General features: G+C 65.4%; 406 protein-coding genes, 6 tRNA genes and 2 pseudogenes (2 of these 414 cut by a window edge). 207 read left to right on the top strand and 207 right to left on the bottom strand.

Annotated elements, in window-relative coordinates; genetic code table 11:
- A protein-coding gene (locus tag Q4S45_RS06965; protein WP_305510397.1) for a metallophosphoesterase crosses the window boundary here: on the top strand, positions 1-1412 show its 3' portion. 1 nt of this gene lie to the left of the window's left edge; only the last 1412 of its 1413 coding nucleotides appear in the window; the start codon is cut by the window's left edge — 2 of its three bases fall inside, at positions 1-2; the stop codon is at positions 1410-1412.
- Between the two features lie 64 nt (positions 1413-1476).
- Here Q4S45_RS06965 and Q4S45_RS06960 read toward each other — a convergent pair whose 3' ends face one another.
- From Q4S45_RS06960 to Q4S45_RS06950, 3 genes are read right to left on the bottom strand one after another with little or no spacing between them, the layout of a single operon-like run.
- A complete protein-coding gene (locus Q4S45_RS06960; RefSeq protein WP_374046082.1) occupies positions 1477-3603 on the bottom strand; it encodes a heavy metal translocating P-type ATPase in 2127 nt (708 codons plus the stop codon).
- A 60-nt stretch (positions 3604-3663) separates the two neighbouring features.
- Positions 3664-5043: an ATP-binding protein gene (locus tag Q4S45_RS06955; protein WP_305510395.1), complete on the bottom strand. Its 1380-nt coding sequence runs from the start codon at positions 5041-5043 to the stop codon at positions 3664-3666.
- Between the two features lie 3 nt (positions 5044-5046).
- Positions 5047-5730: a response regulator transcription factor gene (locus tag Q4S45_RS06950; RefSeq protein ID WP_305510394.1), complete on the bottom strand. Its 684-nt coding sequence runs from the start codon at positions 5728-5730 to the stop codon at positions 5047-5049.
- A gap of 195 nt (positions 5731-5925) precedes the next feature.
- Here Q4S45_RS06950 and Q4S45_RS06945 point away from each other — a divergent pair, with 195 nt between their 5' ends.
- Positions 5926-7131 (top strand): pyridoxal phosphate-dependent aminotransferase, encoded by a 1206-nt coding sequence (locus tag Q4S45_RS06945; protein WP_305510393.1) that lies wholly within the window; start codon positions 5926-5928, stop codon positions 7129-7131.
- Here Q4S45_RS06945 and Q4S45_RS06940 read toward each other — a convergent pair.
- Positions 7128-7598 (bottom strand): Rrf2 family transcriptional regulator, encoded by a 471-nt coding sequence (locus Q4S45_RS06940; RefSeq protein WP_305510391.1) that lies wholly within the window; start codon positions 7596-7598, stop codon positions 7128-7130. The genes Q4S45_RS06945 and Q4S45_RS06940 overlap by 4 nt on opposite strands.
- 58 nt (positions 7599-7656) lie before the next feature.
- On the opposite strand from Q4S45_RS06940, the gene Q4S45_RS06935 reads away from it, so the two are divergent.
- Entirely contained in the window at positions 7657-8040 is a 384-nt protein-coding gene (locus Q4S45_RS06935; RefSeq protein WP_308633170.1) for a SirB2 family protein, read from the top strand.
- A gap of 1 nt (position 8041) precedes the next feature.
- Here Q4S45_RS06935 and Q4S45_RS06930 read toward each other — a convergent pair whose 3' ends face one another.
- Entirely contained in the window at positions 8042-8629 is a 588-nt protein-coding gene (locus Q4S45_RS06930; protein ID WP_305510390.1) for an NAD(P)H-dependent oxidoreductase, read from the bottom strand.
- Positions 8630-8753: 124 nt separating this feature from the next.
- On the opposite strand from Q4S45_RS06930, the gene Q4S45_RS06925 reads away from it, so the two are divergent.
- From Q4S45_RS06925 to Q4S45_RS06910, 4 genes are all read left to right on the top strand, one after another.
- Positions 8754-9191, top strand: a complete 438-nt coding sequence (locus tag Q4S45_RS06925) for a universal stress protein (RefSeq protein WP_305510388.1) — start codon at positions 8754-8756, stop codon at positions 9189-9191.
- A gap of 10 nt (positions 9192-9201) precedes the next feature.
- Positions 9202-9648, top strand: coding sequence for a universal stress protein (locus Q4S45_RS06920; protein ID WP_305510386.1), 447 nt, complete (start codon positions 9202-9204; stop codon positions 9646-9648).
- A 122-nt stretch (positions 9649-9770) separates the two neighbouring features.
- Positions 9771-10235 (top strand): hypothetical protein, encoded by a 465-nt coding sequence (locus Q4S45_RS06915; RefSeq protein WP_305510384.1) that lies wholly within the window; start codon positions 9771-9773, stop codon positions 10233-10235.
- On the top strand, positions 10228-10707 hold the full coding sequence (locus Q4S45_RS06910; protein WP_305510382.1) for a universal stress protein: 480 nt from the start codon (positions 10228-10230) through the stop codon (positions 10705-10707). The genes Q4S45_RS06915 and Q4S45_RS06910 overlap by 8 nt, the downstream gene beginning before the upstream one ends.
- Here Q4S45_RS06910 and Q4S45_RS06905 read toward each other — a convergent pair.
- Positions 10704-11153 (bottom strand): pyridoxamine 5'-phosphate oxidase family protein, encoded by a 450-nt coding sequence (locus Q4S45_RS06905; RefSeq protein WP_305510380.1) that lies wholly within the window; start codon positions 11151-11153, stop codon positions 10704-10706. The two genes, Q4S45_RS06910 and Q4S45_RS06905, sit on opposite strands and share 4 nt — an antisense overlap.
- A gap of 125 nt (positions 11154-11278) precedes the next feature.
- Between Q4S45_RS06905 and Q4S45_RS06900 the strand changes: the two genes are divergently transcribed.
- The gene (locus Q4S45_RS06900; RefSeq protein WP_305510378.1) at positions 11279-12481 is read left to right on the top strand and encodes an acetate/propionate family kinase; all 1203 of its coding nucleotides are present in this window, start codon (positions 11279-11281) and stop codon (positions 12479-12481) included.
- 377 nt (positions 12482-12858) lie between these two features.
- On the opposite strand, the gene Q4S45_RS06895 is transcribed toward Q4S45_RS06900, so the two are convergent.
- Positions 12859-13251 (bottom strand): TraR/DksA family transcriptional regulator, encoded by a 393-nt coding sequence (locus Q4S45_RS06895; protein WP_305510376.1) that lies wholly within the window; start codon positions 13249-13251, stop codon positions 12859-12861.
- 66 nt (positions 13252-13317) lie between these two features.
- Here Q4S45_RS06895 and Q4S45_RS06890 point away from each other — a divergent pair, with 66 nt between their 5' ends.
- Positions 13318-14049, top strand: a complete 732-nt coding sequence (locus tag Q4S45_RS06890) for an SOS response-associated peptidase (RefSeq protein WP_305510374.1) — start codon at positions 13318-13320, stop codon at positions 14047-14049.
- A gap of 170 nt (positions 14050-14219) precedes the next feature.
- Here the strand turns inward: Q4S45_RS06890 and Q4S45_RS06885 are convergent, their stop codons facing one another.
- Positions 14220-14630 carry a hypothetical protein gene (locus tag Q4S45_RS06885; protein ID WP_305510372.1) on the bottom strand — a complete coding sequence of 137 codons (411 nt, stop codon included), beginning with the start codon at positions 14628-14630 and terminating at the stop codon, positions 14220-14222.
- Between the two features lie 977 nt (positions 14631-15607).
- Between Q4S45_RS06885 and Q4S45_RS06880 the strand changes: the two genes are divergently transcribed.
- Positions 15608-17155, top strand: a complete 1548-nt coding sequence (locus Q4S45_RS06880) for a sensor domain-containing diguanylate cyclase (RefSeq protein ID WP_305510370.1) — start codon at positions 15608-15610, stop codon at positions 17153-17155.
- Here the strand turns inward: Q4S45_RS06880 and Q4S45_RS06875 are convergent, their stop codons facing one another.
- The 3 genes from Q4S45_RS06875 to Q4S45_RS06865 form a co-directional block, all read right to left on the bottom strand.
- The gene (locus Q4S45_RS06875; protein WP_305510368.1) at positions 17156-19837 is read right to left on the bottom strand and encodes an EAL domain-containing protein; all 2682 of its coding nucleotides are present in this window, start codon (positions 19835-19837) and stop codon (positions 17156-17158) included. It lies immediately after the preceding gene.
- 115 nt (positions 19838-19952) lie between these two features.
- Positions 19953-22649, bottom strand: a complete 2697-nt coding sequence (locus tag Q4S45_RS06870; RefSeq protein WP_305510367.1) for an EAL domain-containing protein — start codon at positions 22647-22649, stop codon at positions 19953-19955.
- A gap of 113 nt (positions 22650-22762) precedes the next feature.
- Complete coding sequence (locus Q4S45_RS06865) at positions 22763-24061, bottom strand: NRAMP family divalent metal transporter (RefSeq protein WP_305510365.1); 1299 nt, start codon at positions 24059-24061, stop codon at positions 22763-22765.
- A 262-nt stretch (positions 24062-24323) separates the two neighbouring features.
- Between Q4S45_RS06865 and Q4S45_RS06860 the strand changes: the two genes are divergently transcribed.
- The 4 genes from Q4S45_RS06860 (at position 24324) to Q4S45_RS06845 (ending at position 29455) form a co-directional block, all read left to right on the top strand.
- Positions 24324-25517 carry an aminotransferase class V-fold PLP-dependent enzyme gene (locus Q4S45_RS06860; RefSeq protein ID WP_305510363.1) on the top strand — a complete coding sequence of 398 codons (1194 nt, stop codon included), beginning with the start codon at positions 24324-24326 and terminating at the stop codon, positions 25515-25517.
- 3 nt (positions 25518-25520) lie between these two features.
- Positions 25521-26078 (top strand): NAD(P)H-dependent oxidoreductase, encoded by a 558-nt coding sequence (locus tag Q4S45_RS06855; RefSeq protein ID WP_305510361.1) that lies wholly within the window; start codon positions 25521-25523, stop codon positions 26076-26078.
- Positions 26068-27885, top strand: coding sequence for a glutathione-regulated potassium-efflux system protein KefC (gene kefC, locus Q4S45_RS06850; RefSeq protein WP_305510359.1), 1818 nt, complete (start codon positions 26068-26070; stop codon positions 27883-27885). Before Q4S45_RS06855 ends, kefC begins: the two co-directional genes overlap by 11 nt.
- A gap of 178 nt (positions 27886-28063) precedes the next feature.
- Complete coding sequence (locus Q4S45_RS06845; protein ID WP_305510358.1) at positions 28064-29455, top strand: FAD-binding oxidoreductase; 1392 nt, start codon at positions 28064-28066, stop codon at positions 29453-29455.
- Between the two features lie 112 nt (positions 29456-29567).
- Here Q4S45_RS06845 and Q4S45_RS06840 read toward each other — a convergent pair whose 3' ends face one another.
- From Q4S45_RS06840 to Q4S45_RS06830, 3 genes are all read right to left on the bottom strand, one after another.
- The gene (locus Q4S45_RS06840) at positions 29568-30692 is read right to left on the bottom strand and encodes an aminotransferase class V-fold PLP-dependent enzyme (protein WP_305510356.1); all 1125 of its coding nucleotides are present in this window, start codon (positions 30690-30692) and stop codon (positions 29568-29570) included.
- Between the two features lie 17 nt (positions 30693-30709).
- Positions 30710-31876 carry a formyltransferase family protein gene (locus Q4S45_RS06835; protein ID WP_305510354.1) on the bottom strand — a complete coding sequence of 389 codons (1167 nt, stop codon included), beginning with the start codon at positions 31874-31876 and terminating at the stop codon, positions 30710-30712.
- A 294-nt stretch (positions 31877-32170) separates the two neighbouring features.
- Positions 32171-34381: an ATP-binding protein gene (locus Q4S45_RS06830; protein ID WP_305510352.1), complete on the bottom strand. Its 2211-nt coding sequence runs from the start codon at positions 34379-34381 to the stop codon at positions 32171-32173.
- A 127-nt stretch (positions 34382-34508) separates the two neighbouring features.
- On the opposite strand from Q4S45_RS06830, the gene Q4S45_RS06825 reads away from it, so the two are divergent.
- From Q4S45_RS06825 to Q4S45_RS06760, 14 genes are all read left to right on the top strand, one after another.
- Positions 34509-35528, top strand: coding sequence for a LacI family DNA-binding transcriptional regulator (locus Q4S45_RS06825; protein WP_374046100.1), 1020 nt, complete (start codon positions 34509-34511; stop codon positions 35526-35528).
- A gap of 375 nt (positions 35529-35903) precedes the next feature.
- Positions 35904-36452 (top strand): gluconokinase, encoded by a 549-nt coding sequence (locus Q4S45_RS06820; RefSeq protein WP_305510349.1) that lies wholly within the window; start codon positions 35904-35906, stop codon positions 36450-36452.
- 13 nt (positions 36453-36465) lie between these two features.
- The gene (locus tag Q4S45_RS06815) at positions 36466-37782 is read left to right on the top strand and encodes an MFS transporter (protein ID WP_305510347.1); all 1317 of its coding nucleotides are present in this window, start codon (positions 36466-36468) and stop codon (positions 37780-37782) included.
- Between the two features lie 26 nt (positions 37783-37808).
- Complete coding sequence (locus Q4S45_RS06810; RefSeq protein WP_305510345.1) at positions 37809-38861, top strand: porin; 1053 nt, start codon at positions 37809-37811, stop codon at positions 38859-38861.
- Positions 38862-39040: 179 nt separating this feature from the next.
- Positions 39041-39475 (top strand): RidA family protein, encoded by a 435-nt coding sequence (locus Q4S45_RS06805; protein ID WP_305510343.1) that lies wholly within the window; start codon positions 39041-39043, stop codon positions 39473-39475.
- A 175-nt stretch (positions 39476-39650) separates the two neighbouring features.
- Positions 39651-40346 (top strand): response regulator transcription factor, encoded by a 696-nt coding sequence (locus tag Q4S45_RS06800; protein WP_305510342.1) that lies wholly within the window; start codon positions 39651-39653, stop codon positions 40344-40346.
- A complete protein-coding gene (locus Q4S45_RS06795) occupies positions 40339-41700 on the top strand; it encodes a sensor histidine kinase (protein WP_305510340.1) in 1362 nt (453 codons plus the stop codon). Before Q4S45_RS06800 ends, Q4S45_RS06795 begins: the two co-directional genes overlap by 8 nt.
- A 53-nt stretch (positions 41701-41753) precedes the next feature.
- Complete coding sequence (locus Q4S45_RS06790) at positions 41754-42524, top strand: hypothetical protein (protein ID WP_305510338.1); 771 nt, start codon at positions 41754-41756, stop codon at positions 42522-42524.
- 64 nt (positions 42525-42588) lie between these two features.
- Positions 42589-43689 carry a branched-chain amino acid aminotransferase gene (locus tag Q4S45_RS06785; RefSeq protein ID WP_305510336.1) on the top strand — a complete coding sequence of 367 codons (1101 nt, stop codon included), beginning with the start codon at positions 42589-42591 and terminating at the stop codon, positions 43687-43689.
- 608 nt (positions 43690-44297) lie between these two features.
- Positions 44298-45230 carry a hypothetical protein gene (locus tag Q4S45_RS06780; protein WP_305510334.1) on the top strand — a complete coding sequence of 311 codons (933 nt, stop codon included), beginning with the start codon at positions 44298-44300 and terminating at the stop codon, positions 45228-45230.
- 66 nt (positions 45231-45296) lie between these two features.
- Entirely contained in the window at positions 45297-45818 is a 522-nt protein-coding gene (locus Q4S45_RS06775; protein WP_305510333.1) for a nuclear transport factor 2 family protein, read from the top strand.
- A 38-nt stretch (positions 45819-45856) separates the two neighbouring features.
- Entirely contained in the window at positions 45857-46576 is a 720-nt protein-coding gene (locus Q4S45_RS06770) for a hypothetical protein (RefSeq protein ID WP_305510331.1), read from the top strand.
- A complete protein-coding gene (locus Q4S45_RS06765) occupies positions 46573-47289 on the top strand; it encodes a DsbC family protein (protein WP_305510329.1) in 717 nt (238 codons plus the stop codon). Before Q4S45_RS06770 ends, Q4S45_RS06765 begins: the two co-directional genes overlap by 4 nt.
- Before the next feature lie 139 nt (positions 47290-47428).
- Positions 47429-49894, top strand: a complete 2466-nt coding sequence (locus tag Q4S45_RS06760) for a PAS domain S-box protein (protein ID WP_305510328.1) — start codon at positions 47429-47431, stop codon at positions 49892-49894.
- Position 49895: 1 nt separating this feature from the next.
- Here the strand turns inward: Q4S45_RS06760 and Q4S45_RS06755 are convergent, their stop codons facing one another.
- The 9 genes from Q4S45_RS06755 to Q4S45_RS06715 all read right to left on the bottom strand — a co-directional run bounded on the left by Q4S45_RS06755 (position 49896) and on the right by Q4S45_RS06715 (position 61419).
- Complete coding sequence (locus tag Q4S45_RS06755; RefSeq protein WP_305510327.1) at positions 49896-51914, bottom strand: bifunctional diguanylate cyclase/phosphodiesterase; 2019 nt, start codon at positions 51912-51914, stop codon at positions 49896-49898.
- 346 nt (positions 51915-52260) lie between these two features.
- Positions 52261-54162 carry a family 2A encapsulin nanocompartment cargo protein cysteine desulfurase gene (locus Q4S45_RS06750; RefSeq protein WP_305510325.1) on the bottom strand — a complete coding sequence of 634 codons (1902 nt, stop codon included), beginning with the start codon at positions 54160-54162 and terminating at the stop codon, positions 52261-52263.
- An 8-nt stretch (positions 54163-54170) separates the two neighbouring features.
- Entirely contained in the window at positions 54171-55124 is a 954-nt protein-coding gene (locus Q4S45_RS06745; protein WP_305510323.1) for a family 2A encapsulin nanocompartment shell protein, read from the bottom strand.
- A 131-nt stretch (positions 55125-55255) separates the two neighbouring features.
- A complete protein-coding gene (locus Q4S45_RS06740) occupies positions 55256-55498 on the bottom strand; it encodes a helix-turn-helix domain-containing protein (protein WP_305510321.1) in 243 nt (80 codons plus the stop codon).
- Complete coding sequence (epsC, locus tag Q4S45_RS06735) at positions 55495-56418, bottom strand: serine O-acetyltransferase EpsC (RefSeq protein WP_305510320.1); 924 nt, start codon at positions 56416-56418, stop codon at positions 55495-55497. The genes Q4S45_RS06740 and epsC overlap by 4 nt, the downstream gene beginning before the upstream one ends.
- A complete protein-coding gene (locus Q4S45_RS06730) occupies positions 56418-56888 on the bottom strand; it encodes a rhodanese-like domain-containing protein (protein ID WP_305512065.1) in 471 nt (156 codons plus the stop codon). The genes epsC and Q4S45_RS06730 overlap by 1 nt, the downstream gene beginning before the upstream one ends.
- Before the next feature lie 712 nt (positions 56889-57600).
- Positions 57601-58092, bottom strand: coding sequence for a hypothetical protein (locus Q4S45_RS06725; RefSeq protein WP_305510319.1), 492 nt, complete (start codon positions 58090-58092; stop codon positions 57601-57603).
- A gap of 348 nt (positions 58093-58440) precedes the next feature.
- On the bottom strand, positions 58441-60003 hold the full coding sequence (gene garD, locus Q4S45_RS06720) for a galactarate dehydratase (RefSeq protein ID WP_305510317.1): 1563 nt from the start codon (positions 60001-60003) through the stop codon (positions 58441-58443).
- 12 nt (positions 60004-60015) lie between these two features.
- Entirely contained in the window at positions 60016-61419 is a 1404-nt protein-coding gene (locus Q4S45_RS06715) for an MFS transporter (protein ID WP_305510316.1), read from the bottom strand.
- Positions 61420-61606: 187 nt separating this feature from the next.
- Between Q4S45_RS06715 and Q4S45_RS06710 the strand changes: the two genes are divergently transcribed.
- From Q4S45_RS06710 to Q4S45_RS06695, 4 genes are all read left to right on the top strand, one after another.
- Positions 61607-62356: a FadR/GntR family transcriptional regulator gene (locus tag Q4S45_RS06710; protein WP_305510315.1), complete on the top strand. Its 750-nt coding sequence runs from the start codon at positions 61607-61609 to the stop codon at positions 62354-62356.
- Between the two features lie 268 nt (positions 62357-62624).
- Positions 62625-63539: a 5-dehydro-4-deoxyglucarate dehydratase gene (gene kdgD, locus Q4S45_RS06705; RefSeq protein ID WP_305510313.1), complete on the top strand. Its 915-nt coding sequence runs from the start codon at positions 62625-62627 to the stop codon at positions 63537-63539.
- A gap of 17 nt (positions 63540-63556) precedes the next feature.
- Positions 63557-65134: an aldehyde dehydrogenase (NADP(+)) gene (locus Q4S45_RS06700; protein ID WP_305512064.1), complete on the top strand. Its 1578-nt coding sequence runs from the start codon at positions 63557-63559 to the stop codon at positions 65132-65134.
- Positions 65135-65166: 32 nt separating this feature from the next.
- Complete coding sequence (locus Q4S45_RS06695) at positions 65167-66243, top strand: porin (protein WP_305510311.1); 1077 nt, start codon at positions 65167-65169, stop codon at positions 66241-66243.
- 86 nt (positions 66244-66329) lie between these two features.
- Here Q4S45_RS06695 and Q4S45_RS06690 read toward each other — a convergent pair whose 3' ends face one another.
- The 5 genes from Q4S45_RS06690 to Q4S45_RS06670 all read right to left on the bottom strand — a co-directional run bounded on the left by Q4S45_RS06690 (position 66330) and on the right by Q4S45_RS06670 (position 74443).
- Positions 66330-67589: a glycerate kinase gene (locus Q4S45_RS06690; protein WP_305510310.1), complete on the bottom strand. Its 1260-nt coding sequence runs from the start codon at positions 67587-67589 to the stop codon at positions 66330-66332.
- Between the two features lie 16 nt (positions 67590-67605).
- Complete coding sequence (glxR, locus tag Q4S45_RS06685; protein WP_305510308.1) at positions 67606-68502, bottom strand: 2-hydroxy-3-oxopropionate reductase; 897 nt, start codon at positions 68500-68502, stop codon at positions 67606-67608.
- Complete coding sequence (locus tag Q4S45_RS06680) at positions 68499-69278, bottom strand: aldolase/citrate lyase family protein (protein ID WP_305510306.1); 780 nt, start codon at positions 69276-69278, stop codon at positions 68499-68501. The genes glxR and Q4S45_RS06680 overlap by 4 nt, the downstream gene beginning before the upstream one ends.
- Before the next feature lie 71 nt (positions 69279-69349).
- Positions 69350-70684 (bottom strand): glucarate dehydratase, encoded by a 1335-nt coding sequence (gene gudD / locus Q4S45_RS06675; protein ID WP_305510304.1) that lies wholly within the window; start codon positions 70682-70684, stop codon positions 69350-69352.
- A 252-nt stretch (positions 70685-70936) separates the two neighbouring features.
- Positions 70937-74443 carry an indolepyruvate ferredoxin oxidoreductase family protein gene (locus tag Q4S45_RS06670; protein ID WP_305510302.1) on the bottom strand — a complete coding sequence of 1169 codons (3507 nt, stop codon included), beginning with the start codon at positions 74441-74443 and terminating at the stop codon, positions 70937-70939.
- Positions 74444-74584: 141 nt separating this feature from the next.
- Between Q4S45_RS06670 and Q4S45_RS06665 the strand changes: the two genes are divergently transcribed.
- The gene (locus Q4S45_RS06665; RefSeq protein WP_305510300.1) at positions 74585-75052 is read left to right on the top strand and encodes an Lrp/AsnC family transcriptional regulator; all 468 of its coding nucleotides are present in this window, start codon (positions 74585-74587) and stop codon (positions 75050-75052) included.
- 94 nt (positions 75053-75146) lie between these two features.
- On the opposite strand, the gene paoC is transcribed toward Q4S45_RS06665, so the two are convergent.
- The 6 genes from paoC to Q4S45_RS06635 all read right to left on the bottom strand — a co-directional run bounded on the left by paoC (position 75147) and on the right by Q4S45_RS06635 (position 81391).
- Positions 75147-77336: an aldehyde oxidoreductase molybdenum-binding subunit PaoC gene (gene paoC, locus Q4S45_RS06660; RefSeq protein ID WP_305510299.1), complete on the bottom strand. Its 2190-nt coding sequence runs from the start codon at positions 77334-77336 to the stop codon at positions 75147-75149.
- A 4-nt stretch (positions 77337-77340) separates the two neighbouring features.
- Positions 77341-78282 (bottom strand): xanthine dehydrogenase family protein subunit M, encoded by a 942-nt coding sequence (locus tag Q4S45_RS06655; RefSeq protein WP_305510297.1) that lies wholly within the window; start codon positions 78280-78282, stop codon positions 77341-77343.
- A complete protein-coding gene (gene paoA / locus Q4S45_RS06650) occupies positions 78279-78935 on the bottom strand; it encodes an aldehyde dehydrogenase iron-sulfur subunit PaoA (RefSeq protein ID WP_305510295.1) in 657 nt (218 codons plus the stop codon). Before paoA ends, Q4S45_RS06655 begins: the two co-directional genes overlap by 4 nt.
- A gap of 205 nt (positions 78936-79140) precedes the next feature.
- On the bottom strand, positions 79141-79398 hold the full coding sequence (locus tag Q4S45_RS06645; protein ID WP_305510293.1) for a hypothetical protein: 258 nt from the start codon (positions 79396-79398) through the stop codon (positions 79141-79143).
- A 107-nt stretch (positions 79399-79505) separates the two neighbouring features.
- Positions 79506-80918, bottom strand: a complete 1413-nt coding sequence (locus Q4S45_RS06640; protein WP_305510291.1) for an MFS transporter — start codon at positions 80916-80918, stop codon at positions 79506-79508.
- Positions 80915-81391, bottom strand: coding sequence for a cupin domain-containing protein (locus tag Q4S45_RS06635; RefSeq protein WP_305510289.1), 477 nt, complete (start codon positions 81389-81391; stop codon positions 80915-80917). The genes Q4S45_RS06640 and Q4S45_RS06635 overlap by 4 nt, the downstream gene beginning before the upstream one ends.
- Before the next feature lie 135 nt (positions 81392-81526).
- On the opposite strand from Q4S45_RS06635, the gene Q4S45_RS06630 reads away from it, so the two are divergent.
- Positions 81527-82420, top strand: coding sequence for a LysR family transcriptional regulator (locus tag Q4S45_RS06630; RefSeq protein WP_305510287.1), 894 nt, complete (start codon positions 81527-81529; stop codon positions 82418-82420).
- Here Q4S45_RS06630 and Q4S45_RS06625 read toward each other — a convergent pair.
- A complete protein-coding gene (locus Q4S45_RS06625) occupies positions 82408-85341 on the bottom strand; it encodes an EAL domain-containing protein (protein WP_305510285.1) in 2934 nt (977 codons plus the stop codon). The two genes, Q4S45_RS06630 and Q4S45_RS06625, sit on opposite strands and share 13 nt — an antisense overlap.
- Before the next feature lie 277 nt (positions 85342-85618).
- Between Q4S45_RS06625 and Q4S45_RS06620 the strand changes: the two genes are divergently transcribed.
- From Q4S45_RS06620 to Q4S45_RS06595, 6 genes are all read left to right on the top strand, one after another.
- Positions 85619-87919 (top strand): diguanylate cyclase domain-containing protein, encoded by a 2301-nt coding sequence (locus Q4S45_RS06620; protein WP_305510283.1) that lies wholly within the window; start codon positions 85619-85621, stop codon positions 87917-87919.
- A 42-nt stretch (positions 87920-87961) separates the two neighbouring features.
- Positions 87962-88690 (top strand): ABC transporter substrate-binding protein, encoded by a 729-nt coding sequence (locus tag Q4S45_RS06615; RefSeq protein WP_305510282.1) that lies wholly within the window; start codon positions 87962-87964, stop codon positions 88688-88690.
- A gap of 182 nt (positions 88691-88872) precedes the next feature.
- Positions 88873-91203 (top strand): diguanylate cyclase domain-containing protein, encoded by a 2331-nt coding sequence (locus Q4S45_RS06610; RefSeq protein ID WP_305510280.1) that lies wholly within the window; start codon positions 88873-88875, stop codon positions 91201-91203.
- 302 nt (positions 91204-91505) lie between these two features.
- On the top strand, positions 91506-92348 hold the full coding sequence (locus Q4S45_RS06605; RefSeq protein WP_305510278.1) for a DUF1906 domain-containing protein: 843 nt from the start codon (positions 91506-91508) through the stop codon (positions 92346-92348).
- A gap of 52 nt (positions 92349-92400) precedes the next feature.
- Entirely contained in the window at positions 92401-93324 is a 924-nt protein-coding gene (locus Q4S45_RS06600) for a DUF4232 domain-containing protein (RefSeq protein ID WP_305510276.1), read from the top strand.
- Positions 93325-93451: 127 nt separating this feature from the next.
- On the top strand, positions 93452-97801 hold the full coding sequence (locus Q4S45_RS06595; protein WP_305510275.1) for a DEAD/DEAH box helicase: 4350 nt from the start codon (positions 93452-93454) through the stop codon (positions 97799-97801).
- Here the strand turns inward: Q4S45_RS06595 and Q4S45_RS06590 are convergent.
- Positions 97798-97974, bottom strand: coding sequence for a hypothetical protein (locus tag Q4S45_RS06590; protein WP_305510273.1), 177 nt, complete (start codon positions 97972-97974; stop codon positions 97798-97800). The genes Q4S45_RS06595 and Q4S45_RS06590 overlap by 4 nt on opposite strands.
- A 122-nt stretch (positions 97975-98096) precedes the next feature.
- On the opposite strand from Q4S45_RS06590, the gene Q4S45_RS06585 reads away from it, so the two are divergent.
- The 9 genes from Q4S45_RS06585 (at position 98097) to Q4S45_RS06545 (ending at position 106450) form a co-directional block, all read left to right on the top strand.
- Positions 98097-99011 (top strand): cupin-like domain-containing protein, encoded by a 915-nt coding sequence (locus Q4S45_RS06585; RefSeq protein WP_305510271.1) that lies wholly within the window; start codon positions 98097-98099, stop codon positions 99009-99011.
- Between the two features lie 142 nt (positions 99012-99153).
- Positions 99154-99624: a pyridoxamine 5'-phosphate oxidase family protein gene (locus Q4S45_RS06580; protein ID WP_305510270.1), complete on the top strand. Its 471-nt coding sequence runs from the start codon at positions 99154-99156 to the stop codon at positions 99622-99624.
- Between the two features lie 10 nt (positions 99625-99634).
- Positions 99635-100408, top strand: a complete 774-nt coding sequence (locus tag Q4S45_RS06575; protein ID WP_305510269.1) for a YoaK family protein — start codon at positions 99635-99637, stop codon at positions 100406-100408.
- A gap of 52 nt (positions 100409-100460) precedes the next feature.
- Positions 100461-101279, top strand: coding sequence for a formate/nitrite transporter family protein (locus tag Q4S45_RS06570; RefSeq protein WP_305510267.1), 819 nt, complete (start codon positions 100461-100463; stop codon positions 101277-101279).
- A 16-nt stretch (positions 101280-101295) separates the two neighbouring features.
- Positions 101296-102024, top strand: coding sequence for an ABC transporter ATP-binding protein (locus Q4S45_RS06565; protein WP_305510265.1), 729 nt, complete (start codon positions 101296-101298; stop codon positions 102022-102024).
- Complete coding sequence (locus Q4S45_RS06560) at positions 102021-104381, top strand: ABC transporter permease (protein ID WP_305510263.1); 2361 nt, start codon at positions 102021-102023, stop codon at positions 104379-104381. Before Q4S45_RS06565 ends, Q4S45_RS06560 begins: the two co-directional genes overlap by 4 nt.
- Before the next feature lie 2 nt (positions 104382-104383).
- Positions 104384-105583, top strand: coding sequence for an efflux RND transporter periplasmic adaptor subunit (locus tag Q4S45_RS06555; RefSeq protein WP_305510261.1), 1200 nt, complete (start codon positions 104384-104386; stop codon positions 105581-105583).
- Between the two features lie 194 nt (positions 105584-105777).
- A complete protein-coding gene (locus tag Q4S45_RS06550) occupies positions 105778-106002 on the top strand; it encodes a hypothetical protein (protein WP_305510259.1) in 225 nt (74 codons plus the stop codon).
- Position 106003: 1 nt separating this feature from the next.
- Positions 106004-106450: a hypothetical protein gene (locus Q4S45_RS06545; protein ID WP_305510257.1), complete on the top strand. Its 447-nt coding sequence runs from the start codon at positions 106004-106006 to the stop codon at positions 106448-106450.
- Positions 106451-106520: 70 nt separating this feature from the next.
- Here the strand turns inward: Q4S45_RS06545 and Q4S45_RS06540 are convergent, their stop codons facing one another.
- The 4 genes from Q4S45_RS06540 to Q4S45_RS06525 form a co-directional block, all read right to left on the bottom strand.
- Positions 106521-106868, bottom strand: a complete 348-nt coding sequence (locus Q4S45_RS06540) for a hypothetical protein (RefSeq protein WP_305510255.1) — start codon at positions 106866-106868, stop codon at positions 106521-106523.
- Between the two features lie 248 nt (positions 106869-107116).
- Positions 107117-108244, bottom strand: coding sequence for a porin (locus Q4S45_RS06535; RefSeq protein ID WP_305510253.1), 1128 nt, complete (start codon positions 108242-108244; stop codon positions 107117-107119).
- A gap of 42 nt (positions 108245-108286) precedes the next feature.
- On the bottom strand, positions 108287-109177 hold the full coding sequence (locus Q4S45_RS06530) for a shikimate dehydrogenase (protein WP_305510252.1): 891 nt from the start codon (positions 109175-109177) through the stop codon (positions 108287-108289).
- Positions 109178-109269: 92 nt separating this feature from the next.
- Positions 109270-110676: an MFS transporter gene (locus Q4S45_RS06525; protein ID WP_305510251.1), complete on the bottom strand. Its 1407-nt coding sequence runs from the start codon at positions 110674-110676 to the stop codon at positions 109270-109272.
- A gap of 774 nt (positions 110677-111450) precedes the next feature.
- Between Q4S45_RS06525 and pcaH the strand changes: the two genes are divergently transcribed.
- From pcaH to Q4S45_RS06485, 8 genes are all read left to right on the top strand, one after another.
- The gene (gene pcaH / locus Q4S45_RS06520; protein WP_305510249.1) at positions 111451-112143 is read left to right on the top strand and encodes a protocatechuate 3,4-dioxygenase subunit beta; all 693 of its coding nucleotides are present in this window, start codon (positions 111451-111453) and stop codon (positions 112141-112143) included.
- A gap of 13 nt (positions 112144-112156) precedes the next feature.
- Positions 112157-112687 carry a protocatechuate 3,4-dioxygenase gene (locus tag Q4S45_RS06515; protein WP_305510247.1) on the top strand — a complete coding sequence of 177 codons (531 nt, stop codon included), beginning with the start codon at positions 112157-112159 and terminating at the stop codon, positions 112685-112687.
- Positions 112684-114060, top strand: coding sequence for a 3-carboxy-cis,cis-muconate cycloisomerase (pcaB, locus tag Q4S45_RS06510; RefSeq protein WP_305510245.1), 1377 nt, complete (start codon positions 112684-112686; stop codon positions 114058-114060). Before Q4S45_RS06515 ends, pcaB begins: the two co-directional genes overlap by 4 nt.
- A complete protein-coding gene (pcaD, locus tag Q4S45_RS06505) occupies positions 114057-115307 on the top strand; it encodes a 3-oxoadipate enol-lactonase (protein WP_305510244.1) in 1251 nt (416 codons plus the stop codon). Before pcaB ends, pcaD begins: the two co-directional genes overlap by 4 nt.
- A 31-nt stretch (positions 115308-115338) precedes the next feature.
- A complete protein-coding gene (locus Q4S45_RS06500) occupies positions 115339-116037 on the top strand; it encodes a 3-oxoacid CoA-transferase subunit A (RefSeq protein WP_305510242.1) in 699 nt (232 codons plus the stop codon).
- A 22-nt stretch (positions 116038-116059) separates the two neighbouring features.
- Positions 116060-116722 (top strand): 3-oxoacid CoA-transferase subunit B, encoded by a 663-nt coding sequence (locus tag Q4S45_RS06495; protein ID WP_305510240.1) that lies wholly within the window; start codon positions 116060-116062, stop codon positions 116720-116722.
- 13 nt (positions 116723-116735) lie between these two features.
- The gene (gene pcaF / locus Q4S45_RS06490) at positions 116736-117938 is read left to right on the top strand and encodes a 3-oxoadipyl-CoA thiolase (RefSeq protein ID WP_305510238.1); all 1203 of its coding nucleotides are present in this window, start codon (positions 116736-116738) and stop codon (positions 117936-117938) included.
- 88 nt (positions 117939-118026) lie between these two features.
- Positions 118027-119358 carry an MFS transporter gene (locus Q4S45_RS06485; protein WP_305510236.1) on the top strand — a complete coding sequence of 444 codons (1332 nt, stop codon included), beginning with the start codon at positions 118027-118029 and terminating at the stop codon, positions 119356-119358.
- A 67-nt stretch (positions 119359-119425) separates the two neighbouring features.
- Here the strand turns inward: Q4S45_RS06485 and Q4S45_RS06480 are convergent, their stop codons facing one another.
- From Q4S45_RS06480 to Q4S45_RS06455, 6 genes and pseudogenes are all read right to left on the bottom strand, one after another.
- Positions 119426-120382 carry an AEC family transporter gene (locus Q4S45_RS06480; protein WP_305510234.1) on the bottom strand — a complete coding sequence of 319 codons (957 nt, stop codon included), beginning with the start codon at positions 120380-120382 and terminating at the stop codon, positions 119426-119428.
- Between the two features lie 42 nt (positions 120383-120424).
- Positions 120425-121690 (bottom strand): annotated as a pseudogene (locus Q4S45_RS06475) (malic enzyme-like NAD(P)-binding protein); the annotation flags it as partial.
- A gap of 19 nt (positions 121691-121709) precedes the next feature.
- Positions 121710-123635, bottom strand: a complete 1926-nt coding sequence (locus Q4S45_RS06470) for a bifunctional sugar phosphate isomerase/epimerase/4-hydroxyphenylpyruvate dioxygenase family protein (protein ID WP_305510233.1) — start codon at positions 123633-123635, stop codon at positions 121710-121712.
- Between the two features lie 10 nt (positions 123636-123645).
- On the bottom strand, positions 123646-124086 hold the full coding sequence (aroQ, locus tag Q4S45_RS06465; RefSeq protein ID WP_305510232.1) for a type II 3-dehydroquinate dehydratase: 441 nt from the start codon (positions 124084-124086) through the stop codon (positions 123646-123648).
- A 64-nt stretch (positions 124087-124150) separates the two neighbouring features.
- Complete coding sequence (locus Q4S45_RS06460; protein WP_305510231.1) at positions 124151-125038, bottom strand: sugar phosphate isomerase/epimerase; 888 nt, start codon at positions 125036-125038, stop codon at positions 124151-124153.
- Positions 125035-125919: a 4-hydroxyphenylpyruvate dioxygenase gene (locus Q4S45_RS06455; protein ID WP_305510229.1), complete on the bottom strand. Its 885-nt coding sequence runs from the start codon at positions 125917-125919 to the stop codon at positions 125035-125037. The genes Q4S45_RS06460 and Q4S45_RS06455 overlap by 4 nt, the downstream gene beginning before the upstream one ends.
- 131 nt (positions 125920-126050) lie before the next feature.
- Between Q4S45_RS06455 and Q4S45_RS06450 the strand changes: the two genes are divergently transcribed.
- From Q4S45_RS06450 to Q4S45_RS06440, 3 genes are all read left to right on the top strand, one after another.
- Positions 126051-126833 carry an IclR family transcriptional regulator C-terminal domain-containing protein gene (locus Q4S45_RS06450; protein ID WP_305510228.1) on the top strand — a complete coding sequence of 261 codons (783 nt, stop codon included), beginning with the start codon at positions 126051-126053 and terminating at the stop codon, positions 126831-126833.
- Between the two features lie 32 nt (positions 126834-126865).
- Positions 126866-128017, top strand: a complete 1152-nt coding sequence (locus Q4S45_RS06445; RefSeq protein ID WP_305510226.1) for a PLP-dependent aspartate aminotransferase family protein — start codon at positions 126866-126868, stop codon at positions 128015-128017.
- Between the two features lie 302 nt (positions 128018-128319).
- Positions 128320-128862, top strand: a complete 543-nt coding sequence (locus Q4S45_RS06440) for a M23 family metallopeptidase (RefSeq protein WP_305510224.1) — start codon at positions 128320-128322, stop codon at positions 128860-128862.
- Positions 128863-129014: 152 nt separating this feature from the next.
- On the opposite strand, the gene Q4S45_RS06435 is transcribed toward Q4S45_RS06440, so the two are convergent.
- Genes Q4S45_RS06435 through Q4S45_RS06425 form a run of 3 tightly spaced genes read right to left on the bottom strand, consistent with a single transcriptional unit; the run spans position 129015 to position 130939 of the window.
- Entirely contained in the window at positions 129015-129440 is a 426-nt protein-coding gene (locus tag Q4S45_RS06435) for a DoxX family protein (RefSeq protein WP_305510222.1), read from the bottom strand.
- Between the two features lie 13 nt (positions 129441-129453).
- The gene (locus tag Q4S45_RS06430) at positions 129454-130143 is read right to left on the bottom strand and encodes an alpha/beta hydrolase (RefSeq protein WP_305510220.1); all 690 of its coding nucleotides are present in this window, start codon (positions 130141-130143) and stop codon (positions 129454-129456) included.
- 10 nt (positions 130144-130153) lie between these two features.
- Positions 130154-130939: a dioxygenase gene (locus tag Q4S45_RS06425; protein WP_305510219.1), complete on the bottom strand. Its 786-nt coding sequence runs from the start codon at positions 130937-130939 to the stop codon at positions 130154-130156.
- A 123-nt stretch (positions 130940-131062) separates the two neighbouring features.
- Here Q4S45_RS06425 and Q4S45_RS06420 point away from each other — a divergent pair, with 123 nt between their 5' ends.
- The 3 genes from Q4S45_RS06420 (at position 131063) to Q4S45_RS06410 (ending at position 133210) form a co-directional block, all read left to right on the top strand.
- Positions 131063-131929 carry a LysR family transcriptional regulator gene (locus tag Q4S45_RS06420; RefSeq protein ID WP_305510217.1) on the top strand — a complete coding sequence of 289 codons (867 nt, stop codon included), beginning with the start codon at positions 131063-131065 and terminating at the stop codon, positions 131927-131929.
- 124 nt (positions 131930-132053) lie between these two features.
- Entirely contained in the window at positions 132054-132533 is a 480-nt protein-coding gene (locus tag Q4S45_RS06415) for a helix-turn-helix domain-containing protein (RefSeq protein ID WP_305510215.1), read from the top strand.
- A complete protein-coding gene (locus Q4S45_RS06410) occupies positions 132530-133210 on the top strand; it encodes a nucleotidyl transferase AbiEii/AbiGii toxin family protein (RefSeq protein WP_305510213.1) in 681 nt (226 codons plus the stop codon). The genes Q4S45_RS06415 and Q4S45_RS06410 overlap by 4 nt, the downstream gene beginning before the upstream one ends.
- A gap of 42 nt (positions 133211-133252) precedes the next feature.
- On the opposite strand, the gene fahA is transcribed toward Q4S45_RS06410, so the two are convergent.
- The 6 genes from fahA to Q4S45_RS06380 form a co-directional block, all read right to left on the bottom strand.
- Positions 133253-134575, bottom strand: coding sequence for a fumarylacetoacetase (gene fahA / locus Q4S45_RS06405; RefSeq protein WP_374046081.1), 1323 nt, complete (start codon positions 134573-134575; stop codon positions 133253-133255).
- A gap of 19 nt (positions 134576-134594) precedes the next feature.
- Complete coding sequence (hmgA, locus tag Q4S45_RS06400) at positions 134595-135887, bottom strand: homogentisate 1,2-dioxygenase (RefSeq protein WP_305510211.1); 1293 nt, start codon at positions 135885-135887, stop codon at positions 134595-134597.
- An 11-nt stretch (positions 135888-135898) separates the two neighbouring features.
- Positions 135899-136078, bottom strand: a complete 180-nt coding sequence (locus Q4S45_RS06395) for a hypothetical protein (protein WP_305510209.1) — start codon at positions 136076-136078, stop codon at positions 135899-135901.
- 17 nt (positions 136079-136095) lie between these two features.
- Positions 136096-137775: an FAD-dependent oxidoreductase gene (locus Q4S45_RS06390; protein WP_305510207.1), complete on the bottom strand. Its 1680-nt coding sequence runs from the start codon at positions 137773-137775 to the stop codon at positions 136096-136098.
- A 24-nt stretch (positions 137776-137799) separates the two neighbouring features.
- Positions 137800-139140: an MFS transporter gene (locus tag Q4S45_RS06385; protein WP_305510205.1), complete on the bottom strand. Its 1341-nt coding sequence runs from the start codon at positions 139138-139140 to the stop codon at positions 137800-137802.
- A gap of 252 nt (positions 139141-139392) precedes the next feature.
- Positions 139393-140211 (bottom strand): LuxR C-terminal-related transcriptional regulator, encoded by an 819-nt coding sequence (locus tag Q4S45_RS06380; protein ID WP_305510204.1) that lies wholly within the window; start codon positions 140209-140211, stop codon positions 139393-139395.
- A 245-nt stretch (positions 140212-140456) separates the two neighbouring features.
- Between Q4S45_RS06380 and Q4S45_RS06375 the strand changes: the two genes are divergently transcribed.
- A complete protein-coding gene (locus Q4S45_RS06375) occupies positions 140457-141017 on the top strand; it encodes a cytochrome b (RefSeq protein ID WP_305510202.1) in 561 nt (186 codons plus the stop codon).
- A gap of 20 nt (positions 141018-141037) precedes the next feature.
- On the opposite strand, the gene Q4S45_RS06370 is transcribed toward Q4S45_RS06375, so the two are convergent.
- Entirely contained in the window at positions 141038-143158 is a 2121-nt protein-coding gene (locus Q4S45_RS06370; RefSeq protein ID WP_305510200.1) for a copper-translocating P-type ATPase, read from the bottom strand.
- Between the two features lie 297 nt (positions 143159-143455).
- Between Q4S45_RS06370 and Q4S45_RS06365 the strand changes: the two genes are divergently transcribed.
- Positions 143456-143671, top strand: a complete 216-nt coding sequence (locus tag Q4S45_RS06365; RefSeq protein ID WP_305510198.1) for a hypothetical protein — start codon at positions 143456-143458, stop codon at positions 143669-143671.
- Between the two features lie 26 nt (positions 143672-143697).
- Here Q4S45_RS06365 and Q4S45_RS06360 read toward each other — a convergent pair whose 3' ends face one another.
- Both Q4S45_RS06360 and Q4S45_RS06355 read right to left on the bottom strand, forming a co-directional pair.
- Positions 143698-144387 (bottom strand): pentapeptide repeat-containing protein, encoded by a 690-nt coding sequence (locus Q4S45_RS06360; RefSeq protein ID WP_305510197.1) that lies wholly within the window; start codon positions 144385-144387, stop codon positions 143698-143700.
- Positions 144388-144463: 76 nt separating this feature from the next.
- Entirely contained in the window at positions 144464-145006 is a 543-nt protein-coding gene (locus Q4S45_RS06355; protein WP_305510196.1) for a lipocalin family protein, read from the bottom strand.
- Positions 145007-145167: 161 nt separating this feature from the next.
- Between Q4S45_RS06355 and Q4S45_RS06350 the strand changes: the two genes are divergently transcribed.
- Positions 145168-145632: an SRPBCC family protein gene (locus Q4S45_RS06350; protein WP_305510194.1), complete on the top strand. Its 465-nt coding sequence runs from the start codon at positions 145168-145170 to the stop codon at positions 145630-145632.
- A gap of 18 nt (positions 145633-145650) precedes the next feature.
- Here the strand turns inward: Q4S45_RS06350 and Q4S45_RS06345 are convergent, their stop codons facing one another.
- The gene (locus tag Q4S45_RS06345) at positions 145651-146574 is read right to left on the bottom strand and encodes a LysR family transcriptional regulator (protein WP_305510192.1); all 924 of its coding nucleotides are present in this window, start codon (positions 146572-146574) and stop codon (positions 145651-145653) included.
- Between the two features lie 105 nt (positions 146575-146679).
- Here Q4S45_RS06345 and Q4S45_RS06340 point away from each other — a divergent pair, with 105 nt between their 5' ends.
- Positions 146680-147210, top strand: a complete 531-nt coding sequence (locus Q4S45_RS06340; protein ID WP_305510191.1) for an NAD(P)H-dependent oxidoreductase — start codon at positions 146680-146682, stop codon at positions 147208-147210.
- Between the two features lie 43 nt (positions 147211-147253).
- Here the strand turns inward: Q4S45_RS06340 and Q4S45_RS06335 are convergent, their stop codons facing one another.
- The 3 genes from Q4S45_RS06335 to ppsA all read right to left on the bottom strand — a co-directional run bounded on the left by Q4S45_RS06335 (position 147254) and on the right by ppsA (position 151499).
- Positions 147254-148573, bottom strand: a complete 1320-nt coding sequence (locus Q4S45_RS06335) for an MFS family transporter (protein ID WP_305510189.1) — start codon at positions 148571-148573, stop codon at positions 147254-147256.
- Positions 148574-148665: 92 nt separating this feature from the next.
- A complete protein-coding gene (locus Q4S45_RS06330) occupies positions 148666-149049 on the bottom strand; it encodes a cyclic nucleotide-binding/CBS domain-containing protein (RefSeq protein WP_305510187.1) in 384 nt (127 codons plus the stop codon).
- Complete coding sequence (ppsA, locus tag Q4S45_RS06325) at positions 149046-151499, bottom strand: phosphoenolpyruvate synthase (protein WP_305512062.1); 2454 nt, start codon at positions 151497-151499, stop codon at positions 149046-149048. The genes Q4S45_RS06330 and ppsA overlap by 4 nt, the downstream gene beginning before the upstream one ends.
- A 201-nt stretch (positions 151500-151700) precedes the next feature.
- On the opposite strand from ppsA, the gene Q4S45_RS06320 reads away from it, so the two are divergent.
- The 9 genes from Q4S45_RS06320 (at position 151701) to Q4S45_RS06280 (ending at position 163132) form a co-directional block, all read left to right on the top strand.
- Positions 151701-152564 carry a mechanosensitive ion channel family protein gene (locus Q4S45_RS06320; protein ID WP_305510185.1) on the top strand — a complete coding sequence of 288 codons (864 nt, stop codon included), beginning with the start codon at positions 151701-151703 and terminating at the stop codon, positions 152562-152564.
- Positions 152561-153583, top strand: coding sequence for a class I fructose-bisphosphate aldolase (locus Q4S45_RS06315; protein ID WP_305510183.1), 1023 nt, complete (start codon positions 152561-152563; stop codon positions 153581-153583). Before Q4S45_RS06320 ends, Q4S45_RS06315 begins: the two co-directional genes overlap by 4 nt.
- Before the next feature lie 100 nt (positions 153584-153683).
- Entirely contained in the window at positions 153684-155330 is a 1647-nt protein-coding gene (locus Q4S45_RS06310; protein WP_305510181.1) for a GMC family oxidoreductase, read from the top strand.
- Between the two features lie 16 nt (positions 155331-155346).
- Positions 155347-157326: an SDR family oxidoreductase gene (locus tag Q4S45_RS06305; protein WP_305510179.1), complete on the top strand. Its 1980-nt coding sequence runs from the start codon at positions 155347-155349 to the stop codon at positions 157324-157326.
- Complete coding sequence (locus tag Q4S45_RS06300) at positions 157326-158732, top strand: wax ester/triacylglycerol synthase family O-acyltransferase (protein WP_305510178.1); 1407 nt, start codon at positions 157326-157328, stop codon at positions 158730-158732. The genes Q4S45_RS06305 and Q4S45_RS06300 overlap by 1 nt, the downstream gene beginning before the upstream one ends.
- A 115-nt stretch (positions 158733-158847) precedes the next feature.
- A complete protein-coding gene (locus Q4S45_RS06295; protein ID WP_305510177.1) occupies positions 158848-160545 on the top strand; it encodes an AMP-binding protein in 1698 nt (565 codons plus the stop codon).
- A 40-nt stretch (positions 160546-160585) separates the two neighbouring features.
- Entirely contained in the window at positions 160586-161131 is a 546-nt protein-coding gene (locus tag Q4S45_RS06290; RefSeq protein WP_305510176.1) for a phasin family protein, read from the top strand.
- A gap of 32 nt (positions 161132-161163) precedes the next feature.
- Positions 161164-161931, top strand: a complete 768-nt coding sequence (locus Q4S45_RS06285) for a hypothetical protein (RefSeq protein WP_305510175.1) — start codon at positions 161164-161166, stop codon at positions 161929-161931.
- On the top strand, positions 161879-163132 hold the full coding sequence (locus Q4S45_RS06280) for a triacylglycerol lipase (RefSeq protein WP_305510173.1): 1254 nt from the start codon (positions 161879-161881) through the stop codon (positions 163130-163132). The genes Q4S45_RS06285 and Q4S45_RS06280 overlap by 53 nt, the downstream gene beginning before the upstream one ends.
- A gap of 2 nt (positions 163133-163134) precedes the next feature.
- On the opposite strand, the gene Q4S45_RS06275 is transcribed toward Q4S45_RS06280, so the two are convergent.
- Entirely contained in the window at positions 163135-164553 is a 1419-nt protein-coding gene (locus Q4S45_RS06275; protein WP_305510171.1) for a coniferyl aldehyde dehydrogenase, read from the bottom strand.
- Positions 164554-164733: 180 nt separating this feature from the next.
- Between Q4S45_RS06275 and Q4S45_RS06270 the strand changes: the two genes are divergently transcribed.
- From Q4S45_RS06270 to Q4S45_RS06260, 3 genes are read left to right on the top strand one after another with little or no spacing between them, the layout of a single operon-like run.
- On the top strand, positions 164734-166026 hold the full coding sequence (locus Q4S45_RS06270) for an efflux RND transporter periplasmic adaptor subunit (RefSeq protein WP_305510169.1): 1293 nt from the start codon (positions 164734-164736) through the stop codon (positions 166024-166026).
- Entirely contained in the window at positions 166023-168167 is a 2145-nt protein-coding gene (locus tag Q4S45_RS06265) for an ABC transporter permease (RefSeq protein ID WP_305510167.1), read from the top strand. Before Q4S45_RS06270 ends, Q4S45_RS06265 begins: the two co-directional genes overlap by 4 nt.
- A complete protein-coding gene (locus Q4S45_RS06260) occupies positions 168160-169560 on the top strand; it encodes an efflux transporter outer membrane subunit (RefSeq protein WP_305510165.1) in 1401 nt (466 codons plus the stop codon). Before Q4S45_RS06265 ends, Q4S45_RS06260 begins: the two co-directional genes overlap by 8 nt.
- Here the strand turns inward: Q4S45_RS06260 and mgtA are convergent.
- The 10 genes from mgtA to cysS (Q4S45_RS06210) form a co-directional block, all read right to left on the bottom strand.
- The gene (gene mgtA, locus Q4S45_RS06255) at positions 169557-172109 is read right to left on the bottom strand and encodes a magnesium-translocating P-type ATPase (RefSeq protein WP_305510163.1); all 2553 of its coding nucleotides are present in this window, start codon (positions 172107-172109) and stop codon (positions 169557-169559) included. The two genes, Q4S45_RS06260 and mgtA, sit on opposite strands and share 4 nt — an antisense overlap.
- A gap of 147 nt (positions 172110-172256) precedes the next feature.
- Positions 172257-172904: a dihydrofolate reductase family protein gene (locus tag Q4S45_RS06250; protein ID WP_305510161.1), complete on the bottom strand. Its 648-nt coding sequence runs from the start codon at positions 172902-172904 to the stop codon at positions 172257-172259.
- Positions 172905-173013: 109 nt separating this feature from the next.
- Positions 173014-174549 (bottom strand): thymidine phosphorylase family protein, encoded by a 1536-nt coding sequence (locus Q4S45_RS06245; protein WP_305510159.1) that lies wholly within the window; start codon positions 174547-174549, stop codon positions 173014-173016.
- Complete coding sequence (locus tag Q4S45_RS06240; RefSeq protein ID WP_305510157.1) at positions 174546-175907, bottom strand: MBL fold metallo-hydrolase RNA specificity domain-containing protein; 1362 nt, start codon at positions 175905-175907, stop codon at positions 174546-174548. The genes Q4S45_RS06245 and Q4S45_RS06240 overlap by 4 nt, the downstream gene beginning before the upstream one ends.
- Before the next feature lie 236 nt (positions 175908-176143).
- A tRNA-Ser gene (locus tag Q4S45_RS06235) sits at positions 176144-176236 on the bottom strand.
- 99 nt (positions 176237-176335) lie between these two features.
- Positions 176336-177583, bottom strand: a complete 1248-nt coding sequence (locus tag Q4S45_RS06230) for an aspartate kinase (RefSeq protein ID WP_305510156.1) — start codon at positions 177581-177583, stop codon at positions 176336-176338.
- Between the two features lie 120 nt (positions 177584-177703).
- Positions 177704-179050: a tRNA lysidine(34) synthetase TilS gene (gene tilS / locus Q4S45_RS06225; protein ID WP_374046099.1), complete on the bottom strand. Its 1347-nt coding sequence runs from the start codon at positions 179048-179050 to the stop codon at positions 177704-177706.
- 239 nt (positions 179051-179289) lie between these two features.
- Positions 179290-180267, bottom strand: coding sequence for an acetyl-CoA carboxylase carboxyltransferase subunit alpha (locus Q4S45_RS06220; protein ID WP_305510154.1), 978 nt, complete (start codon positions 180265-180267; stop codon positions 179290-179292).
- Positions 180268-180326: 59 nt separating this feature from the next.
- A complete protein-coding gene (locus tag Q4S45_RS06215) occupies positions 180327-180986 on the bottom strand; it encodes a DNA-3-methyladenine glycosylase (protein ID WP_305512060.1) in 660 nt (219 codons plus the stop codon).
- Positions 180986-182371: a cysteine--tRNA ligase gene (gene cysS, locus Q4S45_RS06210; RefSeq protein WP_305510152.1), complete on the bottom strand. Its 1386-nt coding sequence runs from the start codon at positions 182369-182371 to the stop codon at positions 180986-180988. Before cysS (Q4S45_RS06210) ends, Q4S45_RS06215 begins: the two co-directional genes overlap by 1 nt.
- A gap of 262 nt (positions 182372-182633) precedes the next feature.
- On the opposite strand from cysS (Q4S45_RS06210), the gene Q4S45_RS06205 reads away from it, so the two are divergent.
- Genes Q4S45_RS06205 through Q4S45_RS06195 form a run of 3 tightly spaced genes read left to right on the top strand, consistent with a single transcriptional unit; the run spans position 182634 to position 184574 of the window.
- On the top strand, positions 182634-183227 hold the full coding sequence (locus Q4S45_RS06205) for a peptidylprolyl isomerase (protein WP_305510150.1): 594 nt from the start codon (positions 182634-182636) through the stop codon (positions 183225-183227).
- Positions 183228-183278: 51 nt separating this feature from the next.
- A complete protein-coding gene (locus Q4S45_RS06200) occupies positions 183279-183773 on the top strand; it encodes a peptidylprolyl isomerase (RefSeq protein WP_305510148.1) in 495 nt (164 codons plus the stop codon).
- Positions 183774-183812: 39 nt separating this feature from the next.
- Positions 183813-184574 carry a UDP-2,3-diacylglucosamine diphosphatase gene (locus Q4S45_RS06195; RefSeq protein ID WP_305512059.1) on the top strand — a complete coding sequence of 254 codons (762 nt, stop codon included), beginning with the start codon at positions 183813-183815 and terminating at the stop codon, positions 184572-184574.
- A gap of 37 nt (positions 184575-184611) precedes the next feature.
- Here Q4S45_RS06195 and Q4S45_RS06190 read toward each other — a convergent pair whose 3' ends face one another.
- Positions 184612-186852, bottom strand: a complete 2241-nt coding sequence (locus Q4S45_RS06190; protein WP_305510147.1) for a hypothetical protein — start codon at positions 186850-186852, stop codon at positions 184612-184614.
- Positions 186853-187060: 208 nt separating this feature from the next.
- Positions 187061-187618 (bottom strand): DUF488 family protein, encoded by a 558-nt coding sequence (locus Q4S45_RS06185; RefSeq protein WP_305510145.1) that lies wholly within the window; start codon positions 187616-187618, stop codon positions 187061-187063.
- A 95-nt stretch (positions 187619-187713) separates the two neighbouring features.
- Here Q4S45_RS06185 and Q4S45_RS06180 point away from each other — a divergent pair, with 95 nt between their 5' ends.
- From Q4S45_RS06180 to Q4S45_RS06170, 3 genes are read left to right on the top strand one after another with little or no spacing between them, the layout of a single operon-like run.
- A complete protein-coding gene (locus Q4S45_RS06180) occupies positions 187714-188082 on the top strand; it encodes a GntR family transcriptional regulator (protein ID WP_305510143.1) in 369 nt (122 codons plus the stop codon).
- Positions 188079-188936 carry an ABC transporter ATP-binding protein gene (locus Q4S45_RS06175; protein ID WP_305510141.1) on the top strand — a complete coding sequence of 286 codons (858 nt, stop codon included), beginning with the start codon at positions 188079-188081 and terminating at the stop codon, positions 188934-188936. The genes Q4S45_RS06180 and Q4S45_RS06175 overlap by 4 nt, the downstream gene beginning before the upstream one ends.
- Positions 188933-189925 (top strand): ABC-2 transporter permease, encoded by a 993-nt coding sequence (locus Q4S45_RS06170; RefSeq protein WP_305510139.1) that lies wholly within the window; start codon positions 188933-188935, stop codon positions 189923-189925. The genes Q4S45_RS06175 and Q4S45_RS06170 overlap by 4 nt, the downstream gene beginning before the upstream one ends.
- Positions 189926-189984: 59 nt before the next feature.
- Here the strand turns inward: Q4S45_RS06170 and Q4S45_RS06165 are convergent, their stop codons facing one another.
- From Q4S45_RS06165 to rnr, 4 genes are all read right to left on the bottom strand, one after another.
- Positions 189985-190659 carry a YceH family protein gene (locus Q4S45_RS06165; RefSeq protein WP_305510138.1) on the bottom strand — a complete coding sequence of 225 codons (675 nt, stop codon included), beginning with the start codon at positions 190657-190659 and terminating at the stop codon, positions 189985-189987.
- Between the two features lie 10 nt (positions 190660-190669).
- Positions 190670-191407 (bottom strand): serine O-acetyltransferase, encoded by a 738-nt coding sequence (gene cysE, locus Q4S45_RS06160; RefSeq protein ID WP_305510136.1) that lies wholly within the window; start codon positions 191405-191407, stop codon positions 190670-190672.
- Between the two features lie 236 nt (positions 191408-191643).
- Positions 191644-192387 carry a 23S rRNA (guanosine(2251)-2'-O)-methyltransferase RlmB gene (gene rlmB, locus Q4S45_RS06155; protein ID WP_305510134.1) on the bottom strand — a complete coding sequence of 248 codons (744 nt, stop codon included), beginning with the start codon at positions 192385-192387 and terminating at the stop codon, positions 191644-191646.
- A gap of 3 nt (positions 192388-192390) precedes the next feature.
- Positions 192391-194826 carry a ribonuclease R gene (gene rnr, locus Q4S45_RS06150; protein ID WP_305510132.1) on the bottom strand — a complete coding sequence of 812 codons (2436 nt, stop codon included), beginning with the start codon at positions 194824-194826 and terminating at the stop codon, positions 192391-192393.
- Positions 194827-195164: 338 nt separating this feature from the next.
- Here rnr and Q4S45_RS06145 point away from each other — a divergent pair.
- The 6 genes from Q4S45_RS06145 to phaP (Q4S45_RS06120) all read left to right on the top strand — a co-directional run bounded on the left by Q4S45_RS06145 (position 195165) and on the right by phaP (Q4S45_RS06120) (position 198415).
- Positions 195165-195249 (top strand) — tRNA-Leu (locus Q4S45_RS06145).
- A 110-nt stretch (positions 195250-195359) separates the two neighbouring features.
- A tRNA-Leu gene (locus tag Q4S45_RS06140) sits at positions 195360-195444 on the top strand.
- Between the two features lie 122 nt (positions 195445-195566).
- Complete coding sequence (locus Q4S45_RS06135) at positions 195567-195764, top strand: heavy-metal-associated domain-containing protein (RefSeq protein WP_305510130.1); 198 nt, start codon at positions 195567-195569, stop codon at positions 195762-195764.
- A gap of 24 nt (positions 195765-195788) precedes the next feature.
- On the top strand, positions 195789-197588 hold the full coding sequence (locus Q4S45_RS06130) for an ATP-binding protein (RefSeq protein WP_305510128.1): 1800 nt from the start codon (positions 195789-195791) through the stop codon (positions 197586-197588).
- 31 nt (positions 197589-197619) lie between these two features.
- Positions 197620-197814 (top strand): hypothetical protein, encoded by a 195-nt coding sequence (locus Q4S45_RS06125; protein WP_305510127.1) that lies wholly within the window; start codon positions 197620-197622, stop codon positions 197812-197814.
- 61 nt (positions 197815-197875) lie between these two features.
- A complete protein-coding gene (gene phaP, locus Q4S45_RS06120) occupies positions 197876-198415 on the top strand; it encodes a phasin family protein (RefSeq protein ID WP_305510126.1) in 540 nt (179 codons plus the stop codon).
- 188 nt (positions 198416-198603) lie between these two features.
- On the opposite strand, the gene Q4S45_RS06115 is transcribed toward phaP (Q4S45_RS06120), so the two are convergent.
- On the bottom strand, positions 198604-199155 hold the full coding sequence (locus tag Q4S45_RS06115; protein WP_305510124.1) for a M48 family metallopeptidase: 552 nt from the start codon (positions 199153-199155) through the stop codon (positions 198604-198606).
- Positions 199156-199346: 191 nt separating this feature from the next.
- Between Q4S45_RS06115 and icmH the strand changes: the two genes are divergently transcribed.
- A complete protein-coding gene (icmH, locus tag Q4S45_RS06110; protein WP_305510122.1) occupies positions 199347-200072 on the top strand; it encodes a type IVB secretion system protein IcmH/DotU in 726 nt (241 codons plus the stop codon).
- On the opposite strand, the gene tagF is transcribed toward icmH, so the two are convergent.
- The 3 genes from tagF to Q4S45_RS06095 are packed head-to-tail and all read right to left on the bottom strand — an operon-like array spanning position 200053 to position 202416.
- On the bottom strand, positions 200053-201024 hold the full coding sequence (tagF, locus tag Q4S45_RS06105) for a type VI secretion system-associated protein TagF (RefSeq protein ID WP_305510121.1): 972 nt from the start codon (positions 201022-201024) through the stop codon (positions 200053-200055). The genes icmH and tagF overlap by 20 nt on opposite strands.
- Positions 201021-202250 carry a type VI secretion protein IcmF/TssM N-terminal domain-containing protein gene (locus Q4S45_RS06100; protein ID WP_308633169.1) on the bottom strand — a complete coding sequence of 410 codons (1230 nt, stop codon included), beginning with the start codon at positions 202248-202250 and terminating at the stop codon, positions 201021-201023. The genes tagF and Q4S45_RS06100 overlap by 4 nt, the downstream gene beginning before the upstream one ends.
- A gap of 28 nt (positions 202251-202278) precedes the next feature.
- Complete coding sequence (locus Q4S45_RS06095) at positions 202279-202416, bottom strand: hypothetical protein (protein WP_305510119.1); 138 nt, start codon at positions 202414-202416, stop codon at positions 202279-202281.
- Between the two features lie 105 nt (positions 202417-202521).
- On the opposite strand from Q4S45_RS06095, the gene Q4S45_RS06090 reads away from it, so the two are divergent.
- The 3 genes from Q4S45_RS06090 to Q4S45_RS06080 all read left to right on the top strand — a co-directional run bounded on the left by Q4S45_RS06090 (position 202522) and on the right by Q4S45_RS06080 (position 207221).
- Complete coding sequence (locus tag Q4S45_RS06090) at positions 202522-203232, top strand: hypothetical protein (protein ID WP_305510118.1); 711 nt, start codon at positions 202522-202524, stop codon at positions 203230-203232.
- Positions 203233-203325: 93 nt separating this feature from the next.
- A complete protein-coding gene (locus tag Q4S45_RS06085) occupies positions 203326-204975 on the top strand; it encodes a VRR-NUC domain-containing protein (RefSeq protein ID WP_305510117.1) in 1650 nt (549 codons plus the stop codon).
- Positions 204972-207221 carry an ATP-dependent DNA helicase gene (locus tag Q4S45_RS06080; protein WP_305510115.1) on the top strand — a complete coding sequence of 750 codons (2250 nt, stop codon included), beginning with the start codon at positions 204972-204974 and terminating at the stop codon, positions 207219-207221. The genes Q4S45_RS06085 and Q4S45_RS06080 overlap by 4 nt, the downstream gene beginning before the upstream one ends.
- 99 nt (positions 207222-207320) lie before the next feature.
- Here the strand turns inward: Q4S45_RS06080 and Q4S45_RS06075 are convergent, their stop codons facing one another.
- The 7 genes from Q4S45_RS06075 to Q4S45_RS06045 form a co-directional block, all read right to left on the bottom strand.
- Positions 207321-208049 (bottom strand): LytTR family DNA-binding domain-containing protein, encoded by a 729-nt coding sequence (locus Q4S45_RS06075; RefSeq protein WP_305510113.1) that lies wholly within the window; start codon positions 208047-208049, stop codon positions 207321-207323.
- Positions 208050-209117 carry a sensor histidine kinase gene (locus Q4S45_RS06070; RefSeq protein WP_305510111.1) on the bottom strand — a complete coding sequence of 356 codons (1068 nt, stop codon included), beginning with the start codon at positions 209115-209117 and terminating at the stop codon, positions 208050-208052. It abuts the gene before it with no gap.
- Positions 209117-209821 carry a LiaI-LiaF-like domain-containing protein gene (locus tag Q4S45_RS06065; protein ID WP_305510109.1) on the bottom strand — a complete coding sequence of 235 codons (705 nt, stop codon included), beginning with the start codon at positions 209819-209821 and terminating at the stop codon, positions 209117-209119. Before Q4S45_RS06065 ends, Q4S45_RS06070 begins: the two co-directional genes overlap by 1 nt.
- Positions 209811-210194 (bottom strand): LiaI-LiaF-like domain-containing protein, encoded by a 384-nt coding sequence (locus Q4S45_RS06060; protein ID WP_305510107.1) that lies wholly within the window; start codon positions 210192-210194, stop codon positions 209811-209813. The genes Q4S45_RS06065 and Q4S45_RS06060 overlap by 11 nt, the downstream gene beginning before the upstream one ends.
- A 188-nt stretch (positions 210195-210382) precedes the next feature.
- The gene (locus tag Q4S45_RS06055; RefSeq protein ID WP_305510106.1) at positions 210383-210556 is read right to left on the bottom strand and encodes a hypothetical protein; all 174 of its coding nucleotides are present in this window, start codon (positions 210554-210556) and stop codon (positions 210383-210385) included.
- Positions 210557-210652: 96 nt separating this feature from the next.
- Positions 210653-210811 carry a hypothetical protein gene (locus Q4S45_RS06050; RefSeq protein WP_305510104.1) on the bottom strand — a complete coding sequence of 53 codons (159 nt, stop codon included), beginning with the start codon at positions 210809-210811 and terminating at the stop codon, positions 210653-210655.
- Between the two features lie 222 nt (positions 210812-211033).
- Positions 211034-214015: a TonB-dependent receptor gene (locus tag Q4S45_RS06045; RefSeq protein ID WP_305510102.1), complete on the bottom strand. Its 2982-nt coding sequence runs from the start codon at positions 214013-214015 to the stop codon at positions 211034-211036.
- A 228-nt stretch (positions 214016-214243) separates the two neighbouring features.
- On the opposite strand from Q4S45_RS06045, the gene Q4S45_RS06040 reads away from it, so the two are divergent.
- The 9 genes from Q4S45_RS06040 (at position 214244) to wecB (ending at position 224505) form a co-directional block, all read left to right on the top strand.
- The gene (locus Q4S45_RS06040; RefSeq protein ID WP_305510100.1) at positions 214244-215185 is read left to right on the top strand and encodes an N-acetylmuramoyl-L-alanine amidase-like domain-containing protein; all 942 of its coding nucleotides are present in this window, start codon (positions 214244-214246) and stop codon (positions 215183-215185) included.
- Between the two features lie 530 nt (positions 215186-215715).
- A complete protein-coding gene (locus Q4S45_RS06035) occupies positions 215716-217629 on the top strand; it encodes a nucleoside-diphosphate sugar epimerase/dehydratase (protein WP_305510098.1) in 1914 nt (637 codons plus the stop codon).
- A 46-nt stretch (positions 217630-217675) separates the two neighbouring features.
- A complete protein-coding gene (locus Q4S45_RS06030; RefSeq protein ID WP_305510096.1) occupies positions 217676-219004 on the top strand; it encodes a nucleotide sugar dehydrogenase in 1329 nt (442 codons plus the stop codon).
- 9 nt (positions 219005-219013) lie between these two features.
- Positions 219014-220075: a Gfo/Idh/MocA family protein gene (locus Q4S45_RS06025; protein ID WP_305510094.1), complete on the top strand. Its 1062-nt coding sequence runs from the start codon at positions 219014-219016 to the stop codon at positions 220073-220075.
- Positions 220076-220077: 2 nt separating this feature from the next.
- Positions 220078-220677 (top strand): acyltransferase, encoded by a 600-nt coding sequence (locus tag Q4S45_RS06020; protein ID WP_305510092.1) that lies wholly within the window; start codon positions 220078-220080, stop codon positions 220675-220677.
- Positions 220678-220690: 13 nt separating this feature from the next.
- Complete coding sequence (locus tag Q4S45_RS06015) at positions 220691-221821, top strand: DegT/DnrJ/EryC1/StrS aminotransferase family protein (protein WP_305510090.1); 1131 nt, start codon at positions 220691-220693, stop codon at positions 221819-221821.
- 65 nt (positions 221822-221886) lie between these two features.
- Complete coding sequence (locus tag Q4S45_RS06010; RefSeq protein WP_305510088.1) at positions 221887-222582, top strand: hypothetical protein; 696 nt, start codon at positions 221887-221889, stop codon at positions 222580-222582.
- The gene (locus Q4S45_RS06005) at positions 222579-223358 is read left to right on the top strand and encodes a hypothetical protein (protein WP_305510086.1); all 780 of its coding nucleotides are present in this window, start codon (positions 222579-222581) and stop codon (positions 223356-223358) included. The genes Q4S45_RS06010 and Q4S45_RS06005 overlap by 4 nt, the downstream gene beginning before the upstream one ends.
- Positions 223359-223395: 37 nt before the next feature.
- Entirely contained in the window at positions 223396-224505 is a 1110-nt protein-coding gene (gene wecB / locus Q4S45_RS06000; protein WP_305510084.1) for a non-hydrolyzing UDP-N-acetylglucosamine 2-epimerase, read from the top strand.
- A gap of 12 nt (positions 224506-224517) precedes the next feature.
- Here the strand turns inward: wecB and Q4S45_RS05995 are convergent, their stop codons facing one another.
- Genes Q4S45_RS05995 through Q4S45_RS05965 form a run of 7 tightly spaced genes read right to left on the bottom strand, consistent with a single transcriptional unit; the run spans position 224518 to position 230373 of the window.
- Positions 224518-224862: a hypothetical protein gene (locus tag Q4S45_RS05995; protein ID WP_305510082.1), complete on the bottom strand. Its 345-nt coding sequence runs from the start codon at positions 224860-224862 to the stop codon at positions 224518-224520.
- A complete protein-coding gene (locus Q4S45_RS05990; protein ID WP_305510080.1) occupies positions 224859-225125 on the bottom strand; it encodes a hypothetical protein in 267 nt (88 codons plus the stop codon). Before Q4S45_RS05990 ends, Q4S45_RS05995 begins: the two co-directional genes overlap by 4 nt.
- Positions 225113-226324 (bottom strand): DegT/DnrJ/EryC1/StrS aminotransferase family protein, encoded by a 1212-nt coding sequence (locus Q4S45_RS05985; RefSeq protein WP_305510079.1) that lies wholly within the window; start codon positions 226322-226324, stop codon positions 225113-225115. Before Q4S45_RS05985 ends, Q4S45_RS05990 begins: the two co-directional genes overlap by 13 nt.
- Positions 226325-226331: 7 nt before the next feature.
- Positions 226332-226949 (bottom strand): sugar transferase, encoded by a 618-nt coding sequence (locus Q4S45_RS05980; protein WP_305510077.1) that lies wholly within the window; start codon positions 226947-226949, stop codon positions 226332-226334.
- A complete protein-coding gene (locus Q4S45_RS05975) occupies positions 226949-228178 on the bottom strand; it encodes a glycosyltransferase family 4 protein (protein WP_305510076.1) in 1230 nt (409 codons plus the stop codon). The genes Q4S45_RS05980 and Q4S45_RS05975 overlap by 1 nt, the downstream gene beginning before the upstream one ends.
- 44 nt (positions 228179-228222) lie before the next feature.
- On the bottom strand, positions 228223-229332 hold the full coding sequence (locus Q4S45_RS05970; protein ID WP_305510075.1) for a glycosyltransferase family 4 protein: 1110 nt from the start codon (positions 229330-229332) through the stop codon (positions 228223-228225).
- A 45-nt stretch (positions 229333-229377) separates the two neighbouring features.
- Positions 229378-230373, bottom strand: a complete 996-nt coding sequence (locus tag Q4S45_RS05965; RefSeq protein ID WP_305510074.1) for an SGNH/GDSL hydrolase family protein — start codon at positions 230371-230373, stop codon at positions 229378-229380.
- Positions 230374-230595: 222 nt separating this feature from the next.
- Between Q4S45_RS05965 and Q4S45_RS05960 the strand changes: the two genes are divergently transcribed.
- Positions 230596-231792 (top strand): acyltransferase, encoded by a 1197-nt coding sequence (locus Q4S45_RS05960; RefSeq protein WP_305510072.1) that lies wholly within the window; start codon positions 230596-230598, stop codon positions 231790-231792.
- A gap of 110 nt (positions 231793-231902) precedes the next feature.
- On the opposite strand, the gene Q4S45_RS05955 is transcribed toward Q4S45_RS05960, so the two are convergent.
- The 8 genes from Q4S45_RS05955 to Q4S45_RS05920 all read right to left on the bottom strand — a co-directional run bounded on the left by Q4S45_RS05955 (position 231903) and on the right by Q4S45_RS05920 (position 245500).
- The gene (locus tag Q4S45_RS05955; RefSeq protein ID WP_305510070.1) at positions 231903-233480 is read right to left on the bottom strand and encodes a choice-of-anchor Q domain-containing protein; all 1578 of its coding nucleotides are present in this window, start codon (positions 233478-233480) and stop codon (positions 231903-231905) included.
- Positions 233481-233752: 272 nt separating this feature from the next.
- A complete protein-coding gene (locus Q4S45_RS05950) occupies positions 233753-236443 on the bottom strand; it encodes a choice-of-anchor Q domain-containing protein (RefSeq protein WP_305510068.1) in 2691 nt (896 codons plus the stop codon).
- Between the two features lie 286 nt (positions 236444-236729).
- Positions 236730-238124 (bottom strand): choice-of-anchor Q domain-containing protein, encoded by a 1395-nt coding sequence (locus tag Q4S45_RS05945; protein ID WP_305510066.1) that lies wholly within the window; start codon positions 238122-238124, stop codon positions 236730-236732.
- 240 nt (positions 238125-238364) lie between these two features.
- The gene (locus Q4S45_RS05940; RefSeq protein ID WP_305510064.1) at positions 238365-239756 is read right to left on the bottom strand and encodes a right-handed parallel beta-helix repeat-containing protein; all 1392 of its coding nucleotides are present in this window, start codon (positions 239754-239756) and stop codon (positions 238365-238367) included.
- Between the two features lie 307 nt (positions 239757-240063).
- Positions 240064-241461 carry a choice-of-anchor Q domain-containing protein gene (locus tag Q4S45_RS05935; RefSeq protein WP_305510062.1) on the bottom strand — a complete coding sequence of 466 codons (1398 nt, stop codon included), beginning with the start codon at positions 241459-241461 and terminating at the stop codon, positions 240064-240066.
- A gap of 239 nt (positions 241462-241700) precedes the next feature.
- Positions 241701-242909: a hypothetical protein gene (locus Q4S45_RS05930; RefSeq protein WP_305510060.1), complete on the bottom strand. Its 1209-nt coding sequence runs from the start codon at positions 242907-242909 to the stop codon at positions 241701-241703.
- Position 242910: 1 nt separating this feature from the next.
- Complete coding sequence (locus tag Q4S45_RS05925; RefSeq protein ID WP_305510058.1) at positions 242911-244170, bottom strand: glycosyltransferase; 1260 nt, start codon at positions 244168-244170, stop codon at positions 242911-242913.
- 13 nt (positions 244171-244183) lie between these two features.
- Positions 244184-245500: an oligosaccharide flippase family protein gene (locus tag Q4S45_RS05920; RefSeq protein ID WP_305510056.1), complete on the bottom strand. Its 1317-nt coding sequence runs from the start codon at positions 245498-245500 to the stop codon at positions 244184-244186.
- Positions 245501-245726: 226 nt separating this feature from the next.
- Between Q4S45_RS05920 and Q4S45_RS05915 the strand changes: the two genes are divergently transcribed.
- On the top strand, positions 245727-246914 hold the full coding sequence (locus Q4S45_RS05915) for a right-handed parallel beta-helix repeat-containing protein (protein ID WP_305510054.1): 1188 nt from the start codon (positions 245727-245729) through the stop codon (positions 246912-246914).
- A gap of 81 nt (positions 246915-246995) precedes the next feature.
- On the opposite strand, the gene Q4S45_RS05910 is transcribed toward Q4S45_RS05915, so the two are convergent.
- The 7 genes from Q4S45_RS05910 to Q4S45_RS05880 all read right to left on the bottom strand — a co-directional run bounded on the left by Q4S45_RS05910 (position 246996) and on the right by Q4S45_RS05880 (position 257541).
- Positions 246996-249272 (bottom strand): polysaccharide biosynthesis tyrosine autokinase, encoded by a 2277-nt coding sequence (locus Q4S45_RS05910; protein ID WP_305510052.1) that lies wholly within the window; start codon positions 249270-249272, stop codon positions 246996-246998.
- Positions 249273-249290: 18 nt separating this feature from the next.
- Positions 249291-250409, bottom strand: coding sequence for a polysaccharide biosynthesis/export family protein (locus Q4S45_RS05905; RefSeq protein ID WP_305510050.1), 1119 nt, complete (start codon positions 250407-250409; stop codon positions 249291-249293).
- 185 nt (positions 250410-250594) lie between these two features.
- Entirely contained in the window at positions 250595-252517 is a 1923-nt protein-coding gene (locus Q4S45_RS05900; protein ID WP_305510048.1) for a TonB C-terminal domain-containing protein, read from the bottom strand.
- 126 nt (positions 252518-252643) lie between these two features.
- Complete coding sequence (locus Q4S45_RS05895; protein WP_305510046.1) at positions 252644-252988, bottom strand: hypothetical protein; 345 nt, start codon at positions 252986-252988, stop codon at positions 252644-252646.
- The gene (locus Q4S45_RS05890) at positions 252985-254586 is read right to left on the bottom strand and encodes a hypothetical protein (RefSeq protein ID WP_305510044.1); all 1602 of its coding nucleotides are present in this window, start codon (positions 254584-254586) and stop codon (positions 252985-252987) included. Before Q4S45_RS05890 ends, Q4S45_RS05895 begins: the two co-directional genes overlap by 4 nt.
- An 84-nt stretch (positions 254587-254670) precedes the next feature.
- Positions 254671-256914, bottom strand: coding sequence for a bifunctional diguanylate cyclase/phosphodiesterase (locus Q4S45_RS05885; protein WP_305510042.1), 2244 nt, complete (start codon positions 256912-256914; stop codon positions 254671-254673).
- Positions 256915-257160: 246 nt separating this feature from the next.
- The gene (locus tag Q4S45_RS05880) at positions 257161-257541 is read right to left on the bottom strand and encodes a CHAP domain-containing protein (protein WP_305510040.1); all 381 of its coding nucleotides are present in this window, start codon (positions 257539-257541) and stop codon (positions 257161-257163) included.
- Positions 257542-257968: 427 nt separating this feature from the next.
- On the opposite strand from Q4S45_RS05880, the gene Q4S45_RS05875 reads away from it, so the two are divergent.
- Together Q4S45_RS05875 and Q4S45_RS05870 are read left to right on the top strand one after the other, a co-directional pair.
- On the top strand, positions 257969-259003 hold the full coding sequence (locus Q4S45_RS05875; protein ID WP_305510038.1) for a hypothetical protein: 1035 nt from the start codon (positions 257969-257971) through the stop codon (positions 259001-259003).
- Entirely contained in the window at positions 259000-259803 is an 804-nt protein-coding gene (locus Q4S45_RS05870) for a hypothetical protein (protein WP_305510037.1), read from the top strand. The genes Q4S45_RS05875 and Q4S45_RS05870 overlap by 4 nt, the downstream gene beginning before the upstream one ends.
- Positions 259804-259893: 90 nt before the next feature.
- Here the strand turns inward: Q4S45_RS05870 and Q4S45_RS05865 are convergent, their stop codons facing one another.
- Positions 259894-260229, bottom strand: coding sequence for a type II toxin-antitoxin system ParD family antitoxin (locus Q4S45_RS05865; RefSeq protein WP_305510035.1), 336 nt, complete (start codon positions 260227-260229; stop codon positions 259894-259896).
- 193 nt (positions 260230-260422) lie between these two features.
- Between Q4S45_RS05865 and Q4S45_RS05860 the strand changes: the two genes are divergently transcribed.
- Positions 260423-260770 carry a hypothetical protein gene (locus Q4S45_RS05860; RefSeq protein WP_305510033.1) on the top strand — a complete coding sequence of 116 codons (348 nt, stop codon included), beginning with the start codon at positions 260423-260425 and terminating at the stop codon, positions 260768-260770.
- A 3-nt stretch (positions 260771-260773) separates the two neighbouring features.
- A complete protein-coding gene (locus tag Q4S45_RS05855; RefSeq protein ID WP_305510032.1) occupies positions 260774-261133 on the top strand; it encodes a hypothetical protein in 360 nt (119 codons plus the stop codon).
- A gap of 258 nt (positions 261134-261391) precedes the next feature.
- Here Q4S45_RS05855 and Q4S45_RS05850 read toward each other — a convergent pair whose 3' ends face one another.
- The 7 genes from Q4S45_RS05850 to Q4S45_RS05820 form a co-directional block, all read right to left on the bottom strand.
- Complete coding sequence (locus Q4S45_RS05850; protein ID WP_305510030.1) at positions 261392-261901, bottom strand: hypothetical protein; 510 nt, start codon at positions 261899-261901, stop codon at positions 261392-261394.
- A 127-nt stretch (positions 261902-262028) separates the two neighbouring features.
- Positions 262029-262105: transfer RNA gene (locus Q4S45_RS05845), tRNA-Arg, on the bottom strand.
- Between the two features lie 82 nt (positions 262106-262187).
- A tRNA-Pro gene (locus Q4S45_RS05840) sits at positions 262188-262264 on the bottom strand.
- Between the two features lie 55 nt (positions 262265-262319).
- Positions 262320-263657, bottom strand: a complete 1338-nt coding sequence (gene glmM, locus Q4S45_RS05835; RefSeq protein WP_305510028.1) for a phosphoglucosamine mutase — start codon at positions 263655-263657, stop codon at positions 262320-262322.
- Positions 263658-263676: 19 nt separating this feature from the next.
- A complete protein-coding gene (gene folP / locus Q4S45_RS05830) occupies positions 263677-264513 on the bottom strand; it encodes a dihydropteroate synthase (RefSeq protein ID WP_305510027.1) in 837 nt (278 codons plus the stop codon).
- A gap of 150 nt (positions 264514-264663) precedes the next feature.
- Positions 264664-266550, bottom strand: a complete 1887-nt coding sequence (gene ftsH, locus Q4S45_RS05825; protein ID WP_305510025.1) for an ATP-dependent zinc metalloprotease FtsH — start codon at positions 266548-266550, stop codon at positions 264664-264666.
- A 190-nt stretch (positions 266551-266740) separates the two neighbouring features.
- A complete protein-coding gene (locus tag Q4S45_RS05820; RefSeq protein WP_305510022.1) occupies positions 266741-267427 on the bottom strand; it encodes an RlmE family RNA methyltransferase in 687 nt (228 codons plus the stop codon).
- Positions 267428-267468: 41 nt separating this feature from the next.
- Here Q4S45_RS05820 and yhbY point away from each other — a divergent pair, with 41 nt between their 5' ends.
- Positions 267469-267939: a ribosome assembly RNA-binding protein YhbY gene (gene yhbY, locus Q4S45_RS05815; protein WP_305510020.1), complete on the top strand. Its 471-nt coding sequence runs from the start codon at positions 267469-267471 to the stop codon at positions 267937-267939.
- 172 nt (positions 267940-268111) lie between these two features.
- On the opposite strand, the gene Q4S45_RS05810 is transcribed toward yhbY, so the two are convergent.
- The 4 genes from Q4S45_RS05810 to carA all read right to left on the bottom strand — a co-directional run bounded on the left by Q4S45_RS05810 (position 268112) and on the right by carA (position 273515).
- Positions 268112-268537: a DUF4149 domain-containing protein gene (locus Q4S45_RS05810; RefSeq protein WP_305510018.1), complete on the bottom strand. Its 426-nt coding sequence runs from the start codon at positions 268535-268537 to the stop codon at positions 268112-268114.
- A complete protein-coding gene (greA, locus tag Q4S45_RS05805; protein WP_305510016.1) occupies positions 268537-269016 on the bottom strand; it encodes a transcription elongation factor GreA in 480 nt (159 codons plus the stop codon). The genes Q4S45_RS05810 and greA overlap by 1 nt, the downstream gene beginning before the upstream one ends.
- Positions 269017-269119: 103 nt before the next feature.
- Complete coding sequence (gene carB, locus Q4S45_RS05800; RefSeq protein ID WP_305510014.1) at positions 269120-272350, bottom strand: carbamoyl-phosphate synthase large subunit; 3231 nt, start codon at positions 272348-272350, stop codon at positions 269120-269122.
- Position 272351: 1 nt separating this feature from the next.
- Entirely contained in the window at positions 272352-273515 is a 1164-nt protein-coding gene (gene carA, locus Q4S45_RS05795; RefSeq protein ID WP_305510012.1) for a glutamine-hydrolyzing carbamoyl-phosphate synthase small subunit, read from the bottom strand.
- 242 nt (positions 273516-273757) lie between these two features.
- Here carA and Q4S45_RS05790 point away from each other — a divergent pair, with 242 nt between their 5' ends.
- Positions 273758-274201 (top strand): hypothetical protein, encoded by a 444-nt coding sequence (locus Q4S45_RS05790; protein ID WP_305510008.1) that lies wholly within the window; start codon positions 273758-273760, stop codon positions 274199-274201.
- A gap of 96 nt (positions 274202-274297) precedes the next feature.
- Here the strand turns inward: Q4S45_RS05790 and Q4S45_RS05785 are convergent, their stop codons facing one another.
- From Q4S45_RS05785 to pstS (Q4S45_RS05745), 9 genes are all read right to left on the bottom strand, one after another.
- Entirely contained in the window at positions 274298-274705 is a 408-nt protein-coding gene (locus tag Q4S45_RS05785; RefSeq protein WP_305510006.1) for a heme-binding protein, read from the bottom strand.
- A 24-nt stretch (positions 274706-274729) separates the two neighbouring features.
- A complete protein-coding gene (locus tag Q4S45_RS05780; RefSeq protein WP_305510004.1) occupies positions 274730-275650 on the bottom strand; it encodes a patatin-like phospholipase family protein in 921 nt (306 codons plus the stop codon).
- Positions 275651-275789: 139 nt separating this feature from the next.
- Positions 275790-277070, bottom strand: coding sequence for a phosphate regulon sensor histidine kinase PhoR (gene phoR / locus Q4S45_RS05775; RefSeq protein WP_305510002.1), 1281 nt, complete (start codon positions 277068-277070; stop codon positions 275790-275792).
- Between the two features lie 4 nt (positions 277071-277074).
- Positions 277075-277764, bottom strand: a complete 690-nt coding sequence (locus Q4S45_RS05770; protein ID WP_305510000.1) for a response regulator — start codon at positions 277762-277764, stop codon at positions 277075-277077.
- Between the two features lie 6 nt (positions 277765-277770).
- A complete protein-coding gene (phoU, locus tag Q4S45_RS05765; protein WP_305509998.1) occupies positions 277771-278469 on the bottom strand; it encodes a phosphate signaling complex protein PhoU in 699 nt (232 codons plus the stop codon).
- A gap of 27 nt (positions 278470-278496) precedes the next feature.
- Entirely contained in the window at positions 278497-279258 is a 762-nt protein-coding gene (gene pstB / locus Q4S45_RS05760) for a phosphate ABC transporter ATP-binding protein PstB (protein WP_305509996.1), read from the bottom strand.
- 10 nt (positions 279259-279268) lie between these two features.
- Positions 279269-280129, bottom strand: coding sequence for a phosphate ABC transporter permease PstA (gene pstA / locus Q4S45_RS05755; RefSeq protein WP_305509994.1), 861 nt, complete (start codon positions 280127-280129; stop codon positions 279269-279271).
- Positions 280126-281070 (bottom strand): phosphate ABC transporter permease subunit PstC, encoded by a 945-nt coding sequence (gene pstC / locus Q4S45_RS05750; protein ID WP_305512058.1) that lies wholly within the window; start codon positions 281068-281070, stop codon positions 280126-280128. The genes pstA and pstC overlap by 4 nt, the downstream gene beginning before the upstream one ends.
- Positions 281071-281270: 200 nt before the next feature.
- Positions 281271-282305 (bottom strand): phosphate ABC transporter substrate-binding protein PstS, encoded by a 1035-nt coding sequence (gene pstS / locus Q4S45_RS05745; RefSeq protein WP_374046098.1) that lies wholly within the window; start codon positions 282303-282305, stop codon positions 281271-281273.
- Positions 282306-282541: 236 nt separating this feature from the next.
- Here pstS (Q4S45_RS05745) and ppk1 point away from each other — a divergent pair, with 236 nt between their 5' ends.
- Positions 282542-284632 carry a polyphosphate kinase 1 gene (ppk1, locus tag Q4S45_RS05740; RefSeq protein ID WP_305509990.1) on the top strand — a complete coding sequence of 697 codons (2091 nt, stop codon included), beginning with the start codon at positions 282542-282544 and terminating at the stop codon, positions 284630-284632.
- A 22-nt stretch (positions 284633-284654) separates the two neighbouring features.
- A complete protein-coding gene (gene sixA, locus Q4S45_RS05735) occupies positions 284655-285113 on the top strand; it encodes a phosphohistidine phosphatase SixA (protein WP_305509974.1) in 459 nt (152 codons plus the stop codon).
- 617 nt (positions 285114-285730) lie between these two features.
- On the opposite strand, the gene Q4S45_RS05730 is transcribed toward sixA, so the two are convergent.
- From Q4S45_RS05730 to alr, 4 genes are all read right to left on the bottom strand, one after another.
- A complete protein-coding gene (locus tag Q4S45_RS05730) occupies positions 285731-286024 on the bottom strand; it encodes a GIY-YIG nuclease family protein (protein ID WP_305509973.1) in 294 nt (97 codons plus the stop codon).
- Between the two features lie 39 nt (positions 286025-286063).
- Positions 286064-286384 carry a PilZ domain-containing protein gene (locus Q4S45_RS05725; protein WP_305509972.1) on the bottom strand — a complete coding sequence of 107 codons (321 nt, stop codon included), beginning with the start codon at positions 286382-286384 and terminating at the stop codon, positions 286064-286066.
- Positions 286385-286444: 60 nt separating this feature from the next.
- Positions 286445-287821, bottom strand: a complete 1377-nt coding sequence (gene radA, locus Q4S45_RS05720) for a DNA repair protein RadA (RefSeq protein ID WP_305509970.1) — start codon at positions 287819-287821, stop codon at positions 286445-286447.
- Positions 287822-287925: 104 nt separating this feature from the next.
- Positions 287926-289032, bottom strand: coding sequence for an alanine racemase (gene alr / locus Q4S45_RS05715; RefSeq protein ID WP_305509968.1), 1107 nt, complete (start codon positions 289030-289032; stop codon positions 287926-287928).
- 129 nt (positions 289033-289161) lie between these two features.
- Between alr and lplT the strand changes: the two genes are divergently transcribed.
- Complete coding sequence (gene lplT / locus Q4S45_RS05710) at positions 289162-290424, top strand: lysophospholipid transporter LplT (protein WP_305509967.1); 1263 nt, start codon at positions 289162-289164, stop codon at positions 290422-290424.
- Here lplT and Q4S45_RS05705 read toward each other — a convergent pair.
- From Q4S45_RS05705 to tsaB, 4 genes are read right to left on the bottom strand one after another with little or no spacing between them, the layout of a single operon-like run.
- Positions 290421-291365 (bottom strand): DUF1853 family protein, encoded by a 945-nt coding sequence (locus Q4S45_RS05705; RefSeq protein ID WP_305509965.1) that lies wholly within the window; start codon positions 291363-291365, stop codon positions 290421-290423. The two genes, lplT and Q4S45_RS05705, sit on opposite strands and share 4 nt — an antisense overlap.
- The gene (locus Q4S45_RS05700) at positions 291349-292173 is read right to left on the bottom strand and encodes a uracil-DNA glycosylase (protein WP_305509963.1); all 825 of its coding nucleotides are present in this window, start codon (positions 292171-292173) and stop codon (positions 291349-291351) included. The genes Q4S45_RS05705 and Q4S45_RS05700 overlap by 17 nt, the downstream gene beginning before the upstream one ends.
- A complete protein-coding gene (rimI, locus tag Q4S45_RS05695) occupies positions 292170-292625 on the bottom strand; it encodes a ribosomal protein S18-alanine N-acetyltransferase (RefSeq protein ID WP_305509961.1) in 456 nt (151 codons plus the stop codon). Before rimI ends, Q4S45_RS05700 begins: the two co-directional genes overlap by 4 nt.
- Entirely contained in the window at positions 292622-293308 is a 687-nt protein-coding gene (tsaB, locus tag Q4S45_RS05690; RefSeq protein WP_305509959.1) for a tRNA (adenosine(37)-N6)-threonylcarbamoyltransferase complex dimerization subunit type 1 TsaB, read from the bottom strand. Before tsaB ends, rimI begins: the two co-directional genes overlap by 4 nt.
- Before the next feature lie 168 nt (positions 293309-293476).
- Here tsaB and Q4S45_RS05685 point away from each other — a divergent pair, with 168 nt between their 5' ends.
- The gene (locus Q4S45_RS05685; RefSeq protein WP_305509957.1) at positions 293477-293905 is read left to right on the top strand and encodes a thioredoxin family protein; all 429 of its coding nucleotides are present in this window, start codon (positions 293477-293479) and stop codon (positions 293903-293905) included.
- A 1-nt stretch (position 293906) separates the two neighbouring features.
- On the opposite strand, the gene Q4S45_RS05680 is transcribed toward Q4S45_RS05685, so the two are convergent.
- A complete protein-coding gene (locus Q4S45_RS05680; protein ID WP_305509955.1) occupies positions 293907-297041 on the bottom strand; it encodes an EAL domain-containing protein in 3135 nt (1044 codons plus the stop codon).
- A gap of 232 nt (positions 297042-297273) precedes the next feature.
- Here Q4S45_RS05680 and Q4S45_RS05675 point away from each other — a divergent pair, with 232 nt between their 5' ends.
- Positions 297274-297780 carry a DUF1993 family protein gene (locus Q4S45_RS05675; protein WP_305509953.1) on the top strand — a complete coding sequence of 169 codons (507 nt, stop codon included), beginning with the start codon at positions 297274-297276 and terminating at the stop codon, positions 297778-297780.
- 94 nt (positions 297781-297874) lie between these two features.
- Here Q4S45_RS05675 and Q4S45_RS05670 read toward each other — a convergent pair whose 3' ends face one another.
- Both Q4S45_RS05670 and Q4S45_RS05665 read right to left on the bottom strand, forming a co-directional pair.
- Positions 297875-298093, bottom strand: a complete 219-nt coding sequence (locus Q4S45_RS05670) for a DUF1289 domain-containing protein (protein WP_305509951.1) — start codon at positions 298091-298093, stop codon at positions 297875-297877.
- The gene (locus tag Q4S45_RS05665; RefSeq protein WP_305509949.1) at positions 298074-298643 is read right to left on the bottom strand and encodes a DUF1415 domain-containing protein; all 570 of its coding nucleotides are present in this window, start codon (positions 298641-298643) and stop codon (positions 298074-298076) included. Before Q4S45_RS05665 ends, Q4S45_RS05670 begins: the two co-directional genes overlap by 20 nt.
- A 478-nt stretch (positions 298644-299121) precedes the next feature.
- Between Q4S45_RS05665 and Q4S45_RS05660 the strand changes: the two genes are divergently transcribed.
- The 5 genes from Q4S45_RS05660 (at position 299122) to Q4S45_RS05640 (ending at position 303565) form a co-directional block, all read left to right on the top strand.
- On the top strand, positions 299122-300504 hold the full coding sequence (locus Q4S45_RS05660; protein WP_305509947.1) for a transglycosylase SLT domain-containing protein: 1383 nt from the start codon (positions 299122-299124) through the stop codon (positions 300502-300504).
- Positions 300505-300891: 387 nt separating this feature from the next.
- Positions 300892-302286: a DEAD/DEAH box helicase gene (locus tag Q4S45_RS05655; RefSeq protein WP_305509946.1), complete on the top strand. Its 1395-nt coding sequence runs from the start codon at positions 300892-300894 to the stop codon at positions 302284-302286.
- A 158-nt stretch (positions 302287-302444) separates the two neighbouring features.
- Positions 302445-302858 carry a nuclear transport factor 2 family protein gene (locus Q4S45_RS05650; RefSeq protein WP_305509945.1) on the top strand — a complete coding sequence of 138 codons (414 nt, stop codon included), beginning with the start codon at positions 302445-302447 and terminating at the stop codon, positions 302856-302858.
- A gap of 18 nt (positions 302859-302876) precedes the next feature.
- Positions 302877-303290 carry a GFA family protein gene (locus Q4S45_RS05645; protein ID WP_305509943.1) on the top strand — a complete coding sequence of 138 codons (414 nt, stop codon included), beginning with the start codon at positions 302877-302879 and terminating at the stop codon, positions 303288-303290.
- Positions 303291-303316: 26 nt separating this feature from the next.
- Complete coding sequence (locus Q4S45_RS05640; protein ID WP_305509942.1) at positions 303317-303565, top strand: DUF3297 family protein; 249 nt, start codon at positions 303317-303319, stop codon at positions 303563-303565.
- A 47-nt stretch (positions 303566-303612) separates the two neighbouring features.
- Here the strand turns inward: Q4S45_RS05640 and Q4S45_RS05635 are convergent, their stop codons facing one another.
- A complete protein-coding gene (locus Q4S45_RS05635; RefSeq protein ID WP_305509941.1) occupies positions 303613-303786 on the bottom strand; it encodes a hypothetical protein in 174 nt (57 codons plus the stop codon).
- 218 nt (positions 303787-304004) lie between these two features.
- Between Q4S45_RS05635 and Q4S45_RS05630 the strand changes: the two genes are divergently transcribed.
- From Q4S45_RS05630 to Q4S45_RS05610, 5 genes are all read left to right on the top strand, one after another.
- Entirely contained in the window at positions 304005-304565 is a 561-nt protein-coding gene (locus Q4S45_RS05630) for an RNA polymerase sigma factor (protein ID WP_305509939.1), read from the top strand.
- Positions 304562-305170 carry a zf-HC2 domain-containing protein gene (locus Q4S45_RS05625; RefSeq protein WP_305509937.1) on the top strand — a complete coding sequence of 203 codons (609 nt, stop codon included), beginning with the start codon at positions 304562-304564 and terminating at the stop codon, positions 305168-305170. Before Q4S45_RS05630 ends, Q4S45_RS05625 begins: the two co-directional genes overlap by 4 nt.
- A 185-nt stretch (positions 305171-305355) precedes the next feature.
- Positions 305356-306573 (top strand): S8 family serine peptidase, encoded by a 1218-nt coding sequence (locus Q4S45_RS05620; RefSeq protein WP_305509936.1) that lies wholly within the window; start codon positions 305356-305358, stop codon positions 306571-306573.
- On the top strand, positions 306534-307202 hold the full coding sequence (locus Q4S45_RS05615) for a TorF family putative porin (protein ID WP_305509934.1): 669 nt from the start codon (positions 306534-306536) through the stop codon (positions 307200-307202). The genes Q4S45_RS05620 and Q4S45_RS05615 overlap by 40 nt, the downstream gene beginning before the upstream one ends.
- Before the next feature lie 159 nt (positions 307203-307361).
- A complete protein-coding gene (locus tag Q4S45_RS05610) occupies positions 307362-308474 on the top strand; it encodes a TIGR03118 family protein (RefSeq protein WP_305509932.1) in 1113 nt (370 codons plus the stop codon).
- A gap of 13 nt (positions 308475-308487) precedes the next feature.
- Here the strand turns inward: Q4S45_RS05610 and Q4S45_RS05605 are convergent, their stop codons facing one another.
- Both Q4S45_RS05605 and Q4S45_RS05600 read right to left on the bottom strand, forming a co-directional pair.
- Complete coding sequence (locus Q4S45_RS05605) at positions 308488-308715, bottom strand: hypothetical protein (RefSeq protein WP_305509930.1); 228 nt, start codon at positions 308713-308715, stop codon at positions 308488-308490.
- 39 nt (positions 308716-308754) lie between these two features.
- Entirely contained in the window at positions 308755-309063 is a 309-nt protein-coding gene (locus Q4S45_RS05600) for a hypothetical protein (RefSeq protein ID WP_305509929.1), read from the bottom strand.
- A 185-nt stretch (positions 309064-309248) separates the two neighbouring features.
- Between Q4S45_RS05600 and Q4S45_RS05595 the strand changes: the two genes are divergently transcribed.
- Positions 309249-310379, top strand: coding sequence for an SLC13 family permease (locus Q4S45_RS05595; RefSeq protein WP_305509927.1), 1131 nt, complete (start codon positions 309249-309251; stop codon positions 310377-310379).
- On the opposite strand, the gene Q4S45_RS05590 is transcribed toward Q4S45_RS05595, so the two are convergent.
- Together Q4S45_RS05590 and senA are read right to left on the bottom strand one after the other, a co-directional pair.
- Positions 310376-310522 (bottom strand): hypothetical protein, encoded by a 147-nt coding sequence (locus Q4S45_RS05590; RefSeq protein WP_305509925.1) that lies wholly within the window; start codon positions 310520-310522, stop codon positions 310376-310378. The two genes, Q4S45_RS05595 and Q4S45_RS05590, sit on opposite strands and share 4 nt — an antisense overlap.
- An 81-nt stretch (positions 310523-310603) precedes the next feature.
- Positions 310604-311800, bottom strand: coding sequence for a selenoneine synthase SenA (senA, locus tag Q4S45_RS05585; protein ID WP_305509923.1), 1197 nt, complete (start codon positions 311798-311800; stop codon positions 310604-310606).
- 89 nt (positions 311801-311889) lie between these two features.
- Here senA and senB point away from each other — a divergent pair, with 89 nt between their 5' ends.
- The 3 genes from senB to trpS all read left to right on the top strand — a co-directional run bounded on the left by senB (position 311890) and on the right by trpS (position 315145).
- Positions 311890-312864, top strand: coding sequence for a selenoneine biosynthesis selenosugar synthase SenB (gene senB / locus Q4S45_RS05580; protein WP_305509921.1), 975 nt, complete (start codon positions 311890-311892; stop codon positions 312862-312864).
- A 16-nt stretch (positions 312865-312880) separates the two neighbouring features.
- Positions 312881-313933, top strand: a complete 1053-nt coding sequence (gene selD / locus Q4S45_RS05575; RefSeq protein ID WP_305509919.1) for a selenide, water dikinase SelD — start codon at positions 312881-312883, stop codon at positions 313931-313933.
- A gap of 204 nt (positions 313934-314137) precedes the next feature.
- A complete protein-coding gene (trpS, locus tag Q4S45_RS05570) occupies positions 314138-315145 on the top strand; it encodes a tryptophan--tRNA ligase (RefSeq protein ID WP_305509917.1) in 1008 nt (335 codons plus the stop codon).
- A gap of 100 nt (positions 315146-315245) precedes the next feature.
- On the opposite strand, the gene ybaL is transcribed toward trpS, so the two are convergent.
- The gene (ybaL, locus tag Q4S45_RS05565; protein ID WP_305509915.1) at positions 315246-316943 is read right to left on the bottom strand and encodes a YbaL family putative K(+) efflux transporter; all 1698 of its coding nucleotides are present in this window, start codon (positions 316941-316943) and stop codon (positions 315246-315248) included.
- Positions 316944-317090: 147 nt separating this feature from the next.
- Here ybaL and Q4S45_RS05560 point away from each other — a divergent pair, with 147 nt between their 5' ends.
- Together Q4S45_RS05560 and leuA are read left to right on the top strand one after the other, a co-directional pair.
- Positions 317091-317819: a hypothetical protein gene (locus Q4S45_RS05560; RefSeq protein ID WP_305509913.1), complete on the top strand. Its 729-nt coding sequence runs from the start codon at positions 317091-317093 to the stop codon at positions 317817-317819.
- A 400-nt stretch (positions 317820-318219) separates the two neighbouring features.
- Complete coding sequence (leuA, locus tag Q4S45_RS05555) at positions 318220-319899, top strand: 2-isopropylmalate synthase (RefSeq protein ID WP_305509911.1); 1680 nt, start codon at positions 318220-318222, stop codon at positions 319897-319899.
- Positions 319900-320001: 102 nt separating this feature from the next.
- Here leuA and Q4S45_RS05550 read toward each other — a convergent pair whose 3' ends face one another.
- The gene (locus Q4S45_RS05550; protein ID WP_305509904.1) at positions 320002-320994 is read right to left on the bottom strand and encodes a PEP-CTERM sorting domain-containing protein; all 993 of its coding nucleotides are present in this window, start codon (positions 320992-320994) and stop codon (positions 320002-320004) included.
- 46 nt (positions 320995-321040) lie between these two features.
- Positions 321041-321895, bottom strand: a complete 855-nt coding sequence (locus Q4S45_RS05545) for a hypothetical protein (protein WP_305509902.1) — start codon at positions 321893-321895, stop codon at positions 321041-321043.
- 196 nt (positions 321896-322091) lie between these two features.
- On the opposite strand from Q4S45_RS05545, the gene Q4S45_RS05540 reads away from it, so the two are divergent.
- The 3 genes and pseudogenes from Q4S45_RS05540 to Q4S45_RS05530 all read left to right on the top strand — a co-directional run bounded on the left by Q4S45_RS05540 (position 322092) and on the right by Q4S45_RS05530 (position 324362).
- Positions 322092-323018: an ABC transporter ATP-binding protein gene (locus Q4S45_RS05540; RefSeq protein WP_305509901.1), complete on the top strand. Its 927-nt coding sequence runs from the start codon at positions 322092-322094 to the stop codon at positions 323016-323018.
- On the top strand, positions 323015-323776 hold the full coding sequence (locus tag Q4S45_RS05535; RefSeq protein ID WP_305509900.1) for an ABC transporter permease: 762 nt from the start codon (positions 323015-323017) through the stop codon (positions 323774-323776). The genes Q4S45_RS05540 and Q4S45_RS05535 overlap by 4 nt, the downstream gene beginning before the upstream one ends.
- A gap of 359 nt (positions 323777-324135) precedes the next feature.
- Positions 324136-324362 (top strand): annotated as a pseudogene (locus Q4S45_RS05530) (GDCCVxC domain-containing (seleno)protein).
- A 271-nt stretch (positions 324363-324633) separates the two neighbouring features.
- Here Q4S45_RS05530 and Q4S45_RS05525 read toward each other — a convergent pair.
- Genes Q4S45_RS05525 through egtD form a run of 3 tightly spaced genes read right to left on the bottom strand, consistent with a single transcriptional unit; the run spans position 324634 to position 327728 of the window.
- Positions 324634-325572, bottom strand: a complete 939-nt coding sequence (locus tag Q4S45_RS05525; protein ID WP_305509898.1) for a YihY/virulence factor BrkB family protein — start codon at positions 325570-325572, stop codon at positions 324634-324636.
- A 2-nt stretch (positions 325573-325574) separates the two neighbouring features.
- Positions 325575-326759 carry an ergothioneine biosynthesis protein EgtB gene (gene egtB, locus Q4S45_RS05520; RefSeq protein WP_305509896.1) on the bottom strand — a complete coding sequence of 395 codons (1185 nt, stop codon included), beginning with the start codon at positions 326757-326759 and terminating at the stop codon, positions 325575-325577.
- 3 nt (positions 326760-326762) lie between these two features.
- Positions 326763-327728, bottom strand: coding sequence for an L-histidine N(alpha)-methyltransferase (gene egtD, locus Q4S45_RS05515; RefSeq protein ID WP_305509895.1), 966 nt, complete (start codon positions 327726-327728; stop codon positions 326763-326765).
- Between the two features lie 165 nt (positions 327729-327893).
- On the opposite strand from egtD, the gene Q4S45_RS05510 reads away from it, so the two are divergent.
- From Q4S45_RS05510 to Q4S45_RS05485, 6 genes are all read left to right on the top strand, one after another.
- Entirely contained in the window at positions 327894-328781 is an 888-nt protein-coding gene (locus Q4S45_RS05510; protein ID WP_305509893.1) for a putative selenate ABC transporter substrate-binding protein, read from the top strand.
- A gap of 5 nt (positions 328782-328786) precedes the next feature.
- Entirely contained in the window at positions 328787-329602 is an 816-nt protein-coding gene (locus tag Q4S45_RS05505) for a phosphonate ABC transporter ATP-binding protein (RefSeq protein WP_305509891.1), read from the top strand.
- A 4-nt stretch (positions 329603-329606) separates the two neighbouring features.
- Entirely contained in the window at positions 329607-330437 is an 831-nt protein-coding gene (locus Q4S45_RS05500) for an ABC transporter permease (protein ID WP_305509890.1), read from the top strand.
- A complete protein-coding gene (gene phnE / locus Q4S45_RS05495; protein ID WP_374046080.1) occupies positions 330434-331216 on the top strand; it encodes a phosphonate ABC transporter, permease protein PhnE in 783 nt (260 codons plus the stop codon). The genes Q4S45_RS05500 and phnE overlap by 4 nt, the downstream gene beginning before the upstream one ends.
- Before the next feature lie 5 nt (positions 331217-331221).
- Entirely contained in the window at positions 331222-331881 is a 660-nt protein-coding gene (locus tag Q4S45_RS05490) for an ABC transporter ATP-binding protein (RefSeq protein ID WP_305509888.1), read from the top strand.
- Between the two features lie 167 nt (positions 331882-332048).
- Positions 332049-332333 (top strand): hypothetical protein, encoded by a 285-nt coding sequence (locus Q4S45_RS05485; protein ID WP_305509886.1) that lies wholly within the window; start codon positions 332049-332051, stop codon positions 332331-332333.
- Positions 332334-332373: 40 nt separating this feature from the next.
- Here Q4S45_RS05485 and Q4S45_RS05480 read toward each other — a convergent pair whose 3' ends face one another.
- The 4 genes from Q4S45_RS05480 to Q4S45_RS05465 all read right to left on the bottom strand — a co-directional run bounded on the left by Q4S45_RS05480 (position 332374) and on the right by Q4S45_RS05465 (position 336181).
- Positions 332374-332844 carry a hypothetical protein gene (locus tag Q4S45_RS05480; RefSeq protein WP_305509884.1) on the bottom strand — a complete coding sequence of 157 codons (471 nt, stop codon included), beginning with the start codon at positions 332842-332844 and terminating at the stop codon, positions 332374-332376.
- Between the two features lie 71 nt (positions 332845-332915).
- Positions 332916-334373, bottom strand: coding sequence for a Ppx/GppA phosphatase family protein (locus Q4S45_RS05475; protein WP_305512056.1), 1458 nt, complete (start codon positions 334371-334373; stop codon positions 332916-332918).
- 360 nt (positions 334374-334733) lie between these two features.
- A complete protein-coding gene (locus Q4S45_RS05470; protein ID WP_305509882.1) occupies positions 334734-335894 on the bottom strand; it encodes a GGDEF domain-containing protein in 1161 nt (386 codons plus the stop codon).
- 11 nt (positions 335895-335905) lie between these two features.
- A complete protein-coding gene (locus Q4S45_RS05465) occupies positions 335906-336181 on the bottom strand; it encodes a hypothetical protein (RefSeq protein ID WP_305509880.1) in 276 nt (91 codons plus the stop codon).
- Positions 336182-336224: 43 nt separating this feature from the next.
- On the opposite strand from Q4S45_RS05465, the gene Q4S45_RS05460 reads away from it, so the two are divergent.
- From Q4S45_RS05460 to Q4S45_RS05450, 3 genes are all read left to right on the top strand, one after another.
- Complete coding sequence (locus tag Q4S45_RS05460) at positions 336225-337037, top strand: fused MFS/spermidine synthase (protein WP_374046079.1); 813 nt, start codon at positions 336225-336227, stop codon at positions 337035-337037.
- 144 nt (positions 337038-337181) lie between these two features.
- Positions 337182-340040, top strand: a complete 2859-nt coding sequence (locus Q4S45_RS05455; RefSeq protein WP_305509878.1) for an EAL domain-containing protein — start codon at positions 337182-337184, stop codon at positions 340038-340040.
- 123 nt (positions 340041-340163) lie between these two features.
- Positions 340164-340367, top strand: coding sequence for a hypothetical protein (locus Q4S45_RS05450; protein WP_305509877.1), 204 nt, complete (start codon positions 340164-340166; stop codon positions 340365-340367).
- A gap of 181 nt (positions 340368-340548) precedes the next feature.
- On the opposite strand, the gene Q4S45_RS05445 is transcribed toward Q4S45_RS05450, so the two are convergent.
- A complete protein-coding gene (locus tag Q4S45_RS05445) occupies positions 340549-340920 on the bottom strand; it encodes a hypothetical protein (RefSeq protein WP_305509875.1) in 372 nt (123 codons plus the stop codon).
- Between the two features lie 59 nt (positions 340921-340979).
- Positions 340980-341117 (bottom strand): hypothetical protein, encoded by a 138-nt coding sequence (locus Q4S45_RS05440; RefSeq protein ID WP_305509873.1) that lies wholly within the window; start codon positions 341115-341117, stop codon positions 340980-340982.
- Between the two features lie 184 nt (positions 341118-341301).
- Here Q4S45_RS05440 and Q4S45_RS05435 point away from each other — a divergent pair, with 184 nt between their 5' ends.
- Positions 341302-341469: a hypothetical protein gene (locus tag Q4S45_RS05435; RefSeq protein WP_305509871.1), complete on the top strand. Its 168-nt coding sequence runs from the start codon at positions 341302-341304 to the stop codon at positions 341467-341469.
- A gap of 4 nt (positions 341470-341473) precedes the next feature.
- Here Q4S45_RS05435 and Q4S45_RS05430 read toward each other — a convergent pair whose 3' ends face one another.
- On the bottom strand, positions 341474-341668 hold the full coding sequence (locus Q4S45_RS05430; protein ID WP_305509869.1) for a hypothetical protein: 195 nt from the start codon (positions 341666-341668) through the stop codon (positions 341474-341476).
- Positions 341669-341761: 93 nt separating this feature from the next.
- Entirely contained in the window at positions 341762-342004 is a 243-nt protein-coding gene (locus Q4S45_RS05425; RefSeq protein ID WP_305509867.1) for a hypothetical protein, read from the bottom strand.
- A gap of 140 nt (positions 342005-342144) precedes the next feature.
- Here Q4S45_RS05425 and Q4S45_RS05420 point away from each other — a divergent pair, with 140 nt between their 5' ends.
- From Q4S45_RS05420 to Q4S45_RS05405, 4 genes are all read left to right on the top strand, one after another.
- Positions 342145-343041: a S9 family peptidase gene (locus Q4S45_RS05420; RefSeq protein ID WP_305509866.1), complete on the top strand. Its 897-nt coding sequence runs from the start codon at positions 342145-342147 to the stop codon at positions 343039-343041.
- A gap of 212 nt (positions 343042-343253) precedes the next feature.
- The gene (locus Q4S45_RS05415; RefSeq protein WP_305509865.1) at positions 343254-343772 is read left to right on the top strand and encodes a chemotaxis protein CheW; all 519 of its coding nucleotides are present in this window, start codon (positions 343254-343256) and stop codon (positions 343770-343772) included.
- A gap of 98 nt (positions 343773-343870) precedes the next feature.
- Positions 343871-344830: a L,D-transpeptidase gene (locus tag Q4S45_RS05410; RefSeq protein ID WP_305509863.1), complete on the top strand. Its 960-nt coding sequence runs from the start codon at positions 343871-343873 to the stop codon at positions 344828-344830.
- Positions 344831-344865: 35 nt separating this feature from the next.
- Complete coding sequence (locus Q4S45_RS05405; protein WP_305509861.1) at positions 344866-345579, top strand: M23 family metallopeptidase; 714 nt, start codon at positions 344866-344868, stop codon at positions 345577-345579.
- A 133-nt stretch (positions 345580-345712) separates the two neighbouring features.
- On the opposite strand, the gene Q4S45_RS05400 is transcribed toward Q4S45_RS05405, so the two are convergent.
- From Q4S45_RS05400 to pstS (Q4S45_RS05380), 5 genes are all read right to left on the bottom strand, one after another.
- Complete coding sequence (locus Q4S45_RS05400) at positions 345713-347110, bottom strand: M20/M25/M40 family metallo-hydrolase (RefSeq protein ID WP_305509859.1); 1398 nt, start codon at positions 347108-347110, stop codon at positions 345713-345715.
- Positions 347111-347264: 154 nt separating this feature from the next.
- A complete protein-coding gene (locus Q4S45_RS05395) occupies positions 347265-348992 on the bottom strand; it encodes a M4 family metallopeptidase (RefSeq protein ID WP_305509857.1) in 1728 nt (575 codons plus the stop codon).
- 168 nt (positions 348993-349160) lie between these two features.
- Complete coding sequence (locus tag Q4S45_RS05390; RefSeq protein WP_305509855.1) at positions 349161-350822, bottom strand: methyl-accepting chemotaxis protein; 1662 nt, start codon at positions 350820-350822, stop codon at positions 349161-349163.
- A 95-nt stretch (positions 350823-350917) separates the two neighbouring features.
- Positions 350918-351598 (bottom strand): response regulator transcription factor, encoded by a 681-nt coding sequence (locus Q4S45_RS05385; RefSeq protein ID WP_305509853.1) that lies wholly within the window; start codon positions 351596-351598, stop codon positions 350918-350920.
- Between the two features lie 181 nt (positions 351599-351779).
- The gene (pstS, locus tag Q4S45_RS05380) at positions 351780-352823 is read right to left on the bottom strand and encodes a phosphate ABC transporter substrate-binding protein PstS (protein WP_305509851.1); all 1044 of its coding nucleotides are present in this window, start codon (positions 352821-352823) and stop codon (positions 351780-351782) included.
- Between the two features lie 127 nt (positions 352824-352950).
- On the opposite strand from pstS (Q4S45_RS05380), the gene Q4S45_RS05375 reads away from it, so the two are divergent.
- On the top strand, positions 352951-354483 hold the full coding sequence (locus tag Q4S45_RS05375) for a CYTH and CHAD domain-containing protein (RefSeq protein WP_305509849.1): 1533 nt from the start codon (positions 352951-352953) through the stop codon (positions 354481-354483).
- Between the two features lie 61 nt (positions 354484-354544).
- On the opposite strand, the gene Q4S45_RS05370 is transcribed toward Q4S45_RS05375, so the two are convergent.
- Positions 354545-354871: a hypothetical protein gene (locus Q4S45_RS05370; RefSeq protein ID WP_305509847.1), complete on the bottom strand. Its 327-nt coding sequence runs from the start codon at positions 354869-354871 to the stop codon at positions 354545-354547.
- Between the two features lie 187 nt (positions 354872-355058).
- Between Q4S45_RS05370 and Q4S45_RS05365 the strand changes: the two genes are divergently transcribed.
- Positions 355059-355334, top strand: coding sequence for a hypothetical protein (locus Q4S45_RS05365; protein ID WP_305509845.1), 276 nt, complete (start codon positions 355059-355061; stop codon positions 355332-355334).
- A 455-nt stretch (positions 355335-355789) separates the two neighbouring features.
- Here the strand turns inward: Q4S45_RS05365 and Q4S45_RS05360 are convergent, their stop codons facing one another.
- A complete protein-coding gene (locus Q4S45_RS05360; RefSeq protein ID WP_305512054.1) occupies positions 355790-358135 on the bottom strand; it encodes a DNA polymerase II in 2346 nt (781 codons plus the stop codon).
- Positions 358136-358212: 77 nt separating this feature from the next.
- Positions 358213-358554, bottom strand: a complete 342-nt coding sequence (locus tag Q4S45_RS05355) for a YciI family protein (protein WP_305509843.1) — start codon at positions 358552-358554, stop codon at positions 358213-358215.
- 341 nt (positions 358555-358895) lie between these two features.
- On the opposite strand from Q4S45_RS05355, the gene Q4S45_RS05350 reads away from it, so the two are divergent.
- Positions 358896-360038: an acyltransferase gene (locus Q4S45_RS05350; protein WP_305509841.1), complete on the top strand. Its 1143-nt coding sequence runs from the start codon at positions 358896-358898 to the stop codon at positions 360036-360038.
- Positions 360039-360175: 137 nt separating this feature from the next.
- On the opposite strand, the gene Q4S45_RS05345 is transcribed toward Q4S45_RS05350, so the two are convergent.
- On the bottom strand, positions 360176-361954 hold the full coding sequence (locus Q4S45_RS05345) for a DUF885 domain-containing protein (RefSeq protein WP_305509839.1): 1779 nt from the start codon (positions 361952-361954) through the stop codon (positions 360176-360178).
- A gap of 166 nt (positions 361955-362120) precedes the next feature.
- Between Q4S45_RS05345 and Q4S45_RS05340 the strand changes: the two genes are divergently transcribed.
- Both Q4S45_RS05340 and Q4S45_RS05335 read left to right on the top strand, forming a co-directional pair.
- Positions 362121-362510 (top strand): hypothetical protein, encoded by a 390-nt coding sequence (locus Q4S45_RS05340; RefSeq protein ID WP_305509837.1) that lies wholly within the window; start codon positions 362121-362123, stop codon positions 362508-362510.
- A 79-nt stretch (positions 362511-362589) separates the two neighbouring features.
- The gene (locus Q4S45_RS05335) at positions 362590-363915 is read left to right on the top strand and encodes an amidohydrolase (protein ID WP_305509836.1); all 1326 of its coding nucleotides are present in this window, start codon (positions 362590-362592) and stop codon (positions 363913-363915) included.
- Positions 363916-364041: 126 nt separating this feature from the next.
- Here the strand turns inward: Q4S45_RS05335 and Q4S45_RS05330 are convergent, their stop codons facing one another.
- On the bottom strand, positions 364042-364953 hold the full coding sequence (locus tag Q4S45_RS05330; protein ID WP_305509834.1) for a CAP domain-containing protein: 912 nt from the start codon (positions 364951-364953) through the stop codon (positions 364042-364044).
- 285 nt (positions 364954-365238) lie between these two features.
- Between Q4S45_RS05330 and Q4S45_RS05325 the strand changes: the two genes are divergently transcribed.
- Entirely contained in the window at positions 365239-366144 is a 906-nt protein-coding gene (locus Q4S45_RS05325) for a PaaX family transcriptional regulator C-terminal domain-containing protein (RefSeq protein WP_305509832.1), read from the top strand.
- On the opposite strand, the gene Q4S45_RS05320 is transcribed toward Q4S45_RS05325, so the two are convergent.
- The gene (locus Q4S45_RS05320; RefSeq protein ID WP_305509830.1) at positions 366141-366902 is read right to left on the bottom strand and encodes an NnrS family protein; all 762 of its coding nucleotides are present in this window, start codon (positions 366900-366902) and stop codon (positions 366141-366143) included. The two genes, Q4S45_RS05325 and Q4S45_RS05320, sit on opposite strands and share 4 nt — an antisense overlap.
- Before the next feature lie 21 nt (positions 366903-366923).
- Between Q4S45_RS05320 and Q4S45_RS05315 the strand changes: the two genes are divergently transcribed.
- The 4 genes from Q4S45_RS05315 to Q4S45_RS05300 all read left to right on the top strand — a co-directional run bounded on the left by Q4S45_RS05315 (position 366924) and on the right by Q4S45_RS05300 (position 372862).
- On the top strand, positions 366924-367412 hold the full coding sequence (locus Q4S45_RS05315) for a TlpA disulfide reductase family protein (protein WP_305509829.1): 489 nt from the start codon (positions 366924-366926) through the stop codon (positions 367410-367412).
- Between the two features lie 106 nt (positions 367413-367518).
- Entirely contained in the window at positions 367519-368844 is a 1326-nt protein-coding gene (locus Q4S45_RS05310) for a GAF domain-containing sensor histidine kinase (RefSeq protein ID WP_305509828.1), read from the top strand.
- A gap of 876 nt (positions 368845-369720) precedes the next feature.
- Complete coding sequence (locus Q4S45_RS05305; RefSeq protein WP_305509826.1) at positions 369721-371820, top strand: bifunctional diguanylate cyclase/phosphodiesterase; 2100 nt, start codon at positions 369721-369723, stop codon at positions 371818-371820.
- 217 nt (positions 371821-372037) lie between these two features.
- Entirely contained in the window at positions 372038-372862 is an 825-nt protein-coding gene (locus Q4S45_RS05300; RefSeq protein ID WP_305509824.1) for a Crp/Fnr family transcriptional regulator, read from the top strand.
- Positions 372863-373109: 247 nt separating this feature from the next.
- On the opposite strand, the gene Q4S45_RS05295 is transcribed toward Q4S45_RS05300, so the two are convergent.
- From Q4S45_RS05295 to Q4S45_RS05265, 7 genes are all read right to left on the bottom strand, one after another.
- Positions 373110-375044, bottom strand: coding sequence for a hypothetical protein (locus Q4S45_RS05295; RefSeq protein WP_305509822.1), 1935 nt, complete (start codon positions 375042-375044; stop codon positions 373110-373112).
- Positions 375045-375487: 443 nt separating this feature from the next.
- Positions 375488-375578, bottom strand: a tRNA-Ser gene (locus tag Q4S45_RS05290).
- Between the two features lie 161 nt (positions 375579-375739).
- On the bottom strand, positions 375740-377035 hold the full coding sequence (gene serS, locus Q4S45_RS05285) for a serine--tRNA ligase (protein WP_305509821.1): 1296 nt from the start codon (positions 377033-377035) through the stop codon (positions 375740-375742).
- Positions 377036-377140: 105 nt separating this feature from the next.
- Positions 377141-377335, bottom strand: a complete 195-nt coding sequence (locus tag Q4S45_RS05280; RefSeq protein ID WP_305509819.1) for a hypothetical protein — start codon at positions 377333-377335, stop codon at positions 377141-377143.
- Positions 377336-377765: 430 nt separating this feature from the next.
- Complete coding sequence (locus Q4S45_RS05275; RefSeq protein WP_305509817.1) at positions 377766-379067, bottom strand: replication-associated recombination protein A; 1302 nt, start codon at positions 379065-379067, stop codon at positions 377766-377768.
- Between the two features lie 219 nt (positions 379068-379286).
- Positions 379287-379928: an outer membrane lipoprotein chaperone LolA gene (lolA, locus tag Q4S45_RS05270; protein WP_305509815.1), complete on the bottom strand. Its 642-nt coding sequence runs from the start codon at positions 379926-379928 to the stop codon at positions 379287-379289.
- Positions 379929-380025: 97 nt separating this feature from the next.
- Positions 380026-382380, bottom strand: coding sequence for a DNA translocase FtsK (locus tag Q4S45_RS05265; protein WP_305509813.1), 2355 nt, complete (start codon positions 382378-382380; stop codon positions 380026-380028).
- A gap of 311 nt (positions 382381-382691) precedes the next feature.
- On the opposite strand from Q4S45_RS05265, the gene trxB reads away from it, so the two are divergent.
- From trxB to Q4S45_RS05245, 4 genes are all read left to right on the top strand, one after another.
- Complete coding sequence (gene trxB / locus Q4S45_RS05260; protein ID WP_305509811.1) at positions 382692-383648, top strand: thioredoxin-disulfide reductase; 957 nt, start codon at positions 382692-382694, stop codon at positions 383646-383648.
- An 8-nt stretch (positions 383649-383656) separates the two neighbouring features.
- Positions 383657-384316 (top strand): Smr/MutS family protein, encoded by a 660-nt coding sequence (locus Q4S45_RS05255; protein WP_305509809.1) that lies wholly within the window; start codon positions 383657-383659, stop codon positions 384314-384316.
- A 257-nt stretch (positions 384317-384573) separates the two neighbouring features.
- Complete coding sequence (locus tag Q4S45_RS05250; RefSeq protein ID WP_305509807.1) at positions 384574-385311, top strand: nidogen-like domain-containing protein; 738 nt, start codon at positions 384574-384576, stop codon at positions 385309-385311.
- Between the two features lie 199 nt (positions 385312-385510).
- Positions 385511-386116 (top strand): trimeric intracellular cation channel family protein, encoded by a 606-nt coding sequence (locus Q4S45_RS05245; protein WP_305509805.1) that lies wholly within the window; start codon positions 385511-385513, stop codon positions 386114-386116.
- A gap of 60 nt (positions 386117-386176) precedes the next feature.
- Here the strand turns inward: Q4S45_RS05245 and Q4S45_RS05240 are convergent, their stop codons facing one another.
- Both Q4S45_RS05240 and Q4S45_RS05235 read right to left on the bottom strand, forming a co-directional pair.
- Positions 386177-386515 (bottom strand): P-II family nitrogen regulator, encoded by a 339-nt coding sequence (locus Q4S45_RS05240; protein ID WP_305509803.1) that lies wholly within the window; start codon positions 386513-386515, stop codon positions 386177-386179.
- Positions 386516-386547: 32 nt separating this feature from the next.
- Positions 386548-388560: an NAD(+) synthase gene (locus Q4S45_RS05235; RefSeq protein WP_305509801.1), complete on the bottom strand. Its 2013-nt coding sequence runs from the start codon at positions 388558-388560 to the stop codon at positions 386548-386550.
- Between the two features lie 74 nt (positions 388561-388634).
- On the opposite strand from Q4S45_RS05235, the gene Q4S45_RS05230 reads away from it, so the two are divergent.
- A complete protein-coding gene (locus tag Q4S45_RS05230) occupies positions 388635-389765 on the top strand; it encodes a GNAT family N-acetyltransferase (RefSeq protein ID WP_305509799.1) in 1131 nt (376 codons plus the stop codon).
- 210 nt (positions 389766-389975) lie between these two features.
- Complete coding sequence (locus Q4S45_RS05225) at positions 389976-392312, top strand: TonB-dependent receptor (protein ID WP_305509797.1); 2337 nt, start codon at positions 389976-389978, stop codon at positions 392310-392312.
- Between the two features lie 42 nt (positions 392313-392354).
- Here Q4S45_RS05225 and Q4S45_RS05220 read toward each other — a convergent pair whose 3' ends face one another.
- A complete protein-coding gene (locus Q4S45_RS05220; RefSeq protein ID WP_305509795.1) occupies positions 392355-393302 on the bottom strand; it encodes a LysR family transcriptional regulator in 948 nt (315 codons plus the stop codon).
- Between the two features lie 201 nt (positions 393303-393503).
- Here Q4S45_RS05220 and Q4S45_RS05215 point away from each other — a divergent pair, with 201 nt between their 5' ends.
- The 11 genes from Q4S45_RS05215 (at position 393504) to Q4S45_RS05165 (ending at position 404079) form a co-directional block, all read left to right on the top strand.
- The gene (locus tag Q4S45_RS05215) at positions 393504-394376 is read left to right on the top strand and encodes an alpha/beta fold hydrolase (protein WP_305509794.1); all 873 of its coding nucleotides are present in this window, start codon (positions 393504-393506) and stop codon (positions 394374-394376) included.
- A 17-nt stretch (positions 394377-394393) separates the two neighbouring features.
- Positions 394394-395137 (top strand): 3-oxoacyl-ACP reductase FabG, encoded by a 744-nt coding sequence (gene fabG / locus Q4S45_RS05210; RefSeq protein WP_305509792.1) that lies wholly within the window; start codon positions 394394-394396, stop codon positions 395135-395137.
- Between the two features lie 10 nt (positions 395138-395147).
- Entirely contained in the window at positions 395148-396323 is a 1176-nt protein-coding gene (locus Q4S45_RS05205; RefSeq protein ID WP_305509790.1) for a substrate-binding domain-containing protein, read from the top strand.
- A gap of 1 nt (position 396324) precedes the next feature.
- Positions 396325-397092, top strand: coding sequence for an ABC transporter ATP-binding protein (locus Q4S45_RS05200; protein WP_305509788.1), 768 nt, complete (start codon positions 396325-396327; stop codon positions 397090-397092).
- The gene (locus Q4S45_RS05195; protein ID WP_305509786.1) at positions 397085-397813 is read left to right on the top strand and encodes an ABC transporter ATP-binding protein; all 729 of its coding nucleotides are present in this window, start codon (positions 397085-397087) and stop codon (positions 397811-397813) included. The genes Q4S45_RS05200 and Q4S45_RS05195 overlap by 8 nt, the downstream gene beginning before the upstream one ends.
- A gap of 10 nt (positions 397814-397823) precedes the next feature.
- The gene (locus Q4S45_RS05190) at positions 397824-398870 is read left to right on the top strand and encodes a branched-chain amino acid ABC transporter permease (protein WP_305509784.1); all 1047 of its coding nucleotides are present in this window, start codon (positions 397824-397826) and stop codon (positions 398868-398870) included.
- 8 nt (positions 398871-398878) lie between these two features.
- Positions 398879-399946: a branched-chain amino acid ABC transporter permease gene (locus Q4S45_RS05185; RefSeq protein WP_305509782.1), complete on the top strand. Its 1068-nt coding sequence runs from the start codon at positions 398879-398881 to the stop codon at positions 399944-399946.
- Between the two features lie 132 nt (positions 399947-400078).
- Complete coding sequence (locus tag Q4S45_RS05180) at positions 400079-400360, top strand: hypothetical protein (RefSeq protein WP_305509780.1); 282 nt, start codon at positions 400079-400081, stop codon at positions 400358-400360.
- Positions 400361-400719: 359 nt separating this feature from the next.
- Positions 400720-402093, top strand: a complete 1374-nt coding sequence (gene cysS, locus Q4S45_RS05175) for a cysteine--tRNA ligase (RefSeq protein WP_305509778.1) — start codon at positions 400720-400722, stop codon at positions 402091-402093.
- 158 nt (positions 402094-402251) lie between these two features.
- Positions 402252-402671, top strand: a complete 420-nt coding sequence (locus Q4S45_RS05170; RefSeq protein WP_305509777.1) for a post-PEP-CTERM-1 domain-containing protein — start codon at positions 402252-402254, stop codon at positions 402669-402671.
- Positions 402658-404079, top strand: a complete 1422-nt coding sequence (locus Q4S45_RS05165; protein WP_305509775.1) for a PA domain-containing protein — start codon at positions 402658-402660, stop codon at positions 404077-404079. Before Q4S45_RS05170 ends, Q4S45_RS05165 begins: the two co-directional genes overlap by 14 nt.
- An 82-nt stretch (positions 404080-404161) precedes the next feature.
- Here the strand turns inward: Q4S45_RS05165 and ppa are convergent, their stop codons facing one another.
- The 5 genes from ppa to hemC all read right to left on the bottom strand — a co-directional run bounded on the left by ppa (position 404162) and on the right by hemC (position 408858).
- Positions 404162-404701, bottom strand: coding sequence for an inorganic diphosphatase (gene ppa, locus Q4S45_RS05160; protein WP_305509773.1), 540 nt, complete (start codon positions 404699-404701; stop codon positions 404162-404164).
- 182 nt (positions 404702-404883) lie between these two features.
- Positions 404884-406050 (bottom strand): heme biosynthesis protein HemY, encoded by a 1167-nt coding sequence (locus Q4S45_RS05155; RefSeq protein ID WP_305512053.1) that lies wholly within the window; start codon positions 406048-406050, stop codon positions 404884-404886.
- 33 nt (positions 406051-406083) lie between these two features.
- Entirely contained in the window at positions 406084-407196 is a 1113-nt protein-coding gene (locus tag Q4S45_RS05150) for a uroporphyrinogen-III C-methyltransferase (protein WP_305509771.1), read from the bottom strand.
- Positions 407193-407960 (bottom strand): uroporphyrinogen-III synthase, encoded by a 768-nt coding sequence (locus Q4S45_RS05145; protein ID WP_305509770.1) that lies wholly within the window; start codon positions 407958-407960, stop codon positions 407193-407195. Before Q4S45_RS05145 ends, Q4S45_RS05150 begins: the two co-directional genes overlap by 4 nt.
- Entirely contained in the window at positions 407953-408858 is a 906-nt protein-coding gene (gene hemC, locus Q4S45_RS05140) for a hydroxymethylbilane synthase (RefSeq protein WP_305512052.1), read from the bottom strand. Before hemC ends, Q4S45_RS05145 begins: the two co-directional genes overlap by 8 nt.
- Positions 408859-409082: 224 nt before the next feature.
- On the opposite strand from hemC, the gene ppc reads away from it, so the two are divergent.
- Positions 409083-411878, top strand: a complete 2796-nt coding sequence (gene ppc, locus Q4S45_RS05135) for a phosphoenolpyruvate carboxylase (protein WP_305509768.1) — start codon at positions 409083-409085, stop codon at positions 411876-411878.
- Between the two features lie 111 nt (positions 411879-411989).
- Here the strand turns inward: ppc and Q4S45_RS05130 are convergent, their stop codons facing one another.
- Positions 411990-413963: a methyl-accepting chemotaxis protein gene (locus Q4S45_RS05130; protein WP_305509766.1), complete on the bottom strand. Its 1974-nt coding sequence runs from the start codon at positions 413961-413963 to the stop codon at positions 411990-411992.
- 343 nt (positions 413964-414306) lie between these two features.
- Here Q4S45_RS05130 and Q4S45_RS05125 point away from each other — a divergent pair, with 343 nt between their 5' ends.
- On the top strand, positions 414307-415704 hold the full coding sequence (locus Q4S45_RS05125; RefSeq protein ID WP_305509765.1) for a diguanylate cyclase domain-containing protein: 1398 nt from the start codon (positions 414307-414309) through the stop codon (positions 415702-415704).
- On the opposite strand, the gene Q4S45_RS05120 is transcribed toward Q4S45_RS05125, so the two are convergent.
- A complete protein-coding gene (locus tag Q4S45_RS05120) occupies positions 415693-416589 on the bottom strand; it encodes an alpha/beta fold hydrolase (RefSeq protein WP_305509764.1) in 897 nt (298 codons plus the stop codon). The two genes, Q4S45_RS05125 and Q4S45_RS05120, sit on opposite strands and share 12 nt — an antisense overlap.
- Before the next feature lie 378 nt (positions 416590-416967).
- On the opposite strand from Q4S45_RS05120, the gene Q4S45_RS05115 reads away from it, so the two are divergent.
- Both Q4S45_RS05115 and Q4S45_RS05110 read left to right on the top strand, forming a co-directional pair.
- Positions 416968-417453, top strand: coding sequence for a C40 family peptidase (locus tag Q4S45_RS05115; protein WP_305509763.1), 486 nt, complete (start codon positions 416968-416970; stop codon positions 417451-417453).
- Between the two features lie 179 nt (positions 417454-417632).
- Positions 417633-417935, top strand: coding sequence for a hypothetical protein (locus tag Q4S45_RS05110; protein ID WP_305509761.1), 303 nt, complete (start codon positions 417633-417635; stop codon positions 417933-417935).
- Positions 417936-418064: 129 nt separating this feature from the next.
- Here Q4S45_RS05110 and rpoD read toward each other — a convergent pair whose 3' ends face one another.
- On the bottom strand, positions 418065-420605 hold the full coding sequence (gene rpoD, locus Q4S45_RS05105; protein ID WP_305509759.1) for an RNA polymerase sigma factor RpoD: 2541 nt from the start codon (positions 420603-420605) through the stop codon (positions 418065-418067).
- Positions 420606-421162: 557 nt separating this feature from the next.
- Between rpoD and Q4S45_RS05100 the strand changes: the two genes are divergently transcribed.
- From Q4S45_RS05100 to Q4S45_RS05065, 8 genes are all read left to right on the top strand, one after another.
- A complete protein-coding gene (locus Q4S45_RS05100; RefSeq protein WP_374046078.1) occupies positions 421163-421630 on the top strand; it encodes a ProQ/FINO family protein in 468 nt (155 codons plus the stop codon).
- A 10-nt stretch (positions 421631-421640) separates the two neighbouring features.
- The gene (locus Q4S45_RS05095) at positions 421641-422228 is read left to right on the top strand and encodes a 3'-5' exonuclease (protein WP_305509755.1); all 588 of its coding nucleotides are present in this window, start codon (positions 421641-421643) and stop codon (positions 422226-422228) included.
- 121 nt (positions 422229-422349) lie between these two features.
- Positions 422350-422799, top strand: a complete 450-nt coding sequence (locus Q4S45_RS05090) for a type II toxin-antitoxin system Phd/YefM family antitoxin (protein WP_305509753.1) — start codon at positions 422350-422352, stop codon at positions 422797-422799.
- Positions 422780-423082 (top strand): hypothetical protein, encoded by a 303-nt coding sequence (locus Q4S45_RS05085; protein ID WP_305509751.1) that lies wholly within the window; start codon positions 422780-422782, stop codon positions 423080-423082. Before Q4S45_RS05090 ends, Q4S45_RS05085 begins: the two co-directional genes overlap by 20 nt.
- The gene (locus Q4S45_RS05080) at positions 423079-423333 is read left to right on the top strand and encodes a DUF6036 family nucleotidyltransferase (protein ID WP_305509749.1); all 255 of its coding nucleotides are present in this window, start codon (positions 423079-423081) and stop codon (positions 423331-423333) included. The genes Q4S45_RS05085 and Q4S45_RS05080 overlap by 4 nt, the downstream gene beginning before the upstream one ends.
- 149 nt (positions 423334-423482) lie before the next feature.
- Positions 423483-424109, top strand: a complete 627-nt coding sequence (locus tag Q4S45_RS05075; protein WP_305509747.1) for a hypothetical protein — start codon at positions 423483-423485, stop codon at positions 424107-424109.
- Positions 424110-424149: 40 nt separating this feature from the next.
- Positions 424150-424857: a c-type cytochrome gene (locus tag Q4S45_RS05070; RefSeq protein WP_305509745.1), complete on the top strand. Its 708-nt coding sequence runs from the start codon at positions 424150-424152 to the stop codon at positions 424855-424857.
- Positions 424854-426128 (top strand): cytochrome c, encoded by a 1275-nt coding sequence (locus Q4S45_RS05065; protein ID WP_305509743.1) that lies wholly within the window; start codon positions 424854-424856, stop codon positions 426126-426128. Before Q4S45_RS05070 ends, Q4S45_RS05065 begins: the two co-directional genes overlap by 4 nt.
- Before the next feature lie 53 nt (positions 426129-426181).
- Here the strand turns inward: Q4S45_RS05065 and Q4S45_RS05060 are convergent, their stop codons facing one another.
- The gene (locus Q4S45_RS05060) at positions 426182-426583 is read right to left on the bottom strand and encodes a DUF6632 domain-containing protein (RefSeq protein WP_305509741.1); all 402 of its coding nucleotides are present in this window, start codon (positions 426581-426583) and stop codon (positions 426182-426184) included.
- A gap of 395 nt (positions 426584-426978) precedes the next feature.
- The gene (locus Q4S45_RS05055; protein WP_305509739.1) at positions 426979-428100 is read right to left on the bottom strand and encodes a type IV pilus twitching motility protein PilT; all 1122 of its coding nucleotides are present in this window, start codon (positions 428098-428100) and stop codon (positions 426979-426981) included.
- Positions 428101-428263: 163 nt separating this feature from the next.
- Here Q4S45_RS05055 and Q4S45_RS05050 point away from each other — a divergent pair, with 163 nt between their 5' ends.
- On the top strand, positions 428264-428977 hold the full coding sequence (locus Q4S45_RS05050; protein ID WP_305509736.1) for a hypothetical protein: 714 nt from the start codon (positions 428264-428266) through the stop codon (positions 428975-428977).
- Here Q4S45_RS05050 and Q4S45_RS05045 read toward each other — a convergent pair whose 3' ends face one another.
- Positions 428978-429616 carry an SAM-dependent methyltransferase gene (locus tag Q4S45_RS05045; RefSeq protein ID WP_305509734.1) on the bottom strand — a complete coding sequence of 213 codons (639 nt, stop codon included), beginning with the start codon at positions 429614-429616 and terminating at the stop codon, positions 428978-428980. It lies immediately after the preceding gene.
- A gap of 177 nt (positions 429617-429793) precedes the next feature.
- On the opposite strand from Q4S45_RS05045, the gene Q4S45_RS05040 reads away from it, so the two are divergent.
- On the top strand, positions 429794-430549 hold the full coding sequence (locus Q4S45_RS05040; RefSeq protein ID WP_305509733.1) for a head GIN domain-containing protein: 756 nt from the start codon (positions 429794-429796) through the stop codon (positions 430547-430549).
- Positions 430550-430611: 62 nt separating this feature from the next.
- On the opposite strand, the gene Q4S45_RS05035 is transcribed toward Q4S45_RS05040, so the two are convergent.
- From Q4S45_RS05035 to purU, 6 genes are all read right to left on the bottom strand, one after another.
- On the bottom strand, positions 430612-432867 hold the full coding sequence (locus Q4S45_RS05035; RefSeq protein WP_305509731.1) for a TonB-dependent receptor: 2256 nt from the start codon (positions 432865-432867) through the stop codon (positions 430612-430614).
- 10 nt (positions 432868-432877) lie between these two features.
- Positions 432878-433279, bottom strand: coding sequence for a YcnI family protein (locus tag Q4S45_RS05030; protein ID WP_305509729.1), 402 nt, complete (start codon positions 433277-433279; stop codon positions 432878-432880).
- Positions 433280-433292: 13 nt separating this feature from the next.
- Positions 433293-433727 carry a copper chaperone PCu(A)C gene (locus tag Q4S45_RS05025; protein WP_305509727.1) on the bottom strand — a complete coding sequence of 145 codons (435 nt, stop codon included), beginning with the start codon at positions 433725-433727 and terminating at the stop codon, positions 433293-433295.
- Positions 433728-433775: 48 nt separating this feature from the next.
- Complete coding sequence (locus Q4S45_RS05020) at positions 433776-434084, bottom strand: DUF2946 family protein (RefSeq protein ID WP_305509725.1); 309 nt, start codon at positions 434082-434084, stop codon at positions 433776-433778.
- A gap of 121 nt (positions 434085-434205) precedes the next feature.
- Positions 434206-434748: a YaeQ family protein gene (locus tag Q4S45_RS05015; protein WP_305509723.1), complete on the bottom strand. Its 543-nt coding sequence runs from the start codon at positions 434746-434748 to the stop codon at positions 434206-434208.
- A 16-nt stretch (positions 434749-434764) separates the two neighbouring features.
- Entirely contained in the window at positions 434765-435634 is an 870-nt protein-coding gene (gene purU, locus Q4S45_RS05010) for a formyltetrahydrofolate deformylase (protein WP_305509721.1), read from the bottom strand.
- Positions 435635-435775: 141 nt separating this feature from the next.
- On the opposite strand from purU, the gene Q4S45_RS05005 reads away from it, so the two are divergent.
- The 9 genes from Q4S45_RS05005 to Q4S45_RS04965 all read left to right on the top strand — a co-directional run bounded on the left by Q4S45_RS05005 (position 435776) and on the right by Q4S45_RS04965 (position 445155).
- Positions 435776-436807 (top strand): NADP-dependent oxidoreductase, encoded by a 1032-nt coding sequence (locus Q4S45_RS05005; RefSeq protein ID WP_305509720.1) that lies wholly within the window; start codon positions 435776-435778, stop codon positions 436805-436807.
- A 160-nt stretch (positions 436808-436967) separates the two neighbouring features.
- On the top strand, positions 436968-437405 hold the full coding sequence (gene phaP, locus Q4S45_RS05000; protein WP_305509718.1) for a TIGR01841 family phasin: 438 nt from the start codon (positions 436968-436970) through the stop codon (positions 437403-437405).
- Positions 437406-437434: 29 nt separating this feature from the next.
- The gene (locus Q4S45_RS04995) at positions 437435-437989 is read left to right on the top strand and encodes a hemerythrin domain-containing protein (protein WP_305509716.1); all 555 of its coding nucleotides are present in this window, start codon (positions 437435-437437) and stop codon (positions 437987-437989) included.
- A 109-nt stretch (positions 437990-438098) separates the two neighbouring features.
- Positions 438099-438464 carry a KGG domain-containing protein gene (locus Q4S45_RS04990; protein WP_305509715.1) on the top strand — a complete coding sequence of 122 codons (366 nt, stop codon included), beginning with the start codon at positions 438099-438101 and terminating at the stop codon, positions 438462-438464.
- A gap of 371 nt (positions 438465-438835) precedes the next feature.
- Positions 438836-439345, top strand: a complete 510-nt coding sequence (locus Q4S45_RS04985; RefSeq protein WP_305509713.1) for a YgjP-like metallopeptidase domain-containing protein — start codon at positions 438836-438838, stop codon at positions 439343-439345.
- Positions 439346-439644: 299 nt separating this feature from the next.
- Complete coding sequence (locus Q4S45_RS04980; protein WP_305509706.1) at positions 439645-440871, top strand: hypothetical protein; 1227 nt, start codon at positions 439645-439647, stop codon at positions 440869-440871.
- 10 nt (positions 440872-440881) lie between these two features.
- A complete protein-coding gene (locus Q4S45_RS04975; RefSeq protein WP_305509704.1) occupies positions 440882-441316 on the top strand; it encodes a phosphate ABC transporter substrate-binding protein in 435 nt (144 codons plus the stop codon).
- Positions 441317-441323: 7 nt separating this feature from the next.
- Positions 441324-444056, top strand: coding sequence for an EAL domain-containing protein (locus Q4S45_RS04970; RefSeq protein WP_308633168.1), 2733 nt, complete (start codon positions 441324-441326; stop codon positions 444054-444056).
- A complete protein-coding gene (locus tag Q4S45_RS04965; RefSeq protein ID WP_305509703.1) occupies positions 444040-445155 on the top strand; it encodes a diguanylate cyclase in 1116 nt (371 codons plus the stop codon). Before Q4S45_RS04970 ends, Q4S45_RS04965 begins: the two co-directional genes overlap by 17 nt.
- A 119-nt stretch (positions 445156-445274) precedes the next feature.
- Here the strand turns inward: Q4S45_RS04965 and Q4S45_RS04960 are convergent, their stop codons facing one another.
- From Q4S45_RS04960 to Q4S45_RS04935, 6 genes are all read right to left on the bottom strand, one after another.
- On the bottom strand, positions 445275-445832 hold the full coding sequence (locus Q4S45_RS04960) for a TIGR00730 family Rossman fold protein (RefSeq protein WP_305509701.1): 558 nt from the start codon (positions 445830-445832) through the stop codon (positions 445275-445277).
- Between the two features lie 160 nt (positions 445833-445992).
- On the bottom strand, positions 445993-446769 hold the full coding sequence (locus Q4S45_RS04955) for a tetratricopeptide repeat protein (RefSeq protein WP_305509700.1): 777 nt from the start codon (positions 446767-446769) through the stop codon (positions 445993-445995).
- Between the two features lie 14 nt (positions 446770-446783).
- Positions 446784-447449: a TetR/AcrR family transcriptional regulator gene (locus Q4S45_RS04950; protein WP_305509698.1), complete on the bottom strand. Its 666-nt coding sequence runs from the start codon at positions 447447-447449 to the stop codon at positions 446784-446786.
- A gap of 41 nt (positions 447450-447490) precedes the next feature.
- Positions 447491-447859, bottom strand: coding sequence for a response regulator (locus Q4S45_RS04945; RefSeq protein WP_305509696.1), 369 nt, complete (start codon positions 447857-447859; stop codon positions 447491-447493).
- Between the two features lie 40 nt (positions 447860-447899).
- Positions 447900-448838: a triacylglycerol lipase gene (locus tag Q4S45_RS04940; protein WP_305509694.1), complete on the bottom strand. Its 939-nt coding sequence runs from the start codon at positions 448836-448838 to the stop codon at positions 447900-447902.
- Positions 448839-448933: 95 nt separating this feature from the next.
- Complete coding sequence (locus Q4S45_RS04935; RefSeq protein ID WP_305509693.1) at positions 448934-449692, bottom strand: RNA methyltransferase; 759 nt, start codon at positions 449690-449692, stop codon at positions 448934-448936.
- A gap of 177 nt (positions 449693-449869) precedes the next feature.
- Between Q4S45_RS04935 and Q4S45_RS04930 the strand changes: the two genes are divergently transcribed.
- The 7 genes from Q4S45_RS04930 to Q4S45_RS04900 form a co-directional block, all read left to right on the top strand.
- Complete coding sequence (locus tag Q4S45_RS04930) at positions 449870-450649, top strand: inositol monophosphatase family protein (protein ID WP_305512050.1); 780 nt, start codon at positions 449870-449872, stop codon at positions 450647-450649.
- Positions 450650-450809: 160 nt separating this feature from the next.
- Positions 450810-452177 carry a DEAD/DEAH box helicase gene (locus tag Q4S45_RS04925; protein ID WP_305509692.1) on the top strand — a complete coding sequence of 456 codons (1368 nt, stop codon included), beginning with the start codon at positions 450810-450812 and terminating at the stop codon, positions 452175-452177.
- A gap of 222 nt (positions 452178-452399) precedes the next feature.
- Complete coding sequence (locus Q4S45_RS04920) at positions 452400-452855, top strand: MarR family winged helix-turn-helix transcriptional regulator (RefSeq protein WP_305509691.1); 456 nt, start codon at positions 452400-452402, stop codon at positions 452853-452855.
- The gene (locus Q4S45_RS04915) at positions 452852-454156 is read left to right on the top strand and encodes an MFS transporter (protein ID WP_305509690.1); all 1305 of its coding nucleotides are present in this window, start codon (positions 452852-452854) and stop codon (positions 454154-454156) included. The genes Q4S45_RS04920 and Q4S45_RS04915 overlap by 4 nt, the downstream gene beginning before the upstream one ends.
- A complete protein-coding gene (locus Q4S45_RS04910) occupies positions 454153-454518 on the top strand; it encodes a VOC family protein (RefSeq protein ID WP_305509688.1) in 366 nt (121 codons plus the stop codon). Before Q4S45_RS04915 ends, Q4S45_RS04910 begins: the two co-directional genes overlap by 4 nt.
- A gap of 84 nt (positions 454519-454602) precedes the next feature.
- The gene (locus Q4S45_RS04905) at positions 454603-455463 is read left to right on the top strand and encodes a hypothetical protein (protein WP_305509686.1); all 861 of its coding nucleotides are present in this window, start codon (positions 454603-454605) and stop codon (positions 455461-455463) included.
- A gap of 13 nt (positions 455464-455476) precedes the next feature.
- Positions 455477-455562, top strand: the 5' end (the start) of a protein-coding gene (locus tag Q4S45_RS04900) for a hypothetical protein (RefSeq protein WP_305509684.1). 400 nt of this gene lie beyond the right edge of the window; only the first 86 of its 486 coding nucleotides appear in the window; the start codon lies at positions 455477-455479; the stop codon falls past the right edge of the window.

Below are 455562 nucleotides of genomic sequence, written 5' to 3'. Positions count from 1 at the left end.
TGTCCCTGTTCATACTTACGCCCTTGCGCGGCGCCCTGCTCGCCGTCTCCCTCGCACTGGCCGGATGCGCCGCGCCGGTCCGCCCTCCCGCGATGGCGTCCTTCGTGGTGCTGGGCGAGGATGGCGCCGCCGTCGCTCGCGTCGTCACGCAAGGCGCGGCGTGCCCGTCGATCCGCTTCGACCAGCGCGACGCCGCCATGGCCGTGCGCGCGCCGGCAGCGACGATCGCGCAGCGCCCCACCGAATCGGCGCCGGCGGATTCGAAACCGGGCGCCTTCCCCGTGCTCACCTGCGAGGCGCCCATCCCGGCCGGCACCGCGCAGGCAACGGTCAATGGCCACGCGCTGCCGCTGCCGCGCGCGCAGGTCAACCGCATCGTCGTCATCGGCGACACCGGCTGCCGGTTGAAGAAGAACAGCAGCGGCCCCGAATACCAGGACTGCAATCTCCCGGCGGCCTTCCCGTTCGCGCGCGTCGCCGCGCTGGCCGCCGACTGGCGCCCGGACCTGGTGGTGCACGTCGGCGACTACCACTACCGCGAGAGCGCCTGCCCGGCCGACCGTCCCGGCTGCGCCGGCAGCCCGTGGGGTTACGGCTGGGACGCGTGGGACGCCGACTTTTTCACGCCTGCCCGCAAGCTGCTCGACGCCGCGCCGTGGGTGGTCGCACGCGGCAACCACGAGTCCTGCACCCGCGCCGGCCAGGGCTGGTGGCGCTTCCTCGATCCGCGTCTGCTGCTGGCGGGCCGCGACTGCAACGATGCGGCCAACGACATGAAGGGCAACTTCAGCGATCCGTACGCGGTGCCGCTCGGCGCCGGCGCGCAGCTGATCGTGCTCGACACCTCGGCCACCTCTTACAAGGGCCTGGCCGCGGGCGACCCGCGCATGGCCAGGTACGGCGCGGACTACCGCAAGATGGACGAACTGACGCGCCGGGCGCCGTACAGCATCGCCGTCGATCACCATCCGCTGTTGGGGTTCGGCGCCGTCCGCAACAAGGCCGGCGAGGTCAGGCTGTTCGGCGGCGACAAGGGCCTGCAGGACGCGTATGGCGCGGTCGATCCGGGCATGATGCCGAAGGGCGTGAAGGCGCTGCTGTCGGGCCACGTCCACTTGTGGGAGCAGGTCAGCTTCTCGAGCGAGCATCCGACCCAGTTCGTCAGCGGCTTCTCCGGCACGGCGGAAGACATCGTGCCGCTGCCGGAGACCCTGGCGCCGCAGGACTCGCCGGCGCCCGGCGCGGTGGTGGCCAGCATCAGCTCCTGGATCGACGGCTTCGGCTACATGACGATGGAGCGCGCCGGCGCCGACGCGTGGACCGTCAGGGTGTGGGACCTCGACGGCAAGCTGCGCAACACCTGCGCGGTCACCGGCAGCAAGTCGTTATGCGAGATTGCGCATATCCGATAAGGAAATGGGGTCCGGTCCGCAGGAGCGACGGGGACGCCGAGTCCCCGGCTTCCTGACGCGGCGCCTACTGCATCGGCTTCCAGCGCCGCAGCAGCAAGGCGTTGGTCACCACGCTCACTGAGCTGAACGCCATCGCCGCGCCGGCGAACACCGGGTTCAGCATCCCCATCGCGGCCAGCGGCAGGCCGACCACGTTGTAGGCAAACGCCCAGCCCAGGTTCTGGCGGATCTTGCGCCAGGTCCGGTTCGAGATCGAGATGGCATCGGCCACCAGCGCGGGATCGCCGCGCATCAGCGTGATGCCGGCGGTGTGCATCGCCACGTCGGTGCCGCTGGCCATGGCGATGCCGATGTCGGCCGCGGCCAGCGCCGGCGCGTCGTTGATGCCGTCGCCGACCATCGCCACCTTGCGGCCGGCGCGCTGCAATTCTCCGATCACCCGGCTCTTGTCGGCCGGCAGAAGCCCGGCGCGGAAATCGTCGATGCCGGTCGCCGCCGCCACCGCAGCGGCGCTGCCGGCGTTGTCCCCGGTGAGCATCACGCACTTGACGCCCATGCGCTCCAGCCGCACCACCGCCTCCCGCGCCGACGGCTTGACCGCGTCACCGAAGGCCAGCACGCCGGACAGCCGGATATCGCCCGGCACGCCGGCCGCCAGCCACGACACGGTGCGTCCCGCTTCCTCGTCGCCCACGGCCACACCCAGTTCGTCCATCAGGCGCCGGTTGCCCAGATAGACCACGCGCTCGCCGACCATGGCTTTGACGCCGCGCCCCGGCAGCGCCTCGGCGCCGCGCGCGGCCGGCAGCGCCAGCCTGGCCGCCTGCGCCGCATCGGCCACCGCCTTGGCCAGCGGATGGTCGCTGAACTGCTGCACCGCCCACGCCAGCGCCAGCGTCTCGTCGGCGCCATCGACCGAAACGAGCGCGGGCTTGCCCTCGGTGAGCGTGCCGGTCTTGTCGAACACCACCACATCGACCGCATGCGCCGTTTCGAGCGCCGCCGCGTCCTTGATCAGGATGCCGTGACGCGCGGCCACTCCGGTGCCGGCCATGATCGACACTGGCGTGGCCAGCCCCAGCGCGCACGGGCAGGCGATTACCAGCACCGAAATCGCGTTGAGCAGCGCCTGCTGCCAGTCGCCGCCCGCCAGCCCCCAGCCGAACAGGGTAATGGCGGCAATGACCAGCACCACCGGCACGAACACCGCGCTGACCTTGTCCACCAGCCGCTGGATCGGCGCCTTGACCGCCTGCGCATCCTCGACCATCTTGATGATCCGCGCCAGCATGGTGTCGGCGCCGACCGCGCTGGCCTCGACCACCAGCAGGCCGTCGGCGTTGACCGCGCCGCCGGTGACGCGGCTGCCGGGATGCTTAGCCACCGGCATGCTTTCGCCGGTGAGCAGCGATTCGTCGACCTGGCTCGATCCTTCCACCACCACCCCGTCGGTGGGCACGCGCGCGCCGGGACGCACGACGACCGTGTCGCCCACCAGCACCGCGCCGATCGGCACCACCACGTCCTGGCCGCCGCGCCGCACCACCGCTTCCGGCGCGCGCAGCGACTCGAGCGCGCGGATCGCCGCGATCGCCTGGAATTTGGCGCGCGCCTCCAGCCATTTGCCGAGCAGGACAAGCGTGATCACCACGGCGGAAGATTCGAAATAGAAGTGGCCGGCGCGGTTCGCCAGCAGCAGATACAGCGACAAGCCGTAGGCCGCGCTGGTGCCGATCGCCACCAGCAGGTCCATGTTGCCGCTCCATGCGCGCGCGGCGTGCCAGCCGGCCCGGTAGAAGCGCGCGCCCAGCCAGAACTGCACCGGCGTCGCCAGCGCCAGCTGGACCCATCCCGGCAGCATCCAGTGGATGCCGGCCAGTTGCAGCAGCATCGGCGCGGCCAGCGGCAGCGACAGCAGCGCCGATGCCGCCACCGGCCACCAGGCCGGCAATTCGCGCGCGGGCGGCGCCGCTTCCGGCAGCACCTCGGCGGCCGCGTAGCCGGCACGCTCGATCGCCTCGACCAGCGTCGCCGGGCTGACCTGGTTCGCCAGCGCGACGGTTGCCTGCTCGGTGGCCAGGTTGACGCTGGCCGCGCCCACGCCCGGCACCTTCAGCAGCGCGCGCTCGACCCGCGCCGAACACGACGCACAGGTCATCCCGTCGATCTTGAATGTCAGCGAATTGTCCAAGTCTCCTCCCGGTCGAAAGGAAAGAAGGATAAACCTTTCGCGGCCGCCGCGCTTGCGGCCCTACACGGCGCCGGCCAGCGGCAGCGTGATGTCCACCCGCAGTCCGCCGCCTTCGCGGTTGCTGGCGCTGATGGCGCCGCCGTGCGCGCCGATCACGCGCCGCGCGATCGCCAGCCCGAGCCCGTGGCCATCGACGCCGCCATCGTCCTGGGCGCGGTAGAACGGCTCAAAGATCGACGCAAGCTGCTCCGGCGCGACGCCGGGCCCGCGATCGAGCACGGAGATGCGCGCCTGGCCGATGTCCGCGCCCAGCTCGATGCACACCGTGCCGCCTTCGGGACTGTGCTTGATCGCGTTGCGCACCACGTTCTCGATCGCGCGCGACAGCAGGTCAGGCGCGCACCGCACGCCGACGAGAGCCATGCCCTTCACCTCGATGCTGCGCCCTTGCTGCCCGGCCTCGAAGCGGGCGTCCGCCACGATGTCCTCGACCAGCTCCATCAATCCCACTTCTTCCATCGGCGGCATGGCGGCCGACACTTCGAGGCGCGACAGCGTCAGCAGCTCGCCCACCAGTTTGTCCATGCGCACGCTTTCGCGCTCGATGCGCTCGAGCGACGCACAGATCTTGTCGGGCTGCTGCTGCGCCAGGCCGATGGCCGCCTGCAGCCGCGCCAGCGGCGAGCGCAACTCGTGCGACACGTCGTGCAGCAGGCGCCGCTGCCCTTCCATCAGCGAACGCAGGCGCCCAGCCATGCTGTCGAAGTCGCGGCCAAGGTCGTCGAGTTCGTCGTCGCGCACCCGCCGCGGCGCATCGAAGCGCGGCGACAGGTCGCCGGCCGACGCGGCCTCGAACGCGCTGCGCAGCGCGCGAATCGGCCGCGAGAAGTACCACGCCAGCAGCCCCGCGAACAGCAGCGACGCCACCGTGGCCCCGGCGATGGACATGAACGGAAAACCCTTCCCCGGAGGGCCGCCAGGTCCGCCCGGACCATGCGGTCCGCCATGGCCGCCAGGGCCGCGGCCGCGCATCGAGCGCACGAACACCAGGTAGCGCGCGCCGTCGGGGGCGGTCAGCGTGCGCACCACCCGGTGCCGCGGCGTGCCGTCTTCCAGCACCTTTTCGGCCTGCGCGCGCGCTTCGGGCGGCACGTCCCTGCCCAGCATGTCGCGGCCCTCCGCATCGATCACGAAGATACTGTTGCGCGCTTCCGAGGCGACCAGGTCGCGCAGCGCGGCGGAGCCGCCGTGCGCCAGCGTGGCGGCGGCCGCGTCGATCATGAATTCGGCCGACGGCCCCATGTCGATCGCGCGCGGCATGGCGGCGGCCTGCTGCATGCGCGCCTGGTCGCGCAGCCAGAACACGGTGCCCACGCCAATCGTCGTGGCCAGCTGGGCGAGCAGGATGCAGGCGAAGAACTTCCAGAAAAGGCGGCCCATGCGCTACTCGCGAATCAGCTGGTAGCCGACCCGGTACACGGTCTGCAGGCAGGAGCGCCCGTCCGGCAGCGTGCCGAGCTTGTGGCGCAGGCTGGAGAGGTGGACGTCGATGTTGCGGTCGAAGCGCGCCAGCGGCCGGCCCAGTCCCTGCTCCGACAGGTCGTTCTTGCTGACCGGGCGCCCGGCGTTGCGCGCCAGGACTTCGAGCAGGTTGTATTCGGTGCTGGTCAGCTCCAGCGCTTCGCCGTCCCAGCTGGCGCGGCGCTGCTCGGGCTGCATCGTCAGCCTGCCGACGGTGAGCGTGATCGCCCCTTCGCCGCGCGCGCCCTGGGTGCGGCGCAGGATCGCTCGGATGCGCGCGGTCAGTTCGCGCGGCGTGCACGGCTTGGTGACGTAATCGTCGGCGCCCAGCTCGAGGCCGACGATGCGGTCGGTGTCGTCGCCGCGGCCGGTCAGCATCAGCACCGGCAGATGGCTGGAGGCGCGGATGCGGCGCAAGGTTTCCAGTCCGTTCATGTGCGGCATCATCACGTCGAGCACGGCGATGGCGTGCTGGCCCGACAGCGCCTCGCGCGCGCCGGCCACGCCGTCATGCGCGCTGGCGACCACGAAGCCTTCCTGCTCCAGGTATTCCTGGAACATGGCGACCAGTTCGACGTCGTCGTCGATGAGGAGAACGTTGTTCATCGGTCCATCATAACAAAGGGCGCCGCCATGGCCATTGCGCCGGGTGCGATCTTTACCTGTCTTTACAACTGCTGGCCGCGTTTTAAGATGGGGTCAGGTCCGCAGGACCAGACCCCGATGGGCGGCCGTCGCGGGCGGGGGCGCGTGCGCTTCGTATAAGATAGCGCTTTTCCCCAGCAGCGGATGAGGAGTAGCATGTCGGACAGAGTCGAAGCGAAAGCGGCGCACGCCTTGCAGGTAGCGCAGCGCGTCCACGCCATCGCGCCGTTCCACGTGATGGAAGTAGTGAAGGCGGCGGGCGAACTGGCCCGCTCCGGCGTGGACGTGATCAGCATGAGCGTCGGCGAACCCGATTTCACCGCGACCGAGCGCGTCGCCCACGCCGCCGTCGAAGCGATCCGCGCCGGCTCCACCCAGTACACCGACGCGCTTGGCCTCACGCCGCTGCGCGAGGCCATCGCCGCCCACTACGCCAGCGCCTTCGGCCTGGCGGTCGATCCGCGCCGCGTTGTCGTCACGGCGGGCGCCTCGGCCGGCCTGCTGCTGGCCTGCGCAGCGCTGGTCGGCGAAGGCGACGAAGTGCTGATGCCCGACCCCTGCTATCCGTGCAACCGCCATTTCGTCTCGGCCTTCGGCGGCAAGCCCGTGCTCGTGCCGTCGGACGCCGCCCAGCGCTACCAGCTGACCGCGCGCGACGTCGAACAGCGCTGGGGCGAACGCACGCGCGGCGTCATCGTCGCCTCGCCGTCGAACCCCACCGGCACCTCGATGACCGGCCCGCAAATGCAGCAGATGCTGGCGAGCGTTCGCGCGCGCGGCGGCTTTGCCATCGTCGATGAAATCTACCAGGGCCTGTCGTTCGACCACGCGCCGCAGAGCGCCCTGCACTTCGACCCGGATGTCGTCACCGTCAACAGCTTCTCGAAGTACTTCAACATGACCGGCTGGCGCTTGGGCTGGCTGGTGGTGCCCGAAGCGCTGGTGCCGGTATTCGAGAAACTGGCGCAGAACCTGTTCATCTGCCCTTCGGCGATCGCGCAGCACGCGGCGCTGGCGTGCTTCCATCCCGAGTCGATCGCCACCTACGAGGAGCGCCGCCTCGAATTCAAGCGGCGCCGCGACTTCCTCGTGCCGGCGCTGCGCGAACTGGGCTTCCAGGTGCCGGTCATGCCGGACGGGGCGTTCTATGTGTATGCCGACATCAGCCAGGTCGCGCACCAGGATGCGGGCGACAGCGCGGCGTTCTGCATGGCGGTGCTGCGCGATACCGGCGTGGCGATCGTGCCGGGCGCCGACTTCGGTTTCGCGGCGCCGCAGAAGCACGTGCGGTTTTCGTACGCGACGAAGTATTCTCGCATCGAGGAAGCGGTGGAACGCCTCGGACGCCTGCTCGGCCGCTAGAGCGTCACCGGCTCGCGCGGATGGAAGATCACCGGGCTGACCGCGCCCGGCCGTTCGGCGGTCTTGACGTTGACCAGCATGTCGGCCAGCGTGACGCCATCGAGCACCTTGAGGTAGGCCGCGGTGGCCGCGCCCAGCACGCCCTTCAGCGTGCACGATGCGGAATACGCGCAGCCCACGTTGTTCGGATCGAAGCACTCGGCCATGTAGAAATCGGTCTCGGTGTTGCGCACCACCTGGCCGATGTTGATGTCGGCCGGCTCGCGCTTGAGGCGCAGGCCGCCGTTGCGGCCGCGAACGGTCTCGACCATCCCGCTCACGCCGAGCTGATGCACCACTTTCATCAAGTGGTTCTTCGAGATGCCGTGCAGGTCCGCGATGTCCTGGATCGTGACCAGGCGGTCGCGGTTCAGGCCCAGGAAGATCAGGCTGCGCAAGGCGTAGTCGGTGTAGGAAGTCAGTCTCATCGTAGGCTGGCCGTTAGTAAGAGCAAACAGTATACATGTATCAGCGAATGGACGACCAATGATCGATTATCTCACCCTCAAGCATTTCCACATGAGTTGCGCCGCCGCCAGCGGCAGCCTGTTCCTGGTGCGCGGCGCCTGGATGCTGCGCGAATCGCCGCGCCTGCACGCGCGCTGGGTGCGCGTCGCCCCGCACATCATCGACACCTTGCTGCTGGCCAGCGCCATCACGCTGGCGGTGTGGAGCGGCCAGTATCCCGGCGCGCAGGGCTGGCTCACCGCCAAGGTCGCGGCGCTGATCGCCTACATCGTGCTGGGCACCATCGCCCTCAAGCGTGGACGCACCAAAATGGTGCGTTTTTCCGCCTTTCTCGCCGCGCTGGCCGTGTTCGGCTACATCGTCGCCGTGGCCGTGACCAAGCAGCCCAATCCGTTCGGCTGACTCACACCGCGCCGCGCCCGAGCGCCTGCATCCGGTCGAGCCAGCGCGCCGCCACGCGCGGTTTGAGGTTACCGGTCATGCCGATCAGGGTGTCGCCGACCGGCGCGATGCCGACGAACCCAAGCACGTTGCGGCGCAAGGACTTGACGCTGTGGGCGCGAAAATACACCCGGTAGACGATGGCGGGCATCCCCATCGTCACCACCAGCCGCCCCGACCGTCCCTTCAGGCCTTTCCTGGCGAACGGATTCTTGCCCTCGGCCGAAAACGCGAAGCCGGGACGGGCGACCTGCTCGAGGAAGCCTTTCAGGATGGCCGGCATGTCGCCCAGCCACAGCGGAAAGAAGAACACGATGTGCTGCGACCACAGGATGTCGTCCTGGGCCTGCTGCAGGCCGGCGGGCAAGGCGCCGTGCTCCCAGTCGTGCTGGCTGCGCAGCAGCGGAAAGTCGAGCGCGCCGACGTCGATCCGGCGCAGCGCGTGCCCACCTTCGCGCACGCCGCGCGCATAGGCTTCCTCCAGCGACCGGCACAGATGGCCGGGCGCCTGGTCGGGGTGCCCCTGTATCAACAAGACCCGTTTGCCCATCGCCGATCCCCATGCGGCGCGCCGCCGCCGCATGTCCAGTGTACCCCCACATGACGCTTTGATGTGCATCAAGGACGGCCCCGCGCTGGACAGTGAGACTGTCAGTTCACGTTGGGAGCACGCCATGTTCAAACGAATCCTCCTGCCCACGGATGGCTCCGAGCCGTCCCAGCGCGCGATCCTGGCCGGCATCCGCTTCGCCAAGGATCTTGGCGCCGAGGTGGTCGGCCTGACGGTCATCCCGAAGTTCCATACCTTCACCTACAAGACCGAAATGCTCGAGGACACTCAGAGCGAATACGCGGTCGAGAGCCGAAAGCACGCCGACGAATACCTCAAGTTCATCAGCGGCGCCGCGCAGGAAGCCGGGGTGCCGTGCAGCACCGAGCAGGTGGTGTCGGATGATCCGTACGCGATGATCCTGTCCACCGCGCGAGACCGCCATTGCGACCTGATCGTCATGGGCTCGCACGGGCGCCGCGGCGTCAAGGGCGTGCTGCTGGGCAGCGAAACGCAAAAGGTGCTGGTGCACGGCAGCATCCCCGTGCTGGTGTACCGCTGAGGAGACTGCCATGTACAAGCGCATCCTGGTTCCCACCGACGGCTCGGCGCTGTCGCTGCAGGCCGCCGAGGCCGCGGTGGCGTTCGCGCGCGGCGTCGGCGCCGAGCTTGTCGCCGTGTCGATCGCCCAGCCTTTTCCGATGATGGCGGCCGAAGCGGTGGCGATCTCCGGCTCGGCGATGGGTACCGAGGAACTGATGAACCAGGCGGCCGACAACGTCGCCAAGGTGGCCGCGCTGGCGGCCGCGGCCGGCGTGCCCTGCCACGGCATGACCTCGCTGGCTTTCTTTCCGCACGAGGAAATCATCAACGCCGCGCGCGACCAGCAGTGCGACCTGATCATGATGGCCTCGCACGGCCGCCACGGCCTGTCCAAGCTGATCGCCGGCAGCGTCACGCAAAAGGTGCTGGCCGACTCGGCCATCCCGGTGCTGGTGCTGCGTCCCGGGGCGAGCTGAGGTACGAAATCCTTCGAAGGCGCCGGCATCTTTGATGTGCATCAAGGATGCCGGCGCCGCCGCGCGCCCACACTGGGAGTGGAGGCCACGCTCCACGCCCCCGTTTTGCGAAGGAAGTCATCATGAATTTCAGTTCAACGCCGTGGCGGGCGCGCAACGTCGCCGGGAGGATGCGCGAAGCCCGGGCCTGCCTGTCCGAGCGCATGGAGCGCCTCGCGCACACGCCGGACGAGCGGTTCGCCGACGGCTTCACCGAGCTGATCGCCGAGCTCGAAGCGAACTTCCGCGACGAGGAAGCGGCGATGGAAGCGCTCAACTACCCGGCGCTGCGCGGCCACCGCGAGCAGCACGCGCGCGCTCTCTCGGCCCTGCATCACGCGCAGCCGCAGGTCGAAGGCGGCGACGTCGGGCTCGGGCGCGAGGCGCTCGGGCTGCTGCCGGCATGGCTGCTGCTGCACCGCTCGACGATGGACCTGGCGCTGGCCGGCGCGGGCCTGCAGCGCAGCGCGCGCCTGCGCCGCCACGACGACTACCTGGCGCCGGCCGCCCGCCCTGGCCGCCACCACAAGGGGCGCGCCCATGTTTAGCCACATCCTGCTGCCGACCGACGGCTCGCCGGCGTCCGAATCGGCGGTGCACGCCTGCATCCAGATGGCGCGCGAACTGGGCGCCAGCATCACCGCCATGCACGTGATGCCGGTGCTGCACATCTTCACCTACGAGCCGGGCGTGACCGAGTCGGTGCACGAGCAGGTCAAGCGCGAACGCGAGCGCCACTCGCAGAAGTACCTCGAACTGGTAGAGCAGCGCGCCGCGGCGGCCGGCGTGGCCTGCCACACGGTGCTGGTGACGTCGGATTATCCGTACGAGGCTATCATCGACACGGCGCGCACGCGCCATTGCGACCTGATCGCGATGGCCTCGCACGGCCGGCGCGGCGTCAAGGGGATGCTGATCGGCAGCGAGACCCAGCGCGTGCTGACCCACAGCGCCATTCCCGTGTTGGTGTACCGAAACGGCGCCAGCCCGGCCGGCATCCACGCCACCTTCCTCAGCTAGGCGGCGACCTGCTCGGTGTGGCCGAAGCCTTTCGAGTAGTCGAGCATGGAGATGACCTGCGGCGTGATTTTCAGGAACGCCATCTCGCCGGCCATGGGCGCATCGCTCCACTCGGCGATTTGCGGGAAGCGCTTTAGCAGGCAGGCCTTGGCGGCGGCGATGCCGGCGTCGTCCTCGACGATCTGCGCCAGCGCGCTCATCGACAAGCCCTTGATGTCGCGCCAGTCCTGGTACGGCAGGTTGATGGTCAGCGACACCTTGTTGTTGGCGCGCACGTTGCTGGCTTTCTGGCTGTGCTTGCCGATGCCCACGTACAGGTTCAGCCCGTCGTGCGCATAGCTGACCGTGGTCGCTTGCGGATAGCCGTCCGGCCGCACCGTCGCCAGCGTCAGGTCGGTGGCGCCGTCGATCACCTGCAACACGAAATCCTTGAAAATCTGGTCCATGTTTCCTCCCGGTTCGTTGAAGTCGAGCACGATGATAGGAGCCGCACAGCCCGGGCGACTTTGATCCATATCAAGGTAATTTCACGGCCCCGTCAATACACTGGTCAATCTAGCAGGAGTCTGCCATGTCCACTTCCCAGTCCCGCACGATCCTGGCGGTCAACGCAGGCTCATCGACGATCAAGTTCGCGCTGTTCGATGCGGCGCCCGAGCCGCAGCGCGCGCTGGAAGGCTGCGTGGACGGCATCGGCTCCGGGCGCGGCTCGTTCAGCTGCCAAGGCGTCAATCCGATCGACACCTTCGCCCGCCATTTCGCCATTCCCGAACGCTTCAACGCGGCCCACGTCCTGATGGACTGGCTGGGCGAGCGCCTCGACCCGGCCTCGCTGGCGGCGATCGGCCACCGCGTCGTGCACGGCGGTCCCGGCTACTCGCAAACCCAGGCGCTGACGGTGGCCATGCGCGACGACCTGCACCGCCTGAGCGCGCTCGATCCCGAGCACCTGCCGCTCGAGCTTCTGATGATCGACACCCTGCACTTGCGCTTTCCCAGCGTGCTGCAGGTGGCCTGCTTCGACACCGCCTTCCACCACGCCATGCCGCGGGTGGCGCGCATCGTGCCCATCCCGCGCCGCTACGAGGCGCACGGCGTGCGCCGCTACGGCTTTCACGGCCTGTCGTGCGCCTACCTGGTCGACGAACTGGCGCGGCTGGCCGGCCCGGGCGTGGCCGCGGGGCGCGTGATCCTGACCCACCTGGGCAATGGCTCGAGCGTTACCGCTGTCCGCGACGGCAAGAGCGTCGATACCAGCATGGGCCTGACCCCGGCCGGCGGCCTGCCGATGGCGACCCGCTCGGGCGACGTCGATCCGGGCCTGGCCTGGTACCTGTCGCGCACCGAGCAGATGACGCCGGCCAAGTTCAACCACATGACCAACCACGAGTCCGGCCTGCTCGGCATATCGGAGACCAGCTGCGACATGCGCGTGCTGCTCGCCGCCCAGGAAGAGGACGAGCGCGCGGCCGAAGCGGTGGCGGTGTTCTGCTACCAGGCGCGCAAGACGATCTGCGCGATGGCCGCCGCGCTGGAAGGGGTGGACACGCTGGTGTTTTCCGGCGGCACCGGCGAGCATTCGGCCGAAGTGCGCGCGCGCATCTGCGACGGCCTGGCGTTCATGGGCATCCGGCTCGATCCGGCGCGCAACGCGCAAAACGCGCCGGTCATCTCCGCCGACGGCAGCACCGTGAGCGTGCGCGTGATCCATACCGACGAGCAGCGCATGATCGCCCAGGAAGTGCGCAGGGTGCTCGAGCACAGCGCTCCATGACGGGCGGCCCGGCGCGTCCGATGCACGCCTGGTAGCGCGCGGCGAAATTCATCCGCATGTCGTTCCTGCGCAGGCAGGAACCCATGCCGACTTCGCCTGGCCCGCCACGCTGACCGCTCGTATCCGGCCCGTCATTCCTGCGCAGGCAGGAACCCATGCCGACTTCGCCTGGCCCCCCACGCCGACCACTCCTATCCAGCCCGTCGTTCCTGCGCAGGCAGGAACCCATGCCGACTTCGCCTGGCCCCCCACGCTGACCGCTCGTATCCAGCCCGTCGTTCCTGCGCAGGCAGGAACCCATGCCGAGTTCGCTTGCCCCGCCACGCTGACCACAAGTTCAAAGTCAGCATCGGTTCCTGCCTGCGCAGGAACGACCCTCAACCGGGCCGCGGCGCGGCGATATCCCCCGCCTCGATCTTCTGCTGGCACTCCAGGCAGGTCTGCGATGCCGGCGCGGCGCGCAGGCGGGGCAAGGGAATCGGCGCCCCGCAGACCGCGCACAGGCCGCCGACGCCGAAGTCGATGCGCTTGAGCGCCGCGTCGATCGCTTCGAGCTCGTCCATCGAATGGCGCAGCAGCGCCAGCTCAGTCTCGCTCAGCTGTTCGGCGGCGGCGCGGCTGTCGCCGTCGGCAAAATAATTGATCAGCTCGCGCTGCTGGTCCTCGTCGCGGCCGGCCAGGTGCGCGCGGATCGCCTCGAGCACGGTGGCGCGCTCGCGCCGCAACTCGTTCTCGAGTTCCTCCACGTCGGAAGGCGTCAACTGTCTCATGGCTGTCCTTTGAAATCGGCGCCGAGCGCCACCATCCAGTGTCGCGCCGCCCGCGGCCGGAGGTCTTTGACGCATATCAAACATGCGCCGGCTGGCGCGCCGGAAACGCGCTACCATACGCCCATGTGCGCCAACTACACTCCCACCCGCCTCGACGCGATCAGCCAGCACCACGGGCTCGAGCACGCCCTGTTCAATTTTCCCGCCGAAGCCTTTCCGGGCTACCTTGCCCCGATCATCCGCGAGTCGCGCGAGGTGACCGGCGCCATCGAGTGCGTGCCGGCGATGTTCGGCATGGTGCCGCACTGGGCCGACACCAAGCTGGCGCGCCAGACCTACAATGCGCGCACCGAAACCGTGGCGACCAAGCCCTCGTTTCGCAACGCGTGGAAGCGCAACCAGTTCTGCATCGTCCCGGCCGACAATTTCTTCGAGCCCTGTTACGAGACCGGCAAGCCGGTGCGCTGGCGCATTTCCGCGGCCGAGGGAACGCCGCTGGGCATCGCCGGGATCTGGGAATGGCGGGCCGCCGGTCCGGACGGGCTGCCGCTGCTGTCGTTCTCGATGCTGACGATCAATGCCGACGGCCATCCGCTGATGGACCGCTTCCACAAGCCTGGCGACGAAAAGCGCATGCTGGTGTTGCTCGAACCGCAACAGTACCAGGGCTGGCTCGAAGGCGCACTGGTCAATGAAGAAGAAGTCTATCGGCCGTGGGACGCCGAAAAGCTGGTTGCGGTGGCAGATCCGATGCCGCCGCGCGGCAAGGCAAAAGAAGCGGCGCCGGCACTGTTCTGAGACGTGGCATCCCGGGTCTGGATCTGCGGACGCGACCCTGGTTCCCGTTCAGAGGCCAGCATCTGGCTATGCCCGGGTGGCGCGCACTCACCGGCAACGGGAAAAGCACACGGTGAAGTTGGAATTTAGATGGTAGAGCCCGGCACCATGGTGCCCCTGGCTGCTCGCACTCATTCGTCCGGCGGTCCAAGCGGATACATCACTGGCGTCCCGCAATTCGGGCAACGCACATCGAAGCGCTGGCCGAATTTCGCCAAATATGGCTTAAAATCATTTCTGCATTTGAAGCAAAAGTGGGTTTGAAAATCGTGGTCTATCGGATTTTCATCGCGTAGTTCACCTTTTCGAAAAATTGCATACCACCCTGCGGAGCGTTCACTAATTCGCCGTCCGTCGAACTCCACAGCCGCAGTCACCGTTAAGCCGTCAGAATCAGCGAAAGTTAGCCGCATCCCTCGCCGTAATTTGACACCGTGACGACTCAAGCTTGCCAGCGTACCAAAACCCGTCAAATTTAAACAAAGCTTGTCATCGTCTGAGGAACAGGGCTCCGTACCGTTGAAGTCAGCAAATATTTTCATAGTTCAATCGTCACCTGTATGGATTAGGCTCCACTTTTTGGGCAACTTAGTCAGCACGATTCACTTCGATCCTTCCCCTACGAGCTTACTGACTCTTCGTAATGTGAGCGGTTCAGTGAAGAGAGGGTTGGCAAGCTCAAAAACTGCGTTCGCGACCCATTTTTCGCGACCGTTTTCGAAATTGATGTCCTCTCTGCTTTCAATCAAATTTGCCCAGAGCTCGATCGCCGAAGCATCCACCTCCCGTCAAGTGTCGGCGGAGCACATTCAAAATGTGTTCTCAGTTCAATACAACCGGCGCACCTTGATAATCCCAATCCAATTCACCCATAGCTCGCTGCAGCTCGCCCAGTGGCCGTGATAAATTAAGTAATTCGCTAATAAGGGCAACTCTGTCATTTTTCATTGGGCCTCACGTCTTTGCCAGTTATCTCGTCCTTCACGTGCACCACCGTCTCGTCTGGTGCGCCCGTAGGGGTCCCGGGGTCAAGTCTGCCATTCAGACAAGCCGATCCGTTCTTGCTCAGAGTATTCTGTTCGGTCCACCGGACATCCACACGCTTGATTTCGTCAATGCCAGTTGGATTCTTGGAATTTGGAGTATAGGTTGCCGTGTTTGCAATTATGCCACCAGGTCCCTGCTTTATTGCCGAATAGGGTAAAGCGCTTATTTCCTGGAATTCGCTGACCAGCAACGCTTGCGCGTGCCGCAGTGCGTTTCGCTCTGTCCTCGCGTCAGCGCCAGCGCGCTCACTGACACAAGCAACCCGGTACCGCGTTGATCAAGCGCCAACGTCGCGCAATTACGTCAAGAAAACTTCGATTTCCTGTTGGAATTTGTTTCCTGCGTGAACGAACTGGGGTAACATGTCAAGCCACGCCCAATCCTCGCGTGCCTTTTGACCCATTTGCCACGCGAGGAAATAATGAACGTCCAACCCTTCCCCCGTCCGTTTTTTGAGCTTCAGCCGTTCGCCATGAAACCGGCCCTTACGTCCCCGTCGACCGCCACTCCGCCCCAGCGGAAACGCAGCTCGGCCGCGCGCATCGCGACCATGTTCCTGGCGCTGGTCTGCGTCTCGCTGCTGGCCGTATTGGGCGCGAGCATCTGGTCGGCCCGCCAGACCTCGCTCAGCGAAGGCAAAGTCGATACCGTCAACATGGCGCGCGCGCTGGCCAACCACGCCGACAGTTCGTTCGACCTGGTCGATACCATCCTGGCCGGCGTGCTGGAACAGGTCGGGCACGACGGCCTGGCGCGCGAGCCGGAACGCCTGCAGGCCTACCTCGCCGACATGGCGCGCCGCACCCCAGCGCTGCAGGGCCTGTTCCTGTACGACGCCAACGGCGAATGGCTGCTTAATTCGCTCGCCACCCCGCCGCGCGGCGTCAACAACGCCGACCGCGAATATTTCATCTACCACCGCACCCACGCCGACCTGGCGCTGCACGTCGGCAGCCCGGTCCGCAGCCGTTCCAGCGGCGCCTGGGTCATCCCGGTGTCGCGCCGCTTCAACCACGCGGACGGCTCGTTCGCCGGCGTCGCGCTGGCCACGGTGCGGGTCGATTTCTTCCAGCAGTTCTACGACAGTTTCGATATCGGCGCGCAGGGCGCGATCTTCCTGTCGAACGACGCCGGCCGCTTGCTGACGCGGCGCCCCTTCAACGAGGCCGACCTGGGCCGCGACATGCGTAACGGCCCAGTATTCCGGCTGTGGCAGCAGAACGGCGCAAGCGGCAGCGCGATCCTGGTGTCGGCCGTGGACGGCGTCGAGCGCCTCTACACCTACCACCACCTGCGCGGCTATCCGCTGATGGTGGCGGTGGCGCTGTCGAAACACGAGGTGCTGGCGCACTGGCGCAGCACGGCCATTGCCGGCACCGCCGGCACGCTGCTGCTGCTTGCGATGCTGGTCGCCCTCGGTTTGCGCCTGATCCGCCAGCTGATCGTGCGCGACCGCCTGCAGGCCGAACTGCGCCAGGCGCAGACGGCGCTCGAAGCGACCAACGCCTCGCTGGAAAAGCTGGCCCTGTCCGACGGCCTGACGGGCCTGGCGAACCGGCGCCATTTCGACCATCGCCTCGGCGTCGAGTTCAAGCGCGCGCTGCGCGACCAGTCGCCGATCGCGATGGTGATGATCGATGTGGACTACTTCAAGAAGTTCAACGATCTGCACGGCCACGTCGAAGGCGACGCCTGCCTGCAGATGGTGGCCCACGCGGTGCAGTCGGGCCCGCGCCGGCCGGGCGACCTGGCGGCGCGCTTCGGCGGCGAGGAATTTGCGATCCTGCTGCCCGGGACTTCGCTCGAAGGGGCGCTGGCGGTAGCCGAATCGGTGCGTGCGGCGATCGCGGCGCTGAAGTTCGCGCACGGCGCCAGCCCGTTCGGCGTGGTCTCGATCAGCGCCGGCGTGGCCATGCTGACGCCGGCGCGCGGCCAGCATCCGCGCGCGCTGGTCGAAGCGGCCGACCGCGGCCTCTACCGCGCCAAGGCCGAAGGCCGCAACCGGGTCGCGGCGGCCTGATTACACCGCCGCCAGGCGGTTCTGGCCGAGCAGCGCCAGCGCTTCCCCGGCGTCGATCGGGCGGCTGAACAGGAAGCCCTGGTATTCGTCGCACGCCATCGCGCGCAGGATCGCCAGCTGTTCTGACGTTTCGACGCCTTCGGCCACCACGCCCAGTTTCAGGCCGTGCGCCAGGTTGACGATCGAGCGCACGATGGCGGCGCTGTCGGCGTCCTTGCCGAGGTCGCGGATGAAGGCGCGGTCGACCTTCAGGCGCTGCACCGGGAAGCGCTTGAGGTAGGACAGGCTGGAATAGCCGGTGCCGAAATCGTCGATCGACAGTTCGACGCCCAGCGCGCGGATCTCGTGCATCAGCCGGTCGACTTCGTGCTCGCGGCTCATCAGCGCGTTTTCCGTGATCTCCAGTTCCAGGCTGGCCGGACGCACCGCGCAGCGCTCGACGCACTGGCGAATCATCGACAGCAGGTCCTTCTGCGAGAACTGGCGCGGCGACAGGTTCACCGCCACCTTGACGTCCACCCCGGCCAGGTTCCACGCCTGCAGCTGGCGGCACGCCTCCTGCAGCGCCCAGGCGCCGATCGGGATGATCAGGCCGGTGCGCTCGGCGATCGCGATGAAGCGCGCCGGCGGCACTTCGCCCAGCACCGGGTTGGTCCAGCGCAGCAGCGCCTCGAAGCCGCCGATTCGCCCGGTGACGGCGTGCACCTTCGGCTGGTACAGCAGGTGGAACTCGTGGCGTTCGAGCGCGCGGCGCAGCTGGGCCTCGACCATCAGGCGCTCGTCCAGGTCGGTCTGGGCGCGTTCGGAATAGAAGTGGATGGTGTCGTCGATGTCCACGCCGGTGCGGTTCAGGGCGCTGTCGGCGCGCCGGAACAATTCGTCCGCGTTGTCGCCGTCTTCGGGGAAGATCGACACGCCGATCACCGGCCCCAGGTAGAACTCGCGCCCGCCCACCTTCAGCGCACCCGACAGCTTTCGGTGCAGCTCGATGGCGTAGCGCTCGAGGAAGTCGCGCCCCTTCTCCGCCTCGATCACGACCGCAAATTCATTGCTCTTGGTGCGCGCCACGGCAGCGGCGCCCGGCAGCAGCGCCTGGAACACCTGGCCAATCTGCTTGAGCGCCTCGTCGCCGGCCGCATGGCCAAGCAGGTCGCTCACTTCCTGCACCCGTTCGAGCGACACCACCAGCACGCCGACGCAGGCGTGGCGCTGCGCCGCCTCGGCCAGGTTCTGCTCGAGCATCCGGCCGAACTGGCCGCGGTTCGGCAAGCCGGTCAGCAGGTCGTAGTTGGCCACGTAGGCGAGCCGCCGCTCGGCCTTCTGGCGCTCGGTGATGTCGGTGAGCACGCTGACGATCTGCTCCTGGCCGGCCGCATCCACCAGCTTCGAACTGAGCTGGATCACCGTGCGCTCCTGGCCGCTGCCGTCGCGGATCTCGGCGATCGCCTCGCTGGTATGGGCGCCGCGCAGCACCTCGCGATAGCGGCCTTCGCGCTCGCGCGCCGTGGCCGGATCGAGCGCCGCGCTTTCGTCGCTGCCGACCAGCTGGGATGCGGGCCGTCCGACAAAGCGGCTGAACGCCTCGTTGAGCGTGACGATCTTCTGCCGGCTGTCGAGCACCCAGATCGGCGTCCCGACCGAATTCAAAATCGCCGCCAGGTAGTCGGCGCTCTTCTTTTCGCGCGCTTCGCTCGCGGCCAGCTGGCCGATCAGGATGGATTTGCGGGCGGCGTCCCGCGCCACGCGCCAGCTGAGGAAGATCACCATCGCCGATACCAGCAGCAGGGACACCACCGCCGTCCACACCCGCCCGTACCACGACGCCAGCGCGTCGGACTGGTCCATGCCGGTGATGATCACCAGCGGGTAGTTGCTCACCGCGTCGTAGCCGTACAGCCGGGGCTTGCCGTCGATCGGGCTGATCGCGGCGAAGGCGCCGCGGTCGCTGGCCGGCAGGTGGCGCGCGAACAGCGGCGTGTCGGTGAAGTACTGGCCGATCCCCTTGGGGAAGTTCGGGCCGCGCACCAGCATTCGGCCGTCGCGGTTGAACAGGGTTACCGAGCCGCCCTTGCCCAGTTCGACCAGGCTGTAGATCCGCTCGAAGCGCTCCGAATCGGCTTGGGCGACGATGATGCCGGTGCGAACGCCCGCCGCATCGACCATTGGCCGCGTGAAGTTGACGATGCCGCGCCCGGTGACCGGATCGATGTTGGTGATGGTGATGCGCAGCGCGTCCTTGCTCGATCCGATGTCCTTGAGCACCTGCTCCGGCGCGGGCGCCGGCACCAGCGTCGGCTTGCTCGTCACCGCGTCGGCCACCAGTTTGCCGTCCGTGCCGTACAGGTAGATGCCCAGCAGGTATTCCTGGGCCATCGGATTGTCGGCGAAGTTCAGCAGCACGTTCGGCGCCGCATGGCCGCCCGCCTTGGCCAGCGCGCGCTCGGCCTGCAGCATCACGTTGTCCACGCCCTGCGCCACGCTGAAGGTCTGGGCCGCGAACGCGATCGACAGGTTGCGCAGGTTGGTCTGCTCCTGGCGCAAGGTGTCGCGATAGCTCACCAGCAGCACGGCCGCCGTGGCCCCGATCAGGATGACGATCAGCCCGGCGGTAGCGAGCACGAGCCGGGCCAGCGGATAGGGCCGGATCGTCGGACTCGGTGGGCGGACGCTGGACAAGGGCATGGCTGATATCGGGCTGACATGGTTGGCAAGAGATGATGTGTATATTACACGCTTGTAACCCGCACCCCGGCACGGCTGCGCCCAGCTTCGGGCCGCCCCCGGGCGCCGTGCCGACCTACACCGCCGGCGAAAGCAGCAGGCTCTGGGCCGAGGCCGCCGCCTGCGGGAAGGAGATGAAATAGCCCTGCACCTCGTCGCAGGCCAGCGTGCGCAGGATCGCCAGCTGGCTGCTGGTCTCGACGCCCTCGGCCACCACCCGCATGCCCAGCGCGTGCGCCATCGTGATGATGGCGGTAAACAGGATCTTGCCCTGCTCGGTCTGCTCGATGCGGCTGGTGAAGGCCTTGTCCACCTTGAGGATGTCGAAGTCGAGCAGCTGCAGTTGGGCCAGCGAAGAATAGCCGGTGCCGAAATCGTCGACCAGCAGCTTGATGCCCAAGTCGCGGATCTTCGACAGCGATTCGAGCACGTGGCTGCCGCCGCCCATCATCGACGACTCGGTTAGCTCGATTTCGAGCAGGTGCGAGGGGATGTTGTGGCGCGCCATCGCGGAGGAGAAGATGCGCGCGATGTCGGTCTCGTTGAACTGGCGCGAGGAAATATTGACCGACACCGGCACCACGCCCTCCTCCTTGGCCACCCACTGCGCCAGCTGTTCGCACACCTTGACCAGCACCAGCTCGCCCAGGCGCACGATCATGCCGGTCTTTTCGGCCAGCGGGATGAAGTCCTTCGGCTCGAGCAGGCCGCGGGCCGGATGCTGCCAGCGCACCAGCGCCTCCATGCTGGTGGTGCGGTTGCTGGCCAGGTCCATGCGCGGCTGGTAATGGATGACGAACTCGTCGCTCTCGATCGCCATGCGCAATTCCTGCTCATACTCCAGCTCGCGCCGCAGCGCCTCGTAGAACTCGGGATCGAAGAAGCGGAAACTGCCCTTGCCGCTGGTCTTGACCGAGTACATCGCCACGTCGGCGTTCTGCAGCAGGCTGGCCGCGTCGTCGCCGTCGCTGGGAAAACTGCTGATGCCGATCGACGTGCCGAGCACGGCGGTGCCGCCGATCAGCTTGAACTTCGGCTTGAAGGCCTGGATCACGCGCTTGGCGACGATCGCCGTGTCCTCGATGCGCAGGTTGTTCTCGAGGATGACGACGAACTCGTCGCCGCCGATGCGGATCACGTTGTCGTGCGGGCGCACCGCTTCCTTCAGGCGGTGCGCCGCGTGGCGCAGCAGTTCGTCGCCGGCGGCGTGGCCCATGGTGTCGTTGGCGGCCTTGAAGCCGTCGAGGTCGATGAACAGCAGCGCCAGCGTCTGGCGGCTGTCGCGCGCGCGCACGATCGCCTGCGGCAGATACCACTGCAGCCAGTGCCGGTTCGGCAGGCCGGTCAGCGCGTCGTGGTTGCTGCGGTGCTCGAGCGCGGCCACGTGCGCCTTCGATTCGGATATGTCGCGCAGGGTGATCGCCAGCTTCTGATCGGAGCGCACCGCCTTGAAATGCATCCAGCGCGAGCGGTCCGAGCCCTCCGGATGGAATTCGAGCTCGCCGTCAAAGGAGCCGGTCTCGACGGCGATTCGCAGCACTTCCATCACGCGCGAGAAGGTGTCGTCGCGGTACAGGCCGGAGAAGCGCCGCCCGATCAGCGTTTCGCGGCGCTGATGGACGATCGCGGCTCCGTGCTGGTTGCAGTCGATCACCTCGAAATCGTCCACCGAGCCGGCGCCGTTGTACAGCGTGGCCAGGATGAAGAAGCCGTCGCTGCTGCCCTCGGTGGCCATGCGGTAGGTCTCGCCGGTGCGCTGGCTTTCGCGCTTGCGCCAGGTCAGCCGCAGCAGGAAGCCGGCCAGCACGGCGCCAAGGCCGAACAGGACCACCGTCGCCGCGCTGGCCTGGGCGATCGCCTGCTTGCGCTCCGCCGCGAACGGCGCCATCGCGCGCTCCTGGTCGAGGCCGATGAAGGCCACCATCGGATACGGCCCGGCACGGTGCCAGCCCAGGTAGCGCGGCCGTCCGTCGGCGAACCAGCCGGCGGCGGCCAGCATCGCGCCTTCGTTGCCGGCCAAAAAATCGCCGTTGTTGCCGGACAGCGCGGGCAGCTTGACCGGCGTTGGGCCGCGCGGTTCGGCGGCGGCGACCAGCAGCGGCCCGCCGACGGCCGACAGGCCCAGCACCCCGCCCGGCGTGAAGCGGTGCAGGAAGAAATTGACGGTCAGGTCGTCGGCGTCCACCTGCAGCAGCGCCACGCCGTCGAAGCGGCCGTCGCGGTCGAGCAAGGGGCGCGAAAATTGCAGACCGTTGCCCTGGCTGGAGCCGTTGGCGGAGCGGCTGATCACCAGCCGGTCGGCCGGCGCCTCGGCGTTCGCGCGGAAAAAAGCGCTGCCGGCAATGCTGGCGCGCAGCCGTTCGGGCTTCATGGCGGTGACGAGCTTGCCGTCGCGGTCGAAAATGGCGAGGTTGGAGAAGGCGGCGTCGCGATACAGGGTGGCCGCGTCGGTCGAGTCGAGCTTGAGCGAATAGCCGGACAGGCGCCAGCCGTAGCGCAGCTGGCGCAGCACCAGGTCGTGCGAGTTGATGGCGCGGGCGGCCTGCTCGGAGTAGGCGCGCGCCATGGTCAACGCTTGCTGCATGGAATCGCGGATGCCCGCTTCGCGCTCGGCCCTGACGGTGCCGAGCAGAAAACCCCAGCTCAGCAGGCTGAAGAACAGGGCCGCCAGCATGCAGGCGGCCACGATGCCGGAGTTCGCAACGATGCTCTCGACCAGGCCCGGAAAAGCCTGGAAGGCGCCCTGCTTGACCACGCCACGCTGGGATCGCATGCGATATACCTGACAAAAATGGAACAGTAATTCACCGGTCGAAGGCAAACAATGACAGCCATATAATTATCAGTATAAAAACCTTATCGGAATCGCGTCGCACGCCGCGGGCGCTAGGCCAGATTGGTCACCAGCATCGCCGTCACCGCGGCGGCCATCACCGCGGTGCACATCCAGCCGATCACCTTCAGGCGCCGGGCGATCACCAGGCGGCCCATGACGTCCACGCGCGACGCCATCAGCATCATCACCGCCATGATCGGGATCGAAATGACGCCGTTGATCACCGCGCTCCAGTACAGCGCCTTGATGGGATCGATCGGCGCGAACACCAGGCCGACGCCGGCCAGCGTCGCCACCACGATGATGCCGTAGAACTTGGGCGCCATCTGCGGCTCGTGCTCCAGGCTGTTCTTCCACTTGAAGGCGCCCGCTATCGCGTACGCGGCCGAGCCGGCCAGCACCGGAATGGCCAGCATGCCGGTGCCGATGATTCCCAGCGCGAACAGCATGAAGGCGAAATCGCCGGCGATCGGGCGCAGCGCGGTGGCCGCCTGGGCCGAGGTCTCGATCTCTGTCATGCCGTGCAGGTGCAGCGTCACCGCGGTGGTCAGCATGATGAAGAACGCGACCAGGTTGGAAAATCCCATGCCGATGTAGGTGTCGAGCCGGATCCGGTTGAAGCCGGCGCGCGCTTCGCGGGGCGCCTTTTTCAGCGGATGCGCGCTGTCGTCGGCGCGCAGCTCCTCCACTTCCTGCGAGGCCTGCCAGAAAAAGAGGTAGGGGCTGATGGTCGTGCCGAACACCGCGACAATTGTGGTGATGAAAGCCGGCTTCCAGGGCAAGGCGGGCAGCGTCACGGCTTCTTTCGCCACCCGTTCCCACGGGATGTGCACGACGAACACGGTAGCGACGTAGGCCAGCAGGGCCAGCGTCAGCCACTTGAGCACGCTGACGTAGCGAGTGTACGGGATGAACACCTGCAGCAGCACCGACACCAGGCCGAAGCCGACCGCGTACAGCTGCGCCGGGCCGCCGGCGACCAGCTTCATGGCGTCGCCCATCGCCGCCACGTCGGCCGCGATGTTGATCGTGTTGGCCAGCAGCAGCAGGCCGACAATCGGATACAGCAGCCATGCCGGATAGTGGCGCCGGATATTGGTGGCCAGGCCGTGGCCGGTGACCCGGCCGATACGCGCGCTGACGATCTGGATGCCCACCATCAGCGGGTAGGTGATGACCAGGGTCCACAGCATGCCGAAGCCGAACTGGGCGCCGGCCTGTGAATAGGTGGCGATGCCGCTGGGGTCATCGTCGGCGGCGCCGGCGATGAGTCCGGGGCCCAGCTTGCTGAGCCAGTTCGGCTCCTGCTCCTGCGACTGCTCGGGTTCGATGATCTTTTCGGCGTGCATGGCGCTCCAACTCAAAAATGGCTATCACGCAACACCTTAACTCCTTGCGGAGCGCTCGACTGTGCGCTTGCTAACCAAGTTTTAATAGCCGCGGCCCAAGGGCTGGGGGTCAGGTCCGCCGGACCTGACCCCGGCTTCGTGACGCGGCGCCGGCACCAGCGGGGTCTGGTCCTGCGGACCTGACCCCATTTCATATTGGACGGCGGGCGCGGCTTGGTAGGATATTATTTGCTATCCCATCTCTTCGTTACAGGAGTTGAACTTGCCGCTGCCGCCCGCCCCGATTGCGCCCGACGACGAAACCCACTGGGCCGCGGTGCGCGCCCGGTACGCGGTGTCGCCCGATTTCATCAACCTCGAAAACGGCTTCTTCGGCGTGCAGGCGACGCCCGTGCACGAGGCCTTCCAGCGCTACCAGGCCGAGCTCAATCGCGAAAATTCCTACTTCCTGCGCGTGCGCTTCCCCGAGCGACTCGCCAACGTCATGCGCCTTCTGGCCGAGTTCACCGGCGCGGCGCCGGACGAACTGCACATCACGCGCAACCTGATGGAGTCGCTCAACATCCTGATCCAGGGCTATCCGTTCGCCGCGGGCGACGCCGTGCTGATGGCGGACCACGACTACGACAGCGTCATCGACACCCTCGAGATGGTCGCGGCGCGCAAGCAGCTTGAACTCATTCGCGTGCGCCTGCCCCTCGATCCCGACAGCGACGAGCAGATCGTGGACATCTACGAGCAGGCGATCACGCCGCGCACGCAGGTGCTGCTGGTGACGCACCTGTGGCATCGCACCGGCCAGATCATGCCGGTGCAGAAGATCGCCGCGATGGCGCGCCGCCACGGCATCGACGTGATGGTCGATGCGGCCCACTCGTTCGCCCACCTCGATTACCGGCTGGCCGAGCTGGGCGCGGACTTCGTCGGGGTCAACCTGCACAAGTGGCTCGGCGCCCCGCTCGGGGTCGGGTTGCTGTACATCCGCCGCGAGCGGATCGTCGATATCGCGCCCCTGTTCGGCGACGTGCGGCCCGATGCGGGCGACATCCGCAAGCTTGGCCACGTCGGCACCGTGCCGCCGGCGCCGATCCTGGCCGTCGAAGACGCCCTCGCCTTTCACCACGCCATCGGTGCGCGCAACAAGGAAGCGCGCCTGCGCTACCTGACCCAGTACTGGCTCGACCGCGTGCGCGGCCTGCCCGGCGTGCGCATCCTGACGCCGCGCGCGTCCGAGCGCTCGTGCGCGATCGCCGCCTTCGCCATCGACGGCATCCCGGCGGCGCAGGTCGTGGCACACCTGATGGCGCGCCACCGCATCTTCACCGTGGTGCGCGACATCGCCGACAGCGGACAGGCGGTGCGCGTCACGCCGCACCTGTACATCGGCACCGGCGAGCTCGATGCGCTAGTGGCGGCGATTGCAGAACTGGCCGCATCGAACCGGCGCGCGGCCTGACACATGGATCCGAACCGCGTCCTGGTCCTGTTCGCCCACGCGGCGCCGCACCTGTCGCGCGTGAACCGCCGGCTGGCCGATGCCGCGCGGCTGGTGGAGGGCGTCTACCTGCATGATCTGTACGAAAGCTACCCCGACTTCTACATCGACCCGGCGCGCGAGCACGCGCTGCTGGCGAAGGCCGGCGCGCTGGTGTTCCTGTTCCCGCTGCAGTGGTACAGCATGCCGGCGCTGCTGAAGGAGTGGCTTGACGTGGTGCTGCGCGACGCCTGGTCCGCCGCGCCGCGGGCGCAGGGCCGGCGCTTCTGGGTGGTGACCAGCACCGGCGCCGGCGCCGCCGACTTTGCGCCGGGCGCGCGCCAGGGACGTCCGTTTGCCGACTTCCTTGCGCCCTTCGAGCAGATCGCCGCGGCCTGCGGCATGCAGTGGCTGGAGCCGCTCGTGCTGCACGGCGCGCACGATGTCGATGGCGCCGCGGTCGAGGCCCATATCGGACGCCTCGGCGCGCGCCTGCGGCAGCTGGCCGGGCATCCTCTCACCTTGGGCGACGATGGAACATAGCCTGCTGATCAACGCGCTGGTGTACCTGGCCGCCGCGGTGATCGCGGTGCCGGTCGCCAAGCGCTTCGGCCTGGGCGCCGTGCTGGGCTACCTGCTGGCCGGCATCGCCATCGGCCCGTGGGGCCTGAAACTGGTGGTCGAAGTCGAGGACATCCTGCACTTCTCCGAATTCGGCGTCGTGCTGCTGCTGTTCATGATCGGGCTGGAACTCGAGCCGAAGCGACTGTGGTCGCTGCGCCGCCCGATCTTCGGCTGGGGCGGCGCCCAGGTGGCCGGCGTTGCCGCCGCGCTGGCCGGCGCCGCGATGCTGCTTGGCGTGGACTGGAAAGTGGCGCTGATCGCCGCGCTGGGGCTGTCGCTGTCGTCCACCGCCATCGCGCTGGCCACGCTGGACGAACGCAACCTGCGCAACACACCCACCGGATCGGCGGCCTTCTCGATCCTGCTGTTCCAGGACATCGCCGCCATCCCGATGATCGCCATCGTCCCGGTGCTCGGCGTGGCGGCGGCCGAGGGCAGCGAGAAAGGCTGGCTGGGCGGCGCGCGCATCGCCGTCACGCTGGTCGCGCTGGTGCTGGGCGGGCGCTACCTGCTGCGGCCTATCCTGCGCGCCATCGCCAAGACCGGCATGCGCGAAATCTTCACCTCGTTCGCGCTGCTGCTGGTGATCTCCATCGCGCTGCTGATGCAGTGGATCGGCATGTCGATGGCGCTCGGCTCCTTCATGGCCGGCGTGCTGCTGGCCGACTCCGAATACCGCCACGCGCTGGAATCGGATCTCGAACCGTTCAAGGGCCTGCTGCTTGGCCTGTTCTTCATCGCCGTCGGCATGTCGGTCGATTTCGGCGTGTTCTTCGCGCGGCCCGGCCTGATCCTGATGCTGGTCGCGGGCTTTTTGGCGATCAAGATCGCGGTGCTGTACGGATTGAGCAAGCGGTTCGCGGTGCCGCGCAGCCAGCAGGCGCTGTTCGCGTTCCTGCTGTCGCAGGGCGGCGAGTTCGCCTTCGTCGTGTTCGGCGCGGCGGAGACGGCGAAGGTATTCACGGCGGAGGTGGCGTCGATCCTGGTGGTGGTCGTCGCGCTGTCGATGGTGGCCACGCCGCTGCTCCTGCTGCTGCACGACCGCGTGCTGGCGCCGCGCTGGCGCGAAGCGAAGAAGCGGCCGGCCGACATCATCGAAACCCAGGAAGACCACGTGATCATCGCCGGCTTCGGACGCTTCGGCCAGATCGTCGGGCGCCTGCTGCGCGCCAACCAGATTGCGCTGACGGTGCTCGACCACGACCCGGACCAGATCGAGCTGCTGCGCAAATTCGGCCTGAAGGTCTTCTACGGCGACGCGACGCGGGTCGACCTGCTGACCGCGGCCGGCGCAGGCAAGGCGCGCGCACTAGTGGTGGCGGTCGACAGCGTGGAGGACAGCCTGGCGCTGGTGGACGCGGTGCGGCGCAACTTCCCCGACCTGAAGATCATGGCGCGGGCGCGCAACGTGTCGCATCTGTACGACCTGATGGACCGCGGCGTGACTATCATCGAGCGCGAGACGTTCGAGTCGGCGCTGCAGCTAGGCCAGAGCGTGCTGCGCCACCTCGGTTTCGGCGCCTATCGCGCGCGCCAGGCAGCGCAGAAGTTCAGGCTGCACAACATCCAGAGCCTGCACTCGGTCTATCCCTACTACAAGGACCAGGAGCAATTCATTTCGATGGCGCGGCAGTCGCGCGACGAGCTCAACGAAATGTTCGCGCGCGACCTTGCCGCGCTGGAGGAAGAAAAAAACAACTGGAACGACGGCGACAAGCTGCAATAGCAGTTAGCCTGTCGTACCTGCGGAGGCAGGTACCTATACTGAACAAGCGTCTACCTGATCCCGCTCAGCATGGGTACCTGCCTGCGCAGGTACGACAGGCTCGAAGTTCCGTCTCCCTTGCATCCACGCCTTCGCTCACTATGATGAAAACAGTGATCCAAAAATGGGGAGGTGCGAGATGGACACCGTGACGTCCGACCAGGTCAACGACTTTCGAACCAAACTGCGCGGCAGCATCCTGTCGCCGGGCGATGCCGGCTACGATTCGGCGCGGCAAATCTGGAATGCAATGATCGACAAGCGCCCCGCGATGATCGTGCGCTGCGCCGGCCCCGCCGATGTGCTGGCCGCAGTCAATTTTGCCCGCGACAGCAAGTTGCCGCTGGCGGTGCGCGGCGGCGGCCACAATATCGCCGGCAGCGCACTGTGCGACGACGGCCTGGTCATCGACCTGTCCGCGATGCGCTCGGTGCAGATCGATCCCACCAAGCGCCGCGCCTACGTCGAAGGCGGCGCCACGCTGCGCGATTTCGACCACGAGGCGCAGGCATACGGCCTGGCCACGCCGCTGGGGATCAATTCCACCACCGGCGTCGCCGGCCTGACCCTCGGCGGCGGCTTTGGCTGGCTGAGCCGCAAGTACGGGCTGGCGGTCGATAATCTGATTTCAGCCGACATCGTCACCGCCGACGGCCGGCGCCTTCACATCAGCGAAACCCACGAACCGGACCTGTTCTGGGCGATCCGCGGCGGCGGCGGCAATTTCGGCGTGGTGACCAACTTCGAGTTCGCGCTGCATCCGGTGGGGCCGGAAGTGACGGCCGGGCTGATCGTGTTCCCGCTGGCGCAGGCAAAGTCGATACTGAAGCAGTACCGCGAACTGGTCGACACGATGGGCGACGATGTGTCGGTCTGGGTCGTGCTGCGCAAGGCGCCGCCGCTGCCCTTCCTGCCGGGCGAATGGCACGGCAAGGAGATCCTCGCGCTCGCGCTGTTCTCGCCAAAGAAAACCGATGAATTGCAGGGTGTGATCGACAAGGTGCGCGGCTTCGGCCAGCCGGTGGGCGAACATGTCGGCGCCGTGCCCTACGCCGCCTGGCAACAGGCCTTCGATCCCCTGCTGGCGCCGGGGGCGCGCAACTACTGGAAATCGCACAACTTCGAGCGGCTGACCGACGATGCGATCGACGTCATTGTCGATTACGCCGGCAAGCTGCCGTCGCCGAATTGCGAAATCTTCCTCGGGCTGATCGGCGGGCAGGCCAGCGTGCCGTCGGCGACCGCGACGGCGTATCCGCACCGCAGCGCGCTGTGGGCGATGAACGTGCACACGCGCTGGGAGGATCCAGCGGAAGACTCCACCTGCATCACCTGGGCGCGCGAATTCTTCAAGATGTCGGCGCCGTATGCGTCGGGCAGCGTGTACATCAACTTCCTGACCGCGGACGAATCGGACCGCATCGCCGATGCGTACGGGCCGAACTACGCGCGGCTGGAAGCGATCAAGGCCAAGTACGATCCGCAGAACCTGTTCCGCGCTAACCAGAATATCCGCCCTGCGGCGCCTTGATGTCGTTCCTGCGAAGGCAGGAACCCATACTGAGCTGGAGGCCTCGCGGAAGAAATCCTGCCCACACTGATCGCAGAGGGTATGGGTTCCTGCCTTCGCAGGAACGACAAACCTAAACCCGTCCGAGCGCCTCGGCAAACATCGCCACCGTGCGTTCCACGTTGTGCAGCTTGTCCAGCCCGAACAGCCCGATGCGGAAGGTCTTGAAGTCGGCCGGCTCGTCGCACTGCAGCGGCACGCCGGCGCCGATCTGCACGCCCGCCTGCACGAACTTCTTCGCCGACTGGATGCCGTCGTCGTCGGTGTAGCTGACCACCACGCCCGGCGCCTCGAATCCCTTGGCGGCGACGCTGCGGTAGCCTTTTTGCGCCAGCAGCGCGCGAATCCGGTCGCCCAGTTCCTGCTGCTCCGCGCGCACCTTGTCGAAGCCGTAGTCCTCGGTCTCCTTCATCACGTCGCGCAGCGTGGCCAGCGCATCGGTCGGCATGGTCGCGTGATAGGCGAAGCCGCCGCCCTCGTACGCTTCCATGATCTGCAGCCATTTGCGCAGGTCGCAGGCGAAACTGGTGCTGGTGGTGCTGTCGATGCGATCGCGCGCCAGGGTGCTGAGCATGACCAGCGCGCAGCATGGTGAGCCGCTCCAGCCCTTCTGCGGTGCGCTGATCAGCACATCGACGCCGGTCGCCGCCATGTCCACCCAGATCGTGCCGGAAGCGATGCAGTCGAGGACGAACAGCCCGCCCGCCGCGTGCGTTGCATCGGCCACCTTGCGCAGGTAGTCGTCCGGCAGGATGATGCCCGACGATGTTTCGACGTGCGGCGCGAACACCACCGCCGGCCGATGCTTGGCAATCGACGCCACCACTTCATCGATCGGCGGCGGAGCGAATGCCGCCTGGCGCCCCTCTTCCACCGGCCGCGCCTTGAGCACCGTGGCGCCGGACGGGATGGTGCCCATGTCGAAAATCTGGCTCCAGCGGTAGCTGAACCAGCCGTTGCGGATCACCAGGCATTCCTTGCCGGTGGCGAACTGGCGCGCCACCGCTTCCATGCCGAAGGTGCCGCTGCCGGGCACCACGATGGCCGAATGCGCTTTGTAGACATGCTTGAGCGTGCGCGAAATATCGCGCATCACGCCCTGGAACGACTGCGACATGTGGTTGACCGCACGGTCGGAATAGACCACGGAATATTCGAGCAATCCATCCGGATCGACGTTGGGAAGGAGTCCTGGCATTGTTCGCCTCTTGTAAGTTAGGGTTGGCGGACGCCGGCGGCGCGCCGTTCGTCCAGTGCGATATCGACCATCATTTCGCTGGCCAGCGCGCCCAGTTCGGCGCGCAGGCCGTCCACCGGCAGTCCGGCCGGCACCAGCAGGTGCGCGCCGATTTTGAATGTCTGCTTGCCCGAGACGCCGCTGCGCAGGATCTCGGTATGCAGGTTCTCGATGCTGATGCCGCGCTCGGCGAGCATCCGGGTCAGGCGGCTGACGATGCCGACGCGGTCCTCGCCGACCAGTTCCAGCTCGAAGCCGCGCAGCGCGTCGGGCACGATGGCGCCGGCGCTGCTGGCGACCACCACTTTCAGCCCGCTCGACTCGAGCTGGCGCAGCGAATCGGCCAGCGCGTCGGCGTGTTCGTGGGGGACTTCGAAATGCACGGTGCCGGCGAATTCGCCCGCGAGGCGAGTCATGCGGCTGGACGCCCAGTTGGCGTTGTAGCGCTGGGCGCGGTCGGCCAGCAGGTTGACGATGCCGTGCCGGTCAGGGCCCATCACGGTCACCACCAGCGACGCGTGCGCCGGCGTTTCTTCCTCGGTCAGCACCAGCGAACGCTTGATCATCATGGCCTTGGTGGCGAAGCGCGGATCCTGCGGGAAGGACGGAACGGCGCCCTCGTCGCGGGCCTGGCGCACCACTTTCGACAGCAGCGCGATGCCCATCGGCGCCAGCGCGCGTTCCCATAGTTCGCGCGCGGTCTCGCCCTTGAGTACGAAGCACCAGTCCTGGGCGGCGATGGCGCCGGCGTCCCAGCCGTCGGCCAGGTGGTAGACCGAACCGCCGGCGACCGGGTCGCCTTCGAGGATGGTCCATTCGACGGCGGCGATGCCGCGGTGGCGCGGCAGCAGCGAGGGGTGATAGCCGACGCCGCCGAGGCGCGCGCGCGCCAGCGCGCCGTCGCTCACGCGCGCGTGCGTGTGGGCGGCGATGATCAGGTCGGTGCCTTCGGCGATGGCTTCCGCGGGGACGATGCGGGGATTGGCGAGAACATGGACGGGGATTCCGGCGGCGCGCGCGGCGACGGCCAGGCGGTCATCCTCGGCGGGTGCGACGATGCTGGTGAATTCGATGCCCTCTTCCTTGCGCAGCGCCTCGAACACCGAAGCGGCAAAGAAACGGGAGCCTACCAAAGCGCATTTCATTCCTGGTGATCCTTGAACTGGTCGATTGTCAAGGATACCAGAACGAAGGGTTGATGGCGGCTGCGGCCGACTTCAGTCACGTCTGGGGTCTGACCCTTATGCCGTTGAGTTAAGCCGTCGTACCTGCGCAGGCAGGTACCCATACTGAGCGAGCTTTACTTCAGCGGCATGCTCAGCATGGGGGAAACGCATGCGTTTCCCCTGCGCGGGTACGACGGTTTTTAGGCTGACGCGGCCCCGTGCAGCGCTGGGTTATTCCTTAACTTAACGGCATTAGCGTCTGACCCGGCGGGGTCAGAGCCTGTCACCTCGCGTGAGATCCAATCCAGCGTCAATTGCCAGCTGCAGCTGCTCGATATCCACCGGCTTGGTCAGGTGCCGGTCGAAGCCCGCGTCCTTTGCGCGCTGCTTGTCGCGCTCCTGCCCATACCCTGTTAGCGCCAGCAGCGTGCCATCGAACCCGAGCCGCCGCACCGCACGTCCCAGTTCGAAACCGTCCATGTCGGGCAGGCCGATATCGAGGATAGCGACGTCCGGCTGCATCCGCCCCAGCAGCGCCAGCGCCGATTTGCCGTCATGCGCCACGCCGACCTCGTGCCCAAGCACCTCCAGCAGTTCCGCGGTGGTCTGCGCCGCGTCGAGGCTGTCGTCGACGATCATGATCTTGCGCGCGCCGGCGTCGGCGCCCGGCGCCGCCGAGGGCAGCGCCACGGCCGGACCGTCGATCGCCGGCAGCGTCACGTCAAAGCGGCTGCCCTGCCCCAGCCCCGGGCTCGATGCGCGCACCGTCCCGCCAAGCAGTTCGACGATGCTGTACACGATCGTCAGGCCCAGCCCCAGTCCGCCGGACGAGCGCGCGAGCGGTTGCGGCGCCTGCCAGAACGGCTGGAAAATGCGCGCCGCGGTGGCCGGCTCCATGCCCACACCCAGGTCGCTCACCGACAGCACGGCGCTGGCGCCAATGCGCCGCACCGATACGCTCACGTCGCCGGCGCCGCCGTAGCGCAGCGCATTGGACAGCAGGTTGGTCGCCACCTGCACCAGGCGCGTCTCGTCGCCCATCACCCATACGTCGTCCACCGATTCGATGAAGCGGCGCCGCGCGGCGGCCATCGCCGGGCGCACCGTGTCGGCCGCCTGCAGCACCGCGGCCGACAGGCACACCGGCTCGCACGCCATCGCCAGCTTGCCCTGGGTGATGCGCGAAACGTCTAACAGGTCGTCGACCAGGCGCCGCATGTGGTTCACCTGGCGCCGCATCGTTTCGCGCTCGCGAAGGTGCTCGCCGGCGCCGCGCATGTCCATCAGGTCGAGCGCCATGACGATCGGCGCCAGCGGATTGCGCAATTCGTGCCCGAGCACCGCGAGGAAGTTGTCCTTGGTGGCGGCGGCCTGCTCGGCGCGCGCCAGCGCTTCCTGCAGCGAGACCACCAGCGCTTCCCGTTCGCGCTCGCCCTGCACCAGTTCGGCCGATGCCGCGGCCAGGCTGTCGCCGATCTCGTTGATCTCGCGGATGCGACTGCGCAGCAGGCGCACCGGATGCTTGTGGCCCAGCCGCGCCGTCTGCTCCTTCACGTGCTCGATCGACAGCATCAGGCGCTTGGACAGGAACATCGCCAGCACGACGTACAGCGCCAGCGAGGCGACGATCGCCACCGCGTAGGCGGCCAGGGTGCGCCGCAGCACATCTGAGAAGCGCGCGGTGGGCGCGCCGATGGCCACCAACCATTTGTGCCGCGGCAGCATGCTGAAACTGGTCATCACCTCGACGCCTTCGGACGTGGTGCTGACGCCGCTGCCTTCCGGCCGTCCCTGCGCAAGCAGCTGGCCGAGCGTGGCCGACGTCGGCGTGGCGACGGTGTTTTCCTGGTCCTTCGAGCGCGCCACGCGCAGCCCGCGCGCATCGGCCACCGCGACCACCCACTCCGGCGGCACCTTCTGGTTATTCAGGATGCGCAGCATGCGGTCCGGCGCCAGCGCGATGGTGACGATGTAGCGCAGGCGGCCGTCGTCCACCACCGGCACGCGGATCGGTACGGCGGCCAGCCCACGCGGCCCCTTGGCCACCGAGCCGACCACCGGCCGCAGCGTGCGCGCCGCTTCGTCCAGGCTGGCGCGGTCGATCACCTTGTGCGTGTTCCCGCCAAACGGCTCGGAGGTCTTGAACAGCACCGCGCCGCCGGCATCGGTGAGAATCACGCTGCGCCAGTCGGCCTGCGCCTGCACGCCCCGTTTGGCGACGGCGTAGAACGTCGCGATGTCGCCGCGCGCCAAGGCCGGATCCACCGACAGCGCGCGCGCATTCTCGAGCGTGGCGTCCAGTTCGGAATCGACCGCGCTGGCCAGCGCGCGCGACAGCGCCTGCATCGACCGTTCGAGTTCGGCCTGCTGCTCGTTGACCGAAGTGTTGATGCCCCAGGCGCCGATCAGCGCGATCGGCAACAAGCCAAGGCCGGTGAGCAGGATCAGCAACTGCCGCAGGGTCAGGGAGGTATTTCGAAACATCGGGCATAAATTTGAAGAAGTGCCGCCACTATACTCCCGTCCGCCACAAAATTTCCAATCTACAACGCATCAAATTGTTACCGCGCTGGGCTATGATAACGTTATCAAATTCATGCATTGGGTAATGATGAAAGTTCAGAAAACCCGCGCCAGCGGCCGGGTCACGCTGGCCCAGGTGGCGGCGCTGGCCGGCGTGGCCACGATGACGGCCTCGCGCGCGATCAGCCATCCGGACATGGTGTCGGCGGTCCTGCGCGAACGTGTCGAGCGCGCCGTCGCCGAACTGGGCTACGTGCCCAATGCGGCCGCGCGCGCGCTCGCCTCGGCGCAGTCGAACGTCATCGTGGTGCTGGTGCCGTCGCTGTCGAACCTGGTGTTCACCGCGGTGCTGGCCGGGATCCAGGACGCGCTCGACGCCTACGACTACCAGATCCTGATCGGCAACACGCGCTATTCGGACGCCGAGGAGGAAAAGCTGCTCGCCACTTACATGCAGTCGCACCCCGACGGCATCTTGCTGTCGGGCCTCACGCACAGCCCGAAAGTGCAGCACATGCTCGACACCTCGCAGGTGCCGGTGGTGTCGATGATGGACCTGGCGACCGAGCCGAACCAGCTGTCGGTGGGCTTTTCGCAGCTGGAGGCCGGCTACACGATGACGCGCTACCTGATCGACAAGGGCCACAAGCGCATCGGCTTCATGGGCGCCCAGCTCGACGAGCGCACGCTCAAGCGCGCCGAGGGCTACCGCAAGGCGATGCGCGAGGCCGGCCTGTTCGACGAGTCGCTCGAGACGATGGTGAACGATCCGTCCACGCTGGCGCTGGGCGCGGAGCTGCTGGGACGGATGCTGGCGGCGACGCCGGGACTGGACGCCATCTTCTGCTGCAACGACGACCTGGCGCATGGCGCGATCTACCAGTGCCAGCGGCGCGGGATTGCGGTTCCGGGTCAGCTGGCGATCTGCGGCTTCAACGACCTGCCGGCGTCGGCGTGGATGAATCCGTCGCTGACGACGATCGCCACGCCGCGCTACCGGGTCGGCTTCGAAGCGGCGTCGCTGCTGCGCGCGATGATCAAGGGCGAGCGGCCGGCGAAGAACCGCATCGACCTTGGCTTTACGCTGATGGCGCGCGAAAGCGCCTAGCGCCGCCGGCACATCGGGGTCTGGTCCTGCGGACCTGACCCCATTTGCTGTTCGGGCGCCGGCCCTGCCGCTATTCATTTCACGCCGCGGCCCAAAACCTGGGGTCAGGTCCGCCGGACCTGACCCCGAATTTGTCGCAGGCCGCAGCGCAGTCGAGGGGCTGATGCGGCCGCGGCTCGGGATGGGGACTCGGCGTCCCCGTCGCCCCGCCGGACCAGACCCCGGTATGCTTTGCCGGCCCGACACACTTCGTGGTTTTTGCGCCGCACCCCAAAAATCTCCTTTACAAAACGCCGGACCGGTGTAGACTTCATCTCAAATGTTAGCGCTATCAAACGAAGCGCACCGAGACAAAACCTGACCGGTATCCCACACATGAACCAACCAGATGATCACCGCGCCGCACCCATCCGCTGGGTCGTGATGGGCGTATGCGGCTGCGGCAAGAGCGAAATCGGCCGCCGCCTGGCCGCCTCCCTGCACGCCCCCTTCCTCGAAGGCGATGCTTTCCACTCCGCCGCCAACGTCGCCAAGATGGCCGCCGGCACCCCGCTCGACGACGCCGACCGCGCCGACTGGCTGGCGCGCCTGCAGGCCGAAATCGCCGCGGCGCACGAACGCGGCGCCGGCCTGGTGCTGTCCTGCTCCGCCCTCAAGCGCCGCTACCGAGACCTGCTGCGCCAGGCCGACCCCGCCCTGCGCTTCGCCCACCTGCACGGCGACCGCGCCCTGATCGAACAGCGCATGCGGGCGCGCACCGCGCACTACATGCCCACCTCGCTGCTCGACAGCCAGCTGCGCGACCTCGAGCCGCTGGCGCCGGACGAAGCTGGCGTGCGCCTCGACATCGCCGCAGCGCCGGACGCCATCATCGACCAGATTTTGCAAGCCCAGGGCCAACAGAGCCCATTCATACCAACCTGAAGGAGACAGCAACATGGCCATCCCATCGAACACCGCCGCCGGCAAGCGGCGCTGGGGCATCGGCGCCCTGCTCGGCATCGGCGTCCTGATCAACTACATCGACCGCATCGGCCTGTCCGTCGCGGCGCCGCAAATCAAGGACATGTTCCAGTTGACGCCAGTCGAACTGGGCCTGCTGTTCTCCGCCTTCGCCTGGTCCTATTCGCTGCTGCAGATCCCGGTGGGCATGGTGATCGACCGCTTCGGTCCGACCAAAGTGGGCCGCTGGGGCGCCTTCCTGTGGGGCGTGGCGTCGGTAATCACCGCGTTCTCCAGCGGCTTCGCGGGCATCTTCTTCGCGCGCATCCTGCTCGGCGTGGCCGAAGCGCCGGCCTTCCCGGTCAGCTCGAAAGCCACCGGCTACTGGTTCCCGCGCCACGAGCGCGGCCTGGCCACGGCCATCTTCGACGCCGCCGCCAAGTTCTCCAACGTGATCGGCGTGCCGCTGGTGGCAATCACCATCGTGACCTTCGGCTGGCGCTGGGGTTTCGGCCTGACCGCGTTCCTGAGCTTCAGCTACTTCATCGCGTTCTACTTTCTGTACCGCGACCCGAGCGCCCACGAAAAGCTGTCGAAGGAAGAGCTGAACTACATCCAGCAAAACGGCGGCGCGCCAGAAGGCAAGTCGGAAGCGGGCGCGATGAACATGCTGGGCTACCTGCTGACCAAGTCCAAGGTATGGGGCCTGACCATCGGCTTCGCCGCCTACGGCTACACCTTCTACCTGTTCCTGACCTGGCTGCCCGGCTACCTGGTCCAGACCATGCACATGAGTATCCTGAAGTCGGCCGGCTACGCCGCCATTCCCTGGGCCTTCGCCACCTTGACCGACCTGTTCGTCGGCGGCTGGCTGATCGACCACCTGATCAAGCGCGGCTGGGACGAGTCGAAGGTGCGCAAGGGCGTGCTGGTGACTGGCATGCTATTCGGCCTGGCCGTGTTCGGCGCCACCCAGACCACCGACCCGGCCTGGGCCATCTTCTGGATTTCGATTGCGCTCGGCGGCCTGGCGTCGGCGGCGCCGGTCGGCTGGTCGCTGCCGTCGCTGATCGCGCCAAAAGGCGGCGCCGGCACCATCGGCGGCATCATGAACTTCGCGAATAACCTGATGGGCGCGGCCGCGCCGATCGTCACCGGCTTCATCGTCGGCGCCACCAATTCGTTCGCCAACGCCTTCATGGTGGCCGGCGTGATCCTGGTGATCGGCATCGTGTCGTTCGTGTTCGTGCTCGGCCGGATCGAGCCGATTCCCGACCCGCACCCGGCCGGCGCGCCGGTGCCCGCCGTCTGAAATTGCAGAACCTGGAGTCCATCACAATGAAAAAATCGATCCTTACTCTCGCGCTGCTGGCCAGCGGCGCCGCGGCGGCGCAAACCAACGTCAACTTCTACGGTGTGCTCGACCTGGGCGTGTCGCAGGACCGCGGCGGCGTGGCCGGCACATCGACCCGCGTCACCAGCGGCATGGCGACCCAGAGCCGCTGGGGCTTCAAGGGCAGCGAAGAGCTGGGCGGCGGCATGCAGGCGTTCTTCGTCATCGAAGGCGGCATCCACGCCGACACCGGCACCTCGACCCAGAACAACACCCTGTTCGGCCGCAACGCCGCGGTCGGCCTGCGCGGCGACTACGGCGCGGTCTCGCTCGGCCTGCAGGACACGCCGCTGTTCACCACGCTCAACACCGTGGTCGATCCGCTGCGCAACGGAATCATCCGCTCGAACAACCTGATGGCGCCGACCGGCTTCCGGGCCAGCAATTCGGTACTGTTCAAGTCGAAGGACTACAGCGGCTTCAGCGGCGACCTGATGTACGTGGCAGGCGAAGTGGCCGGCGACGCGCAGGCGTCGCACGCCGTGGGCGGCTCGCTCGGCTACAGCCGCGGCCCGCTCAACGCGCGCCTGGCTTACCACCGCAAGAACAACGACACCGCGCTGGTCAAGAACACCGACGATGCGCGCAACACCCTGTTCGGCGCCAACTACGACTTCGGCCCGGCCAAGGGCTACTTCGGCTACGAGATCAACAAGGGACTGAACAGTTCGCCGCTGAACAACACCGCAGCCACGTTCGGCGGCGCGGCGCCGATCGCCTCGACCGACAGCGCCGACCTGCTGCTGGGCGTGGCGGTGCCGTTCGGCCCGAGCACCGTGGTGGGCAGCTACGTGCGCAAGAACGACAAGACTGTCAACAACCAGGATGCGCAGCAGTTCGGCGTGGCCTACATGTACGCGTTCTCCAAGCGCACCGACCTGTACACCTCGTACGCGGTGATCCGCAACCGCAACGGCGCCGCCTACACCGAAGGCAACAGCGAAGAACCGGGTACCGGCAACAAGCAGTTCACCGTCGGCCTGCGCCACCGGTTCTAGCAGGCCAGGGGTCTGGTCCCGCGGACCTGACCCCATTTTGCTTTATTGCCGGGTTCTGTATTGACATCCTCCTTCCTCGAACTAGACTGAACCATTGCGGCGCTCGGACGGGCCTGCAACCACGGGGGAGCTTGTCGTTCGTTTTCTCACAATAAGGGCAAAAAATCATGAAAACCATCATGTTGGCAGTCGCAATGTTGGCGGGTACGGCAGCGCTTCCGGCCTCAGCCGGTGCATCCAAGGAAATCATCGCCACCAAGGACGCGCCCGCCGCGATTGGCCCCTACTCGCAGGCGGTGCGCGCCGGCGGCATGCTGTTCATCGCCGGCCAGATTCCGATCGATCCGAAAACCGGCCAGCTCCATACCGGCACCGATGAGGAACAGGTCGCGCAGGTGCTCGAGAACATCAAGGCTATCCTCGCGGCCGACGGCATGACCATGGATAACGTGGTCTCGACCACGGTGTTCGTGCGCGACCTCAACAATTTCTCCAAGCTCAACACGGTGTACGGCACTTACTTCAAGGACAAGCCGCCCGCCCGCGCCACGGTCCAGGCCGCGCGCCTGCCGCGCGACGTCGCGGTCGAGATCTCCGCCATCGCAGTCAAATAGCATGCCGGCGCCAGCCGGCGCCTCCCATTGGCGCCGACATTACACATTTGTAATCTACGATCCACGTTAGCGCCATTGCGCACTGCTACCATCCGATCCAGCAGCGATACCGGCTGTGCGCGCCCATATGCGCTATGCTCTCATCGCCGCCCCCTGGAAACACTCGGAGAACCTCTTGCGCTGCCTGGTAATTGAAGACTCGGTCGAAACTTCCCGCTACATCTGCAAGGGCCTGAAGGAAGCAGGTTATCGCGCCACGGCGTGCTTCACTGGCGACGACGGCCTGGTCCACGCCATGAACGAGCGCTGGGACGTCATCATCGTCGACCGCATGTTGGCCGGCAATCTCGACGGCCTGGCGCTGATCGGCAAACTGCGCTCCCTCGGCTCGGCCACGCCGGTGATCATCGTCAGCGCGCTGACCAGCATCGACGAGCGCGTCATCGGCCTGCGCGGCGGCGCCGACGATTACCTGGCCAAGCCGTTCGCCTTCTCCGAACTACTGGCGCGCATCGAAGCCGTGCTACGCCGCGCCGGCCAGGGCCAGCAATCGCTGCACCTGCAGGTGGCGGACCTCACGCTCGACGTGCGCACCATGCGCGTCACGCGCGGCGGCCAGTCCATCACGCTGCAGCTGCGCGAGTTCCGCCTGCTCGAATACCTGATGCGCCATGAAGGCCAGGTGGTCACCCGCACCATGCTGCTCGAAGGCGTGTGGGACTACCAGTTCGACCCGCAGACCAACGTCATCGACGTGCAGATCAGCCGCCTGCGCAACAAGATCGACAAGGACTTCTCCCCGGCCCTGATCCAGACCGTGCGCGGCGTGGGCTACCGTCTCGCCGCCACGTCCGATACCGCCGATGTTTAGCCTGCGCGGCTCGATCGCCGCGCGCCTGGTCCTCAGCTACGGCCTGCTCGGCATCGCGTCGATGGTGGTGGTGTCGGGCGTCTTCTATTACGGCACCATCGGGGTGCTCGACCAGAACATCGACACCAAGATGCGCATGCAGTGGCAGCGCCTGGCAGAGCGCGTGCACTCCGGCTCGGCCGAACAGGTGGCCGAGGACGTGCGGCGCCAGCTCGGCGACGGCATCGACAGCGACCGCGAAATCTACCTGGTGACGAACCGCGACGGCGCCGTCCTGGCCGGCAACCTGGCCGCATGGCCGCGCGAGTATGCGGGCGCGGACGGCGTGCTGGCGCGCGAAGTGATCCGCAACGGCCGCACCACACGCGCGCGCCTGCTGGTGCACCAGTTGCCGCAAGGCGGCGCGCTGGTGATCGGCTACGACCTGTCCGAACGCGAATCGATCCGCCAGCTGGTGTGGCGCTCGCTGGCCGAAGGCGCGACGCTGTCGCTGATCCTCACCGTGCTGGGCGCCGTGCTGTTCCGGCGCCAGATCGAGCGCCGTATCGGCGACATCCGGCGCGCCGCCAGCGATATCGGCGCGGGAAACCTGAGCCGGCGCATCGCCGCCGACAGCCGCGACGAATTCGGCCTGCTGAACCGCGACATCAACACCATGCTCGACCGGATCGAGCAGCTGATGGACGGCATCCGCAGCGTCTCGAACGCCATCGCCCACGACCTGCGCACGCCGCTCACGCGCATCCGCGCCAAGCTGGACGACGCGGTGCGCCACGAGCTCTCCGTCGATGTGCTGGCCAGCGCCGCGCATGGGGCGATCGACGACATCGACGACCTCATTCGCCTGTTCGAGCGCCTGCTGCAGATCGCCCAGGCCGAGTCGGGAGTGGGCGCGCGCGCCTTCGAAACCATCGACCTGCAACGCATCGCCGCCGACATGGCCGAGATGTACGACGCCTCCGCCGAAGACCAGCGGGTGCGCCTGACCGCGCACGCGGGGCCGGCGCTGCCCGTGCAGGCCGACCGCAACCTGATCGCCACCGCCGTGGCCAGCCTGATCGACAACGCGATCAAGCACGCCGGCGCCGGCGCCGCGGTGGAAGTGAGCACCGCGATCGAGGGTGGCGTGGCGTCGATCACGGTGCGCGACAACGGTCCGGGCATCCCGGCCGGCGAACGGGCCAAGGTGACGCAGCGCTTCTACCGCCTCGACAAGAGCCGCGGCATCCCCGGCAACGGGCTGGGACTGTCGATCGTCAAGGCCATCGCCACCCTGCACGGCGGCGACCTGGAGCTGGCCGACGCGGCGCCGGGCCTGATTGCGCGCCTGCGCTTCCCATCCGGAACGCATTAAGGCCCGATTAATTCTCGCGGCGCACACTTGCCGGCTGGCGACAGGGAGAACGCATGAACAACAATGACAAAACCACGCTCGGCAAAGTACCCGAGGTCACCCTGATCTTCTGGATCATCAAGGTCGCGGCGACCACCCTGGGCGAGACGGCGGGCGACGCCGTGACGATGTCGATGAACCTCGGCTACCTGGTCGGCACCGTCATTTTCGCCGCCATCTTTCTGGTCGCCGTCAGCGCGCAGATCGCCGCCAGGCGCTTCCACCCCTATCTGTTCTGGGGCGTGGTCGTCGCCACCACCACGGCCGGCACCACCCTCGCCGATTTCTTCGACCGCTCGCTGGGCATTGGCTACATTGGCGGCGCAACGATGCTGTCGGCGTTGCTGTTGGCCTGCCTTGGCCTCTGGTACTGGACGCTCGGTTCGGTGGCGGTCAACCGGCTCGATTCGCGCAGGGCCGAGATGTTCTATTGGGCGACGATCATGTTCTCGCAAACCCTGGGCACCGCCCTGGGCGACTGGGTCGCCGATCCCGCGACGGGGCTGGGACTGGGCTACGAAGGCGGCGCCATCGTGTTCGGCATCGGGCTTCTGGTCGTCGCCGCGGCGTGGTTCTGGACCCGCATCTCGCACACCCTGCTGTTCTGGGCCGCCTTCATTCTGAGCCGCCCGCTTGGCGCCACGCTCGGCGACCTGCTCGACAAGCCGCATGCCAGCGGCGGCCTGGAACTGAGCCGCTACACCGCCTCCGCCGTGTTCGCCGCGTTCATCATCGGGTGTATCGTTCTGGTGCCGCAGCGCCCTGAGAAGGTCCTGGCGAAGTAGCCTGCGGCAGCGCCACCGTCGCGCTACAATTGAGGCCTGAACCACTGAACTCCCGGGAATCCTCATGAGCACTCCACAGCCTCGCCTGACCGTCACGCCCTCCGCCACCGCCCTGTCCGACGCCGCGCGCGCCGAACGCATGGCCGGCCTCGCTTTCGGCCGCACCTTCACCGACCACATGGTGCTGATCCCCTACAAAGACGGCGCGTGGCAGCACGGCGAGATCAAGGCCTACGGCCCGCTCGAACTCGATCCCTCGTGCTCGTCGCTGCACTACGGCCAGGCGATCTTCGAAGGCTTCAAGGCTTTCGCGCAGCCCGACGGCGGCGTCAAGACCTTCCGCCCGCAGGCCAACGCCGAGCGCTTCAACCGCAGCGCGCGCCGCCTGGCGATGCCGGACCTGCCGCCAGACCTGTTCATGGAAGCGGCCGACGCCTTCATCGCGCTCGACCGCAAGTGGGTGCCTAAGAATGTCGGCGAGAGCCTGTACCTGCGCCCGCTGATGATCGCCACCGACCCGTTCCTCGGCGTGCGTCCGTCGCGCGAATACCTGTTCGTGCTGTTCGGCTCCCCGGCCGGCGCCTACTTCCCGAAAGGCGTCAAGCCGGTCACGGTGTGGATCAGCGAAGACTACGTGCGCGCCGCGCCCGGCGGCACCGGCGAAGCGAAATGCGCCGGCAACTACGCCGCCAGCCTGGTCGCCCAGGCGCAGGCCGAGCAAAAGGGCTGCGACCAGGTGGTCTGGCTCGACGCGGTCGAGCGCCAGTATGTCGAAGAGATGGGCGGCATGAACCTGTTCTTCGTCTACAAGGAAAACGGCAAGACCACGATCGTCACGCCGCAGCTTACCGGCACGCTCCTGCCAGGCATCACGCGCGACAGCCTGCTGCAGCTCGCGCGCGACCTGGGGTACGAATCGGAAGAGCGCAAGCTCTCGGTGCAGCAATGGCGCGACGACATCGCCGCCGGCCGCATGACCGAGGTGTTCGCCTGCGGCACCGCCGCCGTCATCACGCCGGTCGGCTACGTCAAGGCCAACGGCTTCGAGATGACCATCAACCACGGCGAAAACGGCCCGGTGACGATGGCCCTGCGCGACGCGCTGCTGGCGATCCAGCACGGCACCGCGCCCGACACGCACGGCTGGATGCACACGGTCTGCTAACCAGTAGTGGGGTGCCCGCCTGCGCGAGGACTCGTTCTCGCGCAAGCGGGCATGCCGTATCGCGCTTGCCCGGCAATCGGGCAATGTTGTCGAAAAGTGACACCTATCCCATCTGTAATGAAGTTTTTCGGTGACGTCCCGCTCACCCGTTTTCACTCTGCGCAACGCCAAATCCACCATGGGAAATGTTCAATTCTGAACAGAAAAAACCCATTTGTATAAATACTCACTTGTTTTTCCTTGTGCGCAATTTGCGTGCTCCTGGGATGCTCCGTACACTCGATTTCAATGAACGGCGTCAGCACAGCGCCCCAATCAACGTACTGCGCGACGCCTAGCGCAACAGGAGAACCTCGCATGAGCTTGCATCTCGCCGCTGACCGTCCGCGCCGCCCCGCCGCCCGCACGCCCTAGCGCTTTTCCCTCACCCGAAGATCGACAGCACGGTCCCGCCGCCTTAGTGGCGCCGGCCCGCAAGGAATTCTTTTGCCCGAAAAAAGCGTTACGGGCGAACGGATCCATCGTTGAGGCGGCGCCGCGACGATGGCCAAGGCAAATCCCGCACCGGGATTGCAAATTTGAAGTAGTGACACAACGGAGACAAAAAAATGAAATTTGGCTATAGCACCTCTTTGCTGGCAGCAGCCCTCATGGTCGCATTTGCAGCTCACGCCGGCCCGGTCAAGGAAGACAAAGACTCGCTCTACAAACCGACCGGCAAAAGCTGGGGCGAACTCGACATCGCTTCGATGAGCCACAAGGAGCGTGCCGCCACGCTCAAGGCGCAGCGCTCGGCCAACCTGACCTACCAGGGCGGCCCTGTGATGGTCGCGCCGACCAAGATCTACTACATCTGGTACGGCTCGCAATGGGATGCGGCGTCGAAAAACACGCTCACCAACCTGGGCAACAGCATCGGCGGCTCGCCTTACTTCAACATCAACACGACCTACTACAACGGCGCGGGCACCCACGTCGTCAACAGCGTTTCGCTGGCCGGCAGCATCATCAACACCGGCACGCTCGGCACCCAGCTGAGCGACGCGAACATCCAGTCGATCGTGTCGTCGGCGATCACTTCGGGCGCCCTGCCGTCGGACACCAACGCCATCTACTTCGTCCTGACCGACAAGACCGTCACCGCCACCTCGGGCTTCTGCACCCAGTACTGCGGCTGGCATGACCACGCCACCATCGGCGGCAAGGACATCAAGTACTCCTTCGTCGGCAACCCTGAAACCCAGTGCCCTGCCGGCTGCGGCGTGAACAACCCGACCCTGAACGGCACGCCTGGCGCGGACGCGATGGCCTCCATCCTGGCGCACGAGCTGGAAGAGGCAGTGACCGATCCGGACCTGAACGCCTGGTACTCGCTGTCGAACGGCATGGAGAACGGCGACAAGTGCGCGTGGAACTTCGGCACCGTGTCGACCGCCGCCAACGGCGCCAAGTACAACCAGACCATGGGTTCGATGAAGTACCTGATCCAGCAGAACTGGACCCTGCTGCCTACCCAGGCGTGCGCACAGCACTATCCTTAAGCTGATGTAGACTGACCCGGCGGCCGCGGAATAGTCCGTGGCCGCCTTTGCGAATAACAGGACGTGATGAAAACTTCGATCATTCTTCTCCTTCTCGCGGTCGCCGCAGGCCCGGCGCTCGCCCAGCCCACCGGCGGCCGGCCCAACCGCATCGTGCCGACCGTGACGCGCACCGTGCACATGTTCAGCGAACTTGAAAACCAGTGGCTCGACGCGGTCCAGTCGCGCGACCAGGCAGCCCTCGACAAGATCGTCGCCCCCAATTTCGAATTGCGCAGCGCCCTGCAGGCCGGCACGCCGACCCCGCGCGCCGAATCGCTGAAGCAGGCCATGTCGCTGCCCCCATTCGATTCGTCGATCGGCAAGATGGCCGCGCACGAATACGGCGACACCATCATCGTCAGCTTCGAATGGAAGCTCAAACCCTCCAAGGCCGCGCTGCCCGAGCGGATGTTCGTGGTCGACACATGGCGCCAGGCCGAAGCCGGCTGGCAGGTCGTCACGCGCTACATTGCGCCGATCGGCGACAACGCGAAAAGCCCGCCCGGCTCCGTGATGGAACCGAACCCGAGCCAGAAAAAAATGTAGGGCACGCCATGCAATCGAACTCGCAAAACAAGCTTCTGATGGCCGCAGGCCTGTGCATCAGCGCCGCGACGATGGCGGCCACCTGGTACTGGCAGGGCGCCCACACGGCCGCCCCCACCGAAACGCCGGCGCCGCGCGCGGCAGGCTGGGACGGCCCGATCGGCCCCGGCCAGGTGCGCGCCGAGGCGCCGGCGGCCACGGTAGCCGCCGACAACGGCTCCGGCCTGACGGTGGACGCCAGCGGCCACCTGGTGCCCGACCAGGCGCTGCACGCGCTGATCGACAACGCGCTGGCGCATGCCGACGCGGCCAGCGTCGCCGCGCGCGTCGAGGAATTGCGCGGCTACTTCCAGACGCGCCTGCCGGCGACGGCGGCGCAGGACGGCCAGCGCATCCTCAACGACTACCTGCAGTACCTGCGGGTGCGCCAGGCCGCCCGTTCGCGCCTGACGCCGCTCGAAGGCCCGGGCCTCACCGATACCGATATCGCCTTCCTGCTCGCCTGGCAGGCGCAGCAGGCGCAGCTGCGCGAGCGCATGCTCGGCGCGACGCTGGCCAAGGCCTGGTTCGCGCAGTCCGACAGCCGCTGCGACGCCGTGCTGCGCGACCTGAGCGCGCAGCGTTCCGGCGACCAGTCCGACCCGATGGCGATCCGCGAACGGCGCCTGCATGGCGCGGCCCAGGAGGCGATCCGCGGCGCCGACGCGCAGTCCTGCGCGGATCAATTGATGGCGAATTTCTCACAAGGTGGTCAATGAAGATTGCAGCGATAGTGGTAGCGGCCGGCCTCGCGGCCATGTCCGCCGCGCAGGCGGAAACGCCCAAGGAAGCGCAAGTGAAGGCAATGGTGGCGCCGCGCATGGGCGTCGGCGTCAAGGTCGATTCGGTGACCAAGACACCGTATGGCGAGCTGTATGAGGTGCGCGTGAACGGCGACATTTTCTACACCGACGAAACTGCACGCTATATGTTCGTCGGCAAAGTGGTGGACCTGACCACGCTGAAAGACCTGACGCGCGAGCGCCAGGACGAACTGGCGGCGATCCGCTTTTCCGACCTGCCGCTGGACGCGGCGATCAAGACGGTCAAAGGCAACGGCAAGCGCGTGATGGCGGTGTTCGAGGATCCCAACTGCCCGTACTGCAAGAAGCTGCACGAGACGCTGCAGCAGGTCGACAACGTGACGATCTATACCTTCCTGCTCAACATCCTGTCCCCCGAATCGGCCGAGAAGTCGAAGAACATCTGGTGCGCCAGCGACCGCTCGGCGGCCTGGCACCGCTGGATCGTCGATGGCAAGCCGGCGCCGGCCGCGCCGGCCGCGTGTCCGACACCGAACGACAAGGTACTCGCGCTGGGCAAGCAGCTGCACGTGATCGGCACGCCGACGATCTATTTTGCCGACGGATCGCGCAGCGGCGCCGCCTTCACCGCTGCGTCGCTGGACGCCAAACTGAACGCAGTCCGGTGATCATCAGGAATGTCGTACCTGCGGAGGCAGGTACCCATACTGAGCACGCGTCACGATCGCGCCGCGCACGGCTGCATGCTCAGTATGTCTGCGAGGAAATCATAGTAAGCTAGCGACTCGCACCAACCGCCAGCCGACCATGACCCAAGCGCACACCAGTTCCGACAATTTCCTCAAAGGCGGCGGCCAGATGGGCGCGCTGATGCGGGCCTACGACTGGGCCGCCTCGCCGCTGGGGCCGTGCGACGGCTGGTCTCCCACCCTCAAGACGGTGCTGCGCCTCCTGTTGACCACTAACCACCCGATCATCGTGTTCTGGGGTCCGCAGCTGATCCAGTTCTACAACGACGCCTACAGCGCCACGCTGGGTCCCGAACGCCATCCCGCCATCCTGGGTCGTCCCGGCAAGGAGAGCTGGCAAGAGGTCTGGCACATCATCGGCCCCGACGTCGAACAGGTGATGTCCGGCGGCGAGTCGACCTGGCACGAGGACAAGCTGGTGCCTCTGACCCGGCATGGCAGGAAGCAGGACGTCTGGTGGAACTACGGTTACAGCCCGATCGAGGACGCGGAGGGCGTGCAAGGCGCGCTGGTGATCTGCAACGACGTCACCGCGCAGCACCACCACACCGCCGCCCTGAATGAGCTGAACCGCACTCTCGAGGAGCGCGTGCGCGCGCGCACGGCCGAACTGGAAGAAGCCAGCCGCGAACACGAGAAGCGGCGCCGCCTGTACGAGACCATCCTGTCGACCACCCCCGACCTGGTCTACGTGTTCGACCTCGAGCACCGCTTCTCGTACGCCAACGCCATGCTGCTCCAGATGTGGGGCCAGGACTGGGACAACGCGATCGGCAAGACCTGCCTCGAACTGGGCTACGAACCGTGGCACGCCGAAATGCATGACCGCGAGATCGAGCATGTGAAGCGCACCAGGCAGTCAATCCGCGGCGAGGTGCCGTTCGACGGGGCATTCGGCCGGCGCATCTACGACTACATTTTCGTCCCCGTGCTGGGGCCAGATGGCGAAGTCGAAGCGGTCGCCGGCAGCACGCGCGACGTCACCGAATACAAGCAGATCGAGAACGAACTCAAACGCAACCAGGCGCACCTGACATCTCTGTTCGCGCAAAGTGCAGCCGGCATCACCGAGGGCGGCGTCGATGGCGTGATCCGCAACGTCAACCAGCGCTTTTGCGAAATGATGGCGTGCGAGCCGTCCTTCGTGATGGGCAAGTCGATGCGCGCACTGACCCACCCCGACGACCTGGCCGCCAGCGTGGCGCTGTTCGAACGGCTGGTCGCCACCGGCGCGCCGTTCGAAATCGAAAAGCGCTACGTGCGCCCGGACGGCTCGGCCATCTGGGCCAATACCGCGGTCAGCCTGATTCGCGATGAGACAGGGCAATCGGCGCCGACGGTGCTGGCGGTGGTGCTCGACATCTCGGAGCGCAAGAAGGCCGAGGAAGCGCTGCTCGACGCGGCGCGCCGCAAGGACGAATTCCTGGCCATGCTGGCGCACGAACTGCGCAACCCGCTGGCGCCGATCAGCTCCGCCGCCGAACTGCTCGCGCTTGGGCGGCTCGACGGCGCCGGCATCGAGCGCACCAGCGCGATCATCTCGCGCCAAGTGCGGCACATGACCGGCCTTGTCGACGACCTGATGGACGTCTCGCGCGTCACGCGCGGGCTGGCGTCGCTGGACAAGCGCCCGCTCGACCCGAAGCAGGTGATGCTCGACGCGGTGGAACAGGTGCGCCCCCTGATCGACGCGCGCGGCCACCGCCTGACCTTGACGATCCACGACACGCCGGCCCGCGTGATGGGCGACCGCAAGCGCCTGGTGCAGGTGCTGTCGAACCTGCTCAACAACGCGGCCAAATACACGCCGGACGGCGGCAATATCGCCCTGACGCTGGAGGTCGGCCAGGATGCGCTGCGCATCGCCGTGGCCGACGACGGCATCGGCATGGATGCGCAGCTCACGGAGCGCGCGTTCGAGCCGTTCGTCCAGGCCGAGCGCACCTCGGACCGCTCGCAAGGCGGCCTGGGAATCGGACTGGCGCTGGTGCGCAGCCTGGTCGCGCTGCACGGCGGCGAGGCCGGCGCCCGCAGCGACGGCTTAGGCCGCGGCAGTACATTTACCATCACCCTTCCGGTGGCCGAGCCCGACGTCCCGGCGGCGGCGGCCGCGGGCGCCGCCGGCGCGCGCACCGGCGCCTCGCCCTTGAAAATCCTGGTGGTCGACGACAATCAGGACGCGGCTGAAATGCTGGCCTTTACCCTGCGCGCCGATGGCCACGAGGCGATCGTCGAAAACGACCCGCTGCGCGCGCTGGCGACCGCCCGCGAAATCGCCCCGCAGGTTTGCCTGCTCGATATCGGCTTGCCCGTCATCGACGGCAATGAACTGGCGCGCAGGCTGCGCGCCGACCCGGCCACCGCCGGCGCCGTGCTGGTCGCGGTCACAGGCTACAGCCACGAGCAGGACCGCGATGAAGCCGCAAGGGCCGGCTTCGACCATTACTTTGTCAAGCCGGTCGATTCGGCCAGGCTTGCGCCGCTGCTCGACGCCATCGGGCGCAGCCGGGCCGCGCGCGCTTGAACTACATCGTGAACAGCGGCTGGTCGGCCAGCAGCGCCGGCACCGCGTCCGCAGGCACAGGCCGCGAAATATAGAATCCCTGCAGCTCGTCGCAATTGAGCGACTGCAGGATCTCCAGCTGCTCGCGCGTCTCGACGCCCTCGGCGATCACGCGCATCGACAGGCCGTGCGCCATCGAGACGATCGCGCCGAACAGCACCGCGCTTTCCGGAGTGATTCCCAGCTTGCTGGTGAACGCGCGGTCCACCTTCAGCACATCGAGGCGAAGCCGCTGCAGCAGCGCCAGCGAGGAATAGCCGGTGCCGAAATCGTCCACGTGCAGCTTCACACCCATCGCGCCGATCCGTTCCAGTTCGCCCAGGATTTCCTCGCTCTCGTCCATCATCGCCGACTCGGTCAGCTCCACCTCGACCAGGCCGGGAGACAGGTTCCACCGCGCGAGGCATCTCGACAGCGCCGCGTGCACTTCGCTATGGTTGATCTGGCGCGCCGAGACGTTGATCGCAACCGGGACCAGGTCCAGGCCCTCCTGCTGCCACGCGTGCAGCTGCGCGCACACCTTCTGGATCACCAGCAGTCCCAGTTTCGAAATCAGGTCGGACGATTCGGCCACCGCGATGAATTCGCACGGCTGCACCAGTCCGCGCTGCGGATGCTGCCAGCGCACCAGCGCTTCAAGGCCGGCCAGCCGGCCGCTGCGCGCGTCAACGCGCGGCTGAAAATGCATCAGCAGCTCGTCGTGCTCGATCGCCCGGCGCAGTTCGCGTTCGGTCTCGAGCCGGTTCTGGCGCGACTCGTGCAGCACCTTGTTGTAGAAGCAGTAGCGGCTCTTTTCCACCTTGGCGGAATACATCGCCAGGTCGGCGTTGAGCAGCAGCGTCTCGCCGCTGTCCGCGTCGTCGGGAAACAGCGCCACGCCGATCGAGGTGCCGACGTAGTTGTTGTGGGTCCTGAGGCAGAATGGCGCCTTGAATGCGTCCACAATCCGCTGCGCCAGTTCGTCGACGTGGGCCGCGTCGACGATCGGGTTGACCAGCACGGTGAACTCGTCGCCGCCCAGGCGCACCACCGAGTCGCACGGGCGCACCAGCGCCATCAGGCGCTCGGCGGCGCCGCGCAGCAGATCGTCGCCGGTGGCGTGGCCGTGAGTGTCGTTGACCTTCTTGAAGTCGTCCAGGTCGATGAACAGCAGCCCCACGCGCCGGCCTTCGGCGGCCGACCTGGCGAGGATCGCCGGCAGGTTGACGGTGAGCCAGTGGCGGTTCAGGAGCCCGGTCAGCATGTCCTGGTTGGCCATGCGCGCCATCGCCAGCGCGTGTTCGCGCAGCTCGCTCATGTCGCGCAGCGTGACGGCGACGCAGTCGCGCGTGCGCACCATCTTGCGGTGGAACCAGCTGCCCTTGAGGACACTGTTCGACGGCGGCTCGAAGTCGTCCTCGTACAGGTTTTCGTCGAAAGCCTGGCGCTGCATGCTGATCATCTTGTCGCCGTAAGCGCCGGGATACAGGTCGGTGTAGCGGCGCCCGACCAATTCGTCTTTCGTCATGCCGCAAAAGGCGGCGCCGCGCAGGTTGCAGTCGACCAGTTCGAAGTCGGCGATCTCGCCGTTGGCGTCCCACACGCTCTTCCACAGGTAGAAGCCTTCGCGGCCGCCTTCCGTGGCCACGCGGTAGGCCTGGCGCAGCTCGTCTTCCTCGCCTTCGCGCACGGCCAGGCGCGCGGCAAGGCCGGTGGCGGTGAGCGTCAGCAGCACCAGGATGAAGGTGCCGCCCCACGCCAGCTGGGTGTAGGCGTCCTCGATCTTCGCGACCACGCGGATCGATTCGAGCGCGGCGAATTCGGCCATCTGGCGCTGGCCGGCGCCGGCCAGCCCTTGCGACGCCTGCACCAGTTCGTTGTGCGCCGAGCGCTGCTCGTTGCGCATCATGCCCAGCACGCCGGCCCACAGGACCACGGCGAGCACGCAGCCGCCCAGCGGCCAGACCACGACCTGGCCGGCGCGGCGCCGGATCAGCGCCATTGCGCGCTGCTCCTGCCGGCACAATCTGCGGATCGCCCTGCAGAGGTTCGTTGGCAAAATGCCAAGCAGGGCCGGTGAGGTGGTCAGTTTCATCATTGGGGAGGATTCATGCAAGCGCGCCCGCCAGATAATAAACGATGCGGGTCGAAATTGCATTTAGGAAAACATCGCGGTGAGGCGTAATTTCCACGCTTTTCGGGTGCGTGGGATGGGGACAACGCAAGCCTCGGCTACCGTCCGGGAGCTAGCTTATCAGGGTTGGCGCCATTGGTGGCCGTGCCCGTAAAAATGAAAATGGGGCCAGGTCCGCCGGACCTGACCCCGATGCTGCGAACATCCCCTTTGTCTACAGCGATCGCCCGCGTCCGGCCAAGCCGCGCACCACCTTCACCAGCAGGTCGATCTCATCGAAGGTGTTGTAGAACGCCAGCGATGGCCGCACCGTGGTCTCCGTCCCGAAACGGCGCAGGATAGGCTGGGCGCAATGGTGCCCGGTGCGCACCGCGATGCCCTGCTCGTTGAGCGCGTCCCCGACCTCGGCGGTGCTGTACCCGGCCAGCAGGAACGACATCACGCTGGCCTTGCCGGCGGCAGTGCCGATCAGGCGCACGCCCCTGATCGCGCCCAGCTCGCGCATGCCGTACTCCAGCAGCTCGTGCTCGTGGCGGGCGATGTTTTCGATGCCCACCCGGCTCACGTAATCGAGCGCCGCGGCCAGACCGGCCGCATCGGCGATGTTGCCGGTGCCCGCTTCGAACTTGTTGGGAATCGGCTGGAACACGGTCTTCTCGAAGGTGACGTCGGCGATCATGTTGCCGCCGCCCTGCCACGGCGGCATGTCCTCGAGCACTTCGCGCTTGCCCCACAACGCGCCGATCCCGGTCGGGCCGAACACCTTGTGGCCAGAGAAGACGAAGAAGTCGGCGCCGAGGTCCTGCACGTCGGTGCGCATGTGCGAGACCGACTGGGCGCCATCGACCAGCACGCGGGCGCCGGCGCGCCGCGCCATCGCGGCGATTTCCTTCACCGGCGTGACCGTTCCCAGCGCGTTCGACACCTGCGTGATGGCGACCAGTTTGGTGCGATCGTTCAGCAGCTTCTGGTATTCGTCGAGCAGCACCTGGCCGCTGTCGTCCACCGGAATCACGCGCAGGCGCGCCCCCTTGGACCTGGCCAGTTGCTGCCACGGCACGATGTTCGCGTGGTGCTCCAGGTGCGAAACGATAATCTCGTCGCCCTCCCCGATGTGCTGCGCCCCCCAGGTCTTGGCGACCAGGTTGATCGCCTCGGTGGCGCCGCGCACGAAGATGACTTCGCTGACCTCGGGCGCATTGATGAAGCGGCGCACAGTTTCGCGCGCGTTCTCGTAGGCGTCGGTGGCGCGCGCGGCCATCGTATGGGCGGCGCGGTGGATGTTCGAGTTCTCATGCGCGTAATACTGCGCGAGCCGGTCGATCACCGCTTGCGGCTTGTGGGTAGTGGCGGCGTTGTCGAACCATACCAGCTGGTGGCCGTTGATGCGCTCCTGCAGGGTCGGGAAATCGCGCCGCACGGCGTGGACATCGAAGCCCGCATGACGCCCGCCGCCTGCCAGCGGCGCGCCGGCGTGCGGGGCCGGGGTGACGTAATCGTTGGGCAGCACCACCGCATCGACGAAGTAGTACTCGGGCGCGCCAGTCGCCGGCAGTGCCGGGGCCGGCGCGGGCGACATAACCGGCGCCTGCGGCACGGCCGGCGCGACCAGCGCGTCGAGCGGGTCTGGCGTCGCCGAAGCGGGATGGCCATTGCCGTGCTCGAGGAAGTAGTAGCTCGCAATCGGGTCCGCCGACAGCGCCGGTGACGACGGCGGCGCCACACCGAGCAATGCCCCGCCGAGGCGCGGCTCGTAGCCCGGCACGGCGCTGTGCACCTTGTCGGGCACGCCATTGCCGGCGACCGCATCCGGCAACAGCGACGGCGCCCGGTTGCCCATGGACAGAACCGGTGTCGGCGAAGCCGGCAGCAAATTGGCGCCCGGCACCTGACCCTGCGGCATCGGCGTTCCCGGCACGCCGGGGCCGAAGCCTGCCGGACTGGCGAGGGGCGAGCCCGGCGGGGCAATATTGGCCGGCGCCTGCACCCCGGGCGGACCCGAGGGCAAGGCGCCGTACAGGGCGCTGGCCATCTGCGCCAGCAATGCCGGGTCGAACGGCGCCACGGGCGCCACCAGATCCGGCGCCGACGCGCGCGAGGGACTAGGAAGGCTCATGGCGCGCCTTACTTGTAAGTATCGGGATAGTCGTGATACTTGCCGATCTCCACATCGTCAAGCACCGCCAGGGCGTCGCTGGCGAGCACGGCAAGCGAGCAGTACAGCGAGATCAGATAGGACGAGATCGCGTGATGGTTGATGCCCATGAAGCGCACCGACAGCCCCGGCCCCTGCTCGCCCGCCAAGCCCGGCTGGAACAGGCCCAACACCCCCTGGCGCTTTTCACCGACGCGCAGCAGCAGGATCTTGCTCTTGCCATCGGCCACAGGCACCTTGTTCGATGGAATCAGGGGAATCCCGCGCCAGGTGACGAATTGCGAACCGAACAGGCTGACGGTGGGCGGAGGCGTGCCGCGCCGGGTGGCCTCGCGGCCAAACGCGGCAATGGCCAGCGGATGGGTCAGGAAAAATGCCGGCTCCTTCCACACCTTGGTGAGCAGCTCATCCATGTCGTCCGGTGTCGGCGCGCCGCCCGCGGTCAGCGGAAAGATGCGCTGCGAATCGGTCACCTGGGCCAGCAGGCCGTAGTCCGGATTATTGATCAGCTCGCTTTCCTGGTTCTCCTTGATCGTCTCGATCGTCAGGCGCAGCTGTTCCTTGATCTGGTCGTGCGGGCTGCTGTACAGGTCGGACACGCGGGTATGCACGTCGAGGATCGTCGACACCGCGTTGAGCACATACTCGCGCGGCCGCTCCTCGTAGTCCACATAGGTGCGCGGCAACTGATTTTCGTGCTCGCGCGCGGTGCAGCGGACCTTGATCGCCTCCGGGTTGCGCACCTTGTTGAGGCGATACACGCCCGCCTCCACCGGCGCCCACTGCAGCAGGTGGGTCAGCCAGCGCGGGCTGATGGTCTCGAGCTGGGGAACGCTTTTGGTGGCGTTGGCAAGTTGCCGCGCCGCGAAATCGCCAAGAACGGCCGTGCCGTCGATTGTGCCTGTAACTTCACCCTCTGCCATGTGATACCCCCGGTAAAAAAGGAAAGAAAAGAAGCGCGAGAAAGAATTCTGATCAGGAAACTCAGACTTAGTTTCTCGGAATGCACTTTCCTCTTCAACCGTCTATCGCCACCAAGCAGTGTGTGTGTAAATTAAGCGACAGCGATGCTTTCACCGCGGCCCACCAGCGCCGACGGCGCCAGTCCGAAGGCGTCGGCCAGCTTGGCCACGGTGCATAGCGACACGGAGACGTCGCCGCGTTCGATTTCGCCGACATAGGAGCGGTTCAGGCCGGCCTGCTCGGCCAGTTGCTCCTGCGACCAGCAGCGCTCCTCGCGCAGGCGGCGCACCCCGATGCCGAAGCTGCGGCCCAGCGTCGCGGCGGACGCGCTCATGCCGCGCGGCCCTGGGCGCTGACCACTTCCTCGCGCGAGGCGGCCTGGGAAATCCGCGCGCCCGGCGCCACGTCGTGGGTCAGCCAGACGTTGCCGCCGATGACCGCACCCTTGCCCACCGTGATACGTCCCAGCAGCGTGGCGCCGGCGTAGATGACCACCTCGTCTTCCAGCACCGGGTGGCGCGGCAAGCCTTTTTGCGGGTTGCCGTCGGCGTCGGTGGGAAAGCGCTTGGCGCCCAGCGTGACGGCCTGGTACAGGCGCACGCGCTGGCCGATGACAGCCGTTTCGCCGATCACGACCCCGGTGCCGTGGTCGATGAAGAAGCCGGCGCCGATCTGCGCGCCCGGATGGATGTCGATGCCGGTGGCCGCATGCGCCAGTTCGCCGACGATGCGCGCCAGCATGGGCAGCTTGAGCTGGTACAGACAGTGCGCCAGGCGGTAGTGGATCATCGCCAGCACGCCCGGGTAGCACAGCAGCACTTCGTCCACGCTGCGCGCGGCCGGGTCGCCCTGGTAGGAGGCGAGCACGTCGCTGTCGAGCAAGGAGCGAATGCCTGGCAGGGCGGCGCCGAAAGTGCGCGTGGCCTCCAGCGCTTCGGCGGCGGCGTCCACGCCGGTCAGCCGGTGCAGCGCCGCGTTGTAGGTCAGCTCAAGGCAAGCCTGGCGCAGCAGCGAGTGCAGGGCCGAGTCGAGCGCATGGGCAACGTGATAGTCCTCGCTTTCCTGGCGCAGGTCGGGCGGCCCCAGCCGCATCGGAAACAGCACGCCCTTGAGCTGGCCGATGAGCGCCGCCATCGCGTCGCGCGAGGGAAACTCGATGCCACGCATTTCGCCTTCGCGACGGTGGGCCTGGCGCCAGTGACGGCGCGCGTCGTGCAGCTCGTGCACGATGGAGTCGATGTCGAAGAGCGCCATCAGCTTTGCACCCAGGGAAGGCCATGCGCGCGCCAGCCGTTGCGGTGTCCGCGCTGCTCACTGGCGTCGAGGTCGCCCTCGAAGCCTTCCAGCACGCTGTACACCAGCGCCGCGCCGGCCTTGGCCGCCGCCTCCGCCGCGAGCGCCGAGCGTTTGCCGCTGCGGCACAACAGCAGCGCGATCTTGTCCTTGCTGCCGAGCCTGGCCAGCAGCTCGCGGACAAACCGCGGGTTCCGAATCAAGGCCGTGCCGGTGGCCCAGGGCACATGCACGCTGCCGGGGACATACCCGACGAAGACGCGCTCCTCGTTGCTGCGGACATCGACCAGCAAGGCCTGGCCGCGGGACGCGAGCTCCCAGGCCGCCGGAGGGCTGATGCGGCCCGCATAGGGCAAGCCGTGGCTGATGGCATCGACGCGGGCGTCGGCCAACGCTGCAGGCAAATTAATTTCCGGTAATTCGAACGGCATGGCGGTTCCCTTCCGGTACAAGGTTGCAGACAGGACGCGCCCAAAGTTGGCGCGATAATGCCTCAACTGTACGGAGAACACCGCCGGTTTCAAACGAACATATTGGCACAAGCTCATGAGTAAAATGTCAAAGCCTGAGGAAATCTTCGCAGCTGGAATCATGAAGGTCGCGCCTATGAAGTCCACGTCGTAATCCCCTGCAAAATCAGTGCGTGCAGAGGTAGGTCAAACTGAGAGCGGATTCGTGCAATCGCAACAGGAGAGCGATCACCTTCACCAATTCCAGCGAACAACATGTTCTTCGCCCTGGGGCAAGCGCAACGTCTTTCGACCAAACACTTTATGCCGGTCTGGCGAACCAACGAGAGCGCCGGAGAACGGGTCAGCCCCATCCTTCCGTCGCGCGAACCCGGGCTGATTCTCGGGCGATTCCATGTGCCAGCACACCTCCCCCGTCGCCGTGGGAATACGTCAACGTTAACATAAACTCACGATATCGCCGCTGTAAATAGTCCCTATTAGAAGGAACAGGTAGCCCACTTGGTGGGTCCGCCAATGTCGAACGTATCGGTTGCGTTTTTCGATTTGAGCGTTACATGAACAATGAGTGCACGTCGCGCCGCACGAAGAATCCGATGCGCCTCCGCTGGCCACGGCGCCGGAGTTATGCCTACGATCATTTTGTCAGCCGCTTCCCTAGCTGCTCAGGCCCTTAAGTGGGCGCGTCGGCCCTCCCGACTTCCCACCCACGCTCCAAAGAGTAACTTACGAACAGATTCTCCGGTCCGAACAGATGGAACAACTCGTCATCATCTGAAAAGATTCCAAGAAAATCTATATGTGTGTCGTCGGATAGTCTCACGCAAACGTCGTGCGGGGAGTTTAGTTCAATACCCGACACGCTACCAATTTGCAGAGCCGCCACTTTGTCGTTAAGCTCCTGCAGATTGTCCACTAAGTCATGACTTCCACAGACGACCCTGCCCTTTTGAACAATTCGCCAGGCGCCCCGGTATGAACCGAGTCTCCATTCTCCCGGAATAGGAATTGACAGGTCAGAACCTATCTGCAAAGCATTATTTCCAAATTCGAGTGCTAAACTCCGCATCCGACCGACCGCCTTGCGGCGACAGGGCTCTCTACTAAGACGTTCAATTATGGGTTTGATGAATTCCACAAAATCGCCGGCGTTTACTTCAACCATGTGGACACTTCCTCTCCCGCAGCTTCGTGCATCTTGTTTAAATTTTGCCTTTGTCCAGTCGACCAGGTGGTCCAAATCGTGTTAACCGGACGACAAAGCCGCTACCGTAATCCCATAAACGAGCCGTGTGCCAAGCGAACTGCCCAATTTGGATTGGGCCATCTCCCACTCCGGCATGCACCACGATTTTCGTCCCGCATTCGAATACTACTCAACTTTGCGTACCAAATGGAAATATACAATGGAGCGATGGGCCGGTTTCTCGCGGTGTGAGCATAAAAAAACCCGCTTGAACCAAGCGGGTTGAACTATTTTACGAGCAAAAATAGCAGGGAGAAATAGTGTGCGTCAGGTGATCGGCGCCGGGTTGAACAGCGTGAGCGCATTGTGCAGCTTCCAGTGCTCGGCCCAGGTCTTCTTGCCGCTGGCGACATCGAGCATCAGCCGGAACAGCTCCCATCCCACCTGCTCGATGGTCGCCTCGCCGGTGGCGATGCGGCCGGCATTCACATCCATCAAGTCGTGCCAGCGCCGCGCCAGGTCGTCGCGCGTGGCCACCTTGATCACGGGGACCGCCGCCAGGCCGTACGGCGTGCCGCGCCCGGTGGTGAAGATGTGCAGGTTCATGCCCGCGGCCAGCTGCAAGGTGCCGCAGACGAAGTCGCTGGCCGGCGTGGCCGCGTAGATCAGCCCCTTCTGCTTCACCTTTTCGCCCGGCGACAGCACGCCGGAGATCGGGCTGCTGCCCGACTTGACGATCGAGCCCATGGCCTTTTCGGTGATGTTCGCCAGCCCGCCCTTCTTGTTGCCGGGCGTGGTATTGGCGCTGCGGTCGACGCCGCCCTTTTGCAGATACTCGTCGTACCAGGCCATTTCGCGGATCATCGCATCGGCCACTTCCTGGCTGACCGCGCGCGACGTCAGCTGGTCGATGCCGTCGCGGACTTCGGTCGTCTCGGAGAACATCACGGTGGCGCCGGCGCGCACCAGCAGGTCGGTCGCGAAACCCACCGCCGGATTGGCCGTCACGCCCGAAAACGCATCGCTGCCGCCGCACTGAACGCCCACCACCAGGTCGGCCGCGCTGCAGGTCTCGCGCCTGCGCTGGTTCAGCGCCGCAAGCCGCAGCCGCGCCATCGCCATGATCGACTGGATCATCGACTCGAATCCCACGTGCGCCTCGTCCTGCAGCGTGACGATGTACGGCCCGTTCTGGATGGGGATCGCTCCCTCCGGCAGCAGCCGCGAAGGCTGCAGCTTCTCGCAACCGAGGCTGACCACCATCGCCTGCCCGCCGAAGTTCGGGTTCAGGCTGATGTTGCGCAGCGTGCGGATCGGGATGATCGCGTCGGGCGCATCGATGGCGACGCCGCAGCCGTAGGTATGCTCGAGCCCCACCACGTCGTCCACGTTCGGATAATCCGGCAGCAGTGCGTCCTTGATGCGTTTGACCGCATGTTCGACCACGCCGGCCACGCACTGCACGGTGGTGGTGATCGCCAGGATATTGCGGGTGGCGACGCTGCCGTCGGCATTGCGGTAGCCCTCGAACGTGAAGCCTTCGAGCGGCTCGGCCGGCGCCGGCAGGCGGGTCGATACCGGCAGGCCGTGCAGCTCGCGCGGCGGCGCCATGCGCACCACGGACTCTTCGATCCAGCTGCCCTGTTCGATGTCACGCACCGCGTAGCCGATGACGACGTTGTAGCGCAGGATGGCGGCGCCTTCGGCGATGTCCACCAGCGCCACCTTGTGCCCCTGCGGCACCCGCGTCTTCAACACGAATTCGCCAGGGAACTCGGCTCCGGCGGGCAGGCCACCGTCGTTGACCACGATCGCCACATTGTCGTTGGCGTGCATGCGGATGTAGAGCGGCTTGCTGGCCGCCGGCATGAAGACAGGTGCGTTACCCATGATGTGATTTCCTTACTTGCTGGCTGCGGTGTTGAACGCAACCGGCGCATCGGCCTTGCGCGCTGCGGGGCCATGTTTGAATTCGACGCGCTTGATCTCGCCGACGATAACCAGGTAGCAGAAGATCGCCACCGCGGCGTTGGCGCCGACGAATACCAGGGCGCCGGCAAACGAACCAGTGGCCTGCAGGATGTAGCCGATGGCGATCGGGGTCGTGATGCCGGCGGTGTTGCCGAAGGTGTTGAACAAGCCGCCGCTCAAGCCGCCCGCCTCTTTCGGCGAGGTGTCCGACACCACCGCCCAGCCCAAAGCGCCAATGCCCTTGCCGAAGAACGCCAGCGACATCATCGCCACGACCAGCCAGTCGGCGGTCACGTAGTTACAGACGATCATGGTCATCGCCAGCAGCATGCCGCAGACGATCGGGGTCTTGCGCGCCGCCGACAGCGAGTAGCCGGCCTTGAGCATGCGGTCGGAGACGAACCCGCCCAGGATCCCGCCCAGGAAGCCGGCCACCGCCGGCAGCGCGGCGATGAAGCCGGCCTTCAGAATCGTCATGTGACGCTCGGTGACCAGGTACACCGGGAACCAGGTCAGGAAGAAGTAGGTCAGCGTGGTGATGCAGTACTGGCCGATGTACACGCCCAGCAGCATGCGGTTGCCCAGCAACTGCTTGATGATCGGCCAGGTGTCCAGCTTCGGCGCCGCGGCGACCGGCTGGCGGCTTTCGAGGTCGACCAGCGCGCCGCCCTTTTCGATGTAGTCCATCTCGGCGGCGTTGATGCGCGGGTGGTCTTTCGGGCCGTAGATGGTCTTCTGCCACACGAACGCCATGACGATGCCCAGGCCGCCCATCACGTAGAAAACGCTCTGCCAGCCGTAGGTGTGCACCAGCCATCCCATCAGCGGCGCAAACAGCACGGTGGCGAAGTACTGCGCCGAGTTGAAGATCGCCGCGGCGGTGCCCCGCTCCTGCGTGGGGAACCAGGCCGACGTGATGCGGCTGTTGCCGGGGAACGAAGGCGCCTCGGCCGCGCCCACCAGCAATCGCAGCGTGAACAGCAGCGCGACGGCGGCGGCTCCGGTGAAGAAGCCCACGGTGCCCATCAACATGGTGAACACCGACCACAGGAAGATGCTGAAGAAGTAGGTGATTTTCGAGCCGAACTTGTCGAGCAGCCAGCCGCCTGGCAGCTGGGCCAGCACGTACGACCAGGCGAAGGCGGAAAAGACAAAGCCCATCTGCACCGGCGAGAGGCCAAGCAGCTTCTTGATTTCCGGGCCGGCGATGGAAATGGTCGCGCGGTCGGCGTAGTTGATCGTGGTGATGAGGAACAGCATCGCCAGGATGCCCCAGCGAACGCGGGATGCCTTGGCGGAGTTCGGTCCGGCCGTGTTGGTATGCAGGGTCTTCATTGTGTCTCCTAATATACTGCTTTCGGCTCTGCGTGCACTTGGGCGCCTTGTCGGCGTCGTTGCTTTTGTTGCAGCGGCTTGAGGTGGGTGTCATCAGTCGTCTGACAACCGATGTCGTAGTATAATCAGCAAAAATCGAAAACGCAATCAGCTTTTTTCCACTATTTTTTTGTCCTGGCCACCGTCAATGAATACATCCTCGCTGCCTTCGGCGCCACCCAAGAAGCACCGCAACCTGGCCCAGGGCGTCGTCGCGCACATCACCGAGAGCATCCGCGACGGCTCGCTCGATCCGGGCGACAAGCTGCCCACCGAATCGGAAATCATGCGCCTGCTGGGCGTGAGCCGCACCGTCGTGCGCGAGGCGATCTCGCACATGCAGGCGGCCGGCCTGGTCGAGACGCGCCACGGCATCGGCACCTTCGTGCTGGAGCCACCGCCCGCCCACACGCTGGGCATCGACCCGAACACCGTCATCACCATGCGCGACGTGCTGGCGATCCTCGAGCTGCGCATCAGTCTCGAAGTGGAAGCGGCGGGCCTGGCCGCCAGCCGGCGCAGCGACGCCCAGCTGCAGCAGCTGCGCACTGCCCTCGACACCTTCCATGAAAGCGTGCGCGCCGGCGCGGACACCGTGCCGTCCGATGTGCAGTTCCACCTGCTGATCGCGCAGTCGTCGGGCAACCGCTACTTCCACGATATCCTCAGCCACCTTGGCACCAATATCATTCCGCGCTCGCGCCTGAATTCGGCCAAGCTGGCGCAGGACGATCCGGCTGTCTATATGGAGCGCGTGATCCACGAGCACGAAGACATCTTCAATGCGATCAAGCGCCAGGACCCCGAGTCCGCGCGCGCCGCGATGCGCATCCACCTGTCGAACAGCCGCGAACGGCTGCGCCGCGCGCAGGAAATGATCGAAGGCGCCAGCCAGTAATATCGAGTCCGCGCCAATCGAAGGGAGGGGTCAGGTCCTGCGCGACCTGACCCCATTTTTATTCGCAGCGATCAGAGTAACCGCGCTGCGTTTTCACCGCGGACCAACAAATGGGGTCAGGTCCGCAGGACCAGACCCCTCCCTCCTCAAACTCCAACAAATAATCGACATCCCGGCTTGCGATCCGATTTTTTATGTTGTACGATGACTGATAACAGCGATGGACATCCAGTCGCTTCCTTCCACATCACTCAATGGCGCACCCGACATGTTTACTCCACAAGACCTGAAACAGATCCTCTCCTCCGGCCTGCTGTCGTTCCCGATCACCGACTTCAACGCGCAGGGCGACTTCGTTCCTTCGACCTATGCCGACCGCCTCGAGTGGCTGGCCCCGTACGGCGCGACCGCCCTCTTCGTCGCCGGCGGCACCGGCGAGTTCTTCTCGCTCACGCCCGAGGACTACACCCAGGTGGTCAAGGTCGCCGTCGAAACCTGCCGCGGCAAGGTGCCGATCCTGGCCGGCGCCGGCGGCCCCACCCGCACCGCGATCGCCTACGCGCAGGAAGCCGAGCGCCTCGGCGCCCACGGCATCCTGCTGATGCCGCACTACCTGACCGAAGCGAGCCAGGACGGCCTGGTCGAACACGTCGCCGCCGTCTGCGCCTCGGTCAAGTTCGGCGTGGTGATCTACAACCGCAACGTCTGCAAGCTCAATGCCGACTCGCTGCTGCAACTGGCCGACCGCTGCCCCAACCTGATCGGCTTCAAGGACGGCGTCGGAGAAATCGAAACCATGGTCAGCATCCGCCGCAAGCTCGGCAACCGCTTCACCTACCTGGGCGGCCTGCCGACCGCCGAAGTGTATGCGGAAGCCTACAAGGCGCTGGGCGTGCCGGTGTATTCGTCGGCCGTCTTCAATTTCATCCCAAAGACCGCGATCGAATTCTACGAAGCCGTGCGCACCGGCGACAGCGACACCACCTCGCGCCTGATCGACGACTTCTTCCTGCCGTATCTGGCGATCCGCAACAAGAAGGCCGGCTATGCAGTAAGCATCGTCAAGGCCGGCGCCACGCTGGTCGGCCATACCGCAGGCCCGGTGCGCACGCCGCTGATCGACCTCAATCCGCAGGAATGCGAACAGCTCGGCGCGCTGATCGCGACGCTCGGCCCCCAATAAAAGGAAACTTCATGTCCATCACCCTCAACGGCGAATCGCTGGTCGGCGCCTCCGCATTCAAAGGCGGCGCGGCTTTGTTCCGTGCCATCGATCCGTCCACCGGCCGCGAAATCGAGCCGGCCTTCGGCGCCGCCACGCTAACGGACGCCGAGCGCGCGTGCGTATTGGCCGAACAGGCGTTCGACAGCTATCGCGACACCACGCCTGAACAGCGCGCCGCTTTCCTGGAACAGGTCGCGCAGAACATTCTGGACCTGGGCCCGGCGCTGATCGAGCGCGCGATGCAGGAATCCGGCTTGCCGCAAGCGCGCCTCGAGGGCGAGCGCGGACGCACCGTCGGCCAGCTGCGCCTGTTCGCCAAGGTAGTGCGCGACGGCCGCTGGCTGGGCGCAGCGCTCGATTCGGCCCTGCCCCAGCGCACGCCGCCGCGCCCCGACCTGCGCCTGCGCAAAATCGGCCTCGGCCCGGTCGTCGTCTTCGGCGCATCCAACTTTCCGCTGGCGTTTTCCGTCGCCGGCGGCGACACCGCATCGGCGCTGGCCGCCGGCTGCCCGGTGATCGTGAAGGCGCACGGCGCCCATCCTGGCACCTCGGAGCTGGTCGGCAAGGCCCTGCAGGCGGCGGTCGCGAGTTGCGGCATGCACGAGGGCGTGTTCTCGATGCTGCATGGCGACGGCCGCACCATCGGCCAGGCGCTGGCGGCGCATCCGGCTGTCAAGGCGGTCGGCTTCACCGGCTCGCGCGCGGGCGGCATGGCGCTGGTGCGCGCCGCGGCCCAGCGCCCGGAGCCGATTCCCGTGTACGCGGAAATGAGCAGCATCAATCCGATGTTCATGCTGCCGGAAGCGCTGTCGCAAGGCGCCGCCAAGATCGGCGCCGACTTCGTCGATTCGCTGACGCTCGGCTCGGGCCAGTTCTGCACCAATCCCGGCCTGGTCATCGCATTGGAAGGCCCCGCGCTCGAAACCTTCATCGACGCCGCCGCTACCGCCCTGCAGGGAAAGACCGGCGCGACGATGCTCACGCCAGGCATCCATGCTGCGTTCAACGGCGGCGTGGACAAGCTGTCGAAAGAAGCCGGCGTGAAGCTGGTCGCGCGCGGCCAGTACGGCGCCACCGTCTGCGCCGGCCAGCCGGCGCTGTTCGTTACCGACGCCGCCACCTTCCTCGCCAACCCTGCGCTGGAGGACGAAATCTTCGGCGCCGCTTCGCTGGTGGTTCGTTGCGCCGATGTCGCGCAGTTTCGCGAAATCGCCGAGCACCTCGACGGCCAGCTGACCGCGACGATGTTCGTGTCCGAAGGCGACCGTGACCTGGCGCGCTCGCTGCTGCCGGCGCTCGAGCGCAAGGCCGGCCGCGTGCTGGTGAACGGTTTCCCGACCGGCGTCGAAGTGTCGCATGCGATGGTGCACGGCGGCCCGTTCCCCGCTACCTCCGACAGCCGCGGCACGTCCGTCGGCGCCTCGGCGATCGACCGCTTCCTGCGTCCGGTCAGCTACCAGGACATGCCCGCGTGGCTTCTGCCGCAGGCGCTGCAGGACGACAACCCGCTCAACTTGTGGCGGGTGCGCGACGGCGAACTTTCGCAAGCCTGAACACTCTTACTACTACAACGACTGGAGACACAATGAACAAAACCATCATCGCCGCCCTCCTCGCCGCCGGCGCGGGAGCCGCATCGGCACAGACCAACGTCACCATCTACGGCATCGTCGATGCTGGCCTGGTGCGCGAAAGCGGCGGCGTCGCCAACTACACCAAGATCACCAGCGGTGTGGGATCGGCGTCGCGCATCGGCTTTCGCGGCACCGAGGACCTGGGCGGTGGCATGTCGGCCCTGTTCACGCTTGAAACCGGCGTCAAGATCGACACCGGCGAAGTGGACACGGCAGGCACCATCTTCAATCGCCAGGCCTTCGTCGGACTGAAGACCAATGTCGGCACCGTTACGCTGGGCCGCCAATACACGCCGTGGCACCAGGCGCTGGCGCAGGTGGCAGATCCCTTCGGCACCGGCTATGCGGGCACGTCGAAGAACCAGTTTCCCGATTCCGGCACCAACGTCCGCACCAGCAATACCATCATCTATTCCGCGCCGGTGACCATGGGCGTCAGCGCCGACGTGGCGTACAGCGTCGGCGAGCAGGCGGGCAGCAGTTCGGCCGGCCGCCAGTTCGGCGGATCGATCGGCTACTCGAATGGTCCGCTGAACGTGCGGCTGGCCTACAACAACAAAAATTCCGATGTGGCCGCGGCGCCTGGCGTCACGGCGGTCAACCGCGACATCGGCACCAACACGCTGCTGGCGGCGAACTACGACTTCAAGGTGGTCAAGGCCTACATCGCGTATGGCGTCGACAAGGGCTTCAACAGCGCGCCGCTGGGCAATGCCAACAACCCGTTCGGCGGCGTCAAGCCAACGCCGTCGACCGACGGCAACGAGATCCTGCTGGGATTGTCCGCGCCGGTCGGAACCGGCACCCTGCTGGCGTCGGTGATGCGCAAGGACGACAAGACCAGCTTCAACCAGGACTCGCGCGCGTGGGGCGTGGGTTATTTGTATCCGCTGTCGAAGCGCACCAATCTGTATACGGCGTACGGCCGGATCCACAACAAGAACGGTGCGGGCTATACGGTGGCGAACAACACCGAAGCCGGTACGGGCGACAAGGCCTTCAACCTGGGCGTGCGTCACACGTTCTGATTTTGATTGTCGTACCTGCGCAGGCAGGTACCCATGCTGAATATGCTGTGTATGGGTACCTGCCTTCGCAGGTACGACACTCTGTTTCACTCGATGTAGATCGCCCGGAAGTCGTTGACGTTGGTGAGCGTCGGCCCGCAAATCACCGAATCCCCCAGCGCCTGAAAGAAGCCATGCCCGTCATTGTTGGCCAGGCTGTCGCGCGGCTTGATGCCCCGCTCCCACGCGCGCGCCAGCGTGTCCGGCCCCAGCAAGGCGCCCGCAATCTCTTCTTGCCCATCCACGCCATCGGTATCGCAAGCAATCGCGTGCACGCCAGCCAGACCATTCAGGGTAACCCCCAGCGACAGCAAAAACTCGACATTGCGCCCGCCACGTCCATTGCCGCGTACCGTGACAGTGGTCTCGCCACCCGACAGAAGGATGCACGGCCGCGCAAACGGCTGCCCATGCGTCACCACCTGGCGCGCAATGCCCGCCATGACGATGCCCACATCGCGCGCTTCCCCCTCGATGCTGTCGCCCAGGATGTGCACCGGCACGCCGGCGCAGCGCGCCACTTCGGCGGCCGCCTCCAGCGCCATCTGCGGCGTGGTGATCATGCGCGTTTCACTGTTGGCCAGGCGCGGATCGCCCGGCTTGACCGATTCGCCGGCCCCGCCCTCCAGCAGCGTTCTCACCTTGTCCGGCATCGAAATGCCGTAGCGGCGCAGGATCGCCAGCGCGTCCGCGCAGGTGGTGCGGTCGGCCGTGGTCGGGCCGCTGGCGATATCGGCCGGGTCGTCGCCAGGCACGTCGGAAATCAGCAACGTCACCACTTTCGCCGGATGGCAGGCCGCCGCCAGCCGTCCGCCCTTGATGGCCGACAGGTGGCGCCGCACGCAGTTCATTTCGCCGATGGTGGCGCCGCTCCTGAGCAGCGCCTTGTTGATCTCCTGCTTGTCGGCCAGCTCAAGGTCGTCGCCCGGCAGCACCAGCAGCGACGAGCCGCCGCCCGAGATCAGGCAGATCACCAGATCGTCCGCGGTCAGGCCTTGAACTAAGCCGAGGATGCGGCGCGCCGCGTCCATGCCCGCCTGGTCGGGCACCGGATGCGCGGCCTCGACGATCTCGATGCGCTCGCACGGCACCGAGTAGCCATAGCGCGTGACCACCAGGCCAGTCAGTTCACCGGGCCAGTGCTGCTCCACCACGCGGGCCATCTCGGCGGACGCCTTGCCGGCGCCGATCACCAGGGTGCGTCCGCGCGGCGGCGCCGGCAGGTGCGGCGGCAGGCAGTGCGACGATTGCGCCGCTTCGACAGCGGCGTCGAACATCTGCCGCAACAGCTTACGTGGTTCGGTCATGCGCAACTCCCGTGCGTTATTGAGGGACAGGCGCGCCGATCTCGTAATTGGCCATCAGTTCGAGCGCGCGCACCAATGCTGAATGATCCCACGCTTTGCCGCCGTGCGCAGCGCAGCTGTTGAACAATTCCTGCGCCGTCGCGGTATTCGGCAGCGACACGCCCAGCGCGCGCGCGCTCGACAGCGCCAGGTTCAGGTCCTTCTGGTGCAGCTCGATGCGGAAGCCCGGGTCGAAGGTCCGCTTGATCATGCGCTCGCCGTGCACCTCCAGGATGCGCGACGCGGCGAACCCGCCCATCAGCGCCTGCCGCACCTTGGCCGCATCGGCGCCCATGCGCGAGGCGAACAGCAGCGCCTCGCCGACCGCCTCGATATTGAGCGCGACGATGATCTGGTTGGCCACCTTGGTGGTCTGTCCGTCGCCGTTGCCGCCGACGAGGGTGATGTTTTTGCCCATCAGCTCGAACAGCGGCCTGACGGTGTCGAACGCTTCCTGCGGCCCGCCCACCATGATGGTCAGGCTGCCGGCGCGCGCGCCGACTTCACCGCCTGACACCGGCGCGTCCAGGTAGGCGCAATCGAGCGCGTTGATGCGCAGCGCGAACTGCTTGGTCTCGATCGGCGAGATCGAACTCATGTCCACCACGATCTTGCCGGGCGAGAGGCCCTCCGCCACGCCGCCCTCGTCGAACAGTACCGACGCCACGTTCGGCGTATCCGGCACCATGATGATGACGATGTCGGCCTGTTGCGCCACTTCGCGGCCGGAGGCGCACTCGATGGCGCCGAGGTCCTTCAGTTCCGCGCTCACCGGCTTGTGGCTGTGCGCGAACAGCTGGTGGCCGCCCTTTAGAATATTTGCCGCCATCGGCACGCCCATGATGCCGAGGCCGATAAATCCTACTTTGCTCATGTCGCTGCTCCCTGTTTGTTGAATTTGGCGGCCAGCGCTTCCGCGCCGCGCGCCAGCACGCCGATGTCGCTGCCCACGGCGACGAACGTGAAACCGATTTCTATATAGTGGCGCGCCAGCTTCTCGTCGCCGACCAGGATGCCGGCTGCCTTGCCGCAGGCGCGGATGCGGCGCAATGCGTCTTCGATCGCTGTCACCACCTCGGGATGCATCGGCTGGCCGATGTAGCCCATCGACGCCGACAGGTCGCCCGGTCCGATGAAGATGCCGTCCACGCCATCGACCGCGGCGATCGCCTCGATATTGGCCAGCGCGTGCGGCGTTTCGACCTGCAGCAGCACGCACAACTGCTCCTCGCAGCGCAGCGCGTAATCCTTGACGCGGCCGTAGTCCGACGCCCGCGCCGCGGCGGAGTAGCCGCGCACGCCCAGCGGCGGATAGCGCGTCGCCGCCACGGCATTGCGCGCTTCCTCCTCGTCCTGCACGTACGGGATCAGGAGGGTCTGCACGCCGACGTCGAGGTAGCGCTTGATGGTGACGGTGTCGTTCCAGGGCGGGCGCACGATCGGATGCGCGGTGCCCTGCGAGATGGCCTGCAGCTGCGAGTGCACCATCGGCAGCTCGTTGGGCGAATGCTCGGTGTCGAGCAGCAGCCAGTCGAAGCCGGCGTTGGCCAGCACTTCGACGGTGATGTTGTTCGACAGGCCGGACCACAGGCCCAGTTGCAGCTGGCCGTCCCTGATGGCGGCTTTGAAGCGGTTAATCGGCAGATCCATGACGCGTATCCTTCATCGTGATCGTTCAAGACCGGGGTCAGGTCCGGCGGACCTGACCCCATTTTTTCGCATCAGCGGTCGAAGCTCGGACGCTTGTTATCGTACTTCCAGCCCGGGAAGAAGTACTGCATCGCGATCGAATCGTTGCGCACGCCCAGGCCCTTTTCCAGGTACAGCTGGTGCGCCTTTTCGATTGCTTCCATGTCGATCTCGACGCCCAGGCCAGGCTTTGCCGGCACATCGATCATGCCGTCGACGATCCTGAACGGCTCCTTCGTGAGGCGCTGGCCGTCCTGCCAGATCCAGTGGGTGTCGAGCGCGGTGATCTTGCCCGGCGCGGCGGCGCCGACCTGCGTGAACATCGCCAGCGAAATGTCGAAGTGGTTGTTCGAATGCGATCCCCAGGTCAGGCCCCACTCGTGGCACATCTGCGCCACCCGCACCGAACCCTGCATGGTCCAGAAATGCGGGTCGGCCAGCGGAATGTCGACCGATTGCAGCTGGATCGCATGGCCCATCTCGCGCCAGTCGGTGGCGATCATGTTGGTGGCGGTCGGCAGGCCGGTGGCGCGGCGGAATTCCGCCATCACCTCGCGGCCCGAGTAGCCGTTCTCGGCGCCGCACGGATCTTCGGCGTAGGCGAGCACGTGATCCTGGCCGCGGCACAGGCGGATCGCTTCCTTCAGCGACCAGGCGCCGTTCGGGTCAAGCGTGACGCGCGCATCCGGAAAACGCTCGGCCAGCGCGGTCACGGCCTCGATTTCTTCGTCGCCGCGCAGCACGCCGCCCTTCAGCTTGAAGTCCTTGAAACCATAGCGCTCGTACGACGCTTCGGCCAGCCGCACGATCGCTTCCGGCGACATTGCCTTTTCGTGGCGCAGGCGCAGCCAGTCGTCGGCTTCGTTCGGGTCGGTGACGTATTCGAGGTCGGTGGCCGTGCGGTCGCCCACGTAGAACAGGTAGCCGAGCATTTCGACCTTGTCGCGCTGCTGGCCTTCGCCGAGCAGCGCGCATACCGGCACGCCGAGGAATTTGCCGAGCAGGTCGAGCAGCGCCGATTCGATCGCGGTGACGGCGTGGATGGTCACGCGCAGGTCGAAGGTCTGCAGGCCGCGCCCGCCCGCGTCGCGGTCGCGGAAGGTCTCGCGCACCTTGTTCAGCAGGCCTTGGTAATTGCCGATCGACTGCCCGACGATCAGCTGGCGCGCGTCTTCCAGCGTCTTGCGGATCGGCTCCCCGCCCGGCACCTCGCCCACGCCGGTATTGCCCGCGCTGTCCGTCAGGATCACGATATTGCGGGTGAAGTAAGGGCCGTGGGCGCCGCTCAGGTTCAGCAGCATGCTGTCGCGGCCGGCCACGGGCACGACGCGCATCTCGGTGACGGTCGGGGCGCTGGATTGGGTCATTCGTCTCTCCACTTGGTTAGTTATCAGTCGTCATACAACATGATCTAAAGTATAGAGAGCAGAGGGAGGGAATGCAATCGCTTCGGTGAGATCTGTCGAAAAAATGATAGTTGTCTGACGACCCATACGGACGGTGAATGATGCTTATGAGATTATGGCGCGGGAATGAAAATGGGGTCAGGTTCGCGGAACCTGACCCCACCGGGGAGGACATCGGGGCCGGATCCTGAGGACCCGTCCCATTTTTGCCAATTAGGCGCGCATGCTCGCCGGCTGCTGCGACGACTGATCCAGCTGGCGGCGCAGCCCTTCCGCTTCTGCCTGCGCCTTGCGTACGTTGGCGAGCTTGATGTGGCCGTAGCCGCGAATCTGCTCCGGTACTTGCGCCAGTTTCAGCATCACGCCCTTGTTCTCGGCCGTGAGTTCGCGCGAAATCTGCGCGGCCAGTGCGAAATACTCGTCGCGCAGACTACGCTCCACGCGGCGTTCGGCGGTGTAGCCGAAGATGTCGAACGGCGTGCCGCGCAGGCCCTTGAGCGGCGCCAGCACGCGGAACGCAGTCTGCATCCAGCTGCCCAAGCGCATCTTGGCCGGCACATCGGAACCCGGACGCTTGCGCGCCAGCAGCGGCGGCGCAAGGTGGTATTCCAGCTTGAAGTCGCCGTCGAACTGCTCGCCGATCTTCTTCAGGAACTCCGGATCGGCGTGCATCCGCGCCACTTCGTATTCGTCTTTGTACGCCATCAGCTTGTACAGGCTGCGCGCAACGGCCTTCGTCACCGGCGTCTTCGGATCGATCGCCACCTCGCGCTGGCGCACCTGTTCCACCGCATCGCGGTAGCGCGCCGCATAGGCCTCGTCCTGGTACTTCACCAGCAGGCCGCTGCGCAGCGCGACGCTCTCGTCCAGCGAGGCCGGCATCGCAAACTGGATCACCTGCGCCTGCGGATTGGCCAGGCGCGCAATGGCGCCCTTGTCGGCGGCCGCGAGGCGCCCGAGGCTGAAGGCGCGCTTGTTCATGTCCACGGCCACCTTGTTCAATTCGATCGCACGCATCAGGGCCGGCAGGCCCACCGGCACCAGGCCGCGCTGCCAGGCAAAACCCATCAGCAGGATGTTCGCGCCGATCGGGTCCCCCAGCAGCTGCGCGGCGACTTGGTGGGCGTTGAGCGTGGCGACGTTGTCCGCGCCGGCGGACGCGGCCAGCTTGGCCAGCAGGTCGTCCTTGCGGATCGACGCATCCGGATTGCGCGTGAACTCCGCGGTCTGGATCTCCTGTTCGTTGGCGACGACCTTGGTGTGCTCGCGCTGCATCACCGCCAGCGCATCCGGCATCGCCGCCACCACCATGTCGCAGGCCAGCAAGGCGTCGGCCTGCTGCAGGTCGATGCGCACCTGGTTCAGCTGGTCCGGCGAGGCGCCGATGCGCACGTGCGACATCACCGCCCCGCCCTTCTGCGCGAAGCCCATGAAGTCGAGCGTCGATGCGCCCTTGCCTTCCAGGTGCGCCGCCATCGTGATCAGCGCGCCGACCGTCACCACGCCGGTGCCGCCCACGCCGGCCACCAGCATCTCGAACGGCTTGTCGAAGCGGTAGGGGCGCGGTTTCGGGAAGGCGGCGAGCATCGCGTCGAGGCGCGCCAGCTCGATCTGCTTGGCTTCGGGCTTCTTCAAGCCGCCGCCCACCACCGATACGAAGCTCGGGCAGAAGCCTTCGACGCAGGAGTAGTCCTTGTTGCAGGACGATTGCTCGATCTGGCGCTTGCGGCCCAATGGCGTTTCGAGCGGCAGGATCGACAGGCAGTTCGACTGGACGCCGCAATCGCCGCAGCCTTCGCAGACCGCCGGGTTGATCACCATGCGGCGCTGCGGATCGGGGAACGCGCCCTTCTTGCGGCGGCGGCGCTTTTCAGCCGCGCAGGTCTGGTCGTACACCAGCACCGTGACGCCGGCGATTTCGCGCAGTTCGCGCTGGATCACATCGAGCTCCTGGCGGTGGTGCACCGTGACGCCTTCGGCCAGCTTCACGCCATCATAGTTTTCCGGCTGGTCGGTCACGACGACCACCTTGACGGCGCCTTCGGACAGCACCTGCTGCACGATCTGCGGCACGCTCAATTTGCCGTCCACGGGCTGGCCGCCGGTCATCGCGACCGCGTCGTTGTACAGGATCTTGTAGGTGATGTTGGTGCGCGCGGCGATGGCCTGGCGGATCGCCAACAGGCCCGAGTGGTAGTAGGTGCCGTCACCCAGGTTTTGGAAGACGTGCTTCTCGTTGGTGAAGCGCGAGGCGCCTACCCAGGGCACGCCTTCGCCGCCCATCTGGGTCAGGTTGAACGTGCTGCGGTCCATCCAGGTAGCCATGAAGTGGCAGCCGATGCCGGCCAGCGCGCGGCTGCCCTCGGGCACCTTGGTCGAGGTGTTGTGCGGGCAGCCGGAGCAGAAGTACGGCGTGCGCTTGACCGCGTCGGCGCCGTTCGACAGCAGGTCCGCGGCGCAGAACGCGGGCCGATACTGTTCCAGCCCCAGCTCCGGAAAGTGCGGCGCGAGCCAGCGGATCACGGACGGCGCGATGCGCGACGGGCGCAGCTCGCCCAGCGCCGACAGCAAGGCGCGGCCATCGGCGTCGGTCTTGCCCAAGAGGCGCGGACGCGAGCCTTCCGGCTGGTTGTAGAGCAGCGTTTTCAGCTGGTCTTCGATGACCGGGCCTTTTTCTTCGACCACCAGCACTTCCTGCAAGCCGGATGCGAATTCAGCGATGCGGGTTTTCTCGAGCGGGAAAGTCAGGCCCGGCTTGTACAGGCGCACGCCAAGTTCTTCGAGGCGCGCGATGCCGATGCCCATGCGGCCCAGCGCTTCGAGCAGGTCGAGGTAGGCCTTGCCGGCACTGATGATGCCCAGCTTCGCGCCAGGCGCGGCGACCACCATGCGGTCGATCGAATTATGTTTTGCGAAGGCCTGCACCGCATCGAGCTTGGCGGCCACGCGCACTTCGAGGCCAAGGCCAGGCAGATCGGGCCAGCGGATATGCAGGCCGCCGGCCGGCGCCGCGTAATCGGCCGGCGCCTCGTAGGTGCGCGGCGCGGGGATATCGATGACGGCGCCGCCTTCGACGGTTTCCGAGATCGCCTTGAAGCCGACCCAGGTTCCCGAGAAGCGCGACAGCGCCCAGCCGTAAGGACCAAATTCGAGATACTCCTGGATGTTCGACGGATTCACCACCGGCATGCTCCAGGCCATCAGCGCCTGCTCGCTCTGGTGCGGCATCGACGACGACACGCAGCCGTGGTCGTCGCCCAGCACCACCAGCACGCCGCCGTGCGGGGACGAACCGTAGGCGTTGCCGTGCTTGAGCGCGTCGCCGGAGCGGTCCACGCCCGGGCCCTTCCCGTACCACATGGCGAACACGCCGTCGACCTTGCGGTTGGCGGCGTCGTTCTCGACCTGCTGCGTACCCAGCACCGCGCTGGCGGCCAGGTCTTCGTTGATCGCGGGGAGGAACTCGATGCCGTTCGCCTCGAGCAGCTTGGTGGCGCGCCAGACTTCCTGGTCCACGGCGCCCAGCGGCGAGCCGCGGTAGCCGCTGATGAAGCCCGCCGTGTTCAGGCCGCGCGCGGCGTCGGCGTCCTTCTGGTCGATCAGCAGGCGCACCAGCGCCTGGGTGCCGGTGATGAAAATCCGGCCGGACTTGCGCTGCAAATTATCCTGCAGCTGGTAGTCGGGATCGACCAATGCGCCTTGCTGAACTTCCTGATCCACAGTGTCTCCTCATGGGCGTCCCTGCGTGGGAACGCGTGTTGTCCGAATGAGGAAATTTTATAGGCTGGATGAGGAAATTTATTCTTGTTTTGTTCTAGAATGAAACCATTACGGTAGAAAATACCCTAGAACGGCCAAAATATGAAAAAACATACCCTTGACGCGACGGACCGCAAGATCCTCTCCCTGCTGCAGGAGAACAGCCGCATGTCGAACGCGGAACTGGCCGAGGCGATCGGCATGTCGGCCACGCCGTGCTGGCGGCGCCACAAGGAGTTGGAGGACTCGGGCTACATCGACGGCTATGTGGCGATGGTGAACCGGCGCGCGGCCGGCCTGCCGCTGTGCTGCATGCTGCACGTGTCGCTGACGCGGCACACTGAGGGCGCGGTCGAGACGTTCGAGAACGCGATGCTGGTGCGGCCGGAAGTGATGGAGTGCTACGAGGTGACGGGGGCGTTCGACTACATCGTCAAGCTGCTGGTGGCGGACATGGACGCGTACCACGACTTCCTGCATAACGTGATGGTCAAGCTGCCGGGCGTGTCGCAGGTGAACACCAGCGTGGCGCTGCGCGAGGTGAAGTACGAGACGGCCTTGCCGCTCTGATGTCGTACCAGCGGAGGCTGGAACCCATGCTGAACCAACACTTATGGTAAAGCGTGCTCAGTATGGGTACCTGCCTGCGCAGGTACGACAACCCTTAGATATACGCCGGCATTTTGGCCAGCAGCTTGTCGAGCGTGACCGGATACTCGCGCACGCGCACGCCGGTGGCGTTGTAGACCGCGTTCGCCACCGCCGCACCCACGCCGCAAATCCCTAGCTCGCCCACGCCCTTGGCCTTCATCGGCGACGAAATCGGATCGGTCTCGTCGAGGAAAATCACTTCCTGGTGCGCGATGTCGGCATGCACCGGCACCTCGTAGCTCGCCAGGTCGTGGTTGACGAAGTAACCGGTGCGATGGTCCACCACCAGCTCCTCCATCAGCGCTGCGCCCACGCCCATCGTCATGGCGCCGATCACCTGGCTGCGCGCCGACTTCGGATTGAGGATGCGGCCCGCCGCGCACACGGCCAGCATGCGCCGCACGCGCACTTCTCCGGTCGCCGCATCCACCGCCACTTCGACGAAGTGACCACCGAAGGTCGACTGCTGGTACTTCTTATCCAGGTCGCCGTATTCCATCATGTCTTCGGCCACGATCTCGCCGCTCGCCGCCGCCTGCTTCAGCGGCACCGAGCGCCCGCCGGCAGTCACCATGCCGTCGGCGAACTGCGCGTCGGTCATGCCGAGCTTCTGGCCGACCGCCTCGCGCAGCTTGACGCAGGCCGCGTACACGCCGGCCGTCGAACTGTTGCCTCCCCACTGGCCGCCCGAGCCCGACGACACCGGAAAAGTCGAGTCGCCCAGCTTGACCATCACCCGGTCCAGCCCCACGCCCATCATCTCCGCCGCGGTCTGGGCGATGATGGTGTAGCTGCCGGTGCCGATGTCGGTCATGTCGGTTTCCACCGTCACCAGGCCATTGCCGTCAAGGCGCACGCGCGCCGCCGACTTGGTCACCAGGTTGTTGCGGAAGGCCGCAGCCATGCCCATGCCGATCAGCCAGCGGCCCTCGCGCGTCTTGCCCGGCGTGGCATTGCGCTTGCTCCAGCCGAAGCGCTCGGCCCCCAGCCTCAGGGTCTCGACCAGCTGGCGCTGCGAGAACTGGCGCTGGCGCTTGGCCGGATCGACCTTGATGTCGTTGATGATGCGGAATTCGACCGGGTCGATCTTCAGCTTTTCCGCCATTTCGTCCATCGCGATTTCCAGCGCCATCAGTCCCGGCGCCTCGCCCGGCGCGCGCATCGCGTTGCCTTCGGGGAGATCGAGTTCGGCCAGCCGCATCGCGGTCAGGCGATTGACGCCGGCGTACAGCAACTGGGTCTGCTCGACCGCCGTTTCCGGCTTCCCGCCGGGCAGGTCGCCGGACCAGCTTTCGTGGCCGATGGCGCTGATGCGGCAGTCGCGCGTGCAGCCGATGCGGATGCGCTGGATCGTCGCCGGCCGATGCGTGGTGTTGTTCGCCATGAGCGGCCGGTGCAGCGCCACCTTGACGGGCCGCTTCGCCGCGCGCGCACCGAGCGCGGCCAGGATCGCCTCCGCGCGCACGAACAGCTTGCCGCCGAAGCCGCCGCCGATGAAAGGCGAAATCAGCCGCACATTGTCCTTTGGGATGCCGAGCGTTTTCGCGACGTCGCCGCGGCTCCAGTCCACCATCTGGTTCGAGGTCCACAAGGTCAGCTTGTCGCCCTCCCACGATGCGATCGAGGCGTGCGGCTCCATCATCATGTGCGACTGGTCCGGCGTGGTGTAGGTCGCGTCCAGCTTGACCGGCGCGGCCGCGAAAGCGCCGGCGAAGTCGCCCACCTTGTGGTCCGGCTTGTCCTTGGCCGGCTTGGCCCCGGCCTTGGCGGCGGCCAGGCTGTAGCGCCCTTTCTCGGCCGCGTACTTCACCCGCACCAGTTGCGCCGCCGCGCGTGCCTGCTCGAACGTGTCGGCCACCACCAGCGCCACGGCCTGGTGATAGTGTTCGATTTCCGGCCCGCCCAGCAGCTTCGCGGTATTGAACTTGCCCTTGCCCAGCTTGCCCGCGCTGTCGGCGGTGACGATCGCGATCACGCCCGGCGCGCGCTTCGCTTCGGCCAGGTCGATCGACGCGATGCGCCCCTTGGCAATCGCGGCGCCGACCACGTGGCCGTAGGCGGCGTTTGGCGCGGCCTGGTGCTGCTCGTAAGCGTACGGCGCCGTGCCGGTGGTCTTGAGCGGGCCGTCGATGCGGTCGGTCGGGCGTCCGACGACCTTGAGCTGGTCGATCGGATTGGTGGTGGCGGGAGTGTCGAATTTCATGAGGTCAGCCTTTCTTCGCTTCGGCCATCACCGCGGCAAGCGTGCGTTTCACCAGGGTTACCTTGAATGCGTTGTCGGGGGTCGTTCTGGCGCCGGCCAGCAGCCGGTCGGCGATGGACTTCATGTCGCGCTCCCCCGCTTCCACCCGCCACGGTTTGTGCGCGACGCCGCCAAGCGCCACCCGTCCCGTCCCGTCGGGTCCGACGATGGCCGCCACCGAGACCAGCGCAAACGCGTACGACGAACGGTCGCGCACCTTGCGGTAGATGTGGACGCCGCCGACCGGCTTGGGCAGGGTCACCGCGGTTATCAGCTCGCCTGGCGCCAGCGCGTGCTCGATGTGCGGCGTGTTGCCGGGAAGCCGGTGGAAATCGGCGATCGGGATCACCCGCGCCGAGCCGTCCGCGCGCACGGTCTCGACCTTCGCATCGAGCACGCGCATGGCCACCGCCATGTCGCTCGGGTGGGTCGCGATGCAGGCGTCGCTGACGCCGAGGATGGCGTGGTGGCGCGTGAAGCCGCCGATCGCGGAGCAGCCGCTGCCCGGGCTGCGCTTGTTGCAGGGCTGGTTGGTGTCGTAAAAATACGGGCAGCGGGTGCGCTGCAGCAGGTTGCCGGACGTCGTCGCCTTGTTGCGCAGCTGCGCCGAGGCCCCGGCCAGCAGGGCACGCGACAGCAGGCCGTAGTCGCGGCGCACGCGCGCGTCCGCGGCCAGGTCGGTGTTGCGCACCAGCGCGCCGATGCGCAGGCCGCCGTCCTGCAGCGGCTCGATCTTGTCGAGCTTGAGGCCATTCACGTCGATCAGGTGCGACGGCGTCTCGATGTCGAGCTTCATCAGGTCCAGCAGGTTGGTGCCGCCGGCGATGAATTTGGCGCCCGGATTGCGCATGGCCGCGGCCGCGGCTTCGGCCGGCGTGGCGGCGCGCTGATAGGTGAAGGCCCTCATGCTTTGCCTCCCGCGACTTCGGTGATCGCGTCGATGATGTTCGAGTAGGCGCCGCAGCGGCAGATGTTGCCGCTCATGCGCTCGCGGATCTCTTCGGCCGACAGCAGCGGTTTCTCGGTCAGGCTGGCCGTGACGTGGCTCGGTATGCCCTGGCGGATCTCGTCGAGCACGGCGACAGCCGAACAGATTTGCCCCGGAGTGCAATAGCCGCACTGGTAGCCGTCATGCTTGACGAAGGCCGCCTGCATCGGATGCATTTTTCCCGGGTTGCCGAGGCCCTCGATGGTGGTCACGCTGGCGCCATCGTGCATCACGGCCAGCGTGAGGCAGGAGTTGATGCGGCGACCATCCACGATGACGGTGCAGGCGCCGCACTGGCCGTGGTCGCAGCCCTTCTTGGTGCCGGTCAGCTGCAGGTGCTCGCGCAGCGCGTCGAGCAAGGTGGTGCGGGTGTCGAGTTCGAGCGAGCGGACCTGGCCGTTCACGCGCAGCGATGTCTTCGCCATCACCGGCGCCATGGCCGGCGCGGGCGATGCGGACTGCGGCACGGGCTGCGCGCCCGCCAGCGACGGCACCGCCGACGCCGTGGCGGAAATCGCGCCGGCAATCAGCAGGTCGCGCCGGGATATTTTAATGTCGCTGAAATCGTCCATGTGTTTGCATCCTTTTGGCGGGAGTAGTTACGGCGCGGCTGGGCGGCGGCGCGTTGTGTAAATTAATATACAAACGGCCTTGACGGCGCATGATTCGCGGCGTTTGCCGCATGGGCCTGTGCAAACGATGCATGAGTTGCAGGGCAACAAAAAGGGCGACCAATGTCGCCCCATGTCACCGCTTGCAACGGTGGGTCAAGACTACTTAGCGCGATTTGTCGTCAGGCCCTTTCGAAGACTCCCGCGAAGGGCTCTGGCCGGAGCCCGAGCCAGGCATTCCCGACTGGCGCGATGCGTCGTCCTTCTGGCCCTGGCGGCCGATCTCGGTTTCCTGGTCGCGGGTGCCGCTCTGCTGGCCGGAACCCATGCCGCCCGAGCCCTGCGATCCGGACTGGCGCGACTGGTCGGTGCCTTGGGTACCGCCCTTGTTGCCTTGATTACCTTGATTTCCTTGGCTTGCCATGATGTGTCTCCTGTTAATTATTTCATCGGTATCGCCACCGAATTGGCATTTCGCTACCGGACCTTCATCGTAGGCCGCGCTCAGGCATTGTTTAATCGGACTCTATCCTAGCTCCGTGTAGGACAAGGTAGCGCCTGGGATTTTCTTCGCAGCATGAAAGTGAACACCAGCAACAATGCCAGCGCCAGCATGGCGGCCGCGCACGTAAGCGCCGCGGTCACCCGATGCGCCAGCAGCGGCGCACCGGACAGACCGCCCGTGCCGAAGGCGGCCAGCGCGACCAGCACGGCCAGGCCCAGCGAGTTGCCCAGCTGGTGGGCGACGTTGACCACGCCCGATGCGGCTCCGGCATCGTGCGCCGCGACGCCTGCGATGCCGGCCGTGGTGAGCGGGCTTAGCGCCAGGCCCTGGCCGGCGCCGATCAATACCATCGGCAGTGCGATGCCGGTGAGGTAGGCGGTATCGGCCGACACCTGGCTCAGCCAGGCGAAACCGGCGAGGCTGGTTGCCAGTCCTGCCGCCAGCAAAGGCGCGTTGCCGAACCGGCGTGTGAGCCGCGGCACCGCCATGGCAACGGCAAAATTTACCAGCGTCATCGGAAGGAACGCCAGGCCGGTCGTAGCCGGCGGAAAATGGACCACCTCCTGCAGGAACTGCGTGGTGAAGAAGAAAAATCCGATCATCGCGCCGAGGAACAGCGCCCGGGCGGCGTAGGCCGCGCAGCGCTCACGGCTGGCGAACAGGCGCAAGGGCATGATCGGCTGCTTCGCTTTGCGTTCCATGCGGACGAACGCGGCCAGCAAGGCCAGCGCGCCGGCCAGCGCCACGGCGGTGACGGGATCGCTCCACCCCGCGCCGGCCGAGCGGATGAACGCATACACCAGCGCGCTCATGCCGATGGTGGACGCGACGGCGCCGCTCACATCGAAGCGGCCCGCGCCGCGTGCATTTTCGGCGATGTGGCGCCGCGCGCCGACAATCATCGCCACGCCGATCGGCAGGTTGATGAAGAAACCGGCGCGCCAGGACAGGTATTCGGTCAGCACGCCGCCCAGCACCAGGCCGACGCTGGCGGCGATGCCTGCGACGGCGCTGTACAGGGACACGGCGCGCGTGCGCTCGGCGCCTTCCGCGAATGTCGTCTGCAGCAGCGCCAGCGTCGATGGCGCGAGGATCGCGGCGCCGACGCCCTGCACTGCCCGCGCGGCGATCATCCAGCCGGCCGATTGCGCCATGCCGATCGCCATAGAGGCCGCGGTAAACAGCGCCAGGCCGGCGACCAGCATGCGCCGGCGTCCCAGGATGTCGCCGGCGCGCGCGGCCAGCAGCAGGAAGCCGCCGAAGGTCAGCGTGTACGCGCTTTGCACCCACGCCAGCTCGTTGTCGCTGAAGCCGAGTTGCTGGTGGATCTTCGGCAGGCCGGTGAGCACCACCGACGTGTCCAGCACGATCATCACGTAGCTGACCAGGATGATCGCGAGGATCGCTGCCTTGTTCGTGGTGCCTGAAGTCGCGCTCATGGCAGCTTGCCGTATTGTCCGTCGCCGACCTTTTCCATCCACTCCACCACCTTGCCGTCGAGGTTCTCGGCAATCGCAATGTGCGCCATCGCGGTGGCTGGCGCGGCGCCATGCCAGTGCTTGACGCCCGGCGGAATCCATACGGTGTCGCCGGCGCTGATGTCCTGTACCGGGCCGTTCCATTGCTGCACCCGGCCGGCGCCGGAGGTGACGATCAGGGTCTGGCCGAGCGGGTGGGTGTGCCATGCGGTGCGCGCGCCGGGCTCGAAGGTGACGGTGGCGCCGCCCACGCGCGCGGGCGCCGAACCCTGGAACGGCGCATCGACACGCACCGACCCGGTGAAATTGGCCGCCGGGCCGGCCACTGACGCCTGCGTCTCGACGCGGGTGACCTTGACTGCCGGCGTCTCGTCGGCGGCGACCGCCGACGCGAGCGTGCACATTAACAGTGCGGCTGCTGGAGTATTTTGCATGAATGATCCTATCGTTGTTTGGGTATACGCCGGCGACAACCCCGGGGTCCGCGGCTCGACCAAAACAGTGTAGGTCCAGCGCGACCCGGTGATAAGACGCTAAAATCGGCATGTCCTTATGAAAGCAGCTCTTGAATGGCGCGCGAAAACTTTAACGACCTGCTCGCTTTCATCGCCGTGGCGCGCGCCGGCAGCTTCACCCGCGCCGCGGCGCAGCTGGGGATATCGCAGTCGGCGCTGAGCCACACGATTCGCAACTTCGAGGCCCGCATCGGCATCCGGCTGCTGACCCGCACAACCCGCAGCGTCTCCCCCACCGAAGCCGGCGAGCGCCTGATGCTCACCGTCGCGCCGCGCTTCGACGAGATCGAAACCGAAATGGCGTCGCTGACCGCCCTGCGCGACAAGCCCGCCGGCACAATCCGCATCACCACCGCGGAACACGCCGCCGTCAGCGTGATCTGGCCGAAGCTCGAACAATTCCTGCCCAACTACCCGGACATCAAGGTGGAAGTGACGGTCGATTACGGCCTGACCGACATCGTCGCCGACCGCTACGACCTGGGCGTGCGCCTGGGCGACCAGGTGGCCAGGGACATGATCGCCGTGCGCATCGGCCCGGAGCTGCGCATGGCGGTGGTCGGCGCGCCCTCGTATTTCGCCAGGAAGCCGCCGCCGGCCACGCCGCACGAACTGACGCAGCACGACTGCATCAACCTGCGCCTGCCCACTTACGGCGGGATCTACGCGTGGGAATTCGAAAAGGATGGGCACCCGCTGAAAGTGCGCGTGGACGGCCAGCTGGTGTTCAACAGCAGCACCCCGCGGGTGCGCGCGGCGCTGGCCGGCTTCGGCCTGGCGTTCGTGCCGGAGGATATGGCGACCGACCATATCGCCGCCGGCCGCCTGCAGCGCGTGCTCGAGGACTGGTGCCCCGCCTTCCCCGGTTATCACGTGTATTTTCCCAGCAGGCGGCAATCGTCGCCGGCACTGGCGCTGCTCGTTGCCGCGCTGCGCTACCGGGAATGAGCGGCCACGCGCGCCGGGCCGCCAGCCTGCGCGCCGGCGCGCTTGCGCGAGTAGGCCCGGAATGCCTCGTCGACTACCTGCTTCAACTCGGACGGATCGTCCGACTTTTCGATGAACTTGTAGACCGCGCCGATATTGATCGCCTTGCGCGTGACGCGCGAGTCGTCGTACGCGCTGAGCATGATGCGCATGGTGTCGGGATACATGCGGCGCACGCGCCCGACGAATTCGATGCCGTCCATCGCCGGCATGCGCTGGTCGCACAGGACCACCGCCACCTCCCGGCTGGCCAGCAGGTCCATCGCCTGGTCCGGATCGACCGTGCCGTGCACCACGTAGCCTTCCTGTCCGAGCACCAGCGACAGGTACTCGACCATGTTCGGGTCGTCGTCGAGCACCAGCACCGCGGGCGACTGCGGGGCGCGCGCAATCAGCCCGGCGGGCAGGCGCCGGTCCTGGCGCAGCAGCGCCTCGAGCTGCGGCGCCGCCAGCGGCTTGCTGAAGTAGTAGCCCTGGACGATGTCGCAGTGGCGGCTCGCCAGCAGTGCCAGCTGGGCCTCGGTCTCCACGCCTTCGGCCACCACTTCCATGTGCAGGCTGTGCGACATCGCGATGATGGCGTCGGCGATCGCCAGGCTGCCGGCATCGGTGGTGATCTCGCGCACGAACGACAGGTCGAGCTTGAGCCGGTCGATCGGAAAGCGCCGCAGGTAGCTCATGTTGGAATAGCCGGTGCCGAAGTCGTCGATCGACAGCTCCACGCCGATCCGCTTCATGTTCTCCATCATCGGCACGCTCTGCTCGGGGTCGGCCATCGATATGCTCTCGGTCAGTTCGAGCTCGAGGCAGTGCGGCGCCAGGCCGCTGCGCGCCAGCGCGCGCCGCACCACTTCGGCCAGGTCGGACTGGGCGCACTGCTTGGCCGAGATGTTCACCGCCACCGGCAGCTCCGGCAGTCCCGCATCCTGCCATGCCTTGTTCTGCGCGCAGGCGCGGTTCAGGACCCATTCGCCGATCGGGAGGATCAGGCCGGTCTCCTCGGCGAAGGCGATGAAGTGTCCCGGCCCGACCAGGCCAAGCTGCGGATGGCGCCAGCGCAGCAGGGCTTCGACGCCGACCACCTTGCCGCTGCGAAGGCTCACCTGCGGCTGGTAGTGCAGCTCGAATTCATCGCGTTCGAGCGCCTGGCGCAGGCTTGCGCCAAGCTGCAGCTGCTCGCTGGCGCGCTGTTGCAGCGCCGCGGTGAAAAACTGGAAGCCGTTGCGGCCCAGTTCCTTGGCCCGGTACATCGCGGTGTCAGCGTGCTTGATCAGCGTATCGGCGTCGTGCCCATCCTGTGGGTAGAACGCGATGCCGATGCTGCAGCCGACGGTGATGCTGCGACCGCCCAGCTCGACCGGCGCGGCGATCAGGTCGATCAGCTTGCGCATCTGCTCGGCCGCCTGCGATTCGGCGCACAGCTTGGCCAGATTGCCCTGGTTCATCAGCAGCACGAATTCGTCGCCGCCGAAGCGCGCCACGGTGTCGCTGGCGCGCACGCCGGCGCTGAGCCGCTGCGCGACTTCCCTGAGCAATTGATCGCCGATTTCGTGCCCCAGGCTGTCGTTGACCAGCTTGAAGCCGTCCAGGTCGAGGAAGGCGACCAGGATGGTGTCGCCGCTGCGCGCGGCGCCCGCGACGGCCTGGGTCAGGCGGTCGGTCAGCACGTTGCGGTTGGCCAGCCCGGTGAGCGCGTCGAACTGGGCCTGGTGCGCCAGCTGCTCGGCGTCATTGCGCGCATCGGTGATGTCGTTGAAGACGCCGACGAAGTGCTCGGCGTCGCCCTGTTCGGTGCGCACCGGGGCGACGTAGACTTCGTTCCAGAAGGGCGTGCCGTCCTTGCGGTAGCTGCGCACCACGGCGCGCGCCTCGCGCCGTTCGCGCAGCGCGGCGCGCAGCTGCAGCAGCGCCGGCTGATCGACCTCGGCGCCGACCAGGAAGTCGGCGCTCATCCCGATCGCCTCGGCGGCGCTGTAGCCGGTGATGCGCTCGAAGGCGCGGTTGACGTATTCAACCGCCAGGTCGGGCGGCGTCAGCCTGGCGATGATGATGGCGTTGAAGCTCGATTCAATCGCGCGCTCGCGCAGGTGCAAGGCCTGGTTGGCCAGCTGCAGCTGGTCCGCGCGGTGCGCAAGGTTTGCCTCGGAGGCGCGCAGCGCGGCGCTCATGGTGTTGAATACCGATGCCAGCTCGCCGATCTCGTCGCGCGAATTGGCGGCCACGGTCACATCACGCCGGCCATGCGCCAGCTGCAGCGCCGCGTCGGTCAGCTGCCCCAGCGGCGCGACCACGCGGCGCGACAGCCAGGCCGCGCAACCCAGCGCCAGCACCAGCAACACCAGCGCTGTCGAACCCATCGCCATCAGCGACCGCTCGGCCTGCGTGACCAGTTCCGTGTACAGGGGCGTGTATTCGTACACCAGCGCGCCGGCAATGCCGCGCCGCTCGTCGTAGACCGGCACGGCCACCTGGCGGATCCCGGCGCCGGCGCCGGCGGGCATTTCGATCATCAGGCGCGGCCGGCCGTCGCGCAGCGTGTCCGCGAGCACCGCGCGCCGCGCCGGATCGACCAGCCGCCCGATGTCTTCATGGTCGACGTCGGCGGCGATGACCAGGCTGCGGTCGACGATTTCGAGGTCGCGCTTCTCGAGCGCGGCCATCGCCGTGACGAACTCCTGGAACCGCGCGGGACGTTCGGCAACGGCGGCGCCGGCGATTTCGTGCGACGCCATCGCCGCCATCGTCCCGGCCAGGGTGCGCGCCTCGTTCTCCACCGCATCCTGGGCGATCTGGCGCAGGCCGTTCAGGGACAGCGCACCGACCGCGCCAAGCGGGAGGAACACCGCCAGCACGACCGACGTCAGCTTCGTTGAAATACGCACAACACTCCTTATCGCCATCTCTTGGTTGCCCGATGGTATCTGAAGCGTCGCCGCCATGCAGCGTGGATAGCAACCGGATCGCGCGGCGCAGCGGCCTGCCGCAGGGCGCCAAGCCGCGGCGGCGCGCACCTTGCTGTCGTAAATTTCACTACAACGATTTTGGCGCTAGTTGCGCAGGAGATACACGCAAACGAACGGTATTTACCGGCCGGTAATTACAATGGTGATAAGCTGTTCCGGGCCTCGCCACCACGGCCCGGCGAACCACGATCAACCGATGGACATGCAAAAACCCGAGAAGGTCCGCCACCTCAATCCCTCGATCATCGTCGTGCTCATTTGCGCGTTGCTGACCCTGGCCGCGTTTGGGCTGCAGCAGCGGCTGATGCATGAAAGGGTCGCGCTGCACGCCGCCGCCGACGCGGTGCAATACCAGCGCACCCTCGAACAGGGCATCCGCTCGTACGTCCAGCTAAGCCGCGACCTGGCCGGCTTCATCGTGGCGTCCGAGCACCTGACCCCGAAGACCTTCGACACCTACATGCGCAGCACCGACGTGCTGCGCGAGCATCCGGGCCTGCGCTACATCGGCTACGTGCCGCGCACCGCGCGCGCGATGCAGCCCGAAGCCGGCGCGGGCCGGCTGGCCGGACCGGCGGTGGCCGGCCAGCAGCCTGGCGCCGCCGATCCCGGCCACGTGTATCCCTATCTGTATGCTTTTCCGCAGGACGCCCGCGCGCTGGCCGCCCAGGGGCTCGACTTCTCCGCCATCCCCGAGCGCTGGGTGGCGATGCAGCACGCGCGCGACACCGGCGCCTCCGCGGTCACCGCGAAGCATTCCTATGTCGCCCCCCTGGCCGGCGCCGCGTCCCCGGTGCCGATCATCGTCGTGTTCACGCCGATCTACGACCTGGCGATGCCGGCGGCGACGCTCGACGAGCGCCGCGCGGCGCTGCGCGGCTACGTGTTCTCCATTTACGAAGTCGCGGAAATCATCGAACGCGTGATGGGGCCGCAGTTCGAAGAACTGTTCGACCTGGAGATTTACGACGGCAAGCCGTCCCCGCAAAATATCCTGTACGACCGCGACAAGCGTCCGCACGTGCTCCTGCACGATCGCGACGAGCCGGGAGTCCACCGCGCAAGCGTCCAGGTCTGCGACCATGACTGGACCATGTATTTTTTCCCGACGCCCGCGTATGAGGTGCGCTACCAGACCGGGATGGGAACGACGATTCTCTTGCTCGGCCTGTTCGTCACGGGCGCAATGGGCTACGGCACCCGCACGGCGCTCGGCAACCTGCGCGAACGCAGCCGCCAGAGCGCCGACGCCCACCGCTTCGACGAGGTGTTCCAGAACCATCCGTCGCCGGTGTATGCGCTGGACCTGCAACGCCGATTCATCAACGCCAACGCGCACGCGCTCAAGGAATTCAAGCTCGCCAAGACCGATTTGATGGGGACATCGGTCGAGGACCTGATCGTGCCGGAAAACCGCGAACGGGCGCGCGCGCAGTTCCAGCAAGTGCTGCGGGGCGACACGGTTTCCTACGATTCGGCGATCGTCGACGGCGACGGCAGGCGCGTGGACCTGTGCGTCATCATGATCCCCGTGAAGCAGGACGGCCACGTCGCCAGCGTGCTGGGGATCGCCGAGAACATCACCGAACGCAAGCAGGCGCAATGGCGCCTGAGCGAGTCGAAGCGGATGCTGCAGCTGGTGATCGACCACATTCCGCAGCGGGTGTTCTGGAAGGACACCGACTCGAAATTCCTGGGCTGTAACGAGGCGTTCTGCCGCGACGCCGGGCTGGCGCACCCGGACCAAATCGTCGGCAAGACCGATTTCGACCTGCCCTGGAAGGACAGCGCCGAGGCCTACCGGCGCGACGACCAGGCGACGATCGCCAGCAACCAGGCGAAGATCAATTACGAGGAATCGCAGCAGCGCGACGACGGCAGCGAATCCTGGCTCCGCACCAGCAAGATTCCGCTCACCGATATCGATGGGCGCACGGTCGCCGTGCTGGGCCTGTACGAAGACATCACCGACCGCAAGCTGATGGAGCGCCAGCTCAAGGAAATGGCCCACTTCGACAGCCTGACGGGCCTTGCCAACCGCGCGTTCTTCTACCATCACCTCGAACACGCCACGGCCAGGGCCAGGCGCAGCGCGGCGCTGCTTGCGCTGATGTACCTCGACCTCGACCGCTTCAAGGCGGTCAACGATTCGTACGGCCATGAACTGGGAGACCGCTTGCTGAAGGCCTTCGCGCAGCGGATCAGGAGCGTGCTGCGCGAGATGGACGTGGTCGCGCGCCTGGGCGGCGACGAGTTCGCGCTGACGCTCGAAGACCTGCACGACCGCCACGCGGCCGAATCGGTGGCCGCCAAGCTGGTCGCCGCCATGCAGCAGCCCTTCGTGTTCGACGGCGTGGAACTGACCGTCGGCACCTCCATCGGCGTGGCGTTTTCGGCGCCGGAGCTCAGCGCCCAGGAGCTGGTGCGGCGCGCCGACCAGGCCATGTACCGGGCCAAGCACGGCGGACGCAATCGCTACGAAATCGACGAACATTGAAAGCGCCGTTAGAATGTGCGCATATCACGACGAGGACTGCCTTTGCGCTTTGTTGACCTGACCCGCCTGTTGCTGCTCGCCGCCTGCGCGGCGTCGTGTGCCAATGCGTCCGCGACCCTGAAGATCCTGGTCGACAGCAGCACTGCGATGCCGATGGCGAGGATCGAAGACGCCCAGGTGGTGGGCGGGATTCATCGCGACCTTGGCATCGAACTGGCGCGCGAACTAGGCGAACCGGCGCAGTTCCTCGTCATGCCAAGAAAGCGCATTCCGGTCGCGCTCGAGCGCGGCGACGGCGACCTGGCCTGTCATTTCCTGCCGGAGTGGCTGCCGGGCGATTTCGGCTGGACCGAGCCGTTCATGCCCAACGCCCTAGTGCTCCTGAGCGATGCGCGCACGGCGCCGGTCGAACAGCTGCAAGACCTGCGCGGCCAGCCGATCGGCACCGTGCTGGGGTTCGCCTATCCGGACGTGGAGCGCGAACTGGGCGCCGACTTCGTGCGCGACGACGCCGGCGACGCGTCGCAGAACCTCTTGAAGTTCGGCGTCGGCCGTTCGCGCCACGTCCTGACCGGTGAGGTCTTCTGGTCCTACCAGCAGCGCATCGGCGGCATCGCGCTGCGCGCGCACGAGCCGCTGGTGGTGCGGCGCTACAAGGCCGCCTGCGCCGTGTCGCGCAAGGGCCGCTTCCAAGTCGCGGCGATCAACCGGGCCATCCGGCAGATCCAGAAAGACCACCGGCTGGCCGCGATGTACGATAAATACCGTTAAGCGAAGCAAGGCCGGGCCAGGCCGTTCCGGCGCCCGGAACGGAGTCCGTTGCAATTTATATTGCGCTACGGCAATAAAGCGCGTACACTGACCGGTGCGCCCCAATTTTGCGCACCGCGTTCCTTCGCCTCCCGCGTCCGGCCCCGCCGTACGCCCTCCCTCGGCCCCCTCCCCGCCGAATCATGGCCGCCGAACGCCCTTGCACGTCCGTCATGCCCTTTTTCCAACGTCAGATTACGCCACACGAATGGCGCACTTTCTCAATGGCGATCCAGTTGAACCACTCAATCCGTAAATTTGCGCCCTCCATCCTTCTCGTGCTCGTTGGCGCGCTGCTGACGCTGGGCGCCTACAGCATGCACCAGCGGCTGACGCGCGAAAAAGTCTCGCTGCATGCCGCCGCCGACGCGGCCCAATACCAGCGGGCGCTTGACCAGGGCATCCGATCTTACGTGCAGCTGAGCCGCGACCTGGCGGGATTCATCGTCGCCTCGCAGCACCTCGAGGCCGGCAATTTCGACGCTTACATGCGCAGCACCGACGTGCTGCGCGAACATCCTGGCCTTCACTACATTGGCTACGTGCCGCGCATCAGGCGCACCGCCCAGGCGGGCAGCGCAGATCCCGACTACGCCTATCCTTACCTGTACGCGTATCCGCGCGATGCGCGCACGGTCGCGGCGCAGGGGATGGATTTTTCCGCCATTCCCGCACGCTGGAATGCGATGCAACAGGCGCGCGATTCCGGCACATCGGCCGTCACGTCGATGCACTTTTACAACCGGCCGTTGCCGTCCGACCGGGGCCAGGTGCCGATCATCGCCGTGTTCACCCCGATCTATGACCTGGCAATGCCCACTTCGACCGTTGGCGAGCGCCGCGCGGCATTGCGCGGGTACGTGTTTTCGATTTACGAAATCGAGCAAATGATCGAACGCGTGATGGGCCCGAGGTTCGAGGAACTGTTCGACCTCGAGATCTACGACGGCGATGCGCGCCAGCGGACAGTTCTCTACGATGGCGACAAACGGCCGCACGTGGTGATGCAGGATGAGGACTTTCCGATCGCCCATCGGGCCGACCTCAAGATCGGCGAGCATACCTGGCAGATGTATTTCTTCCCGAAGCCGTTTTACACCCTGCGCTACAGCAACGGCTTTGGTACGACGATTGTGCTGCTTGGCCTGTTCCTCACGGCCGCGATGGGCTACGGCGCCCCCGCGGCGATCCGGCGTTTTCGCTCGCGTTCCCAGCAGCTCGCCGATGCGCACCGGTTCGACGAGGTGTTCCAGAACCATCCCTCGCCCGTCTACGCGCTCGACCTGCAGCGCCGCTTCATCAACGTCAATGCGCACGCGCTCAAGGAATTCAAGGTTTCCAGGGCGGACCTGATGGACAAGTCCGTCGAGAACCTGATCGCACCTGAGAATACCGAAAGCGCACGGGAACACTTTCAACAGGTCCTCCGGGGCAACACGGTCTCGTACGATTCCGCGGTCATCGGCGGCGACGGCGTGCGTGTCGAAGTATGCGTGATCATGATCCCCGTGAAGGTGGCGGGACGCGTGGTCAGCGTGCTGGGCATCGCCGAAAATATCACCGAAAGGAAGCTCGCGGAATGGCGCCTGAACGAATCGAAGCGGATGCTGCAACTGGTCATCGACCACCTTCCGCAGCGGGTGTTCTGGAAGGACACCGACTCGAAATTCCTGGGCTGTAACGAGGCGGCTTGCCGCGACGCCGGGCTCACGCATCCGGACCAGATCGTCGGCAAGACCGACTTCGACCTAGCGTGGCGCGCCAACGCCGAGGCCTATCGCAGCGACGACCGGGCCACCCTCGCCAGCGGCCAGGCCAAGATCAATTACGAAGAACCACAGCAGCGCGACGACGGCAGCGAATCCTGGCTGCGCACCAGCAAGATCCCGCTCACCGACATCAACGGACGCGCCGTCGCGGTTCTCGGCATGTACGAGGACATCACCGATCGCAAGCTCATTGAGCGGCAACTGGAGGAAATGGCCCACTTCGACAGCCTGACCGGCCTGGCCAATCGTGCGTATTTCCACCACCAGCTGGAGCACGCCAGGGTGAGGGCGAAGCGCAACGGCGCGACGTTCGCTCTCATGTATCTGGACCTCGATAAGTTCAAGGCGGTCAACGACACGTATGGACACGAGGTCGGCGACCGGTTGCTGAAGGCATTCGCCCATCGGGTCAAGGGCGTCCTGCGCGAAGCAGACACCGTCGCGCGGCTCGGCGGCGACGAATTTGCGCTCACCCTGGAAGACCTGCCCGACCGCGAGGCGGCCAAAGCGGTTGCGGCCAAACTGGTGGCGACGATGCAAGCGCCGTTCGTGCTGGACGGCGTCGAGCTGTGCGTCGGGACCAGCATCGGAGTGGCGTTTTCGTCACCGGACATCAGCGTCAGCTCGCTGGTACGCCGCGCCGACGAAGCGATGTACCGGGCCAAGCGCGGTGGGCGCAATCGCTACGAAGTCGACGAAAATTGACAAGCAGCGCTGCAATCCGCGCATCTTTGGGCTGACCCGAGCCGCCCGTCGCTGCGCGCCGGCGGGCCGCGATTTACGACAAATATCGCTGACGCCGCGGCCGTCCCGCAGGCGCCTTCCGCGAGTGTGAATTTGTGTGAATTTTGTGTGTCTTTTGTAAATTTCCTGTGTTAAATTGTTGCCGCAACACAAAAGATGCGGGAGTTGAATTTGCACACGGACGGCCGTGAGGCGGGTCTGACGTTGATTTTCGATGGTGCATGTGCGGCTCCCGAAAAAAACTACAAAAGGAGACGTTCACAATGCAAGCCCTGTTTCGTTCACCGTTAGCGACCCTGCTACCGTCCGTCATACTCGCTTCCTCCGCCCTGCTCGCCGCCCTGCCGGCCCACGCCTACCCCAGCGGCGGCGCCGCATTCAACGGCAAGGGCTTCGATACCTGCGCCGCCCCTTCGACCTCGCAGATGCAGTCATGGTGGACCAGCACCCCGTGGAGCTTCGTCGGCATCTACGTCGGCGGCAACACGCGCGCCTGCTCGCAGCCCAACCTGACCGCGGCGTGGATGAACACCACGAACACCATGGGATGGCGCCACCAGATGATCTGGGTCGGCCCGCAGGCTCCCTGCTCGACCTTCGCCAACCGCATCAGCCTCGACCCCGCCACCGCCTACCAGCAGGGCAAGACCGAGGCCGACAGCGCCTACAACGCCCTGATCGCACTGGGCATCACCAACAGCGCGGCCGGCACGCCGATCGTCTATGACATGGAAGGCTATACCAACGACGCGGCCTGCCGCGCGGCCGTCAAGTCGTTCATGCTCGGCTGGACCGACGAACTGGCCGTGGCGCCGGCCCAGGTGGCGGGCGTGTATGGCTCGGCGTGCAATTCCTACCTGAGCGACCTGGCCACCATCGCGCGGCCGCCTGCCTACATCTGGGCGGCCAACTGGGACCTCAATCCATCGACGGCGACCATGTCCTGCGTGGGCGCCACGAACTTCGCGAACCACCAGCGCCTGAAGCAGTACCAGGGCGACCATAATGAAACCTGGGGCGGCGTGACGCTCAATATCGACAGCAACTGCGCCAATGGACCAATGGCGCCGACCGGCGGCCTGAATGGCACCAGCGTGTGCAACTAGCCCAGTCCAACCACGATATCCCGTCATGATCCAATTATTCGGAGCTTCAGCAATGTCAACTCGTTCGAAATTCACCGGCGGCCTGTCCGCCATGTCCGTCCTCATGTTATCGCTGGCTGGCCAGGCGCACGGCGCCCAGCCGGTGCCCTTCCTGAACCAGCCCGCGGCGGCAAAGGCCGCGGCGACGCCGGCCGCCGCCGGCTTCACCCATCCTTGCTCGGGCGCCGACCTCGCGGTCGCGGCCGGGCCGGCGGGCGCCTATCGCGGCCACGCCACGCAGGAGATCCGCCTCACCAATAACGGCGCCGCCACGTGCCACCTGCCCGGCTTCCCGAGCGCGCAATTGCAGCCGGTGGGCGAAGCGCCGCAGACGGTTGGCGCCAGCGACCTCGCGCCGCAACTGGCAAACGAGCGCATCGAGCTTGCGCCGGGCGAATCGGCGCTGATGCTGATGGGGACTCCCGGTTCGTGCGACGCGGCGGCCAAGCCGCAGCGCAAGGTCAGCCGGCAACTGCAGCTGGCCCTGCCGGGCGGCGGCGTGAAAGTGCTGAACGGCGTGCACGTCGATACCCTGTGCGGCCGCGCCTCGGTGATCCGCTTCCACCGCGTGCAAAATGACGGCGCGGCCAAAGCGGTGTCGCCGCTCGAGCAGCTCGCCGGCAGCGTGAGCGTGGCCGATGACGCGAGCCGCGGCGCCATGCTGGCCTACACGGTGACATTGTCGAATCCGACCGCCGCGCCGATTTCGCTGGCGTCCTGCCCGGCCTACACGCAGTCGCTGTATGCCGATGGCAAGTCGGCGGCCACCACGCTGCGCCTCAATTGCGGCGCGGCGGGCGGCCAGATCCCGGCCAATTCCAGCGTCAGCTTCGCCATGCAGGCGCAGGTGCCGGCCGACTTCGCGCCAGGCAGCTTGAAACTGAGCTGGAAGCTGGAAGACGGTCCCGGCGCCGGCAAGATGATCAACTTGCGCTAACCCCTCCGCGGTAACCCGGGGTCTGGTCCTGCGGACCTGACCCCGTCTTGCGCGCCGCGCTATCTCCTTCGCAGTTGCGAGATAATGGTGGCCTTGCCATCCGTTCGGCTGCCCCCATCTGCATCAAATGAACAAGCGCGTTCCCGTCGACAGCGTCTGGCGGAACTTCCATCCTGCCGTCGCAGCATGGTTCGGTGCGGCCTTCCCGGCCGCGACCGAGGCCCAGCTGCGCGCCTGGCCCCTGATCCAGGCCGGCCGCACCACCCTGGTGGCCGCGCCCACGGGCTCCGGCAAGACCCTGACCGCCTTCCTGGCCGCGATCGACGCGCTGGTGCGCGAAAGCCGCGACGCGCCGCTGCCCGACGAAACCCAGGTGCTGTACGTGTCGCCGCTGAAGGCGCTGTCGAACGACATCCGCGTCAACCTGCAAGGCCCGCTGGAAGGCATCGGCCGCAAGCTGACGGAAATGGGCCTGCGGGAGCACGGCATCCGCACCGCAGTGCGCACCGGCGACACCACCACCGCCGAACGCAACGCCATGCGCAAGCGCGCCCCGCACATCCTGGTCTCGACGCCAGAATCGCTATACGTGCTGCTGGGCTCCGACAGCGGCCGCGCCATGCTCTCGACCGTGCGCACCGTGATCGTCGACGAAATCCACGCCGTCGCCGGCAGCAAGCGTGGCAGCCACCTCGCGCTCAGCCTCGAGCGGTTAGCCGCGCTGTGCCCGCGCCCGCCGGTGCGGATCGGCCTGTCGGCCACCCAGAAACCCCTGTCCCTGGTGGCCGACTTCCTTCGTGGCGGCGGCGCCGATTGCGACGTGGTGGACGTCGGACACGTGCGCGCGCGCGACCTGGCGCTGGAACTGCCGCCGGTGCCGCTCGAAGCGATCATGCCCAACGAGGTGTGGGAGCGCGTCTACGACCGCATGGCCGAACTGGTGGTGCTGCACCGGACCTCCCTCATTTTCGTCAATACGCGGCGCATGGCCGAACGGCTGGCGCGCCACCTCGGCGACCGGCTGGGATCGGAACACGTGGCCGCGCACCACGGCAGCCTGGCCAAGGAATACCGCCTGGTGGCCGAACAGCGCCTGAAGGCCGGCGACCTGCAGGTGCTGATCGCCACCGCGTCGCTGGAGCTGGGCATCGACATCGGCGACGTGGACCTGGTGTGCCAGGTCGGCTCGCCGCGCAACATCGCCTCGCTGCTGCAGCGCGTGGGCCGGTCGGGCCACCAGGTCGGCGGCATGCCGAAAGGCCGCCTGTTCCCGACCTCGCGCGACGACCTGATCGAATGCGCGGCGTTGCTCGACTGCGTGCGCCGCGGCGAACTGGACGCCCTGCGCATCCCGCGCACGCCGCTGGACGTGCTGGCGCAGCAGATCGTGGCCGAAGTGGCCAACCGCGAATGGGGCGAGGACGAACTGTTCGAGCTGGTGCGCCGCGCGCAACCGTACGCGCAGCTCGAACGCGCGAACTACGACGCCGTGCTGCGCATGCTCGCCGAAGGCTACACCACCCGCAACGGCGTGCGCGGCGCCTACCTGCACCGCGACGCCGCCACCCGCTCGCTGCGCGGCCGGCGCGGCGGCAAGCTGGCCGCGGTCACTTCGGGCGGCACCATCCCCGACAATGCCGACTACACCGTGCTGCTCGAGCCGCAGGGCCAGTCGGTCGGCACGGTCAACGAAGACTTTGCGGTCGAAAGCCTCGCCGGCGACGTTTTCCAGCTCGGGAACACCTCTTACCGCATCATGCGGGTCGAAGCGGGCAAGGTGCGCGTGGAAGATGCCCACGGCGCGGCGCCCAACATTCCGTTCTGGCTGGGCGAAGCGCCGGGCCGCAGCGACGAACTTTCGGCCGGCGTTGCGCGCCTGCGCGGCGAGATCGATCGCGAGCTGTCCGAGGCCGAAGGCGAAGCGGCGCTGGACCGCGCGGTCGCCTGGCTGGACGAGCACCTGGGCCTGAACGAAGACGCCGCGCGCCAGATCGTCGAGTACCTGGCGCGTTCCCGCGCCGCGCTGGGCGCCCTGCCGACCCAGGACACGCTGGTCATGGAACGCTTCTTCGACGAGTCGGGCGGCATGCAACTGGTGCTGCACACGCCGTTCGGCAGCCGCATCAACCGCGCCTGGGGCCTGGCGCTGCGCAAGCGCTTCTGCCGCAGCTTCAACTTCGAACTGCAGGCCGCAGCGACCGAAGACGCGATCATCCTGTCGCTCTCGACCTCCCACAGCTTTCCGCTCGACGAGGTCTGGCGCTACCTGAAATCGGCCAGCGCCGAACATATCCTGGTGCAGGCCCTGCTCGACGCGCCGCTGTTCAACGTGCGATGGCGCTGGAACGCCACCACCGCCCTTGCCCTGCCGCGCTTCACCGGCGGACGCAAGGTGGCGCCCCAGCTGCAGCGCATGAAGAGCGACGACCTGCTGGCCGCCGTGTTCCCCGACCAGGCGGCGTGCCTGGAGAATGTCGTCGGCGAGCGCGAACTGCCAAGCCATCCGCTGGTCGACCAGACGCTCGACGACTGCCTGCACGAGGCGATGGACAGCGAAGGCTGGCTGGCCCTGCTGCGCCGCATCGAAGCGGGCGAAGTGCGCCTGCTGTCGCGCGACCTGCCGGCGCCGTCGCCGCTGGCGATGGAAATCCTGAACGCGCGTCCTTACGCCTTCCTGGACGACGCGCCGCTGGAAGAGCGCCGCACGCAGGCGGTCATGAGCCGGCGCTGGAGCGATCCGGCGTCCACCGACGACATGGGCGCGCTCGATGCGGAAGCCATCGCGGGCGTGGCGGAAGAAGCGTGGCCGCAGCCGCGCGGCGCCGACGAGATGCAGGAGGCTCTGGTCGCGCTGTCGTGTGTAACGCAGGAGGAAGCTGCGCGCAAAGAAGGCTGGGCGGCGTGGCTCGACTCGCTTGCCAAAGGCGGCCGTGCTACTCGGCTGCGCGGCGACGGCGCCGACTTGTGGGTGCCGCTCGAACGGCTCGACTGCCTGCAGGCCGCCTATCCGGAAGCGATCGCTGCGCCGGCGCTGGACATCCCCGACAGCCATCGCGGCAACGGCGACGAAGCGTGGACGCGCGACGCCGCTCTGGTCGAAATCCTGCGCGCGCGCCTGACCGGCTTCGGGCCGCAACCGCTTGCGGCGATCGCAGCCAGCCTGGCGCTGCCGGAACCGACCGCCGCCATCGCGCTGACCCAGCTCGAAAGCGAAGGCTACGTCATGCGCGGGCGCTTCACGCCGGGTGCGCCGGACGAGGGATGGTGCGAGCGCCACCTGCTGGCGCGCATCCACCGCTACACGATCAAGCGGCTGCGGCGCGAGATCGAGCCGGTCGAGCGGCAGGATTTCATGCGCTTCCTGTTCGACTGGCAGCACCTGTCCGATGGCACGCAATGGCATGGCGACGACGCCTTGCCGCAGGTGCTGGCGCAGCTCGAAGGCTATGAAGCGGCGGCCGGCGCGTGGGAAAGCGACCTGCTCGCCCTGCGCCTGCGCGACTACTCCATTCTCGGGCTGGACGATCTGTGCCGCGCCGGCAAGCTGGTTTGGACGCGCGTCGGCGCGCCGCGTTCGGCGGCCGGCGGCCCGGTGCGCAGCACGCCCATCGTGCTGCTGCCGCGCCGCCAGACTGCCCTGTGGCATTCGCTCCCCGGCCCAAATGGCCCGCCGGAGATCTCGCCGCGCGCCACCTTCGTGCTGGAAGCGCTGCGGCGCGACGGCGCCATGTTCTTCGACGAGCTGCAGCAGGACACGCGCCTGTTGCCAGTGGAGCTGGAGAACGCGCTGGGCGAACTGGTATCGACCGGGGTGGTCAACGCCGACAGTTTCGCAGGCATGCGCGCCATGCTGCTGCCCGCATCCAAACGCGCCAGCAACGACAAGCGCAGGCGCCGCGGCGCAGGCCCGACGATGGAGGAAGCGGGACGCTGGGCCCTGGTGCGGCGCGGCGACGTGGAAGCGCTGCCTGAACCTGCGACCGGCAAGCCCGCGCGCAAGCCGCGCACCGCACCGGAAACGCTGGAATACATCGCCATGACGCTGTTGCGCCGCTACGGCGTGATGTTCTGGCGGCTTCTGGAGCGCGAAGCGGCGTGGCTGCCGTCGTGGCGCGAGCTGCTGCCGGTGTACCATCGGCTCGAAGCGCGCGGCGAGATCCGCGGCGGCCGCTTTGTCGCGGGCTTTTCGGGCGAACAGTTCGCGCTGCCCGAAGCCATTCCGCTGCTGCGCGAAGTGCGCCGGCGCGCGCACGACGGCAGCCTGGTGTGCATCTCCGGCGTCGATCCGCTCAACCTGTGCGGCACGCTGCTACCGGGCGATAAAGTCCCTGCCATCGCGGGCAATCGCGTGCTGTTCCGCGATGGCGTGCCGGTGGCGACCATCGTCGCCGGCAAGATCAACTATCTCGAGGAGCCCGGCGCGGAGCGCGAGAAGCTGCATGCGCATTTGGTGGGGCGCGGCGTCCACCCGCACTAGTACACAATGCGATCGGTCCGCTTCTTCTTCTTCACGGTCACGGACTCCTCCTGCTTTGGCTTGGTCGCCGGCGGCGGCGCCATCGGCAACGGGAATCCTAGGAAGATCATGATCAGGAATATCGGCAAGAGGCAAAAAAACAGCGGCGTCTTCCAATTGAGCTTCTGTTTCATTATTTGCAACAAGTGGTGATACGCCGTCGATATTCAAGGGCCGAACCTGTGGCCAGTTGCGGTATTTGATAAGATCCTGCCGGTTCGCGATGAACCGAACCAGACAAGAAATAAAAGGACTAATGTCAGAACAAAGAAAACCGCTCTCCCCGCAGCGGCTGCCGCCTTTGGAGGCATCGCGGTCCACGTCGCATGCCGATGCAGCCGCAAAGAAGCAGGCGCGCGAACAAAGGGATGCGCTGGTGCGCGGCGTCACGTCGATCCACGAGATGCGCGAGGCGATCAAGGATGCCGCGCGCGCCCTGCCGTCGATTTCCGAAGTGCCGCGCCTCGGCAAGCTCGATGCCGCGGCGTTTCGCGCGCGCGCCGCCGAGGGCCGGCCCTTCCTGATCACCGGCGTGGTGGATCGCTGGCCGCTCACCGCCCTCACGCCGGAATCGCTGCGCGAGCGCTTCAGCCACCTGCCGGTGCGCGCGCGGGTGGGCGACTACATCAATACCGCGTTCGCGCCGGACCGCGCGATGCAGGACATGTCGATGCTGGAGTATCTCGATCTTGTCGCTGCCGGCACGCAGCATCTGCCGCCCTACCTGGGCAACCTGGAACTGCGCGAATTGAACCGCCTGTGCCACTGGCCCACCTACTTCGATAAAATGGGCCCGCCGCGCTTCTGGGTCGGCCCCGCCGGCACGGTGACGCCGCTGCACTGCGACTACGACGACAATATCTTCGCGCAGGTCTGGGGCAGCAAGCGCATCTTCCTGTCGCCGCCGCACCACGATCAATTCCTGTATCCGAGCGAGGCCAACGCGATCCTGTTCGGATCCCCGGTCAATCCCGAAGCGCCGGATTTCGACAAATTCCCGCTGGCGCGCCAGGCCTCGCTGATCGAGGTCATCGTCAATCCCGGCGACATGCTGTACGTGCCGGCGGGCTGGTACCACTACGTTCGCGCGCTGACGTTTTCGCTTTCCTCCAACCGCTGGGCGCGCGCCATGCCGTTTGCGCTGAACGGCGCGCCGTTGCTGCGGCGATAAAGCACGGATGGGGGCAGGTCGGGCGCGCGCATTTGATGCAAGTCAAATACGGCCCAATGGCAATTTGAGATAAACGCTTTTCTCTGGACGGAATGCCTGCTGAAGCATAGGCTTGACACATGCCCGCGCGCCCGGAGAAATCATGAAGCCGATCAACCAAGCCGACCTGACCGCTATCCTGAAGGTGCTCGACGAGTCGACCGAGATGAGCCTGGCCACCTGCCGTCCGGATGGTTTTCCCCAGTCGACGACGGTGAACTTCGTCCACGAGGACCTGACCCTGTACTGCGCGGTCGGGCTGGACAGCCAGAAGGCGCACAACATCCGCGCTAACGGCAAGGTGTCGGCCACCATCAACCGGACCAGGCGCGAGTGGCGCGACCTGCAGGGCATCTCCATCGGCGGGATCGCCACCGTGCTGGCCGACGCGGCGCAAATGCGCACCACGGCGGACCGCCTGCTGGGCCGCTATCCGCATCTGTCCCAATACATCAAGGGCACCGGCGCGCTTCCCTGGTCGGGCATGCTGTTCATCAGGATCGTGCCGCAGGTCATTTCCATCCTCGACTACCGCGAGCGCTTCGGGCATACCACGCTGGTGGAACTGACATGATTGCGCGCCTATGCCCATCAATTACGCGCGCAGGCTGATCGGCCGGGACCGCACCGCCCCGGCCAACCGCCAGCTCGGCATCGTGCTGGCCTTCGTCGCCGGCGCCGTCAACGCCGGCGGCTTCCTCGCGGTCCATCAGTACACCTCGCACATGACGGGCATCGTCTCGGCGATCGCCGACCACCTCGCGGTGGGGCGTTACGACATCATCGCGTCCGGGCTCGGCGCGCTGCTTTCCTTCGTGGCCGGCGCCGCCAGCTGCGCCCTCATGGTCAACTATTCGCGCCGGCGCCGCATGCACAGCGTGTACGCCTTGCCGCTGCTGGTGGAGGCGACGCTGCTACTGGGATTCGGCCTGCTCGGCTCGCAACTAGCCGCGATGGATGGCGTGTTCGTGCCGATCACCGTCATGCTGCTGTGTTTCATCATGGGCCTGCAAAACGCCATCGTCACCAAGCTGTCCAATGCCGAAATCCGCACCACCCACATCACCGGCATCGTGACCGACATCGGCATCGAGCTGGGCCGGCTGCTCTACTGGAACCGGACCGAGCGCCCCGGCCAGTTGCCGGTCGCCGCCGACCGCGAACGCCTGACACTGCTGTCGCTGCTCGCGCTGTCGTTTTTCGTCGGCGGCGCGACCGGCGCCTTCAGCTTCCACCGCTTCGGCTACATCGCCACGCTGCCGCTGGCGATCGCGCTGATCGCCCTGGCCATGGCGCCGATCCTCGACGACATGAAAGTGTTCGCGGGCGCCAGGAAGAACAGCCGGCGTTCGCCCTAGCACGGGCGCCCGCCTTCGGCGCAATGATGTTCTGGTTTCCAGAAGGACGCACATGGAAATTTACGGATTCGACGCATTTTCCCCCGCGGAGATCATCGCCAAGGTCGAAACGGTGGGGGTGAGCAAGGCGCGCCTGCCCTTCCGGTCGATGCTGATGCTGTCGGTCCTCGCGGGCGCCTTCATCGGCATGGGCGCCCTGTACAACGTGCTGGTGCGCTCCGATCCCACGCTGGGCTTCGCGACGCGCCAGGTGCTTGGCGGCGCCGTGTTCTCGCTCGGCCTGCTGATGGTAGTGGTGGCCGGCGCGGAACTTTTTACCGGCAATAACCTGCTGGTGATGGCCTGGGCCGCCGGCAAGATCAGCACGCGCGAACTGCTGCGCAACTGGTCGATCGTGTTTCTCGGTAATTTTGTCGGCGCGGTCGGCCTGGCCTGCCTGGTGGTGCTGTCGAACCATCCCGCGCTGAACCAGGGCGCCGTGGCGGCCCAGTACCGCCAGATTGCCGCGGCCAAGACGGCGCTGCCCTTCATCGACGCCTTCTTCAGCGGGGTGCTGTGCAATGCGCTGGTGTGCGTGGCGATCTGGATGGCGATCGCGGGGCGTAGCGTGCTCGACAAGGCGGTCGCGATCCTGTTTCCGATCTCCGCCTTTGTCGCCGCCGGCTTCGAGCACAGCGTCGCGAACATGTACCTGATCCCGATGGCGATGCTGCTTCAATGGACCGGCCAGGCCGGCGCGCCGGCGCCTGTCGTGTGGAGCGGCTTCGCGGCGAACATGATTCCCGTGGTATTGGGGAACATCGTCGGCGGCTCGGTCTTCGTCGGTGTGGTGTTCCACGTCATCTACCGGCGCCCTGGCGCGCACACCTGAGCGGCGGCGCGACGCCATGCCCTCCCCTTCCGGCAATCAGGCGCGCATATTGTTCGAGGCGCGCGCACTCACCAAGACCTACCAGATGGGCGAAGTGCTGGTACAGGCGCTGCGCGGCGTCGATCTCGAACTGTACGACGGCGAATTCGTGGTGCTGCTCGGGCCTTCGGGCAGCGGCAAGTCCACGCTGCTGAACATCCTCGGCGGCCTCGATGCGCCGTCGGCCGGCACGGTGCGATTCGACGGCAGCGCCATGCAGCTCGACGACGACGCGGCGATGACCCAGTACCGGCGCCGCACGGTGGGCTTCGTGTTCCAGTTCTATAACCTGATTCCCAGCCTCACCGCGCGCGAAAACGTCGCGCTGGTCACCGACATCGCCGCCGATCCGATGACGCCGGAGGCGGCCCTGGCGCTGGTCGGCCTTGCCGAACGGGTCGACCACTTTCCGGCCCAGCTGTCGGGCGGCGAGCAGCAGCGCGTGTCGATCGCGCGCGCCGTCGCCAAGCGCCCGCGAGTGCTGCTGTGCGACGAGCCGACCGGCGCGCTCGATGCGCAGACCGGCGCGCTGGTGCTCGACGTCATCTCACAGGTCAACCGCGACCTGCGCACCACCACCGTGGTCATCACCCACAACGTCGTGATCGCCGGCCTGGCCGATCGCGTCATCCATTTTCGCGACGGCCTGGTGGCGCGCACCGAGCGCAACCCGCACAAGCTGCCGGCGAGCGAGCTGCGCTGGTGAAGGCGCTCGACCGCAAACTGCTGCGCGACCTGTGGCACATGCGCGCCCAGGCGGTCGCCATCGCGCTGGTGCTGATGTGCGGCGTGGCCACCTTCGTCATGTTCCTCGCCACCCTGCACGCGCTGCGCGAGACGCAGCAGGACTACTACCGCAAGTATCGCTTCGCCGACATGTTCGTCTCGCTCAAGCGGGCGCCAGACGCATTGGCGGCGCGGGTGCGCATGGTCGAGGGCGTGGCGCGCGCCGACTTCCGGGTGGTGGCCCAGGTGCGCCTCGAGATGCCGGGGTTTTCCGAGCCCGTGACGGGCCTGATGGTGTCGGCGCCGGAGGCCGGCGCCAGCCTGAACGCGCTGTTCCTGGCGTCGGGCCGCCTGCCCGATCCGCTGCGCGCCGACGAAGTGGTCGCCAGCAAGCCGTTCGCCGAGGCGCACGGCCTGCACGCGGGCGCCACATTCACCGCCCTGCTCAATGGCCGGCGCCAGGCCCTGCGCCTGGTCGGCACCGCGCTGTCGCCGGAATTCATCGAGCAGATGCGCCCCGGCGCCGCAACGCCCGATTTCAAGCGCTTCGGCGTGCTGTGGATGGCGCGGCGCGCGCTCGGGCAGGCTTACGACATGCACGGCGCCTTCAACGACATCGCCATCGCGCTGGCCCCGCACGCCGACAGCGCGGCGGCGATCGCCCGCATCGACCAGCTGATGGCGCCGTACGGCGGGCTGGGCGCCTATGCCCGCAAGAATCAGCATTCGCACCGCTACCTGACCCAGGAACTCTCCCAGCTCGGCACGCTGGCAACCCTGTTCCCGGTGATTTTCCTCGGCGTCGCCGCGTTCCTGCTGCACGTGGTGATCGGGCGGCTGGTCGCCACGCAGCGCGAACAGGTCGCCGCGCTCAAGGCGTTCGGCTATTCGAACGGTGCGCTGATGTGGCACTACCTGCAGCTGGTGGCGTTGATCGCTGCCCTCGGAATCGCCGGCGGCACCGCGCTGGGCGCCTGGCTCGGCGCCGGCCTGTCCCATGTTTACCGCGAGTTCTATCACTTCCCCTATCTCGATTTCACGCTGCCGCCGCTGATCGCGCTCGAAGCAGCCGCCATCAGCCTGCTCGCGGCGGCCGGCGGGACGGCGCTGGCGATCCGGCGCACCATCGCGCTCAAGCCGGCCGAAGCGATGCACCCGCCCGCGCCGGCGCGCTACCGCATCTCGTGGGTCGAGCGAGTCGGCGGCGGGCGCTGGCTGTCGCAGCCGGCACGGATGATTGTGCGCCACATCCAGCGCGAACGCTGGCGCTCGCTGCTGACCGTGCTCGGCGTCTCGCTCGGAGGCGGCATCATCCTCACCAGCCTGTTTCAGCGCGACACCGTCACCTACATGCTCGACGTGCAGTTCCGGCGCGCCCAGCGTGACGACCTGTCCGTCCTGTTCACCGAGCCTGCCGCGGCGCGCGCGCGATCCGAACTGGCCGCCCTGCCCGGCGTGCGTCACGTGGAGGTATTTCGCAGCGTGCCGGTGCGGCTGCGCTTCGGCGCGCGCAGCTACCGCACCGCCATCCGCGGCATGGAAAACGGCGGCGACCTGCAACGGCTGCTCGACACCGGCCTGCGCCCGGTGCCGCTGCCGCCGGGCGGCATCATGCTCACCGACTTCCTGGCCGACATGCTCGGCGTGCGCGCGGGCGACCGCCTGCAGGTGGACGTGCTGGAAGGACGGCGCCCGCTGCGCGAGGTGGTCGTCGCCGGCGTGGTCAGGGAATACATCGGCGTGTCGGCCTACATGGAACTGCACGCGCTCAACGCCCTGATGCGCGAAGGCCCGGTGCTGTCCGGCGCCTGGCTGGCTGTGGACCGCCCCGCCCTGCCCGAGCTGTACCGGCGGCTCGCGCGCATGCCGCGGGTGGCCGGGATGGCCCAGCGCGAGCAGGAGATCCGAAACTTCAACCGCATGATGGAGCAGACCATGCTGTTCTTCAGTACGATCGCCACCGCATTCGCCATCGTCATCGCGTTCGGCGTCATCTACAACAGCGCGCGCATCGCGCTGACCGAGCGTGGCCACGAGCTGGCGAGCCTGCGCGTGCTGGGCTTCACGCGCGCCGAAATTGCCTACATCCTGCTGGGCGAGCTTGGCCTGCTGACGCTGGTGGCGCTGCCAACCGGGCTGCTGCTCGGCCGCGCCATGTGCCACTACATCGCGCACGCCCTGCAGACCGACTTGTTCCGCGTGCCGGTCGTGCTCGAGGCGCGCACTTACGCCTTCGCCGTGACGGTGGTAGTCGCCTCGGCGATCCTGTCAGGACTGGCCGTGCGGCGCCGGCTCGACCGGCTAAACCTGGTCGCCGTGCTGAAGACCGCGGAGTAAGCATGGAAAAGACATTCCAGTGGCGCAGGCGCATCGTGGTGGGCGCCGTGGTGGCCGCGCTGGCGGCGGGCCTCGCGTATGGCTTCTACCCGGCGCCGCTTGACCTCGACGTGGCGGCGGCGGCGCGCGGCGCGCTGCGGGTGACGATCGAACAGGAGGGCCGCACCCGCGTGGTGGACCGCTATGTGGTGGCGGCGCCGGTGGCGGGCTACGCGCGCCGCATCGGGTTCGACGTGGGGAGCGCGATCGCGGCCGGCGCAGCGCTGGCCGAACTCGAACCGCTGCGCGCGCCGGCGCCGGACGCGCGCAGCCGCGCCGAAGCCGAAGCGCGGGTGCGGGCCGCGGCCAGCAACACCGGCGCGGCGCGCCAGCGCCAGGCGGCCGCGCGCGCCGACGCGGAGCTGGCCAGGCAGGAGCTGGCGCGCGTGAAGGCGCTGCGCGCCAGCGGCTACGCCACCATCGCAGATGTCGACCGCGCGGCCGGCAACTCGGCGCGCGGCGACGCCCTGCTGCAGACCGCGGAATTCGGCGCCGCCACCGCCGCGCACGAACTGGCGGCGGCGCGCACGGCCCTGATGTATGCCGCGGCGCCGGGCACCGGCGGCATGGTCACGCTGCGATCTCCGGTGGCGGGACGGGTGCTGAAGATTCCCCACAAGAGCGAAGGCCCGGTGGGCGCCGGAGAAGCCCTGATCGAGATCGGCGACCCGCGCGCGCTCGAAGTCGAAGTGGACCTGCTGTCGGCCGACGCGGTGCGCGTGCATCCGGGAACGCCCGTCATGTTCGAGCGCTGGGGCGGCGACCAGGCGCTGCGCGGCGAAGTGAAGCGGATCGAGCCGGCCGGCTTCACCAAGGTGTCGGCGCTGGGCGTCGAGGAGCAGCGGGTATGGGTCATCGTCGCATTCACGTCCCCCCGGCCGCTGTGGGAGCGGCTCGGCGACGGCTACCGGGTTCAAGCGAGCTTTGTTGTGTGGGAGGGCCAGGACATTCTGCAGGTGCCGGCCAGCGCCCTGTTTCGCGATGGCGCGCAGTGGGCCGCCTACGTGGTCGAGTCCGGCCGCGCGCGCAAGCGCCACCTTGCCACGGGCGCCAGCAATGGGCTGCAGACGCAGGTGCTGTCCGGCGTCGCGGCGGGCGAGCGCGTCATAGCGCATCCGGATGAACGCGTGCGCGACGGCGTGCGGGTGGCAAGCCCCCGTTGAGCGCCGGCGCGAAGCGAAATCGAGGTTTCGCCGAACTGCATCGCGCCCGCCTGGCCCCCGCCGGGGCATGCAGCGTTAACGGCAGCGGCAACCCTGTCGCGCGGTAAAATTTTTTGCAATTTTGAGCGATCTTGCGGCGCGCGCTGTTGTCTAACCGTTCGTACGGAGCGACGGCTATCCTGACAGGAGCAATCATGAGCACAATGAACATCCTCGACGAATCCGGTCACCGCCAGGTGACATGGAATGCGTCCAATGCCAAAGAGATTGCGGCGGCCCAAAAAACATTTGACCGGTTGCTCAGGCATGGCTACGCGGCGTTCGGCGCCGCCGCGGGCGCGGGGCCAAAGCAATTGATGAGGACGTTCGATCCGGCCATGGACGACGTCGTCCTGGTTCCGCGCATCGTCGGAGGGTGACTTGCCCGGCGCAGGTGCGGCGCGCGGTCTGTGGATCCGCTGGTGGCGATGGGTCCGGGCCGTCCAGGACGCGCGCGCACATCGTAGCCGCGAGGCAATCCAACGGGTCCGCGCCGCGGAACGGGCCCGCACGCTCCTGCTCACCCTGTTGAGCGAGGAGCAGCGTGGCGACTTCCAGTCCAAGGGCTACATTCACGTCACCGGCGGCAGCAGCGGCGATCGTTACCGCATCCGGTTCGACTCCACCGTCAATATCGATGTGCTCGGCGCGGATGGCAACGTGCGCTACCGCCTGTGCGCCCGCCCCGTCGGCGACATCCCGATGTACGACGTGATGGCCGGGCAAATACTGCATCTGCAGGATGGCGGCGCAGAGTTGCGCTTCCTCGAGCGAGCGAAACGCCATGACGCGATTCCCGTTCCGGTTTGCACGGATGGGCCGCCTTAGCGGACAGGCGCCGGCCACGGTACTCTCAGGTAACGAATCTACGCCCCGGCGCTGCGCCGCGTCAGCTTGCCTAGCGGCTGCCGTCCGATACCGGCAGCGACGTGCCCGGCGTCGTGCCCTGGGTCTCGCCGGTGTTGTTCCTGACCGCAGGGCGGGCGTTCTTGTCGCCGTCGCCACTGCCGGCGCCGGTCATGCCGGTGTGGCTCGAACCGATCGCGGTGTCGCCGGCGGTCGAATGGTTGCCGTTCATTGCGCCCTTGTGTTTAGGCTTGGCGGCGGTGTCCGCCGTCGTCGTTACCGGCGTCGTCGCTGCGGTGTCGACCGGCGCCGTGGCAGTGGTTTGCTTGCATCCGGCCGCTGCGGCGGCAATGGCGCCGAGCACGATGACGGTTCTGGCTGCGGAGATCAGGTTTTTCATATTTTTTGCCCCTCAATGGTTTGAATTGGTCGGATTGAGCCGTCGAAACATTCCACGGTGTAATCGCAGTGTGCAGACCATTGGCGCACTCGTCTGTTAGTTCGCTCTCAGAACGCGAGGAAATGATGGCGCGCGCAGCGCCGGCGGCCTGGATGAGGAGGCGGAATCCGCCGATCATTTCGACACCCAAGAAAAAACCCGCGTCCTGCATCACAGGCGCGGGTTCGGTGCAAGGCTTCGGCCGGCAATCAGAAGCGGTGCAGGATACCCGCCTGCAGGCCGGTCAGCCCGCGCCCGTTGATGTCGTCGCCCACCAGGTTGGCGGACGGCGCGGCCGAGCCGCTGAAGCGGAAGCCGGCGTTCGCCTGGTTCTTCATGTAGCTGGCAAATCCATACAGGGTCGTGCGCTTGGACATTTCGTAGAACGCGCCGACATTGCCGCCACGCGCGCCCGCGTCGCCACCACTGGTGTCGCGCATCACGCCATACAGCGCGCCGATCTTCAATTGCGGGGCGATCTTGTAGTCGGCCGACAGCTGCCAGATATTGTAGTAGCGGCCGGCATTGAGGTCGGTGCCCGGGAAGAAATTGTTCGGATTGCCGACGTTGGACAGGATGGTGGCGGCGTTGCGCCCGTTGGCGTTGGCGGTCGAGTTGTTGCTGCGCACGAAGGCCGCGTACACCGTGCCGTTGCCGTACTTGTAGTCGGCATAGACGTTGTGGTAGCGGATTTTCTCGCTGATGGTCGCGGTCACCTCGTTCGGGCTGGCCTGCAGGCCGGCGTAGCCGACCCGGTACGGGCCGTTCTGATAGTCGAGCGCCAGCTGCCAGAGTGCCTTGTTGCCGCGCGTGGCGCCGCCGTTTTCAGGCAGCGCGTAATGCACTGCGGCCTGCACACCGCCCTTGCGCGGCGTCCTGTAGGAGAGATCGTTGTCGTAGCGCGACGGCACGCCGAAGGTGTTGATGATCGAGCCGAACGTGGTGCGTTCGGTGTAGTCGATGGCGCCGCCGATCAGGAAGATCTCGGTATTCTGGCGGCCGATGCGAAACTCGCCGTATGGCGCGCTGATGCCCACCCAGGCCTGGCGGTCGAAGATGCGGCTGGTGTCGGCGGCGGTGCCGGTGTCTTCGTTCAGTCCCAGTTCCAGGTTGAACTTGGCCGTGTACCCCGAGCCCAGGTCTTCGGCGCCGCGAAAGCCGAGCCGGCTGCGCAGGATCGAGCCGTCGTTCACACCGGTGACATGGGCGCCGCTGCTGCTGCGGATATAGCCGATGTAGGCGTCGATGTCGCCATAAATCGTCAGCGCCGTCGATTGGGCCAGGGCCGAGGCGGAACACGCCGCCAGGGCGCACGCGAGTGCAATGTTCTTCTTCATTCTTATCTCCAGGTGTGGGTTTTGTTTGAGGAATGCGTCAAATCACGCCGTGGCCCCTTTGGCCGCGACCATGCTGCGAAAATGGGTGTCGATGCGCGCCGCATCGGCCTTGTGTCCGGTGAACAGCTCGAACGCCCCGACCGCCTGCCCCACCGCCATGCCGCCGCCGTCGGAGGTGGGACAGCCGCGTGCGCGCGCCGCCTTCAGCAACGCCGTCTCGAGCGGGAAATACACGATCTCCGACACCCAGAACGAGGGGCGCAGCAGCTCCTCCGGCAAGGGCAGGCCCGGCGACTTGTCCATGCCGGTCGGGGTCGCGTGGATCAGCCCGGTCGCGCCATCGAGCGCGGCGGCAATGTCGGTGCTGGCCGATACGCGCCCGTCGCCATGCTGTTCGTTGAGCTTGTCGGCCAGCGCCTGGGTGCGCACGGCGTCGAGATCGACCAGCGTCAGGCGCTGGACGCCGATGCGCAGGGCGGCGTCGGCGATGGCGGAACCCGCCCCGCCGGCGCCCAGCAGCACCACGTTCGACAGGTCCGCCTGCGGCAGCGCGCGCTGGAAGCCCCAGGCCCAGCCCGAGCCGTCGGTGTTGTGGCCGACCAGCTTGCCGTCGCGGTTGACCACCGTGTTCACCGCCCCCATCGCCCGCGCCTCGACCGACAGGTCGTCGAGCAGCGGGATGATCGCCTGCTTGCACGGGTAGGTGACGTTGAAGCCGGCGAAGCCGATGATGCGCATGGCCTTGAGCAGCACCGGCAAGTCATCGACGCCGGCGCCGGTGGCGTCCAGGTCGATCAGCTGGTAGTGCAGGCGCAGGCCCTGCTCGCGCGCCTCCTGTTCCTGCATCGCCGGCGTCATCGATTTCTGGATGCCGCGTCCGATCAGGCCGAGCAGCAGCTTGCGGGGCGCGTCCGCGCCAGGTACGGTACTCATCTGAAGGCACTCCTTGAATGGATTGGATGATCGGGAGCCGCGGGCCGCGGGACACGCTCGCGCGTCCCGCGGCAGCAGGCGCTGGCCGACGCTCAGGCCGCGACCCTGGCTTCCCGCGAGTTGGCGACGCTTTGCTGGCGCAGCCGTTCGTACTCGGCCTTTTCGACCGGCACCGCGTTCGCGGTTCCCAGGTCGGTCATGCGGATGCGCGAGGTTTCCCGGGCGCTCAGCGCGGCCAGCGCGGCGATGATGGTCACGCCGAAGGCGATGGCGCCGACGGTGAGCGGGATGTTGGCCGCACCCGGTGGGGCGACCCAGGCAAACAGCGCCGGCAGCATCGCGGTCACCAGGGTGCCGAGGTTTTGCGAGATGGCCATCGCCGAGACCCGGGTGCGGGTCGGGAACAGTTCAGGGTAGAAGCTCGGGAAGACCGCGTTGTAGCCCTGATAGACCACGCCCCACATCAGCAGCGACATGACGATTGCCAGCGGCACGTTATGGATGCTGATGGCGTACAGGTAGCCGAACGACAGCAGCCCCGAGCCCAGCGCGCCGACGATGATCGGCGGGCGGCGGCCAATCTTGTCGGTCAGGTTGCCGACGTAGGGAATGACCAGGATGGCGAGGCAATTGCCCAGCACCGGAATCCACAGGTAGATGTCTTTCGAGAAGCCGATGCCGTAGGCGGGCTGCACCGCGTAGGCGGCGCCGAAAATGGTGGCGACCACCGGGATCACGTTCATCAGCGCCATGCAGACCACGCGCAGCATGTCGCGCCAGTTTTCCTGCACCGCCTCGATGACGGGCGCCTTGGGACGTGCGCCTTCGGTGCTCTCTTGGGCAAAGGCCGGCGTCTCGTCCACCTCGCGCCGGATGATGTAGCCGGCGATGATCACCACGAAGCTGAGCAGGAAAGGAATGCGCCAGCCCCACGAGTTGAAACTGTCTTCATTCATGTAGTGCGCCAGCGGCAGGAACACGGCGGCGGCGAGGATCTGGCCGGCCTGCACTCCCTGCAGCGTGAAGCTGGCGTAGAAGCCGCGTCGCCCGAATGGGGCGTGCTCGAGGATCATCGAACTGGCGCCGGAAATTTCGCCGGCCACCGCGAAGCCCTGGATCAGGCGGAAGGCCACCAGCAGGATCGGGGCAAGGATGCCCACTTGCTGGTAGGTCGGTAGCAGTCCCACCGCCATGGTGGATATGCCCATCAGGAACATGCAGACAATCAGGACGTGCTTGCGGCCGCGAGTGTCGCCCCAGTGGCCCAGGACGAAGGCGCCGATCGGACGGGCGACGTAGCCGACGCCGTAGGTGGCCAGCGACGCGATCAGCGCCATCTTTGGATTCCCCTTGGGGAAGAAAATCTGAGGGAAGATCAGCGATGCGGCGGTCGCGTAGATGAAGAAATCGTAGTATTCCAGTACCGAGCCGATCCAGCCGCTGAGGGTGGCTTTCTTGGTCTGGGCGCCGTGTGCTGTGTTTTTTGTCAGGCTGGCCATGCTTGTCTCCTAAAGGTCCTAATAACTTATTGTCGAATCACTGCGTTCATCCTGATGGTTGTTTCTTGCGGGCCCGGGGTGATCCCGGAGCTGCGCGTTGTTTGTGTAACCAACTTTAGAAGAATCCAGACGCGAAATATAGCTAGCAAAACCACGGTTCCTTCGCCATTCGCTCCGTTTGCGCGATTGGCGCACAAAAGCGCGTTTTTCTGCGGAGGTGCGGGAGCCGTTGGTTCTTAGACCACTAAAGCAGAGAAAAGATTGGGCTGTTTGGCTGAATCGCCGGCGCCGGCAAAAGATGGGGTCAGGTCGCGCAGGACCTGACCCCGGCCTTGCACGCGCCGCATGATCATTCGGGGGTCTGGTCCTGCGGACCACGTCCTTGCCCGCGCCGCATGATCATTCGGGGGTCTGGTCCTGCGGGCCACGTCCTTGCCCGCGCCGCATGATCATTCGGGGTCTGGTCCTGCGGACCTGACCCCATTTTCGATCGCCGCAACAGCAGCGCGCCCAGTTCAACCTGAACCTTCACCAGGCCGCGCCGCTGGCGTTAATGTCGCGCGTGAAAGGGCCGAGCCGCTCCTTTCAAATTAATTCAGCTTTTGTGCGATAAGCGCACAGCGCGAGCGAATGGCGCTCATTGCGCGTTCGCATGGCCTTGTTGAGGTGCTTTTCGCGGCCTACTATTAGTCATCCGACGACGAATTCGGCCAGTTCGAGCGATGGTCGCACGAAGATAAATTCTCTTCCAAAACCGCCACCAGGAGACGCACCGTGGAATTCGATACCGTACCGCCGGGTACGCACCCTACCCTGATCTACCCTCCTTACAAGTCGACCGTGAAACGCGGTCCTGCCCAGCCGCCGCTGCGGATCCATGCCCGCGCGCCGGCGTCGACCAACCTGGCCGCCCACTCCGGCCTGATCCTGCCGAACGACACCGACCTCACCGCCCATGGCCGCGGCGAGCCGCTCGGCGAGAAGATCGTCGTCACCGGTCGCGTGGTGGACGAAGACGGCAAGCCGGTGCGCAACTCGCTGGTCGAGGTCTGGCAGGCCAATTCGGCCGGCCGCTACTGGCACAAGCGCGACCAGCACGCCGCGCCGCTCGACCCCAACTTCTACGGCCTGGGCAAGATGCTGACCGACGACGACGGCCGCTACCGCTTTGTCACCATCAAGCCCGGCCCTTACCCGTGGGGTAATCACGACAAGGCATGGCGTCCCGCGCACATCCACTTTTCGATGTTCGGCAACGTGTATGCGCAGCGGCTGGTCACCCAGATGTATTTTCCAAGCGATCCGCTGTTCGAGTTCGACCCGATCTTCCAGAGCATCCCGGATGTGGCCGCGCGCCAGCGCCTGATCTCGCGCTTCAGCATCGAAGAAACCGTGGGCAGCGAAATGCTCGGCTACGTGTTCGACATCGTCCTGCGCGGCCGCAACGCCACGCCGATGAACCTTTAATCAGGAGGCCGCCATGACACTGCCAATCTCACCATCCCAGACCATCGGCCCGTTCTCGCACGAGGCGTGGCGCTGGGCGTGCGCGGCCAGCGACGCCGTCGCCGCCGGCCCGAACAGCATCACCATCCGCGGCACGCTGCGCGATGGGAACGGCGAACCGATCGACGACGCCATGATCGAGGCGTGGTCGCCCGCCAGCGTCGAAGCCGACGCAGGCACGGCGCTGCCCGGATTCCGGCGCACGCCAAGCGACATGCAGGGCGGCTTCCAGTTCACGCTGCCCCGCCCTCCCGTGGCGAACGCCGGCGACCCGGTCATGTTCATCACCATCTTCGCCCGCGGCATATTGCTGCACCAGTTCAGCGCCGTGTTCCTCGAGGAAGATGCGGGACTGGCGCGCTCCGAGATCCTGCAGCAGGTGCCGGAAGCACGGCGCGCGACCCTGATCGCCCGCAAGACCGGCCCCGCCGCCTATCAGTGGGACATCAATATGCAAGGCGAGCACGAGACGGTGTTCTTCGACTACGCCGGAGCGCGGGCATGAGCGTCTCGCTGTTCGACAGCTTCCTCACCACGCCGGACATGATCGCCGTGTTCGACGACGGCGCGGTGGTGCAAGCCATGTTCAGCTTCGAGGAAGCGCTGGCGCGCGCACAGGCGGCCGAGGGCATGCTGCCCGACAGCGCGGCGCGCGCCATTGCCGCCGCCTGCAAGGCGCCACTGTACGACATCCCGGCGCTGGTGCACGCGAGCCGCCGCGCCGGCAGCCTGGCGATCCCTCTGGTGAAGGAGCTGACCAAAACGGTCGCGCTGCACGACAAGGACGCGTCCACCTTCGTGCATTTCGGCTCCACCAGCCAGGACGTGATCGACACCGCGATGGTGCTCGTTACGCGCGAGGCCGTCGCCTTGCTCGACGCCGGCCTGCGGCAGCTGGCCGCCACCCTGTTTGAGCTGGCCGAGCGCCATTTGGACACGCCGGTGATGGCGCGCACGCTGATGCAGCCGGCACAGGTGACCAGCTTCGGCTTCAAGCTGGCCGCCTGGGCCGCGCCGCTGGTGCGGGCGCGCGAGCGCCTGCAATCGGCCGCGGCGCGCGCGCTTCAGCTGCAGATGGGAGGCGCGGTCGGCACGCTGGCCGCGATGGGGGGCAAGGGTCCGGCGGTGGCGCAGCGGATGGCCGCCGACCTGGGCCTGGCCTGCCCCGATAGCGCATGGCACACCCAGCGCGACGAGTGGGTCCGGCTGGGGCTCGAAGTGGCGGTGCTGACCGGCAGCCTGGGCAAGATCGCCACCGACCTGGCGCTGATGGCGCAGGGCGAGATCGGCGAACTGGCCGAGCCTTCGGGCGCCGGCCGCGGCGGCTCGTCGGCGATGCCGCACAAGCGCAATCCGGTGGCGGCCATGATCGCGCTGGCGGCCGCCAACCGCACGCCGTTCGGCGCGGCCGCGCTGCTCGGCGCGATGGGCCAGCAGCACGAACGGGGCCTGGGCAACTGGCAGGCCGAACTCGCGGAGTGGCCTGGCCTGTTCCTCAGCGCCCACGGCGCGCTGTCGGCGCTGAACGAGGCGATGGCCGGCCTGCAGGTCGATGCCGCCCGCATGCGCGCCAACATCGACGCGCAGCGCGGCATGGTGTTCGGCGAAGCAGTGTCCGGCTACCTGGGCAGCTTCATCGGCCGCCCCGCCGCGCACGCAATGCTCGAGGAACTGTCGCGCGCCGCCTTCGCCACCGGCCGCGATCTGTCGGAGGTGGCTTCCGAGGCCGTCGACGCCGACGAGCGCCTGCGCGGCAAGGTGGACATCGGACACTGGCGATCGCTGTTCGACCCGGTGACGGCCGCTGCGCCAGCCGCCGCGATGGCGCGCGCCCACCTGCTCGCGCTGCGCCGGACATATGCTAAGGACGAATCATGAGCCACGATCCAATCGACCACGACTTCGAACGCGGCCTGCAGAACCGGCGTCGCATCCTCGGCGACGCCTGGGTAGAGCGCTCGCTGGAAAAGTCGAACAGCTTCAACGCGGAGTTCCAGAACCTGATCACGCGCTTCGCCTGGCACGAAATCTGGGGACGCCCGGGACTGGAACCCAAGATGCGCCGCGTGATCGTGCTCGCCTCGACCATGGCGCTGGCGCGCTGGGAAGAATTCGAGCTGCATGTGCGCGCCGCCCTGCTCGAACCCGGTGACGGCGGCCTGACGCCCGACGAACTGAAGGAGGTGCTGATGCAGGCCTCGATCTATTCGGGCGTCCCGGCTGCCAACACCGGCTTTTCGCTGGCCCAGCACATCATGGCCGGCATTGGCCTAGCGGGCGAACCGGCCGCCCCCGGCGACGCCGTGCATCCCGGTGTGGGCCGCGAAGGCATGACGCGCAGCGCGCCGGCCCTCCACTACAGCGTGCGCGCGCCCCGCAACGGCAAGGCGCCGCGCAACACGGTGGTGCTGAGCCACGCCCTTGGCTGCGACCTGACCATGTGGGACCAGCTGGCCAATGAACTGTCGGCCGACTGCCGCGTGATCTGCTACGACCACCGCGGCCACGGCAGCTCGGACGCGCCGGCCGGCCCGTATTCGATGGCGGACCTGGCCGACGACGCCGCGCGCCTGCTGCGCGAACTCGATTCCGGCCCCGTCGTGTGGGTCGGCATTTCGATGGGCGGCATGGTGGGGCAGGAGCTGGCCTTGCGCCACCCTTCCCTGGTGGCCGCGCTGGTGATCGCCAATTCCACATCCGGGTATCCGGACGAGGCGCAGGCGATGTGGCGCCAGCGCATCGAGGCTGTGCAGGCTGGCGGCCTCGAAGCGATCGCGGATGCCGTCATGGGCCGCTACTTCAGCGAGGCCTTTCGCGCGGCACATCCGGCGACGGTGGCGCGCTTCCGGCGTCGCCTTGTCACCACCGGCGCCGACGGCTACATCGCCTGCTGCGCCGCGGTGGCCGCAGTCGACACCACCGACCGCCTGCCGCGCATCGCCGCGCCCACGCTGGTGATCGCCGGCGAACTCGATGCCGGCACGCCTCTGCCGATGTCGGAAACGCTTGCTCAGCGCATTCCCGGCGCGCGGCTGGTAGTGCTGAAGAACGCGTCGCATTTGAGCGCCGTGGAAGAACCCGAACAGTTTGCACACGCTGTCCAGCAGTTCATGCTCGGCCTGTAAGCCGATCGACTAACCTAACCAGAAGACGGTCATGATTAATAAAATTTCTGCCTCCATCGAGGAAGCGCTCGCTCCGATCCAGGACGGCGCCACGGTAATGATCGGCGGCTTCGGCGGCGCCGGCCAGCCGGCCGAACTGATCGACGGTTTGATCGCGCACGGCGCGAAAGACCTCGTCATCGTCAACAACAACGCCGGCAATGGCGACACCGGCCTGGCCGCGCTGCTCAAGAGCGGCAACGTGCGCAAGATCATCTGCTCATTCCCGCGCCAGGCCGACTCGCACGTGTTCGACTCGCTGTACCGCGCCGGCAAGATCGAACTCGAACTGGTCCCGCAGGGGAACCTGGCCGAGCGCATCCGCGCCGCGGGCGCCGGCATCGGCGCCTTCTTCACGCCGACCGGCGCCGGCACCCTGCTGGCCGAAGGCAAGGAGACGCGCCAGATCGACGGCCGCGCCTACGTGCTGGAATATCCGATCCGCGCCGACGTCGCGCTCATCAAGGCCGAGCGCGGCGACCGCTGGGGCAACCTCACCTACCGCAAGACCGCGCGCAATTTCGGCCCGATCATGGCCAGCGCCGCTGCGCTGACGGTGGCGTCGGTGCACGAAATCGTCGAACTGGGTGAGCTCGATCCCGAAGCGGTCGTCACGCCCGGCCTGTTCGTGCAGCGCGTCGTCAAGGTCGCGCGTACGGTCACGGGGCCGGCCGGCTTCCGGGAAGCATAACCATTCACGCGGAGACAAGATCATGAGCGATGCGAACACGAACAAATGGAGCCGCGACCAGATGGCGGCGATGGTGGCGAACGACATCCCGGACGGTGCGGTGGTCAACCTGGGCATCGGCCTGCCGACCATGGTGGCGAACCACCTGCCGGCCGACCGCGAGATCGTCCTGCACAGCGAGAACGGGGTAATCGGCATCGGTCCCGCGCCAGCCAAGGGCGAGGAAGACTATGACCTGATCAACGCCGGCAAGCAGCCGGTGACGCTGCTGCCGGGCGGCTGCTACTTCCATCACGCCGACAGCTTCGGCATGATGCGCGGCGGGCACCTCGACGTCTGCGTGCTGGGCGCATTCCAGGTGGCGGCGAACGGCGACCTGGCCAACTGGCATACCGGCGCGCCGGACGCGATTCCCGCCGTCGGCGGCGCGATGGACCTGGCGATCGGCGCCAAGAAGACCTACGTGATGATGGAGTACCTGACCAAGGGCGGCCAGGCCAAGCTGGTCGAGGCCTGCACCTATCCGCTGACCGGCGTGGGCTGTGTCGCGCGCATCTACTCGGACATCGCGGTGATCGACCTGGCCGGTGGACGCGCCACCGTGACCAACATCGTGGACGGCATGACCTTCGACGCGCTGCAGGCGCTGAGCCAGGTCCCGCTGATCAACGGCTTACAACGATAACCAGGAGACCACCATGCAAGACGCCTTTATCTGCGACGAACAGCGCACACCATTCGGCCGCTACGGCGGCGCCCTTTCCACCGTGCGCGCCGACGACTTGGGCGCCGTGCCGCTGCGCGCGCTGATGGCCCGCAATCCGCAAGTGGACTGGAAGGCCGTCGACGACGTGCTGTACGGCTGCGCCAACCAGGCCGGCGAAGACAACCGCAACGTCGCGCGCATGTCATTGCTGCTGGCCGGGCTGCCGGTCGAAGTCCCCGGCAGCACCATCAACCGCCTGTGCGGATCCGGCATGGACGCCATCGGCACGGCGGCGCGCGCCATCAAGAGCGGCGAGACATCGCTGATGATCGCCGGCGGCGTCGAGAGCATGAGCCGCGCGCCTTTTGTCGTCGGCAAGGCAGACAGCGCCTTCTCGCGCGCGATGAAGATGGAGGACACGACGATGGGCTGGCGCTTCGTCAACCCGGCGCTGAAGGCTGCATATGGCGTCGACACGATGCCGCAGACGGCGGAAAACGTAGCGGCCGAATACAACATCAGCCGCGCCGACCAGGACCGCTTCGCGCTGGCCAGCCAGCAGAAGGCCGTGGCGGCGCAGCAGGCCGGCGTGTTCGACAGCGAGATCGCGCAGGTAACGATCCCGCAAAAGAAAGGCGATGCGCTGGTGGTGTCGCGCGACGAGCATCCGCGCGAGACCTCGCTCGAAACGCTCGCCAAACTCAAGCCGGTGGTCAATCCGGACGGATCGGTCACCGCGGGGAATGCGTCCGGCATCAACGACGGCGCCTGCGCGCTGCTGCTGGCGAACGCCGAGAGCGCTGGCCGCTTCGGCCTCACGCCGCGCGCCCGCGTGGTGGCGATGGCTACTGCCGGCCTGGCGCCGCGAGTGATGGGCATGGGTCCCTACCCGGCCACGCTGAAGGTGCTGGCGATGACCGGCATGACGCTCGACCAGTTCGACGTGATCGAATTGAACGAAGCGTTTGCGGCGCAGGGCCTGGCGGTGATGCGCGCGCTCGGCTTGCAGGACGACGATCCGCGCGTGAACCCCAACGGCGGCGCGATCGCGCTCGGGCATCCGCTGGGCGCTTCGGGCGCGCGGCTTGTGACCACCGCCGTGAACCAGCTGCACCGCAGCGGCGGGCGCTATGCGCTGTGCACCATGTGCATCGGTGTCGGCCAGGGGATCGCAGTGATCCTCGAGCGAGTGTGAAGGCTGAGGCGGGCCCGGGGTCTGGTCCTGCGGACCTGACCCCATCTTGAAACGGTACAGCGCCTAATAATTAGGAGGAGACAGCATCATGCTCGACCGCGCTCGCAGCAACGACGTCATCAACGTCCAGGATTTCCTGAACGCGCAGCCATTTTCACCCTTCCAATGGCTGATCTTCGCCCTGTGCTTCGTGATCGTCCTGCTTGACGGCTTCGACACGGCAGCTATCGGTTTCATCGCCCCCTCTCTGATCAAGGAATGGGGTATTTCGCGGCCCGCGCTCGGTCCTGTGCTGAGCGCGGCGCTTTTCGGCCTGGCCGCCGGCGCCATCATCGCCGGCCCCACGGCCGACCGCATCGGCCGCAAAGTGGTGCTGACCGCATCGGTGATCTTGTTCGGTATCGCCTGCGTATGGTCGTCGTTTTCCGCCAGCCTGGCCGAACTGACGGTGCTGCGCTTCGTGACCGGCGTCGGTCTCGGCGCCGCCATGCCGAACGCGGTCACGCTCATGAGCGAATACTGCCCCGACAAGCGGCGCGCCACGCTCACCAACGCGATGTTCTGCGGCTTTCCCCTCGGCGCCGCACTGGGCGGCTTCCTGGCCGCGTGGATGATCCCGCAATGGGGCTGGCGCAGCGTGCTGCTCGCCGGCGGCACGGTGCCGGTGGTGCTGGCCGTCCTGATCGTGCTGCTGTTGCCGGAGTCGGTTCGATTTCTCGTGGCCAGGCGCGCCGCGCCGGAACGTATCCGCGCATCATTGGGCCGGATTTCTCCCGTCGCGCTGGATGCAAGCAGTTTTGTCATGACCGAGTCCGCCGCACGCACGGAAGCAAAGAGCGGCATCGGTCTGGTCCTCTCGCGCCCCTACCTGGCCGGCACGGTGATGCTGTGGCTGACGTACTTCATGGGGCTGGTGATCTTCTACGCCCTGATCAACTGGATGCCGCTGCTGCTCAAGGATGCCGGCTTCCCGCCGCAGACCGCAGCGCGCGTATCGGCGCTGTTCCCGTTGGGCGGCGTCGGCGCGGTGCTGTTCGGCTGGCTGATGGACCGCTACAACGCGAACCTGGTGATCGCCGCAGGCTTCGCGGCGACGGCGGCCAGCGTGTTCGCCATCGGCCAGGTGTCGGGCAACCTGGCGCTGCTCGGGGCCGTCGTGTTCGTCGCGGGGATCATGATGAACACCGCGCAGTCCTCCCTGCCTGCGCTGGCCGCGGCGTTCTACCCGACCCAGGGGCGCGCCACCGGTGTCGCCTGGATGCTGGGAATCGGCCGTTTTGGCGGCATCGCGGGATCGTTCCTGGTCGCCGAGCTGGCGCGGCGGCAGTTCGGTTTCGCTGGCACCTTCACGGTGATCGCGGCGGCCGGCCTGGTGGCGATGGCGGCGCTATTGGTGAAGCAGCGCGCCCAAAACCATTGATGGGCCGCGGCCCAGGGGCTGGGGTCAGGTCCGACGGACCTGACCCCGTTTTTGTCGGCGCCGCTGGCTACATCGAAACGCGGTGCATGATCCACAGCAGGCCGCTGAGCGTGAAAAATGACGCGATGATCGTGATGACCAGGGCCGTGGCGCTGAAGTCTTCCTGGCCGTAGGCCTGCGCCAGGATCGGGTAGATCGACGCCATCGGCACCGCCGCCAGCAGCACCGCCGCCATCCCCAGCATCGGTTCAAGGCGCGGCAGACCGAGAAACGGCACCGCCAGCACCCCGGCCAGCACCGCCAGCGGGTGCCCGACCAGCTTGAAGAAGCTGACGGGCGCGGCGCGCTTCGCCAGCCGTCCGATCGGCAGCCCCACCAGCGTGCCGCCGATGACGAACAGCGACAGCGCGGCGCTGGACACGGCAAACATCGACACCGTGCGGTCGGCCGGCGCCGGCAAAGTCCAGCCGAACAGCGACACGACCAGGCCGGCCGCGGTGCCGATGACGATGGGATTGCGCGCCAGTTGCGCCAGCGATTTGCCGGCCAGCTTGTACCAAGGCCCGCTGTCGCCGCCGCCGCGTTCGGCCATCGCCAGCAGCAAGGGCAGCACCAGCACGTTTTCGATGATGACGTTGAGCGCCAGCGCGACGCCGGCCACGGGCGCAAACGTCAGCAGCAGGATTGGATAGCCGATGAAGCCGCTGTTCGAGCACGACATGCCCATCGCGTAGATTGCGCTGGTGGAGCGGCCCAGCCTCGCGAAGCGCCGGCAGCAGAAATAGGCTACCCCGATGACCGCCAGCGATCCGCCCGCATAGGCAGCCAGGTAGCTGACGTTGAGGATCTCGCCGATCTGGCGCTGCCCAACGGCCCGAAACAGCAGCGCCGGCAGCGCGAGCTTGATGACGAAGGCGCCGAAGTTGCGCATCGCCGGCTTGTCGAACCATCCGTAGCGAGTCGCCAGGAATCCGGTCAGGATCGTGATGTAGATCGGACTGGTGATCGCCAGGATATCAAGCATCGGTCATCGTCATCCGTGGGGATGGGCGCTGCCCGCCATCATCGCGGCCAACCGCGCGCGATACGCGTCCATGTCGGCAATCGGCAATGACGCCACGCCCGAATCCATCGCCGCCTGCGCGACCGCCGGCGCGATCCGCAGAATCAGGCGCGGATCGAAGGGGCTCGGGATCAGGTAATCCGGGCCGAACGGATGCAGGTCGGCGCCGCACGCAAGCGCGACTTCCTCGTTGCCCGGCTCCTGCGCGAGCGCCGCGATGGCGCGCACCGTCGCCAGCTTCATCTCTTCGTTGATGGTGTTCGCGCCCACGTCGAGCGCACCGCGGAAGATGAAGGGGAAACACAGCACGTTGTTGACCTGGTTCGGGTAGTCGGAGCGGCCGGTGGCGATGATCGCATCGGGCCGCACGGCGCTGGCGATCTCGGGACGGATTTCGGGCTCGGGATTGGCCAGCGCCAGGATCAAGGGCCGCGCCGCCATACCCGCAACCATCTCCGGCTTGAGCACGCCGGCCGCGGAGCAACCGAGAAAGATATCGGCGCCCGGCATCACGTCGGCAAGGCTGCGCAGGCCCGAAGGCGCTTGCGCGTAGCGCGCCTTGTTGGGTTCCATCTGCGCGTCCCGCCCCGCGTAGATCAAGCCCCTTGAATCGCAGACGTAGATATTGGCGGGCCTGATTCCCAGATCCACCAGCAAGTTCAGGCAGGCGATCGACGCCGCGCCCGCTCCCGACACCACCAGCTTCACGTCGGCGATGCGCTTGCCGACGATCTGAAGTCCGTTCAGGATGGCGGCGGCGGAAATGATCGCCGTTCCATGCTGGTCGTCGTGAAAGACAGGAATCTTCAGGCGTTCGCGCAGCTTCTTCTCGATGTAGAAGCACTCCGGCGCCTTGATGTCTTCCAGGTTGACGCCGCCAAGCGTCGGCTGCAGCGCGGCGATGATGTCGACCAGCTTGTCGGGATCGGTTTCGTCCAGCTCGATATCGAAGACGTCGATGCCGGCAAACGCCTTGAACAGACAGGCCTTGCCTTCCATGACCGGCTTGGCGGCCAGCGGTCCGATATCGCCCAGTCCAAGCACTGCGCTGCCGTTGGTGATTACCCCGACCAGGTTGCTGCGCGACGTGTAGCGCGCCGCCATCAGCGGATCCTTGTGAATCGCCATGCAGGGCGCGGCAACGCCGGGCGAATACGCCAGCGACAGGTCGCGCTTGGTGGCCAGCGCCTTGGTCGGCGTGACTTCGATTTTCCCGCGTCGTGGAGTTTCGTGATATTCCAGCGCCGCGTCGTGTAATGTCTGATCCATTTTCAATTCCTTGTGAAGATTAGAAAGCTGCGCCGCCCTGTTCGCGCTGCCATTGCGCCTGCGCCGCAAGCCTGACCGGCGCGTCGCCGGCGCCGTAGCCCAGGTAGCCATTGCGCCGCTCGATGATCTCGAAGAAGAAGCGGTTATCGAACGGTACCGTGTAGGCGTGCAGCAGTTCGGCGTTGCCGACCCGGTCCATCATGATGCCGAGCGAACGCCACAGGTCGAGCGTGGCTTGCGGGGTGCCGTACTTGGCGCCCAGGTCGTCGTAGTAGTTGGCCGAAATGGCCAGCATGGTGGCGCCGCGCGCGATGGCCTGCCGCACCGTGGCGACGACGTCCTGCACGGCCACCGCGATGTGCTGGATGCCGGCGCCGCCGAACTGGCCAACCGTGCGGCCGACAGTGGTGCCGGGCCGCTCGGACACGTTCAGCACGTAGCGCACCGCTTCGTTGGACGACTCCAGCGCACGGCTCTTGATCACGCCGTACGGGTCGCTCAGGACCGTGTTGGCTTTCGGTGCGAGGCCGAGCAGCGCGCGGTAGAACAGCACCCAGCTATCGAGCTGGCCAACCGGCAGCACGTGCGAGATGTGGTCGATACGCGCGCCAGCACCGAACGGACCGTCATCGTGTTGGGCTGATTCGAGTTCGAAGTCGGCCTCGAAGCCATGGCTGCCGCCGCGCTGCGTGTCGAAGAAGTACACCAGGCCGCCGTCCGGCGCGCGCACGGCAGGGATGGTCAGCTCGTTGGGGCCCACCCGGCCGGCGACGCGAGTGGCGCCAAGGGCTTCGGCGCGCGCCAGCGCGGCCGCCGCGTCGTCGGTGGCCAGCGCGACCGCGCAGGCCGAGGTGCCGTGCAGTTCGAAATAGCTGCGCGCCAGCGAATCTTCTTCGAGGTTCAACACGATGCTGACGTCGCCCTGTCCCAGCAGCTCGACCTGCTTCGAGCGGTGGCGCCCGACCAGGCCGAAGCCGAGCGTGGCGAGGAAGGCGCGCAGCCGCACCGCGGTCGGCGCGTCGACAGCGAACTCGATGAAGGACCAGCCGTGCAGCACCGGCTCGGGCGGCGGATCGAGAAGCGCGATGCGGCGCAACTCGCCATGCGTGAAGTTCGGCGTGTGGAGCGACGGCAGGCGCCGCACCTGCTCTTCGAGCCACAGCAGCGAGCGCATCGCGTCGGCCGCGTTGGCGCGCGCCGGCGCCGCCTTGCCTTCGTCGTTGAAGATTTCGAGCGAGATCGGGCCGGTGTAGCCGGCGTCGAGCACGGCGCCCACAAAGCCCGGCACGTCCATCTCGCCCTGGCCGGGGAAGCATCGGTAGTGGCGGCTGTGGGTCAGCGGGTCGGTGTTGATCCAGGGCGCGTCGGCCAGCTGGACGAAGAAAATGCGCTCACCGGGGATGTCCTTGATCGGGTGGAAGTCGTCCTTGATCGCCAGCGTATGGAAGCTGTCGAGCGCCACACCAAGGTGCGGATGGTCGGCGCGCTGGACGATGTCCCACACCTGCGAGAAGCGATTGACGGTAGTGCCCCAGGCCAGCGCTTCGAGGGCGATGCGCACGCCGCGCCGCGCGGCGCGTTCGGCCATCAGCCGCAGTTGTTCGGCGCGCAGGCCGAGGTCGGGCGAAGCGGTGTCGGCGATGTTGGAGCACACCAGAATGAGGTCGGTGCCGAGTTCCTCCATGACGTCGAACTTGCGTTCGGCGCGGTCCAGGTTACGCTGCAGCTGCTCCGGCGAGACGCCTTCGAAGTCGCGAAACGGCTGGAACATCTCGATGCGCAGCCCCAGTTCCGCGCACAGGCGGCGCACGTCGCGCGGCGTGCCGGGGAAGTTGAGCAGGTCGTTTTCGAAGATTTCGACACCGTCGAAGCGCGCCGCGGCGGCGGCCTCGAGCTTTTCGGCCAGCATGCCCGACAGCGATACCGTGGCAATTGACTTGCGCATTTTCGTCCCCTTATTTCGGCTGGACTGCCGATACCGCGGCGCGCAGCGCCAGCAGGTAGCTGTCGGCGCCGAAGCCGCAAATCTGGCCCTTGACGACGTCGGCGAACACCGAGACGTGGCGGAACGGCTCGCGCGCGTGGACGTTGGACATGTGCAGCTCGATGATCGGGACGGTGAGAATGGCCAGCGCGTCCCGGATGCCGTAGCTGTAGTGGGTCCAGGCGCCGGCGTTGATCAGCACCGCGTCGAAGTCTTCGGCGAAAGCGGCGTGGATGCGCTCGCACATGGCGCCTTCGAAGTTGGTCTGGAAGGCGGTGATTTCAGCGCCAAGTTCGGCGCCGAGCGTGCGTAGCCGGTCGTCGATTTCGGCCAGCGTTGTCGTGCCGTACTGGGCAGGATCGCGCTTGCCGAACATGTTGAGGTTGATACCGTTAAGCACCAGGATTTTCATGGCTTTCCCCTTTGATTGTTAGATGCCGTAGCGGGCCGGCGGTTGCATCGCCGGCCAAATATAGCTAGGCCATGGTCGGATGGTTCGCGGTGCGGCGGCGCATTTCCAGGCTGCGCCGCAAAACCTGGTCGGTGACCCACTTGGCGCTGCGATGGGCGCGCTGCGCCACCACCGCCAGCGGCAGCTGCTGGTAATCGTCGTTGAATACTTCGAAGCTGTAGTCGCCGCGGTAGCCGGCGCGGTCGAGCCGGCGCAGCAGGTCGGCCAGTTCGTCGGAGTGCGCGCCCTCGCCCGGAAACACGCGCAGGTGGCGCGCCGTTTCAAGGCGTTCCTCGGCGCTGGCGATGTCGCGCCACATGAAGTCCGACAGCTGCACCAGTGCGATCCTGTCGCTTGAAATCTCCTGCAGGTAGTCCAGGTTCGCCTGCCTTGCGAGCATGTGGAAAGAGTCGATCACCAGGCCCAGGTTGGCGTGGTCGGCCATCTGCACCACTTCCCACGATTGCTCGTACTGGTTGATGTGGCGGCCCCAGGACAGCGCCTCGTAACCGATGCGCACGCCCAGCGGCACCGCCAGCGTGGCCAGCTTGGCCAGGTGGCGCGCCAGCAGCGCCGGCTCGCCGCTGGCGTGGCTCGAGGTGCTCGAACACACCAGCAGCAGCGGCGCGCCGACCGCGCGGCAGATGCGCAGCATCTGCTTGGCGATATCGAGCTTGTACTCGTGCAGCGTGCCGGACAGGCCCTCGAAGTCGCGCATCACCTGCAGGCCGGTCACGCGCAGGCCGCTGGCGCGCACCAGGCGCACCGCTTCGTCAAAGCCGCCCGGATGGCCGGCCAGGTCCTTCGCCCACAGCATGATCTGCGAGAAGCCGGCGTCGCGCGAGGCTTGCAGCTTGGCCTCCAGCGGACCGGCCAGGGTGATGCTGTCCATGCCGAAGTTGGAGAGGTTCATGCTGCCTCCGGCTGCAGATGGCTGACGACCAGCTCGAAGCTGACGCCGCCTTTGTACAGTTGCGTCAGCGCGCCCTTCGCGTTCGGCTGCACCGGCTCGCGGTCGATGAAGACGATGCCGCGCTGTTTCAATGCGCGCGTGGCCGCCTCGACGTCGGGGGCGCCAAACGCGACGCGTATGAGCTGCTCGCCCCATTGCAGGCCGCCCGCGCCTTCGGGCGGTTCGACCAGCTGCAGGTAGAAGCGGTGGCAGGGGCTGACCAGCAAGGTGCCCTTCGGGACCACGCCGAAGTACTGGCCCTCGGGCAGCACGTGGAAGTCCATCAGCTGGGCGTAGAAGTCGATCCATTCCGGCGCGCGGCCGGCGTCGATCGCCTGCACCACGCCGAAGAAGTGCATGCCGGAGACTGCCGGCGGATGCGCCGGCGCGTTGGCGATTGGCTTGAAGTCGACGTCGTAGATCGAAAAGTCGCGGAAGCGGTCGACAAAGTAGATGATCGAGTCGCCCACGCCGTGGATTCCGGGGATGTTCAGCTCCATCGCGCCGGCGCGGGTCTGGATGGCCCAGGCGCCCTGGTCGATGGCGTGCTGGTACGCGGCGGCGGCGTCGCGCACGCGCAGCGCGATGGCGCTGAGCAGGGTCGATTGCGGTTCGGTGCCCGACTGCGGCAAGGCGCGCGGGTCGGCGTTGACGATGACGTTCATTGAGCCCTGCCGGTACAGGGTGACTTCGCGCGATCGGTGGCGCGCGGTGGCGACAAAGCCCATCTGCTCGAGCAAGGCGCCCAGCGCCAGCGGCTGCGAGGTCGCGTACTCCACGAACTCGATGCCATCGATCCCCAAGGGATTATTCGGTTCAGGAATGCTGTCTTGGCTTGTCATGGTCGGCCTCGCGATGGTCATGCATTCAAGTCTAGGAGAATGGCGGCGCAAAATACACCCCCAAGATTGAGGATAAATGCGACAATCGCCCCACCTGCGCGATAGGCGCACAAATCACGGGATTTCATCAGATGAAAAAGCCTGTCCTGGTCGATGTGGAGGTCGCCAAGTGCGACCTGATCGATGGCCTGATCAAGGGTGTCGAAGTGATCCGCGCGTTCAGCGGTGAAGCGGTGCAGATGAGCGCGACCGAAATGGCCGAAAAGCTGGGCCTGAGCCGGAGCGCGGCGCGGCGTTATCTGCTCACGCTGGTCCATATCGGCATGGCGGCCACCGACGGGCGCAACTTCTGGCTCACGCCCAAGGTGCTGTCGCTGGGCCACTCCTACCTCGATTCGGCGCGGCTGCCGCGCGCCATCGTGCCGTTCCTGCAGCGCCTCACGCTGCAGCTGCAGGAGTCCACCAACTACTCCGTGCTGGACGGCGACGAGGTGGTGTACATCACGCGGGTCAACGCGCCGCGCCAGCTGACGGTCGGCTTCGACCCGGGCACGCGCCTGCCGGCGCACACCTCCACCGCGGGCCGCGTGCTGCTGGCCGCCCAGTCCGATGAAGCGCTGCACGCCTACCTGGACCGGGTTACCCTGGTCGCCTACACGCACGCCACCGTCACCGACAAGGCGCAGCTGCTGCGCGAACTGCTGCAGATTCGCGAACAAGGCTTCGGCGTAACCGAAAGCCAGTACGAGATCGGGCTGCGCGGGATCTCGGTGCCGATCAAGAGCCGGCACGGCAACCTGGTGGGCGCGCTGTCGGTGTCGATGCTGATATCGACCTGCTCCACCGCGGAGGCCAGCGCGAAGTGCGTGCCGGCGTTGCAGGCGACGGCGAATACCGTGATGCTGTGGGTGTAGCGGCACCCGAAGAATTTTTAATAAGGATAAGCATGGACATCAAGAACATGAAGCCGGAAAGTATCGCCGCCCAGGGATTGGGCTGGATCGACGACGCCACCAGGGCGATCTCGCCGCCGATTCACACCGCCACGACGTACTTGCGCGATGAGGACAACCAGTACCGGTCCGGCCGCATCTACTCGCGCGACCAGAATCCCACCTACGACCAGGCGGAAGCGGTGCTGACGGCGCTTGAAGGGGGCCACCAGACGCTGTTGTTCGCATCGGGCATGGCGGCGGCGACGGCGGTGTTCCAGGCGCTGACGCCGGGCGACCATGTGCTGGCGCCGAAGGTGATGTACTGGTCGCTGCGCAACTGGCTGAAAAACTTCGCCACGCACTGGGGCCTGCAGATCGATTTCATCGAGATGGATTCGCCCGCGGCCGTTCAGGCGGCGATCCAGCCCGGCAAGACAAAGCTGGTATGGATCGAGACGCCGGCCAATCCCTTGTGGACGATTACCGATATCGAGGCGACCTGCCGGATCGCGCACGCGGCCGGCGCGCTGGTGGCGGTGGATTCGACGGTGGGCACGCCGGTGCTGACGCAGCCGCTAAAACGCGGCGCGGACATCGTCATGCACGCCGCGACCAAGTACCTGAACGGGCACTCGGATGTCATCGCGGGCAGCCTGACGGTGAACGCCGATTCGCCGTTCTGGCAGCGCATTCGCAGTATCCGCGCACAGATCGGCGGCGTACTGGGCCCGTTCGAGGCCTGGCTGCTGACGCGCGGGATGCGCACGCTGTATCCGCGGGTGCGCACCGCATGCGTTTCGGCGCAGCGCATCGCCGAGCATTTCGAGGGACATCCGCTGGTAGCCGAAGTGCTTTATCCGGGACTGCCATCGTTCGCCGGTCATGAGGTGGCGGCCAGGCAGATGATAGGGGGCTTCGGCGGCATGCTGTCGATTCGCGCCAAGGGAGGCGAAGCGGCGGCGATTGCCGTGGCGGCTAACGTACAGCTGTGGAAGCGCGCCACGTCGCTGGGCGGCGTGGAGAGCCTGATCGAGCATCGCGCCAGTGTCGAAGGATCGGGCACGCCGGCGCCGGCCGACCTGCTGCGCCTGTCGGTGGGGATCGAGGATGTCGGCGATCTGATTGCCGATCTCGACGCGGCGCTAAAGCTGGCGCACGCCTGAGTTAGCTGAGGCGTGGTGGTCACATCCGAGGGAAGATTGTCTCCTCCTTGGGGCCGCAGTGGGCGGCGCATCCGCACAGGGCACCCGCGCCGCCTCATTAGAAAACCATTAGACGAATCGACTTTCGAGTATCAAAATGAAGCATCTAGTGCTTGTTGCACGACTTAGCGCCTCGACATTCGAACGCAGGTACTGAAAGCAACAATTTGTGCATCCCGACTGCGCGCCGGAAACTGTACTGGCTCGACGCCGCGCTGACGAATATGTTTGCCCGTTTGTTTTCTTGTTACGAAAGCACAGCCATGACACTGCCTCTCATTGTTAACAAGATTCGCTCCGATGGGCCACGGGAAGGACTCAGCAACTCATACGGAAAGGTGCGAAACAACGCTTCAAAATGGCATAGAGGATGGGATCTCTCGGCCGAGCCCAATTCACCGGTGTTTGCCGTGGCAGACGGAGTTGTCGTGCAGAGTCTCGACGACGTATCCGGATATGGCCGCTGCGTCGTGCTGGAGATCAAAAATCCAAAATTTGAGCCAAATTCAAATAAATCATTCGGAAATGGCAACTTTGAGAAACTTTACATCTTGTACGCCCATCTCAGCCAGACCGATATCACCGACGGGACAGTGAAGCGTGGTGAACAAATTGGAAAGACTGGGACTTCCGGAAATGCAGGAGGCGAACCTCCACATCTCCATATTGAGATACTTTTGGAAAACAAGATCAAGAAAAGCACGCCGCGTTTAGATCCCGGTGAACTGTTGGGCTACGAACTTTACTCTTGCGGCGGTACTGGACTGGTAAATCAAGAAGTCTTCGGTTCATGTAAGGCGAACTGAATCGGACAATGCGATCAGGTCGGTCGGGATCGAGGATGCCGGCGATGTGATTGCCGATCTCGACGCGGCGCTGAAGCTGGCGCACGCCTAGGATGCGCATGATGGGGACTCGGCGTCCCCATCACCGCGCCGAACGAGGCTCCGCGCTGGGGCTAGTTGAAGCGGCCCGTCGTGCCGCCAAGGCTGTAACGGCCGGCTCCCAACAGCGCGACAGCGACCGCCGCAACGAAATACATCCCTTGCAGTTCGAGCGCCCAGCCGCCGGTTTGATTGATGGTGAATACCTGGCCGGTATGCACCAGCAGGACGGCGACCATCATGTTGATGGCCACTACCAGCCCGGCAGGACGCGTGAAGACACCGGCCAGGATCATCAGCGGCGCGATCACTTCGCCGACGTAGACCAGGTAGCCCAGCGCCGCCGGCGCGCCGGCTTTCGCCAGCATGTCGCCGACGAAGCCGATGCCGCCGGTGAGCTTGGCGTAGCCATGAAAGAGCAGCATGATCGCCAGGGCCGCGCGCAGGACCAGCTTGCTGGTGTCGTCGAAATTGGTAGGGATGGTTGTATTGGTTTGCATGATTTCGCTCCGGTTAAGTTAAATTTACAGGCTCGTCGAGCTGAACACCGAGCCATTGTTTGAAGTCGTCCAGCATCGCCATGTTCAGCTCGTGGCCGGCTTGATACTCGTGATACTGCAAAGGCACTTTGAGTCCATCGAGGACTTCCTTTGCATCGCGGGCAAAGTGAATGCCCAGTTTCTGGTCCTGTGCGCCGTGACTGACGAATGCGGTCACCGCGCCCGGCTGCGCGAGCGGCAGCACTTCCGGCAGGATGCGTCCGCTCAGGATGCCGAAACCGGCCACCTTGTCCGGCGCCGTCAGTCCAATGCTCGCGCTCATGATGCCGCCCTGGCTGAAACCGGCGATCCAGATGCGGTTGGGATCGACGTCATGCGCTTGCGGCAGCTGCGCGATGAAGCTCACCAGCTTCTGGCGCGACAGCTCGGCCTGCGCCGCATCGATTGCCGGTCCGGTTGCCGTGAAGCGCACCTGGAACCAGCCGAACTGCATCGGCCCGAATTCGAGCGGGCCGCGCGCCAGCACCACGACCAGTCGCGGATCCATGCGGCGCGCCAGTTCGATGAAACCCGCTTCGTTGGCGCCGACGCCGTGCAGCAGGATCAGGCATGGCGCCTCGCCCTGCGCGTCGCGGGCGGCTTGAACGCGGTAGGTCAATCCGGATACCGGTTCGACCAGCGTCTCGTTCAATGTGTCAGTCATGATCAGGCCCTTAGTTGAATGCGTACGCGTCCATGGCGAGGACGCCGTGTTCGAAACTCGAATGCAGCAGCTGCGTCTTCGCGCCGGCGCCGGCCGCGCCCATCGCTACGAACAGCGGCAACAGGTGCTCCTCGGTCGGATGGTTCTGCTTGGCCGACGGCGCGCGGTTGCGATAGTCCAGCAAGGCCTCTGCGTCATTGGCTTCCAGCCGTTCGCACATCCAGCTTTCGAATTCGCTGACCCAGTGCGGCGCGGGCGCATCGACCGGCTGGCCGCGGTACTCGTACAGGTTGTGGGTCAACGATCCCGATCCGATGACCAGCACGCCTTCGTGGCGCAATTGCGCCAGTGCCTGGCCCAGCTTTTCGTGCACGGCCGGGCTGGCGCCGCGCACCAGCGAGATCTGCATGACCGGCACGTCAGCGTCCGGGTACATCAGCTTGAGCGGGACCCAGGCGCCGTGATCCAGGCCGCGGTCGGCGCTGCGGCCGACCGGGATGCCGGCCGCTTCGAACAGCGCGGCGGCGCGCTCGGCAACTTCCGGCGCACCGGCCGCCGGGTAGCGCATGTCGAACAGCGCCTGCGGAAAGCCGCCGAAGTCGTGGATCGTGGAGGGCCGCGGCGCCAGCGAAACCGCCGGGCTGCCCGCAGTCTCCCAGTGAGCGGAGACAACGGCGATCGCCTTGGGCCGCGGCAGGCTTTGTCCCAGCTCCTGCAAGAAGCGCCGGGCAGGACTGTCCTGTAGCGCCAGCATCGGCGAGCCGTGTGAAACAAAGATGGTGGGCAGTGGAGACATGATGTACCTCGCAGTAAGAAGCATTCATGGTATCCATGTTGAATCGGTTGATAAAGAAGGTTCTTGGCGATAGACTGTTTCCCCTTGATTGACAATGGCGCGTTAATGGACCTTTTTGCTTCGATGAGAATGTATGTGGCCGTCGTTGACGGCGGCAGCTTCGCGGCTGCGGCCGACAAGCTCGATATCTCCAGGGCGATGGTGTCGAAGCAAATCCAGAAGCTGGAAGAGCACCTGGGCACGCGACTGATGAACCGCACGACGCGCCGGCTGAGCCTCACCGAAACCGGGCGCGCGTTCTACGAGCGCAGCGTGCAGATCGTGAGCGATGTCGAAGAGGCGGAACAGATCGCCGGCCAGCTGACGCGCATGCCGCAGGGCGTGCTTCGGGTGACGATTCCGCTGTCGTACGGGCAGCACCGGCTGGCTGCCATCATCGGCGATTACACCCAGGCCTATCCCCAGGTGCAGCTGGACATTTCGCTCAGCGACCGCAAGGTTGACCTTATCGACGAAGGCTTCGACCTGGCGATTCGCATCGGCGCCATGCCGCAGTCGGAGCTTATAGCCCGCAAGATCGGCGGGGTGCGTAGCATCGTCTGCGCCGCGCCGTCCTACATCGACAGCCATGGCGCGCCGCAAACGCCGGCCGGCCTGACCGCGCATGCCTGCCTCGGCTACACGCTGACCGGCACAGGCACGGAGTGGCGCCTCGAAGGGCCGGCCGGCACGGTGGCCGTGCCCATCTCCGGCCCGATCAAGGCGGACAACGGCGATATCATCCGGCTGGCGGCGCTGCGCGGCGCCGGCATCGTGTTCCAGCCCCAGTTCATCATCGGCGACGATATCGATGCGGGACGGCTGGTGCGCGTTCTGCCGGAATGGCAGTCGGCCGAACTTGGCGTGTATGCGGTCTACCCAAGCCGCAAACATTTGTCGGCCAAGGTGCGTACCTTTGTCGATTTCCTGGTGGACGCGCTGGGGGCTTAGCCAGGCGCCGCGCTCCCTGCTGCGACACGACCGCGGATAACGTAAGGTATGCCAACTTGCGTTGATCATTCCGGTCATTATAATGTTAAGTATATTTAACATGCTCTCCACAAGGGGAATCACAATGGAGTTGCGGGAAATCGGAACAAAAGTTCACGCGAAACGGATCGAAACAGGATTGTTGCAGGAACACGTTGCCAAGCTTGCGGGGCTGTCTCGCGTGACGATCAATCAACTGGAAAACGGGACACTGAACGATCTAGGTTTTTCCAAGCTGATAAACGTGTTGGACATATTGGGCGTAGGCATGAGCTTGGAGCCCTCAGTTGGCGTAAAAAGCGCGCTGACGGTAGCCGCACGGAGTATCAGCACTAGCTACAAAGAGATCGTCACGCCTGAAACGCTGGCGGAGATGCTTCGGTCGGGCTGTGCTCCGGATCGCTTTCATCCACACTTGATGGCTTTTCTTGATGAGACGCCTCTTCCGGTCGCCGTCAAAGCGATTTCGGAGGCTGCCACATCCGCCATACCCGCAAAGAAGATCATGAAACATCTGGCGAAGTGGTCGTCAGAATGGAAGGCTTGCAGAAGGGTGTGGACATGAAAGAGTTCGAGGTTCCGATTCCCCAACTTTGGGAGGGGCTTATGCAAAAAGCCTTGCTGCTGGTCGATGAGATCGCCGCGCACGGCCGTGAAGCCCCCTTTTGGACGTTTGGCGGCGGCACTGTCCTGATGCTGAAATACGGGCACCGCTTCAGCAAGGACGTCGATATTTTTGTGCCAGATCCTCAGTCGCTCGGATTCGTCACGCCACGGCTAAGCGATCTCGCGGAGTCCCTCACGACCGACTACACGGAAGCCGCGAATAGCGTGAAACTATTCTTCGTCGAAGGTGAGATCGACTTCGTCGCGGCGCCCAACCTCACTTCACCTGGTTTTGAAGTTCAAACGATCTTGGGTCGCGAGGTCAACGTCGAAACATCCGTCGAGATTATCGCGAAGAAGATGTGGCACCGCGGCGACAGAATTACAGGGCGAGACATATTCGATTTTTCGCTGATTGCAGAAATGGAACCGCACGCTTTGCTGTTGCATGCTGATGTCATGGTCCGGCACGCAGACTCGGTCCTCGAACAACTCGACAAACGCCACGATTCCTTGAAAAAGCAATTCGAAGCGATCGATGCACTGAACTATCATCCGACATATGACCTCGCTTGCCGCCGACTGCGGCAGACGTTGGAAGAAATGCGCTCAGCCGATAGCAGTCGACCAGTCTGAGTGAAGCGAATCTGCCCGACGCCAGTGCCGCTGGAGAAAAATTCAGGAATGGCCTCGCGCGGGCAATACCGTGCCGCGGCACTCGCCGAAGCCGATGCGCGCATGACCGGGGCGCTCGCACCAGCCGCGCAGGATCAGGGTGTCGCCATCTTCCAGGAATGCCCTGAGTTCGCCGCCCGGCAGCTCGACCGGTTTTTTGCCGCCGGCGGTCAGCTCGATCAGCGCGCCGGCCTGGTCCAGCGTCGGTCCCGACAAAGTGCCGCTGCCGAACAGGTCGCCGGGCTGCAGGTTGCAGCCGTTGACCGTGTGGTGCGCCACCAGCTGCGCGATGGTCCAGTAGGCGTGGCGGTAGCTCGTAGCGCTCAAGCGCGCACTGCCGGCGCGGGCGCGGCGCATCGCTTCGGTCTCAAGCCGCACTTCGAGCTGGATGTCGATGGCGCCCTGCTCGCGGTTGGCCTCCGACGCCAGGTAAGGCAGCGGCTCCGGGTCGCCTTGCGGGCGCACCAACGGCCGACGGTACGGCGCCAGCGCTTCGAGCGTGACGATCCACGGCGAGATCGTGGTGGCGAAATTCTTCGACAGGAAGGGGCCGAGCGGCTGGTATTCCCACGCCTGGATGTCGCGCGCCGACCAGTCGTTGAGCAGGCACAGGCCAAACACGTGCGACTCGGCGTCGTCGATCGATACCGGCTCGCCGCTGGCGTTGCCGGCGCCGACGAAGATGCCCAGTTCCAGTTCGTAATCGAGCCGCTTGCAGGGACCGAATTCCGGCGCCGTGGCACCCGGCGGCATGGTCTGCCCGCGCGGCCGGGCGAACGACTGGCCCGACACGCCGATCGACGAGGAGCGGCCGTGGTAGCCGATCGGCACCCATTTGTAGTTCGGCATAAGCGGGTTATCTGGCCGGAACAGCTTGCCGATGTTGGTTGCGTGATGCACAGACGTATAGAAGTCGGTGTAGTCGCCGATCCGCGCCGGCACGGTGTACTCGGCGTCCGACTGCGCCACCAGGCAGGCGGCCAGGCGCTCCGCGTCGGCAGCGCCCATACGTAACGCGCGGCTCAGTGCAAGCCGCAGTGCCGACCACGCGCCCTGCCCCATCGCCATGAAGCGATTCAGGCTGGCGTCGCCGCACGCGGCGGCGAGCGGGCGCGCATCGGGCGCCAGCGCGCCGCACTGCGCCGCCAGTCCGAGGTCGACGATCTGGTCACCGATGGCGACGCCGCCGCGAAACGCTTCGCCGCTGCCGGCGCGCCGGAACACGGCAAACGGCAGGTTCTGGATCGGGAAATCGGTACCAGGTTCGTTCGCCGATTCGACCCAGCTGCGCAGCGCCGCCGCATGCGTCTCGTTCAATTCAATCATTCTCTTCTCCTATTCAGTATCAACGGCGCGCCGGGTCGAAGCGCTTGCCCAGGCCGCGCCAGCATTCGGTGTAATCGGCCTGCAGTTGCGCCGATTCGACGGCGTAGCTGGTGGGCCGGATCACGGTGGGCGTCTCGAACATGAAGGCCATCGTGTCGCTCACCAGGTCGGGACGGCTGGTGTCGGCGGCGCTGGCCTTGTCGAAGGTGGCGGCGTCCGGCCCGTGTCCGCTCATGCAGTTGTGCAGCGACGCGCCGCCCGGCACGAAGCCTTCCGCCTTGGCGTCGTAGGCGCCGTGGATCAGGCCCATGAACTCGCTGGCGAAATTGCGGTGAAACCAGGGCGGACGGAAGGTGTCCTCGGCGGCCAGCCAGCGCGGCGGAAAGATCACGAAGTCGATGGTGTCCACTCCCGGCGTATCGCTGGGCGCCTGCAGCACCAGGAAGATCGACGGATCCGGATGGTCGTAGCTGATCGAGCCGATGGTGTTGAAGCGGCGCAGGTCGTATTTGTAGGGCGCGTAGTTGCCGTGCCATGCAACGACGTCGAGCGGCGAATGGCCGATCGGCGCGCTCCACAGGCGTCCCTGGAACTTGGCTACCAGCTCGAAGTCGCCCTCGCGCTCTTCGTAGCACGCCACCGGGGTTTGGAAATCGCGCGGATTGGCCAGGCCGTTGGAGCCGATCACGCCCAGGTCGGGCAGGCGAAACAGCGCGCCGTAGTTTTCGCAGACGTAGCCGCGCGCGGCGTCGCCTTCGAGCCGGACCTGGAAGCGTACGCCGCGCGGGATCACGGCGATCTCCTGCGGCTCGATGCGCAAGGTGCCAAGCTCGGTGGCGATGACCAAAGCGCCCTGCTGCGGCACGATAAGCAGTTCACCGTCGGCGTTGTAGAAGAAGCGCTCCATCGAGCGGTTCGCCGCGTACAGGTGAATGCCGCAGCCGCTGCCGGCTTCGGGACTGCCGTTGCCGCCCATCGTCACCAGGCCGGCGACGAAGTCGGTGGGCGCCGATGGCAGCCGCAGCGGGTCCCAGCGCAACTGGTTGGGCGACGGCGCCGGCTCGTCGAAGCGGCTGGTCAGCCGGCCGCTGTCGATCGGCGTGAAGTGCCCGTGCACGGCGGCCGGGCGGATCCGGTACAGCCACGAGCGCCGGTTGCTGTGGCGCGGCGCGGTGAACGCGGTCCCGGACAGCTGTTCGGCGTACAGGCCGTAGGGAGCGCGCTGCGGCGAATTGCGCCCGACCGGCAGCGCGCCGGGCAGCGCTTCGGTGGCAAATTCGTTGCCGAAGCCGGATTGATAGTCGAGAGTCATGGCTGCTCCTGTCAGGCGGCTTTGCCGGCGGCCGCGGCGTCGACCAGCCGCGTGGCCAGCGCCGCATCGTTCAGTTCTACGATCGCCAGCAGAGCAAATCGGGCGAGGAACAAGGGCGCGCGGTCAACCCCGAGTTCGGTCATGGTCTTGCACAGCCGCGTGTAGACGGCATCGAGTTCGCTGTCGTTCATGGCAGTTTCCTTTGCGGTTAGCGGGTTTGCGGATGCAGCACGCGCTCGATGGCGGCAAGTACCGTCGCCGCGGAGGGAGCATGCCAGCGGCCGGCAACGTGGCCGTCCGGGCGCACCAGGTACACGCCGCCCGCTTCGGCGCCGTACAGCGCGAACAGGCGGCCCGTGTGGTCCCAGCCGTAAGGAGCGCTGGCATCAATCTTCCTGCGCTTGGTGATCGTCACCAGCGTTGCCGGCACGTCCGCCAAAGCCGTATCGCCGCCCTCCCCCGCCGCGAACTGGAAGATGGTGAAGCCGGCGCCCAGCAGGTCGGTCATGTGCCGAACCGATTCCACGCCGTCGCGCACCACGGTCAGCGGGCATTCCGGCAGCACGGTGCCGGACGCCGGTCCGGCATTCCAGGCTTCCTCCTGCGGCGCGTTCAACGGGGAGTCCGCATAGGCGATGGCCGAGCTCTGGCGCGGATTGATCAGCGAACGGACCGCCGGATGCTTCTCCGCCAGGCTGAGCACCGCGGTGCGCATCAGCGCGAACGCGAACGACGGCGGCGCCATGAACTCGGTGCTCTTGGTGCCGTAGCTGAGGTTCTCGTGCGCCGCAGCTACGCGTTCGCTGGAATAGCTATCCAGCAGCCGCTCGTCGGCCAGGCCCTTGATCACGTAGGCCAGCTTCCAGGCCGCGTTGTCGGCGTCGTCGATGCCCGAGTTTGCGCCGCGCACGCCGAAGATCGGCACCAGGTGGGCGGCATCGCCGGCAAACAGCACGCGGCCGTGGCGGTATTTTTCCAGCGTCAGAGCATTCGCCTTGTACATCGTGATCCAGATCGGCGCCCACGGACCCTTCTCGCCCATCATGTCGAGCAGGCTTTGCACGCGCGGCAGCACGTTCTCCGGCAGCACCGCCTGGTCGACGCTCTCGTCGTCGCGCACCTGGTAGTCGATGCGCCAGATGTTGTCGGGCTGCTTGTGGACCAGCACCGTGGAGCCGGGATTCGACGGCGGATCGAAATACGCCAGCCGCTCGGTCGGGCGCGCGCTCTCCATCGCGATGTCGACGATGACGTAGCGCCCTTCGTAGCTGGCGCCCTGCAGCTGCAGGCCCATCTCCTCGCGGATGGTGCTGCGTCCGCCGTCGCAGGCGACCATCCAGTCGGCCTGCAGCGCGTAGTCGCCTTCGGGCGTGGACAGTTGCAGGGTGACGCCGTCGCCGTCCTGCGCCATCGCGGTGACGCGGGTCTGCCAGCGGATGTCGATCAGGTCGGCGTGGCGCTCGGCGGCGTCGAGCAGGATCTGCTCGATGTGATACTGCGCCAGGTTGATCATCGGCGGCAGCTTCTGGTTTTCGTCCTGCGGCATGGTGAAGTGCAGCACCTCTGTTTCGCGGTAGAAGCTGCGCCCGCCGGTCCACGGCAGGCCGATTTCGAGGAAGCCTTCGACGGCGCCGAGGCGCTCGATGATCTCCAGGCTGCGGCGCGAGATGCAGATGGCGCGGCTGCCGTGGCACACCGAGCTGTCGGCCTCGATCAGCACCGAGGCGACGCCCTGTTTTGCGAGGCCCAGCGCCGTGGCCAGGCCGACCGGGCCGCCGCCGACGATGGCCACCGGATGGCGGCGCGCATCCTGGCCATGCTCCAGCGCCGGAATGCGCGCCGGGTACTGCTTTCCGCTGAACGGATAGGGTTGGAATGCGATGTCCATGATGTGTGTCCTCTGATGGGATGTTCAGGCTGCGGCGCGCTTGCGGCCGTCGATCGGCAGGAGCATGACCAGCGCGGCGCCCACCACCAGCAGCACGGCGGCGTAGATCAGGCCTGCGCTGAAACTGTGGGTGGCGTCCTTGAGCCAGCCGACGATCACCGGATTGAGCGCCGAACCGATATTGCCGGTGGCGTTGATGACGGCGATGCCGACCGCCTGCGCCTTGAAGCTGAGCGCCTGGTCCGGCGTGGTCCAGAAGATCGACATCGCGGTGTAAGAGCCCGCCGACGCCAGGCAAATCCCGAGCAGCTGCAGCGCCGGGTGGCTGGCCGCCGCGGTGCAGATCCAGCCGGCCGCCGACATCAGCATCGGCAGCATCAGGTGCCAGCGGCGTTCCTGTTTGCGGTCGGAGCGCCGGCCCCACCAGATCATCGCGGCGATGGTGACGATTTGCGGGATGGCGGCGAGCCGGCCCACGGTCTGGTTGCTGGCGCCGGCGTTGAAGCTCTTGACGATCAGCGGGGTCCACACGGCCACCATCGCCAAGGTGTTCACGAGGCAGAAATAGGCGACGGCAAATTTGATGACGGTCGGTGACGCCAGTTCGGCCAGCAGGCTGCGTTTGGCGTGGGCAGCCGGCTCCGGCGGGCGATCGCTTGCCAAGCTGCGCGCCAGCGTGGCCTTCTCCTCGGCCGACAGCCATTTGGCTTGCTGCGGACGGTCGTCGAGGTAGTAGAACACGGCCAAGCCGAGCAGCGCGGAAGGCAGGCCCTCGAGCAGGAACAGCCACTGCCATCCCTTCAGGCCGGCCGCGCCGTCCAGGCCGAGGATGTAGCCGGATGCGGCCGAGCCGAGCGCCGCGGTGACCGGCATCGCAATCATGAACATGGCGTTGGCGCGGGCGCGGTAGGCGGCCGGGAACCAGAACGTCAGGTACAGCAGCATGCCGGGCAGGAAGCCGGCCTCGGTGATGCCCACCATTGCGCGCAGCAGGTACAGGGTGTTGGGATTGGTGGCGAACATGGTCGCGCTCGACGCGACGCCCCAGGCGATCATGATGGCGCCGATCCAGCGTCGCGCGCCGACCCGCGCCAGCATGATGTTGCTCGGGATGCCGCAGGCGATGTAGGCGACGTAGAACAAGGTGGTCGCCAGGCCGAACTGGGTCGAGGTCAGGCCCAGGTCCTTCATCATCGTCAGGCCGGCGAAGCCGATGTTGATACGGTCCAAAAAGGAAAAAACAAACAGCAGGAAGATGAACCACAGCAGGCGCTTCGACACTTTTGCGTTGACGCGCTGTGCGGTGTCGTCTGCGCGCTCGGCGCCGCCGTGGGCGGGATGGACTAACGATGGAACTGGTTGCATGTTGACGGTCTCCTCAACTCCAATTGAACTGCGGGCGCGCATTGCGGCCGGGCGGTCGGCGCCGCTTGTTCTTGTTTTCGGCGCAATGCGATGAATTGAGTATAGGAGTGCGTCAAGGGGTGCTTGTCCCCATTTTGGGTACATCGGACGGCAAGATGGGGTCAGGTCCGCAGGACCAGACCCCGATGACGCCGACGCCGCGTACCACGCCGGGGGTCTGGTCCTGCGGACCTGACCCCATTTCCGAAGAAATCAAGGTTTCTCTGAGGAGAGGCAGAGGGCGAACAACTGGCGCTGGCTGGAGATGCCGAGCCGCTGGTAGGCGCGTTTCTGGTAGGTGACGACGCTCGCGGGCTTGATGCCGAGCATCTCGCCGATTTCGGCGGCCGAGCACCCCTCGAGCACGCCGCGCACGACGTCGAGTTCGCGTTTGGGCAGTGATGGGCAGATGCTGCGCAGGCGCGCCAGCATCAGCTGCGGGATGCCCTGCTGGCTCTGGCCGTGCAAGGCGTAGTGGTGTCTGGCGGCGTGGCCGATCAGCGGCGCCAGCGCCTCGACCAGCGCAATCTCCTGGGGCTGGAAATTGGCGTTGGCGCTGTCGCGGTACAGGTTCACCGACAGCCAGATGTGGTCGGCCGGCTGCAACAGCAGCGACAGTCGGTCGCAGACATTGGGGTCGCTGTAGCAGACGGCGCGGTAGCCTTCGTGGATGATGTCGGCGCTGGTCTGCTGGTGGATCACCATCGGCGCCCCCGGCTTTGCCGCCTGCGGCGCAGTGACGATGCCCTGGTTGCCGTCCAAAACGTAATACAGCTTCGAATAGACGTCGGCGACGTCGCGCAGGAATCGGCCGCCGCGCCGGTCCGCCACCGACACCGTGCGCGGCCGGTTGCCGAATTCATACGCGAAGATCGTGCATTGCGAGATCTTCGCCGCGGCGCCCAGCGTGCCCAGCACTTCGGAGGCAAACGAGGTTGCATCAGCCTGGCCGATGGCCGCCACCAGGCCGGTCACCTGCGACAGGTCGAGCGGGACGGCGGGAGGGGGACGGTCGAGGTGCCAGTAGCGCATGGCGGAGACCTGACGAAAGAATAGATCGATTTTCAGGCTAGCATCGCGCGATCGCGGTGTCAATCATGCCACTATCAAGCTCCAGCTCGGGCATCGCCACCGCTCGTTGAATAACTGGTCCTTGCACACGTTACAGGGGATGCACACCGCAGACCGAGGCGGCCTGCATTATCGCGAAAAAACGTTATTATTCCGATCATTACGGATCAGTTTTGCTGAATGATTGAACTTCTTGATCGCAAGCGATGAATGAAAACAAATTGAGGAGCGCGTCGCCGGGGTCGCGTTGGCGCTATGCGACACCAGCGATTCTGCTGCACTGGGTACTGGCGGTGCTGATCGTAACCCTGGTGACAATCGGCTGGTACATGCTGTCGATTGAAGAGGATCCGCGTAGTGCCTGGTATTTCGACAAGCACAAGTCGTTCGGAATGATCGCGTTCGTACTGGTGCTGCTGCGTATCTGGTGGCGCGCCCGGCATCGTCCCGCGCCACTTCCGGCCAGTGTCCCGGGTTGGCAGGTCGCACTTGCGCACTTCACGCAGTGGAGTCTTTATGGCTGCCTCTTTCTGATGCCTGTTCTTGGCTTCCTGGGGGCCTCGTACAGCGAAGACGGCGTCACGTTCTTCGGCTCGCACCTGCCGGCTTGGGCAGTGCAAAACCACGATCGCTCCGAATTGCTGTTCTCGTTGCACATCGGCTTGGCGTGGGTGATGGTCGCGCTGATCGCCCTTCATGTGGCCGGCGCATTGAAGCACCTGCTGGTCGACAAAGATGGCGTGTTCCAGCGCATGTGGCCTCGCTAGCGCCACTTCGGCCGCTGACATCAGGAGGCTGCGCCGCGCAAGCGCAAGGCGTTCGTGATGACCGACACCGAACTCAGGCTCATCGCCAGCGCGGCGATGACGGGCGACAGCAGATGTCCCGTCAGCGGGTGGAACAATCCGGCGGCAAGCGGAATGCCGAGCGCGTTGTAGACGAATGCGAAGCCAAGGTTCTGGCGCATGTTGCGCACCGTGTCCAGCGACAGCCGGCGCGCCCGCGCGATCGAACGCAGGTCGCCTTTTATCAGCGTCAGGTGGGCGCTGTTGATCGCCACGTCGGTCCCCGTGCCCATCGCGATGCCAACGTCGGCTTTGGCCAGCGCCGGCGCGTCGTTGATGCCGTCGCCGGCCATCGCCACCACCTTGCCGGCCTTCTGCAATCGTTCCACCAGGTCCAGCTTGTCCTTCGGCTTCACCTCTCCATAGACTTCCGCAATGCCCAGCTTGCGCGCCACAGCCTGCGCCGTGGTGACGCCATCGCCGGTGGCCATGATGACGTTCAGGCCGGCGTCACGCAGGGTCCGCAGCGCTTCCGCGGTGCTCGCCTTGACCGGGTCGGAAACGGCGATCAGTCCGACCAGCATCCGGTCGGCTGCCAGGTACACCACGCTGGCGCCCTCGCGGCGCAGCTCCTCCGCCTGGCTTTTCAGTCCGCGCCATTCGACCAGCTCTTCTTCCATCAGCGCCGTATTGCCGAGCGCGATGCGCTGCCCGGACAGCAAGCCGCGCACGCCGATGCCGCTGGACGATTCGAATTTTTCCGGCGTGGCCAGGGCGAGGCCGCGGCGGCGGGCCTCGGCGACGATCGCGTGCGCCAGCGGGTGTTCGCTGCCCTGGTCGATGCCGGCGGCGAGCCGCAGCACGTCCGCTTCGCTGAAGCCGGGGGCCGCAGCCACGCGGTCGAACGCGGGCCGGCCTTCGGTCAGCGTGCCGGTCTTGTCCACGATGAGGGTGTCGATCCTGCGCATGCCTTCGATCGCCGCGGCGTCGCGGAACAGCATCCCCTGGGTCGCGGCGCGACCGGTCGCGGCCATGATCGACATCGGCGTGGCCAGGCCCAGCGCGCAGGGGCAGGCGATGATAAGCACCGCGACCGCGTTGACGAAGCCGAACACCCAGCCCGGCGCGGGTCCGAACAAGCCCCAACCCAGCAGCGTGAGCAGCGCGATGCCGATGACGATCACGACGAAGTAGCCGGCCACCACGTCGGCCAGCCGCTGCATCGGCGCGCGCGAGCGCTGCGCCAGTGCGACCATCTGCACGATCTGCGAGAGCATGGTCTGGGAGCCCACCTTCTCGGCGCGGATCACCAGGCTTCCGCTGGTATTGAGCGTGGCGCCGATGACGCTGTCGCCGGGCCGCCTGGTGACCGGCATCGGTTCGCCGGTCAGCATCGACTCGTCCACCGCGCTCTCGCCTTCGGCCACCTTGCCGTCGACCGGCACCTTCTCGCCGGGCCGCACGCGCAGCAAGTCGCCGATGTGCACATGGGTCAGCGGAATGTCCGCCTCAACGCCGTCGGCGCGGATGCGCCGCGCCGTCCGCGGCGCGAGGCCCATCAGCGACTTGATGGCGGCCGAGGTTTGGGAGCGCGCGCGCAGCTCCAGGATTTGTCCCAGCAGGGTCAGGGAGACGATGACGGCGGCGGCTTCATAATAGACGCCGACGCGGCCATTGTGCGCGGCGAACTCCGGCGGGAACAGACCCGGCGCAAAGGTGGCGACCACGCTGTACACATAGGCCGCCGCGACGCCGGTTCCGATCAGCGTCCACATGTTGGGGCTGCGATTGCGGATCGATCTGCCACATCGGACAAAGAACGGCCAGCCGGCCCACAGCACCACTGGCGTGCTGAGCGCGAGCTCGATCAGGTTCTGGTGCGGCAGGCCAGCGGGCAGCAGCATGTGCCCGAACATCGCCAACAGGAACACTGCCGCCGACAGCGGCAAGGTCCACCAGAACCGGCGCCTGAAGTCGGCCAGTTCGGGGTTGTCCTCTTCCTCCAGCGACGGCATCACCGGTTCGAGCGCCATGCCGCATATCGGGCAGCTGCCTGGGCCGGGCTGGCGAATCTGCGGGTGCATCGGGCAGTTGTAGAACGTGCCTTCGGCCACTGGCTCCATTTCTTGCTCCTCAATGCGGCCCCGATAGTGAACGTATTACACCCGGATCGCCCCGGCCGGCGCGCGCGTCACCCATTGCCCAACAATTTTCCGGCACTGTTGGATCCGATCCAACATCCCGATTTCGCGAGAAGTCGGGTCAAACGGCGCCATCATGAAAAAATCCTAGAATCTTCAGATACTTATGATCGAACAGCCCTGCCGTCATGGGCTGGCATAGTCGTTGCGTAGTATCGATTGGGCGCGCAAATGCGCGTCCGCTCACTTTACCGCACCGCTATCTTCAGGAGAACCATCATGAAATCGCTGACCATCTCGGACTTGAAAACCTCGGGCCAATCGGCCGCAAATGAAAAGGAGTCTGCGCGCGTGCTACCGCGCGAGCAGATGCAGAATGTGCGCGGCGGCCGGGCCGTGGTCGTCCAGGTGGACGGCCGCCCCGGCGGAGTCGTGGACGACTTTTCGCTGAATATGGAAATCTTCAAGGGCAACATCGGAGGGCCGATGATCTAGCCGTGGCATCTGGATGTCGCGCAGCCTCATGCCACCACCAGGCCCAGTTCGAGCATCATCTCCGCCGCCTGGCGGCTGGAGATGATCGCTCCCTTGAACATGGCGGCATTGCCCAGCTTGATGCCGGCGATGTCGGCGCCGCGCAGGTCGGCGCCGTCGAACCTGGTGTCCTTCAGATGCGCGTCGCGCAGGCTGCACTCATCGAACACGGCCTGGCGGAAGTCGCAGCCGGACAAATCCGCGTCCTGGAAGTCCAGGCCATTGAGCCGCGCCTTGCGAAACGAAAAACGGCGCAGGTCCGCACCGGCCAGCCGGCATTGCTCGAACGCGAGTCCCAGGTGGCCCGCTTCCTCGAAGCTGGCGCCGGTCAGCTTGCACTCCGTGAAGGCTGCCGACGCCAACCGTGCGCGGCGCCAGTTCGTATTATTCAGATCGCAGGCGTCGAAGCGGGCATCGACGATCTCGGCCGATTCGAAATCGGCCTGGCCGCCGCGGCAACGGCGCCACTTGCTGCGCGACAGGTTCGCTGCGTAAAAAGACGTTTCGACCAGCGAACAGCCGACGAATTCGGCGTGCTGGAAATCGAGCCGGGAGCAGTCGGCCCCGTCCAGCTCGCAGCGGTCGAACACGATGGCGCCCTTCCCGCTTGCGAGCAGTTCGGTGATCTGGGCGCGATTCAGGCTGGCGCCGGAAATGGTGGTGGCGGGAGTTGGCATTGATACGAAGTCCGTTGATCGATGCGCCATTTTAACTTTGGCCGGCGCCCGGCTCGCTCAACGATCGCTGTTCCCGCTATTCCTGCCTGGTGGGCACCAGTTTGCTCACGTCGAACCCCTGCGCTTCCAGGCGCGCGACCAGCGCACGGTAACGTGCCGGGTCGACCTTGGGCGTGCGCGACAGTATCCACAGGAACTCGCGTTTCTGTTCGCTCACGGCGGCCAGCTGGTAACCGGCGTCCAGGTCGATCACCCAGTAATCGCCCCACACCATCGGCAGGAAGGACAGAAACGCCGGGGCGAAGCGCACCTTCAGCCTGGGCGAATCGGGCCCGCCCACCTGGCGCGCGGCGCCGACGGCCTCGTCGAACTGGCCGTTGTCCATGCGGCAGCGATTTCGCACTTGCAGCGTGCCGTCGGCCAGGGCGGAATATGTCGCGGAAGTGAATCCGACACATTTCTTCTGAAACCTGTTTGGGAACTTCGCGATCTCGTACCAGGTGCCCATGTAGCGCGGCACGTCGAGCGACGCGATGGTTGAGAGCGGCCTGGCGCCTGCCGGCGCCACGTCGGCGGCCAGCGCATTCCAGCTCAGCCCCAGCAGTAATAATGCGGTCACGCTCGTCTTCATGGATGGCCCCTCATTGATCAGTGTTGCGATAGTAACCGTGGCCCCTTTCGTCGGGCGCACGCTCGCCGCGCCGGGGTCAGTGTTGGCGATTGCTCAAGTTGGTTTTTGGCATCATACTCACCGCCTCAATCCGCCGCCAGGAGAACACCATGCTCGTCGAAGTACAGGTCACCATCAACGCATCCAGGGCAGCGGTCTGGGCCGCGATCACCGACATCGAAAACGCCGCCAAATTCATCAGCGGGATCGAAGCCATCGAGGTGCTCGACCGGCCGGCCGACGGGCTCGTCGGGCTGAAGTGGCGCGAGACGCGCATCTTGTTCGGCAAGCCCGCCAGCGCGGACAAGTGGATCACCGATGCTGCCGAGAACGAGTTCTACAAGACGCGGGCGGAAAGCGACGGATTCGTCTTCCTGTCCACCATGCGTATTTCAGAGAGCGGCGGTGCCGTCACACTGAGCAGCATTCATGACTCGCAGCCACAAGGTATCGCCGCGAAAATCATGTCGATTCCAATGACGCTATTCTTCAAGGGCGTGGCGAAAAAGGCCCTGCTGCAGGACCTGAACGATATCAAGTCCGCCGTCGAACAGGAAAAATCGATCGCGGCGTAAAAGCGCAACGTCGTCCAATCAGGGAATGGCGTCGATCCGGGCCCGCAACTCGCTCTTGGCCATCGACGCGCTCAGGAACTCGACGAACGCGCGCACTTTGGGTGGCGTGAGCCGGTAGTGGGCGTAATACACCTGGATCGCGTTGGGCGGCGAGCGGAAATCGTCCAGCACGCGCACCAGCCGGCCGTCGTCGAGGTAGGGAAGGACCTGGTGCGCGCTCAGCCGCGCCAGCCCCATGCCGGCCAGCGCCGCTTCGCCGATGGCGTCCAGGTCGGTCACGACGACGCGCCCGTCGACCGGCACCGTGACCATCTCGTCGCCGACCAGGAAGGTCCAGTCGCGCAGCCGTCCGCTGGTGGCCGAGCGCAGCCGGATACAGTCGTGGCGGGCCAGATCGGCCAGCGTGACCGGCGTGCCGTGCAGCGCCAGGTAGGACGGCGCCGCCACCGTCAGCAGCTTGAGCGGCATCAGCGCGCGCGCCACCACGTTGGCGTCGGTGCCGATGCCGGCGCCGATCGCGGCGTCGAAGCCCTCCTTGACCAGATCGACCCGGCGATTCTCGAAACTCCAGTCGAGCCGTAGCGCGGGATAGCGCTTCAGGAATTCCGGCATCAGCGGCAGGATGTGCTGGCGCGCGAACCCGGGGGCGACGCTCACGCGCAAGGTGCCGGCCGGCGCCTCGCTGTCATCGGTGAGCGTCGCCAGCGCCTGCTCCAGCGCGCGCGCCGGAGCGGCCGTCTCGGCATACAGGCGCTCGCCGTTCTCGGTCAGCGTGAGGCTGCGCGTGGTGCGCTGGAACAGCCGCGCGCCCAGGTGGCGCTCTAGCTGGCCCACCTGCTTGCTCACCGCCGCCGGCGTCACCCCCAGCCGGCCGGCGGCAGCGGAGAAACTGCCGGCCTCCACGGTGGCGAGGAAGCTGTCGAGTCCATCGAAATTGCGCATGATTCATTCCAAAACGTTGAAACTGATTCAATCGATTACCAGCTAATCAGATCGAATGGTAAACGTTAGGATGGCGCTCCACAAATTTTTCGCAAGGACGCATTCATGTCGCAGAGCCGGATCTTAGTCATTTACGCCCACCGCCGGCCAGCCGCTTCGCGCGTCAACAAGGCCATGGTGCAGGCCGCGGCGAGCCTGCCGAACGTCACGGTCCACGACCTGATGGCGCGCTATCCGGATTATCGGATCGACGTCGAAGCCGAGCAGCAGCTGCTGCGCGAGCACGACGTGATCGTGCTGCAGTTCCCGTTCTACTGGTACAGCACGCCGGCGATCCTGAAGGAATGGCAGGACGCGGTGCTGGCGTACGGCTTCGCGTACGGCAGCAACGGCGACAAGCTGCGCGGCAAGAAGCTGCTGGTGGCGACCACCACCGGCGGCCCCGGCGAGGCGTACCAGGCCGGCGGCTACAACCAATACACGCTCAGCGAGTTGCTGCGCCCGCTGCAGGCGACCGCGAACCTGGCCGGCATGGCGTATCAGCCGGTGTTCTCCACCAGCGGCGTGATCGGGATGGACGACGCGGCGCTCGACAAGGTGGCGACCGCCTACCACCAGCGTCTCGCCGCCCTGTAGCACGCGGACGCGCCGCTTGCGGCTGCGCCTTGCGCGGCGATGCCTAACGGTCGTCGCGCAAGAACGTCGGGGTGCGCGGCAGGCGCAAGGCGACAAGGAATGCGATCGCCATCATCACCGTCACGTACCAGAAGAACGCCGACTCATGCCCCATCGACTTGAGCCCGAGCGCGACATATTCGGCCGATCCGCCGAAGAGCGCGTTGGCGATGGCGTAAGCCAGTCCGACGCCGAGCGCGCGCACCTCGGCCGGGAACATCTCCGCTTTCACGATGCCGCTGATCGACGTGTAGAAGCTGACGATGGCCAGCGCCAGCACGATCAGGAAGAAGGCGACGTAGGGATTGGTCACCTGGTGCAGCGTCATCATGATCGGCACCGTCGAGATCGTGCCGAGGGCGCCGAAAGCCAGCATGTTGTTGCGCCGCCCGATCCGGTCCGACAAGGCGCCGAACACCGGCTGCAGGCACATGTAAGTGAACAAGGCAAAGGTCATCACCGTGCTGGCCGACTTGATCGTCATGCCGGCCGAATTGACCAGGTACTTCTGCATGTAGGTGGTGAACGTATAAAAGATCAGCGAGCCGCCTGCCGTGTAACCGAGCACGGTGAAGAACGCCGCCTTGTGATGCCGGAACAGGCCGCCGATGGTGCCGGCCTCCTGCTTGGCGCGGCTTTCGGCGCTGGCCGATTCCGTCAGGCTGCGGCGCAGGTACAGCGCGACCACGGCCGTCATCGCGCCGATCACGAAGGGAATGCGCCAGCCCCAGGCATGAATCTCATCGCCGCTGAGCGTTTGCTGGAGGACCACCACCACCAGCACCGCGAGCAGCTGGCCGCCGATCAGAGTGACGTACTGGAACGACGAGAAAAAGCCGCGCCGCCCGCGCAGCGCAATCTCGCTCATGTAGGTCGCCGTCGTGCCGTATTCGCCGCCGACCGACAGGCCCTGGAACAGCCGGGCCACGAGCAGCAGGAACGGGGCCCAGGCGCCAATCGTCGCGTACGTCGGCAGGCAGGCGATCAGCAGCGAGCCGCCGCACATCATCGTCACCGAGATCACCATCGACACCTTGCGTCCCTTGCGATCGGCGATGCGCCCGAACAGCCAGCCGCCGATGGGCCGCATCAGGAAGCCGGCGGCGAACACGCCCGCGGTATTGAGCAGCTGCGCGGTCGGGTCCGACTTGGGGAAGAACGCGGACGCAAAATACAGCGCGGTGAACGCATACACATAAAAGTCGAACCATTCGACCAGGTTGCCGGACGACGCGGCCACGATCGAGAAGATGCGATGGCGCGTTTCCTTGGCGGTGTAAGGTGCATCGGCGGCGGCGGCGACGGAAGCGGGCGGGATGCTCATGTTGTTTTTGAGAAAAGTGGATGGGGACAAACCTATTCTACGCCGCGTTGTTCAATATGCATCGCACGCCATGAGCGCGCGTCGATCCCGCTTCACGCATCCTCGACGAACTGCTTGACGAAGTCCAGCGCCGACACGATGCCGACGATTCCCTTGCCGTCCGCAACGACGACGTGGTGTATGCCGCGCGTCACCATGATCCGCGCCACGTCGCTGACCGACGCGTCGGGCGCCACTTCGACCGGCTTGTACGAGCAGATTTCCCAGGCGCGAACCTCGGCGGGATTGCGCTTCTCGTGGCGAAAGTGCGCCAGGTCGCGCGCGCTGATGATGCCGACCAGGGCGCCGCTGCGCTCGGTGACCGGCAGGGCCGACAAATTATTCGCGCGCAGCATTTCATCGACCTGCTGGAGCGTCGCGTCCATGTCGACCGCCATGGCCTGGGTTTGCATCATCGATGCGATCGGCTTGCTCATGTGCTGTTCTCCTCATTGGCTGGCGCATCCCCGCGCGGCGGCCGCCCCAGCCGCTGTTCAACGTCGAGCACCAGCCTGGTGGCCTGGATGATGGTGTCGGGATTGAGGCTGATCGAGTCGATGCCGAGCCGCACCAGGTACTCGGCCACCTCGGGATAATCGGACGGCGCCTGGCCGCAGATGCCGACATGGCGCCCGATGCGCCGTCCGCCCTCGACCGCCTGGCGAATCAGCTCGAGGACGCCGGGATCGCGTTCATCGAAATCGAAGGCGACGATGTCCGAATCGCGGTCCACCCCGAGCACCAGTTGCGTCAGGTCGTTGGAGCCGATCGAGAAGCCGTCGAACAGCCTGGCGAAGGCATCGATCTGGATCACGTTATTCGGGATTTCGCACATCACGTAAATTTCCAGGCCGTCCACGCCGCGCTGCAGGCCGTGGCCGGCCATCGCCGCCAGCACCTGTTCGGCCTCCGCCACCCTGCGGCAGAACGGGATCATCAGCTTGACGTTGGTCAGGCCCATCTCCTGGCGCACCCGCCGCATGGCCAGGCATTCGAGCGCGAAGCCGTCGGCGTAGGCCGGGTGGGTGTAGCGCGCCGCGCCGCGAAAGCCCAGCATGGGATTCTCTTCGCGCGGCTCGAAGCCGGCGCCACCCAGCAGGGTCGCGTATTCATTGGTCTTGAAGTCCGACATGCGCACGATCACCGGCTTCGGATAGAACGCTGCGGCGATCGTGCCGACGCCCTCGGACAACTGGCGCACGAAATAGTCGGCCGGCCGCGCGCACAGGCGGGCCAGGTCGTCGATCGCCGCGCGCGTGGCGGGGTCGGTGACGCGCTCCGGATGCGCCAGCGCCATCGGGTGCGCCTTGATATGTTCGGCAACGATGAATTCCATGCGCGCCAGCCCGACGCCGTCGTTGGGCAGCAGCGAAGTCTTGAACGCCACGTCAGGGTTGCCGATGTTCACCATCAGGTGCGTGCCCGGCCTGGGCAGGCTGGACAGGTCGGTGGTGGTTTTCTGGAACGCGATGCGGCCCGCATACACGCGGCCGGCGTCGCCTTCGGCGCAGGAGACGGTGACCTCGTCGCCGGTGCGGATCGATTCGGTCGCGTTGTCGCAGCCCACCACTGCGGGAATGCCGAGCTCGCGCGCCACGATGGCTGCGTGGCAGGTGCGCCCGCCGCGGTTGGTCACGACGGCCGCGGCGATCTTCATCACCGTGCCCCAGTCCGGCATAGTGGCGTCGGCGACCAGGATTTCGCCGGCCTGGAACTGGTTCAGCTGGGCCACATCGGTAATCACCCGCGCCAGCCCTGATGCGACCCTGGCGCCGACGGCGCGGCCGCGGGCGCGCACTTCTCCCTTTTGATCGAGGCGGTATTCGTCGTAGCTGGTCAGCGATTTCTGCGACGCCACCGTTTCCGGACGCGCTTGCACCATGTAGAGCAGCCCGTCGATGCCGTCCCTGGCCCACTCGATATCCATCGGCGTCGGGTGGCCGGCCCTGGCGCTGTAGTGGTCCTCGATGACGACGGCGGCGTCGGCCAGCGCCAGCACTTCGTCGTCGGACAGGCAGAAGCGGCGCTGGTCCTCCATCGGCGTGGGCACGTTGCGCGTGCTGTCGCCGCCTTCCGCGTCCGCATACACCATCCGGATCTTCTTGCCGCCCAGCGCGCGCCGCAGCACGGTGCGGCGCCCCTGCCGCAAGGTCGGCTTGAAGACATAGAACTCGTCCGGGTCCACCGTGCCCTGGACCACGTTTTCGCCGAGGCCGTAGGCGCCGGTGATGAACACGACGTCGCGAAAGCCGGATTCGGTGTCGAGCGAAAAAATCACGCCGCTCGAGGCCAGGTCGGAGCGCACCATCTTCATCACCCCGACCGACAGGAACACCTTGAAATGGTCGAAGCCGTTTTCCACCCGGTAGCTGATGGCGCGATCCTTGAACAGGCTGGCAAAGCAGCGGCGCACCGCATCAAGCAGGCTGGCCTCGCCGCTGATGTTCAGGTAGGTTTCGTGCTGGCCGGCGAAGCTCGCCGTCGGCAAATCCTCGGCGGTGGCTGAACTGCGCACGGCCACCGTCATCTGGTCGCCGTATTCGGACCGCAGCCGCGCGTAGGCCGATGAGATCGCGTCGATGAGGTCGGGCGGCAGCCCGGCGCCGTACACGATGTCGCGGGCCATGCGGGCGCGCCGCGCGAGGTCGTCGATGTCGGCCACGTCCAGTCCGTCCAGGGCCGCATGCAGCGCGGACCAGGCATCGGCCTGATCGAGCACGTAGCGGTAGGCCGCGGCGGTGACGGCAAACCCGTTCGGCACCCTGACGCCTTTGGCCGTCAGCTCGCGATACATTTCGCCCAGCGAGGCATTCTTGCCGCCGACCAGGGCCACATCGGCATTGCCCAGTTCCGAGAACCACCGGATGTAGGGTTGGTCTGCGTTCATCATCGATGCCCCGGTTCGCCACAACCCTGGTTGGACAGGATTTTCAAGCGAAAGTTTTGGCGGGCAGGAACGACGCAGGCACCATGTTTGAGCGATCGCAAGGCGCGAGCGCTCAGTTCAGGCCATCCGGGCGAATTACGCGCGCTTGTGAGATTCTGATGCAACCGACAGCTACGCCACGTCGATCTCGCGGAGCACGCCATGAACACTGCAAGAATCACCTCCTGGATGGATGCGGCGCAGCCCATCCTGGTGGCGTTCGGACTCAAGGTATTGGGGGCGATCGCGGTGTTCGTCGTCGGCCGCTGGCTGATCGGCCTGGTGACGAAGCTCGTTGCCGCCGGCATGTCGCGCCAGCGCATCGACCCCACCGTCCAACGCTACCTGGTGAGCTTCATCACGGTCGCGCTGAACATCATCCTGGTGGTCGCGATTCTCGGCTACTTCGGCGTGGAAACCACCTCGTTCGCCGCCCTGGTGGCCGGCGCCGGCGTGGCGATCGGCGCCGCGTGGAGCGGCTTGCTGGGCAACTTCGCCGCGGGCATATTCCTGCTGGTGCTGCGCCCTTACCAGGTGGACGATTACGTGATGATCGGCGGAATCGAAGGCACGGTACTGGAACTGGGCTTGTTCGGCACCACGATCAACACGCCCGACAACGTCAGGACCATCGTCGGCAACGGCAAGATCATGGGCAGCGACATCAAGAACTACTCGGCCCATCCCTTTCGGCGGGTGGACCTGGTGGCCCAATTGGCGGGCAGCGCCGACGTACAGAAAGCGATCGCGCTGCTGAAGGCGGCGCTGGCGACGGTCGCCAACACCACCGCGACGCCCACAGCCGATGTGGCGATCCTGGAATTCAATGAGTTCGGCCCCAAGCTGTCGGTGCGGCCGTATTGCCATACCAGCCACTATTGGCAAGTGTATTTCGATACCAACAGAATGATCGCCGACACGCTGGGCGCGGCTGGCTTTCCGGTCGCCACTCACCCGGTCAAGATCTATCCGGTGGAGGCCGCGGCGCGTGCCGCGCCCGCTCACCTGCAGGAGAACATTCCATGAACAGCGACGAACTCATGTCGGTGGCGCAGTCCATCGTGGCGGCGGACAAGGGCGTGCTGGCCGCCGACGAAAGCGGTCCGACCATCAAGAAGCGCTTCGACGCGGTCGGCGTCGAGTCCACCGAGGAAAACCGCCGGCGCTACCGCGAGCTGCTGTTCACCACCGAAGGCATCGAGTCGGCGATCGGCGGCGTGATCCTCTACGATGAAACGCTGCGCCAGGCAGGCGCCGACGGCACACCCTTCGCCACGCTGCTGGCGGGGCGCGGCATCAGCCCCGGCATCAAGGTGGACCAGGGCGCCAAGGCGCTGGCGCTCTACCCCGGCGACAAGGTCACCGCGGGCCTGGACGGCTTGCGCGAACGCCTGGCCGAGTACAAGCAGCTCGGCGCGCAGTTCGCCAAGTGGCGCGCGGTGATCGACATCGACGAGCGTGACATCCCGAGCCGCTACGCCGTCCAGGCCAACGCCCACGCGCTGGCGCGCTATGCCGCCCTGTGCCAGGAGGCGGGCCTGGTGCCGATCGTGGAGCCCGAGGTGCTGATGGACGGCGCGCATGACATCGAGCGCTGCGAAGCGGTGACGTCGCAGGTGCTGCAAGCGGTGTTCGCCGAACTGGACGCGCATCGCGTGCTGCTCGAAGGCATGCTGCTCAAGCCGAACATGGTCATCGCCGGCATGAAATGCGCGCGCCAGGCCGATGCGCGGCAGGTCGCCGAGGCCACGCTGCGCTGCCTGCGGCGCCATGTGCCGGCGGCGGTGCCCGGCATCGTGTTCCTGTCGGGCGGCCAGAGCGCGGAAGAAGCCACCGCCAACCTGAACGAGATGAACAAGATGGGGCCGCATCCGTGGCAGGTCAGCTTTTCGTATGGACGGGCGCTGCAGGCGCCGGTGCTGGCCGCGTGGAAGGGACAGGAAAGCAACGCGCCAGCGGCGCAGGCGGCGCTGGCAAAGCGCTGCCGCCTGAACCGGCTGGCGCGCACGGGCGACTACGCACCGGACCTGGAGGCGCTCGACTGAACGTCCGCGCCGCCCCGCCGGCAATCGATTCGATCGCGTTTACAAATAGTCCAGACAGGATCACCATGAGTCCGGGCATTGGTACTGTTTTGGAGACGCTATGTTTGACTACATCATCGTGGGGGGCGGTTCCGCCGGTTGCGTGCTGGCCAACCGGCTCTCGGCCGATCCGGCCGTGCGCGTGTGCCTGCTCGAAGCCGGCCCCGCGGACAGCAGCCCGTTCATCCGGGTGCCGCTTGGCATCGTCGGCCTGATGATGAGCAAGAAGCTCAATTGGCAGTACTTCACTGAGCCGCAGCAGCAACTGGGCGGTCGCCGCCTGTTCTGGCCGCGCGGCAAAACGCTGGGCGGCAGCAGCTCCACCAACGCAATGATCTACACGCGCGGCAACCGCGCCGACTACGACCACTGGGCCGCGCTGGGCAATCCCGGCTGGGGTTTCGACGACGTGCTGCCGCTGTTCCTGCGCAGCGAGCACCACGAGGACGGCGCCTCGCCCCTGCACGGCAGCGGCGGCCCGCTCAACGTGGCGCCGCTGCGCTCGCCCAACGTGCTCTCTCGGGCGTTCATTGACGCCGCCATGCAGGCCGGCTTCCCGTTCAACGCCGATTTCAACGGCCCCGAACAGGAGGGCGTGAACTGCTACGAAGTCACCCAGAAGAACGGCGAACGCTGGAGCGCCGCGCGCGCTTACCTGCATCCCGCCCTCGCCCGCCCCAACCTGACGGTGCTGACCGGCGCGCTGGCCGAGCGCGTGCTGTTCGACGGCAAGCGCGCCACCGGCGTCGCATACCGGCGCGGCGGCACGGTGGCCAGCATCGCCGCCAGCCGCGAAGTGCTGCTGGCCGGAGGCGCCATCAATTCCCCGCAGTTGCTGATGCTCTCCGGGATCGGCGAGCCGCAGGAACTGGCGCGCCACGGCATCGCGCTGCGCCACGCACTGCCCGGCGTCGGCCGCAACCTGCAGGACCACCTCGACGTGCTGGTGGTGCAGCGCTGCCGCCTGCCGGTGTCGCTCGGCCTGTCGCTGCGCACCCTGCCGGCCCAGGTAAAGCGCCTCTACGACTACATCGTGCACCGCTCCGGCGCGTTGACCAGTAATTCGGCCGAGGCGGGCGGCTTCGTCAAGAGCCGAGCGCAGCAGGAGCTGCCCGACATCCAGTTTCATTTCACCCCGGCGCGCCTCGACGGCCACGCGCGCACCCTGCGCAGCGCCGCTTTCACGCTGTGGGGCCACGGCTACGCGCTGCACGCCTGCCCGCTGCGCCCCGCCAGCCGCGGCCGCATCACGCTGCGCAGCGCCGATCCGGCCGCAGCGCCTTTGATCGATCCGAACTACCTGTCCGAGCGGGCCGACCTGGAGGCGATGATCGACTGCGTGCGCGCGGCGCGCCGGGTGCTGGCCGCAGCGCCCTTCGATCCGTTCCGCGGCGCGGAGATTTTTCCCGGCAGCGAAGTCCAGAGCGACGCCGAAATCGAAGCGTTCATCCGGCGGAAGGCCGAAACCATCTACCACCCGGTCGGCACCTGCAAGATGGGCGCCGACCCGATGGCGGTGGTGGACCACCGGCTCAAGGTCCACGGCGTCGAAGGCCTGCGCGTCATCGATGCCTCCATCATGCCGACCCTCATTGCCGGCAACACCAACGCGCCGACCATGATGATTGCCGAAAAAGGCGCCGACATGATCCTCTCCACCCTGGGCGCGGCGCACCAGGACGCGGCCGTGGCGGCGCCCCAGCACTGACCGAGGAAGATCCATCATGCGCTACTTCGTCACGGGAGCGACCGGTTTCATCGGCAAGCGCCTGGTGCGCAAGCTGCTTGCCGCGCCCGGCAACACGGTGTGGTTTCTGGCGCGCGAGGGCAGCGCCGGCAAACTGGCGTCGGCGCAGGCCTTCTGGGGCGCCGGCTCGGCGCGCGCGACCCCGGTGTTCGGCGACCTGCTGCAGCCCCTGCTCGGCGTATCCGACGCCGAACGCGCGGCGCTGGCCGGCCAGGTCGATCACTTCTTCCACCTGGCCGCCGTGTACGATCTGCGCGCCGGCGCCGAACAGCAGGTCGCGGCCAACGTCGAGGGCACCGGCAACGCGGTAGACCTGGCCGCAGCGCTGGGCGCCGGATGCTTCCACCACATCAGCTCCGTGGCCGCCGCCGGCCTGTACGAAGGCACTTTTCGCGAGGACATGTTCGGCGAGGCCGAACAGCTGTGGCATCCGTATTTCGCCACCAAGCACGAAGGCGAAAAAATCGTGCGCGAGCGCTGCGCCGTGCCGTGGCGCGTGTACCGGCCCGGCCTGGTCATGGGCGACTCCCGCAGCGGGGAGGCCGACAAGCCGGACGGTCCCTACTACTTTTTCAAGCTGATCCAGCGCATCCGCGGCCTGCTGCCGCCGTGGATGCCCGCCATCGGCATCGAGGGCGGACGCGTCAACATCGTGCCGGTCGATTACGTCGTCGATGCGCTCGCCTTCATCGCGCACCGGCCCGGGCTGGACGGCCAGTGCTTCCACCTGACCGATCCGGTCTCGCACCGCGTGGGCGAGGTACTCGACCTGTTCGCCCGTGCCGCGCATGCCCCGCCGATGCGCCTGCGCGTCAACGCCGCCCTGCTCGGCCTGCTGCCGGCATGGCTGCGCAACGCCATCAGCGCGCTGCAGCCGGTGCGCCGGCTGCACCAGGCGCTGATGGAAGACCTCGGCCTGCCCGAAGGGATCCTGCAGCTGGTGAACTGGCCGACACGCTTCGACAACCGCGCGGCCGCGGCGGCGCTGGAAGGCAGCGGCATCGCCTGCCCGCCGCTGGAACAGTACGCCGCGCCAGTCTGGGACTACTGGGAGCGCCATCTCGACCCTGCGCTGCACATCGAGCGCAGCCTGCGCGCGCGCGTGGCCGGCAAGGTCGTGCTGGTGACCGGCGGATCGTCCGGCATCGGCCTGGCCACCGCGCAGCGGCTCGCCGAAGCCGGCGCCACCACCCTGATCTGCGGGCGCGACGAAGCGAAGCTGGCGGCGGCGCGCGCCCAGATCCAGGCGCGCGGCTTCGATGTGGCCACCTATCGCGCCGACCTGTCCGACACGGCCGACAGCTTGCGCTTCGTGCAGGTGCTGCTGGCCGAGCACGGCCGCGTGGATGTACTGGTCAACAACGCCGGCCGCTCGATCCGGCGCGCGGTCGAGGAAAGCTACGACCGCCTGCACGATTTCGAGCGCATGATGCAGCTTAATTATTTCGGCGCCCTGCGCGTCACCCTGGGACTGCTGCCTGCCATGGCGGCGCAGCGCAGCGGCCACGTCGTCAACATCTCCTCAATCGGCGTGCTGACCAACGCGCCGCGCTTTTCCGGCTACGTCGCCTCCAAGGCCGCCCTGGAAGCGTGGTCCTACTGCGCCGCCGCCGAATACGCCGACCTGGGCGTCGCCTTCACCACCATCAACATGCCGCTGGTGCGCACGCCGATGATCGCCCCCACCAAGGCCTACCGCGACGCGCCGGCGCTCACGCCCGACGCCGCCGCCGGGCTGGTGGTGCAGGCTATCGTCAACACGCCGGCGCGCATCGCCACCGACGTCGGCATGTTCGGCCTGGGCATGCAGCTGGCGGCGCCGCACATGGCCCAGATCATCATGAACACCGCCTACCGCCTGTCGGCCGAGCCGGAGGGCGCCGATGCCAGGGGCGCGCCGCCGGCCTCACCCGAACTGCGCGCCATGCAGCACCTGCTGCACGGCGTCCACCTCTGATGTCCCAATCGTTCGCGCCGCGCGAGCCGATGTCGGTGATCGACGCGGCCTGGCTGCGCATGGACCGGCCCACCAACCTGATGATGATCTGCGGGATGATGCTGTTCGAGCGCCGCCTCGACCTGCGCGCGCTGCGCGAGGTGATCGCGGCGCGCATGCTGTGCTTCCACCGCTTCCGCCAGCGCGTGGCCGGCCCGGCCGAGGCGCCGTACTGGGAAAACGATCCGCAGTTCGACCTGGAGTGGCACGTGCGCCGCGTCGCCCTGCCGGCCGGCCGCGGCGCGCTGGAGGAACTGGCGGGCGACCTGGCCAGCACCGCGCTCGACCCGCGCAAGCCGATGTGGCAGTTCCACCTCGCCCAGGGCGCCCGCGCCAGCGCGCTGATCCTGCGCATCCACCACTGCTACGGCGACGGCTTCGCCCTGCTGCACGTGGTCGACGCCATCACCGATCTCGATCCGGCGCATCCGCGCGCGCCGCTGGCCGACCTGGCGCCGGCGCCGCCGCGCAGCGCGTGGGAGCGCATCTTCGGCGTCGTCACCGAAACGGCGGGCGACGCGCTGCGCACGACGCTGGGCGCGGCCGGCACGGGCGCGGCCCTGCTGTCCTCGCCGCGCAGCGCCCTCGCGGCCGCCGCCGGCGCGGCCGACCTGCTGCACCAGGCCGGCGTGATCGCCAACATGACGCCCGATTCGGCGACCAGCCTGAAGGGCGAACTGGGCGTGACGAAGCGGGTGGCGTGGGCCGAGCCGCTCGCGCTCGACGACGTCAAGGCCGTCTGCGGCGTGCTCGGATGCAGCGTCAACGACCTGCTGGTCGCCTGCATCGCCGGCGCCCTGCGCTCCTGGATGCAGGACCGCGGCGAGCCGGTGGACGGCGTCGAACTGCGCGCGCTGGTGCCGGTCAACCTGCGCCCGCCCGGCCCCGTGACCGAACTGGGCAACCACTTCGGCATGGTTTTCCTCGCCCTGCCCGTCGGAATCGCCGATCCGCTGGAACGGGTGGCCGAGGTGCGGCGCCGCATGGCTGAACTGAAGCACTCGCAGCAGCCGCTGGTCGCCCTCGGCATCCTCGCCGGCATGGGCGTGGCGCCGGAATTTTTAAAGGAACGCGTGCTCGAGACGCTGGCCGCCAACGCCAGCGTGATCGTCACCAACGTGCGCGGCGCGGAGCAGCCGCGCTACCTTGCCGGCCAGCGCATCGCGCGGCAGATGTTCTGGGTGCCGCAGTCGGGCGGCATCGGGCTGGGCGTGAGCATCCTCAGCTACGACGGCCAGGTCAGTTTCGGCGTCATCGCCGACGCGCGCCGCATCGCCGACCCGGCCGATCTGCCGCCGCGCTACGCCGCGGAGTTCGAGGCCTTGCTGCTGCACGCGCTGATGCTGCCTTGGCCCGTCTCAACTTGATGCACATCAAATGCGCTTTACCCTTGCCGCCGTAGTATCTATAAACGGGCCTGCTCGCGCCGCCAATACGCGCGGCATTGTCAGGCCCGCCTGCCTTCGCACAATGAGGCCCGGCATGCAACGACACTGGCTCAGTAGTTACCCCCCCGGCATCCCGTCCGATGTCGATGTCGGCAAGTTCGCCTCGTTCAACGCTTTGCTCGCCTGGATCGCCGACCGCTACGGCGCCCAGCCCGCGTTCAGCAACCAGGGCGCCACCCTGAGCTGGCACGAGCTGGCCCGCCTGTCCGCCCAGTTCGCCGCCTACCTGCAGCAAGTGGCGGGCCTGGGCCGCGGCGACCGCATCGCACTGATGCTGCCCAACCTGCTGCAATACCCGGTGGCCCTGTTCGGCGCCTTCCAGGCCGGCTGCACCGTCGTCAACGTCAATCCCCAGTACACGCCGCGCGAGCTGCAGCACCAGCTGGCCGATTCCGGCGCGCGCGCAATCGTCGTTCTCGACAATTTCGCGCACACGCTGGAGCAGGTGCTGCCGCTCACGCCGGTCCATCACGTCATCACCACCGCGGTCGGCGACCTGCTGCCCTTTCCGAAGGCGCAGATCGTGGACCTGGTCGTCAAGCATGTGCGCCACATGGTTCCGGCATGGCACATCGGCGGCGCGGTCTCGCTGCACGACGCGCTCAAGGCCGGCAAGGACCTTGCGCTGGTCGACGTGCACCTGAACGCGGCCGACATCGCGTTCCTGCAATACACCGGCGGCACCACGGGAGTGCCAAAAGGCGCCATCCTCACGCACGGCAATGTGCTGGCGAACGTCGAGCAGACCGCCGCCTGGGTGCAGGGCTTCCTGGAAGAAGGGAAGGAGACGGCGATCATCCCGCTGCCCCTTTACCACGTGTTCGCGCTCACCGCCACGCTCACCTTCTGCCGGCTGGGCGCGCACATCGTGCTGGTCACCGACCCGCGCGACATCGGCGGCCTGATCAAGCTGCTGCGGCACACGCCGTTCAACGTCATCATCGGCGTCAACACCTTGTTCAACGCGCTGCTGGAAGCGCCCGAAATCAGCCAGGTGCATCCGGCCGGCATGAAACTGGCGGTGGCCGGCGGCATGGCGGTGCAGCGCGCGGTGGCCGAGCGCTGGCAGGCGGTATTCGGCGTGCCGCTGCTCGAAGGCTACGGCCTGACGGAAACCTCGCCCATCGTGTGCGCCAACCCGCCCAACCTGGCGCAGTTCTCGGGCGCCGTCGGGCTGCCGCTGCCCTCGACCGAAGTGGCGATTTTCGATGAGGCCGACCGCGAACTGGGGCCCGGCGAAACCGGCGAAATCTGCGTGCGCGGTCCGCAAGTGATGCAAGGCTACTGGAACATGCCCGATGAGACCGAGCGCGCGCTCACCGCCGATGGCTGGCTGCGCACCGGCGACATCGGCGTGATCGACGAACGCGGCTACGTCAGGCTGATCGACCGCAAGAAGGACATGATCGTCGTGTCCGGGTTCAAGGTCTATCCGAACGAAGTGGAACAGGTGGTCGGGCTGCATCCTGGCGTGTTCGAAGTGGCGGCGATCCGTGCGCCGGACGAGCACTCCGACGAAGTGGTGAAGATCGTCGTGGTGCGGCGCGACCCGGAGCTGACGGCCGAAGCGCTGCTGGCCTATTGCAGGAAATCGCTGAGCGCCTACAAGGTGCCGAAGTACGTGGTGTTTCGCGACGAGCCGCTGCCGAAGTCAAACATCGGCAAGATCTTGCGGAGAGTGGTAATGGAGGAAGAGGCGCAACGCAGCGCCGGGCCGGTGGCGGCCGGCTGAAGCCGGGCGGCAGCGCACATGAACGGGAATGGGGAATGACATGGTCAAGAAACTCAAGGAAATGGCGGCCGCGGAGCAGCATGCGATGGTCGATGCGGTGGTCGGCTCGGCGCAGCAGATCTGGCAGGCGGGCCTGGGCGCCTTCGCCCGCGCCCAGCACGAAGGCGGCGAACTGTTCGACTCCCTGGTGCGCGAGGGGCTGGACCTGCACCAGCTGACGCAAAAAATGGCCGGCGACAAGGTGCAAGGCGTGGCCGAGCGCGCCAACCGGCTGGCCGAAAGCGTCGGCCGCCAGGCCAGCGGATCGTGGGACAAGATCGAGAAGCTGTTCCAGGACCGCGTGGCGCGTTCGATGAGCGCGCTGGGCGTGCCTTCGCACGATGAGCTCGATGCCTTGCGCCGAGAGTTGGCCGAACTGAAGGCGCAGGTGGCCGCGTCGGCATCGCCCGCCCCGGCCCCGGCCCGGCGCACCGCGGCGGCCAAGCCGGCCGCCAGCGCCAAGCCCGCGCTGAAGGACGTGCCGATCAAGGCGCCGGTACGCGCGGCGCCGAAGCGGCAGGCCAAGGCCGCGGCGCGCCACCACTGAGCGCCGGGGATCGCCGCGGGCCGGAGCATGCCATGCCATGGAAGGCCTTCCCCTACCCCAGCGCCGACTTTGAATACACGGGCGCGGCCTTGAAGAAGGCTTGGCCGGCACTGCATGCGGGCGACGTCGAACCGTGGCCGCGCAGCGCCGCGCTGGTGGCCGCCTGGATCGACTTTCACGCCGGGCGGTTCGAGCAGGCGGCGCACGCCGGGATGGCGGCAGGCCTGGCCGGCTATTCCGTGGCCAACAAGGCCGCCTGCATGCACGCCGTCTACCTGGCCGGCGCAGCGGACAAGGGCGCGCGGCTGCTCGAAGTGGCCGAACGCTGCGAGCGGCAGCAGCGCGAGCAGCCGGCCAGCGCGGCAGGCTTCTACTGGCACGCCTACGCGCTGGGCCGCCACGCCCAGGACGTCTCCGTGCTCAAGGCGCTGGCGCAAGGCGTCGCCGGCAAGGTCAAGGCGAGCCTGGACACCGCGCTGCACCTCGCGCCGCGCCACGCCGACGCGCACATCGCGCTGGGGGTGTATCACGCCGAAATCATCGACAAGGTCGGCGCCCTGGTGGCCAGCCTGACCTACGGCGCCAGCCGCGACGCGGCGCTGCGCCACTTCCGCGAGGCGCTCGAGCTCAATCCCGGCTCGGCGATCGCGCGCATCGAGTACGCGCGCGGCATGGTCATGCTCGACGGCCGCGCCAAGGCCGGCGAAGCGCTGGCCCTGTGCGAACAGGCCGCAGCGAGCGAACCGCATGACGCCATGGAAAGGCTCGACGTTGAGCGCGCCCGCCAAGAAATCGCCTGAAGCGTCGGCCCGCCACATCCATCCGGCCGACCTGCACGGCGCCGGGCGCCTGCTGCTGCTGGCGATCGAGGTGCTGGTCGACCAGGTCGAAGTGGTGCACCTCAAGCTGCTGGGCAAGCCGCTCGCGCCGCCCGGCGCCGGCGGCATCGCCGGCGTCGCGTTTCGCCGCGCCAAGCTGACGATCGCCTTGACCGGCCGCTGGATCGACGCGCAACTCGCCCCCGCGCCGGCCCAGCGCGGTTCGACGGCGCAGCGCGAGGCGGTGCTGGCCGCGCTCAACGGCTTGTTTGGCGACCTGCTGGCGCGCGCCGGCAATCCGCTGGCGATCCCCATGCGCCTGCGCACGCAAGGCAAGGCGCTGGCGCTCACTCCCGAGGCGCTGGCGGCGCTTCCCGGCGCCGGCCCCAAAGTACTGATCCTGGTGCACGGCCTGTGCCGCTGCGACCTGCAGTGGCGCCGCACCAGCCACCACGACCACGGCGCGGCGCTGGCGCGCGACCTGGGTTACACCGCGCTCTACCTGCACTACAACAGCGGGCGCCACATCTCGCGCAACGGCCGCGAGCTGGCCGCCCTGCTCGACGAACTGGTCGCCGCCTGGCCGGAAGACATCGAGGAAATCGCCATCCTCGCCCACAGCATGGGCGGGCTGGTGGCGCGCAGCGCCTGCCACTACGCCGAACAGGACGGCCATCGCTGGCGCGCGCAGCTGCGCCACCTGGTGTTCCTCGGCACCCCGCACCACGGCGCGCCGCTCGAACGCCACGGCAACTGGCTGACCGCGGTGCTGGGCCGCAGCACCCTGACGGCGCCCTTTGCCCGGCTGGGCGAGCTGCGCAGCGCCGGCATCACCGACCTGCGCTACGGCAACCTGGTTGACGAGGACTGGCGCGGACGCGACCGTTTCCGCCACGGCGGCGACCTGCCGCAGCCGCTGCCGCTGCCGCGCGGCGTGCGCTGCTACACGATCGCCGGTACGACGGGGCGGCGCCAGGGCGACCTGCGCGACCGGCTGCTGGGAGACGGGCTGGTGCCACTGGACACGGCGCTGGGCCGCCACGACGATCCGGCGCGCACCCTGGCCTTCCCCACGTCGCACCAGTGGATCGGCTTCGGCATCCATCATCTCGACCTGCTCAGCCGCCTTGAGGTCTACCAGCAGCTGCGCCACTGGCTGGGGCGGCGGCCGGGCCGGCGCTGAGATCAGCGCGGCGGCGGCATGCGCATGGCGCGCTCGGCGAACCGGCCGAACGGCGGGTACAGCCAGCGCACCAGGCTGAAGCTGCCCTGGCGGAACACGGGTTTGGCGTGGCTGAAGGTGTCGAAGCCGGCCTTGCCGTGATAGCTGCCCATGCCCGATTCGCCGACGCCGCCGAACGGCAGGCTGTCCTGCGCCATGTGCAGCAGGGTGTCGTTGACCGTCACGCCGCCCGACACCGTGCCGTCCACCACGCGCCGGATGATGGCCGGATCGGACTCGAACAGGTACAGCGCCAGCGGCCGCGGACGCGCGTTGATCCAGGCCAGCGCCTCGTCCAGGTCGTCGTAGGCGATCACCGGCAGGATCGGACCGAAGATCTCTTCTTCCAGCACGCGGCTGTCCGGGGCGCAATCGCACAGCAGGACCGGCGCAAAGAAGCGCCGGTTGGCGTCGCTGTGCATGTCGGTCAGCGCGGTGGCGCTGGCGCCGCGCGCCAGTGCGTCGTCAAGCAGCGCCTGCAGCCGCTCGAAGTGGCGCGCCGACACGATGCTGGTGTAATCGCGCGTGGCGCCGCCTGGATAAAAGCCGGAGGCCGCGCGGCGCGCCGCCTCGGTGAACTGCACCAGTCGCGCGCGCGGCACGAAGGCGTAGTCCGGCGCGATGCAGGTCTGGCCCGCGTTCAGGGTCTTGCCGATCACCAGGCGCTGCACCAGCCGGTCGAAGCTGGCGTCCGGCATGCGGCCGGGACCGACGATCGCCGGCGACTTTCCGCCCAGCTCGAGCGTCACGGGCGTCAGGTGCTCGCTGGCGGCCCGCATCACGTCGCGCCCCACCGCGGTCGATCCGGTAAACAGCAAGTGGTCGAACGGCAGCGCGCAGAAGCGGCGCGCGACATCGGCGTCGCCGTTGAACACCCGCAGCTCGTCTTCGGCGAAGCTGGCGGCGACCAGGCGGGCCATCAGCTCGCCCAGGTGCGGCGACAGTTCGGACATCTTGACCATCGCGCGGTTGCCCGCCACCAGCGCCGAATTGAGCGGCCCGACCGACAGTCCGAGCGGGTAGTTCCACGGCACCACGATCCCGCACACCCCCAGCGGCTGGGGCTCCAGCGACGCCTTTCCGGGCCAGTACTTGTAGCCGACCGCGCGCCGGCGCGCGCCCATCCACGACTGCCCATGGCGCAGCGAATGGTTGATGGCGTCGATCAGGGGATTAATTTCGAGCAGTTCGGTCTCGTGGCGCGAGCGCTGGCCGAAATCGGCGTTGACGGCGGCGGCCAGGTCGCCACGATAGTCGAGCAGCAGTTGGCGCAGGCGCCGCAGGCGGTCGGCCCGCACGGCCCATGGTGCGGGAACGAGTGCGCGGGACGCGGCGCGCTGCGCGGCGAAAGTGGGGGCAAGGGGATCGGAGTCGCGGGTCATAAGCCATTTTACGGTAAGCGGGCCGGATGATTCCCTTTCTTCAATAGATGAGGTGCGCGAGCGAGGCGCGACCAGTTTATTCAGCTCATTGACGCGAATTTGATGCAGATTAAGGGCGCCCCAGGCCAAAGTTTGGCACGCTGTCCTTTGCCAGCGACGACCTTGGAAACCCTGGAAGCTATGGACACCACCGCTCCGCCCGCGTCCGAGGCGCCCTCGAAGGCCGGCGCGGCGCATCCTCCGCCTGGCCCGGGCAGCTGGCGCCGTCACTGGCGCAAGATGCTGCTTGCACTGGCCCTCCTCGCCGGCGTGTCCATTGCCGTGATCCTGTGGCGCGAACAGCGGAACGCACCGAAGCAATATGTCACGGCCGCGGTGGACCGAGGCGCCGTGACGCCCACCGTGATCGCCAGCGGCACGGTCAATCCCGTCAACACGATCCAGGTGGGCAGCTACGTGTCGGGCGTGATCCAGACCCTGTCCTGCGATTTCAATACCAAGGTCCGTGCCGGGCAGTTATGCGCCCGGCTCGACCAGCGCCCCTACCAAAGCGCGGTCGATCAGGAAACGGCGAATCTGGCGGCGGCCAGGGCGCAGTTGCAGAAGGACCGCGCCAATCTCGCCTTCGCCAAACTGATCTATGAGCGCGACATCGACCTGCTGAGACGCAGCATCGTGTCCCAGGAAACGGTCGATACCGCCAACAACGCCTACACGCAGGCGCGCAGCCAGATCACACTCGACGAGGCCACCATCGAGCAGCGCAGCGCGGCCTTGAATGCGGCGCGCATCAACCTCGGGTACACCAATATCGTCTCGCCCGTCGATGGCACCGTGGTCGCCCGCAACGTGACGCAGGGCCAGACGGTGGCGGCGAGCTTCCAGACGCCGACACTGTTCCTGATCGCGACCGACCTCACCCGGATGCAGGTCGATACCAACGTCAGCGAATCGGACATCGGCCGCATCGCGGTCGGCAATGCGGCCAGCTTCACGGTCGAGGCCTACCCGAACCGCAGCTTCGACGGCGTCGTGCACCAGGTGCGGCAGGCGCCGCAGACGGTGCAGAACGTGATCACCTACGACGTCGTCGTGCGCGTCGATAATCCGGCGCGGCTGCTCATGCCCGGCATGACCGCCTCGGCGCGCATCGTCACCGAACGCCGCGACAACGTACTGCGCGTGCCCGATGCAGCCTTGCGCTATCTGCCGCCCGGCGTGGGGGAACAGCGGGGAGCGCCGGCGCCGCGGCGTGGCGCCGGCAAGAACGGGCGAGCGGCGCAGGTCTGGGTGACGCATGAAGGCAAACTGCGGCGCATTCCGATCCTGACCGGTCTCGATGACGACGCCTATGCGGAAGTGCTGGAAGGCGATCTGCGCGCGGGCGACCAGGTCATCGTGTCCGAGCGCGCCGCCGGCGACCGTGCCCGGGGCGGCGCAGCCACGGGCGGTCCGCGCCTGCCGCGCTTATGAGCCAGCAAGCCAATGCGGCGCCGTCGGCCATCGTCATCGACGTGCGCGGCCTGACCCGCACCTATCAGGTCGGCGATACCGAGGTCCATGCGCTCGACGGCGTCGACCTGATCGTCCCGCGCGGCCAGTTCGTCGCGATCATGGGGTCGTCCGGATCGGGCAAGTCCACGCTGATGGCGGTGCTGGGCTGCCTCGACCGGCCCAGCAGCGGCCAATACTTGTTCGAAGGGACCGACGTGGCGATGCTCACGGAGCCGGAACTGGCGCGCATCCGCAGCGCAAAGATCGGCTTCGTCTTCCAGAGCTTCAACCTGCTGGCGCGCACCAGCGCCATCGAAAACGTCGCGCTGCCGCTGTTTTACGCGCCGGACACGGCGATCGACAAGGCGCGGCGCCTCTCGCGCGCACGCGCCGCGCTGGCCTTGCTTGGACTGGCGGCACGCGAAGCGAATACGCCCGCGCAGCTGTCGGGCGGGCAGCAGCAGCGCGTCGCGATCGCCCGTGCCCTGATCAACCTGCCGAGCGTGGTGCTGGCGGACGAGCCGACCGGGAATCTCGACACGCGCACCTCGCACGAAATCATGGAGACCCTGGTGCGGCTCAATGAGGAGCAAGGCGTGACGATCATCGTGGTCACGCATGAGCGGGACATCGCCGCCTACACGCAGCGCGTCATCACGATGCGCGATGGCCGCGTCGTCACGGACGAACTCAATCCGCCGCGGGCCGCGACGATCGAAGCCGGCGCTGCCAGGGACTCCGGGGGCAAGGAACTGTTCGACGCGGCAGCAAAGCGGCCCGCGGACGCGAGTGCTGGCGCAGCGGCCGGACCGGCATGGGCACTGGCCGAAATGATCGTCGCGGCGGCGCTGCAGGCGCTCCTACGAAATAAAACCCGTTCGGCGCTCACCATGCTCGGCGTGTTCATCGGCGTGGCCGCGCTGATCGCCATGGTCGCGGTCGGCCAGGGCGCCAACGAGGCGGTGCGCAAGCAGATCGCCAGCCTCGGCACGAATCTCTTCGTGGTGGTGCCGGGCGCCTCGACCAGCGGCGGCGTACGGTCCGGCTTCGGCAGCGCCTCGACGCTCACCGTCGCGGACGCCGACGCCATTCGCCGCGAAGCGCGTAGCGTGGCCAGCGTCAGCTACCTGATCCGCCAATCGGGCCAGGTGCAGCATGCGGACCGCAACTGGACCACGGGGATCCAGGGCGTGACGGCGAGCTATCCGGGGATCACCAACTGGCGCATCGCCCTGGGCCGCGGGATCACCGACGAGGACGAGCGCGGCACGGCGCTGGTGGCGGTCATCGGCGAGACGGTGCGGCGCCAGTTGTTCAGCGATTTCGAAAGCCCACTGGGCAGCCCGATCCTGGTGCGTGGCATTCCGCTACGGGTGGTCGGTGTGTACGAGCCGAAGGGGCAGACGGCATGGGGACAGGACCAGGACGACCTGGTCATGGTGCCCTTCAGTCCCCCCGAAACCAAGGTCGTGGGCGTGGCCGCGCCGGCGCCGCGGCCGGCCGCCGCCACGCCCTACCCGCAAGCGCCCAACCCGTTCGGCGTCCAGCCGCGCCTGACCGGGTACGTCAATCAAATCTATGTGCAGGCGGTGGCGCCCTTGCAGGTGAAAGACGCCATCGACGAGGTGACCGCCACCCTGAACCGGCGCCACCGCATCAAGCCCGGCGCGACGCCGGACTTCAATGTGCGCAACCTGAGCCAGATTGCCGACGCCGCGGAAGGCAGCAGCAAGATCATGGCCTCGCTGCTCGCCGTGGTGGCCTCCATCTCGCTGCTGGTGGGCGGCATCGGCATCATGAACATCCTGCTGGTCTCCGTCACCGAACGCACGCGCGAAATCGGGCTGCGAATGGCTATCGGCGCGCAACGCCGGCATGTGCTGCTGCAGTTCCTCGCCGAGGCCGTTTTCCTCAGCCTGGTCGGCGGCGTGGCGGGAATCGTCGCTGGCGTCGCGGTGACGGAGATGATTTCGCTGGTGGCCAAATGGCCGACATTCATCTCGGCGACGGCGATCGGCGCCGGCTTCGCGTTCTCCGCTGCCGTCGGCATCTTCTTCGGCTACTACCCGGCGCGCAAGGCCGCGCGTCTCAATCCGATCGAGGCCTTGCGCTATGAATAGCCTGCGCGTCGCGGCGGGCATGGCGGCGGCCCTGCTGGCCGCTTGCACCACCGTTGGGCCGGACTATGCGGCGCCGCGGCTAAGCGCCCCCGGTCACTACCTGCCGGCCGACGCCGCGCGCGCCGATGCCGGCGCCATGGAAGCGGCCCAGTCTTTCAAGCCGGGCGCGTCGCCATCGCCGACGTGGTGGAAGGCGTTCCGCTCGCCCGCGCTCGACGCGCTGGTGGAGCTCGCGCTGCGGGGCAGTCCGACCATGGAGAGCGCGCAGGCGACACTGGAGCAGGCGCGCGCCACCGTGGCCGCGGCGCGCGGCGGCAATGCGCCGCAAATCAGCATCGCGGCGGGGGCCAGCCGCGCGAATGGGCTCAACAGCTCGTCGATCGGGCCGGCCTTCACCTTCGACTTCGATGCCTTCGGCGCGCGCGCCAGGCGCGTCGAACAGGCGCAGGCGCTGGCGGCGGCCCAGGAGGCCCTGTGGCGCGCGAGCCGCCTGGGCCTGATCGGCGATACCGTCCAGCAGGCCATCGAACTCGCGTCCGCCGCGGAGCAGACCCGCGCCGTGCAGGACATCATCGCCGCGGACCAGCGCAGCCTGGAGCTGGTGCGGGTGTCGCAGGCGGCGGGCAAGTCGGCGGGCCTCGACGTGCTCACCGCGGAAAGCCAGTTGGCCAGCGACCGCGCACTGCTGCCGCCGTTGCGACAGAAAGCCAGCGTGGCGCGCCATGCGCTGGCCGTGCTGGCCGGCCGCACCGCCGCCGAATGGAGCCCGCCCGACTTCGACTTTGAGGCGCTGGCCCTGCCCGGCGAGATTCCGCTGACGCTGCCGTCGGAATTGCTGCGCCAGCGTCCCGATATCGCGCAGAGCGAAGCGCAGCTGCATGCCAGCAGCGCCGCCATCGGGATCGCCACCGCCCAGCTGTACCCGCCGGTGGCGCTGAGCGCGGCGTGGACCAGATCGTCCGTCGGCGGCGCGCTGTTCGCCCATCCCGACAGCGCCTGGCGCATTGCGGCCGATGCGCTGGCGCCGGTGTTCAACGGCGGCACCCTGCGCGCCCAGCGTGATGCGGCGGTGTACGGCTACGCGGCGCGCCTTGGCGCCTACAAACAGACGGTGCTGGTGGCGTTCGCGCAGGTAGCCGACGGCATGCGGGCGCTGGCGAATGACGCCGCGCTGATCGAGGCGCAGCGCACGGCGCTGGAATCGGCGCAGGCCACGCTCGATCTGACGCAGCAAAGCTATCAGGCGGGCCAGGCCAGCTTCCCGCAAGTCATCGAGGCGCAGCGTCTGTTCCAGCAGGCCAAGCTGGGGTATGTGCGGGCAAAGGCGCAGCGCTACGCCGATACGCTGCAGCTTTTCCTTGCCTTGGGCGGCGCGGCGCCGCCGCCGCCCTAGCCCCTTGCGCGACGCGCCCTCGCGGCGGTGTCGAAGCGCCGGTAGAAGGCGCGCTTCGCCACTTCGACCATGCACAGGTAGGCCGACACCATGGCGACCAGGATCAGGTAAAACGAACCGGGCAAGGCCACAAAGCCGAAATAGGTGCCGAGCGGGGTGAGCGGCAGCAGCACGGCAAGCCCCACCACGCCGAGCGAGGTGGCGGTAAGCAAGGGATGCGCCCGGCTTTTCAGTGGATTGCCGCGCGTGCGGATGATGAAAATCACCAGCACCTGGGTGCACAGGGATTCGACGAACCAGCCGGTATGGAACAGCGCTTCGCCCGCCGCGAAGAGGTGCAGCAGCACGTAGAAGGTCAGGAAATCGAATGCCGAACTGATTGGCCCGATCACCAGCATGAAATTGCGGATGAACGCCAGGTCGAGCACCCGCGGCCGGCGCGTCTCCCGGGCATCCACTTGATCGAACGGGATCGGCAGCTCCGACACGTCGTACAGAAGATTATTGAGCAGGATTTGCGTCGGCAGCATCGGCAGGAAAGGCAGAAAGAGCGAGGCGCCCGCCATGCTGAACATATTGCCGAAGTTCGAACTGGTGCCCATCATGATGTATTTCATGATGTTCCCGTGGGTGCGGCGTCCTTCGAGAACGCCGACGCCGATGACGTGCAGGTCGTGCTTCAGCAAGATCATGTCCGCGGCATCCTTTGCCACATCGACGCCCGAATCGACCGACAAGCCGACGTCGGCCGAGTGCAACGATGGCGCATCGTTGATGCCGTCGCCGAGGTAGCCGACCACATGGCCGCGCGCCTTCAGCGCCAATAGCACACGGTTCTTCTGCGCCGGATTGAGGCGGCAAAAGAGATTCGCGCCCTCGACCCGCGCCCCCAGCGCGTGATCGTCCAGGTGCGCGATTTCCTTGCCGGTCAGGATGCCGGCGACGGGGATGCCCAGCTGCCCGCACACGTGCCGGGTCACCAGGTCGCTGTCGCCGGTCAGGATCTTGATGCCGATGCCAAGTTCGTTCAACGCCACCAAGGCCGCGGCCGCACTGGCTTTCGGCGGGTCCAGGAAGGCGGCGAAACCGACCAGGACCAGCGCGGCCTCGTCGCTGACCACCGCGTGCGGGTGATCGAGCGGCACCTCGCGCCATGCGATGCCCAGCACCCTCAGCCCCTCGGCCTCCAGCGCGTGGCACTGGTCCAGGATTGCAGCGGAAGCCGGCTGGTCGATCTCCCGCTGCGTAGTGCCGCCTTGCGCCTCGTAGCGGATGCACAGCCCGGCGATTTCCTCGGCCGCCCCTTTGACGACCAGCCATCGCCTGCCCTCGGACTCGATCAGCACAGACACACGGCGCCGCTCGAAGTCGAACGGCACCTCGTCGATCTTGCTCCAGCGGCTGCTGTCGATGTGCCGGTGCTCGAGGATGGCGTCATCGAGCGCGCTCTTGAGGCCGGTTTCAAAAAAACTGTTCAGATAGGCCATCTCCACGACGCGTTCGCTGGAGCGGCCCTCCGCATCGACATGCCGCTCCAGGCAGATCTTCGCTTCGGTCAGGGTGCCGGTCTTGTCGGTGCACAGCAAGTCCATGGACCCGAGGTCCTGGATGGCGGTCATCCTTTTCACGATGAGCTGCTGTTTCGCCATCCGCAGCGCGCCGCGCGCCAGCGTCACCGAGACCACCATCGGCAGCAGCTCCGGCGTGAGACCCACGGCCAGCGCCACGGCGAACAGGAAGGACTCCAGTACTGGCCGGTGAAAATAGGCATTGACGAGCAGGACGAACATGACCATGAGGACGGTCAGCCGCAGAATCAGCATGCCAAATCGGCGCGTACCGAGCTCGAACGACGTGCGGGGCGGCGCGCGGGTCAGGGTATCGGCGATCTTGCCGACCTCGGTCGCGGCTCCCGTGTTGACGACGAGGATGCGGGCGCTGCCGCTGACAACCGAGGTGCCCATGAAGACGGCGTTGGTCGCCTCCTGCAGGTCCAGCGCGGTGCCGGGCAGCATTCCCGGGGATTTCTCGACCGGGTAGGACTCGCCTGTCAACAGCGCCTGCTGCACGAAAAAGTCGTTCGACTCCAGCACGCGGCAGTCGGCCGGAATCAGGTCGCCCGCCGAGACCAGCGCGATGTCGCCGGGGACGACCTGGCGCACCGGGATCTGCGTCTTTTCGCCGTCGCGCACGACGATGGCGCGGACCGAAACGGATTGCGACAAGGCCTGCGCCGCGGTGTTTGCGCGGTGTTCCTGCACAAAGTCCAGGGTCACGCTGAACAGGACGATGGCGGCGACGATCAGGGAATTGGCGATTTCGCCCGAAAACGCCGAGGCGACGCTGGCGCCGAGCAGGATCAGCACCAGCGGATTCTTGAAGCGGGTCAGGTAGCGCCAGAGCAGCGATCTTGATGGCTGGTCGCGAAACTGATTGGCGCCATAGCGGGCGAGCCGCAGCGCCGCCTCGGCCTGCGACAAGCCGGCCGCTTGCTCAGCCGTTGGTTGCGGCTGCGGCGCCAGCCACCATGGATCGTGTGTGGGTTCCATCCGCGTTGTCGGAGGCGCCAGGCCTGTGCTGCGGCAGGCCCGGCTTGCTAGCTGTCATCGGCGCGAGGCGCCCGGCTGATTCCATCTCAGCATACTCCAGCAAGCGGATTCGAGCGAGCGCACGGTTGCGCTAGCCCGCTGGACGGCTTACTTCTTCCGCAGCACGACGTGCGTTGCCAATTGGGTCGGCACGTGTTCGACGCAGCGGAATCCCATGGTGTGCAGATCCAGTCCTGCGAACAATGATTCACCGGATCCCAGCAACACCGGGGAGATTGCCAGATGCATCTCGTCGACCAGGCCGGCCTGCAGAAACTCGCGGACGGTCGCCACGCCACCGCCCAGACGCACGTCCTTGCCGTTTGCGGCGCGAATGGCTTGCGCGTAGGCGGACTCGATGCCGTCGGTGACAAAGTAGAAGGTCGTGCCACCCTTCATCTCCAGCGGAGCGCGGGGATAGTGGGTCAGCACGAACACGGGGACGTGGTACGGCGGCTCATCTCCCCACCAGCCCTTCCATTCGTCGTCCGGCCATGGTCCGCGCACCGGGCCGAACATGTTGCGGCCCAGGATCCAGGCGCCGACGTTCTCGAAACCACGGGCGGCAAAGTCCTCGTCCGGACCGTCCGTTCCTTTGGATTCGTCGCCCATCATGCGCTGGAATGTGCGGGTGCCGCGGAACCACTGATGCAGCCCGCCGCCCCCCTCTCCCATTGGATTTTGCAGGCTCTGATTCGGGCCCGCGCCGAAGCCATCGAGCGACACGGCGAAGCAATTCACTTTGAGTTCGGACATCAATTCTCCTTCACACCGGGAATGAAAATAAAAGCAAAACAAGAGGGTCATCCATTCGCCAGCCGGTGTCAATGAGAAATTAATCCTGGCGGCGTGTTGCCCAGCCAGATCACATTTCCTGTATTGACACCAGGTTGTCCTGGGCGCGCGCGTAGGCCAGCGCGTAGGCGAGTTCGCCAGACGACTCGGCATGCAGCGTGAACAATGCCTGCCCGGCGCCAACCACGCTGCCGAGCGGCGCGTGAAAGGCGATGCCGGCCGCTGCCGCTTTCGGCGCGCCGGCCAGCTTGGCCGCCAGCGCCAGTCTGCGGTTGTCGATGGCCACCACGGTACCGCTGTGCAGCGCCTCGACGACATGCGTGAAGCGCGCACGCGGCGGCGTCCGCATTCCGCCCTGGGCATCGCAGATGCCTTGGAATTTCGTCCACGCCGCCCCGTTCTCGAGCACTTCCCGCGCCATCGCCATCCCCTCGCCCGCCGGCGCAGCCCCGCCCATTTCCAGCACCCCGGCGGCCAGCGTCAATGCGCGCTGGCGCAGGTCATCAGGGGCGCCGGCTTCGTTCTTCAAAATCCGCAGCACGTCCCAGGCCTCGAGTGCGGGACCAATGCCGCAGCCAACCGGTTGCGAGCCGTCGGTCAGCACGACCTGCACCGCAATGCCGAGCGCGTCGCCGACCAGCCGCATGCGCTCCCCGATCGCGCGCGCCGCCTCCGCCGAACGCACCTTCGCGCTTCGGCCAAACGGAATATCGATCAGGACATGGGTCGATCCGGCCGCAATTTTCTTCGACAGGACCGACGCGACCAGCAAGCCATCGCTGTCGAGGCTGAGCGGGCGCTCGACGCGGATCAGAAGGTCGTCGGCCGGGCTGAGCGAAATGGCCCCTCCCCACGCGATGCAGCCGCCCTCGCGCCCGACCACGCGCCGCATGGTGGCCAGGTCCAGATTGACGGGGGCCAGCGTTTCCATGGTGTCCGCGGTGCCGGCCGGCGACGTGATGGCGCGCGAGGACGTCTTCGGAATCGTCAATCCGCACGCGGCCGCGATGGGCACGACCAGCAAGGTGGTCCGGTTTCCCGGCAAGCCGCCGACACAGTGCTTGTCGACGACCACGCGCGAATCCCAGCGCAGGTGGGCGCCGCTCTGCACCATCGCGCTGGTCATGGCGATGGTTTCGGCCGGGTCCATGCGGTTGCCCGAGCAGGCCGTGATCAGCGCCGCCAGTTCGATGTCGGCATAGCGGCCGGCCACGATGTCATGCACGATCGCGCCGGCCGCATCGGTGCCTAGCGGGCGGCCGTAGATTTTTGCGCGCACCGCGGAAAACGATTTCAATGGTTCGGGATGGGCCAGCTGCACAAGTTCGCCGTCGATGCCGCCGAGGGCCCGCCAGGCGGCCTCCGACAGGCCGATTTCGTCATCGGCGAGCAGCGAAAAATGCACCACGTTGACGGTGGCGACGATATGGGTCGCGCCGCGCCTGACCTCGACACGCGACTTCGCCTCGAAGCCCTCGGACTTGATGATCTGGCAGTTGCTCCGCAAGTACACCACCAGCTCCTGGTAAGTATCGATGCCCAGGCGGCGCAGGCGCAGGCTGTCGGCGGCGACGGCGCGCGACGCCCCGGCGTCTCCGGTGCTCATGGCAGTTCGACCTGTTCCAGGTACTCGGGAACCTCGCAATTCCAGTGCAGCTCTTCCTCGATGCGCTTGCGCAGGGCGTCCGCCGCCGCCGGCTCGCCGTGCACGATGAAGGTGCGCTTGGGCGGAGCTTCGGCATGTCCGAGCCAGGTGAGGATTTCGTCGGCGTCGGCATGCGCCGAGAGATTGTCGATTTGCGCCACCTGCGCGCGCACGGGCACGTAGGCGCCGTGGATCTTGATCGCGTCCACGCCGGCGACCATGGCCGCGCCGCGCGTGCCGCCCGCCTGGAATCCCGCGAACAGGATGGTGTTGCGCGGATCCGATGCGAATGCCTTCAGATGGTGCAGCACCCGCCCGCCGGTGGCCATGCCGCTGGCGGAAATGATCACCATCGGCCCGCGCCGCTCGTTCAGCGCAATCGATTCTTCGACGCTGTTGACGATCGTTGCAGCGTGGTGCATCTGCTCGCACTGGGCGCGCGACAGCCGGTGCTCCTTCAAGTGCCGCTCGTAGAGTGCGGTCGCATCGACCGCCATCGGGCTGTTCAGGTAGACCGGCAGCACGGCCGGGATCTCGCCCTTGCGTTTGAGCTCGGCGATGTAGTGCAGCAATGACTGCGCGCGGCCCACGGCGAAGGACGGAATGATGGTCACCCCGGCCCGCCTGGCGGTTTCGCGAATTACCTTTGCGAGCAGGATGGCCGGATCGGTCGGATCGTGGTGTTTGTCGCCGTAGGTGGACTCGACCACCAGGTAGTCTGACGGCGCCATCGGTGCGGGGGCGACCATGATCGGATCGTGCAGCCGCCCAAGGTCGCCGGAAAATGTGATGGTGCGGGGGCCGTCGCCGATCGTCACGATGGCCGCGCCCAGGATGTGGCCGGCGAGTGCCATCGTTCCGCTCAGATCGCCGGCAATCTTGAAGCGCTTGCCAAACTCGACTGGCGCGAACAGCTTCAGCGCGCGCAGAGCGTCGGCTTCGGAGTAGAGCGGCAAGGCCGGGGCATGCTTCGAGAAGCCGTGTCGGTTAGCGTAGTTGGCCTCCTCTTCGAGCAGGTGGCCGCTGTCCGGCAGCAGGATCTTGCATAGGTCGAAGGTCGCCACGCTGCTGAGGATCTTGCCGCGGAAGCCGTTTTTCACCAACAGAGGCAAGTAGCCGCTGTGATCCAGATGGGCATGGGTGAGCACCACCGCATCGATCTCGGACGGCGCGATGGGCAGGGGCGCCCAGTTGCGCAGGCGCAGCTGTTTATAGCCTTGGAACAAGCCGCAATCGATGAGAATCCGCGCCTTCCCTGAAGTGAGCAGGTATTTCGACCCGGTCACCGTGCCGGTCGCGCCGAGGAATTGGAGTTGCATGGATTTCCCCTTGGGCCATGGTTTCACTCACTATGCTGTGATAGCGCAAAAAAACCTTTGCTGCATATCAAATGCGAGCGGCTTGGCGCCATGGCTGTTGGGCAGACGGCGGCGGTGTTGTGCTAATACATTGGGATGTCGTCAGCGCCTGAGCGTGAGGGTCGGTTACGCAGCGCCGAATGACGCGAATAAAAGGCGAAAAAAAAGCTCCCAGGAGGGAGCTTTTTTCTTGAATCTGGCGGAGACGGTGGGATTCGAACCCACGATACAGGTATAAGCCGTATGCATCCTTAGCAGGGATGTGCCTTCGGCCACTCGGCCACGTCTCCTTTCCCATCCAGCAAAACCTTCGCTAGATCAGAAGTCCGCAATGGTACCGGTTGAGAGCGGGTTTGGTCAATGGAACCCGCCCATTTTTTTCGAAAAAGTTACTCTTTTTCCAGATCGAAGGCCTTGTGCAGCGCGCGCACCGCCAACTCCATGTATTTTTCGTCGATCAGCACCGAAATTTTGATCTCGGAGGTCGAGATCATCAGGATGTTGATGCCCTCTTCCGACAGCGTGCGGAACATCTGCGAGGCCACGCCCACGTGGCTGCGCATCCCCACGCCCACCACCGATACTTTCGACACCTTTGCGTCGCCCGTGACGCTGGCCGCGCCGATGTCGGTCTTGACGCCTTCCAGCACGCCCATCGCCCGCTGATAGTCGCCGCGCGAGACGGTGAAGGTGAAGTCGGTCTTGCCGTCCACCGACTGGTTCTGGATGATCATGTCGACTTCGATGTTGGCATCGGCGACCGGCCCCAGGATGTGGTACGCCACGCCCGGCTTGTCGGACACGCCCAGGATCGTGATCTTGGCTTCATCGCGGTTGAAGGCGATGCCGGAAATGACGGCTTGTTCCATATTTGTATCTTCCTCAAACGAAATCAGGGTGCCCGAATTGGCTTCTTCTTCGAGCGGCATCAGGGGATCGGTCAGCGACGACAGCACGCGCGTCGGCACGCGGTAATTGCCCGCGAACTCGACCGAGCGGCTTTGCAGCACTTTCGATCCCAGCGAGGCCATTTCCAGCATCTCTTCGAACGTCACCGTCTTGAGCCTGCGCGCCTCCGACACCACACGCGGATCGGTCGTGTACACGCCGTCAACGTCGGTGTAAATGAGGCATTCGTCGGCCTTCATCGCGGCGGCGATCGCCACCGCCGAAGTGTCCGAACCGCCGCGGCCCAGGGTCGAGATATTGCCTTCTTCGTCCACGCCCTGGAAGCCGGTGATGATGACGATCTTGCCGGAGTCGAGGTCGGCACGCACCTTGGCGTCGTCGATCGACTGGATGCGCGCCTTGGTGAACGAGGAGTCGGTCTTGATCGCGACCTGCCAGCCGGCGTAGGAAACGGCGTCCTTGCCGATCGCCAGCAGCGCCATCGCCAGCAGGCCCACCGACACTTGTTCGCCGGTCGAGCAGATCATGTCCAGCTCGCGGGGATCCGGCTGCCCCATGATTTCCCTGGCCAGCCCGATCAGGCGATTGGTCTCGCCGGACATCGCCGACGGCACCACGACAATCTTGTGGCCGGCATCGTGCCACTTGGCGACCCGCGCGGCGACGTTCTTGATGCGTTCCGTCGATCCCATCGACGTACCGCCGTATTTGTGGACAATTAAAGCCATTTGGGTGCTGTTTCCGCTCTAGGATGAATAAAAAAGAGGGCTTTACTCTACATGCTGCTATGCAAAAGAACAAGCCAAAACCTATACCTTATGGGTATATGGTAATGCGCTTTTCGAATGTTAGCTGGAGAGGTCGCTTTTCCAGCGCAAAGCGATGCCGGGACCGCTCCCGAGATGGTGGCAATCCATGCCGATGCCGGCGGCGAACAGCAGGTCCTTGCCGGCGCTGACGATCGGCAGGCGCGTGCGCTCCCACGCAGGGACGTCGCAGGCCTGGTAGTGATACTTCAGGCTGCGCGTGGGACGGTTGGCGGCCAGCTTGAGCTTTTCGCCGCCCTTGCGGAAGTCGATCTGCAGCGCTTGCGCGCGCAGCCAGGCGGAGTCGATGCCCTGCTCCGCCGCGTCGAAATACAGCGTGCCGCCGTAATCTGGAAACGCGATTTCGCTTTCACCTTGCCATTTGAACGCCTGGGCATGGCGGACGATGACGCCTTCGTCGTCCGGGTCGCGCATGCCGGCCAAGTCTTCGAGCTTTGGGGTGATGTGCAGGCGGTCACGATGGCGGCGGATGTGGCAGTCGGGGTGCGTGACGAGCAGTTGAGCATCCGGCCGCGCTTCCACCAACTGGGTCACCATCTCGGCCAGCCAGGCGGTCGACGGCATGCGCAGCGCGCGCGTGGCGAACCAGTGGCGCAGCAAGTTCTGGACGCGGTCGATGCTCATGGCGCGCAGCTTGGCGACGTCGATGGTGTCATCGATGAGGCAGCCGGCCAAGTCCTGCGCCGCCAGTTCGGTCAGCATGCGCTGCGCCGACTGGGCGTGCGCGGCGCTACGCGCGAAGCGTTCCTGGAAGCCGGGGAACGCCTGCGCCAGCGCAGGCATCACCTGCAGTCGCAGGGCGTTGCGGGCGTAGCGCGGGTCGGTGTTCGATTCGTCGTCGATATAGGCGATGTCGTACGCTTTCACGTACGCCTCGAGCGCCTCGCGCGACACCGGCAGCAACGGCCGCGCCATCACCAAATCGGGATTGCCGAGCAGTTCGGGCGCGCTGTTGGCCGCGTCCATGCCGGACAGGCCGGCCGTTCCGGAACCGCGCAGCAATTGCAGCAGCACGGTTTCGGCCTGGTCGTCGAGGTGGTGCGCGGTCAGCATGAGGCGCACGCCGTGCTGCGCGCACATGGCGCCGAGCGCGGCGTAGCGCAGCTTGCGTGCCGCGGCTTCCACGCCGGTCTTGCCTTTGGTGAGCGTGACGTGGCGTTCGTCGAAGGTTACGCCGAGCGCGGCGCAGCTGTCGCGGCAATGCGCCAGCCAGGCGTCAGCGTTGGGGCTCAGGCCGTGGTGGACGTGGAAGGCGAACAGCGCCAGGCCATGCTCGCGCGCGTAGGCGTGCGCGAGGTGCAGCAGCGCCGAAGAGTCCAGGCCGCCACTGAGGGCGATAGCTATTGCATGTCGTTCCTGCGCAGGCAGGAACCCATGCTGACTATGTTCAGACTCAGCATGGGTTCCTGCCTGCGCAGGAACGACGAGCTGGGGGGCCGCGGACTCGGCATGGGTTCCTGCCTGCGCAGGAACGACGAGCTGGGGGTCCGCGGACTTAGCATGGGTTCCTGCCTTCGCAGGAACGACGTCATGGGGGGAAGTTTGCCCGCGCAGGGCGTCGAGCGCCCGCGCGAACGTGTCCGGGAGACACCCGGCTTGCTGCCGGCTCACTCTTCTGCCGGCATGGTTTCTTTGAATTTACCGTAGCTCATCAGCTTCTGATGACGCGCTTCCAGCAAGTCCTTAGTCTTCATGCCCTGGAACTGGCGCAGCGAATCGGCCAGCGCGCGCTTGAGCATGACGCCCATCTGCTTCGGATCGCGGTGGGCGCCGCCCAGCGGTTCGTTGATGATCTTGTCGATCAGGCCCATCGCCTTCAGGCGGTGCGCGGTCAAGCCAAGTGCGTCGGCGGCGTCGGACGCGCGCTCGGCGGACTTCCACAGGATCGAGGCGCAGCCTTCCGGCGAAATCACCGAGTAGGTCGAATATTGCAGCATCAGCACCGCGTCGCCGACCGCGATCGCCAGCGCGCCGCCGGAGCCGCCTTCGCCGATGATGGTGGCGATCAGCGGCACTTTCAGTTCGGCCATCACGTACAGGTTGTGGCCGATCGCTTCGGACTGGCCGCGCTCTTCGGCGTCGATGCCAGGGAACGCCCCCGGGGTGTCAACGAAGGTGAAGATCGGCAAGCCGAATTTCTCGGCCAGCTTCATCAGGCGCATCGCCTTGCGGTAGCCTTCCGGCTTCGGCATGCCGAAGTTGCGCATCGCGCGCTCTTTGGTGTCGCGACCCTTCTGGTGGCCAATGACCATGCACGACTGGCCGTTGAAGCGGGCCAGGCCGCCGACGATCGACAGGTCGTCCGCGTACGAACGGTCGCCATGCAGTTCATGGAAATCGGTGAAGATTTCGTTGACGTAGTCCATCGTGTACGGACGCTGCGGGTGGCGCGCGATCTGCGACACTTGCCATGGCGTCAGCTTGGCGTAGATGTCCTTGGTCAGCTGCTGGCTCTTCTTGGCCAGGCGGTCGATCTCTTCGGAGATGTCGACGGCCGAATCGTCTTGCACGAAGCGCAGTTCTTCAATCTTGGAATCGAGCTCGGCAATCGGCTGCTCAAAATTGAGGAAAGTTGTTTTAATCATTGGTCCTCCGAAATTATTATGCTGGCCACGCGAGATCCTCAGCGGGGCCGATACAAGCGCTATTCTACCGGAACCGGATCGAGACTACGCCATAAATACCACGTGGCGACGGTCCGCCAGGGCTCCCAGTTGGCCGAGACCTCGCGCGCATCGCTGCGGGATACTGGTTCGCCAGAGAAATAGTTGTGGCTGATCCCGTGGATCAGGCCGGGGTCGTCAAGCGGCAGCACGTTCGGCCGCAGGAGATTGAAGATCAGGAACATCTCGGCCGTCCAGCGCGTGATGCCGCGAATCTGCACCAGTTCGGCGATGACGGCTTCGTCGGCCATCTCCGCCCATTGATTTGCATGCACCCGCTTGGCCTTGAAATGATCGGCCAGGTCGAGGATGTATTCGGTCTTGCGCTTGGACAGGCCGCAGGCGGACAACTGCTCCGCGCCGGCCTTGATCACCTGTGCCGGCGTGATCTTCGGGCAGACGATCATCAGCTTGGCCCAAGCGGCGTCGGCCGCCTTGTTGGTCACCTGCTGGCCGACCACCGAGCGCGCGAGCGTCGTGAACGGGTCCGGATGGCCGACCAGGTGCAGGTCGCCAAACTGCGGGATCAGCTTTTTCATGATGCGGTCGCGCTTCATCAGCTCGATCTTCGCCTCTTCCCAGTACGGAGGAACTTCGATCAGCAATGAGGCGGTTCCCACAGCGTCCTTGTTCAGCGCCATCATGCCCGGCGCCAATTGGTCGAGCCGTCCGGCTTGTCTTCGAGGATGATTCCGGCAGCGAGCAGTTCGGCGCGGATCTTGTCCGATTCGGCGAAGTTGCGGGCTTTTTTTGCCTCGATGCGCCGCGCAATCGCCTCTTCGATGGCCGCATCGTCCTCGCCGGCGCCGCCTTGCAGGAATTCCTGCGGGCTGCGGCCGAGCAGGCCAATCACGTCCGCCAGCGCGCGGTACTGGCGCGCCAGCTCCAGCGATTTGGTGCGATTGAGTTCGTTGGCCATCTCGAACAGCACGGCGACCGCGATCGGCGTGTTGAAGTCGTCGTTCATCGCGTCGGCGAAGCGCACCGCGTACGGTTCGGTCCAGTCCACCGCGGTCTTGCCGTTGCCGACGTCGAAGCCCTCGAGCGCCGTGTACAGCCGGGTCAGCGCGCCCTTGGCGTCATCGAGGTGGGCGTCCGAATAGTTCAGCGGGCTGCGATAGTGGGCGCGCAGGATGAAGAAGCGCACCACTTCGGCGTCGTATTTTTTAAGCACGTCGCGGATCGTGAAGAAGTTGCCCAGCGACTTGGACATCTTCTCGTTATCGACGCGCACGAAGCCGTTGTGCATCCAGTAGTTGACCATCGGCTGGCCGAACGCGCCTTCCGACTGGGCGATCTCGTTTTCGTGGTGCGGGAACTGCAGGTCGGCGCCGCCGCCGTGGATGTCGAAATGCTCGCCGAGGTTGGCGCACGACATGGCCGAGCACTCGATATGCCAGCCCGGACGGCCGCTGCCCCACTTCGAGGGCCATTTGACTTCGTCCGGCTCCGATTCCTTGGACGCCTTCCACAGCACAAAGTCGAGCGCATCGCGCTTGCCGGTGTTAACGTCCACGCGCTCGCCGGCGCGCAGGTCGTCGAGCGATTTGCCCGACAGCTTGCCGTAGCCCTCGAAATTGCGCACCGCGTAATTGACGTCGCCGTCGTCCGACTTGTAGGCCAGGCCCTTCTTTTCGAGCAGCTCGATGATGCCCAGCATCTGCGGCACGTAGGCGGTCGCGTGCGGCACCACGGTCGGTGGCAGGATGCCCAGCGCCGTGGTGTCTTCGTCCATGTATTTTTCGAAGCGCGAAGTCAGCTGCGAGATCGATTCGCCGTTTTCCACGGCGCGCTTGATGATCTTGTCGTCGATGTCGGTGATGTTGCGCACGTAGGCGACGTCGTAGCCCGATGCGGTCAGCCAGCGGAACACCACGTCGAACGCCATCATCATGCGCGCGTGGCCGATGTGGCAGTAATCGTAGATCGTCATGCCGCAAACATACATGCCGACTTTGCCGGCAACGATCGGTACGAATTCCTGCTTGTCACGCGCCAGCGTGTTGTAAATCTTGAGTTGGCTCATCGGGCTCTTGCTTCATCTTGAGCGGACGCAACGCACGGACAATACGGTTGCAGGCGCGAATGCCGCAAAGGCACGCACCGGCAAAAACCGGTATTAATTCGATATCGTCGGATCCCGCTGTATTGTTCTTCTTTGATAGAATGGACGTTCTGCGCAAAGTATAGCATTGATAAAAACTCCACCGACCGCATATGGGTCAGGTTTATTTTTCTGCAAAAGGCTTGACAGCACTTTGCGCAAACTCCCCCTACAGAAAGCTATCATGCAAGAATCCACCTCGTTCTTCAAGCCCCTGCTGGCGCGTGTCCTGACCATTTTCTTCGGCCTGTCGTTCGGTACCGCGGTGCTCGCGGCCGACATGCCGCAGGTGTCGCTGAAGACCTCGATGGGCGAAATCGTCCTCGAACTGGACCAGGAAGCGGCGCCGAAGACGGTCGCCAATTTCCTCCAGTACGTCAAGAGCGGCCATTATAAAGGCACGATTTTCCACCGCGTGATTGACGGCTTCATGATCCAGGGCGGCGGCATGGACAAGAATTTAGTCACCAAGAAGAACAATCCTCCGGTGAAGAACGAAGCGAATAACGGCCTGAAAAACGTCCCCTACTCGATCGCGATGGCGCGCACTGGCGACCCTAATTCGGCCACGTCGCAGTTTTTCATTAACGTTGCCGAGAATACTCCACTCGATTACCCGGGCCGCGACGGCTTCGGCTACACCGTGTTCGGCAAGGTGGTCTCGGGCCAGGAAGTTGTAGACAAGATCAAGGGCGTCGTGGTTGACGACGTGAAGGGCCAGCAGAACGTGCCTGTGGTGCCGATCGTGATTCAGTCGGCATCGGTCGTGAAACGGTAAAATAGCGGATGCTCACGCATTCCCGAACTAACAACATTTAAAGGGCACATCATGACCAAAGTACTGATCACCACCAACATGGGCAACATCACCGCCGAACTGGACGCCGAGAAAGCGCCGAAGACGGTTGCGAACTTCATCGATTACGCCAACAAAGGCCACTATTCCAACACGATCTTCCACCGCGTGATCGCCGACTTCATGATCCAGGGTGGCGGTTTCGAGCCAGGCATGAAGCAGAAGCCTGCACCTGCGACGGTCGAGAACGAAGCCAAGAACGGCCTGAAGAACGACAAGTACACGCTGGCAATGGCGCGCACCTCCGATCCGCACTCGGCATCGGCCCAGTTCTTCATCAACACCAAAAACAACGCCTTCCTCGACTATCCAGGCCAGGACGGCTGGGGCTACGCCGTGTTCGGCAAGGTCGTCGAAGGCATGGACGTGGTCGACAAGATCAACAAGGTCAAGACCGGCCGCAGCGGCATGTTCGCCGACGTGCCGAACGACGCCGTGATCATCGAAAAAGTCGAAGTTCTGGCGTAATTGGATGATCCGCGGGCAAGTGAATCCGGTAGCATGGCGATGAGCATGCCCGCGCGCGCGATCGCGCTATTTGTCAGCGACCTCCACCTGCAGGAATCGCACCCGCGCACCGCCGCGGCGTTTTTCCGCTTCCTGGCGGAACACGCGATGGCGGCGCGCGAACTGTATCTTCTCGGCGACCTGTTCGAATACTGGGCAGGCGACGACGACCTCGATTCCCCTTTCAATAAATCCGTCATCGACGCGATCCGCGCCGTCAGCGACGCCGGCGTGGCGGTGTACTGGATAGCGGGCAACCGCGATTTTCTCGTGGGCGAGCGCTTTGCGCAGGCGGCGGGCTTGACTTTGCTGGCCGAGCCGCACGTGGCCGTCATCGGAGGACGCCGCATCGCGCTGGTTCACGGCGACGCCGAGTGCACAGACGATGTCAGCTACATGGCGTTTCGCAAGCAGGTGCGGGATCCTGTCTGGCAGCAGCAATTCCTGGCGATGCCGCTGGCGCAGCGAAAGGCGATCATCGCCGGCCTGCGCGAAGGCAGCCGGGAAGCGCACACAGGCAAGACGCTGGCGATTATGGACGTGACGCCGGCGGCGATCGATGCGCTGCATGTTTCAACCGACGCCGACATCATCATCCATGGTCACACCCACCGCCCCGCCCTGCATGAGCACGGCGCGCGCCAACGCTTCGTGCTGCCCGACTGGGAACTCGATGCCGAGCCGCGCAGAGGCGGCTGGATCGCGGTTAACTCAAATGGCGACATAAGCCGCTACGCCTGGGACGGAACCAGCGCGGACTGATCCGCGCTGGCATTACAGGACGTACTCGATGAGCCCCTTACGGAACCCACATCTGCATCAGCGCATTTTGTGACATCGCATACAAGCGACCATTTCCGTATGTAACTCCCGATATCGGGATATTTTCCCACGGCGTTGACAGGGTTGATATCACACCTGATGGTGTGATCTTCCGAAGCACAACCTCATTCACCCTCACCCCGCGCATGGTGTACAAATTGCCGCTAGAATCCATCGTGAGAGATCCCACGGATAAGGTTCCCGTTCCCGGCGCACCGTCCGCAAATCCTGTTACCCGCGGCGTCCCTGCAAACACCGATAGCTTACCTTCTTTGCTCAGTTTATGAATAACCGAGTTGGACAGATCGCCAATAAACAAATTGCCACTTGGATCGTAGACCAGTCCGAGAATGATACCGAATGACGACGAATCGCTTTTGCCAAGCGACGCAACGATCCTGGGTTGATCGATGGTGTCCAAGACCGTACCGTCCGGCGAATACACTCTGACCGTACCCATACTAGCGACCGCGAGATTTCCCGAGGGACTGACCGCTACAGCCGTGGCGTTAGCCAATTCCGGCCGCTGGAATACCGTAGATACCGTGCTGGACCCGATTTTCCGTAGCCCCACAGCAACCGCGCTCGAAAAGTACAGGTTGCCGGCGTTGTCAGCGGCCATCGGACCATTCAAACCGAGCGTTGCGATGTCCTTACTTCCATCAACGGCGCTGGTCAAACCAAAAGTCCCCGCATACCGGCTTACCGTTCCGTCTGGCGTGATCATTCGGACCGTGTAAAAGTCACGGACAAAAATATTGCCTTTTGCATCGATTGTGGGCGCTAAACTGAGAGCGGAAGAGGTGAATCGTGCCGAACCGCCAACACCGTCCCGGTACTGTTTGGTCAAAGGGGTACCGGGATGGGTCGTTACGACACCCTGAGCGGTGATGTAACGCAAGGTAGCCCAACCCTCGTCAAGCGCAATGATCTTGCCCGAAGGGTCCGCCGCGATGGCGCCGAAACCGAGAAAGCGGGCTGCCGCCCCGGTACCGTCTATTGCATCAGGTGGAGGCGGATTAATGGTAGAGGGAGGGGGATAGGCACCCGCGAGCGTGGACACGGTGCCGTCAGGGCTGATTTTGCGCATCGTGGCCCAGTCGGAAACATAAAGGTTGCCCCCGTTGTCGCTTGTCAGCGCTTGGGGAGAGCGGAAGCCTGCAGCGGCGCCCACGCCGTCGACCGCTGAGGTTGTGGCCACCGCGCCGCCGGCGAATGGGACCGCAAGGCCGTTAGCGATTTTCCATACCCTGGACCCACTACTGCCTAGCGCGTAGATGGTGCCGTTTTTGTCAACAGTCAGTTTCGAAACGTAATCCAAACGCTCAGCACTCCCAGCCAGCGCCGGCGAGGTCCATCGTATTGTGGAAACCACCCCGGCCGGTGTCACGCGGCGGATGGCATACTGTCCGTCGGACACGAGGTAGTCGCCGTTGATGTCGAGCGCTATAGCTCGTATATTGGTGAAACCGGCCGCACTCCCCACGCCATCTTTTACTGTGGAAAAGGAAGTACAGGTTGCAGAACCACGCCCTGCCACCGTCGTCACAATTCCCGCCTTTGTCACTTTACGGATCGACTGACTGCATGAGTCGGTTACGATCAGGTTTGCGTCGCGATCTACGATCATCGCAGTGCCATTATCGAAATTGAACCGCGCATCGCCAGCAGTGCCATCGACATTACCCGCGCCACCATTCTTCGCGCCCGCGAAGATGCTGACGACGCCGGCCGGGGTAATTTTCTGAATCAGGTGATAATAAGAATCCGCCACATACGCGTTCCCCTCCGCGTCTATGGCGAGCCCTGTCGGTTGGTGCAAGACGACTTCCATTCCGGCAAGCGCAACGGGAATACATTGCACGCTGATTGAAGTAACATCGGCACTGGCAACAATCGCAGCGGCGTTGCTCAAGCGGCAATCGTGTCCGCGGGGCGAATTGGTCAGTGATACCTTGTAGCTGGCGCCGGAGCCCAACCTATTTGGAAAGGTGAAGCCGCCGTTGGCACCAACCACGACAGTGTCGCTCCCATTCGCAATCGTCAGCTTGCCTCCTTCACTAAGACCACTCACGGTCCCGCCCAGCAAATAAGTTGGGGCCGGTGGCGGTGGACTGGAGCTCGAGCCGCCGCCCCCGCCGCACCCCACTATAACGGCCGTCGTCATCGCACACAGGCCCGCAACCAGCATTGCCGCGTTTCTTGGATTTTTGTTCATTTAAGTCCGTCCGGTTAAGTGGAAGCGGCGTGGCCGCCTCGAAAGGGTTGAAAACCACTTCATTCGCCAGGCAAGGACTTATTAAATCAATTTCCCGGAGGCTACTTATGACGCCGGGCAAGGTATTTTCATTTGGAACTATTCATCGCGCGATGACGAGGCGCGCCACGATGAATCGGGGGTTAGTCTGATCCATTTCGCGACGAAGCTAAGATGGGGTCAGGTCCGCAGGACCAGACCCCGGATAGGTGATCGTCGTGCCATCGACGACGGCGAACGGCGTCAGGCGGTGCGCCTTGCGCGCGCCCGGGCCGATGATGTCTTCCACTTGCACGCCCCTCACCAGCAGCGCATCCCCGATCATCGAGCGGTGGCAGCGCCACGGCACCGCTTCGGCGCACATCAGCACGCATCGCTGGAACCGTGCCAGCTCCGCTACCCGCTCCACATTCTCTGCAAACTCCGGCGTCTGCATGTAATCGGCGTAGCCTCGGAACGACGCGTTCCGCCAGCCCGTATTGGGCGAATCGGCGCGCGCATGGCGCAATCCGCCGAGGCCGGGCAGATGCGTGTAGGCGATCCCCACCGCGTTCAGGGAGTCCGGCAGCGCGTCCTGTGCGAACTGCGGATTGTGGCGCGAACGCGGCACCGTTCGCACATCGAGCACATGCTCGATCTGATTGCGCTTGAGCAGATCGACGAAGTCGTCCAGCGCGCGGTTCGAGTGGCCGATCGTGCAGACCAGCGGAATATTCGGTGTTTTCATATGTATCAAGAAGTTGTTGACACGTCAAAAGTCACTGTTATACTTCACTACAACACCACTTCATCACACCACCAACAGGCCCAGGAGAGTCAAACATGACGATAGGCTGGAACGACAATACGCCGATTTATCGGCAACTCAAGGATCGGGTCATCGGTATGATGCTCGATGGCGCACTGAAGGCGGGCGACGCCCTGCCCTCGGTGCGCCAGATCGCAGCGGAATACCAGCTCAACCCGATCACCGTATCCAAGGCATACCAGGAACTGGTCGACGACAATCTCGTAGAAAAAAGAAGGGGGATCGGCATGTATGTTACCGAAGGCGCCAGCGAGAAACTGCTGGCAAGCGAACGCGAGCGCTTCGTGCGCGAAGAGTGGCCGGCAATGGTCGAGCGGATCCGGCTGCTGGGCCTGGACCTCGAACAACTGCTTCGCACGGCCACGCCGGGAGGTTCAGCATGAGCGCCGCTATCTCCGCACGCGGCCTGACCAAGCGCTACGGCAAGCAGGCCGCCGTCGACGGCATCGACTTCGACATCCCGGCCGGCCGCATCGTCGGCCTGATCGGCCCTAACGGCTCGGGCAAGACCACCACCCTGAAAGCGGCGCTGGGCCTGGTGCCGTTCGACGGCGAACTGCGCGTGCTGGGCCTGGACCCGCGCACCCAGCGCGACGAGCTGATGAAGAACGTCTGCTTCATCGCCGACGTCGCCATCCTGCCGCGCTGGCTGAAGGTCAGCGAAGCGATCGACTTCGTCGCCGGCGTGCATCCGAAGTTCGACCGCGAGAAGGCCGAGCGCTACCTCGCCGCGACCAAGCTCAAGCCGTCGATGAAGGTCAAATCCATGTCGAAAGGCATGATCGTGCAGCTGCACCTGGCGCTGGTGATGGCGATCGACGCCAAGTTGCTGGTACTCGACGAGCCGACCCTGGGCCTGGACATCATCTACCGCAAGCAGTTCTATCACAACCTGCTGGAAGACTACTTCGACGAAGGCAAGACCATCGTCATCACCACCCACCAGGTGGAAGAAGTCGAACACATCCTGACCGACCTGATGTTCATCCGCGACGGCAAGATCATCCTCGCCGCCTCGATGGACGAAGTGGGCGAGCGCTACACGGAAGTGATGGTGCCGCAGGACAAAGTGAACGCCGCCAACGCGCTGCAGCCGATCGACCGCCGCACCGTGTTCGGCAAGTCGGTGATGCTGTTCGACGGCGTGCCGCGCACCCAACTGTCCACTCTCGGCGAAACCCGCAACATCAGCGTTGCCGACCTGTTTGTCGCAACCATGAAAGGAAGCTACGCATGAACACGATGAAATGGCTGCTCCGCCGCGAGTACTGGGAGCACAAGGGCGGATTTTTCTGGGCGCCGGCGATCATCGCGGTGGTGATGCTGGCCGTCCTGGGCGGCACCATCGCCTACGGCTCGCTGACCCATGGACTCGGCACCAGCACCGTGATCGTCAACGGCCACGTGGTCAGCCAGGCGCACGTGATCAGCGCGCTGCCGCTGCATGTGCGCGAGCAGATCGCCAATAGCGTCGCCAACAGCTACCTGGCGGCGGCCGCGCCACTGTTCGCCGTGCTGCCGTTTGTCGCATTCTTCTACTGCCTGGCCGCCCTGTATGACGACCGGCGCGACCGCAGCATCCTGTTCTGGAAATCGCTGCCGGTGTCGGACCAGGAGACGGTCCTGTCGAAAGTGCTCACCGCGCTGTGCGTGGCCCCGCTGATCACGATCGCCATCGGCACCGCCACCGCACTGATCTCGGTGTTGATCGGCCTGATGGTGGCCGATGCGAACGGATTGCGCCTGTTCGGGTTAGTGCTGTCGAACCCCGAGTTCTGGCTGGCGCCGTTCCGCCTGGTCGCACTGCTGCCGGTCTACGTGCTGTGGGCCATCCCGACCGTCGGCTGGCTGCTGATGGTATCGGCGTGGGCGCGCTCGAAGGTGTTCCTGTGGGCGGTCGGCATTCCGCTGCTGGGGCTGATGCTGGCGCGCTGGATCAACTTCATGACCTCGAGCTACCTGGACACCCAGATCGATGTCCACTGGATCGCCATCAACATCGTCATGCGCGCCCTGGCTGGCGTAGTTCCGGGCCTGTGGCTGCCATTCGGACAAGTCGATCCCCATGCGCTGCTCAATAGCAGCGAACGTGGCGTCGATGCGGCCGGCGTGTTCACCCAGTCGTGGATGACGCTGACGCAGCCGCAGGTGTGGATCGGCGTGGTGGTCGGTGCTGCGATGATCTTTGCCGCGATGCGCCTGCGCCGCTGGCGCGACGAGGGCTAAAAAACGGAAGTGTTGCAGCATCGGGGCCTGGTCCTGCGGACCTGGCCCCATTTTTTCGTTTACTCAAACTGTTTTTTGAACGCGTCGAACTGCGCCTTCAGGTCGTCGACCTCGCTGCGCAGCGAGGCGACTTCCTGCTCCAGCTGCGCCACCCTGCTGCCCTGCGCCGGCGCCGACACCGATCCGAACGCCGACTCCTGCTGCGCCAGCGCCGCATCCCCCGACAGCAGGTGGCCGTAGCGCGGCTCCTTGGTGCCGGGCGCCAGCGGCAGGCGCGCCACCAGCGGCGGATATTTGTCGATCAAGAACTGCAGGCAGCTCTCCACATCGGCCACCGATTTGAATTCGTGCAGGCGTCCGCTGCGCGTGCGGATCTCGCCCGCGGTCTGCAGGCCGCGCAGCATCAGGATGGTCAGCACCGCCAGCTTGTCCTGCTCGAGCGTCCACTTGATGCGCATGCGGTGCTCGTACTTGGTCACGCGCGCGCCCGCCTGCGTGATGCCGTTGACGAACTTGCGCTGCATGAGCCGCTGCAGCACATCGGCCACGGTTTCTTCCGACAGCTGCATCACCGGATCGCGGCTCGACAGCTGGTTGCAGCCGTTGGTCAGCGTGTTCAGCGACAGCGGATAATTATCGGGCGTGAGCGCCTCTTTTTCGGCCAGCACGGCCAGCACGCGGACCTCGAACGGGTCGAGCAGGGCCGCGCCGTCGGCGGCGTTTTCAGTGGTCATGCGGGAATCCTCAGTCAACCAGCTTGTTCAGCTGCAGGGTGTCGAGTTTATCACCCTCGGGCATGCTCGGGCAGCATAGTCCAGCCGCCTTCATGGTCGCCATCATGCGTTCGATCTGCTCGTCCTGGCGGGCGGCGTGGTTGATCAGGCCGTGCAGCGCCTTCGACAGCGGATCGTCGCCGTTGGGCGTGACGCCATACGCGGCGAACAGCTGCGCGCTGCGGCTGTCGACATCCTTCTTGACGATGTGGGCCGGGTTGCCGACCGCGGTGGCGCCGGCCGGGACAGGCTTGACCACCACCGCGTTCGAGCCGACCTTGGCGTACTCGCCAACCGTGAACGAGCCGAGCACCTGTGCGCCGGCGCCGACGATCACGCCGCGCTCGAGCGTCGGATGGCGCTTGGTGCCGGAGGTGAGCGAGGTGCCGCCGAGGGTTACGCCCTGGTAGATGGTGCAGTCGTCGCCGACGATGGCGGTCTCGCCGATCACCACGCCGAAGCCGTGGTCGATGAAGACGCGGCGGCCGATGGTGGCGCCGGGATGGATCTCGATGCCGGTGATGACGCGCGCTACGTACGAGATGAAGCGGCCGAGCCACTTGAGCTGATTGATCCAGCAGGCGTGGGCCCAGCGGTGCATGACGATCGCCTGGAAACCGGGATAGCAAGTGAACACCTCGAAGCCGTTGCGGGCCGCGGGGTCGCGTTCGATGATGCTCTTGATATCGTCAGTAAGATTGGGAAACATTCGAGAGGGGACAGACAGTTGCAATGCGCCATGTTAGCGCATTCGCCAACGGGCTGCTTACGGGGGGTCAATTCGGGGGATATGCCTAATTATGCGAGATCTTGCATAATTTCTGAATAAACGATTGTCGTTCCAGCGAAGGCTGGAACCCATACAGAGTCAGCAGCTACGCGGCCAATGGAGTGCTGCGAGCTCAGCATGGGTTCCAGCCTTCGCTGGAACGACACGCCTTGTCACTAGCCTTCGCGCGCCAGACGCTGGCGGCGTGCTTCGTACAGGCACACGCCCGACGCCACCGACACGTTCAGGCTCTCGACCGAGCCGAACATCGGAATATTCACCAGAACGTCGCAGGTCTCGCGCGTCAGGCGGCGCATGCCCTCGCCTTCCGATCCCATCACCAGCGCCGCCGGGCCGGTGAAGTCGGCCTGGTACAAGCCAATCTCCGCGTCGTCCGACGTACCGATCAACATGATGTCGCGCTCTTTCAGCTCGCGCATCGTGCGCGCCAGGTTGGTCACCGTGATATACGGCACCGTCTCGGCGGCGCCGCTCGCCACCTTCGCGGCGGTCGCGTTCAGCCCCACCGCGCGGTCCTTCGGCACGATCACCGCGTGCGCGCCGACACCGTCGGCCACGCGCAGACAGGCGCCCAGGTTGTGCGGATCGGTGATGCCGTCCAGGATCAGCAGCAGCGGCGGACCTTCGATCGCATCGAGCAGTTCGTCCAGATTGCGCGCCAGCGCCAGCTGGCTGGCGAACGCGATCACGCCCTGGTGGCGGCGGGTGCCGACGATCTTGTCGAGGCGCGCCGAATCGACCGGCATCACGCGCACGCCGGCCGCCTTGGCGCCGGCGATCAGGTCCTTCATGCGGCGGTCGTCGCGGCCGGCATCGACAAAAATCTCTTCCACCGACGACGCCTCGTGACGCAAGCGCGAGGTCACCGCGTGGAACCCGAAAATCATTTTATTCTTCATTGCTTATCGCTTCTTCCTGCTGGTCTTGGTAACTGGTTTCTCTTCTTTGGCGGCGCTGCGCTTGGCACGCTTGACCGGCGCAGCGGCGTCGACGCTCTCGTCCAACTCGTAGCGCGATGCGGTGTCGGCCTTCGGCTTGCGCGACTTGGCCGGCTTCGCTTCCAGCGCCTTGGCTGCGCTGCTCTTGGGCATACCGCTGCCGTCAACCTCGCGCGCGCCGTCGGCGAGCACCAGGTCGATCTTGCGCGCCTCCAGGTCCACGCGGGCCACCTTCACGGTAACGCGGTCGGTCAGTTGATAACGCTTGCCGGTGCGCTCGCCGCGCAGCTCATGGCGCGCGTCGTCGTACTGGAAGAAATCGGTGCCCAGCTCGGTGATGTGCACCAGGCCTTCGACGTACAGCGCATCGAGCTGCACGAAGATACCGAAGGTGGTCACGCCCGACACCACGCCGGTGAATTCCTCACCCAGTTTGTCTTTGATGAAGTAGCACTTGAGCCATGCCTCGACGTCGCGCGAGGCTTCATCGGCGCGGCGCTCGTTGGCCGAGCAGTGCACGCCCAGCGCGTCCCAGATCGTCAGGTCTTTCTCCTGCTTGTGGGTGCCGGCCGCCTTTTCCTTGGCCTGCTTCTTGCGCGTTGCGTTCGACACGGTGGTATTCAAACCAGCCAGCTCGATGCCCTTCGGGTCGTACTTCTTCGACAGCAGGATCGCCTTGATGGCGCGGTGCGTCAGCAAGTCCGGATAGCGGCGGATCGGGCTGGTGAAGTGGGCATACGCCTCGTACGCCAGGCCGAAGTGGCCGATGTTGTCCGGGCTGTAGACCGCCTGCTGCATCGAGCGCAGCAGCATGGTCTGCAGCAGCGCCGCGTCGGGACGTTCCTTCACCTGCTTCATCAACACGGCGTAGTCGTTGGCCGTGGGCTTGTCGCCGCCGCCCAGGTTCAGACCGACCTGCTTGAGGAAGGTGCGCACCTGGTTCAGCTTCTCTTCGGTCGGCGACGCGTGGATGCGGTAGGTGCCCGGATGCTTGTGGCGAATCAGCAGGTCGGCCGCGCAGACGTTGGCCGACAACATGCACTCTTCGATCAGCTTGTGCGCGTCGTTGCGGGTGCGCGGGATGATCTTCTCGATCTTGCCCAGCGCGTTGCAGACGATGTAGGTCTCGGTGGTCTCGAAGTCGATCGCGCCGCGCGCCTGGCGCGCCTTGTGCAGCGCGTGATAGACGTCGTTCAGGTTCAGCAGGTGCGGCACGATGGCCGGACGGCGCTGGGCTTCCGGGCCGCCGGTGTTGCCGAGGATGTCGGCCACTTCGTTGTACGTCAGGCGCGCGGCCGAGTGGATCACGGCCGGGTAGAACTGGTAGGCCGTCACTTCGCCGCTTGAAGACACGACCATGTCGCACACCAGCGTCAGGCGGTCGACCGCCGGGTTCAGCGAGCACAGGCCGTTCGACAGTTTTTCCGGGAGCATCGGGATCACGCGGCGCGGGAAGTACACCGAGGTACTGCGCTCGAGCGCATCGACGTCGAGCGCATCGTTCGGCTTCACATAATGACTGACGTCCGCAATCGCCACCAGCAGGCGGAAGCAGTTCTCGTTGCCGACTTTGACCGGCTCGCAGTACACCGCATCGTCGAAGTCGCGCGCGTCCTCGCCGTCGATGGTCACCAGCGGCACGTCGCGCAGGTCCACGCGGTCGGCCAGGTCGGCGTCGCGCACTTCGGCCGGCAGCTTGGCCGCCTGCTTCAATGCGGCGTCCGAGAAGATGTGCGGCACGCCGAACTTGCGCACGGCGATTTCGATTTCCATGCCGGGGTCGTCCAGGTCGCCGAGCACCTCGACGATGCGGCCGGTCGGCTGCTTGAAGCGCGACGGCTGCTCGACCAGTTCGACGCTGACGATCTGCCCTGCCTTGGCCTTGCCCGGCGAGCCGGCCACCAGGATGTCCTGGCCGATGCGCTTGTCTTCAGGGGCGATCACCCACACGCCGTTCTCGTTGAGCAGGCGGCCGATCACGTGGCTGTTGGCGCGCTCGACCACTTCGACGATTGTGCCTTCCTGGCGCCCGCGGCGGTCGGTGCCGGTCACCTTGGCCAGCACGCGGTCGCCATGCAGCACTTTCTGCATCTCTTTATCGGACAGGAACAGGTCTTCGCCCGGCTCGTCCGGAATGACGAAGCCGAAGCCGTCGCGGTGCGCGCTGACTTTGCCGGCCACGAAGCCGGAGTGGTCGGCCAGCGCGAAGTGTCCTGTATTGTCGACGACGATCTGGCCGTCGCGCTGCATGGCGTTGAGGCGGCGCGTCAGCACGTGCACCGCGTCCTCGTCCACTTTGAGGACGCGCGCCAGGGCTGCAACGTCGAGCGCAGACTGGGTATCGCGGAAGATGCCGAGAATTTCCTCGCGGCTGGGAATAGTGTGGGTAGCTTGGTTCAAATCGGTTTCTATATTGTTTTTGACTGTGCGTGCGGTATGCCGGCGAATGAACCGGCACAGTGATTGGATTGACACGTCGGTATGCGTAGTGTAACGGAGACCACCAAGAATCGCCTAACGTGCCGTGCTCCGAAAATTGTTCGGCCGGAGCTTTGACATTTGAAAATGTTCCGCTATAATTTTGGTCTTTCGCGGCGACGGTAGTTGCTGCGGAAGAAAGCAGAGTACGAAGTTGAGGAACTGAACCGGGAGTAACGAAAGTTAGTCTGGCGCAAAACTCCAAAGGCTAGTATGATAGCAGAAGTCGGCGGCAACGCCGAGCAGTAAAGCAGTTCAGTGCCCACGTGGCGGAATTGGTAGACGCGCATGGTTCAGGTCCATGTGCCGCAAGGTGTGGGGGTTCGAGTCCCTCCGTGGGCACCACTCTACCGGATTTATCTCCGCAGCAGTAAAGCAGTACATTGCGCCGTGATCGCAGTCCAGGTTACGGCGTTTTAGTTTGAGTTGGTTGAAGTCGTAGTTGCAGCATCAGTGCCCACGTGGCGGAATTGGTAGACGCGCATGGTTCAGGTCCATGTGCCGCAAGGTGTGGGGGTTCGAGTCCCTCCGTGGGCACCATCTACCGCAGTAACAGCCACAAAACGCCGCAGTCCTTGCAAGAGGAATGCGGCGTTTTGCCATGCACGCACGGTTTGCGCCGTTGTTGTACAGTGGATGTTTCGACATCCCCGGAGACCTGCATGCTCACCCTTAGCATTCCCGCCATCAGCTGCGGCCATTGCGCCCGCGCCATCACCGAGGCCGTTCTCGAACTCGACCCGGACGCCCGCGTGCAGGTCGATGTCGAGCGCAAGACCGCCGCCATCGACACGCGGGCCGAACCGGCCGCGGTGAGCGCGCGCCTGGCCGAAGAAGGATATCCGCCGGCCACGGCCTGACCTGCTGGCGGCGAGGAGGCGAACATGGACCTGAACTCGCTCGAAGTGAACTATCACGCGATGCTGGTGCAGTCGCCCGATCCGAGCGTCCTCCTCGACCTCGACAGCGGCCGCCTGGCCGACGCCAACGCGCGCGCCGAAGCGCTTCTGGGCGTGCCGCGCGCAGGCCTGCTTCAAATGACGCTTGCGCAGCTGTGCGCGCCGATCCAGCCGGACGGCCAGGCGCCCGCTTCGCTGCTCGACCACCACATTGCACGCGCGCTTCAGGGCCACAGCGAGATGTTCCCCCTCACCCTGAAGCACGCCGGCGGCGCGCCCGTGCCGTGCGAAGCCTTGCTGATCCGCCTGCCGGTCGAACACCAGCGCCTGGCCCACGCGCGCCTGGTCGATATTTCGCGACGCGTTCTCGCCGAGCAGTTTCGCGAGGGCCAGCGCGAAGTGCTCGAACTGATCGCCCGCGACGCGCCACTCAAGGAAGTGTTCGACCGGCTGGTGCACCTGATCGAGGCGCAGTCGCCCGGCGTGCTGTGTTCGGTCCTGCTGCTCGATACCGACGGCGTCACGGTGCGCCCGGCGTCCGGTCCCAGCCTGCCCGCGCCCTACCTGGAATCGCTCGACGGCCTGCGCATCGGGCCGGACGCCGGCTCCTGCGGCGATGCGATGTTCGAAAACAAAACCGTGATCGTGCCCGACATCCAGGCCGACCCGCGTTGGGCCAACTACCTCAAGCTGGCCGAGCCCTACGGCCTGCGTGCCTGCTGGTCGCGGCCGATCGCCCCGGACGGCGTGCACGTACTGGGCTCGTTCGCGATGTACTACCGCGAGGTGCGCGCGCCGGCCGAGGCCGAGCTGCACCTGGCCGAAATCGCCACCCACCTGGCCGGCATCGCGATCCAGCGCAACCGCCGCCTGGAGGAACTAACGCTGCACCGCGGCCACCTGGAGGAACTGGTGGCCGCGCGCACCGCGGAACTGACCGCGGCGCTGGCGCGCACCGACCAGGTCAATCGCGAGCTGAAAAACGCGCTCGACACCTTGTCGCTGGCGCAGGGCGAACTGGTACGGCGCGACAAGATGGCGGCGCTGGGCGCGCTGGTGGCCGGCGTCGCCCACGAACTGAACACGCCGATCGGCAACAGCCTGGTGGTGGCCACCTCGCTGGCCGAGAAAACCGGCGTGCTGGCCGACACCGTGACGACCGGCCTGCGGCGCTCCGAGCTGGACCGCTACCTGGCCGACGCCGCCGAGGCGGGCGCCCTGCTGGTGCGCAACCTCAAGCGCGCCGCGACCCTGGTGGCCGGCTTCAAGCAGATCGCCATCGACCATTCGCGCCTGGAGCGCCGCGCGTTTTCGCTGACCCAGTTGCTGTCGGACCTGGCCGCGCCGCTGCGCGTGGCCGCCAAGGGCGCCGGAGCCAGGATCGACCTGGCGCTGGAACCGGGCCTGCAGATGGACAGCTATCCGGGGCCGCTGTCGCAGGTGGTGACGGAAATGTTCGAAAACTGCCTCGCGCATGCCTTCGCGGGCGGCCGCGGCGGCACGGTGAGGATCTCCGCAGCGATGCGCACCGACGAGCTAGTCGCGGTGTCGGTCGAGGACGACGGCGCCGGCATGGCGCCCGACGTGCAGGCGCGCGTGTTCGATCCCTTCTTCACCACCACGATGGGGGCCGGGCGTTCCGGCCTGGGCCTGCACGTGGCGCACAATATCGTCACCGGCATCCTTGGCGGCCGCATCGACCTGCGCAGCGCGCCCGGCAAAGGCGCCTGCTTCACCCTGCTGCTGCCGCTCGCGGCGCCGCAGTCGGCCGGCGCGGGCGCTTGACTTGCCGCGCCAACCCGTTATGCTCGGCACCATGAAGACATTGACAGCGATTGCCATCGCGTTCGTGCTGTCGGCCGCCTGGGCCGCGCCGGCGCCATGGTACAAGTGGCGCAGCAAGGCCGACGGCCAGCAGGTGTGCGCCCAGACGCCGCTCGGGCCGGGCTGGGAAAAAGCCGCCGGCCCCTATCAGGATAGCCATTGCGAAAAGCTCAAGCGTACTAAATAATGCATCACCAGCGTGGGAGATTCAGGCAGTCCGTTGCATCCATTCAACCGAGGAGAAGTTAATGTTTACGAATCCCGAACAATTTGCATCCGCCACCAAGACGCTTTTCGAACTCCAGATGATGACGTTTAACGCACTGACCAGCAAGGCGGTGCAAGGCGTCGAGCAGGTTGTTGCACTGAACATGGCGACAGCAAAGAATTCGGTCGCGGGCTCGATGGCCGCCGGCAAGGAAATCAGCGAGGCCAAGGACCCGAAAGCGGCGATGGCGGCGGTCGCTTCGGCCGCCAAGCCGGACATGGCCGGCGCGGTGGAATACACCGAGCAGGTGAAGGTGATCATCGACGACATCCGCAAGGAATTCAACGAAGCGGCCGACGCCCACCTGGCCGAAGCGAAAAGTGCGCTGACGGCGCTGATCTACGACGTCACGCAGAACGTCAAGCCGGGCTCGGAGAATGCGGTGGAGATCATCAAGACTGCGATCGAGAACGCATTCAAGGGCTACGAACAGGTGACGCTGGCCACGCGCCAGGCGGTGGAGACGGTCGAGGCACAAATCGCCAAGGCCACCGAAAAGGTCATCCCGAAGCAGCAGTAATCAAGATGGGGTCAGGTCCGCGGGACCAGACCCCAGCGTCCGCAGCATCGGGGTCTGGTCCTGCGGACCTGACCCCATTTTATGCAACATCTTGCATAATTAGTGCCTACGCAAACTCCCCTCTTCCTGCGCCGCGCCGCGCCGCCATGGGCGCGAACGGGCCGGCGCCTCACCGGCCCGGGGGGGGACTATTTGAGGCCGCACGACGGGCCACTGCATCCCTTTGCGGCAGACGCCGCCCGACCGGGGCGCGGCGCCGGCGCGGCGGGCGCCTTGGCCGGCACGATACGTTCGCCCTTGAGGGTGTTGTGCAGCAGCGCGGCCAGATCCTGCGCCTCGCTTTGCACCGAACCGGCGAAGCCATTCTTCTGGGTCAGGTCGGCCAGCGCCTTGCTCGACACGCGCAAGCCGCTGACCGCCACCAGGCTGTAGGCCAGCGTGTCGTCGGGATCGCGCTCGATCGCTTCCGTTCCGTTGACGATCGCTTCGCCGTAATTCTTCTCCTCGAAACGCATCTGCGCCATGCGCAGCCACGGCGCCTTGTCGGTCGGATGGGCTGCCGCGGCCTGCTTGAGGATCGCGTAGGCGTACGCGACGCGCCCGGCCTGGACCGCCGCTTCGGCGTCGGCCAGCGAGATCGCCATCGGCATCGGCCTGGGCGCCGGCTTGGGTTCCTGCGCGGCGCAGGCGGCCAGCAAGGCGGCGCATCCAACAGCGGCCAATAGGCGTGTCATCTTCATGCTGGTTCTCCGGTACCGTTTGTCCAGACGACATTATTGGCCACGGAAAACGGCGTCTGTTGAGGTCGGTCAATGAAACCAGCAACGTGTTTTTTCAAGGAAATATTGCGCGGCTTGCGCGAGGTCAGCGGCGCCCTCGCCTGTTGCAGCAAGCTATGCATTTCTTAAGCGAATCTTCGTTGGAGGATGCCATGACGACCCAGCACGCCGACCGACGCGCCCCGCCGACCCTGCTGGCCAACCGCGGCGCCGGCGGCAGCGGTCCGCAGAGCCTTGCCGACCTGATGCACGAAGGCTTCTATGCGCTGTACCTGATGCAGAATGGCAGCGGGCCGCAGAACGCGGGCGTCTTCGCCGAGCACATGACGCGCTTCCTCGCCGACGTCGAGCGTCGCGCCAGGCATCTCGGCATGCACGCCGACGACGTCGGTGCGGCCAGCTACGCGTTCTGCGCCGCGGTCGACGAAACCATCCTGCGCTCCGACTACCCGATGCGCGAGGCGTGGCAGGTCCGCCCTCTGCAATTGCGCCTGTTCGGCGACAATCAGGCGAGCGAACACTTCTTTCATAAGCTCGACGCCCTGCGCGCGCGCGGCGTCGCCCACATGCAGGCGCTCGAGATCTTTCACCTGTGCCTGCTGATGGGATTCCGGGGCCGCCAAGCGCCCGACGGCGACGACAAGCTCACTGACATCTGCGCGACCCTTGGCCACGAAATCGCCCGGATGCGCGGCAAGGCCCGGGCCTTCGCACCGCACGCCGCGCGGCCCGACCGAATCGCCAACAAGCTGCGCAGCGGCCTCTCGCTGTGGGTGCTGACCGCGGTGTTCGCACTGGCCGGCCTGGCCGTTTTCGCGGGCTTGCGCGCCAGCCTTGACCATGCGTCCAGTCAGCTGGTCACTTCGCCGCTCCGATGAAGGTGTCGAGGAACCGTTCGCGCACCACCGACAGGGGCAGCTTTGGCTGATCGAGGTAGCTCGACAACGCGCGCACGCCGGCGTCCGCCGCGACCTGCTCCTCGACCCAGCCGGTGTCGGCGAACGTCACCTGCTGTTCGCGCCCGATAATCGGGTCGATGATCGCGTGCAGGCAGGCGACGCAGGCGTCGAGGAAGCCCACCACCAGCACGGAGCGGCCGTGGAGCCGGGTGGTAAACAGCACCAGATCGAGGTTTGCCTGGCGCAGGAACGGCGCGATCAGCTCCATCCAGAAGGCCGCGACGGCCGCGCGCGCCGCGTACTCCTTCGGCAGCGGCAGCACGAGGCTTTTTTCAATGTCCGCGCCGCCGCTGTGCATTACTGGCTGCAGCAGCAAGCCAAGGCCCAGCACCAGCCGGCGCACGTCGCTGCGGCCGAGCAGCCCCGCCAGCGACCCGATCGTGCCGGTGGCCAGGAAGGTGTCCAGCGCGCCGCGGCAGTTTTCTTCCAGCGCCAGCGTGGTGTCGGCCACTTCCTGCAGCACTGCGGCCTGGTCCTCGGTGCCCTGCAGCTTCGGCCCGGTGGTGGAAAAGAATGCGTGCAGCGGCGCCAGCGCCAGCGGGCAGTGCGACACGAAGGCCGCCGGGTCGGCCAGCGCCAGCGTGCGCATCATCAGGAAGGGATAGCGCCGCCCGGACTGGTCGCGGCTGGCGACGATGTGGCCGGCCACCGCATGGCGCCGGCGCTGGCCGACGAAGGCGAAGCTGACCGGCGCCATCGCATCGTAGTGGATCTTCCAGCGAGGGTCTTCCGGCAGCCGGCTCATGACCTCGGCCAGCCAGTCGTCCAGCACCGCCATGAAGCCGGCGTCGGGCGCCAGCTTGATGAAGTCGCTGCGGGACGGGATCTTGCCGAAATAGCCGATCCGGTCGCGAGTTGCCGTCACGTTCATTGCGCACCTCCATTGGTCGATGCCAGCGTGCCTGCCGCCGGCGCCGCAAGGTGGCCGCTGCCCAGGTATGACCAGCTCCACAGCCCGAGCGAGGCGCCCAGCAGGATCGCCGCCGCGAAGAACGCCCCGTACTTCACGCGCGCGCGGGCCGGGCTGGTGTAGCGCGTCAACAGGTCGCGGTCGGCGAAGATCACCTTGCGGAACAGGTCGAGCAGGAAGTAGCCCGATTGCTCTCCCGTTTCGCCGCGCGGCTGGTCCTGCAGCGACAGGTGGAAGCGGCTGGCGACGCGCTCGAACGACTGGCTCGGCGCCTCGCCTACCTGCAGCGCGCTGGTGAAGTAGAAACCGCGGAACACCGGCTTGAATTGATGGGAGTTCTCCTCGAACAGCGTGGCGAGAAAGGCGCGCAGTGGCATCTTGATCGACGCGAATTCGTGCGGGAACGTGAATACGCCGGGCCGCAGCTTCACGCCGCGGCTGGCCCCCATGCTGGCGATGCTCATTTCCTTCAGGCCCTCGTGCAGCTCGTCGAAACGCTGGTCGAAGAACCCCAGCACATCCGGGCTGGTGCTGCGCCGGTTGTAGCGCATGGTCGCGCCCCACACCTGGTCACGCTCGCGGCGCCCGGTGTCGTGGAAGAAGTCGGCGAAACCGGCGATCAGGTCGGCCTTGGTGAAGATCACATACACCGGCGCGAACACGCCGAGCCGCTCTGTCAGTTCCTGTACCCGCGTGCGCAGGTTTCTGGCCAGGTCCATCGATTTCTTCGGGGTGGCGCCCATCAGCTCGGCGACGCTGACGCAGACCAGGACGCCGTTGATCGGCGCGCGCCGCCGCTGCTTGCGCAGCAGCGCGAGGAAATCGAACCACTCCGCGCGGTCGCTGTCGACGGTCGAATAGCGCCCGGCGGTGTCGAGCAGGATGCCGTCGGTGGTGAAGAACCAGTCGCAGTTGCGGGTGCCCGCAATGCCATCCACCGCCCTGCTGCCGCCGATCGGAAACTGCAGGCCGGAGGCGCCGACCGCGCTGCTCTTGCCCGCGGCCGGATTCCCGATGATCATGTACCACGGCAGCTGGTACAGCGCCGCCGCGCCCGGCTTCGAGGTCTTGATGGTGGCTACCGCCGCCAGCACGCTCTTGCGCAGCACCGCCATTTCGCCGCTGGGCGCCGCCCCGATCCCGCGGAGCATCCGGCTTTCGGTGAGCACTTGCCAGATTCGGGCCATGGTCCCTCGCGCTTTTGAATAACGGAAACTAAATCCGGAAGGCAATGTTGGCACCATTACCTGCGCCCAAATTTGCGCGGCAACAAACCTGCTTGCGCATCACGCGGCGCAACTGCAGTTCGCCGCACGCCGAACAAAAATACACAAGTGCGATAAAGATCAGCATGGGATTTCCCAGATTGTTTCTAATCGGAATACGAAGTCCAATCTCAGGAGTACTATCGTGCGCCCCACAGACGAACATCCATCCGCCTCCACGCGACCCAGTTTCATGTCGGTCGGACGCCGCGCCCCCGCGGCCGACGACAACATCCTCGCCCGGCTCGAACGCGACGCCACGCGCACCGGGTCCGGCAAGGGCGGTCATTCCTGGATGAGCGCGCGGCTTGCCTGGAGCGCGCTGGCGGGCGTGACCGTGATCGGGCTGATCGGGGTGCTCGCGTCACTGGCGCAGGAAAACATCGCGGTGCACCGCAGGCCCGCGCTGACCGCCCCGGCCAAGGAGCCCGTCATGTCCGACGCCCACGGTTCCGCGCCAGGCAGGGCCGGCGACGAGCCGCTGCCGGAACCGTCGCCGTCGCGCGCCGCCGTCACCGACGACGAGCAGCTCAAGGTGCCACCGCTGGCGATGCTGGAGGCGGAGGACAATATCCCCGCTGAGCCGGCGTCCCCCAAACCGGCCTCCGCCCCGACCCCGAAACGGGCCGCCAGAGCCGCGCGCGTTCCGGCTTCGATCGCTCCGGCACAGTCGCTCGCCGCCGCGGCGCCGGCACGGCACGCGGCGCCGCGCCCGCGCAAGCCGGCGCCAGCGCCCGCAGCCCCCGTGGCGGACAGTGCCGCCGACAGCGACGTTGCATTATTGTCAGCGATCATCATGCACGCCAGCCGCCACGCGGACGAGCGGGCCCAGATCGAAGCGGCCACGCATTGCGGAACCGGCAAGAAATGCCCGCCTCCATCGAACCTGAAAGCCACAGACTAGCGCGCGCCAGGACGATTTCGCTGGGTCGGACCGGCTTCCTGCGATATACTGTATATATAAACAGTACCGCATCAGGAAGTCCGGCAGTCCGACATGAACCACGTAATCGACAACCAGCTCTACTACCTGGATAACTTCCAGCGCGTGCTGGACTGGATCGGCGAACGCTACAGCGACCTGCTGGCCGACGAGGAAAAAACCTTCCTCTCCGTGTTCGCCACCTTGCCGCAGCCGTCGCGCGCGCTGTTCGTGCGCATGGTCATGCGCAAGGGCACCCTGTTCCGCGCAAGCAAGCTCAACTACGCGGAAATCGGCTGCCCGGTCGAAGCCGCGCGCCGCCTGCAAGCCACCGGCTGGATCGAGCTTGACCCCGTGCTCTCGCTCGACGCCCTATTCGACGTGCTGTCGAAGCCCGAGATCGGCGCCGCCTTCCACCTGTCGCTGCCCGAACAAAGCGCCCGCAAGGCCGACCAGCTGGCCGCCCTGCGCGCCGGCTTTGGCGACCCGCGCCGCTTTTCCGCCTGGTACCGCGACTGCACGGACCACGTATTCCACATCCTGGTCAAGCCCCTGTGCGACCGCCTGCGCCTGATTTTCTTCGGTAACTTCCGCCAGGACTGGACCGAGTTCGTCCTGTCCGACCTGGGCGTGGTCCGCTACGAGCAGGTCGAGTTCACTGCCGCCTCGCGCGGGTTTCGCACGCGCCGCGACATCGACCACTACATCGAACTGCACCACTGCAAGGAGCGCTTTCGCGCCAGCGCCGCGCCCGAGTCGGTGCTGCGCGACCTGCCGTCGGCGCCTTTCGAGAACGACTGGCTCAACAGCCGGCGCGAACGCCTGATGTACCAGATCGCCCAGCACTACGAAAAGCGCAAGGACTGGGCCAGCGCCTATCCCCTGTACGAACGGTGCCGCTTCCCCGGCGCCCGCGCTCGCGCCATCCGCGTACTCGAAAAAAACAAGCAGTACGCCCACGCCTACCGGCTGCTGCTCGAAGCCCAGCGCGCGCCGGAAAGCGAGGCCGAGCGCCAGCAGCTGTTGCGCATCTCGCCGCGCCTGACGCGCCAGCTGGGGCGCCCCACCACGCGCGCGCCGCGCCGGCCCACCGCTTGCCGCCTCGACCTGCGCCTGCCGCATCCCGGCGACGGCTGGTGGGTCGAAGGCGTCGTGCGCGACCACCTGGCGCGGCCCGAGGCGCCCGTGTTCTATGTCGAGAACATGCTGGTCAACACCCTGTTCGGCCTGCTGTGCTGGCGCGCCGTGTTCAGCGCCATTCCGGGCGCCTTCTTCCACCCTTTCCATCGCGGCCCGGCCGACTTGTACAGTCCCGACTTCGTACAGCGCCGCGCGGCCGAATTCGACGCCTGCCTGGCCGAACTCGACACCGATGCCTGGCGCGCGACGATTCGCGCCACGGCCGCCGCCAAGCGCGGCATCGCTTCTCCGTTCGTGGCCTGGGACGGCGTGTCCGACGAGCTGCTCGAACTCGCACTCGACTGCATTCCCGCCGCCCACCTGAAAAAAATGTGCGAGCGCATCCTGCAGGACGTGCAGGCCAATCGCACCGGCTTCCCCGACCTGATCCAGTTCTGGCCCGCCGAGAGGCGCTACAACATGATCGAAGTGAAGGGGCCGGGCGACCGCCTGCAGGACAACCAGCTGCGCTGGATCGACTACTGCGCGCAGCACCAGCTGCCGGTGTCGGTGTGCTACCTGCAGTGGCAGGAGCCGGCCGCGTGAGCTACGTCGTCGCTGTGCGCGCGCTGTGCGAGTTCACCGCCAAGGCCGGCGACCTCGACCTGCGCTTCACGCCCTCGCCCACCGCCCAGGAAGGCATCGCCGGCCATGGCGTCGTCACGTCGCGCCGCGGCGACGGCTACGAGACCGAAGTGAGCCTGTCCGGCGTCCACGGCCCGCTGCTGGTGCGCGGACGCGCCGACGGCTACGACCCGGCCCAGAACCTGCTCGAGGAAATCAAGACCTACCGCGGCCGCCTCGACAGCATGCCGGAGCGCCACCGCCACCTGCACTGGGCCCAGCTGCGCGTGTACGGCCACCTGCTGTGCCAGCAGCGCGGCCTGGAGCAGGTCAACCTGGCGCTGGTCTACTTCGACATCGGCCGCCAGACCGAAACCGTGCTGCGCGAGACCGCAAGCAGCACGGACCTGGCCGCGCAGTTCGCCGAACAGTGCGAGCGCTTCGTCGCGTGGGCGGCGCGGGAACTGGCGCACCGCGAAGCACGCGACGCCGCCCTCGGCGCGCTGCGGTTCCCGCACCCGTCGTTTCGTCCCGGCCAGCGCCACCTGTCCGAGACCATCTTCCGCGCTAACAGCAGCGCGCGCTGCGTGCTGGCGCAGGCGCCGACTGGCATTGGCAAGACGGTCGGCAGCCTGTTCCCGGTGCTGAAGGCGGCGCCCGGCCAGAAGCTCGACAAGATCCTGTTCCTGTCGGCCAAAACGCCTGGCCGCCAGCTCGCGCTCGACGCGATGGAAACGATCCGCGCCGCCGCACCAACGATGCCGATCCGGATCCTCGAACTGGCCGCGCGCGACAAGGCCTGCGAGCATCCCGACAAGGCCTGCCACGGCGATTCCTGTCCGCTCGCGAAAGGCTTCTACGACCGCCTGCCGCAGGCGCGCAGCGCCGCGGCCGCGCTGCCGCTGCTGGACCGGGCGGCCTTGCGCGAGACCGCGCTGGCGCACGATGTCTGCCCGTACTACCTGGGCAGCGAAATGGCGAAATGGTCCGACGTCATCGTCGGCGACTACAACTACTATTTCGACGGCGGCGCCATGCTGTACGCGCTGGCCGCGGCCAACCAGTGGCGCGTCAGCGTACTGGTCGACGAAGCGCACAACCTGGTCGCGCGCAGCCGCGCGATGTATTCGGCCGAACTGTCGCGCGGCGCGCTGCGGGCCGCCCGCGCCGTGGCGCCGGCCTTGCTCAAGAAAGCGCTGGACCGCGTCTCGCGCAACTGGACCGAGCTCGATAAGGGCGCCACCGCGCCCTACCAGGTGATGCCCGAGCTGCCCGCCAAGCTGCTGACCAACCTGCAGGGCGCGGCCAGCGAGATCACCGAGTTCCTGGCCGAGAATCCGGCGCCGCTCGACCCGGCGCTCCAACGCTTCTATTTCGACGCACTGCACTTCGCGCGCCTGTCCGAGTCGTTCGGCGCGCATTCGCTGTTCGACGTCGCGCGCGACGGCGCCAACGGATCGACCCTGTGCATCCGCAATATCGTGCCGGCGCCCTTCCTCAAGCCGCGCTTCGCGCTGGCCCATTCCAGCGCGCTGTTCTCGGCCACGCTCAGTCCCTGGCATTACTACAGCGACGCGCTGGGCATGCCGGCCGATACCGCCTTCATCGACGTCGAGTCGCCGTTCACCGCGGACCAGCTGGAGGTCCATGTGGTGGACCGCATCTCGACGCGCTTCCAGCACCGCGCCCGTTCGGTGGCGCCGATCGCGCGGCTGATCGGCGGCCAGTACCGCGACGCGCCGGGCAACTACCTGGCGTTCTTCAGCAGCTTCGACTACCTTGAGCAGGCGGCGCAGGCGTTCGCCGAACAGCATCCCGACATCCCGATGTGGCGGCAGGAACGGCGCATGGACGAAGCGGGCCGCGCCGCTTTCCTTGCGCGGTTCTCGCTCGATAGCTGCGGGGTCGGGTTCGCGGTGCTGGGCGGCGCGTTCGGCGAGGGAATCGACCTGCCCGGCGCGCGTCTGGTCGGCGCGTTCATCGCCACGCTGGGCCTGCCGCAGATGAATCCGGTGAACGAGCAGGTGCGCCAGCGCATGGAGACGACGTTTGGCGCCGGCTACGACTACACCTATCTGTACCCCGGCATCCAGAAAGTGGTGCAGGCGGCGGGACGGGTGATACGCACGACCGGCGATCGGGGCGTCGTGTACCTGATCGACGACCGGTTCGCGCAGCCCGATGTGCAGGCCTTGTTGCCGCGCTGGTGGGGGCTCGACGCCGCATGACAGATGGGGACTCGGCGTCCCCGTCGCTCCGCAGGACCAGACCCCTGATGCGCAGGCCGGGGTCTGGTCCTGCGAACCTGACCGCATTTGTATGCGCCGCTAGCCGAGCAATGCCCTCAGTTTCTGGTATCCGCTGCGGCTGACCGGCACCCTCCTCCCATCCTGCAGCACCGCCGCGTGGCTGTCCTTCCCCGCCGGCTCGATCCGCGCCATGCGCTCGATATTGACTATATAGGAGCGGTGGATGCGCACGAACTTGCCGCCGTCGAGCTGTTCCTCCAGCTCGGCAAGCCTCTGGTTCTTCAGCCACGTTTTCCCGCCGGCGCTGATCTCGACGTAATCGTCCTGCGCCTCGATCACGTCGATGTCCGCGGCCGCAATCACGTGCACCTTCGCGCCATCGCGGATCAGCACCCGCTCGAGCGGCGCGCTGCGTTTGGCCGCATCCAGGATCACCGCGTCCAGCGCCGGCGCCGGCGTGGCGCTCGCGCGCGCATGGGCCAGCGCGACATCGAGCCGCTCCTGGCTGAACGGCTTGAGCAGGTAATCCACCGCATGCACCTCGAACGCCTTGATCGCATACTGCTCGTACGCGGTCACGAAGATGTAGCGTGTCGCCCGCCCCGCCAGCTCCACCACTTCGAAGCCGGTCAACTTGGGCATCTGGATATCGAGGAACACCAGGTCCGGCCGCAGTTCGGCGATCGCCTTGACCGCTTCGAACCCGTTGGCGCATTCGGCCACGATCTCGATGTCGGCATGCGCGCCCAGGTACTCGCGCATGACCATGCGCGCGAGCTGCTCGTCGTCCACGATGATCACCCGCATTCAGCTTCCTTTCGTTTCAGCGGGCAGCGTCAGCTCGACCCGGAATGTGTTCTCGCGCCGCGACCAGTGGATCGCCGCCTGCTCCCCGTACGCTGCAGCCAGGCGCTGGCGCACGTTGGCAAGGCCAATACCGCCGCCAGGCTTCGCCGGCTGCTCCGCATCGATGTCGTTTTCCACCGCCAGACGCAGCTGCGAGCCCGCCCGTTCGGCGGCGATGCACACCACGCCTCCTTCGGTCAGGTTGCCGATCCCGTGCCGGACCGCGTTCTCGACCAGCGGCTGCAGGATCATCGGCGGCAGCAGGCAGGCCGCCGCTTCCGGCGACACTTCCTGCGCCACCGCCAACCGCTCGCCGAAGCGCACCTGCTCGATCGCCAGGAAGTCCAGCGCCAGCGTCACTTCGGCCGCCAGTTCGACCTTGCGATGCGCCTCGAGATTGAGGCTGTGGCGGAAGAACTCGGCCAGCTTCAGGGTCATCGCGCGCGCACCGGCCGGGTTGATCGAAGTGAGCGCGCTGATCGAGTTCAGACTGTTGAACAGGAAGTGCGGGTCGATCTGGGTGCGCAGCATGCGCAGCTCGGCGTCCTGCGCCATCACCCGCGCTTCCAGTTCGCGCCGCTCCGATTCGCGCACCCGCGCCACCTCGATCGCCAGGTAGTGTCCCAGCGCCGACAGTCCGTACAGGATCACGCCGAACCCGAACATCAGCGCCATCAGCGGCGCGAACTGCGCCACACCGGCCCACTCCACGCCGCCCGACAGCAGCAGCGCATTCCAGCCGGCGCCAAGCAGCGTCCAGCCGGCGGCCGCCAGCACCGCGCTGACGCAAAACACCGCGACGATCGACATGCCGCGCTGCCGCGCCAGCGGCCAGGCGCGGCACATGTAGTAAGCGGAAAAGCTGCACGCGAACGCATACACCAGCATCGGCGGCAGCGCGAACAGCAGGCCGTTGATCCAGCCGGCGCGCGCGACGAACACAACCAGCGTGGCCAGCACCAGGGCCAGCATCAGCCAGGCCAGCAGGTACAGGGCCGCGCCGCGCCGGCCCAGCAGCGGCCCCTGCATCAGTTGCGCACTTCCACGCCACCCATGATTGCGTAGCCGCGCACGATCAGCCGCTTGCTGTTGTCCGGCGGCGGCGCGGTCTTCTCGTCGAAGCCGCCCATGATCGGGGTGCCGTGCAGGATGACGGTCCAGTCGGGCGGGCACTTGATGGTGATCCCGCCCCATACCGCGAACACGTTGATCACCGCTTCGGTCTCGATCGACGAGCCGCGCATGTCGAGCGAACAGCCGCCCATGATCGCCGTCACTTCGCCGCCCTTGAAGTTCGGGGTGGTGATGCGCCGTTCGAAGCCGCCCAGGATGGCGGTGACATCGACCACGTCCTCGGACGACGCGACGCCCTTGAGCGAAGCGCCGATCAGGCGCCGCCCGGTGACCGCCTTGTACAGCACGGAGCCGCCCAGCGCGATCAGCATCACCGGCCAGACGGCGCGCCAGGTGAAGTACACGATGCCCATCCGGTTCAGCACCATCAGCACGCCGACCAGCATCAGCACCGCGCCGACGAAATAGCCGTCCGAGCTGCTGGTGTCGAACAGCTTGATCGCGCCGACCACGATGAACACCACCGGCCAGAACGAGATCGCGTGATGGAAGTCCCAGATCGCCAGGTTATCGAGCAGGAACAGCACGCCCATGCCGATCGCCACCATGCCCAGCATCACCTGGCGCGACATGCCCTTGCGTTCGATCTCAGTTTTCATGGTTGCTCTCCCTGGCTGGTGCATTGGCGGCGAAGCGCTCGCGGATGAAAGGCTTGAGGATCATCGTGACGCCCCAGGCGATGATCACGTACGGCCAGCTGGTGCGAAAGGTCAGGCCAAACATGTGCTCGAAGTTCGCAAACAGCCACACGCCGATGAACATGGTCCACAGCCCGCTGGTGAAATCGCGCGCGGTCGGATAGCCGATCATCTTGTTCAGGCCGACGACCACCAGAATCAGCGGCCAATAATGCCATAAGTCGTAGAGGTCGAGCATGTCGAACTGGTCGAGCAGCAGTCCGGCGCCGATGGCGACCAGCATCAGGCCGAGCAAGAGCTGCTTGCGCCAGTGGTAAGAGTCATTGGGGTTCACGATACCTCCCTTGGTTGGATGACCACACATTACCGGCGCAGCGCGCGCGGCGAAACCGGTTTTCGGTGAATGGCGGCTGGGGATCGGCGAACGGCGAAGGATTCGGCGGACCGCGCCCGCGGCGCGGCGAGCGGACGCAAAAAAGCCCACCTGGTTGCCGAGGTGGGCTGGTGGAAACCGACGAACGGTTATGCCGGTGGCAAGGACGTTTCCATAGGCTGGTTCCTGACCTGGTTGCGGTACTTCGCGCGCGCAATCGCCTGCTTGATCATCTCGCGCGCCTTGTTGGTGCGCTTGATGTCTTTCTTCTCTTGCTTGCCGCGATGCTGGGCTTCGTCTTTGTTTCCAATGCGTTTGGTCATGGGGTGCGCTCCTTTAGGCTAGTGTTTATATGATGCTATTGGCTGAACCATCGTCAAATAGGACGGCGCGATGTCGTCGTGTAGGACACGAGGAGGTCAGTTGCGGCTGGTGGCCAGCTTGAAGTCCGGCAGCAGCAATCCCCATCCCAGCTGACGGCGAATTTCTTCGGGCGTCGGCGGCGGCTTCGAGTCGCGCGCGCGCCGCTCGAGGTATTCCCGCACAAGGTGTTTTGGTGGATGGGTGCTGGTGGACATAAGAACCTCCGCTGCCGCTAGTGTCTGGTGCCGGTCCTTGAGGCGACCGGCTTACCTGCTGAGGTTTTCGCTGGCCATCGTAGCTTCACGCGGCGCGTCACTCACACGGCTTCATCATAAGCGCGCACGATTGCCTGCACTGTTCGGTGCCGCACGTTCGCGTTTCACGCAGAAAAAAAAAGGGAGCCGAAGCTCCCTTTTCATTTATGCCACGCTACGCGATCAGAACTTGTATTTCAGGTTCACGTAGTACTGGCGGCCGCTCACGTCCAGCTTCGACTGCTCTTCTTCGCTGTAGCGATACTGAGCGCGACGCACGTTGGTCAGGTTGGTCGCGTCGAACGACACCACCAGTTTCGGGCTGATGTTGTAGCTCGCGTTGAACGCCAGCGTCGCCACCGGCGCTGAAATCGTCGGCGCGCCAGGCATCGTCACGCCATTGACCGTGTACAGGCCCTGGCTGTTGGTGGTTGGCGCCGGCGCGGTGCTGCCGGTGACGTACTCGCTGCGGTAGTTCCACACCAGGCGCGACGAGAACTTGTCGTTCTCGAAGTAGCCGCCCAGGTTCGCCGCATACTCGGACGCGCCGATCATCGGACGGCCATCGTCGACTTTGGTCTTGGCGCGGCTGACGTTGCTGGTGAAGCCGAAGCCGGTTTTACCGAACGGCTGCTCGTACGACAGCTCGATGCCGCCGATGTGCGCGCCCTGCTGCGACGAGGTGACGATTGAGTACGTCTTCATCGAGCTGGTGGCCGAATCGTACAGGTCGATGTTCGAGGTGCCCGTGTTGCCGGTCTTGGCGTAGCCGTCGATCTTCGAGTAGAACACGTTGGCCGAGACCAGCGAACGCGGCGCGAAGTACCAGGCCCACGACGCGTCGATGTTCTTCGAGATCATCGGCTTCAGGTCCGGGTTAGGACCGGTCACGCGGCAACCCTGCGCATCGCAGACTGGCGAACCGAAGCCCGCGCCCAGCAGGTTGTAGTTCTGGCGGCCGATGGTCTCGCTGGCGCCGAAACGCACGATCTGGTCCTTGGTCAGCTCGTAACGCAGGTTCAGGCTTGGCAGCACATTGTTGTAGGTGCGGTCGGTCTTCTTGAAGTAGTAGATGTTGCCGGTGTTGTTCTTGAACGCGACGTTGTCGTAGTACGGCTGCAGGTCGCCGGCAGTGGTGATCGCATCCGGGAACGCGGCGCAGGTCGTCGCCGGCTGGCCCGGTTCCGTGCGCAGGCATACGCCGGCCGGAATCGGGGTCGGGATGTCGGCGTTGACGCGGGTTTTCACCACGCGCAGGCCAACGTTGCCAGACCAGCCCTCGCCTTCCAGATTGGCCATCACGTAGGCGGCGCCCTGGCGCTCGCGCATGTGCAGCTCGGATGGGATGCGGCGCTCGAATTCGTCGGTGGTGGTCTTGGTGTTCGCCGCGAAGTACGCCTTCAGCGCCTCAGGGTTCCAGGTGAAGCCGGTGTTGTCCCAGCCTGGCGTGCCGCCCAGGCCTGCGCCAAAGTCCGACGGCCAGGCGATCGTGCTGGTCGGCACCGCGTTATTCAGACTCACGCTGGTCGGGCTGCGGTAAGCCGGATAACGACGCGCGCTGTCGCGATGGTGATCGGAATAGCGCACACCGGATTCGACCGATTCAAGCCAGCCCTTCTGGACCGAGTACTGGGCGTCGAACTGCAGGCTGCGTTCCTTGTCGCTGGTTTTCAGGCCGGACAGGGTACGCAGGACCAGCAGGTTGCCGCTGCCGTCGGCGTTCAGGCCTGGGGTCATCGGGCCGGCGCCGTAGTACTTGACGAACGGCGCCTCGCGCAGGCCGTTCAGCGCGTACGAGGTGCCGGTGCCGAAGCGCGCGTAAGTCAGGCCCTGGTCGGCGTCCGTCTTGCCGACGCCTTCGGTGGTCGAGAACAGGCCTTTGACGGTCAGGTCGCTGTTGACGCGGTACTTGCCGTCGAGGTCGAGGAAGCCGCTGGTGGCGTTGGCGCCTTCGCGGTAAAAGCCTTCATTGTTGCCGATGTACTGAGGCGTGGTGCCGTCCGGGAACACGATGTCGGCGCTCTTGAGCACGCGCAGCTGGTCGCCGTACAGGGTGGTTTCGTTGACGATCACCGGCTTCTTGATCATCGCGAACACTTGCTGGCCGTTCGAATTGGTGTTTGGCGAAGCTGCTGTGGTCGCGCCGTCAGTGATAGACGCCTTACCGAGCAGCATGCTGTACATTGCGCCCATGTTCGCGCGGCCGTAGTTGTTCGCGTTCATCGACGAGTGGAAGCCCGTCATCGTCACGTCCAGGTCCTTGTTCGGCTTGAACTCCATCGACAGCATGCCGCCCTTGCGGTCGCGCACGCCTTCGACGAATTCGGTCGCCATCGAGCCGGGCATGCGCACGCCGTTCAGGTCGGACGCCTTGTAGCCGGTGCCGGCCAGCGACTCGTCGGTGATGCCCTTCATGGTCGCGGTGTTGATCACGTCCCAGCCGCTGCTGGTGCCGTAGGCCAGGCGCGACGACGAATCGCGGCGGATATAGCGCTTCTCGGCGAAGCCCTGGGCGATGAAGCCGAAGGTGCCGGCTTCGTTTTTCCAGTTGACCGAGGCGCTCATGTCAGGCGCGCTCTTGCCCGGCAGGTCGGCATAGCTCATGCCGGCGCTGACGACGCCGCTCAGCTGCTCTTTCTGCGCCAGCGGTTTGCGGGTGGAGACGTTGATGGTGCCGGCCATGCCGCCGTCGGCGATGTTGGCCTGCGAGGTCTTGTAGACGACCGCCTGGTTCAGCACCGACGAAGGCATCAGCGACAGGCTGGTCGAGCGGCTGCTCGAGGTCTGGTCGCCGACGTACCAGTCGCCGCCGCTGACGGTGTGGCCGTTGAACAGGATCAGCGACATGTCCGGGTTGGTGCCGCGCATCGACACTTTTTCCGCTTCATCGTAGTCGGTGCGCACGGCGACGCCGGCCAGGCGCTGCAGCGAGTCGGCCAGGTTCTTGTCCGGCATCTTGCCCACGTCTTCGGCCGTGATGACCTCGACGTTGGCCGACGAATTCTTTTTCACGTTCAGCGATTTCGCCATCGACGCGCGGATACCGGTCACTTCGACCGTTTGCATCTGCGCAGGCGCTTCGGTTTGGGCCAGCGCGGGGAATGCTGCCAGGCTCCACATGGCCATCGACACGGCCGCGGCCACCGGCTTTTGTTTGAAAATCATCAATACTCTCCAATATTTCTTCGATCAAAGCCGGCGTATCCGACCATGCGCAGAGTATTGTCGATTGGCATTTTCGTGAATAATCACTTGTACGCTTAGGTGTATAACCTCACGGAATGTTGCACAAGCGACCAATGTTAAAACGTTATTGGGAAATAAGTTATTTTCATTAACCGCTGACCGCCGAAACGCGCTACCTTCTGGTTTTCTGACTTTTAACAATTCGCCATGCGTTTCGCTTCCCTGCTGTTCCTGGCCGCCCTGACCGGTTGCGCCACCCGCCCCGTCCCTCTGGCGCCCGCGGCGCCGTCGCCGCTCAGCACCGAGCAATTGCTGCAAAAGCAGATCTACCAGATGAGCCCGGCCGAAGCGGGACGCTATATTAGTTATATCCATCAAGCCGAGCCGGACCTGCGCAAGCGCATCGCCGCGATCGGCCGCCACAACATCGGCCAGCGTTACAAACTCAATCTGCTCGGCGAGTTTCCGTATCAAATACACGACACCTTGCCGATGTTCAGCCTGGAGGAAAGCGATTGCGTGGTGTTCGCCGAACACACTTACGCGATGGCGCTGAGCAATTCGTGGGAAGAATTCTTCTGGATGCTGCAACGCATCCGCTACAAGGACGGCGTGGTCGGCGTTGCCACGCGCAACCATTACACCGAGGTCGACTGGAATATCAACAACGCCTGGCTGGTCACCGACATCAGCGCGCAACTGGCTGGCGCCGGCGGCCCGTCGTATCCATTGACGGTCGACCGCGCGCGCTTCCTGAAGAACCGCCACCACACCGACAGCACGCTGCCGGTGCAGACCAGCCGCGAAGCCTACGTGCCGGCAGGCGCCGTTGCCGAGGTCGCCGGCCAGCTGCAGGACGGCGACTTCGTCAATGTGATCTCAACCCGCGACGGCGCCTACTGGGCCTCGCACGTGGGGCTGGTGGTCACCGGCGCCGACGGCCGCCGCAACTTCCTCAATTCGGCCGAGCCGCAGGTGCGCGAGGAATCGTTCGACGCCTTCATCGCCCGCACCCGCGCGCGCGAGGCGCGCAATGCCGCCGCCGGCAAGCCGGGCCAGACACTGGCGGGCTTCAAGTTCCTGCGCCTGAACGACAACATCGTGGTGCCGCCGGCGCTGCCGCAGCCGCGTCCCGGCCAGGCCGGCTGACATATACAGGGGCCGGTCCTGCGGGACCTGGCCCCGGCTTGTTCGCAATCCCCTCCCCGCCTCCTGGCGAGCTCCGCTGTTGAAGTTCGCCATCTTCCTTTGCGCTGTCCCTTGTTAGGGCGCTGCCGATAGCGGAACTGCCCCCCTGCGGCGATGCTCCAACGTGGGTCCCGATTCATTTTCCAATATCCAGATGCGGATCGCCGCAGGGATGCGCATTTCCGAAAGTTATTTAATTCTCAATATCATCATTTCCGATAAAACAGCAATTTGATTCACCGAAACCTTGCGCAAAATTATTCAAATGATATTCGCCATTTTTGCTTTTCGTTAGCAGTTGACTATTATCAAACCAATCACGATAGACGCCCCCGATAATAAACTTATGCTTCGGTGAATTATCTAAGTGCCGATTTACCTAAGCGCGATTATCGGGATTTATTTTTATTAATCAACCGAATATACGGCTAGCCTCCATGTCCATGCCAAATGCAATGACTACCCGTCAGCTGTCCGCCCGGATGGTATCCATGCACCGCACGGCGAAGATCGCCCTGATGGTCGCGGTAGACCTGGTGGCCCTGCCGTTCTGCATCCTGATCGCCATGCTGCTGCGCGTGGGCGACCTCAGCCTCGCGATGCATTACGGGCCGCTGTCCTACTTCCTGGTGGCCGTGGTGACCGTCGCGGCCTTCTCCATGTCCGACCTGTACCGGGCGGTGATCCGCTTCATCGACCAGCGCATGCTCGCCGTCACCGGCCTGACACTAGGGCTGGCGGTGATCTGCGTGTACATCGTGCTGTTCGCCATCAACGACGAGCGCTTTCCCCGCAGCGTGCTGGCAATCTACTGGTTCATCGTGTTTTCCTATGTGGCCGCCTCGCGCATGATGATGCGCAACTTCCTGCGCAACCAGCTCACCCGCAAGCCGGCCGGCGACGCGGTGGCGATCTACGGCGCCGGCGAACCGGGCGCCCACCTGGCCTCGACCATGCGCAGCGGCAATGAATACCGCCCGGTCTGCTTCTTCGACGAAAAGCGCGTGCTCAACGAACGCACCATCGCCGGGCTGCGGGTGTTCCACACCGACCGCCTGGTCGAAATGGTCAGCGCCCTGAACATCCGCTCGGTGGTCATCGCGATCCCCTCGGTGTCGCCGGCGCGGCTGCGCAACATCATGCAGCGCCTGGCCGAGGCCGGCGTGACGACCAAGATCCTCAGCCGCCTGGTCGACCTGGCCGACGACAGCCAGGGCCGGCCGGAAGCGATCCGCGCCCTGAAGTTCGAGGACTTGCTGGGGCGCCCGCCGGTGCCGCCGCGGGTCGACCTGTTCAGCCGTTGCGTGCTTGGCAAGAATGTGCTGGTGACGGGCGCCGGCGGCTCCATCGGCAGCGAGCTGTGCCGCCAGATCGTCACCCTGGCGCCGAGCCGCCTGCACCTGCTCGACCATTGCGAATTCGCGCTCTACACGGTGCGCCAGGAACTGCAGGCGCGCTTTCCCGACCTGCCGATCGAGGCGCACCTGGGATCGGTCTGCAGCGCCGCCCTGATCGACCGCATCCTGCAGCACGCCCACATCGACACCATCTACCATGCCGCCGCCTACAAGCACGTGCCGCTGGTGGAGGCGAACATCGTCGAGGGCCTGCGCAACAACGTGCTGGGCGCCCAGGTCATTGCCAACGCCGCCGAGCGCCACCAGGTCGAAACCTGCGTGCTGATCTCGAGCGACAAGGCGGTGCGCCCGACCAACATCATGGGCGCCAGCAAGCGCATCGCCGAGCTGATCTTCCAGGCCGCCGCCACCCGCTTCGCCCCGCAAACGACGTTCTGCATGGTGCGCTTCGGCAACGTGCTGGGCTCGTCGGGCTCGGTCATCCCCCTCTTCCAGCGCCAGATCGCCCGCGGCGGGCCGCTGACAATCACCCACCCCGAGGTGTCGCGCTACTTCATGCTCATTGCCGAAGCGGCCCAGCTGGTGATCCAGGCCGGCGCCATGGCCAAGGGCGGCGACGTGTTCGTCCTGGACATGGGAGAGCCGGTCAAGATTCTCGATCTGGCCCGCACCATGATCGTGATGTCCGGCCTGTCGGAAAAGAATGCGGCGCATCCGGATGGGGATATTGAAATTAATTATGTCGGTTTATTCCCCGGAGAAAAACTCCACGAGGAATTATTAACAGACGGCGAGATATTCCCCAGCGACCATCCGCGCATTATGCGAATGAAAGAAAATGCGCTGCGTCCCGGCATTCTGGAAACTTATATTAATTGCCTGATGCTCGCTTGCGATACCAACGACCGCGCAATGATCGAATCGATGGTCAAGGCGATCGTCAACGAATATGCGCCGCAACGCCATCCGGCGCCGGCGCAGGTACCGAAATTGCCGGCGGTGGCGCGCCCGCACCTGCTCAAGCGGCTGGCGTCATTCCGCATCTGAGCCCTATCCCCAACCCTAATCCCAGCACCCCACGGAGGCGAATAACATGCGCGACGAACTGTTCTCAGGCCATTTGAAGCACCTGATCGCGAAATTCCAGGACCGCAGCGCCGTCATCGGCATCGTCGGACTCGGCTATGTCGGCCTGCCGCTCACCTTGCGCTATTCGGCGGTCGGCTTCAAGGTGCTGGGGATCGACATCGACGGCGCCAAGGTCGCCAGGCTCAATGAGGGCGCCAGCTACATCGAGCACATCCCGGCAAGCCAGATTGCCAGGGCCCGCGAGAGCGGCTTCGAGGCAACCACCGACTTCACCCGGGTGGCCGAGGCCGACGCGCTGATCATCTGCGTGCCGACCCCGCTCAACGCCTACCGCGAGCCGGACCTGTCGTTCGTGCTCGGCACCACCGACGCGCTGCTGCCGCACATGCGCCAGGGCCAGCTGATGTCGCTCGAAAGCACCACTTACCCCGGCACCACCGAGGAAGAGCTGCGTCCGCGCCTCGAGTCGCGCGGCTTCGTCGTCGGCGAGGACGTGTTCCTGGTGTTCTCGCCCGAGCGCGAAGACCCCGGCAATCCGCGCTTCGAAACCCGCACCATTCCCAAGGTGTGCGGCGGCAGCACCCCGAACTGCCTGCAGGCCGGGCTTGCGCTGTACGGGCCGGCGATCGACAAGGTGGTGCCGGTCAGCTCGACCCGCGCGGCCGAACTGACCAAGCTGCTCGAGAACATCCACCGCGCCGTCAACATCGGCCTGGTCAACGAGATGAAGGTGATCGCCGACAAGATGGACATCGACATCCACGAGGTGATCCGCGCCGCCGCCACCAAGCCGTTCGGCTTCACCGCCTACTATCCGGGCCCGGGCCTGGGCGGGCACTGCATCCCGATCGACCCGTTCTACCTCACCTGGAAAGCGCGCCAGTTCGGCCTGCACACCCGCTTCATCGAGCTGGCCGGCGAAATCAACAGCGACATGCCGCACTGGGTGATCGGCAAGCTGACCGACGCGCTCAACGCGCGCTCGCGCTCGGTCAAGGGCAGCCGCGTGCTGGTGCTGGGGATCGCCTACAAGAGGGACGTCGAGGACATGCGCGAGTCGCCCTCGGTCGAGCTGATGGAGATCCTGCGCGACAAGGGCGCCATCGTCGACTACTCCGATCCGCACGTGCCGCACTTCCCGCGCATGCGCGAGCACCAGTTCGACCTGTCGAGCGTCGCGCTGACGGCCGACACGGTGGCCGCCTACGACGTGGTGCTGCTGGCCACCGCCCACAGCGGCTTCGACTACGAACTGATCCAGCAGCACGCCCAGCTGATCGTCGACACGCGCGGCGTGTACCTCGACCGCCTGTCCAACGTTGTCAAAGCCTGAGGAACCACCATGCGCAACTTCGCTCCCGCCATACTCGACCGCAAGATCCGCTTCGCCCTCGTCGGGTGCGGCCGGATCGCCGCCAACCACTTCGGCGCCATCCGCCAGCACCAGGACCGCTGCGAGCTGGTCGGCGTGTGCGACATCGACCGCAGCCGGCTCGAGGAAGCGGCTGGCAACACCGGCGCCACGCCCTACGCCACCCTGACCGAGATGCTGGCCAAGTGCGACGCCGACGCCTTCATCATCACCACCCCGTCCGGCCTGCACCCGGAACAGGCGGTGCAGATCGCCCGCGCCGGGCGCCACGTGATCACCGAAAAGCCGATGGCCACGCGCTGGGAAGACGGCAAGCGCATGGTCGCCGCCTGCGACGCGGCCGGGGTGCGCATGTTCGTGGTCAAGCAGAACCGCCGCAACGCCACCTTGCAACTGCTGAAAAGCGCGGTCGAGAAGAAGCGCTTCGGCCGCATCTACATGGTCAACCTGAACGTGTTCTGGACCCGGCCCGACGAGTACTACAACAGCGCCAAGTGGCGCGGCACCTGGGAGTACGACGGCGGCGCCTTCATGAACCAGGCCAGCCACTACGTCGACCTGATCGACTGGCTGATCGGCCCGGTGGAAAGCCTGCAGGCCTACACCGCCACGCTGGCGCGCGACATCGAAGTGGAAGACACCGGCGTGCTGTCGATCCGCTGGCGCAACGGCGCGCTCGGCTCGATGAACGTGACGATGCTGACCTACCCGCGCAACCTGGAAGGCTCGATCACCATCCTCGGCGAAAAGGGCACGGTGAAAATCGGCGGGGTGGCCGTCAACGAAGTGCAGCAGTGGGAATTCGCCACCCCGCACGACGACGACGCCAAGGTGGCCGACGCCAGCTACCAGACCACCTCGGTGTACGGCTTCGGCCATCCGCTGTACTACGACAACGTCATCAAGGTGCTGCGCGGCGAGGCCGAGCCGGAGACCGACGGCCGCGAGGGACTCAAGTCGCTCGAAGTGCTGGTGGCGGCCTACAAGTCCGCCCGCGACGGCAAGCGCGTGGCGCTGCCGCTGGAGTGCTGATCATGGAGCCGGTCATCCATCCCAGCGCCATCGTCGACCCCGGCGCCGTCCTCGGCGACGACACCCGGGTCTGGCATTTCGCCCACGTGTGCAGCGGTGCGCGCATCGGCGCCGGTTGTTCGCTGGGCCAGAACGTGTTTGTCGGTAATGACGTCGTTATTGGCAATAACGTCAAGGTGCAGAACAACGTCTCGGTGTACGACGCCGTGGTGCTGGAGGACGACGTGTTCTGCGGCCCCAGCATGGTGTTTACCAACGTCTACAACCCGCGTTCGGCGGTGACGCGCAAGGACGAGTACCGGCCCACGCGCGTCAAGCGCGGCGCCACCCTGGGCGCCAACTGCACCATCGTGTGCGGCGTGACGGTCGGCCAGCACGCTTTCGTGGCGGCCGGCGCCGTAGTCACCCGCGACGTGCCCGACTTCGCCCTGATGGCCGGCGTGCCGGCGCGCCGCATTGGATGGATCAGCCGCTTCGGCGAGCGCCTGGCGATGGACGAAGGCGGCTGGGCGCGCTGCCCGCACACCGGCGAACTGTATTTCCTGCAAGACGGCGTGTGCCAGCTGCACCATGAGCGCACGCCGCTGACCCCGACTGCCTGAGCCAAGGACCATCATGGAATTCATCGACCTCAAAGCGCAATACCACGCCTCGCGTGAGCTGATCAACGAACGCATCCAGACCGTGCTCGACCACGGCCAGTACATCATGGGCCCCGAAGTGGGCGAGCTGGAAACCCGGCTGGCCCACTACACCGGCGCGCGCCACTGCATCACGGTCGCCTCCGGCACCGAGGCGCTGGTGATCGCGCTGATGGCGCTGGGCATCGGGCCAGGCGACGAAGTGATCACCACCCCGTTCACCTTCATCGCCACCGCCGAAGCGATCGTGCTGCTGGGCGCGAAGCCGGTATTCGCCGACATCGACGCGGCCACCTGCAACATCGACCCGTCGCTGATCGAAGCGCTGGTCACGCCGCGCACCCGCGCCATCATGCCGGTGTCGCTGTTCGGCCAGCCGGCCGACATGGAGGCCATCAACGCCATCGCCAGCCGCCACGGGCTGGCGGTGGTCGAGGACGCGGCCCAGAGCTTCGGCGCGACCTACCACGGCAAGAAGAGCTGCAACCTGTCCACCATCGGCTGCACCAGCTTTTTCCCCAGCAAGCCGCTCGGCTGCTACGGCGACGGCGGCGCCATCTTCACCAGCGACGACGAACTGGCGCAGGCCATGCGCGAGATCCGCGTGCATGGCCAGTCGCGCCGCTACGTCCACACCCGCATCGGCGTCGGCGGCCGGATGGACACGCTGCAATGCGCCATCGTGCTGGCCAAACTCGAACGCTTCGAATGGGAACTGCACCAGCGCGCGAAGCTGGCCGCGCGCTACGACGCGCTGCTGTCGGGGCGCATCGGCCGGGTCGGCCGCGGCGCCGAGCGCACCAGCGTGTACGCCCAGTACACGGTGGTGGTGGCCGAGCGCGAGCGCCTGCAGGCCCACCTGCACGCGGCCGAGATCCCGACCGCGGTGCACTACCCGGTGCCGGTGCACCGCCAGCCGGCCTACGCCCACCTGTCCGATCCCGACTGCTGCCCGGTCGCCGTGGAGATGTCCGCCAGCGTCATGAGCCTGCCGATGGGCCCCTATCTGTCGGCCGCCAGCGCCGACCGGGTCGCCCTGACCTTGCTGGACGCCGCCGGCGTGCCCCTGCCGGGCAGCGGCGAACTGGCGTATTCGACATGCTGACCAACGCCGATGCGCCGCGCCGGCCGGCCCGCGGTGCGCTACAACGCCTTCATGGAGTCATTGCTATGCTAGACAAATTATCGCTGCTGGCCTCCAGGCTCAACACGCTGGCCCAGCTGCCGGTGGCCCGGCTGGAATTCAGGCGCGAGCTGAACCCGGAGCACGTCGCCAGCGTCCATCGCTACTTCACCAAGCCGCATCCGAAGTACAAGGTCATCCAGAACAAATCCGTGGGCGCGGCGCTGCTCGACCTGCGCAGGTTCGCCAGCCGCGAGGAATACCTCAACAGCATCCAGGGCAAAAACTCGGCCGGATTTCACGCCAAAAAGGCAAAGTCGAAAGGCTACCGCCTGGTCGAAATCGACCGCAACGATTACATCGACGACATCCATGCGATCAACATATCGGTCGAGACGCGCCAGGGACGGCCGATGGATGCGGCCTATCTGCAGAAAATCACCCACTTCGACGACGAAAAGAACTTCAAGTATTTCGGGGTGCTCAATGCGGAAGGCCGGCTGACGGGCTACGGCGACTTGGGATTCTATGGCAATTTCGCCGCCTTCAACCGGGTCATCGGCGTGCGGAACAATCACGGCATGATGCACATGATGATTACCGAAATCGTCTGCCAGGCCATCGAGGCGAGGACCTGCAACTACATCATGTACGACACCTGCTTCGGCGCCAGTCCGGGACTGCTGCAATTCAAGGAGATGCTCGGATTTCAACCCTATCGCGCGAAGTATTCCATCCAATGAAGACCTTGCTGCACCGCTTTTACAGCGACTACGCGATGCCCTCGCGACTGGCCGCCTACGAGGACTTCCTCCGCGCCGCCCGGGACGCGGGATATGCGCAGCTATCGGTGCGCCAGTACCAGGCCGCCCTTCGCCGCGGCCTCGACGGCGCCGGCAAATTCGTCGTGCACCGGCACGATATCGACACCGACCTGCGCACCACGCGAAAACTGTTCGAGATCGAAAGGAAGCACAAGATCCACTCGAGCTTCTACTTCCGCCTCTCGACGCTGGACTTCGACCTGATGCGCGAGATTGAAGCGTACGGCAGCGAAGCGGCCTATCACTACGAAGAAGTGGCCACCTTCGCCAAGAAGCACCGGATCAGGAGCGCCTCGGCCATCCGCGGCCGGCTGGCGGAAGTCCGCGACGATTTCCACGCCAATTTCCGCCGCATCGAACAGCGCCTGGGCAAGAAGATCAGCACCGTCGCCGGCCACGGCGACTTCGCGAATCGCCGGCTCAAAATGAATAACACCGAAATCCTCGATGACCGCCAGTTGCGCGACCGCTGCGGCATCGAGTGCGAGGCCTACGACCGCGCCCTGCTCGACAATGTGGACATCTACATCGCGGATCGTCCGGCGCCGCAGTACTACCACCCCTGTCCGCCGCTCGAGGCCATCCGCACCCATCGCAGGATTTGCCTGGTGACCCATCCGCGCCAGTTCGAAACGAACTGGGTGGAGAACACCAAGGACAACCTGTTCCGCTTTTACGAGGGCCTGGCATGGTAGCCAGGCTCGCCCCATCGCAAGCAACCGGAAAGCTGGCATGAAACCCAAGAAAATACTCACCGTGATAGGCGCGCGTCCCCAGTTCATCAAGGCCAGCGCCGTGTCGGCAATCCTCGAACAGTCCGACGAACTGCACGAAGTGGTGGTCCACACCGGCCAGCATTTCGACGCCAACATGTCCGATGTCTTTTTCTCCGAACTGGGCATGCGCCCGCCCGCCTACCAGTGCGCGGTGCACGGCGGCGGCCATGGCGAAATGACGGGGCGCATGCTGATCGAAATCGAAAAGGTGCTGTTGGCGGAAAAGCCGGACGCGGTGCTGGTCTATGGCGATACGAACTCGACGCTGGCCGGCTCGCTGGCCGCGATCAAGCTGCATATCCCGGTCGCCCATGTGGAAGCAGGCCTGCGTTCGCTGAACATGGCGTCGCCGGAAGAGGTCAACCGCATTTGCACGGACCGCGTGTCGCGCTGGCTGTTCACGCCGACCGAGGGCGCCTGCACGCACCTGCGGCGCGAGGGCGTCGCCGCCGACCACATCCACCTGGTCGGCGATGTGATGTTCGACGTGGCGCTGCATCATGGCGCGCGGGTGGACGAAAGCGGCGGCCTGCTGGGCCAGCTGCGCGCGCGCCACGACGTCCGCCCTGGCGGCTACTGCCTGGCGACCATCCATCGCGCGGAGAACACCGATCATCCGGCGCGGCTGGCGACGATCGTCGAGGCGCTGATCGCCTTTTCGAAGGATATCCCGGTCGTCCTGCCCCTGCACCCGCGCACCCGCGCCGTGCTGGCGCGCGAGGGCAAGCTGCAGGTGCTGGAGCAAGCCGTGCTGCTGCTCGACCCGCTCGGCTACCTCGATATGGTGCAGCTGGAAAAACACGCGGCGCTGATCGCCACCGACTCCGGCGGCGTCCAGAAGGAAGCCTTCTTCTACCGCGTGCCGTGCGTGACCTTGCGCGATGAAACCGAATGGAGCGAACTGGTCGAGTCCGGCTGGAACCGGCTCACTCCGCCGGTCTCCAGCGCGTCGGTATTGCAGTCGCTGCGCGCCAGCCTGGGCAGCGCCGGCGCGGATGTCTCACCCTACGGCAAGGGCGACGCGGCGCGCCGCATCGTGCGCCAGCTCGCGGCCGACCTGGCCTGACGGTTGATCCGATCAGCGTTCCCAGTTGCGCGTCCAGCGGTACGTATGGTCGTGCCCGGAGAGATAAAGGGCCGCGTCGATCAGGCGCTGGTTCAGCGGAAATGGCGTGAGCGCCCAGATCGCGATCAGCGCCAGCAGAGCGGCAGCAACGCCCCAGCGGCCGGTCCGCGGGGCGGGCATGGCCGCCGCGACGCGAATGAAGCCAAGGCTCACCGCGCAACCGAGCAGGATGCTGCCGCTGACTTCTGACGCCGTGTGAAATTTAAAACGTACCAGCAATGCCGCCAGGCCGACGCTGGCCGCTATCCCGGCCAGCACCGCCGCGGCGCGCCAGCGCGGCGCCGCGCCTTGCGTCACAACAAAAAAAAAACCGGTATCACGGCCGCCGCGCGAAACGCGTGTCCGCTCAGCGCCTGAAATGCGATCGTCGGAATCGCCGTGTTCCAGCCGAGGAAAGCAATCTTCGACAAGGCCACGATGCCCAGCCCGGCGGCGAACATCGCACACCAGCACAGCGCGAGCTTCCACGCCTGCCCGGCGATCAGCCAGGCCGCGATCGCGCCGGCCAGCGGCAGCATGACGGACGCATGGCCAACATCGATGATGGTCATCCAGGGCAAGGCAGCGACTCCTGCGGCGAAGGCTGTTTCGCCTCCGCCATCGACAGCACTTCCCCGATGGCCTGGCAGGTGCGCTCCAGATCCGCCTCCGTCAAGGTCGGATGCACCAGGAACATCAGGCTCGTTTCGCCCAGCTCGCGCGCCACTTTCAGGCGGTTCTTCGGACGATAGCCGGTGTTGTCGAAGGCCTTCTCCAGGTACACCTCCGAGCAGGTGCCGTGCAGGCATGGCGCCCCGCGCGCGCAAATTTCTTCCACGATCCGGTCGCGCGTCCAGCCCTGCGCCAGGCGTTCAGGGTCGACGAACACGTAGAACTTGTAGAACGCCGGCTCGACACCGGCCGGAACCGGCGGCACCCGCACCACCGCATGCTGGCGGCAGACCGCCGCGATCCGCTCCGCGTTGGCCTTGCGCTGCGCCGTCCACAAGGCCATGTGCTTCAGCTGAATGCGCCCGATGACCGCCTGCATCTCGAGCATGCGCCAGTTGGTGCCGAAGGACTCATGGACCCAGCGGTATCCGGGCGGATGCGCCTGCGCGTAGACCGCGTCCCAGCACTTGCCATGGTCCTTGAACGACCACATCAGCTGCCACCACTGGCGGCAACTGGTGGTTACCATGCCGCCTTCGCCGCCGGTGGTCATGATCTTGTCCTGGCAAAACGACCAGGCGCCGATGTGCCCGATACTGCCGACCATGCGGCCCTTGTAGCGCGCGCCGTGGGCCTGGGCGCAATCCTCGATCACGAAAATCCCGTGCGCTTCGGCCAGCGCCATGATCGGATCCATGTCACAAGGCAGACCGGCCAGGTGCACGCAGATGATGGCCCGGGTGCGCGGCGTGAGCACGGCCCGGATGGTCTCGGCGGTGATGTTCTGGCTGTCCCGGTCCACGTCGGCGAACACGGGAATGGCGCCGGCGTTGACGATGCAGCTGGCCGAGGCCAGGAAGGTGCGCGGCGTAACGATCACCTCGTCGCCGGCCCGGATGCCGAGCGCCTTCAGTGCCACGTCCAGGGCCAGTGTGCCGTTCGACAGCGCCACGGCGAATTGCGTTCCGGTCCAGTCCGCGAATTCCTTTTCAAATTCGCGGCACTCGGTTCCGGTCCAGTAATTGACCCGGTTCGACAAAATGACGTTCTGGACGGCCGTCGCTTCCTCCGCGGAGAAACTGGGCCAACTGCCAACCTGGGTATCCATGGCGACCTCACCTGAAAAGAGTTTGTGCGATGTACTTGAAATCACCCAGCAAGGAATAATTAAGAAAATATTCCTTGTTGATCCTGACCTTGTCGGGCCAGATGACGCTGTCGTTGTAGAGCCGCGGGTCCTCCGCGATCGACAACAGGTATTCTTCGTTCCGGTATTTGATCGAGGCGGGACCGGTAATCCCCGGCCGCATCAGCAGGATGATGCGGTCGTTGCCTGTCAGCTGATCGGCGTAACTGGGCACGTCGGGCCGCGGGCCGACAAAGCTCATGCTGCCCATAAAAACATTGAATAGCTGGGGCAACTCGTCGAGCTTGTACTTGCGAAAAAAAGCGCCGGAACGCGTGATGACCGCCGCGTTGTGGGCCGCGATAGGGCTGCGCCGCGCGTCGCCGGCGTGCATGGTCTTGATCTTGATGACGCGGAAGATCTGGCCATGGCGGCCGACCCGCGGATGGACGAAGAAGCCGTTGCCGCGCGTCTCGATCGCGGCGATGATCCAGCAGGCCAATATCAGCGGGGCGAAGACGATGATCCCGGCCGCCGAAAAGCAGAGATCGAAAGCGCGCTTGAGGAAGATGTCGGTTTTTGACATGGCAAGATCCGGCATCGACATTAGTGGCACGCCGCCAGGAATCGCTCGGCCAGCACGGTGTAGGTCAGGTTTTCCAGCACAAACGCCTTGCCGCGCCGCCCCATTGCCGCGCGCTCATCCTGATGCAAGCCCAACAAGGTCCGTATGCCTTGCGCGGCCGCGGGCGGATTCTCGGGCGCGACCGTCAGCCCGCACGCCGCCTCCCCCACCGGGTCGTTGCCGGCATCGACGGCGTGGAGCACGGGCCGCGCCGCCATCATGTAATCCATCAGCTTGTTGGGCGCGATGCCGAATCGATACAGCGAGTGCTGGCGCCAGCCGATATACGCCACATCGAACCACTGCAGCAGCGCCGGCACCTGCGCCTTGACGACCGGATCGATGAAGTGGATGTTGCTCAAGCGTTCGCTGTGCGCCCACTGCTGCAAGCCGGCCTTCTCCGGCCCGCCGCCAACCAGCACGAAGGCGACCTGCTCGCCGCGCATCAGTTTTGCGGCGTCGACAAAGGTGTGCAAGGCGTTCGAAATGCCGTGCGTGCCGGCGTAGCCGACAATCGACAGCCCCTGGCCGCGCAGCTTGGCGAGCGTGTCCTCGGCATGCGCATGCAAGGCCGGCCCGTCGTCCATCCACTCGCCGGGGTCGATGCCGTTTGGAACGACATGCAATTTATGCGGCGCCATGCCGCGCGACTCCGCGTGCGTTTGCACCTTGGGCAGCATCGAGACGACGCTATCGGCGTTGCGATAGGCGAAGCCTTCGGCCGCCTGCGCCATCATGATGAAGGGGTGCCGGCGCGACATGCCACCCAGCTCGATCGGCGTGAGCGGCCACAGGTCGTGGATCTCGAACACCAGCCGCGCGCCGGCCAGCCGGGCGATCCGGTGCGCGGGCCAGATGTCCATTGGGTAGGTACTCGAGGCGATCACGACATCGGGCTTGAACCCGGCGGCCAGCCGCTTGCTCTCGCGATACAGGCGGGCGATGAAGGCGCCCATGTTGCGCACGCGGCCGATGCCGTTGCCGCTGTATCCGGGCGCGGCGAACCAGGTGTAGCGGATGCCGTCGATGGTTTCATCGAGGCGCGACTGCCCCATCAGCTCGGGCTGGCGGGCCCGAAGATGGGTATGCGCGGAGGCGACGATGTGGACCTCGTGCCCCAGCCGCGTCCACTCCCGCGCCAGGTAATACGGCCGGAATTCCATGCCGTGGCGCGGCGAGCCGGCGTAGTGATTGATATAGAGAATGCGCATGTGTCGGACCGTTGCCGCCGTGCGCGAGGGAATCGACGACCCCATCAAACGCGCAAGATTGCGGCGTAGAACTCGGTTAACTTTATTGCCTGGACCGACCAGTTATATTGATCCAGCACTGCCTTCCTGCCGTTTTCGCCCATGCGTTTCGCGATGTCCGGGTTTAGTACGAGATAATCTATCGCGCCGGCAATTGCTTTCGGATCGAGCGGATCGACGCACACACCGCAGTCGTTGCGCTCGATGATGTCGCGCCAGAGCGGGAAATCCGACGCGATCACCGGGATGCCCGACGACATGTATTCGAACATCTTGTTCGGCTGCGAATCGAGGTGATTGGGCATGGGCAGGAAGGTGACCAGCCCCGCGACCGAGCGCTGCATCACGTCGCGCACGCCGCCACGGTCGAGGAAGCCGAGTTCGTTCACCCGTCCCCAGCCCTCGTACGTCTTCACTTCCGCTTCCAGCTCCGGCTCGGAAAACGCGCCGACCAGGTTCAGGCGCGCGCCCGATTGCAGCAGGCCGCTCGCGCGGATCACTTCGCGGATGCCGCGAATCGCCGCGATCCCGCCCACGTAGCACACTTCCTTGCGCTTTTCCGTCCACGGGATGGCCGCGTCGAGTTCTCCAACCATGGGGAAATTGTTGACGTCGTCCGTCCTGCCATTAATCTTCTGAAATTTGTCGCGGATCGACGGCGTGGCCGCGATGATGCCGTCGAACTGCCTGCAGGCATATTGCTCGAACAGCGAGAACGCGCCGGAGAGCGCGCGTTGCGAGACCCGGCCCAGATACGGTTTGCTCAGCAGCTGCTTGGGCACGTCCTCGTGCGAATCGAAGATGACCTTCTTGCCGCGGCGCTTGAGCGCCATGCCGACCGGGATCAGTTCCGGGTCGTGCAGATGGTAGAGCGCCGCGTCCTGGGCGACGGCTTCGCTGAACACGCGCCGCGTGGTCACCAGCATACGGTCGAGCCGGCCGCGCGGGCGTCCGACGTCGACGAACTTGACCGCCTCCCGGCAGCCGTCGCCGGCGTCGTCGGCCACCACCAGCGTGACGTCGTAACCGGCCGCGGCCAGGGTGCGGCATTGCTTGAGGAAGATCCGGGTGTCGTGGCGCGGATGGGCCGACGTCAGGTGCGCGATCCTATTCATGTCCGGTCCCATGGCGATGCTTCACCTGCGCGCGGCGGCAGCGGTTCATGCCGGCGCCGCGGCGGCGGGCAGGAGCATTTTTTGCAGCACCGGCGCCAGCGACTGGGCCAGCACCCGGTGTCCAGCGGGGGTGAAGTGGATGTCCTTTTCCCAGCGAAAGCGGCGGCGTTCGGCCTTCGGGTAGCGCAGGAAATCCGGCAGCGGGTCGTGCAGCGTGCAACCGAGTTCGCCCGCCAGTTCGGCGAACCTGGCCTGGTAGCCGGACGAGTCGCATACCTCGTCTATGTGCTGCGGCAAGGGCAAGGGCATCAGGATCACCGGGCGGTCGAGGGCGCGTATCCACTGCGTGAGGATGGCGCGCATCAGGCGCCATCCGGCCGAGTCGGGCGAATCGTAATCGGGCACCGGCTGGTAATGCGTCAGGCGCTGCATCGCGTCCTTGACGCCGGCCGCCGCCGCCACCTTGCGCAGCAGCTGGAAGCGTCCGCCCGAATCGACCGCGGCCTGCTCCTCCGGCGGCATGTCCTCCAGTTCGAGCGGCTCGGCGCGCGGCGGAACATGGTGCAGCTGCAGCTCGCCGCGCTCGAAGGTGTAATACGGCTTCGCGTAAATGCGGTAGCGTCCGCTCGCATCTCGGTGGGGACGGTAGCGCGCCGTCACGCGGCGCACATTTTCGACGAACACGGCGATCACCACGACATCGTGCTCGATGTTGCGGGCAAACTCGCGCCAGGCCAGGTATTGCTGATCGGTGCCGGTGGACGAGATCCCGTAGTTGTAGACCTCCGCCCCCAGCTTCGTCTCGAGCAGGTCGGTGTAGCGTTCGTGGTTCGGGACCGCATCGCCGGCCGTGAAGGAATCGCCGAACACCAGCACGCGCGGCTTGCTGGGCGCCCGCGCAGGAACGAAGGCGCGGTCCGAGCGAAAGCCGGTGTCGTTGACCTGCACAAGGTAGCCGCCATTTTCATGCGGTATGCGCGCGCGCAGGTTGGGGATGAACCGGTAGCCGATAATCGGGTGGTATTCGTAAATTTGCCGCATGCGTCACCTCGGATGGGAAAAATCGATCGCGTGGCAGGAGCAACTGCCTCCGCTTTGAAACAAGCAAATGCAATTTTGCGAGAGATTGCAAGACGCGCATTTGTCAGGGATCAGCTTTCGTGCCATCCGTTCGCTACGCATACTGGTCCGGTCATTTGCGCAGTTTCAATGCGAGCGCTTGCCCAATTGATAAGGTGGGCAGTTCGCACCCGAGGAGTCGCCATGCGCAAGCACATTCCCAAACTGACATTCCAGGCTCATAGTCAGTCCGGCGACGACTGCTGGCATTCGGTGCTGATTGCCGTGCTGCGCGGCCTGGCCGCGATCGAGGTCGCGGCCGCACACTTGCGCGCCGAGGTCTATCCGGGCCTGCGCGAGGTGGCCGGCCCGCCGCTGTGGTTTCAGGGGCTCGCTTTCATCACCGGCTTCGCGCACCACGCGGTGCTGGTATTTTTCGTCATCAGCGGCTGGCTGGTCGGCGGCAGCCTGCTCGACAAGTTTCGCCAGCCCGCGGCGATCGCCGGCTACGCGATCGACCGCGTGACGCGCCTGTGGACCGTGCTGATTCCAACTTTCGTGCTCACGCTCTTGTTGGGCGTGGGCACAGGCGTCGTCAGCGCCAGCCGCATCGATTTTTCTCCCTCTAACAGTTACTCCGCCCTCGCCTTCGCCGGCAACCTGTTCGGCCTGCAGACCGTCTCGGTGCCCGTGTTCGGCGACAACTTGGCGCTGTGGAGCCTGGCCAACGAAACCTGGTACTACCTGATGTTCCCCTTGCTGGTCGCGGCGTTTTGGGCGCACCGCCTCGCCGCCCGTTTCGCATGCGGCGCCACGGTCATCGCGCTGGCGGGCCTGCTGCCCGGTCCGCTCGTCGGCTACTTCGCCGTATGGCTGCTCGGCGTGGCCTTTTCCCGCATCCGCATCGAGTGCGGCGCCGGCGTGCGCGCCTGCTGGCTGGTGCTGGCGGCCGCGTTGTGGGTGTATTACCGGTTGGCCTGGAACATGGATGCGTTCGATTTCGCCAACCTGGCGCCGGACCTGGTGTGCAGCGTGGTGTTCCTGGTCTTTATGTCGAGCCTGCAGTTCCAGGCCTCGGCCAGCTCGACGCTGCGGCGCCCGCTGGCGAAGATCGGCGGCTTCTTTGCAGACTTCTCGTTCAGCCTGTACGTGCTGCACCTTCCCCTGATCGGCCTGCTGCAGCAATGGCTCTGGACCGCCCTGGGCCTGCGCACCCTGTCGCCGCACCAGCCGCTGCACCTGGCAATCTACCTCGGCATGCTGGCCACCCTGCTGGCGGCATCGTATCTGTCCTACCGCTTGTTTGAATCCCAGACTTACAGGCTGCGCCGCCTGGCCAAGCGCATTTTGCTGCAAGGCCGGGCGCGGACGGCGCCCCCATCGGCGGTGGGCGCCGATTGAGGAAACGCATCGCCCCCTCCTGCCCGGCGCCAATGAAAAAACCCCTTGGGCGATGACGCCCAAGGGGTTTCAAGAGACTGGCCCCGCTTTATCGCGGGACTGCGGCCTGCTTACTGTTTCTCGTAAGCGCCGATGTCGAACGCGCCGCTCGGACGGGCCAGCCAGTCCATGTCGGTGCTGAACAGGTTCATCGACAGCGCCTTGTTGATCATCGGGCTGCCCGCGTTCAGGTGGAAGTCGCCGGCGGCCGCATTGACGAACATCGGATTGCCGCTCACCGCATGACGCTCGTTGGTGGTCGAGACCGCGAACTGGGCGGCGGTCATGTTCGAGCCTTTCCAGTTGATGTCGTTGGCGTTGCCCGAAAAGCCATTGTAGTCGCTGGTGAAATACGGCGCATAGGCCGAATCGACGCGGATGGCGGCGACCGTGCTGTTGACGATCAGGTTGTTCTTGACGACGTACGGTCCGGTGCTGGTGGTGCCGTAGTTGAAGTCCATGCCGTACTGCATGCCGTAGATCGTGTTGTTGTAGATCTGGGTGTCCTTGGCGTCGCCGATGATCAGGCCCCAGTGCTGGGTTGCGCTGGCCGAGCAGGGATTGCTCTTGCTCTGCGAGCACTTCAGCGTGCCGCCGATCATCACGTTGTTATAGACCTTGATGCCGCTCGAGGCGGGCGAATGATAGGCCTGGATCGCCGAGCCGGCGGCGCGGATGAAGCGGTTGTTGCGGATCGTGACGTTGGTGACGCCCGTGGCGATATAGATATGGTGATCCTGGGCGGTGTGGCTGCCGTTGTCGATCAGGGTGCTATTTTGAATCGTGATGTCGTCCACCGGGCCCACGCCGTTGTGCAGGTCGATGGTGCCGTTGCCGTACTGGTCGGCGAAGTGCTGCGCCGTGATGCCGTCGACGACGACGTGCGAGTTGTTCGAGAACACCAGGAAGTCGCCGTCGGTGCCGGTGTCGCCCCACTGGCCGTCAAAGACCGGAGTTTCGCCCGGATAGTTTCTGAACGTCACCGGCGCCGCGGCCGTGCCAGACGATTTCCAGATCAGGCCAGCTTGGCCATAGTAGGTGCCGCCACGGGCGCACAGGGTCTTGCCGGCAGTCAATTTAGCGCTGGCATACGCGACCGTCTTCCACGGCGAAGCGAGCGTACCCGCGCCGCTGTCGGAGCCGGTTGGCGCGATGTAGTAGGTGCAAGCCGCCGCTACCGCCGCGGTCGTTGTTGGGGAGCTGGCCGCCGGCTGAACGGGGGCAACAGGTGCGCTGGACGCGGGGGCGACCGGTGCGCTGGACGCGGGGGCAACAGGCGCGCTGGTCGCCGGGGCAACAGGTGCGCTGGTCGTATCGCTGGCGGCAGGTGCGCTGGTCGCGGGGGCGACAGGTGCGCTGGACGCGGGGGCGACAGGGGCGCTGGACGCGGGGGCAACAGGGGCGCTGGTCGTCTCGCTGGCCACAGGTGCGCTGGTCGCGGGGGCAACAGGGGCGCTGGTCGTCTCGCTGGCGACAGGCGCGCCGGACTGGTTCGCCGGGCTGGTCGACGAAACCGCAGCCGCCTGGGTTGGCTGGGCGGTGCCGGCGCTGGACGCGCCGCCGCCGCAAGCGGTCAACAGTACGGCAGCGCTGCAGCACAGCAAGGCGTGAACACGGCATTGCGAAGCGAAAGTGAAGCCTTTTTTCATCTGAAGTTTCCTGACATCATTTGCGTGAAGGAATGAGTTTGAGCCGTGGAAAGTTCCGAAGTTCAATTTTTTTGAGGAAAAATTTCTACGCCGTATTAAACGCGCAAGGACAATTTCTTAGTAGCAAGCAGCCGGAGTACGCGCCCGCGTGGGGAATGCGGTTGATTGGCGCTGCGGCAGAACGTGATCCCAAATGAAAAAACCCCTTGAGCGGTGGCGCTCAAGGGGTTTCGAAAGACCGATCCCGGGTTTATGCCGAGACCGCGGCCAGCTTACTGTTTCTCGTAAGCGCCGATGTCGAACGCGCCGCTCGGACGGGCCAGCCAGTCCTTGTCGGTGCTAAACATGGTCAGCGACAGTGCCTTGTTGATCATCGGGCTGCCGGCGTTCAGGTGGAAGTCACCGGCGGCCGCATTGACGAACAGCGGATTGGCACGCACCGCATGACGCTCGTTGGTGGTCGAAACGGCAAACTGGGTTGCGCTCATGTTCGAGCCCTTCCAGTTGATGTCGCTGGCGTTGCCCGAGAAGCCGTTGTAGTCGCTGGTGAAATATGGCGCATAAGCGGAAGCGACGCGGATGCCGGCCACCGTGCTGTTGACGATCAGGTTGTTCTTGACGACGTACGGTCCGGTGCTGGTGGTGCCGTAGTTGAAGTCCATGCCGTACTGCATGCCGTAGATCGTGTTGTTGTAGATCTGGGTGTCCTTGGCGTCGCCGATGATCAGGCCCCAGTGCTGGGTTGCGCTGGCCGAGCAAGGATTGCTCTTGCTCTGCGAGCATTTCAGCGTGCCGCCAATCATCACGTTGTTGTAAATCTTGATGCCGCTCGAGGCAGGCGAATGATAGGCCTGGATCGCCGAGCCGGCGGCGCGGATGAAGCGGTTGTTGCGGATCGTGACGTTGGTGACGCCCGTGGCGATATAGATATGGTGATCCTGGGCGGTGTGGCTGCCGTTGTCGATCAGGGTGCTGTTCTGGATCGTGATATCGTCCACCGGGCCCACGCCGTTATGCAGGTCGATGGTGCCGTTGCCGTACTGGTCAGCGAAGTGCTGCGCGGTGATGCCGTCGACGACGACGTGCGAGTTGTTCGAGAACACCAGGAAGTCGCCGTCGGTGCCGGTGTCGCCCCACTGGCCGTCGAAGACTGGCGTTTCGCCCGGATAGTTACGGAACGTCACCGGCGCCGCGGCCGTGCCCGACGATTTCCAGATCAGGCCAGCCTGGCCATAGTAGGTGCCGCCACGGGCGCACAGGGTCTTGCCCGCCGTCAATTTAGCGCTGGCGTACTTGACCGTCTTCCACGGCGACGCCAGGGTGCCGGCGCCGCTGTCGGAGCCGGTTGGCGCGATGTAGTAGGTGCAGGCAGCCGCTACCGCCGCGGCCGTTGTTGGGGCGCTGGCCACGCCCGACGTCGGCAGGACGGGGGTAACAGGTGCGCTGGTCGCGGGCGCAACAGGTGCACTGGTCGTCTGGCTTGGCGCCGGTGCGCTGGTTGCGGGGGCAACAGGTGCGCTGGTCGTCTCGCTGGCGACAGGTGCGCTCGTCGCGGGGGCAACAGGTGCGCTGGACTGTTTCTCGTAAGCGCCGATGTCGAACGCGCCGCTCGGACGGGCCAGCCAGTCCTTGTCGGTGGTAAACATGGTCAGCGACAGCGCCTTGTCGATCATCGGGCTGCCCGCGTTCAGGTGGAAGTCACCGGCGGCCGCATTAACGAACAGCGGATTGGCACGCACCGCATGACGCTCATTGGTGGTCGAAACGGCGAACTGGGCCGCGGTCATGTTCGACCCCTTCCAGTTGATGTCGCTCGCATTGCCCGAGAAGCCGTTGTAGTCGCTGGTGAAATACGGCGCATAGGCCGAAGCGACGCGGATGCCGGCCACCGTGCTGTTGACGATCAGGTTGTTCTTGACGACGTACGGTCCGGTGCTGGTGGTGCCGTAGTTGAAGTCCATGCCGTACTGCATGCCGTAGATCGTGTTGTTGTAGATCTGGGTGCTTTTGGCATCACCGATGATCAGGCCCCAGTGCTGGGTTGCGCTTGCCGAGCAAGGGTTGCTCTTGCTCTGCGAGCATTTCAGCGTGCCGCCGATCATCACGTTGTTGTAAATCTTGATGCCGCTCGAGGCAGGCGAGTGATAGGCCTGGATCGCCGAGCCGGCGGCGCGGATGAAGCGGTTGTTGCGGATCGTGACGTTTGTGACGCCGGTGGCGATATAGATATGGTGATCCTGGGCGGTGTGGCTGCCGTTGTCGATCAGGGTGCTGTTCTGGATGGTGATGTCGTCCACGGGGCCCACGCCGTTATGCAGGTCGATGGTGCCGTTGCCGTACTGGTCGGCGAAGTGCTGCGCGGTGATGCCATCGACGACGACGTGCGAGTTGTTCGAGAACACCAGGAAGTCGCCGTCGGTGCCGGTGTCGCCCCACTGGCCGTCGAAGACCGGGGTTTCGCCCGGATAGTTCCGGAACGTCACTGGCGCCGCGGCCGTGCCCGATGATTTCCAGATCAGGCCAGCCTGGCCATAGTACGTGCCGCCGCGCGCGCACAGGGTCTTGCCGGCAGTCAGTTTAGCGCTGGCGTACTTGACCGTCTTCCACGGTGAAGCCAGGGTGCCTGCGCCGCTGTCGGAGCCGGTCGGAGCGATGTAATAGGTGCAGGCAGCCGTCGCGGCCGAGCTGACCACGCCCGAGGTCGCCAGGAGCTTGTCGGCCGGCGCATCGGCGGCGGCAGGTGCGCCCGCATCGACGGCGACAGGAGCGCTGGTCGCTTCGACTGCTGCCGGTGCGCTGGACTGGTTGGCAGGGCTGGTCGACGAACCCGCAGCGGCCTGGGTTGGCTGCGCGGTGCCGGCGCCGGACGTGCCGCCGCCGCAGGCGGTCAACAGTACGGCGGCGCTGCAGCACAGCAAGGCGTGAACACGGCATTGCGAAGCGAAAGTAAAGCCTTTTTTCATCTGAAGATTCCTGACGTCATTTGTGTGAAGGAGTAGATTTGAGCGGTGGAAAGTGCCTAAGTTCAATTTTTTGGCGGAAAAATTTCTGCGCCGTATTAAATGCGCAAGGACAATTTCTTTTTTGCATGCCTTGAAAGGCGCGGCAGACGGCCAATCCGGCAAGAAAATGGGAGAGATAGGTGGCGCGACTGCAGCACGGCCCCTGGCAATGAAAAAAACCCCTTGGGCGGCGACGCCCAAGGGGTTTCAAGAGACCGATCTCGGTTATGCCGAGACCGCGGCCAGCTTACTGTTTCTCGTAAGCGCCGATGTCGAACGCGCCGCTCGGACGGGCCAGCCAGTCCTTGTCGGTGCTAAACATGGTCAGCGACAGTGCCTTGTTGATCATCGGGCTGCCGGCGTTCAGGTGGAAGTCACCGGCGGCCGCATTGACGAACAGCGGATTGGCACGCACCGCATGACGCTCGTTGGTGGTCGAAACGGCAAACTGGGTTGCGCTCATGTTCGAGCCCTTCCAGTTGATGTCGCTGGCGTTGCCCGAGAAGCCGTTATAGTCGCTGGTGAAATACGACGCATAGGCCGAAGCGACACGGATGCCGGCCACCGTGCTGTTGACGATCAGGTTGTTCTTGACGACGTACGGCCCGGTGCTGGTGGTGCCGTAGTTGAAGTCCATACCGTACTGCATGCCGTAGATCGTGTTGTTGTAGATCTGGGTGCTCTTGGCATCGCCGATGATCAGGCCCCAGTGCTGGGTCGCGCTGGCCGAGCAAGGATTGCTCTTGCTCTGCGAGCACTTCAGCGTGCCGCCGATCATCACGTTGTTGTAAATCTTGATGCCGTTCGAGGCAGGCGAATGGTAGGCCTGGATCGCCGAGCCGGCGGCACGGATGAAGCGGTTGTTGCGGATCGTGACGTTGGTCACGCCCGTGGCGATATAGATATGGTGATCCTGGGCGGTGTGGCTGCCGTTGTCGATCAGGGTGCTGTTCTGAATGGTGATGTCGTCCACCGGACCCACGCCGTTATGCAGGTCGATGGTGCCGTTGCCGTACTGGTCGGCGAAGTGCTGCGCGGTGATGCCATCGACGACGACGTGCGAGTTGTTCGAGAACACCAGGAAGTCGCCGTCGGTGCCGGTGTCGCCCCACTGGCCGTCGAAGACCGGGGTTTCGCCCGGATAGTTCCGGAACGTCACTGGCGCCGCGGCCGTGCCCGATGATTTCCAGATCAGGCCAGCCTGGCCATAGTACGTGCCGCCGCGCGCGCACAGGGTCTTGCCGGCAGTCAGTTTAGCGCTGGCGTACTTGACCGTCTTCCACGGCGAAGCCAAGGTGCCTGCGCCGCTGTCGGAGCCGGTCGGAGCGATGTAATAGGTGCAGGCAGCCGTCGCGGCCGAGCTGACCACGCCCGAGGTCGCCAGGAGCTTGTCGGCCGGCGCATCGGCTGGTGCATCGGTCGCGGCAGCTACGCTGGTATCGACGGCAACTGGAGCGCTGGTCGCTTCGTTGGCGACAGGTGCGGAGGACTGGTTCGTCGACGAAACCGCAGCGGCCTGGGTTGGCTGGGCGGTGCCGGCGCTCGTCGTGCCGCCGCCGCAAGCGGTCAACAGTACGGCAGCGCTGCAGCACAGCAAGGCGTGAACACGGCATTGCGAAGCGAAAGTAAAGCCTTTTTTCATCTGAAGATTCCTGACGTCATTTGTGTGAAGGAGTAGGTTTGAGTGGTGGAAAGTGCCTAAGTTCAATTTTTTCGCGGAAAAATTTCTGCGTCGTATTAAATGCGCAAGGACAATTTCTTTTTTGCATGCCCCTGGAATGCGCGACAGACGGCCAATCCCGGCAATGAAAAAACCCCTTGGGCGGCGACGCCCAAGGGGTTTCAAGAGACCGATCTCGGGTATGCCGAGACCACGGCCTGCTTACTGTTTCTCGTAAGCGCCAATGTCGAACGCGCCGCTCGGACGGGTCAGCCAGTCCTTGTCGGTGTTAAACATGGTCAGCGAGAGCGCCTTGTTGATCATCGGGCTGCCCGCGTTCAGGTGGAAGTCGCCCGCCGCCGCGTTGACGAACATCGGATTGGCGCGCACTGCATGACGCTCGTTGGTGGTCGAGACTGCGAACTGGGCCGCGGTCATGTTCGAGCCCTTCCAGTTGATGTCGCTGGCATTGCCCGAGAAGCCGTTGTAGTCGCTCGTGAAATACGGCGCATAGGCCGAAGCGACACGGATGCCGGCCACCGTGCTGTTGACGATCAGGTTGTTCTTGACGACGTACGGGCCGGTGCTGGTGGTGCCGTAGTTGAAGTCCATGCCGTACTGCATGCCGTAGATCGTATTGTTGTAGATCTGGGTGTCCTTGGCGTCGCCGATGATCAGGCCCCAGTGCTGGGTTGCGCTGGCCGAGCAAGGATTGCTCTTGCTCTGCGAGCATTTCAGCGTGCCGCCGATCATCACGTTGTTGTAAATCTTGATGCCGCTCGAGGCAGGCGAATGATAGGCCTGGATCGCCGAGCCGGCGGCGCGGATGAAGCGGTTGTTGCGGATCGTGACGTTGGTCACGCCGGTGGCGATATAGATGTGGTGATCCTGGGCGGTGTGGCTGCCGTTGTCGATCAGGGTGCTGTTCTGGATGGTGATGTCGTCCACCGGGCCCACTCCGTTATGCAGGTCGATGGTGCCGTTGCCGTACTGGTCGGCGAAGTGCTGCGCGGTGATGCCGTCGACGACGACGTGCGAATTGTTCGAGAACACCAGGAAGTCGCCGTCGGTGCCGGTGTCGCCCCACTGGCCGTCGAAGACCGGGGTTTCGCCCGGATAGTTCCGGAACGTTACTGGCGCCGCGGCCGTGCCCGACGATTTCCAGATCAGGCCAGCCTGGCCATAGTAGGTGCCGCCGCGAGCGCACAGGGTCTTGCCGGCAGTCAGTTTAGCGCTGGCGTACTTGACAGTTTTCCACGGCGAAGCGAGCGTTCCTGCGCCGCTGTCGGAGCCGGTTGGCGCGATGTAGTAGGTGCAGGCAGCCGTCGCGGCCGAGCTGACCACGCCCGAGGTCGCCAGGAGCTTGTCGGCTGGCGCGTCGGCGGCGGCAGGTGCGCCCGCATCGACGGCGACAGGAGCGCTGGTCGCTTCGCTTGCGACAGGCGCGACCGACTGGGTCGCAGGGCTGGTCGACGAAACCGCAGCGGCCTGGGTTGGCTGGGCGGTGCCGGCGCCCGACGTGCCGCCGCCGCAGGCGGTCAACAGTACGGCAGCGCTGCAGCACAGCAAGGCGTGAACACGGCATTGCGAAGCGAAAGTAAAGCCTTTTTTCATCTGAAGTTTCCTGACGTCATTTGTGGGAAGGAGTGAGTTTGAGTAGAGGAAAGTGCCGAAGTTCAATTTTTTGGCGGAAAAATTTCTGCGCCGTATTAAATGCGCAAGGACAATTTCTTTTTGGCATGCCCTTGGAATGCGCGGCAGACCCGCGGCAATGAAGTGCCGCGATGCAGGCGAGCAGTCGATGGGAAAAGAAAAAACCCGGGCGGGGCCGAAACTCCGCGCGGGTTTAGAGAGGTCAATGCAGGGGCTATCTGTGGGGCAGGTCCCCTGACCTTAACGCGAGTGGGCTAAGCGCGCTCGATCAGAACTCGTAAGCGCCGATGTCGACCGCGGCACCGCGTGTTCGTGCGACACCGGCGAAATCGCTTGCCGGCGCCTGGGCCGAGGTGCCCTTGTCGATCGCTGGCGAGCCGCTCAGGACGTGATAGTCGCCGGTGCCGTCTGCCCGGTAATTTGCAAACTGCGGGTTGGCCGAAACGGAGCCGCTGACGCTGCCGGCCACGCGCCAATTGCTTCCGCTGGAGGCAACGAGGTTATTGGCATAACGGTTGTTACCGCCCATTTTGCCCAGTTCGATAATCCCGTAGGCCGCGTTGTCATAGACGAGATTGTTGGCAACGTAATTGTTTTCGGAGCCAGTGGCCGTGGTGCCGGCATCGCCCTGCCCCAACAAGATGCCGTCCTTGTTATGGAAGGTCGTGTTGTTGACGATGGTGGACGCCGTCGCGCCATGCCATTGTTGAATGCCAGCCATGGCAACGCCGGAAACAATGTTATTCGTGACCAGATTGTTCGGGTTGGCGATATAAATCCCCTGCACCGTGTTGCAACGGCCAATCATCGAAGCACCGATGTTCCTGACCACGTTGCTGTCGATGACGACATTGCCGACTGGGCCATAGGTATCGATGGCTGCGCCGCCACTGCCATTGCAGCCTCCGCTGATGGTCAGGTCATGGATGAAGTTATTGCGCATGCTCAGGTAGGCGCCGGAGGCGAGGATCCCGTGACGGCCGGAACCGGAGATGTCGAAGCCTTCGATATCGACATAACTGCCGCGCGAGTCCCAGGTAATGCCGGTACCGGACACGACGATTTTCGCGCCCCATTTCACGTCCGAGACGTATCTGATACGGGCAGCCGAGGTTCCGCTCTTGCTTGTGATGATGCCGGCGTTACCCAGCGACGGAGCGGAGACGTTATAGACGCCGGGGGCGACGTGAATGACATAGCCGGCACCCGCGCGGGAGTCGGCCTTGGCGATGGTCTTGAAGGGCGCGGCCAGCGTTCCGGGGTTGGAGTCCGAGCCGGTGGTGGCAACATATAAGTGGTTGGCGGCGGCGGCGGGCGCAGCCGATTCCGCCAGGAGGCGGGTCGAATCGCCAGGGGTGGCCGCAGGGGCCGCTTGTGTGACGGACGGGGCCGTCGTGGCGACGGTAGAATTATCAGGAGGGGCAACAGTTGCGCCCGGGGCGGATTCAGTGCTGGACGGGATCGGCGCGGCAACGTTCGAGCTATTGGCAACCCCGGCGGATTGCCCGGACACGGCTGCGACGCTGTCGTTGGACGTGGCCGCTTGCTGGGCTGACTGGCCGCTGTCGGCGCTGCCGCCTCCGCATGCGGACAACAATACCGCGGCGCTGCAACACAACAGGAGATTAGCTTGAACAGTAGATGCTACGGATACGATCTTCTTCATTGGAAGTCTCCAACTCACGAGTGAATGAGCTAGTTGGAGCGCGAGTAACTTCCTTAGTTCAATTGTTTCGAGATAAATTTGTGCATGGTGTCAAGAGACTAAGGACACTTTCCTTATAGAAAACGTCCAAATAATGGGGAATTGCGCTGAGTTTTGCGCCGTCAAAAGCGAGGTTGATCGATCGTCTGCCGCGCCTGGCACTGGGCGGCGCAACGGATGGAGGGGCTGGCGACAGCGCGCTAGGACATGCGCCCGCCCGAGGCCGGCGTGCCAGCCGGACTCCACGGCGCCGCCCCGGCTTTGCTGCGCTGGGCGACGTAACCTGGACCGGTCAGCGCGAACAACACGAACAGCCACACCGACGGTTCGTAGAAGTACATCTTCTCGTTGAACGGCACCATCACCAGCAGGGTCCCCAACACCAGCCCATTGACCCGGACCAGCCGTGCAAGCATTCCCAGCAGCACAAGCGACACCGCCGCACCGCCCCGCGTGGCAAGGTTGAACAGGACGCCGATGTCCTGGTAGGAGCACCGGACGCAGGGATCGTTCACGAAACCGATTCCTACGAATTTTTCCTCGGCACTCGTGGCCCAGTACGCGGACATGCCTTCAATCCGGTGCGTCAGGCTGCCATCGGACGGTTGGTTGACAAACCGCTCCTCCAAGTGCGTGACGATCCCCGAAGCAAGCAGGTAGGTCGCGATCGCGGTGGCAAGGAGGACCAGGTGAATCGCCCTGACCTTCTTGCGCCAGAGGCAGAGGCCAAGAACCGTCACCAGCGGGACAAAATACACCGACGAGCCAGAATTGGTCAGGAAAATTCCGATGATCGACGCGCACGTCAGCAACACCAGCCGTTCGCTGAATTCCGAGACCAGCAGCAGAATTGCCAGCAAGCAGCCTATATAGTTCGCATAGGTACCGGGCTCAACTTGAAAACCGGCAAATCGCGTAATGTTCAGGTAGTCCTCGGAAAATCGGCTGTCCGAGCCAAACAGCATCTTGTGAAAGTCGACCATCCCGGCCGATGTCCCGTAAAACAGCACCGCCTGCAGCCCGATGAACAGCACGTTAAAGAACAGCAACCATCCGATCGCCGCCTGGAATTCCCGTCGCCAGTGGAACGAGGCCTCGTACATGATGATTGCCGCCGACATGTCGGCCAGGATGAGCAAGGCGAACTGGCCCGGGCCGGATATGATCACGGCTGCGTGCGCGACGATCAACAGCAGCATGATCAGCACATAAATGGACGGGGGGCGCAGCCGCACCGGCCGCATCACTGCCAACGGGAACAGCAGCGCCAGCGATGCGCCGGCCGCCAGGTACTTCGGCACCATCGAGGGCCGCGGACCGCCTTGCTCGAACGGCGTGAAGAAGAGGAACAAGGCGCAAAAAAATGCCAGGAACACCAGACGCGATTCAAGGCGGTTCGGCGTGTTCATGTCAGGGACCGGCGACGATGTCGGCCAGCGATTGGCCGAACTGCGAATAATTGCGGGCGGCGTTGAACTTGTTCTCCCAATCGGCGCGCGCACGCGTGCGGTACGCCGAGGAGGCCGCCCTGTCGCGAAAGCGCGCCAGCGCGCGCGCGATGGTGGGAACGTCCGCATCGGCCGGGATCAGTATCCCGTTGCTGTCATTGACAATTTCGCCGTTGCCGCCCACGTCGGTTGCCACCATCGGGATACCGACCGAACTGGCCTCCATCAGGCTGACAGGAATGCCTTCGCTCGAGCTCACGTTGACGATCACATCGAATTGCTTTTCCCGGTACAGCCGCATCACGTCCTCCTGCGCGAGGTAGCCCGTGAACACGACGGCGGCGCGGCCCTCCAGCTTCGAGCGGGCGTAGGCCCGCAATTCGTCATACAGCTCGCCGTCGCCGATGTGGGTCCAGCGGATGTCCAGCGATGGCTCCTCCTCCAGCAGATAAGCGATCGCGTCGACAATCAGGTGCAGCCGCTTCACGTCGATGACGAAGGAACACGAAACGATCGACAGCGAGCCCTCTTCCGGCTGCGCGTTCTCGAATCCGGGGTCGTCCACGCCCAGCCGCGAGGTGAAGCATTTGCGCGCAACGCCCGGGTGCTCGCGCCCCACGTAGGCGCGGCCATGGTCCGAGATGCTGTAGACCGCGTCGATTCCGGCCAGCACGCCCTGTCGCAAGCCCGCATAGCCACCGCTGCGCTGGTGCTCGTACAAATCTCCGCCATGGGCGCGCGAGACGATCTTGAGCGAGGGCTGGTACAGGTCGCGGTAACGGATCGCGCCCATGATTTCCGGGAACATCCAGTAGAAATAGACCAGGTCGATTTGCTTGTCCCCCTGCCCGCTCTGCTCGACCAGAAAGCGCTCGAACAGGCAGGCGCGGTACAGCGCCCGCACCAGTTCCTTCAGGTTCTCCCAGCGGTGCGCGCCGCGCGCGACCCGCAGCGCATCGCCGCGCCACGCGTACCTGCGCAGGCCCCCCAGCAATGAACGAACCAGAATGAAGCTTCGCTGCATGCCCCAGCGCACATTCGCGTACCCCAAATTGACCGGCAGCGCGGTAGGCCGCGGCACGCTGTCGGGCGAATAAAAGCTCGGCACCAGCTCGACATGCGTGAAGCAGCGCGAGAGATATTCCAGTTCTGCCCGAACGAAACCTTCGTTGTGCCCGTACGGGTAGGAGGTGGTTACCACGAGCATCCGTTTCCGTTTCATACTCGGGTCTCCATCAACAAGGATCCTGGCATTCGCGCGCGCCAACGGCGACTGCCCGCTTCGCTGCCATGATCTTTCGGTACATGGCAACGGTATACAGGGCAGTGATCGAAAACGCGACGGTCGAGGCGAGTGCCGCACCGCTTGTGCCCAGCACCGGAATGGCGAGCAAGCTGCAGACGACATTGATTGCCAGGCAAAGGAGCGCCCCTTGGATATTCACTTTTTGGTAACCCATTCCTGCCAGGGCATTGGAGATGATGGTCATGTAACTCCAGACGACAATTCCCGGCAGCAAAATGATGAACGGCGCAACGCTATCCCGGAAATCCTTGCCGAACGCAAGCGGAATCGCGAACGGCGAAAGGGCGGCAGCCACCAGCGCGCCAGCCAGGGTGACCTGCACCACCAGCGTCGCGATTTTCTTCACCATCGCCTCCAGGGCATCCGGCGACCGGCTGTTTGCGGCGGACTCGGGGAAGACGATCGCCGACGCGGCTCCCGAAAACAGCCACAGCACTTCGGCCAGCTGCACTGCAAGCGCATAGATTCCCGTCGCGGTGGCGCCCAGCATGAAACTGACAAGATACAAGGCGAGCCGATAGTGCAGGAAGGTAATGACGTTGCTGACATGGGCGCGCAGCCCAAATGAAATCGCATCGAACAATTGGTAATGCCCGGCGGCGCGAGGTTCGATCTTTCGGAGACGCGATTCGCTCATCAGCCAGAGCGATAGCTGGCCCATGATGTGGCAGGACAGCACCGCCACCACGTTGACGCTTCCCGTCACGCCCAATACGGCAACCGCGACGAAAAATACGAAGGGGTGGACCAGCAATGTCTTGTTATAGGTGCTGTAGTCGCGCTGGCCGCGGAACATCGACGACGACCAGGCCGCCAGCAGCAGCAGCGGAAACAGCACGCTGGCATACAAGGCCAGGCCTTTATGAATGCCAGGCAGGTAAGTGGCGATCTGCCGTTCGCTGCTTGCCGCCACCACCAGCGCGACCGCCATCCACAGCAGCAGCGCCAGTGTCCAGTTCACGGTGCGCATTCGTTGGGGATTGCCGACTCCGGAGCTCAGGTGGTAGACGTGGCTCGCGCCCAGGCCGAGGTTCAGAAATGCGTACAGCGCCTGGGGCAGCAACAGCGCCGTGGCCAGGATCCCGTTGCCCGCCGGCCCGAGGGTCCGCGCGATAATGCACGTCGCGGCAAGATACAGCGAGCCGGACATGATTTGGCGGGCGACCGTCGCGCCGATGGTTGCAGACAGGTTCAGGCGCGAATCCGGGGATCGCCCTAGTGAACAGGCTGCAAACAGGGTTTTCATCGTTGTCTTCATCATTGGCTTGGCGGGTGGTGCGCGAAACGGCATGGTCGATTATGGAAGGCTACAGATCTTCTCTATTGACACAACTCAAGCGGCCGGGACGAGCCCGACCATCCCCCGGGCGGCCGGCAGTACTATCATGGGACGCGGTCGCCTTGTTCTTGAACAGCCGTGGCGGCTACGCGAACGAAAGCAAGTTTGCCTCGATCCCTTTGCATTGGCCGTCATGAGCGTTTCTGAAACACAGGTGAAGTTCAGGAGGTTCCCCACAACCGCCTCCTGCGGCGCCGCCCTGCTGGCCATCTGCGGCGCCGGGTTGCTGGCGGTGCGCGGCGCAGGCATGCCGCAACCGGCCCTCGGTGCGGAAGCGCCCAACTACCACCTGTATGTCTCTCCGACGGGGTCCGATTCCAACCCGGGCAGCGCCGCCCTTCCGTTCCGCACAATCCAGCAGGCCGCCAGGGTCGCCATGCAGTCGACCACCGTCCACGTCGCACCCGGCACCTACCGCGGAAACGTCACCACCAGCACCAGCGGCACCGCGACGGCGCGCATCCGTTTCGTCTCCGACACCAGGTGGGGAGCCACGATCATCGGCAGCGGCACTGAAGCGACCTGGACCAACCGCGGCAACTACGTCGATATCGTGGGCTTCGACATCAGCGGCAGCGGCCGCCATGGCATCCTGAACTGGGCGTCGAACACCCGCATGTCCGGCAACCACGTGCACCACCTCTCCCTTTCCGGCGGCTGCACGGGCGACGGCGGCGCGGGCATCGTCAATGCCAACTATAGTGGCTCGAATGGCGACATCATCGGCAACGTCGTCCACGACATCGGCATGCCGGGCCAGTGCAATACCGTGCATGGCATCTACTCGTCCAATCTCGGCGGCGTCATCGCCAACAACATCGTCTACCGCGCCTCTTCCTATGGCATCCACCTGTGGCACGCGGTGCGCAATGTCGTGATCGCCAACAATACGGTGTTCGCCAACGGTTCGGCCGTTATGGGCGGCGGCATCGTGATCGGCAACGGCGACGCGCCCGGCGGGGTGGTCCTCGATTACGCCACCGTCATCAACAATATCGTCTACCAGAACCCGGGCGCGTCGATCAGGGAGTTTTGTTACGCTCAGGAGAAGTGCATTGGCGAGCACAACGTCATTGCCAACAACCTAGTCCATGGCAACGGCAGCGGTATTTCGCTGAAAGTCGGCAGCGACAGCGCCACCGTGCTGACCGATCCTCAGTTTGTCGATTTCAAGGCCGACGGCACGGGTGACTACCATTTGAAGAGCACCTCGCCGGCGGCCAACCAGGGACGCCTGGCCCTCGCTCCGGCCTACGACATGGACAACGCCGCCCGTCCGCGCGGCGCCGCGGTGGACATCGGCGCCTACGAAGACTTCTGATTCCTGGGGGATGGCGGCCGGCGCGCTGCACGGCGGCCCCGCGCCCGCGGGGCTACGCGGGCGCCGGCGCGCCCGATTGCGCTAGGCCGAGTAGGCAAGCTGGCCGGTGCTCACGTCGCTGTGGCGCGAGCGCAGCCGCAACACCATGTCGTTGAACAGCACGCCCTGCGGCGAGATGCCGGCATGGTTCAGGCGCTTGATCGACTCGTTGATGTCGGCTTCGGAGGTTACGCCGGCGCGCGTGATGATGAATACGGCGCCCGCGTGCGCGCCGATGATCAGCGCGTCGGCCACCGCCAGGATCGGCGGCGGGTCGAGCAGCACCAGGTCATAGTTGGCGCTGATCGCCTCCAGCATGCCGCCGAAATTCAGGTGCAGCAGAAATTCGGAACGGTTCGGCGGCAGCGCGCCGGTCGGGATGAAGTCGAGATTTTCCAGCACGCCGCGATGGATCACCTGGTCCACCGGCATCGCCCCGCTGATCGCCTGCGACAGCCCCTGCTCGCGGCCGACGCCGAAGTAATGGTGGAGGTGGCCGTTGCGCAGGTCCGCGTCGATCAGGAGCACGCGCTTGCCGCTGGCGGCCATCACAGCGGCGAAATTGGCCGACACGAACGACCTGCCCAGGTTGCGGGTCGGGCCGGCCAGCATCACGATATTGCTCTTAAAGTGAGGCATCGAAAACTGCATCGCCGCGCGGAAGCTGCGCAGGCTTTCGATGGCGGGGTCCTCGGGCATCACCTGCGCCAGCAGCGGCAGCACGGACCCGTCACCACGCATCTTGCGCACGAGCTTTTCCTGGTTGGCGCTATGCGGAATGGTGGCGTAGACGACGCGCGCGCGCAGCAGGCGCTCGATCTTGCCCGGCTCGTCGATGCCGCCCTTCATTGCCTTGCGCGCGAGCGCCATCGCCACGCCGAGGAACAGGCCGATCACCATCGCCAGCACGATGATCACCGGGCGGTTCGGCCGCACCGGCTTCTCAGGCGCCATCGGCGCGTCGATCATGCGCACGTTGCTGACCCGGCCCACCGATATCAGTCGCAGCTGCTGGGCCGTGTTCGACAAGGCCGTGTACAGGTCGGTGTTGACCTTGATCTCGCGCGTGAGGCGCGTTTCTTCCTGCTCGAGCACCGGCAAGGTGCGGATGCGCTTGGCCACATCATCGATTTCGGTGTCGACTTCCTTGCGCTGGCCATTGACGCCCTGGACGATCGGATGGTCCTCGGTGAAACGCGCCAGCAGCTCGGTCTTCTTCTGGATCAGGTCGAGCCGGCGCGCCCGTGCGGCGGCGGCCTGCTGAAGGCTCATGCGCGCTTCCTCGTGCAGGTCGATGGTGCCGTGGGCGTTGCGGAACTGGTTGTACTTCTCCTCCGACTGCTCCAGCTGGCGCTTCAGGATCGGCAGCTGCTGGTTCAGGAAAGCCAGCGACTTCTCGGCCTCCTCGGTCTTGCGCGCCAGGTTCTGGCGCATGTATTCACGTCCGATCGCCGAAAGCAGCCGGTTGATGCGCTTCGAGCTTTCGCCCTGCATCTTCACCTCGATCACGCCCGACTGCTTGCCCTGCTCGCTGATCACCATCGCGTTCTGGATGCGCTCGATGGTGCCCAGCCGCGACATGCGGCGCAACCGGAAGCGCGCGCCCGGCTTGGCCACCAGGTGATCGATCTTCAGCTCGACGCTGCCGTCGGTGGTGGGCACCATGTAGCGCTCGCCCACCGTGCCCTCGAAGGCGGGGGCGCCGCCGCCGCCGCCGAAGCGGTAGCGCTGGCCTTTCAGCGCGACGATGCTGAACTCGCGGTTCTGCAGCCCTTCGGGCACGTTGAAGGTTCCGACCTCGATTTCTTCACCGCCCCAGACATAGCCGCCCCAGCCGAAAATGCCCGGTTCCGACAGCTCGGTGCGGGTCTGGTTGGCGATCCACGATCCGGCGATCGGGAAATAGACAGGATCGACCTCGATGTACAGCTGCAGGTTGTCGACGGCCCGCGAAATGACCATGCGCGAGCGCAGCAGCTCCATTTCGGCGATCGCCGCCTTCTTGGTTTCGAACAGCGACGACGCCTCCGAGAGGATGTTCTTCGATGCGTTCGGGCTTTCCTCCTCGACGTGAATCATCAGGTTCGCCTCGTACACGGGCTTGGCGACAAGGGCATACACGACCGCCAGGAGAGTCACCAGCAAGGTGATGGTGCCGATCAGCCAGCGGCTGTCGTACAGGGTGTTGAACCAGTTCTTGAGGTTGACCACGCTTTCCTCGGAACCGATGTCGGGCGCGCGCGGGTCCCACTGCATGTTCAGTGTGGGCGGGTGATACAGTACATTGGCGACGGGATGTTGGGGGTTGAGATTGTCCATAATGACTCCTCGTTATGCTCAGGGCTTGGCAACCCCGACCGCGGAAGTGAGGGCGCCCGGTATCAGCAAGCTGAGGTTGCGGTGCCAGTTGGCCAGCGGCGAGGCGGCGACATACACGACGTCCTTGGGATGCAGCTCGAACCCCTCGGCCATCGCCAGCGCGCCGGTGAGCCGGGCGTCGAGCTGGTAGACGCGCACGCTGTCGGGATCGCGCCGCACCACATACACCTGGCGCGCGTCGCCCGACAGCGGGCTGACCCCGCCCGATTCGCCCAGCGCCTCGTTGAGCGTCAGGCGCCCGTTGTGCATCGTCAGCGCGCGCGGCGTGACCACTTCGCCGGTGACGAACACCTTGCTCTCATCGCGCGAGGCGACGCGCACCACATCGCCCGGCGCCAGCATCACGTTGCCCGGATTGATCCCCTTTTGCACCAGTTCGCGCATGTCGATGCGAAAGCGCTGCTCGCCACGTTCGAGCACGAGGCGGCTCTGGTCGGCCGTCGGCGTCAGGCCGCCGGCGCGGTTGAGCGCCTCGAGCAGCGTCATCGGGATGTCGTTGATGTTCTGCAGTCCGGGCGCCTTGACTTCGCCGTCGATATACACCCGCTTGCTGCGGTAAGCCTGCACGCGCAGGGTGACATTGGGGTGGGCGATGTAGCGCGCCAGCCGGTTGGCAAGGAAGTCGCGCGCCTGATCCTCGGTCATGCCGGCCAGCTTGATCGAGCCTGCGAACGGAAACTGCACCTTGCCGTCGTGGTCCACCACGAAGCCCTGCGGCGGCGCGCCGTTGCTGGCCATTTCGACGGCGCCCGAGGCGGGCGTGACGACGGTGCCGCCAAGTTCGGGGTGGTCCCACACGACGATGGACAGGATGTCGCCGGCGTCGATGCGGTACGGCGGCGGATTGGGCACCACCAGCCGCGACAGGTCCTGGACGACGACGGACTCGCGCGCATGTTGCTGGGCGGCGATCAGCTGGGGCGTGATCAGCTCGGTGGGAGGCGCATCTCCCGGCAATGCGGTCGATGCGCGGCTTTGCTGGCTGCCAGTGAGCGACCCGCAGCCGCCCAGTGCGAACGCCGTTGCCACACAGAGGGAAGTGGCGGCTTTACGATATAGTCTTATAGAAATTTCCATGATTTTTTGCCAATATGTCAGTTGCGCGCCTGCTAGTTGCGCTCCAGACCAGAGTAAGGCCTGACACCATGCGGGCCTTGCTGTATATCAAAATGCCTGCACACGAAAATTGATGGATGTCGTTGCGTGCCTGGCGGCACGCAAGGGGTAGGCGCCGGACCGCAGACCGGGCGGCCGGGGATGCGCTAGCGCAGCTCTTCGAGCAGGCGCAGCGTTTCGGCGAAGCTCCAGACGCGCCGGATTTCGATAACGTCGTAGCGCGACGCGATGTTGGGCGGGAAGGCGGAGTAGCGGGCGTTGAGCCGCACGATCCGCCGCACCAGGTTGTCCGTCTCGGCCTGGCCGCTCGAGCGCACGATCGTCACATCCTCGACGCTGCCATCGCTGCGGATCGCGACGCTGACGACCGGCTCGATGCGTACCCGGTCCGCCGACTGCGGCGAGAAAGCCAGGCCGCCGTTGCGCTCGATCTTCTGGCGGAAGCTGTCCGCGTACATCCGCAGCGGCACATCGCGCTCGCCGGGGCCGAGCACGATGCGGCGCCCTCCCCGTTCGTCGCCCGTGCGCGCGCGCGGCGGATCGCCGCTCAGCAGGTCGACGCCGCGCGCCAGTTCGCGCACCCGGTTGGCAGCGTCGCTGCCAAACATATTCCTGGGCGTTGCGGTGCCGGCGCCGCCTGGCCCCGCGCCGCCGATGCCGGCGCCGGAACTGGCCGCGGCTGCCGCCCGCTCGCGTTCGCGCTGGCCGGCGGCGGCCTGCTCCGCTTGCTGTCGCGCGGCCTGCTCCGCCTGCTGGCGCGCGGCCTGCTCCGCTTGCTGGCGCGCGGCCTGCTCCGCCTGCTGGCGCGCTGCCTGTTCCGCTTGCTGGCGCGCTGCCTGTTCCGCTTGCTGGCGCGCGGCCTGCTCCGCTTGCTGGCGCACCGCCTGCTCGGCCCTTTGCTGCGCCGCGAGTTCCTCGGCCTTGCGCCGCGCCGCTTCCTCGGCTTTCTGCTGCGTGGCCATTTCGGCCGCCTTCTGCCGCGCCGCCTGCTCGACCTGCTGCTGCGCCGCCAATTCTGCCACCTTCTGGCGCGCCGCATCCTGCGCCTTCTGTTGCGCCGCGAGTTCCAACGCCTTCTGCCGCGCCGCGTCCTGCGCCTTCTGCTGCGCCGCGAGTTCTAACGCCTTCTGCCGCGCCGCGTCCTGCGCCTGCTGCTGCGCCGCGAGTTCCGCTGCCTTCTGCCGCGCCGCTTCCTCCGTCTTCTGCTGCGCCGCGCGTTCGACCGCCTGCTGGCGCGCAGCATCCTGCGCCTGTTGGCGCGCTGCGAGTTCGTCCGCCTTCTGACGCGCCTCCTCCTCGGCCTTTTGCCGCAACGCCTGCTCTTCTGCCTTCTGCTGCAGCGCGGCCTGCTCGGCGCGCCGCTGCTGCGCCTGCGTTTCCGCGGCCGCGCGCGACGCTTCCTCCGCCTGCCTGCGGCTATCGTCCTCCGCCTGCTTCGCCGCCAGCAGCTTCGCCTGCGCTTCCTGCGCGGCTTTCGCGTCCGCCGCGGCAGCTTGCTCCTGCTCGCGTTTGGACTCCGCCAGCCGCTGCGCGGCGCGCAGCTCGGCGCCGTCGTCGGCGCCATCCTGCGCCTCTTTCGGATCGATGGTCTTCTGGGCCGCTTCCGGCGGCTGCTGCAGCGGCACGACGAAATCGTTGAGGCTTTGGTCCTGGGCGATCACGGGTGTTGGCGACGCCTCGACGGGCTTCGGTGGCGACAGCGGCCGGCTGATGCGGCGCGGCTTGACGGGCTTTGGCTTTGGCGTCGGCGCGACAACCGGCGCGGGCCGCGGCGCCGGCGCCGGCGCTACCAGCCGCATGCCCGATGGCGCGGGCGGCGGAAGCATCGGCGCGAGCGGTTCCGCAACCGGCTCCGCAAGCTGCGGCGACGGCAGCGGCGGCAGCGGCGGCGCCAGCGTGACCGTCACCGGCCGCGGCGCGAATGGCGTGGGCAGGCCCAGCCCGGGGATGCCGAACCGGATCAGCAGCAGCATCGCGTGCAGGACGATCGACAGCATCACGCCGGCGGCCAGGCGCCGGTTGAGCAGATCGGTGGACGCAGCGCGGCTGGTGGCGGTGGCAAAACTCATGCGGGCGGGCCGGCACGGCGGCGGGGGAATGTTGTCAGGCTATCAGGATATCGTGTTCTCATCCGCAAAGCGAGAGCGAACGCCATGCGCATATCAAACCGCGTGCGATCAGTCCAGGCTCGCGGCCTAGCGGCGCGTGCGCGTGCGCGCCGCCTTGCAGCCGTCGATCCAATCGCGCCCGCCGGCCTGCAGCGCGGCGTCGATCACTTCCTGCGGCAGGCTGTAGACCGATGCCCAGGCCGCGCGGCCATCGACGGTATTGGTCGGGAAGTCGCTGCGCTCGATGGGCCAGCCGTACTTGCGCACCAGCGCGCGAATCACCGTGTTCAGCGTGATCTTGCGGTGCTCGAACAGGCTTTCGACGCCGGTCATGTCGTCCGACGCCAGCAGCACCGCCAGCGTCTGGGCGCGCAGCGAGGCGCCCATCGTGGGGAAGCGCCCCGGCGCAGGCGCCTTCTGGCGGCCGCTCATGCCCGCCTCAATTCGACCGCACCGCCGCGCAACACGCCGCCCGCGCCTTCGGGGTGCGCAAGCCAGGCGCCCAGCCAGCCGGCCACCCTGGCCGCCTTCGCTTCGATGTCGGTGCCGAAGCCGCGTTGCGCCAGCAGCGCGATGCCGTTGGTCTGGACCAGCACGCCGGGCGACAGGGCGAGCGCGCCATCGGCGCCGGGCGCGACGCACAATGGCGCCAGGCGATGCTCCAGTAGCGACGCCAGCACCAGGTTGTGCGACGAGACGATCACCGTTCCATGCCGCGCCAGTTCGTCGAGCACCGCGGCGGCGGCCGACACCGACTCCAGGTGGTTTGTGCCGCGGAAGATTTCGTCGATCAGGCAGATGATCCGGCCCGGGCCGGCGGCGGCGGCAAGCAGTTCGCGGGCCCGTTGGAGTTCGGCGATGTACAGGCTCTCGCCCCCCAACATCGAATCCTCGCTTTGCATGCTGGCGAACACCGGCAGCATCGGCACGCTGGCGCGGCTGGCGTAGCAGAAGCCGAACGCCCGCGCGGCCAGCAGGTTCAGGCCGATCGTGCGCAGCAAGGTGCTCTTGCCGACCCCGTTCTGGCCCGAGATAAACGCGCCCCTTCCGTGCAGCGCGATCGTCAGCGCGGCGGGCCGCTCCAGCAAGGGATGCACGGCCTGCTCGATGACGACTGCGCCATCGCTGCGCTCCGCCCGGCAGGTCGGCCCGCAGGCCAGCAGGTGCCGCGCCAGCGCGAGGTCCGCTTCGACACCGGCGACGCGCAGGTAGCAGTCGCGCAGAAACTGGCGATGGAGCCCGACAATGCCGACGCCCTTGAAGTAATGCTTGACGTTGGCCAGCATGAACCAGTCACGGTATTCCCGCATGCCGGGAACCAGATCCACCACGAACCGCGACAGGCCGCGGTTGATCTTGCCGGCCAGGGCGCTGTCGCGCGCCACCTCGCGCAACAAGGGATGATCGATCGCGCCGAGCAGGCTGGCGCCGCGCAGCATCATTTGCAGCGAGCGCATCGCGCGGTTCCACACGGCCAGGCGCTCGTGGAAGCGCATCTGGATCGCGATCAGCTGGTACAGGAAAAAGCCGGCGCCCAGCCAGGCCAGCGGCGACAGCACGACCGCGCCGACCGATGCCGTCAGGCCCACGCCCAGCAGCCATCCCTGCCCCGCCCATTTCGGGACCGCCGGCAGGTCTTCCTCGAACAGCAGCGTGGCGATGTCGGTGTCGGCATGGCGCAGCGACTTGCACGCTTCGGTCAGGATCGCGAGGCGGTCCGGATCGCCCGATAAGAGACGCAGGCGTTCGTCCAGTGCGTCACGCGCGGCGTCGTCCTGGCCATCGCGCAGGATGCGGTACAAGACCTGCTTGCCGAAGATGCTCACCTGACTCGTCAGCCGGACGAAATACGAGTCGAGCAGCATGCCTTCCCAGGTGGGCTGGTCGACCGACGCCGCGACCATGCCTCCACCAATGCGATGCAGCTGGGCGATGTCGCTGGCGGCGAAAGGATAATCGGCCGGCTCCTGGTCGTTGACCGGAAAGAGCGAGCGCAGGAATGCGAAGGCTTGCTGAACGAAGGCGAACATGCGGCTTTCCAAAAATATATTTTATGGAAAGATTGTACTGTAGAAACCCGCTGCGGACTGCGGCGGCGGGCGACAAGCACGGCGTCAGGCTGCCTTGAGATCGGTGAGGCAGTCGACCAGTTCGGCCAGCGGCATCGGCCGCCCGAACAGATAGCCCTGCATGCCGGGCGCGCCGTTGGCAGCCAGGAAGCTGGCCTGCTCCGCCGTCTCCACGCCTTCCGCGACCACGCGCAGGCCCAGGTGCGCGGCCATCGCCAGGATCGACTGGACGATCGCCCTGCCGTTCGGATCGTCCGGCGTGTCGCGGATGAAGCTGCGGTCGATCTTCAGTTCGAACAGCGGCATGCGCTTCAGGTAGGACAGGTTCGAATAGCCGGTGCCGAAATCGTCGATCGACAAACGAATGCCGAGCGCCGCCAGTTCGTGCATGCGGCCGATCGTCTCGTCCATGTTCTCGACCAGCAGGCCCTCGGTGACTTCGAAAATCAGCTGGTCCGCCGGCGCCCCGGTTTCCTCAATGATCTCGCGCACCTGCTCGACGAAGTCGGGTTCGCGGAACTGCGGCGGGCTGACGTTGACTGACACCGGCAGGAGATGGCCGGCGCGCGCCAGCCGCAAGCTGGCCAGGCACGCTTCGCGCAGCGCGAACTGGCCCAGCTTCACAATCAGCCCGCTCTCCTCGGCCGCGGGAATGAAGACGTCGGGCGCTATCATGGTGCCGTCGGGGCGGCACCAGCGCATCAGCATCTCGGCGCCGACCGGCACGCCGTCGCAGTTGACCTGCACCTGCATGTGCATCGACAGCTCGCCGTTGTCCAGCGCCGCGGCAAGGTCGCGTTCGAGCGTCAGGCGGCGCTCCATCTCGGCCTGCATGGTCGCTTCGAAGAAGGCCACGCCGTTGCGGCCTTCCGACTTGGCGCGGTACATCGCGGTGTCGGCTTCGCGCAGCAGGTCGTGCACCGTCTGGCCGGGTTTAGGCAGCAGCGTCACGCCGATGCTGGCCGACGAGTTATAGGTCTGGCCATCGATCTCGAAGCCTTCGGTAATCGTCTGGCGGATTTTCTCGGCGACGAACATCGCCGCCTCGCCGGCGCTCTCGCTGTCGTGACCGAGCTCGCCGAGCAGCACGACAAACTCGTCGCCGCCGATGCGCGCCACGGTGTCGCCTTTGCGCACGATACGCAGCAGCCGGTCGGCGGCGTTCTTCAGCATCGCGTCGCCGATCGCGTGGCCGCGTGCGTCGTTGATGTACTTGAAGTGATCGAGGTCGATGAACATCACCGCGCCGAAGCCGTCGCCGGCTTGCGCTTTCGCCAGCAGCTTGTCGATGCGGTCCATCAGCAGGCGCCGGTTCGGCAGCCCGGTCAGCACGTCGAAAAACGCCAGGCGGTGGATCCGGTTTTCCGACTTTTTCCGTTCGGTGATGTCGCGTCCCACGGCGACCCAGTGCGTGTGCTTGCCGCCTTCGTCGGCGAACGGCACCAGTTCCAGCTCGACCCAATAGGGCATGCCCATCTTCGTGTAGTACAGCATTTCGCCCGATACCGCTTCGGTGCGCGCGACGGCGCCGGCGAAGCGTTCGACCTCGGCGGGATCGGAGTCTCTGCCCAGCAGCATGCGCCAGCTCTGTCCTATAACCTCTTCGCGCGTATAGCCGGTGCGGCGCAGGAAGGCGTCGTTGACGGAGATGATCGGCTGCGCCGCGCCGGCGACGGTGACGACGCGGGCGATTACCACCATGTCGTTCAGGCGCGCCACCGCAGCGGCCGTGAGGCGCAGTTCGGCGTTGAGCGCGTGCAGCTCGTCCTGGCCGCGCTGAAGGGTGGCGGCGTTGTCGCGCAAGGCGTCGAGCGAACGCGCCAGGCGCTGCAGCAGGATCGAGCACGACAGCGTAATGACCGTGCTGATGAACAGGTAGTTCACGGCGATCATCAGCGACGGCATCAGGCCCTGGCCCGCGTCGCCCGGCAGATGCAGGGTCGACAGCCCGGCGTAGGTGAGCAGAAAAATGGCCAGCCCCGACAGGGCGAGCATGCCCAGCGCCGGCCAGGTGCCCAGCAGGACCGCGGCGAGCACCGGGCCGGCCACCATGTAGATCTGGCTGACCGGCCCGACGGACAGCATCAGGCCGACGCCAATCATGAAGACGATGGCCAGGAAATTGAGCACGCGCACCGTGTAAGAGAGCTTGCGGCGCGCCCACAGGGTGGTGAGCCAGCCGAGCGCGACCAGGTCCATCGCAACGACCGGCCACCTGCCCTCGTTCATCAGCAGAAACATGCTCGGGATGGCCGTGATGATCCCCAGCACGAGCACAATGGACAGCAAGGAAGAGAAAATCTGCGTGCGCCAATGCGCAATATTGTCGAACGTTTTCAGAAAATTACCTTTTGATCTCGCGGCCACATCGCGATAGACACCTTGCGTGTCGGAAGGATTGGTGCAATGCAACAGGATAGTTGGTAACTGATCGCGTGTCACCTACCATGTTGATTTCTGTGGCTCGGAGGAAACAAGTGTATCTTTAAAATAATATTCAGATCAGATCCGGCGGACCTGATCCCGCTGCTTGCTTTATGACGGCCGGTACACGGCGCTCGGTGGCGTCTCCCTTCGATAAGCCGGTCCCGGCCAGAACGCGGCCTGGACGAAATCGGAAATCCAGTTTTTCCCGTCGAAGCCCTGGATGTGGCCGTGCGGATGGGCGGAAGTGGCCTGGATCACAGCCACGTCGCCTTTTTGCGGCACGAAGCCGTCGATGCTCGCGATGTCGATCGGCTGGAACCCGATGCGCAGCAGCGTCGGCCCCCAGTCCTTCGCGCTGACCGGATGGCCGGCCGTATCGGCGCCCCCGTCCTCGAGCGCCTGCCGCACGTAGCGCGCGCACAGGCCCCTGCCGAAACCACTGACTGCGGACTTGCGCAGATGCGTGGCAAATATGCTTACATTAAACATGACAATTCCCCTCTGTAATTGCGCCTCCTTTGCTGAGGCCGACATCAGAATTGTTGTTTATTTGCTTACAGATCCGTCTGATCGGGATCATGGCGCGGCATCGGAATACGCGGCTTTTGCTATCGCCGCTTCACAAAGCGTTAATTAAAATAATCTCAACCTGAATTTTCTTGCAAGGTTGCCAGAAGCGGCCTAGATTGGTGCCGGTATCGGTGGACGGTGGCGGTGATGGGCGCGTCGTGGAGGGGCGGTCCGGGGAAGGCTGGTGCATGCGGACTAACTGAGTTTTGTGAGCCGTCAGCGCGCTTTCGACACAAGTGAAGATTCACGAAATTGCAAAACCCGACATCTTTAGAAAGAAACAACTAATTACACGAAGAAACAAGTATACTATTCCCTCCATACCAACATCAGCAGAGAGAGCTAAATGAATATCCGCAAGATCAAATCTCGTGGCACCTCCCTTTCCCTTTGCATCGCCTCGCTGCTGATGCTGGCATCCTGCGGCGGCGGAGGCGGCAGCGCATCGGCGCCCGCCCCGGGCGCCCCGGTCTCCACACTGTCACCGATTTCGGCCAGCAATTCGACGCAGGTGGCGAGCAACGCCTATGCGGCCAACGGCTCGATCGGCGATTCGTCCACTGGCGTCAGTTCCCTGCTGACCGGCGTGAGCGTGGACGGCAAGGCCCCCGGCGTCGTCAACCCGGCGCTCGCGTTGCTCAAGCGCTCCTACGCCGGCGGCGCCCCTGCCCTGCTGACCGGGGTGTCCAGCTCGCAGACCCAGGCCTGCGCCGGCGGCGGCACCATCACGGTCAGCGGAACGGCCGCGGGATCGAACGGCCCGGCCAATGGCGACAAATTCAGCATCACGGCCAACAATTGCGTCGAGGCCGGCACCACGATGAATGGCGCCATTTCGATGACGTTCTCCAACATTTCCGGCAATTTGTTTGGCACCGGCGCAGGCGCCGCGACCATGGATATGACGTTCACGGATTTCACTGTGGCGGAAGGCACGACCTCCGCCACAGTAGCTGGCGACATGAAACTCGTGATGTCGCAGACTGCGGCCGGCACCGTTAGCCTGGCCATCAGCGGCACGTCCCTGCAGAGCATTGAACGCAAAGGCGGCGTGAAGGTCAGCGATTTCCGTCTGTCCAACTACACGGCTACTGTCAGCGGCTCGGGCAATACGTTCAGCGTCAGCACCAATTACGCGCTGACCGGCACCTTCGGCTCGCTGGGCCAGCTCAGCGTTACCGTCAGCACGCTGCAGCCGTTTGTCGTCGGCGACAGCGGCGTGCCGAGCTCCGGTTCGATGATCATCAATGGGGCGGCCTCGTCGGTCACCGCGACGGTTGTGCCAGGCAACAAGGTGCGCCTGGATTACAGCGCGAAGGGCGACGGCGTGATTACCCAAACCAATACGATCGCCTGGACCGCTTTCGTAGCGAGCCTTTGATCGTTGCTCTGAGGGGCCGCGTTTGGCGAGCGGCCCTGCTAGCCGCTCTGCTCGCCTTACCAGAACTCGCCGCCTGCGCCCAATGGCAGGGCGCGCTCGGTCTTGGCGCGCAGAGCGTCGCGAATACGGAATTCGACAGATCCGGCGCCACGCTTGTCCGCGAGACTGGCTCGCTTCCCGGCGTCGCCGCACGCCTCGCTTGGCAGGCGGACAATTTCGGCGTCTTCGCCGGGGGCGAGGCCTATCAACACGGCATCGACTATCACGGCCAGACCCAGGCCGGCGCACCGGCTGAATCGACGTCGGCGACGCGGCTGATTCAGCTGCGCGCCGGAGTCAGCTACGCCATTAACGAGCGGGTTGCCGGATTCGTTGCAGGCGAATGGGACGGTTGGCGACGGGACATTCAGGGCGCCAGTGGCGCGGCGGGGTTGCAGGAGCGCAGCGCCTCCGCGCGTTTGCTGATTGGAGCGCGCGGGCAATGGGACAGCTCCGCCGTGGGTCGTTTTGGTATCGACGGCGCGCTGGTCTTGGCTGGGCCAGAGCGGCTTGATGTCGGCTTTTCGGGCGTCCTCGATGCGGCCTCGCTGACTACGCAGCGGGCGCGCGGTTGGCGCATTGGGGCCAGCGTGCGTCCGTCGGCGGTGCCTCGCGTCGAACTGCGCGTCGGTGTCGATACGATCAATGTCGCGCGCAGTGGCGATGTGCCACTCATGCGCAATGGTCAGTTTGTGGGCACGGTTGCCCAGCCCGAACATACGCGGCGTGCGGTTAGTGTGGCTATATCGACTTTGTTCTAGTCAAACGCCCAAGACTTGTATCGCAGTGATGTGGTTGAATTACCTTCTTAAACTGGCCTAGCGAGCAGGTTCGAACCTGCGACCGTCAGCTTACGATGGAATCCCAGATTTTATCAATATCAATTTGGGGACGTGGGCGCGTAGTGACGACGGGCATTTACGCACCATCCGCAGCCTTGGCTTTGCGTCTGGCCCGTCCGGCGCGCTTGATTTCCTCTGGATCCCATGGCGTGGTGCGCCGCTGTGCAGGCCCTCCTGCAAGTCACATCGGAGTTGATTGAGCTTGGCACCCAGCAGTTGGTGCTTTTCTTCCATCAGACGCAACGCCTCTCGCACGACCTCACTCGCCGACGTGCACCAGCCCGAATCGACTTTCTGTCGCACCATCTCCTCAAGATGAGGAGTCAAATTGATGTTCATTCCCATGATGTGTCCGTCGCGATTGCCTTGGATTTGATCATACAAAACACATCCAACTTTGACAGATCCTGACATGACCTTAGGGCGCGCGGCGGATGCAAATCCAGCGTCCCCCAACTATTCCAGTTACCCGAGATATGACGCCGAACGGGTTGCTGATGTGCAACCAACTTGGTAGTATTGCCAATAAGGAGGATGCATGAACGTCAAGAAATTTGCTTTGCCTATGATGATGGCACTTGTCGGTTTGACGAGTGGAAGCGCCATCGCTCGCAACCAAGGAAGGGAACAGGTTTGCCTCGTGATCGGCAAGTATGCTGAGGGCGTCGCGGAAGCACGAGAGAGTGGAAGATCGGAAAAAGAGGCGTTGAGCGTGCCGACACCGGGGCGAAAGGGCACACCGCAGGGAGACTTGTACGTAGCCCTGCAACAGGTTATCTCCTGGGTCTACACGGTTCAACTCCCGCCTTCGGAGGCTCGGAAACTTGTGTACACGAAGTGCCTCAATCGTGAATTTTTCGCATATAACCCCAAGCTGGATGGCTAACCAATGTTAAAAACTCTAGTTGTCTGCGCAACACTTCTGTACAGCGTTTCCGCTTACGCTCAATCTGAGCGAGTGTGTTTAAGCGCAGCTCAAATAGCTGAAGTAAGTGCCGAGTTAATGAAAGCGGGCCAAACCGAAGAGTACGTGACCGGCATTCTCACCGATCCTAAAGGTGCCGATCCCAAACGACCTAAAATTCGGCAAAAGGTTATCGACGATAATCAAGTAGACATCGCCAGATGGGTCTTCACGATGCGTCCACTTCCTTCCGAAGCACGAGCCACCGTTTACACGAAGTGCATGGCAGGTGGCTTAGGCTATATCGATTGGTCGAAGCACGCTAAAGCCGCTCGCGCTCGTTAAATAACTTAACTCCGCTTGCTACAGAGTGCCGGCCATGCGAATGGGGCCTCAACGATGGCCGCTTACGCTTGAACGCATATTGCTGAGAACGTGTCCGAATGAATGAAAGGAGCTTCCCCGCCCCCAGCCAAATCATGCACCTACGGCTGGTTTCAATGGTCTAAGAGGTCTGACTGGCAACTCAACCTGACCAGTGAAGTGGGGGAAGTCATGACGTTTTTCACGTGCAACGTGCGCTGCCGTATTACGCCATGAAACTTAGCGCGAAGGATCGCGTTGAAATATTTTGATCGATGAAAGACAACGCGAATCAAGATTGACAAAGAATTCGATCCTGCCAGTTTCAGTCTGTGCTCTGTACCATGCAGACGCATCCGGCTGGGGCAGCGACATGCCCGTCATTTCGACGTTCTTAAAAGAATGCTCGATCTCTTGAATTTTGATACAGCGCCCGGAAATATGCGCACCGACAATGAGCGGGGCTGGGCGGCCGTTACTGTATTTCACTACCAGCAACTCATCAATCCGAGTCCCGTCGCGGAGCATCGGGCCCGGGCCGACGTAGCGCAGCTCGTCCGGAGTGTCCACCGTCTTTTCGAGCTTTGCGTCGAACGAATGTTCGAAAAATTCCTGGTTAATGTGATTTTCGAGAATGGCGTGAACAAAGCCCTTCAAATCATTCGCTGCCATGGTCCGTGCGGACGCACTCGAAAAGACGACCAATATGAAACCAGCCAATATATTCATCGACGCCAATTTACGATTCACGACATCCCTGCGGATCTGGTTAATAGATTCCAGCCCAGTATTGGCAGCGTTGATATTTCATGTCAAGCGAATACTATTCACATCTTATTGTGCTGGATGTATACACCGGGGATTTATCTGGACTTGATGGCCTGCCCAACAGGAATCGAACCTGTGACCCTCAGCTTAGAAGGCTGATGCTCTATCCAACTGAGCTATGGGCAGTCTGAGATGCGGTGCAAGCGGAAAATCCTGCACGCAATGGAAAACGGGCCGTCATTCTCATGACAGCCCGTCTTTAAAACTGTGGTCGGAGTACAAGGATTCGAACCTTGGACCCCCTGGTCCCAAACCAGGTGCGCTACCGGGCTGCGCCACACTCCGAAGACGACATAATACCTCTTTGCGCCGCCTCCGTCAATGTGACACGCAACTTTCCCTAGGCCGCAACCTTGTCGGCAATTCGCCGCGCCATGTTCGCTGCCACGTCGGCATCCTTGGCCTCGACCATCACGCGGATCAGCGGCTCGGTGCCCGAGGCGCGAATCAGCACCCGGCCCGTTTCACCCAGCTCGCGCTCGACGGCTTCTTTCTCGGCAACCATTGCGGCGTTCTTGGTCCAGTCGAAGCCTGGCGTGACTTTCAGGTTGATCAGCGTTTGCGGGAACAAGGTCAATTCGCCGCAGCATGCCGCCAGCGACTTGCCGCTGCGTTTGAGTGCCGACAGCACCTGCAGCGCGGACACGATGCCGTCGCCAGTAGTGTGCTTGTCGAGCGCGAGCAAATGGCCCGAGCCTTCGCCGCCCAGCAGCCAGCCGCGCTCCTGCATCACTTCAAGCACGTAGCGGTCGCCGACCTTGGCGCGCGCGAAGCCGATGCCCAGTTCCTTGAACTTGACTTCGAGCGCCATGTTGGTCATCAGGGTGCCCACCGCGCCCGCCACCGGACCGGTCGCCATGCGGTCGCGCACCATCATGTAGAGCAGCTCGTCGCCGTTGTACAGGCGCCCTTCCGAGTCGCACATGATCAGGCGGTCGGCGTCGCCGTCGAGCGCGATGCCGAGGTCGGCCTTGTGCTCGACCACCGCCGCCGACAGCGCTTTCGGAGCGGTCGCACCGAAGCCGGCGTTGATGTTGAAGCCGTCCGGCGTGGCGCCGATCGCGATCACTTCGGCGCCCAGCTCGTGGAACACCGGCGGCGCGATCTGGTACGCCGCGCCGTGCGCGCAGTCGACCACGATCTTCAGGCCTTTCAGGTCGAGCTCGTTCGGGAACGTGCCCTTGCAGAACTCGATGTAGCGGCCCTGGGCGTCGAACAGGCGCTTGGCGCGGCCCAGTTTTTGCGGCTCCACGCATTCCATCGGCTCGTCGATTGCCGCTTCGATGTCCAGCTCCACCGCGTCAGGCAGCTTGGTGCCGTGCTCGGAGAAGAACTTGATGCCGTTGTCCTGGAACGGGTTGTGCGACGCGGAAATCACCACGCCGGCCGACAGGCGCAAGGCGCGCGTCAGGTAGGCGATGGCCGGCGTCGGCATCGGCCCGGCCAGCATTACGTCAACGCCCGCGGCCGAAAAGCCCGCTTCCAGCGCCGCTTCCAGCATGTAGCCGGAAATGCGCGTGTCCTTGCCGATCAGTACCGTCGGACGGCCGCTGGAGCCAGTGCTCTTGGCCAGCACCTTGCCGGCGGCGTAGCCGAGGCGCATTACGAAATCCGGCGTGATCGGCGCGACGCCGACCAAGCCACGCACACCATCGGTACCAAAATATTTGCGGCCCATATCTTCTCTTTTTCGTTGATTAGTGAATGTTTGCTGCTTGCCAGACCTTCAGCGCGTCCACGGTCTCCGGAACATCATGCACGCGTACAATTTTAGCGCCATGCGCCACCGCAGCCAATGCCCCTGCAAGGCTGCCCGCCAAGCGCTGTTCCACCGGTCGCCCCGTTACCGCGCCGATCATCGATTTGCGCGACAGGCCCGCCAGTACCGGCAGGCCGAGTTCCTGCTCGATCCGTCCGGTTGCGCGCAGCAGCGCGAAGTTGTGCTCGACGGTCTTGCCGAAGCCGAAGCCGGGATCGACGCAAATGCGCTTGCGCGCGATGCCGGCGTCCGTGAGCGCGTCGATGCGCTCGCGCAGGAAGGCGATCACCTCGCCCACCACGTCCGCGTATTCCGGCTGCTGTTGCATTGTCTGCGGCGTGTTTTGCATGTGCATGACGCACAGGCCACAGTCGCTTTCCCCCACCGCTTCGATCGCGCCCGGCGCGCGGAAGCCGTTGATGTCGTTGATCATGTCGGCGCCGGCGATGACGGCCTCGCGCATGACTTCGGGCTTCCAGGTGTCGATCGACAGTGGCTTGCCCAGGCCGCGCAAGGCGTACAGCGCCGGCATCACGCGGCGCAATTCTTCTTCGAGCGGTACCGCCGGCGAGCCGGGACGGGTCGATTCGCCGCCGATGTCGATCATGTCGGCGCCGTCGGCCACCATCTCTTCGGCGCGCGAGATGGCAAATTCGAGGGCCTGGAAGCGGCCGCCGTCGGAAAACGAGTCGGGCGTGACGTTGAGGATACCCATCACCAGCACGTCGCTGTCGAGGGTGTAGCCGAAACGGCCGCATTGGAGGAAATGGCGCATCTTACTTATAGACGGAAAATAGATCTCGACATGCCGGCGGCGGCGACGACAGCGGGGTCAGGTCCCGCGGACCTGACCCCATCTTTGCGGCGCGGACGGAAACGAAAAAAGGCATCCTGCGGGATGCCTTTTTGGAAGCGCGCTGACCGGTCAAGCGGGCGCCGTCGCGTTCGGCGACACGCCGCCCGAGCCGCTGTCGCCCGGAGGGTTGCGCTTGGTCAGGTTGCTCGTCGCCGACTGGCGCGGCTCGTGCCCCGCCATGATGTCGTTGATCTGCTCGGCGTCGATGGTTTCCCAGTCGAGCAGCGCGCGCGTCATCGCTTCGACCTTGTCGCGGTTCTCTTCGAGCAGGCGGCGCGCCAAGGCGTACTGCGTGTCGAGGATGCTGCGGATCTCGGAATCGACCTTTTGCTGGGTCGCCTCGGAAATGGTCTTGGTGGCGCCGCCGAAGAAGCCTTCGTTTTCGCTGTCTTCGTACACCATCACGCCCATGCTGTCGCTCATGCCGAAGCGCGTCACCATCGAGCGCGCCAGCTTGGTCGCGCGGGCGAAGTCGTTCGAGGCGCCGGTCGACATCTGGCCGACGAAAATCTCTTCGGCAATGCGCCCGCCAAACAGGATCGAGATTTCCTCGAGCATCTTGTCCTTGTAGCCGGACAGCGAATCGTGCTCAGGCAGCTGCCAGGTCAGGCCCAGCGCATAGCCGCGCGGCATGATCGTGACCTTGTGCACCGGGTCGGCCTTCGGCAACAGCTTGGCGATCACCGCGTGGCCCGACTCGTGGTAGGCCGTGTTGCGGCGCTCTTCCTCGCGCATGACCATCGACTTGCGCTCCGGTCCCATGTAGATCTTGTCCTTGGCGTCCTCGAAATCGATCATCTCGACCAGGCGCTTGCTGCGCCGTGCCGCAAACAGCGCGGCCTCGTTGACCAGGTTGGCCAAGTCGGCGCCCGAGAAGCCCGGGGTGCCGCGCGCCAGGATGTCGGCCTTGACGTCGGTGCCGATCGGCACTTTGCGCATGTGCACGTTGAGGATCTGCTCGCGGCCGCGGATGTCCGGCAGTCCGACCATCACCTGACGGTCGAAACGGCCCGGACGCAGCAGCGCCTTGTCGAGCACGTCGGCACGGTTGGTCGCGGCGACGACGATCACGCCGGAGCTCGCTTCGAAGCCGTCCATCTCGACCAGCAGCTGGTTCAGCGTCTGCTCGCGCTCGTCGTTACCGCCGCCCATGCCGGCGCCGCGATGGCGGCCGACCGCGTCGATCTCGTCGATGAAGATGATGCACGGCGAGTGCTTCTTGGCGTTTTCGAACATGTCGCGCACGCGCGACGCGCCCACGCCGACGAACATTTCAACGAAGTCGGAGCCGGAAATCGAGAAGAACGGCACCTTGGCTTCGCCGGCGATGGCGCGCGCCAGCAGCGTTTTACCGGTGCCCGGAGGGCCGACCATCAGCACGCCGCGCGGAATGCGGCCGCCCAGCTTCTGGAATTTGGTCGGGTCTTTCAGGAAGTCGACGATCTCGTTGACTTCTTCCTTCGCTTCGTCGCAGCCGGCGACGTCGGCGAAGGTGACGGTGTTGTTGGTTTCGTCCATCATGCGCGCCTTCGACTTGCCGAAGGAGAACGCGCCGCCCTTGCCGCCGCCCTGCATCTGGCGCATGAAGAATACCCAGACGCCGATCAGCAGCAGCATCGGGAACCACGAAATGAATACCTGCTGCAGGAAACCAGGCTCCTCAGGCGGTTTGATGTCGAAGTGAACGCCATTGTTGACCAGGTCGCTGACCAGGCCCTTGTCGAGGCCGGTGGCGGTCGAGCGCACCTTGCTGTCGTCGGTGAGCGTGGCGGAAATGTTGGTGCCTTCGATCACGAGATCCTTGACGCGATGGCCTTTGACGGCATCGAGCAGCTCGGAATAAGCAATGGCCTTGCTGCCGCCAGCGACGCTGTGATTGTCGAACTGCTTGAACAGCATGAACAACAGCAGTGCGACGACCACCCAGATGGCGGATTTGGAAAACATATTATTCACGAAAACTCCTTCGATGCTGCGTGCATCTTGTGCCGAATTTAGAATGCCGATTTTACTCGCAATACGCAGGGGATGCCACGCAAGCCCCGCGCCTTGCCCAAAAAACCACTGAAATTACTACTCGTCGGCATTAACCGGCCACTTGCGCCGGCCCTGGGACCTGTACCCGGCTCATGTGCGGTCGCCAGTCTTAAATATCAAGGGACGATTCGCCTTCTTCCTCGTCAATGCGCGCGCCCGGGTTTTTCGGGCCGCGTCCAAGCAGGAAAATCTCGGACGACTTGTCGCGGCTGGCCTTCGGCTTGACCTGCTTGACGACCTTGAACTCGGCGCGGAACTTCTCGACGATCTGGCTGAAACCCATATCCTTGAAGCACTTTACCAACAATGCCCCACTTGGTTTCAGGTGGAGTTGAGAAAACTCAATTGCCAAATCGATAAGATGCTCCATGCGCGCGGCGTCGGCGGTCGGAATGCCCGACAGGTTGGGCGCCATGTCCGACAGCACCACGTCGACCTTGCGGCCTTCCAGGATCACGTCGAGTTCGCGCAGCACGCGGTTTTCGCGGAAGTCGCCCAGGATGAAGTGGACGTCGGCGATGGGCTCCATCGGCAGCATGTCGAGGCCGATCATGGTGCCGTGGATGCCGCCGCCCTCCTTGCCCGACAGCTTGCGCCGCACGTACTGGCTCCAGCTGCCCGGGGTGCTGCCTAGGTCGACGATGACCTGGCCGGCTTTGATCAGTTTTTCGCTTTCGTCGATTTCCTTGAGTTTGAAAGCCGCGCGTGCGCGGTAACCCTCTTTTTGCGCCAGTTTGACGTAAGGGTCATTAATATGGTCATGCAACCAGTTCTTGTTTAATTTTTTCTTCTTCATTCGCGTAGAATACTGCTTTTAAGGGATTTAACTAAAATATTATGCAAAAACTTACACCCGCCGAGCGCAGCGAACTGCGCGCCGAAGCCCATGCGCTGAAGCCAGTCGTGATGATCGGCGAATCCGGCCTGACCGAGTCGGTCATGAAGGAAATCTCGGCCAGCCTGGACTCGCACGGCCTGATCAAGGTGCGCGTGGCCGGCGACGACCGCGACGCCCGCGTCGAAATGTACGAAAACATCTGCGACACCCTCAAGGCCCAGCCGGTCCAGCATATCGGCAAGCTGCTGGTGCTGTACCGTCCGAAAGTCGAAACGGTCAAGGAACGCAGCAGCAAGGCCGGCAAGGGCATGCGCGAAGTCACCATCGTCAAGGCCAGCGCCAGTGGCACCAAGCGCCCTAGCGTCACCAAGGTCATGATCAAGGGGAATGAACGTGTCACCGAAGGCGGTACGATCAAGCGCGCCAAGCCGCGCCAGACCAGTCAGAAGAAAAGCGGCCTCGGTAAATAATCAGGCGCCGCCGACAAGATCGGGGTCGGGTCCAGTGGACCTGACCCCTTTTTCATGCCTGTCGTTCCTGCGAAGGCAGGATCCTATACTGAGCCAGATGGACAGGTAACACCTGCACAAATCAAGCGCGGTATGGGTTCCTGCCTTCGCAGGAACGACAAGCCGGAAAGCGTTAGCGCAGCTTCACCAGCAACACGCCCGCCAGCACGCTCTCGACCAGGTACACCAGCTGCGACAAGCCATGCAGCAGGCCGAAATTGGTCTCCGCAAGCCCCGCCGCACCGGCCTGCGCCTTCACCTGCGCCATCATCGGCTGAAAGCCAAGGAAAATCGCCGCGCCGCACAGCATCATCGCGCCTATCAGCACGTTGATGGTGCGCTTGTTCTCCGGCGGAGAGAGTTTCAGGAGCACTTGCAGCAGTCCCGCGCACGGGATGGTCAGCATGAACTCCGTCCGCAGCAGCGATCCGACGATGGTCCCGACCAGCACGTTGTCGTGCAGGGTCGCAAACAGCGTCGGCGCCACCACGTAGCCGATCGTCCACAGGCTGCCGGCCCACAGGCTGGCAACCAGCAGGCGCGCGCGGCTAGCGAGCATCAGATGTATTTGACTTCGAGTATTTCGTATTCGCGCGGGCCGGACGGCGCCTGCACTTCCACCACGTCGCCGGCGTACTTGCCGATCAGCGCGCGGGCGATCGGCGAGGTCACCGATACCTTCGACAGTTTGAGGTCGGCTTCATCGATGCCGACGATTTGATACGTGACCTTCTGACCATTCTCCAGGTCTTCCAGGTCCACCGTCGAGGCGAACACCACGCGGCCTTCGGCGTCCAGCGCCGACGGATCGATGATCTGGGCGGCCGACAGCTTTCCTTCGAGTTCGGCGATGCGGCCTTCGACAAACGCCTGGCGCTCCTTGGCGGCGTCGTACTCGGCGTTTTCCGACAGGTCGCCGTGCGAACGCGCTTCGGCAATCGCGTCGATCACAATGCGGCGTTCTTTGGTTTTCAACTGGTGCAGTTCTTCCTTCAGGAGCTCTGCGCCGAATTTGGTCAGTGGAACGGTTGTGTTCATAGTGTCACTTCTACTCTGATTATTGGTCGTACCAAGTGAAAACCACAGAGGCACGCGATTGCACATCGCGCAAACTCTGTGGTCGAGAGGTACTGCTTGCTGCTTAGTTTAAGGTTTTATGCAGGCCTTGTAAATCGTACACACGCAACTCGTCGAGATGATGCATGCCTTCGACTGCCGCTTCGGCGCCGGCGATCGTGGTGTAGGTGACAACGCGCGCCGCCAGTGCCGACGTACGGATCGCCCGCGAATCGACGATCGCGCTGCGCTTTTCTTCGACCGTGTTGACGACCAGGCTGATCTCGTGGTTCTTGATCATGTCGACCACGTGCGGCCGGCCTTCGAGCACCTTGTTCACCGCCTGCACCGGGATCCCGGCCGCGGCGATCACCGCCGCCGTGCCCTTGGTCGCCACCAGCTGGAAGCCCAGCGTGACCAGGTCGCGCGCCACCGCCACCGTGCGCGGCTTGTCGGACGCCTTCACCGACAGGAACACCTTGCCCGACTCGGGCAGCTTGATGCCGGCGCCCAGCTGCGACTTCACAAAGGCTTCGCCGAAGGTCATGCCCACGCCCATCACCTCGCCCGTCGACTTCATTTCCGGTCCGAGAATGGTGTCCACGCCCGGGAATTTCACGAACGGGAACACGGCTTCCTTGACGCAGAAGTAAGGCGGGATGACTTCCTTTGTGATGCCTTGCTGCGCCAGCGTCTGCCCGACCATGCAGCGCGCGGCGATCTTGGCCAGCTGCAGGCCGGTCGCTTTCGACACGAACGGCACGGTACGCGAGGCGCGCGGATTCACTTCCAGCACGAACACGGTATCGACCATCTTGCCGTCGACTTCCTGCTTCTGGATCGCGAACTGCACGTTCATCAGGCCGACCACGTTCAGGCCCTTGGCCATCAGCGAGGTCTGGCGCTTCATTTCATCGATGGTCTCCTGCGACAGCGAGTACGGCGGCAGCGAGCACGCCGAGTCGCCCGAGTGCACGCCGGCCTGCTCGATGTGCTCCATCACGCCGCCGATGAAGGTGGTCTCGCCGTCGGAGATGCAGTCGACGTCGCACTCGATGGCGTCGTTGAGGAAGCGGTCGAGCAGCACCGGCGAATCGTTCGACACCTTGACCGCTTCGCGCATGTAGCGCTCGAGGTCGCGCTGCTCGTGGACGATTTCCATCGCGCGTCCGCCCAGCACGTACGATGGACGCACCACCAGCGGGTAGCCGATTTCGGACGCCAGCTCCAGCGCCTCGGCTTCGGTGCGCGCGGTGCGGTTTGGCGGCTGGCGCAGGCCCAGCGACTTCAGCAGCTGCTGGAAGCGCTCGCGGTCTTCGGCCGCGTCGATCATGTCCGGCGAAGTGCCGATGATCGGCACGCCGTTCTTCTCCAGGTCGAGCGCAAGCTTCAGCGGCGTCTGGCCGCCGTACTGCACGATCACGCCGACCGGCTTTTCCAGCGCGACGATTTCCAGCACGTCTTCCAGCGTCAGCGATTCGAAGTACAGGCGGTCGGAGGTATCGTAGTCGGTCGAGACGGTCTCCGGATTGCAGTTGACCATGATGGTCTCGTAGCCGTCTTCGCGCATGGCGAGGGCCGCGTGCACGCAGCAGTAGTCGAATTCGATGCCCTGGCCGATGCGGTTAGGACCGCCGCCCAGCACCATGATCTTCTTCTTGTCGGTCGGATTGCTCTCGCACTCTTCGTCGTAGGTCGAATACATGTACGCCGTGTCGGTCGAGAATTCGGCCGCGCAGGTGTCGACGCGCTTGTACACCGGGCGGATGCCCATCGCATGGCGGCGCTCGCGCACTTCGGTGTCGGTCACGTGCAGCAGGAAGGCCAGGCGGCGGTCCGAGAAGCCTTTTTGCTTGAGCTTGTAGAGCATCGCCTTGTCGAGCGACTCGATCTTCTGGTGGTCCAGCCACAGCTCGATGTCGACGATCTCCTTGATCTGCACCAGGAACCACGGGTCGATGCGGGTCAGCTGATGCACTTCTTCCAGCGTGAAGCCCTGGGCGAAGGCGTCGCCCACGTACCAGATGCGGTCGGGACCCGGTTCGCCGAGTTCTTCTTCGATCTTCTCGCGGTCGCGGGTCTTCTCGTTCAGGCCATCGACGCCCACTTCCAGGCCGCGCAGCGCCTTCTGGAACGACTCCTGGAAGGTGCGGCCGATCGCCATCACCTCGCCCACCGATTTCATCTGGGTGGTCAGGTGCTGGTCGGCGGCCGGGAATTTTTCGAACGTGAAGCGCGGGATCTTGGTGACCACGTAGTCGATCGCCGGCTCGAACGAGGCCGGGGTCGCGCCGCCGGTGATCTCGTTGCGCAGCTCGTCGAGCGTGAAGCCGACCGCCAGCTTGGCGGCGATCTTCGCAATCGGGAAGCCGGTCGCTTTGGAGGCCAGCGCGGACGAACGCGACACGCGCGGGTTCATCTCGATAACGATCATGCGGCCGTCGGCCGGGTTGATCGAGAACTGCACGTTGGAGCCGCCGGTGTCCACGCCGATCTCGCGCAGCACCGCGAGACTCGCGTTGCGCATGATCTGGTATTCCTTGTCGGTCAGCGTCTGCGCCGGCGCCACGGTGATCGAGTCGCCGGTGTGCACGCCCATCGGGTCGAGGTTTTCGATCGAGCAGATGATGATGCAGTTGTCCGCCTTGTCGCGCACAACTTCCATCTCGTATTCCTTCCAGCCGATCAGCGATTCTTCGATCAGCAGTTCGGTGGTCGGCGACGCTTCGAGGCCGCGCTTGCAGATGGCCTCGAACTCTTCTTCGTTGTAGGCGATGCCGCCGCCCGTGCCGCCCATGGTGAACGACGGACGGATGATGGTCGGGAAGCCCAGCTCGCGCTGCACCGCCCACGATTCTTCCATCGAATGAGCCACGCCGGAGCGCGCCGAGCCGAGACCAATCTTGGTCATCGCTTCCTTGAACTTGGAACGGTCCTCGGCCTTGTCGATCGCCTCCGGCGTCGCGCCGATCAGCTCCACGTTGTACTTGGCCAGCACGCCCTGGTTGTGCAGGTCGAGCGCGCAGTTGAGCGCGGTCTGGCCGCCCATGGTCGGCAGGATCGCGTCGGGACGCTCCTTGGCGATGATGCGCTCGACGACCTTCCAGGTGATCGGCTCGATGTAGGTCACGTCCGCCATTTCCGGGTCGGTCATGATGGTGGCCGGGTTGCTGTTGACGAGGATGACCTTGTAGCCCTCTTCGCGCAGCGCCTTGCAGGCCTGGGCGCCGGAATAGTCGAACTCGCACGCCTGGCCGATGATGATCGGGCCGGCGCCAATGATCAGGATGCTTTTGATGTCACTACGTTTTGGCATATTATTTCTTCTCCGCGGCTTGCATCAGGTTGATGAAGCGGTCAAACAGGTAGGCGACGTCGGTCGGCCCGGGCGAAGCCTCAGGGTGGCCCTGGAAGCAGAACGCCGGCTTGTCGGTGCGGGCGAAGCCCTGCAGCGAACCGTCGAACAACGATACGTGGGTCACGCGGCAGTTGGCCGGCAGGGTCGCGGCATCGACCGCGAAGCCGTGGTTCTGCGAGGTGATCATCACCTTCTTCGAATCGAGGTCCTGCACCGGGTGGTTGGCGCCGTGGTGGCCGAACTTCATCTTCAGCGTCTTCGCGCCGGAAGCGAGCGCCATGATCTGGTGGCCGAGGCAGATGCCGAAGGTCGGGATGCCCGCTTCGATCAGTTCGCGCGTCGCGGCGACAGCGTAGTCGCAGGCGGCCGGGTCGCCCGGGCCGTTGGCCAGGAAGATGCCGTCCGGGTTCAGCGCCAGCGCGTCGGCCGCGGTGGCCTGGGCCGGCAGCACGGTGATCTTGCAGCCGCGCTCGGCCAGCATGCGCAGGATGTTGCGCTTGACGCCGTAGTCGAAGGCGACGACGTGGTATTTCGGTGCGGTCTGGGCGCCGTAGCCCTTGCCCAGCGCCCATTCGGACTCGGTCCACTCGTACGGGGCCTTGGTCGAGACGACCTTGGCCAGGTCCATGCCGGTCAGGCCCGGGAAGGAACGCGCCAGCTCGAGCGCCTGGGCGACGGACGGCTCATTGCCCTGCACGCCGGTGAGGATGGCGCCGGACTGGGCGCCCTTCTCGCGCAGGATGCGGGTCAGCTTGCGGGTGTCGATGCCGGCGATGGCGACGACGCCTTCGGCCTTCAGGTAGTCCGACAGGGTCTGGGTGGAGCGGAAGTTCGATGGCAGCAGCGGCAGGTCGCGAATGATCAGGCCGGCGGCATGGATCTTGGCGGCCTCCACGTCTTCCGGATTGATGCCGTAATTGCCCACGTGCGGGTACGTCAGCGTGACGATCTGACGCGAGTAGCTGGGGTCGGTGAGGATTTCCTGATAGCCGGTCATGGCGGTGTTGAACACGACCTCGCCGGTGGTGTGGCCGGCTGCGCCTATCGAAATACCTTTAAAGATTGTTCCGTCGGCTAAGGCCAGGATGGCTGGAACAGAAGGGCCCGAAAAAAATGGCGGCAAGGGTAACTCCTGATAAAGTTACCGTAGCTGCGCCACGTCAGACCGACGACCATGATTGCCGGGCCAGTTTCGCGCCGGGATGGAAGTCTTTTGAATGATGGGATGGTGGGTAGTCGCTACGGTATGGGTGTGAATGGCTAAACCTCCGAATTATAGCGCAAACCGTCCCGGTCGGCAATCGGCGACGGCACTTTATCCACGCCGGGTAAGCGGGTTTTCGGGCGCGGTCAGGCAATTCTCAAATGAAACTACAAGGGGGACAGGCGATGCAGACGTTTGGACGCGATACGCCGATGGACAGGCCGAACCCGGGCGGACGGGCGGCGATATTCGTGCCGCATCCGGAGGCGACGGCGGTGGTGTCGGCGGCCGTCAACAACGGCTCGGGCATGGTGGGCTTCGGCAATGCCGACGGCACCGTCACGGTGTATTTCGAGAACAACCGGTTTCGCGATCCCGGTCTGCACCAGTGGCAGAGCAAGGTGTTCAAGGCCTACGGGCGGATGGTCGAGCGGGCGCCGACCACCAACAAGCTCTCCTGCGACGCCAGCAACCTGTTACAGGTCGGCTTCATCGAAGGTGGCGAGATCCTGGTGCGGGATATGGAGCTGCTGGCGCAGTGGCTGCAGCGCAGCGATGCGGCCGATTCGATGCCGGAATCGGCCGAGATTCACGCCGGCCGTTAACTCGTCGTTCCTGCGCAGGCAGGAACCCATGCTGAGGCTGAGCCGAGTCGGCATAGGCTCCTGCCAAGGGGGACGCCGAGCCCAGGAGCGACAGACTTACAGCCCGAGCGCGGCGATGCCGGCCTTGGCAATCTGCGCATCTTCGGGCGACTTCACGCCGGACACGCCGACCGCACCCACCACCTGGCCTTCGACCACGATCGGCACGCCGCCCTCGAGCATGCCGTCGATGTGCGGCGCCGACAGGAACGACGTGCGGCCATTGTTGATGATGTCTTCGTAGATCTTCGACTCGCGCTTGCCCATCGCGGCCGTCCGCGCCTTGGCCGGAGCGATATACGACGAGATCGGCGCAACGCCGTCCAGGCGCTGCAGCCACATCAGGTGGCCGCCGTCGTCGACGATCGAAATCACGACCGCCCAGTTATTGGCGGCCGCTTCGGCCTCGGCGGCGGCGGCGATCTTCTTCACGTCTTCCAGCGTCAACATCGGTTTGGTTTTCATCTTGTTATCCTTTGAGTTTGAGTGTTACAGGTTCTGCTTGGCCTTGAGCTTGGCCTTGATCTGTGGCATGACGGCGGCCGCGGCCTGCTCGCCCGCGAGAATCGCCAGGTTGCGCGCCTGGAAATCGCCGCCGCCCATGGTGCCCAGGCTAGGCGCGATGACGATGTCGGCGTCCTTCAGCTCGTAATGGTTCAGGCGCTGGCCCATGATGCTGAAGGTCTGCATCAGCACTTCGAGCGAGCTGAGCGTCGCCTGCGCGTCGGTCTGGGTCGAGATATTGACGGCGATGATGAAGTCGGCGCCCATCTCGCGCGCGAAGCGCACCGGCACCGGCGCCACCAGGCCGCCATCGACGTAGGTGTGGTTGCCGATCTTGACCGGCTGGAACACGCTCGGCACCGACGACGAGGCGCGCACCGCCTGTCCGGTGTTGCCACGCTGGAACAGGATCGGCTGGCCGCTGTTGAGGTCGGTCGCGACGGCGCCGAACGGGATCTTCAGCTTTTCCATCGGCACGTTGTGCACGGCCTTGTTGACGTAATTTTGCAGCGCCTCGCCTTTGAGCACGCCGGAGACCTTGGCGAACAGCGGCAGCGCCCAGTCGGAAATGGTCGCTTCGTCCATGTCCATCGCCACGCGCTGCAGGGCGAATCCGTTGTTGCCGGCCGCGTACAGCGCGCCGACGACGCTGCCGGCGCTGGTGCCGACGATCACGTCCGGGTAGATGCCCTGGGCTTCGAGGGCCTTGATGACGCCGATGTGGGCGAAGCCGCGCGCGGCGCCGCCGCCGAGTGCCAGGCCGATCTTGATTTTGCGCGGAGTCGGCGTGGCGGCGACCGGCGGCGGAGTCACGGCAAGTGGTGCGGTGGGAACCACCTGCTTGCCGCCGCAGCCGGCCAGCAGCAAGGCGCCGAGCGCGATCAGGGAAAGACGACGTGAAGTCATATGCGGGTATTCAATTTGGATGAGGCTGCGATTGTAACGTGTTCGCCGCAAGGATGGGGTCAGGTCCGCCGAACCTGACCCCGGGGTTGACGCCGGCGCCAGCATTGACGCGACGGCTGCCCACACTGCGGCGACAAGTTCAGCGTTTCGGAAACGTCACCGTAAAGCAGCTACCCTCGCCCGGCTTCGACGTGATCGACAGCGTCGCGTGATGCCGCAGCAGCACGTGCTTGACGATCGCCAGCCCCAGCCCCGTCCCCTGCGTCTCGCGCGAGCGGCTCTTGTCGACGCGGTAGAAACGCTCGGTCAGCCGCGCAATGTGGACCTGGTCGATGCCGATGCCGGTGTCGCTGACCGTGAACTGCGGCCCGTCCGCGCCCTGCTTCCAGGCCAAGTGGACCTTGCCGCCCTCCGGCGTGTAGCGCACCGCGTTCGACGCCAGGTTGCCAAACGCGCTGCGCAGTTCCTCCGCGCTGCCGACGATATCAGGCCCGTCGATGGTCGCCGTGACTTCGTGCCTGCCGCCCGACAGCGCACGCGCCTCTTCCAGCACCTCCTCGATCACGGCGCCCACATCGACCGGCTCGGGCCGCAGCGGATAGTCGACCGACTCCAGCCGCGACAAGGTCAGCATGTCTTCGATCAGGCGTTGCATGCGCCGGCCCTGCTCCGTCATCAGCTTGAGGTGCGCCTGGCGGCTGGCCGAGTCGAGGTCGGGCGTGCTCGATGCGATCTCGAGGAAGCCGACGATCACCGTCAGCGGCGTGCGCAGCTCGTGCGAGGCGTTGGCGATGAAGTCGCGCCGCATCTCCTCGATGCGCACGCTTTCGGTGGCGTCGTGCGTCACCAGGATCTGGCGCCGGTTTTCGAACGGGATCACCTGCACGATCAGCTTGCGGTCGCGCAGCGACAGCGTCAGCGGCTGCTCGTAGCGCCCCAGCACGATGTAGTCGATGAAATCTGGATGGCGCACCAGGTTGGTCACCCGCATGCCCTTGTCGCGCTCGAGCGTGAGCCCCAGGTGCCGTTCGGCGGCCGGATTGCACCATTCCAGAAACAGCACGTCGTCCATGATCGCCACGCCGTCCGGCAGAAGGTGCATCGCCTGGCGGAAGCGCGCCAGCCATTCGGTCAGCTCCGCCTGGCTGCGCTCGTCGTCACGGCGCAGCCGGTACAGGCGCGAGAACACGTCGGTCCAGGCGCCCCACCCGTCCGGCAGCTTGGCGCTGTTGAAATCGTCCAGCCACGCGCTCAGCTGGCTCAGGTAGGACAGCTGGATGTACAGCTGGGCGATCAGCAGCAGCACCGCCACCGACAGTCCGGCTACCGGGCCGGAGATCCACCAGCACAGGCCGGCGACCACCATCAAAATCGCCAGGCGCAACGCGGCCGGCACCCAAAAGGTCAGTTTTGGATTCATCGGCTCACTTTTCCGACAGCATGTAGCCGACGCTGCGTACGGTCTTGACCAGCCCGTCAGCCGACTTGAGCGCCTTGCGCAGCCGCAGCACATGGACGTCCACGGTGCGCTCCTCGATCTCGGCATGGTTACCCCACACCTTGTCGAGCAGCTGGCCGCGCGAGAACACCCGCTCCGGATGGGCCATCAGGAACTTGAGCAGCTTGTACTCGGCCTGGCCGATGTCGATGCGTTCGCCGCCGACGGAGACGCTGTTGCTGGCCGGGTCGAGCGTGAGCGGGCCGACCGTCAGCGGCGCCTGGGCCAGCTCGGGCGCGTTGCGGCGCAGCAGCGCCTTGGCGCGCGCCAGCAGTTCGCGCGGCGAGAACGGCTTGGTGACGTAGTCGTCGGCGCCGTGATTGAGGCCGGCGATCTTGTCTTCCTCCATGCTCTTTGCGGTCAGCATGATCACCGGGATCTTCTGGAAGTTGCGGTCGGCGCGGATGCGCGCCAGCAGGCGCAGGCCAGTCTGGTCGGGCAGCATCCAGTCGAGCAGTACCAGGTTCGGCGTGCGCTTCATCAGGAAATCCCACGCTTCGGCCACGCTCTGCACGGCGCACACGTCCCAGCCCGCCTCTCGCAGCGAGAACGTCACCAGCTCGATGATCGCCGGTTCGTCTTCAACGATGAGGACCGTGGTTTTATCGCTGGCCATCGGCGCTTACTGCTCACCGACCTGGGCCGCCGGCTTGGTATGGCGGATGTCCTTGCCTTCGACCACGTAGATCACATACTCGGCGATGTTCTTGGCATGGTCGCCAATGCGCTCGATCGCCTTGGCCACCCACAGCGTGTCCAGCGCCGACGAAATCGTGCGCGGGTCTTCCATCATGAAGGTGATCAGGTTGCGCATGATGGTGCGGAACTCGTGGTCCACGACGGCGTCCTGGGCGATCAGCGCCATTGCCTGTTTGCCATCAAGACGGGCAAACGAATCGAGCGCGTCATGCAGCATCTCCGAGGTCGCGGTGGCGATCGAACGCACCGTCTCGTAGTGGTTCACGCCCACCACGCCGCGGCTGTGCAGGTTCTTCGACATGCGCGCGATCTTGGCCGCCTCGTCGCCGATGCGCTCGAGGTCGGTGATCACCTTGATGGTCGCCATCACGGTGCGCAGGTCGTTGGCGGCCGGCTGGCGGCGCACGATCAGGTGGCTGCAGGCGTCGTCGAGCGACACTTCCAGCTGGTTGACGGCGTCGTCTTGGGCGATCACACGGTCGGACTGCTCCAGGTCGCCGACGCGGAAACAATTCATCGCGTCGGTGAACTGGGTTTCCACAATGCCGCCCATCAGCAGTACCTTGGAGCGGATCGCCTCCAGTTCGTGGTCGTATTGTTTGGATGAATGCTCGCCTATCATTGCTTCTCTCCGTCTTCTTCGTTTTGGTCAGCCGAAACGGCCGGTAATATAGTCCTGCGTCTCTTTGCGCGCGGGATTCATGAACAGCTGGTCGGTCTCGCCGAATTCCACCAGTTCTCCCAGGTACATGTACGCAGTGTAATCCGAACAACGCGCCGCCTGTTGCATGTTGTGGGTAACGATGGCGATCGTGTAGTCCTGCTTCAGCTCGCTGATCAGCTCCTCCACCTTGGCCGTCGAGATCGGGTCGAGCGCCGAGGTCGGCTCATCGAGCAGCAGCACATCCGGCTTGACCGCCACGCCGCGCGCGATGCACAGGCGCTGCTGCTGGCCGCCCGACAGCGACAGGCCGCTCTTGCCCAGCTTGTCCTTGACCTCGCCCCACAGCGCCGCCTTGTTCAGCGCCCACTCGACGCGCTCGTCCATCTCGCCCTTCGACAGGTCTTCGTACAGGCGCACGCCGAACGCGATGTTGTCGTAGATCGACATCGGGAACGGGGTCGGCTTCTGGAACACCATGCCGACCTTGGCGCGCAGCATGTTGACGTCCTGGCCGGGCTCGAGGATGTTCTGGCCGCGGTACATGATCTGCCCTTCGGCGCGCTGGCCGGGATACAGGTCGTACATGCGGTTCAGGGTGCGCAGCAGGGTCGATTTGCCGCAGCCGGACGGGCCGATGAAGGCCGTCACCTGCTTCTCGTGGATGTCGAGATTCACGTTGGTCAGGCTCTGGGTTTTCCCGTAGAAGAAATTCAGGCCGGAGATTTCGATGGTCTTGTTGCGGGTCATTTCAGGACTTTCATTTCGGTGTTTTCTGGCTGAACACGGTGCGCGACAGGATGTTGAGCAACAGCACGCTGAAGGTGACGACGAGCGCGCCGCCCCAGGCCAGGTTGCGCCAGTTGTCGTACGGGCTCATGGCGAAGCTGTAGATCACCACCGGCAGGTTGGCCAGCGGCGCGTTCATGTCGGCGCTGAAGAACTGGTTGTTGAGCGCGGTGAACAGCAGCGGCGCGGTTTCGCCCGAAATGCGGGCCAGCGCCAGCAGCACGCCGGTGATCACGCCGGCCTTCACGGCGCGCAGGCGCACCATGGTCGCCACCTTCCAGCGCGGGGCGCCCAGCGCGAAGGCGGCTTCGAGCAGGCTGTTGGGCACCAGGCGCAGCATGTTGTCGGTGGTGCGCACGACCACCGGCACGGCAATCAGCGACAGCGCGATGGTGCCGGCGTACCCGGAAAAATGCTTAGCGTGGGCCACGTACAGCGCGTAGACGAACAGGCCGATGACGATCGACGGCGCCGACAGCATGATGTCGGTGACGAAGCGTGTCACCTGGGCAAATTTGTTGCGCTCGCCGTATTCGGCCAGGTAGACGCCGGCCAGGATGCCGATCGGGGTGCTGATCGCGGTCGACAGGCCGACCATCATCAGCGAACCGACGATGGCGTTGCGCAGGCCGCCGCCGTCGCCGCCCGGCGCCGGGGTGTCCTGGGTAAAGATCGACGCGTGCAGGCCGCCGAAGCCCTTGACCAGCAAGGTGCCGAGGATCCAGGCCAGCGCGGCCAGGCCGATCGACATGGCCAGCACCGACAGCGCGATGCCGGCGCGGTGGCGCCACAGGCGCTTGCGATAAACGGGGTTGCGAGCATCGGCGGTCACTTGACGCCCTCCTTGCGGGACATTCCGAGCAGCATCAGCTTGGCCGCGGACAAAACGATAAAGGTGATGGCGAAGAGGATCAGCGCCAGCGCGAACAGCGACGACACGTGCAGCGGGTTGGCCGCCTCGGCAAATTCGTTGGCCAGGGTCGAGGAGATCGAGTTACCGGCCGAGAACAGCGACCACGACAGCGTGTTGGCGTTGCCGATGACAAAAGTGACGGCCATGGTCTCGCCCAGCGCGCGGCCCAGGCCCAGCATCACGCCGCCGACCACGCCGGTCTTGGTGTAAGGCAGCACCACCTTGCGCACCACTTCCCACTTGGTGCAGCCGAGGCCGTATGCCGACTCCTTCAGCACCGCCGGCACGATCTCGAACACGTCGCGCATCACCGAGGAAATGAAGGGGATGATCATCACGGCCAGGATCAGGCCGGCCGTCAGGATGCCGATGCCCATGGTCGGGCCGGAAAACAGCTTGCCGATGATGGGCAAGGCGCCCAGCGTGTGCTTCAGAAATGGCTGCACGTAGTCGCCGAACATGGGCGCGAACACGAACAGGCCCCACATGCCGTAGATGATCGACGGCACGCCGGCCAGCAGCTCGACCGCGGTGCCCATCGGGCGGCGCAGCCAGACCGGGCAGATCTCGGTGAGGAACAGTGCGATGCCGAAGCTGACCGGAAACGCGATCAGCAAGGCGATGAAGGACGTGACCAGGGTGCCGGTGATGGCGATCAGCGCACCGTACTGGTCGTTGACCGGGTCCCACTCGATGTTGGTGATGAAGCCGGGGCCGAATTCGCGGAAGGCCGGAATGGCGCCGATGATCAGCGACACGATGATGCCGACCAGGACGAGCAGCACCGATGCGGCGAACAGCATCGTCACTTTATGGAAAAGGAAATCCTGGAAGCGCTGCTTGCGCATCGTGGAATGCATCACTGCGTGGCGCTCCGCCGCGTCAGGGTCCTGCACGTCGGCCAGGGCCGCAGGTGGGTTTGCACTCATTTGAATCTTTACTTGGTTGATTGCACAGGCTTGTCGTACCTGCGAAGGCAGGTACCCATGCTGAATATGCCAAATAGTTCCGCACGCTCAGTATGGGTACCTGCCTCCGCAGGTACGACACGTTACTTCAGTTACCAAATCGCCTTGCCCGAAGCGTCCTTGAGGGTGGCTTTCCAGCCGTCCTCGACCAGCTTGGTCACGCTGGCCGGCATCGGCACGTAGTCCAGCTCGGCCGCGGCGGCGCCGCCGTTCTTGTAGGCCCAGTCGAAGAACTTCAGCACTTCCTTGCCCTTGGCCGCGTCGGCCTGCGACTTGTGCATCAGGATGTACGACGCGCCAGTGATCGGCCATGCTGCCTTGCCGGCCTGGTCGGTCAGCACCACGCCGAAGCCCGGGGTCTTGGCCCAGTCGGCGTTGGCGGCGGCGGCCTTGAAGTTGTCGTCATCGGGCTGCAGGAACACGCCGTCCTTATTCTTCAGCTGGGTGTGCGCCATCTTGTTCTTCTTGGCGTAGGCCCACTCGACGTAGCCGATCGCGCCCTTGATGCGCTGGACGTTGGCGGCGACGCCTTCGTTGCCCTTGCCGCCCACGCCGATCACCCACTTCACCGCGGTGCCGGCGCCGATCTTGCTCTTGAAGTCGGCGTTGGTTTTCGACAGGTAGTCGGTGAACAGGAAGGAGGTGCCCGAGCCGTCGGCGCGGTGCACCACGGTGATGTCTTCGGCCGGGATTTTCACGCCAGGGTTCAGCGCGGCGATTTCAGGCGCATTCCACTTGGTGATCTTGCCGAGGTAGATGTCGGCGATGACCGGACCGGTCAGCTTCAGCATGCCGGGCGTGACGCCGTCGAGGTTGACGATGGTGACCACGCCGCCCATGATGGCCGGGAACTGCACCAGGCCGGCCGCGTCCAGCTCTTCCGCCTTCAAAGGCATGTCGGAGGCGCCGAAGTCGACCGTCTTCGCCTTGATCTGCTTGATGCCCGCGCCCGAGCCGACCGACTGGTAGTTCAGGCCGTTGCCGGTCGATTTCTTGTACATCTCCGCCCACTTGGCGTAGATCGGGTATGGGAAGGTGGCGCCGGCGCCGGTCATGTCGGCGGCCATGGCGGCGTTCGTCAGGATTGCGGAAGTACCGATCAACATCGAAGCGAACAGCAATTTCATGCGCATATCAGATCCTTTTGAAAGAGGTGCGGCGGGTGAATGCTGCGCAGTCTATCCGCCAAATATGACACGTTTATGACATGCCGAGAATCGTGGAAATATTCTGGAATTCCGCTGCATGATACTCTGGCAGAGCTATGGGACCGGCGCACGATTGAGCCGGCCGGGTCACCCACTTGTCATATTTTCCAATTAGAATAAAGTCGTAATAAATTGCAATTATTTACAGACTCCCAATGACCACCCGACCCGCGCTGCATGCCGAATCGCCCAAGGCCGCCATCTTCCTGGACCGGGAACTGTCGCAGCTGATGTTCAACCGGCGCGTGCTGGCCCAGGCCGACGACAAGCGCATTCCGCTGCTCGAGCGGCTGCGCTACCTGTGCATCGTCAGTAACAACCTCGACGAATTTTTCGAGGTGCGCGTGGCCAGCCTGCTGGCGCAGGGCGCGCTGCATCCCGATCCATCGCTGGCCGCCACGCTCGATCGCATCTGCAAGGAATGCCACGCGCTGGTCAGGCAGCAGTACGACATCCTCAACACCGAAGTGCTGCCGCAGCTGCGCGCGCGCGGCGTGCACCTGGTGCGCCACACCGACCGCAACGAGGCGCAGCGCGCGTGGGTCAAGCAGTATTTCGAGCGCGAGGTGCGCCCCCTGCTCACGCCGATCGGGCTCGACCCGGCCCATCCCTTCCCGCAGGTGAGCAACAAGAGCCTGAACTTCATCGTCTCGCTGTCGGGCAAGGACGCGTTCGGGCGCGGCACCGCGATCGCCATCGTGAAGGCGCCGCGGGTGCTGCCAAGGGTGATCCAGCTGCCGGATGATCTGTCGAAAGGCGGCGGCCAGCTGTTCTGCCTGCTGTCCTCGGTGATCCACTCGCATGTCGAGGACATGTTTACCGGACGCGACGTGATCGCTTATTCGCAATTTCGCATAACCCGCGACAGCGACCTGTGGGTCGACGAAGGCGAAGTGAAAAACCTGCGCCAGGCACTCAAGGGCGAACTGCAGGGGCGCCAGTACGGCACTGCGGTGCGGCTCGAAGTGGCCAAGAACTGCCCGCCCGAGCTGTCCGATTTCCTGCTCGGCCAGTTCAACCTGGAGCCGAGCCGGCTGTACGCGGTCGATGGCCCGGTGAACCTGGTGCGCCTGGCCGAGATGATCGACCTGGTGCAGCAGCCGTCGATGCGCTTCCCGCCGTTCATCGCCGGCATGGCGCAAAAGAGCGCCAACCTCGACATTTTCGAGCAGATGCGCAAGAACGACATCCTGCTGCACCATCCGTTCCAGTCGTTCCAGACCGTGATCGACTTCATCTGCGTGGCCGCGACCGACCCGCAGGTGGTGGCGATCAAGCAGACCATCTACCGCACCGGCATGGATTCGGACCTGATGGAAGCGCTGATCAAGGCGGCGCAGCTGGGCAAGGAAGTGATCGTCGTGGTCGAGCTGAAGGCGCGCTTCGACGAAGAGGCCAACATCAACTGGGCCGACAAGCTGGAGGAAGCCGGCGCGCAAGTGGTGTACGGCGTGGTCGGCCTGAAGACGCACGCCAAGGTGGCGCTGGTGATCCGGCGCGAGGCCGAGGGCCTGCAATATTATTCCCATCTGGGCACCGGCAACTATCACCTGACCACCACGCGGCTGTACACCGACTTCGGGCTGCTGACGGCGCACCAGCAGATCGGCGAAGAGGTTAACGAGGTGTTCATCCATCTGACCAGCCTGACCAAGCCGCACAAGCTGACGCACCTGTGGCTCGCGCCGTTCGCGCTGCAGGAGCAGATCATCAAGGCGATCCGCAACGAGGCGCGCATCGCCCGCGCGGGCCGGCCGGGACGCATCATCGCCAAGGTCAATGCGCTGGTGGACGAATCGGTGATCCGCGCGCTGTACGCGGCCTCGCACGACGGCGTGAAGATCGACCTGATCGTGCGCGGCGCCTGCACCTTGCGGCCGGGCGTGCCGGGGCTGTCGGAAAACATCAAGGTGCGCTCGATCATCGGGCGCTACCTCGAGCACAGCCGGATCTATTATTTCAGGAACGACCTGGCGCACGACGTGCACCTGGCCAGCGCCGACTGGATGAGCCGCAACCTGTTCCGCCGCATCGAAGTCGCGTTCCCGGTGCTGGACAAGGGGCTAAAGAAACGCGTGATCGAGGAAGGATTGAACCCCTACCTCAAAGACAACTCGAACGCGTGGGAGCTGGAGCCGGACGGGCGCTACCAGCGGCGGCGCGCGCGCGGCAAGCAGACGGAGTTTTCGGCGCAGCGGTATCTGATGGAATTGCTTGGCTCGGCGGAGAACAGCATCGACGGCTAGGCGCAACCGAACGGAGGATGGCATGGACCTGATCTTGTGGCGTCACGCGGAAGCGGAAGAAGGCTCACCGGACTTGCAAAGGCCGTTGACGGCGAAGGGACAGAAGCAGGCGCGGCGCATGGCCGAATGGCTCGACAGCCAGTTGCCGGAAGGGTGCAAGATCCTGGTCAGCCCTGCCCTGCGCACCTTGCAGACGGTCGAGCCGCTGGGTCGCAAGTACAAGGTGGTGCAGGAGATCGGGCCGGGCGCCTCGGCGCAGGACGTGCTGCGCGCGGTGAACTGGCCCAAGGGCAAGGAAGCGGTGATGGTGGTCGGGCACCAGCCGACGCTGGGTCAAGTGGCCGCACTGCTGGTGGGCGGCCAGGAAGCGTACTGGGAAATGAAAAAGGCGAATGCCTGGTGGATCGTGCAGAAAGAGGCGGACGACCCCGACAGCTTCTACCTGAAGGCGGTGATGGCGCCGGAGCTGATTGTAAAATAGTTGTCTCGACATCCCTTGTAAAGGTGACAGCACCTGCTAGATTCAAGGTGTAATCACGAGGGAGGCGACAGAGACTATGTTAAATCTACTGGTAATGGCCATCCTTGCCGGTATGGGGGGATTGGTAGTGTACGAAATCATCACCGAGGTACGTGGTGGATCTGGCCGGTTGCATGACCGGTATCATGAGGAATAGAGCCTCAATCTAAATCGGCGCCCGAGGCGCCGTTTTTTTGGCCTGTTGTTCCTGCGCAGGCTGCAACGTCTGCTGAGTCAGCATGGATTCCTGCCTTCGCAGGAATGACGGTCTCGGCGTTATCGGTGCGGTTTTGACTGTCGTTCCTGCGCAGGCAGGAACCTATGCTGAGCGTGCAAAATGCTGCGGCCAATCAGCGTCAGCATGGATTCCTGCCTGCGCAGGAATGACGGTCTTGAGGATGTCGGTGCTCGCTTGAGTGTCGTTCCTGCGCAGGCAGGAACCTATGCTGAGCGTGCAAAATGCTGCGGCCAATCAGCGCCAGCATGGATTCCTGCCTGCGCAGGAATGACGGTCTCGGCGTTATCGGTGCGCTTTTGACTGTCGTTCCTGCGAAGGCAGGAACCCATGCTGAGCTTCCCTAGCCGGCGATCTCGTCAAACAGATCGCGCCATTGCGGGTTGAATGCATGCACCATGTTGATCTTCCACGTCCGCTTCCACGCCTTGATTTGTTTTTCCCGAGTGATCGCCTGATAGATCTCTTCATGCACTTCGTACCAGACCAGCTTGCTCACCTCGTATGTGCTGGTGAACCCCTCGACCAGGTGGTTCCGATGCTGCCACATCCTCCCAGCCAGATTCGACGTCACGCCCGTGTAGAGCGTGCCGTATCGCGAACTTGCAAGAATGTAGACATATCCGGTCCTGGCCATCGGTCGATGATGGCGCACACCGGCGCGGCGAGAGCAGACCTACCGCAAGAACTTCGCCAGCAAGGTCATCGCCGATAGCTCCAGGTTCAGGAACTGGAATCCGACCTTGTACTCGCCATTGCTGAACACGCAGTGCATCACTTTCGAGCGCGTCCTGATTTCCTTTATCTGGCCGTCCAAAAACAGGTCGAACGTCAGGTCGCACTCGAGCCCCGTCGGAATCTGCCGGTTGAAACTGAGCGAAATGCCATTGCCGCTGACGTCGATCGTGCGCGCGGTGATCGGCGCCACGCCGGTGAACACGGCGACGGCGCGCGTCTTCAATACGCGGCGCGGGGAATTTCTTTGTTCAATCAACACGGCCCATCCAGAAATGCTCGTTCTTCGAACTGCGCATTATAGAGAAGTTGCCGTGCAGCATCAATCGAGTTCGCGCAGCTTGTTGAACGCTTCGTCGATGCGTTCGACCGCGATGATCGTCATGCCCTCGATCTTTTGCTTGGGCGCGTTCGATTTCGGGATCAGCGCCGTCGAGAAGCCCAGCTTGGCCGCTTCGCGCAGGCGCTCCTGGCCGCGCGGCGCCGGGCGGATTTCGCCGGCCAGGCCGACCTCGCCGAACACCACCAGTCCGCGCGGCAGCGGCTTGTTGCGCATCGACGAGTTAATCGCCAACAGCACCGCCAGGTCGGCCGCCGGCTCGGTAATCTTCACCCCGCCGACCGCGTTGATGAACACGTCCTGGTCGAACGCGGCGATGCCGGCGTGACGGTGCAGCACGGCCAGCAGCATCGCCAGCCGGTTCTGCTCGAGGCCGACCGACAGCCGGCGCGCGTTCGGCAGATGGCTGGTGTCGACCAGCGCCTGGATCTCGACCAGCAGCGGGCGCGTGCCTTCCTGGGTCACCATCACGCACGATCCCGGCACCGCGCTGTCGTGGCTCGACAGGAACAGCGCCGAGGGATTCGACACGCCCTTCAGGCCCTTCTCGCTCATCGCGAACACGCCCAGTTCGTTGACGGCGCCGAAGCGGTTCTTGATGGCCCGCACCAGGCGGAAGCTCGACTGCGTGTCGCCTTCGAAATAAAGGACGGTGTCGACGATGTGTTCGAGCACGCGCGGGCCGGCCAGCGCGCCCTCCTTCGTCACGTGGCCGACCAGGATGATGGTCACGCCGGTCTGCTTGGCGACGCGGGTCAGCTGCGCCGCGCATTCGCGCACCTGGGCCACCGAGCCAGGCGCCGAACTGAGGGCGTCCGAATACAGGGTCTGGATCGAGTCGATCACCGCCACTTCCGGCTTCAGGTCGGCCAGGGTGCCGAGGATTTTCTCCAGCTGGATCTCGGCCTGCAGTTTCAGCTCGGTCGCCTCCACCGCCAGCCGGCGCGCGCGCAGGGCGATCTGGGCGCCGGACTCCTCGCCGCTCACATATAGCGTGCTCTTGGTGCGCGACATGTTGGCCAGCGCCTGCAGCAGCAGGGTCGATTTGCCGATGCCGGGATCGCCGCCGATCAGCACCACGCCGCCGGCCACCAGGCCGCCGCCCAGCACGCGGTCGAATTCCTCGATGCCGGTGCCGAAGCGCGGCACGTCGACCGCCTCGATGTCGGCCAGCGACAGCACCGGCGCCGTTTGCGCCAGGCTGCGGTGAACGGGATTCGACAGGCGGTTCAGGCCCGGGGCCTCGACCACGGTTTCGACCAGCGTGTTCCACTGGTGGCAGGCGGTGCACTGGCCGGTCCACTTGGAGCTGACGCCGCCGCAGTCGCTGCAGGTGTAATTCGTTTTTGGTTTTGCCATGGAGCGTATGCTTTAATTGTTAGCTTTAAAACCGTCGCTCCTGCGAAAGCAGGAGCCTATACTGAACACGCTCAGCATGGGTTCCTGTCTTCGCAGGAACGACTCTATGCCAGCTGGCCGAGCGCCCCTTCGAGCACCCGCACCCGCGGCGCCAGCGCGCACATCAGCTCATAGCCGATAGTGCCGGCCGACGCGGCCACATCGTCGATCGGCAGCCCGTCGCCCCACAGCACCACCTTGCTGCCGACCCGCGCATTCGGGATCGGCGTCAGGTCCACCGTCATCATGTCCATCGACACCCGCCCGACCAGCGTGGTGCGCACGCCGTCCACCAGCACCGGCGTGCCATGCGGCGCCGAACGCGGGTAGCCGTCCGCATAGCCGCACGCGACCACGCCCACCGTCATCGGCCCCGTCGCCTGGAAGCTGCTGCCGTAGCCGACCGTGTCGCCCGCCGTCAGGTGCTGGATGCCAATGATGGACGACGCCAGCGTCATCGTCGGGCGCAGCTTGTATTCTGCGGCGGTCTTGCCGCCCGGCGTGCCGCCGTACAGCATGATCCCCGGGCGCACCCAGTCGTTGGACAGCTCGGCCGAGAGCAGCGCCTGCTGCAGCACGCCGCCCGAATTGGACAGGCTGCGCTCCCCCGCCAGTCCCTGCGCGCCCTGCTGGAAGCGGCGCACCTGCTCGTGCACCGTCAGGCGCGGGTGCTCCAGCTCGTCGGCATTGGCGAAATGGGTCATCAGGGTGATGTTGCGAATGCCGGGGATCGCGCGCAGGCGGGCGTAGGCGGCGGCATACTCGTCCGGCTTGAAGCCGAGGCGGTTCATGCCGGTGTTCATTTTAAGATGCACGTCGATCGGGCTGAACAGCTTGGTGTACTCGAGCATCTTGACCTGCTCGATGCAGTGCACCGCACTGTTGAAGCCGTACTCGCCCAGCAGCGCCACGTCGGCCGCCTCGAAGATGCCTTCGAGCAGCAGGACCGGCCGCGTCCAGCCCAGTTCGCGCAGGCGCACCGCGTTTTCGGTCTCGATCAGGGCCAGCCCGTCGGCGTCGGCAAAGCCGCGCATGCCGCGTTCGAGGCCGTGGCCGTAGGCGTTGGCCTTGACCACGCCCCAGATTTTCGATCCCGGCGCACAGCTGCGTGCGCGGGCCAGGTTGTGGCGCATGGAGTCGAGATGGATGGTTGCGCTGAGCGGCCTTGGCATGGGAGAAATATATTGTGTTCGTGAAGCGCGTATTTTACCGGACGCGGCCTCACCTGCACCGGTGATTTCTTTGGGTTCACGACCGTTCATGGTATAAAGCAACCCAGACCAGACTATTGATATTTACGAATGAATCGTGGTTTCTACACCATCATGGCGGCGCAGTTTTTTTCGTCGCTGGCCGATAACGCCCTGTTCTTTGTGGCGATCGACCTGCTGACCGCCATGAAAGCGCCGGCGTCGCTCACGCCGCTCCTGAAGCTGTCGTTCGTCCTGTTCTACGTGCTGCTGGCCGCTTTCGTGGGCGCCTTCGCCGACGCGCTGCCGAAGGGCCGCGTGATGTTCATCGCCAATCTGATCAAGGTGTTCGGCTGCCTGCTGATTTTCGTCCACGTCCATCCGCTGCTGGCCTACGCCGTGGTCGGCTTCGGCGCCGCGGTGTATTCGCCGGCCAAGTACGGCATCCTGACCGAACTGCTGCCGCCCGAAAAACTGGTCGCGGCCAACGGCTGGATCGAAGGCCTGACCGTCACCTCGATCATCCTCGGCACCGTGATGGGCGGCACGCTGGTCGCATCGCGCACTTCGGCCTACCTGCTCGGCTTCGATTTCCCGTTGATCGACACCGGCATCGACACGCCGACGGAAGCGGCGCTGTGCGTGGTGATCGGCATCTACGTGCTTGCCACGCTGTTCAACCTGCGCATCCCGCTCACCGGCGCCAGCTACGAGCGCCAGGAACGCAACCCGATCAAGATGGTCGCCGACTTCGCGAACTGCTCGGCGACGCTGTGGAAGGACAAGCTGGGCCAGATTTCGCTGGCCGTGACGACGCTGTTCTGGGGCGCCGGCGCCACCTTGCAGCTGATCGTGCTGAAATGGGCCGAGAAGTCGCTGCACATGCCGTACGAGAAAGCCACCAGCCTGGTCGGCGTCGTGGCGGTCGGCATCGCGCTCGGCGCAGCCGCGTCGGCGCGTCTGGTCCCGCTGAAGAAATCGCTGACCGTGATCCCGCTCGGCATCGCGATGGGCATCATCGTGATGGGCATGACGCTGGTGCATTCGGTGGCGCTGGCCTACCCGCTGCTGATCCTGATCGGCGTGCTGTCGGGCTTTTTCGTGGTGCCGATGAACGCGCTGCTGCAGCACCGCGGCCACGTCCTGATGAGCGCCGGCCACTCGATCGCGGTGCAAAACTTCAACGAGAACCTGTCGATCCTGACCATGCTGGCGGTGTACGCGATCATGATTTCGCTGAACCTGGAGCTGAACGTGATCATCGTGCTGTTCGGGTTCTCGGTGGCCGGCACGATGTGGCTGATCAAGCGCAAGCACGCCGCCAACCAGTTGGAACACGACTCGCTCGCGCTGATCGGCGAGCACAAACACTAAGCGATATCGGCCTGGCGCCGCGCCGCGCGTGCGCGCCAGTCGTCCGGGACGATGAAGCCGCGCGCGGTTTCCACCAGCACGCCCTCCTCCCGCTTCACCGCCGCCACCAGTACCGGGGAGCGCGTGACTTCGAACTGCGCGGCGATCGCCTGCCGCATCTGCTCCCCGCTCATCGGCTCGGCCGTGCCGCGATATGGCGCCAGCCATTCGAGCCGCGGCAGAACCACCCAGGCGTCCGCCTGCAGGGCGCCGGCGTCGGCCAGCGCGCACCAGAATCCTCTGCAATGCGCGCTGCCGATGCCCGCCATCGGATCGCCGCCCGCGGCCGGATAGAACAGCCATCCCTTCACCAGCGCCTGCGCGCACAGCACGGGCCGCGGCAGCAGCGCTTGCGCCGCCGGGTGTGCGGCCAGCGCCAGCTGCTTCTCGACGATCTTGCGCATCTTGGCGCCCAGGCTGTCGGCCAGGTTGGGGCCTACGAAGGTGTCGAAGCGCGAGGCCGCCGTCCCTTCGAGCAGGTAGAACTTGGTGGCGAACTCGATATGCTCGACGCCTTGCGGGCCGGCGTCGAGCAGGAAGTCGAACTCGCCGACGGTGTCGTTGCGGGCGGCGCGCACCTGCAGGCCGTGGGCGACCAGACGGCCGTGCTGCTGGTAGTAGAAGGCCATCAGCTTTTCGGCGTACAGCCCGAGCCGGGTGTAGTTACGGTCGCCCAGCGCGGCGTCGAGCTCGGACGGATCGGCGTCCAGCCGCGCCAGCCAGTCGGCCACCTGCGGCGTCACCGGCGGCGGAACGCAGATCTTGCCTTGCCAGTGGGGGTCGTCGGGATCGAGCAGGCCGGGCGAGTCGAGCAGCCACGCCAGCGCCCGCACGCGCGGGCGCACGAGGTGGCCCCAGCGCCGCGCGAACAGCGCCTGGCAGGTCTCAGCCGGGGCGGCCATGGCTGGATTTCGCCAGGCACAGGTCGGCCCAGGCCAGCGCCTTGTCGGCGCCGCGGCGCAGCAGTTCGCCGGGATGCAGGGTCGCCACCAGCGGCACGCCATTCAATTCATGCACGCTGCCGCGCGAGCCGGCCAGCGGCTCCTGCAGCGGCTTGCCGAGCAAGCCGTTGGCGGCGATCTGGCCCAGCGTCAGCACGGCGCCGGCGCCGCACAGCGCCAGTTCGCGCAGGACGAAGGGACGGCAGGCCGCCACTTCGTCGGCCGTCGGCGCGCGATCGCCCCCGCTGGCGGTGGCGGGCCGGCACTTGACCAGGTTGGTGACGTAGACGTTTTCGTCGCGCGACAGCTGTACCGCCGCCAGCATGTTCGCCAGCAGCTTGCCCGGCTCGCCGGCCAGCGGCTGGCGTTCCTGTTCGTCGGCCGCGGTCGAGGCGCCGGCGGCGACCATCCAGATCGCCGCGCGCGCGCCGTTGCCCAAGACCGGCTTCCTGCCGTCCTTGCAGCCGCAGCGTGCGCAGTCGGCGATGGCGGCATTGAGCGCCCGCCAGTCCATCTGCGCGATTTCTTCCGGTGTCGCCGCTGGCGGCGGCGCCGAGTCGCCCCATGCGGGATCGATCTTGCTGCCGGGGGCCGGCGCAGGCGACGGCATTGCCTGGTACGGCGCCGCTGCCGGTTCGGGGGCTTTGGCTACCGGTTCCTCGGCGACGGGCGCCTCGGCTTCGACGGGCTGCGGGGCCGCGCGCAGTTGCCACAGCGGGCCGATGCCCATCTCGGAAAGGAAGGCGGTGTCGCGGTCCGAAATGCTCATAAGGTGAACCTCATCACGATGGCGTCCTCGCGTTGGCCGTTGTGGGCCGGGTAGTAGGCCTTGCGGCGGCCGATTTCGACGAATCCGTAGCGCAGGTAGACCTTCAGCGCGCGCTCGTTGGACGGCCGCACTTCGAGCAACACCGATTCGGCGCCCAGGCCGCGCGCGCAGGCAACCACCTTGTCGAGCAGGTAGCGGCCGATGCCCTGGCCCTGGCGCTGCGCCGCCACCGACACGTTCAGAAGGTGCGCTTCGTCGACGGCGGCCATCAGCAGGAAGTAGCCGGCCAGCCGGCCTTCGTCGCGCAAGGTCCACGCGCTGTAGCCCGAAGCGAGCGAGTCGACGAAATTCCCGCGCGTCCAGGGATGCGGATAGACCTCGCGTTCGACGGCGAATACTTCATCGACATCGGCCAGCTGCATCGGCGCGTAATCGAGCCCGTCGAACGTCATGCGGCGGCCTTGGCGGCGTTGATGGCCTGGCGCTCGGCGCTGGTGAAGGCGATCTTGTTGCGCAGGTAGAGCGGCTGTGCGTCGGCCGGCGACACGGTGCGCCCGGCGGCCAGTTCGACCGCCGCCAGCTGCGCGACGGCGCCGGCGTGCGGCATGATCTCGGTGAGCGCTTCGATGGAGAAGGCTTCGGGATAGGCGGAAAAGCCGTTGCCGCAGGCGGTGGCCGGCGATGGCGGCGCCACGTCCTGTGGTGCGCACAGCGCGGGCGGCGCCACCACCTGCCAGCCGTCGGCGTAGCGGTACTGCGCCCAATAGACTTCGCCCATGCGCGCGTCGAGCACGGCCAGCACGTCTGCGGCGCCGGTGCGCTCGCGGCACGACTGGGCCATCGCCTCGAGGGTGACGACTGGGATGACCGGCAGGCCGGCGCCGAACGCCAGGCCCTGGGCGATGCCGCAGGCGGTGCGCACGCCGGTAAACGAGCCGGGGCCAGAGCCGAAGGCGATCGCGTCGCAGTCGCGCAGCGCGATGCCCGCTTCGGCCAGCAGCTCCTGCACCATCGGCAGGATGGACTGGGAATGGGTGCGCACGCCGGACGAGGAGCGCGAAATCAGCTGTTCGCCGTTCAGCAGCGCGCAGGACGCCAGTTCGGACGAGGTTTCAATGGCGAGAATGATAGACATCCCCGTATTTTACCTGCTTGTCGATCCCGCCATTGGCGAAATCGACTTCCTGCGTAGGCAGGAACCTATGCCGAGGGTGAGCTGAGTCGGCTGCGCGAAGTCGGCATGGGTTCCTGCCTGCGCGGGAACGACGAACCAGAGACTGGCGTCCGATGTAAAATGCCGCTCATGCACAGCATCACCCTCAATCAAGACACTCGCGGCGCCGTCGCCGAAACGCTCGCCAGCGACCGCTGGACCGTTGCCTGCCTGTGCGCCGGCTGGTGCGGCACCTGCAGCTCGTACCGCGACGCGTTCGAACAGCTGGCCGCGCGCCACCCGAACCAGCAGTTTGTCTGGATCGACATCGAAGACCAGGCCGACGTGGTCGGCGAACTCGATGTCGAAAATTTCCCTACCCTGCTGATCCAGCGCGGCGACACCGTCACGTTCTTCGGCACCACGCTGCCCGACGCCATCCTGGCCGAACGGCTGCTGGCGGCGCAGCTGGCGCACAGCGAGGACGAGCTGAAAAGGCTGGCCGGCAGCACCGAGGAGCGCCGCAACTGGCAGCGCGACTGCAACCTGCGCACGCTACTGGCCGCGGCCGAAAAGTAAGCTACTCCACCACGACCGCGGCTTCGCGCCACCGTTCCAGCACCACCAGCGCCGGCTCGGGGTGGCTGTACATGTAACCCTGCGCCAGGTTGCAGCCGTGGCGCAGCAGGAAGGCCGCCTGGGCTGCGGTCTCCACCCCTTCGGCGATCACCGACAGATGCAGGCTCTTGCCAAGCTGGATGATGGCGATCGCGATCGCCTCGTCGTTGGCGTCGGTCGAGATGTCCTTGATGAAGCTGCGGTCGATCTTCAGCGTCTGCACCGGCATCTGCTTCAGGTAGGCCAGCGACGAGTAGCCAGTGCCGAAATCGTCGATCGCCAGCCCCACTCCGATCGCGTGCAGGTCGTTGATGAACACCAGCGCGTCGCCCGTGTTCATGATGACCGACTCCGTCACTTCCAGCTGCAGGCGATGCGGCGCCAGGCCGGTCTCCTTCAGGATGTCGGCCACCATGCCGACGATGCTGCCGCGCTCGAACTGCTTGACCGACAGGTTGACCGCGATCTTCGGCACGTAAAGGCCAGCCTCCTGCCAGCGGATCATCTGGCGGCACGCCTCGTACAGCACCCACTTGCCAAGCTGGTTGATGAATCCCGTGTCCTCGGCCAGCGGGATGAAGCGCGCCGGCGCCACCAGCCCCAGCTCCGGATTATCCCAGCGCACCAGCGCCTCGACCCCGATCAGGCGGCCGCTGTCGATTTCCACCTGCGGCTGGTAGTTCAGGAAGATCTCGTTCTTCTCGATCGAACGGCGCAGCATGGTCTCCAGGCGCAGGCGCTCGACGCCCTCGCCCGTCATCGACGGCGCGTAGAACTGATAGCCGTTGCGGCCGCGCGCCTTGGCCTGGTACATCGCCACGTCGGCGTTCCGGATCAGCATGTTCAGGTCGGTGGCGTCGTTCGGATACACGCTGATGCCCACGCTGCCGGTGACGAACAGCTCGTAGTCCGACACCATGAACGGCTGCTCGAACATCGCCACCAGCTTTTCGGCCACGTGGCCGGCGCTGGCCTGGCTTTCGACGTTCTCGAGCAGCACGATGAATTCGTCGCCGCCCAGCCGGGCCAGCGTGTCGCCTTCGCGCAGCTGCTCGGTCAGCGCACGCGCCACCTGCTGCAGAAGTTCGTCGCCGACGTGGTGGCCGAGCGTGTCGTTGACGTTCTTGAAGCGGTCAAGGTCGATGAACAGGATCGCCAGCTGTTCCTCGTCGCGGCCGGCACGCAGCAAGGCGTGCTGCAGGCGGTCGTGGAACAGCAGGCGGTTCGGCAGCGCGGTGAGCGGATCGTGGTGGGCCAGGTGATCGAGCTTGTCCTGCGATTCCTTGACCTTGGTGATGTCGCTGAACACGGCCACGTAATGGGTGGTCACGCCCTGGTTGTCGCGCACCGCGGACACCGTGAGCCACTCGAGGTATTCCTCGCCGTTCTTGCGCATGTTCCAGATCTCGCCGCGCCAGAAGCCGTGTTCGATCAGCTCTTCCCACAAGCGCTTGTAGTACGAGACCTCGTGGCGCCCGGAGCGGGTCAGGCTCGAATCCTGGCCCAGCGCTTCGCTTTCGGTGTAGCCGGTGATCTGGGTGAAGGCCGGGTTGATCGCGACGATGTGGCCGGCGCCGTCGATCACCATCACGCCGTCGGCGATGTGTTCGAGCACGGTGGCCGACAGGCGCAGCTTCTCCTCGGCCAGCTTGCGCTCGGTGACATCGGCGAACACCCAGATGCTGCCCTCGTGGGGACGCAGAGGGTCGAGCGCGTAGCCGCTGACCAGGCACCAGAACATGCTGCCGTCGCGGCGCCGGTACTGGCGCTCCTCGGTGACGTACTTGCCGTCGGCCAGCACCGCGTACTGGGCCTGGCCGGCATCGGCGAACGCTTCGTCCGACGGGAACACCATCGCGGTCGAGCCGCCCGTCAGCTGGCCGTTGGTGTAGCCGAACAGCTCCTCGCAGCGGCGGTTGGCCGACACCACGCGCCGGTGGCGCACGAACATCACGCCGAACATCACGTTGTCGAGGATCGCGCTCTGCTCGGCCAGCAGGCCTTCGATGCGCATCTCGTTGTGCTTGCGTTCGCTGATGTCGGACAGGATGCCGTCCACCCACAGCGCGCCGCCGCCCTCGTCGAGCTGCGGCTGGCCGTTCTCCGAGACCCAGCGCTCGGTGCCGAAGGCGTCGACGATGCGGTATTCGATTTCGTAGGGCCGGCCCGAGGCGATCGCCTCGCTCACCAGGCGCCGATGCATGCGGCGGTCTTCCGGGAAGATCAGGTCGGACCAGGCGTCGGTGGTCGAGCGCATCAGCTGCGCCGCCGAGAAGCCGCAGATGTCCTCGATGGCGTCGCTGACGAATTCGATCGCCCCGCCGGGACGCACGCGGAACACCGCGCCCGGCACCTGCGTCACGATGGTGCGGAAGCGTTCCTCGCGCTGACCAATGTCTTCGAACAGGTGGCGGATCGCGACCCGCATCTGCTCCATCTGGCTCCCAAGGCGCCCCAGCTCGTCGCGCCCGCGCAGGCCGACCGGGGTCTCGAAGTCGCCGTGCGACAGGCGATCGGAGAAATTCATCAGGGTGCGCAGCGGCGAAAGCAGGCGCTTGTTCAGGAACAGCACGATCAGGATCAGCGAAATGGCCAACTGGCTGGCCAGCACGAAGGCGTAGTTCGACTGCTTGCCGCGCAGTTCCTGCTGGCTGCGGGCGTCGTCCATCTCGACTAGCACCCGGCCGATGCGCTCGCCGCGCACCACGATCTCGCGCTCGGCGCGATAGATCTTGCCCGCCTGCGGCTCGGCGGCGCGGATGTTCATGAATTCGGTGTCGGCCTGGCCAGTGACGAGGATGTGCAGCACGGACGGGTCGCGCATGACCGACTGGCCGAGCGAGCGGGCCGATTCGGCGTTCATGTTCCACAGCGACTCCTGCATGCCCAGAGCCAGGATGTCGGCGTTGCGCTGCAGCGCGTCGTTGAGCGCGGTGCGCGCCGACTGTTGCTCCTGCACCCCGATCAGCAGGTAGCTACCGACGGTGGCGGGCAGCACCAGGCCGCCGATGACCACCAGCAGCAATGCGCCGTAGATCGACAGCCCGTACAGATTGCCCAGTTTGGCGCGCACGTCGCGCAAGGCTACCTTACGCATTCAGTTGCAGTTCATACATGTAAACATCGTCCGGGCGCCGGCCCGGGCCTTATCAAGGAAAGAGTGTCGCTAGCAGAAAATTGCCCAGATGTAATTATCAGTCAAAAATTGGCCTACGTCACGAAAATGCGCTTTGGGGTGGTGAACACGCGACAGACTGGCCCGGCGCGGCGGCGAGCAGGAATTGGCCGGGCTTGCTATGATCGCAGCACTTTAATAAAGGGGACCCATCATGACGTTTTCCATGTACTCGGCATCGGCGCCGGTATTCAAGCAAATCCTGACCAGCCTGTCGGCGATCATCGACAAGGCCGAGGCGCACGCGACCGAAAAGAAGATCGAGCCGGCGGCGCTGCTGCAGGCGCGGCTGTTCCCGGACATGTTCCCGTTCATCCGCCAGGTGCAGATCGCGGCCGATTTTGCCAAGGGCGCCGCGGCGCGGCTGGGCGGCGTGGAGGTGCCGAAGTTCGAGGACAACGAGCAGACGTTCGGCGAACTGAAGGCGCGCATCGCGAAGACGCTGGAATTCATCGCCAGCGTGCCGCAGGACGGCATCGAAGCGAGCGCTGGGCGCGACATCACCACCGGTTCGGGCGAGAAGGCCAAGCAGTGGAAGGGGCAGACTTATCTGATTCACTACGCGCTGCCGCATTTCTACTTCCATGCGACCACCGCCTACGACATCCTGCGCCACAACGGCGTCGAGATCGGCAAGAAGGACTTCATCGGCAGCTTTTAAGCCGCGAAAGTGAAAATGGGGACAGGTCCGCAGGACCAGTCCCCAACTTCGGCGCTACGGGGGCTGGTCCTGCGGACCTGTCCCCATTTTGTTTTCAGCCGTTCCGCTTCGGATAACCCTGCGCAAGGATCCGCTGCCACACCAGCTCCTTCTGCAGGTCGCTCATCGACACCCAGTGCGCGACCTCGGCCACCGTGCGCCCGCAGCCACGGCACACGTCGTCGAACGTGGTCGAGCAGACGGCCACGCAGGGCGTGTCCGGCCGCTCCTGCACTTCCTCGCCCGCCGGCGCGTTATTTGGCAGGACCGACATCGAGCGCATCCCATCCGTCGTAACCCAGCTTTTCCATCGTTTCGATATTCTTTTCGAAGATTTCCTCCGCCTCCGGGAAGGCCTCGACCGCGCGGTCGATGCTTTCCTCGCGCAGCAGCTGGAGGATCGGGTACGGCGCCCGGTTGGTGTAATTGGTGATGTCGTTGACGTCCGTGTCGGCAAACTGGTACTGCGGATGGAAGCTGGCGATCTGCAGCTCGCCGTCCAGCTGCATGTCCTCCACCGCCGCGTCGGCCACATCGAGGAACTCGTTGAAGTCGAGGAAGTCTTCCAGCACGAACGGGTGGATCAGCAAGGTGGTGTCGACCTTTTCCGCATCGGTGTCCGACAGCAGCTGCAGCTCGTTCATCAGCTGTTCGAGCAGCGCTTCCGGCGTGGTGGCGCTGGAGACGACGTAACGCACCTGCTTCTTGACGTGCACGGCTTTGGCGAACGGGCACAAATTCAGCCCGATGACGGCCTTCTCCAGCCAGTTTTCGGTGGCGGCGATGATCTGGTCGTCGTCGGCGTTCAGGTTGGCGGTACTCATGGCGATGCTTTCACTAATTAGTAAGGCGCGGCGCGCGCCATCCAAATTGTACGGCACCGGCGCCCCGGCGGCCTAATTCACCTTGCAAAAATGAACTATTGGCAATGTTTTGGGTCAAGGGAATTGCCTAACCGAAAATGCAACTGTGTGGACAATCTGGTATTAGCCTCTTTTCCACCCTGCAAGTCTTGTCGAAAGGCATACTCGCCCGAAACGCCGACAGGGGCTATTGCTGAGATCGCTTACATACTCCCACCAGTATGCTAAAACAATGACAGTCGTGCATGGCGGAAAATCGTTAGATATACCGCATACCCCGCTCAAATTCCGTATTCAAAATTGAACTTTTTGGCCCAAAATGTTGTCAATAAATTTGGTAACTGAACGGTTTTAACGCTTGACTCAGCAGATAAGTGGTCCGTACACTCCCTTCTCATTCATCGTCAGTCCAGTTCACCGGACGCCACAATGGAAGCCCATGCAAAAAATGACCCGCAACACCGCATCGCTGGCAGCACTGGTATTCATGCTCGCACCCGCCATCAGCCACGCGAACGATGTCGCCGCGACTGTCCAGTCGCAGGCATTTAGCACCGCGGCGCCGCGCACCGCGCCGCTGGCCCAGCCCGCCCCTGCCATCAAGGCCGATGACTACAAGGAAGCCGACCTGTGGGCCCGCATCCGCGCCGGCTACGCCATTCCCGACGTCGACAACGCGCTGGTGGCCAAGCACGTCACCTGGTACAGCACCCGCCCCGACTACATCGCGCGCACCTCGGCGCGCGCGTCGCGCTACCTGTTCCACGTCGTCACCGAGCTGGAAAAGCGCGGCATGCCGACCGAGCTGGCGCTGCTGCCGATCATCGAGTCGGCTTTCAACCCGCAAGCGAACTCGAGCGCCAACGCCGCCGGCATGTGGCAGTTCGTGCCGGGCACCGGCAAAGATTTTAACCTGAAGCAGAACCTGTTCAAAGACGAGCGCCGCGGCGTGTTGGCCTCGACCGATGCCGCCCTCTCCTACCTGCAAAAGCTGTACGGTATGTTCGGCGACTGGCAACTGGCGCTGGCGGCCTACAACTGGGGTGAAGGCAACGTCCAGAAAGCGATCAAGAAGAACCAGTCGCTGGGCAAGCCGACCGATTTCGAAAGCCTGGCCGAGCTGATGCCGGCCGAGACGCGCAACTACGTGCCGAAGCTGCAGGCGGTGAAGAACATCATCGCCAATCCGGCCCAGTACGCCGTCAGCCTGCCGCCGATCAGCAACGAGGCCTATTTCACCGCCGTCGACAAGACCAGCGACATCGACCTGACCGTCGCGGCCCAGCTGGCCGAGATGTCGATCGACGAGTTCAAGGCGCTCAACCCGCAGTTCAACCGCCCGGTCATCACCGGCGACGAGCAGACCAAGATCCTGCTGCCGAAGGAGAATGCGGCCAAGTTCACCGCCAACCTGGCGAACTGGAGCCACGCGCTGTCGTCCTGGACCACGCACAAGATTTCCAGTGCCAAGGAAAGCATCGCCAGCCTGGCTTCGCGTTTCCGCACCACGCCAGAAGTTATCCGCCAGGCCAACAACATCCCTGCGCAGACCCACCTGAAGGCCGGCTCCACGATCCTGGTGCCGCGCATTTCAACGTCCACCAACAACGACATCGCCGAGCAGATCGTCGACAACGCCGTGGTCGCGTTCGAAGCCGACGGCAGCGGCAAGCGCGGCCGCAACGGCCGCCAGATGAGCGGCGCCCAGAAGCTGAAAGTGCGCGCCGCCGAAGCGGTCGCCGCGATCAAGAGCAAGGTCGGCGGCAAGAGCGGCAAGACGATGGTGGCCGACAAGCAGAACCGCCGCAAGCACAACGGCTAACAATGCACGCCGGGGTCTGGTCCTGCGGACCGGATCCCATTTTGCGCGTCGCCGCATTTAAAATCCCAGATATCCTTACGCGCACAGTGAAACTACTGTATAGTGTGGTTTGTGCGCTGCAATACGATTCGCAACCAAGCTGTTGCGTTGGCAGTTAAAGCAGTTACAGAAGAAGTAAAACTAGCAGCTTCGCAAGCCAGGGTATATCTTTCAGATAGCCCTTAAAGCCCTCCCGCCTTGTGTGTCGCACCTGACACCGTCCCGGCGCAAAGCTTTTGTGCCGAAATTTCTTTCATTTCTGAGTCATTTCGTTTGTTGGTTGGCGTTGCTATTTTGCGTCCGGCGCATTTGCTCGGGTGCTGAACTATACCGAAAGAAAAGAAAACAATGAGTTTTGAAGCCTTAGGCCTCCACGCGTCCATCGTCAAAGCAGTTACCGAAGCCGGCTACACCGTGCCAACGCCAGTCCAGGCGCAAGCCGTGCCAGCCGCCATCGAAGGCCGCGACCTGCTGGTCTCGTCGCAGACCGGTTCCGGCAAGACCGCGGCATTCATGCTGCCGGCCCTGCACAAATTCGCCGTCGCCGAGCAATCGCCGGCCGGCAAGACCGCAGCCCAGGAAGCGCAATCGGCGCGCGCCCGCGGCGAGCGTCCACGTTTTAAAGCCGCACAGCCAAAAATGCTGGTGCTGACCCCGACCCGCGAACTGGCCCTGCAAGTGACCGCCGCGACCGAAAAATACGGCACCGGCATCCGCCGCATCAAGGCCGTCTCGATCCTGGGCGGCATGCCTTACCCGAAGCAGATGCAACTGCTGTCGCGCAATCCGGAAATCCTGGTCGCGACCCCGGGCCGCCTGATCGACCACATGGAATCGGGCAAGATCGATTTCTCGGAACTGGAAGTGCTGGTGCTCGACGAAGCGGACCGCATGCTCGACATGGGCTTCATCGACGACATCGAGAAGATCATTGCAGCGACGCCGGCCCACCGCCAGACGATGCTGTTCTCGGCCACGCTCGACGGCATGGTCGGCAACATGGCGCGCCGCATCACCACCGACCCGATGATCATCCAGATCACCAGCTCGCAGTCGCGTCACGACAACATCACCCAGCGCGTGCACTTCGTCGACGACCTGTCGCACAAGAACCGCCTGCTCGATCACCTGCTGCGCGACGAGTCGCTCGACCAGGCCGTGGTGTTTACCGCCACCAAGCGTGACGCCGACACCATCGCCGACCGCCTGAACATCGCCGGTTTCTCGGCTGCCGCGCTGCATGGCGACATGCACCAGGGCGCCCGCAACCGTACCCTCGACAGCCTGCGCCGCGGCCAGGTCAAGGTGCTCGTTGCCACCGACGTTGCCGCGCGCGGTATCGACGTGCCGAACATCACCCACGTGTTCAACTACGACCTGCCGAAGTTCCCTGAGGACTACGTGCACCGCATTGGCCGCACCGGCCGCGCCGGCCGCAATGGCCAGGCAGTGTCGCTGGTCAATCACGCCGAAAGCATGAACGTCAAGCGCATCGAGCGCTTCACCAAGCAGCTGATCCCGGTGTCGGCGATCGAAGGTTTCGAGCCTAAGCGCAGCGCCTCGGCGCCGCGTTCGGCATCGCGTCCAGGCAGCTGGAAGCCGGGCGACAACCGTTCGGCAGCCAAGCCGGGCCAGCGCACCTTCAGCAAGCCGAACGCACCGCGCAGCGGCGAAGGCGGCGGCTACAAGGGTTCGAACCCGCGTTCGGCCGACGGCGCCCGCCGCTCGTACGGCGATCGTTAATCGGTCCACGCGTTAATGAGAAACGGCTGCTTCGGCAGCCGTTTTTTTTCGCGCTGCGCAGTACGATGGGGGTCTGGTCCTGCGGACCTGACCCCGTTTTTGTCAGCGCCGTGAGCATGTTACAAAGCGCGTCTTTTTGGCGTCCGCTCTGCGATAACATGGGAACCGCCACCACTTTTCGCACGCACATGCCCGCATCGAGCCCTCAAGACCTGATCGACCGGTACTTAACTGCCTACAACGCCTTCGACATCGACGGCATGCTGACGCTGTTGTCTCCGGAAGTACGGTTCGAGAATTATTCGGACGGCAAGCTGACCGCTACGGCCGATGGAATCGACGAATTCCGGAAACTCGCGGAACACGCCAGGAATCTTTTCTCCGAGCGCGAGCAACGCATCACCGCCCTGGAGCCCAATGACGGCGCCGTGATAGCGCAGATTGCTTATCGCGGCCGGCTTGCGGCCGACATCCCCGGCGGTCCCAAGGCCGGCACGGTGATGGACCTGCAAGGGCAATCGGAATTTTCGTTCGATGGCGGGAAAATCTCGCGCATCATCGATCGCAGCTGACTGGGCAGGAGCGAACCCATGATCAGGAAAGTGGGACCGACAGAAATCCTGGCCAGGCACAAGGCAAGCTGTCATTGCGGCGCTGTGGAGCTTGAGTTGACGCTGCCGGACGGAATCGTCAATCCGCGCCGCTGCGACTGTTCGATTTGCCGCCGGAAAGGCGCGATCGTCGCCTCCGTTCCCCTGGCGGGCCTGCGCATCATCCGCGGAGAGGAGCAACTGAAGTTATATCAGTTCAATACAGGCGCCGCGAAGCACTATTTCTGCCAGGTATGCGGCATCTACACGCACCACCAGCGGCGCTCCCATCCGGACCAGTTTGGCTATAACGTGGGCTGCCTGGAAGGCGTGAATCCGTTCGATTTGGGCGACATCCCGACGGAGGACGGCGTCAATCACCCAGCCGACCGCGCCCGAACACCGTTGTCCTGAAGCCGATCTTCGTGGATAATTCTGCCATGACCGATACCACCACCCTCCCCCCATTGCCTGACCGGCTGTCCATCGACCCGAGCAGCCCTTTCCACGACCGCGACGTGTTCCAGCACGACATTGGCATCAAGTTCAACGACAAGGAGCGCTTCGACGTCGACGAATATTGCCTCAGCGAAGGCTGGATCAAGGTCAGCGCCGGCAAGACGCTCGACCGCAAGGGCAAGCCCATGCTGATCAAACTGAAAGGCAAAGTCGAAGCGTTTTACAAGTAATCCGCCCGACCATCAAAAACGGCTACCTCGGTAGCCGTTTTTTATTTTCAGCGCCGCACCTTCGACGAGTAGGTCGTCTCGCGCGCATCCTTGTGGCGCTCGTCCTCCTCCAGGTGCGCCTTGGCGTCCTGGTTCATCATGTGTTCCTGACGTTCGCGTTCGACTTCGCGCTCGATGCGGGAATCGCGGACGTTAGAGGTTGCAGATTCGTTACGTGGCATGGCGACTCTCAAATAGTTCGTTGCTGGTGAATAGTAGCGCGATTTTCCCGCGAAAGGTGGCGCGCTACCAAGTGCAAACAGGATGCCTGATCTGCTCGCTTCGGTAAGTGGGATGGCGCACACAAAGCGTTAAATTTCACCGCGGTGGTGCATACTCTAATTCATTGAACCTCACGGCATCTTCAAGGCATTAACGGCTGACGAGGGAGGAATCGGCAATGCACGGCAGCGTGGATGCGAGCGACGCCCGGCTGGTCGGCCAGGTGGCCGCCGGCGACCGGCAGGCATTCGAGCGCCTGTACCGCGGCTATTTTCCGCGCCTGACCCGCTTCCTGAACGGCATGACGCGCAGCGTGCCGCTGATCGAGGAAATCGTCAACGACACGATGCTGGTGGTCTGGCAAAAGGCGCACAGCTACGATGGCAGCTGCAAGGTCTCGACCTGGATTTTCGCGATCGCCTACCGCAAGGCGTGCAAGGCGATCAAGGGACTCGACGATCCGGTCGACACCGATCCCGACCAGTTCGAGGGCGACATCTGCTTCGACCCGGTGCACGAACTGGACCAGCACCGCCTGCAGCGCGCAATCGGCGCCGCGCTGGAGGATTTGCCGCCGGCCCAGCGCGCCGTGGTGCAGCTGACCTATCACCACGACATGGGCTACGCCGACATCGCCGCCGTGATGGATTGCCCTGTCAATACGGTAAAGACGCGGATGTTCCACGCGCGCCGCCGACTCAGGAAGCTGCTGGCGGACCAACTGGAGGAAGGATCATGACGACGCACCAATACGCCCAGCCCATGCTGCCCTGGCTGCTGGCCGGCACCCTGGACGACGCCGACCTGGCCGCCGTCGAACAGCACGTCGCCGGCTGCGCGCAATGCCAGGCCGACCTGGCGTGGCAGCGCCAGTTGCGCGCCGCGTCGGCGCCGCCGGCCAGCGGCTGCGACGCCGACCGCGCACTGGCCGCGCTGCTGCCACGCCTCGGTGCACAGGCGCCGCGGGTCGGCATGCTGGCGCGCTGGCGCAATGCCGTCGCGGCCAACGATGCCTGGCTGCGCTGGGCCGCCGGCGCACAGCTGGCCGTGATCGCGGCATTGTCGCTGCTGCTGTTGCGGCCTGCGGCCGACACGGACTACCGCGCGCTCGGCGCCGCGCCGCCGTCGGGCAGCGTCGTCGTCACCTTCCGGCCCGACACGCCGGAACGCGAAATCCGCCGCATCCTGCAGGCGAACAATGCGCGCGTGGTGGACGGGCCCACCGTGACCGACGCGTATGTCCTCGCGCTGCCCGCAACGAAAACGGCGGCTGCCATCAAGCGCCTGCGCGCGGAGCCGGCCGTGACGCTGGCGCAGCCGCTGACCGCCGGAGATCACCCGTGAAATCGCGATTGACTGACAAGATTGTCGTACCTGCGAAGGCAGGTACCCATGCTGATGATGCTCCCACCTTGCTGCCCGCTCAGCACGGGTACCTGCCTTCGCAGGTACGACGGCTTGTGGCCATTTGCCGGCGCCTCTTGTCGTTCGGGTCTGACCCGCGGGGTCAGACCCTGGTGTGGCGGCTGATGCTGGCCGTGCTGTTAGCCAGCCCGCTCCCCGCCCCCGCGGATTCTCAGCCCGAAGCCGCGGCCTCGCGCCAGGTGCTGGTGATGCTGCGCCTGCCGCCCCAGCACTACCATCCCGACGCCGCCTACGCCGGCCGCTACCCCAACGACAGCGGCCGTGCCGCGCGCCGCCGCAGCGCCCAGGAACTGGCGCAAAGCCACGGCCTGAGGCTGGTCGACGACTGGCCGATGCCGGTGATCGGCGTCGACTGCTTCGTCATGGAGCAAACCGGCGACGCCCCGCTCGAGCCCACCGTGCAGGCGCTCGCGCGCGACCCGCGCGTGATGTGGGCGCAGACGATGCAAACCTTCCGCGGCCTGGACGGGGGCGATCCCCTGTACCCGGTGCAGCCGGCCGCCAAATACTGGCACCTGAACGAACTGCACAAGGCCAGCACCGGCCGCAACGTGCGCGTCGCGGTGATCGACAGCGGCATCGACGGCGCCCACCCCGACCTGGCCGGACAGTTCCAGCTGCGCGAGAATTTTGTCGATGGCTCGCCCGATGGCGCCGAGGCCCACGGCACCGCCGTCGCCGGCATCATCGCGGCGCGCGCCGGCAACGGCGTCGGCATCGCCGGGGTGGCGCCGGATGCGCGCGTGCTCGCCCTGCGCGCCTGCTGGCCCGACGGCGCAGGCGCCACGCGCTGCAACAGCTTCACGCTGGCCAAGGCGATCAATTTCGCGATCATGAATGGCGCCCACATCGTCAACCTGAGCCTGACCGGCCCGCCCGACCAGTTGCTGGGCGCCCTGCTCGACGCCGCCGCGGCGCGCGGCATGGCGGTGGTCGGCGCCGTCGATCCGGGACGTCCGGACGGCGGCTTTCCCGCGTCATGGCCCGGCGTGATCGCCGTGTCCGCAACGGCCGGGCCGCTGCGCGCGCCGGGCGCCGACATCCCGACGACCGCGCCGGGTGCGCGCTGGAGTTTCGTCAGCGGGCCGTCGTACGCCGCGGCGCACGTCAGCGGCCTGGCGGCGTTGCTGACGCAGCTGCAGCCCGGCGCTTCGCCGGCGCAACTGCGGCGCGACATCCTCACCGCACACACCGCAGCCATATCGACCGGCGCGTCGGCGCAAGCTGGTAACATCGACGCATGCGCGAGCATCGCGCGCATTACCGGAGCATGCGTTTGTTCATGTACCTCAATCGCCGCGATGAAAGTCAGTACACCCTAGCCGCCATCCTTTGCTGCATGGCGCCGGCGGCGCACGCGCAAACCAGCGCCACCGTGGCGCTGACATCGGAATACAGCGTACGCGGCGTGTCCTTAAGCGACGGCCGGCCCGCGCCGCAAGTCGGGCTGGCGTGGGATGGCGCAGAGGGCTGGTACGCCGGCGCCTATGCCGCGCCGCGGCTGGTGCTGGGCGAGCGTTCGGGCGTGACCTCGCTGGCCGCTTACGGCGGCTACGCGTGGCGCGTGCGCTCGGGCCTGGCCTGGGAGGCAGGCGCCAGCAGCACCGCTTTCCTGAACGCGGCGGAATACAACTATCGCGAAGTATATGCGGGCGTGATGACCGACCACCTGGCGGCGCGCGTCTATTTTTCGCCGGCCTACTACGGCTATGGCGGGCGCAGCGCCTACGCGGAGCTGAACGGGTTTTATCCCTTGCGCGAACGGTTCAAGCTGATCGGCCACGCGGGGGTGCTGCGCGGCCGCGGAAGCCCCGACCGCTACGACCTTCGGCTGGCAATCGGCGCCGACATCGGCGACATCAATGTGCAGCTGGCGTGGCTGCACCGCACCAGTATCGGCGCGCTGCGTTCGCCGCGCTCGATTGCGCTCAGCGCCTCCTATTCGTTCTGAGCAGGAGGGGGTCTGGTCCCGCGGACCTGACCCCATCTTCGATATAGCCGCAAGTTCAAAATGGGGTCAGGTCCGCAGGACCAGACCCCCTGCCCGATTGAACCTCCAGCCGCAAACCGGGAATGAACAGACACTCACCGTTTGCAAAGGAGCTCGGAAATGGATACCCAACGCAAGGTAGTAGCATTGTTCAAAGCGGGCCTGGTAGGCGCCGCAATCTCCGCGGGCGTGGTTTCCTGCGGCGGCGGCAGCCATCACGACAATATGCCGCCGCCCATCGTCTCGACCAAATTCGCCACCACCAACCTCGTCTCGGACGGCACGCCGGCCGCGCCGCACACCGACGCCAACCTGGTCAACGCCTGGGGCATCGCCTTCAACCCGACCGGCTTCGTCTGGGTTGCCGACAACGGCACCAACAAATCGACGCTGTACGACGGCAACGGCGTGCCGCAGACGCTGGTGGTGGCGATTCCGCCGGGGGCCGCAGGCGACGCCTCCCCGACCGGCATCGTGTTCAACGGCAGCCAGGACTTCAAGGTCACCCAAAACGGCGTGACTGGCGCCAGCGCCTTCATCTTCGCCGGCGAAGGCGGCACCATCGCTGGCTGGTCGCCGGCGGTCAACCGCACCAACGCAGTCACCGCGGTGGACACGGGCGCCAACGGCGCGCTGTACAAGGGCCTGGCGATCGCCAGCTACGCCGGCGCAAACTACATCTACGCCGCCGACTTCCGCAACAACGCCGTCGACGTCTACAACGCCAGCTATACCAAGGTGACGCTGCCGGGCAGCTTCCGCGACCCGTCGCTGCCGACTGGCTATGCCCCGTTCGGCATCCAGGCCATCGGCGACCGCATCTACGTCGCGTTTGCGAAGCAGACGGCCGGCAGCAATGATGAAACCAAGGGCGCGGGACTGGGCGCGATCGACGTGTTCGATACATCCGGCGTTTTGATTAAGCGGCTGGTATCGGACGGCGCCCTGAATGCGCCGTGGGGCATGGCGATGGCGCCGTCCAATTTCGGCACCTTCAGCGGCAAGCTGCTGGTGGCGAACTTCGGCGACGGCAAAATCAACGCCTACGATCCGGCGAGCGGCAAGTTCGAGGGCGCGCTAAGCAAGATGGACGGCACGCCGATCGTGATCGACGGCCTGTGGGGGATCACATTCGGCAACGGCGTCAATTCCCAGCCAACGAACACGCTGTTCTTCACGGCCGGTCCGTCGGACGAGGAGCACGGCCTGTACGGCCGGATCGACATGCAGTGATCCGGCGCGCGGCTCAGGTGATGCGCTTGAGCCGCTGGCCGTGGATGCCCCAGGTGCAGTCCACGCCATCGACCTGGCCGCGCAGGGCCCACCCGGTGCCGATCTTCACTGGCGTCACCGGGCTTTCGATTTCCCTGGCCAGCTTCTCGGCCCAGACGCTGGCCGCGCCCTGGCCCTTGAACAATTCCTTGTCCTCGAAAATGACGGTGGCGTCGAATACGGATGCTGCGAATATGGTCATGGCTGTGCAATGAGGAAGGTGGAATGCGCCATGTTAGCCCTAACGGTGCAAGTAGCCAAGTTCGCCCATGCAGGCGTACGCGGTGTCGACCACCATTTGCGAGCCGAGCAGGTAGTTCGACGCCACCTTGTTGATGCAGGCCTGGATATTGCGCGCCTTGGGAGCCGCCGCGATCGGGTCGTTGACGTTGAGGATACGCTCGACCAGGTCCGAAATCGTTGCAAACTGGTTGGCGGGCGAAGCCTGGTGCCACTCGCGCAATGTGGCGTTGTGCAAGGTGCCCACGTTGTCCTGGGCGACGGCGGCGGAGCACAGTAGCGCCAGCGCCAGCAAGATACGGTGTTTCATGTTGCGCCTCCTGAACGGCGGGGTCTGGTCCTGCGAAGCGACGGGGACGCCGAGTCCCGCTTTTTTTCGCGCCAACTTCCAACATGGGGTCAGGTCCGCAGGACCAGACCCCAACCCTCGCACGATAGCGTTACACGATGCGCAAGCCTTGGCCTGGATCAAAGTAACCTATACTCGCGGGCATCATGCCCATTCACACCCATCCATTGCGCACCCTCATCGATTCGCTGCGCCGCGACACCTTCTTCCTGATCCTGCTTGCCGGACTGGCCGTGCTGGCGATCGCCACGCGCCGGCCACTTGGCGATTACCCGGCGCTGGTGGACTGGCCCACCATCGGCGCCCTGGCCGGCCTGCTGGCGCTGACCAAGGGGCTGGAAATGAGCGGCGCGATCGGCTGGCTCGGACACCGGCTGGTCGGCGCGATGGCCAGCGAGCGCAAGGCCGCACTGTCCCTGGTCGCCGCGTCGGCGCTGTTGTCGACCGTGCTCACCAACGATGTCGCCCTGTTCGTGGTCGTCCCGCTGACGCTGGGCGTGTGCCGCATCGCCGCGCTGCCGGCGACGCGGCTGATCGTGTTCGAAGCGCTGGCCGTGAACGCCGGCTCCGCGCTGACGCCGATCGGCAATCCGCAGAACCTCTTCATCTGGCAGCAATCGCAGGTACCGTTCGCGCAGTTCGTGCTGCACATGCTGCCGCTGGTGCTGCCAATGATGGCCGCCCTGCTCGCGCTCACCGCGCTGGCGTTCCGCAGCCGCCCCATTGCGGCAAGCGCAGAACACCGGCGCCGTCAGATCGACCGGCGCCTGCTCGGGGTTTCGCTGGCGCTCTACATCCCCTTCCTGGCCGCGGCCGACATGCACCACGCCGGCTGGGCCGTGCTGGCGGTGCTGGCGACCTTCCTCGTGCTGCGCGCGCGCGTGCTGGCCCAGCTCGACTGGGGACTGCTGCTGGTATTCGTATTGATGTTCATCGACCTGCGCCTGCTGGCCGGCCTGGAACCGGTGCGCGATGCGATGCACGGCTTCGGGCTGGATCAGCCGAAGCACCTCTACCTGGCTGGCATCGCGGCCTCGCAGCTGGTCTCCAATGTACCGGCGGCGATCGCGCTGGCGGAATATTCACGCGACTGGCGCGTGATCGCCTACGCCGTCAGTGTCGGCGGCTTCGGCTTCATGGCGGGATCGCTGGCGAACCTGATTGCGCTGCGCATGAGCGGCGACCGCAAGGCGTGGATTGGCTTCCACGCCTGGTCGGTTCCGTTCCTGGGCTTCGCGGCAGCGCTGGGATATGCGCTGCTGTTCTGGCTGGACTAGTGCTGGCCTGCCTGGTCCGCGGCCACGTGCTGCGGCTGCTGCACCTTGGGCGCATTGAGCATCTTGACTACTCTCCAGCCGACGTACAGCACGGCCGGTCCCCACAAAATCAACAACATCAACGCAATCAAACCAGTTTCCATTTATAGTCCCCGTGAATTACCGTTATTTGTTTTAGTGATGACACGAGGGCATTGTATCGAGCAATTTGGACAACGTCTACATTAATAAGCACAGGTTCTGAGGCCGGCAAACATGTCGTCGCGATCGGGCAGGTAGAAGTTGCGGAAACGCGCCGATCCGAAGCGCGACGGGGTGGCGAACGAGGCGCCGCGCAGCACCTGGTGGGTCATGAACCACGGCTCGGAATATTCGCCGTAGCGGTCGGGAGTGAAGCCCGGGTGCGGCTCGAACGGCGACGCCGTCCACTCCCACAGCTGGCCCCAGCGGAATCCGGGCTGCCCGGAGATGGCCGCGAACTCCCATTCCGCTTCGGTCGGCAGGCGCCGGCCGGCCCACATGCAGTACGCCTGCGCCTCGAACAGCGACACGTGCCGCACCGGTTCGGACGGCGCCAGCGTCGACAGCCGCCCGAAGCGCATCGTGCGCCACTGGTCGCCGTCGCGCTGCCAGTAGCGCGGCGACGAGCGCTCCTGCTGCATCAGCCACGCGCTGCCCGCCTTGCTCCAGAAGCGGCCGTCCTGGTAGCCGCCGTCGGCGATGAACTCCGCGTACTGGGCGTTGGTCACCAGCCCCGCATCGATCTCGAACGGCGCCACGTAGATCTGCATTGGCGGCTTTTCGTTGTCGAACACGAAGCCGCCCTCCTGCGCGCCGCCCAGCACGATGGTCCCGCCCGGGTAGCGGATGCTGGACGACGGCGAGCTGGCCGCCTCGTCATGCGTCAGATGCGCCGGCGCCGGGATGCCCAGCGTCTGCATCGTGTACAGCAAGGCCTCGCCGTGCATGTCCTCGTGCGCCAGCGCCAGCCGGTACGGATACAGCGCGGCGTCGGTAGCCGCTTCGCGCGTGAGCTTGTCGAGCACGCGGTCGAGCACCTCGTGGCAGTAGGTCTTCACCCCGCCCGGCGACGGCAGGTCCAGCGTCCAGCGCGTGCGGTGCGGCACAGTCTTCGAATCGAACCAGTCGTCGCCGCGCATCAGCAGCGAATGGCGCTCCGCCGCCGCGGGATGGGTGGACATCGCCTCGCGCAGGATGAACCACTCGGCGAACCAGGCGATGTGGCCAAGCTCCCACAGCGGCGGATTGATGGTGGCGATGTGCGGCACGCGCGACAGCGTGTCCATGCCGGCGGCGGCCAGGCAGTCGAACAGGCTCAGCGTATAATTTCGCGCAGCCTGGAGCGCTTCGGCCAGTTGCTGCGGCCTGGCGTGCCGGAATGACGCATTGATTGAACTCATGACCAGATTGTAGCGATTTTTCCCGCGGGGGCGCCGAAAGGCCGGGGTCTGGTCCCGCGGACCTGACCCCATCTTCTTTAAGGAACCCGGTGGCATCGAAACGCGTGACGATCGTGAGCCCTGCCCGGGCGCAGCAAAACAACGGCAACTGGCAGACCGCGCGCCGCTGGGCCCTGTTCCTGCGCGAGCGCTACGATGTCGACATCGTGCTCGAATGGAGCGCCGCCCTGCCCGCGCCCGACCTCCTGATCGCGCTGCATGCGCGCCGCTCGGCCTCCTCACTGGCCGCGTTCGCGCAAGCGCATCCGGACCGGCCCACCGCGCTGGTGCTGACCGGCACCGACCTGTATCGCGACATCGCCACCGACCGCTCCGCGCAGCAATCACTCAAGAGCGCGACTGCGCTGGTGCTGCTGCAGGACGCCGGACTGGCGCTGCTGCCGCCGGCCATGCGCGGCAAGGCGCGCGTCATCTACCAGTCCGCGCCGGCCCTTGCGCCCTACCCGCATCCCTCATCGCGCCGCGCCTATTCGATTTCGATGATCGGCCACCTGCGCGAGGAAAAGGATCCACGCACCTTCATCGCAGCGGCCGCGCTGGTGCGCAATCCGAAGGCGCGCATGATCCACATCGGCGGCGCGCTCGATCCCGCATTGGGCGCGGCGGCCGAAGCGGCGCAGGCGTCCAATCCGCGCTACCGCTGGCTCGGCAACCTGGCGCACGCCGCCACGCGCCAGCGCCTCAAGCGCAGCCACGCGATGGTGATCGCCTCGCGCATGGAAGGCGGCGCCAACGTCATCATCGAAGCGGTGACGTCGGGCGTGCCGGTGCTGGCCTCCGACATCAGCGGCAACCGCGGCATGCTGGGCGACGATTACGAAGGCTATTTCGCGCCTGGCGACGCCGCCGCGCTGGCCGCGCTGATCGACCGCAGCATCGACGATCCGGCCTTTTACCGGCGCCTGCGCGACCAATGCGACGCGCGCGCCGCCTTGTTTGCGCCGGCCGCGGAGCAAGCGGCGGTGCTCGGTTTAGTGGATAATCTGCTCGATACGCACCAATAACAGGAATGGAACACTCATGAGCACTAGCGACCAGCCAATCAAACTCACCTCCTTCTCGCACGGCGGCGGCTGCGGCTGCAAGATTGCGCCCGGCGTGCTGTCCGAGATCCTCAAGAATTCGACCGGCTTCCCGGTGCCGAAGGAACTGATGGTCGGCATCGAGACGGCCGACGACGCCGCGGTCTATAAACTCAACGACGAGCAGGCGCTGATCGCCACCACCGACTTCTTCATGCCGATCGTCGACGACCCGTTCGATTTCGGCCGCATCGCCGCCACCAACGCCATCTCCGACGTGTACGCAATGGGCGGCACGCCGATCATGGCGCTCGCACTGGTCGGCATGCCGGTCAACAAACTGCCGCTCGAGACCATCGGCCAGGTGATCCGCGGCGGCGAATCGATTTGCGCCGAAGCCGGCATCCCGATCGCCGGCGGCCACACCATCGACTCGGTCGAGCCGATCTACGGCCTGGTCGTGCTCGGCCTCGTGCACCCGTCGAAGGTCAAGCGCAATGCCGACTCGAAGGACGGCGATGTCCTCATCCTGGGCAAGCCGCTCGGCGTGGGCGTGCTGTCGGCGGCGCTGAAAAAAGACGTGCTGGGCGCAGAAGGCTACGCGGCCATGATCGAGAACACCACCAAGTTGAACAAGCCGGGCAAGGCGCTGGCCGAGATGGAAGGCGTGCACGCGCTGACCGACGTCACCGGCTTTGGCCTGCTGGGCCACCTGCTGGAACTGGCGCGCGGCGCCAAGCTGACGGCGCACCTGGACATGGCGAACATTCCGCTTCTGCCGGGTGTCGAGCAGCTGGCGCACGACGGCTTCTTCACCGGCGCATCGGGCCGCAACTGGGATGCGTACGGCAAGGAAGTCGAGCTGGCAGCGGGCATCACGCCGGCGCAGCAGGCCTTGCTGACCGATCCGCAGACCTCGGGCGGCTTGCTGGTGGCGTGCGATGCGGGCAGCGTGGACGAAGTGCTGGCGCTGTTCGCGAAAGATGGATTTGCTCACGCCGCGGTGATCGGCAAGATGCACGCGGGCGCGCCGAAAGTCACCGTTTCCTGAACGTCGTTCCTGCGCAGGAACGACACCCGTTTTTAGCATGCTATACTCGCATCCATGAAAACCCCACGCACAAACACGTATTGGTGGCGCGCCTGACCTTGGCGGCCCGTTTTCACACGCACGATTAATCACGTGATGCCGCCGGACCAGGCGGCATTGTTGTTTCTGCAGCCCTCCGGCGACATCGCAACCACAGGAGTTTCGATGTCCACGCAACCGATCATCCTTACCGGCGACCGCACCACCGGCCCGCTGCACCTCGGCCACTACCTCGGCTCGCTGCGCGCGCGCGTCCAGCTGCAGCACGAAGCGAAGCAGTTCCTGCTGCTGGCCGACGCCCAGGCCATGACCGACAACGTCGGCAAGCACCAGAAGGTCACCGACAACGTGATCGAAGTCGCGCTCGACTACCTCGCGGCCGGCATCGATCCGGAAAAATCGACGATCTTCATCCAGTCGCAGGTGATCGAGCTGGCCGAGCTGACCCAGTACCTGATGAACCTCGTGACCGTCGCGCGCCTGGAGCGCAACCCGACCATCAAGCAGGAGATCGTCCACCGCGGCTTCGAGCGCGACATCCCGGCCGGCTTCCTGGTCTACCCGGTCAGCCAGGCGGCCGACATCACCGCGTTCAAGGCGACCATGGTGCCGGTCGGCGACGACCAGCTGCCGATGATCGAGCAAACCAATGAACTGGTCCGCAAATTCAACAGCACGGTGGATCGCCAGGTGCTGGTCGAGTGCAAGGCCGTGCTGTCGGCCGTGACTCGCCTGCCCGGCATCGACGGCAAGGCCAAGATGAGCAAGTCGCTGGGGAACTCGATCGCGCTGGGTGCCACGCCGGATGAAATCAGCAAGGCGGTCAAGATGATGTACACCGACCCGAACCACCTGCGCGTGGACGATCCGGGCCAGGTCGAAGGCAACGTGGTGTTCTCCTTCCTCGACGCGTTCGAGCCGGATACGGCGAAGGTGGACGAGCTGAAGGCGCACTACCGCCGCGGCGGGCTGGGCGACGGCGTGCTGAAGAAGATGCTCAACGAGCGCCTGCAGGAAGCAATCGCGCCGATCCGCGCCGAACGCGAGCGGCTGGCCAGGGACCGCGGCGAGATGCTCAACGTGCTGCGCCGCGGCACCGAGAAAGCGCGCGAAGCGGCGGCGCAGACGCTGTCCGAAGTCAAGGGCGCGCTGGGCCTGAACTACTTCGGCTGACCCGAAGCCGTCGTACCTGCGAAGGCAGGTACCCATGCTGAGCCTGCCGTTTAGGTAAAGCCAAGTCAGCATGGGTACCAGCCTTCGCTGGTACGACAAGCTAATGAGGCGCTTCCGCCTTCAGGTGCGACAGCACATACTGGGTCATGCTGTCGGCCAGTTCGTGCTCGCCCAGGAACACCTTCCCTGCGTGTTCGCTGCGCAGCAAATCGGCTTCTCCCTCGCTGTGCGTGCGCACCACGATCCCGACCGACGGATTGAGCGCGCGCGCCGTTTCGATCATGGCCCGCACACGGAACGTGTCGGGCGTGGCCACCACCAGCATCGCCGCGCGCGCGATGTGCGCCTGGATGAGCACCGCCGGCTCGCCCGCATCGCCCGCCACAGCCGGCACGCCCCGCTTGCGCAACTCCTCGACCAGCTCGCGGTTCTGCTCCGCGACGACGTAGTGCACGCCGCGCGCGGCCAAGTCGCGCGCGATGCGCCTGCCCACCCGGCCGTACCCAACCAGCACCACCTGCCCGCTCAGCTTCGCGTGGTCGGTGGACATCGGCAGCAGCGCCAGCGGATCTTCGCTGCGCTCCATGCGGCGCGCCAGTTCCGACTTCGAGCGGATCCATTTCTGCAGCGGCTCGACCGCCTTGAACAGCAGCGGATTGACCGCGATCGAGATGATGGCGCCGGCCAGGATCAGGCTCTGGCCCTCGGCCGGCATCAGCTTCAATTGCATGCCCATGCCGGCCAGGATGAACGAGAACTCGCCGATCTGCGCCAGGCTGGCCGACACCGTCAGCGCGGTGTTGAGCGGGTAGCGCAGCAGCAGCACCAGCACGAACGCGGCCAGCGACTTGCCGAAGATGATCACGCCCACCACGGCGAGCACCTTCAGCGGGCTTTGCACGATCACCATCGGATCGAACAGCATGCCGACCGAGACGAAGAACAGCACCGAGAACGCGTCGCGCAGCGGCAGCGATTCTTCCGCGGCGCGGTGGCTCAGTTCCGATTCGCGCAGCACCATGCCGGCGAAGAAGGCGCCCAGCGCGAACGACACGCCGAAGATCTCGGACGAGCCGTAGGCGATGCCGACGGCGGCGGCGATCACGCACAGCGTGAACATCTCGCGCGAGCCGGTCTTGGCGACGCGCCACAGCAGCCACGGGAACAGCTTGCGCCCGACGATCAGCATGAAAGCGACGAAAGCGGCGACCTGGCCGAAAGTGATGGCGAGGGTCTGCCACAGCGGACGGGTGCTGTCGGCGCCGACGCCGCCCAGCGGGCCCGCGATCGCCGGCAGCAGCACCAGCACCAGCACCGTGACCAGGTCTTCGACCACCAGCCAGCCGACGGCGATGCGGCCGTTGAGCGAATCGAGGATGCCGCGGTCTTCCAGCGCGCGCAGCAGCACCACGGTGCTGGCGACCGACAGCGCGATGCCGAACACCAGTCCCCCGCCCAGGCTCCAGCCCCACCCGAGCGCCAGCCCGATGCCCATCAGCGTGGCCACGACGATTTGCAGGATTGCGCCGGGCAGCGCGATCTTGCGCACATCCATCAGGTCCTTGATCGAAAAATGCAGGCCGACGCCGAACATCAGCAGCATCACGCCGATTTCGGCCAGCTGGCCCGACAGCGCGACATCGGCGACGAAGCCCGGCGTGGCCGGACCGATCAGGATGCCGGCGGCGAGATAGCCGACCAGCGCCGGAAGCCGCAGGCGCAAGGCCAGCATGCCGAACAAGAGTCCGAATCCGAGGGCGGCGGCAAAAGTGGTGATGAGGCTGAGGTTGTGGTGCATCGGCGCGGTGTTCCTCCAGAGAAAGATTGTTGACTGCTCAAGTAATTTTACAGGCGAATGGCCGACGGCGTGCAGACCGGGGGCCGAGTGCCCCTGTCCGGAGATTCCTTGGCTATAATTCAATATTCCTAAAATTCAACAAACGCCATGGCAGACCAGGAAATCGCGAAGCACACCAAGCAGATGTGGGGCATCTTGAAGGGGGCCGAGCACGGCATCTGGCACAAGGCCCGCGAAATGCTGCTGGAAATCTTCATCATCGTGTTCGCGGTCAGCGTCAGCATCTGGTTTCATTCCATGGCCGAGCACCGCCACGAGCAGGACAAGGTGAGAAGCTTCCTGCTCGGCCTGAAACACGACATCGAGAGCGACAACGACCAGATCGAAGGGATTCTCGCCTTTCACCATGCCTCCGACGAACGCTACGCCTACCTGGCCTCGCGCGATCCCGGGGAGGCGCCGGACCGCGACAAATTCAACGCCGCGTACGGCCTCCTGAACGCGAACAACTTCCTCGTGCCGCGGCTAGCGCGCTACGAAGGCTTCAAGTCCAGCGGCAAGTTGATCAACGTGGAGGACGACGCGCTGCTCGAAAAAATCGTCAGCCATTACGAATATTCGATTCCCAGGGCACATTTCTCGTGGAATGGCTGGAACAGCGCCCACCGTGCGCTGCAGGCGTTCACCGAAGAGAAACTGGGCGAAGACGACAGCCTGACGGCACGCTACAAGGCAATCACGTCGCCCAAGGGCAAGCGCCTGGCCGAGAGGATGGTCACTTTCCCCCAACTGTACGAGCGCCACGAGGGCCTGCAAAAAGAAGGCAAGGAAATCATCGCCGACATCGACCGGATGTATCCCGACCAGGCGCGTTGACGGGGACTGGCCCTGCGAGCTTGTCCCCATTTTTCAACACAACGCTTGACAATGCTGCGTCGCGTCACGTACATTGAATCCATGCCTTCCACTTTGCACCTGCTACTTTCCCTACCGCTAGCGACCCTGTCGCTACCAGCTGCACGCGCCTAATCCTCGCAGTGCGCCGCCCGGCTCCCCGCCGGCGATGTTGTAAAACCCCAGGAAAGTTTCAGATGTGCCCTAGCCTTCACTCCGCAACGTTCGCAGTCCGTACCCAGCCAGCCCTGGCTTGCGGTTCGCGCGCGCTCGCCCGCCTGCTGCTACTGCTACCGACCGGTTGCCTGGCCTAGCGTAACGTGGCCGCCCGGCAGCCTCTCCGCCACAGCGACCATTCCCTTACGTTTTCAGGAGCAGCACCATGATGATGCAGAACCCGGCAGCCAAATACCGTCCCTTCCCCGCAGTGAACCTGGCCGACCGCACCTGGCCCAACAAGACCATCACGAAGCCGCCGATCTGGATGAGCACCGATCTGCGCGACGGCAACCAGGCGCTGATCGAGCCGATGAGCCCCGAGAAAAAACTGCGCTTCTTCGAGATGCTGGTGAAGATCGGCCTGAAGGAAATCGAAGTGGGCTTTCCGTCCGCCTCGCAGACCGACTTCGATTTCGTGCGCAAGCTGATCGACGAAGACCGCATCCCGGACGACGTGACCATCATCGTGCTGACCCAGTCGCGCGACGAGCTGATCCGCCGCACGGTCGAATCGGCGGTTGGCGCCAGGCGCGCCATTGTCCACCTCTACAACTCGGTGGCGCCGGTTTTCCGCAAGGTCGTCTTCAACATGACGCGCGAGGAGATCACCCAGATCGCCGTCACCGGCACGCAGCTGGTAAAGGACCTGGTCGCGCAGCATCCGCATACCGAATGGGGCTTCGAGTATTCGCCGGAGTCGTTCTCCACCACCGAACTCGATTTTTCGCGCGACATTTGTAACGCCGTCAGTGCCGTGTGGCAGCCCACGCCCGAGCGCAAGATGATCTTCAACCTGCCCTCGACGGTCGAATGCAGCACGCCGAACGTGTACGCCGACCAGATCGAATGGATGTCGCGCAACCTCGCGCGGCGCGAATCGATCGTCATCAGCGTCCACCCGCACAACGACCGCGGCACCGCGATCGCCTCGGCCGAACTGGCGGTGATGGCCGGCGCCGACCGCGTCGAGGGCTGCCTGTTCGGCAATGGCGAGCGCACCGGCAACGTGGACCTGGTGACGCTGGCGATGAACCTGTACACGCAGGGCGTGCATCCGGGCCTGGACTTTTCCGACATCGACGCGGTGCGCCAGGTGGTCGAGGAGTGCAACCAGCTGCCGGTTCATCCGCGCCATCCGTACGCGGGCGACCTGGTGTTCACCGCGTTCTCCGGCTCGCACCAGGACGCCATCAAGAAAGGCTTCGCGCAGCAGCGTCCGGACGCGATCTGGGAAGTGCCGTATTTGCCGATCGACCCGGCCGATCTTGGCCGCAGCTACGACGCGATGATCCGCGTGAACAGCCAGTCCGGCAAGGGCGGCATGGCGTATTTGCTCGAGCAGGAGTTCGGCCTGCAACTGCCGCGCCGCTTGCAGATCGAGTTTTCGCGCGCCGTGCAGAAGGTGGCCGACGCCAGCGGCCGCGAGATCGCGGCAAGCGAAATCCACGACATCTTCTGCCGCGAGTATTTCGACCAGGTGACGCCGTATGCGTACGGCGCGCACCGGATGGTGGAGGACAGCAGCAGCGACGAACCGGTGCAGATCGACATCGCGCTCACTCACCGCCAGGCCAGCATGGCGCTGCAGGGCGGCGGGAACGGGCCGATCGACGCGTTCGTCAATGCGCTTGGACTGGATATCAAGCTGATGGATTATCACGAGCACGCGATCGGTTCGGGCGCGAATGCGCGCGCGGCGTGCTACGTCGAACTGCGGCTGGCGAACGGTCCGACCATGTTCGGCGCGGGCATAGACAGCAATATCGTCACGGCCTCGTTCAAGGCGGTGCTGAGCGCGGTGAATCGGCAGCTGGCTGCGGTGCCGGAGGCAGTGGCCGCGTAGCCGACGACAATGGGGTCAGGTCCGCAGGACCAGACCCCGATGCTGCCGACACCGGGGCCTGGTCCCGCGGAGCGACGGGGGCGCCGAGTCCCCATTTTGAAGTTAGTGCAAGCCAGCACAGTCGGCGGTCTTGATGGCGCGCGGCCTCGTCGCCGTCCCCGACGCTGCCAACTGGTCGAACGCAATCTGCTCGAGCGCGCCGATCTGCTCCGCCGTCATCCCCAGCTCGGTGCCGGCGCATTCCTTCGCCCCCAGCGAGCGCGGATCGACGCCGGTCACGCCGCCGAATATCGTCAGCGCTTCCAGGTAGTATCCATGAATGCTGGCGTGATAATGATCGTCGCCCCACAGGTCGACCTTGCCGGCGTCGATGCCGTCATACGGATTACCGTCCGCGAAGCCAGTCCTAATCGCCCTGCTCCACGCCTCGCCAACCGGGATGACACTCGCCCGTGCGCCGGCCGCAGCCTTGTCGTACGCGGCGCGCACATCGTTCGCCATCGCGTCGATCGGCTTGCCGTACCAGTGTCCGCTCTCCTGGTAGGTCTGGTCGGCCCGCGACCAGGTAGCCACCAGCTTCACTTTGACATCGGGGTTCGCCTTGCGCACCAGCTCCGTCATCTGCCCGACCGATTTGGCGAGCAGCGCGCCGTCGCCGGGACGCTTCTCGTCGAGCGTGCTGTAACTTTGCAGGACCACCGTCTGCCAACGCCGCGCGCGAAGCTCAGGAAGCCTGTGCTTGAGGTGCCAGTCGATGCCGGCCCCCGGCTGCGTTTCGAGGAAGACGTCGTAGTCCAGCCCCGCCTGCAGGGTGAACAGTTTGAACAGGGCCGGCACCCCGCCCGTCCCATTGCGATTGAGGTCGGTGACGAAGTTCGACTTGAACTGCATGATCGGCGTGCCCGCCGCGAACGTAAAGCTGTTGCCGACGAAGAGAATATTCTCGGCCAACGCGGGCGACGCCGCCAGGCAGCACGCCACGCCAAGCGACGCCAGCACTCGTCGTGCACGCGTCCACTGCGCGCCCTTGCCTTTTCCCGCCTCGACCATCGAGCTTTTCCTTTTCCAGAATCCGGCGGCTATTCGCGACCGCAATGCCGCCCGATTCTGGAATCGCCCTCGACAATTGTCAAGCCGCGGACTACACGAGCAAGCCGCGCAGCAGTTGGGCCAATGGCTTGACCACGTCGCCATCGGTCCAATAGGTCGTATGCGCCATCGGATTCCAGCTCTTCATGATCCAGTTAAGCGCGCCGCTGCCCGAATTGATCGGGCGGTCATCGACCAGCGCGCTGTATTCCGGCGAGAGCGGCCGCAGCGGCCAGCCGAGCACGTCGTCGGGATCGTAGAAGTTGATCCACCTGAAGGTCGGCAAACCGTTCGGCGGTTCGATCGGCGTGATGTTCCTGTGCGCCGACGCGAAGATCGGGATGTTGCAGCCGGTCGTCACCCACGCCATGCAGGTCTCGGCGCGCAGGAACGGCAGCGCCGCCGTCTCCACGCCGCCCAGCGCGTTGCGCGTGTGCTCGATGTCGCGCCAGATGCCGGCGTCGACGGTCAGTCCTTTCCTGAATTTCTGGCCATCGTAAATATAGTTCGACAGCACCTGGCATCCCAGCGACTGCGACAGGAACACGACGTGGCAGTCGCTGCCGCATTGCTGGTAGACGTCCAGCAAGGCGCGCGCAATTTCCCGCTGCGCCATCTCGTACACCGAATCGGCGTCCTCCTTGCGCGATTCCAGGCCGGCAGCGTCGCCGAAGCCGAATAGCAGGAACTTGCGCAGGTCATCGTAGTGCACCTTGGTTGTCATCTCCACCCGGTCCCACACCGCGGCTTCATTATCCTGTAACAGGTCCTGGTAAAAAACCGGACGAATGGTCAGGTCAAGGTAGCGGTCGCCAAGTTCGTGCTTTAACCTCGCTTTCAAGGGTTCGGCATAGTCCGACAGCGTCACTCCCATTCCGTGCACCGTGATCAAGGCAACCTTAGGCATGTCGATCTCCTTCGAATTGTGGATAGGATCATTATTCTGGTACAGATTTCGACCAAGAAACCATAAATTATTGTGTTTTCTATAATTTAATTAAGACAATAAACCCAATGCATTCGGGCTATTACCTCCTCTGGAAAAACATGATCGCCCCGTTCCGCACTACAATCGGACTCATCCAAAATCCGCAAGGCGCAGCATGCAAGCGATCATCTCAGTGAAGCAGCTTTCGAAGGTGTACGAGTCGGGCCACCAGGCGCTGAAGGCGGTCGACCTGGAGATCCGCCGCGGCGAAATCTTCGCCCTGCTCGGCCCGAACGGCGCTGGCAAGACCACCCTGATCAACACCATCTGCGGCATCGTCAATCCGAGCAGCGGCACCATCCTCGCCGACGGCCACGACGTCGTCCGCGACTACCGCGCCGCGCGCGCGAAGATCGGCCTGGTGCCGCAGGAGCTGGCTACCGACGCATTCGAAAGCGTGCGCGCCACGGTCAGCCTGTCGCGCGGGATCTTCGGCAAGCCGCCCAATCCCGCGCACATCGAAAAGCTGCTGCGCCAGCTGTCGCTGTGGGACAAGCGCGACGCGCGCATCATGACGCTGTCGGGCGGCATGAAACGGCGCGTGATGATCGCCAAGGCGCTGTCGCACGAGCCGCAGATCCTGTTCCTCGACGAGCCCACCGCCGGCGTCGATGTGGTCCTGCGGCGCGACATGTGGGACATGGTGCGCGGCCTGCGCGACCAGGGAGTGACGATCATCCTGACCACCCACTACATCGAGGAAGCCGAGGAAATGGCCGACCGCATCGGCGTGATCCGCAAGGGCGAGATCATCCTGGTCGAGGACAAGGCGGCGCTGATGCACAAGCTGGGCAAGAAGCAGCTGACCCTGCACCTGCAACGCCCGCTGGCCGAGATCCCCGCGGCGCTGGCCGGCCAGGCGCTGGCGCTGTCGGCCGACGGCAATGAGCTGGTCTACACCTTCGATGCGCAAAGCGAGCAGACCGGCATCGCGGAACTGTTCCGCCAGCTCGAAGCGCACGGCATCGACTTCAAGGACCTGCAGTCGAACCAAAGCTCGCTCGAAGACATTTTTGTGAATCTGGTGGAGGCGCACGCATGAACATCTACGCAATTCGCGCGCTGTACCAGTTCGAAATGGCGCGCACCTGGCGCACCCTCATGCAGAGCATTGCGTCGCCGGTCATCTCGACGTCGCTGTACTTCGTCGTGTTCGGCGCGGCGATCGGCTCGCGCATGGTGCAGGTCGATGGCGTGCGGTACGGCGCCTTCATCGTGCCTGGCCTGATCATGATGTCGCTAATGACGCAAAGCGTGGCCAACGCCTCGTTCGGCATCTACATGCCCAAGTTCTCCGGCACCATCTACGAAATACTGTCGGCGCCGATTTCCGCGCTGGAGATCGTGCTCGGCTACGTCGGCGCTGCGGCCAGCAAGTCGGTGATTCTCGGCGTGCTGATATTAATTACCGCGCGCTGCTTTGTCGACTTCGAGATCGTGCATCCGTTCTGGATGATGGTGTTCATGGTGCTGACGGCGATCGCCTTCAGCCTGCTCGGCTTCATCATCGGCATCTGGGCGGACGGCTTCGAGAAGGTCCAGATCGTGCCGATGCTGGTCATCACGCCGCTGTCGTTCTTGGGCGGAAGCTTCTACTCGATGAGCATGCTGCCGCCGTTCTGGCAGAAGGTGGCGCTGTTCAATCCGGTGGTGTATTTGATCAGCGGCTTCCGCTGGAGCTTTTATGGCGTGTCGGACGTGGGCGTGGCGCTCAGCGCCGGCATGGGCGTCGGCCTGCTGGCCGTGTGCATGGCCGCGATCTGGTGGATCTTCAAGACCGGCTACAAGCTGCGCGCCTGATACGGCCCCGGGGTCTGGTCCTGCGGAGCGACGGGGACGCCGAGTCCCCATTTTCTGTTCGCCCATAAAAAAAAGCTCGCCGAAGCGAGCTCTGTTCCAATGTATTACCAATGCTTTAATCAAGTCTCGAACGCCCATGCTATCTGCGTGGTGCGCCGGTGTGTAAATCGACCAACGTATCCGGAATTACAAACCCGTCCTTTTGCGACTGTCTACGAATCGCAGCATTACACATGCCGCTATCGAGGCGCAAAGCCCGGGGTATCATGGTGCGGTTCGCAAGCGGACTGCAGCACAACAAAACGAAGTGTAGCACAGTTTTTGTGCGGCGCAGCAAATTATTTCAGAAGGAGCTCACTGTGGCCGATGCGATCCTCGAATCCGTTTTGACCTGCCCGCATTGCGGCGCCAGCAAATCCGAAACCATGCCGACCGACGCCTGCCAGTTCTACTATGAGTGCACCGGCTGCGCGGCGCTGCTGCGGCCGAAAGCCGGCGACTGCTGCGTGTTCTGCTCCTACGGCACCGTCAAGTGCCGCCGATCCAGCTTCAGCGCGGCTGCTGCGGCACGGGGGTACGACCTTAATGCGGTTACGTAAGAATCGACAGCGCGCGCTTCATCGGGGTCTGGTCCTGCGGACCTGACCCCATGTTGAGAACTTCGGCGGCACCGAGAGCACACGGGTGTTTTTGGTACCGCAAAACCTTGTTTCGATAATTTGTGGCGAAATAAAAATGGGGTCAGGTCCGCAGGACCAGACCCCGATTCTGCGAGCAGCTCCAATGTTCACCTTAACTTAACGGCATTAGGGTCTGACGGGGACGCCGAGTTCCACGCCGGTCAGACCCGAACCACGTTACACCGGCGGCCGCGTCACCATCGGCTTCGGTTCCCCGCCCTCGCCATCGCGCCCCACCCGCTCGTATTCCGATATCACCTGCGCCCCCATCAGCAGCAAGGTCGCGCCGATCTCCAGCGAGAACATCACCACGATCGCCGTCGTCATCGAGCCGTACACCACGTTCACCTGCGACAGCGTGGTGAAGTACCACACCAGCACGTGGCGCGCGACTTCCCACAGCAGCGCCGCGGTGACGCCGCCGATCAGCGCGTGCTGCAGCGACAGCCGCCCGACCGGCATCACCAGGTAGATCGACGTCAGCACCAGGATCTCGCCGCTCAGCCCCAGCAGATACAGCATCACGCCCGACACTCCCTTGAGCGACCAGGTGGCGCCGAACAGGCGCACGCTCTCCTGCCCCATCACCTGCAGCGACCCGGCCACCAGCGTGACCAGCATCACGCCGGCGCCCAGCGCGACGATGTAGCAGTAAGGAAGCACCGCCGACACCAGGAAGTGCCGGCGCCGGATCGCGACCCGGTGGATGAAGATCACGCTCATCGCGTTCTCCAGCACCGTGAACGCGAGCGAACTGAAAAACACCATCGTCCCGCCCAGCACCCAGGTAATCAGGTCGCGGTTGTCGAGGAAGTGCGCCACCTCGGCGGCGATCGAGTTCGACTGGCTCGGCACCAGCCATTCGAGGTAGCGCTTGAGCGTGAGCAGCAGCTCGGCCTGGTCGATGAAGTGCGACAGGATCACCACCACCAGCATCAGGAACGGCACGATGGACAGCAAGGCGTAATAGGCTACCGCGCCGGCCAGCAGCAAGCCCTGGTTGGCGCGGAACGCCTTCAGCACCTGCAAGGTAAAGGCGAGCGGATGGGCGAGTATGTAGGCGTTGGCGCGGCGGTTGAGGATGTGGAGGTCGATGTGCGGCAGATGGACTGTCATTATTATTTTGCGAGCCTGATTCCGGTGAATTGCCAGCGTGCGCCGGCGGGGAAGAAGTTGCGGTAGGTCGCGCGCGAGTGGCCCGCAGGCGTCGCGCTCGAGGAACCGCGCAGCACATACTGGTTGAGCATGAACTTGCCATTGTATTCGCCCAGCGCGCCAGGCGCCGTCGCGTAGCCCGGGTACGGTGCGTAGCTGCTGCTGGTCCACTGCCAGCAATGGCCGAACATCTGGCGCAGCGCTTCGCCCTGGCCTTCGGCCAGCTCCCATTCGAACTCGGTCGGCAGCCGCGCGCCGCGCCAGTTGGCGTAGGCGTCGGCCTCGAACAGCGACACGCTGGTCACCGGCCGCGCGAGGTCGAGCGGGCGCAGGCCGTGCAAGGTGAACTCGCACCAGCGCCCTGCTTCGTCGCGCTGCCAGTACATCGGCTGCGCCAGCGCCAGCGCATTGACCTGGTCCCAGCCTTCGGACAGCCACAGCGCCGCATCGCGGTAGCCGCCGGCGTCAATGAAGGCGAGGTATTCGCCATTGGTCACCAGCCGGTCGGCGAGCGCGAAGGGCTCGACGAACTGGCGATGGCGCGGCAGCTCATTGTCGAAGCAGAAGCCGTCGCCCGCGTGGCCGATCTGCGCGACGCCGCCGGCGAAGTCGAGGAATCGCAGCGGCGTCGCCTCGGCCGGCGCCGGCGCCGCCAAGGTGTAGGCGGGATTGAGCGCATTTTGCGCCAGCAGGTGCTGCACGTCGGTGAGGATCAGCTCCTGGTGCTGCTGTTCGTGCTGCAGCCCGAGCTCGATCAGCGCCGCCAGCTGCGGGTTGTCGGCCTGCGCCGCCAGCAGGCGTCCGATCCGTTCGTCCACGTCGGCGCGGTAGGCGCGCACTTCGGCCATCGACGGCCGCGTCAGCAAGCCCCGCTTGGCGCGCGGATGGCGGTCGCCGATGCCGTTGTAGTAGGAGTTGAACAGGAAGCGGAACGTGGGATGGAAGGGCTGGAAGCGCTCCTCCATTTGTTCGAGGATGAAGGTCTCGAAGAACCAGGTGGTGTGCGCCAGGTGCCACTTGACGGGACTGGCGTCCGGCATCGACTGGGCACCGCAGTCTTCGTCCGACAGCGGTGCTGCCAGCGCCTCCGATCGCTTGCGCACGCTCTCGAAGCGGCGGCGGCAGGTGAAATCGTCGGACGGTTTCATGGCTCAGGGCGCGATCGCGCGCGCGTGGATGACGGCGAACCAGCCGGCCGGGTCGGTCCAGACGCCGGTGGCCTGGAAGCCCGCCTGTTCCAGCAGCCCGACCGCTGCGCTTTGCCGGTATTTATAGCTGTTCTCGGTGTGGATCCGCGCGCCGGCGCGGAAGGCGCGCTGGCCGCCGCGCCAGTTCACGGTAAGGTCCTCGCGCGCTTCGAGGTGCATTTCGATGCGGCTTTCAAGCGCGTTGTACCGGCCGCTGTGGCGCCACTGGCGCACGTCGAAGTCGGCGCCGGCCAGGTGGTTCACGTGGCGCAGGATATTGAGGTTGAAGGCGGCCGTGACGCCGAGCGCATCGTCGTAGGCGGCGTCCAGCGTGGCGCTGTCCTTCACCAGGTCGATCCCGATCAGCAATGCGCCGTCGTCGTCGCACTGGGCACGCGCGCGGCGCAGGAAGGCGCCCGCCTGGCCGGGCGTGAAATTGCCGATCGACGAACCCGGGTAGAAGAACAGGCGCTTCTCGCGCCGCACCACACCAGGCAGATCGAGCGCGTTCGAAAAATCGAGCCCCAGCGCGGTCATTTCGATGTGGGGAAACCGCTGGTGCAGGCGTTCTAGCGACTCGCGCACGAAGTCGGCCGAGATGTCGATGGCGACGTACTGGGCCGGATGCAGCAGCGGGAACAGGCTGGCGGCCTTGGCGCAGTTGCCGGCGCCAAGGTCGATCAGGGTGCGGCCGGGGCCGACCTCGCGCGCCATCGCGGCGCCGTGGCGCGCAAAGATGGACGCCTCGGTGCGGGTCGGATAGTACTCGGGCAGTTCGCAGATCGCCTCGAACAGGCGCGACCCAAGCGCGTCGTACAGGAACTTGGGCGAGATGCACGGATGGCTGGCGCGCAGACCGGCATCGAGTTCGGCCAGCACGGCGGCGCCGGCGTGAGGGTGATGCGATTCGGTCGGTGAAGACGTCGACATAGGCTTTTCATTGGCACCACAGCGGCGCAGTAATCGTGCAGGCTGAATAGGATGTCACTGTTTTTGTTATGATATCTGAATATCCAAATTGTCAGCTTCATGCCTATTCGAATCGGATCGCACCACGGCGGCTGACTCCATTCAACTTCCCGACAGAAAGGGCTTATGAGCCAATTTTCCGCAATCCGCACCCTGAAGACGATCCTGGGCGCGACCGCCGCCGCCGGCCTGATGTTCGCATCCACGCACGCCGCCGCGCAAAATACGCCCGGTGTGCTGCGCGTGTCGGCGATCCCGGACGAGAACCCGACCGAACTGCAGCGCAAGTTCAAGCCGCTCGGAGACTACCTGGCCAAGCAGACGGGCCTGAAGGTCGAGTTCACCCCGGTGACGGATTACGCGGCGTCGGTCGAAGGCCTGATCAACAAGAAGATCGACATGGTCTGGTTCGGCGGCTTCACCTTCGTGCAGGCCAACGTGCGCAGCAAGGGCATGGTCACGCCGCTGGTGCAGCGCGCCGAAGACGAAAAATTCCGCTCGGTGTTCGTCACCACCCACAAGGACATCAACAAGCTCGAAGACCTGAAGGGCAAGACGCTGTCGTTCGGCTCCGAGTCGTCCACCTCGGGCCACCTGATGCCGCGCTCCTACCTGCTGGCCGCGAAGATCAATCCGGACACCGACCTGAAACGCATCGCGTTCTCTGGCGCGCACGACGCGACGGTGGCGTCGGTTGCCGGCGGCAAGGTCGATGCGGGCGCGCTGAACATCTCGGTATGGGAAAAGCTGGTCGCCGAGCACAAGGTCGATCCGTCGGTGGTGCGCGTGTTCTACACCACGCCCGGCTACTACGACTACAACTGGAGCGTGCGCTCGGACATGAACCCGGCGCTGAAGAAAAAGATCACCGACGCCTTCCTCGCGCTGGACAAGTCCACGCCTGAAGGCAAGGAGATCCTCGAGCTGCAGCGCGCCAGCAAGTTCATTCCGACCAAGGCCGAGAACTACACCGCGATCGAGGCGGCCGCCCACAACGCGGGCCTGCTGAAGTAATCGCGATGACCTACCTGCTCGACAAGCTGACAGTGCGCCATCTAGGGGCCAGAACTGGCGCCGCCGCGCTGCACGACATCGACCTGCGGATTGCGCAGGGCGAGCAGCTGGCCGTGATCGGACCGTCGGGCGCCGGCAAGACGACCTTGCTGGCCACCCTGGCCTGCGCGCAGCGGCCTGCCGGCGGCACGTTCGAGGCGTTCGGGCAGGATCCGTGGACGCTGACCGACGAACAGCGCCATCGCCTGCGCGCGCGCCTGTGCCTGGCGCCGCAGACGCCGCCGCTGCCGCCGCGCCAGCGCGTGGTGACCGCGGTGTTGGCCGCGCGCCTGCCGCAGTGGTCCTTGTGGCAGGCCCTCGCCTCGCTGGTGAAACCGGCCGATCCCGAAGCCGCCTGGGGCGCGCTGCAGCGCTTCGGCCTGGGCGACAAGCTGTATGCGCGGGTGGACCGGCTGTCGGGCGGCGAGCGCCAGCGCTGCGGCCTGGCGCGCCTGCTGCTGTCGTCGGCGCACGCCTTCCTGGTCGACGAGCCGCTATCGGCGCTCGACCCGGCGCTGTCGCAACTGACGCTGTCGACGCTGCAGCAGGAGGCCGCGACTCGCAACGCCACGCTGATCTGCAGCCTGCACCAGGTGGACATCGCGCGCGCCCATTTCGCCCGCATCGTCGGCTTGCGCGAAGGCCGCATCGTGTTCGACGCGCCGCGCGAACAGGTGACCGACGCGATGATCGATGCGCTGTATCAGAACGAATCGATGACGCCGCACCCGCCGGTGTTTCACGAATCCCCAGACCGCATCGCCGTCGGCGCCTGCTTCTGAATCCATGACGACCGACTCACGCATGCCGGCCGATCCGGCCTGGCGCACCCGCGTCACCGCCACCATCGTCTGCCTGGCGCTGCTGTGGCCCGCGCTGGTGTTCAGCGAATTCAAGCCCTGGCTGCTGTTCGACATGCAAAGCCTGGTGGCGGCGGGCCGCTTCCTGGAAGGCTTCCTGCATCCGGCCCACTCGCTCGAATTCCTCCAGATGGTGCTGCGCGAAACGTGGCAGACCGTCGCCATCGCCACCGCCGGCCTGACCCTCGCGCTGCTGGGCGCCATTCCCGCCACGCTGGTCGTCACCGAGCGGCTGTCGATCTCGCGTCTTGGCACCGGCCGCATGCGCCTGTCGTCGAAGCTGGTGCGCCAGTGCGTGCGCTGGATCCTGGTGCTGCTGCGCAGCGTGCCGGAACTGGTATGGGCGCTGCTGTTCGTGCGCGTCGTTGGCCTGGGCCCCACCGCCGGCGTGCTGGCCATCGCGCTCACCTACTGCGGCATGCTGGGCAAGGTGTATGCCGAAATCCTCGAGTCGTCCGACGCCCACGCCACCGACATCCTGCTGGCCAACGGCGCCGGGCGCTTGCCCGCCCTGTTCTACGGCGCGCTGCCGTCGTCCGCCTCCGAACTGGTGTCGTACACCGTGTACCGCTGGGAGTGCGCGATCCGCGGATCGGCCGTGATGGGTTTTGTGGGCGCCGGCGGCCTTGGCCAGCGCATGGACGAATCGACGCGCATGATGGCCGGCGGCGAGGTCTCGACCATGCTGATCGTGTTCGTGCTGCTGGTGGCGCTGGCCGACGTGGTGTCGAAGCTGCTGCGCAGGAGGCTCGGATGATGCCCGCCCCCCCGCGCCGGCGGCTGTCGACCTGGCTGCTGATGCTGGCACTGGCCGCGCTGGTCGCCGCCAGCTTCGCGTCGCTGCCGCTGCAGTTCGCGGCGTTCTTCAGCGCCGAGGCGGCCTCCACCACCGCCGAATTCCTGAGGGGCTTCGCGCCGCCCGAACTGGCCGCGCCGTTCCTGATGAAGTGCCTGAACGCGACCGCCGAGACCTTGTCGATGTCGGCGCTCGGCACCCTGCTCGCGGTGATCGGCGGCCTGGCGCTGGCCTTGCCGGCGGCGGGCCGCTTCGGCCGCGTGCCGCGCGGCGCCACCCGCACCATCCTCAACATCCTGCGCTCGATCCCGGAACTGGTGTGGGCGTCGCTGCTGCTGGTGGCCGCCGGCCTCGGGCCGCTCGCCGGCACCCTGGCGCTGGCCGCGCACACCAGCGGCGTGCTCGGACGGCTGTTCGCCGACGCGCTGGAAAACGCCGAACCGCTGCCGCACCAGACGCTGCTGACCAACGGCGCGGCGCCGATGGCGGCCTTCTTCTATGCGACCTTGCCGCAGGCGCTGCCGCAGATGCTCTCGTACACCCTGTACCGCTGGGAGAACAACATCCGCGCCGCAGCCGTGCTGGGCGTGGTCGGCGCCGGTGGACTCGGCCAGATGCTCAAGTACCACCTGTCGCTGTTCCAGATGCAGAACGCGGCCACCGTCATCATCTGCATGCTGCTGCTGGTGGCGATGGTCGACGCGGCCAGCTTCGCGCTGCGCCGCTTGCTCACGCGCTGACCGCCATGCTCGAACTGCGCGCCATCTCCAAGTCCTACGGCGGGCGGCGCGTGCTCGAAGGCGTCTCGCACCACTTCAAGGCCGGCGAGTTCGTCGCCATCATGGGCGAATCGGGGGTCGGAAAATCGACCTTGCTGAACCTGATCGCCGGCCTCGATGTCCTGGACGAAGGCGATGTGATCGTCGATGGCCGGCCGATCTCGAAGCTGGACGACGACGCCGCCACGCGCCTGCGCCGCGCGCGCATGGGATTCATCTTCCAGGCCTTCCACGTGCTGCCGCACCTGACGCTGGAACAGAACGTGGCGCTGCCGCTTCTGTTAAACCGGATGCCCGCCGACCGCGCCGGCCAGATGCTGGCGGCGGTCGGACTGGCCGGCCGCGGCGCCGATTTTCCGCGCCAGTTGTCGGGCGGGGAAATGCAGCGCGTGGCCATCGCGCGCGCGCTGGCGCACCGCCCCGCGCTGGTGCTGGCAGACGAGCCCACCGGCAATCTGGACCCCGAAACCGCGGCCAGCGTACTGGCGCTCCTGCGCGCCGAAATCAAGGCCAACGGCGCCAGCGCCATCATGGTGACGCACTCGCGCGCCGCCGCTGAACAGGCAGACGAAATACTCATATTGTCACGCACCGGCCTGGCCGCGCTGTCGCCTAAACACATCTAAATACGGCTTTCCTTGCCGATATTTTCAAGCAATACTGGCAAATCACTACGGCCGTAGTATTATCACAACTAACCCAATCTGCATAAAATATCTCCAATTGTCACAGTTGGGTTGCTATAATTACACAATAGACTCGCCCCCAACTCGTGCACATTGTGGAGGACAAGATGAACGTACGGCAAAAGAAACAGGAAATGATCGAGGCGATGAACCGCGCCCGGGCGCTGGAGCCTTCGAGCTTTGTGCCGAACAAGCTGCTCGATACGCTGATCGAAAAGCTGAATCTGAAAAATGACGCGGAACTGTGCCGGGTGCTCGAGGTGCAGCCGCCCATCGTCAGCAAGATCCGGCACCGCAAACTGGCCGTTGGCGCGACCATTTTGCTGCGCATGCACGAGAAGTCGGACATGAGCATCCGCGACCTCAAAGAGCTCGCCAATACGATGCACTGAAAATCTGCCGTACCTGCGGGCAGGTACGGCGCTCAAGCCGTCAGGCCTTCTTCGGCCGTCCTGTTTTCAATTGGGGCAGGCTGGCCAGCACATTTTGCAAGGTCGCCATGTCCATCTGGCCAATCAGCGCGACGCCGATCCGCAGCAATTCGCTTTTCTTGATCTCGAACCCCGCCTTCAGGCACGCCTTCTTCACCAGCCCAAGCTGTTCGTACTCGTGCTCGGGCATCGTAAAGCTGTCGCGCACCAGCCGGGTCTTGCGCGCCTTCTCGCGCGCCGCTTCCGGCGCCGCCGTCTTCGCCACTTTCTTCGCCGGAGCCTTCTTCGCCGCGGGCTTGGCAGCAGCCTTCTTTACCGCGGGCTTCGCGGCTGGCTTGGCGACAGGTTTGGCGGCTGGCTTTGCGGCCGGCTTTGCGGCGGCTTTCGCGGCGGGCTTTTTCGCCGCGGCCTTGGCGGCAGGCCTGGCAGCTGCGGTGGTTGTTGTTTTTTTTGCGGCTGCTGGTTTGCGCATCGCTCGCTCCTGTTGTTAATTATTTATACAATATAGTCGATTATGCAGTTTTGCGCATAATTTCAGCCTCCTCAGGCGCTGGTCTTGAGGCTGAAGTCCACACCGACCTCGTCCCACCACTCCTGCTCTTTCTCGATCCAGTACGACACGGTCGGATGGTGCGCCACCCAGCCCTTCTTGATTTCGAGCTCGATCTTGTTTTTCATACGCAGTTTGAGTTCGCTGAAATCGGCCTCGATGCGCGCGTGCATCAAGAGGATCGCCAGGCGCAGCGCCAGCACGGCCTTGGCGAAATCCGGTTCGGCCAGCGCGTCGCCGATCTTGCGCAGGTTGCCCTTCTGCGCCACGATCAGCCTGGCCATCGCCTTCTGCTCGCGCGCGGTGAAGCCCGGCAGGTCGGCGTTTTCGATCATGTAGGCGGCGTGCTTGTGGTAGCCGGTCTGCGACACCACCATCCCCATCTCGTGCAGCTGGGCGCTCCATGCCAGCAGCTTGGTGTAGGCGTCGCTCGCCGGCTTGAGCTGGGCGTACAGCGCGGCCGCTTCGAGCGCCACGCGGCTCGCGCGCGCCGGCTCGCAGTGGAATTTCGCGGCCAGAACGCGCACCGATTCCTCGCGCCGGTCGCGGTGCATCGAGCGCGCGTACAGGTCCCACATCACGCCCATGCGCAGCCCCGCCTCGACCGGGGTCAGGACCTCGATGTCCAGTTCGACGAACAGCGCGATCAGGATGGCCAGCCCGCCGACGATGGTGCTGGCGCGGTCCGGGCGCAGCCCCTGCAGGTCGATCTTGGCGACCGTGCCGAAGGCGATGAAGCGGCGTTTGAGCGCATCGAGCGAGGCCGGCGTCATGCGGCCGTCGCCGATCTTGTTGCGCTCGATGATCTCGGCGATCGCGCGGATGGTGCCGGAGGAGCCGTAGGCGTTGCGCCAGTTCCCGCGGTGATAAGGCGGCGCGCCGTCCTCGAAGTGGCTGCGCGCCGACAGGACCGCCGCCTCGAACGAGCCGGGGTCGATGATCCCGCCGGTAAAGAACGACAGGCTTTGCTTGACGGTGCCGACGCTGAACGATTCGACCCGTTCGATATCGAGCCCGCGTCCCAGTATGAGCTCGGTCGAGCCGCCTCCGATGTCGAGCACGAGGCGCCGTTCCCCCGGCGTGGCGAGCGCATTGGCCACGCCCATGTAGATCAGGCGGCCCTCCTCCTCGCCGGAGATGATTTCGATCGGGTAGCCGATGGCTTTTTCGGCGGCCGGCAGGAAGGTGCCGGCATTGCGCGCCAAGCGCAGCGCGGCGGTGCCGACCACGCGCACGGCGTCGAGCCGGTAACCCGACAGGGTGGCGCGAAAGGTCTGCAGGCAGGCCAGCGCGGATTTCATCGCCGCCTCGGTCAGGTTATTGGATTTGTCGAGTCCCGCGCCGAGGCGGATCGGTTCGCGCATGCTCTTGACGACGCGGATCGCATCGCCGTCATGCTTGCCGATGTGCAGGCGAAAACTGTTGGAACCAAGATCGACGGCAGCATACATACCAGCTTCTTCCTCATACGGTGTCATGGCGGCTCCAGCGCTGAAAATCGTACCACAATAGCGGCGGCACATGACACGCGTATGACCGAGGGCGTCGTACCTGCGAAGGCAGGTACCCATGCTGAGCGAAGCCCAGTGCCAGCGCATGCGCCGTATGGGTACCAGCCTTCGCTGCTAGTCGTTTCCGCCAGTGGCGAGAACGACAGGCGGGGTTATACCGTGGCCGGCGCTTTAGATGGGTGTCGTACCTGCGAAGGCAGGTACCCATGCTGAGCGACGCCCAGTGCCAGCGCATGCGCCGTATGGGTACCAGCCTTCGCTGGTAGTCGTTTCCGCCAGTGGCGGGAACGACAGGCCCGATTACACCGTGACCGGCGCCTCTGCGCGGACGACGCAGTTGCGCCCGCCCTGCTTGGCCGCCTGCAGCGCGTCGTCGGCGCGCTTGAACAGGCTGGTGGTGGTGTCGTCGGCGCGCAGGGTGGTCACGCCGAAGCTGGCGGTGAGCCGGATCAGCGCGCGCTCGCTCTTGACCGGCGCCGCTTCGATCGCCGCGCGCATGCGCTCGGCCACCAGCATCGCTTCGGGCAGGCCGGTGCGCGGCAGCAGGATGGCGAATTCGACGCCGATCAGGCGCCCCAGCTGGTCGCTGTCGCGCAGCTGGCGCTTGCACACGTCGATCACCGCGCGCAGCGCCGTGTCGCCGGCCGCGTGGCCGTAGCCGTCGTTGACGCGCTTGAACTGGTCGAGGTCGAACACCACCAGCGCGGTCGGCGCGCCGGGCCTGCGCGCCAGCGCCAGCAGCGGCGCCAGCGCCATGAAGAAGCCGCGCCGGTTCGGCACGTCGGTGTGGGCGTCCACCACCGCCAGCCTGTCCAGTTCCTGCTGCACCTGCTCGCGCGCCAGCAGCAGGTAGCCGAATCCGTTGAGCAGCATCAGCAGGTAGAAGGCGGCCGACGACCAGATCTGCAGGAAGCCGTTGCTGATCCATCCCCAGCCGCCGGGCATGGTCAGCACCATCACGCCGCGCGCGGCGACGAGCAGCGCCAGCAAGGTGGTGGCGATGGCAAGGAAGCGGCGCAGCATCGTGGCGGTGCGCCAGTCGAGCGCGAAGGCGCAGGCGCCGGACAGGTAGAGGGCGCCGAGCACCAGCGATCCGGCCACCGTGCGCAGGCCCGCAGGGTCGATCGCATACGCGGCGGCGAAGGCGCCGATGGCCAGGATCAGCGCGACGAGCGTAATGCGGCGCCATTGGGTGCGGCCGGATGACTCCCACAGCGCGCCGCCCTCGAGCGCGACGCCGGCAAACAGCGCAGCATAGCCGGCCGGGATCGCGATCGCGTCGGCCACGACGCCGCTGGCGCGCAGGTACAGCAGCAGCCAGGCCACGGCCTGGATCTGCTTCGACAGCGCCCAGGCCGACAGCGACGTCGATTTATGGCGGCCGTGCTCGAAGAAGAACAGCGCGGCGCACAGGGTCAGGTTGCCCAGCGCGAGGGCGAACAGCATGGTGGTGATGTCCATGGGCGGGCGCGTCAGAATTCGTGTTCGACGTTGCGGCTGCCGTCGCCGATCCTGCTGGACCAGGCCTGCGCGAAGTATTCCTTTTCCGCCTCGCCCGGCGCGTCGTTCCAGAACACGATCAGGGTGCCCTTGTGGTCGTGGATCTGGGTGACCTTTTCGATGAAGCGGGCGCCCGGATTGCGGTCGGCCAGCGCCACCGCGTACCCGTAGACGCGGCCTAGCCGCTCGATGCGGTCAGGTTCGGTCAGGCTGTTGGTCGCGGTAAGGGTGGGATGGTCTAGGAACATGGGATCTCCGTGGCGATGGGTCAGCTTATCAGAAAGGCATATCGTGCAACAAGCATTTGGACTGGCATATACTCACCCGATGCCGCACACCGTCCCGCCATCGTCCCCGTCCTGGCCACCACCGCTGGTGTCGACCGAGGGCGACACGCGCCGGCTCGAGTTCATGGCGGGGAACGTGCAGAGCGAGATGCGCCTGTCGCGTCCCGATGCGCTGGTGCTCGACTACGTGCGCGCGATGGCGTGCTTCGCCCTGTTCGTGCCGCGCCCGCGCCACATCCTGATGGTCGGGCTGGGCGGCGGCTCGCTGGCCAAGTTCTGCTACCGTCACTTCCCCGCCGCGCGCATCACGGTGCTGGAACTGCGCGCCGACGTGATCGCGCTGCGCGAGCAGTTCCACGTGCCGGCCGACGACGAGCGCTTTCGCGTGGTGCACGCCGACGCCGCGCGCTGGCTGGAACACGCGCGCGGCGGCTTCGACGTGCTGGTGGTCGACGGCTTCGACGAGGAAGGCCTGCCGCCGGCGCTGGGCAGCTCGCGGTTCTATGCGCACTGCCGGCGCGCACTGTGCGACGGCGGCGTGCTGGTGGCGAACGTATTCAGCTACGATCCTCACTATCCCGCCATGCTGGGCCGCCTGCGCCTGATGTTCGGCGGGCGCGTGAGCTGGTTCCGTCAGGTGGCCGGCAACAACCGCATCCTGTTCGCGGTCAAGGCGCCGCTCGACGCCGACCCGCGCCGCCCGCGTGGCCGCGCGCAATGGGTGCAGCGGCTGCTGGGGCGCCGGCGCGGCTTCGGCTTCGGCCTGGTGAACCGGCTGCTGGTGCGCATCCTCGTGGCCTGGCTGTCCCGGCGCTGAAAATTGTACCCGCAGACAACAAATTCGCCGCCTTCTGTTGCCACTATACAATTTAATTGCAATTTTCGACAAGGTTGTGACACACTAACGTCTCGATCGGCGCGCCACTCCCGGCACGTCGCTGACAAGGAACCATTCCGGCACATGCCAGTCCGCCTGCCGTCTTCGCTCGCCGCCGCCACCGCTCTCACGCTGGCGGGCGGCCTCGTTGCCACCGCCGCCCTGTTCCTGGCCGTCAGCCACCTCGAATACGACAAGGCGCAGCTGTCCTTCGAGCAGCGCGCCGGCGTGCGCGTCGCGGCGATCCGCCAGGGCCTCGACCAGGTGGTCGAAGTGGTCACCGTCACCAACCGGCTGTTCGCCACGGTGGACCCGGTCACGCGCGAGCAGTTCCACGATTTCACCGCGCCGCTGCTGCAGCGCTATCCCTTCATCAAGGCCTTCACCTTCCATCGGCGGGTGGCCGACGCCGACCGCGCGCGCTTCGAGGCGGGCCTGTCCGCGGTCCTTCCCGGCAGCGGCATCATCGACATCGTCGAGGCCAGGCGCAAGGCGGCGCCGCGGCGGCCGGTCTACAACGCGCTCGAATACGTCGAGCCGATGGCCGGCAACGAGCTCGCCTTCGGCATCGACGCCGGCGACAGCAAGCTGTTCGTCGCCGCGCTCGAGCGTGCCCTCGACAGCGGGCGCCCCAGCGGCACCGCCCTGCTCGGACTGGCGCTGGCGCCGCGCCCTCAGGCCGGCTTCCTGGTCATCATGCCGGTGTACCGCAGACACGCACCGCTGGACACGCCGCAGCAGCGCCGCGCCGCGCTGATCGGCGACACCGCGGCCAGCATCCGCGCCGGCGACCTGGTATGGCGGATCATGTCCGGGCAGCGCGACGACGATGGCCTGAGCCTGGCCGTGTACGCGACCGGCGCCGACGGCAAGCCGAGCCAGGTCTACCCGCGCGTGGGCGACCCGCTGCCGCGCGGCGAGGCGGCGCCGGCCCTGCCCTGGCTGGCCCTGCACCATGCGCCAAGCCTGACGCGCAGCCTCGATTTCGCCGGCCAGGCCTGGCGCGTCGATGTCGCCCAGGCGCCGCGCCCGTTCCTGCTCGATCATTTCGGCTCGCTGCTGGTCCTGGTCGGCGGCACGCTGCTGACACTGCTCATGGGCGCACTGGTGCAGGCGCAGGTGCGCCGTTCGCGCCGGGTCCAGCGCCTGGTGCAGGAGCGCACCGCCGACCTGGAACTGTCGAACCGGCGCCTGATCCACGACGTGGCCGACCGCAAGCGCACCGAAAAAGCGCTGCAGGAAAGCGAGCAGCGCTTCCGCCAGCTGGTGTCGATGTCGTCCGACTGGTACTGGGAACAGGACGAGAACTTCCGCTTCACCGCGATCACCGGCGGCTTCGGCGAAAAAGCCGGCGTGTCGTCCGACCGGCTGCTGGGCAAGACGCGCTGGGAAATCATCCCCGAGATGGCCGACACCGACTGGGGCCGCGCCCACATCGCCGAGACCGAGGCGCACCAGCGCTTTTCCAACTTCGAATATTCGCTGCGCGACGACGAAGGCGGCACGCGCTGGTTCAACGTCAACGGCGAGCCGGTGTTCGACGAGCACGGCAAGTTCAAGGGCTACCGCGGCACCGGCACCGACATCACCGCGCGCAAGCTGTCGGAGCAGCGCATCCATCACGTGGCGCAGCACGACGTGCTGACCGGCCTGCCGAACCGCAGCCTGCTGCAGGACCGTCTCTCCCAGGCGGTGGCCTACTCGATGCGTTGCGCCCACCCGGTGTGGGTGATGCTGATCGACCTGGACCGCTTCAAGTTCGTCAACGACAGCATGGGCCACAAGGCCGGCGACGTGCTCCTGATGACGGTGGCGGCGCGTTTGCGCGGGGCGCTGCGCGACACCGACACCGTGGCGCGCCTGTCGGGCGACGAATTCGTCGTGATCCTCACCGAGCACGAAGACCAGAAGCTGACCGTCGACGTGGTGCAGCGCCTGATGGATTCTGTGGCGCAGCCGGTCATGTTGGGCATCAAGGAATTCTTCGTCACCTGCTCGATCGGCGTGGCGGTGTACCCGACCGACGGCGCCCCGGCCGACAGCCTGATCGAGCACGCCGACATCGCCATGTACCGCGCCAAGAAGCTGGGCCGCAACAACTTCCAGTTCTACACGCCGTCGATGAACGAAGAGGCGATGGAGCGGGTGCGCATCGAGAGCGCGCTGCGCAACGCCCTCGAGCGCGACGAGTTCGTGCTGCACTACCAGCCGCAGGTGGACCTGGCCAGCGGCGAGATCGTCGGCATGGAAGCGCTGATCCGCTGGCAGCATCCGGAGATGGGCATGGTCGCGCCGAACCGCTTTATCGGCGTGGCCGAGGAGACGGGACTGATCGTGCAGATCGGCGCCTGGGTCATGCGCGAGGCCTGCCGCCAGAACAAGGCGTGGCAGCAGGCCGGCTTGGGCAAACTGCGCGTGGCGGTGAACCTGTCGGCGCGCCAGTTCGGCGCGCCCAAGCTGATCGCCGACATCGGCGCCGTGCTGCGCGAGACCGGGCTGGCGCCGGACTGCCTCGAGATCGAGCTGACCGAGAGCCTGTTCATGAGCGACGTCACGCTGGCGGTGGAGCTGCTGCACGCGATGAAGAATCTGGGCGTCAAGCTGTCGATCGACGACTTCGGCACCGGCTACTCCAGCCTGTCCTACCTGTCGCGCTTCCCGATCGACGTGCTCAAGATCGACCGCTCGTTCGTCGCGGCCATCACGCGCGACTCGAACGACGCCGCGATCGTCGCCTCGATCGTCGCGCTGGCGCACAACCTGAAGCTGGCGGTGATCGCCGAAGGCGTCGAGACCGAAGACCAGCTGGACTACCTGCGGCGCCACGGCTGCGACGAGATGCAGGGCTACTTCTTCAGCCGTCCGCTGCCGGCGGCCGAGTTCGAAGCGCTGCTGCGCCAACGCCGCTGCCTGCCATTGCTCGATGGCGTCGCGGCGGGCTGAGCACAAAAATAGCAGTATTAATTCGACATCATCGTGATAAACTGGTTTATGATTCTGAACAACGCATGTTGCACGAAAGATGCGATTGCGTGGACCGAACCCTGATCACACACGAGAACCGACATGAACCAGACCAGCGCCGCGCTTAACCGGCACGACATCAAACATCCGCGCACCGATTTCCGCACGCGCGACGTGATCAATCAGGCGATCGCGTCGATCCCGACGGTGGGTCTGCAGCGCGCCGCCGAATTCCTGTCGGCGATGAACGTGCCGGCGGAAGTGGCGATCCGCACGCTGGTGTATCCGAACCGCCGCCGCCAGTAAGCGGACAAGAAAAAACCGGGCGCTGCCCGGTTTTTTTTGGCGTGAAGCAGGTCGTTCCTGCGAAGGCAGGAACCTATGCTCAGCTCGATACTCGTTGCGAAATGATGCGCCCCGCTGCTCGAACGGGGTATGGGTTCCTGCCAAGGGGGGCGCCGAGCCCAGGAACGACAAACAAAATTCCCTACTTCGGTTTTTGCTGGGCGTCGATATCGGCCAGCGACTCGCGGCCCTTGGCGGTCACCTCGTAGCCGCCGCCTTCCAGCTTGGCGATGTGCGATTTCTTGCCCAGGAAGCCGGCGACATCGGCATCGACCGCCGCCGCCGGATCGGCCGCCAGCGCGCGCAAGGCGTTGATGCAGCGGCGCAGGAACAGCACCTGCTGCCCCTTCTCGCTCAGCGACAGCCGGCCGTCGCGGCCATATTGGATCATCTTCAGCCCCGACAGGCGCTTGGCGTTACGCCCGACGCAGGCATTTACCTTGTCGTGCGCGGCGCCACGCTCGATGTGGCCGAGCGCGTCATATTCGTCGGTGGTCAGTGTTTCGTTCTTCATTGCTGCTTTCCAAGTGAGCCAGTGCGGCGCACATGGTAACCGCGAAACGCCGTGCGCGTCTATTTGAAGCCGCGAATTGCCATCCAGGCGACCGCGACCCCGACCAGCGCTCCGAGCGCCAGCAGCACCCTTAGCTTGCGCGACGTCAGTGCGGAGTGGCGGCCGAGGTAGATTTTGTTGTGCAATGAATTGCCCATGACGCTCTCCAGCAACATGTGTTGACCCGATGACCGATTATAGAACTGTTATCAACGCGCGCAATTGGATTTGCAATATTTCTGACTGTGAAGCAACACCAATTGTTGTTTTCTTATTGCGCGCCCGACTCCAGTTTGTCCTGCTAGGATGAATCAATCGAAACACAGCAACCAGGAGACCTGCATGAACCAGACCACCCGCCCCGCCGACCCGCGTACCGTTCGCCCCCTGTTCGACGAAGCCGACATCGGCAGCGGCGAGAAGACTCCCGCCCAAAAGGAAACGGAGGAAATGATCCGCCAGATCCCGCCGCTGCCGGCGGCCGACAAGCCGGCCACTCCGCAATCCTGAGCGCTTATTCCTCCCGCGCCGCCTTGATCGGCGGCTCGGGAAACTTCGGTTCCTGCACCGGCGCATTGGCCGGCGCCGGCACATCGTCCGGCACCGGGTTGGGCGTGGGCGGCAGGTCCGGGTCCGGCGTCGAATGGGCCCGCACACTGCCGATGCCGCGGTCCCAGCCCTGTTCCTTGCTTGAATCGGTAATGCTCATCTCCAGCCTTTTCTGCCCCATTGCTACCGGGCCAAAATGGCATCGTAGCAAGCCACGACGCCGGGTGTTTATCGAAAATCAATGGTTATCTGATCAGTTCGCTTTCGTGCTGTCGAGCGCGAGCAGATTGTCGATTTCGGTGCGCGCCACCTCGATGCCGGCCACGCAGGCCGCCTCGGTGGTCATGTAGCCGTTGGCGGTCTTGCTGCGCGAACGGACCTGCTCGCCGCCGCCGAACGGGCCGATGCGGTACTCGAAGTCCCACCGGTCCTCGCAATCCTTGATCGGCGTTACCGTGATGCGGTAGCCGCGATAGTCTTCCGATGCATCTGCCATGTCATTCCCCTAATGGTTTTTTTGGCAGACTAGCATGAAGGCCCCGATCGCATTTGCCGCCGCGTTCAATCGTGCGCAAGGGCGCGCAGAGCGGCAAAACCCCGGTATAGTTGGCGCCTGACCAACTCGACCATATTGCGATGACACCTTTCCTGCGCGCCCTGCTCCCCGCCGCCCTGCTGAGCGCAAGCCTGGCCGCCGCCGCCCCGATGAAGCTGGCCGACTACCTGGCCCTGAGCGGCCCGGCGCCGACCGCGAAACTGGCCTACGGCAGCGCGCCGTCGCAGTACGCCGAGCTGTTCCGTCCCGCCGGCGCCGGCCCGTTCCCGGTGGTGGTGCTGGTGCATGGTGGCTGCTGGACCATCAAGTTCGGCGGCATCGGCCAGATGCGCAACTTGGCCGGCGCGCTGGCCGCCCAGGGCATCGCCGTGTGGAACGTCGAATACCGCCGGGTCGACGAGGATGGCGGCGGTTATCCCGGCACCTACCAGGACATGCACGCGGCGCTCGACTTGCTGGAGCGCAGCGCGACGGCCAACCAGCTCGACCTCTCGCGCATCGTCGCGGTCGGCCACTCGGCCGGCGGGCAGCTGGTGCAATGGATCGCCGGGCGCGCGAAAATCCCGGCGTCGAGCCCGCTGCACCGCGCCCATCCGCTGCCGGTGCGCGAAATCGTCAGCCTGGGTGGCCTGGCCGACCTGCGCAACGAGCGCGCGCTGATCCAGTCCAGCTGCGGGCGCGACACGGCCGACCTGGCCGGCCTGCCGGGCCCGGCGCGGCCGAATGTGTTCGCCGACACCAACGCGGCCGAGCTGGTCCCCAACGGCAGCCACACGGTGCTCATCACCGGCGAGCTCGACACCGTCTCGCCGCCGCGTGCCGCCCGCGATTACGCCGCGCGCGCCAGGGCCGCCGGCGACACCGCCGACGTCATCGTGCTGCCCGGCGCCAGCCATTACGACGAGGTCGCGGCCAGTTCGCCTTCGTTCAAACTGGTGCTGCCGGCGATCCGCAAGGCGCTGGGCATGCCGCACTGAGTCACAATTTGTTACGGCAGCGCAACAACAAGTATCTATCCGACAAGACATCTCTCGACATTTCCGTACGGCAAGTGTAACGTGAGAGCCTGTGCCGCGCATCACGCCGCGGCGGTCGGAATCCGTCCTCGTCAAGCCCGCGCTATTGCCCCCGCCCCCGCCGTAGCCCCTTGAGCGGCGATCCCGCTTTTCAAACTCACCAGGCCGATACCATGTTACAAACCCACGCAGCGGACCACGCAGTCCACCACCACGCGCATGCGCGCGACGAAGCCGGCCACGAATTCCTGGCCTTCACGATGGGCGAGGAAGAATACGGCCTCGACATCCTCAAGGTGCAGGAAATCCGCGGCTACGAAACCGGCGCGGTCACCCGCATCGCCAACACGCCGGCGTTCTTCAAGGGCGTCATGAACCTCCGCGGCGTGATCGTGCCGATCGTCGACATGCGCATCAGGTTCAATCTCGGCACGCCGAGCTACGACGAATTCACCATCGTCATCGTGCTGAACCTGGGCGGCAAAGTGGTCGGCATGGTGGTCGACAGCGTCTCCGACGTGACCACCCTGGCGCCGCAGCAGATCCGTCCGGCGCCCGACATGGGCGGCGTGTTCGAGAGCGACTACCTGATCGGCCTGGGCACGCTCGACGAGCGCATGCTGATCCTGGTGGACATCGACAAGCTGATGGGCAGCCCGGACATCGGCGTGCTGGGCAGCCTGGCCGCGTAACGGGGCGCGGCGGCGTCGGTACAAAGTACGCTGGCGCACAGACCGGGGTTCCCGGAGGAACTAGTCTTGACTCATTGTCACTAGCTCCGGGACCTACCTTGAAACACGCACACATCGCCCTGCTCGCCGCCGTCCTCTGCGCGCCCGCGCTGGCCGCCACGCCCCTGACCGCCGACAGCGTCAACGGCGCCGGCAAATCGGCCACGGCCAAACCGGGCAAGCCTGAAATCCTGCGCGCCCAGATCCTGCTCGATCGCGCCCACTTCTCGTCCGGCGAGATCGACGGCGCCAGCGGCACCAACATGCGCGCCGCGATCGCCGGCTACCAGAAGGCACGCGGCATCGCCGGCAACGGCGCCCTGAACGCCGCCACCTGGGCCGCGCTCAACGCCGACAGCGCCGATGCGCTGACCACCTACACCATCCTGGACGCCGACGTGGCCGGCCCGTTCCAGCCGATCCCCGAAGAGATGGCCGACAAGGCCAAGCTGCCGGCCCTGGGCTTCGCCAGCGCCGAGGAAGCGCTGGGCGAAAAATTCCATGCCAGCCCCGCCCTGCTCAAGGCCCTCAATCCCGGCAAGGACCTGGCGCGCGCCGGCGAGCAGATCGTCGTGCCGAACGTGCTCGATACCGAACCGCTGCCCAAGGGCGGCAAGATCGTCGTGTCGAAGTCGGGCCGCACCCTGACCCTGCTCGACACCGCCGGCAAGACGATCGCGCAGTTCCCCGCATCGACCGGCAGCGAGCACGATCCGCTGCCGCTCGGCGACTGGAAGGTCAACGGCATTTCGAAGAACCCGGTGTTCCACTACAACCCCAAGCTGTTCTGGGACGCCAAGGCGGGCGACACCAAGGCGACGATTCCGGCCGGCCCGAACAACCCGGTGGGCGTGGCCTGGATTGACCTGTCGAAGCCGCACTACGGCATCCACGGCTCGCCGATGCCCGCCTCGATCGGCAAGACCCAGTCGCACGGCTGCATTCGCCTCACCAACTGGGACGTCGCCACGCTGGTGACGGCGGTCGGCGGCGGCACGGCGGTGCAGCTGGTGCAGTAAATGCTCGTCCCTGACAATAACAAGAGGAGAAAACGATGAGATGGCTTCTGACCTTCCTGGCCGGCGTGCTGATTGGCGCCGGCGGGCTGTTCGTGTTCCTGCGCCAGGTGCCGCATGATGCCGCGCCTGCGCCTGCGACTGCGGTGGTGGTCGCGCCGGCGGTGACGGCGCCCGCTGCGCCGCCGGCCGATACGCTGGCGGCATCGCTGCCGCCGGCGCCGGTGGTGCCGACCGACCTGACCGAAGTGGACCTGCCGCTGAAACCCGCGCAGGACGAGCTGGCGAAGGTGCCCGACGTCGCCTCGGCCGCGGCGACGCCGACAGGCAAGCTGCTAGTGCCGGTCGAGGGCATCAAGTACGCGCAGCTGACCGACAACTTCGACCAGCCGCGCGGCAAGGAACGCCATCATGAAGCGCTCGACATCATGGCGCCGAAGGGCGCGAAGGTGTTCGCGGTGGGCGACGGCAAGGTGGTCAAGCTATTTAACAGCAAGCCGGGCGGGCTGACGGTGTACCAGTTCGACCCGAGCGAGAAGTACGCGTACTACTACGCGCACCTGGACCGTTACGCCGATGGCGTCAAGGAAGGCACAGTGCTCAAGCGGGGCGACCTGGTGGGCTATGTCGGCACCACCGGCAACGCGGCCAAGGATGCGCCGCACCTGCACTTCGCCGTGTTCGAGCTGACGCCGGCCAAGCAGTGGTGGAAAGGCACCGCGATCAATCCGTATCCGCTGCTGGGCGACTGATCGGAGCCGAGGGGTCTGGTCCTGCGGACCTGACCCCGGGGTTGACGCAGGCGGCAGAGAAGGCGTGCGGCGCAACGCCAGCCGCAGCGACAAAGACGGGGTCAGGTCCGCGGGACCAGACCCCGCCCTCCGATTACCCCGCCAGCTTTTTGAGCATCAGCACCCAGTGGTCGACATCGTCGTCCAGCGCCTTCACCGGCAGCCGCTCGTCCTGCCCGTGCGCGCGCAGATCGGTCGGCACCACGCCCCATGCACCATCGACGCCGTACACCGGTATCCCGATCACGCGAAACGGCACCGCGTCGCTGGCGCCCGCGCTCATCTCGGGCACTACCTGCGCCCCCGGATGCAGTGCCTTCACCGAATCGGTATAGGCGTTGACCACGTCGGCGCGCAAGGGCGACGCCAGCGCCGCCCGGTTCTTGTCGCCGCGCGTGACCACCACGCCGGGATCGCCCACCACCTTCTGCAGTTCGTCGCGGATCGCGTCCGGCGACACGCCCGGCATGATGCGGCAGTTGACCGTGGCCGTCGCCAGCTGCGGCAGCGCGTTGTCGGCATGGCCGCCGGCCAGCAGCGTGGCGACGCAGCGCGTGCGCGTCAGCCCCGCCTCCCCTTCGTCCGCCTCGATCGCGTCCGCCGCGGCGCCGTCGCCCGGATTCTTCAGCCAGGCGCGCATCGCGTCGCCCAGCGGCCCGGTCTCGCCCTGCTGGCGCCCGGCGAAATAGGCGCGCGTGGTCTCGTTCTGCACCGGTTCGAAGCGGTAATTTTCCAGCCGGCGTAGCGCGTTGGCGAGCTGGTAGATGGCGTTGTCGGGCCGAGGCTTGGACGAGTGGCCGCCGCGGTTGCGCGCGGTCAGCGTATAGTCGGCGAAGGTCTTTTCGGCGGTCTGCAAGGTGAAGCCAAGCGGACGTCCATCCGGCGCGAAGCCGCCGCCGCCGCCATCGGCGTTCAGGCCGTATTCGGCATCGAGCAGCTCATGCCAGGTCGTCGCGCCCAGTTCGGCGCCCACGCCTGCGGTTTCCTCGTCGCCGGTGTAGAACACGATGATGTCGCGCTTCGGCTTGAAGCCGCCCGCCTTCAGTTTCAGGATCGCGGCGGTGGTGGCGGCGATGCCCTGCTTGATGTCGGAGGTGCCGCGGCCGTAGTAGTAGCCATCGCGCTCGGTAAACACGAACGGGTCGCTCGCCGACCAGTCTTCACGCTTTGCCTCGACCACGTCCATGTGCGCCATCAGCATGATCGGCTTCGCGGCAGGCTTGCCTTCGGCGCGCCAGCGCACGATCAGCGCCGCGGTCTGCTTGTAGGGCAGGACATGGATGTCGGCGGCCGGAATGCCCGCGGCGCGGTACTGGGCGGCGAGATAGCCGGCCAGCTCCGGCACGCGGTCGCGGCCCTGCACGGTGGGGATGTTCACCGCGTGTTCGAGCAGGCTGCGCGCCTTGGCGTGCCACGGGTCGCTGGCGGGAGTGGCGTGCGCCACGACCGGCGCGGTGAGGATGAGGGCGGTGAACAAGCGGCGCAGCGTCATGGGAAAGACTCTCAGGATTGAAAGAGTCGCAGTATTGCCGCAGTCGCCGCATCGCGCAAGTGAAAACGGGGCAGGTCCGCAGGACCAGACCCCAGCTTTGACGGCGACGCATGCATTCCGGGGTCTGGTCCTGCGGACCTGACCCCATTCTGACTTACTCGGCGACGTCGGCGCCGACGTTGATCGCCGCGTAGGCGCGCTGCACCGCCTTGTCTTCGGCGCTGCCCACGCCATACAGTTCCTGCGCGGCGGCGATGACCTTCAGGCGCGCGTCGGCGTAGTTGGTCGCCGACGTGAATTTCGTGGTCAGCGCCTTGAACCAGATGCGGAACGCCTTGTCGTTGCCGATGCCGGTCATGGCCAGCGGCGCCTTGTTCAGGTACGAGCTGTAGTAGTCGCTGGTCGGCGACGAGCTCGAACCCTGCGACAGGAAGTAGAACATGCGGTTGTTCGGGCCGCTGCTGTAGTGCACGTCCAGGCGCTTGATGCTGCTGCTCCACGCGTTCGGGCTGGCGCCGTCCTTGCTCGGCTTGTACAGCCAGCGCAGCGGCTGGCCGTTCTTGGCGATTTCCTTGCCCATCATCCAGTCGTTGCCGGCCGGGATCAAGGCGCCGGTGCCGCCGGCGCGCGCGTAGGCCTCCACCATCTCACCCTGGATGTCGGACGCGGACTCGTTCAGGCCGCCCGATTCGGCGCGGTAGGCCAGGTTCGAGGTCGCGGCGGTGACGCCGTGGCCCATCTCGTGGCCGATCACGTCGATCGAACCGAGGCTGGTGAACGAGGTGCCGCCGTCGCCGATGTACATGCACTTGCAGGTGTCGCTGTAGTAGGCGTTGTCGTAGGCGGTGTTGACGTGGGCCGCGATGTAGGTCGCGGTGTTGTTGCCGTCCAACGACTTCCAGCCGAGCGTATTGTTCAGCATGTCGTAGGTGTTCTGCAGGCCCCAGGCAGCGTTCACCGCCGCGGTCTGGCCGTTGGCGTTGGTGGTGCTGCCGCCGGCGATGTAGTTCTGGCCGTCGCCCCAGGTGTTGACCGTGTTGGTGTAGATCGCGCCGGCGCTGGTGGTGTGGTTGGCGTTGGTGATGGCCATGCCGCCGAAGGTGCCGCCCACGCCGCGGGTGGTGTCCTTCATCGAGTAGGTGCTGCCCGACAGGGTGGTGTTGATCGGCACGGCGCCGTTGTACTGGCTGTTGCCGGTGCCGACGACGGTCTGCACCATGCTCCACTGGTCGATGACGGAGCCGTCGGTGGCGCTGACGATGGTGTTGTAGAACTGCGGCGTGTTGCCGGAAACGTGGCGGGTCTTGACCAGGTAGGCCAGCTGGTAGCCGGTGACGACTTCCTGCAGGTCGGTGGCGTTCAGGTCCTTTTCGGCCTTGCCGGCGGCCGAGGCGATGCGCTCTTCCGTGATGACAGGGTAGATGATCAGTTCGGCGCTTGGCGGATCGATCGGCTTGCCGTTCGGCGAGACGCGGGCGACGACGCCATCGATCGCGGCTTTGGCGGACAGGCCGGGGGCCACGTTGAAGTCGCCCTTGGTCAGGCCGGCGCGGCGGTTGGCGGCCGATTCGCTGATCACGTTGCCGTGCGCGCCGGTGACCACCACCGATTCGGAACCGTACACGCGCACACCTTTGAAGGTGTGGTCGAGGCGGCTGATGGTGGTGCCGCCGGCGCCCGGATGCTGGTTGCCCAGCGCGAAGCCGTGGCGGCTGTCGAGGCCGTTGCGGCCGCGCTGCGACATCAGCTGCGACATCATGTTGGCGTTGTCTTGTGCTTGCATTGCCGGGTTCCCCGCAGGGGCTGCGGCTTGCGCGGCGCCGGACATCATGAGCGGGAGTGCGGCGATCGTTGCGGCCAGCAGCGTTTTACGAAGGGTCATCTTATCTCCAATTGGTCTGTCGAAATCATCCGGTTCGCCCCTTTTTAACCCGGGGATGGACTAACCGTAATCTCGCCAATCAGCCGGCGTCAAGAATTTATATAAATTAGACATTACCAACCCGTAATGTTCATTTTGAGACATTTCACACTCGTCAAGGAAAGGTCATCAAGCCGTCATTTCGCGCCGGTACGATGGATTTGCTCGTGGTCCGGTTGCGGCGCCGCGGCAGCTTTGTCCGGTCGGCTCGAGCACCGGCACCAGTTTCAGCGGCGCGGGCTGCGCGGTGGACAGGCGGAACAACGCCACCGTCGCCGCCAGCTGCGCGGCCTGTTCGTGCAGCGACTCGGCCGACGCCGCTGCCTGCTCGACCAGCGCCGCATTCTGCTGGGTCACCGCGTCCATGTCGCCGATCGCGCCGTTGATCTGGCCGATGCCCGCCTCCTGTTCGGCGCTTGATACGCTGATCTCGCCAATAATCGCCGCCACCTTGCGCACGCCGGCGACGATGTCCTGCATCGTGCCGCCGGCCTGTGCGGTCAGGCGCCGGCCTTCCTCGATGCGCTCGACGGACTCGCCGATCAGATCCTTGATTTCGCGCGCCGCCAGCGAAGCGCGCTGCGCCAGGGTGCGCACCTCGCCCGCGACCACCGCGAAGCCCCGCCCCTGCTCGCCCGCGCGCGCCGCTTCGACCGCCGCGTTCAGCGCCAGCAGGTTGGTCTGGAATGCGATTCCGTCGATGACGGCGGTGATGTCGACGATACGGGTCGCCGAGCTGCTGATTGCCGCCATCGTGCCGACGACGTCGGCGACCGCCTCGCCGCCCTTGTCGGCCAGCGAGGACGCCTGCAGCGCGACCTGGTTGGCCTGCCGCGCGTTGACGCTGTTCTGCCGAACCGCCGAGGTCAGCTCCTCGATCGAGGACGCGGTTTCCTCCAGCGCGCCGGCCTGCTGCTCGGTGCGCCGCGACAGGTCGGCGTTGCCGGCGGCGATTTCGCCGGACGCCACATCCAGGGCGATTGCGCCATCCTTCACCTGCGCCACCGTGGCGGCGAGGCGCGCCGTCATCGCGCCGAGCGCACCGAGCAACTGGCCGATTTCGTCACTGCGCGTATTGGCCTCGACGGGCCGCAAGTCGCCGCCGGCGACACGCACGATCTGCGCGACCGCCGCGCGCAGCGGCGCGACGATGCCGCGCGTGAGCAGCCACGCCAGCACGCCGCCGGCGGCCAGCGCGAACACGCCGAGCCCGACCAGCAGCGCGCGGCCCAGCACGAACTGGCTGTGCGACTGCTGCGCGACCGTGCCGGCCTGGCGGGTGTGATAATCGAGCAGCGCAGCCTGCGCGCCGCTGTATTGCCTGAACGTGGTTTCGAGGGCGCCGTCGGCCAGCTGCGCCACCTCCTGGGTCTTGCCCAGGTCCTTCATTTTGAACGCCTCCGCACGCACCCCCAGGTAGGCTTTGCGTGCGGCGTCGGCCCGTGCCAGCAAGTCGCGCTCGGCGCCGTCATGCGTCAGCGCCGCCAATCTGGCTTCGAGCGCGGCCTGCTGTTTGTCGCCCTCGCCCAGCTGCGCGCCAAAATAGTCGCCCACTTCCATGCTGTCGCTGCGTGCGATCGCCGCTGCGCGTACGCCGTTCAGCCGCGCCATCGCCAGCAGTTCGGCCGCGAGCTGGCGCTTGGCCAGCGTGTCGTTGACCAGGCCGGAGGTCGCCTGGTCGGCCGCCTGCAGGCGCCACACGGCGACCGCCGACATGGTCGCCATGATGACGAGGACGAGCGCGAAGGACAGCACGATGCGCGCGCCGGTGTGTAAGCTGAATTTTTTCATCAAGGGAGAAGTCGTTGCGTTGAGTATCAAATCACGGCTAATTCCCGTGTGCAACTATTCTGGCGCCGCTTTATGTCAGGGTGATGACAACCAAGTCACGATTCGGCCAGCATGTAGCCGGCGCCGCGCACCGTCTTGACCAGCGAGCGCGCAGGGCCGAGCACCTTGCGCAGCCGCAAGACCACGACGTCGACGGTGCGTTCGTCGGTGACGCTGCCGCTTTCCCAGATGTGGCCGAGGAGCTGGCCGCGCGAAAACACTTCGCGCGGATTTGCCACAAGCAGCTGCAGCATGCGGAACTCCACCGCGCCGATCGGCACCCAGCGGCCGTCAACGCGAAGCGTGCCGTGTGCTTCGTCGAGCGCGAGTCTTGCCGCCGCCGGCGACAAGGGCGGGGTCAGGTCCGGCGGACTTGCCCCCAAAAGCGATGACGCACGCGCCAGCAGTTCGCGCGGCGAAAACGGCTTGGTGACGTAAGCGTCCGCGCCGCTGTTGAGGCCATCGATCCGGTCCTGCTCCGCGGTGCGCCCACTGAGCATCACCACGGGCAGCCGACACAATGCGCTTTCACTGCGAATCCGCAGCAGCAGGTGCAGGCCGCTCTGGCCGCGCAGCATCCAGTCGAGGACCACGAGGTGCGGCCGGCGCGCCTGGATGAACTCCCAGGCCAGGCTGACGGTGGCGACGATGCAGCAGTCCCACCCGTGGGCGCCAAGCGCGAACTTCACCAGTTCCGCCACGGCGGGTTCGTCTTCGACGATGAGGATCAATGGCACGATGAGGGGTGCGTTGTCGGGGCCTGGTCCTGCGGACCTGGCCCAATGTTCGATGATGGCGGCGTAGTGAAGATGGGGTCAGGTCCGCGGGACCTGGAAGGAGCCGAGCCTTGCAAGGCTCGACCGTTCCGCAGGAGCGAAGCTTCGCTCCGCTAAATCCCTGCTTCACCCCCGGTGCTGCTTAGTAGATCGCTTTGCCGGCAGTGTCCTTCAGTTGCACTTTCCAGGCGCCTTCTACCAGCGAGACCACCGATGCGGGCATCGGCACGTAGTCAAGTTCGGTCGCGGCCTGGCCGCCGTGCTTGTAGGCCCAGTCGAAGAACTTCAGCACTTCCTTGCCCTTGGCAGCGTCGGCCTGCGCCTTGTGCATCAGGATGTACGACACGCCGGTGATCGGCCAGCTCGCCTTGCCCGCCTGGTCGGTCAGCACCACGGCGAAGCCGGGCGTCTTGGTCCACTCGGCGCCGGCAGCGGCGGCCTTGAAGTTGTCGTCGTCAGGCTGCAGGAACACGCCGTCCTTGTTCTTCAGCTGGGTGTGCGACATCTTGTTCTTTTTGGCGTAGGCCCACTCGACGTAGCCGATCGAACCCTTGATGCGCTGGACGTTGGCGGCGACGCCTTCGTTGCCCTTGCCGCCCACGCCGATCACCCACTTCACCGCGGTGCCGGCGCCAATCTTGCTCTTGAAGTCGGCATTGGTCTTCGACAGGTAGTCGGTGAACAGGAACGAGGTGCCGGAGCTGTCTGCGCGATGCACCACGGTGATGTCGTCGGCCGGCAGCTTCACGCCAGGGTTCAGCGCGGCGATTTCAGGCGCGTTCCACTTGGTGATCTTGCCCAGGTAGATGTCGGCGAGGACGGGACCAGTCAGCTTAAGCTGGCCCGGCGCCACGCCGTCGACGTTGACCACCGCGACCACGCCGCCCATGATGGCCGGGAACTGCATCAGGCCTTCGGCGTCGAGTTCTTCCGCTTTCAATGGCATGTCGGACGCGCCGAAGTCGACCGTCTTCGCCTTGATCTGCTTGATGCCTGCGCCCGAGCCGATCGATTGGTAATTCAGGCCGTTGCCGGTGGCAGCCTTGTACGACTCGGCCCACTTGGCGTAGATCGGATACGGGAACGTGGCGCCGGCGCCGGTCATGTCGGCGGCCATTGCGCTGGTCGCGGCCATCGTTGCCAGTGCGCCCAGAACCATTGAAGTCAGCATCTTGTTGATTTTCATTTTCAGGTCTTCCCTGTTGTTTGGATGCGTGCAGTCTACGAGCCGAATATGACGCTGGTGTGACGTGTGCCTGACGCGCCGGCGCATACTTTGTCTTTACGCGATCAACTTCACGGAGGCGGTAGCGATGGAAATCGAACTCAAGCTTCAGCTCGACGCCAAGGCCAGGGAAAAACTGCTGCACCACCACTTGTTCCATGGCGGCGCCAAGCCGCGCGAAGAAACTTTGGCCGATACCTATTTCGATACGCCCCGGCTGCGGCTGCGCCGGCATGACGTCGGGCTTCGCGTGCGCGAAGTCGGCAAGCGCTGGATCCAGACCATGAAGAACGGCGCAGGCGCCAACGGCGGCCTGCACCAGCGCGGCGAGTGGGAGTCGCCGGTCGATCGGCCGACACCGGACCTGGCGCGCCTGCGCGAGCTGGTCGACGAAAAGCAGATCCGGCGCGACGCGCTCGGCGCCGACTCGCTCGAACAGCGGCTGGCTCCCGTGTTCAGCACGCACATCAAGCGCACCGTGTGGGACCTGCACCTGAAAAAAGGCGTACACGTCGAATGCGCGCTCGACGTGGGCACGCTCGAACACGGCACCGAAAAGGCGCCGATCAGCGAACTCGAACTGGAACTGAAGGCGGGCGATCCGGCGCAGCTGTTCGACCTGGCGCTGGACCTGCTCAAGGATGTCCCTTTCCGCATCGCTAACCTGAGCAAGGCCGACCGTGGCTACGCGCTGCTGGCGCCGCAGCCGCGCGTAGCGGTCAAGGCCAAGCCGCTGACGCTGGAGCGCGCCATGCCGCTCGACCAGGCGTTCCAGCAGATCGTGTCGAACTGCCTGGCGCACATTCAGGACAACGCGGACAACGTGGCCAAGGTGCGCGACGTCGAAAGCCTGCACCAGATGCGGGTCGGAATGCGGCGCCTGCGCTCGGCGCTGGGGATGTTCAAGGATGTACTGCGCCTGCCCGAAGCCTTGCAGCTGGAGCTGGACTGGCTGGCCGACGAACTCGGTTCGGCGCGCGACTGGGATGTGCTGGCCGAGACCACGCTGCCGTCGATGGCGCGCGTCCTGCCCGAGCCGGCGCGCATCGCGGGCGTGGCGCGGGCCGCGGCCGACAAGGCGAAGCAGCATCACGCCAGCGCCGCGGCGGCTGCGGGATCGGTCCGCTACACCCGCCTCATGCTCGGCATCACACGCTGGTTGGAGGCAAAAGGATGGCGCGACGATGCGCGGGCGACGCAGGCCGCCGCCGGCGTGTTGGACCAGCCGGTGCGCAAATTCGCCCGTCAGATATTAAAGCGCGACGAGCGGCGCCTGCGCCGGCGCGCGCGAGCGCTGTCGACGGCCACGCCCGAGCAACGGCATCGGGTGCGCATCGCGGCCAAGAAGACGCGCTATGCCGCCGAATTTTTTTCATCGCTGTTTCCCCAGCGGCGCGTGCGGCCCTACGTCAAGGCGCTGACCGGCCTGCAGGATGAACTGGGACTGCTGAACGACATCACGGTCGCCACTCGCCTGCTGACCGAAATATCGGAGAGCGAACCGGCGCTCGCGCTGGAAGTGGGATTTGCCGAAGGCATGCTTGCAGCGCGCATTCCGGACGAGGGCAAGCTGGCCACCAAGCGCTGGAAGAAGCTGGCGAAGGTGCCGCTGCCATGCTAGTTTGCTGCGGGTACTAACAGAAATGGGGTCAGGTCCCGCAGGACCAGACCCCGAACTTCAATCAATAGCGGCCGTCCCAGCCGCGGTCGTAGCGGTGATGCTCGCGGCGCCATTGTTCGCGGCGCCACTGCTCGCGGCGCCATTCCTCGCGGCGCAGCCACTCCTGGCGGCGAATTTCAGCGGCGCGGCGCGCGCGCCAGTCGTGGCGATAGCCGTCGTCGTAGCCATAGCCCTGCGGCGCCACGTAATAGCCAGGGGCCGGCGCGTACTGCTGCTGGACGCGGACGGGCGTACCGGCATAGATCCCGAAGCTGGTTTGCGCCAGCGCCGGCTGTGCCGCCGCCAGTGCAATTGCGCCCGCTGCCAATGCTTTCAGATAGATGTTCATGATAAGTCCCTCCGGTCCGTTCAGTTGAGCGCCTGCGTTTTGCAGACGAGTTCACTGTATCGCCCTACTCCGTTACACGGTGATAGCACGCCGCAACATTTGTAACGGTGGGTAAGGCAGGGGAATTTCAATCGTGCGCAGTTATCCGCATGATAAGATTGTGCTTTTAATACATTTGTCCCGATTTATGTTGATTGCACACGACGAACACTATGAAGGCTGGACCATTACCGCGTCCTGCCGCGAAATAAAATCCTCCGGCTGGAAAGCGGGAGAGCCGGTGCCTTACGCGGCGCATGCGCGCATCCGCTTGCTGCATCCGCAGTACTGTGAGGACGGCTGGAAATCGGTAGACATGCATTCGATTCCCGAAGACGGCGAACTGTGCTTCCCTGCCCTGCCCGACGCCCACGCGACGCTGATTGCCGAAGCGCGCCGGCTAATCGATTCGCTCAAGCGCTGACGCAGGCCTCCGCTTGCCCGCGCGCGGCCAAGGCGAATTTAATTCCGGCAACTAGGAGTTGTCCTACCTGCCTGTCCGGTCCGCTCCTATTGAGAACGGGGCGATGCCGTCTATCATGGAGTTACAAGAAACAGCACAGGAGATCCTATGAGGAGTGACCGGAGTAGCAGTGCATCACGACCATAGCGACAGCAAGCAGTCCGGATCCAAGTTCCGGTAGCGGACCAGTCACTGGTCCGGGCAGTAAGGAATAGTCATCCGGCGCTCAAGGCGGCAGGAACAGCGCCATCACCGGAAGCCAGCAGTCCGACCCGAGTAGCAGTACAACCGGCGGTAATGTGGCCGGCTCGGCGTCGAAGGGCGGCAAACCGTCAGTCGTATCCCACCAAGGTGGCCGCCGCATGTCAGGGCGGATAAAAAGCTCCCAACCTGGGAGCTTTTTTTCGTCCGCGCCGCTAGAACAGCGTGTGCTGGCGGCTGGTCAGCGCGGCGAAATCGTCGTCGACGAACGGCAGGATCGCGTCCGCCACCGGTTGCAACTGGCGCGTCAGGTAGTGCTCGTAGTCGATCGGCGAGCGGCGCGCCTCAAGCGGTTCCGGCCCGGCCAGCGTCATCACGTAACGAATCCAGCCACCGTTCTGGTATTGCAGCGGGCGCCCGTGCTGGCGGTTGAATTCATCGGCGATGCGCGCCGCGCGCACGTGCGGCGGCACGTTGCGCTCGTAATCCTCGAGCGGGCGGCGCAGGCGCTTGCGGTACACCAGCAGCTCGTCGAAGTCGCCGCCGGCGGTGCGCGCGGCGTAGTCGCGCACGTAATCGCGGTACTCCTCGCCCTTGAAGATGCGCTCGTAGAGCACCTGCTGGAACTGCTGCGCCAGCGGCGTCCAGTCGCTGCGCACGGTCTCCAGTCCCTTGAACACCATCGCCTCGCTGCCGTCGGGATTGCGCACCAGGCCCGCGTAGCGCTTCTTGCTGCCTTCGTCGGAGCCGCGGATGGTCGGCATCAGGAAGCGCCGGTAGTGGGTTTCGTACTGCAGTTCCAGCGCGTTGGCCAGGCCGAATTCGCGCCGCAGGTAGTCGTCGAACCAATGGTTCACGTGCTTCACCAGCGCGCGGCCGATCTCGCCGGCCTGCTCCTCCGAGTGCGCGTGCTTCAGCCAGACGAAGGTGGAATCGGTGTCGCCGTAGATCACCTGGTAGCCCTGCCCTTCGATCAGCTTGCGCGTCAGGTGCATGATCTCGTGGCCGCGCAGCGTGATCGACGACGCCAGGCGCGGGTCGAAGAAGCGGCAGCCGCTCGACCCCAGCACGCCGTAGAACGCGTTCATGATGATCTTCAGCGCCTGCGACAGCGGCTTGTTCTGCTCGCGCTTGGCGGCGTCGCGCCCGTCCCAGATCTGCTTGACGATGGCCGGCAGGCAGTGCTTCTCCCGCGAGAAGCGCCCGCCGCGAAATCCCTCCACCGTCGCTTCATCATTGTCGCCGCGCGTGCCGACCACCAGTCCGACCGGGTCGATCAGGAAGGTGCGGATGATGGACGGGTACAGGCTTTTGTAATCGAGCACCAGCACCGAGTCGTACAGGCCGGACTGCGAATCCATCACGAAGCCGCCAGGGCTCTCGCCGCCGGTGACGTCGCCCAGGTTGGGCGCCACGTAGCCCTGGCGGTGCATCATCGGCATGTACAGGTGCTCGAACGCGGCCACCGAGCCGCCGCTGCGGTCGGCCGCCAGGCCGGTGACGCTGGCGCGCTCGAGCAGGAAGGTCATCAGCTCGGTCTTTTCGAAGATGCGCGTGACCAGCTCGCAGTCCTTCAGGTTGTAGCGCGCCAGCGCCGGCTTGTCCTCGGCGAAGCGGCGGTCGATTTCGGCCATCCGATCGTAGGGATTGTCGATCGACTTGCCCTCGCCCAGCAGTGTCTGCGACACGCTCTCCAGGCTGAACGACGGGAAGCTCCAGGTTGCGGACCTGAGCGCCTCGATGCCGTCGATGATCAGGCGCCCGGCGGCGGCCGCGAAGTAATGCTCCTGCTTGCCGCCATGCTCGCGCCACTCCATCGCGCTGGCGCCGCGGCCAAGCAGCAGCGGCACGTTGAAGCGTTCGGAATGCTTCTGCAGCACGCGCAGGTCGAACTGCACCAGGTTCCAGCCGATGATGACGTCGGGATCGTGGCGCGCCATCCACTCGTTCAGGCGCTCCAGCATCTGCGGACGGCTGTCGCAATATTCGAGATCGAAGTCGAGCGCCTCCGCGCTGCCATTGGGCGGGCCGAGCATGTAGACCTGGCGCAGGCCGCAGCCTTCCAGCGCGATCGAATACAGGTCGCCGTAGGACGTGGTTTCGATGTCGAGCGAGACGAGGCGCAGCTTTGGCCGATAGCCGGGCGCGGGCCTGAGCTGCGCATTTTCGGTGCCGCTGAAGGTGACGGGCGCCGTGATGAAGCGCTCCATCAGGTAGCGCTCGGGCGGACGGATATCGGATTCGTAGACGTCGATGCCGAATTCGCGCAGGCGCCTGGCGAGCTTGGTCAGCTGGCGGTACTGGGTGCAGTACAGGCCCAGCACCGGTCGGTGGTGGAAGTCGCACAGCGCCAGTTCGCGCAGTTCGAAGCCGCGCTCGCCGCGCAAGACGGCTTCAGCGGACTCGCGCGATTCGGCCGGAATGAAGGCGACCGACGGATGCGGCGCCAGGCGGACGTGGCGCGGGCCGTCGTCGGTCGCGAGCCAGAACTCCACCTCCGTGCCGGCGGCGGTGTCGCGCCAGTGACGCGTTAAAAGAAAACCTTGCTGTTGTTGATCGATACTCACGGGCGAATGATACGCCATCGGAAAGATGGGGGCTGGTCTAAAGCGCCACCCATTTTGCCGGCGCGCTAAAGTCAGGACCGTGGATCGAACCCGAAGACGCGCAGTTCCTGGCCGCACCGGCAGGCCGTGGCGATACGCGCCGCCCATGCGATGGCCTCGTCGCGCGAAGGCAATTCCAGCACGGTGAAGCCGCCATCGAGCTGGGGCGCCCAGGGATAGCCGCCCTCCGCAACCGTGCCGTCGGCGGCGACGAGCACGGGCGGTACGCCTTCGTCGATTCCACCGGCGAAGACGTAGACGCCGGCGGCTTTCGCCTCATCGATCACGGCGCGCGCGTCACTGCCCACCGCGCCCAATTCTCCATCGGGCACAACCATCGCCGCGCTTGGAAAAGAAATCAGGTATTTGGCCATGGTGCTCCTCCTGGGAATTGACTGCGATCGTGAAATCGATAGGTGTGCTCCTGGCCGCAAGCAGTCTGCCGCTGTCCAGCCAGTTCCGACCCGTTGCGGACGTTCGTGGTTGCGCCAACCATACTCATCCTACAGTTACTTGGCTCGCGAGCCAATTACCTCAAGCTCGAACCGGCTGATCGCAGGATATGCACGGGTCGGCGCATTTGACTAGACCGCCCTCCGGCAACTGCCTAGGCTGGACGCTTTCGTACCTGCGGACTTTCCATGCGCGTTTTACTTTCTGTTCGATATGCCAGCGCTGCAGATACACTCAATTACCTCAACAAGAAACCCGCCTGATGCATACTATTTTTCAACCTGTCCGGCTCAAGGGTCTGGATACTTTGCGCGCCCTTGCCATTACACTTGTGTTGATGTCCCACTATAACGGCTTCGTGGCGCAAGGTTCCACCTTCGGCTTCATCGGTGAAGTCGGCTGGGCCGGGGTAGATTTGTTCTTCGTGCTGAGCGGCTATCTGATCGGCAACCAGTTGCTGGCGCCTGCGGCGCACGGCGAGCCTTTGTCGCTGAGGAGCTTTTTCGCACGCCGACTGTTGCGCACGCTGCCCAACTACTATGTGGTACTGGCGGTCTACCTGCTACTCCCGCACAGCGTTATCTGGGGCAAGACCATGGCGCCGGCCTGGCGTTATCTCAGCTTCACCCAGAATTTCGGCCTGCGCTACGGCGAGACCTTCACGCATTCATGGTCGTTGTGCATTGAGGAGCAATTCTACCTGGTGCTTCCGCTGGCGGTGCTGGCACTGGTCGGCACAACGCGTTCGCCGCGCTGGCTTTGGAGCGTCCTGGTTGCGGCCATCGGCGCTGGCATTGCCACGCGCGCGACCAACTTCATGAATGCCCAGGAGGCGTTTTCGGCGCCAGCTTATTACTCGACCTGGTGCCGCTTCGACGAATTCCTCCCCGGCGTCGCCATCGCCATGGTGAAGAATTTCCACCCCGCGCTTTTCAGCCGCATCTTAAAGCACGGAAATGCCCTGCTGGCGGCAGGCTTGGCCATGGCGGCGACGGTGCTATATGGTGTGCGCTCAGACGTGCCGAATTTGTTCCTCACGTCCAGCTTTGGCTTCTCGTTGGTCGCCATCAGCTTCGCACTGCTGACATGCGCGGCGCTTAGTTCGGCCTCCCTGCTGAACCGCGTACGTGTGCCCGGCGCGACCAGCCTGGCCCTTTGGTCTTATGCGATTTACCTGGCGCACAAGCCGGTGTTCATGGCGCTGCGGCCGGCACTGGAACAGTACGGTATCGATCCGCAGGCGCCTCTCACCATCGTGGGCATTATGGCGGCCGGGGTCTTTAGTGGCTGGCTGCTTTATTTCTTTGTCGAGACGCCGTTCATGCGGCTGCGGGCGCGGTGGTTTCCGACGGTGGAGAAGCCAGTGGCCAGGGCAGTCAGAGTGCGACCAGTGGCGCCGGCTTGAGCGGACCTGGTTCATCTATTGCGCAAGAAGAAACCCAGAGGCCAAACGCCATATTTATTGGCGCTGGTAGCGAATCGTTACAGCGTCTGGGGCGGCCACGTTGCAGACGCAGCTGCCCACCAAAAGCATACGCGATCTTAGAGCTTGGCCTGCGCAGGCACGAACTCCTCCATCACCGCCTTGCGCAGCAGCGCCGGCGGCACCAGCCCCTGCGCCAGCACGAAGTCGTTGAAGGCCTGACGGTTGAACTTCTTGCGCAGCGCGACTTCGGCCGCCTGGCGCGTTTCCATCAGCCGCTGGTAACCGTAGAAATACGACGTCGCCTGCCCCGGTGCGCGGAAGGTGTAGCGCTGCATCTCCTGCGTCGCCATGCCTTCGGACAGACCTACTTCATCCATCAGGAAGGACTTCACCCCTTCCGGCGTGATCTCGCCGAGGTTGACCATCGGGTCGAGGAAAGCGCGGGCCGCGCGCTGCATCCGCGCCTGCAAGGCAAACAGCTGGCCGTCGAGCGGCTCGTAGGGCTGCATCTCGGCCTCCGCATACAAGGCCCAGCCTTCGACGTTGACGCTGTTGAAGGCGAACACCGCGCGCGCCGTCGACACACCGGTTTCGATCATCTTCGCGAACTGCAGCTCGTGTCCAGGCCGCGCCTCATGCGCCGTGAGGGACCACGTTCCCGCCTGGTGCGTGAAATCGTCGAACACCATAGCCTTGCCGCTGGCGTCGGGCGTCATGCCGGTGGTGAGCACGAATTCGCCGTACTCGCCCGTGTTGCCGATCAGGCGGGGCGGATTCATATGCGGCGCCGGCTGCTGCGCGTTCTCGGCGGCGCTGGCCAGGCGGATCACGGCCTTGCGCGACGGGAGCGAAACGATGTGGTGGTCGCGCGCCGCCGCTTCGATTTGCGCGAGGCGCTCCAGGTACAGCGGCATCACCTTGTCACTCGGGATCTGCTGTTTTTTCAGTTCGGCGATAACGGCGCGGTAGTCGGCGTTCGGCAGCTGGCGTTCGCGCGCGATCAGGCCGGCGGTGATGTTCATCTGATTGCGGATCTCGGCGAACGAGGTCAGCGCCTTGGCGATCATCTCCTGCGGGCTGATGTCCACGCCGAAGTCGTGCAGGTTGTTGGCGTACACCTCCGGCGGCAGGCGATGGTCGGTGCGCGCGCGCGGCAGGATCTGCGATTTGATTTGCGCGTTGTAGGCGGTCAGCTGTTTTTCGAGCGCGGCGAAGGCAGGCTCCCAGCCTTTCAGGTCGCTCTTCGCCAGCAAGTCCTTCATGCCCGCGATCAGTGTCGGGCCGTCGTTGATGGACTGCTCGACTTCGCCCTTGTACGGTCCGAGCAAATGCTTGTTGGCCTTCAGGCGCTCCTGCAGGCGCTCGTTCGCCAGTTCGGTGGCGGGACGGTAGCCCCTCGCCAGGCCGGCATATTTTTCGAGGCGCACCAGCAGCGTGTTCTGGCGCTCCTTCGGCACGCGCGGGTCGAGCATAGCGCGCACGACGCCGAAGATCCTCGCCGTCAGGTCGTTGTACGGCATGAAGTATTTGCGATCGAGGCTGCTGCTGCGCAGGCGGTCCTTCGCGCTGCCGATCAGGATTTCCAGATCCTGCTTCACCTTCGGATCGGTCTCGGTCTTCAGGCGCCTTTCCATCTCGGCGATGGCCGCGCGCGTGTCCTTGTTGGCCGCTTCGAACTGGTCGCGCGACAGGTCGGTGATCTGCTCGTCGTAGCCATCGACGCCGATCGAGCTGGCGCTTTCGGGCGAATACTTGGCCATCACGTTCAACAGCAACGTGGTGTTGGCGTTGCTCTTCGTGACCCATGCGGGTTCGGCGGCGGCTGCGGGAATGGACAGCACGGCCAGGGCCACGGCGCCGATCAGGGCGCGAACTTTAAACGGCGTATTCGACATGCGATTCCTTTTTGCGATGAGGGATTCAACTTGCGATCGCAGCGAGTATAGGACCATTGTTAAAGGAATCGCAAGCCACAATGAACTTGCTGATATGCAACGCAAACACTGGTATAGTCAGCAACAATAACTTGCCGACAAAGATCGGCCAACTCCTGGAGCAACGATGGTCCGTCGCATTCTTGCAGCAGCATTGATCGTGTTATTCGTTGCGCCGGCGAGCGCGCATCCTGGCGCGAAGCCCCCGTCGGAAATGATGGCCGACTTGAACAAGTTGAAAGCAGAACGGGGCAGCTTCATCGTCAGCATTCACGTCGAAGCGCCCGACAAGGCCGGTGCCGAGCGCTGCTTGAAAATTTTCTCGGAAAATGGCGTCTCCCATCCGAACCCGATCTCCCTGAGTTCGCCGACGCCGCCCACGCTCTACCAGCTTGAAGGGACCAAGGAATACGCTGAGGCGGGTGACGCCGCGGATAAGCTTGTAGCCCTGGTCTCCGCCAGCGCCGCGCCAGGGCAGGTTACCTGGACGGTATCGAAAAAGACCATGGGCTGGTAGCCACAGCATGCCCAGCACAACTGCCTGTTGGACGCATTGCGATAGCGGGCACTTCAAAACCTCATCACAAGGAAAACCGATGAAACGCTCGATCGCTCTACTCCTCGCAGTCTTGCCCCTGCACCTGGTTCAGGCGGCAGATGCCGAACTGGCGAATGCCGTGACCAAGGATTATCGCGGCCACCTCGGCGCCTTGTTCGATCATTTCCACCGCAATCCCGAACTCTCGCTGATGGAAACGAAAACCGCCGCTCGCCTGGCAGCGGAACTGCGCGAAGCGGGCTTTGTGGTGACGGAGGGCGTCGGCGGAACGGGCGTGGTGGCGATCATGAAGAACGGGCCCGGCCCGCTGGTGATGATGCGCGCCGACATGGACGGCTTGCCCGTGCTCGAGAAATCCGGGCTGCCCAACGCATCGACGGTGACGGGCAAGGATCGCGAAGGCAACCTGTGGCCGGTGACGCACGCCTGCGGCCACGACGTGCACATGACCAGCCTGGTGGGCACGGCGCGGCAGATGGCGGCGCGTCGAGGACAATGGTCCGGCACGCTGATGCTGATCGGCCAGCCGGCGGAAGAGCGCGTCGCCGGTGCGAACGCGATGATGAAGGACCACGTGTGGGAGCGTTTCGGGCGCCCGGATTATGCGCTCGCGTTCCACGTGGTGTCCGATGTCGAGGCCGGGAAAATTACCGTGAGCGAAGGCTCGCCGTACTCGGGCTCGGACACGGTCGAGATCCTGGTGCATGGCGTCGGCGCGCATGGCGCCAGTCCGCATCGGGGCAAGGATCCAGTCATGCTGGGGTCCCAGATCGTCGTCGCGCTGCAGACCATCATCAGCCGGGAGCGCGAGCCGCACGAAGCGGCGGTGATCACGGTCGGCTCGTTCCATGCCGGCACCAAGGCCAACATCATCTCCGATTCCGCCAAGTTGCAACTGACCGTGCGCAGCGAGAATGCGCAGACGCGCGCCGCGCTGCTCGATGCGATACGGCGCGTGGCGGTCAACACGGCGCGCGCCAATGGCGTGGCGGAGAATCAGCTGCCCGAGGTGAAGGTGATGGACGAGGCAACGCCGCCGACCATCAACGACGCCGCCCTCACCCGCCGCCTGAAGCTGGCGTGGACCGACAAACTGGGCGCCCAAATTTTCGATCAAAACTATCAGCGCTCCGGCATGGGCGCCGAAGACTTCCCGTTCTTCACCACCAAACCGTATATTCCGAGTGTGTACTTCGGCGTTGGCGGGACGTCCAGGCAGGTGCTGGACGCGGCGGCGAATGGCGGCGCGCCGGTGCCGAGCCACCACAGCCCGATCTTCAAGATCGAACCTGAACCGGCGGTACGCACCGGGGTTGAAGCGACGGTCACTGCGATGATGGCGCTGATGAAGAAGCCGGCTTAGTCCTGCCTGGCCAGTTCCTCAGTACTCCCCGCTCGCGACAGCTTCTGCGGCAGCGACGAACCCGACGGACTCGGCGTCCCCGTCGCTCCGCCGGACCTGCCCCCGCTTTTGGACCGCGGCGCGTACCTATTTGGGCGTGCCGAACACCTGCGTCCAATACGGATGGCTGTTGCTGCCACCGCCGCCGAGCGCGTAGGCGCTGCCCATCTCGGTGAACCAGCGGTCCATGATGTTGGCGCAGTGCCCCGGGCTGGCCAGCCATCCGGCCATGACCTCGTCGGCCGACTTCTGGCCGGCCGCGATATTCTCGCCGATGCCCAGGTAGCGGTAGCCGGCATGCTTGGCCCGATCGGACACTTCGCTGCCGTCCCTGCCCTGGTGGCTGAAGTAGCTTTGCCTTGCCATGTCGCTGCTGTGCGCCTGCGCCGCCGAGGCCAGCGAGCGATTCCAGGTGAGCGGGCGCGCGGCGTCGAAATGGCGCGTGCCGCAATTGCGCGGCGTTGCGCGCGCCCGGTTCACGGCGTCGAGAATCAGTTTGCCGATGTCGCGCGTTTCGGACTGGCGGGCGACGCGCGCGTTCGACAGGTGCGACACATGCGGCGACGCGGACTGGCGCGCCAGCACGATCTGCCAGGAGTCGCCGCTGCGCGCGGTGCCCACCGAGGTCCATTCCGCGCCCAACAGCGCGCGGCACTGGGTGCCCCACACGGCGTCCATCGCCGCCTCGGCATTGCGCGCGCCGGAGACGTAAATGATCTTGGCCTCGGCGACCGGATAGCCGGCGCGCTCGAGCGCGTCGTCGATGTAGCCGCCGGGCGCAACGCGCGCCCGCGCCAGCGCAGGATGCGGCGCCAGCGGCGGCGCCGGATCGGCGCGCCAGCCGCCGCAGCTGCCCGGATCGGCGCGGTACTCGTTGATGAGGTCGGCCAGCGCATCGCGGCTCTGCGCGTGGGCCGCGCCCGCGGCCAGCAGCGGCAGGCAGACCAGCAGGCCGCGCGGCAGCGTGGTCGCGGCGAAGTTCATGAATCGGGTTTTCAAGAGGCGTCCGTATGAATAATGATGTGGCAACGTGGGCGATTTCGCGGCTCTTGCCGCTGAGCAAGTCGCTACGTTAGCACGCACCATCGGCGGGCAGACTGGGGAAATCGTTTCAATATGTTGCTGCCAACGGCGCGTCATGGGAGAGAACGCATCGCACTTGCGCCGTGTCCGCGTCGTATCCGGGCAACACGCCCCCAGCGCGCGATTGATTGATCTGTCTTATGGAATCGCACCGCGGGCACGGGCGAGAATGGGGACCTGTCGAATCCAAGGTAGGTTCCCATGTATGCCAACGCCATTCCCGGGTCGACTCGCCGCTCCATCGCCCCGCCGCATCGGACTGCCGACGCTCCCTGCCTCGTCGACGGCGCGATCGCCGCACGCCTGGCCGGCAACCGGCCCGCGGCCGGCGACCTGGTCGCCCAGGTGGTCGAAGATGCCGCGCCGGCTGGCGGCGTGCTCTGGCTGTCGTCGCTGGCGGCGCTGATGGCGCCGTTCGGCGTGGGCGAACGCCTGATGCGCACCTGCGTGTTCCGGCTGGTTCGTCAGGGCGTGCTGTGTACGGTCCGCGACGGGCGCCGCAGCGCATGCTGGCCGAGCGCGGCGCGGCGCGCTGCCGGCGCCCCCACCGCCGATGAACCGGTCAAGTGGACCATCGTGGTCGGCTGGCTTGCGCGGCTGTGCGGCGCCGAGCAGGAGGCGTTGCGCAAACACCTTTGGAACGATGGCTTTCGCCTGATTGCCCCGGGCGTGTTCGCGCTGCCCGGCGCCCCGCCGGCCACGCTGTCGGCCGGCCTCGAACGGCTGGGCATCGCAGGCCGGTTATGGGTCTGCCAGATGAACGAGCTGCCCGATTCGGGCCAGCGGCCCTTGTCCGAACTGGTCGATGCCGCCTGGGACCTGGCGCCGGTAGTGGCCGGTTACCGCGACTTCATCGCGCATTACGCGCCCCTGCTCGACAGCGTGCGCGCGGCGCCGGCGTTGACCGACTGTGACGCTTTCGTGCTGCGCACCCTGGTGCGCTGCGACTGGCGCCGCGCCCAGCGGCACGATCCGCGCCTTCCGGCCGCGCTGCTGCCGCCGGACTGGCCGGCCGAGCGCGGCGCGCAACTGCGCCGCGAGCTCGAAGCGCTCACCGCCGACGGCGCCGGCCGTCACCTGGCGCGGCCGGCGCCACCCTCGCCCTAGCCTTCCTTGCCGTCGATCCGCACGCGCCACAGGTAGCGGCCGTACACGGCCACATACAGCACAAACGCCAGCGACCACGCCGCCGCCGCGCCGGCCAGGCAGGCCTCGCGCGCGGCCGCCGGGCCGACGGCCGCGCACACGCGGGCCAGCGCGCCAAGCTGGATCAGCCAGTACATGGCCGTTTCGGGAGCGCCGGCCTTGAGGGGACGGCCCGTGTGGCCGAGCGCGGTGCGCGTCATCATGCCGATGATCAGGCCGGCCATCGAGCCCACCGCCAGCGCGTGGAACGCCGCGCTGGTCGTGAGCACGTGCAGCACGGCCAGCGCCAGCATGAAGAAGCCGACCGGAATCCACGCGTACGACAGATGCAGGATCCACACCAGCGGCACGCCAAGGGTGCGCTGCGGCTGCCACCCCGCCAGGCGCCGCAGCGCCGCGCAGCCGGCCGCAAAGGCGATCCCGGCGAACATGGGCGCGGGCAAAGGCAGGATCCAGCCGATCACCGTCGCCACGGTCAGGCCCATCGCCACGTTGTCGCGGCGCTGGTGCACCACCGGCGCCGTGCCGGCGACACCATTGCGGGTAAACATCGGGATGACGCGCGCGCCGATGACCGATTCGATCAGCACGATGATCAGGATCGCCGCCTGCACCGGCGCGACCGGCGACAGCGCGAGCCATCCGAGCATCGTGGCGTGATAGCACGCGTTCGCGATCGCCAGCGGCGTGCAGCTGACCGCGAATCGCGCCTTCGTCATCGGCTTGTCGGGCCAGCTGTAATGTGCGCCGCCCCTGCATGGCGCCGCTGGTGGGCCGGGGCCCGCCGCTGCGCTGCGCTGGTCTGCCTGATCGCGGCGGCGTCGGCGCCGGCGTCGGCCTTCCATCTGACCGACGTGCAGGGACAGCGCCACACTCTCGAGCGCCACCGGGGCAAATGGATCGTGCTCAACGTCTGGGCCACATGGTGCGCGCCGTGCATCAAGGAGATGCCGGAGCTCGAAGCGCTGTCGCATTCGCGCGACGACGTCGTCGTGCTGGGACTGGCGGCCGACGGCGACAGCCTGCCGAACATCCGCCGCTACGCCGAGCTGCTGCATGTGACCTACCCTATCGTCGCCGGCAACGAGGCCACGATGAAGGAGTTCAAGGTGAACGCCTATCCCACCACGCTGCTGTTCGATCCCGAGGGCAAGCTGGTGATGACGCGCCTGGGCCAGGTGACGCGGCGTGAACTGGAAGCGCGCCTGCCGCCGTTCCCGGTGCGCTGACGCGGTATCGTCCGCGGCGCTGGAATGCCGCCGAAGCGCGATCAGCTTCCCGCCGGGGCCGCCCATGGTAGAGTGGGGGTCAATTCTTAACTCAGAAAGTCGGCCGATGAGCGAGTCCGCCCATGCAACAGCAACCCTCTCATTGGTCGGCGCGGCGGACGAACGGCGCAGCGACGTCTATCTGACACACGCGCTGTCCGGACCGCACCGGGATCTGCTCGAGTTGACGGCGCGCGGGGCGCCGGTCGACCAGGCGCTCAATGCCGTGGTCCGCGCGGTTTCCCAAGTACGGCGCGCCGAAACCCGCGCCGCGGTGTTCATTTTCGATCCAGAGGGGATGAAACTGCGCTTCGCGGCGGCCGATGGCCTGGACGCCGGATACACCGACAAGATCGACAACTTCCCGGTTGGCCCTGCCCAGCCTTCGTGCGGCCGCGCCGCGTACGTGGGCACCGACATCATCGTAGGCGACGTCGGCACGGATGCGGCTTGGGCGCCGTTTCGCGAACTCGCGGAAGAACACGGCATCCGGGCATGCTGGTCCTTCTTGCTCAAGGGCCCCAACGACAGGGTGCTTGGCACCTTCGCGCTATATCACCGCATCCCGTGCGAGCCCGAGAGTACCGATTATGAAGAAGTGCGCTATTTTTCCAACATCGCATCGCTGATCATCGAGCGCCACCTCGATGCCGAGGCGCGCAAGCGCGAACAGGAAGCCACCGAAAAGGACTTGCGTGAGTCCGGCGCCAACAAGGACGCCTTCCTCGCCACGCTCGCGCATGAGCTGCGCAATCCACTCGGCGCGATCAAGCATGGCCTGGCAATCATCGAGCTCGCGGCGGACCAGGCCGGCACGCGGACGCGGGCGCTGCAGGCGGTCGACCGTCAACTCAAACACATGGAATGGCTGGTCGAAGACCTGCTGGACGCAAACCGCGTCACCCGAGGCGACCTGACCCTGCGCCTGCAGCATGTGGAGTTGGGGGCTGCGCTCGATCTGGCCTGCGAGACCGTCCGGCCGCTGTGCGCCGCCAAGGCGCAAACCCTCACCGTCACCACACCCTCGCAGCCGGTGTATCTGGAGGCGGACGCGGTACGGGTGACGCAGATGGTGACGAACCTGCTCAACAACGCATGCAAGTTTACGGGCAAGGACGGGCGGATCTTTCTGGAAGTGACCACGGAAGGCGCCGATGTCCTCATCCGGGTACGCGACGAAGGCGTGGGCATCGCGGCGGACCAGCTCGGACGCGTGTTCGAGATGTTTTCGCAGGTCAGCAAGGGGCCGGGCAGCCCGCACGACGGGCTGGGGATTGGACTGACCCTGGTCCGCAGCCTGGCACGCATGCACGGCGGCAGCGTCGAGGCATCCAGCGCGGGAATCGGCGCCGGGTCCGAGTTCCTGCTGCGTTTGCCCTTGAAGCAGCACTGACGTACGAAGATTGTTGGGATCATCAGCTTCTGGTATCACAACACGTCGGCGAGCGATGCAAGTGCCGAGTTGTGTTGGCGCCGCCAGGCGCGGGCGCATCCGGTGCAAGTCCAACATTCAGACACGAGCGCCTGCGGAGTGAAGACCCCTCGCATGCTCGATCAGTAATCGGCCGCACGATTCGACACTGTTGCGCCGTCCATCGCAGGGCAACTGGGCACTTGCCGATAGCGGGAAAGGTGGCGGTTTCAAGCCAAAGAGCTTTTTCGACTAATAATGATCAGTGTGGCATGCGAGCTGCTCCAACCCTATGAGTCAGATGGGGAACATTGCGCGCCACGGAGTTCGCAGTGGTGGTGACCGGCGACTGAAGCAACTCGCTGCCAAGCGGAGACAGCGTCTGCCTTTTTCAGCAAGCACAATATTGATCCAGGGTTCTACTGAGCCCACGTCTGCCGAACCCGCTCCGTTAAACGGTAGCCCAATATTTCCATCCCACCGTTTGTCCCATGCAGCACGGCCGAATTTTCAAGACGGCCATGCCGGCCGCATTGCTTAGTTAACGATCAACAAATTGACTGGATCGCTCATTCTTATGCGCTACCACCAGGCGGCGGGCGCACTGCGCGGCCAGGGTGCCAAACTAATCGGAACGTAGGTCATCCATCCCAACTCATCCCGACGCATATCGGGCTGAACCACCGTGGCGAATCGCGAAGAAATTTCAATGAATCGCCCTACCTTGATCAAACGCAATCTACTCGCCGACGGGCAAGTTCGGCAATTGACCCCTCGCACGAATGCGCCTATCTTGAACAGCCTCACCCATTTTGCATACGCCAAACGGAGAAATACGATGCGACATGCGGGGCTGCCATGAAGAAATACTCCAAGCGCACGCTCAGAGAAATCGAACCGCACGCCTCGGTCTCTTTAGCGCTCCTGTTAGACAATCTACCAGGCGCGGTGTACCGATGCTTGAACGATGAACACAGGACAATGGAGTTCGTAAGCGAAGGGGTGGAGGAACTAACCTCCTACTCGCCAGCAGAGTTTACCGCGCGCTCAACTCTGACATTTGCCAGCCTCATCCACCGGGATGACCGTGCCGAAACGGACAAGCAGATGCAGATCGCCATCGCTTCCCGGCGGTCATTCAAGGTCAGCTATCGAATTCTCACTCGCGGCGGAGATATCAAATGGGTGGAAGACCAAGGAATGGCCGTGGTGGACGAACGCGGCAAAATTCGTGCCTTAGAGGGTTTTGTATCAGACATTACCCCAGCGAGAAAATCAGAGGCGCTGCTGCGCGAGCAAGCGGCACTGCTTGACCACACTCGAGATGCCATATTCGTGATGGATATGGGTGGGTGCGTAACCTATTGGAACAAAGGCGCGGAGCGCCTCTACGGGTGGGCTGCGCCCCAAGTGCTCGGACAACACTACAACGACGTGTTCAGCGCGTCCGCGGAGCTCTTTCGAATTGCTTATGACGCCACGATGCTGCAAGGCGAATGGCGGGGAGATTGTACTCAGCTCGATCGATTTGGACACACAGTTGAAGCCGAAGTTCAATGGACGCTTGTCACAACGGATGATGGGCGTCCGCCAAAGATACTCACCGTTGCGTCGGACATCAGCGAGCGAAAGTCCACAGAAGCGACGATGGCGCGCCTCGCATTTTTCGACTCTTTGACCGAGCTGCCCAATCGCGCGAGTCTCCTCGATCAGCTGCGCAAGGCACTGCTCCGCAGCGCACGCGAGCAAACGATCGGCGCGATCATGTTTTGCGATCTCGATAATTTCAAAGCGCTTAACGATTCCGCTGGCCACGCCGTCGGCGATCTATTGCTGCAGGCGGTCGCGCGAAGACTTCAAACAACTGTTCGTGAAACTGACGTCGTTGCGCGTCTCGGAGGCGACGAGTTCATCATCATGCTTCCCCCGAGCTATCAGACCTATGACGAGGCGGCGCTGCATGCGGACACTGTTGCCGAGAACATCCTTGCGAGCTTGGCATCGCCAGTTCAAGTGGCTGGTGGCGTCCAATGGATTTCGACCAGCATCGGCATAACACTCATTTGTGGCGCCACCGATAGTGTCGAGTCAGCATTGATGAAAGCCGATTCCGCGATGTACCAGGCCAAAAACGCTGGTCGCAATACCTTTCGATTTTTTGATCCTAAAATGCAGGCCGCAATGAGTGCGCGCTTGCAACTTGAACGCGATCTGCAAGGCGCCTTGATCGCAGATCAATTTGTGCTCTACTATCAGCCTCAAATGGATTCAACTGGTTCAATTACCGGTGCTGAAGCATTAATTCGATGGCGCAAGGCGAATGGTCACCTCTCCTATCCTCTGGAATTTATCCGGGCCGCCGAATCGACCGGTCAAATTGTCGAAATAGGTAGATGGGTGCTGGAGACGGCTTGTCGTGTACTTGCCGATTGGACCACGCACCCAGAAACCGCAATGTTGTCGCTCTCCGTCAACATCAGCCCCCGTCAATTTGTAGAGGCGAGTTTCGTACCGATGGCGGAGGCAATCTTCGCTGAAACCGGCGCCAATCTTCGGCGACTCAAATTTGAACTCACCGAAAGCCTCCTGGTAGCCGATGTGAGAACGACGGCGGCGAAGATGGAGTATCTCAAGTCGCTCGGAATCACTTTCTCCCTTGACGATTTTGGCACTGGCTATTCCTCCTTGAGCTATCTTCGAAAACTTCCCCTCGACGAACTGAAGATTGACAGTTCCTTCATGCGCGATGTCTTAACCAATCAGAACGATGCGTCGATAGTCCGATCAATTATCGGTCTAGGTGAAAGCCTCGGCTTGAACGTCATCGCCGAAGGCGTCGAAACGGTGGGACAGCGAGAGTTCCTGCGCCTGGCGGGCTGCCACGCGTATCAAGGATTCTTGTACGAAAAAGCGCTACCAAATGAACGATTCATGCGTTACGCAGCGACCCTTCAATGACGCGCTGAGCCTGAGTCCGTCAGCGCAAGGTGACGGACCAACCGCGTCGGACGGTGCCTTTCGGCCCTGCAGGAAATTTTAAGCCGACTCTGCGCGACAACTTTAACGCGACAGTCCCTTTTTTGAGGCGAAAGGACCTGCCATGAGCAAACCACGTTTAGACTGTGAAGTAATGTCAAAATGACAGCGGTCCGCAAATTTTGGGAGGAACTCCAGGATGGTCGATGTTTCACCTATCAAAAGCGACACCCCGTCAGCGCCTCACAATATTAAAGTTTCTCCTGGTAAATCAGCATGGCTGTGCGGCGCAAGACAAAACGAAGTGCTGGCAGACTTGCCGCACGAGGAGCTTTCGGCGCTCGCCAGTCACCTCGATTTAGTCGAGCTTTCAGTCGGTGCCGACCTGTTCACGATGGGCCAAAAACTGGCCTACGTCTACTTTCCGACGACCGCAATCGTCTCACTTCAATACGTGTCCGCTGATGGCGCATCGACGGAAATTGCGGTAATTAGTCGGGAGGGTGTAGTCGGAATGTCGCTATTCATAGGTGAGCTGGCGACGAGCAACGCCGTGGTTCAGAATATGGGTTATGCATTTCGGGTGAGGACTGAAGTTCTTCGTGAGGCGTTCGGGCAAGGAGGTGCGTTGCCGCAGGTATTCATGCGATATGCTAATTCCCTGTTTACCCAATTGGCGCAAAATGCGGTAAGCAGCCAGCACGGCACTATTGAGCAGAAGGTATGTCGCTGGCTCCTGGACCGGCTTGACCGCTCCGGGTCGAACGAACTGAAGGTGACGCAAGGGCTCATTTCGCTAATGCTCGGAGTCCGACGAGAGAGTATCACTGCCGCCGCCCATAAGCTACAGGCTGCCGGGCTTATCCAATACCGCCGCGGAACCATCCTGATCGTCGATCGTGCAGGCCTTGAAGATCAGGCCGGCGAGTGCTACGCAGTCGCAAAGACAGTGGGCCATCGAGCGGCACCCGTAACACCCCAATGCGAGCAGGCGGCACCGCCTTCGGGACGAGCAGGCAGTTGATTAATCATTTTGGGTGAGATTACCGAGCGCGGCGGTGAAAGCGGGGCGAGCCTGAGATCACTAGACAGATTTTGGTGGATACAAGCGTTTCGATAAAGCTCCAAGAGCCGCACGCGCATGGCTCACGAGCGCGCAGCCGGACGACTTCGCGCCTACCGATCGTGCTGCGACGCTTTGGGGTTCGTGCATCGCCTTTTTACATCAAACGAGGAACTGTACGCAGGCCGGCTTCGGCTACAGCGCACCGTCAGTGCGGCATGGCTAACGTGGCGAGAATCGCGCGCGCCTCCGCGGCGCCATCCGAATCGGGCGCAACCTGGATCAGCGATTCCAACCTGGCGCGGGCCTCGGCGCTGCGATTGACTGCGAGCAGCGCCCGTGCTTCGCTGACGTATGGCAAGCCGCACTTTCTGACCGCGGCGATGCCCTTTTCGAATTCGGTAATCCCTTCGCTTAAGTGGCCGGCGGCGACCATCAGCTTGCCCGCCTCGTCGTGTAGCTTGCAATTCAATGGAAACATGAGCTGCGCTCGCTGGAAAACTTGCCGCGCCTCCTCGAATTTCTTTTGCATTCCTAATGCCATACCCATATAAAGGTATTCCTCCGGGCGGCCGTTGCTACGCCCTGTTGTGATCGGGCGCAGCAGGTCCTCCACGGCTTTGTAATCGCCGTGGTAATACAAAACCTGACCCAAGGTGGACTTCAAATCTTTCCGATCCGCCTTGATAGTCCCACGTGCGTCCTCGATCAACCTCATTGCCCTTTCATGCTCTCCCAACCGTGCGGCCACGTAAGCCAAATTAATACGGGCAAAATAGTTCAGGATGCCCATTGGCTCGGTGGATTGGTTGATGGCGCGTTGGGCCGCCACGGCCGCCTCAGACAAATACTTTTCGTCCGGCCGTTTGAGCAGGAGCAGGCTTAAATAAATCCAAGGAGTCGCCGCATCGGGATGCAGCAGCGCGATCTTGCGGGCAATGGCGACGCCCTTCTCCTCGGAATAGTCGCACTCAACCATAAACCTGGCCTGCATCCATTCTTCCCATTGCTCATCGTAGCGTGCATATGAGCGGGCATCGGCCACCGCGACGGCGCCCGAAACGCAGTCATCCCGATTCAGTGCAACCGAGACGCGCCGCCTCAACGCAGCCCGCTTGGCCGCGTCGCCAATTTGCATCTGGCTCGCCTCTTCGTAGAGTTTTTTCGCCGTTTCGATATTTTCAAGACGGAAATTGACTTCCGCGGCGTTCATTACCGCCAGCCCTAATCGAGGATCGTAGTACATGGCTTGATTGAAGGCGGCGAGCGCCTGGGCCAGTTTCTCCTGGCGCATCAACGCGCCGCCGTAGGCATCGTATGCGACGGCCATGACGTTGCGCGGAAGGCGCGGCGTGATATTGATCATCTTGACAATATGTTGTGACAGGCGGGCCAGGTCCTCTTCGGTCTTCGCGGTCAATCCGAGATAACTGGCCAATACGGCCGGTTGCGTGGTTTCATAAATGTAATTTGCCACTTGGCCCAACATGGTGTCCCATTCAGCAACCTTGCCCGCTACCTGCAGCGGTGGATTTCCCGCGACGCGTGCCTTGATCGTCAAGTCGTCGCCGTCAACCAGCAATTCACCGCTCACCACTATCTCGTTGCCGGTGAGTTCACGGAGGTAGCGAAACACCGATTTCACCGTGAAGTGGGTGTCAGGGATCGCGACATCGCTGCGGTGCTCGGTCCAGCCCTCTTTTAAATCGCCTGGATCCAGGGTGGTTACGGTTTTGCGTCGCTCTACCAGCTTGTCGAACAGCGTCTTCGCGACAACAGGACCTGTGATGCCGTGTTCCGAAAGCCGCTCGGGCGTGTCGAAAATGGAGATATTTAGGGTCTGCCGATATGCCTCGTGATAGCACAATGAGGTAATAACAACGAAGCCGGCAATCACGCTGAAGGCGATAACCGCGTTGCGAAGGACAATGAGGCGCTTATTGACCCAATCGAACTTGCTGGCGTGGCTGATCAGATCAATTTCATTGCGCAGATGATGCAGCGTTTCGGCAAGCCCCTCCACGCGCACAGCGCCCGCCGGCGTAGCCGCCGAAGTCGGCTGCGGCGCGGCATAGCCTGAAGCTGGAGCCGCATTGTTCTCGTCCACAGTGTCGCCGACAGCACCGCTTGCTTGCTCGTTCACATTGCCCCCTCTTTTTCACGTGCCGCACGACACCCGAATCACGAAAGGATGCGAGATGCATTCTTTGATAAACAATAGCAGAGATGGAAACTAAGTGCGAAGAGTGGAACAAGATGACCGGCGGCGATGTAGGTTCCCGGCCGCCCGCCAGTTTTGATGTCAGGAGGTCCGTACCGGACTGGAGCACCAGAACCTTTATGTTCAGACCTTCAGCGCGGCATGATTGAGCCGATCAAGACAGGATGAGCGAACTGAGGGACTTCACGACGACTGCAGAGAGTCTATCAATGTGGCGTGCCATGAAAATTTACCCCCCTTTCTACCCCACCGGCGAAGCCGGATGGTGCTGAACAGTGTGGGACCTCGGCGCACGAACTTTTTTGATTTCCCCCCATGAGAAGGCGAAAAAAAAGCTCCCGGTGAGGGAGCTCTTTTCTTCTTGCTGGCGGAGAGGGTGGGATTCGAACCCACGGTAGGGGGAAACCCTACGCCTGATTTCGAGTCAGGTACATTCGACCACTCTGCCACCTCTCCGGTGTTTCATTTGAACTCTAGGCCAGGTGAGTGACACTAGGGTGGTCTTCAAATTCTTTTCGCTTGCTGCTGCGAGGACAAAATTATAGCAAATCCTGACGGAAACGGAAGAGTCTTTTTGAAGAAAGTTGAAAATTTCTTCCCCCTCCCCCGCCGCGCGATCAGGCGGCCGGGACCAGCTTCTCCAGCCCGCCCATGTACGGGCGCAGCGCTTCAGGAATCACCACGCTGCCATCGGCCTGCTGGTAGTTCTCCAAGATCGCCACCAGCGTGCGCCCAACCGCCAGGCCCGAGCCGTTGAGCGTATGCAGCAGCTCCGGCTTGCCCTGCGCGTTGCGGAAGCGCGCCTGCATGCGCCGCGCCTGGAATGCCTCCATGTTCGACAGCGACGAAATCTCGCGATACGTGTTCTGCGCCGGCAGCCACACTTCCAGGTCGTAGGTCTTCGCTGCGCCGAAACCCATGTCGCCGGTGCACAGCGACATCACGCGGTACGGCAGGCCCAGGCTCTTGAGGATCGCTTCGGCGTGGCCGACCATCTCTTCAAGTACCTCGTATGATTTTTCCGGATGCGCGATCTGCACCAGCTCCACCTTGTCGAACTGGTGCTGGCGGATCATGCCGCGCGTGTCGCGGCCGTAGCTGCCGGCCTCGGAGCGGAAGCACGGCGTGTGCGCGGTCATCTTGATCGGCAGTTCGTCGGCGGCGACGATTTCGTCGCGCACAATATTGGTCAGCGTCACTTCCGACGTCGGGATCAGGTAGAAGGTCTCGCCCTCGCCTTCCGCGCCGCCCTTCTTCACCGAGAACAGGTCGGCTTCGAACTTCGGCAGCTGACCAGTGCCGCGCATCGAGTCGGCGTTGACCATGTACGGCGTGTAGCACTCGGTGTAGCCATGCTCGCCGGTGTGGGTGTTGAGCATGTACTGCGCCAGCGCGCGGTGCAGGCGGGCGATGCCGCCCTTCATGACGGAAAAGCGCGAACCGGTCAGCTTGGTGGCGACTTCGAAATCGAGGCCGAGCGCGGCGCCGACGTCGACGTGGTCCTTCACCTCGAAATCGAATGCGGGCGGCGTACCGACCTTGCGCACTTCGACGTTGCCGGTTTCATCGAGGCCGGCCGGCACGGAGGCGTGCGGCAGGTTCGGCACCGATTCCATGAAGGCGGCCAGCTTGGCCTGCACTTCCGACAGCGACGTCTCGTTGGCCTTGAGCTCGTCGCCCAAGCCGGCCACTTCGGCCATTACCGCAGTGGTGTCTTCGCCTTTGCCCTTGAGCATGCCGATCTGCTTCGACAGCGAGTTGCGCTTGCCTTGCAGTTCTTCGGTGCGCATCTGGATCGCCTTACGTTCGGCTTCGAGGGCGTTGAATCCTGCCACGTCGAGCACAAACTTGCGGCTTGCCAGGCGGGTGGCGACATTGTCAATGTCTTTGCGGAGAAGTTGAATGTCTATCATTGTTGGTATTGGCGGTAAGTGGAGACCGCAATTGTACCAAGATGACAGCACTCCCCTGCGAGTTTCGGCGGGAGCTCCCGGCGCCTTGCTCGCTTCTTTGCTGCATCAGCCCAGCTGGGCCTTTTCGGCGGCGCTCAGGCGGTGGCCTTTGATGACCACGACTTGCATGTTGCTGGTGGCGGCCGCGACGACTGGGGTCGCGGTGTAGACGGCCGAATCGTTCGCGGTAGCGTAGGTCGCGAAAGTCGCCAGGACGGCTGCGGCGATGAACACGGCTTCGATGTTTTTGCGGACTTTCATGATGATCTCCAGTGGGTGAAGCGAGTTGGTATGGTGGTACTTTAGCCAGTCAACTCGGGCTTCTCCACCGGCTTGCGATGAAGCGCGCAAAACGCGGGACAGGCCGCAGGAAAGGCGGAATGAAACCGCGCGCGGGTGGGTTTTGAGGCATGGCCGGCGGCCTGCTCGCAGATGCTTGCGTGCGGGTACGAGGAAGATGGGGACAGGTCCGCAGGACCAGTCCCCGATATGCATGCGCCGCCGGCCGGGTTTGGGGTCTGGTCCGGCGGACCTGACATCGGTGTTGAACGCGCAGCCTGTCGAATCGGCGAAGGTGGCGGTCCACGCGGCGGCGACAAAGGCGGGGTCAGGTCCGCAGGACCAGACCCCGATGTGCATGCGGCTGCGGCAGGATCGGGGCCTAGTCCTGCGGACCTGGCCCCATCTTCGACTAGCCGCGCGCGTCGTCATCCAGGCTGCGCAGCCACGCCAGCTTCTCGGCGATCTTCGCCTCGATCCCGCGCGGCACCGGCTCGTACCAGCCCGGCTCGGCCATGCCTTCCGGCAGATAGGACTCGCCGGCCGCATACGCATGCGGCTCGTCGTGCGCGTACCGGTACTCGTGGCCGTAGCCCAGCTCCTTCATCAGCTTGGTCGGCGCATTGCGAAGGTGCACCGGCACTTCGCGCGACTTGTCTTTCTTGACGAACGCCACCGCCCGGTTGTACGCGTTATAGCCGGCGTTGCTCTTGGCCGCCATCGCCAGATAGATCACACACTGCCCCAGCGCCAGCTCGCCCTCGGGCGACCCAAGCCGCTCGTAGGTCGCGGCCGCGTCGTTGGCAAGCTGGATCGCGCGCGGATCAGCGATGCCGATGTCTTCCCACGCCATGCGCACGATGCGCCGCAGCAGGTACTGCGGATCGGCGCCGCCATCGAGCATGCGGCACAGCCAGTACAGCGCGGCGTCCGGATGCGAGCCGCGCACCGACTTGTGCAGCGCCGATATCTGGTCGTAGAAGTTGTCGCCGCCCTTGTCGAAGCGGCGCGAATTCAAGGTCAGCGCATTGTCGACGAATTCGCCGGTGATCTGCGTCAGGCCGGACGTCTCTGCCGAGGTCTTGGTCTGCTCGAGCAGGTTGAGGAAGCGGCGCGCGTCGCCGTCCGCGTAACCGATCAGGGTGGCGATGGCCACATCATCGAACTTCAGGTGCTTGAGCACCCGCTCCTGCGCGCGCGCGAGCAGCTGCAGCATTTCCGCGTCAGTCAGCGCCTTGAGCACATAGACCTGCGAGCGCGACAACAGCGCCGAGTTGACTTCGAACGAAGGGTTCTCGGTGGTGGCGCCGATCAGCGTGACCAGGCCCGATTCGACGAACGGCAGCAGCGCGTCCTGCTGCGACTTGTTGAAGCGATGGATCTCGTCGATGAACAGGATGGTGTGCTTGCCGCCGGCCAGATAGTGCTCGGCCTGCTCGATCGCGGCGCGGATGTCCTTCACGCCCGACAGCACCGCCGACAGCGCGATGAATTCGCAGTCGAACGCATGCGCGGTCAGGCGCGCCAGCGTGGTCTTGCCGACGCCGGGCGGACCCCACAGGATCATCGAGTGCGGCTTGCCGGACTTGAATACCAGGTTCAGCGGCTTGCCGGGGCCCAGCAGGTGGCTTTGGCCGATCACTTCGTCGATGGTCCGCGGGCGCAGGGCTTCGGCCAGCGGCGCAGCGGGCTCGTTCTTGAACAGGTCATCCATGGGCGAAGGGTCGCTTGAGTGAAAGTGGGTGCGGAAAAGCGCCAGTCTAGCGGATAGGCACAGACGGCGCTTATTGTAAGACAGGCAAACGGGCGGGTGGGTTCACGGGCGTCGCCAAAATACCGCCGCCGCCCCTGCGGAGGCAGGGGCCCATGCTGAAAATGCGTTCATGGCGAAGCGAGCTCAGCATGGGTTCCTGCCTGCGCAGGAACGACAGGCTTAGTGGTCGGAATTAAAGACGTCGGCGCCCTTCGGCATCACGAACTTGAACTGCGTCGCCGTCAGCTGAGGATTCTTTTCGAACTTCTTGAACGACAGCACCGAGGTCTGCCCGAACGCGTCGTGCAGCTCCATCGCTTCCGGCGTGCCGTTGCGCAGGCCGATGCTGATCTGCTCGAACGTCGAATCCTTGGCCTTCGGCTTGGCATCGAGCCATTCGAGCCCGTTGCGGCTGCCCGCTTCGCTCAGCGTGAAATTCTTTTCCAGGTCATTGCTGCCAAACAGGATCGCCGCCGGCGACGAGCCCAGCGCGCTGCCCAGCTTCTTGACCGTCACCTGGTTCAGGTCCTTGTCGTAGATGTACAGCGATTCGCCATCGGCCTGCAGCAACTGCTCGTACGGCTTCACGTACGTCCAGATGAACTTGCCCGGACGGGCGAACAGGAAGGTGCCGGTGGATGGCGGCGTGACCTTGCCGGTTTCCGATTTCTTGATCTGCTGCTGGGTGAACTCGCCGCGCGCGGCTTTGGTGCCGGCGACGAACGACTTGAACTGCTCCAATGCGCTCGCATGGGCAGCGCCGGTCAGCGCAAAGGCTGCTGCTAGCAGCAGCGGGGCTACAATATTTTTCTTGTTTAGCATGGTGTTCCTTATAAAAATAGGGTCAGGTCCGCAGGACCAGACCCCGATATGTGCTGGCTCGGGGTCTGGTCCTGCGGACCTGACCCCATTTTGTCCTTTACTCGGCGCTGGCGGCCGGCACCAGAATATCCCGGTTGCCGTTCGACTGCATCGCCGACACCACGCCGCTGTTTTCCATCTGCTCGAGCAGGCGCGCGGCACGGTTGTAGCCGATCCGCAGATGCCGCTGCACCAGCGAGATCGACGCGCGGCGGTTCTTCAGCACCACCTGCACCGCCTGGTCGTACAGCGCATCGGCCTCGCCGCCGCCCTCGCCCGCCGGCGCCCCGTCGGCCCCGCCTTCGCCTTCCAGCGTGCCGCCTTCGAGAATGCCTTCAATGTAATTCGGTTCGCCGAGCGATTGTAAATGTTTTACAACTCGATGCACTTCGTCGTCCGAAACGAACGCGCCGTGCACGCGCACCGGCAAGCCGGTCCCCGGCGGCATGTACAGCATGTCGCCCATGCCGAGCAGCGCTTCGGCGCCCATCTGGTCGAGAATGGTGCGCGAGTCGATCTTGGACGACACCTGGAACGCGATCCTGGTCGGGATGTTCGCCTTGATCAGGCCCGTGATCACGTCCACCGACGGCCGCTGCGTCGCCAGGATCAGGTGCAGGCCGGCCGCGCGCGCCTTCTGGGCGATACGGGCGATCAGTTCCTCGACCTTTTTACCAACGACCATCATCAGGTCGGCCAGCTCGTCGATGATGATGACGATGGTCGGCAGCTTCTCCAGCGGCTCCGGCGCGTCCGGCGTCAGCGAGAACGGATTCGGGATGTGCTCCTCGCGCTTGGCCGCCTCGGCGATCTTGGCGTTGTAGCCGGCCAGGTTACGCACGCCCAGCTTGGACATCAGCTTGTAGCGGCGCTCCATCTCGTTGACCGCCCAGTTCAGCGCGTGGCCGGCCTGGCGCATGTCGGTCACCACCGGCGCCAGCAGGTGCGGGATGCCTTCGTACACCGACATCTCCAGCATCTTCGGGTCGATCAGGATCAGGCGCACGTCGGCCGGGTCGCTCTTATACAGCAGCGACAGGATGGTGGCGTTGATGCCCACCGATTTACCGGAGCCGGTGGTACCTGCCACCAGCAGGTGCGGCATCTTGGCCAGGTCGGCGATCACCGGCTTGCCGGCGATGTCCTTGCCCAGCGCGATGGTCAGCGGCGAGGCGCTGTCGTTGTACATCTTCGAGCCGACGATTTCGGTCAGGCGCACGATCTGGCGCTTAGGATTCGGCAGCTCCAGCGCCATGTAGTTCTTGCCCGGGATGGTCTCGACCACCCGCAGCGAGGTAAGCGACAGCGAACGCGCCAGGTCGCGCGCCAGGCCGACGATCTGGCTGCCCTTCACGCCGGTGGCCGGCTCGATCTCGTAGCGCGTGACCACCGGGCCCGGATAGGCCGCCACCACCTTGGCGTCCACGCCGAAGTCCGACAGCTTCTTCTCGATCAGGCGGCTGGTAAATTCCAGCGTCTCGACCGATACGGTTTCCAGGTATTCGGCCGCTTCGTCGAGCAGCGACAGCGGCGGGAGCGGCGAATCGCCCGGCAGGTCGCGGAACAGCGGCGCCTGTTTTTCCTTCTCGACGCGCTCCGACTTGACGATGACCGGCGCGATCTGCGGCTCGATCTTGACCGGCGGCGCGGCGACGTGCTTCTCGACGTGCTTGGCGCGTTCGTGCTCGATCACCTCCTCGCGCCTGACCGCCGCCACTTCGCCCTGTTTGCGGTCTTCGCGATCCTGGTAGCGCAGGCGGAACCAGTCGATCGTCACCTCGATCGCGGCGCCGATGCGCTCGGCCACCGACAGCCAGGAGATGTGGAAGAACAGGCTCACGCCCAGGCCGAACAGCAGCAACAGCAGCAGGGTCGCGCCGGTGAATCCAAAGGCGACGCTGGACGAATGGCCGATCAGCTGGCCCAGCACGCCGCCCGGAGCGCGCGGCAGCTGCGCGCGCAGCGTGTACATGCGCAGGTATTCGAGGCCGACGCTGCCGGCAAACAGCAGCACGAAGCCGATCCAGCGGATCAGCGCCTCGTGCTGGTGTTCCGGCTCGTCCTGCTTGTCCTCGAGCTTTTGCGTCAGGTTCCGATAGTCCTTCCACAGCAGCCGGGCGAAGCAGACGCACCACCACCAGGCGGAAAAGCCGAAGATGAACAGCATCAGGTCGGCCAGCCAGGCGCCCGCGCGGCCGCCCATGTTGGCCGCCTTCGGCACGACGACATCGTGCGACCAGCCCGGGTCGCCCTTGTTATAGGTGAGCAGGATGATGACGAAGTAGAGGAACAGCACCGCCAGCGCGATCCAGCGCGCCTCGGACAGCAGGCGCACCAGGCGGTTCGGCAGCGGCTGCCGGACGGTCGGATTGCGGGTATAGCTGGAGTTTGTGGATTGGCTTGTTTTTGACATACTTAATACAGAGGTTTTCGTGCCGAAAATGCGATGCGCCCATTCTAAGCCATATATTGTTCGGCGGGCCGATCATTCACGCATGGTGAGGGGTCTGGTCCTGCGGACCTGACCCCATCTTGGAGTTCATCAGGTGCTCAGCAAATGGGGACTAGGCGTCCCCGTCGTTCCGCAGGACCAGACCCCGACCCGGTCGCGGCGTGCCTCGTGCCCTCCCGCATCATCGTCTATAATCGCGGGATTGCCTGTCGGCCTTGATCCTTCCGCCGCCGGCCCCAGTTATCCTCCATACCAACGACCAAGAAGCTCTCATGACCACTACCAAACACGCCAAAGTCCTGATTCTCGGCTCCGGGCCGGCAGGCTACAGCGCCGCCGTGTACGCCGCGCGCGCCAACCTGAACCCGATGCTGGTGACCGGCGTCGAGCAAGGCGGCCAGCTGATGACCACCACCGACGTCGAAAACTGGCCGGGCGACCCGATGGGCGTGCAAGGTCCGGACCTGATGCAGCGCCTGCTGCAGCACGCCGAGCGCTTCAAGACCGACGTGATCTTCGACCACATCCACACCGCCTTCCTGAACGAGACGCCGATCCGCCTGCTGGGCGACAGCCACGAATTCACCTGCGACGCGCTGATCATCTCGACCGGCGCCTCGGCCCAGTACCTCGGTCTGCCGTCGGAGCAGGCCTTCATGGGCAAGGGCGTGTCGGCCTGCGCCACCTGCGACGGCTTCTTCTACCGCGGCCAGGAAGTGGCCGTGGTCGGCGGCGGCAATACCGCGGTCGAAGAGGCGCTGTACCTGTCTAACATCGCCACCAAGGTCACCATCATCCACCGCCGCGACAAGTTCCGCGCCGAGCCGATCCTGATCGACCGCCTCAAGGCCAAGGCGGCCGAAGGCAAGATCGTCATCAAGTACAACCACACGCTCGACGAAGTGACCGGAGACGACAGCGGCGTCACCGGCATCAACATCAAGTCGACCGAAAACGGCGCCATCACCAAAATGCCGGTGCACGGCCTGTTCGTGGCGATCGGGCACAAGCCGAACACCAGCATCTTCGAAGGCCAGCTTGATATGCACAACGGCTACATCAAGACCAGGACCGGCCTCGAAGGCATGGCCACTGCCACCAACATCCCGGGCGTGTTCGCTGCCGGCGACGTGCAGGACCACATCTACCGCCAGGCCATTACCAGCGCAGGCACCGGCTGCATGGCCGCCCTGGATGCGCAGCGCTACCTGGAAGCGCTGGAAGACTGAGCGCAGCCATGGGCCTGAAAGACTTCGCCGACCTGAAATCCTTGCGCGATACGCTCAAGGAGCAGGAACAGGCACGCGCGATCGAAAAGGCCGAGCGCGAAAAGCGCGAGCAGAAGGCGAAGGAAGAAGCGAACGTGTTCCACAGCGCCACCAAGGGCATCAAGCCGATGCCCGAGTCGAACCGGTACGTGGCGCCGATGGCGCGCATCCCTGTTCGGGGCGCCCCTGTCAAACCGCGCACGGTCGAAGAGGACAATGCGGCGGTGCTGCGCGAGTCGCTGTCGGACCAGTTCGACGTCGAAGGCATGCTCGACGACGATCCGACCGTCAGCTATTCGGCGCCCGGCGTCGGTCCCGACGTGGCGCGCAAGCTGCGCAAGCGGCACTGGCCGGTGCAGGACGAACTCGACCTGCACGACATGACCCGCGATACCGCGCGCGACCAGGTGGGCGACTTTTTGCGCCGCGCGATGAAGCGTGGGCTGCGCTGCGTGCGCGTCATCCACGGCAAAGGCTACGGCTCGGCCGGCGGCGAACCGGTACTGCGTCCGATAGTCCACAGCTGGCTGGTACAAAAGGACGAAGTCGTCGCCTTCTGCGTTGCCGGCAAACGCGATGGCGGCCACGGCGCCCTCATCGTCCTCCTCAGGCCCGCACTCGATCGCTAACCTCCCCCCGTTTCCGCGGAACGCGGAGAACGGCGGCCACATCTGGCGCAAGCGGCGCCGGCGCCACATCGACCGCGCGGCCGCCCCTCCCGGCCGCCCCCGCCAACAGGGGCCGGCCCCATCGACCAATTGTCGGTAAAATTTACAGTGAGAATGTTTGAGAATTCTTAACACATTGATTACAAACGACATTTTGTGTTGGCACGGCATTTGCTTCAGGTTCTGCGTCTGACTATAACCACTACAAGGGAGTCATCATGAAAAAGGTGTGGAATGTGTTGTGCGCAGCAACGCTGGCACTGGCCGCAATGTCGTCGGCCCAAGCTGGTTTATATACCTCGACCTACGGGACGATGCTCGCGGGCCCGAGCGATTGCGATGACTGCTATGCCGGCCCGATCGCATTTTCGGGCAGCGGACAGTTTATCAACTTCTTCGGCAACGCCTACAGTGACCTGTATGTGGGCTCGAACGGCTATGTGACTTTCGGCAGCGGCTCCAGCAACTATTCGACCCAGCCGCTGGATACCCAATCCGTGGCGCCGATGATTGCCGGCTTCTACACCGACCTCGACTCGCGTAGCAGCGCCGCTTCCAACGTGTATGCCAACACCTCGACCGACGGCGAAATTGTGGTGACCTGGGAGAACATGGGGCACTACCCCGGGAACTACAGCGGCCCGGCGACTTTCCAGTTGGTGATCCGGTCCAACCAGGCGGTCATCCCTGCCGGCGAGGGCCAGATCGGCTTCTTCTACGGCAATATCGGTGACCATGCCGGAGTATCTGCCGGATTCGGGGACGGCCTGAGCGCATCGAACCCAGGCGAGGTCGCCTTCGCTTCGTTCGTCGACGGCACCACCCTGAGCAACAATCAAGCGCGCTTCTTCAACGTCGATGGCGGCGTTCCGGCGGCTGTCCCGGAACCGGGCACTCTGGCCTTGCTGGGCCTTGGCCTGGCCGGCATCGCTGCGCGCCTCCGCAAGAAAGCCTGACGGCAGCGGCAAACCTGACGCGTGCGCACCAGTGCGCACGCGTTTTGCGTTAACGTCCAGGCGCGGGCGATTTCCGGGCACGGCGCGGCCCCCATGCCGGCGCCATGCTGCGCCGCCCCCCCCCACGCGGATGTATGCTCTTTGCATGTAGGCACAGCTGCATGTTAGGCTGTCCACCTTCCCACGAGCAAACCACCGCATGACGCTTATTAAGTTCATTGAAATCATGGCGATCCTGGTCGGGGCCTTCTCCGGCTTCATCGAGGCCCGCCGCAAGCGCATGGACCTGGTCGGCGTATTCACCGTCGCCTTCATCACCGCCTTCGGCGGCGGCACCCTGCGCGACATCCTGCTCGACAAGCGTCCGCTGTTCTGGGTCACCCACCAGGAATACGCGATCCTGATCTTCGTGCTGGCCCTGATCGCCTCGCCGCTGATCCGCACCCTGCGCCAGATGGTCTCCGAACGCCTGATCGTCATCGCCGACGCCATCGGCCTCGGCCTGTTCTCGATCGCCGGCGTCGCCTCCGCGATCGACGCGGGCATGCCGCTGTTCATCGCATCGATGATGGGCGTGATTACGGGGATTTTCGGCGGCGTGCTGCGCGACATCGTCTGCAACGAGGTGCCGATGGTGTTCCGGGATGGTAAGCCCTACGCGATTTGCGCCTTCTTCGGCAGCTGGATGTTCCTGATCATGCGCCGGCTCGAGATGCCGCACGATTTTGCGCTGTGGTCCAGCGCCACGGTCATCGTCGTCATGCGCCTGCTCAGCTGGAAATTCGACATGCGGCTGGGCCGCTGACAGGATCCGCGGCGCCGACAAGAACGAGGTCAGGTCCGCCGGACCTGACCCAGGTGTTGATCAGACGGCTTCCGCCCCAGTCTCGCCGGTACGAATCCGGATCACCTGCTCCACATGCTGCACGAAGATCTTGCCATCGCCGATCTTGCCGGTACGCGCCGCCTTGATGATCGCGTCGACCACCTGGTCGGTCATCGCATCGTCCACCACCACTTCGACCTTCACCTTCGGCAGGAAATCGACGACATACTCGGCGCCGCGATACAGCTCGGTATGCCCCTTCTGGCGCCCGAAGCCCTTCACCTCGGTCACCGTCAGGCCGGTCACGTTGACGTCGGCCAGCGCCTCGCGCACTTCGTCCAGTTTGAATGGCTTGATCACGCACGTAATCTGTTTCATGGTTCTTCCCCTGTTGGCCGGTTGCTAATAGATTATTCTAACCCATCCGGGATCGCGTCCAGCCCCGCCAGCCACACCACCGCCTCGCCATCGCTCGGCGCGCGCCAGTCGCCCCGCGGCGACAGCGAGCCGCCGGTGCCGACCTTGGGCGAATTGGGCACGCACGAGCGCTTGAACTGGCTGGTCTTGAAGAAGCGGTACAGGAAGATCCCGAGATTGCGCTTGATGTCGGCCAGCGCGTAACGCTCGCCCCACGCCGTCGACGCCAGGAACGCCACCTTGGCCGGCGTGAAGCCGTAGCGCAGCGTGTAGTACAAATTAAAATCCTGCAGCTCGTACGGCCCGATCACGTCCTGCGTCTTCTGCGACGGCCCTTCGCCCTCCTTGCCCGGCACCAGTTCGGGACTGATCTCGGTGTCGAGGATGTTGATCAGCACCTGCGATCCGCCCGCGCCCACGGCGCCGGTCTCCGCGACCCAGCGCACCAGGTGCGAGATCAGCGTCTTCGGCACGCTGGCGTTGACGTTATAGTGCGACATATGGTCGCCCACGCCGTAGGTGCACCAACCCAGCGCCAGCTCGCTCAGGTCGCCGGTGCCGATGACGATCGCGCCTTGCAGGTTCGCCAGCCGGAACAGATGGTTGGTGCGCTCGCCCGCCTGCACGTTCTCGAACGTGACGTCGTACACCTCGGCGCCGCCGGCATACGGATGGCCGATATCGTTCAGCATCTGGATGCAGCTCGGGCGGATGTCGATCTCCGACGCGCTGCAGCCGATCACCTCCATCAGCTGCCGCGCCTGCGCGATGGTGCGCTCGCTGGTTGCAAAGCCCGGCATGGTGTACGCCAGGATGTTCGTGCGCGGCAGCTTGAGCCGGTCCATCGCCTGCGCGCACACCAGCAGCGCGTGGGTCGAATCGAGCCCGCCCGAGATGCCGATGACGACCTTCTTCATGCCGCTCGAACTCAGGCGCTGCACCAGCGCCTGCACCTGGATGTTATAGACCTCGGTGCAGCGCTCGTCGCGCCGCGCCGGGTCCGACGGCACGTACGGGAAGCGCTCGACCCTGCGTTCCAGCGCCAGCGGCCGGTCCATCGTCACCGCCAGTTCGATTTTCACCACCTCGAACTCCGACACCGCGTCGGCATGGCGCCGCACCGATTGCCCGAACGTGGTCTGGCGCATGCGCTCGCGCGACAGGCGTTCCAGGTCGATGTCGGCCGTCAGCAGGTGCGAGTCGTCCAGGAAGCGCTCCGACTGCGCCAGCAGCTCGCCGTTTTCGCAGATCAGCGCCTGGCCGTCCCACGCCATGTCGGTGGTGGACTCGCCTGCGCCGGCCGATGTATACAAATAGGCCGACACGCAGCGCGCCGACTGCTGCGACACCAGCTGGTGCCGGTAGCCGGACTTGCCGACCAGCGCGTTCGACGCCGACAGGTTGACGAGCACCGTGGCGCCGGCCAGCGCGGCAAACGACGACGGCGGAATCGGCACCCACACGTCCTCGCAGATCTCGACGTGAAAGCGGAACAGCGGCAGCGCGTCCAGCTCGAACAGCAGCGAGGCGCCGAAGCGCGCGCGCTGGCCGCACAGCGCCACTTCATCGGCCAGGCCGCAATCGGCGGCGCTGAACTGGCGCGCCTCGTAGAATTCGCCGTAGTTCGGCAGGTAGCTCTTCGGCACCACGCCGTGAATGCGCCCGCCCGCCACCACCACCGCGCAATTGAACAGCAGGTGCTCCACGCGCAAAGGCATCCCGACGATCATCACGATGCCGAGCTTCGCCGATTCGTCCACCACCGCCTGCAGCGCCGCCTCGCACGCTTCGAGCAGCGCGCGCTGGTGGAACAGGTCGTCGCAGGTGTAGGCCGACAGGCCCAGCTCGGGGAACGCCACCAGCACCGCTCCCTGCTGCTGCGCCTTGCGCGCCATATCGATCGTCTGCGCGGCGTTGAACGCCGGGTCGGCGACGCGGCAGCGCGGCGTGGCCACCGCGACGCGCGCGAAATCGTGCGAATACAAATTGGAGAACAGCTTTTTCATCTGTGATCAATCGACGTGCGCCGTTGTGCGTAAAATGCATCGCGAGGCAGCAGATCTTCGGAGAATTTTGGACAATGAATTATCGCACGCATATCGTTTCTTCTCTGTCGGAGATCGGCCAGGCCGCATGGGACGGACTGGCGCTGGCGCAGGAGCGCGCCAATCCCTTCCTGTCCTACGCTTTCCTGCATGCGCTGCACGAGTCGGGCAGCGCCAGCGCGGACTCCGGCTGGCAGCCGCAGTTCATCACCCTGTTCGACGGCGACGAGCTGGCCGCCGCCATGCCGCTGTACGTCAAGATGCACTCGTATGGCGAATACGTGTTCGACTGGGCCTGGGCCGACGCCTACCATCGCAATGGCCTGGAGTACTACCCCAAGCTGCTGTCGGCGATCCCGTTCACGCCCGTCACCGGACCGCGCCTGATGGCGGTCGATGCGCGTGCGCGCGCCGCCCTGGTCAAGGTGCTGCTCGCGACCCAGAAGGCGTCCGCGGTGTCGTCCACCCACATCCTGTACCCGCCGGAAGACCAGGCGCAGATGCTGGCCGGCGCCGGCTTCATGCTGCGCAGCGGCGTGCAGTTCCACTGGCTGAACGCCGGCTACAAGGACTTCGACGAGTTCCTCGCCACGCTCGAACAGAAGAAACGCAAGAACATTCGCGCGGAGCGGCGCAAGGTGCGCGAGGCCGGCGTCACGCTGCGCCGCGTGCGCGGGATCGATGCGACCGACGCCGACTGGCGCCTGTTCAACCGCTGCTACAAGCACACCTACGCGGCGCACCACTCGACGCCCTACCTGAACCTGGATTTTTTCCAGCGCATCGGCCGCACCATGCCGCAGAATATCCTGCTGGTGATCGCGGAGCGCGACGGCAAGCCGATCGCCTCGTCGCTGGTGATCCACTCCGAGGACACGCTGTTCGGCCGCTACTGGGGCGAACTCGAATACGTGCCCTGCCTGCACTTCGAAACGGCTTACTACCAGCCGCTGGAATTCTGCATCGAGCAAGGTATAGCCGCGTTCGAAGGCGGCGCCCAGGGCGAGCACAAGATGGCGCGCGGCTTTCTGCCGACCCGGACTTGGTCGGCGCACTGGCTGGCGCATCCCGCGTTCGCCGACGCTATCGAGCGCTTCCTCGAACGCGAGGCCGGCGGCATCGACGACTACATCGACGAGCTGAACGAGCGCAATCCCTTCCGCTAGGGTGCTGAAGGGTGGGCTCACGCTTCAGTGTTGCAAATCTGCTACGCCACCACGCTTCCCTCTGCACCGCTGCAGCCTCGGACACCCTGTTGTGCAATTTTGCACACAGGCCGTGCAAGCCTCTATCTTTAAATCAACAGATAAACGCGGCACACTCTATTGCAATGCGTATAAGCACGCATACAAGAACATAAACCAGAGGAGACTGTAATGCGTATGTCGAACAAACAGAAGACAATGCTGCGCCGGTCCGTCGCTGCCATCATGGCGATTCCCGCCGTGTCGTGGTCAACGGCATACGCGCAAGTCACGACCGAAGAAAGCGCCACCCGCGAGCTCGATAAGGTGATCGTTACCGCGCGCCGCCGCGCGGAACTGATCCAGGACGTGCCAGGGTCGGTCACCGCGATCTCCGGCGCCCAAATGGAAAAGCAGGCCATCCCCGACCTCGCCGCGGTGGCGGACACGGTCCCGAACACCACCCTGAAAACCTCGCGCGGCACCAACACCACGCTGACCGCCTTTATCCGCGGCGTCGGCCAGCAGGACCCGGTGGCCGGCTACGAGCAAGGCGTCGGCATCTACCTCGACGACATCTACCTGGCCCGCCCGCAAGGCGCGCTGACCGACATCTACGACCTCGAACGCATCGAGATCCTGCGCGGCCCGCAAGGCACGCTGTACGGCCGCAACACCATCGGCGGCGCCGTCAAATACGTCACCCGCAAGCTGGCGCCGACGATGACGTTCGATGTCAAGGCCACCCTCGGCAGCTGGCACGAGAAGGATCTGGTCCTCAAGGGCAGCGTGCCGGTGTCGGACACGGTGCGCATCGGCGCCACCGCCGCAACCTTCAACCACAACGGTTTCGGCAAGAACGTCGTCAACGGCAAGGAAAACTACGACAAGAACGTCGCGGCCGGCCGCGTCAGCATCGAAGCGACACCGAACAGCGACTTGTTCATCCGGGTTGCCGCCGACCGCACCGTGGACGACTCGAATCCGCGCCAGGGCTATCGCCTGACCCCAGGCCCGGCGCCCGACAACCTGCCGCCGCTGGCCGGCGACTACAACACCCGCGCCAACCTGTACAAGGTCAACGGCCACGACCAGCAGGTGATCACCAGGGGCGCCTCGCTGCTGGTCGACTACACCATGAGCCCGACGCTGTCGTTCAAGTCGATCACCGCGCACCGCGGCTCGGACACCTTCGCGCCGATCGATTTCGACTCGCTCAACACCGCGTCGTGGGAAGCGCCGACCATTTACCGCGACAAGCAGGACAGCCAGGAATTCCAGTTCACCCTGTCCGGCGATCGCCTGCAGGGCGTGGCGGGCCTGTTCTACATGAAGGCCAACGCGTTCAACGAATTCGACGTGCTGTATAACGCCGCCGGCGGCCTGTCGCTGTACACGATGGACGACATCGACACCAGGACCTGGGCCGCGTTCGCCGACGCCAACTACAACGTCTCGAGCACCTTCAGCGTCACCCTGGGCGGCCGCTACACCCATGACGAGCGCCGCGCGCGCATCTTCAAGAAGACCTACCTGGGCCTGGCCGGCTCGCCGACGCTGGGCAATCCGGCCGCGGTCGGCGGCGCGGCGAACACGGACCTGGGCAAGGACGACCTGCACCGCACCGACACCAAGTTCACGCCGAAACTGGGCTTCGGCTGGAAGTTCGCGCCCGAGCACAACATGTACGGCACGCTGTCGCAAGGCTTCAAGGGCGGCATGTTCGATCCGCGCATGGATCTCGCCGCCACCGGCGGCCCGACCACCGCGGCATCGATGACCAAGCGCCAGGGCGTCAATCCGGAAGAGGTGAACTCGTTCGAACTGGGCATCAAGTCGGCCATGATGGGCGGCCGCTTCCAGACCAACGCGGCGATCTTCTACTCCGACTACAAGAACATTCAGATTCCCGGCTCGCTGGCCACTTACAACTCGGCCGGTGTGGTGACCGGTTTTGCCGGCTCGCTGACCAACGCCGGCAAGGCCAAGATCTCGGGCATCGAACTCGAAGCAGTGGCGCACGTGACGTCGGCCCTGAACCTGTCGGCCATGTACAGCCATATCGACGCCAAGTACAAGGAGTGGATGGTCGCCAACGGCACGGGCCTGATCAATATCGCAGGCATGGCCGAATTCCAGAACACGCCGAAGAACGCGGCCAACCTGTCGGCGTCCTACGACATGCCGATGACGATGGCGGGCCGCTCCGGCACGATCTCGTTCATGGGCGGCGCCTCGTACAAGAGCAAGGTGTACCAGGCCGAGATCATCCGCAACACGGGTATCGCGGCGCTCGACGTGGTGGTGCCGCAGAACCTGATGCTGGCGCAGGATGGCTATACCCTGTATGACGCGGGCATGGTCTGGACCCGGTCGGACCGCAAGGTCCAGGTGGGCATCCACGGGCGCAACCTGGGCGACAAGCGCTACAAGGTGGCCGGCTATCCGTTCGGCGCGTTCTTCAACTCGATCACCACGTTCTACGGCGATCCGCGCACCATCAAGGCGACGGTCAACATGAAGTTCTAAGGGACGCGGCGCGGGTGTTCCCGCGCCGCCGGCATCCCGGGGTCAGGTCCGCTGGACCTGGCCCCATGTTTTTTTTGCGGCCTGCGCGCCACCATGGACGAACAGCTCCGGCTGCGCATCGGCATACTCGCGCAGCAGGTTCCACACCGCCCTCACCCGCGGCAGCCGGTACAGGTCCACCGGCGCCACCATCCAGTACGCGCGCTCGGCGAACACTTCGTCCTGCAGGATCGGCACCAGCCGCCCGTCGTCCGGAATCACATACGGCGGCGCCATCATCAGTCCCAGACCCGCGGCAGCGGCTTCGGCCTGCGCCATCATGCCGGTGCAGCACAGGCGCCGCTTCGGAGTGAACCCGAGCGCGTCGAGGAAATTGAGCTCATTGCTGGCCAGGCGGTCCTGCACGTAATCGACGAAGTCGTGCTCGGCCAGGTCGGACTGGCGCAGGATCGGCGGATGCCGCGCCAGGTAGGCCGGCGAACCATATAAATACAGCCGGAACGACGCCAGCCGCGTCACCATGTAGCGACCGGTGTTGGGCGCGTCCAGCGTCACGCCCAGGTCGGCCTCGCGGTTGGCCAGGTTGGCAAAGCGCGGCTGCACCAGCAGGTCGATCGACAGGTCCGGATGGTCGGCCAGGAAGCGCGCCAGCAGCGGCGTGATCACGCGCACGCCCAGCACCTCGGGCACGCCGAGGCGCACCACGCCGCGCACTTCGACCTGGTTGCCGGAGAGCTGATCCTGCGCCGCCAGCGCCGCGCTTTCCATCACTTCGGCGTGCGGCAGCAGCGCCAGCCCCATCTCGGTCAGCTCGTAGCCCTCGCGCGAACGGTCGAACAAGGTCGATCCCAGCTGCACTTCGAGGCGGTCGATGCGGCGCGCCACCGTGGTGTGCTCCACCTCCAGCCCGCGCGATGCGCCGGACAGGGTGCCGGCGCGCGCCAGCTCGAGGAAGAACCGCAGGTCTGTCCATTCAGGCAAGGTTTTCATGCGGCCTATTGTGCATCAGTGCACAACCGTAAGGCAATCGCTTCATGGCGCGGCGTGACGTGTTTCGTCATTGCGCTGCAGCAGACAGGGTCGCGCGGGCTGTGCATTAATGCACAAAGGTTGGGCGCTGCCTTGCCTTTCGCACGGCTGCCTTTTGGCGCACACTGCTGCCTAACGAGAAACCCATCACACGGGGCGCATGTGTCCAACCACACCGAGACAAGCTTCAAAAGCACCGATGGACTGCGCCTGTTCGCGCGCGACTACGCCCCGGCCAGCGGCCCGGCGCGGCTGCCCGTCATTTGCATCCACGGGCTGACGCGCAATTCGGCCGACTTCGACGAGGTGGCGCCATGGATCGCCGCCCAGGGCCGGCGCGTGCTGGCGGTGGACGTGCGCGGGCGCGGCCACTCCGACTACGATCCCGACCCCAGCCACTACAACCTGATGGTCTACGCCGACGACATCGTCAAGCTGGCGCACGACCTGGGCATCGCGCGCGCCGTCTTCGTCGGCACCTCGATGGGCGGCCTGATCACGATGACCCTGGCGATGCGCCACCTGCACCTGATCGGCGCGGCCGTTCTGAACGACGTCGGCCCGGCGCTGTCGGTGCGCGGCCTGCAGCGCATCGCCGGTTACGCCGGCAAGGTCGAGGCCATCGGCTCGTGGGAAGACGCCGCCGCGCACGTACGCGCCATCAACGCAGTCGCCTTCCCCGACAACACTGCCGACGACTGGTACAAGTGGGCGCGCCGCGCCTTCCGCGAGACGGCTCCCGGCCAGCTGGTCATGAACTACGACCCCGACATCGGCATCGCGATCCGCGGCGGCGCGGTCAAACCGAGCTCGCTGCTGGCGCGGTTTGCGTTCCGCCGCCTGGCGCGCCGCCGCCCCACCCTGCTGATCCGCGGCGCGCTGTCCGACCTGGTCGAGCCGGAGCAGGTGGCGCTGATGCGCGCGTCCGCGCCGGCCATGGCCTACGCCGAAGTGCCCAACGTCGGCCACGCGCCGATGCTGACCGAACCGGCGGCGCAACTGGCGCTGCGCGACTTTCTCGGGAGCGTAGATTGAACGGGCACGGCGCATCCATGAACCTTGCGGGCAAGGTCGTCATCGTCACCGGCGGCGCGCAGGGCATCGGCCTGGCGATCGCCGAGCGCTGCGCGGAAAACGGCGCCAGCGTCGCGGTCTGGGACTACCAGGCCGACGCCATCGCCGGCGCGCTGGAACGGATCGCCGACCGCGCCCCGCGCGCGCAGGCGGCCGGCTTCATCGTCGACGTCTCCGACCTCGCGGCCGTGCACGACGCGGTCAAGGCCACGCTGGCGCGCTTCGGCCACATCGACGGCCTGGTGAACAACGCCGGCGTGGTGGCTGACGCCCAGCTGGCGAAAATGACCGAGGCGCAGTGGGACCGCGTCATCGGCATCAACCTCAAGGGCGTGTTCAACTGCACCCGCGCCAGCGTCGATGCGCTGCTGGCAAGCGCCGGCGCGATCGTCAACATCTCGTCGATCGTCGGCCTGTCGGGCAATTTCGGCCAGACCAATTACGCCGCGGCCAAGGCCGGCGTGCTCGGAATGAGCCGCACCTGGGCGCGCGAGCTGGGACGCAAAGGCGTGCGCAGCAACGCCATCTGCCCCGGCTTCATCGAAACGCCGATCCTCGGCAAGATGCCGCATCGCGTGATCGACGAGATGGTGTCGCAGATACCGCAAAAACGCATGGGACAGCCGCGCGAGATCGCCGCAGCGGCGGTGTTCCTGCTATCGTCCGAAGCAAGCTACATTAACGGCGCCACGCTCGAAGTGACGGGCGGCCTGACACTATGACGGAGACCACATGAAAAAACTGCTGCCCATCCTGATTGCCGCTGCCTTCGCGCCGGCGCTCGCATCCGCCGCCGACCTGAAGATCGCGCTCATCGCCGGCAAGACCGGCGCGCTCGAGCCGTATGCGAAGGAGACCGAGACCGGCTTCCTGATGGGCCTTGAGTACCTGACCGGCGGGAAGATGGAGATCAACGGCCGCAAGCTGAAGGTGATCGTCAAGGACGACCAGAGCAAGCCGGACATGGGACGCACCCTGCTGGCCGAAGCCTATGGCGACGACAAGGTGGACATCGCGGTGGGCACCAGTTCGTCGGGCTCGGCCATCGCGATGCTGCCGGTGGCGGCCGAATACAAGAAGGTGCTGGTGGTCGAGCCGGCGGTGGCCGATGCGATCACCGGCGACAAGTGGAACCGCTACGTTTTCCGCACCGCGCGCAGCTCGATGCAGGATGCGATGGCCGCCGCGACGATCGCGCCGAGCGGCAGCTACGGCTTCCTGGCCCAGGACTACGCCTTCGGCCGCGACGCCGTGAAGGCGGCCAAGGAGGCGCTGGTGGCGGTCAAGAGCAAGGCGAAGGTGGTGCACGAGGAATACGCGCCGCAGGCCACGACCGACTTCACCGCATCGGCGCAGCGCCTGTTCGACGCATTGAAGGACAAGCCGCAGCCGCGCGTGCTGACCATCGTATGGGCCGGCCCGAGCCCGATGAACAAACTCGCCGACATGAAGCCGGAGCGTTACGGCATCGTGCTGGCGCCGGGCGGGAACATCCTGCCGGTGATGAAGACCTGGAAGAACTTCGCCGGCACCGAGGGCACCATCTATTATTACTATGCCTTCCCGAAGAACAAAATGAACGACTGGCTGGTCGCCGAGCACACCAAGCGCTACAAGGCGCCGCCCGACATGTTTACCGCCGGCGGTTTCGCCGCCGCCAGCGCGGTGGTCACGGCGCTGACCAAGGCCGGTTCCGGCGACACCGAGAAGCTGATCGCGGCGATGGAGGGCATGGATTTCGATACGCCGAAGGGCAAGATGACCTTCCGCAAGGCGGACCACCAGGCGCTGCAGCCGATGTACCACTTCCGCATCAAGAAGGACCAGAAGAGCGAGTGGGACCTGCTCGAACTGGTGCGCGAGATCCCGGCCAGCGAGATTCCGCTGCCCGTGAAGAACAAGCGCTGACATGAGCGAACGCAGTCCCTCGCTGTCGACCCGCGACCTGACCATCCGCTTCGGCGGCCACGTCGCGGTCGATCACGTCACCGCCGACTTCTATCCCGGCACGCTGACCGTCATCGTCGGCCCGAACGGCGCCGGCAAGACCACCTATTTCAACCTGATGTCGGGGCAGCTGGCGGCGACCGAAGGCAGCGTGCACTTCGGCGGCGCCGACGTCACCAGGCACGGCGCCGCGCGGCGTACCCGGCTCGGCATCGGCCGCGCCTTCCAGCTCACCAACCTGTTCCCCAACCTGTCGGTGATCGAGAACGTGCGCCTGGCGGTCCAGAGCCGCGCGGGCGTGGGCATGAACATGTTCTCGGTCTGGTCCGGCCACAAGGACCTGATCGAGCGCGCCGGCCATTACCTCGAACGCGTCGCACTCGCCGGCAAGCGCGACATGCGCGTGGCGGCGCTGTCGCACGGCGACAAGCGCAAGCTGGAGGTGGCGATCCTGCTCGCGCTGGAACCGGCGGTGATGATGTTCGACGAGCCGACCGCCGGCATGAGCGTTGACGAAGTGCCGGTGGTGCTGGACCTGATCGCCCAAGTGAAGGAAGAGCGCAACAAGACCATCCTGCTGGTCGAGCACAAGATGGACGTTGTGCGCCGGCTGGCCGACCGCATCATCGTGCTGCACAACGGTGCGCTGGTCGCCGACGGCGCGCCGGCCGAGGTGATGTCGTCGAAGATCGTGCAGGAAGCTTATCTGGGAACACCCGAACATGCATGACAAGGAACCGATCCTGACGCTCTCCGGCGTCCACACCCACATCGGCGAATACCACATCCTGCAAGGCGTCGACCTGGTAGTGCCGCGCGGAGGCCTGTCGGTCCTGCTGGGCCGCAACGGCGCCGGCAAGACCACGACGCTGCGCACCATCATGGGACTATGGCAGGCCAGCGCCGGCAACATCAATTTCGACGGCCGCGAGATCGGCAAGGTCTCCACGCCGGACATCGCGCAGGCCGGCATCGCCTACGTGCCTGAATCGATGGCGGTGTTCTCCGACCTGACCGTGCGCGAGAACCTGCTGCTGGCCGCGCGCAGCGGCCCGCTCGACGACGCCCGCGTCGAATGGATCTTCGGCTTCTTCCCGGCGCTGAAAAAATTCTGGCACTACCCGGCCGGCAACCTGTCCGGCGGCCAGAAGCAGATGGTGGCGATCGCCCGCGCGATCGTCGAGCCGCGCAAGTTGCTGCTGGTGGACGAGCCGACCAAGGGCCTGGCGCCGGCCATCATCCAGAGCCTGATCGCCGCCTTCCGCGAACTGAAGGAAACCACCACCATCCTGCTGGTCGAGCAGAATTTCAGCTTCGTCAAATCGCTCGGCGACACCGTGTCGGTGATGGACGACGGCCGCATCGTGCACGCCGGCGCCATGCGCGACCTGGTCGAGGACGACGAACTGCAACAGCGCCTGCTCGGGCTCTCGCTCGACGCGCACCAATAGGACCTGCGCCATGACTTCCGTACTTCCTCCGACCCTGCCGAAGGGAATTCTGCCCGCCGCGCCGGACGCCGCGCTGCCGGCGGCCAGGCGCGACATCGCCCCGCTGCTGCTGGTCCCCGCCCTGATGCTGGCGATGCTGCCGCTGGTAGGCAGCTTTCCGACCTGGATCACGCTCACCGTCGCCGGCCTGGCGATGGGCATGATGATCTTCATTATGTCGAGCGGCCTGACGCTGGTGTTCGGCCTGATGGACGTGCTCAATTTCGGCCATGGCGCGTTTGTCGCAGTCGGCGCTTACGCGGCCACGATGGTGCTGCTGCCGATGCACGGTTGGCTGGAAGCCGATTCGCTGCTGCTCAATCTCGGTGTGCTGGGGCTGGCGATGCTGGTGGCGATGCTCGTCACCGCGCTGCTCGGGTGGGCGTTCGAGCGCGTCATCATCATGCCGGTCTACGGCCAGCACCTGAAGCAGATCCTGATCACGATGGGCGGCATGATCGTCGCCGAACAGCTGATCAGCGTGATCTGGGGAGCCGAGCACATCGCGCTGCCGCTGCCTGCCAGCCTGCGCGGCGCCATCGTGCTGGGCGACGCGGCGATCGAAAAATACCGGCTGGTCGCGGTGGCGGTCGGGCTGGTGGTGTTCGCGGCCATGTTCCTGGTGCTGAACCGCACCAAGATCGGCCTCTTGATTCGTGCCGGCGTCGAAAACCGCGAGATGGTCGAGGCGCTGGGCTACCGCGTGCGGCGCCTGTTCGTCGCGGTGTTCGCGGCCGGCTCCGCGCTGGCGGGACTGGGCGGCGTGATGTGGGGCCTGTACAAGGAGACGCTGAGCGCCTCGATGGGCAGCGAAGTGATGGTGATGATATTCATCGTCATCATCATCGGCGGGCTCGGATCGGTCGGCGGCTGCTTCATCGGCGCCCTCTTGATGGCGCTGGTCGCCAACTACGCCGGCTTCCTTGCGCCGAAACTGGCGCTGGTATCGAACATCGGCCTGATGATCGCCGTGCTGCTGTGGCGCCCGGCCGGCCTGTTTTCCAACGCACGGCGCTAGGACTTGCCATGATCAACCAACTCTTCTCCGGCGACCTGCCGCGCAGCCGCGTGCTTGGCGCCGCGCTGATCGCCGTGTTCCTCGGCCTGGCGTTCGCGCCCTTCCTGACCTCCGGCGCGCGGCCGCTCAACACCGCCGCCACCATCTGCATCTATATCGTGCTGGTGGCGTCGTACGACCTGCTGCTCGGCTACACCGGCATCGTCTCGTTCGCGCACACCATGTTCTTCGGGATCGGCGCGTATGGCGTCGGCCTGGGACTGTCCGGCGACACGCCGGGATGGAGCGGCGCGGCGACGGGCCTCGTGCTCGCGCTGATGCTGACCATCGTGCTGGCACTGATCGTCGGCCTGTTCGCGCTGCGCGTGCGCGCCATCTTCTACGCCATGATCACGCTGGCGGTGGCGGCGTCGTTCGCCGTGTTGGCGTCGCAGCTATCGGACTTTACCGGCGGCGAGGATGGCAAGACCTTCAGCGTGCCGGAACTGCTGTCGCCCGGTTTCCGGTTGATCGAAAACGAGATCGCGGGCCGCGCCATCGACGGCAAGCTAATTACCTACTACATCGTGTTCTTCGGCTGCCTGCTATTGTTCCTGTTCCTGCTGCGGCTCGTGAATTCGCCGTTCGGCCGGGTGCTGCAGGCGATCCGCGAGAACGAGTTCCGCGCCGAAGCGCTGGGCTACCGGACAATGGTCTACCGCATCTGGGCCAACTGCCTGGCGGCACTGGTGGCGGCGCTGGCCGGCGCGCTGATGGCGCTGTGGCTGCGCTACGTCGGGCCCAAGACCATGCTCGGCTTCGAGGTGATGACCGACATCCTGCTGATCGTCGTCATTGGCGGCATGGGCACCATGTACGGCGCGGTGATCGGCGCCGCCCTGTTCATCGTCGCGCAGAATTATTTGAAGACGCTGATGGCGAACAGCGCGCCGGCGCTGGCCGGCATTCCGATCCTGTCCGATGCGCTTCATCCGGACCGCTGGATGCTGTGGCTCGGGGTGCTGTTCGTGCTGTCGATCTACTTCTTCCCGACCGGGATCGTCGGCAAGCTGCGCGGGACAGTTCACTCGAAATAGCGTCATACCTGATCCTCGGCCGCGACAAATCGCGGGAGCAGGACCGTTTTTCAGCACCGTGATTTTGTGCGCGTTTTCGGTTCAAGCAACGTGATATCGTGGCTGCATCTTCCCGAAGTCAATAAAGCGGACATGAACGTCAACGACATTTTTGTATCAATCGCGGTAATTGCCGCCGTGGCGATACTCTATTTGCACCTCGTGAAACGCGCTTCACTGACGATCCGCCGGGCGTGGCGCATCCCGTTCGGATTCCTGCTCGTGCTGGTGCTGGGTTGTTGGGCTGCGCATCGCTTGTTCGGAGTATTGCCGTTGTTTCCCGTCTTTGTCGCGTCCACCGCGTTTTGGACTTGCATTGCGGCGAACTGCTATCTGAACTTCAGGGATGAACGGCGCGCGCGGGGACCGGTTTGATCTGGCCAAGGCGCTGCTCAAACTGGCGGTGGACTGGCTGTTAGAACTAGGCCACGGCAGTGTAAAACTGTCCATGACCCGCGATACGAGAGCCGAGCGCTTCTAGGCCAAACAAGGCTGGCGGCGAGGCGCGGGGCATGACGTCGACGTCGACTATGTTCTTGAAAACGAAAGTCTTGTCGCTGTCTGACCGCTGATTGCCCATGCTACAATCCAGACATGTTCAAGACACCCTTCCACTTTGCAGCATGTCGCAGCGGGCCATAGAAGCCTGCTGATCGCGTTCCCCCACACCCTCAGTTTTTCTATCGGCCACAGAGAGAATCGTCTCCTGTGGCCTTTTTGCTTTTGGAGTCCACATGGAGTTGAAGCTATACGATACGTATGAACGCAAGCTGCGTCCTTTCGGGTCGCTCGAATCTGGCCGCGCGGGCCTTTACGCCTGCGGACCGACCGTCTACGACTACGCCCACATCGGCAATCTGCGCACCTATCTGTTCGGCGACACCTTGCGGCGTGTCCTGGCGATGAATGGCTACGAAGTCGCGCACGTCATCAATATCACCGACGTCGGGCACCTCACCTCCGATGGGGACACCGGCGAGGACAAGATGGAAAAGGGCAGCCGCCGCACCAGGCAGTCGGCGTGGGAGATCGCGGAGTTTTACACCAAGGCGTTCGAGCAGGACCTCGCGCACCTGCACATCCTGGCGCCGACCGTCTGGGCGCGCGCCACCGACCACATCCCCGAGCAGATTGCGTTCATCGCCGAGATCGAGCGCAAGGGCTTCTCGTATCGGACCGCCGACGGAATTTACTTCGACACGCAGCGCCTCGATCGCTATGGCCACCTGGCGCGCCTGAACATCGCGGGCCAGCAGGCCGGGCATCGCGTCGACATCGGCGACAAGCGCTCCCTCACCGACTTCGCGCTGTGGAAGTTCAGCGGCGCCGAACAGCGCCAGATGGAATGGGACAGTCCGTGGGGCCGCGGCTTCCCCGGCTGGCACATCGAATGCTCCGCCATGTCCACCCGCTACCTGGGCGCGCTGTTCGACATCCACATCGGCGGCGAAGATCACATCTCCGTCCACCACTCGAATGAAATCGCGCAACACGAGGCATGCCATGACCATCCGCCGGCGCGCTACTGGCTGCACGGCGCGTTCCTCAAGCTGGAAGGCGGCGACAAGATGTCCAAGTCCGACGGTGGCTTCCTGCGGCTCGCGACGCTGATGGAACGTGGCTTCGATCCGATGGCGTACCGCTACCTGGTGCTGTCCGCCCACTATCGTTCTCCGCTGGCGTTTTCGTGGGATGCGCTCGATGCCGCGCAAACGGCGCTCGGCCGCCTGCGACAGGCGTACTACAGGCTGCCGGCGGAAGGACAGCCCGATCCGGCATATAAGGAGGCCATGCTGGCCGAGCTCAATCACGATTTGAACACCGCAAAGGCGCTCGCGCTGATGTGGGAGGTCCTGAAGTCTTCGCTGCCCGGCGACGTGCAAAAGGCGACGATATCGTGGCTCGATCAAACCCTTGGCCTGAATCTGGATCGCTGGGTTCCTGCGGCGCATACGGTTCCGCAGGCTGTCCAGGCATTGATCGCGGCGCGTGACCTGGCCCGGTCCGAAAAGCGCTGGGCTGACGCCGATTCCTTGCGCGCACATATCGAGGCAGAGGGCTTCGCCGTGCGCGATACCGCCGCAGGCACGGTCGCCGAACCGCGATAGCCGGCGACCACCAGGGTCTGATCCGCGGGGGTCAGATTCCAGCCGAACTCATCAGTGTCTGAATTTCATTAAACAAATATCAATGTTCGTTGCTTTTCGAGCCATATCATGGAACGAGAAAACGCGGTCACGCGCCAACTCGATCGAAAGGCCATTCCATGAACACTTCGAAGACTTTGCTGGCGTCTGCGCTGCTTGCCGCCCTCGCCATTCCGCGCGCCCACGCGGCGGACCCCGTCCCGCAGGAGACCGTTGGCAAGGCCCCCGCGGACGCGCAGGAAGGAATGGTCGTTGCGCGCGACGCCCAGACCGGCAAGCTGCGCAACGCCACCCCTGCCGAAGTGAAGGTGCTGCAGGCGCAGGAAGCGCGCCGCAACCTGATGATGCGCCAGGCCGAGCCCGCGCCCGTGGTCATTCGCAAGGACGGCACGCTGCACAAGCACCTGGGCGAGCGCTCGCTGGTGTACTCGGTCGTCACCCGGGATGAAACCGGCAAGGTAGGCATGCAGTGCGTGACCGGCGCCGACGCGGCCGACGCCGCGCTCACCAGAAAGGAGACGCGCCATGATGACCGTTAAGCGCATCGCGCTCACCCTGGCGCTGGCATGCGGCGTCGCCGGCGGGGCGCAGGCCGCGGCGACCATCACCATCGCCAACACCAACGCCGCCGGCGAAGGCTTCAACGATCCGACTCCGGCCGCGCCGGTCGGCGGCAACGCCGGCACCACGCTGGGCCAGCAGCGCCTGATCGCGTTCCAGCACGCGGCCAACATCTGGGGCGCGACGCTGACCAGCAGCGTGCCGATCCGGGTCGCCGCGTCCTTCGAGGCGCTGTCGTGCACCGCCGACAGCGCGGTGCTCGGGTCGGCCGGCGCCAACGACGTCTACTCCGACTTCCCCGGTGCGATCAAGCGCGGCACCTGGTATCCGGCCGCGCTGGCCGCCAAGCTGGCCGGCGTCGACCAGACGGCGCCGGCCGCTCCGCACATCGTCGCGCGCTTCAATTCGCGCCTCGGCCTGTTCGCCGACTGCATGCCCGGCTCCGGCTTCTACCTGGGACTGGACAACAAGGCCGGCAGCCAGATCGACCTGGTCACCGTGCTGCTGCACGAACTGGGACACGGTCTCGGATTCCAGACCTTCACCAGCGGCCAGACCGGCGAGCCGATGAACGGCCTTCCCTCGGTCTGGGACCACTACCTGCTCGACAACCGCAGCAACAAGACCTGGGCCGAGATGAGCAACACGGAACGCGCTGCGTCGGCGATCAGCGGCAACGGCCTGTCGTGGGCCGGCGCCGGGGTTACCGCGGCACTGCCGGCGGCGCTGTCGCCGATGTCGATGTTGATGGTGAGCGGGCCCGCGGCCGGCCCCGCCGCCGGCAATTACACGGTAGGCGACGCGTCGTTCGGACCGCCGCTGGGCATGAAACCGGTGGCCGGCCAGCTGGCGCAGGTCCTCGATCAGGGCGCGGCGACCGGGCTTGCATGCACCCCGCTCGACGCGGCGAACCAGGCGGCGGTGCGCGGCAACATCGCGCTGGTCGACCGCGGCGTCTGCGGTTTCGTCGACAAGGCGAAGGTCGTGCAAGCAGCCGGCGCGATCGGCATGGTGGTGGCCGACAATGAGCCGGCCGAGGTGTCCGGACTGGGCGGGAGCGATCCGGGCATTTTGATACCGGCCGTGCGGGTGTCGCAGTTGTCGGGCGCGAAGCTGAAAGCAGCGCTTGCGGGAAGGCCCCCCGGCAGCTCGGGCGTGATGGCCAGCCTCGGAGTGAACCCGGCGCAGCTGGCCGGCGCCGATGGCGCGAGCCGGATCAGGATGTACACGCCGACCGAGTACTCGCCGGGTTCGACGGTGTCGCACTATACCACCGACGCCAGGCATAACCAGCTGATGGAGCCGGCGATCAACGGCGACCTGACGCACGAGGTGACCGCGCCGGCCGACCTGACCTTCTCGCTGCTGAAGGACATCGGCTGGTAAACGCAAGAATGGGGCAAGGCCGCGCGGACCTTGCCCCATTTTCAGGGGGCCGGTCCCGAAGACCCGACCCCATCTCGGACTATTACTTCTTTTCGGCTGCGTTGAACGCTGCCACGCCGGCCACGATCTCGGCCTTCGCATCATCCGGACCGCCCCAGCCTTCGACCTTGACCCACTTGCCCGGCTCGAGGTCCTTGTAGTGCTCGAAGAAGTGCTGGATCTGCTGCAGGCGCAGGTCCTGCATGTCTTCCGGCTTCTGCCAGTGGCTGTAGATCGGCAGGATCTTGTCGACCGGGACCGCCAGCACCTTGGCGTCGCCGCCGGCTTCGTCGGTCATCTTCAGCACGCCGATCGCGCGGCAGCGCACCACCACGCCAGGGATCAGCGGGAACGGCGTGATCACCAGCACGTCGCATGGGTCGCCATCGTCGGCGATGGTGTTCGGCACGTAGCCGTAGTTGCACGGATAGTGCATCGCGGTGCCCATGAAGCGGTCGACGAAAATCGCGCCGGACTCTTTGTCCACTTCGTACTTGATCGGATCGGCGTTCATCGGGATTTCGATGATGACGTTGAAATCGTTCGGCACGTCGCGGCCGGCGGAGACTTTGTTCAAACTCATGGGGATTCCTTCGTTGCGGATGGTGTTGATGCGTGATTATAGCGGAAGATGATTGTGCGGCGCAGCAGTAACGCCTGTCGTTCCTGCGAAGGCAGGAACCCATACTGAGCAGGCCGCACGACGGCTCATGCCCGGTATGGGTACCTGACGCGGGGGGCGCCGAGCCCAGGTACGATAGCCTTTTACAGGATGCTCGCCAAGGCGCACTGGCGGAAATGGGCGGCGGCTTCGTCGTGCTGGCCGAGCGCTTCATGCATCTGCGCCAGCTTCAGGTGCGACTCGCGCACCATGCGCGGCTCCGACGCGTCCGACAGCGCCTGCTCCAGGTAGCGCTGGGCCTTGCCCCACAGCTTCTGCTTCAGGCACAGCGAACCCAGGGTCAGCGCCAGCTCGGCGTCGTTCGGACGCTGCTTGATCCACTGCTCGCAGTTTTCGATCTGCGCCAGCAGCGCCGGGGTGCCGGCCGGCGCCGCAGCCTCGCGGTAGGCGCGCACGACGCGGTCGTCCCACTCGGCGCGCAGCGCTTCCTCCACCGTGCCGCGGGCCTCGTCGTGCAGGCCGCGCGCGTTCAGCGCGGTGGCCGCGTGGGCGGCGATATACGGCTTGATTCGGTCGGCCGCGGGAACGGTCGCCCACACGCGCTGGATCGATTCGGCGTCGTGCGAGTTATCCGACAGCAGCGCGTCGTAGGCCAGCTCGCGCAGGCGCGCCGACAGTGCCGGGTGCAGCGCCTTGTGCTTGTCGAGCGAACGCACCAGGCGCAGCACCTCGGGCCAGTTCTTGGCCTGCTGGTGCGCCTTCATCGACCACTGCAGCGCATGGATGTGGCGCGTGCCGCTGGCATTGAGTTCAGCCACCGCCTCGAGCGCGGCTTCCGGCTGATGATCGTCCACCAGCAGTTCGGTGACGGTCATCAGGCGCGCGGTCTTCAGGCTGGCGTCGCTGGCGGTGGTGGACAGCCAGTTGTCGCGGCGCGCCGGCTCGCGCATGCGGTGCGCGGCGCGCGCGCCGATCAGCGCGGCCAGGCCGGCGTTTTCCGGCAGTTCGGCGGCGCGCGCGGCGGCTTTTTCGGCGTGGCCGAAGCGGCCTTCGAACAGCGCCTTGAGCGCGTCGCGCAGCCCCTTGTTGCCGTCCCGTTCGCGCTTGCGCGCGCGGTAGGCGGCTACCCGTGCCGGCATGCTCGTGGTGGCGTAGAACGTCCGCACCAGTGCGTACACCAGCATGAACAGCAGCACTTCGAGCACCACGAAGAAATTGAGCGACAGGTCGATCCGGTGCGGCGGGTAGAACAGCACCACATTACCGGGATTGAAACGCGCCGTCACAGCGATGCCGATGGCAGTGGCCATCAGCGCGACTAACCAGAGTAAGAGGCGCATGGCTTAAGGCTTCGCTTTGTAGGTGCGCACGGCGTTCAGGCTGTCGGCCAGCGTCGGCATGTCGATCGCCAGGTTATTGCCCTGGACCTGGCGCAGCGCCGCCTGCGCCGACTGGGTCGAGCGCGCGCGGGTGTCGAAATACTTCGTCAGCGTGTCCTGCGCGTTGGCCAGGTCGCTGCGGAATGCCGCTTCGTTGCGCGACAACAGGGCCAGGCGCGCGTTAAGCAAGCGCAGCTTCAGGTTCTCGCGGGTGAAATACGATTCGCTCGGCGACAGCATCAGCGCCTCGGGCGTGTCGACGCTGCGCACGCGGATCAGCTGGCGCACCTCGTCCCACATCTCGCCGGTCCAGCTGGTCCAGACGTTTTGCAGGCGTGCGCCGAAGCCGTCCGGCGCCGGCGCGCCCGGCTTGGTCACCGGCTTGACGCGCGCCTTGGCCAGCTGCGACGGCGCCACCGGCTTCGAATCGGACAGCATCGGCAGCGCGTCGATCTCGCCGATCACGCTGTCGATGCGCAGCGCCAGGCCGGCCACGTCGATGCCAGGCAGCGCCTTGAGCTTGTCGGTGTCCCGGGCGATCGCGCGGCGGATCGTGATGAACTGCGGCTTGTCGCTGCGCGACAGCGAACGGTCGGCGTTGGCCAGCGCGATCAGCGCGCCCTGCACGTTGCCGGCCAGTTGCAGCTGCTGGCTGGCGGTCGAGAGCACCTGTTCGATCTCGGCCAGCGCCCATTCGTCGCGGTTCTTCGACAGGTCCTGGTACAGCGCTTCCAGCGCGACCTGCTGGCTCTGCGCCTCGCTCTGGCGGCTTTCCAGCGCGGCCACCTTGGCCTGCAGTTCCTTGTTCTGCTCCGACACCTGGCGCGCCAGCGCGATGGTCTCGTTATTGGTCGCCTCGCCCTTCTGCAGGCTGCGCGCCATCTCCTGGCGCAGGTGGCCGAAGCGGGTGTGGGTCGACCACGCCAGCGCGGCGATCAGCAGCAGCAAGGCAATCGCCACCTTCGACAGCGGACGCTGAAGCAGTTCGGTAAAGCTCTCTTCCGCCTGCGGCGCGGCAGGCGCCGGCACGGGAGCGGGAGCCGGATTTTGTTCTGGTAATGTAGGCAATTCGTTCATGCTCGTGATTGTAACGCGGCAAGCAGGGCGGCGTCGCCTGATCCTGCGAGGGTGATTCGGGACAGGCCAAGGGCGCTTGCCGTTTCAGCGATTCGGGCGTGCGGCACGATCAGCCGCTGTTGTTGCATTTTTTCCACAGCGGCCTGGCCGCCCAGCTGCGTCACCAGCGCCAGCAGCCCGCGCAGCGCCTCCGAACTGGTGATGATCCAGTCGTTGCGGCGCGCCAGCAGGCGATTCAAGGTGGCGCCGAGTTCGGGCGTCAGCGCCGGCACGCGGCGCCGGTAGGCCGCCACCGTGGTGACCTCGGCGCCGGCCGCGCGCAGGCCTTCGCCCATCAACTCGCGACCGGTTTCGCCGCGCACGATCAGCACCTTCCTGCCCGCCAGCGCGGCCGGATCGATCGCGCGCAGCAGGTGTTCGGAGTCGCTGGCCGCGCCCTGGGGACTGTAGATGTTGGCATTGGCGTCGTCCACGCCGTGGCTGGCCAGGCACGCCCGGCTGGTATCGCCCAGCACCGCCAGCGCCACGCCGGCTGGCCAGCGCGCGATGTGGGCGAACGCGGCCTCGATCGCGTTGGGCGAGACGAAGGCCACCAAAGAATAATCCGCCACGCCGGCCAGCACGCGCGCAAGCGCCGACTGGTCGGCCAGCGGATCGATTTCCAGCAGTGGAAACAGCTCCGCCTCGAAACCCAGCGCCTGCACGCGCCGCGCCAGCTCCTCGCCCTGCGCGCGCGGGCGGGTGATCACCACCGGATCAGGCATCGGCGGCGTCCGCCTGCGCCTTGCACTCGGCCAGGATCGCGTGCGCGTCCTGTTGTTGCAGCAGCTCGGCCACTTGCTGGCCGAGCTGCTCGGGCGCGTCGGCCGGGCCGCTCGCTTCCGCGGTGGCGGTGCGCTTGCCGTCCGGCGTGGCGACCATTGCGCGCAGGCGCATCTGGCCGCCGTCGACGGTGGCGAAGGCCGCCAGCGGAATCTGGCAGCTGCCGCCGAACACCTTCGACACGGTGCGCTCGGCCGTCACGGCCTGCGCGGTGGCGCTGTGGTTCAGCGGCGCCAGCACGGCGCGCAGGTCGATGTCGGTGCGCCCGGAGACGACCTCGATCGCCATCGCGCCCTGCCCCGCGGCCGGCAGGCTCTGTTCCGGCGCCATCAGCGCGCGGATGCGCTGCGGCAGGCCGAGGCGCTTCAGGCCCGCGGCGGCCAGGATGATGGCCGCGTAGTCGCCGCGATCGAGCTTGCCCAGGCGGGTGTCGAGGTTGCCGCGCAGCGGCTTGATGACCAGGTGCGGATAGCGCGCCGCGATCAGCGACTGGCGGCGCAGGCTGCTGGTGCCCACGACCGCGCCGGGCGGCAGTTCATCGAGGCTGGCGTAGTCGTTGGAGACGAACGCGTCGCGCGGATCTTCGCGCTCCATCACGGCGGCCAGCTCGAACCCTTCCGGCAGGTCCATCGGCACATCCTTGAGCGAATGGACAGCCAGGTCGGCGCGCCCTTCGGCCATCGCCACTTCCAGCTCCTTGACGAACAGGCCCTTGCCGCCTACCTTGGACAGGGCGCGGTCGAGGATCTGGTCGCCGCGCGTGGTCATGCCGAGAATCTCGATCCTGCACTGCGGATATAATAAAGACAATTGGGCGCGCACATGCTCGGCCTGCCACATGGCCAGCCGGCTTTCGCGCGACGCGATAATCAAGGTCGCAGGCTGCTGCCGCGAAGGCGTATCGTGCAATTGAGTTGCGTTCAAATCGGATTCTTTCACTGTCGTAAGCCCACCCCGGCGATGCCAGTTATCGGGCCATGTATAAGATCACAAATTTTATCATGCCGCCCCTTTGCAGAACCTGGCCATAAGCCTTTGCACTTACTTTTACTTTTATGGTCGATATGCTCAATCCAGCTGCAACCGAAGCCCCGCCCGGCGCCGACAAGGACGCGCCGCTCAAGGAAGACATCCGCCTGCTCGGCCGCCTGCTCGGCGACGTGCTGCGCGAGCAGGAAGGCGAAGCGGTGTTCGACGTCGTCGAGACGATCCGCCAGACCGCGGTGCGCTTTCGCCGCACCGACGACGCCGAGGCGGGCGTGGAGCTCACCACCCTGCTCAAGAAGCTCACGCGCGAACAGACCATCTCGGTGGTGCGCGCGTTCTCGTATTTTTCGCACCTGGCCAACATCGCCGAGGACCAGCACCACATCCGCCGCCGCCGCGCGCACCTGCTGGCCGGCTCGAAGCCGCAGCAAGGCAGCGTCGGCTTCGCGATCGACAAGCTCAGGGCGGCCGGCGTCAGCGCCGCAACGGTGCAGGGCTTCTTCCGCGACGCGCTGATCGTGCCGGTGCTGACCGCCCACCCGACCGAGGTGCAGCGCAAGTCCATCCTCGACGCCGAGCACGACATCGCGCGCCTGCTGGCCGAACGCGACCTGCCGCTCACGCCGAAAGAGCGCAAGGCCAACCTGGCGCTGCTCCAGTCGCGCATCGCCACGCTGTGGCAGACGCGCATGCTGCGCTACTCGAAGCTGACGGTGGCCGACGAAATCGACAACGCCCTGTCCTACTACCGCATCACCTTCCTGCGCGAACTGCCTGCCCTGTACGACGACATCGAGGATGAACTGAACGCGCACTTCGGCGCCAAGCCGGCCGCGCTGGCCGGCGCCTCGTACGTCCAGATGGGCAGCTGGATCGGCGGCGACCGCGACGGCAACCCCAACGTCAATGCCGAGACGATGCAGCAGGCGCTGGTCAAGCACGCCACCACGATCCTCGACTTCTACCTCGACGAAGTGCATGCGCTGGGCGCCGAACTGTCGATATCGACCTTGATGGTCAGTGTCGACTCCTCGCTGCAGGCGCTGGCCGACGCCTCGCCCGACCAGTCGCCGCACCGCAGCGACGAGCCGTACCGCCGCGCCCTGATCGGCATCTACGCGCGCCTGGCCTCGACCGCGCGCGCGCTGGGCGCCAACCACATCCTGCGCAAGGAAGTCGGCCACGCCGACGCCTATCGCGACGCCGCCGCGTTCTCCGCCGACCTGAAGACCATCGCCGACTCGCTCCAGCACCACCACGGCGCCACGCTGGCGCACCCGCGGCTGGCGCATTTGCAGCGCGCCGCCGAGATCTTCGGCTTCCATCTCGCTTCGCTTGACATGCGTCAGACCTCCGACGTGCACGAACGCGTATTGGCCGAACTTTTCGCGCGCGCGGGAGTCGAACCATCGTATGGTTCGACCAGCGAAGCGCGCAAGGTCGAATTGCTGCTCGCCGAACTGGCCCAGCCCCGCCTGCTGTTTTCCCCGTACACCGACTACTCCGACGAGACGAATACCGAGCTGTCGATCCTGCGCGCGGCGAAGGATATCCGCCAGCGCTACGGCGTGCGCGCGATCCGCAACTACATCATCTCGCACACCGAGACCGTCTCCGACCTGCTCGAAGTGCTGCTGCTGCAAAAGGAAACCGGCCTGCTGCGCCCGGCAGGCCTCGAACTCGACGCGATGGTCATTCCGCTGTTCGAGACGATTCCCGACCTGCAGCGCGCGGCCGGCATCATGCGCGAGTGGATGGCGCTGCCGCTGGTGAAGCAGCTGATCGACCGCCAGGGCCAGCTGCAGGAAGTCATGCTCGGCTACTCCGACTCGAACAAGGACGGCGGCTTCCTGACCTCCAACTGGGAGCTGTACAAGGCCGAGATCGACCTGGTCAAGGTGTTCGCCGACGCGAAGGTCAAGCTCCGCCTGTTCCACGGCCGCGGCGGCACCGTCGGGCGCGGCGGCGGGCCGAGCTACGAAGCGATCCTGGCGCAGCCTCCGGGCACCGTCAACGGCCAGATCCGCCTGACCGAACAGGGCGAGATCATCGCCTCCAAGTTTTCGAACGCGGAGATCGGCCGGCGCAACCTCGAACTGCTGGTGGCGGCCACGCTCGAAGCGAGCCTGATGCCGCAGGCCGGCAGCGGCAGCCTGGCGGGCTTCGAGGCCGTCATGGCCGACCTGTCCGAGCGCGCGTACAAGGCCTACCGCAACCTGGTGTACGAGACGCCCGGCTTTACCGACTACTTCTTCGCCGCCACACCGATCGCCGAGATCGCCGAACTCAATCTCGGTTCGCGCCCGGCCTCGCGCAAGGCATCGCGCCGCATTGAAGACCTGCGCGCGATTCCCTGGGGGTTTTCGTGGGGCCAGTGCCGCCTGCTGCTGCCGGGCTGGTACGGCTTCGGCTCGGCCGTCGGCGAGTGGATCGACGAAGGGCCGCGCGAAGAGCGCATCGCCACCTTGCAGGCGATGGTGCGCGAGTGGCCGTTCTTCGCCACGCTGCTGTCGAACATGGACATGGTGCTGGCCAAGACCGACCTGCCGATCGCCTCGCGCTACGCGGAGCTGGTGCCGGACGTCGAGCTGCGCGAGCGCATCTTCAAGCGCATCGCCGACGAGCATGGCGCCTCGCTGCGCTGCCTCGAGACGATCACCGGCGCCAACGAGCGGCTGGCCGGCAATCCGCTGCTGGCGCGCTCGATCCAGAACCGCTTCGCCTACCTCGATCCGCTGAACCACTTGCAGGTCGAACTGATCCAGCGCCACCGCGCGCAGGCGGGGGGGCCGCTCGACGTCGACAACCGCGTTCACCGCGGGATTCATTTGTCGATCAACGGCGTGGCGGCGGGGCTGCGCAATACGGGGTAACAATGAAAATGGGGTCAGGTTCGCAGAACCTGACCCCATGTTATCCATGCGGCGCGGACCAAAGGCCGGAGTCAGGTCCGGCGGACCTGACCCCATCGTCTCTGACTCCGCTTAAAACTCTTCCCACTGGTCCGCTTCGGCCTTCGCCGCCGGCAGCGCCTTGCGCGGCGCAGCTACCGCCTTCGGCTTCGGAGCCGCCTTGGCGACCGGCGTCACCTTCGCCACAGCGCGCGCCGCAACCGGCGCCTTGGCGGCTTCATCGAGCTTGAACACGCTGACCACTTCGGCCAGGCGCGCCGACTGCTCTTGCAGCGACGACGCGGCGGCCGCCGCCTCTTCCACCAGTGCTGCATTCTGCTGCGTGGCGTTGTCCATCTCGGCGATCGACTGGTTGACCTGGCCGATGCCCTGGCTCTGCTCATTGCTGGCCGCGGCGATCTCGCCCATCAGGTCGGCCACGCGCTGCACCGAGTTGACGATTTCCGTCATCGTGGCGCCGGCGGTGTCGACCAGGCGGCTGCCCGCTTCGACCTTCTCGACCGAATCGACGATCAGCGTCTTGATCTCCTTGGCCGCGCCGGCCGAACGCTGCGCCAGGTTGCGCACTTCGGTGGCGACGACCGCGAAGCCGCGGCCCTGCTCGCCGGCGCGCGCCGCTTCGACGGCGGCGTTGAGCGCGAGGATGTTGGTCTGGAACGCGATGCCGTCGATCACGCCGATGATGTCGGCGATCTTGCGCGAGCTGTCGGTGATCGAGCCCATGGTGGTGACCACTTCGCCCACCACGGCGCCGCCCTTGACCGCGTGGCCGCTGGCCGACATCACCAGCTGGTTGGCCTGGCGCGCGTTCTCGGCGTTCTGCTTGACGGTCGAGGTCAGTTCTTCCATCGCGGCGGCCGTCTCTTCCAGGCTCGACGCCTGCGCTTCGGTGCGGCTCGACAGGTTGAAGTTGCCCTCGGCGATTTCGCGCGAGGCCAGCGCGATGGTCTGGGTGCTGCCGCGCACATCGCTGATGGTGCCGTTCAGCGAGGACACGAAGCGGTTGAAGGCATCGGCCAGCGCGCCCACTTCGTCGCCGCTTTCGACCGGCATGCGGCGCGAGAGGTCGCCCTCGCCGTCGGCGATCTCGCCCAGCATGGTGGCGGCGCGCGCCACCGGGGCGGCAATCGCGCGGCTGACCAGGAAGATCACCAGCAGGCTCACGCCGCCGCCGACCAGGCCGGCGATCAGCGCGGTGATCGAGGCCGAGCGCACGACGTCGCCCAGCACTTCGGCTTCCGGCACTTCGGCGATCACGTACAGGTTCAGTTCCGGCACGAAGCTCGACGCGACGATCTGGGTGCCGGTCTGCGCCTGGTAGGAGGCGTGGGTGAATTTGGCGCCGCCCAGCAGCTTGGCGCTGAGCGCCTCGCCCATGCCCGGCAGGTCCTTCAGCAGGTGCTTGCCGTCGGCCAGCGCGGCGTCGCGATGCACCAGCACGGTGCCGTCGGCGCGCACCAGGTAGACGAAACCGGATTTTCCGACATGGTAGGCGCTGACCGAATTGGCCATCGCATCGACCGACAGGCCCAGGCCGGCCGCACCGAGCTTGCCGGCGCCGGCGTCGACGCGGGCGTTAATGAACATCATCATGACCTTGGTGGTCACGTCGCGCTGCAGGTTCAGCTCATACGCCTTGCCGCTGGCGAGGAAAGCCGGCAGCCACTGGTCGGCCGGCGCGGTCTTGGTCAGCGTGCGGTCGTAGCCCTTCTCGGTGAAGAATTTGCCGGTCGATTCGGAGGCCCAGAAAACCGTGGCGGCCTTGTTGACCGCCTTGACCTTCTCGGCGTAGGCGACCCATGCGGCCACGCCGGCTTCATCGAGGCCGCCCGCTTCCCAGCCGGTCAGGAAGGTGTTGTTCGCCACGGCGAGCGATGCCGACATCGGCAACGCGATCTGGCGCAGGATGTCGTTGCGGATCTCGCCGACCACGGCCGGCAGTTCCTGTTCGACCACGCGGGTGCGCAGTCCCTTTCCGGTCAGGGTAATGCTGAGCGTTGCGGAAATCGCAAGAAACAGCAGCAGGCAGGCAGCCATGCTGAGCATGAGCTTCTGTTTGATCGACAAATTGCGTAGGAATTGGACAACCACGGGGAGCTTTCTGAAGGAATGGCGGATGGAGGAGCGGCAAAAAATTGCCATACAGAATGGTCTAACGGAAGCGCCAGCAGCGTCAACGAAAATCGGTCCTCGACAATGGATTTGCGCTCATCTGTTGCATCGCGGAGTCGTTTACTGGACGGTCCGTCAACTTAAAGCGATCCTACGGGCGATTGGCGCGCTTCGATTTGCCGCGTGACAAAAGATCACCCTTGGCATGGTGCCAACATGGGCAATGCGGCCCGGCGCCGCAGCCGCCGCGAGCGATATCGGCTACACTCTTTACCAGATGAAAACCGCAGATTTCACACTTTCCGCCAACGTCCTGGACCTGCTGCTCGACGCCGTATGCGCGGTCGACATGACCGGCCGCTTCGTGTTCGTCAGCGCGGCGGGCGAACGCATCTTCGGCTACCGGCCGCAGGACATGGTGGGAATGTCCATGATCGACCTGGTCGCACCGGAGGATCGCGCGCGCACGCTGGCGCGGGTGGACGAAGTGATCGCCGGGCCGGCCGATCCCCTGTTCGAAAACCGCTATGTGCACAAGGACGGCCACTACATCGACATCATGTGGACGGCGCGCTGGTCGGAGGCGGACCAGCTGCGCATCGCGGTGGCGCGCGACGTCACCGAGCGCAAGCGCGGCGAACGCCTGCGCGCGGCGCTGTACGCAATTTCCGAGGCGGCCATCGCCGCCAGCAGCCTGCCGGCCCTGTTCGCGCTGGTCCACCAGATCGTCAAGGAACTGCTGCCGGCGCCCGGCTTCACCATCGCGCTGTACGACCAGCAGCAGGACCTGGTGACGCTGTCCTACCACGTCGACGAACATGGCGTTGCGGCCGCGCCGGACATGACGGCGGCCGCGCCGCTGTGCGCACACGTGGCGCGCAGCGGCCGGCCGCTCCTGCTGACACCGCAAAACCGCGATGCGCTGCCGGAAGCGCTGCGCGCCGCCGGCGCCACGGTCGCACCGTACTGGCTGGGCGTGCCGCTCGCATCGGGCAACAGCACGGTAGGCGCCATCGTCGTCAGGAGCCTGCCTGGCGCGGCGCCTTACACCGAGCAGGACCAGGCGCTGATGCAGTTCGTCGCCGCGCAGCTCGACACCGCCGTCGAGCGGATGCAGATGCAGCATCAGCTGCAGCACATGGCGCGGCACGACGCGCTGACCGGGCTGCCCAACCGCCAGCTGTTCCATGACCGCCTCGAATCGGCGCTCGCGCGCGCCGGGCGCAGCGCGCAGGGGTTCGCCCTGCTCTACCTGGACCTGGACAAGTTCAAGCAGGTCAACGACCGGTACGGGCACTGGGCGGGCGACCTGCTGCTCAAGGAAGTGGGCGTGCGCCTGCAGCACTGCGTGCGCGAGGCGGACACCGTGGCAAGGCTGGGCGGCGACGAATTCGTGGTGCTGCTCGAAGCGGTGGCCACGCCGCAGGACGCCGAGCATGTGACGCAGAAGATCCTGCAGGCGTTCGAGCGCCCGGTCGATATCGGCGGGCGCGAAGTGGTCTCGCGGCCAAGCATCGGCGTGGCGATGTACCCCGAGCATGGCGACAGCGTGCTGCAGCTGCTCGATTACGCCGATACGGCGATGTATGCGGTCAAGCAGCGGCGCGCGCAGGAGCAGGCAGCGGCGGTATCGGGGTCTGGTCCGGCGGACCTGACCCCATCTTCAGTCACCTAGGAAGGTCTTCACTTCGGCCTGGAACGTCGCCGGCTGATCCCACATGATGAAGTGCGCGCTGGCCGGGATGCGTTTGAGCTTCGCGCCCTTCAGCGGCGTGTAGGCCGCCTGGTACAAGCCGTCGATCTTCTCGTCCGTCAGGCCCGGTGCCTTCGGCGTCACATACAGCACGGTCGTCGGCACGCTGATGCGCGCCAGTTCCGGCGTCAGGTCGGTGGCGATCAGTTCATGCATGGCGCGCGCCGCCACATCCGGATCGCTGGTGAAGGAATCGTCGAGGGCACCCGGGCGCATGGCGACCGTATCGATCATGGTCTTGATGTTGGCTTCCGAGCGCGCGCGGCGCGCCGCCGGCTCGGCCGCGCGCGACTGCGCCAGCCAGCCGTCGGCGATCGGTTTGACGCTTTGCGCGGTCGTGCCGGGAGGGCCGAACAGCGCGCCGAGGAAGGGCACCATGTCGACCACCATCAGCTTCGACAACGACTCGGGATGGCGCGCGGCGAGCATCATGCCGATCGTGCCGCCCATGGAGTGGCCGATCACCGCCGGTTTATTGAGTCCGCTCGCGGCGATGTAGCGCGCGACTTCTTCTGCCACTGGGGCGGCCACGTCGCCGTCGGCATTGGCGCCGCTGGGGCGGCCGGCGAATCCGGCGATCTGCACCAGGTGGTAGCGGTGGTTCGGCTGCGCGGCGATCAGTTCGCGCCATACCCGCGGCGACGAACTGAGGCCGTGGATCAGCACCACATCGCTGCCCTTGCCTACGGTGGTGACGCTGATGCGCTCGAGCTTGAGGTCAAGGCCGTAGGCCGGCGCGAAGGCGGCTGCGCCCAGGGCGAGCAGCGACGCGAGGAAGGTGCGGCGGGCGAAGGATGGAATCGGCATGCTGGCTCCTGTTGAGTGTTGCCATATAATCAAGCAAGCGCGCTCGAGATGTCAAGTCCTGGCTGGCGTTACACCAAGGTCTGCCCCTAATGCCGTTAAGTTATGATCAAAATTGGCGCGGCTCGCAGAACTGGGGTCAGGTCCGCAGGACCAGACCCCGATGCTGCCAACGCTGCGAGATTGTTGGAACGAACAAAGCCGCGTCCCCACTGCGGCATTAGGGTCTGACCCGCGGGTCAGACCCAATGGGCAGGCAGCGGCCGATGGCTGGCGGTCTACCTGACATCTTGAATAGGTGGCGGAACTGCATCAAGTCGTCAAGAATCGGGTCAATAGCAATCGATTACCCCCGAGTCGGATCACCATAGAGGAAACGCCATGCCCGTTGACCAATCCATCGCCGCCGTGAGCGGTGCCGGAATCGCAGCCAAAGCCATCGAAGTGGCCGGAGCCGCCGCCGGCAAGCCCTATACCTGGGGAGGCAAAACCACTGCAGGCTTCGATTGTTCCGGATTTGTTTCCTACATTTTCGCGGCGTTGTTCGCGAACGCCAGCGCCTCGTATCAAATGAACGTCGCAGGCTATAAGACCAGCACTCTCTTCGAGGACGTTGAGGACGCTGACAAGAAGCCCGGCGACATCGTAATTTTTCCCGCCAGCGGGGGGGCTCCAAACCATATCGGCATCGTGCTCGATTCCGTGACGTGGATCGGATCTCAATCGTCAACCGGGGTTAAGGACGTCAAGTTCAGCAATCCATACTGGGGAGAACGAACGCGCAAGATCCGGCGCCCGTGCGGTTTGTCCACAGTGGCAATGAACGCGGGCCGCGGCGTACTCTCCGCAGCGACGGTGATGGCATGATGCGCAAGGGTGCCGCTCTAATTGGGACGATGATCGCGGCGCTTGCAGTGTCCGCGTGCGCCTTTGCGCGGGCGCCACAGCCATTCTCGAAATCCGAATGGAAAGTAGCTCGCGTTTCATGTCCGGCGGGTTGCGGCGAAGCGACTATGCGATTCCTCCGGGCCCAGATTGGACGCTCGGTGAACCTGTCGGCTACCTCACTGGATGCACCGTTCCTCGACAAGTGCGAGGGTACAGTGCGATGGGAGCTGCGCGATCACGCAGTCGCAACGGTCATCGGTGAGCTCAATCGCGGCACCGCGCCGGGCGCGAAGCGTATCAGTGCCGCAGATCTTGGAACAGCGCAGCCTGGCGAAATCGGCAGCGGCGTTGCGATGTGCAGCGGGCGTTATGGGGAGCTGGCGATGGCGCGCGCTCCTCTCGTCGCGACTAACCGGATCTTATTGTTGTTCGAGGAGAGTTCGCTGATCGAACTACGCTAACAATGTGATCTCCTTGCGTCGCAGTCAAACCCTGGGTCAGGTCCGCCGGACCCGACCCCAAGACCGAAAAAAAGCCGCGTCCCCTTGCGGAGGACGCGGCTTTTTTATATGCGACCGAATTGGCCCGGCTTACTGGTTGTGCAGAAAGCTCTTGAGCTTGTCCGAGCGCGACGGCTGGCGCAGCTTGCTCATCGCCTTCGCTTCGATCTGGCGAATCCGCTCGCGCGTAACGTCGAACTGCTTGCCCACTTCTTCCAGCGTGTGGTCGTTCGACATCTCGACGCCGTAACGCATGCGCAGCACTTTCGCTTCGCGCGGCGTCAGCGAGTCCAGCACTTCCTTGATGACGTTGCGCATCGAGGCGTGCAGCGCGGCGTCGAGCGGCGCCAGCGTGGCGTTGTCTTCGATGAAGTCGCCCAGCTGCGAATCGCCGTCCTCGCCCATCGGCGTTTCCATCGAGATCGGCTCTTTGGCGATCTTCATGATTTCGCGCACTTTGTTCTCGGGCATTTCCATCTTCAGCGCCAAGGTCGCCAGGTCCGGCTCGCTGCCGGTTTCCTGCATGATCTGGCGCGAGATGCGGTTCATCTTGTTGATCGTCTCGATCATGTGCACCGGCACGCGGATCGTACGCGCCATGTCGGCGATCGAACGGGTGATCGCCTGGCGAATCCACCAGGTCGCGTAGGTCGAGAACTTGTAGCCGCGGCGGTATTCGAACTTGTCCACCGCCTTCAGCAGGCCGATGTTGCCTTCCTGGATCAGGTCGAGGAACTGCAGGCCGCGGTTGATGTATTTCTTCGCGATCGAAATCACCAGGCGCAGGTTGGCCACGGTCATCTCGCGCTTGGCGTGGCGCGCACGCTTTTCGCCGGCCGCCATCTGCTTGTTGATCTTGCGCAGGTCGGCCAGCGGCAGCGCCACGCGCGCCTGCAGGGCAATCATGCGTTCCTGGTGCTGCTTGATGGCTGGCACGTTGCGGCCCAGCACGGCGCTGTACGGATAGTTGCAGTCCACTTCGCGGTCCACCCACTCGAGGTCCGTCTCGCAGCCCGGGAATACCTTGATGAAGTGGGCGCGCGGCATGCCGCAGCGGTTCACGCAAATTTCCAGCACCGCGCGCTCGATCGAGCGCACTTCGTCCATCTGGCCGCGCAGGGTGTCGCACAGTTTCTCGACGACCTTGGCGGTGAAGCGGATGCCCAGCAGCTCGTTGGAGATGACTTCCTGCGCCTTGACGTAGTTCTTCGAGCCGTAGCCGTCCTTCTCGAACGCCTTGGCCATTTTTTCGAACTGCGCTTCGATGATGAGGAATTTGTCCAGCGCGGCGCGGCGCAGCTGCACCAGCTGCTCGGTCGAGAAACCGGCCGCACCGCCGTTGGCGTCGCCGTCTTCCTCTTCGACTTCTTCTTCCTCTTCCTCGTCGTCGTCCGACGCGGCCACGTGCGGCGCCGGCGCGGCCGGGGCCGAGGCTTCGTTCAGGTCCACGAAACCGTCGACCACCTCGTCAACCTTGATCTCGTCGCGCTCGATCTTGTGCGACAGCGCGATGATTTCGGCGATCGTCGTCGGGCAGGCGGAGATGGCCTGGACCATGTCCTTCAGGCCCGCTTCGATGCGCTTGGCGATCTCGATCTCGCCTTCGCGCGTCAGCAGCGCCACGGCGCCCATCTCTCGCATGTACATGCGCACCGGGTCGGTGGTGCGGCCGAAGTCGGAGTCGACGGTCGACAGCGCGGTCGCGGCGGCCGCTTCGACTTCGTCGTCGCTGGTCGCGGTCGGCACATTGTCGGTCAACAGCATCATGTCGGCGTCAGGGGCGCGCTCGTACACCGCGATGCCCATGTCGTTGAAGGTCGCGATGATGCCTTCGATCGCTTCCGGATCGATGATGTTTTCTGGCAGCTGGTCGTTGATCTCCGCGTGGGTCAGGAAGCCGCGCTCCTTGCCCATGTTGATCAGGTTCTTGATCTGGTTGCGGCGGCGCTCCATGTCCGCTTCCGAAATCTTCGGATCGGCGGCGAGCGCGCCGGCCAGGCCGCCCTTGGCCTTGCGCTCCTTGGCCTTCGACACCGCCTTCAGCTCGGCGCGCTCGACCGCGTTCAGTGCTGCCACTTCATCGTTCTCGGGCGTGAATTCGCTCGGCTTGCGGCCGCGACGGCCTGGCACCTTGACCGATGGCAGCAGGTAGCCGGAGGTGTCGATCTGCGCCAGCGTCGCGGCGTCGGTGACCTGGCTGACGGCCTGGCCGGCGGTCTGGATCACGACCGGCACGGCTTCGACCGGCTTGCGCGCAACGCGCACCTTCACCGCTTTCGGCGCCGCCGGCTCGTCCGCCGCGGCGGCTGGCGCCTCGGCCTGCTTCAGGGCGGCCAGCTTGGACACGCGCTTCTTGACGATGGTGGTGACCGGCGCCTCGGGCGCCTCGGCCGCAACCGCCTCGACTGCCTCAACTACCTCGACCGCTTCGACGTGCGCCGCTTCGGCGTCGGCCTTGGCCGCGGCGGCGACCGCCAGGCGCGAACGCGTCTTGACGACCGTGACCTTGGCGGCGGCCTCGCCTTCGATGAAGTACGAGGTGGCGGTCTTCGGCACGGCGAGCGGAGCGGCCTTGCGCGGCGCTGCCTTCTTGGCGGTCAGGGTCAGGGTCTTGGCGGTGGTTTTCGTCATTAAAACTCTCCAGTCGCGGGCGGGGCGCGCCAGCGAAGTCAAAGATCCACCAAAGCCCGGTGCGGCGGGCCCGATGGAAGGATGTTCGGGGGATAGCCCCTTAGTTCGGGGCTAACTGGCTGAAATCAAGCACGACAGGATGCGTTCGAGGGCGGATTCGGGTGCTGATTTCAACATGGCGCTGTGCATGGCAGAAAGAAAAAAAGCCCGATTCTTGAACCGGGCTTGAATCTATTTTCCGAGGAGAATAGAGGAGACAGGTGCAATTATGCCGCATTGTTGCATCGCACGATAATTGAAAAATCCAATGTCGGATATAACAAAATCGAATACTTCGCGGAAACAAACCTTTCCTCCGGGCTCTCCGGACGGTCTGCGCTGGCGCAAGCCGTGCGCAGAGCAAGGGGCGGATCATACACGATTTCGCCGTACGCGGCGCGTTCGGGAGGGGAACTGGCGGCCGGCGGGCGTATCAAAACAACAGGTCGGCCGATTGCCGCAGCACAGGGGAAAGGTCCCATGCTATCCTTCCGGTTCCAGCTCTTACTATGAAGTCAATGAATACAACTAGCCCTGTCGTCGAAGACACCGTCGACACCCCGGCCGCCGCACCGGTCGCGCCTGCCGCAATGAGTGCGCGCACCCTCCTCAAGCAACTGCAGCAACAGTTCCCCGCGTTCGGCAAGTGCCTGCCGCTCGCCATCGGCATCGACAAGCAACTGCTCGCGCGCATGCCCGAGCTCGACCGCAAGACCATGCGCGCCGCGCTGGGCATCCACACCGGCTCGCTGCGCTACCTGCGGGCGATGGAAAAAGCCACCGTCCGTTACGACCTCGACGGCACCGCCGGCGCCGAAGTGACCGATACGCACCGCCTGCACGCCAAGGAAACCTTGCAGCAGCGCTTCAAGAAAGAAGCCGAGCGCAAGAAGGCCGAGCGCGATGCGGCGCAAGCCGAGGAAGCGAACCGCCTGCGCGCCGAAAAGCTGCAGCAGCTGGCCTCCAAATTCTCCCGTAACGGCTAAGCCCGTTCAGATGCAGATCGACCAGGAAGTGGTGCTGCCGCCGTATGACGGCATCAAGCTGGAAAACGTTCGCATGGTCAAGTCCGACCGCGACGCCGCCGAAGCGCTCGCTGCGCTGATGGCGATGGACGTGGTTGGCTTCGATACCGAATCGAAGCCAACCTTTCTCAAGGGCGAGGTGTCGACCGGCCCGCACCTGGTGCAGCTGGCAACCGACCACACCGCCTACCTGTTCCAGATCGGCGCGATGCCGGCGGTGGAAGTGCTCAAGGCGGTGCTCGAGTCGCCCGACATTCTCAAGGTGGGATTCGGGCTGGCCGACGACGTCAAGCGGCTCAAGGTCAAGCTGGGCATCGAGACTGCCAACGTGGTCGACCTGGCGCACGCGCTGAAGAAAAAGGGCGAGCGCAATGCGCTGGGCGCGAAGACCGCCGTGGCGCGCTATTTCGGCCGCGCGCTGCAAAAATCGAAGAAGATCACCACCACCAACTGGGCGCTGCCGCGTTTGTCGGAAAAGCAGATCTTGTATGCGGCCGACGACGCGCACGTGGCGTTGAAGGTGTATCGGCACTGGCGCGAGGAACAAGCCGGGGGCTGATTGCTCGCCCGGCGCGCTTCGCCTGCGCCCCCTGCACAGATCGCCCGGCCAGGGCGCAAATCAGCTAAAATAGCTACTATCATCAAATCACACGGTGACAATTGAGTCCCAGGAGGTTTGAGTGGAAACCTACACCGCAAAAGAAGCTAAGAATCGCCTCGGCGAGGTGCTTCGCGCCGCCCTGCGCCATCCAGTCGTCATTACCGTTCACGGCAAACCGTCCGTCCAGCTCACATCCGTCGAAAGTACGCCGCCGCTTTCACCACCGAACGCGCAAGACAAGCTCGACCGCCTGAAACATCGCCTGTCCTGCGCGGTGCTGGCTAATTTTCCGCTCGAGGCGATCAAACGCCACTCGCTTGCCAACATCGAGCGATGGCGTGGCACCGGGGTAAGCGGACCAGCTTACGAAGCGTGGGAGGCGATCATCCTCGACTCGGACGAAATGGCGATGATCAAGGCTATGGTCGGGTTGGACGAACGTAGTAACGAGCTGCGCCAGTCGATCCCTTATGTGGGAATGCTCCCTCAATCCATGGTCGAGGAACTCAATGCGGAGATCTCACGTTGAGCATGTCGTCCGCGCCGCCGGCAAGATTTGCGAGGACACTGAATTCTTCATCATCGGCAGCCAGTCGTTGGACGGAAAATACCCCGACCTGGCGGATGCTATCCTGGTGTCCCAGGAAGTCGATATTTTTGCAAGGAACAAACCGCAGCACTCCGACTTTCTAAACGTCATCGGCGTTGACTCCCCTTTCCATCAGACCCATGGCTACTACGCGGATCCGGTCGACGAACGCACGGCAGTGCTACCCCGCGACTGGAAAAGCCGCATTTCCATCTTCAAATGACCGATGCTACTCCAGGCATAAGGGCGTATTGCATCGATCCTCATGACCTGGTCGTGGCAAAGCTTGCAGCGGCGCGAGACAAAGATAGGATTTTCATTCGCGAACTTCTGGTCAGAAAGTTAGTGGATCCAATCGTCGTTCAGCTTCGCATCGCGATGACGAAAGTATCGAAGAAAAGGAAATCGAATATGACGGATTTGCTGACCCGGCTAATCCGAGATTGTCGACACCTGACCAACAGCGACAAATGATGCGACCCTCGGAAAAAATCACCGCAACGACGCCCCAGCACCGAGCCCGACCTCGCCACGCGCTTGGTCTCCGTGGACGGGAGTGCCCTCCTGTCCTAGACTGAGTGTGTTCAAGGTCGCGCGGCGATGCGCGCAAGCGGGGCGAAATCATGTTCGAGAAGGATCGATTCATCGAGAGTTGCATCAAGGCGGCGGCCGAGGGCCAGGATGCGATGCGCGAAGTGATGGCGGCGGCCGTGTCCGATAGCGGCGCGGTGATGGACGTGCTTGGCCCGCCGGAACATGCCGGCATCACACCGCTTTACAGGTCGCCGGAGCTGACGATTATCAACTTCGTCTGGGCGCCATACATGTGCCTGATGCCGCACAACCACCAGATGTTTGCAGTGATCGGCATCTATTCGGGCCGCGAAGACAACATTTTCTGGCGCAGGACGACGACGCGGATCGAAGCGGTACAGGCCAGGACCCTGGGAAGCGGAGAGGTCGCCCTGCTCGATCGCGACATTATCCACTCCGTGCTCAATCCGATTGGCAAAATGACGTGCGCGCTCCACGTCTACGGCGGCGATTTTTTCGCGCCGCCAGAAGCCAGGAGCGCATGGGATCACGAAACGCTGGTCGAAGGGCCGTTCGATATCGACAAGGTCAAGTCGATTTTTCGCGACGCCGAATTGCGGTCCCGCGTGACGCACCAGGGGGGAGTTCGGCAAAGACGTTTGCCCGGCGCTGGCTCAGCTTGGCCGCCGCAATCTTGTCAAACGCGCTATGCTTGAGCTTCCGCGCCATCCCCCGCGCGATTTTGAGCGAACGCCGATGCCCCTGCCCGCCCGACTGCTGCGCCTGACCGCGCTTGCGACCCTTTGCGCCACCACCCTGCCCGCGCTGGCCGGCGATCGCCCCGCCGTGTTGCCCGACACGATGGAGCAGCGCGTCATCGCCTGCACTTCCTGTCACGCGAAAAATGAGGGCAAGGACGCGTTCTTTCCGCGCATCTCGGGCAAGCCGGCCGGCTACCTGTACAACCAGCTGATCAACTTCCGCGAAGGCCGGCGCACCTATCCCTTGATGACCTACATGGTCGATCACATGCCCGACGCCTACCTCAAGGAAATCGCCGACTACTTTTCGATGCAGCACCTGAAGCCGCCGCCGGTCCAGCCGACGACGGCCGCGCCCGCGGTGCTCGAACGAGGCCGCTTGCTGGTGAGCGAAGGCGACAAGGCCATCAAGGTGCCCGCCTGCATCGCCTGCCACGGCGAGCGCCTGACTGGCGTGGCGCCCGCGATTCCCGGCCTGTCCGGCCTGCCGCGCGACTACATCAACGCCCAGTTCGGCGCCTGGAAGAACAAGACCCGCCGCGCCCACGCGCCCGACTGCATGGCCGACATCGCCGCCCGCCTCAGCGTGGACGACGTCGCCGCGATCTCCTCCTGGCTCGGCCAACGCCCGCTGCCGCCCGACCCGGCGCCGGCAACGTCCGTGGCCCGGCCGCTACCAATCAACTGCGGCAGCGCCCCATGACTAAGAAAATCTTATGCATCGCGGCCGTGTTGGCGGCCATTGCCCTGTTCGCGGCGATCCTCGCCTGGCCGCGCGAACAGTTCGTCGCGGCCTCTTCGCCCGCCGCCTTCGCCGCCACACCGGACAACATCGCGCGCGGCGCCTACCTCGCCCGCGTCGGCGACTGCATGGCCTGCCATACGGCGCGCGGCGGTCCTGCATGGGCCGGCGGACGCGAGATGCAGACGCCGTTCGGCTCGATCTTCGTGCCCAACATCACGCCCGACCGCGACACCGGCATCGGCGCCTGGAGCGCGGACGACTTTTGGCGCGCTCTCCACAACGGCAAGGCGCGCGGCGGCCGCCTGCTGTATCCCGCCTTCCCCTACGTGAACTATACGAAGGTCACGCGCGCCGACGCCGATGCGCTGTACGCCTTCCTGCACAGCCTGCCGCCAGTAAAGCTGGCCAACAAGCCGCACAAGCTGCGCTTTCCGTTCGACACCCAGCTCGCGGTGGCCGGCTGGCGCCTGGTGTTTTTCAAGCCGGAGGTATTCCGACCCGCGCCCGATGCGACGGCGCAGTGGAACCGCGGCGCCTACCTGGTCGACGGCCTGGGCCACTGCAGCGCATGCCACGCGACGCGCAACGCGGCCGGCGCCAGCGTGCGCGGACTTGGCGGCGGGCTGATTCCGACCGTGAACTGGTACGCGCCGTCGCTCACCTCCGACGCCGAAGCGGGCCTGGGATCGTGGGAGATCCACGACATCGTGCAGCTGCTGCAAACCGGCGTGTCGCCGCGCGCGACCGTGTTCGGGCCGATGGCCGAAGTCGTCGCGCGCAGCCTGCAGCATGTGAGCGAACCGGATGTCACGGCAATGGCGACCTACCTGAAATCGCTGCCGGCGACCAAGGCCGAACAGCGCGAGGAGATCAAGGGGCCGCAGGTGGACCAGGCGGTCGCGCAGGGGAAGAAGCTATATGAGACGCATTGCGTGGATTGCCATGGCGACGACGGCAAGGGGCTGCCGCCGGCGTATCCGCCGCTGGCCGGCAACCGCGCGCTGACGATGGATTCGGCGGCAAACGCGATCCGGGTCGTGCTCAATGGCGGGTTCGCGCCGGGGACGAAAGGCAATCCGCGGCCGTACGGCATGCCGCCATACAGCCACGTGATGGATGATGATGAAGTGGCGGCGGTGGTGACGTATCTGCGCGCCAGCTGGAACAACCGCGCGCCGCCGGTGACGGCAAATGAGGTGAACCGCTACCGCAGCACGCCGCTGGATTGATCCAACATGATCCGTATGGCTGCGATCCGTCGCGCCTCGCGTCCGGACAGTGTTCAGGCTACGGCGCCGCGCACGGCATCTGTGTCCGTCCCGCGAGGGGTGAGCGCGGCCAGCACAACCGCAGCGATGAAAAGCGCCGGCACATCTCCCATCAGATGGCCCATCTTCCCCGCGCCGGTCAGCGCCTCGACAGCCATGATTCCACTGTGGACGATACTCGACCACACAGTGAACCAAATGAGGCTCAGGTTGGCGAGCGGATTGCGTGCCGCCAGGATCAAGAAAACACCGAGCGTCGCGTAGATCCCGACAATCATCATCGGGTAGTCCGAATGACCGGTGTGCCACGCCCATCCCGATGGCCAGAAGAGCATCAGCGGATAGAGGGCAAGGCTCGCGATTCCAGTGACTATTAATACGACACGCAAGTACTTCAGGCGTTGGGCGGTATCCATGGGATTCTCCTTGCGGCGTTGGCGTTGCAACGCGCTCGGAAGGTTGGACAGCACGGAAGCGATTTTTACGGTCCGCACCCAATAAAAAACCACTGGCGCTGGGGTCAGACCCCGGTTCTTCTTTTAAGGGGGTCTGACCCCGGTTTGATACCGGCCAACTCAACCGGGGTCAGCCCACCAACGGAAACACCGGGTTCAGACCCTAATGCCTTTAAGTTAAGGAGTAAATCAGCACTGCACGGAGGCGCGTCAGCTTAAAAACCGTCGTGCCCGCGCAGGGGAAACGCATGCGTTTCCCCCATGCTGAACATGCCGACGAGGTGAAGCATGCTCAGTATGGGTACCTGCCTGCGCAGGTACGACGGCTTAACTTAACGGCATTAGGGTCAGCACCCTTAAACCATGTCCGCGAAGCCGATGCGATCGGTAGTGGCGTTGCGCGCATCCTCGACGCTGATCTTGTGCCCGGACAGCAGCGTCTCGAGCGACGCGTTCATCGTGTGGCAGCCTTCGTCCTGGGCGCGGTTCATGTGCTCGCGAATGCCGGAAATGTCGCCCGCCTCGAGCATGCGCATGATCGCCGGCCCTGGCGTCAGACATTCGGTCGCCAGGTGATAACGGTTGCCCTCCGACGACGGCAGCAGCGCCTGGCACAGCACGCCGCGCAAGGCATGCGCCAGCGCCTGCGACTGCGCTTCCGAGTTGCCCAGCAGGCGCAGCATCTTCTGCAGTCCCAGCTCGGTCGAGCGCGCATGCAGCGACGCCAGCACCAGCGGCCCCGATTCGGCCAGCGCCAGCGCTTCCTGCGCCGTCTGCGCATCGCGGATCTCGCCGATCACGATCACGTCCGGCCGCTCGCGCAGCGCATCGAGCGCGCCCAGGTAGTAGCTTTCGACGTCGCCATCGAGCCCCACTTCGCGCTGGGTGACGATGCACTTGCGCTGCGGGATCAGGGTCTCGACCGGGTCTTCGATGGTGATGATGTGCCCCGAGCGGTGCTTGTTGATCTCGTCGAGCATCGACGCGATCGTGGTCGACTTGCCCTGGCAGGTGTCGCCGATGATCAGCACCAGGCCGCTGGTGAGGCGGGCGAACTCCTGCTCGTCGCGGTGCAGCCCCAGTTCGGCCAGCGCGATCGGCTCCTTCGGGAAGCGCCGGATCACGCAGCCCAGCCGCTTCTTGCCCTGGAAGGTGAAGCAGTTGGCGCGGATGCGCGCGGTGTGCAGGTCGATCGAGCGGTCGAACGCGCGGTCGGCGATCCGCTCTGCCCAGTTCGGCTCGATGACCTCGAAGAACTCTTCAAGCTCTTCCTTGGTGATCGGCGAGTCCGTCACCGCCACCAGCCCCTTCGGCTGGCGCAGCATCAGCGGACTGTTCTGGTGGATGATGATGTCGGAAAAGATCAACCGCGAGTTCAACAGGTGCAAAATCTGCTCGACCAGGGTCCCGAACACCGGGTGGTCTTCATTTTCGACATACGTCAGGGTGCGAATCTGGGAGGACTGGTGGTTTTCCATCGAACGGTCTCGGCTAAACTGGGTGGTGAATGACGGCAATTATAAAACCACTCCGCCCTAAAAATTGCATAACCGAAATATAAATTGTGCATGCGAATAGGGCTTGGCAAACGGGCGCGGGCGGCGCAGGATATTCATATCGGTAAATTTGTCGGAGGTTGCCGTGAAAAAGTCCCACCTCGTCCGCATCGCCGTGCTGGCCCTGCTGCTCCTGCTGATCCTTTGGCTGATCCCACGCCCGTCCGCCGCCGCCCCCGCCGACCCATTCGAACAACGTTGCGAGCGCGACATGCGCCCCACCATCGTCGTACGCACGCACGCGCCGGACTTCGTGGTGCACAACAGCCTGTCGAGCCGCGTGTTGACCAACAAGGGCGCCTACACCTCCGCCGGCGAGGCCATGATGGGCATGACCTCCAGCAGCACCCGCGCCGAGATTTATGTGGACGGCCCCGCCCTGGTCGATGTCGCCAGCGGCCGCGAATGCATCGCCCCGCGCATCGACGTCGAACTGAGCTACCACCCGCTCGACGTCTACGTGGCGCGCGAATTCCACCCGATGTCCTGCTCGTACCGCGCGGTGTTCGAGCACGAGATGCAGCACGTGAAAATTTACGCCGACAACCTGCCGCGCATCGAACGGCGGGTGCGCGAAGAACTGCGGCAAAGGTATGAGGCGCGCCCCCTGCTCGCCCCGCTCCACCAGGGCCTGGACATGCTGCAGGGGCAGATCGACAACTGGCTGCGCCCCCTCATCACCGCCGAACTGGCGAAAGTGGAAGTCGAACAGCGCGCGCTCGACACCCGCGCCGAAACCGAACGGCTATCGCATTCGTGCCTGGGCGAGGTCGCCGCGCAGATGGGCAGCAGCTTCTGATTAGCGGAAGCGGTTGCGGTGCCCGGTTTTCAGGTCCAGCGAAAACTTCACGCCGCCTTCGGTGACGGTGACGTCGTCGGGCGGCTCCTCGCCGGCCAGCGCGCCGTCGATCAGCGGCAGGCCTTCGCCCTTGCGCACCAGTTCATCGCAACGCTCGTAGACGTTCTTGCAGCCGGTGCCGGCCATCAGCGCCTGCACGATCGCCACTTTCCACGCATCGACGCCGCCGGCCTGGAATTCGCAGATCAGCCAGCCGTCCTGGCCGCCGAACGAATCCACCAGCAGGCCGGGCAAGCCGTCGGCCTCGGCGTTGATCAGCCTGACCACCTGGTCCGGCTTGGCCTTCTTCGCCGCCGGCGCGCTCTTGGCCAGCGCCGCCTGCACGCGGCCCTTGATCAGCGCGTGGTCCACCGGCTGGGCCTCGTCGAAGGTCCAGACCCGCGCGCGGATCTGCGACTTCGAATTGTAGGCCGCGCGAGCGAGAAACTTCTTCGACGACGACTGCACCACGGCGGTGGAGCCGGGCTTCATCTTCTCGTTCGGCTTGCCCTCGACTTTTTCGATCGCGGACGCGTAAATCCAGGGGTCGCCGGCCAGCAGGCTCTTTTCCTTGCCCTGTTTGATGGTGATAAATAACATGAGATTCCAATAATGTGACGTGCCGGACGCCTGTCCGGACCCGCCATGATACCGCCTCGGGGGCGCAAATTTGCATTCTGTCCGGCCCGGCGCGCAATCTGTCGCAAACGCCAGCCACGCGGAACGCGGTTTTCTTACTATACGGTCAGACCTATATCTCTTTGAAAGGACCACGCCATGACCGCACCCCGCCTGACCCGCCGCCTCGCCGCCACCATGCTCGCCCTCGCCGTCGTCGCTCCAGCCACGTACGCCGGCGGCTGGGGCCTCGGAATGACGCAGGGCAGCGGCCACTTCAAGACCGAAGCGCGCGCGCCTGGCCACTTCACGGGCGTCTCGATGGGCCTTCCCGGCAGCGTCGACCTGCGCATCGGCGCCACCGAAGGCGTCACCATCGAGACCGACGACAACCTGATGCCGCTGATCGAAACAGTGGTCGAAAACGGCGTCCTGCAGATCCGCACGAACAAGCGCAACATCGGCATCGAGCCGCGCCGCCTGAAGATCGTCGTGAACGCGAAGGCCATCGACCGACTGGCGTTGGGCGGCTCCGGCAGCATCGATTCCGATGCGCTGCGCGGTCCGAAACTGACGGTGGACCTGGGCGGCTCCGGCGCCATCAACATCAAAGGCGTGGAAAGCGACACGCTGTCGATCGACCTTGGCGGCAGCGGCGATTTGAAAGTCAGCGGCGGCAGCGCGTCCAACCTGTCGCTGTCGATCGCCGGCTCGGGCGACGTCAACCTGGGCAAGCTGAAAGCCGAACGCGCCAGCGTCAACATCGCCGGCTCTGGCGAAGCGACCATCTCGGTGCGCGACACGCTCGACGTCAGCATCGTCGGCTCGGGCGACGTCAAGTACTACGGCGACCCGAAGGTCAGCAAATCGGTCATGGGCTCCGGCACCGCCACCCGCCTCGGGTCCCTGCGTTAAGGTTTTGGGGTCAGGTCCGCCGGAGCGACGGGGACGCCTAGTCCCCATTTTTATCGCCGCCGCTAAAGATCCCATCGTACTTCGGCGATCAGAGTCCTCTGCGGATACGGATGAAACGCCCAGTACTTCGCATTCCCCAGGTTGTCGATCCCCACGGAGGCGCTCCAGTTGCGGTTCATCCGATAGCGCACCCGCACATCGGTCACCAGGTAGTCCGACACCCCCATATAAGTATCGCCATGCACGTCGCTGTTATCGAGCGCGCTGTACTGCCGCCCGCTGTAGCGCGCGCCGAAGCTGGTGGTCCAGTGCTGGCCGGTGTGATATGTCGCCAGCAGGTTGGCCCGCCACGCCGGCACCCGCGGCTGCCGCTTGCCCACGCTGGCAGGCAGCGCGCGGTTTTCCGTGATGATCGAGTCGGCGTAGGTCACGCTGCTTGACAAGGACAGGCCACTCACCAGCACATCGTCCGCCTGGTACGCCAGTTCCAGTCCATTGGTGCGGATCCGCCCGATGTTCTGCACCGTGTTGACGGTGGCCGTCAGCGGCTGCGAATACAGCGCGTCGCGCGTGCGCTCGGCAAACACAGTCGCGCGCAGTACGCCGTCGTTCCGCACCCGCTCGGCGCTGAATTCCCCCGTCCACGACTTCTCCGCGCGCAGCAGCGGATCGCTGTTGACGATCGCATTGTCGACGATCGAGCCCTGGAACAGCTCCGCAACGGTCGGGTTGCGCACCGCGCGGCCGAGCGACGCTTTCAAGGTCCAGTCCCGCGCCGCCGCAAACGACAGCGCCGCCTTGGGCGACACGCTGGTTTCAAGCCGTTCGCCGAACTGCACCGTGCTCGACGCGTTGGCCAGTTCGCCACCGAACGCACTCCATCGCTCGATGCGGGCGCCCAGAGTCGTCTTCCACTGCGGTGCAAAGCGCCAGGTGTCCTGCGCGTACACGCTTTGCAGACCCGTATCGCCATTGAACCTGGAGACAATCGATGCCGGCGCCCCGCCGATCCAGTCGCCGCTGGCCGACACGCGCGTGCGCAGATGCGCGCTGTCCGACTGCACGCCTGTCTCGACGACGTGCGCCGCGTTGGGGCGCCAGATGCCCTTCAGCGCCAGCGTGGTCCAGCCGCTGCCGGCCATGTCGGTGATCGTTCCCGGCCCGGTCGCCGCCAGCACCGTCGGCGTGCGCACCCGGTCTTCGCGATAATCGTATTTGCTGGCCGCGACTTCCCAGTCCCACTCCGCGCGCGCATGCCGCTTGAGCGAGAACCCCTGCATCAGGTGCGACAGCGAAGCGACGGACGGCGCAAGGTCCGACGCCTTCACGTCATAGCGCCGGCCGTCGATATTGATCACGGCCGGGGTCTGGTCCTGCGGACCTGACCCCATTTTCAGATACGACTGCGCATTGCGCACCGAATCGTTGCCCCACCATCCCAGCGTGTAGCTGGCCCGCAGCACCGGCGAAATATCGTACGCAAGCTTTACTTTCGCATGATCCTGCACGGTATCGGTCTGCCCGGCCGCGCCGATGATCAGCCATGCCTTGTTGGCCGGATTGCGGTCGGCGATCGCTCCGGTGACAGGCACCCCGGCGTTGCTGGTCACGCCCGTCGACACCAGCTTGTTGGCGAACGTGATCGGCTGCCCCGCGTTATCGAGCCGCGACACGTCGATCCACCACGACCACGCACCCTGCCGGTCGCCCACCGAAGCGCTGCCCTGCCAGCCGGAGTAGCGGTCGTCGGTCGCATACAGCTTGAAGCGCTGGCTGAACGCCGACAGCTTCACGTGCGCCTCCAGCTTGTCCGGCATGCGCGTCTGGTAATCGACCACGGCGCCGACCGAGCCGCCCGGATACGCCGCGGAAAACGGCCCGTACAGCACATCGACGCGCTCGATTTCTTCCGGCGCCACCATGCCCCAGCGCGGCGTGAAAGTCGCGCCGTTGCCGAGCAAATTCGACAGCTGGATGCCGTCCGCGTACACCAGCGAGCGCGCGCTGTTGCCGGTGCCGGAAGCGCGGCTGGCCAGCACCGCGTGGTCGTAGTCGCCGATATAGCGCTTGCGCACGTTCAGGCTCGGAAAGTACTTCAGCGCGTCTTCGCTGTCGGTGGCGTTGATGCGGTCCTCCACCTGTTCGCCGGTGATGCCCTCGATGGTGGTTGGAATCTGGGTCGGCAAGGTGGTCGGGCGCCCGCCGCTGACGACGACGGTCTCGATATTTTTGGGGACGTGGTTGGCCAGCGCCAGCGCCGGGAACGCGCACGCCACCAGCGCGGCCATCTGGCCGCGATGGAAAGGAATGGACTTCATGCTGCCCTCTTTATTGCGGCGGCATCACGTCGAAGGCCGGCGTCCATTCGGCGCGGCCCTTCTCGCATTGCTGGATCACCTTGAATACCTGCTTGCCCGCCGCGGCGGGAAGCTTCACCTGCATGACGAATTCGTCGTACTGCGCATCCGGGAGCGGGCCGCCCTTCCAGCTCACGTCACGCTCGCCGATGGTGATTGCCCAGCCGGCCTTGGGCATCGGCTTGGCACGGGCGATCGCCTCGGGCAGGATCACGGTGATGCCGCTGGTCGCGCTGCCTTCGCAGCCGTGGCCGACGCGGAAGGTCAGCTTTTGATAGGCGCCCGCGGGCGCCGAAGTCTGTTCGATGGTGATATGCGCGTGCGCCATCGGCGCGGCCAGCAGGGCCGCGATCAACAAGGTCGATGATTTCATGGCTCTTCCTTGTTTAGTGATGACCCGGCGTGAATCCGATTGGCTTGACCGGTGCATCGACCATGACGGTTTCGCGCTTGCCGCCCTTGCGCTCGATGGTCAGCGACAGCGGCACGGACTGGCCTTCCTTGAGCTGCTGCTTGAGGCCCATCAGCATGATGTGGAAGTTGCCGACGCTCTGGCCGGCCGGCAGGTCGATTGCGTCGACTTCGCGCATCTTCATCATCTGGCCGTTCATTTCCATCGTGTGGATTTCGACCGAGCGGGCGGCCGGCGACGTGGCCTTGACCAGGCGCGCGGCGTCGGGCGAGCGCAGTTGAAGGTAGACGCCGCCGGAGGTTTGCTGCGGCACGGTGGCGCGCGCCCAGGGTTCGGTGACGGTGGTTTGGGCGAAGGCGGTCGAGGCGAGCGCGATCGAAACGATCAGCGCGAATACATGCTTGTTCATGGTGGTTCCTGATTGATTTGGTTTGGCGCCTGGCGGCGGCGTGGCGAATCAGGAAACCGAAGGAGGACCGCGCGGCGGCGCCGCGGTGAGCGCGAGCAGCGGCTGCGGCGCGCGGTAGAACAGGAATGGGCGCAGCGCGTGGCCGCCGATCAGGCCAAGGCCGGAGACCGTGGTTGGCATCAGCGCAAAGCTGCCGCCGTGCGGGAGGCAATAGCCGCAATCGGCCATCGCGTCGGCCTGGTGGGTGCTGGCGTGCTTGGATGCCTGCGGCGCATCGACGCTGCAGATTTCCCAGGTCGCCGGCACGCTCTGCCTTGCCGCCATCGCGTGCGAGATCGACGGGGCGAGCGCGTTCATCAGCATCGCGAAACACGCGCTCCAGAGGGTCCAGCGCCAGCTTGTCGATTTAATTCGCATGTGGTGGATTATATAGAAGATGGGGTCAGGTCCGCCGGACCTGACCCCGAGCTTGTTGCGGTCAGCGAATAGCCTTGAACGTCTCGCGCTCGATCAGCACCGTCTCGATGCTGTCGGTCAGCCAGATCTGCCCATCCTGGATCGTGCACTGCAGCTGCATGTTCCGGTTCGCCATCTTCTCCAGCTGCGCGCTCGCTTCGGCCGGAATGTTGATCACTTCCAGGTTCTTGGCGCGTTCCAGCTTGTTGGCGATCTGCTTGTACCAGATATGGCTGGTGGCGCTGTAGCTGTACACCACCACGCGCTCGGACCGTCCGCACGCCTTCATCAGGCGCTTTTCGTCGGGCTGCCCCACTTCGACCCACAGCTCGATCGCGCCCGTCAGGTCCTTCTGCCACAGGTCCGGCTCGTCGGTGTCGAACAGGCCCTTGGTGAACGTCAGCGCCTCGCTGGCGTGAATCGCGAACGCCAGCACGCGGATCATCACGCGTTCGTCGGTCTCGGACGGATGCCGCGCCACCGTCAGCAAGTGCTGCCCGTAGTAGTTGCGGTCCATGTCCGCGATTTGCAGTTCTGCCTTGTAGATTGTCGCTTTGAGTGCCATTAATTCTAGGTGTGAGTTATTTGAAGACGACTGTCTTGTCGCCGTTTTGCAAAATGCGGTGTTCGACGAACCATTTGACCGCGCGCGCCAGCACCACGCATTCGACGTCGCGCCCGATCGCCGACAGCGTCTCGGCGCTCATCGCGTGGTCGACCCGTTCGACGTCCTGTTCGATGATCGGCCCTTCGTCCAGGTCGCCCGTGACGAAGTGCGCGGTGGCGCCGATCAGCTTCACGCCGCGCGAATGCGCCTGAGCGTACGGCCTGGCGCCCTTAAAGCTGGGCAGAAAGGAGTGGTGAATGTTGATCGCCTTCCCGCGCATCGCCTCGCACAGTCCCGGCGACAGGATCTGCATGTAGCGCGCCAGCACTACCAGCTCGATCTTGTGGCTGGCCATCAACTCGAGCACCTTCGCTTCCTGCGCCAGCTTCGCTCCCTCGTCCGCTCCGGCCGCCAGCGGCAGGTGGTGGAACGGGATGTTGTAGCTGGCCGCCAGCTGATAAAAGTCCATATGGTTCGACACGATCGCCGGAATCTCCACCGGCAGCAGCCCGCTCTTGTAACGGAACAGCAGGTCGTTCAGGCAGTGGCCGATCTTCGACACCATCAGCATCACGCGCGGCCTGGCGTGCGCGTCGTGCAGCTGCCAGTTCATCGCCATCGATTCGCCGAGCGCCGCAAAATCGGCGCGCAGGTCGCTGTCGTCCACGCCGGCGTCTTCCAGCGCAAAATGCACGCGCATGAAGAACAGCTTCGATTCGGCGTCGCCGAACTGCGCCGAATCGATGATGTTGCAGCCGTGGTCCGCGAGGAAGCCCGATACGCGATGCACGATGCCGCGCTGGTCGAAGCAGGACAAGGTCAGGATGTATTCGGGCGTCGTCATGGCGGCGGGCGGGGCAAGTCGATCTCGGGCGAGTCCGCTATTGTCTCACGGGCTGGGCAATACGCCACCATGGTCAAAATAGTACGACCGTGCATTTTGCGGTATAGTGATCCGCTCCAACCCACATTCGAAGGAAGCGCCATGCCCGCCACCGTCCTGCAGAATCAGCAATTTCGCCTCGCCGCCCGCCCCGTGGGCCTGCCGAAACCGACCGACTGGCAGCACGTGACGGAGCCGGTGCGCGAGATCGGCGATGGCGAAATCATCGTCAAGGCGCTGTACCTGTCGCTCGACCCGGCCATGCGCGGCTGGATGAACGACAGCAAGTCGTATATCAAGCCGGTCGGCATCGGCGACGTCATGCGCGCCGGCGGCGTCGGAGTCGTGGTGGAATCGAAGTCGCCGAAGTTCGCGGTGGGCGATTACGTGTCGGGCGGCATCGGCGTGCAGGCCTACTGGGCCGGCGCGGCCGACGACAAGTACGGCAACTTCTTCAAGATCGATCCGCGCATGGCGCCGCTGACCACCTGGCTCAACACGCTCGGCATGCCCGGCATGACCGGCTACTTCGGCCTGATCGAAGTGGGCCAACCCAAGGCCGGCGAAACGGTGGTGGTGTCGGGCGCGGCCGGCGCGGTCGGCCAGACCGTCGGCCAGGTCGCCCGGCACCTGGGCTGCCGCGTGGTCGGCATCGCCGGCGGCAAGGACAAGTGCGACTTCGTCGTGAAAGAACTCGGCTTCGACGCCTGCATCGACTACAAGGGCGGCGACGTGCGCGCCGGCCTCAAGGAGCATTGCCCGAACGGCGTCGACGTCTACTTTGACAACGTCGGCGGCGAGATCCTCGACGCCGTGCTCTCGCGCATCAACATGAAGGCGCGCATTGTCATCTGCGGCGCCATCTCGCAATACAACAACACCACGCCGGTCAAAGGACCCGCCAACTACCTGTCGCTGCTGGTGCACCGCGCGCGGATGGAAGGCATGGTCGTGTTCGATTACGCGCCGCGCTATCCGGAAGGCGTGGCCGCGCTGGCCAAATGGATGAAGGAAGGCACGTTCAAGAGCCGCGAAGACGTCGTCGAGGGCCTGGAGCACTTCCCCGACGCGCTGCTGATGCTCTTCGAAGGGAAAAATTTCGGCAAACTGGTTCTGAAAGTCGCCGACGCGTAATGGATGCCCGGGGTCTGGTCCCGCGGACCTGACCCCATCTTGCTTGACCCTCCCCATCTTCCTCGGAATTAGCCTGAACTAAGCGCCCCAAACGGCATCTACCTGAATGCGCGCTGTCTTCCCGACGGCGCCATTTCGTCACGTTCAAGCTGAGGACATCATGCAATTTTTAAGCGACAACCCCGCCCTGCGTTCGCACCTCGAATCGCAGGTCGACTTCATCAACGAATTCTCGCAGAAGGCGTTCGACACCGCGCGCCAGCTCAATGAAATGAACCTGAAACTGGCGCGCCAGACGATCGAAGGATCGCTGCACGCCAGCCGCGAACTGCTCGGATGCACCGACCCGGTCCAGTATTCCCAGGCCGCCATGAAACAGCTGCAGCCGGCCACCGAGCGCATCCGCTCCTGGCAGGAGCACCTGCTGCGCGTGCTGGCCGGCGCCCAGGCCGACTTCACGCACGCCGCCGAAGCCCGGATTCCTGAAGCGAGCCGCAGCGCCGGCGCGGTCGCCGACGAGCTGGTGCGCCATGCCGCCGCCGGCGTCACCTCCCCTCTCGCCGCCAGCGAAGGCAATCCCGCCGGCAAACCCCACTGATCCACCGCCGCACATCCACGGAGCCCACCATGAAACCGGCAACACCAGACGGCGCGGACAAGGACGCGCTGGAAATGCTCAAGAGCGACCACGACCAGGTCAAGGCGCTGTTTCGCGAGTTCGACGCGCTCAAGGGCAACGGCGGCGCACACCGGCGCAAGGGAGAACTGGTGGACGCGATCTGCCGCGCGCTGACCCTGCACAGCAGGCTCGAGGAAGAAATCTTCTACCCGGCGTTGCGCGCGGCGAGCGGCGCCGACGACGAAGAACTGCTCGACGAGGCCGACATCGAGCATGCCGGCGCGCGCGAGCTGATCGGGCAGCTCGACATCATGGCGCCGGGCGACGACCACTACGACGCCACCGTCACCGTGCTGGGCGAGGAAGTGATGCACCACATCGACAAGGAGGAAAGCGAGCTGTTCGACCTGGCGCGCGCGGCCGGCCTCGCGCTGCACGCGCTGGGCCACCGGCTTGCCGCGCGCAAGGAAGAACTGGAGGACGACCTGGCATCGCCGCCGCCGACGCTCGAAGCGATGCAGCCGCACGTGCGCATGCGGCGCCAGCCGCGCGCGCCGAACTAGGCGGAACTAAAGGGCGGACGCTGCCTCTAAATTCACGAGCGCAGCCATGCGCCGGCCCGGCGCAATGGTTCCGCCGGTTTTCAGACGCAGTGCACACGAGGAGATCGACATGGCGACAAGCAAGGATAGCGGCGGCGGCAAGAGTGCCGCGGCGGGCGGCAACGCCCAGAAAAGCGGCAGCGGCGGGCCGGCCAAGCGCGGTTTCGCCGCGATGGACCAGAACCAGCAGCGCGAGATCGCCAGCAAGGGTGGCCAGGCCGCCCACCAGAAGGGCACCGCCCACGAATTCGATTCCGAAGAGGCGCGGCGCGCAGGACAAAAAGGCGGCGAGGCGGTCAGCCGCGACCGCGAGCACATGGCCGACATTGGCCGCAAGGGAGGCGAGAGCCGGCAATCGGCCAATCGCGCCGCGGCGGCAGCGGCAGCGGCGGCAGCGGCGGCAAAAGGCAGCCGACAGGGTCCCAAGGAGGGATAACCGCGGCGCTGGCGTCATTTTTCAGGCAATTTCCGGGCATTCTCATGTGTTGAGCCGGCCGGGAACGACGCGTTCCCGCCCGGTTTTTTTTGTCCGCGTCCGTCGCATTGCCGGGGTCTGGTCCTGCGGACCTGATCCCATTTTTGTCGCAGCGGCCGGAGCGATCGACGTCGATTTTCGCGATTTCGGGGTCTGGTCCTGCGGACCTGACCCCATTTTTGTCGCAGCGGCCGGGGCCATCGAAGTGGATTTTGGGCCGCGAACCAAGATGGGGTCAGGTCCGCGGGACCAGACCCCGCTCTTCGCTGGGCGTCGCCGGCATCGGCAGGCTTCCCACCTTGCCGCGCCATCTGTGATACATTCGCGCCCCTATGCTCCCCTTGAAATACCTCAGCGCCTATTCCGACCAGACCCGTGCCCAGGTGGCGCAGCTGATCGAGCAGGACAAGCTCGCCGCCGTGCTGCGTTCGCGCTACCCGCAAGCCCACGGCATCCGCACCGACAAGGCGCTGTTCGACTACGTCCAGGACCTGCGCGGCGAGTTCCTGCGCAATGCCGAACCGATCAGCAAGGTCGCCTACGACAGCAAGATCCAGGTGATCCAGCACGCGCTCGGCCTGCACACGGCCATCTCGCGCGTCCAGGGAAGCAAGCTCAAGGCCAAGCACGAGATTCGCATCGCCACCGTGTTCAAGAACGTGCCACTCGAATTGCTGCGCATGATCGCCGTCCATGAGCTGGCCCACGTGAAAGAAAAACAACACGACAAGGCGTTCTACAAGCTGTGCTGCTACATGGAGCCGAACTACCACCAGTACGAATTCGACCTGCGCCTGGTGCTCACCCAGCTGGAACTGTCGGCCGAGCCGCTTTGGGCCTAGCGCCCGCCACGCCTGGGCATTCGCGCAATATGTTGCACCCTCGCACCATCCCTGCGCGAAAAACAATTTCCCACCGCAAATTTATCGACATTTGCTGTCGCCGCAGTTACAGTTGATGTCTGGATGCAATTATTTTTGGTCCACATCGCTGCGATCCAGCGGTGATAAAAAAGACAATATTTTCCGAATGTGAAGAGCTGCGCCGAGGCGCACGGAGGGGCGTGTCACCCGTGCCCAGCCGGACCAGAAAGTACTACATGCATTTGCATCACCGAACAAAGCGCTGCCGTGCGCCTCGATTGCGCGCCGCGGCAGTGCTGGCCGGACTGGCGTGGGCGCCCTTCGTCCTGGCCGACGACGCCGTCACCCGCCCGTCCTGGTCGCTGCGCGGCTTCGGCAGCGCCGGTGTCGCCTACGCCGATTTCGCCGATGCCGATTTCAATGCGTCCATCCTGAAGGGCAATGGCGTCGGCCACAGCGGCCGCTGGAGCGCCAACGTCGACAGCCGCCTCGGCGCCCAGCTGAGCGTCAAGGCCAACGCCCAATGGTCCGCCGTGCTGCAGGTGATCAGCGAGCAGCGCCTCGACAGCAACTACCGGCCCTCGGTGGAATGGGCCAACGTCAAATACCAGGCCACGCCGGACCTGTCGATCCGCGCCGGCCGCATCGCGCTGCCGATCTTCCTGGCGGCCGACTATCGCAAGATCGGTTATACCTACCCGTGGGTGCGCACGCCGGTCGAAGTGTATGGCGCCATCCCGTTCAGTAACAGCGACGGCGTCGACGCCAGCTACCGCTTCAATTTCGGCAGCGTGAAAAACACCACCCAGGTCTTCGTCGGCCGCACCGACCTGAAGCTCCCCGGTGGCGCGCGCATCGAAGCGCGCAAGCTGGCCGGATTTTCCGATACGGTCGAAGTGGGCGCCCTCACCGGCCGCGTGAGCATGCTCACCACCGACCTCACCTTCGACGTCCTGCGCACCTTCTTCGACAGCCTGGCCGCGTTCAACGCGCGCGGCGCCGCGCTGGCCGAACTGTACGCGGTCGATCACAAGCGCGCCAACGCATTCAGCGCCGGCATCAACTACGATCCCGGCAACTGGTACGTGATGGCCGAAGCGGGCCGCATGAAGACCCGCTCCTTCCTGGGCGACACCACCGGCGTGTACGCCAGCGCCGGCTATCGCCTGGGCGACTTCACGCCCTACCTCGGCTACGCGCGCGTGCGCTCGAACAGCTCGACCACCGAGCCGGGCATCGACCTGGCCGGCATGGCGCCCCAGGCGGCGGCCGCCGGCGCGGCCCTGAACGACTACCTGTCATGGCTGCTCACCACCGTCCCGGTGCAGCGCACCGTCAGCGTCGGCACGCGCTGGGACTTCATGACCGACGTCGCGCTCAAGGTGCAGTTCGACCGCATCACGCCGCAAGGGGGCTCGCGCGGCACCTTCACCAACGTGCAGCCAGGATTCGTCTCCGGGCGCAGCGTCAGCGTCGCGAGCGCGGTGCTCGACTTTGTGTTCTGAGGCCGCGCCGATGCAATTTCCCAGCCTACGCCAAGTCCTGGCCGCCTTTGCGCTTGCGCTGCTCGCGCGCGGCGCCGGCGCCGCCGAACTGGTGGTGATCGTCTCGGCCAGGAGCCCGATCGGGCCACTGCGCGCCGACCAGGTGGCCGATATTTTCCTCGGTCAGGTCGGCCGTTTCCCGGACGGCGCCGAAGCGTTCGCGCTCGACCAGGCCGTCGGCTCGCCGCTGCGCAACGAGTTCTACGACAAGGTCGCCGCCAAGACCCCGGCGCTGATGAAGGCGCACTGGGCCAGGATGATCTTCACCGGCCGCGGCCAGCCGCCGCGTGAGGCGCAAGGCAGCGCGGCGGTGCGCAAGCTGGTGGCCGAAAACCCCGCCCTGATCGGCTACATCGACAAGTCGGCCCTCGATGCGTCGGTCAAGCCGGTCCTGCTGGTGCACTGAGACGGCCATGCGCGACCACGCCACTCCCGCCCACGCCCTGGCCCGCATCCGCGGCGCCGGCGCCAGCCGCGCGATGCTGCGGCGCTGGCTGCGCCGCGGGCTGGAAACCCACATTTCGCTGCCGCTGTTCGCGCTGCTGCTGCTCGTCGCGATCTGGACCCTGACCAGCCACTTCGTGCGCATCGAACGCGAAGCGGCCGACCTGGCGGCGCGCGAATCGGCGCATGAACTGGTGGACACCTACGAGGCCCAGCTGGCGCGCAACCTGGGCGGCATCGACCAGACCCTGAAGGTGCTCAAGTTCGCGGTGCAGTTGAAAGGCCCCGCCGCCGCGCTGCCCGCCCTGAGCGAAAAAGGCCTGCTCCCCTCCGGCCTGGTGTTCGTCGTCAGCATCGCCGACCGCGACGGCCGCATCGTCGCCAGCAACCCGCCCGCGGCCCACATGAGCGTGGCCGGCGAGCCGTATTTCGAATTCCACCGCCACACCGACACCGACACGCCGTTCGTCAGCCAGACGGAGCGCGACGCCGCCAATCCCGAATGGCACCTGCATTTCACGCGCCGCATCAACGACGACGAGGGCCGTTTCGCCGGCATCGCCATCGTCGAAGCCGACCCGGCCTACTTCACCAGCGGCTACGAGCGCTCGCGCATGGGCGAGCGCGGCGCGCTCGGAATGTTCGGCGCCGACGGCGTGTTCCGCGCGATGCGCACCGGCGACAGCGTCAGCTGGGGCCAGCAGGCCAACCTGGCGCCGGTCGAGCGCGCGATTGAGGCCACCGTGAACCCCTGGGACGGCGCCGTGCGCTATACCAGCGTGCGCCCCCTGCACGGCTTCCCGATCAGCGCGATGGTGGCGCTGGACCGCGGCGAGCAGATGGCCGGCTTCGAAAAGCACCGCCGCACCTACCTGTGGGCCGCCGCCGGCGCCAGCGCGCTGCTGGTGCTGATCGTCACCCTGGTGTGCCTGTGGTCGTGGCAGCTGTCGCGCACCCAGCGCGGCATCCGGCGCGCGCAGGAAACCTTCGCCGCCGCGTCCGAGGCCAGCCTGGACGCGTTCTTCGTCCTGCGCAGCATGTTCGACGAATCCGGCGCCATCGTCGACTTCCGCTTCGAAGCGACCAACGGCCGCGCCGTGCAGCTGATCGGCCTGGAGCGCGACGCGCTGATCGGCGCCACGCTGCTGGCGGTCCTGCCGGCCTACCGCGTCAACGGCATCTTCGACGACATGGTCAAGGTGGCCATGCTGGGCGGGATGCGCGAAGCGGAATGGCGCGGCGCCGGCGAGCGCACGCGCGACATTTGGATGCACCGTCAGGTGGTGGCGGTGGAGGACGGCGTGGTGGCGATCGTGCGCGACATCACCGAACGCAAGCGCGCCGAAGCGCGCATCCACCACATGGCGCACCACGACGAGCTGACCGGCCTGCCCAACCGCAGCCTGATTCGCGACCGGCTCGACCAGGCCATCCTGCACGCCCAGCGCACCGGGCGCTGCGTGGCGGTCGCCTTCATCGACCTGGACGGCTTCAAGCTGGTCAACGACGGCCTTGGCCACAACGCCGGCGACGAGCTGCTCAAAGTGGTCGGCGCCCGCATGCAGGCATGCGTGCGGCGCGACGACACCCTGGGGCGCTTCGGCGGCGACGAATTCGTCATCATCCTGTCCGACCTGGCCGACAATGCAATGGCGGTCACCCCCGTGCTCGAAAAAATCCGCCAGGCGGTGCGCGCTCCGGTGCAGGTGGAGGGCCAGGAGGTGCAGGTGAGCTGCAGCATGGGCGTGGTGATGTACCCGCGCGACGGCGCCGATCCGAACACGCTAATGATGAACGCCGACGCCGCGATGTACCGCTCCAAGGAGATGGGCAAGAACACCTTTCAGTTCTACACGCGCGAGATGAACGCCAGCGTCGAGGAAAAGCTGGTCCTGCTCGAGGGCCTGCGCAACGCCGTCGAGGAGCGCCAGTTCCACCTGCTGTACCAGCCGAAGGTGGACCTGCGCACCGGCCGCATCTTCGGCGTCGAGGCGCTGATCCGCTGGCGCCATCCCGAACACGGCCTGATTTCGCCGCTGCGCTTCATCGGCCTGGCCGAGGAAGCCGGCCTGATTGGCGCGATCGGCGACTGGGTGCTGCACACCGCCTGCCGCCAGAACATGGCGTGGCGCGCCGCCGGCCTGGCGCCGGTGTCGATGTCGGTCAACGTGTCGCCGCGCCAGTTCGAGGACAAGCGCCTGGTCGAGCGGGTCGCCCAGGCGCTCGAGGACAGCGCGCTGCCGGCCGAAGCGCTGGAACTGGAAGTGACCGAGAGCCTGATCATGCGCGACCTGGCGCAATCGGTGGGCAAGATGCGCGAACTGAAGGCGATGGGCGTATCGCTGTCGATCGACGATTTCGGCACCGGCTATTCGAGCCTGTCGGCGCTCAAGTCCTTCCCGATCAGCAGCCTGAAGATCGACAAGTCGTTCGTAGCGGAACTTGCCGACAACCCCGACGACCAGGCCATCGCGATGGCCGTCATTTCGCTCGGCCACATGCTGAACCTGCGGGTGATCGCCGAAGGCGTCGAGACCGAGCAGCAGTGCCGCTTCCTGCGCGAGAACGACTGCGACGAAATGCAGGGCTACCTGTTCAGCCCTCCTCTTCCGCCCGAGCAGGTCGCGGCCATGCTGCGCGCCCAGGCGCTATCCATTGAAACTACTATCGACAAGGAGTGTCACGATGTCGCTGCAGCGTAAACTGGCACAATTTTTCATCGGCGAAGACCCCAAGCTGGGCCGCCTGCTCGGTTACTGGAGCGCCACCCTGGTGTTCTACATCCTGTGCATGTTCCTGATGATCGCGCTGATCGACGCCGGCATCGTGGAACGCGAGACCGGCGTCAACCTGATCTGGTTCGGCATGAGCAGCGTGCTCGCCTTCTACGGCCTGATCCGCTTCAGCAAGCAGCTGCACATCCTGCCCTCGCACCTGGCCGTGCTGCAGTCGATGCTGGCGATCGGATGCAACATCGCGATCTACGCGCTGACCGGGCCGGTGCGCGGAGCGACCTTGATCGTGCTGCCCGTGATTATCGTGTTCTGCACGTTCTCGCTGCGCCCGCGCGCGACCCTGGCGCTGTGCGCCTGCACCATCTGCGCGCTCGGCGCCACCATCTCCGTGATGATGGCGAGCGACCCGGCTGCCTATCCGTTCGAGATCGAAGCGGTGCACTTCGGGCTGTCCACCACCTCGATGATCGCGGTGGCGCTGCTGACTGGGGAGATGAGCAAGCTGCGCGCGCGCCTGAAGCGCCAGAAGGAAGAACTCCTCACCGCGGTGAGCACCATCCGCACGCTGGCCACGGTCGATGAACTGACCTCGCTGGCCAACCGCCGCCACATGAACGAGGTGCTGGGCGCGGAAGAGCGCCGCCAGCCGGCCGGCCGCAAGCCGGTCTGCATCGCCCTGCTCGACATCGATTTCTTCAAGAGCATCAACGACCGCTACGGCCACGCCGGCGGCGACGCGGTGCTGCGCACCTTCGCCGGCGCGGTGCGCGACGAACTGCGCGCCGACGACGTGCTGGCGCGCTGGGGCGGCGAGGAATTCCTGCTGATGCTGCCCGATACCGAATTGAGCGAAGCGACCGTGGTGCTGAACCGCATGGCCGAACGGGTCGGCGCGATGCGCATCAGCGAACTCGATCGCGAGCTGACCATCACCTTCTCGGCGGGACTGGTCGAGCGCTGCGGCGGCGAACCGTTCGCCGACACCATCTCGCGCGCCGACCGCGCCATGTACATCGCCAAGTCGTCGGGACGCAACCAGGTCATCCCGATCGGCATCAACGCCTGATTCGAGCCGCGCCGTCAGCTCATAAACCGTCGTACCCGCGCAGGCGGGTACCTATGCTGAGCAAATCGACGAGGTGAAACACGCTCAGTATGGGTACCTGCCTTCGCAGGTACGACACCCTAATTGAGTGGCACCGGCGCCGCCTCGCGCAGGCGGCGCACGATCGCGGCAGGCGTCGATTCGATCATCATCAGCCCCGCATGCTCGGCGCGCACGAAGCCCTCGGCGCGCTGGTGCGCGACAAAGGCCGCCAGGCCATCGTAAAATCCGTTCACGTTCAACACGCCCACCGGCTTGGCGTGGATTCCCAGTTGCGCCCAGGTCAGCATCTCGAACAGCTCCTCGAGCGTGCCCATCCCGCCCGGCATGGCGATGAAGCCGTCGGACAGTTCGGCCATCATCGCTTTGCGCTCGTGCATGTCCTTGACGACGAACTGGCGCGTCAGGCCCAGGTGCCCCACTTCGCGTTCGAGCAGCGCGCGCGGGATGACGCCGGTGACTTCGCCGCCAAGGCGCAGCATCTCGTCGGCGATCACGCCCATCAAGCCGACGTTGCCGCCGCCGTAGACCAGGCCGATGTTATGAGCGGCCAGCTCCTGCGCCAGCGCGCGCGCCGTGTCGGCATACACCGGGTTGGCGCCGAACGAGGCGCCGCAATATACGCAAATCGATTTCATTCGTCCTCTGATTAAATCCGTGCCGCCGTCATATCGGGGTCTGGTCCTGCGGACCTGACCCCATCTTCTGGTCCGCGGCACGAATTTTTGCGCGATCGTTCACGCTGCGGCGACAAAAAATGGGGTCAGGTCCGCAGGACCAGACCCCGAACCCGGCAATTCATTCTTCCTCTAACTGTTCTTTCGCCAGCTCGACTTCGAGCCGCTCCTTGGCGTCGGCCGGCAGCAGCGCCGCGGCCTGCCGGTACAGGCCGACCGCCTCCTCCATCTTCTTCTTCCCTTCCAGCTTGACCAGCGCGTTCGCGTACTCGATGTAGGCGTTGGGCGAGGCGGGATTGAGCCGCAGCGCTTCGCGGAAGGCGCGGTGGCATTCGTCCTTGCGGGCGCCGTAGGTCAGGCCGCCGATCAGGGTGCCGACGTTGGCGATGATCTCGGCGTGGAATACGCCAAGGCCGATGTGAGCGTCCGCATGCGCCGGCGCCAGCGCGATGGCCCGTTCGAAGCCGGCGCGCACCTTCGGCGCAATGCCGTGGGTGAGCGCCTTGACCACCGAGATACCCTGCGAATAGCGCCCCAGCGCCAGCGCCTGCCAGTACCATGCGGCCGGGTTGTCGGGCTGCTCCGCCTGCTGCCGCTCGCAGCGCTCGGCCACTTCCTCGTACAGGTCGAACTTGCGCTTCTCGTTGGTTTCAAGGTAGCTCGCGTAGGTGCAGCTGGCCTTGTGCGCCACCGAATAGCCGTCCAGCCCGACCGACAGTCCCAGCTTCATCGCGCGGTGAAAGTCGCCGGCGTGATAGGCGATCCAGGCGTCGACCAGCACGCTGCGCGCCGGGAAAGGTTCGCAGTCGCCGGCATGCAGGCGCGCCCATTCCCGCTGCAGTCCGGCCGCGTCGCGGACATAGGCGTCTTCGTGATGCGGGAAGTCGATCCAGGGCATGCGAGTCTCCTCGGTCAGTTCAGGTTTTTCAGGAAGTCCTGCGACAGGCTCTCGAACAGGACGTGGGTATCGCCGCGCAGGTAAGGCGCCAGCATCGACAGCACCTGGTAGCAGCCGCGCGCGAGCGCATCGGCCATCGCCTGCTGCTCGGTGTACTTGCGCGGATTGCGCACGTATTCGTACGACAGCCAGTAGGTCGCCACCACCACCATGTTGGTCGCCGTCGCGTCGATCTGGGCGTCGGACGCTTCCAGCTTGCCCTCGGCGCGCAGGTCGATGCACAGCTCGCGCGCCACTTTGATCTTGTGCGCGAGGATCTGCTTGAAATGCAGTTCGAGCTTGCGGTTGCGCGACAGCAGGTCGTTCAGGTCGCGGTAGAAGAAGCGCCAGCGCCAGATCAGTTCGAACATCAGGTGCAGGTAGCGCCACACGTTCTCGATGTTCGAGCTGCGCGGATCGGGCACCGTCAGGATGCGGCCGATCTCCTCCTCGAACTGGGCGAACAGCGAGTTGACGATGTCGTCCTTGTTACGGAAGTGGTAGTACAGGTTGCCCGGCGAGATGTTCATCTCCTCGGCGATGACCGTGGTGGTGATGTTCGGCTCGCCAAACTCGTTAAACAGCCGCAGCGACAATTCGAGGATGCGTTCGCGGGTTCTGCGTGGAGCTTTCTGGAGCATGGCGGGCGATGTGGGTTATTCCTCCCGCAAGCATAACACCTCTACCGCTGCGGCAGGAATGGCGCCAGCTGGTCGACGAATTGCTCCGGCTCGATCGGCTTGGCGAGGTAGCCGTCGAAGCCCGCTTCGAGCAGGCGCTCGCGGTCCCCGACCATGGCCAGCGCGGTCGCCGCCAGCACGGGAATGGCGCGCAGCTCCGCATCGCCCTTGAGCGCGGCGACCACGCCGTAGCCGTCAAGCTTCGGCAGGTAGACGTCGCACAGGATCAGGTCGGGCCGCTGCTCGCGCGCCATCCGCACGCCGCTCTCGCCGTCGAACGCCGTCAGCGGCGTGTGGCCGAAGGCGGTCAGCAGATAGGACATCAGCTCCATGTTGGTGGGGTTGTCTTCGATGATCAGGATGCGGGCCACGCTTTTCTCCGGCAGAGGGGAAGATGGCGCCAGCTTACCACTACGCGATCTCCTGCATCACACGCGCCAGCACGCCCGGGTTGCGTCCGAGTGCGACGTGGCCGACACCGCCGATCGCGATGTTGCGCGCACCTTCGAGCAGGCCCGAGGTCTGCGGCGAGATGATGTTGTCGTGGTGGCTGTAGATCGAGGTGATGAGCCGCCGGGTGGCGGCGCTCTCGGACGCATTGAGTTCGCGCAGCCAGGCGCTCTCCTCGCCGCAGCCGGCGCTGCGCTGCATCTGCGCCGCGTTCAGGCCGACGCCGAAGCTGGCGAGGCAGGTGCCGTGATGCGGCGTGCCGAGGGTGACCAGGCGCGCCACGCGCGCGGCGCCGTGGGCGCGCATCCACGCGCGCGCGACCAGCCCGCCCATGCTGTGGGCGACAATCACCACTTTGGCGGCGCCGGTGGCCGCGCACAGCGACTCGACCGCGCGCTCGACCAGCGGCGCGTAGTCGTCGATGGAGCCGGTCACCGGCTCCAGGTCGAGCGTGGCGTGGCTGATGCGGGCTGCGTCGAGCAGCGGCGCCAGGTGGGTCCAGTAGCCGCTGTTGCAGCCGTAGCCGTGAAGGAGCAGGACGGGGGCGGCGGCCGAGCCTTCGAAGATGACCTGGCGCGGGGTGGCGCGCGGCATGTACCACGACGACTGCAGCATGCTGGCGACGAACTCCTCTTCGAACAGGCGCAGCCAGGCGGCCAGGCCGAGGCGGAACTCGGGCGGCGTGGCGCTGGCGTAGCGCGCGCTGAGTACGAAATTGTTGGCCGAGACGAGCAGGCGCACCAGGGCGACGGCGCCGAGGCCGCAGGCCAGCGCCATGGCCGGCGTGGCGGCGAACCAGCGCCAGGCCATCGCACCGATGGCGAGCGCGCCGGCCAGCTGGACCAGCAGCAGCGCGTGCAGCAGGCGGCGGGCGCTGGGTTGGAAGGTGCTGGTCGCCATCGTAGTCCCCGGGAGTCCGGGGTCTGGTCCTGCGGACCTGACCCCATCTTGGCGTTGTCAAAGCAAAATGGGGTCAGGTCCGCAGGACCAGACCCCTACCGTTTGGTGGTCTTCAGGATCTGCCGCGCGATGCCGCGCAGGATGTTCACTTCCTCAGTCTCCAACTGCGTGCGCGAAAACAGCCGGCGCAGGCGCGGCATCAGCTTTTTCGGATTATCGGCGTCGAGAAAATCGATCGCCACCAGCGCTTCTTCGAGGTGCGCGTACATGCCGTCGACCTGCGCCAGGCTGGCCGAGTCGCCATGAAAGCCGACCGGCCCCGCCGCCGCCGTCCCCGGCTCGGCCGCGACGCGACATTCGTACGCCACCACCTGCGCCGCCTGCGCCAGGTTCAGCGACGAGTAATCGGGATTGGCCGGGATGTTGATCAGCACATTGCACCGCTCGACGATCTGGTTCGGCAGCCCGAAGCGCTCGTTGCCGAACACCACCGCGGGCCGCAGCTCGGCCTGCGCCTGCACATGGCCGGCGAAGGCGCGCGGCGTCCACACAGGCGGCGAAAATTCGCGCAGCCGGGCCGACACCGCGGCGGCGAAATTGCAGCCGTCCAGCGCCTGCTGGAAGTCGCCGACGATGCGCGCGCCTTCCAGCACATCCTGGGCGCCGCTGGCGAACGCGACCGCCTCGGGGTCGGCCAGCGCGTCGGGGAAGCGCGGATTGACCAGCACCAGGTCGGAAAATCCCATGGTTTTCATGGCGCGCGCGACGGCGCCGATGTTGCCTGCCCGGCTAGTTTCGACCAGGACGACCCGGAGCCGATTGAAAACAGACGTGTTGATTTCGGGCTGGTTCATTTAAAATAGCGCTACCGCGCAGTTCGATGAGGTTGATGTCAAGGCTACCAAGGCCGCGATTCTAACCATTTCGCCGCCGCACCGCTCTTTAATTCACTCTCATTCATTATCGTTCACGGCGCCCCAAAGCGCGGTGGCGTTAGCGTTTTCATAATCGGAAAGCACACTATGCACCCAATGCTCAATACGGCGATCAAAGCCGCCCGCCGCGCCGCCACCGTGATCAACCGTGCCTCGTTCGACGTCGAACGCATCACTGTTACGGAAAAACAACACAACGACTTCGTCACCGACGTCGACCAGGCCGCCGAGCAGGCCATCGTCGAAACGCTGCTCAAGGCCTACCCCGACCACGCCATCCTGGCCGAAGAATCGGGCGCTTCCGCCAACCTGAACGACGAGAGTGAATACGCGTGGATCATCGACCCGATCGATGGCACCACCAACTTCATGCACGGCTACCCCAACTATTGCGTCTCGATCGCGCTGCAGCAGCGCGGCATCATCACGCAGGCCGTCATCTACGACCCGGTCCGCAACGACCTGTTTACCGCCACCAAGGGCGCCGGCGCCTTCCTCAACGAAAAGCGCATCCGCGTGACCAAGCACGACCGCATCGCCAACACGATGATCGGTTCGGGCCACCAGGCCGGCCCGCGCGCGCTGGACGAATACATGCGCATGTACCAGATCATGGCCGAGCGCTGCCAGGCAGTGCGCAGCTCCGGTTCGGCCGCGCTGGAACTGGCCAACGTGGCTGCCGGCCGCATCGACGGCTACTACGAAAAGGGCCTGAAGCCCTGGGATATCGCGGCCGGTTCGCTGCTGGTGACCGAAGCGGGCGGCATCTGCGGCGAGTTCAACGGCGAGTCGTCCTACCTGTACAAGGGCGACATCATCGCCGCCAGCCCGAAGGTGTTTGGCCAGATGGTCACGCTGCTGTCGCCTTTCGCGTAAAATAGCCGGCTTGCACCTGTGCGGGGCGTCCCGAATGCCCCGCCGGCAACATCTAGCGGCACCTTATCCAGTGTGATTGCCGCCTTGATTTTCTAATCCGATTGCCTGCCACTGGCGCCCCTTTGTTGCGGCGACGGGCCGATCTCACCATAAAGTTACCATGTCATTTGCTCAACTCGGCTTGTCCGATGCCATCGTTCGTGCGGTTACCGAACACGGCTACACTGTCCCGACCCCGATCCAGACCCAGGCGATTCCCGCTGTCCTGAACGGCGGCGACCTGCTGGCCGGCGCCCAGACCGGCACCGGCAAGACCGCCGGCTTCACGCTGCCGATCCTGAACCGCCTGTCGACCGACAAGGTCGGCGCCGCCCTCACCGGCAAGAGCTCGCCCCGCGCGGTGCGCTGCCTGATCCTGACCCCGACCCGCGAACTGGCGGCCCAGGTCGAGGAAAGCGTGCGCGTGTACGGCAAGTACACCAACCTGAACTCGGCCGTGATTTTCGGCGGCGTCGGCATCAACCCGCAGATCAAGCAGCTCAAGCATGGCGTCGACATCCTGGTCGCCACGCCGGGCCGCCTGCTCGACCACATGGAGCAGCGCACCGTCGACCTGTCGAAGGTCGAGATCCTGATCCTCGACGAAGCCGACCGCATGCTCGACATGGGCTTCATCCGCGACATCAAGAAAGTGCTGGCCGCGCTGCCGCCGAAGCGCCAGAACCTGCTGTTCTCGGCCACCTTCTCGGACGAGATCAAGGCGCTGGCCGATGGCCTCTTGAACAAGCCGGCGATGATCGAAGTGGCGCGCCGCAATTCGGCGGTCGAAGTGATCGCCCAGAAGATCCACCCGGTCGACCGCGACAAGAAGCACCCGATGCTGGCGCACCTGATCAAGTCGAACAAGTGGACCCAGGTGCTGGTGTTCACGCGCACCAAGCACGGCGCCAACAAGCTGGTCGAACAGCTGGGCGCGGACGGCATCGGCGCGATGGCGATCCACGGCAACAAGAGCCAGTCGGCGCGCACCAAGGCGCTGTCCGAGTTCAAGGACGGGGCGCTGCAAGTGCTGGTGGCCACCGATATCGCCGCGCGCGGCATCGACATCGACCAGCTGCCGCACGTGGTCAACTACGACCTGCCGAACATTCCGGAAGACTATGTGCACCGGATCGGCCGTACGGGCCGCGCCGGCGCGACCGGCGAAGCGGTGTCGCTGGTGTGCGTGGACGAGCACGACATGTTGAAAGACATCGAAAAGCTGATCAAGCAGAGCCTGCCGCGCCAGGTGATTCCGGGCTTCGAGCCGGATCCGACTGCGCGCGCGCAGCCGATCCAGCTGCGTAGCGGCGCGCCGGGCCATGGCGGCCGCGGCGGCCGTTCGGGCGGCGGTGGCCAGGTCGTCAAGGTGGGCGGCGGACGCGGCACGGCCAAGCCGCGCAGCGCCGGGCCTGCGGGCGCAGGCGGCGGTGGCGGGCGCGGTGCGCGTCCGGCGGCGCCGCACCGCTCGGGCGGCCGCGGCCGCTAGTTCCAAGATTGTCGTACCAGCGAAGGCTGGTACCTATACTGAGCAGGCATCGCCGTACAGCATGCTCAGCATGGGTCCCCGCCTCCGCAGGGACGACGTCTAAGAAGGGGTCAGGTCCGCAGGGCCAGACCCCTTTTTTGCGGCCGCTCAAAAAAATGCTTGACTAAGCAAGTAACTAACATATACTTGCTTCGTCAAGCATTTTTCTTTGGAGCACCCGTCATGATCACCACGCCACCTTCGGTTCCGACCGATTTCTGCCTTCGCCTCGCGCGCGCCCACTCGCTGCTGATCCGCCGTTTCGACAGCGCCCTGGGCAACCATCACGGCCTGAGCTTCGGCGACTATCAGGTGCTGAACCATCTCGCGCGCGCGCCGGGCGGCCGCCTGCGCCGCGTCGACCTGGCCGAGCGCCTTGGCCTGACCGCCTCCGGCGTCACGCGCACCCTGCTGCCGCTGGAAAAAATCGGCCTCGTCACGCGCGAGACCGACCCGCGCGACGCCCGTGTCGGCTTCGCCGCCGTCACGCCCAGCGGCGAGGAACTGCTGCTGAACGCCACCGTCACCGCCGACCAGGTCAGCGCCGAGCTGCTCACCGCCGTCGATCCCACGCAACTGGCCAGCATGACCGACCTGCTTGCCCAGCTCGCCGGCGTCACTCCGGCGCCCGCGCCATGAACGCGCCGGACGCCAAGGCAGCGCTGCTGCGCGAGCCCAACTTCCGCTGGATGATGACCGGCGGCGCCATCTCGATGCTGGGCGACCAGTTCACCCTGATCGCCCTGCCCTGGCTGGTGCTGCAGCTCACGCGCGACCCGCTCACGCTGGGCCTGGTGATCGCCGTGATGGGAATCCCGCGCGCCATCTTCATCCTGATCGGCGGCGCGCTGACCGACCGTTACTCGCCCAAGACCGTGCTGATGCTGACCAAGTACGCCAACGCCATCCTGCTCGGCCTGCTGTCCGTGCTGGTGCTGACCGGCCAGGTCACCCTGCCGCTGCTGTACGCGATCGCCCTCGGCATCGGCCTGGCGTCGGCCTTCAGTATTCCCTCGGGTTCGTCGATGCTGCCCAACGTGGTCGCGCCGCAGCACCTGCACCTGGCCAACGGCATGATGATGGGCATGCGCGTGATGACGTCGCTGGCCGGCCCGCTGCTGGCCGGCGTGCTGATCGCGTTTTCCGGCCACACCGGCGGCGCGGTCGCCGACGCGCGCGGCCTCGGCATCGCCTTCGCCATCGACGCCGCGAGCTTCGCCGTGACCATCTTCACCTTGCAGCGCGTCCAGATGCACGCCGGCGCCGTGCGCGCCGCGCCGCAGCGCGTGCTGCAGGCGGTCGGCAGCGGCCTGGCGATGGTCTGGCGCGACGCCGAGATGCGCAGCGCCTTCCTGTACTGGGGCGTGATCTCGCTGGTCGTCGGCGGCACCATGCAGGTGGCGCTGCCGGTGCTGGCCAGCACCCGCCTGGGCGGCGCCGCCTCGCTCGGGCTGGTGATGGGCGCGCATGGCGCCGGCACCCTGCTCGGCATGGGCATGTCCTCGCTCAGGCCGAACTTCCGCATCGGCACGCTCGGCTCGACGCTGCTGCTGGCCGATGGAGTGGCCGGCGTGCTGCTGCTGTTCATGGGCGTCATCGACGCCGCCTGGCAAGGCGCCGCGCTGATGATGGCGCTGGGCGCGCTGGCCGGCTTCATGCAGGTGGCGGTGTTCACCTGGATCCAGCGCCGCGTGCCGCGCGAGATGCTGGGCCGCACCATGAGCATTTTCATGTTCATCCTGATGGGCCTGGCGCCGCTGGCCGCCTCGCTGACCGGCCTGCTGATGCAGCACCTGGCGCTTGCCCAGTTGTTCTTCGGCGCCGGCCTGTTCCTGGTCGCCGGCGCGCTGCTGGCCTTCGCGCTCACGCCGATGCGCCGCATGAACGATCCGAAATCGGCTACGATACCTGTTCAACAACCCAACGAGGAAACAGCATGATCGAAGGCCTGCGCACCGTCGTTTATCCCGTCACCGACATCGCCGCCGCAACCGCCTGGTACCAGGCCGTACTCGGCCGCGCGCCCTACTTCAACGAGCCCTTCTACGTCGGCTTCGAGGTGGGCGGCTTCGAGCTCGGCCTGATCCCGGACGGCACCCCCGGCCCGGACGGCGCCACCGCCTACTGGGGCACGGCCGACATCAACGCCGAAACCGACCGCATCGTCGGCCTCGGCGGCACGCTGCACTCGCCGCCGACCGACGTTGGCGGCGGCATCAGCGTCGCGTCCATCAAGGACCCGTACGGCAACCAGTTCGGCCTGATCTTCAATCCCCATTTCGACAAGGCCAAGGTCCGCTGAACTTGACTTCGAGCAAGGCGCAGCCGCGATATCGGCGCAGAATGGTCTCGTCCGGCACGCCCTCACGCGCGCCTGAAAGGCCCCATGACTGCCCGCCGTCCCTTGTTCGCCTTGCTGGCCCTGCTTTTCTCCCTGCTGCTGTCCGGCTGCGCCACGAACAATGTGAGCTTGCAGGAAGTGCGCGACTTCGCCGACCAGTCCGCCAAGCTGGGCGCCTACGCCGAGCTGTCGACCCGCTTCCGCGACACCTACTCGCGCGAGCAGCTCTATCTGTCGCCGGCAGCCGCCAAGGTCGGCAAGGAGACCGACGCCAAGCGGCGCGCGGTGTACGAGGACTTCCTGAGCGCGCAAAAAGCGGTGGTGCTGTACATGCAGACGCTGAGCATGCTCGCCGGCGACGCCCGCTACGACCTCGGCGACAAGCTCGACGACCTAGGCAACGGCATCAAGGCCAACACCGAGTCCGGACTGGAGCAGCGCCACGTGCTGGCCTGGACCGGCATGACGCGCCTGCTCACGCGCGCGATCGCGTCCGGCTACCAGGGACGCAGCGTGGAGACCATGGTGCGCGACGGCGACCAGGACCTGCAGACCCTGCTCGACGCGATGCTGACGCTGACGCGCCTGTACGCCAAGACCAACGAGAACGAAAAGAAGACCATCCTCGGCATTTTCGACATCGAAATCCCGATGGCCAACAAGCCGCAGGACCGGATGCTGGTCACGCTGGCGAAGGTGCACTACCTGAACAAATCGGCCGAATACAAGATCCTCGACAAGCGCTACGACCTGGCGCTGCAGGGCCTGACCAAGGTGGCGCTGGGGCACCAGAAACTGCGCGAGAACCTGAGCGAATTGCACCGCAGCGATATCCGCAACATCCTGGCCAGCTATGTACGCGACCTGCAAGTGATCCATGCGGGGCTGACGGGCTCTACCAACTGAACGGAGGCGCGCGATGAACGCAAATACCGAACTGAACGGGCTGGCCACGGTGCCCCAGGTCGAAGCGCTGGCCGACCAGCTGTCCGTCTGCGCCGACGA

Source organism: Massilia sp. R2A-15 (assembly GCF_030704305.1).
Classification (GTDB): domain Bacteria; phylum Pseudomonadota; class Gammaproteobacteria; order Burkholderiales; family Burkholderiaceae_D; genus JAFCUW01.
The sequence above is the reverse complement of the archived record's forward strand: the minus strand, read 5'-3'. Positions and strand labels throughout refer to the sequence as shown.

Excerpts from the sequence above, each read along its gene's own strand:
- Q4S45_RS06955 (WP_305510395.1), bottom strand. The coding sequence starts at position 5,043 with ATGGGCCGCCTTTTCTGGAAGTTCTTCGCCTGCATCCTGCTCGCCCAG.
- Q4S45_RS06950 (WP_305510394.1), bottom strand. The coding sequence starts at position 5,730 with ATGAACAACGTTCTCCTCATCGACGACGACGTCGAACTGGTCGCCATG.
- Q4S45_RS06945 (WP_305510393.1), top strand. The coding sequence starts at position 5,926 with ATGTCGGACAGAGTCGAAGCGAAAGCGGCGCACGCCTTGCAGGTAGCG.
- Q4S45_RS06940 (WP_305510391.1), bottom strand. The coding sequence starts at position 7,598 with ATGAGACTGACTTCCTACACCGACTACGCCTTGCGCAGCCTGATCTTC.
- Q4S45_RS06935 (WP_308633170.1), top strand. The coding sequence starts at position 7,657 with ATGATCGATTATCTCACCCTCAAGCATTTCCACATGAGTTGCGCCGCC.
- Q4S45_RS06930 (WP_305510390.1), bottom strand. The coding sequence starts at position 8,629 with ATGGGCAAACGGGTCTTGTTGATACAGGGGCACCCCGACCAGGCGCCC.
- Q4S45_RS06925 (WP_305510388.1), top strand. The coding sequence starts at position 8,754 with ATGTTCAAACGAATCCTCCTGCCCACGGATGGCTCCGAGCCGTCCCAG.
- Q4S45_RS06920 (WP_305510386.1), top strand. The coding sequence starts at position 9,202 with ATGTACAAGCGCATCCTGGTTCCCACCGACGGCTCGGCGCTGTCGCTG.
- Q4S45_RS06915 (WP_305510384.1), top strand. The coding sequence starts at position 9,771 with ATGAATTTCAGTTCAACGCCGTGGCGGGCGCGCAACGTCGCCGGGAGG.
- Q4S45_RS06910 (WP_305510382.1), top strand. The coding sequence starts at position 10,228 with ATGTTTAGCCACATCCTGCTGCCGACCGACGGCTCGCCGGCGTCCGAA.
- Q4S45_RS06905 (WP_305510380.1), bottom strand. The coding sequence starts at position 11,153 with ATGGACCAGATTTTCAAGGATTTCGTGTTGCAGGTGATCGACGGCGCC.
- Q4S45_RS06900 (WP_305510378.1), top strand. The coding sequence starts at position 11,279 with ATGTCCACTTCCCAGTCCCGCACGATCCTGGCGGTCAACGCAGGCTCA.
- Q4S45_RS06895 (WP_305510376.1), bottom strand. The coding sequence starts at position 13,251 with ATGAGACAGTTGACGCCTTCCGACGTGGAGGAACTCGAGAACGAGTTG.
- Q4S45_RS06885 (WP_305510372.1), bottom strand. The coding sequence starts at position 14,630 with ATGAAAATATTTGCTGACTTCAACGGTACGGAGCCCTGTTCCTCAGAC.
- Q4S45_RS06880 (WP_305510370.1), top strand. The coding sequence starts at position 15,608 with ATGAAACCGGCCCTTACGTCCCCGTCGACCGCCACTCCGCCCCAGCGG.
- Q4S45_RS06875 (WP_305510368.1), bottom strand. The coding sequence starts at position 19,837 with ATGCCCTTGTCCAGCGTCCGCCCACCGAGTCCGACGATCCGGCCCTAT.
- Q4S45_RS06870 (WP_305510367.1), bottom strand. The coding sequence starts at position 22,649 with ATGCGATCCCAGCGTGGCGTGGTCAAGCAGGGCGCCTTCCAGGCTTTT.
- Q4S45_RS06865 (WP_305510365.1), bottom strand. The coding sequence starts at position 24,061 with ATGCACGCCGAAAAGATCATCGAACCCGAGCAGTCGCAGGAGCAGGAG.
- Q4S45_RS06855 (WP_305510361.1), top strand. The coding sequence starts at position 25,521 with ATGGATCCGAACCGCGTCCTGGTCCTGTTCGCCCACGCGGCGCCGCAC.
- kefC (WP_305510359.1), top strand. The coding sequence starts at position 26,068 with ATGGAACATAGCCTGCTGATCAACGCGCTGGTGTACCTGGCCGCCGCG.
- Q4S45_RS06845 (WP_305510358.1), top strand. The coding sequence starts at position 28,064 with ATGGACACCGTGACGTCCGACCAGGTCAACGACTTTCGAACCAAACTG.
- Q4S45_RS06840 (WP_305510356.1), bottom strand. The coding sequence starts at position 30,692 with ATGCCAGGACTCCTTCCCAACGTCGATCCGGATGGATTGCTCGAATAT.
- Q4S45_RS06835 (WP_305510354.1), bottom strand. The coding sequence starts at position 31,876 with ATGAAATGCGCTTTGGTAGGCTCCCGTTTCTTTGCCGCTTCGGTGTTC.
- Q4S45_RS06830 (WP_305510352.1), bottom strand. The coding sequence starts at position 34,381 with ATGTTTCGAAATACCTCCCTGACCCTGCGGCAGTTGCTGATCCTGCTC.
- Q4S45_RS06825 (WP_374046100.1), top strand. The coding sequence starts at position 34,509 with ATGAAAGTTCAGAAAACCCGCGCCAGCGGCCGGGTCACGCTGGCCCAG.
- Q4S45_RS06820 (WP_305510349.1), top strand. The coding sequence starts at position 35,904 with ATGAACCAACCAGATGATCACCGCGCCGCACCCATCCGCTGGGTCGTG.
- Q4S45_RS06815 (WP_305510347.1), top strand. The coding sequence starts at position 36,466 with ATGGCCATCCCATCGAACACCGCCGCCGGCAAGCGGCGCTGGGGCATC.
- Q4S45_RS06810 (WP_305510345.1), top strand. The coding sequence starts at position 37,809 with ATGAAAAAATCGATCCTTACTCTCGCGCTGCTGGCCAGCGGCGCCGCG.
- Q4S45_RS06805 (WP_305510343.1), top strand. The coding sequence starts at position 39,041 with ATGTTGGCAGTCGCAATGTTGGCGGGTACGGCAGCGCTTCCGGCCTCA.
- Q4S45_RS06795 (WP_305510340.1), top strand. The coding sequence starts at position 40,339 with ATGTTTAGCCTGCGCGGCTCGATCGCCGCGCGCCTGGTCCTCAGCTAC.
- Q4S45_RS06790 (WP_305510338.1), top strand. The coding sequence starts at position 41,754 with ATGAACAACAATGACAAAACCACGCTCGGCAAAGTACCCGAGGTCACC.
- Q4S45_RS06785 (WP_305510336.1), top strand. The coding sequence starts at position 42,589 with ATGAGCACTCCACAGCCTCGCCTGACCGTCACGCCCTCCGCCACCGCC.
- Q4S45_RS06780 (WP_305510334.1), top strand. The coding sequence starts at position 44,298 with ATGAAATTTGGCTATAGCACCTCTTTGCTGGCAGCAGCCCTCATGGTC.
- Q4S45_RS06775 (WP_305510333.1), top strand. The coding sequence starts at position 45,297 with ATGAAAACTTCGATCATTCTTCTCCTTCTCGCGGTCGCCGCAGGCCCG.
- Q4S45_RS06770 (WP_305510331.1), top strand. The coding sequence starts at position 45,857 with ATGGCCGCAGGCCTGTGCATCAGCGCCGCGACGATGGCGGCCACCTGG.
- Q4S45_RS06765 (WP_305510329.1), top strand. The coding sequence starts at position 46,573 with ATGAAGATTGCAGCGATAGTGGTAGCGGCCGGCCTCGCGGCCATGTCC.
- Q4S45_RS06760 (WP_305510328.1), top strand. The coding sequence starts at position 47,429 with ATGACCCAAGCGCACACCAGTTCCGACAATTTCCTCAAAGGCGGCGGC.
- Q4S45_RS06755 (WP_305510327.1), bottom strand. The coding sequence starts at position 51,914 with ATGGCGCTGATCCGGCGCCGCGCCGGCCAGGTCGTGGTCTGGCCGCTG.
- Q4S45_RS06750 (WP_305510325.1), bottom strand. The coding sequence starts at position 54,162 with ATGAGCCTTCCTAGTCCCTCGCGCGCGTCGGCGCCGGATCTGGTGGCG.
- Q4S45_RS06745 (WP_305510323.1), bottom strand. The coding sequence starts at position 55,124 with ATGGCAGAGGGTGAAGTTACAGGCACAATCGACGGCACGGCCGTTCTT.
- Q4S45_RS06740 (WP_305510321.1), bottom strand. The coding sequence starts at position 55,498 with ATGAGCGCGTCCGCCGCGACGCTGGGCCGCAGCTTCGGCATCGGGGTG.
- epsC (WP_305510320.1), bottom strand. The coding sequence starts at position 56,418 with ATGGCGCTCTTCGACATCGACTCCATCGTGCACGAGCTGCACGACGCG.
- Q4S45_RS06730 (WP_305512065.1), bottom strand. The coding sequence starts at position 56,888 with ATGCCGTTCGAATTACCGGAAATTAATTTGCCTGCAGCGTTGGCCGAC.
- Q4S45_RS06725 (WP_305510319.1), bottom strand. The coding sequence starts at position 58,092 with ATGGTTGAAGTAAACGCCGGCGATTTTGTGGAATTCATCAAACCCATA.
- garD (WP_305510317.1), bottom strand. The coding sequence starts at position 60,003 with ATGGGTAACGCACCTGTCTTCATGCCGGCGGCCAGCAAGCCGCTCTAC.
- Q4S45_RS06715 (WP_305510316.1), bottom strand. The coding sequence starts at position 61,419 with ATGAAGACCCTGCATACCAACACGGCCGGACCGAACTCCGCCAAGGCA.
- Q4S45_RS06710 (WP_305510315.1), top strand. The coding sequence starts at position 61,607 with ATGAATACATCCTCGCTGCCTTCGGCGCCACCCAAGAAGCACCGCAAC.
- kdgD (WP_305510313.1), top strand. The coding sequence starts at position 62,625 with ATGTTTACTCCACAAGACCTGAAACAGATCCTCTCCTCCGGCCTGCTG.
- Q4S45_RS06695 (WP_305510311.1), top strand. The coding sequence starts at position 65,167 with ATGAACAAAACCATCATCGCCGCCCTCCTCGCCGCCGGCGCGGGAGCC.
- Q4S45_RS06690 (WP_305510310.1), bottom strand. The coding sequence starts at position 67,589 with ATGACCGAACCACGTAAGCTGTTGCGGCAGATGTTCGACGCCGCTGTC.
- glxR (WP_305510308.1), bottom strand. The coding sequence starts at position 68,502 with ATGAGCAAAGTAGGATTTATCGGCCTCGGCATCATGGGCGTGCCGATG.
- Q4S45_RS06680 (WP_305510306.1), bottom strand. The coding sequence starts at position 69,278 with ATGGATCTGCCGATTAACCGCTTCAAAGCCGCCATCAGGGACGGCCAG.
- gudD (WP_305510304.1), bottom strand. The coding sequence starts at position 70,684 with ATGACCCAATCCAGCGCCCCGACCGTCACCGAGATGCGCGTCGTGCCC.
- Q4S45_RS06665 (WP_305510300.1), top strand. The coding sequence starts at position 74,585 with ATGAAAAAACATACCCTTGACGCGACGGACCGCAAGATCCTCTCCCTG.
- paoC (WP_305510299.1), bottom strand. The coding sequence starts at position 77,336 with ATGAAATTCGACACTCCCGCCACCACCAATCCGATCGACCAGCTCAAG.
- Q4S45_RS06655 (WP_305510297.1), bottom strand. The coding sequence starts at position 78,282 with ATGAGGGCCTTCACCTATCAGCGCGCCGCCACGCCGGCCGAAGCCGCG.
- paoA (WP_305510295.1), bottom strand. The coding sequence starts at position 78,935 with ATGGACGATTTCAGCGACATTAAAATATCCCGGCGCGACCTGCTGATT.
- Q4S45_RS06645 (WP_305510293.1), bottom strand. The coding sequence starts at position 79,398 with ATGGCAAGCCAAGGAAATCAAGGTAATCAAGGCAACAAGGGCGGTACC.
- Q4S45_RS06640 (WP_305510291.1), bottom strand. The coding sequence starts at position 80,918 with ATGAGCGCGACTTCAGGCACCACGAACAAGGCAGCGATCCTCGCGATC.
- Q4S45_RS06635 (WP_305510289.1), bottom strand. The coding sequence starts at position 81,391 with ATGCAAAATACTCCAGCAGCCGCACTGTTAATGTGCACGCTCGCGTCG.
- Q4S45_RS06630 (WP_305510287.1), top strand. The coding sequence starts at position 81,527 with ATGGCGCGCGAAAACTTTAACGACCTGCTCGCTTTCATCGCCGTGGCG.
- Q4S45_RS06620 (WP_305510283.1), top strand. The coding sequence starts at position 85,619 with ATGGACATGCAAAAACCCGAGAAGGTCCGCCACCTCAATCCCTCGATC.
- Q4S45_RS06610 (WP_305510280.1), top strand. The coding sequence starts at position 88,873 with ATGGCCGCCGAACGCCCTTGCACGTCCGTCATGCCCTTTTTCCAACGT.
- Q4S45_RS06605 (WP_305510278.1), top strand. The coding sequence starts at position 91,506 with ATGCAAGCCCTGTTTCGTTCACCGTTAGCGACCCTGCTACCGTCCGTC.
- Q4S45_RS06600 (WP_305510276.1), top strand. The coding sequence starts at position 92,401 with ATGTCAACTCGTTCGAAATTCACCGGCGGCCTGTCCGCCATGTCCGTC.
- Q4S45_RS06595 (WP_305510275.1), top strand. The coding sequence starts at position 93,452 with ATGAACAAGCGCGTTCCCGTCGACAGCGTCTGGCGGAACTTCCATCCT.
- Q4S45_RS06590 (WP_305510273.1), bottom strand. The coding sequence starts at position 97,974 with ATGAAACAGAAGCTCAATTGGAAGACGCCGCTGTTTTTTTGCCTCTTG.
- Q4S45_RS06585 (WP_305510271.1), top strand. The coding sequence starts at position 98,097 with ATGTCAGAACAAAGAAAACCGCTCTCCCCGCAGCGGCTGCCGCCTTTG.
- Q4S45_RS06580 (WP_305510270.1), top strand. The coding sequence starts at position 99,154 with ATGAAGCCGATCAACCAAGCCGACCTGACCGCTATCCTGAAGGTGCTC.
- Q4S45_RS06575 (WP_305510269.1), top strand. The coding sequence starts at position 99,635 with ATGCCCATCAATTACGCGCGCAGGCTGATCGGCCGGGACCGCACCGCC.
- Q4S45_RS06570 (WP_305510267.1), top strand. The coding sequence starts at position 100,461 with ATGGAAATTTACGGATTCGACGCATTTTCCCCCGCGGAGATCATCGCC.
- Q4S45_RS06565 (WP_305510265.1), top strand. The coding sequence starts at position 101,296 with ATGCCCTCCCCTTCCGGCAATCAGGCGCGCATATTGTTCGAGGCGCGC.
- Q4S45_RS06555 (WP_305510261.1), top strand. The coding sequence starts at position 104,384 with ATGGAAAAGACATTCCAGTGGCGCAGGCGCATCGTGGTGGGCGCCGTG.
- Q4S45_RS06550 (WP_305510259.1), top strand. The coding sequence starts at position 105,778 with ATGAGCACAATGAACATCCTCGACGAATCCGGTCACCGCCAGGTGACA.
- Q4S45_RS06540 (WP_305510255.1), bottom strand. The coding sequence starts at position 106,868 with ATGAAAAACCTGATCTCCGCAGCCAGAACCGTCATCGTGCTCGGCGCC.
- Q4S45_RS06535 (WP_305510253.1), bottom strand. The coding sequence starts at position 108,244 with ATGAAGAAGAACATTGCACTCGCGTGCGCCCTGGCGGCGTGTTCCGCC.
- Q4S45_RS06530 (WP_305510252.1), bottom strand. The coding sequence starts at position 109,177 with ATGAGTACCGTACCTGGCGCGGACGCGCCCCGCAAGCTGCTGCTCGGC.
- Q4S45_RS06525 (WP_305510251.1), bottom strand. The coding sequence starts at position 110,676 with ATGGCCAGCCTGACAAAAAACACAGCACACGGCGCCCAGACCAAGAAA.
- Q4S45_RS06515 (WP_305510247.1), top strand. The coding sequence starts at position 112,157 with ATGACACTGCCAATCTCACCATCCCAGACCATCGGCCCGTTCTCGCAC.
- pcaB (WP_305510245.1), top strand. The coding sequence starts at position 112,684 with ATGAGCGTCTCGCTGTTCGACAGCTTCCTCACCACGCCGGACATGATC.
- pcaD (WP_305510244.1), top strand. The coding sequence starts at position 114,057 with ATGAGCCACGATCCAATCGACCACGACTTCGAACGCGGCCTGCAGAAC.
- Q4S45_RS06500 (WP_305510242.1), top strand. The coding sequence starts at position 115,339 with ATGATTAATAAAATTTCTGCCTCCATCGAGGAAGCGCTCGCTCCGATC.
- Q4S45_RS06495 (WP_305510240.1), top strand. The coding sequence starts at position 116,060 with ATGAGCGATGCGAACACGAACAAATGGAGCCGCGACCAGATGGCGGCG.
- pcaF (WP_305510238.1), top strand. The coding sequence starts at position 116,736 with ATGCAAGACGCCTTTATCTGCGACGAACAGCGCACACCATTCGGCCGC.
- Q4S45_RS06485 (WP_305510236.1), top strand. The coding sequence starts at position 118,027 with ATGCTCGACCGCGCTCGCAGCAACGACGTCATCAACGTCCAGGATTTC.
- Q4S45_RS06480 (WP_305510234.1), bottom strand. The coding sequence starts at position 120,382 with ATGCTTGATATCCTGGCGATCACCAGTCCGATCTACATCACGATCCTG.
- Q4S45_RS06470 (WP_305510233.1), bottom strand. The coding sequence starts at position 123,635 with ATGCGCAAGTCAATTGCCACGGTATCGCTGTCGGGCATGCTGGCCGAA.
- aroQ (WP_305510232.1), bottom strand. The coding sequence starts at position 124,086 with ATGAAAATCCTGGTGCTTAACGGTATCAACCTCAACATGTTCGGCAAG.
- Q4S45_RS06460 (WP_305510231.1), bottom strand. The coding sequence starts at position 125,038 with ATGAACCTCTCCAACTTCGGCATGGACAGCATCACCCTGGCCGGTCCG.
- Q4S45_RS06455 (WP_305510229.1), bottom strand. The coding sequence starts at position 125,919 with ATGACAAGCCAAGACAGCATTCCTGAACCGAATAATCCCTTGGGGATC.
- Q4S45_RS06450 (WP_305510228.1), top strand. The coding sequence starts at position 126,051 with ATGAAAAAGCCTGTCCTGGTCGATGTGGAGGTCGCCAAGTGCGACCTG.
- Q4S45_RS06445 (WP_305510226.1), top strand. The coding sequence starts at position 126,866 with ATGGACATCAAGAACATGAAGCCGGAAAGTATCGCCGCCCAGGGATTG.
- Q4S45_RS06440 (WP_305510224.1), top strand. The coding sequence starts at position 128,320 with ATGACACTGCCTCTCATTGTTAACAAGATTCGCTCCGATGGGCCACGG.
- Q4S45_RS06435 (WP_305510222.1), bottom strand. The coding sequence starts at position 129,440 with ATGCAAACCAATACAACCATCCCTACCAATTTCGACGACACCAGCAAG.
- Q4S45_RS06430 (WP_305510220.1), bottom strand. The coding sequence starts at position 130,143 with ATGACTGACACATTGAACGAGACGCTGGTCGAACCGGTATCCGGATTG.
- Q4S45_RS06425 (WP_305510219.1), bottom strand. The coding sequence starts at position 130,939 with ATGTCTCCACTGCCCACCATCTTTGTTTCACACGGCTCGCCGATGCTG.
- Q4S45_RS06420 (WP_305510217.1), top strand. The coding sequence starts at position 131,063 with ATGAGAATGTATGTGGCCGTCGTTGACGGCGGCAGCTTCGCGGCTGCG.
- Q4S45_RS06415 (WP_305510215.1), top strand. The coding sequence starts at position 132,054 with ATGGAGTTGCGGGAAATCGGAACAAAAGTTCACGCGAAACGGATCGAA.
- Q4S45_RS06410 (WP_305510213.1), top strand. The coding sequence starts at position 132,530 with ATGAAAGAGTTCGAGGTTCCGATTCCCCAACTTTGGGAGGGGCTTATG.
- fahA (WP_374046081.1), bottom strand. The coding sequence starts at position 134,575 with ATGATTGAATTGAACGAGACGCATGCGGCGGCGCTGCGCAGCTGGGTC.
- hmgA (WP_305510211.1), bottom strand. The coding sequence starts at position 135,887 with ATGACTCTCGACTATCAATCCGGCTTCGGCAACGAATTTGCCACCGAA.
- Q4S45_RS06395 (WP_305510209.1), bottom strand. The coding sequence starts at position 136,078 with ATGAACGACAGCGAACTCGATGCCGTCTACACGCGGCTGTGCAAGACC.
- Q4S45_RS06390 (WP_305510207.1), bottom strand. The coding sequence starts at position 137,775 with ATGGACATCGCATTCCAACCCTATCCGTTCAGCGGAAAGCAGTACCCG.
- Q4S45_RS06385 (WP_305510205.1), bottom strand. The coding sequence starts at position 139,140 with ATGCAACCAGTTCCATCGTTAGTCCATCCCGCCCACGGCGGCGCCGAG.
- Q4S45_RS06380 (WP_305510204.1), bottom strand. The coding sequence starts at position 140,211 with ATGCGCTACTGGCACCTCGACCGTCCCCCTCCCGCCGTCCCGCTCGAC.
- Q4S45_RS06375 (WP_305510202.1), top strand. The coding sequence starts at position 140,457 with ATGAATGAAAACAAATTGAGGAGCGCGTCGCCGGGGTCGCGTTGGCGC.
- Q4S45_RS06370 (WP_305510200.1), bottom strand. The coding sequence starts at position 143,158 with ATGGAGCCAGTGGCCGAAGGCACGTTCTACAACTGCCCGATGCACCCG.
- Q4S45_RS06365 (WP_305510198.1), top strand. The coding sequence starts at position 143,456 with ATGAAATCGCTGACCATCTCGGACTTGAAAACCTCGGGCCAATCGGCC.
- Q4S45_RS06360 (WP_305510197.1), bottom strand. The coding sequence starts at position 144,387 with ATGCCAACTCCCGCCACCACCATTTCCGGCGCCAGCCTGAATCGCGCC.
- Q4S45_RS06350 (WP_305510194.1), top strand. The coding sequence starts at position 145,168 with ATGCTCGTCGAAGTACAGGTCACCATCAACGCATCCAGGGCAGCGGTC.
- Q4S45_RS06345 (WP_305510192.1), bottom strand. The coding sequence starts at position 146,574 with ATGCGCAATTTCGATGGACTCGACAGCTTCCTCGCCACCGTGGAGGCC.
- Q4S45_RS06340 (WP_305510191.1), top strand. The coding sequence starts at position 146,680 with ATGTCGCAGAGCCGGATCTTAGTCATTTACGCCCACCGCCGGCCAGCC.
- Q4S45_RS06335 (WP_305510189.1), bottom strand. The coding sequence starts at position 148,573 with ATGAGCATCCCGCCCGCTTCCGTCGCCGCCGCCGCCGATGCACCTTAC.
- Q4S45_RS06330 (WP_305510187.1), bottom strand. The coding sequence starts at position 149,049 with ATGAGCAAGCCGATCGCATCGATGATGCAAACCCAGGCCATGGCGGTC.
- ppsA (WP_305512062.1), bottom strand. The coding sequence starts at position 151,499 with ATGAACGCAGACCAACCCTACATCCGGTGGTTCTCGGAACTGGGCAAT.
- Q4S45_RS06320 (WP_305510185.1), top strand. The coding sequence starts at position 151,701 with ATGAACACTGCAAGAATCACCTCCTGGATGGATGCGGCGCAGCCCATC.
- Q4S45_RS06315 (WP_305510183.1), top strand. The coding sequence starts at position 152,561 with ATGAACAGCGACGAACTCATGTCGGTGGCGCAGTCCATCGTGGCGGCG.
- Q4S45_RS06310 (WP_305510181.1), top strand. The coding sequence starts at position 153,684 with ATGTTTGACTACATCATCGTGGGGGGCGGTTCCGCCGGTTGCGTGCTG.
- Q4S45_RS06305 (WP_305510179.1), top strand. The coding sequence starts at position 155,347 with ATGCGCTACTTCGTCACGGGAGCGACCGGTTTCATCGGCAAGCGCCTG.
- Q4S45_RS06300 (WP_305510178.1), top strand. The coding sequence starts at position 157,326 with ATGTCCCAATCGTTCGCGCCGCGCGAGCCGATGTCGGTGATCGACGCG.
- Q4S45_RS06295 (WP_305510177.1), top strand. The coding sequence starts at position 158,848 with ATGCAACGACACTGGCTCAGTAGTTACCCCCCCGGCATCCCGTCCGAT.
- Q4S45_RS06290 (WP_305510176.1), top strand. The coding sequence starts at position 160,586 with ATGGTCAAGAAACTCAAGGAAATGGCGGCCGCGGAGCAGCATGCGATG.
- Q4S45_RS06285 (WP_305510175.1), top strand. The coding sequence starts at position 161,164 with ATGCCATGGAAGGCCTTCCCCTACCCCAGCGCCGACTTTGAATACACG.
- Q4S45_RS06280 (WP_305510173.1), top strand. The coding sequence starts at position 161,879 with ATGACGCCATGGAAAGGCTCGACGTTGAGCGCGCCCGCCAAGAAATCG.
- Q4S45_RS06275 (WP_305510171.1), bottom strand. The coding sequence starts at position 164,553 with ATGACCCGCGACTCCGATCCCCTTGCCCCCACTTTCGCCGCGCAGCGC.
- Q4S45_RS06270 (WP_305510169.1), top strand. The coding sequence starts at position 164,734 with ATGGACACCACCGCTCCGCCCGCGTCCGAGGCGCCCTCGAAGGCCGGC.
- Q4S45_RS06265 (WP_305510167.1), top strand. The coding sequence starts at position 166,023 with ATGAGCCAGCAAGCCAATGCGGCGCCGTCGGCCATCGTCATCGACGTG.
- Q4S45_RS06260 (WP_305510165.1), top strand. The coding sequence starts at position 168,160 with ATGAATAGCCTGCGCGTCGCGGCGGGCATGGCGGCGGCCCTGCTGGCC.
- mgtA (WP_305510163.1), bottom strand. The coding sequence starts at position 172,109 with ATGGAACCCACACACGATCCATGGTGGCTGGCGCCGCAGCCGCAACCA.
- Q4S45_RS06250 (WP_305510161.1), bottom strand. The coding sequence starts at position 172,904 with ATGTCCGAACTCAAAGTGAATTGCTTCGCCGTGTCGCTCGATGGCTTC.
- Q4S45_RS06245 (WP_305510159.1), bottom strand. The coding sequence starts at position 174,549 with ATGAGCACCGGAGACGCCGGGGCGTCGCGCGCCGTCGCCGCCGACAGC.
- Q4S45_RS06240 (WP_305510157.1), bottom strand. The coding sequence starts at position 175,907 with ATGCAACTCCAATTCCTCGGCGCGACCGGCACGGTGACCGGGTCGAAA.
- Q4S45_RS06230 (WP_305510156.1), bottom strand. The coding sequence starts at position 177,583 with ATGGCTTTAATTGTCCACAAATACGGCGGTACGTCGATGGGATCGACG.
- Q4S45_RS06220 (WP_305510154.1), bottom strand. The coding sequence starts at position 180,267 with ATGATTAAAACAACTTTCCTCAATTTTGAGCAGCCGATTGCCGAGCTC.
- Q4S45_RS06215 (WP_305512060.1), bottom strand. The coding sequence starts at position 180,986 with ATGGCGCTGAACAAGGACGCTGTGGGAACCGCCTCATTGCTGATCGAA.
- cysS (WP_305510152.1), bottom strand. The coding sequence starts at position 182,371 with ATGAGCCAACTCAAGATTTACAACACGCTGGCGCGTGACAAGCAGGAA.
- Q4S45_RS06205 (WP_305510150.1), top strand. The coding sequence starts at position 182,634 with ATGCAAGAATCCACCTCGTTCTTCAAGCCCCTGCTGGCGCGTGTCCTG.
- Q4S45_RS06200 (WP_305510148.1), top strand. The coding sequence starts at position 183,279 with ATGACCAAAGTACTGATCACCACCAACATGGGCAACATCACCGCCGAA.
- Q4S45_RS06195 (WP_305512059.1), top strand. The coding sequence starts at position 183,813 with ATGAGCATGCCCGCGCGCGCGATCGCGCTATTTGTCAGCGACCTCCAC.
- Q4S45_RS06190 (WP_305510147.1), bottom strand. The coding sequence starts at position 186,852 with ATGAACAAAAATCCAAGAAACGCGGCAATGCTGGTTGCGGGCCTGTGT.
- Q4S45_RS06185 (WP_305510145.1), bottom strand. The coding sequence starts at position 187,618 with ATGAAAACACCGAATATTCCGCTGGTCTGCACGATCGGCCACTCGAAC.
- Q4S45_RS06180 (WP_305510143.1), top strand. The coding sequence starts at position 187,714 with ATGACGATAGGCTGGAACGACAATACGCCGATTTATCGGCAACTCAAG.
- Q4S45_RS06175 (WP_305510141.1), top strand. The coding sequence starts at position 188,079 with ATGAGCGCCGCTATCTCCGCACGCGGCCTGACCAAGCGCTACGGCAAG.
- Q4S45_RS06170 (WP_305510139.1), top strand. The coding sequence starts at position 188,933 with ATGAACACGATGAAATGGCTGCTCCGCCGCGAGTACTGGGAGCACAAG.
- Q4S45_RS06165 (WP_305510138.1), bottom strand. The coding sequence starts at position 190,659 with ATGACCACTGAAAACGCCGCCGACGGCGCGGCCCTGCTCGACCCGTTC.
- cysE (WP_305510136.1), bottom strand. The coding sequence starts at position 191,407 with ATGTTTCCCAATCTTACTGACGATATCAAGAGCATCATCGAACGCGAC.
- rlmB (WP_305510134.1), bottom strand. The coding sequence starts at position 192,387 with ATGAAGAATAAAATGATTTTCGGGTTCCACGCGGTGACCTCGCGCTTG.
- Q4S45_RS06135 (WP_305510130.1), top strand. The coding sequence starts at position 195,567 with ATGCTCACCCTTAGCATTCCCGCCATCAGCTGCGGCCATTGCGCCCGC.
- Q4S45_RS06130 (WP_305510128.1), top strand. The coding sequence starts at position 195,789 with ATGGACCTGAACTCGCTCGAAGTGAACTATCACGCGATGCTGGTGCAG.
- Q4S45_RS06125 (WP_305510127.1), top strand. The coding sequence starts at position 197,620 with ATGAAGACATTGACAGCGATTGCCATCGCGTTCGTGCTGTCGGCCGCC.
- phaP (WP_305510126.1), top strand. The coding sequence starts at position 197,876 with ATGTTTACGAATCCCGAACAATTTGCATCCGCCACCAAGACGCTTTTC.
- Q4S45_RS06115 (WP_305510124.1), bottom strand. The coding sequence starts at position 199,155 with ATGAAGATGACACGCCTATTGGCCGCTGTTGGATGCGCCGCCTTGCTG.
- icmH (WP_305510122.1), top strand. The coding sequence starts at position 199,347 with ATGACGACCCAGCACGCCGACCGACGCGCCCCGCCGACCCTGCTGGCC.
- tagF (WP_305510121.1), bottom strand. The coding sequence starts at position 201,024 with ATGAACGTGACGGCAACTCGCGACCGGATCGGCTATTTCGGCAAGATC.
- Q4S45_RS06100 (WP_308633169.1), bottom strand. The coding sequence starts at position 202,250 with ATGGCCCGAATCTGGCAAGTGCTCACCGAAAGCCGGATGCTCCGCGGG.
- Q4S45_RS06095 (WP_305510119.1), bottom strand. The coding sequence starts at position 202,416 with ATGCTGATCTTTATCGCACTTGTGTATTTTTGTTCGGCGTGCGGCGAA.
- Q4S45_RS06090 (WP_305510118.1), top strand. The coding sequence starts at position 202,522 with ATGTCGGTCGGACGCCGCGCCCCCGCGGCCGACGACAACATCCTCGCC.
- Q4S45_RS06085 (WP_305510117.1), top strand. The coding sequence starts at position 203,326 with ATGAACCACGTAATCGACAACCAGCTCTACTACCTGGATAACTTCCAG.
- Q4S45_RS06075 (WP_305510113.1), bottom strand. The coding sequence starts at position 208,049 with ATGCGGGTGATCATCGTGGACGACGAGCAGCTCGCGCGCATGGTCATG.
- Q4S45_RS06070 (WP_305510111.1), bottom strand. The coding sequence starts at position 209,117 with ATGCAGGGGCCGCTGCTGGGCCGGCGCGGCGCGGCCCTGTACCTGCTG.
- Q4S45_RS06065 (WP_305510109.1), bottom strand. The coding sequence starts at position 209,821 with ATGAAAACTGAGATCGAACGCAAGGGCATGTCGCGCCAGGTGATGCTG.
- Q4S45_RS06055 (WP_305510106.1), bottom strand. The coding sequence starts at position 210,556 with ATGACCAAACGCATTGGAAACAAAGACGAAGCCCAGCATCGCGGCAAG.
- Q4S45_RS06050 (WP_305510104.1), bottom strand. The coding sequence starts at position 210,811 with ATGTCCACCAGCACCCATCCACCAAAACACCTTGTGCGGGAATACCTC.
- Q4S45_RS06045 (WP_305510102.1), bottom strand. The coding sequence starts at position 214,015 with ATGATTTTCAAACAAAAGCCGGTGGCCGCGGCCGTGTCGATGGCCATG.
- Q4S45_RS06040 (WP_305510100.1), top strand. The coding sequence starts at position 214,244 with ATGCGTTTCGCTTCCCTGCTGTTCCTGGCCGCCCTGACCGGTTGCGCC.
- Q4S45_RS06035 (WP_305510098.1), top strand. The coding sequence starts at position 215,716 with ATGCACCGCACGGCGAAGATCGCCCTGATGGTCGCGGTAGACCTGGTG.
- Q4S45_RS06030 (WP_305510096.1), top strand. The coding sequence starts at position 217,676 with ATGCGCGACGAACTGTTCTCAGGCCATTTGAAGCACCTGATCGCGAAA.
- Q4S45_RS06025 (WP_305510094.1), top strand. The coding sequence starts at position 219,014 with ATGCGCAACTTCGCTCCCGCCATACTCGACCGCAAGATCCGCTTCGCC.
- Q4S45_RS06020 (WP_305510092.1), top strand. The coding sequence starts at position 220,078 with ATGGAGCCGGTCATCCATCCCAGCGCCATCGTCGACCCCGGCGCCGTC.
- Q4S45_RS06015 (WP_305510090.1), top strand. The coding sequence starts at position 220,691 with ATGGAATTCATCGACCTCAAAGCGCAATACCACGCCTCGCGTGAGCTG.
- Q4S45_RS06010 (WP_305510088.1), top strand. The coding sequence starts at position 221,887 with ATGCTAGACAAATTATCGCTGCTGGCCTCCAGGCTCAACACGCTGGCC.
- Q4S45_RS06005 (WP_305510086.1), top strand. The coding sequence starts at position 222,579 with ATGAAGACCTTGCTGCACCGCTTTTACAGCGACTACGCGATGCCCTCG.
- wecB (WP_305510084.1), top strand. The coding sequence starts at position 223,396 with ATGAAACCCAAGAAAATACTCACCGTGATAGGCGCGCGTCCCCAGTTC.
- Q4S45_RS05985 (WP_305510079.1), bottom strand. The coding sequence starts at position 226,324 with ATGGATACCCAGGTTGGCAGTTGGCCCAGTTTCTCCGCGGAGGAAGCG.
- Q4S45_RS05980 (WP_305510077.1), bottom strand. The coding sequence starts at position 226,949 with ATGTCGATGCCGGATCTTGCCATGTCAAAAACCGACATCTTCCTCAAG.
- Q4S45_RS05975 (WP_305510076.1), bottom strand. The coding sequence starts at position 228,178 with ATGCGCATTCTCTATATCAATCACTACGCCGGCTCGCCGCGCCACGGC.
- Q4S45_RS05970 (WP_305510075.1), bottom strand. The coding sequence starts at position 229,332 with ATGAATAGGATCGCGCACCTGACGTCGGCCCATCCGCGCCACGACACC.
- Q4S45_RS05965 (WP_305510074.1), bottom strand. The coding sequence starts at position 230,373 with ATGCGGCAAATTTACGAATACCACCCGATTATCGGCTACCGGTTCATC.
- Q4S45_RS05960 (WP_305510072.1), top strand. The coding sequence starts at position 230,596 with ATGCGCAAGCACATTCCCAAACTGACATTCCAGGCTCATAGTCAGTCC.
- Q4S45_RS05955 (WP_305510070.1), bottom strand. The coding sequence starts at position 233,480 with ATGAAAAAAGGCTTCACTTTCGCTTCGCAATGCCGTGTTCACGCCTTG.
- Q4S45_RS05950 (WP_305510068.1), bottom strand. The coding sequence starts at position 236,443 with ATGAAAAAAGGCTTTACTTTCGCTTCGCAATGCCGTGTTCACGCCTTG.
- Q4S45_RS05945 (WP_305510066.1), bottom strand. The coding sequence starts at position 238,124 with ATGAAAAAAGGCTTTACTTTCGCTTCGCAATGCCGTGTTCACGCCTTG.
- Q4S45_RS05940 (WP_305510064.1), bottom strand. The coding sequence starts at position 239,756 with ATGAAAAAAGGCTTTACTTTCGCTTCGCAATGCCGTGTTCACGCCTTG.
- Q4S45_RS05935 (WP_305510062.1), bottom strand. The coding sequence starts at position 241,461 with ATGAAGAAGATCGTATCCGTAGCATCTACTGTTCAAGCTAATCTCCTG.
- Q4S45_RS05930 (WP_305510060.1), bottom strand. The coding sequence starts at position 242,909 with ATGAACACGCCGAACCGCCTTGAATCGCGTCTGGTGTTCCTGGCATTT.
- Q4S45_RS05925 (WP_305510058.1), bottom strand. The coding sequence starts at position 244,170 with ATGAAACGGAAACGGATGCTCGTGGTAACCACCTCCTACCCGTACGGG.
- Q4S45_RS05920 (WP_305510056.1), bottom strand. The coding sequence starts at position 245,500 with ATGAAAACCCTGTTTGCAGCCTGTTCACTAGGGCGATCCCCGGATTCG.
- Q4S45_RS05915 (WP_305510054.1), top strand. The coding sequence starts at position 245,727 with ATGAGCGTTTCTGAAACACAGGTGAAGTTCAGGAGGTTCCCCACAACC.
- Q4S45_RS05910 (WP_305510052.1), bottom strand. The coding sequence starts at position 249,272 with ATGGACAATCTCAACCCCCAACATCCCGTCGCCAATGTACTGTATCAC.
- Q4S45_RS05905 (WP_305510050.1), bottom strand. The coding sequence starts at position 250,409 with ATGGAAATTTCTATAAGACTATATCGTAAAGCCGCCACTTCCCTCTGT.
- Q4S45_RS05900 (WP_305510048.1), bottom strand. The coding sequence starts at position 252,517 with ATGAGTTTTGCCACCGCCACCAGCCGCGCTGCGTCCACCGATCTGCTC.
- Q4S45_RS05895 (WP_305510046.1), bottom strand. The coding sequence starts at position 252,988 with ATGAGCGGCCGCCAGAAGGCGCCTGCGCCGGGGCGCTTCCCCACGATG.
- Q4S45_RS05890 (WP_305510044.1), bottom strand. The coding sequence starts at position 254,586 with ATGTTCGCCTTCGTTCAGCAAGCCTTCGCATTCCTGCGCTCGCTCTTT.
- Q4S45_RS05880 (WP_305510040.1), bottom strand. The coding sequence starts at position 257,541 with ATGTTTAATGTAAGCATATTTGCCACGCATCTGCGCAAGTCCGCAGTC.
- Q4S45_RS05875 (WP_305510038.1), top strand. The coding sequence starts at position 257,969 with ATGAATATCCGCAAGATCAAATCTCGTGGCACCTCCCTTTCCCTTTGC.
- Q4S45_RS05865 (WP_305510035.1), bottom strand. The coding sequence starts at position 260,229 with ATGGGAATGAACATCAATTTGACTCCTCATCTTGAGGAGATGGTGCGA.
- Q4S45_RS05860 (WP_305510033.1), top strand. The coding sequence starts at position 260,423 with ATGAACGTCAAGAAATTTGCTTTGCCTATGATGATGGCACTTGTCGGT.
- Q4S45_RS05855 (WP_305510032.1), top strand. The coding sequence starts at position 260,774 with ATGTTAAAAACTCTAGTTGTCTGCGCAACACTTCTGTACAGCGTTTCC.
- glmM (WP_305510028.1), bottom strand. The coding sequence starts at position 263,657 with ATGGGCCGCAAATATTTTGGTACCGATGGTGTGCGTGGCTTGGTCGGC.
- folP (WP_305510027.1), bottom strand. The coding sequence starts at position 264,513 with ATGCGCCATTTCCTCCAATGCGGCCGTTTCGGCTACACCCTCGACAGC.
- Q4S45_RS05820 (WP_305510022.1), bottom strand. The coding sequence starts at position 267,427 with ATGAAGAAGAAAAAATTAAACAAGAACTGGTTGCATGACCATATTAAT.
- yhbY (WP_305510020.1), top strand. The coding sequence starts at position 267,469 with ATGCAAAAACTTACACCCGCCGAGCGCAGCGAACTGCGCGCCGAAGCC.
- Q4S45_RS05810 (WP_305510018.1), bottom strand. The coding sequence starts at position 268,537 with ATGCTCGCTAGCCGCGCGCGCCTGCTGGTTGCCAGCCTGTGGGCCGGC.
- greA (WP_305510016.1), bottom strand. The coding sequence starts at position 269,016 with ATGAACACAACCGTTCCACTGACCAAATTCGGCGCAGAGCTCCTGAAG.
- carB (WP_305510014.1), bottom strand. The coding sequence starts at position 272,350 with ATGCCAAAACGTAGTGACATCAAAAGCATCCTGATCATTGGCGCCGGC.
- Q4S45_RS05790 (WP_305510008.1), top strand. The coding sequence starts at position 273,758 with ATGAAACTACAAGGGGGACAGGCGATGCAGACGTTTGGACGCGATACG.
- Q4S45_RS05785 (WP_305510006.1), bottom strand. The coding sequence starts at position 274,705 with ATGAAAACCAAACCGATGTTGACGCTGGAAGACGTGAAGAAGATCGCC.
- Q4S45_RS05780 (WP_305510004.1), bottom strand. The coding sequence starts at position 275,650 with ATGACTTCACGTCGTCTTTCCCTGATCGCGCTCGGCGCCTTGCTGCTG.
- phoR (WP_305510002.1), bottom strand. The coding sequence starts at position 277,070 with ATGAATCCAAAACTGACCTTTTGGGTGCCGGCCGCGTTGCGCCTGGCG.
- Q4S45_RS05770 (WP_305510000.1), bottom strand. The coding sequence starts at position 277,764 with ATGGCCAGCGATAAAACCACGGTCCTCATCGTTGAAGACGAACCGGCG.
- phoU (WP_305509998.1), bottom strand. The coding sequence starts at position 278,469 with ATGATAGGCGAGCATTCATCCAAACAATACGACCACGAACTGGAGGCG.
- pstB (WP_305509996.1), bottom strand. The coding sequence starts at position 279,258 with ATGACCCGCAACAAGACCATCGAAATCTCCGGCCTGAATTTCTTCTAC.
- pstC (WP_305512058.1), bottom strand. The coding sequence starts at position 281,070 with ATGCATTCCACGATGCGCAAGCAGCGCTTCCAGGATTTCCTTTTCCAT.
- pstS (WP_374046098.1), bottom strand. The coding sequence starts at position 282,305 with ATGAAATTGCTGTTCGCTTCGATGTTGATCGGTACTTCCGCAATCCTG.
- ppk1 (WP_305509990.1), top strand. The coding sequence starts at position 282,542 with ATGACCACCCGACCCGCGCTGCATGCCGAATCGCCCAAGGCCGCCATC.
- sixA (WP_305509974.1), top strand. The coding sequence starts at position 284,655 with ATGGACCTGATCTTGTGGCGTCACGCGGAAGCGGAAGAAGGCTCACCG.
- Q4S45_RS05730 (WP_305509973.1), bottom strand. The coding sequence starts at position 286,024 with ATGGCCAGGACCGGATATGTCTACATTCTTGCAAGTTCGCGATACGGC.
- radA (WP_305509970.1), bottom strand. The coding sequence starts at position 287,821 with ATGGCAAAACCAAAAACGAATTACACCTGCAGCGACTGCGGCGGCGTC.
- alr (WP_305509968.1), bottom strand. The coding sequence starts at position 289,032 with ATGCCAAGGCCGCTCAGCGCAACCATCCATCTCGACTCCATGCGCCAC.
- lplT (WP_305509967.1), top strand. The coding sequence starts at position 289,162 with ATGAATCGTGGTTTCTACACCATCATGGCGGCGCAGTTTTTTTCGTCG.
- Q4S45_RS05705 (WP_305509965.1), bottom strand. The coding sequence starts at position 291,365 with ATGGCCGCCCCGGCTGAGACCTGCCAGGCGCTGTTCGCGCGGCGCTGG.
- Q4S45_RS05700 (WP_305509963.1), bottom strand. The coding sequence starts at position 292,173 with ATGAGCATTTCGGACCGCGACACCGCCTTCCTTTCCGAGATGGGCATC.
- rimI (WP_305509961.1), bottom strand. The coding sequence starts at position 292,625 with ATGACGTTCGACGGGCTCGATTACGCGCCGATGCAGCTGGCCGATGTC.
- tsaB (WP_305509959.1), bottom strand. The coding sequence starts at position 293,308 with ATGTCTATCATTCTCGCCATTGAAACCTCGTCCGAACTGGCGTCCTGC.
- Q4S45_RS05685 (WP_305509957.1), top strand. The coding sequence starts at position 293,477 with ATGCACAGCATCACCCTCAATCAAGACACTCGCGGCGCCGTCGCCGAA.
- Q4S45_RS05680 (WP_305509955.1), bottom strand. The coding sequence starts at position 297,041 with ATGCGTAAGGTAGCCTTGCGCGACGTGCGCGCCAAACTGGGCAATCTG.
- Q4S45_RS05675 (WP_305509953.1), top strand. The coding sequence starts at position 297,274 with ATGACGTTTTCCATGTACTCGGCATCGGCGCCGGTATTCAAGCAAATC.
- Q4S45_RS05670 (WP_305509951.1), bottom strand. The coding sequence starts at position 298,093 with ATGTCGGTCCTGCCAAATAACGCGCCGGCGGGCGAGGAAGTGCAGGAG.
- Q4S45_RS05665 (WP_305509949.1), bottom strand. The coding sequence starts at position 298,643 with ATGAGTACCGCCAACCTGAACGCCGACGACGACCAGATCATCGCCGCC.
- Q4S45_RS05660 (WP_305509947.1), top strand. The coding sequence starts at position 299,122 with ATGCAAAAAATGACCCGCAACACCGCATCGCTGGCAGCACTGGTATTC.
- Q4S45_RS05655 (WP_305509946.1), top strand. The coding sequence starts at position 300,892 with ATGAGTTTTGAAGCCTTAGGCCTCCACGCGTCCATCGTCAAAGCAGTT.
- Q4S45_RS05650 (WP_305509945.1), top strand. The coding sequence starts at position 302,445 with ATGGGAACCGCCACCACTTTTCGCACGCACATGCCCGCATCGAGCCCT.
- Q4S45_RS05645 (WP_305509943.1), top strand. The coding sequence starts at position 302,877 with ATGATCAGGAAAGTGGGACCGACAGAAATCCTGGCCAGGCACAAGGCA.
- Q4S45_RS05640 (WP_305509942.1), top strand. The coding sequence starts at position 303,317 with ATGACCGATACCACCACCCTCCCCCCATTGCCTGACCGGCTGTCCATC.
- Q4S45_RS05635 (WP_305509941.1), bottom strand. The coding sequence starts at position 303,786 with ATGCCACGTAACGAATCTGCAACCTCTAACGTCCGCGATTCCCGCATC.
- Q4S45_RS05630 (WP_305509939.1), top strand. The coding sequence starts at position 304,005 with ATGCACGGCAGCGTGGATGCGAGCGACGCCCGGCTGGTCGGCCAGGTG.
- Q4S45_RS05625 (WP_305509937.1), top strand. The coding sequence starts at position 304,562 with ATGACGACGCACCAATACGCCCAGCCCATGCTGCCCTGGCTGCTGGCC.
- Q4S45_RS05620 (WP_305509936.1), top strand. The coding sequence starts at position 305,356 with ATGCTGGCCGTGCTGTTAGCCAGCCCGCTCCCCGCCCCCGCGGATTCT.
- Q4S45_RS05615 (WP_305509934.1), top strand. The coding sequence starts at position 306,534 with ATGTACCTCAATCGCCGCGATGAAAGTCAGTACACCCTAGCCGCCATC.
- Q4S45_RS05610 (WP_305509932.1), top strand. The coding sequence starts at position 307,362 with ATGGATACCCAACGCAAGGTAGTAGCATTGTTCAAAGCGGGCCTGGTA.
- Q4S45_RS05605 (WP_305509930.1), bottom strand. The coding sequence starts at position 308,715 with ATGACCATATTCGCAGCATCCGTATTCGACGCCACCGTCATTTTCGAG.
- Q4S45_RS05600 (WP_305509929.1), bottom strand. The coding sequence starts at position 309,063 with ATGAAACACCGTATCTTGCTGGCGCTGGCGCTACTGTGCTCCGCCGCC.
- Q4S45_RS05595 (WP_305509927.1), top strand. The coding sequence starts at position 309,249 with ATGCCCATTCACACCCATCCATTGCGCACCCTCATCGATTCGCTGCGC.
- Q4S45_RS05590 (WP_305509925.1), bottom strand. The coding sequence starts at position 310,522 with ATGGAAACTGGTTTGATTGCGTTGATGTTGTTGATTTTGTGGGGACCG.
- senA (WP_305509923.1), bottom strand. The coding sequence starts at position 311,800 with ATGAGTTCAATCAATGCGTCATTCCGGCACGCCAGGCCGCAGCAACTG.
- selD (WP_305509919.1), top strand. The coding sequence starts at position 312,881 with ATGAGCACTAGCGACCAGCCAATCAAACTCACCTCCTTCTCGCACGGC.
- trpS (WP_305509917.1), top strand. The coding sequence starts at position 314,138 with ATGTCCACGCAACCGATCATCCTTACCGGCGACCGCACCACCGGCCCG.
- ybaL (WP_305509915.1), bottom strand. The coding sequence starts at position 316,943 with ATGCACCACAACCTCAGCCTCATCACCACTTTTGCCGCCGCCCTCGGA.
- Q4S45_RS05560 (WP_305509913.1), top strand. The coding sequence starts at position 317,091 with ATGGCAGACCAGGAAATCGCGAAGCACACCAAGCAGATGTGGGGCATC.
- leuA (WP_305509911.1), top strand. The coding sequence starts at position 318,220 with ATGATGATGCAGAACCCGGCAGCCAAATACCGTCCCTTCCCCGCAGTG.
- Q4S45_RS05545 (WP_305509902.1), bottom strand. The coding sequence starts at position 321,895 with ATGCCTAAGGTTGCCTTGATCACGGTGCACGGAATGGGAGTGACGCTG.
- Q4S45_RS05540 (WP_305509901.1), top strand. The coding sequence starts at position 322,092 with ATGCAAGCGATCATCTCAGTGAAGCAGCTTTCGAAGGTGTACGAGTCG.
- Q4S45_RS05535 (WP_305509900.1), top strand. The coding sequence starts at position 323,015 with ATGAACATCTACGCAATTCGCGCGCTGTACCAGTTCGAAATGGCGCGC.
- Q4S45_RS05525 (WP_305509898.1), bottom strand. The coding sequence starts at position 325,572 with ATGACAGTCCATCTGCCGCACATCGACCTCCACATCCTCAACCGCCGC.
- egtB (WP_305509896.1), bottom strand. The coding sequence starts at position 326,759 with ATGAAACCGTCCGACGATTTCACCTGCCGCCGCCGCTTCGAGAGCGTG.
- egtD (WP_305509895.1), bottom strand. The coding sequence starts at position 327,728 with ATGTCGACGTCTTCACCGACCGAATCGCATCACCCTCACGCCGGCGCC.
- Q4S45_RS05510 (WP_305509893.1), top strand. The coding sequence starts at position 327,894 with ATGAGCCAATTTTCCGCAATCCGCACCCTGAAGACGATCCTGGGCGCG.
- Q4S45_RS05505 (WP_305509891.1), top strand. The coding sequence starts at position 328,787 with ATGACCTACCTGCTCGACAAGCTGACAGTGCGCCATCTAGGGGCCAGA.
- Q4S45_RS05500 (WP_305509890.1), top strand. The coding sequence starts at position 329,607 with ATGACGACCGACTCACGCATGCCGGCCGATCCGGCCTGGCGCACCCGC.
- phnE (WP_374046080.1), top strand. The coding sequence starts at position 330,434 with ATGATGCCCGCCCCCCCGCGCCGGCGGCTGTCGACCTGGCTGCTGATG.
- Q4S45_RS05490 (WP_305509888.1), top strand. The coding sequence starts at position 331,222 with ATGCTCGAACTGCGCGCCATCTCCAAGTCCTACGGCGGGCGGCGCGTG.
- Q4S45_RS05485 (WP_305509886.1), top strand. The coding sequence starts at position 332,049 with ATGAACGTACGGCAAAAGAAACAGGAAATGATCGAGGCGATGAACCGC.
- Q4S45_RS05480 (WP_305509884.1), bottom strand. The coding sequence starts at position 332,844 with ATGCGCAAACCAGCAGCCGCAAAAAAAACAACAACCACCGCAGCTGCC.
- Q4S45_RS05475 (WP_305512056.1), bottom strand. The coding sequence starts at position 334,373 with ATGTATGCTGCCGTCGATCTTGGTTCCAACAGTTTTCGCCTGCACATC.
- Q4S45_RS05470 (WP_305509882.1), bottom strand. The coding sequence starts at position 335,894 with ATGGACATCACCACCATGCTGTTCGCCCTCGCGCTGGGCAACCTGACC.
- Q4S45_RS05465 (WP_305509880.1), bottom strand. The coding sequence starts at position 336,181 with ATGTTCCTAGACCATCCCACCCTTACCGCGACCAACAGCCTGACCGAA.
- Q4S45_RS05455 (WP_305509878.1), top strand. The coding sequence starts at position 337,182 with ATGCCAGTCCGCCTGCCGTCTTCGCTCGCCGCCGCCACCGCTCTCACG.
- Q4S45_RS05450 (WP_305509877.1), top strand. The coding sequence starts at position 340,164 with ATGAACCAGACCAGCGCCGCGCTTAACCGGCACGACATCAAACATCCG.
- Q4S45_RS05445 (WP_305509875.1), bottom strand. The coding sequence starts at position 340,920 with ATGAAGAACGAAACACTGACCACCGACGAATATGACGCGCTCGGCCAC.
- Q4S45_RS05440 (WP_305509873.1), bottom strand. The coding sequence starts at position 341,117 with ATGGGCAATTCATTGCACAACAAAATCTACCTCGGCCGCCACTCCGCA.
- Q4S45_RS05435 (WP_305509871.1), top strand. The coding sequence starts at position 341,302 with ATGAACCAGACCACCCGCCCCGCCGACCCGCGTACCGTTCGCCCCCTG.
- Q4S45_RS05430 (WP_305509869.1), bottom strand. The coding sequence starts at position 341,668 with ATGAGCATTACCGATTCAAGCAAGGAACAGGGCTGGGACCGCGGCATC.
- Q4S45_RS05425 (WP_305509867.1), bottom strand. The coding sequence starts at position 342,004 with ATGGCAGATGCATCGGAAGACTATCGCGGCTACCGCATCACGGTAACG.
- Q4S45_RS05420 (WP_305509866.1), top strand. The coding sequence starts at position 342,145 with ATGACACCTTTCCTGCGCGCCCTGCTCCCCGCCGCCCTGCTGAGCGCA.
- Q4S45_RS05415 (WP_305509865.1), top strand. The coding sequence starts at position 343,254 with ATGTTACAAACCCACGCAGCGGACCACGCAGTCCACCACCACGCGCAT.
- Q4S45_RS05405 (WP_305509861.1), top strand. The coding sequence starts at position 344,866 with ATGAGATGGCTTCTGACCTTCCTGGCCGGCGTGCTGATTGGCGCCGGC.
- Q4S45_RS05400 (WP_305509859.1), bottom strand. The coding sequence starts at position 347,110 with ATGACGCTGCGCCGCTTGTTCACCGCCCTCATCCTCACCGCGCCGGTC.
- Q4S45_RS05395 (WP_305509857.1), bottom strand. The coding sequence starts at position 348,992 with ATGACCCTTCGTAAAACGCTGCTGGCCGCAACGATCGCCGCACTCCCG.
- Q4S45_RS05390 (WP_305509855.1), bottom strand. The coding sequence starts at position 350,822 with ATGAAAAAATTCAGCTTACACACCGGCGCGCGCATCGTGCTGTCCTTC.
- pstS (WP_305509851.1), bottom strand. The coding sequence starts at position 352,823 with ATGAAAATCAACAAGATGCTGACTTCAATGGTTCTGGGCGCACTGGCA.
- Q4S45_RS05375 (WP_305509849.1), top strand. The coding sequence starts at position 352,951 with ATGGAAATCGAACTCAAGCTTCAGCTCGACGCCAAGGCCAGGGAAAAA.
- Q4S45_RS05370 (WP_305509847.1), bottom strand. The coding sequence starts at position 354,871 with ATGAACATCTATCTGAAAGCATTGGCAGCGGGCGCAATTGCACTGGCG.
- Q4S45_RS05365 (WP_305509845.1), top strand. The coding sequence starts at position 355,059 with ATGTTGATTGCACACGACGAACACTATGAAGGCTGGACCATTACCGCG.
- Q4S45_RS05355 (WP_305509843.1), bottom strand. The coding sequence starts at position 358,554 with ATGGCCAAATACCTGATTTCTTTTCCAAGCGCGGCGATGGTTGTGCCC.
- Q4S45_RS05350 (WP_305509841.1), top strand. The coding sequence starts at position 358,896 with ATGCATACTATTTTTCAACCTGTCCGGCTCAAGGGTCTGGATACTTTG.
- Q4S45_RS05345 (WP_305509839.1), bottom strand. The coding sequence starts at position 361,954 with ATGTCGAATACGCCGTTTAAAGTTCGCGCCCTGATCGGCGCCGTGGCC.
- Q4S45_RS05340 (WP_305509837.1), top strand. The coding sequence starts at position 362,121 with ATGGTCCGTCGCATTCTTGCAGCAGCATTGATCGTGTTATTCGTTGCG.
- Q4S45_RS05335 (WP_305509836.1), top strand. The coding sequence starts at position 362,590 with ATGAAACGCTCGATCGCTCTACTCCTCGCAGTCTTGCCCCTGCACCTG.
- Q4S45_RS05325 (WP_305509832.1), top strand. The coding sequence starts at position 365,239 with ATGTATGCCAACGCCATTCCCGGGTCGACTCGCCGCTCCATCGCCCCG.
- Q4S45_RS05320 (WP_305509830.1), bottom strand. The coding sequence starts at position 366,902 with ATGACGAAGGCGCGATTCGCGGTCAGCTGCACGCCGCTGGCGATCGCG.
- Q4S45_RS05315 (WP_305509829.1), top strand. The coding sequence starts at position 366,924 with ATGTGCGCCGCCCCTGCATGGCGCCGCTGGTGGGCCGGGGCCCGCCGC.
- Q4S45_RS05310 (WP_305509828.1), top strand. The coding sequence starts at position 367,519 with ATGAGCGAGTCCGCCCATGCAACAGCAACCCTCTCATTGGTCGGCGCG.
- Q4S45_RS05305 (WP_305509826.1), top strand. The coding sequence starts at position 369,721 with ATGAAGAAATACTCCAAGCGCACGCTCAGAGAAATCGAACCGCACGCC.
- Q4S45_RS05300 (WP_305509824.1), top strand. The coding sequence starts at position 372,038 with ATGGTCGATGTTTCACCTATCAAAAGCGACACCCCGTCAGCGCCTCAC.
- serS (WP_305509821.1), bottom strand. The coding sequence starts at position 377,035 with ATGATAGACATTCAACTTCTCCGCAAAGACATTGACAATGTCGCCACC.
- Q4S45_RS05280 (WP_305509819.1), bottom strand. The coding sequence starts at position 377,335 with ATGAAAGTCCGCAAAAACATCGAAGCCGTGTTCATCGCCGCAGCCGTC.
- Q4S45_RS05275 (WP_305509817.1), bottom strand. The coding sequence starts at position 379,067 with ATGGATGACCTGTTCAAGAACGAGCCCGCTGCGCCGCTGGCCGAAGCC.
- lolA (WP_305509815.1), bottom strand. The coding sequence starts at position 379,928 with ATGCTAAACAAGAAAAATATTGTAGCCCCGCTGCTGCTAGCAGCAGCC.
- Q4S45_RS05265 (WP_305509813.1), bottom strand. The coding sequence starts at position 382,380 with ATGTCAAAAACAAGCCAATCCACAAACTCCAGCTATACCCGCAATCCG.
- trxB (WP_305509811.1), top strand. The coding sequence starts at position 382,692 with ATGACCACTACCAAACACGCCAAAGTCCTGATTCTCGGCTCCGGGCCG.
- Q4S45_RS05255 (WP_305509809.1), top strand. The coding sequence starts at position 383,657 with ATGGGCCTGAAAGACTTCGCCGACCTGAAATCCTTGCGCGATACGCTC.
- Q4S45_RS05250 (WP_305509807.1), top strand. The coding sequence starts at position 384,574 with ATGAAAAAGGTGTGGAATGTGTTGTGCGCAGCAACGCTGGCACTGGCC.
- Q4S45_RS05245 (WP_305509805.1), top strand. The coding sequence starts at position 385,511 with ATGACGCTTATTAAGTTCATTGAAATCATGGCGATCCTGGTCGGGGCC.
- Q4S45_RS05240 (WP_305509803.1), bottom strand. The coding sequence starts at position 386,515 with ATGAAACAGATTACGTGCGTGATCAAGCCATTCAAACTGGACGAAGTG.
- Q4S45_RS05235 (WP_305509801.1), bottom strand. The coding sequence starts at position 388,560 with ATGAAAAAGCTGTTCTCCAATTTGTATTCGCACGATTTCGCGCGCGTC.
- Q4S45_RS05230 (WP_305509799.1), top strand. The coding sequence starts at position 388,635 with ATGAATTATCGCACGCATATCGTTTCTTCTCTGTCGGAGATCGGCCAG.
- Q4S45_RS05225 (WP_305509797.1), top strand. The coding sequence starts at position 389,976 with ATGCGTATGTCGAACAAACAGAAGACAATGCTGCGCCGGTCCGTCGCT.
- Q4S45_RS05220 (WP_305509795.1), bottom strand. The coding sequence starts at position 393,302 with ATGAAAACCTTGCCTGAATGGACAGACCTGCGGTTCTTCCTCGAGCTG.
- fabG (WP_305509792.1), top strand. The coding sequence starts at position 394,394 with ATGAACCTTGCGGGCAAGGTCGTCATCGTCACCGGCGGCGCGCAGGGC.
- Q4S45_RS05205 (WP_305509790.1), top strand. The coding sequence starts at position 395,148 with ATGAAAAAACTGCTGCCCATCCTGATTGCCGCTGCCTTCGCGCCGGCG.
- Q4S45_RS05200 (WP_305509788.1), top strand. The coding sequence starts at position 396,325 with ATGAGCGAACGCAGTCCCTCGCTGTCGACCCGCGACCTGACCATCCGC.
- Q4S45_RS05195 (WP_305509786.1), top strand. The coding sequence starts at position 397,085 with ATGCATGACAAGGAACCGATCCTGACGCTCTCCGGCGTCCACACCCAC.
- Q4S45_RS05190 (WP_305509784.1), top strand. The coding sequence starts at position 397,824 with ATGACTTCCGTACTTCCTCCGACCCTGCCGAAGGGAATTCTGCCCGCC.
- Q4S45_RS05185 (WP_305509782.1), top strand. The coding sequence starts at position 398,879 with ATGATCAACCAACTCTTCTCCGGCGACCTGCCGCGCAGCCGCGTGCTT.
- Q4S45_RS05180 (WP_305509780.1), top strand. The coding sequence starts at position 400,079 with ATGAACGTCAACGACATTTTTGTATCAATCGCGGTAATTGCCGCCGTG.
- cysS (WP_305509778.1), top strand. The coding sequence starts at position 400,720 with ATGGAGTTGAAGCTATACGATACGTATGAACGCAAGCTGCGTCCTTTC.
- Q4S45_RS05170 (WP_305509777.1), top strand. The coding sequence starts at position 402,252 with ATGAACACTTCGAAGACTTTGCTGGCGTCTGCGCTGCTTGCCGCCCTC.
- Q4S45_RS05165 (WP_305509775.1), top strand. The coding sequence starts at position 402,658 with ATGATGACCGTTAAGCGCATCGCGCTCACCCTGGCGCTGGCATGCGGC.
- ppa (WP_305509773.1), bottom strand. The coding sequence starts at position 404,701 with ATGAGTTTGAACAAAGTCTCCGCCGGCCGCGACGTGCCGAACGATTTC.
- Q4S45_RS05155 (WP_305512053.1), bottom strand. The coding sequence starts at position 406,050 with ATGGCCACTGCCATCGGCATCGCTGTGACGGCGCGTTTCAATCCCGGT.
- Q4S45_RS05150 (WP_305509771.1), bottom strand. The coding sequence starts at position 407,196 with ATGAACGAATTGCCTACATTACCAGAACAAAATCCGGCTCCCGCTCCC.
- Q4S45_RS05145 (WP_305509770.1), bottom strand. The coding sequence starts at position 407,960 with ATGCCTGATCCGGTGGTGATCACCCGCCCGCGCGCGCAGGGCGAGGAG.
- hemC (WP_305512052.1), bottom strand. The coding sequence starts at position 408,858 with ATGTGGCAGGCCGAGCATGTGCGCGCCCAATTGTCTTTATTATATCCG.
- ppc (WP_305509768.1), top strand. The coding sequence starts at position 409,083 with ATGCTCAATCCAGCTGCAACCGAAGCCCCGCCCGGCGCCGACAAGGAC.
- Q4S45_RS05130 (WP_305509766.1), bottom strand. The coding sequence starts at position 413,963 with ATGCTCAGCATGGCTGCCTGCCTGCTGCTGTTTCTTGCGATTTCCGCA.
- Q4S45_RS05125 (WP_305509765.1), top strand. The coding sequence starts at position 414,307 with ATGAAAACCGCAGATTTCACACTTTCCGCCAACGTCCTGGACCTGCTG.
- Q4S45_RS05120 (WP_305509764.1), bottom strand. The coding sequence starts at position 416,589 with ATGCCGATTCCATCCTTCGCCCGCCGCACCTTCCTCGCGTCGCTGCTC.
- Q4S45_RS05115 (WP_305509763.1), top strand. The coding sequence starts at position 416,968 with ATGCCCGTTGACCAATCCATCGCCGCCGTGAGCGGTGCCGGAATCGCA.
- rpoD (WP_305509759.1), bottom strand. The coding sequence starts at position 420,605 with ATGACGAAAACCACCGCCAAGACCCTGACCCTGACCGCCAAGAAGGCA.
- Q4S45_RS05100 (WP_374046078.1), top strand. The coding sequence starts at position 421,163 with ATGAATACAACTAGCCCTGTCGTCGAAGACACCGTCGACACCCCGGCC.
- Q4S45_RS05095 (WP_305509755.1), top strand. The coding sequence starts at position 421,641 with ATGCAGATCGACCAGGAAGTGGTGCTGCCGCCGTATGACGGCATCAAG.
- Q4S45_RS05085 (WP_305509751.1), top strand. The coding sequence starts at position 422,780 with ATGCGGAGATCTCACGTTGAGCATGTCGTCCGCGCCGCCGGCAAGATT.
- Q4S45_RS05080 (WP_305509749.1), top strand. The coding sequence starts at position 423,079 with ATGACCGATGCTACTCCAGGCATAAGGGCGTATTGCATCGATCCTCAT.
- Q4S45_RS05075 (WP_305509747.1), top strand. The coding sequence starts at position 423,483 with ATGTTCGAGAAGGATCGATTCATCGAGAGTTGCATCAAGGCGGCGGCC.
- Q4S45_RS05070 (WP_305509745.1), top strand. The coding sequence starts at position 424,150 with ATGCCCCTGCCCGCCCGACTGCTGCGCCTGACCGCGCTTGCGACCCTT.
- Q4S45_RS05065 (WP_305509743.1), top strand. The coding sequence starts at position 424,854 with ATGACTAAGAAAATCTTATGCATCGCGGCCGTGTTGGCGGCCATTGCC.
- Q4S45_RS05060 (WP_305509741.1), bottom strand. The coding sequence starts at position 426,583 with ATGGATACCGCCCAACGCCTGAAGTACTTGCGTGTCGTATTAATAGTC.
- Q4S45_RS05055 (WP_305509739.1), bottom strand. The coding sequence starts at position 428,100 with ATGGAAAACCACCAGTCCTCCCAGATTCGCACCCTGACGTATGTCGAA.
- Q4S45_RS05045 (WP_305509734.1), bottom strand. The coding sequence starts at position 429,616 with ATGTTATTTATCACCATCAAACAGGGCAAGGAAAAGAGCCTGCTGGCC.
- Q4S45_RS05040 (WP_305509733.1), top strand. The coding sequence starts at position 429,794 with ATGACCGCACCCCGCCTGACCCGCCGCCTCGCCGCCACCATGCTCGCC.
- Q4S45_RS05035 (WP_305509731.1), bottom strand. The coding sequence starts at position 432,867 with ATGAAGTCCATTCCTTTCCATCGCGGCCAGATGGCCGCGCTGGTGGCG.
- Q4S45_RS05030 (WP_305509729.1), bottom strand. The coding sequence starts at position 433,279 with ATGAAATCATCGACCTTGTTGATCGCGGCCCTGCTGGCCGCGCCGATG.
- Q4S45_RS05025 (WP_305509727.1), bottom strand. The coding sequence starts at position 433,727 with ATGAACAAGCATGTATTCGCGCTGATCGTTTCGATCGCGCTCGCCTCG.
- Q4S45_RS05020 (WP_305509725.1), bottom strand. The coding sequence starts at position 434,084 with ATGAACGCGCTCGCCCCGTCGATCTCGCACGCGATGGCGGCAAGGCAG.
- Q4S45_RS05015 (WP_305509723.1), bottom strand. The coding sequence starts at position 434,748 with ATGGCACTCAAAGCGACAATCTACAAGGCAGAACTGCAAATCGCGGAC.
- purU (WP_305509721.1), bottom strand. The coding sequence starts at position 435,634 with ATGACGACGCCCGAATACATCCTGACCTTGTCCTGCTTCGACCAGCGC.
- Q4S45_RS05005 (WP_305509720.1), top strand. The coding sequence starts at position 435,776 with ATGCCCGCCACCGTCCTGCAGAATCAGCAATTTCGCCTCGCCGCCCGC.
- phaP (WP_305509718.1), top strand. The coding sequence starts at position 436,968 with ATGCAATTTTTAAGCGACAACCCCGCCCTGCGTTCGCACCTCGAATCG.
- Q4S45_RS04995 (WP_305509716.1), top strand. The coding sequence starts at position 437,435 with ATGAAACCGGCAACACCAGACGGCGCGGACAAGGACGCGCTGGAAATG.
- Q4S45_RS04990 (WP_305509715.1), top strand. The coding sequence starts at position 438,099 with ATGGCGACAAGCAAGGATAGCGGCGGCGGCAAGAGTGCCGCGGCGGGC.
- Q4S45_RS04985 (WP_305509713.1), top strand. The coding sequence starts at position 438,836 with ATGCTCCCCTTGAAATACCTCAGCGCCTATTCCGACCAGACCCGTGCC.
- Q4S45_RS04975 (WP_305509704.1), top strand. The coding sequence starts at position 440,882 with ATGCAATTTCCCAGCCTACGCCAAGTCCTGGCCGCCTTTGCGCTTGCG.
- Q4S45_RS04970 (WP_308633168.1), top strand. The coding sequence starts at position 441,324 with ATGCGCGACCACGCCACTCCCGCCCACGCCCTGGCCCGCATCCGCGGC.
- Q4S45_RS04965 (WP_305509703.1), top strand. The coding sequence starts at position 444,040 with ATGTCGCTGCAGCGTAAACTGGCACAATTTTTCATCGGCGAAGACCCC.
- Q4S45_RS04960 (WP_305509701.1), bottom strand. The coding sequence starts at position 445,832 with ATGAAATCGATTTGCGTATATTGCGGCGCCTCGTTCGGCGCCAACCCG.
- Q4S45_RS04955 (WP_305509700.1), bottom strand. The coding sequence starts at position 446,769 with ATGCCCTGGATCGACTTCCCGCATCACGAAGACGCCTATGTCCGCGAC.
- Q4S45_RS04950 (WP_305509698.1), bottom strand. The coding sequence starts at position 447,449 with ATGCTCCAGAAAGCTCCACGCAGAACCCGCGAACGCATCCTCGAATTG.
- Q4S45_RS04940 (WP_305509694.1), bottom strand. The coding sequence starts at position 448,838 with ATGGCGACCAGCACCTTCCAACCCAGCGCCCGCCGCCTGCTGCACGCG.
- Q4S45_RS04935 (WP_305509693.1), bottom strand. The coding sequence starts at position 449,692 with ATGAACCAGCCCGAAATCAACACGTCTGTTTTCAATCGGCTCCGGGTC.
- Q4S45_RS04930 (WP_305512050.1), top strand. The coding sequence starts at position 449,870 with ATGCTCAATACGGCGATCAAAGCCGCCCGCCGCGCCGCCACCGTGATC.
- Q4S45_RS04925 (WP_305509692.1), top strand. The coding sequence starts at position 450,810 with ATGTCATTTGCTCAACTCGGCTTGTCCGATGCCATCGTTCGTGCGGTT.
- Q4S45_RS04920 (WP_305509691.1), top strand. The coding sequence starts at position 452,400 with ATGATCACCACGCCACCTTCGGTTCCGACCGATTTCTGCCTTCGCCTC.
- Q4S45_RS04915 (WP_305509690.1), top strand. The coding sequence starts at position 452,852 with ATGAACGCGCCGGACGCCAAGGCAGCGCTGCTGCGCGAGCCCAACTTC.
- Q4S45_RS04910 (WP_305509688.1), top strand. The coding sequence starts at position 454,153 with ATGATCGAAGGCCTGCGCACCGTCGTTTATCCCGTCACCGACATCGCC.
- Q4S45_RS04905 (WP_305509686.1), top strand. The coding sequence starts at position 454,603 with ATGACTGCCCGCCGTCCCTTGTTCGCCTTGCTGGCCCTGCTTTTCTCC.